Below are 455,560 nucleotides of genomic sequence, written 5' to 3' on the forward strand. Positions count from 1 at the left end.
AGGATACTACCTGGGCATTGAGTCTTTTTGGAACAGCAATTGGAGCAGGAGTACTCTTCTTACCTATTAATGCAGGTTCAGGTGGTTTATTATCATTACTGTTAATTACCATACTTGCATATCCAGTTATGTATTACTCACATAGGGCGCTTGCTAAAATGATATACGCTTCTAATTCTGCTGATGAGGGGATTACGGGTACTATAAGAGAGTATTTCGGAAATAAGGCAAGTATCATTTTTAACATAGTATATTTCGTCTCAATTTATACGATCGTGCTGATGTATTCGGTTGCACTTACAAATACTGCAAGTAGTTTTATCGTGCATCAATTGCACATGCAGGAGCCTCCAAGGGCCATTTTATCGCTTGTATTAGTACTCGGTCTTATCGCTATACTAAATTTTGGTCAAGATATTACTGTAAAGATAATGAGCATGCTAGTATATCCTTTCATTGTTTCTCTACTTTTTATCGCAATATCTTTAATTCCACAGTGGAATACGTCAATTCTAAGTTTTTCAAGTGTTTCTACTGCTTCAACTGGAACGGGATATTTTGGAACAATATGGATGATACTACCAATCATAGTATTCTCGTTTAATCATTCTCCTATGATTTCGTCATTCGTTATGAAACAGAGAGCTACGTATGGAATAGATGCTACTGATGCCAAGTGTGCTCAAATACAAAAAGTTTGTTATATCATGACATTCGCTGTTGTTATGTTCTTTGTTTGGAGCAGTACTTTAAGTTTGACTCCAGATGATCTTAAGGTGGCAAAAGAACAGAACTTGTCAATCCTATCATATCTTGCTAATGAGCTTAATTCACCAGTAATCACTATTGCGGCTCCTATCATTGCATTTGTTGCTATTACAAAGTCTTTCCTTGGCCATTATATAGGGGCGTATGAGGTAATGCGTGACATGATTATCAAGTCCGGTAAAAAACGTGGGAAAGATATAGGAGAAAAAACAGTTAAGACAATGATTCTTACTTTTGTCGTATTAACATGCTGGTATGTTGCTTATACAAATCCAAGTATTCTTGGAATCATTGATGCCCTTAGCGGTCCGTTAGTTGCTGCTATCTTATGTCTATTACCAATGTATGCAATTCGTAAAGTGCCTGTACTAGCTAAATATAGAGGGAAGATGAGCAATGTATTTGTTATTGTTATAGGTATCCTTACTGTCCTAGCGAGTATTAAGTCGTTATTCTAATTTACTATTGTTAGTTCTGATGCAAAAATAGTGGGATATGAAAAAAGAATGAAAAATTCCTAGCGGAACTGAATTAAATATTATTAAACCAGAGCGATTATGGTATTGGACAAACTTTTCCCCTTGGGGAGTTTGTCCTTTTTTGATTATAAGCATAACTTCTATTCCAGCAATCACTTTCTTAGCTGTTTGTAATGAGTTTAATTCAATCATATTATGGTGCCAATTAATGTACATCAAGCTAGTATTTTGAAAGAAACCTTCTTATTTTTCGTTCTGGAGAATATCCGTTTCTTAAGTTAATGGTTTTGAAGTCACCCTTAAATGAAAATTTTCTGTCTCTACATTTAGTTATTTTGAGAAGTCAGCTCATTTTTTGTTTTGAGGCGTTTCTTTTTCTTAAACTGTTGGATATGAGTACCCTCTAGTATAAATTTTACTATTGAAACAAGTGATTTTAACAACGTTAGGAGTGTTCCAGACAGCACAATGTAATTTGTGTTACATAGCAAGAAAAATAATCAAAATTTAAAGCGAGAAAAAGAAGCACCAAAGCAAATAACATCGGTGTTTCTTTTTTGCGCTTTCGGGCACAGAGGTTCCTACAGCACTATTATAAAAGCGATTCTGGATGTAAGGGATTTGTAAGGAATAGGTAAGGAAAGAGAGATTTTCATTGTATATGATAAAAATATAAAGTAGCGCGAAGGGGGAAACAGGTACGACTTATATATGAAAAACAAACCAGTAAAAAGAGTGTTTTAAAGAAAAGAAGTAATTTCTAGAGTTAACATACATGTGGAAAAAGAGGGAGAAGGCATTTTATATTAAAGTTTGTTTATAATAGCTTTTTAACCTGTTAGGGGGATCGTAAAGTAAATTATTAATTACCTTGAAAATTTCTATTTCCTTATAGTACTAGGCATGCTGTATTAAAAATTTTAATTGTGAAGGGAGAATTAATAAATATGAGCACGAAAAAAAGAATAGGGAGTAAGTTATTACTTGTCAGTGCAATTTGTGCGATAACTATTCCTTCGGTTTCATATGCGGAGGAAGTAATTTCACCTAAAAATTTCGAGGATTATTCAAACTTGTTCGAGGGACGGAATAAGGACGTGTTGAAAACAAGTTTATATCCAAATACATATAATACCCCTTCAGCCACCCATTTAAATCGACATTAAAGGAAACCAACACAAATATAAAAAAATAGACAATATTGAAGATGAAAATCCTGTTATATCTACTACTCTTTCATTTATCCGTTCTATGCATGCTGAAGATTATAAATCTGCATTTGGTTTAACTTCTCGATCATTACAGAAAATAATATCCGAAAAATGGCTGAAGAACTATTGGGAGGAACTTCCTACGCAATTACAAAAAGGTTCTTTTATAGAAATTGGAGAGGTTACACAAAAAGAGACAAATTCTGTTCATACAAATGTAGAGATTAAATTAGTTTTTGAACAAATTACTGTACCTTTACTAATAAAACTAGATCCATCTGGAAAAATAGATGATTTTCAACTCAGTATGTCGTTTAGTCCTGTTGCAGATCGGCCATCATATAGTAAGCCTGAATCATTTATTGATAAAGAAGTAGTAGTTGGAAGTGGTGCATTTCCATTACCAGGAACATTATCTATTCCAAAGGGAAAGGGTCCTTTTCCAGCGGTTATTCTTGTTCATGGAGCTGGAGCAGCCGATCAGGATTCAGCAACGTATGCTTTAAAACCATTTCGCGATTTAGCTGAAGGTCTTGCCTCGAAAGGAATTGCTGTCCTTCGCTATAATAAACGAACCTATGAACATGGATTGAAAACAGAACTTAGTCCTTTTTATACAGTTGATAAAGAGACAACAGATGATGCTCTTCTTGTGAATCATTTTCTTCAAAATGAACCTATGATAGATAAGAATCAAATTTATATTCTTGGTCATAGTCAAGGTGGAATGATGATTCCGAGGATAATTGAAAAAAATCAAAATCAAAATATTGCTGGGGCAATTGTGATGGGAGGAGCGGCCCAGGCATTCACAGACAATGTTTTAGATCAACTTGAGTATCGTCTTTCTATTGGAGAAATGAAACCAGAAGAATATAAATTTTACAAATCGCAATTTAAATTATTAAAGGATCCTAATTTCTCTAGTCAGAATCCTCCAAAGGATTTTTCTTTAGGACCACCAGTATATTGGGATTCTATCCGTAAAATTAAAGCAGCAGAAATGTCAAAAGAACAAAAAACACCGCTTCTTATTCTTCAAGGAGAAAGAGACGATCGAGTTCCATCAAAAATTGAAATTCCTTTTTGGAAAGAACAATTAAAAGAGAGAGATAACATTGATTATCGACTATATCCAAAGTTAAATCACTTCTTTACAGAAGGAGATGGAGAATTAAGTAAATCGGATGAATATTATAGTCCTGCTAATATCCCTGAGTATGTTATAAATGATATTGCTACTTGGGTGCAAGGAAGATTGAAATAAAATTAGCAACTATATTTTTAAATAGCTATTTTCAGTCCTTAAGATAGAAATATATATAATTATATTATGATGTAAATAACTATAACGAACGGAGTAAAGTTTCTTATTCAAATACTTTAGATTCTCATACCCGGGGGCATCATCCATGCTAGCGTCTTAATATTTGGAAGTATATACAAATACTCTAAACGAAAAAACGGTATTCTTTCTATTCTAAGATGTAGAAGGATTATCGTTTATTTTTTTTGAAATGTAAAAAAAAATTAACATTAATAACAGAATTATATAAACTAATAATGTAAAAGTTTTTGGCAAAATTAGGGGTGATGTTCATAAAAATGGAGAACATACTTCGTATTTTACGTAAAGAGAAAAAGCTTTCACAAGAGATTTAGCTAAATCCCTTGGTGTAACAGTTGATTAAAGTTTCACTTTATTACTTGTAAAGGGTTATTCAATGTATCGTACTATTGAAAAACCCGAATTTAATTAATTAAATGCGATAAAATCTTTTTAAAAATAATGAAATTTTAGGAAAAATAAGGTACACTAGTCAATGGTTTTAGTTTAAAATCGATTGACGTTAATGTATACGGGGGAAAGATTGATGAACAATAATCCAATAAATGAATCAGTTGAAGAAGTTGAGAGAAAACGAGTAAGATCAAGCAAACGTTTTACAAATTGGAAGCTTATTGCAGCGGGTGTTGGTGTAATTGTACTTCTCATTGGAGGAATGAGTTATTATCAGGCAACTCACTTCAATTCAAATGTTACGATTAATGACACAAAAGTCGGTGGTCTGAACGCTGATCAGGCAATACAGAAATTAAAAACATCTGGACTAGAAAACAAAGTCTATGTTGATCAACAACAAATTTTAGATGAAAAAGATACAAAAACGGAACTTACGGAAAAAGATTTGCCTCAAGTTAAGAAACTATTAAAAAGCCAGTGGACATTTTTCCCTTCTTCAAAGGAAAAAAATTATTCATTGCTACCGGAAAAGGCGGATCAGTATCGTAGTGAAACGATGAAAAAACTTGTAGAAGAAAAGCTCATCTCTATGAATGAAAAATTACAAGCGCCTCAGGATGCTATGGCGAAGCTGGAACAAGGAAAAGTTGTTATTTCGAAGAGCGTTGATGGAAAACAGTATGACGTTACGAGTCTACTGAAAGATTACGACAAGCAGAAATATAAAAGCGAAATTCATCTGAAGTCTACATACATACAGCCTATTAAAGAAGACGATCCGATTATCAAAAAAGAGGAGAAAGCACTACAGAATCTTCTTGGGCAGTCAGTTGAATATAAAGTGCAGAATGAAGTTTATCCTTTAAAAGCGAAAGATTTAATTCAAAATGCCTCTATGTCAAAGGATATGAAAGTGACAATCGATGCGAGCGATATTAAGAATAAGATTGCTGAAATTAATAATGCTAAATCAACATTAAATAAAAATTTCAGCTTTAAAACCCATTCCGGTTCGGTCATATCAGTAAAAGGACAAGGCTACGGCTGGGCACTAGATGTTGAAAAAGAAACAAAACAAGTTCAACAAGCTTTTGAAAAGGGTGAAAAATCGCTATCTGCTTCTAATATCCATGGAAATGGTTGGGAGAAGGAAGGTATCGGTTATGAAACAACATCGAATAATGGCATCGGAGACACGTATGCGGAAGTTTCAATTGCAGATCAACAAATTTGGATTTATAAAGATGGGAAATTAGTCGTCACAACAAATGTAGTAACTGGTAAACATAGCACGAGTGAAGATACATCACCAGGTGTGTGGTACGTTCTATATAAACGAACACCATACACGCTCAAAGGCAGCGCAGTAGGTAAAGCTGATTATGCAGTTAAAGTAGATTACTGGGTGCCATTCACAAATAGCGGCCAAGGATTCCATGATGCAGGCTGGCGAAAAGACTGGGCAAATAATGCTTATTTAACAGGGGGATCAGGTGGGTGTGTAAACCTTCTTCCTAATGTTGCAAAAACTGTATATGATAGTTTGAACACTAATGATCCAGTTATTGTGTACTAGAAAATAGCTACGTATCAAGAAATAAATAAAGCAGGAAATCTTATCTGATGGTACATGAAAAAACACCTCTTGAATTCGCATATTTAGTGTGCAAATTCAATGGAGGTGTTTTTTTTGTTTGAAAACAAGAGTTCATTGCCTATAAGAAACGAAGTAGAAAGAGATTGAGATGATAAATAGATATTCAAATAGTCAATAAAATTGACACTGAATATCATTTTCATTTATTATGAAATCGTCGCATGTAATTGGACATGATTTTTGTGAAAAAGTTTACTTTTTTATTAATATAATAGATTTCTATTAAGGTGTCCCATTTAAGAATTTAAGCGTAGGAAAGGGTAAAATAAAAATGAACTGGAAAAAAGGCGGATTATGGATTATTATTTTTTTCATTGTAAAAGGTACGATTTCTACACTTTTAATAGTTACAGGTGCTAAATATTTTGATTTATCATTTATGCAACTTTTCGTACTAATACTGATCTTATTACTGATTTCTCTCATAAGTCGAAAATTGCTGCATAGACATAAACAAAACAAAAAGCAAAAAGAGCTAAATATATAATGAAGCCCCAGAGACCTTTGGATTTCTGGGGTTTTACTATATATTTAGCTTCTTACTATTTGTGGAAAGTAAAACTCCCAGCTCAAAATTTAGGTGGTACAGAAGTTTGTTGGGAGCTGATTAAAGTTTCACTTTATTTCATAGTGCATGATCTATTTTGATTAATTGTCAGGTTTTTATGTATCCTCTAATGACAAGGTTAAATCCTTTCAAATCGGTCAATCACCGTTTTTTTGAATTCACTAAAAGTGGCTGAACCTATGCAGAATAACGATACCATCTCTAGCAAAATAATTAACTATCCCATGCAAGAAAGTTAGGCTAGTTAATCGCATATGTTTTATTGAAGGGATGTGATTGAATTATGGAACGGCCGAATTGGGGAATTGGAGGATTAGTATTCGTTGGCTGCATGTTTTTTGGCGGAGGAGTGGGATCTATATTAGGTGATACTCATGCTGGATTTATTGGGATGGCTTTAACGAGACTGATCAGAAAGTAATATAACGGGATTCTTCTTCGGGTAAATAAGGAAATATGTATGTAAGTAATTCATGGTATAAGAGCTCTATAAGTTATAGTTAGAAGTTTCTCTTTTCTAAATTTCTCCATACATAGATATGATTCTCAAGTCGGAGGATGGCACCTTAGGGTGTCTTTTTTATGCTCTCAAAAAATGTCTTAACATATATAGCCGAGTTAATTCAAATGATCAAGAATAATTGAGCTAACAGTTTTCGTTAGATTGCCATTATCTTTTTTGTAATAGAATAGATTCATTACCGTTTCAGACCTATGTATTCATTCATAACCTAACAGTAAAAGGGGGGATGATTGAAGGTATGGCGATTAATGAGGAATCAATTTGTCAACAGTTTGCAAGAATTATCGGCGGCCAAGAAGGATTCGCCGGTGGAAAATGCGTGGCAACAATAAATCGAGATGAAATACAAGCAACAATCTTGGGGAAACGTTTTAGAGTAACAACTTCCTTCTCATTCGAATCACGAGATAATAAAACTGGACGGGCATTATGTCTAGGGCGGGTAGCACTCTTACAAAAGGAAGTCACTGAATTTGTTGCTACAATTATTAAACAAGGAATAATTGTTTCGTCTATACACAATGAGTGGTTATGTGATGATCCAAATTTAATTTACGTTAATATCGAAGACGTTGATGATCCACTAACTTTTGCAAGGAAAGTCAGAAGAGCATTATGCAATTAACCAATTTTTTTAGTTAAATGAGTGATTGTGTTGATTAGAATATTTCAGATTGTTGAATGGTATACTTGGAAAATAGATTTAAGTAGATGGTTTTATAAAATCTCATATATAGCTAAAAAGAGTAACTCCATTTTGATCGCTTTTTTTCAAAATGGAGTTTTTGTATTTACTTTTAAATAAGGACTGAAGAGAGATTTTTAATCAATCTGTATTCTAAAGCTAAAACCGAGCATACATTATGCTCGGTTTTCAATTGGTAGTTTAAATGTAAAAGTACTGCCTTCTCCTAATTCACTTTCAACGGTAATTTCTCCTCCGTGTAGTTCTATAATCCATTTTACCATCGACAATCCTAAACCTGTGTTTCCATTGTTTGAAGATGTTCGTGCTGCGTCAACTCGATAGAAGCGGTCCCATATTTTCGCAATATGTTGCTCGCTGATGCCTATGCCATTATCGGAGACTTTACCTATTATGTTGGTTTCATCCCGGAACAGTTGCATATTCACAGTGCCGTTCGCTTTGCTATAAGCAATCGCATTCGTTAGTAAATTCATTAATAAACGCATCATCAATGTTTGATCTGCTTTAATAAACAGGTCTTCCTCTATATGTGTTGTTATATTAATCGAAGCTTCTTGAACCATTAATGAAAGCTCTTCTACAACGATTTCCGTTAATTCACTCATATTGATACATTCAAATTGAAAAGTATTATGCTTTTCTTGGTCAACTCGTGCTAATAATAAGAGTTGCGAGATTAACACGGACATTTTACGCGATTGCCTTAAAATTACTTCTAACGATTCTTCCATTTCTTTCGGATTATTCCTCTGCGATAAAGCGTATTCGCATTGCGAAATAATAACAGATGTTGGTGTTCTTAATTCATGAGATGCGTCAGATGTAAATTGTTTTTCACTTTCGAATGATGTCTCCAATCGCTCAAACATTTTGTCAAAGGTTTGTGCTAAATGATACATTTCGTCTTTCGATGAACCTTGTAAATTAATTCTCTTCGAAAGGTCTTTACCATCACCAATTTCACTGGCTGAATCACTCATTTGTTGCACAGGTCGAAACGCTCTTTGCGTAATAAAATATCCTCCCACTGCCGCAATGAGAATAAGTAATGGAAATGAGATGAGTGTTACCACAATAAGCGTATTCATGGTTGATGATAATTGATTCATGGTCATTATGCCACGAATCCAGACTTGCTCATCGCCGCCTACATTATGGAGAAAATCATATACTATCCATTCCTTATTACCGTCTTTAATGGTTTGTATTTCATCGGATTTAAGCGATACCTTTTTATTAAAGGTTGTTGGATTATGTCCTGCCAGCAGCTCACCTTGTTTACTATAAATGATGATATTTACTCCATCTTCTAAGGCTTCAAATTCATCGTCAATCTTTAACTGTCCATGCTTATATTCGATATCTCCAATGCTTTCTTTTACTGTGCTCTTCAATTGATTTTTCATATTAAAAAGCAAAACTTTATCTGAAGAAGTTAAAATAAAAGCTAACACGAGTGCCATAATAATTACAACTAGCCCCGTATACCATAGGGTCACTCTCATTTTTATTGATAGTCTTTTCATGATTCAACTCGCAATACGTAACCAGTGCCTCGTACAGTATGAATTAACTTAGTTTCAAACTGGCTATCAATTTTTTTACGAAGGTATCGGACGTAAACATCAATAATATTCGAGCCACCTTCATAGTCGTAATTCCACACATGTTGCTCAATTTTATCTCGTGTCAACACAACTTCTTTATTACGAATCATATATTCTAAAATAGCAAATTCTTTACTGGAAAGATTGATAACTTGATCTCCTCTTGTTACTTTATGCATATTGCAATCCACCACTAGGTCAGCGATTTCAAACACATTAGATGTATTTCCTGTTTTTCTTCGCATCAACACTCGAATTCTTGCTAACAGTTCATCAAAAGCAAACGGCTTTACTAAATAATCGTCCGCACCTAAGTCGAGTCCTGTTACGCGATCATCAATTGTATCTTTAGCTGTAAGAAGCAAGACAGGAGTGGTATTATTGTCCGCGCGTAATCTTTGTAATACTTGTAAACCATCTATTCCGGGAATCATAATGTCAAGCACAATCAAATCGTAGGTAGCCATGCTTATATAATCTAATGCATCTTCTCCATTCCCACATCCATCGACACTATAATATTCTGCATTTAATCGTTTTACTAATATATTTTGTAAATCTTGTTCATCTTCGACAATAAGAACTCGCATTAACATTCTCCTTTTCTTCTTATTTATATGTATCACTATAATTTCAAAACATTAAAGAAAGATTAGAAACTATTTAATTATATCATTTTATTTTTTTGCGCATTAATCTTCCTTTAATGTTTGTTCAGTAATATAAAGACATGGATCAGGTGCACATGTAAAGGGAGGAGAACATAATGGGAAAATGGATGATGATTGGAGCAATGTCTTGTTTATTCTTAACAGCTTGTTCGACTCAAGCTGATAACGATACAGAAGTACAACAACTGAAAGTAGAAAACGATAAATCACAAAAAGAAGGTGCTCAACTACAACAAGAACCACACAAAACAGGGCCTGCTATGAATGATACTAAGCAAACACAAGATTTCAAAAACGAAGTCACATCTATTGTAGAAAAGGCAAATAATACGAAACCAGTTGGAGCAAAAGAAGATAACTTAAATACGTACTTAGCAGCAAAAAAAGAAATTGACCAATTAGATGACAAGATAGATCTATCTGATGATCAGCTAGAAGCAGATTTTCACGCTGGAACGATAACTGTTGAACAATATCAAATACAAGAAAGAGAACAAGATATACTTGAAGATCAATTAGAGCAAGCAGAAAATGCACTTGAAGCAAGATTTGGAATAAATGATTAATTATTAAGGAGTGGATGGAAATGTTAAAACATAAAAAGAAAATAATTATAAGTGTAATTGCTATTTTAGTAAGTGGTATTGCTATTGTTGGTGGATATTATGGTATGGGCTACAATTATGCGAAAAAGAATGAAAACTACACAGAGAAACAAGTTCGTGAAATTTCTTTAGCTCATACAAATGGAGAAATTATTAATGTGAAAAAAGAATTCGAATTAGAAGATGACAACTTAGCACAATCTAAATTTGAATATGAAGTGGAAATCAAGACACCTGAGAATCTATTAAATATTTTAAAGGTTAGTGCTAGAACAGGCACAATAGAAATCAATAAGGAAGATTAAAAAAATTGACAAATAAAATATCACGTATTTTAAAAAACTTCTAACAAAATTTGTTAGAAGTTTTTTCACGTTTATACTCTACTATTCTAAAAGGGGACTTGCTACATCGCTATCAAGTTAAGAAATACACTCATCTAAAAAACAAAAATATAGACTGTATTCATCATTTTCTACTCCTCACAAAATGATTGTTTCTTAATCTGGGTGAATTTTTAGGTTGAAGGTTACGGTTCTTCAAACCGTTGCTGCACTTGCGAAAAAAGGGGCCAAAATTCCGGCTCCTTTTTTTCGCTATTTGTGGGCAGTAAAACTCCCACCTCAAAATTCAGCTGGAACAAAGGAGTTAGGTGGGAGCCCTGCTGCCCGTAAACGCCCGATTGGCGAAGGCTAATAATCAGTGGGGATGGACAAAACCCCCCACTGATTAAAGTTTCACTTTATGAAGACCTAGTTAGTTTGGAAGTTTGAAAATGATGAGGTGATACAAGTGCAAACAGGAGTTATTTGTAAACAATGTAATAATGAATACAAACATCTAAAGCAATATGATAAAAGGTTGGTGGTCCTCCATGCCCATCAACCTTTTTATTATGAAGTAACACCTAAACGTATTATATTATTTTTTTTATTAACAGACATAAAAATAATTTATTTTTTATTGATAATTACCAAACACCATTGTAAAATGTTTGTATATATATAAACTAAATCAATTTTCGTTTGGTTTTAAGAAGGGAGGTAGGAAGTGTTAATAATAATAAAATAATGGTTATATCACCTACAAAGAGCCGTAAAAAGAATGGAACCAGTACGGAAAAGATACTTTTGTGAAAAGTTCAAAAAATAATAATTATTTACTCTTGAAGAAAATTTACAACCATATGGAGAATAAGGTTATGCAAAAAAAGTCTTAAAAGGGGGACGGAATTATGGAACAAAGAAAGTTTTCAGTAACACCTCAAGATCGAATGAATTATGTATTAGGTCTTTATTCTGCAGATCAACAAATTAATGCAGTTCTTTATTTTCCTGTAGGTATATCAAAGGAAATACTTGAACAATCAGTAAGGATAACGTTACAATTGCAGCCGGTTTTGAACAGCCGGTTTGTAGAAAATGATATCCCTTACTGGGAGGAACATTCATCTGCCACTAACTCACCTATTTGCCTTTTTGCAGAAGGAAATAATCAAGAACTTGAAATAATGGCAATAGATTTTATTAAGGAACCCGGTGATCGTATTCAGGGGCCTATGGTTCAAACAAAATTATTACGAGGCACTACAACAGATATGTTAGTCGTGAAATTATCTCATCTATGTTCAGATGGCGCAGGGGTCAAGGAATATATTAATTTGCTTGGAGCAATTTATACTCAACTTTCCTTGGGACAATCTAAGAATCAAATTATGAAGGAATTTGGTGAGGGAAATGAGAGTTTTCGAGATCAATCACATGTATTCAAATATGCTGGAATATCGGACATAAAAAGCGCGTATCGTCCTAGCCAAGAACAACAAGCATCGTTATGGTCTTTTCCATCTCAACCCAACAAAAATAAATCCCCTCAAATGTCTGTACGGCGGTTGAGCCATGAGCAATCTCTACGTCTAACCCAATGGACAAAAGCACAACAGGCTACCTTGAATGATGTAATCATGACTGCATACTTCCGAGCTTTATCAAATTTCACTGTGTATGCAGAACCTCGTACCGCAGAAAAAATGATCGGTTTAACAATTGATTTACGTCGATATCTGCCTAATTATACAACTGGTGCTATTTGCAACTTATCCGGCATGGAAATGCCAGTGATTAAAATGGAGGATGATGAATCATTTAATCAGACTCTCGTTCGAATTAAACAATCAATGGATAAAATAAAGTCTCAAAATCCAGGTCTGTCTTCAGCTGCAGGAATGGAGCTACTGGCAGGTATGAAGCTATCTGTGGTGAAGGAAATGTATAATCAGCAATACAAACAGGCTTTACAGATGGGGATGGCGTTGCCGTTACTGACAAATTTTGGGGTGATCGCTGATGAACCTATTCAGTTTGGTGAAGTTCAAGCTGAGGACGGGTATATGACATCACCCATTATGTATGCGCCATTCTTTTCAATGGGTGCAAGCTTTTATAATGGGAGACTTACATTTACGATTGGTTATCATACACCGGATACATCAAAAGAAGAGGTAGACAAATTTTTGGAAAGTGTTGTTAATCAACTATCATAAATAAAAGGGAATATAGAGCGGAAATTTCTAGCGGAATTGTATTTTAGGGGCTCGTCCCCATGTTCATCAAGCTAATATTTTGAAGTATCCCTAAAACGAAAATTTTATATCACTACAACAGTTATTTATGAGAATTCAGGTCATTTTTTTCGTTTTGGGGTATTCGCTTTTCTTAGCTTGATGATTATGGGCGGTACCCCAGTAAAGAAAGAAATAGGGAAAATACCCTATTTCTTTTTATTTCTATAATAAAATATAATTATTAGGTCCAAAGTAATGATAATAATTAGAAGTAATACTTCTATAAGTGCTTCCGTTTTCCCATGCTGCAAAGACTTTATAAAGAAATCCCATTCTGTTTCATAGGGAGGCTCTGCCCAATTTCGTTGCAGTCCTACATAAATTCCATTTAAGAAAAAGACGATACTTAATAGAATCCTTCCAATAAATACGGCAACTATTTTTATATTCCAATGCTTTATCATGATTACATAAAGGATTGGAAATAGTATAAGTACCCAAAAGACAATAATATAGATTGTATTTATCATTCTTTACTCCTAACAAAATGATTGTTTTTTTATAGGTGAGTTTTCGGATTGAAGGTGTGTTTTATTGTTACTGGTTGCGCACTTGCAAAGATAAGGGCCGGAATTCCGGCTCTTTTTCTATCCCGCAAAAGCTCCCTAATTAAAGTCTTACTTTATCTCCCCGTCTCAAAAAACTCAATCCACTCTCCGTCAGGACCAGCGAAGAATATGTAACGTGTTCCATCTGGTAATGTTTCAATTTCTTCTCCTAGTAAAAAGGTTACTTTTTGTTTCTTTAGTCTTTCGATCTCATCCTCTAATGAATCCACTTTAAAGCAAATGTGATGTACTTTTCCTTCTGCCGGAAGAGAAGAGTTATAACCTTCAATGAGTTCGAGTATCGTTTCCTTCGATTCTTCTACACTTAAAAAAGCGAGTTTTAAGTCTGGATTCGGGTGCCCCATACGTTTAATGAGCTGTAAGCCGACTACTTCTTCATAAAATGAGATAGATGTTTCTAAGTTTGCAACCATAAGTCCAACGTGTTCTATTCTTCTAACTGGCATGTAGATTCCTTCCTTCTTTCTGAAAATTATATACAATATATTATTGAAAATTAAGAAAATAAGCAAGATAAAAACCTTACAAATTTTAGCGTGTTATATGGTATAGTGAGAAAGTATGTTTGGGGAGAAGGAAGGAGATTATACTATGAATACAACTACTCAAACTCCTTCATTATCGGAAACAATGAAAGAGTGGCATTATGCATTAGCATATGAAATTAAACATTGGAAAACGATAGGTGGTAGTAAAATTTCTATCATGAACGGTCGTTTTTTATATACAGATTATGAAAGTACAGTATACGTATTTCAGCTTATTTCGGAAGTAAGCTTACCTGAAGGTTCACCAATTCGAATTGAGTTTGATGGTGAGGAAGCGACAGGAGAAGTATTATCTGTACATGGATTAGAAATAGAACTGAAATTAAATGATTATATACAAGGTGAAATACGAGAAGCGGTTTTATACAGTGAACCGTGGCAATTGTTAGAACAACTACAAGAGAGATTGAAAGAGGCACATAAAGATAAGCTAAAACGTAATCGTATAAAGCGTCTTGTTGATGGGACGAGCAGTCCGAAACATATTGAAAAGATGAAAAATACGAAAAATGAATTGGCGTATCGTTCTTTTTACAATCCAACAACGTACGTGTGGGGACCACCGGGAACAGGGAAGTCTTACAATTTATCGCGTATTATTTCTGCTCATTATCAAAAAGGAAAATCGGTACTTGTGTTAGCTCATAGTAATGCGGCAGTTGACGTATTAATGAGCGAAGTAACGAAGCAAATTGAGAAGAAAAAGAAATGGACACCTGGTGAAATCGTTCGTTACGGTTATAGTCAACATGAACATATACGAAATCATGAAACGTTACTTGCATCGAAGTTAGTTGAAACGACGAATGGATCTTGGGGAGAAGAAAGACTCTATTTAGAAGAGACACGACAAGATCTTCGTGAAAAGATTTTATCATATAAAGCGACTTCTGCTGATAAGAAGCGTATACAAGAGATTGAAAGTGATCTTCGAAAGCAAAAAGCGAAAATTAAAGAAGTAGAAAAAGAATACATTGAAAATGCGAAAGTAATCGGTGCGACTTTATCGAAATGTGCAATTGATTCACTTATTTATGAGCGTACATTTGATTTAGTTGTCGTAGATGAAGTAAGTATGGCTTATGTGCCGCAAATCGCATTAGCTGCTTCACTTGGGAAACGTATTGTCGTTTGTGGTGACTTTTTACAGTTACCTCCGATTGCGATGGCGAACCATGAACTCGTTCGAAAATGGCTCGGTGAAGATATGTTTTATCATGCAGGGATTGTTGATTCTGTAAATAAATCAGAAGCACATCCGAACCTTTTTATGCTGCAGGAGCAAAGACGTATGCATACGGATATATCGAAGTTTACGAATTCATTTATTTATAAAAATAGAGTGTACGATCATCCATCTGTTTCAGAGCGTAAAGAACTTGCGAAACTGCAACCGTTCGCAAATGAGGCGAGTGTTTTATTTGATATGAGCTTAATGGGAGCCTTTTCTTTAAAAGACGCTGCTTCCGGTTCTCGTTTTAATATTATGTCTGGTTTAGTAGCGATGCAAATGATGTTAATCGGATTGTTAGACGGTGTTCAATCTATCGGTGTAGTTACGCCTTACAGGGCACAGTCCCGCTTTTTATCAACGTGCATTAGAGAAATGTTGCAGAAAACGAAATATCAAAACATACCAGTTTTAGCGGCGACAGTTCATAAGTTTCAAGGGTCTGAAAGAGATATGATGATCTTTGATACGGTAGATAGTTATCCGCAAGAACGCCCTGGCGTGTTATTCTTTGATCATAAAAACCATCGCCTCGTCAATGTAGCAGTAACGAGAGCGAGAGGGAAGTTCATTCAATTATCAGATTGCCATTATATGCGTAAAAACCTTTCGAGAAAACAAGCGTTATCGCAATTAACAGCTCATATAGAACGTCACGGAGATGTGTATGATCGCACGACATCAAGAAAATTGTGGGAGCGAAAAATCTCGAAACGTTTACGCTGGTTTATGGAAATGAATCTTGAAGAACCGAAAGGGTTATTGAAAGATATTTTAGCTGCAAAACGAAAAATTATCATTTCCCTTCCAAGTACAAGGCAAGTTGATAAACGAGTATGGCAAGCGTTAATGCGTACGAATGCGCAAATAACAGTTTATAGTGATGGACCAGTTCCATTGAAAAATATAAAGTTACAAAGGCAAAATAAAGCATTCCCGTTTATATTAATCGATGATGAAATCTTTTGGGCAGGAGCACCTCTTACATCTCAAATGATGTTTGAAGGTAGTATGGAATTTCCGTACATATGTGCAAGAATGCAAGCACCTGAAACAATTGGTGTATTAAAAGGGTTTTTAGATATTCGGTAAATCCGGATAGGAATTCCTTGACTTTTGCCTGGAATGAACTTAGAATGAAAATAATTTAATATAATTTTATGAAAATTCTTATCACGAGAGGTTGAGGGACTGGCCCTATGACACCTCGGCAGCGGATTCTTTATGAATACTGTGCCAATTCCAGCAAGGTAACTTGAAAGATAAGAAAGAAGCTCATTTTGACTGTATATACAGAAGCCTCTTTCTATCTTTTAGAAAGAGGCTTTTTTACGTGAAAATAAAAGGAGGAAGAAAAATGGGAGCGACAGGAGTAACGTCACAAAGAAAAACAATTGAAGAGAGTATAGAAAGAAATAAGGAAAAGTACATAGAAACAAGTCATAATATTCATGCGAATCCGGAGATTGGTAACCAAGAATTTTACGCATCAAGAACGTTAAGTTTGTTGTTAGGAAGCGCAGGATTTCAGTTGCAGCACAATATAGCTGGTCATGAAACAGGATTTATCGCGCGGAAAAGTTCCGGGAAACAAGGACCAGTTATCGCATTTTTAGCTGAGTATGACGCTTTACCAGGACTCGGTCATGCGTGTGGTCACAATTTAATCGGAACAATTAGCGTTGCAGCAGCGATCGCGTTATCAGAAACGCTTGAGGAAATCGGCGGAGAAGTTGTCGTGTTCGGAACACCAGCAGAAGAGGGCGGGCCAAATGGTAGCGCAAAATCGAGTTATGTGAAAGCTGGCTTATTTAAAAACATTGATGCGGCGCTTATGATTCATCCGAGCGGAAAAACAGCTCCAACGAGTCCATCACTAGCGGTCGATCCACTTGATTTTCATTTTTACGGAAAAACAGCTCATGCAGCGGCTTCACCAGAAGAAGGAATTAACGCATTAGATGCGATTATCCAGCTTTATAACAGTATTAATGCGCTTCGCCAACAACTGCCGTCAGATGTGAAAATTCATGGAGTCATTACAGAAGGCGGAAAAGCACCTAATATTATTCCTGATTACGCTTCGGCACGCTTCTTCATCCGCGCAGCAACGCGAAAAAGATGTGCGGAAGTAACAGAGAAAGTAAGAAATATTGCACAGGGTGCAGCGTTAGCAACAGGCACAAAAGTAAAAATTCATCAATTCCAAAATGAAATCGATGAACTACTCGTAACAAAAACATTTAATGACGTCGTAGCCGAAGAGTTAGAACTACTAGGTGAAGAGGTAAACCGTAAAGAAAGAGTAGGAATCGGCTCAACGGATGCAGGAAATGTAAGCCAAGTCGTACCGACAATTCATCCGTACATTAAAATCGGTCCAGATGACTTAATTGCGCATACGAATGAATTTAGAGAAGCAGCACGTTCAGAATTAGGAGATAAAGCGCTAATTACATCCGCAAAAGCACTAGCAAATACGGCGTATCGATTAATTACAGAAGAAGGTTTGTTAGAAAAGGTGAAGGAGGAGTTTAGGGAGGAGCAGAGGAATCAGGGGTAGGTGGTTAAAATACAGTTGAGTGTTCTCTTTTCGAAGAGAAATCTGATTAATAAGTGAAAATGCAATAAAAAAGAACATTGATTTTTCAATGTTCTTTTTTATTTACTAATCATTTATTTCTTCGTTATTTTGATAACAAATTTCTTCAGCAATTTCTTGGATGCGATCTAGTTTAATACCATCTTTTTGTTCAATAGATAATGGATGGTCTGTTAGTTCGAGTTGAATATAAGGTTTGTAACCGATTTCTCTAGTATGAACCATTGTTTTTAAACTTACTGTATCTGGATAACAAGGAAGTTGGGTAGATAACCAACCAAACATTGGCTCTAATTCGTTTTCTCTTCCTTTCGTTTCCCAGTAATCAAGCGTCTTTTGGAAGTTTGTTTCACTTAAAGATACCCATACATCCCATATAAAAGGTCCCTCTCCATCTAAAACTGGAATTTCAATACAACCTTTCATAAAGAAATATTCATCATCAATTACACATAGATCTTCATCCATTTCAACTCGACTCTCTAGCTCTTCTTCAGGGATATAGTAAAAATAATCGGGAGCCTCATTCCCATAACATATAGGGAGTTCATCGTGAAATACTCCGCAAAATTTACAAACATAGCCTATTTTTTCGTTCATTAATTTTCTCCTAACCATCTATAACAATTGTGTTTGATCATTTGATTTTAAATAGATTATATCATTTGTTTTTTTGATTTCTCTCACAAAGAAGCAACTTTTAATGTTAGCGGAGGTTAATACGTATCCTTTTATCAGAACGACAATTTCTCTTCAAATTCACTCTTTAAAACAATTAAAGGAGATGATAATCCAAATTGCATTAAAGAGTCTAAAAATGCAGCGAGAGAATCCATCGAATCGCTCATGACTTTCATCATATAATTAAATTCCCCGCTAATTCGATATAAATCTGTTACTTCAGGAGCGGCATTACAATATTGGATAAAATCAGAGCATTGACTCGTTTTGAACATAATGAATGCTTGGATGTTTTTATTAATTTTGGAAGGCTCAAATTTCGTTCGGTAAGCAGCTATAACCCCTTGATCTTCAAGCTTGTTAATGCGTTCTTTTACAGCAGGCTGCGTCATGGATATAATACGTCCTATTTCTGAAACAGAAATTCTCGCATTTTCATACAACAAGTTCATAATTTTATGGTCAATTTCATCTAGTTTTACTGTGTTTTGCATTGGATAGCCCCCTTTTTATTTTCTAAAGTAAATCGTAAATTATAACTATAATATCATAAGTGAAGGAACTAAATTACCTATAAATCTATATTTAAAATTATTAGTATTTGCTTAAAAATATAAGTATAGGATTTATTAAACGGAAATTTAGGAAGGGTGGAAAAAATGAAGAATCTTGATGGGAAAGTAGCGTTAGTAACGGGAGCGAGTCGCGGCATCGGCCGTGCCATTGCAATAAGATTGGCGAAAGATGGGGCATTAGTTGCGATTCACTACGGCCGAAATAAAGCAGCTGCAGATGAAACGATTAATAAGATTGAATCTAATGGAGGAAAAGCGTTCTTAATTGAAGCTGAGCTCAATTCAATGGATGGTGTCAAAAAGCTAGTAGAACAATTAAAGAATGAATTAAAAACAAGGGTTGGTACATCAGAGATTGATATTTTAGTAAACAATGCAGGCATAGGTACACAAGGAACGATTGAAAATACGACAGAAAAAGTTTTTGATGAAATTATGGCCGTAAATATTAAGGCACCATTCTTCTTAATTCAGCAAACATTACCATTACTACGAGTAGAAGGGCGCATTATTAACATTTCATCAGCCGAAGTACGACTCGGTTTTACAGGATCAATTGCATACGGTTTAAGTAAAGGTGCATTAAATACGATGACACTTCCTCTAGCTAAACATCTTGGAGAAAGAGGGATAACAGTGAATACAATTATGCCCGGATATACGAAGACAGATATTAATGCGAACTTGTTAGATAATCCAGAAATACGAAGTTTTGCTACGAATTCATCTGTGTTTGGACGAATAGGGCAAGTTGAAGATATTGCAGATGTAGTAGCATTCCTTGCTTCTTCTGATAGCCGCTGGGTAACAGGGCAAATTTTAGATGTTTCTGGAGGATTTTGTTTATAGGGGCACTACTTCATACCCATCAAGCTAATATTTTCATATCCCCCTAAATTAAAATTTTCTTTCTCTACAGATAGCTATTTTGAGAAGCCGCTCATTTTTTCGTTTTGGGGGCATTTCTTTTTCTTAAGTTGATGGGTATGTATGGTGACCCCTATTAGACGATAGTGAATTAACAATTTCGGGGTTCAGTTCAACTTTATTCAAAATAAGATTTTTTTGCAGTAAAATCAATGTTAGTGGAACTTTTTTAATCAAACTTTTTTCTAAATTAACATAAATACTTGCAACATTTAAATTAGTACTATATAGTTCTAGTTATGACAAAGGTAAAATTAATGAATCAAAAACGTGTGATTGAAGTAGCTGCAACATTATTTTTAGAAAAAGGGTTTGCTTATACAAGTATGGATGAATTAGTACGTGTAAGCAAAGTTTCAAAGTCTAATGTGTATTATCACTTTTCTAATAAGGAAGTATTATTAGAAGGGGTCGTTGATTATTGGATTGGAATGTATCAATCTGCAATTGATGACGTACTTTCTCAGAACCAATTTTTAGTTGAAGATCGTATCCAACTGTTTTTAAAGCAATTATCACAAGGAGTTCAGTCGAGAGAGTATAAGGGGAGCTGTCCATTTATTACTCTTTATATTCAAAGTCCTACACAGGCCACGCAAATAAAAGAAAAAATAGGTCTTTTTTTACAGAATTACAAAAGAAAGTTTCTCTATTACTTAAACAAGGGGTAGAGAATGGAGAATTCAGAAATACGATTAATATTGATGAGGTTGCATCACTTTTTATTACAAATCTTGAAGGAGCGTTATTTATTTCAGAAACATTGAAGGATGCAACTGTAATCACGAAAACAGCAGATCATTTATTTAACTTGCTTCGATAAAAGAAGCTTTTTTTTTACATCAAATTAGTACTGAATAGTACTAAAAAGGAGATTTTATATGAGAACAGTATTTTTAATTGGTGGAACAGGCTTTATTGGAAAGCAATTAGTGAAAGAATTAGCTAAAGAGGATGTTAAAATTCTTCTTTTAGTGAGGTCGAAAAGTAAAGCAACACGCATTTTTCAAGAAAGAGGCATCTTAAAAAAGGCAGTTATGCACTTTATTGAAGGTGATTTGACGGAAATAGATTTAGGTCTAAGTGCTGAAGATAAGGAGAGGATATTGAAAACGGATGTGATTATTCACGCAGGAGGCCCCATGGATATTCAAGTGACAAGTAAAGAGGCAGCTTCCGTATTTTTAAATGGCGCCAAACATATTAGTGAATTAGCTAAAAGTATTCATCAATTGAAGGGCTTGCAACAATTTATTCATGTTGTAGGTTATATGAGTCCCTTTGATGATAAAAATAGCAAGATTGCAATTGATGTGTTTAAAGAAGGACACAATTATTTGAAAATGAAAAATCCATATGAGAGAACAAAATTTTTAGCAGATCTTTATATCCGTCACCAGGCATCAGCAGTAGGTTATCCGCTTTCTGTAATTAATCCGCCAACTGTAGTCGGTAGTAGTAAAACAGGGAGTACAGAGCAGATAGCAGGATTAGGTTTGCTTGTGATGAGTATGCGAAGAGGGCTCATGCCAGTGATTCCTGGAGGTAAGGGATATAGGTTACCACTTATTGCAAACGATGAGCTTGCGAAGTTTATTGTGCAGGTTTTCAGATTGGAGCAACCGACTATTCAAACATATACACTTGTTGAAGACAAACAGCACGATCAGAACATTGCTGAATTATTAAGTATTATGTCGGAAAGTATGAATATGAGGGCACCAAAAATCTCTGTCCCAATGCCACTTATGAAAGCAATTATGAATAGTGGAGTAAGTAAAATAACAAAAATCCCTTCGGATGGACTGAATTTTATTACAAAACGAAAATTTTCAAATGTTTCAGCGAAAAAATTTATGGGAGGAGATTGGTTTAAGAAGACGAGTGTAATGAAATTTTTCCCTGCCGTAGTAGCTGATTTGGATTATCGAATGATGCATCAAAATGGCCAGCATAATCATTTATTTAAACGAACATTATGCGATAACACTACCCTTTACCAATTACAAGGAGAGGGTAAACCGTTTATTTTATTACATGGTTTATTGAGTGATGGAGAGGATTTATTTCCTTTAGCACAAGAGCTTCATGAAAAAACTGGTCAACCTGTATGGATCTTGGATCTTCCAGGTTTGGGACGTTCTCCTTTTAAACAAGAGAAAAATCTTCTAGATATCTATTTGAATGTAGTGAAAAAGTTATTGGAGAAAGCTACTAATGGTGCACATCTAATTGGCCATTCATTCGGTGCGTTTATTCTTCTGGAAGCATTGGTACAAGAGTACATAGATAAGAAGTATTCAATCACTTTACTTCAGCCACCTGTTGCTAAAAAAAATGCTAAATCGCTAAATGTTCCCCAATTTATGAACAAATGGGCATTAAAATTGGCAACTACTAATTTGATAGAGCGTTATTTATTAAGTAATGGTTTGTTTGAAAGTATGGAGAGCATCCCTGAACATTATATCGAAAAAATAAGTAACAGTTTTACTTCTCCTAGAATTTTAAATACTACGGTTCAGCTTAACAGTTTACTACTGAAAAACGATCAAGGTGATTTCAATGAAGTAACAAAGTATAATCTTCACATTATTTGGGGGGATTATGACAGAGGCTATTCTGCTCCATCGCATCTTGGTAAGGTTGATTTTGTTCCATATGGCCATCATTTTCCTCTTAGCCATCCGAGTGAAACGGCAACATTAGTAATAAAAAATAGTAATACTAGCAGATGAGTGTGTGGGATAAACAGTGTGTAGTAAGATCGTTGTGTCTTTGAAATAAAATCGTACTGTTAGGGGTCCCACCCCATACCTATCAAGCTATACTTCTGAAATATCCCCAAAACGAAAATTTCATCCTTTCATAGTTGTCCATAGGATCTTAGGTCGATTTTCATTTTTGAGAAGAATACATTTCTCAAGTTGATGGCAATATGGGGGGAATAATGTTACGATGTTTATAAAAAAGTAGTTAGACTAGTGTGTTTTACTCCGATTCATTTCAAAATATAATTGAAAATCCATCTTTAAATTAAAAAAGAAGGTGTTACCTTTATATATTAATAACTTCGAAATATTGTATAATAGGTAATTTTTATGCATTATTGATTAGCATTGCTTATTGTGCTAACGAGTCAGGATAGTGTAGCGACCGACAAACTAAATAGTTGCTTATCCTCAATTATTAGAAGGAAAGTTCTATCATTTCGAGAATTTATTAGACATAGACGAGTGCTATAATTTTCTATATCTACATATAAGAGGTGACTACGCATGAATCAAAGACCGTCAGAAGAAGAATACGCCGGGGACTCCGGCGAATATATCCGTTTGGTGCCGGACGGTAATATCATCGACATTCTGCTCGCCCAGGAAAAGCAAATGATCGAGCTCCTGGCATCGTTGACCGAAAGTCAGTACGCGTATCGGTATGCGGAAGGAAAATGGACGCTGAAAGAAGTCGTGGGCCACATTGCAGACGCGGAACGCGTCATGACCTACCGCCTGCTTCGGTTCGCAAGAGGGGACCAGACGTCTCTGACTGGTTTCGATCAGGAATTGTTCATGCCTCCTTTCGGAAGCTGGACAACCGAGCAATTGGCCGAAGACTACCGGGCCGTACGGCAATCAACGATCACATTGCTGCGCGGGCTATCGGCGGAGGCGTGGACCCGAAAGGGCACAGCCAACAACCTAAGCATTACGGTGCGCGCCCTCGCGTACGGCATCGCAGGACACGAACTTCATCACATGGGGGTCATCCGAAATCAGTACTTGAGTTAATCGTTTGCTGAGGCCTTTGGAATGGAACTAACGGGGGATTTTAACAAAATAAGGAATACAATTAAACACCCTAAGCGGCTTTAGTTCTATATTCCATGGAGCTGAGGCTGTTTAAACATTTTTGGAATCGGTCTAATTTTAAAACTGAATGTACTCGTCTATCGCTTGATTTAGTTCCACAAACGTATCGTATTTATGTAAAAGCAGGCTTATTTAAAGATATTGATGCGGCGCGTTCAGAATTAGGAGATAAAGCGTTACTTGCAGCTGCAAAAGCACTAGTAAATACGGTGTATCGATTAATTGTGGAAGAAGGGCTGTTAGAGAGGCACAGAGAAATCAGGGATAGGTGATTAAAAGGAGTGGCTTTTGCCACTCCTTTTTTATGAGTTTTTTAGGAAAGAACATACTGATTAATTTAGGAATTTCAAAATAAAAATATCTTTTTTCTATTCTATGTATAATGAAAATATGGGATATTTTGTGATTTTAGCAAATATAAAAATGGTATCAATATAAATGGAAGTTTGATCCTACAGTAGAAGGAATGCTTCGAATGCTAGATAAAATTCATAAAGAGTTTTATAAAGTAAAGGATGGGTTATTAGAAGTATTACGTGGAAAAGAATGTCCAATTTTCTTCACATTTAAAGATTTAAATAACATTGGATCAGGTGAAGAATTATATATTAAAATGAATGCCTGTGGCCGAGCTTTAAGCGATTTTGAAAATTTTAAAGCGCAATTTGAACAACTATTAGAAGTACTAGATTATAACGATAAGGCAAAAGAATTTTCTTTTACATTAGATAGAGAATGGACAGATTTCTTATGGCCTTATTTAGATGATTCGAAGACATTAGATAAACCATTTCTGAGATTATTTAATTTCATTTCTTCGAGCAAAATCTCAAGGATAGGTACAGTTGCGCCTAATACGTTTAATAAAGATTATACTAATTTTAAAGAATTGAGAACCATTTACAAAGAGGAAGAAAATGTTACGTTTCTTTTTGACATCTTTACGATATGGAAAGATGCAGAACAGATTGAAAGCGAGTTTTCTTCTATACACGAACAAATTCATTTATTTACAGATGAAAGAAATTACTTTAAAGCATTTAAACGCCAGTTAGGGTAAGTACACCATCGGTTTGGTGTCTCGTGGCAACTGAATCTTCCAAAATAAAATATATGTTTAGAAAAGCGTGGGAAGATTTTCCGCGCTTTAATTATTTGTCATGTAACTCAAATTTTAAAATTGAAAGTCAACTTTTTATCCCGCATTAACGGAAAGCAAACCCCGATTGGTTCAACAAACCATCAGTGTTGAAGAAAGTCGCCACTGACGGAAGCTTCACTTTAGCAGTATGGTCAAGATAGCAACAATTCTTACGAAAACAGCGTATATTTCATATCTAAAATATAGTGACTTTTCCTTTTTTAAATTATATAATTTAAATATTGTTTTATTTTAAATTTAAGATAGGAGAATTTCTTTTATGCAACCCGAACTTACGCAAGACAAAGTGTATTCAGTTTCATGGTGGGGGGGATTTTGGCTGTACTGTTTGCGGTTTTGGGGACGAATATTATCGTAGGAGTATTTATTGGCATTCCGTCTACGATTTATACAGAGTTTATTACTATGCAAGAACCAACTGCCCTTCACGTATCTGTCGGAGATACGGCGTTTAGATTTGGAAGATTAATTGTATTACTGTTATTCATTTACGCATATGATCCCATTAAAAGATTAGTCATACCAGCTTTTAACTTCCATGTGTTAAAAAAATCAATATGTATATATATGTACTTCTTTTCCTTGCAGCAAGTTGGATTATATATTTATATGTTCTTGAACCACTATTTCCTCATGCAGGAGAAGAACAATATGTAGCTTTAAAATCAGAAATGCTAGATCAATATCCCATTCTTTTATTTCTCAGTAGTACAATACTTGCACCCATTGTTGAGGAAATAACCTACCGCGGTATCATCTTACGCTTGTTCCAAGAGCGCTTCCCATTTTGGATTGCCGCAATTGGATCAAGTTTTCTTTTCAGTATCGCTCACTCATATTCAGTTGGTGTGATGATAGATACTTTCATTGGTGGGATGTTCATGGCGATATTATGTAAGAAGACGAATTCCATTATTCCAGCTATTTTACTCCACATACTGAATAATGCACTTGGTTAAGCGGTGACTTCCTTTCATATACACCAATAATTTAAATATAAAAAAGGTAAGTGGATACACAAAAAATTGTACATTTTCACCGGGAGATGCCAATATTATCGTTTTGGGGTATTTGCTTTTCTTAGCTTGATTGTGATGTGGTGCTACCCCTGTTAGTAGTAATTTTAATATTACTATAGATAAATTATTTTTAGAACTTTACTTCCGAGAACGAATTGTATGTTTTTGCTTAACGTTGTTTTTTCAAAAATGCTGGCAGTACCCCTTGTTCATCAACCTAAGGTTTTTAATTATCCCCATAACGAAAGTTTCAACTTTTTACAATTATTTATGAGCATTCAGCTCAATTCTTTCGTTATGGACAACCATCAATTTCTTCAGTTGATGGTGATGGGGCACTACTCTATAATGGTCAAATTAAAATTTAAAACAGTTATAGAGACTCCATCCCTCGGAAATATTTTAACTATTAAGTTGTAAAAAGATATGATGCGAGGAAGTTTTTTGTAAATCAAAAAAAATTGATTGATCAGTTGCATAAAGAACTAAACAGCGTATATACTGTAAATATCAAAAAAAGTTGATGAAGGGAGAGTGAACTAAAATGGCACAAGATTTTAAGCTCTATGAGAAAAAATTTAAAGCATTAGCTGATCAGAAACGGTTAGAGATTATGTATGAGCTTTGTCAGCGAGGCCAGACGTGTGTATGTGATTTAACAGAGATTTTTGAAATGACGCAATCTAAGTTGTCATATCATTTAAAGATTTTATTAGATGCAGGTTTAATTGTAAAAGAAACAAAAGGCACGTGGAGTTATTATGATTTAAATGATGCGGAAGTAAATAATTTATTATCAGAAGAATTGTGCTGTATTTTTAGAAAAACAGGAAAAGGTAGCTGTTGTTAAAATTTTATACTATTAATCAAAAAAATTGATTAATAACATATAAAGAGGAGGAGTAAGCTATGAGATATGTTCACGTTGGTATAAATGTTACGGATTTAGAGGAGTCTATCGAATTCTACGAAAAGGTATTTGGTGTGTCACCAGTTAAGGTGAAAGTAGATTATGCAAAATTTTTATTAGAGATGCCAGGACTTAATTTCACGCTGAACGTACGAGATGAAGTGAAGGGAAATCAGGTAAATCATTTCGGTTTCCAAGTGGATACTGCTGAAGAAATTACATTACATAAAGAAAGATTAGAAAAAGAAGGTTTCTTTGCGCGTGATGAGATGGATACGACTTGTTGCTATGCAATCCAAGATAAGTTTTGGGTAACAGATCCTGATGGGAACGAGTGGGAATTCTTTTATACAAAAGCACAGAGTGATGTTCATAAAATTGAAGAGTCATCTTGTTGCACGACTTCTAACGTAGTAGAAAAAAATTCTTGTTGTTAATAGGAGATGGAAAATAAAATGAAACGTTTATCTTTTCTAGATCGATATTTAACACTATGGATTTTTCTAGCTATGGCTGTTGGGATTGGTTTAGGGTTTGTGTTTCCTAGTGTAGTAGATGGACTAAATACATTACAAGTTGGAACGACGTCCATCCCGCTCGCTGTCGGTTTAATTGTCATGATGTATCCACCGTTGGCGAAAGTTCGTTACGAGGAAATGGGCCGGGTATTTAAAGATGTAAAAGTATTGGTTTTATCTTTAGTGCAAAACTGGATTATTGGTCCTGTACTTATGTTTGTTTTAGCAATTATTTTTCTTCCAGATAAGCCAGAATACATGGTCGGGCTCATTATGATTGGTTTAGCACGTTGTATTGCAATGGTAATTGTTTGGAACGATCTTGCAGATGGGGATAAAGAGTATGCGGCAGGTTTAGTGGCTTTTAACTCGGTATTCCAAATGTTATTCTTCTCCGTTTATGCATACGTGTTTGTAACAGTCATTCCAGAATGGTTAGGAATTGAAGGGGCTATTGTCGATATTACAATGGTAGAAGTAGCGAAATCAGTATTTATCTATTTGGGAATTCCTTTTATAGCAGGTATGTTGACACGCTTTGTACTCGTTAAGTTAAAAGGAAGACAATGGTATGAAAAGGTGTTTATACCTAAGATTAGTCCACTTACATTACTTGCATTATTATTTACAATCGTCGTTATGTTCTCTTTAAAAGGGGAAATGATTGTTAGCGTACCACTAGATGTAGTAAGAATAGCAATTCCGTTATTAATCTATTTTATTGTGATGTTTTTTGTTGCTTTCTTTATGGGAAGAAAAATTGGTGCAAACTATCCGGTGACTACAACGTTAGCATTTACAGCAGGTAGTAATAATTTTGAGTTAGCAATTGCTGTAGCAGTTGGTGTGTTTGGTATTCATTCAGGCGCGGCATTTGCAGCTGTTATCGGACCGTTAGTTGAAGTACCTGTAATGATTGCACTTGTAAACGTTGCTTTTTGGTTTAAGCGTAAATATTTTAATGATCAACCAGTATAATTTAAAAATAAAGGCGGAAAACAACATGAAAAACAAAAAGACAATCTATTTCTTATGCACAGGAAATTCATGCCGAAGCCAAATGGCAGAAGCATGGGGCAAACAATATTTAGGCGATAAGTGGAATGTATATTCTGCAGGAATCGAAGCACACGGAGTAAATCCAAATGCTATTAAAGCGATGAAAGAAGTAAATATCGATATAACGAATCAAACATCGGATATGATTGATTCAAATATTTTAAATAACGCTGATTTAGTCGTTACGCTTTGTAGTCATGCAGATGCTGTGTGTCCATCTACTCCGCCGCACGTAAATCGTGTTCACTGGGGATTTGATGACCCGGCAGGAAAAGAGTGGTCTGAGTTTCAACGTGTTCGTGATGAAATCGGTGAACGTATAAAACGATTTTCTGAAACAGGGGAGTAAATAAAGGAAAGAGCTAATCTTCTATCGTATAGGGGATTGGCTCTTTTTCTATACATAGTCACTACTGCATTGGTTTACAACAACTATCTCAACGAATGCAGAATATTATGTAAGAATGATATAGTTAGAATGGTAGTCTGCCTCTATTAAATTTATATATAGAAAAAAACACTATTGGTAATTAACAATGAATAAAATTTTGGTTTTTAGAGTAATCGAGATAGTAATCATAAAAAATAGCGTGTAATAAAAATTTTTTCACATGAAAGGAAAAAAGGGTGAAACACATAATAAAAGACGTATTAATAAATTATTTTAAAGAAATTCATTCACTAGCAGTGGAAGAAGAGCTACATAAAAATAGCTGGAATACAGATTTACACTATAAAATTATGGTGAATGGAAAGCGATATTCCGCACGGTTTATCAATAGCAAGCGAACAATCAATCCAGCTTTTGGGGCGTTATCAAACGAACAATTGATAGAGCAAGTACGTTTTACGTATTATTTACGCGAGCATGGAATCCTTTTTATGCAAATTAATAAAAATAGGTCAGGGGAGTCATTTACATTAGTCGCTTGGAATGATGAACAATACCGATTTATATTGTCTAATTGGATTGAAGGAGAACATATTACACTTTGTACAGAAGCTATCGCAGAAGCATTTGGAAAGGAAGCAAGAAAGGTTCATGATATTTCTAGTGCATTTCAAAGCGCGATTTTTCAGAAGAAATCTCATTTGGATGGGTATGCCCAGTTTATTAATATGTTAGAAAGCAAGACAAGCGCATGTAAGGAATTGCGGGAGTATATAGATCTTGCTAAATATCATATAGACTGCGCATATACGAGTGAATTAGAGTTTATTGTACAAACAGACTTAAATCCTTTGAATGTTTTATGGGGCTCAAGTCAACAGGTAAAAGGAATTGTAGATTTTGAATCTATTAGTTATGTTGACCGTATTGAAGGGTTAGCCTTTTTAATAAAATGGTATTCCCGAACAGAAGGAATGCAGTCTCATGAAGTATGTTCCAGTGTTGCTAGGGCATTTTTAGAAGGGTATAAGGCTCATAATATTGTAACCTTAAATGATTACAAAAGACTTACTTCATTATTATGGTTATCCGGTAGTTTGAATTGGAATTTTGTGAAGAAAACGTTAAGTGTGTTAGATGAGGAGAGAGGATTAGAGGAACATTTGAAAGTTTATAGAGTAAGGGGAGAAAGGTTGTCTTCATTGTTAATTTGTAGATAACATTTCTTCTCTTTTGGGATTTATAAAACAAAGCATATGAGGTGTTCAAAAAATGGAAATACAAATTGTATTGTTTGACGGTTTTGGAGAGCTTGTCTCCTTTGCACCTTTTGAGGTATTGAAAAGAGCGATAGAAGAAGGGGCTCCGTTTACGGTTGAGTTAGTTTCTAGTGAACAAAAACAAGAAGTTACTACCTCGTTTGGAGTTATGGTGAAACTACATGATTTTTTACGAATGGATAATCGCCCAGATTTGTTAATTGTACCTGGTGGTGGCTGGAATCATAAAGCAGAACATGGGGCAAGAAAGCAAGCAGAGCGTGGTACTTTGACTAAAATGATTAGAGAGATGCACAATGAAGGAACGATTGTTGCTGGAGTTTGTACAGGAGGTATGTTACTAGCTGCATCGGGTATATTGAATGATAAAAAGGCAACAATGCATCGTTTGGCGCAGAATGAAATTCGTACATATGGGGCCGAAATTCTTCCTTACAGAATTGTGGATCAAGGCGATATTATTACTGCAAGAGGAGTTACTTCAGGACTTGATTTAGGACTTTGGATCACGGAAAGGTTCGCAAGTCCCAAAATTGCAGCTGCTGTTGAATATAGAATGGAATACGAGAGGCGAGGTGTTGTGTGGAGTTAATTTGAATTTTTTTTCATTTGAAGACAAGAGTTCATTACTCTGAAGAAATAAAGTGGAAAGTGATTCAAATGAAAAAGAATGGGTATTCAAATCGTACCATTATAGAGACACTTGGAATTAAAAATACTACAATTATGTGCGAATTCAAGAAAAATCAAACGACCTATCCCCTAAAGAATATAGGGAACAGGTGGTTTAGGTATTTTGATATGTGTTCCGATTTTGGGGGTCACTTCAAAAAAAGATAAGTGCTTTTTATTTTTTAGCAACCAGGTAAAACAATCTCCACATTAAAATCAACATATATATAAGAACTATCTCGACGAATGCTTACTAAAGTTGCTGTACCATTTACTTGTGAAAGTCCATTTACACATAATAGAGGTAAAGATCCATCACAGTTATAGCAAAGAACATTGTTTATTTGTACAACATCATTTAAATATGCACTAAATCCTGTTCTTGGACCTGTACATGGAAAAAATTGAGCTGGAAATCCAAAATAGAATGGTAAATTTCCAACTGCAGTAATTTGAGATACAGAATTACATTCTATAACACCACAAGGAGTAGTTACAGATGCTTGAGCATCACATTGAGCAACATTAAGTTTTAAATAAAATGGATCTGTAATTACAGGGAAAGTATCACCAACATGTAATGGCTCTGGAAAAATAATTGATGAAGGATTACTCGTACCGGCCGTTAATCTAATTGTCCCAGAAGTATTTATGACGTTTTGACAAGGAGTAGAACAGTCTAATAATTGTTCTACATCTGATGTACTTTCATTATCTATCTGAATTTTTTCAGAAGTGTTTAAAACTTGATTTAATTCCTCCATTTTTTCACACACCTTTAATTCATTTTTAATCTGCCTTAATAAAAAATGAAATTAAATAAGAATTAGCACATGTATCACTTGTTTTTGGATGTGAGGTATTAGTTCCTAAATAAAATTTTTCTTTTTCTGCAGTGGATTTCTTATAAAATAAAATCAATCATAGAGTGCCTTGCTCCGACTTGAACAATCTTAATTTTACATCACATCGCTATCAAGCTAAGAAAATAGAGCTCCCTCCAGAATGAGGTTTTGCCTTAACTTGCAATAAAAAAGCTCATTTTTTCGTTTAAGGTGGATCTGTTTTCTTAAGTTGATGGGCAGGTGACGGTACCACATTTAAAGAAATTTAGTTTTGTTAGCTTAATAGTAATTCAATTTTAAATTTTTCACTTTACTATTATTAGATTTGTTAGAAGGGGTATCATTTATTTGATATAATTAATGGATGTGAATCAAGAAATAGAAAGAAAGATACTTCTAGTGATTTTATACTTAAAATGTAGGGAGATTGAACAGAGTTATGGGGAATGAAAAAGAAATTAGTTCCGCTAAATTAATATGGAAGATGACGCGCCCACATACATTAACGGCGACGTTTTCTCCTGTAATTTTAGGGACAGTGGCATCACTTTATGTTGCCGAAATTCATTGGCTTTTATTTATTGCGATGATGGTTGCATGTTTAGCATTGCAAATAGCAACGAATTTATTTAATGAGTATTATGATTTCAAACGTGGATTAGATACCGCTGATTCTGTTGGCATCGGTGGTGGAATTGTCCGTCATGGATTGAAACCAAAAAATGTTTTAACAGTTGCGCTTTTATTGTATGTAGTAGCAGCAATTATTGGAGTTTATATTTGTATGAATAGCAGCTGGTGGTTAGTCGTCATTGGTTTAATTGGGATGGCGGTTGGCTATTTATATACAGGTGGTCCATTACCAATTGCGTACACTCCTTTTGGAGAACTAGTTTCTGGATTGTTAATGGGGACATGTTTTGTACTCATTGCTTTCTTTATTCAAACGAATACTATAACGATTGAAAGTGTATTGATTTCCATTCCAATTGGAATTTTAGTTGGTGCAATCAATATGTCGAATAATATCCGAGATATCGAAGAAGATATTAAAGGTGGAAGAAAGACATTAGTAATCCTCCTTGGAAGAGAGAAAGCAGTAGTAACACTAGCTGTAGCCTTTTTCATTGCTTATTCATGGATCGTGGTAATTGTATTGATGGGTTATTTAAGCCCTTGGGCATTAGTTATGTTCCTAGGTTTGAGAAAGCCAATCTCTGCAATTCAAAGTTTCCAAAAAGGAGCAAAGGATCCCGGATATATGCGCATCGCAATGAAATCAACAGCGATGACAAATACGATTTTCGGCTTCTTATTATCAGCAGGATTATTAATCAGCTACTTGTTTTAAATAAAAATATTGTTAAGTAACTTAACCCCAATTTCTCAATTTTAATTTAGAGAGATTGGGGTTTTTATTTTGAGTTTGTTTAATGTTGTAAACTATTTTCATTTGAAATGCAAATACCAATAAATTGCAACTTCATCACTTGTCATATCCAAACTTTTATAAATAAGAAAATCAAATCCACCTATTACAAATCCACATTTTTCATAGAACTTACATGCTGCGACATTATTATTTTGCGTTTCAAGCATGATACCGGGCATGTTGGCTTCTTTTGCCCATTGCTTTGCTTGATCAACTAATCTTTTACCAACCCCGAGTGTACGATGTTTTTTATCCACCGTTATATCTTCTATGTAAGCATAGTGATTCCAATTCTTTTTCAATACTATTAATCCGATGATTTGGTTATGTAACAGTGCTATGTAAATTACTTGATTGGGCTTATTTATATATTCATTGTACGCCAGTTCTTCATTATCATTTTGTAAATAACTTTTTTCATAACTCGGAACGTCTTCTACTGTATATTCTATGCGTCTATTTACTTTTGAAAGAGAAAGAATTAACCGAGCATTCACTATAAAACTGTCATCAATCTCCGGGTGATTGTCTAAATCATTTGTTTCTAACTTTCTAATTAAAAGGCTCATCGTGATACCTCCCAAATCATATTATTTCTTCTGGTTCTTTATGTGATTCAAATTCATTCCAATTACAAAATTATAATGGAATTTCAATAGTAAGGCTATCTCTGCATTTTATCTTTATATCAGTATGCTATTATCTTGATATAACTATGTTACATTTAGTAGTGACAGAAATAGTGAAAGATTTCTAATTGGTTAAAATATAAAATGAACTATTTCTTTATAAAAATAAAATTAATCATGGGGAAGATGAAATATGCAAAGAACAATTTTAATTGTAGAAGATGAAGATATTTTACGTGAAATAATGAAGGATTACCTACTTAACGAAGGATATAACGTCTTAGAGGCGATTGATGGGAAAGAAGCATTATCTATATTTGAAGAACATGAGGTACATTTAATTATTTTAGACATTATGTTACCGGAATTAGATGGTTGGGCGGTCTGCCGGCGAATTCGTAAGAAATCTAATGTACCTATTATTATGCTAACGGCTCGGGTGGATGAAGATGATACCTTACTCGGATTTGAACTGGGAGCAGATGATTATGTTACAAAACCATATAGTCCTCCTATTTTATTGGCAAGAGCAAAACGATTAATTGAAAGCCGATATACTTCTACTGTTAATGTATCTATTGAAGACACATTAACTAGTAGTGGTATTCATGTACATTTCCCTTCTCGTACAGTAAATATAGATGAGAAAGAAATAAATCTGACGCATACAGAATTTGAAATATTAACGTATTTCATGCAAAATCAAGGGATTGTAATTTCAAGAGAACAACTAATCAATAAAATTTGGGGTTATGAATTCGCTGGGGATGATCGTACTGTTAATAGTCATATCCGTAATTTGCGTCATAAATTAGGGCGAAAAGCGACTTGTATTGTAACCGTTGTTAGAACTGGTTATAAATTTGAGGGGCAGGTATGAAAAAAGGAATTGTATTAAAGTTATTTATATTAACAACGGCATTATGCACACTTATTTTAGTGACTATTTTTATTGGACAAACCATATTTTTTAAGCAATATTATTCGAATCGAAAAGTTAATGATATTAAAACGAATATTCAATCCTTTGAAAAGGCATATATAAAAGCTGGAGATGACGCGAAAAGGATTCAAGAGTTGGAACAAAATTTCTACCAAGATAATGCGACATGGATTACAACGTTAAATAGTGTAGGGAATATAAAATATGCAAATGATTTTTCTTTAGAAATTCAGTTAGATCCTAACGGAAATAACACCTTTTCTGAACGTTTAATTCAGATACCGTTGTATAGTTTTGTTAATTTAGAAGATATACAAAGGATAAAAGATAGTTTAGAACAGGGGAATCATATTATTATCGATGGAGTGCAGGAAGGTGATGCAGTAGTCCCTGCGATGTTAACAATAAAAGAGAAGAATATTGGTTTGGAGAACAAGCAGTTGTCAGAGAAGTTATATGGCCCAAAAGTCGCATCTTCAAAAGAAAATTCACAGTTATATTTAGCAGGAAGTATTAAGAACGTGCAGTTACCGGAGGGTACTGTAGGAACTAACTCTATTTATGGAAATCGTGTGTTAATAGATAGAATAAAACAATTTCAGGTTGATTTAATATTAAATCAAAAACCAAATAATATTACTTCTACAGAAATAGTGGATTATGAAGAAAATGATATTAAATATAAACTATTAATCAAACCAACAATAGATGCAGATGGTAAGGTGAATTATATATTTGCTATGACATCATTACAGCCAGTTGATGAAGCTGTGCAAATGATAAAGGATTATTATGTATATTTAATTATATTTGTATTGATTTTAATCGTTTTGATATCGTTCTATTATTCAAATAAAATCGCCAAACCACTATTACAAATAAATGATACTACAAAAAAATCGCTGGTTTAGATTTCTCAGAGACGATACCTATTACTACAAAGGATGAAATAGGTGATTTATCAAAAAATATTAATACACTTTCTAAGGCTTTGCATTCGTATATTAATCAATTGCAGCAAGATATAGAGAAAGAAAAGCAATTAGAAAATACACGTAAAGAATTTATCGCGGGTGTTTCACATGAGTTAAAAACACCTTTAAGTATTATGAAAAGTTGTATTTCAATTTTGGAGGATGGTGTTGCTAGTAATAAAAAGGATTATTACTTTAAAGCAATGTCAAAAGAAGTAGATAAAATGGATATGCTCATTATTGATATGCTGGAGTTAGCAAAGTTCGAGTCTGGTACGTATAAAATGGAAATGGATGTTTTCCATATTGATGAGATGATTGATTATATATGTGAGCAATTAACCTCGGATATAACAGCTAAGCAATTACATGTCCATAAACAACTTTCTAAAATTGAGGTAGTTGCAAATCCACATCGAATAGAGCAGGTGGTGACTAACTTTATTACGAATGCGATTCGTTACACACCAGAACAGGAGAATATTATTATTTCTACAATAGAAGAGAATGAACGTGTAAAAGTATGTGTAGAAAATAAAGGAGCACATATTGAACTAGAACATTTAGAGAAAATATGGGATCGTTTTTATCGAGGAGATACGTCTCGTCAACGCTCCAAAGGTGGAACAGGATTGGGCCTTGCTATTTCAAAAAATATATTAGAGCTGCATGGTGCGGAATATGGTGTTTCGAATACAGAAGATGGAGTGTTATTTTTCTTCTACTTAAATAAAAACGTGTAGAATTTTCGTTCTACACGTTTTTATCATTTTTAAACAAAATCGACATTATCTGCATTTTATCTTTATCCGTCTCTATTAATCTATTTATTGTAGATACCGGTTGAAACTAATGATTCAGTCGAGTAAAGGCTCAGCCTTATAAATAATGAATATGAAAATTAATAGGGAAAGGATCGAAAAATAATGAAAGAATCACAAAGTAAGGAAAAAACAAGTCGATTAACTAAGGTAATAATATCTCTAGGAGTTGTTTTAGCAACGACCTTTTTCACTTTCTTTTTAATTGGAAAATGGCACTCTATCCCAGCGAAGGGAGTAGCTAATGAAAGTATGAAACAAGTTAATACGCAACAACAAGAAAAGAAAAAGGAAACACAACCGACAAAACAGAAAAGACCTGATGGAAAACCGGTAGGAAAAGTTGTGTATTTAACATTTGATGACGGTCCTAGCGAATTGACTGGGAAATTTTTAGATGTACTAAAAGAGCAAAATGTTGCTTCGACATTTTTTATGCAAGGTAGTAATTTACAAAATACAGGTTTTCAGGAAAATGTAAAACGAGCAGTAAAAGAAGGACATTATATTGGTGCACATAGTATGACACATAATAGTGATAAGTTATACAAAAAAGGACAATTTGTACCAGAGATGAAAGAAACGTTAGATCTTATCCATAATATTACGGGTACAACTCCTAAACTAGTCCGTCCACCATATGGATCTGCACCAGGATTAAAGGGTGAGGAAATTCGTAATCAAATTGTAGAAGCAGCAATAAAAGTTTGGGATTGGACAATAGACTCAAATGATTGGAAGTTAAAAGATAATCCAACTCAGATTATCGAAAATGTAAAGAAACAGACAACAGAAGAAGTAGAAGTTGTTTTAATGCATGAAAAGGCGCAAACATTACAAGCTCTTCCTGAAATTATTAAATTTTATAAAGAGCAAGGGTATGAATTTGGGGTATATAATGATGAAGATCATTTTCGTCTAAACTTCCAGAAAGATCAACGTCTATAGTGAACGTGGTTATCTTAACAAGGTGTTTTTTACTACTAAATCAATAACTAAGCCAAAAGTCGATTTCCTATACGATAAAGAAATCGACTTTTTCTTTATGAAATTTTACTTTGTGTATGAAGCCTGTGTTTTATGATGAATATATTGAACTCATTTTAAAACGGCATTTGAGGGCTCGTATTATTTTTTCTAAATTTATTAGTTAAGATTATTCGACAATTATATAAATAATCATTTAAAGTATAAAATATACACATCTTAGGGAGGGCATATATGTGAAGAAGTGGATGGAAATTGTTCTTTACTCTTTACTAGGTATTTTACTTATAGGAAGTATTACGTTTTTGACTTGGTCTCAGTTTACTTATAAACCAACGAAAGAGGCTTTGTCGTTAGTAGATGATAAAAAAGATGAAGGTAATATAGTATTTGGAGAGAAAGATGCTAAAATAGGGGTTATTTTTTATCAAGGAGCTAAAGTAGAAGCTGAGGCTTACAGTTACTTAGGAAAAGCTCTTGCAAAAGAGGGGCATGTTGTAGTAATGCCTAAGTTACCATTAAATTTAGCGATACTTGGAATCAATGCAGTAGACAGTGTAATTGAACAGTATCCTGAAGTTCAAAAATGGTATGTTGCGGGGCATTCAATGGGAGGAGCTATGATTTCTAAGTATGCTTTTCAACATGAAGACAAGGTAGACGGGATCATTTTCTTAGGTTCGTATCCTGCAGATGATTTTTCTACCAAATCGATTCCAATGTTATCAATTTATGGAGAAGTAGATGCTTTAGCAACTGTAGAAAAAATAGAGAACAGTAAAAAGTTAATGTCAAAGAATACAACTATGCACATGATAAAAGGCGGAAACCATGCTCATTTTGGCATGTATGGTGAGCAAAAAGGTGATAATGCGAGCTTAATTACGTCAAAAGCACAACGAGATGAAACAGTGAAAGTAATTGAAGAATGGTTATTAAAACAATGATAGCGAATGTAATAAATTTACCGAAAGGATTCTCCCATCTCAAGCATGTGTAGGAAGATAGCCTAACGGTAGGTGGGAGAGATAATAAAGAGCCAACTCGTACGAATTGGCTCTTTTATTTATTTGCTATCTCCAATTGTCCCCTTATTTTCTCCGGAATGTCCTTTTCAGAAATAATGTCGTAGGAATAGACATACTTACCTTTCACATGAATTTTTAAGTAAGTTTTTCTTATAAAATCATTAGGAGTGTTCGTTCCTACTTTATATTCCTTCTCATTCCTTAATTCATCAACACCTTTTAGCGAGTACATAGCTCTTCCTTTATGATGGTAATCTGGAACGCCATATTCCTCCGCAATAGCGTATACATTTTTTTCTTCAGCAATCGGATTAAATCTGTCTAAATCTCCGCGTAATATGAAAGGTAGTAAGTATATAGGGAGGCCTATTCCTAGTATGCAAATTACAAATTTCTTCATGATCGTTTCTCCTCTTGTTCATTTACATGATTCAGTATAGAAAAAATTCTTATAAATATAGAGGGAAATTCCTTAAGGTTTTCTTAATAAAGTTTAACCGTGTGAAAAAAAGATTAACTTGAGCATTAAGCTTACGGAATGAATAGCCAAATAACCTGTTTTCTTTATTTTTTGATGGTAGGTTATTTGGTTTTATATTGGTATGAGTGAATTAAGAAATAAGTGGGATTTAGGAACTAGAATAAATTTATCTTACAGTAATAAGAGAATTATCTAAATAAATGATAGTGAGAACAATTAAAGAAAGCATCTAGTGGGGTGCTTTTTTCTTTTGGAATAGAGAATCCCATGGGGCAGTTACATGTAATTTAGTGCTGTGCTTCTAGGTCATTGGAAAATCCAACGATAAAAAAAGAGGGGGAAGGCATTTTTTATTGAAGCTTGTTAATGATAGCTTTTTAACTTGAGAGGGGGATCGTAAAATAGATTATTAATCTCTTTGATAATTTTTATTTTCCTTATAGCTGGCATACTGTATTAGAAATTTTTAATTTTGAAAGGAGAATCAATAATTATGGGTAAGAAAAGAAGAATAAGTAATAAGTTATTACTTGTCAGTGCAATTTGTACAATAACAATTCCCTCAGTATCATATGCGGAGGAAGTAATTTCACCTGAAAATTTTACGAGTTCTTCAAGTTTGTATGAGGGACGGAATACGGAAGTATTGAAAACAAGCTTATATCCTGATACATATAATTATCTGTTTAACCACCAATTTATTTCGAAATTAAAGGAAGCAAACACAACTATAAAAAAAGTAGACAATAGTGATGATGAAAATCCTATTATATCTACTACTCTTTCATTTATTCGCCATATGAATAGTGAAGATTATAAATCTGCATTTGATTTAACCTCAAGGTCATTACAGAAAATAATATCCAAAGAATGGTTGAAGAGCTATTGGGAGGGACTGCCAGTTCAATTACAAGCAGGTTCTTTTATAGAAATTGGAGAGGTTACACAAAAAGAGACAAATCCTGTTCATACAAATGTGGAGATTCAATTAGTTTTTGAACAAATGACTGTACCTTTACTAATAAAACTAGATCCATCTGGAAAAATAGACGATTTTCAACTCAGCATGTCGTTTAGTCCTGTTGCAGAGCGTCCATCATATAGTAAGCCTGAATCATTTGTTGATAAAGAAGTAGTAGTTGGAAGTGGTGCATTTCCATTACCAGGAACATTGTCTGTTCCAAAAGGAAAGGGTCCTTTCCCAGCGGTTATTCTTGTTCAAGGATCTGGAGCAACTGATCAGGATGAAACAGCGTTTGCTTTAAAACCATTTCGCGATTTAGCTGAAGGTCTTGCATCGAAGGGAATTGCTGTCCTTCGCTATAATAAACGAACATATGAACATGGGTTGAAAACACAATTCAGTCCCTTTTATACAGTTGATAAAGAGACAACAGATGATGCTCTTCTTGTAACTCAATTTCTTAAAAATGAGCCTCTAATAGATAAGAATCAAATTTATATTCTGGGTCATAGTCAAGGTGGAATGATGCTTCCGAAAATGATTGAAAAAGACCAAAATCAAAATATTGCTGGGGCAATTGTAATGGGAGGGCCAGCTCGTACGATCCAAGACGTTGTTTTAGATCAATTTGAGTACCTTTTTTCTATTGGAGCAATGAACCTAGAGGAATATAAATTCTACAAATCGCAATTTGAATTATTAAATGATCCCAATTTCTCTAGTCAGAATCCCCCAAAAGATTTTTACTTAGGATCAGCAGTATTTTGGGATTCTATCCGGAAAATTAAAGCAGCAGAAATGTCAAAAGAACAAAAGACACCGCTTCTTATTATTCAAGGAGAAAGAGACTATCAAGTTCAATCAAAAATCGAAATTCCTCTTTGGAAAGAACAATTAAAAGAACGAGATAACGTTGATTATCGACTATATCCAAAGTTAAATCATTTCTTTACAGAGGGGGATGGGGAAATAAGTAAGCCGGATGAATATTATAGTCCTGCTAATATACCTGAGTATGTTATAAATGATATTGCTGCTTGGGTGCAAGGAAGATCGCAATTAAATTAGCAACCATATGTTTTAATAAAGGCTTTCTTTCTGTAATCAAAATAGAAACCAGCATCCAGTAGATTTCTTCTTAAAAGAAGTAGAAAAACTTGAAGATGGTGGGCTATGGTTGAAATATGTAACAAAACTTGTTTAACCGTCATTTAACAATGAAGATACATTATGGAATGTATCTATATAATGAAAAAAGCGCTATTCTTTTTGTAGAAATATACAGAAAGGATGGCTTTTTTTCGCTTTATAGATAGTACAAAACCTTAGTTTGATAGTGATGTGGTGATACCCCATGTTAAATAACAGAACGGAATTTTGATTAATATAAATATCATGTTGTAGTTTTTCATTCTTTAAATCAATGTCAATTTTTATAGGTATATTTAAGTTTCGTTTCATATTTAAAGAGTTGTAGCCATCATATAGCTATAACGTTTCAAGTTTTAAATAATAAGTACCGTTGCTGGAGAATCGACTTTTTTAATGAAATGGAAATGAGTAAGGTAAGAGAGTTTAAAAACATAAAATAATAGGAATTGTCTTTGTTATTTTATATTTAATGGATTGGCTTTGGCTTTATTTACTATGGGACATGCGAATTCGCATTAAAGTTCAAGAGAGAAATATATGAACGTACACGGATCGAAAGTACGATTGGTATTGGTCCGAATTTATTATTGAGTAAAGTAGCGATGGATATTGAGGCGAAAAAGAATAAAGATGGAATAGCGTATTGGACATATGACGATATACCCGAGAAGTTATGGAGTATTAGAGCACTCAGTAAATTTTGGGGTATATCGTATAAAACGGAAATGAAATTAAATCGAAAAGGTATACATACGATTGGGGATTTAGCAGAGTACCCATTGAATTATTTAAAACAATCATTTGGTGTAATAGGAGAAGAATTACACTTGCATAGTAACGGGATTGATTTCAGCAGAATAGCAGAGAAATATGTTCCAGCGACAACATCTATAGCGAAAAGCCAAATATTATTTCGTGATTATTCGATAGAAGAGTTCATAGTTATTTTATTAGAGCATATAGAAGAAGTTTGTTATAGGTTGAGAAGGGAAAAGAAATACGCGCAAACGATACATTTTTCAGTCGGGTATAGCAAGGAATATGGCGGGGGAATAAGAAAGGCACATACGTTAAATAGAGCAACAAATTTAACGATGGATATTTATAATGTTTGTACATATTTTTTATACGAGCGGCATACAGGGGAGCCGATTCGATCGATAAGTATTTCATTAACAAATTTAATAAATGAAGGAGAAGAGCAAATTTCACTTTTCGATAACATTATACAAAGGGAAAAAGAAATGCGATTAACGAAGGTTATGGACGAAATTCGAACACGATTTGGTAAGAACAGTATTTTACGTGGCATTTCCTACACAAACGTCGCAACAGCAAGATATAGAAACACATTATTAGGAGGACATAAATCGTGAAGAATGCTAATATGCCAAAAGGAAGAGGTATGGTAAAGTGGCAACCGTTTGCCAGTATGCCAGTATGCCAGAGCAGTTCGTCTGTATTAAAGAAATGATACAGGAGCAAACGAAAGTCCCGCGTCCAATCTTGACGCAAGATGCAAAGGAAATGATTGGAAATAAGCTGCTATGTTCATTTTTAGGTGAAGAAGAGGTTTTACTTACATATTATAAAGATGGCTATCTATATAAAAATTACATAACAGTAGCTGATATAAATCCATTAAATAAGACGATTACTTGTACCGATGCTTTTCATAATCAAAGGATGTTTAAGTTTGTTGATGTAATTGAAGTGAATTAGAGGGGGAGAAATAAAAAATCATCTCTTCCTAACTTAATTATATCATGTAAATCACGTTCGAAATAGACTGTTTATTCTTATTTACTACTGCTACAATCAAGAACACACGCATAGTAAGGAGAGATGTTACATGAGTTCTTTCGTTCTCGATTTTCAGGAAATAGAAAAAACGCAGCTTTCGCTCGTTGGCGGAAAAGGATTGAATTTAGGGGCATTATCAAACATTCAAGGAATACAAGTGCCAGAAGGTTTTTGTGTTACAACGGTAGGGTATGAAAAGGCCATCGAACAAAATGAAGCGTTTCAAGCTTTGTTGAGTCAATTAGCAATGTTAAAAATTGAAGACCGGGCTCAAATTGCTGAAATTAGTAAGAAGATTAGAGAAACCATTATGGCAGTAGAAATTCCTTCTGATGTAGTGGAAGCAGCGGCTTATTATATCTCTCGTTTTGGAAATGAACATGCTTATGCAGTGCGTTCTAGTGCTACGGCTGAAGATTTGCCGTATGCCTCGTTTGCTGGTCAACAAGATACGTATTTAAATATCATCGGAGAAGAAGCGATTTTGCAGCATGTAAGAAAGTGCTGGGCTTCTTTATTTACAGAGCGAGCAGTTATGTACCGCATGCAAAATGGCTTTGAACATAGTCAAGTTTCTATATGTGTTGTCGTTCAAAGGATGGTTTTTCCGGAGGCTTCGGGCATTTTATTTACTGCTGATCCGATTACTTCTAATAGGAAGGTGCTATCAATCGATGCAAGTTTTGGACTCGGTGAGGCTTTAGTCTCTGGCTTAGTATGTGCTGATAATTATAAAGTAAAAGAAGGCAAAATTACCGGAATGATGATAGCGACTAAAAAATTAGCTATTTATGCTTTAAAAGAGGGCGGAACAGAGACGAAACAGATTGATTCGGTTCAGCAAAAGCTTCAAACATTGTCTGAACCACAAATATTACAACTAGCACAGATCGGAAGACAGATTGAAGCTAATTTTGGTTGTCCGCAAGATATTGAATGGTGTTTAGTGGATGATACATTTTATATTGTCCAAAGTCGCCCAATCACGACTTTATATCCAATACCAGAAGTAAATGATGGGGAAAATCATGTGTATGTATCGGTTGGTCACCAGCAAATGATGACCGACCCCTTGAAGCCATTAGGAATGTCTTTATTCCAGTTAACATCTTTTGGACAGAGGTTTCAAGCTGGAGGAAGGTTGTTTGTTGATGTTGCACAAAGATTGGCTTCGCCTACTAGTAGAGAACTTTTATTAAATATGATAGGGAATTCGGAACCGCTTATTAAAGATGCATTAACGACTGTAGTCGAGCGAGATGATTTTATTACATTGTTACCAGATGATGAAAAAGAAAAGAGTGTTGGTAAAAGTGGACCACCTGCAAGTACGCAACCACAAGTCGAAAACAATCCAGCAATCGTTACGGATTTAATAAAGATGAATCAAGCATCAATCGAAGAGTTAAAACGAAACATGCAAACGAAATCAGGGGTGGATGTACTTGATTTTATTTTGGAAGATATGCAGCAATTAAAGAAAATATTATTTCATCCGCAAAGTATGGCTGTCATTATGGCAGGTATGGATGCTTCAACATGGATCAATGAAAAAATGGAGCAATGGCTAGGCGAAAAGAATGCAGCAGACACACTTTCTCAATCAGTACAAAACAATATTACGTCTGAAATGGGGCTAGCATTACTCGATGTTGCTGATGTGATTCGGCCATATCCAGAAGTTATTGCGTATTTACAACATGTAGAAAATGATAACTTTTTAGATGAATTAGTTCAATTTAAAGGCGGAGAAAAAGCTCGAGATGCCATTCTAACTTTTCTAAATAAATACGGAATGAGATGCAGCGGAGAAATCGACATTACGAAAACGCGCTGGAGTGAAAAGCCAACAACCATTATCCCGATGATTTTAAATAATATAAGAGATTTTGAAGATGGTGCTAGTAAACGGAAATTTGAAGAAGGACTGCAGGAAGCTTTGAAAAAAGAAGAAGAGTTAGTAGATCGATTACAGCATTTGCCGGATGGTAAACAAAAAATAGAAGAGACGAAGCGAATGATTCGTAACATCCGGAATTTTATCGGTTATCGTGAATATCCAAAATACGGTATGATTAATCGCTATTTCATATATAAGCAGGCAATATTGAAAGAAGCCGAGCAACTCGTGCAAAATAGCGTTATTCATGAAGTAGAAGATATATACTATCTAACTTTTGAAGAACTTCACGAAGTTGTCCTTACGAATAAACTAGATTACGAGCTTATTCATAAACAAAAAAATGATTACAAATTATATGAAAAACTAACGCCTCCACGTGTAATGACGTCTGATGGAGAAATCATTACTGGGAAGTACAAACGAGAAAATCTCCCGGCTGAAGCAATCGTAGGTCTGCCTGTTTCTTCAGGAGTGATTGAGGGGAGAGCACGCGTTATTTTAAATATGGAAGATGCGAATTTAGAAGATGGAGATATATTAGTTACTGCCTTTACTGATCCTGGATGGACACCAGTGTTTGTGTCTATAAAAGGGTTAGTCACCGAAGTTGGCGGACTGATGACACATGGAGCAGTTATCGCACGTGAATATGGATTACCAGCAGTCGTCGGAGTAGAGAATGCTACGAAATTAATAAAAGACGGACAACGAATCCGGGTACATGGAACAGAAGGGTATATTGAAGTGTTGTAATGAAATAAAAGATCATCCGCTATTATAGTGGATGATCTTTTATTATATAGCGGACTTATTTCTTTAAACCAGCCGCATAAAAAGGTCCATGAACTGCGATTGTTGATAAAATACGAGCAATCTCCTCAGGTGTTTCTTTTTGTCCATTATTTAACCATTGTTGAATGACACCTATATGAGCAGATGCCATATAAGAAGCTAAGTATTGGCTTGGGACAAGTAAATCCTCCTTATTAATGAGAGGCCCATTCGTATCTTCAAATAGTGTTTTCCACATAAAGTCTTTCAGTTTCGTTTGGAAAGATAAATCTCCTTTTGGGCTTAGTACAGCTTTCATAAAATCACTATTTTCATTTAGAAATTCAAGAATAGAAGCGATAAGTATAAATGGCATTGTGGGGGAAGGGCTTGATCCAAGATCAGCAATAACTTCCGGTAATCTCTGTTTAGCAATGCTAGAAAATTCATACATAATTTCTTCTTGGCATTTTGTCATTAAATCAAATTTATCTTGGTAATGTGTATAAAATGTACCACGATTTATGTTTGCCTTCGTAGTAATATCTTTCACTGTAATGGCGTCAAAACCTTTTTCCTCAATTAATTCCACTAATGCATTTCGTATGGCAGTTTTCGTACGAATAACACGTAAATCTAGATTACTATCGCGCAAAGTATGTCCCTCCTTAATTTTAGCCAACACATTTTAAGGATGTGTCTTATAACCGACACATTCACGATTTTTGATTATTGTATAAGGTTCAACTCGAACATATAATTCAAATATAAATAAACAACACGTTGTTGGTTATTATAAATCAAATTAAAGGAGGAGAAAAGAAAATGTTTAAAAACAAACTTTTATTGTTATCTCCAGTTATTGCACTACTTGTTGTTTTTATTTTTTCATTAACATTATTTCCAACCGTTCAACCTAAGCCGAAAAACTTACCAATCGCAATTGTAAATGAGGATCAAGGAGTAGAAATTCCGAATCAACCGAAGATGAATATGGGGCAAACAATTGTTGATAATATGAAAAAGACATCAAAATCAGAGGAAGAACCTGCGGTAAAGTGGGTAGAAGTGCAAAATAAAGAAGCAGTTCAAAAAGGCTTAAATAATCAAGAGTATTATGCAGCATTAGTCATTCCGAAAGACTTTAGCGTAAAACAAGCATCATTACGAACACCACAGCCATCTTCGCCTGAAGTCGAAATATATATAAATCAAGGAATGAATACGGCGGCTTCAACTATGGCAGGGCAAATGTTAAATGGCGTAGTTGATAATATGAACAATAACGTTCGTACACAACTATTGGAAGGATTTAAAGCAAAAGGGACTACATTAACAACGGATCAAGTTTCAAATGTAGTAACACCTATTACAAAGAAAGTAACAAATGTGAATGAAATCGGAAAAAATAGTGCGAACGGTAACTCGCCAATGTCTTTATTCCAGCCGTTATGGATTGCAAGTTTAGCGAGCGCAGCAATTATCTTTATTGCGATAAGTAAAATGCCAGTAGGTACAAGAAAAGAAAACTTTGTATTAAAACTAAAACAAATAGTAACAGGAGCAATTGCTACACTTGTAATTGGATTTGGTCTTACATGGATAGCTGATGGAATGGTAGGATTAAATATCCCGAATTTCACGGATACGGCTCTGTTCTTATCCATTACTTCTTTTTGTTTCTTCTTAATGATTTCTGCGGTGCTTTCATTAGTTGGACTAAAGGGTATAGGTATATTCGCTCTATTACTTTTCTTTGGGGCACCGCTATTAGCATTAGCGCCTGAAATGATGTCACCATTTTATCAAGATTGGGTGTACGAATGGTTGCCAATGCGATTTATGATTGAAGGGCTTAGAGAAATATTCTTCTTTGGAAAAGGATTAGCTTGGAATACTCCTCTTACTGTACTCGTTTGGATTGGTGTAGTAAGCGTGGTTATTATACTTGGAACAGCTTTCAAACGTAGTGTAGTAAAGGAGCAAAAAACTGAAGTGAATGCATAAAAATAAGTAAAGGAAAAACCGTTTCACTAGTAGTGGAGCGGTTTTTATGTTGAAATACAAGTAAGGGTACAAAATATATTGATATAATGAAAGGAAGTTAGTTATTTGTGAAGCTAACTGTCACTTAGCTAGGCTTGATATGAAGGGATCCTACTGTAAAATCTGTTGTACTATATAATTATTATCTCTGATATACTTTAGTTTTGTTAGTTTTTCTACATTTTCTACCATAAAATGTGAAATCGTAGAGGGTGTTGCAAAGTTAACAAAACATAAACATGCAAAAAAAATGCAGAAGAAATATAGTACTCGAAGTTATCTCTAAAAAGTAAGAATCTCATAATAATGTTCTTTTAAGATGATATAAACAAAATAGACTATTTTAAAATTGGACGTATGAAAAAGGAATGAGGGGAAGAGCAAAATGAAGCAGATTTCAATTTTAATAGCGGATGATGAGGTGGAAATTGCTGAATTAATTGGGATACATTTAGAGAAAGAAGGTTATCATGTTGTGAAAGCTACTGATGGAGAAGAAGCTGTTCTTATTATTCAATCGCAACCAATTGATTTAGTTATTTTAGATATTATGATGCCAAAAATGGATGGTTATGAAGTAACGCGACAAATTCGTGTGAAGTATAATATGCCAATCATTTTTCTAAGCGCGAAAACATCTGATTTTGATAAGGTGACAGGTCTTGTACTAGGTGCGGATGATTATATGACAAAGCCTTTTGCCCCAATTGAATTAGTTGCGCGTGTAAATGCACAACTACGTCGATTTCTTACGTTAAATCAACCGAAAGTAGAGGAGAACAAATCCGTTTTAGAAGTAGGTGGAGTGGTTATTAATCTTGAGCAACGAAAGCTAAATGTATACGGAGAACAAATTGAATTAACCCCAAAAGAGTTTGATATTTTATATTTATTAGTGAGCCATCCGAAAAAAGTGTACAGTGTGGAAAATATCCTTCAGCAAGTGTGGGCGGATGATTATTATGATGGGGGAAGTACAGTTGCGGTACATATTCGTACTTTACGAAAAAAAATTGGGGAGGATACAAGAAAGAATAAGTTAATAAAAACGGTATGGGGGTAGGTTATACTTTCAATGGCTAACATGATGAGAAGTTTTCGTTTTAAAATGATTGCTTTGTTTGCGCTAAGCATGGTGTTAGCAGCTGGCGGAACATATATAATCTATAAAGTATTACAGCTTTATTATAGAACGATGGTACATTACGAAGATTACTTAGCCCAATTTAGACCAATCGTAGATATTAAATTCTTTTTAATGTGTTTTATCCCACTATCTGTTGTATTCTTTTTCTTTTTAACAAAACCATACTTAAAATATTTTAATGAAATTTCTAACGGTATTCACCATCTTGCTAACGGTGATTTTACAAAGAAAGTTCATATTACTTCAAATGATGAATTTGGCGAGATTGCGCGTGAAATTAATATAGCGAGTGAAAAATTAAAAGAGGCGGTTGAGAGAGGTGATTTTGCAGAAAGTAGTAAAGATCAGCTCATTGTTAACTTAGCACATGATTTAAGAACGCCTTTAACATCAGTTTTAGGTTATTTAGATTTAATTCTTAAAGATGAGAATTTGTCAAAGGAGCAGATTAAACGTTTTTCTATGATTGCATTTGCGAAATCGCAGCGACTTGAAAGTTTAATTGATGAGTTATTTGAAATTACGCGAATGAATTATGGCGTGCTAAAGTTAGATAAAAAAACAATTAATATAAGTGAGTTGCTTATACAGTTAGATGAGGAATTGTATCCATTATTGGAGAAACATCATTTAGAAGCTAGGTTGAATGTTAATCCTCATTTATATATTTACGGTGACGGGAATTTGTTAGCTCGAGTATTTGAAAATCTTGTAACAAATGCAGTTAGATACGGAGATAATGGACAATTTGTTGATATGAATGGATATATTGATAATGGAGAGGTTATCGTACAAATTATTAATTACGGAGATAGCATTCCAGAAGAAGATTTGCCTTATCTTTTTGACATGCTTTATACAGGTGATAAAGCAAGAACAGGGCAGCAGGGCGGTACGGGCCTTGGGTTATTTATTGCTAAAAATATTGTTGAACAGCATAATGGAACGATTTCAGCAGAAAGTAATATAATTAGAACAATATTTGAAGTAAGATTGCCAAAAGAAGAGAGTTCAAGAATTTAATAAAAATTTAATGTTTACCCCACTTTTTATTTAACTAGTTTTTTCTACCCTATACGTATGTTAGGTCAAGGAGGAACTGGTAATGAAAAAGTGGGGCTTTTTATATTGTACATAGTATGTACGGGGCTTTATATATCAAAAACTATTAAAGAAGAGGACATACAGTTTCTAAAAATAAAACACATGAAAAAGTGAGGATATTATGAAGAAAGCAAAAAAACTAGTCATCGTTGGTGTAATTACAATTGGTTTAGGGGTCGGGTCTTATATGACATTTGCAGGAGAATCTGAACCAGTTAAAACTTATAAAATATATGAAGTGACAGAAAAATAAATAGAGAATGAGCAAAAATTAGGTGGCGAAGTTATCCCAAATGGTATAGAAGCAATTTCATTCGATCCAACAAAAGGTACGAATGAATTAGCTGCTAAAAAAGGTGATGAAGTAAAAAAGGACAGCTTCTTTTTAAATATAATGACCCTATTACTAAACAAGGTGTAACATTGCATCAGAAACAAATGGATTCAGCGAAGCAGAAACTAAAAAAAGATAAAAACGCTGGTCTTCCTGAGGAAGCGTTAAAAGCATCAGAAATCGAAGTGCAACAATTAGAATCGCAACTTGAAATGAAAAAGTTTGAAGTAGAAAAAGCTGATGAAATAATTAAATCAGCAAAAGAGAAAGTGAACACACTTTCTGTAACGAGCCCGGCTGATGGTGTAATTGATGACATTGTCAAAAATAATGATGCTGGTATGAGCGGAATTACGCTTCGTCACGCTGGTCCATTTAAAGTAAAAGGCCAACTGTCTGAATATGAGCTTGCGAGTGTGAAGATTGGGCAAGAAGTAACAGTTTCATCAAAAACTGTATCTAGTAAGACGTGGACAGGAAAAGTTACAGAAATCGGATCCACACCATTAAAAAATATGGATGAAAACAAAACAGTTTCCAGCTATCCATTCACTGTTACATTGAACGATAGTGAAGGATTACAAAACGGTTTCCACGTAAACGTGACAAACAAAACAGGTGAAGCAACAGGTACAATCGTTCCGAAAAGCAGTATGGTAAAAAAAGGTGACAAAGATGTTGTCTTCGTTGTAAAAGATGGAAAAGTGAAAGAACAAGTGGTTACGGTTGAATTTGAAACGAATCATGAAGCAAAAGTTTCTGGAGTGAAAAAAGGTGTACAAATTATCTCTGAACCTATGAAAAATGTAAAAGATGGTATGGAGGTTAACACAAAATGATTCATTTAAAAGGCATCATGAAATCTTTTCAAAACGGTACAGAGTCCGTCCAAATATTACATGGAATCGATATAATACTGAACCAGGGGGAATTCACTTCCATTATGGGACCATCTGGTTCTGGTAAGTCAACCTTAATGAACATTATCGGTTGTTTAGATAAACCAACGGCAGGTACGTATGAGCTAGCTGGTCAAAATATTTCAACCATGTCTGAAACAGAACTTGCACACGTTCGTAATAAAGAAATCGGCTTTGTATTTCAAAATTTCATGTTACTACCAAGGCTTACAGCACTTCAAAATGTAGAATTACCTCTTATTTATGCAGGAGTTGATAAAAAAGAAAGACGTGAGCGTTCGTTAGCTGCTTTAACGAAAGTTGGGTTAGCTGACCGTGCTACCCATCTTCCAAGTGAGCTATCAGGTGCTCAAAAACAGCGTGTTGCTGTAGCGCGTGCGATTGTAAATAATCCGAAATTTATTTTAGCCGATGAACCAACTGGTGCACTTGATACGAAAACGAGTGAACAAATTATGGAGCTCTTTTACGAATTAAATAAACAAGGTTCAACGATTATTATGATTACTCACGATCGTGAAATCGGAGAAGCAGCAGTACGTCAAATTGTAATTCGTGACGGCAATATCGTACAAGATTGGAGAGAATAAATTTGAATACGAATGAAAATATACGCATGGCCATATCTTCTATTTTTGCGCATAAAATGCGATCTATATTAACAATGCTAGGCATTATTATTGGAATCAGTGCAATTATTACAATTATTTCAATGGGAGATGGACAGACTGCAAAGATGCAAAAGGAACTTGCAGAGAATCAGCATATGGATGAACTTAAAATAGAATACTTCAACCCGGATTCTCCGACAGAAAAAGCAAAAATTACACCACATATGGTAAAGCAATTGCAAGTGATACGAGGTGTAAAAGATGTGTATCCCAATGTGCATATGGACGTAAAAGTATATACGGGATCAAAAAATGTTTCCTTTAGTTTAAATGGGGGAACAGGAAACTTTATGCAGGACTCTAAAATGAAAATGGTACATGGGCGAGAGTTAACACCGGATGAACTAAAAAAGCCAATTCCTGTTGTAATTGTAGCTGAAGATTTATTTAAAACACTATTTGATAATTGGAAAGATGATTTGTATATAGATATAAAAGGAAAACCATATAAGGTTGTTGGGGTGTACAAATATGAAGACGGTTTTCAACGTCAATTTAAATTGTATGAAGGATATACATCTATCGACAATGCACCTTTAATTGCAGGGATTGAGGAATACGATACAGTGAAAATTAAGTTAACTTCTCCAAGTGAGCGAGAGGCTGTAGAAAAACAAGCTATATCTGTATTGGATGAATTGAAATCCCCAGAATTTGAGCATTCTTTTACAGTCGAGGATACGAAAGCATATGGTCAAAAAATAGAAGAGTCAACACGAACGATGAAAATAGTATTTGCTAGTATTGCTGGAATTTCCTTAATCGTAGGTGGTATTGGTGTGATGAATATCATGCTTGTATCCGTTACAGAGCGTACACGTGAAATAGGTATTCGAAAAGCGCTCGGTGCAACGAGAGGAAAAATATTAACACAATTTCTCATCGAAGCATGTATTTTAACGTCATTAGGCGGGGCGATTGGTTTTGGATTAGGTATGTTTTTTGCTTGGATCGCTTCGTCAATAGGTGAATGGCCACTAGTTATTTCTGTAAGTCTTGGATTACTCTCAGTTGGAATATCGATGTCAATTGGTATTGTCTTTGGCATACTGCCGGCTAATAAAGCGGCTAAATTGGATCCGATTGAGTGTCTGCGGTATGAATAAGTGAACAGGGTAATTTTTTAGTAAGGTGTTTTCAAAAAAGAGTAAATACTCCTGCGAGTATTCACTCTTTTTTTCAACAAATCATTGATGTAATGTCTTCCATTTCTGGAGGGATGGCTGGTGACCTTATCTAGCATTGCCCTTTGTAATATTTTGCATCAATCATTTCCTGGAGGTTAAGATAAATGAATTTATTTAATATAGTTCAACGTAACATACGGCGTAATTTTAAAGAGTATATACTCTATTTTGTATCGTTAGCTTCAAGTATGCTTATCTATTTTATATTTGCATCACTTCGATATAGTACTCAAATAAAAAAAGAAATGGTTAATAATGTGATGATTAATAGTGTTCTTCAATCTTCAAAAGTGATTCTCATTATTTTTATAGCTATATTTATTATTTATTCTACTAATTTTTTTATAAGGAAACGAAAAAAAGAGGTAGGATTATATTCTTTACTAGGAATAACTAAAAAACAAATTGGTACGATGTTATTTTGTGAGACTATGATAATGGGAGGCGTTGCTTTAGTAGTTGGCATACTGATTGGCAGTATGAGTTTTAAGTTATTTTTAGAACTGCTAATGAGTTTAATGAAATTAAATGTACCTATTCATTTCGAGTTATCTATAAAAGCGATAATAGACACGTTCATCGTCTTTTTATCTATTTTATTATATACAGCATGGAAAAACTCTCGCATTATTTATAAATTTCCATTGATTGAAATGTTTCAAGCTAATCATCAAGGAGAACGGATGCCAAAAGGTTCTGTACCTAGGGCGTATATAGGTCTTATTTTAATGGGATTAGGATATATACTAGCAGGCTTCTTCCGTGAAGTAGTAAATATTGTGCGGAATCCCATTGATCCTATGAACCCTATTATAAATCCTATAATGATTCCAGTTTTTATTTTGTTTTTAGTTGTTTTTGGGACATATTTTCTATTCACTTCTTATACAGTTATTGTTTTAAAGAAAATTAGAAGTAAAAGAGAAATATTTTATAGCGGTATAAATATAATAAACATTTCGCAATTACTATACCGAGTAAAAGGAAACGCTAAGTTACTTGCAATAATTGCTATATTAAGCGCTACAGCTTTAACTGCAATTAGTACAGTAGCAGCAGGGTATTATGTAGGGCAATCTGAAACAAATGGAGATTTTATGCAACTGTATGGAGTTGCGTTATTTATTGGAAGTTTTTTAGGGGTTATATTTGTATTGGCGACAGGTTCAATTATATATTATAAACAATTATCTGAAGCGTATGCTAATCAGAGATATTATGAAACTCTTCGTAAAATAGGTGTTACGAAAAAAGAGGTAAGAAAGTCAATTTCGAAGCAAGTTAGCTTTAGTTTTATTTCACCTCTAATAGTCGGACTTGTTCATAGCTTATTTGCGATACCAATAATAAACAACATGCCTATATATAACATCATTATTCCTATTTTAATTAGTAGTGGTGCATATTGTATAATTTATGTTGGATATTATGTGTTAACTATTTATTCGTATTTTAAAATTGTGTATAAATAAAATGGAATGATACGTGTAATAGATAAAAAACGGTTCACTAATAGTGAACCGTTTTTTTTTGTGAACTCATTATTACTCTATAAGAAAATAAAGCAGTGATAGATAGGTTCTTCAATATTTTAAAGGTAATCGAAGAGTTTGGATTTGCGGTTCTTTTTTGTATACATGCTCCTACTATTTCAAAATGCATAAAATGTTATGTGAAATAACGGAGGGGATACGATGTATAATTCGAATTATGATAATTGGTATAGACAGAATGATAAGCTAATTAGTGATATTGAAAAAGCTATAAACGGAGAGTATAGCGCTATAAGCTGCTATGCAAAATTAGCTAACATGGCTCCAAATCAAGTAGAACAAAAACAAATTCTTGAAATTCGTAATGATGAAATAAGGCATTTTCATCATTTTGTACAAATCTATACGAATTTAACTGGCAGACAGCCGAAACCACAGATTACGGAAAATTGCCCTAATACGTACTTACAGGGATTAGAGTTCGCTATACAAGATGAGCAAAAGACCGTAGATTTTTACTTGGAAATTTCAGATGAAGCAGCAGATGCATCTATGAAAGAGTTATTGCGCAGAATAGCTGCAGATGAACAAAATCATGCGGTGTGGTTTTTATATTATTTTGTGAAGTCGAAGTGAGTGTTCAAAATGAATGGCTGATGTGTTGAACATATTAGAAATTATTTTAAAACGCGGTGCAACAATTGAATAAGATATGTAAATGTAAGCAGAAGGAAACCGTTTCACTAGTAGTGGAGCGGTTTTTTATGATGTGCATAGGTATCGACAAAATATAGTAATTAAATTTGATATATAATGTATGAAACAAAAATAAATAAGCTAGGAGCAGACATATGAAAAGAGGGATTACAGTAGATATTCTAGATGGATATGATAATTTACTTTGGAAAGTGTTAAAGCCAATTGATATTACTGCATTTGATTGGCAAGTCATGGGAAGGGAGGAAGCTTATACAATAATAGGGAATGAATTAGGTCCAGAATTATTTTCAGAAGATAACGAGATCATGGAAGGATCAGAATTAAAAAAGCTAATAAAAGATAACATATATTATCTTTTATTTGTAGACTTAAAAGCATATCCAAAAGGGAAAGTACTAGGAGAAATTGAAACATATGAAGAATTTAAGAAGAGTAAGTGTGAAGTAGTCGTATTAGTAGCGGATGGTGATTACATACAAATTTATGCAAAAAACCAAGAAGAGATTGAAATGATATATGAAAACGCACTGAATCAAGGATTTTATGTAGAATATATTACAGATGAAAATGATGGAAGGACTCGTATGTCAGTATGGTAGCAATTTGAAAGGGGAACGGCAATATGGAGAGAAATATAAGTAAAGAATATACAATTCGAATTGCTACTGAAGATCAAAGTGATAGTATTATCATTTTATTAAAAGAAGTAGCACAATGGCTACAATATAAAGAAGTGGATCAGTGGCAGTATCTTTTAGGAGAGGAAGCTACGGCTGAAATACTAGAATGTATAAGAGAGAAATATACATATGTTGTTATGAAAGAAGATGAAATAGTTGGTACGGTTACAGCTTCTCCTAAACAAAATGAATGGGATGAACATATTTTTGGTAAAGAGGAAGCTTCTGATTCATTATATATTCATAGATTTGCGGTGAAACGGAAGTATAAGGGGAATGGATTTTGCATAGGATAGAAGAGAATGTGCAAAGTGATAAAGAGTATTTGAAGTTAGATTGTGTTGGGCATAACCAAACGTTGAATGGTTTTTATAAGCGATGTGGTTTTGAATATATCGGTAGTACGGATGGATTTAGTAAGTTTCAAAAGAAAAGGAGAAAGTGAATGAATCCAATTAACGTAAGTTTAGTTAAGAAGTTAATACAAGAACAGTTTCCTCAATGGGCATATTTAGAAGTGAAACCTGTAAAGTTTAGCGGTCATGATAATAGAACGTTTCACCTAGGGGACGAGATGAGTGTCAGATTACCAAGTGATGTAGCATATGCACCGCAAGTAGAGAAAGAAAACACTTGGTTACCTATATTAAGTAAGGGACTTTCTTTACAAATTTCTGCACCAATTGCGAAAGGGAATCCGACTGAAGAGTATCCGTGGCCTTGGTCTATTAATAAGTGGATCGAGGGAGAGACAGTCACGAAAGAAAATGTTCGTGACTTAGATGAATTTGCGGCGGACTTAGGCTCATTTTTAATAGAGTTACAATCAATTGATGCGAGTAACGGGCCATTAGCTGGAGCGCATAATTTTTACCGAGGCGGACTTATATCTGTATACGATGAAGAAGCGAGAGTGGCCATTGAAAATAATAAGGATGTTTTTGATGAGACATTGTTAAAGCATCTTTGGGATTTAGCACTTAGGTCAACATGGGATCGCAAACCAGTTTGGGTTCATGGAGATGTAGCGCCAGGGAACTTACTTGTTAAAGAAGAAAAACTTTGTGCCGTAATTGATTTTGGTATTTTAGGAGTAGGAGATCCGGCTTGTGATGCAGCGATGGCATGGACATTTTTTGATAAGAATAGTAGAAACGTATTTAAAGAAGTATTGCGCATAGATGAAGGAACGTGGAATAGAGCGAGAGGATGGGCACTTTGGAAGACGTTAATTACATATGATGCGAATAAGACTAGTAATAAGATAGTGGCAGAAGAATCTTATCGTGTAATTCAAGTAATTGTGGATGATTATAAGAGGTAATAGAAAAAGCTTATTTTGATTGTATATTTCAAAATAGGCTTTTTTTGCATGATTAAATATTCAGAATTAAAAGAAGGAATCCGACGTTATTATACAGAATATTTAGATAATAGGAGGTGTCTAATTTTGAATGAAATTGAATTAAAAAGTAATGTAATTAAGACAGGGCGAGAGAAGGGGATTATACTTCGGTTTATACTTGCTAGTCTAGTTGGTGTGTTTATGTTTTTTGTTCCTGTTACGATAAACGGTGCTTCGTCTATTATGATTGATCATATCGTATCGTGGATAAGAGCTACGGTTCCTTCGGTAGTACCTTATTATGCACTGCTTGTTATGGTAATTGGTGCGATTTATCCATTTTATACGAAGAAGTGGAATGCATCTATCGTAGACATTTGTTTTTCTATTTTAAAAGTAGTAGGTGTTGTTTTTGGCATATTATATTGTTTGAAAGTAGGACCAGCTTGGTTCTTTGCGCCAGATGTTGGACCGTTTTTGTATGAGAAGTTAGTTATATCAGTAAGTTTACTCGTTCCAATCGGCTCGGCTTTTTTAGCGTTATTAGTCGGATACGGATTGCTTGAGTTTATCGGCACGTTTTGTCGTCCGATTATGAGACCGTTATGGAAAACACCTGGGCGCTCAGCAATTGATGCGGTAGCTTCCTTTGTAGGAAGCTATTCGTTAGCCTTATTAATTACTAACCGCGTTTATAAAGAAGGAAAGTATACGACGAAAGAAGCAGCAATTATCGCTACAGGTTTTTCTACAGTATCCGCAACATTTATGATCATCATCGCAAAAACATTAGATATTATGCATTTATGGAATGTTTATTTTTGGACTACACTTGTTGTAACATTCATCGTGACCGCTATCACCGTAAGAATCCCACCTCTTAGTAGAAAACCAGATACATATATTACGAAAGAAGGTTTCCCAGAGCCAGTTTATAAAGAAAAAATGTTAGAGCGAGCTTGGGAAGATGCGTTAGAAGTATCAAAATCTGCGCCGAGTATTATGAAAAATATCGCAGTAAATTTGAAAGACGGTTTTATAATGACGATGGGCATTTTGCCATCGATTATGTCAGTAGGATTAATTGGTATCGTCTTGGCGAAGTTTACGCCAATATTTAATTGGATTAGTTATATTTTCTATCCATTTACATGGTTACTGCAGCTTCCTGAAGCGGAACTAGCTGCTAAAGCAGCATCAGTTGGTATTGCAGAAATGTTTTTACCATCATTGTTAGTTGTAAGTGCACCACTCGTGACAAAGTTTGTGATTGCGGTTGTTTCAGTGTCATCTATATTGTTTTTCTCCGCATCAATCCCTTGTATATTATCAACAGATATTCCGTTAAAAGTATCTGAACTTATTATTTTATATGTGCAAAGAACGATTTTAACGTTGCTTATTATTACGCCGATTGCTTATTTGTTGCTTTAAAAATGTAGCCTTAAGTTTCTGAAGTTATGCCATTTTCCGATTATTCAAATCAGAAAATGGGATAACTTTAATTATGTTCTATAGTAACTCCAGCTGTTTTTTTCATAAATAACGTATGAGCTAAGTAAATAATCATACCAATACTTGTGATTAAAACTCCTGCGAGTAGAAAAACTTTATCCATAGGGCTAAAAGTGAACCTAATGTAGGTGAAATAACCATAGCGCCGTGGACCATTGTATTTGCGGTACTAATTACTTTTTCCATTAATCTTGCAGGGGTTTAGATTTGAAGTAAGTAACTATAGCATACAGAGATAGAAGCGATAAATATACCAATAAAAACCCAAATGATTACCATAAAAATAAATTGCTCGATATAAAGCCGAACCGTTTAAGATATTCATTTTGTTTATTGTATTTCCCTATTTTCCAATGGTTATAGCTCCGACTAAAGGGCCTAACCCAATGATACTTATAAAGATTCCAAACAAACTAGCACGTATACCCATATTTTTTGCCAATAAAACGCCTAAACAATCAAATAAAAAGGTGACAAAAAATACTGTAGCGTTAAATAGTATTAAAAGTGTTAAAGCTTTCTTGGACCAGATAAAAACAAAGTCTTCGCGAAAATCGTTCCACAACCCGCTGACTAAAGCATCACTTTATCGTAAAGCATAGGTTTGTGAAATGTTTTTAATCCATTCTTATTATTAAGTAACGATGTGGTATCAATTTAGTTTTTGAATATTCCTTGACAGGAATATTCCTGTTTGGTTATAATCAATTCAACAGAAAGATAATATTAGTGATGATATTGATGTGTTACAACCGGAGACCATCACTTTATGAGGTGAGTGATATGTCGGGAAAAATTCCGGGCGTGAATATGACGACGTTGAGCGCTTTATCTGAACCGAATCGTATGAACATTGTTGAACTCTTGCGTGACGGTCCCTTAACCGTTGGGGAAATTGCCGATCATCTAGGATTAAGGCAACCACAAACTTCGAAACACCTAAAAGTGTTAAGCGATACAGGGATTGTGGAAGTGCAGGCTGAAGCTAATCGCCGGATTTACAAGCTCCGACCTGAGCCTTTCCAAGCACTTGATTGTTGGGTGCAGTCATTTAAGCGTGTGATGGAAGAGAGATTCGATAATTTAGATGAGTATTTGAAGGAATTGCAAAACAAGGAAAAGTCATAAAATCAGTTCATATTTAAGGAGGAATTAAAATGTCAAATAATACAATGGTATCGAGAGTAGAGAACGATCGGGTATTAGTACTGGAGCGCGTTTTCGATGCGCCGCGCGATTTAGTATTCAGTATGTTTAAAGAACCAGAGCATTTGAAACATTGGTGGGGACCAAGAGGTTGGGAAATTCCAGCATGCACTGTCGACTTCCGTCCGGGAGGCGTTTGGCACTACTGTATGAAGTGTGTCAATCAGAACTTGGAGCAATTTTTTGGTATGGAATCATGGGGAAAAGCAGTCTATAAAGAGATTATTGAGCCAGAGAAAATCGTCTACACTGATTACTTTTCAGATGCTGAAGGCAATGTAAATGATTCTATGCCGTCAACCGAGATGACATTGGAATTCATCGATTTAGGTGGAAAGACAAAGCTAATAAACCGTGCTGAATATGTTTCCGAAGAAGCCCTTAAGACCGTTATGGACATGGGCATGCTACAAGGTATCACCGAAACTTGGGATCGTTTGAATGAGCGATTGGAGTCGCTGAAATAGATTTTTGCACCGCAACTTTATTTTCGGTGATAATTAGGTATAAGTGTATGGAGTTTAATAAAAATTGTTTATAAAGGAGCGTTAAAATAAATGATTAATAATGTTGGTCAAATCATGTTGTATGTGAATAACCAAGATGAAGTGAAGGAGTTTTGGACAGAGAAAGTAGGGTTTAGTGTCATTTCAGAGGAAGATAACGGTCAAGGAATGCGATGGATTGAAATTGCTCCAACTAAAGAAGCTGAAACAAGTATTATTCTCCATAATAAGGAGCTAATTGCTAAAATGCAGCCGGAGTTAAATCTTGGCACACCTTCTTTAATGTTCTTCTCAAAAGAATTCGATCGTTTATATAGTGATTTAGTAAACAAAAATGTTACAGTCGGAGAAATTGTAAATATGCCTTCAGGTAGAATATTTAATTTTGCAGATAGCGAAAATAATTATTTTGCAGTAATGGAAAAGAAGTAAATTTCAATTCAATTTATGAGTGCGATGCTTGAATAAAAGGCATCGCACTTTTTATTTTAAAGATATATTTTATTCCTTGATATAAAAATAATTTTACGTTCTTATATAACAATATAACGGTAATGGAGTGTGATATAGTTACAACAAAGGGGGCTTACAAATGGAAATTATTCACGAAAGAGCAAAGTTACGGTTAATGGATAGCAATGATGTCGAAAAAATGTTTTCAATCGTGGAAGGAAATCGAGATATTTGGGCGTATTTAATCTCTAAAATGGATACTGTTCAAGATATGCAGCAATATGTTCAAAAGGCGATAAAAGCTTATGGGGCAGGGAAGGATTTGCCATTTGTTGTTATTGATCAAAAGACGAATGAGATAGTAGGGAGTACACGCTTATATAACATTTCAGTTGAAGATAAGACAGTGGAATTAGGGCAAACGTGGTATGACCCGAGTGTGCAACGTACGAGTATGAATACAGAATGTAAGTATATGTTATTACAATATGCTTTTGAAAAATTGTATATGCGGAGAGTACAAATAAAGACGGATGCACGAAATGAAAAAGCACAAAGAGCAATTGAAAGACTGGGCGCAGTAAAAGAAGGTGTACTTAGAAACGAAAGAAAATTACCGAGTGGACATGTTAGAGATGCAGTTGTATACAGTGTAATTGCAAATGAATGGCCAGCTGTAAAGGAAAGGTTATTAGAAAAATTAGAGTCATATAAAGAAAAACGATAATTCATATTAAGAAAGGTGTATTGATCGTCAAGATGAAAAATATACCTTTTTTCTTACAAAACAGTTACTTCTTTTGTTTCATCATTCCATTATGATAAAAAATTCGTTACAATGTAGTTGTATGGTAATAAACTTATAAATTACACAAATGTAATGAAAACCGCAAACGAAAAATGAATTGATAATCCTCAATTTTAAATGAAAACCCTTTAATGCATATATATGATAAGAAAAATTCCTTCTTTTAAACAAATTCAAACAAAATGATTTGATATATACGTTTTTATATAGAAGTATGGATGATGTACGGAGGCAGTTATAAATGAAAGAAAATAAGAAAAGTAAGAAAAGAAGAATCTTGCAAGTATTCTTGCTTATGATTTGTTCTATTATTTTATATGTAAGTTATGCAGCTTACGATATTTGGAGTTATCGCTTTAAAACAGATGATGGTGTGAAGACAGATGCTGGTATCGTGCTGGGAGCAGCTTCATGGAACGGAAAACCATCTCCTGTATTTAAAGAAAGAATTAATCATGCAATTTCCTTATATAAGAACGGTAATATTAAAAAGATTATTTTCACAGGTGGTACAAAGTTTGAGGCAGAGCTTGAGGAAGCGCGTACTGCTAGAGTGTATGCACTGAAACATGGTGTGAAAGAAGAGGATATTCTAATTGAAACAAAATCCCTTTTCACAGAGGACAATTTAAAGAATGCAAAGCAAGTTGGAATAGAGAACGGAATACGCACATATACGATTGTGAGTGATCCACTTCATATGAAACGTGCAATGAAAATTGCAAAACATATTAAAATTGAAGCGTATGCATCACCAACTCCAACGTCAGCGTATAAAACGTTAGATACAGAAATCCCTTTCTTTTTTAAAGAATTATGCTCGTATATTGGATATGTAACCTCTTTGCCATTAAAGGCATTGAAAGGGGATTAATATAAGAAAAGAACCTATCTTTTTTATAGGAACTTTTCTTATTGTTCAAAAGCATTGTATTTTTATCGGAATAGTGAAACAATAGAGAAGTAACTTCATATAATCAAAATGACAAAATGAACGGTTTATGAATCGAACATAAAGGAGATTATGTATGGCACTCTCATTTGTTGAAACAGAAGAACAATCTTTAGTTATTGAACAAATAAATAAATTGATTCCGAAGTTCATGGAAAGGGAGCATCAACTAAGTGAATTAGGATCATTTCCGTATGAAAATATTAATAATTTGAAAGATATCGGATATACGAAATTAACGTTGCCAAAAGAATTGGGAGGCAATGCGATTTCTTTATATGACTTCGTTTTATTTCAAGAGAAAATAGCAGAAGGCTGCGGTGCTACCGCATTATCAATTGGATGGCACCTTGGCATTGTAAAGGAATTAGCTGAAAATCGCTCTTGGAATGAGGAAATGTTCACTTGGTTTTGTGAAGAAGTACGTAATGGTACGCTTTTTAATCGAGCAGCGACAGAGCCGAATACAGGTAGTCCTACGCGCGGCGGGAAACCAGAGACATTAGCTGTAAAAAAAGGTGAGAAGTGGATTATAAATGGAAGAAAAACGTTTACGACAATGGCACCAGTACTTGATTATTTTATCATTTCAGCAAGTATTGAAGGCCAGGAAGATATCGGAGAGTTTGTCATTCCAAAGAATACGCAAGGCGTGACAATTGAAGAAACGTGGGATAGCATCGCAATGCGAGGAACTGCGAGCCATGATCTCGTTTTACAAAATGTAGAGATACCAGATCGCTTTTTCACTGATATAAAGGGTTCAAAAGTTAAAGCTAAGGGTATTGGCTGGTTGCTACATATACCAGCATGTTATTTAGGAATTGCACAATCAGCAAGAAATTATGCAGTTCAGTTTGCGGGATCATACAAGCCAAATAGTTTAAATCATTCTATAAGTTTATTACCGAATGTTAGAAGGTTAGTTGGAGAATTAGAACTTGAGCTTATGCAAGCTCGTGTCTTTTTATATCAAATTGCGAAAAAATACGATGAGGCAGAAGATAAATTATCATTGCAAGCTGAACTAGCAGCTGCAAAATATGTTGTAACGAACGCGGCAATATCTATTGTAGATAAAGCAATGCGCATCGTAGGCGCGAAAAGTTTATCAGAAAAAAATCCGCTTCATCGTTATTACTTAAACGTCAGAGCAGGACTACACAATCCGCCGATGGATGATGCAACACTATCTATGCTGGCGGATGCGGCGTTTCGGTCGTAATGAAGAAATATAAAATCTATTCCGTTCTGGAACAGATTTTTCGTTGTCGGTGAATCAGTATTCTATGTTGAATCAATGATATAATTCCATGTATTATGTCATTGTTAAAAGAATAGGGAATTCTCGTTTTACAAATTAAAAAGGCTATCCTTCTGGTAAGAGGATAGCCTTTTTAATTTGTTCTATTGTGGCTGCACTTCAAGATTCATACTACTTTCAGAACCGTCTTGATTATGTGCAAATAACGAATAATCACCTGGTAAAGGATTGGCGATGAGTGAACGTAAAGGAAAGGATTCACTTTCATTTGGCTGTAACGTGTGTTTGACTAAACGATCTTCTTTGAATTTAATTGAATAGGTAAAACTGTTTGTACTAGTATTTTTAATTGTAATATGTAAGTCACCTTGGCCGCTAAAGTCAAAGCCTGTACCAGTATCGCCTCTGAATACAGTTGAGTTGTTAAATGAAGATGAACGAAATGTTTGGATTTCTTCTTTATTGCTTGATGAAAGGGTAATCGTTTCTGTTTCTATACTTGAAGTTGAGGAATCTAGTTTTGTATTTTGTTTTGTTAATAAAGTAATCGCGCAAAGTGATGCAATTACAATAAATGAACTAGAGATAACGAACCGTTTTTTTTTGTAAGAAGTATATATTTCTCTCCTTTTATAAGAATATAAGAATGTATAATTTTAAGAAAAACATAACATATATGATATTTATTATCAATTCAATAAATCTTTCTTTTCATTCTTCTTTTTATAGTTTTATAGTGGAATGCTATGTTTCTTATTTCACCTACTGTATAATAAGAAAAAAGTACGAAAAGAGGTTATCTCATGCTAGAGGTTATTGCAACTTGTTTAGAAGATGTGAAGCGAATTGAAAAGGCTGGTGGAAATCGAATTGAACTCATTTCATCATATACGGAAGGTGGTTTAACACCGAGCTATGCTTTTATAAAAAAAGCAGTAGATGCAGTGCAAATACCAGTTCATGTTATGATTCGTCCGCATGCGAAGTCTTTTACATATACGGAAGAAGAAATTGAAATGATGAAAGAAGATATTGTAGTTGCTCAAAATCTTGGAGCTGCTGGTGTTGTATTAGGTGTGTTAAATGAACAAAATGAAGTTGATGAAGAGAAATTAGTAGATTTATTATCTGTTGTAGATGGAATAAATGTAACGTATCACCGTGCGATAGATGATACAGAAAATCCAGTAGAAGCGATGAAAGTTTTGAAGAAATTCAATAAAGTTACTCACGTGTTAACTTCAGGCGGACAAGGAAATGTAGTAGATAATATTCCGGTGCTTCGAGAGATGCAGAAGGAAAGTGAAGGGAATATACAGCTTGTTGTCGGAAGTGGAGTAACGAAAGAGAATGTAAAGCAATTGCTAGAAGAAACTGGAATTTCTCAAGCTCATGTCGGTACAGCGGTAAGAGAAGGGAAATCATGTTTTTCTGAAATTGATCCTAATTTAGTACAAGAATTAGTTCAAATAATAAAATAAACACTTAAGAAAGAGGAGAAACGATGAAGGAAAATACGAAGAAAGAATTATTCTCATGGGCTAAAACGATAGGATTTACCCTTGTATTAATCGCTATTATTCGCGGTGTTTTATTTACACCTTCATTAGTACAAGGGGAATCGATGATGCCCACTTTAGAAAATAACGAACGAGTTCTCGTGAATAAGATTGGTTATAGTATAAGTGGATTAGACCGTTTTGACGTTATCGTCTTCCACGGAAAAGAAGGGTACGATTTAGTAAAACGAGTAATTGGTTTACCGGGTGATACAGTTGAGTATAAAGATGATGTTTTATATGTAAACGGAAAAGCGATGGAAGAACCGTATTTAAAAGAATTTAAAGAAAAGGCGTCTGGTCGTGTATTAACTCCTGATTTTACGTTAGAACAAATCACAGGGAAAACGAAAGTGCCAGAAGGCCAAGTGTTTGTTTTAGGAGATAATCGTGAAGTTTCTAAAGACGGTCGTATGTTTGGATTTATTTCAGAAGATGAAATTGTCGGAAAAGGACAAGCTGTTTTCTGGCCGTTGAAACAAGTGAGAGCGTTATAAAGCAAAAAGTATGGGAGAAATATAATCTGTACCCTTTGTAAAGGACATTTTGAAAAAAGTTAGGCAACATCAAGAAGATGATTTCTGTATCCAACAGGAGTCATCTTTTTTAAATTCCATTGATATCTATAGTGATTATAGTACGTCATATATTTCTTAATCTCTTGTTTCAACTCAGTAAAAGACTCGCAAGGTTTTATATGTGCTTCATCTTTCAGATGACCAAAAAATGATTCTTGTGGAGCGTTATCCCAACAGTTCCCTCTTCTTGACATAGATTGTCCGAGCTTTAGCTTTTTGACTAATTTTTGGTAGGTAGGGCTTGTGTAGTGGGCTCCTTGATCTGAATGAATATATGCACCTTCAGTCAATCGAATCCTCTTATTCCGTTTTAGTTTATGAAGAGTTGTTATTACGAGGTCTAATGTCATCTGTTCTGAAACATGGTAAGCTAAAATTTCATTGGTTGAGCCGTCTAAAATTGTAGATAAATAAGCTCTTTTATTCTTACCGTAAACTAAATAAGTGATATCTGTAAGAAGCGTTTTTCCTGGGGTGTTTTGTTTAAATTCTCGATTTAATTGATTCGGCACTACTCGATGTTCTTTTGAAGCTTTCAGCATTCTTTTATAAGGATTTGCTTTCCGAATCGGACAGACAATCTCATATTTTTTCATGATTCTACGGATACGCTTTAAATTGTAGACAACTTGAAAATGACCCACCAATGTCATTTTTATTTGACGAGCCCCTTTCTTTCGATTTCTAAATCGAAGTGCTTTTAATATGATTTCTTTCACGATTTCATCTTGATTGTTCTTTTGTTTCCGTTGTTCTTGAGATGAAATGGAAAAATAATTATAGTATCCCGAACGGGATACACCAGCTACTTTACACAAATAACTCACCATATTTCTTAAGTTATATTTTATGATGACAGAACGAATCAGGATATATTTCTGACTAGGTGATAAAGTTATTTCCTTCTCATCCTCCCTTCCATAAGTTTGATCTTTTTTAACAATTCATTTTCTGCCTTTAGTAAGTTCCGTTCGGCTTCTAAACGAGCATACTTCTCTTCTAACGTAAGCTCTCTCTCAAGAGTTCTTCCCGCGTTTTGGCGTGTATCTCGCAAACCAAATACACCATTTTTTCTGTAAGCAGCACGCCATCTACTTCCTGATGACATAATTCGTTTCATTCCAATCATATCTATATCAAAACCACATTCTTCAAAAATATTTCGAGGTAGTTTTCCTTTCTCATTTTCCTCAATAAAAATACGCTTAAATTCATCTGTATAAGTGATACCTTTCTGACTTACAGATTTTATGTAGGGGTTATTTGATAGAATTTGAATGTCTCTTTCTGTAAATAGCTTTTTTGTCATTTTGAACTTTCTCCGATCCCAATTTTCTCTCATTATACAAGAAATACCCTATAGAATAGACTTTTTTTTCAGTGTCTATTCTATAGGGTACATTTTAATATTCTTCCATACTTTTTTTGTTTGTAAAAAAATATTGATAGAATTGAAAGAATATTTTATAATTTTAAATTATATGTTTGTTTCGAAAAACGGAATTGAAGTTCCGAAATTCGGAACGAGAAGGAGATAGGATGAGTATAAATAAAACGGCAGTTAAGACAATGGATATTTTAGAGTTGTTTTATGAGCATGAGGAGCTAAGTTTAACAGAGATGGTTCAGCTTACGAATATGCCGAAAACATCTGTTTATCGTTTAATTGGTTCGTTAGAAGAAATGGACTTTTTACAAAAAACAGAAAAGGGCAAGTATCGTCTCGGAGTCGTTTTTTTACGATTTGGTCAACTTGTTTCACAAAGGTTATCCGTAAGAAATATTGCGATTCCTTATATGAAAGAGCTTAGGGATAGTTTAGGGCAGGCAGTAAATTTAATTATTCAAGATGGTAATGACGCAATTTATGTTGAGAAGATGGAGGGAGTTCAGCCGGTACGCGTTTATACAGCGGTTGGAAGAAGGGCACCACTGTATGCGGGTGCATGTCCGAGAATTTTACTATCTTATTTTTCTGAGGAAGAGAAAAGAAAGTACGTAGAGGAAACGGATTTAAAGCAGTTTGCAGATGGAACGATCGTGAATAAGGAGCATTTGTTAGAAGTATTACATATGGCGAAAAAAGAAGGGTACACAATTAGTTATTCTGAACTAGAAAATCATACAGCGGCTATAGCAGCACCAATTTTTGCAAGTGATGGAACGGTTGTAGCCGGCATTAGTATTTCGGGATTAGCAATTGAGTATAGCGAAAGTAACATTTCATATTTTACTGCGAAAGTGAAAGAAACAGCATACCGCATTTCGAAAGAACTCGGCTTTTTGGCATAGAAAGAGGGAGTGGGATGAAATTTTCTGCGTTAGGGGATCAAGCAATTATTGTTACATTTGGTGAAGAAATTGGGATGGATATATATGAAAAAGTACAACGGTTATTTCAAGCGCTAAGGCGGCATCCATTTGCAGGAATGGTTGAATGCGTTCCGTCGTTTACTTCATTAGCGGTGTACTATAATTTGTATGAAGTATGGAAGCGAAATGAGAGAAGTGAAAGACCATATGATCACGTTTGCCAGTATATAAAGGAGCTGTGTGATTCATATAAAGAAGAAGTGAACCGAGATGTGAAACATATTTCTATACCAGTGTGTTACGGGGGAGAGTATGGACCTGATTTAGAAGAGGTTGCGCATTATCAAGGTTTACAAGTAGAGGATGTTATTCGAATACATAGTGAAACAACATATTTCGTGTATATGTTAGGCTTTACGCCTGGCTTCCCTTATTTAGGGGGATTATCAAAAGAACTAGAAACACCTAGAAAAGAAACACCACGGTTACAAATCGCTCCTGGTTCAGTAGGTATTGGCGGAAATCAAACAGGTATTTATCCGCTAGAAACACCAGGAGGCTGGAATATTATCGGCCGAACACCTATTTCTCTATTTAATCCAAAAGAAGAAACACCAACATATATTCAAAGTGGTATGTATTTACGATTTATACCAATAACAAAGGAAGAGTACGTATCGCTTGAGGGGGCTAAAGAATGGATGTAGAGGTTTTGCATGCAGGAATGTTTACAACAGTCCAAGATTTAGGGCGATTTCATTATCAACAATACGGTGTACCTGTTGGCGGTGCTATGGATAAAAATGCGCTCAGGATGATTAATATGTTAGTAGGCAATGAGGAGAATGAAGCTGGACTCGAAATTACAATAATGGGACCTAAATTGTTAATAAAGAAAACGACATTGCTTGCGATTGGCGGTGCGGATATGGAACCGTTATTAAATGGAGAACGCATTCCATTATGGCGCCCTATATTAGCTGAAGAAGGAAGCATGCTTTGCCTCGGAAAAGCGAAAAGCGGTTGCAGAGCATATGTGACTTTTGCGGGCGGTATAAATATTGATCATACGATGGGAAGTAAAAGTACTTACATACGTGCTGCTCTTGGCGGTATTGAAGGGAGAATGCTGAAAAAAGGAGATTATTTTCAAATTGGTACAGGGGCAGAAGTTGCAAGTCGTTTCATTCAAAATTTACAAGAAGAAAAGCGTATAAAAACGAAGTGGGCAATTTGTAACAATGCTTTACCAAAATATAAGAAGCATCCTATTCTTCGCGTCATAACAGACTTTGAATATGATCAATTTACAGAAGAAAGTATAAAGTCGTTTTTTTCGAAAGAATATAAAGTATCCAATTATGCTGATCGCATGGGATATAGGCTTGACGGAGAGGTTTTAAATAGAGTTGAAGAGATAGAAATTTTATCGAGCCCCGTTACATTTGGAACAATTCAAGTACCGAATGGTGGACAACCTATTATATTAATGGCGGATAGACAAACGACAGGTGGTTATCCGAGAATTGGAAATGTAGTTTCAGTAGATTTACCTCTTCTAGCGCAGCTGAAACCAGGAGATTATGTAACTTTTGAAAAAATAACTATGGAAGAAGCTGCACAATTATATATAAAGCAGGAAACAAGTATGAGTCTATTAAAGAAATTCATCGCTTTACGAAGCTGAGATTAGGAGGAAAACATCGTGACTACAATCGATTTAAACTGTGATTTAGGAGAAAGTTTTGGAGCTTATAAAATGGGGAATGATGATGAAATTCTTCCGTTCGTTTCCTCTATAAACGTTGCTTGTGGTTTTCATGCGGGTGATCCGTCCGTTATGAGGCAAACGGTTGAAAAAGCCCTGCAGAAAAACGTAGCAATAGGGGCACACCCTGGATTTCCTGATTTAATTGGATTTGGAAGAAGGAACATGCATGTTTCAGCAAGTGAAGTATACGATTATGTTTTATATCAAATTGGCGCATTAGACGGATTTGTTAAAGCTGCCGGAGCGAAAATGCAACATGTAAAACCGCACGGTGCCTTATATAATATGGCGGCAACTGATTCGGAAATTGCGGATGCAATCGCAAAGGCAATTTATCATATTAATCCTGGATTATTACTTTACGGATTAGCGAATAGTGAGGCATTTATAAAGGCAACAGAAAAATATAATATAACTCTCGTACAAGAAGCTTTTGCTGATCGCACGTATAAGCAGGATGGAACTTTAACGAGCCGTACAGAAGAAAATGCTCTTATAAAAAATGAAGATGAAGCAATAAAACAAGTACTTCAAATGGTGAAAGAAGGGTATGTAGAATCGGTTAATGGGGGGAAAGTAGCAGTTCAAGCGCAAACGATATGTTTACACGGGGACGGAGAGAAAGCAGTCCAATTTGCGGGAAAAATATACAGAACATTCGAACTTAATGGTATTTCTATATGCGCACCAAATAAAGTGAAACTTTAATTAGCGGGATTAAAAATGAGAGGAAGTGTTAAAATTGGTGAAATTAATTGGGATTTTACTTGTTGCGGTTGGGTTTTTATTTAGGCTAAATACACTGTTAGTAGTTATGGTTGCGGGTATTGTTACTGGTATGGTTTCAGGCTTAAGTTTTTATGATGTGATTAGCATGTTCGGTAAATTTTTCATAGAAAACAGATATATGTCTATGCCAATCATATTAACTTTACCGGTAATCGGAATTTTAGAGCGTTATGGTTTAAAAGAAAGAGCAGAAGCACTTATAACGAAATCAAAAGGCGCAACAACTGGAAGAGTATTAATGTCATATTTTACGATAAGAGAATCATCAGCAGCACTTGGACTAAATATTGGTGGGCATGCGCAAACAGTAAGACCGCTTGTTGCGCCAATGGCAGAAGGGGCTGCGCAAGGTAAATATGGTAAACTCCCTGAAAAATTGAGAGAAAAGATTAAAGCAAATGCAGCAGCTGCGGAAAACACAGCTTGGTTTTTCGGAGAAGATATTTTCATCGCAACTGGAGCCATTTTATTAATGAAAGGGTTCTTCGATTCAGTAGGTATGCATGTCGGTGTATGGGATATGGCGCTTTGGGGCATTCCAACTGCGATATCGGCACTTATTGTGAGCTGGATTAGGTTTAGAAGGTTTGATAAGTATATAGAGAAAACAATGAAGGCAGAAGAAAACCAAGAGAAGGAGGCTATATAAGATGAACATCATAACAATGGATACAATTTATTATGTATTAGGTATCATCGTTGCATTTATCGCTGTTCGTATTGCATTTGATCGTGAACATCCAAACCGATTCGGTTCTAGCTTATTTTGGGCATTGTTTGCAGTTACGTTTATATTCGGAAATGTAATCCCTTCATTTTACGTTGGTTGTATTGTGCTCGCTATGGTCGTGTTAGCTTCATTGAATAAAGTAACAAAATCCGAGGAAAAAGAAGTGCCAGTACAAGAACGTGTGAAACATGCTGAGAAATTAAAAAATAAAATTTTTATGCCTGCAATATTAATACCTATTTTTACAATTATCGGAACGTTAACGTTAGGAAAAATCAAATGGGGGAATGTCGCACTTGTTGATCCTGATAAAGTAACATTAGTTGCATTAGCGTTAGGGGCATTACTCGCATTCGTTGCGGCGATGCGTATTACAAAAGCGAAAATAACAACGCCTGTTCAAGAAGGAAGTAGGTTACTACAGGCTGTCGGGTGGGCAGTTATTTTACCACAAATGTTAGCAGCACTTGGCGGTATTTTCGCGAAGTCTGGCGTTGGTCAAGTTGTTTCAGATTTAGTCGGACAAGTGTTACCGACAGAGTATCCATTCGTTGCTGTTATGGCGTATTGTTTAGGAATGATGCTATTTACAGTCGTAATGGGGAATGCATTCGCAGCGTTTGCAGTAATCACTGGCGGAATCGGCTTACCTCTAATTGTACAAATGCACGGAGGGAATCCAGCTATTATGGCAGCACTCGGTATGTTTGCTGGATATTGCGGAACGCTGCTTACTCCAATGGCAGCAAACTTTAATATCGTACCTGCGATGCTTTTAGAATTGAAAGATAAAAATGCAGTCATTAAAGCACAAGTACCAATTGCTCTTTCAATTTTTATCATAAATATGTTTATAATGTACGGCCTTGTATATCGTTTCTAATTAGGAGAGTGAAACTATGAAAACAGTATTATTAACAGGATTTGATCCGTTCGGGGGAGAAAGTATCAATCCAGCTTGGGAAGTCGCAAAAAGTTTGCATGAAAAAACAATCGGAGAGTACAAGATTATTAGTAAACAAGTTCCAACCGTATTTCATAAATCGATACAAGTATTAAAAGCGTATATAGAAGAACTGACTCCTGAAATGATTATATGTATTGGACAAGCTGGGGGCAGACCAGATATTACGATAGAGCGTATAGCAATTAATATTGATGATGCAAGAATTGCTGATAATGAAGGAACTCAGCCGGTGGATATGCCGGTTGTAGAAGAAGGACCTAATGCGTATTGGTCTACACTTCCGATGAAAGCAATCGTGAAAAAACTTCGCGAAGAAGGTATACCTTCATCAGTTTCACAAACTGCAGGTACATTCGTTTGTAATCATTTATTCTATGGTCTCATGCACGAACTAGAAAAACATGATAAGAAAATAAAAGGCGGATTTGTTCATATTCCGTTCTTACCAGAGCAAGCGAGCAATTATCCAGGTCAACCGAGTATGTCACTTTCTACGATTAGTAAAGGTATAGAATTGGCAATTGAGGTAGCGACGGAAGTGGAAGTAGATATTGTAGCGTGCGGCGGTGCGACGCATTAAGTAAAAAGCATGTTAATTAAAGAGGGCTGATGCAGCCCTCTTTGTGTGTTTGTATTTTGTAATTGAAGATGCAGTATAGAATATAAAGGGAAAGGTTGCAATGGGAGTATTCTAACAAATATGGAATTGTTCCAAATAAAAGGCAACTTTTTAAATAGTTTCTTAATGATGTAGAATTTTCGTCTATATGAATGGATAAAAAGTTAAGTTCTGGTCAACTACCCCCACTGAGATAAAGCATTTCAGTGGGGGCTTGAGTTAGAATGCTAGGTCTTTTCGTCTATCGCTAGACAGTTTGACGCTCTAGAATTCATGCCACCTTATAGTAACACCCCAAGTATGTTTTTGGTTGGTACTGGCAACAAACTATTGTTTTCCCACTTGCACCACCCTTTCGAAAAAGAGCAATTCTTCTTTATAGAAGAAGCCACCACTCAGATGAATCCGGCGTGTGCTACAAGCCCCGACAAGTCGAGTACACATGGATCGTTGACGCACCCACTAAGCTATGCGCGAAGCAACAGCCTTACGTTTTTGCACTTCTAATAGAATCGGCGTTTTCACTTTAAGATTGTCATCCAATTCTATAACTCTTGATTTTCCCAATGTATTCAATGCACCATTAATATCAGCATGAATACATGTTCCTGATTTACTTTGATACATTCCACGAGTGATTCGTTTGCCACTAAAGAGATAATGCGTCCTATCACCCTTAGACCAAACTGGAACCCTATCTTTATCAAGAAAACTAGCTTTTGAAGTATAGCTTTCTTCTTGCTTTAAAAATCGGATGCCTTCTTTTACACATTTATTCTCAATTGCTGCAATCAGTTTATGAAATGGGATTTGAACAAATATTTGATTATTCTTTTTTCCCATATCAGATTTTTGTTTCCAACCAGCGTTATACCCTACGACAAACGTATCTATGCTACATGCTTTCACTTTTTTGAACAACAGGCCTACAGTTTGTGCAATGTAACCATTTATTTGTCTTTCCCGTTTATGCCAAAGTGCGGCCATTTGATTCGTTACAACTCGTTTTGAAAGTCCATTTTCCACATTTTTCATTTGGAGATTACGTATCATTTTGTTGAAGTACTGGTTAATGGATTTTAATTTTTTCCCATCAATTAAAAATGCATCACCTGTATTTGTTACGCAACTTACTAATCTATCTACACCTAAATCGCAACTCAAAGCGTTACTTGTAGTCGTGGATGGTTTCTTCATTTGAGAAACGTGCATTTCATATGTGTAATGCACCTCAAAGAACCGACCTTTTTGCTTCGGTACAATCTCAATGTAGGAGATTTTTGTATTTCTTACATTTTTAGGCATGCGTATTTTAATGGAACCGTATTTTTTTCTGAATGCAACATTCATCGGAATCATCCAATACCCGTTATCATCCACTTTTGGAACTTGATAGATTTCAATAATTCGTTTATCAGTTGAACGAGAATAATTCGGGAACTTAGGCCGACCTGTGAACTTCCCAGGATTTTTCTTCCACTGTTCCATTGCTTTAAAAAAACTCTTCACTTCTGTAAATAAGGCTCTACGAATCGCTTGAACAGAGTTTGATTGAATGCCCGAGTAATTCATATCGGCTTGCATGGCAGTATCCACTTCTTTTACAGTAGCCATTTTATTATGGTTCAAATAACTTTGTTTAATCGTGTACAATCCAACATTTCGCAATGCTTTTGAACTATGTGACATGCGTTGCAGTAAGCGGAATTCTTTAGTTGTGAGACAAGCTCGTCCGAGATTCTGTTTCTGCGTGAATCGTTGTATGTTTTCTCTTTTCTTTTGTTTACGTAACACTTTCACTGCTTTCTTTTTAGCCATTTTTTTCACCACCTTTCTTAGAAAGTTCATTACTTTTGACAAATCAATATTTGGAACGAAACGGAACAAAATGTGAACACGGCCTTCATCGTAATTCCTTTTGATTCAAGTAACCAAATGATTATTATTATCCAATTTCGTTGTCTTACGATATATTCCCTCCTTATCTAAGGGCAGATTATATCGTAAGACAAAAAGAAACAAATATTCGCCCCGGGAAAATTGCTATGAACGAAACAAAAGTGTTTGGTCTATTGACTGACGGCAATTCATCTCCACCTGAATTGTTGGTCTTCACCCGTAACACAAATCAGATGGAGTCTTCTTGCCGAAAGGGATAAACTCAAAGACATACAAAGTAATGATTTTAAAATGGTGTGATAAAAAATATCACACCATTTTTATGTAAAACAAACAGAGTGAATTTTTGCCATTAGTAAAGTATAACTGGGTAAGAGATAATCATCAGAATTGTTAATTGTACTATGATTTTTCAAAACTGATAAATTTAAATATAAGTAAGGTAAGAGAGCTGCATTAGTCTATTAGGTATGTTTTGTTTTCCTAGAAATATCATTGCTCCAGCATACATTATATTGCGTTTGTGTGGAGATTGCTATTTATACAAAAAAGAGTAACCCATTTGGCTACTCTTCACATAGAAACTTGTATTTGTTCATTTCAATAAGAGACCGTTATTGAAGTCCCTTCATGAAATTTTGGATTTTTGATGATAATGTAAACAGCAGGATGCTAACTAAAATGGAGATAGCACCAATAACACCAAAGTAAATTGCTTCTGTTGCAGGATTATACAGTTTAACAACTTGGGCATTTATTGCTTGCGCAGACGCAGTTGATAAGAACCATAAGCTCATGGTTTGCGAAGAGAAAGCAGCTGGAGCCAGCTTCGTCGTTATTGATAACCCTGAAGGAGATAAACAAACTTCTCCAATTACAATTAAAAAGAAGCTAAGGACTAACCACATAGGATTCACTAAAGAGTGAGTACCGTTGATTAAAGCCGGAATAATCATAACTAAGAATGAGAAACCTGCAAATAGCAATCCAATAGCGAATTTTTTTGCCGTTGAAGGCTGCTTCTTGCCTAACTTTATCCAAACCCATGCAAAAATCGGGGCAAGCGTTACGATAAAGATTGGACTTAATGATTGGAACCAAGCGGAATGCAATGTAATTCCATTGAACTGTAATTGAGTTCGTTGATCCGCGTATGTCGCTAAGATAATAGCACCTTGTTCTTGTATAGACCAAAATATTGTAGCTGCAATAAAGAGTGGTATATACGCAAGAAGACGAGATTGCTCTACTTTTGTTGTTTTAGGACTACGATACATATAAATGAAATAATAGGCTGGAATAACAATCCCTAAGATACTAATCAAGAATGTAAAACGATTTATAGTTAACAACCCAGTTGGAATTGTAACCACACCTAGCAATGTTAATACAACTAGACCAACACTGAAATACTTAATAGTCTTTTTTCTTTCCGAATCTGATAATGGATTAGGTACTTGCGTACCGACTAGACCAAGGTTTTTCTGTTTTGTTCCAACAAATACCCCTAACCCAATTGCCATACCAATTGCCGCAACTCCAAAACCAAGGTGGAAATTATATTGCTGACCTAATGTTCCGACAACTAAAGGTGCAAGTAAGGCACCTAAGTTAATACCCATGTAGAATATACTGAACCCTGAGTCACGACGCGCATCTGTTTCACTGTATAAACTTCCTACGATGTTCGATATGTTAGGCTTTAACAACCCTGTTCCTAGAACTAAGAAGACCATAGAGATAAATAACGCGCTTTTACTACCCGGTAAAGCTAAAATAAGATGGCCAATCATAATTAAAACGCCACCAAAGAATACGGTTTTACTTGGACCAAATAAACGATCCGATATCCATCCACCGATAATACTAGACATGAACAGTAAGGAACCGTAAATTGCCATTATCGAGGTTGCGGTAGATTGATCAATTCCTAATCCACCTTTTGCGACCGAATAGTACATATAATACAGTAAAATAGCTCTCATTCCGTAATGAGAAAACCTTTCCCAAAACTCAGTGAAGAATAAAGAGAATAATCCTTTTGGATGCCCAAAAAATCCTGTTTGAGGAATACTTTGAACAAGTTCGTTTTTTTCTTTCATAATGTTAATATTACCCCTTATTAATTTTTGATATTATACAAGTATAACTTAAGAGGTTCCCAGTAGTCCATAACTATCTAAGCCCATCGATGAAGAAAAGCAGCCTTCTGGCTGATTTCTAAATGAATTGAAAAATCGTCATTTGCTCATTAGACACACCTTTCACTGAATCTACCTCTAAATAATCCAGAATTGATTGTAAGAGTGCTTTAGCTACTAAGAATGCTACGTATATTGTTGACTTAATTGAACAGTAGTTATCTTTGAAACTTTAATTACACCTAAAAAAGTTGGGGGTTAATTCATGCAATGAAGTAAGTAAAATGAATTGTACAACACCTACTGTAAACAACTGGTATAATAAGTATAGGAATATACATAGAGGTGATTTTTGTGCAATATGAGGAAGTACGTTCGATATTAGAAAAAGCAAAGAAAATTACAGTGTTAACAGGGGCTGGTGCAAGTACGGAAAGTGGTATCCCAGATTTTCGTTCAGCAAATGGATTATATGCTGATGCGAATGTAGAGATGTATTTGTCGAGAGGCTATTACAATAGAAATCCGAAAGAGTTTTGGAAGCATTATAAAGAAATCTTTCAAATTAATACGTTTCATCAATATAAACCAAATCTTGGGCATCGCTTTTTAGCGGAGCTAGAAGAACAAGGGAAAGACATAACGATTTTAACGCAAAATATTGATGGTTTGCATCAAGTAGGTGGTAGTAAACATGTAATTGATTTACATGGAACACTTCAAACTGCGCATTGTCCGAAGTGTAAAACGGGATATGATTTACAATATATGATTGATCATGAAGTGCCGCGTTGTGAAAAATGTAATTTCATTCTAAATCCGGATGTTGTTTTATACGGAGATACACTGCCTCAATATCAAAATGCGATCAAACGTTTATATGAAACGAATGTACTTCTTGTAATGGGAACATCATTAAAAGTGCAACCTGTCGCTTCATTCCCAGAAATTGCAAAGAGAGAAGTAGGCGCAACAACAATTTTAGTAAATGAAGAGTTAACAGGGCAAGAATACAATTTTGATTTTGTTTTTCAAAATAAGATTGGTGAATTTGCCAAAGGGTTATCTTCGATTAAATAAGTTTTTGTTTTCGTAAAGAAACTGAGGTGAATGATGTCCACCTCAGTTTTTTTGTATGAATTATATTCATGTTATTGCGTATAAGGGGAATGGTAATAAATAGGATGATAAAATCAAAAACTGAAAATTAAATCTTTTATTTCTTTTGTAATTAATATAAAATTCTATATATAGCATATAAATAAATTTAACGTGTTATCCGAAAGAAGTCTCCTTCCTCAAGCGTGTGAAGGACGATAGCAAAGCGGTAGGTGGGAGATGAATTGCGGTTTGGTGTAGCCAAAAAATTGGTTTTCCTATTTATCCCGCATTAACGGGCAGTAAGACTCCCACCTCAAAATTCGGCGAATGCGAGGAATTTAGGTGGGACAACTGCCCATAAAAGCCCGATTGGTGAAGGCTAATAATCAATGGGGATGGAACCCCCACTGATTAAAGTTTCCCTTTATTTCGGCTCTGATATAATCAGTTTTATAAGAGGCGAAATTTGGTATAACAATGAAAGTAAATAATAATCGTGTAGTTTTCAGGTTGTGTGATCACCGTCATGGCTTATGGAAAATGAAGGCGAAAGGTGAGATAAACTGATATGACAAAGCATAATAAGGCGTACAAATTTCGTCTGTATCCAACAGAAGAACAAGCAAATCTGATACGTAAAACGTTCGGATGTGTACGCTTTGTGTATAATAAAATGCTGGCTGAACGGAAAGAAGTATACGAAACGTACAAAGAGAACAAGGAAGAACTAAAGAAACAAAAATTCCCTACTCCTGCGAAATATAAAGCAGAGTATGAATGGTTGAAAGAAGTTGATTCGTTAGCACTGGCCAACGCTCAACTAAACTTGCAAACTGCTTATAAGAATTTTTTTAGTGGTCAAAGTGATTTTCCTACATTCAAAAGTAGAAAGAGTAGAAAATCCTATACAACGAATCGAGTAAACGGAAATATTATATTGTTTCATGGTTATATTAAATTACCGAAACTGAAATTAGTGCGACTGAAGCAACATAGAGAGATACCGCAAAACCATATCATTAAATCATGCACGATTTCGATGACACCAACCGGTAAGTATTATGTGTCTGTTTTGACTGAATATGAAAAGGAAATTGTTCAAAAAGAAGTAGAAAGTGTAGTTGGATTAGACTTCGCAATGGCTGAATTGTATGTGAGTAGCGAAGATGAGAAAGCCAATTATCCTCGCTTTTATCGTCAGATGCTAGGCAGATTAGCAAAGGCACAACGTGTATTAGCAAGACGTGTGAAAGATTCAGAGCGTTGGAATAAACAACGGATCCGTGTAGCGGAGTTGTATGAAAAGGTCGCTAATCAGCGTAAGAATTTCCTTCATCATAAGTCTAAAGAATTGGCTACGAATTTTGACGTTGTAGCAATAGAAGACTTACATATGAAAGGAATGTCGCGTGCCCTTCGCTTTGGTAAAAGTGCCCTTGATAACGGTTGGGGGATGTTCACGACATTTTTAGCATATAAGCTACAAGAACAAGGAAAACAGCTTGTAAAAATAGATAAATGGTTTCCTTCTACAAAGATGTGTAGTAATTGCGGAAACAAAAAAGAAATGTCATTATCTGAACGGACGTATGAGTGTTCATGTGGACTAACAATAAATCGTGACTATAACGCAGCTATCAATATCAAAAAGGAAGCCATACGATTATTAGCGTTGATATAAGTCGTAAGAAATAACCTTTGGAACAAGGGAGTTAGCTCGGCTGTCCTAAGACAAATTCGTTAGCTATCAAAAGTAACGATGAACCGAGAAGCCCCCACTTCAAGTAAGCTCGTAAGAGATACTAAGTGGTGGGTAGTTCACTACATAATGGTTCATGCACAGAAATGTTAATAGAATGAAGCGAGGGAGCAAAATGAGACAGAAAAAGGAGAAACAGAAACAGTCGAAAAAGAAAAAGACTCATATTCCATTTCGGTTAAATGTACTATTTTTTATCGTTTTTCTTTTATTTTCAGCTATTATTATTCAATTAGGTAAAGTACAAATCATCGACGGAGAAACGTATCGAAATGAAGTGAATAAAAAGGAAGATGTAACGGTGAGTACTCCAGTTCCGAGAGGAAAGATGTTTGACCGGGAAGGGAAAGTTATTGTAAATAATAAACCGTTACGAACTGTTACATATACGAAGATGAAAGGAGTGGACTCAAAAGAGGTTTTAATAGTGGCAAGAAATTTAGCAAAGCTAATTGAAATGCCGCAAGAAGATATGGACAAGTTAACAGAGACAGATAAAAAAGACTTTTGGATGCAGTTAAATGAAAAACGTGCAGCAACAAAAGTAACGAAAGAAGATGAGAGTAAATTTAGGAAACAGGAAATAGAAGGGAAAGACTTAGATAAGAAAGTAGAAGAGTTGAGAAGAGAAAGAATTACACAAGAAGAATTAAACGAGCTTTCGAAAGAGGATATAGAAGTACTAGCAATTAAAAGCAAAATGAATGCGGGATATAAAATGACGCCACAAATCGTCAAAAAAGATGTAAGTCAAAATGAATATGCAGTAGTGAGTGAAGGATTATCGAGCTTGCCAGGCGTAGATACGACTGTGGATTGGGAGCGCGAATATCCAAATGACAAAATACTACGTTCTGTACTTGGTAGTGTTTCTACTGAGAATGAGGGATTACCAAGGGAGCAATTAGACTATTATTTAGTGCGAGATTATAACCGAAATGATCGTATTGGTAAGAGTTACATCGAAAAACAATACGAAGATGTGTTACATGGAACGAAAGAACAGTCTAAAAATATTACGGATAAAGCTGGAAATATTATTCGGACTGAAAAAGTGACAAAAGGAAAAAGTGGAAATAATTTAATGTTAACAGTTGATATGGATTTACAGAAAAAGGTGGAGGAAAGTCTTGAAAGGAATTTAAGGGCATTTCATTCTTCTGAACCGATGATGGATCGTGCATTCGTCGTTATGATGAATCCGAAAAATGGTCAAATTCTATCATTAGCAGGAAAGAAAATTGTAAATAAAGATGGCGGGATGCAAATAGAAGACTACGCTTTAGGAACGATGATAAGTTCTTACGAGTTAGGATCAACGGTGAAAGGAGCTACGGTATTAGCGGGATATCAAACAAAAGCGATTAAGCCATATACGCATTTCTTTGATGCACCAATGTACTTTAAAGGAAGTTCGAAGCCGAAGAAATCGTGGAAAGACTTTGGAGATATTGATGATTTAAGAGCATTGCAAGTTTCATCCAATGTCTACATGTTTAATACGGCGTTAAAGATTGCGGGGATTGATTATGTACCAAACAATCCGTTAGATATTAGGCAAGAAACATTCAATAAAATGCGCTATTACTTTAGACAATTTGGTTTAGGTGTACCAACCGGTATTGACCTTCCAAATGAATCGATTGGTCAAATGGGTAGAACCGATAATATACCTGGTTTTTTACTTGACTATGCCATTGGACAATATGATACATATACGCCGCTTCAGCTTGCGCAATATATGTCAACGATTGCAAATGGTGGTTACCGAATGAAACCACAAATTGTACAAGAAATTAGAGAGCAACCGAATAGACCAGAGGAAGTCGGGAAAGTTATGCAATCGATGGAACCAGTCGTGTTAAATCGAGTGGATATGGATCTTTCATATATAAATCATGTGAAAGAAGGGTTTAGAAGAGTTTTCCAAGAGGTAGATGGGACCGGTGCTGGAACTTTTAAAGGTTTACCTTATAAACCAGCTGGGAAAACAGGAACAGCAGAAACAGTGTACGGTGGAGAAAGTGAGATTGGAAGAGATGAAAACAACTATCGAAAAAAATGTTATAATTTAACTCTCGCCGGGTATGCGCCATATGATGCTGATCCGGAAGTTGCTTTTTCTGTTGTTGTGCCATGGGTAAATAATGATAAATCAGGTATTAATTCTGCAATTGGTAAAGAGGTTTTGGATGCATATTTTGACTTAAAAACGCAGAGATCGGGTGCAAGTCCAGTCCCAGTAGCACAATAGCCGAGTAAGGCACAGTAAAAACTTCAAATTGTAGTATATCACTGCGCAAATGAACAGGTGCAGTGATATATTTTTGAGTTGAAAAGTGTTTTGATAAGGTGGGAATGGATATGAAAGAGGAGATTAAGAGAGGTTGGGGAAAGTACATACTATTTATATTTGTCCTAGTAGGAGCGTACCAGTCTTTTACTTTATGTAAGGTGGAAGGAAAATCAATGCAGCCAACTTTACATGAAGAAGACTACGTATTTGTAAATAAAGCCGCTGTACATTTTTCTAGCTTACAGCACGGAGAAATCGTCATTATTAAGGAAGAGGATGAGTCGAAATATTATGTGAAACGTGTAATAGGGCTTCCTGGTGACATAATTAACATAACGAATGGAACTGTATACGTAAATGACAAAAAGCAAGATGAATCTTATATAAATAAAGATTTATATAACAATACACAAGTGTTTTATAATTTTCAAAAGACAAAGATTCCGCCAAATAAGTTATTTGTAATGGGAGACAATCGTGAACAAAGTAAGGATAGTCGAAATGGTTTAGGATATATTGAAGAAGATAATATAATAGGAAAAGTGGAATTTGTGTACTATCCTTTTTCGAAAATGAAAATCATAAAATAAGTGGGGATTCACAAAACCCCACTTATTAAAGTTTCACTTTATCTTCTTTAAAAAACCTTTTGGATTAAATGATATGAAAAACTTATGTTTAGATTCATCGATTATGAAATTGCTATTTTTAGTTAAAAACTCTTCCACAGCTTCCATTGGGCCAGGGCCCCAATCAGGAAGGAGAGGATTTCCGTTAATACTTGTATCTTCTACAATAATGTAACTGCCAGTGGTTACAATAGATTTATAAAGTAAGAGTTCTTTCGATACATGTTCTTTACTATGATCAGAATCTAAAATAACTAAAATCACATCATCAGGTTTGCGCATACTTAATATTGATTGGACGGCCTGTACAGAAACAGATGAAGCTGTTAAATACGTAATTCGATTATGGGATGGCCGATTTGGTTGCGGAGTTATATCGATAGTAAGTACGTGACCTTTTCCAATTAAATCTAACATAGAAGCTAAAAACAGTGCACTACCACCGTAAAAAGTTCCGCATTCAATAATTAAATCAGGCTTTAATTCGTATAATATTTCTTGATACAAAAAGAGATCAGAAGGAAGTTTGCAGATTGGAACCCCGAACCAGTGTGTACCATGTAACCAAACGTTGCTGTCGTAATATTGTTTTAGAAATTCGCTACTAATGTTATCGATTTTGAATTCTCCTTTCTAAAAAGGATTCTTTCATACGTAAAGAGTTTACGTATGAAAGTTGTACTATATATTATGTGGTAAGGGATTATAAGGCGAGTGTTTTCACGTGAAAATAAGCCAAATAACACATGTGGAAAATGAATTGCTTACAAAAGAAGATGTAAATGAAAGGAAATGATCGTATGTATAAGTACACAATTTGCTTCATTAGAAAAGGAGATAATATACTGCTATTAAATAGAAACAAAAAGCCGACAATGGGAATGTGGAATGGTGTCAGAGGGAAAATAGAAGAGTATGAAACGCCATACGAAGGAGTTATTAGAGAAACGTTTGAGGAAACGGGAATAGAGCTTCCAAGTGTAACGTATAAAGGGAATGTTATTTTTAAAGGTAAAGATGAACCTCGGGGTAGCGCGGGAATGTATGTATTCCTAGCTGATTTACCAGATGGAGTACATATTGATACGCCAGTAAGCACTCATGAAGGTATATTAGAATGGAAGTCAATTGATTGGATATTAGATGGTGATAATAGAGGTGTAGTTAGCAATTTGCAAAGATATTTACCGACATTATTAAGTGAGGACAACAATTTAGAGCATATATTCACATATGATAATCGGAATATTATTGATTACAAAACTACACTTTTGATAGAAGATAATACGAAAAAACGATATGAAAAATATCTCGTTTCTCAATAAGAGAAGAAACGTTAAAATACGAAGAGAAAGCCAAATTCTTTATGTGAATTTGGCTTTTTACAAGGAATGCTAATTCTAAGTTTACTCTTCATAATTTGCTTTAATAATAAAGCGATGTTGCTTCACATCAAAATACCCTTTTTGCAAGATGATTTCATGTATGCGATATAATTCCTCATTATAGCTATCTACTGTAAAATCAGGAATTTGCCACGGAATTGCTTGCAAGTAATAGACAACAGCACCGACATCATAAAAACGCTGAAGAGGGAACTCTTCCTTGGCCTCTAAAATAGTAAATCCATTTTGTTCTAATTCACTACATGCCGTTTCGAGTGACCAACTTGAAAATTCGCTATTCAGCGGTGTGCCAAACTGCTCATTCAGTTCCGCACAATCAAGACCACCGACTTGTTGTGTAAGAAATGTTCCATTGATGGAAAGACTTCTTTTCACTTCAGAAGCAGAATAGGATTCATGTTGATTCACAATTAAATCAAACTGACCATCTTGAAATGGTAAAGCAGTATCATCAGTCACTTCTACAACTGTAATTCCTAAGGGCTCTAATTTCTTTCGTGCAATTGGGACATTCGGAGCATAGCCCTCAGTCGCATAAATAGTTGACGGGAACGGTTGTAACATAGATAAAAACTCTCCGCCACCAGTCCCCATATCTAGCATTGATTTTGCACGTTGCATAAGCTGGAAAGCAGTGCTACCGTATGACCATGATAGGGGCTCGCTATTCATACGGCCAGTTTCTGAAATGAAAGAAAAATCCCAGCCACTAAAGTTAGTCTTTGCACTTTCTAATAGTGCTGAAAATAATGGATCACGTTTCATAATATGTCCTCCTATTTCGTTAATGAATGATATAGTAAGAACAGAGAAATGGAGGACCTCTTGTAAAGATGAAGAGGTTTTACGTTTCGTGTTCGAATAGATTCATACAAATTCGCTCCTTGCGAGAATAATCATTTATATATTCGGGATAATCGAGTGAAAATCCTTTGAACTATAAAGGGAAGGTAGATATTTAATGAAGAATTGGATTGAGTTTACAGACAAAGAGTACGACCGAATATGGGATAGGGTATATAGTGATTTTGAGTTTTCACCAAGTATGTCTATATTCCCATCATTTAAGGTGCCAAGTCCTTTTATAACATATGATATTTCTCATTACTTTGGAGAATCGGTAGATTTAAATGTATATGACGATCTGGAAGAAAAAGCATTACTAGTTTTTAAAGAGAATACAGTATCGAATGAATATATAATGGCACTTGATTGGCAACATGAATGTTACTGGGTAAATTCACATTTAAAGTTCGATAGAAATGAATTTGATGAGTGGACAATCCCGATTTTTCCAACTGGAGATTACTATTTCTTTATTCAGAAGGACTTTAAGTGGGGCTATTTAGGGCATCCGTGGGAGGAGAGTATAACGATATTTGGAAAAGAATTAATAGATGCTTTTGATCAACATAAACCAGAAATGTTTCATAAGATTTTAAGACAAGGTTAATGTTTTAAAGAGAAAAAACGTTTATATTTCCAAATGAAGTATAAACGTTTTTATTGTTAGCTGTTTTCATATAGAGTGTTGCTTTCTTTATAAATACTTAAAAAGAAAAATCTTTTGGCAAAGTCCCACTTTTTATTACCGTTCTTAATCCATGTTTTATAATCCAAGGATTAACAGGATGGTTTTTATCGCGTAATTGTTGTAACCATTGAAAAACGAGTTCTTTATCTTCTTTTGTAATATCGTTAATATGATTGGCTACTGATTTTTGAACATACTTAGAAGGGTCATTCATTAATGGCTCAAGAAGCTTTAAATTATTTCTGAAGTCACCTTTCAGAGCTCCTATTTTTTTTGCCCAAGGAAGTCTTGGTCTAGTACCTTCTGAAACTAATCTCCTGATGTGGCTGTTTTCATCACGTAACCATTGCTGCAATATGTCCAAGGTTCCTTCATGGTATTTTTCAAGATAAGGACGAATGGCATATTCAGCAGTATTTCTTTTTGTTATTTCATACATTGCATTGAATGAGGATTCAAAATCGTTAAGTCCATATTTTTCAACGTATTTTGCGATAGGCATATACATATAACCCTTTGTAAATGTGCCGACTTCTGTTGTATTTTCTGGTCCTAATGTTTTCAGTAATATATGTATTGCTTCATTAAAATCTTTTTGTAATGCATTGTGTAATTCATCTGCTATTACTTCTATACGTTGCTTTAACTCTAAATTTTCAACTTTATATGTTACGGAATCTACAAAATTTTTTTTAGAGAAATTAGGAACGTGTTTAGAAATAGAATCAGCCATTTTTTCTGCTAATTCTTCGTTAAATAAAAATTTTAACGGAACATATTTACCCATTTTTTCACCCCATTGGTCGGATAAAAACAATGTTTATTTTTTAATCGACAACCCATACACCAACGTCTCACTTGGAGTCGTAATACTAAAACCAGTTGTTTTATAATCAAGTTTTAACGTACCACCAGTGTAGTCTTTCGTGAATGAGTCCATTTGTATAATAAGCTGTTCATCTTCATATACAACATCATCCGCATTATATGTATCCCAAATTAAATCAACATCAACAAAAATGCTGCAAGAGTTTGTCATTGTTCCTCTAATACGAATGATCTTTTTGTCTTCACGTTCTAGTCTATGTATAGCAGCTTTTGCTTCATCAGTAATACGAATGTTCATGTGATCCCAACCTTTAAGTGTATTTACTTTATTATTGCAAAAAGATAAGAAATAGGGAAGTAAATGGAATTGTAATAAAAAAACGAGCAAACAAATTTGTTTGCTCGTTTTGCTATACTCTATTTCAGTTCACATTTATCAAGTGGAATGACTTTCGTTTTCTTAGTAAATTTATAGCCTAACCATAGTACTAAGAAGAGTGGTAAACCGATGTAAGAAACGAGTACACCGTTCCAGTCGATAGATGCTCCTGTAAATGCTCCGTAGTTTTGACCTAAAATAACGATAACACAAAGTGTAAATGCAAAGATTGGACCGAACGGGAACCATTTTGCTTGATATGGTAAATCTTTTAAATCTTTCCCTTGTGCAATATAAGCTTTACGGAAACGGTAATGACTAATAGCAATCCCGACCCAAGCAATAAATCCTGACATCCCAGAAGCATTTAATAACCAAATGTATACAACACCGTCACCGAATAAAGAAGCGATGAAAGCGACGCTACCAACTACTGATGTTGCGATTAATGCGTTAACAGGTACACCACGGCTATCTAATTTTCCTAAGAACTTAGGTGCTTTTCCTTGGCGAGCTAAATCCCAAAGCATACGAGTTGATGCGTACATTCCAGAGTTACCAGCAGAAAGTACTGCAGTTAAAATAACAGCGTTCATAACAGAAGCAGCGAAGGCAACACCCGCTTTTTCAAATACAAGTGTAAATGGACTTACTGTAACATCACTCGCTGCAAGGCTTTCAGTCGTATAAGGAATTAATAAACCGATAACGAGAATTGCTAAAATGTAGAATAATAAAATACGCCAAAAGATAGAACGAATTGCTTTTGGAATATTGCGTTCTGGATCAGCAGTTTCACCAGCAGCTACTCCTAATAATTCAGTTCCTTGGAATGAGAAACCAGCAGCCATAAATACACCGATAATTGCCATGATGCCGCCATTAAATGGTGCATCTGCAACAGTGAAGTTTTTAAAGCCGACAGATTCGCCGCCCATAATTCCAAAGATCATCATAAAACCGACAATTAAAAAGATAATAATAGTAACTACTTTAATAAGTGCGAACCAATATTCAGATTCACCAAAACCTTTAACAGATAAATAGTTTAAGAGAAAAATAATAGCTAAACAAAGTCCACTCCAAATAAGAGAAGGGGTATCTGGGAACCAAAATTTCATAATTAATGTTACGGCCGCTAGTTCAGCTGCAATCGTAATCGCCCAGTTATACCAATAGTTCCATCCAAGTGCAAAACCAAGTGATGGATCAACAAATTTTGTTGCATAAGTACTAAAAGATCCAGTAACAGGCATGTAAGCCGCGAGTTCTGCTAAGCTTGTCATTAAAAAATAAACCATAATTCCAATTGCGGCATATGCGACTAATGCACCGCCAGGACCAGCTGAATGGATAACACCACCACTGGCAAGAAATAATCCGGTACCGATTGTACCACCGAGAGAAATCATCGTAAGGTGACGAGATTTTAATCCGCGTTTTAATTCACCTTGTCCTTGTGTAGTTTGCGTTTTAGAGGTAGATTGATTTGTTGCGCTATTCATGTTCAACACTCCTTTTCTTGTAGGTTAGGAAGGAGCGGGGGAGAAAAATACAAAAAACCGCCAAAGGAATTAGGCGGAACGTTTCACAAATAACCACCCCATCATACCCTTCCGTTAAGATAGCACACCACGTTTACACGGTAATTTTGTAAACGTGACAGTTCTGTTCCTTTCGGAGACAGCCCCAGCTCATATTTCCAGAGAAGAAATATAAACTTCGGCAACTTTTCCTTTCAAACGGAGTCAGTGACATTCGCTGTGTCTCGTCCATTTTACTTTTAAAAGTCGCAACCTCTACCTCATCGGATTGATGAGGATTTATAAATTGCTATGATTTTTAATATATGGCAATTGTAATGATTTTCTGAATATATTGCAAGGGATTTTGTTAGGAAAAGTCAAAAAATATCGGTTATTGTATAGGAAACGCTTGCAAAACTCCACCCGAACCTACTTTTATGTAACAATAAGCAAAGAAAAAATTGTTATACAAATGTTTCGCAAAAAATATTGAAAAACCCTTTAAAATTAAAAGAAAATTCAGAAAATATAATTCGACATAACTATTAAAAGGGGATTATTCCTTAAATTCGTTTCAAAGAAATAAGTATAAATCCGATAAATAGAATGAATATTCTTTTTATTTCTGATAAAATTGAGGTATTGTTTAATTGAAAAGGGGATATCATTATGAAATTAGAAACGGAAAGATTATATATAGTACCGTGTACAGAAGAATGGATTCAAATTGCGAATAATCAAGGATACAATAGTGGCCCACATATTGTAGGGCATATAGAAAATGTGAAACGAGATGTGGCTTCATTACCGTGGGGACCGTGGTATGTTATTCGGAAAGAGGATGATGTGGTTCTAGGTGATATAGGATTTAAAGGGAAAGCGAATGAGCAACATACGGTAGAAATTGGTTACGGATTTATTGAGAAATATTGGAATAAAGGGTATGCAACAGAAGCAGTTAGTGAATTAATGAAATGGGCTTTTCAAACAGGGGAAGTGGAAACGATTATAGCGGAGACACTCCTTGATAATTATAGCTCTATTCGTGTCTTAGAGAAATTACATATGAAAAGAGTAAATAGTACTGAAACGATGGTCAATTGGAAAATAGAAAAATAAAAAATACCGCTCGAAGTAAATCGGGCGGTATTATTATTAATTATGGTAGCATTTGTTTTTGATCTTTCGGATAGCCGGCTGTCGATACGTTAGAACGATTGGAATGATTACGAACAGCAATAAAAATAGATATAATAACGACAAGACCAACTGCAACGTAAGAAAGTGAAATAATAGTTGGATCTACTTTAAATGTAGTAAGCAGTGTACGTATATTCGTAAAGATAATAAGTCCGCCAACGAGTACGCCAAGTAAATGAGAAGGAACAATGCGTACTAACCATGCGGCGATTGGTGCGGCAACAATACCACCAAGCATGAGGGCAAATACCCAAACCCAGCTTACTTGTTCCCAGCCAAGTGAAATGAAAAAGCCAATCGTTGCAGCGAGTGAAACAGGAAATTCACTCGTATCTACAGATCCAATAACTTTTCTAGCTTCATTTCCTCTTGCAAGAAGAACAGGTGTCGTAATCGGCCCCCAACCACCGCCGCCAGTTGAATCGACGAATCCAGCGAATAAGCCAAGTGGTACAAGTTGTTTAGCAGACATACGCTTATTTGAAGAAACAATTTGTTTTTGAATGATGAATCGTAATAAAATATAAACCCCTAAAGTAAATAAAAATATGGAAATGTACGGTTTAATTACATCACCAGGTAAATTGCTTAAAAAACATGCCCCAATAAATGCGCCAATTGCTCCTGGTAATGTAAGTCTGGAAACTGTATATTTATCAACGTTTCCAAATTTGATATGAGATGCACCAGAAGCGGCGGTTGTAACGACTTCAGCTAAATGAACTGATGCGGAAGCTACAGCTGGTGCGATACCAAACATTAATAATAGTGAGGTAGACGTTACCCCGTACGCCATACCAAGTGCGCCATCGATCAATTGAGCGAAAAATCCAATAATAGCAAAGACAATTAATTTCTGCATAAATAATCCCCCTGTAATAATAAATGAAAAAGACACTTTTCCCGTATGAGAAAAGTGCCTTTGGTTTTTCCAATCAGCAATAATTAAATTTGTTTTATTATAATACACATTAATCGTATAAATCAACTGGGTTTTAAAGTTTTTTGAATTGAACGAAAGAAAAATAAAATATACAATAAAAGGATGGAGAGAAAGGGGAGAAAGACTATGTTAGCATTTGATCATCTCGTTCACGCAGTGCATTGTACACCGGAGGAAGCGGCAAAACAAATGCAGGAGCATGGATTTCATACTGCATTAGGCGGTGAGCATACGACTTGGGGTACTTGGAATAGTTTATGTTATTTTGATTTATCATATATAGAATTTTTAGCAGTTCAGCATGAAGAAAAAGCGAAAGAAGCAGAAAATCCATTAGTACAAGAAACAGTGGTGAAATTAAAAAATGGAGAAGGGATGCTACAAATCGCAATTCGAACAGATGCAATTGAAGAACTAGCAGTTAAATTTAGTAAGCACGGCTTACATACGATAGGACCATTTGAAGGGAAACGGATGAGAAAAGATGGCCGGCTTTTAGAATGGAAAATGTTATTTGTAAAGCAAGAAGAGAATGGACCGAAATTACCATTCTTTATACAGTGGAATGAAACGGATGAAGAAAGAAGAAACGATTTACGTAAAATAGGGACGATCACTGAACATAAAAATAAAGTACAAGAAATTGAAACGATTCATTATACGGTGAAAAATGTTCGAGAAACAGTGCGGAAATGGAAAGAAGTAATGGAGCTAACTGCAAATTCAATCATACAAAATGAAGAATGGAATGCTGAGTGTCAAAGTGTATCGTTTGGTGATGTTCATGTGCAGTTTTGTGAACCAGTTGGAGAAGGGCTAGTACTAGAACGTTTGAAGCATCATGGCGAATATCCATTTGCAGTGGAGTTTAAAGGGGAAAATAAACGAGAGTATGAAGTGTTAGGTAGTTTGTTCGTATATTAATAGAGGTGAGTTTTGTGGAAGAAATGTTAAGAGAGATAGAAAGAAAACTAGAGTGGTCACGTATTGTAAAATGTACAGCTATTACAAAAGGTTTTTCACATGAAGAGAAGTATAAAATTGACCTAGAGAATCGAGAAACTTATTTTGTGAAAGTGTGTGATTCTTCTAATTATGAACGAAAACAAGAAGAATATATGTATATGAAACAATTGGAGTTATTACATATTCCAACGCCGAAGTTAATTCATTTCATAAAACTTGAGGGATTAAATAAATGTGTTCAAGTATTTGAATGGACCCAAGGTGTAAATGGTCAAGAGAGCTTAAGCAAGCTATCGGTGGAAGAACAGTATAATGCAGGAAGAAAAGCAGGGGAAATATTAAAGAGAATTCACTCGATAGAAAGAGAAAGTGCAAGTAATAAATGGGAAATATTTAGGTGGAATAAGTATGAAAGGTACATAGAGGCATTAGCAGATTATGAGGTGAATTTTCTGGATTTGAAGCCAGTATTCACCTTTGTAGAAAATCATAAAGACTTATTGAAAAATCGGCCTATCACATTTTTACACGATGATTACCACCCAGCAAATAGTATGATTCATAATAATGAATTTATCGTTATCGATTTTAGTGGATATGATTTTGGCGATCCAATACACGATTTTTATAACGTAGCGATTTTTACTACAAGAATAAGCAAACCATTTGCGGTTGGACAAGTTCACGGTTATTGCGGAGGCGATCCGTCAATCCACTTTTGGAAACTGTATTCATTATATGCAGCGATGACATTCCCAGCGGATATCGTATGGACAAACCGAACTACACCACATTTAGTAGAGGATATGAAAGAAAGATTGAACCGAATTATAGAAGATCATAATCATTTTTCATCTTATATTCCAAAATGGTATCAATCACAACATGAGGATATAATAAACAATAAATAACGGAGGGATTCATTTGGATAAAATTGCGGTAATTTCAGATATACATGGTAATATTCCGGCATTAGAATCAGTACTGAAAGATATTAAATTAAGAGGAATTGAACGTATTATTTGTCTTGGAGATTTAGTAGGAAAAGGTCCGCATTCTAGCGAAGTAATTGAAATCGTTCGTAAAGAATGTGAAGGAACCGTAATGGGAAACTGGGATGATTTCATTACAAAACCGACTGAATTTGAAGCGTTAAAATGGCATCAAAAACAATTGTCAGAAGAACAAAATGAGTATTTAAGAAGCTTACCATTTTCAATCGAGTTTTATATGAGTGGGAAACTGATTCGTATGTTCCACGCTTCACCGAGAAGTTTGTATGAAAGAATTCAACCACATGCAACAAGAGAAGAGCGTATTAGTATGTTCGAAAATAGTGAGCTCACAGAGAATATAGAAGGGGAAAGAAAACCAGATGTCGTTTGTTACGGTGACGTTCATCAGGCGTATGTGCAAAATTTTAGAGGGAAAACGTTATGTAATGCTGGTAGTGTAGGTAATCCACTTGAAATTACACAAGCTTCCTATTTAATTTTTGAAGGAACATACAATGAAAAAGAAGCAGCAAGCTTTTCCATTCAACTCGTACGTGTACCGTATGATATTGAACTAGCCATCAGACTAGCAGAAGAACTCGATATGCCAGAAATTGAAGAATACAAACAAGAGTTACGGACGGCTTTATATCGAGGGTTTAAGGGGAAATAAGGAAAATATAAATCAATAAAAATATATCTATCATAACTTAAAATATATCAACGATTTTTTTAAATATATCGATTTACCAACAAATAGCGATGAAATTAATTTACTGCAATTATATTATGTAAACAATATACAGGAGGGAATGTCATGCTCCGAAAACAATACATGAAAGAAATTGCTGATCATATTTTAAATTTAAATTTAACTCATCCAACAAGAGTTGGAGTGAGTGGTATTACAGCTTCAGGAAAGACAACATTTGCAAACGAACTGGCAGAGGAAATGAAAAATCGGGGAGTACAAGTAATATGCGCCAGCATTGACGATTTTCATAACCCTAGATTGATTCGTTATGCACAAGGAAAAGAGTCCGCAAGAGGGTATTACGAAGACGCACACGATTATACAGCTTTCAAAGAAAGGCTATTAAAACCTTTAGGACCTAACGGGAATTTACAGTATGAAACGATTTCTCATAACTTAATAACGGACATGCCTGTACATAATACGCCGCTAGTGGCCTCGCCAACTATGGTGCTAATAGTAGATGGAACATTTTTATTGAAAAAAGAAATTGAGTATCTATTTGATTATAAAATTTTCGTAGATACAGATTTTGAGATTGCGAGAAACCGTGGTGCAGAGCGCGAGACTGAGGATTTTGGAAGTTATGAAGAAGCAGAGAAAATGTTTATAAACAGATATCATGCGGCTTGTAAGATGTATATAGATGAGCATAATCCGAAAGAATGTGCGAATGTTATATTTCAGAATAGTAATTTTGATGATCCGGTAGTTGTATTTAAAGGAATTTAAAATCGTTTATATAGCAAAAAGTTCGTGAAAGGGGATGCGTTGGGTGGATAAAAAAGATAATCCGAACGATTGGCCTGTATGGGCGAATGAGTCAGTAGAGATAGTTAATGCAAATCCTGATTGGCAAGATAAAGGCCGATATGAAGAACAGCAACTTTATGAACTGCTTACTCCTCTCGGTATTAGCAAAGTAATACATATAGGAAGTACATCCATACCTGGTTTACCTGCAAAACCTATCATTGATCTAATGGCTGAAACAGACTCATTTGATAGAGTGCTCGATATTTCAGCAAAATTGTCTATATATGATTGGCATTATGTAGGCCCGGAATTAGATGAAAGACCTTGGAGAAGGTTCTTTGTGAAAGTGAAGAATAATAGGCGTGTAGCTCACCTGCATTTAATGGTTAAAGGAACTGAGCGATGGGAGCAACAACTTTTATTTCGTAACCGCTTACGAGAAAATCCACAATTAGTTTATGATTATTCAAATCTGAAACAAGATTTAGCTAAAAGATATAACCAAGATAGAGAAGCATACACAAAAGCTAAAACAGAGTTTATTAAACAAGTTCTAAAATGATTTAATTTTTGATTGTAAATACGTTTGAATACAAATGAAAAAAATACTTTATTTTATAACTTAAACTTACATGAAATGCATGCAAACAAAGTGAGAAGCTTTGGTGTTCCAATGTATTTCCTTTTATTTCTCGGGAGAAATTTATATAATTGAATCAAGTTCATAGAAAGATAGGGACTAAAACTATATTAAAAGTCGACTTAATTTTATGAGGGAAATTACAGGGGATAAGGCGAAAAGAAGTTAAAAAACGTAAAAAGGGGACAGGAAATATAATGACAGAAGTACTAGAACTAAAAGAAGAATTACAACAAATTCAAAATAATAATTATGCTGTGCCAGAAGATGTAGATGCATATCCATATGCACAGTGGATGCTAGATTATATCGGATCACCTGATGCTGAATTACGTGATGATTTGATTTATAGTACGCTTCACAAATGGATTACAAATGATGTATTTAGACAAAAAGAATTACGAGGATTAATGTTACAAGCGATTAGTCCTGATTATTTATTTTATAAAATTGGTGAAAAGGGCACAGATTCTGTATTTAAACGTGCGTTCTCCGTATTAATTCCGCCGCTTATTTTATCTGTTCATGAAAGAGAACCACTGTTATCTGAAGAACAACTGTATAGTGTGGCAGAACAAGTTCTGGAATATGTCTATTTAGAAGAAGATGTAAGAGGTTACGTAGAAGGAAAAGGCTGGGCACATTCTACTGCACATGCGGCAGATGCACTAGATGCTTTAGCACGTACAATACAAAATCGTGAGTTTTCATATGCAATACTAGCTGCTGTTCGTCAGAAGGTTCGATTGAATGACTACGTATACATACACTTTGAGGATGAGAGATTAGTAACGCCAATTATGTCGTTGCGTAACCAAAATATTTTAACTGAAGAAGAGTGGAGCAATTGGCTACATAGTATAGCAATTGTTGAAGATATCCCACATCCTCAACATGATATTTTAGTACAAAATATTAGAGCTTTCTTAAGAAGTTTATATTTCAGAGCTTTAGAGAAAGAGGGCGCTACTGCCTTTACAGATGATATATTGGAGACTTTGGAGAAATTGCGTAGATATTAAAAAAGCAGAATATCTAGTCTATCACTAGATTCCATTATAAATGAGCATGTAAGCAAAGAATAAGATTAAAAAACCGATTATACCTGTAGGTTCCCTACAAAAATAATCGGTTTTTTTTAGTTGAATTGAAATTTTAGACTTAAATATACACGAGCTTATATGTAATAACGAATGTATTAAATATGTAGTTGTGGATTTTCCTCATATAAACTATTAACATACTGTTTTAAATTCTTGATGAATAATAGAATCTCTTGACTAGGTATTCTAGCATGTTGAAGATGAAATATGTTTCCTTTTCCGATTTCTAATTCATTTGAAGTCAAAGTAATAGGGATATTCCTAAAGACATGCCATGGAAAATACAAGTGTACAAAAGTTTCTCTAAAATATATACCTGATTGACAAATTAATACTCCATCGGATCCTTTACTCAAATTACCAAGGACAGATGTATCTAAAAAAGCAATGATTTCTTCTTCTTTTGAAACAATGTATCGTGCCCCAATTTCTTTTAATTTTTTGTGTGAAATATGAGTGTCTACAAATAACCCATTATCAGGTTCTAATAATTCATTGTACGTCTCAAACAAAGAACAGGTTGATTTTATCTCATCAACTTTTATAACTGGATGTATATCATTTTGCTTTGAATTTTGGAATGAATTTGTAAGAGTTATAAGTAATTCTTTAAATAACAGTGGAGGATAATCACTTCCGTTAATATTAAAGCTTTTTTGTGCATCAAAAGATAAAAAGCTATCTTTATCAATTTCAATTTTTTGCACTTTATTTAATTGATCCCATTTTATATTTCCTTTACCTAACAGCCAATTTTTCCAGTATAAACCTGAATTTGTAAAGTAAACACCATATTTTCCTGATCCAAACAAGTTACAACTTAAAAAAGCAAAAATTTGGTCATCTGTTGGTATAGAAAAACGTTTTTTGGCAATTGATAAGAAATCTTTAGGGATTTTAGTAACATAAAATCTAGACTGCTGATACTCTAAACAAATATCAGTTAAACGATTAATATCTATATTCAACATAATCATTCTCCATTTCATATTTCTTTTCGATATAAATAAATTATAATATTATCAGGAAAATATTAACACTTAAATTAAGAGATACTCTATAGGATTCTAAAATGAATTTGTATTAGATTGAAAAAATTATGATTCGGGTTATCTTTTTGAGGGAGTGTATTTTTGTGAACTTGATGGAAGAAGTACATAAAACTAATACCTTCCAAACATACTAATAAAATGTGTTGGAGGTGAAATTTATGGACAAAAAAGACTTTGAAAAAGTTTATAATGATTACTTACATCAAGGAGAAGAGCAAGCTCAATTTGAAGTAGACAATGAAGTCAATTCAGGAGCAGAACAAATTGTTGCCGTTCGTAAAAATGATGATGGGGATTTAATTGCTTTTAAGACAAGTAGCGGGAGAGAGTTAGATTATATTACTGCTCTTAGTGAAGCGAAATCAGGGAAGTTAGCTCATGTGGACGTATTTCATAAGTATGGTAGGGATATTATACGTAGTGAACCGGATGGTATAAAGGAAAATAATTTAGATAATTTACCTTCATTTTAAACAGGTAAACCTCAAGAAGAGAATGTTCATTTGGATATTCTCTTCTTTGTTTTGCGAAGTTTTCCTTGCAAATAGACGGTTCATTTTTTAAGTTCGATTATACTTTTAAAGAGCACTCTAAACTTCTCTTTATCTTCTGCTGTAAATGGTTTCGGTCCCTTTGTACGCTTACCGCTTTTTCGAACCATTGCACTTAAATACCGTGTTTGTAATAATTGTTCAATGTTTTCATTCGTATACTTATAGCCTTTATGGTGTAGAACGATACAGCCTTTTGCTAAAGCTAGCGAAGCAAGACCATAATCTTGCGTTACGATTAAATCTTCTTTTTTTGCTAACTGCATAATCCGGTAATCCGCAGCATCTGCTCCGGAATCAACATAAATTGTTTCTACACCTTTTGGTTGTTCCGCATTAGAATAATGAGAAAAGCTAGTAACGAGGGTAACGGGAATTTCTGCATTCGTAGCCTCATAAATAATCACATCTTTTACAGGACAAGCATCTGCATCAACATAAATCTTCATTTTATCACTCCTAAAACTAGGTTCGAGTTGATGATAATGGTAGATTTTTCTTTTGTCAAACGAGAAAGCTTTATTTAAAGTTATTTTTCACAAACTAAAATAGCCTCACGCAAACGAGAAATTCCCTCCTCAATTTGATCAATATTTACTTTTCCATAAGACAAACGTATATAACCATCTTTCGCGCCGAAAATACTGCCTGGCATAAAGGCAATTTCTTGTTTTAAGCTTTGCATAATAAGTTGTTTTTCGTTTATCGGTTCGTTTAATTTTCCCCATATGTATATACCACCGGTCGGGCTTGAGAAAGAGATTTTATCGTGAAGTTGCTCGTTTAGGGCACGAACGATAATGTCTCTTTTTTCTGCAAGTTGTTTTCGTAACGGTACGATATGCGACTGAAATGGTACAGTTTCGAAAAATTGTTGTATAAGCCACTGCGGGAAGATGCTCATTCCTAATTCCATTTGGTGTCGTGCATCTGATAAACGTTCTACTACTGACTGCGGGGCGACAAGCCAGCCAACTCGTAAACCTGGCGCAATCATTTTTGATAAAGAATGTACATAAATGACTGTTCCGTTTTCATCAATCGATTTTAAAGTAGGGCAAGGTTGTTTATTTTCTAACGTAAGTAAACTGGACGGGTCATCTTCAACGATCGCGATTCGTAAGTCTGCGCAAAGTGATAGCAGTTTCTTTCTACGGTTTGGATGCAGCATCGTTCCCGTAGGGTTTTGGAAATTTGGATTTAAAAAGATCATTTTAATACGATGCTTTCTATACAACTCTTGCACATCATCTGGATTAATACCATGTTCATCGACAGGTAATGGGAAAATACGAATACCTGCTGATTGGAATAGTGGTAATGAGTAACAGTGTGAAGGACTTTCGAAAGCGACTGCATCTCCTGGGTTTAATAAACATTGAACGATAAGGTGGAGTGCTTGTTGGGCACCGGATGTAATCATAATCGATTGTTCGGTCGCTTCAACCTTCAAATATTCTTTCATATATTTTACTACCGCTTGTCTTAGCGGAAGATACCCTTGCGGATGATCGTAACTTAATGACTGTGTTAACGGTTGTTCTCGTAAAATCGTTTGTAGTTGATCGTGAGGATAGAGATTACAACCGAGCTCTCCGTTTGCGAAATCTATAATGTTCTCATTTTGTTGTACTTCTGCCCGAATATGGCGAAGTAACGGTAAGTTTGGTAAAAAAGTACCACCTTCTACGAAACCTCTCCAGTTCGGCGTTAATGTTGGAGAAACGCCCCACATATGTGTACTCACACGTGTACCTTTACCAGTCGTACTTTCTACAATTCCCATAGCACGTAGTTCATTATAAGCGGTCGTTACCGTACTGCGGTTTACGTTTAACTGCGTCGCTAATTTCCGTTCTGAAGGGAGGAAGCTACCTGGAGGAAGTTCTCCGTATGTAATACGTTTTTCAATAAAGTCAACAACTTGCTGATAAATAGGGATTTTACTGTCGTTATCTAGCTTCCATTCCATACAAACGCCTCCGCATCTCTTATATACATCAAGTATAACAAATTGGCTGGGTAAAAAAACAGCCAATTGGACGGTGTTATATCCAGCCAATTTTACTATGCTAAATAGGGAAGGGGAGATTCGGATGAAACGATGGCAAATGGAGTGGCTCCTAGTATCAGTAGCATTAGTATGGGGAGCAAATTATACAATTGGAAAGTATGGCGTGGCATATATGTCATCCATTCAATTTAATAGTTTACGATTTTTAGTAGCATCACCGGTATTATTACTTATTACATTTTTAATGGAACGCTCATTACGTATTGAAAGAAAAGATTGGTTACGATTACTAGCAGTCGGTATCGTTGGAACGACAATGTATCAAACGATGTTTATGCTATCTGTAAAATATACTTCAGCAACGAACGCCTCATTATTAATTGCGATGTCACCTATATTTACAGGGATATTAGCAGTATTGCACAAACAAGAACGTTTTTCGATGAAAGTACAAATTGGTTCAATAGTAGCGTTTATTGGTGCAGCATTCGTTTTATTAACAGGGCATACGGGAGGAGCTACATACGAGTATGCGTGGCTCGGGAATGTAATTGGATTAGTCGCAGCAATTGCGTGGGGATGGTATCCCATTTTAGCGCAACCACTTATCACAAAATACTCCGCAATGAGAGTCACATCATGGTCTACTTTAATTGGAATTGTACCTCTCGTTATATACTGTTTATTCAACGTAAATACATTAACGTGGCCAGTAGATACGCCAAGCTGGGGATCACTAGCATATTCAATCGTCTTTGCGACAATCTTCGGACTTGCAATGTGGTATGTCGGTATTAGTAAAATAGGTTCAACGAAAGTAATGGTTTATATGTATCTAGTACCATTGTTCGCAGTTATCTTTGCAGCTGTAACAATTGGAGAGCAAATCAATATGATGCAACTCGTTGGCGGACTTATTATCTTTATCGGCTTATATGTTGTAAAAAAAGGTGGAATCAAAAAGCCAGCTCTCAATTTGAAAAAAGTAAGCTAACAGTAAAAAGGATCTCTTTCATATAGAAGGAGATCCTTTTTTATTTCGTAATAAAAGCGCTTGTTTAACAGCCCATTTTTGATGATCGTGAAGTAAATGTTCTATAGCAAGCGATGGAGGCATCCATTGTAAAATATGGTCTTCTTCATGAACTTCAACTTCATGTATCTTTTGTACAATGTAAAAGAACCCATCATTTAAATAATATGTATCTTCTTTTTCGGCATAAAAATATCGTGCTGCATTACCGATATAACGATCAATTTCAATCGCCCAACCTAATTCCTCTAGTAATTCACGATGCAAACATGCTTCTTTCGTTTCCGTACCTTCCATACCGCCACCGGGTAAAAAATAACGTTCTCCATTTTGAATGATAGCTATGTTTGAAGTAGTTGGATCAAAAATAACCGCATAACAGCTTGGCCGTAATACATACTGAACAGTAGGTTTTTTATAACCAAATGTGAGTTTCGAAATCATAAAACACGACCTTTCTCTATAAAATACATAAAAGGGATATTAAGGTAAATGCAGAATTATGTAAGTATAATCTTATATGAATGGAGTGATAACAACATGATAAATCGAAAATGTTCAAGGTGTAAAGGAATAACAGGTACAATACATGGTGGTAAAAAAATAAATGAAGAATTTTTGTGTGAAGATTGTCTACAAAAAGGAATTGCGAGCGGGGAAATCGAATTATCACAAGTGGAAGAAGAACAAACTTCGTATCTTTCTATAAAAATATTAAAAATAATGAGTGTTATTTATTTAATAGTATCTATTATAACTGCTTTTTCTGCTGGAGCACTTATACAGGATCCAGGGCTTGGTGGAATATCATTTTCAATAACAGGTGCAGTTGGTGTTATGATAATTGGATCGATATTCCAGTCTGTTCTTATATTTTCAGGTATTTGGGTATTCATTCTGTTAGTCGAAACGGTTATTAAAATATATGAAAAAATGAAGTGAGTGAGAGGGAGAAATACATGCGAGTAAGAAACATTCAAGGGGAAGATTATGTAAAGATTCATTCTGTATTAAATGATTGGTGGGGCGGAAGAGATATGGCTAGTATGTTGCCGAAGTTGTTTTTCGTCCATTTTCAAGAAACGAGTTTTATCATTGAAGAAGATGGAAAAACGTTAGGTTTCTTATGTGGATTTTTTTCGCAAACGCATAAAGATGAAGCGTACGTTCATTTTATCGGTGTAAATCCGAAGTTTAGACGAAAAGGAATCGCATCGACGTTATATTCTTATTTCTTCGATGTCGCTCGTGCAAATAACCGTAAAGTTGTAAAAGCGATAACGTCACCAGTTAATAAAAAGTCGATTGAATTTCATCAAGAAATCGGATTTCAAATTGAAGATGGGGATGATGAAATAGAAGGTGTATCCGTACATACAAATTATGATGGGAACGGCGGGAGTAGAGTTTTATTTTTAAAAAATGTGTAAAGTAGGCTGACGTAAAGTTAGCCTTTTTGTTGTGAGGAGGGATAAATATGGAGAGTTCTCAAAGTAGAAACGAGTATTTACGACGTGTTTATAAAGTGCAAGACTATATAGAATCACATATAAATGATTCACTTTCAATTGAAGATTTAGCTAATGTGGCAGGCTTCTCAAAATTTCATTTTCATAGAATTTTTAAAGGGATGATGGATGAGCCGTTATCTCGGTATGTGAATCGTTTGAAATTAGAGAGGGCAACACACCTTCTTACTTATCGTACAGATATGACGATTACAGACATTGCGTATTACTTCGGGTTCACAGATTCAGCAGTTTTCTCCCGTACATTTAAAAGTTATTACGGAGTAAGTCCGTCTCACTATAGAAATCACAATAGCAAGAAGTGCAAAGACGTTAGCGAAGATTCTCAATACAATGAGTGTAAGAAGGTTCGAGGAGAGGTCGAAATTGTAACAGCGGACAACGTAAACGTCGCATACATAAGGCATGTAGGTACATATAAAGATTTAGCTATAGATTTTCCGAAAATGATAGAAAAACTATTTCATTACGCATCGGAGCAAAACTATCATGTATTTGAGGATACGAAAGTATTAACCATTTACCACGATCATCATGAATTTACTGAGGACTATCATTTAAGAACAAGTCTATGTATAACAATTCCAGATGAGTCCGCAGTAGAAACGAGCGACATTGGAATAATGGTAATACCTTCAGGCAAGTATGCGGTAGGTCATTTTGAAATATTCCAAGATGAATATAAAGGAGCATGGAATTTCTTGTACGGTGAATGGTTGCCAAATAGCGGATATAAACCGAAAGATTCGTATCCTTTCGAAGTATATAGAAATGATCCAAGGCAGCATCCCGAACATAAACATATAGTTGATATATATGTACCTATCGAACCTTTTTAATCATAGATTAAGGGGGAAGAACGATGAAAACTGCTGAACAGTTAGATTGGACTATAAAAGAAAACTATAAAAATATAAATGGTGTATTAGTTGTACAAAAAGGTAATGTTACTTTTGAAAATTATTATAATGGTTACGGTCCAGATGATGCACGTCATGTAGCATCTGTCACAAAGACGATAATCTCCGCGTTAATTGGGATATGTGTAGATAAAGGGTATATAAAGAGCGTTGATCAAAAAGTAATAGAGTTTTTCCCAGAATATAATTGTAATTCATCTGAAATAACAGTACGACACCTTCTTACAATGACAGCTCCATATCTTTATATAGACTGGCAGGAACCGTTAGAAGAACTATGTACACAAATGGACTGGGTGAAGTATACGTTAAATAGGGCAGGAAAAGGTGGAGAAATTGGACCTTTTAAATATTCATCGGCAGGCGCACATGTACTATCAGCAATTATTACGAGTGTAACAGGGAAAAGTGCTCGTGAGTTTGCGAACGAATATCTATTCCAGCCTATCGGCATAAGAGAAATTCCAAACTACAATATGAAAGCATTTGGATTTGATGACTTATTCGGAAAAGATGTAAAGGGATGGGTTCACGATCCAAATGGTATTTCAACTGGCGGATGGGGACTTACGTTAGCAGCTAGAGATATGGCTAAGTTTGGACAGATGTATTTGAATGAAGGTATTCATAATGGAAAGGAAATCCTTTCAAAATCGTGGGTACAAGAATCAATAGCGATGAATTCAAATCAATACGGTTACTTATGGTGGTTACGAGAAGAAGATGGGGTCTTTTCATACTGTGCAATGGGTGATGGTGGGAATATGATTTGCTGCGTGCCAGAGAAGGAACTGGTGGTGGTGATTGCTTCTGAAGTCATACCGAATGCAGGGGATAGATGGGAATTGATTGTGAAATATATTTTTCCTTACGTACAGTCCAACAATTAAATTTAAGATATAAAGGCGGTATGAGATCTCATACCGCCTTTATATATGGCATTTTACATAGAAAAGGAGATAGGAAAATAACTTAATGTCATTAAGTTAACTGAAAAATAAACGAAACGTAAAAAAATTGTTAATATTTCGATTGTTTGATTTTAACCTCCATTTTTCTATGTATAATGAAGCCGCATACTAAAAATATTTTACAAAAAAGAGATGAAGTGTGTAAAGGGAATTTATGAAAAGTTAATGTGTATTTCATGATGATTTTGGGAAACAGAATAATATTTTAAGTTGTTTTGATAAGTGCAGCGTTTATATGGAATTTTTCAAAAAGGATATTTATCTTTTTGACGTTTGGAGGGTATATGAATCTAATATTAAAAGAAATAGCAGCGAACAGAAAAATATTCATTATGTTATTTATTGGATTTACTTTAACAATTCTGCCCATACTTATAGCGATGTCGATCCGAGATGATTACGATGAAGATTTTTATGAGCGAAAACATGGTTATTTTAAATATTACTATTCTGTTCAGCTTACTAGTTTTGGGGAATTGGATTTCAAAGCAATACAAGAGTTAACAGAAACGACTTTTAAGAACTCAAGTGTTATTACAAATAATATGAGAATTGGAATCCCTGGCATAGGGCAAGTAACGATGATTGGACTTATAAATACGAATTGGTCTCCTCCATTAATAAAAGGTTCTCGAATGAAAGAGGGGGAAGAAAATAGTGTAATTGTCGGAAAGAACATTTATAAAGAATCTGAAACAATAAAACTGTTTAGTAAAGAATATAGAGTTAAAGGCGTGAACGGAGCGAATGATGAACATGTTTATAATAACAATGTTTACATCGGTTTAAAGGATATGCCTGATGAGATAAAACGACGTATGAAAAATGAAACTACATTTGAAATGATAGTAAGGTCTAACGAAGATCCTAAACGAGAAATAGATACATTTATTCGATATTTTAAGCAAAATAGAACTGATGCAAATGCGAAAGTAATAAATGAAAAAGAGAATTATGAGAAAGAAAAAAGCTCAAGTAAAGCTATGAGAGCACAACTTACTCTTCCGTTTAGACTGCTTTTTATAGCTGTAATGAACTGTATAATTGCGAGTTATTTTTGGATTTATACGAAGAGGAAGAGTGTTTCCTTAAGAAAAGCGTTGGGAGCAAGCAATTTGAATTTATTTGTATTTATATTTAGCCAATTATTCATATGCGCAATCGCTGCAGCCGTTTGTGCTATATGTATGCAATGGATTTTAAGTACAATGAACAAAAGCATAGTAGATTTAATGGGTTTTACTATTCGTATAGATGTTTTCAAAGTTATGATGAGTGTAATAATTTCCTTGTCTATTTCGTTCATCACCGCTGTAATACCATTTTTCAAAATACTTAAAATTGAACCTGCTAAAGCGTTAAAGGAGTAAATAAGATGAGACTAAAAAGTGCTCTTATGGTCCTGAAAAATAGATTGCTCATTTCCATATTTCTCTTAATACAATTCACGTTTGGATTAGCAGCAATAACTCTTTCCATTAATGGGATGTATAATTTTTACTATCTTGGGAACAGTTCCAACTCGTTGCTAGATTTAGAAAGTACATATTTTATCACTTATGATGGGATGACTACTGATAGGTTGAAGGCAGATCAATTTAATAAAGAACAAGTCGAAGAAATTTATAATAAAATGCAGCAAAATAAAGATGTGATTTCGTATGGTACATACGAACCGATTATAATCGAACTAGAATCAAGTAACCGACCACTCCAAGAAAGTATGTTAGAAGAATTGAAAAATAAAACTTTTCGCGACAAAAGCCCTACTATTCGCATAATTACAATAGATGAAGATTATTATAAATTACTGAATATACCTATAAAAACTGGAACAGGTTTTTCGTATCAAGACTTCCAAAAAAATAGTGAAGAGAAAACGAATGTTTTGGTAGGACCTTACTTTAAGAAATATTTTCAAATAGGGGATACAATCAATAATCAATATACGATTATTGGATTTTTACCGGAAAATAAATTCATTATAGATGGTAACGGAGCGAGTATATACCAGAAATTAGACAAGGCTATGTTATCACCCATGCCAATTGATAGATATGAACATTATGAAATAATGTTTTCAAGATTACATCAAAGTACAATTATGAATTTAAAAAAAGACGCAGATATAAACAAACTACAAGAAACGCTTCAACTGAAGGGAAGCGACGTTACTTTATACTTGAAAAATTTAGGAGAAGAAATAAATGAAGCCGTTACTAGTAGTATGGATACGGAAAATATCGATCTTATAGTAGGAAGTCTATTTATTTTATTTATAATAGGGGGAATTGTCGTAACGACAATTGTTTCCATCATGATGAGAAAGAGGGAATTTGGTATTAAGATGGTCCTTGGAGAAAGTAAGTTTGGGATGTTCATTCAAATTGTTTTAGAAAACATATGTATTGCGATAGTTGGTATGTTTTTATCTATAGTGTACTTTTCATGGAGATATGAGGCTCATCTACAAGTTTCGAAGGACTTTGATACGGCGTCTGTACAAGAGATAAATTTAAATATGCCTATTTTAATACTTGTATTCCTATTCTTACTACTAATTATCATAGTTTCAAATCTCATTGTCTTCTTATTTATTAGAAAGCTTGAACCAAAAACATTAATAGGTGGGATGGAATAATGAGTTTAATTGTGTTAAAAGACATTAAGAAGGTGTATAGTAACAAGAACCATAATACGTTCGCATTAAACGGTATAAACTTAACGATAAATAAGGGCGAAATTATAGCGATAATGGGTCGATCAGGATCGGGGAAAAGTACGCTATTAAATGTTATAGGGTTAATTGATTTGCCAAATGAGGGTGAATATACGTTAAATGAAAAAACATTAACTGAAATTAGAGCAAATAAAGTTCATAAAACAAGAAATGAAATGATTGGATTTGTTTTTCAATATTTTGCGTTGTTAAAAGAACATACTGTACTGGATAATGTAGCACTACCACTCACATATAGAAAGCTAAAGCAACGTGAAAGAGAAAATAAGGCGAAGTTCTACTTAGAAAAAGTAGGTTTAAAAGAACATTTGCATAAAACACCGGACGAGCTTTCAGGTGGACAACAGCAGCGAGTCGCAATTGCTAGAGCGTTAGTAGGTGAACCAGAAATAATTTTGGCTGATGAACCGACAGGGAATTTAGATAGAAAAACAGGAGAAGAAATTATGGATCTACTATTACAACTGAATGAAGAAGGACGAACGATTATTATTGTAACGCATGATATTGAGGTAGCGAATCAGTGTAATAGAATTATTGAGTTAGTTGATGGAGAGATTGTGTAAAGGTAAAGAATGAGCGGTAATAATTATTTATTATTAAAGAAACCATGATGATTAACTTTTCAAAATGGTTTCTTTTTATTTTATAGAACTAAGATTATAGTGAAAATTTGCATCTCACCCGTAACTTTTAAGAGCAAAAAATCGTTTAACAAAAGAAAGGATTTTTAATGATGAATGGGGGAGAACTATGAAGATTCTAATTCTAGGTGGTACACGTTTTTTAGGAAGAGCTTTCGTAGAAGAGGCATTAAAAAGAGGGCATGAAGTTACATTATTTAATCGCGGAACGAATAAAGAAGTTTTTCCTGAAGTAGAGCAGTTAATCGGTGACAGAAATGATGATGTTTCAAGTTTAGAAAATCGAAAATGGGATTTGGTCATAGATACGTGTGGATTTTCTCCTCATCACATTAGGAATGTAGGAGAAGTACTTAAAGATAATATAAAGCATTATACATTCATCTCAAGCCTTTCCGTATATAAAGATTGGATTCCGTATCACATAAAAGAAGACTATATATTACTACCTGAACCACCAAGTGATAAGGTAAAAGCTGTAGAGAATGGTGAAATATCTCCTTATGAGTATTACGGTGCGCTTAAAGTATTATGTGAAAAAGAAGCAGAGAATTATTGGCCGGGGCGTGTTTTACATGTAAGAGCAGGACTTCTTTCAGGGATGTTTGATTATACAGATCGGCTTCCATACTGGATTGGGCGTGTAGAAAAGGGAGGAAAAGTGTTAGTTCCAGGAAGGAAAGACCGTCCAGTGCAGTTCGTTGATATAAATGACGTCGCAAGCTTTGGACTAAACATGGCAGAAAACAATAAAGTAGGTACATTTAATGTAACGGGTCCGAAAGATGAGCTGACGATGGAAGAGCTATTAAATATGAGTAAAAAGGTTACGAATAGCGATGCTGAATTCGTTTGGATCGATGAATCGTTTATGAATGAACATAAAGTGCAGCCTTGGACAGAGATACCTTTATGGCTTCCAGAAACTTTTTCATTGGAAGGTGAAACGAAGCCGTGGAAAGGTGGGTTTTCTATAAGTATTGATAATGCTGTGAAAGAAGGGCTTACTTTTAGGAAATTAGAACATACAGTTACAGATGTATATGAGTGGATGAAGAGTGTGGACGAATGGGAATTAAAAGCAGGTATTTCAATTGAAAGAGAAAAGGAGCTGTTAGATAAGTGGAATGAAACAAAGAGAGTGTAAATAAGGATTCTATGAAAACAGGACTCTGTCTATTGGTTAAACAGAGTCCTAATATTTATCTACCATTCAATTGGTTCTTCCCCATATATTTCCCATAACTTAGGAAACATCTTTTTCAAACCGTCTTCGTCATCTTCATTCCAGTCAAACTCGATATCTATATCGTCGAATTTTTCATTAGATAAGACATGATAAAGTGTAAAGTATGTATCATCTTCATCCCCAGTCTTCTCCATATATACTTCTTGTCCGAAATATAGCGTAAGTTCTTCAATTTCTGGAACATCATACTCACTCAAATTTTCTAATACAGGAATTAACCGTTCTGGATCTTCAATACATGCTTCGTAAACTTCTTTTCCTTGGAACAATAACCACCCGCGGAAGTAATCAAAACTATCATCCGAACAACCGCCCGTAATTATATATGCAGCTGCCCATAAGTGAGACGTATAGGAGGCTTTTAAAATATGGTGCATATGTGTGTCAAAAGCTACAATTTCATGTACTGTACGTTTAGCGAGGTGAGAAGTGAGCCATTCTATTTGTTCTTCTTGGTCTTCGCCTTTCGATTTTGCACGAGCAAGTAGTTCCCAAAAATTTTCTTCTGTTATCGTTTTTTCTTTTATGTAATCTTCCCCTAGAATAGGGTCGGTATATCCTTTTTTTCGTTTGGAAGCGATTAGTTTGTTAGCTTCTTTTATGCATTCTTCTTCTGTTTCAAATTCTTTCGCTTTCACACTACCAGCTGTGCCAATTTTTCCGTAAAACACAACGTAGTCTCTATCTTTCACAACGATTTTCCAAAACTTATTTGATTTCTCAGTTTGCTGGATTAATAACGTTTCCATTCGTACCCCCATAGTGCTTTTCTAGTGTGTATTGTGATTGTAACATATGTATATATACTTGTAATGACAGAAAGTTGTGTTTGTTTTTTTGAAAGTTCAAAAATCATTGAATGAAATAGGAAAATTTAGTAATCTTATTTGTACATACATAATCATTTTGTAATAATTCGATATTTCATATATAAGGGGGCATTACGGATGGATCTTACGTTTAAAGTTGAGGAAACATGTTTTAACTACCGCGTCGGAGCAATTTGTAAACACGATAATAAAATACTTATTCTTCAAGACGAAGGGGAAGATTATTGGTACGTACCAGGTGGACGAGTGAAAATGCTAGAAAATAGTGAAGATGCATTAAAACGAGAGCTTGCAGAAGAAGTGGGTGTTCCTATTAAAGTGAAGAGATTAATATGGTCAGTAGAAAATTTCTTTACACTTTCTGAGCGGAAGTTTCATGAAATTAGCTTTTATTATGAAGTAGAGCTAAATGAATTACCCGCGAATGGGGAGGATCAATACATTCTTGAAGAAGAAGGTAGAAGATATGTGTTTAAGTGGGTGCCAGTGGAAGAGTTAGATGCATATAACTTACAACCGGCATTTATAAAAGATAAGGTAAAGGACTTGTCTGTTCATGTAGAGCATATTCTTTTGCAAAAGTAAAAGCGTCTGGAGGGGAAAACAGTGAAGGGGACTAAAAAAGAGATACATATAGATGATAAAGTCATTCGTTACACACATATCGAAAAAGGTTCTAATACAATTTGCTTTATGTTTTCCGGTTCCGGTTACAATTATGATAAGCCGTTATTTTATTATGCGACGATGGTAATGCTTCAAAATAAAATCGATGTTGTACATATCCATTACTCTTATGATGAACAGTTAATGAAAAAAACAATGGAAGAAATAACGAAAATAATGATGGAGGATATTAACCCTGTCATTATTGAAGTGCTAAAAAATGGGCAATACAATCATTCGATGTTTTTAGGGAAATCACTCGGAACAATTCCGATTGCCAATGATTTAATGAAGAGAGAGGAATACTTACAGTCAAAGATGTTATTACTTACACCTTTACTGACGTTTGATTCGATTTTTGAGTCCATCTTACATAGTCATCACGACGGGCTTTTAGTAATTGGAGACAAAGATCATCAATACAATGTAAATCAAATTAATCAATTACATAAAACGAATTTAAAAATTGATGTTGTGAAGAACGCTAACCACTCTTTAAATGTTGGGGAATTTGAAACGGAGAATTCAATTGAAGCTATAGCGAAAGTAATAGAAAAACTTAAAGAAGTTGTTAGGACAAACTAATTTATCAACACATGCAAAAAGAGGTGCAAATTGCACCTCTCTTTTGTTTAGTAAGCCTTCAACACATGAAGTAAATAATCTTTCCGATTTAGCGGATTAAAGTCAACACGTTTTCGAGTAGGGAAGGGAGCCGTAAGTTTTGTTAAACTACCTGGCTTCGTTGTGAAGATACCTTCTCCTTCAGTAAATGAATGGAGCAGTCGTTTAAAATTTTCTGTTTTTGCAACAGGTAATGATCCTGTTAAATGGTAAGAGTCATTATAGAATATAGGCTCTGCAAAAGTTGCTGGGATGGCAGCTAGTTTATACATTGCGGTACTAATTGTGTGCTCTGGAACGGTTAACTCAAATTCATTTATTGGTTCAAATACACATGTTTTGGCTTGTTTTAAAGCATCCATTAATACGAGCGGTGTTAAGTTTCTAAAGTCACTCGCTGTTGTAACGGGGCTTGCATAACCAGAATGTGTTAATGTGACGATAATATCAGTAACTTCCCATCCGTATAAACCTTGTTTTAACGATTGAAATACAGTATCTTCAATCGCTTTATGAAATGCTAAAGGTAGTGAACCAAGTTCAACGCCTAAGTTATACGTTATGCCAGAGTTAAGTTCACCCCGTTCAACTTTGAAGCCGATTGTTGCGTAAAAAGGATTTTCTTTATCACCCATTACTTCAACGCTATTCCCTAAGCCAATTGGTTTTTCAATACATACAACTCGCGTGTTTGAAAAGGTAACTTGTAGACGGTATTTTTCATAAAGTGTTGTTTCAATAACTTCTTTTTGCACTTCACCGAAAAGGCGAATGTATAGTTCATTATGAACATTGTCTTTCCAAACCTTAATGAGAGGATCTTCTTCGCATAGTTCCATAAGTGCAGTGTATAAATCATGAATTCGCTCTTTAGGCACTGCATCAACTGCAGCTTCCATTTGTGGTTCGGCAAAGGGAATATCCTTTATATAATCCGTCCGCTTACCGATAATATCACCAATTTTAATATTCGTAAGTCCCCATACTTTGCAAAACTCTCCGCTTTGAACAGTAGAAGATTGAACGGTATCTCCATTATGAAACATGCACATTTTTTTAATCTTTTCCTTATGTGGTAGAGACTCTCCACGCTGTATATCAACATATTTTCTAACGTGTAAACAACCAGAAAATAGTCTTACGTAAGCAATCTTTTCGCCAGAAGATTCACGTTCAATTTTAAAAACAACACCGGATAATGTTTCATCTTGTGCCGATTTAGTAGCTGGAATTAAGGCTGAAATATTTTTAAGTAATTCAGTTACTCCTATACCTGTCATTGCTGAACCAAAAAAGATAGGAAACACATTTGCTTGCTGTATTTGCTTTTCGAGTTCTTTTCTTAATAGTGCATCCGGTATTATTTCGTTATTTACATATGACTCAAGCAATGATTCGTTAAATGGTGCTAATCGTTCAATACAATCGTCATAAGATTTATATTCAATAATCCGAGCGTCCTTTGTACCTTCGTTTTCTACAGAGTAGAAGGGGGATGCTTCATTTGAAAGAAGCTCTTTTATTTGTTTCACAACTTTTTCAGTATTTGCGCCACTACGGTCTATTTTATTAACAAATAATATAGTAGGTATGTTTAATTTCTGTAATGTCCGCATTAAAATCTTCGTTTGTGCTTGCACACCTTCAACGGCAGAGATAACTAAAATCGCACCGTCTAAAACGCGGAATGATCGCTCCACTTCAGCGATAAAATCAGCATGTCCAGGTGTATCAATAACATTTACTTTTAAATCATCAATAAAGAAAGAAACGACAGATGCTTTAATCGTAATTCCGCGTTGTCTTTCTAATTCCATTGAGTCAGTTTGCGTATTACCACTATCTACTCGGCCAACTTCTTTAATCACATTCGTTTCATAAAGAATACGCTCAGTCAAACTCGTCTTGCCAGCGTCTACGTGCGCGACAATCCCTATATTTATTGTTGTCATATATAAATATCCTCATTTCATTTTCCATTTTCATTTCCTCATTTCTATTTGTGTATTGCCGCATTACAATCACTCTCCAGTCATTTAAATTATTACTATTATAATGTAATTTACATTTTTTGTAACGCTACAAAGCGCCTTAATTTGGAAAAAATAAAATGAAAACAAAATGCTTGCATTCTAAATCGATATAGATTATATTAATTGACATATCAACTATTGATGCATCAAACGTTTTTGATTTCGATGTAAAGGAGGGATAATTTGACAAGTTCATGCTCAAAAGAAGCAATAATTTTATATAAATTACACTTCCTCAATAAAGAAGTAAGTTCGAAGTTTGAAGGGTGTACGGGTATGAGTCAGTCTAGATTAGAGCTCATACTTCAGTTATATGAAGTAGATGAAATTAGTCAAAAAGCACTTCAGCAAGAAGTGAATATTGATAATGCCGCGATTACGAGGCATTTAAAACAGCTGGAAGCAAACGGAATGATTACAAGACGTAAAAATCCAGATGATAACAGAATCACGTTAGTTTCTCTTACAGAAGAGGGACGAAATAAAATTCAAGTGTATCAAGAGGAAAAAGAGCGTTTCGCTACTTCAGCATTTAAAGGATTAAGTGAAGAAGAACGCGACAATCTTTTAACGATGTTAGACCGCATTCAAGAAAATATAAAAGAACTTTAAAAAAGGGAGAATACAACTATGACTAACTCAGTAAAAACAAATGATTTTAACGAAATTTTAACAGGACGCCGTTCAATCCGTAAGTACGATCCTTCAGTGAAAATTAGCAAAGAAGAAATGACTGAAATTCTTACAGAAGCAACACTTGCACCATCTTCAGTAAACATGCAACCATGGAGATTCCTTGTTATTGAAAGTGACGAAGCAAAAGCAACACTGGCTCCACTTGCAAAATTCAATCAATCTCAAGTAGAAACATCTTCAGCGATGATTGCTGTATTTGGTGACTTAAAAAACTTTGATAACGCAGAAGAAATTTACGGTACAGCAGTAGAGCGCGGACTTATGCCAGCTGAAGTAAAAGAAGATCAAATGAAAAAACTTTCAGGTTACTTCTCAATGGTTACACCAGAAGTAATGAAAGATACTGTACTAATTGACGGTGGTCTTGTAGCGATGCAATTTATGTTAGCAGCACGTGCTCACGGCTATGATACTTGCCCAATTGGTGGATTTGAAAAAGACCAAATCGCAGAAGCTTTCGGATTAGACAAAGAGCGTCACGTACCAGTTATGTTAATTTCAATCGGAAAAGCTGCTGACAGTGGTTATCCATCAGTACGTCTTCCAGTTGAAAAAGTTGCTGAGTGGAAGTAATTTTATAAAAAACAGAAATAAGTGAGATATGAGAGGGGAAACACCATGATTATTATTCACGCAATATTTCAAGTAGATCCAGCAAAACAACAATCATTTTTAGAAGAAATTCAGCCATTACTTCATGGTTCAAGAGAAGAAAGTGGAAATGTATCTTACGATTTATATAAAGATACTGAAAAAGAAAGTGTTTATACGATGGTAGAAGTATGGAAAGATGAAACAGCAGTTGCGAATCATAATACGAGTGAACACTTCACATCTTTCGTTAGTAAAGCATCACAGTTTTTAACTGCTCCGCTTGATATAAAGGTTTATAGCGGTGAACTAGTAAAATAATATGGTTATAGAAGATGACTTTGGCGTATGCTGAGGTCATCTTTTTTATTTACTTATATTTAATTGCATGTTAATGTATACTTAATTTTTTAATATCTCTACCAATGGAAAAAGAATATACAAGCTATATGGAACTCTTTGTAGAGTATTGCTTCTTTAATTGTTCATGAGTGTATCTTTGTTTTATTAATATAGAATGAAAAAAGGATACGTTAGAGCTAAACGATTAATGGGTAGCATGTTAATAAAAAATTACATGAGTTTAGTAAAAACTTATAATTTATTTTTAAGGGTGTGAAAATATAATGAAACCGGTATTGAAAAGCATACTTATTTCCTTTGCTTTTTCTGCAGTAGGGATGTGTTGGTTGCTGTTCATGTTATTTAGAGGAGGCGGAGACTGGTTATTGTCTTGGATAGGTGTATTAATGGTATATTTATCTTTATACACTTTAATAGATTTATATTGTAAAAATACATACGAAAAAACATTAAATATAGTGCTTATAAAATCAACAGTTACTACCTTTAGTTTTGGAGTATTAGGAATCATATTTGGTATAATACACGAGCTATTAACACCATGGAGTCTCAGTTTAATGGTTTGGTATTGGCTGCTAATTCTACTTTTATTTTTAACGACCATAATATTATTAGTTATTTTAGTATTTGTAAATCGTAAAGATCAAAATTTCCCCGGGGTATATAGATTACTTATACTTCTAAGTTTACTTCTTACGTTAGGACCAGTATTGTGGCCACTGTTTTTTACTATTATTGGAAATGGTATGAATGCTAGTGCAGGATGGTAAAACTGAATAAAGATTAGTAGTTTAAAGAAGTGAATGAAATAAAAAGTTGATATAGGATTTTAAGTATGTAAGAGAACGTGTTTTGATAAATTGAAAACACGTTCTTTTGTTATTGTTAATATTAATATGAACTCCTTAAATTTATAAGATAATTCGATTGGGAAAAAGATATGTTACTGGAACAAACATATATGTACCTTTGAAACGAACACAATTAATGAATCATCTTAAAAATAATAAAGACGAGGTGAAATGAAAATAAGGGCAGTTAAGTGGCTGTCCTTATTTTATATGCCCTTTTTATTTTCATGCATAGCTCTTTCTCAGTTTATCGTATCAAAATTTGAACGTAAGTATTTCGTAAGGAATGGATAAGAAAAAAGAGAGTTTTATCATATAGGATTAAAGTATAACTTGAATTAATCCGATATTAATAGAGAAGAGGGAGCCTTATGAAAAAATGTAATTCAATTAAGTTAGCAAGTTTAGCAGTTTTATTAGCGGGTACTACTCTATTCACACCAGGTTTTACTGTGAAAGCAGAGTCAGCTCAAAATATTTCTAGTTCGTCAGAAGCACATGATCAAAAGAACCGAAATGGTTGGAAACAAGTAATGCAGGAAACAGTTCAGCTTGGAACCCCAGGAATATTAGCGAAGACGTCTAACAACGGAAAAACTAGTAGTTATACAGCTGGCGTGGCGGATTTAAGTACAAAGAAATCGATAAAATCGGAATATCGATTTCGGATTGGTAGTGTGACGAAGACTTTTACTGCCACGACTGTTCTTCAATTAGTAGGAGAAAATCGCATACAACTTGACGATCCAATTAAAAAGTGGCTACCGGGCCTCATTCAAGGTAATGGGTATGATGGCAATCAAATTACGATACGTCAACTTTTGAATCATACGAGTGGTATAGCTGAATACTTAAAGTCAAAAGACGCTGATATTATGAATTCGAAAAAAACGTATACAGCAGAAGAAATAGTGAAAATAGGACTTTCTCTACCTCCAGATTTTTCACCAGGTAAGGGATGGTTGTATTCAAACACAGGATATGTAATATTGGGAATGCTTATTGAAAAAATAACTGGAAATAGTTATGCGGAAGAAATTGAAAAGCGAATTATTGAGCCTTTGGATCTGTCAAATACGTTTTTACCAGGGAATTCACCCGTAATTCCAGGTAAGAATCATGCCCGAGGGTATATGAAAATTGATGAAACAAGTGAGTTGAAAGATATGACGTATTATAATCCGAGTTTAGCTAATTCAGCTGGAGATATGATTTCTAATGCGGACGATCTAAATAAATTCTTTTCATTTTTACTTGGTGGTAAGTTACTGAAAGAACGCGAGCTAAAAGAAATGCTTACTACAGTTCCTATAGAAGGAAAAGGTGTTGGTGATGGATATGGCCTTGGAATCTATGAGACTAAACTTCCAAACGGTGTTTCAGTTTGGGGTCACGGAGGGGCAATTCCTGGATTTACAACTTTTGTTGGCGGAGTAATGGGAGGCAAACATACATTAGCTGTCAATATTAACTCTTTAGGTGCGATGGATGTTTTTACACAGTTTAATAAAATGATGCAAATTGAATTTAAGAAATAGATGAAAAGAAAGCGAATGGAATACTGCTTTAGTTGTAAATAAAAGAGATGCTTTTTAATTTCGCAAATAAGGACAGTATTAGCATTCATGGTATGGCAGCAATCAAGTATATGTAGAACATAAATACGGATACAAGTGTAATTCAATCTTATAGTCTAGTATAAAAAAGATGTCAGTTGCATGATATCTTTTTTATTTTGGATCAAAGAGATATATTACGAATTTTGAAAATTGTTATTTTTGTAATTATTACATATAATAAAGGGTATAGGGGATATACAGGGGAGTTATGAATGGATAATACTTTAGTTAGTTAATTATTTTTGTTTTAATAAATAAAAGTAAATTGATGTGGAGTGAAATACATTGGGACAAAATCAGTTTAGATGGAGTAACACACAATTACGAGAACATGTTGAAGTAATAGATGGCACAAGAAGCCCGCACATTTTATTCAAGAATGCAACATATTTAAATTCCTATATGCGCGAGTGGGTGCAAGCAAATATTTGGATCTATGATGACCGCATTATATATGTAGGAGAAAAACTACCAGAGCAACTACATGAATGTGAAGTGATTGATTGTGATGGAAAGTATGTAGTTCCTAGTTACATTGAACCGCATGCACATCCATATCAATTGTATAATCCAGAAACTTTAGCGAATTATGCGATGCAATTTGGGACAACAACTTTTATTAATGATAATTTAACTTTATTTTTCACGTTACAACGTGAAGAAGCATTTCGTTTATTAGATGAATTTGAAAAGATTCCGGCAAGTATGTATTGGTGGTGTCGTTTTGATGGACAGACTGAACTACAAAATGGGGAATCTTTATTTAATAGTGAAGAAATAATGGAGTGGCTGAAGCATGAAGATGTTCTTCAGGGCGGCGAGTTAACAGCATGGCCAAAACTATTAAATGGCGATGATGAGATGTTAAATTGGGTACAGGAAACAAAGCGCTTACAGAAAAAAGTAGAAGGTCATTTTCCCGGTGCGTCTGAATCAACGTTAGCGAAGTTAAAGTTACTAGGTACTGATTGCGATCATGAAGCGATGACAGGACAGGAAGCATTAACACGCCTTATGCAAGGTTACACCGTTACTCTTAGAAACTCTTCTATCCGTCCAGATTTAGAAGTTTTACTGAAAGAATTGCTGGAATTAGGTGTCAAGCAATTTGATAGATTCATGTTCACAACAGATGGTTCACATCCGTCATTTTATGAAAACGGAATGACGAATAGGATGATAGAAATCGCGATAAAGCAAGGAATACCAGTAATTGATGCCTATAATATGGCAAGCTATAACATTGCTCGTTATTATAATATGGAGCATTTACACGGCGCGATCGCGACAGGAAGAATTGCAAATATTAATATTTTGGAAAGTAAAGAAAATCCAACTCCAATAAGTGTAATTGCAAAGGGTAAGTGGATGAAGCGTGACGGAATAAACAAAAATGCATCATTACATATGGACTGGAGTAAATTCAAAGTAACTCCATTATCATTAGACTGGTCTTTAAAGAAAGAAGATATGATTTTTTCTGAAACAACAGGTATAAAATTATTAAATGATGTTATTTCAAAACCATATGTAACTGAAATCGACTTAAACGGTGAGGAACTTTCTCTAGATCATGATGAGTGTTTCCTTATGATGATTGCTCGTGATGGTACTTGGCGAGTGAATACAGTTGTAAAAGGCTTTGCAAATAAATTAGGAGGCCTTGTTAGCTCCTATTCCGGTACAGGTGACATCATCCTCATTGGAAAGAGTAAAGAAGATGTGCTTACAGCTTTTCATAGGGTAAAAGAGCTTGGCGGGGGAATGGTAATAGCTGAAAAGAATGAAGTATTACACGAAATAGCATTACCATTGCTCGGGATTATGTCTAATTTAAAAATGAGTGAATTAATACAGGAAGAAAAACAGATGGTGAAATTGCTACAAGAGCGTGGCTACGCGTATGACGATCCGGCATTTACGATTTTATTCTTTTCTGCGACGCACTTGCCTTTTATACGAGTAACGCCTATAGGATTATATGATGTGAAAAGTAGTAAGGTACTTGCTTCGCCGATGAAACTGATAAATCAATATTAAAAGGAAAGGTCCTATAAAAAGTCTATTTTATAGGACCTTTCTCATTCTTAGCATAAGAATATCCTAAGCCTCAAATAATATAGTATCTAAATCATTTGAGGTGATACTTAAATATGAAAAAACTATTGTATGTTTTAAGTGTATTTATTTTGTGCGTATCTATACAGCATGTGGTACATTCTCAGTCAAATGCACCAAGGTTATCTTCAGATTGTCTGGAAGAAAGTAAAATTCGTGATGAAAAGTATGTGAAAAACATTATGAATGACATTATATCTACATTTGATTTAAAGATTGATGAAAATAGTTTTTTGGAAGTTAGTAAAAGAGACCTAGAGGCTGCGCATTTGATGTATGGCGGAAGGGAAAATGATTCTTATTATAATTCGCTAACTAAAGTTTATGATAGTGGTGGATATAGGGGAGAGCCTAGATTATTTGTGAAGGCGCAAGAAGCATTTTTACTTTATAAAGAAATAGACGATACTAATGTAATGAAACGCCTAAACCTTGAAAAAGGGGAATGGATTGTTACCGAAACGAAAAAGAAGCAAGGGAAAATCGTGGAATACAGACCATTACAATGTGAAAAAGATTATCTGAAAAAGAGAAATGAATATCATAATATAAAATGATGTAATGAAAATCTTGAAGGGAATAGTTTTTGTTAATAAATGATAAAAAGCAAGCAATCATATTAGTTTTGTAAATATGGTTGCTTGTCTTTGTTTTAAACAGAATTTCAAAATTCAATTAACTGAATTTTCTGAATAATATTTATCAATTATTATATAAGTCGCTTAGTATTAGGTTGAGATAAAATATAGTTATTATACAAGAAAGAGGGGGAAGAGTGTGATGACAAATACAAATGAGGAAATTAATAGTTTATTAAAGGTATGGTATGAAAATATTATAAGATGTAACATAAACGAAGCATTACAAATAAAAACAGAAATAAATAAAAGAACTAATGAAAATGAACTAAATTTGGATCAAAGATTTTATTTGGAATTATTTAATTTTAGATATCAAGTGCTTACAGATGGGCTTTCAATTAATAAGCGCTCATTTGATCATATCGATTCAATGAATTTACCTGCATCTAATTCTATTCAATTTTATTATCACTTCTTTAAAGGAATACATAGAACGATATTAAGTGACTATAATGATGCGAAAATACATTTTGAACAAGCTGAAGAATTCATAACGAGTGATTTAAATGAATTAGAGAAAGCTGAGTTTATGTATAGACAAGGGACATACTTGTATCAAACTTACCAACCTCTACTTGCGATCGAGAAAGTAACTGAGGCCAAAGATATATTGTTAAAACATAATGAATATAATGTACTTGTTGCGTTGTGTGAAAACGTTTATGGGTTATCCTGTATAGATTTAAGGCAATATAATTTAGCAGAAGAAAGTTTCGATGCTGCTATTGATATTTTGCGAAGAGAGTCTCAAGAAGAATTATTACTACGTGTTCGAAGCAATATAGGTTGGTTATATGAAAATCAAAATCTATTATCATCTGCAATTCGTCATTTGTCAGAAGTAAACAGTAAAATAGCTAATCATGTACGTGCACTTTTTTCAGAGGCTGAAGCACACTTTAAGTTGGGAGAAACTCTGCGTGCAGAAGAGCTTATTAATCGCGGAATAAATGTCAGTAAGGAAATTGATAATAAAGAATACCTCCATAGATTTTTAATCCTTGAACAAATGAATAAATTATCAAATACAAATGAACTAGAGAAGGTTGTAATTGAAGGTATTCAATATTTTGAACAGAATAATCTATTAGATGCTGTTTATGAATATACTGAAAAACTTGCAATAAGATTTCATGAAGAAAATAATTATCGAAAAGCTAGTGAATATTTTTATAAAAGTACAGTGTCACAAAAAAATCAATGGAAAAAGGGGCATTAAAATGATAAAAAAAGTCAAAATGTTTTTAATGGGCATTGTATTTATTGGAACAGTCGCTTTTGGTGGGTCCCAATTTATTCAATATGCAAATCGAGGAGATACACCTGCACCAGCAAGAGACTTTATTCAATATGCAAATCGAGGAGATACACCTGCACCAGTAATTCCGACATACACAAAATCTTCACATGATAGCCTGAATTTATCATAAAAATTACAAATAAGTTCGCCATAAAAAAACGTCATTTTCATCATTAAAAATGACGTTTTTTTTAATTCTTAAAACCTTTGCATCGTACTCTCAATCCTCTTTGCCAAATCATCTGACACTTCATGGAAATACCCCATAACTGCCTTTCTTATATCATCGGAGATAACTTTCAAATCACTAGCTAAGTTTTCGGCAAGATGTTCTTTTTCTATCGGTTGTAACTTCGCATAAAATTCACCAGGCTGCCCAAAGTCATCTTGCTTAGTTATAGAAGCTCTTTCAAGTTTTCCTTCAACGTATCTTCCGTCACCGCTAGTTGCTTGGTTAGCAGGTATCCAATTTTGCTGTTGGTTGATCGCTATTTTACGAAATTCAGGTCCAATTCTTCTTCTTTGAGAATCACTATAAATGTTAGCACGACCTTGTAGCATTTTATCATCTGATAGTTCTGCACCGTCTAGTAAATTAGAAGGGGAGAAAGCGACTTTTTCTACTTGTTCTTTATAGTTTTCAGGATTTTTATTTAATACCATTTTTCCTACTGGTATAAGAGGATACTCCTTTTCATCCCATACTTTTGTATCATCTAAAGGGTCATAAGAAAGGTGTGTTTCATCTTTAGGATCCATGAGCTGGACATATAAACCATATTCCACTGCTTTACCAGCCTCAATTGCATCGTATAAATCTTTCCCGCTATAATCAGGGTTTTCGGCAGCTAGTTTATTTGCTTCCTCACTAGTAATGAATTGCACACCTTCAAATGGATACCAATGATACTTTACGTACTTTCGATAACCTTGAGCATTTCTCCAAACATATGTATTTACACTATGTCCTGGAATGTGGCGAAGACTTTTTGCCGTACCAGCATCAGAGTATAAACGGACAACAAAGTGAATGGATTCGGGTGCTCTAGCGACAAAACTCCAAAATCTATCAGGGTCTATTAAGTTATTTTTAGGTGAAGGCAACAACGCAGTAATAGTTTCAGGGAAACGCATCGGATCACGAACAGAAAAGACAGGAAGGTGATTACATAAAAGATCAAATACGCCTTCTTTTGTATAAAATTTTGTAGCAAAACCGCGTACATTTCTAGCAGTATCAGGTGTTCCTTTCGTACTAACCGCTAATGAAAATCGCACCATAACAGGAATTTTCTCATTAGAATTTTGTAAAAAGCTTAGTTTTGTATGTTCAGACATCGGATATATCGTTTGAAAATAACCGAATGCACCAAATCCTTTTGCATGAACAGGTCTTTCTAAAATTTTTTCATGGATAAATTCTTGTAACGCCTCGTGCAGTACATTATCTTGCTTTAAAATAGGTCCACGTGAACCAACTGTTTGAGAGTGAAGTATAGCTGGTTCAGTAAGTTCTCGATTGCTATTAAAGTATTCTCCTAATAAAGACTCCTTCTGTTTATCATGTTTTTCATTCATCGACATAGCCCCCAAAATTTTTTCGTTGATTGTTACTAAATATGATTCTTTAGCCTCAATTATGTATTACATACGAAGTTCAAATTTATAACAGACCGCTAGATGAAAAAAACGTGTATGTAGTGGACCTGTTGAAATAGAAGAAATTATGAAAAAATGAATATCGGAAAGAGAAATAACACGTTTTAGAAAACCACAATTAAAATTTCAATCTTAAAAATGAATTTATACATGACTTTATAGAGAATTAACATAAATAAACAGGGAAAATAACTAGGAGGAATTTAAAATGTCGGATTGGTTTCAATTGGATAAAGAATATATGATGCCTACGTATTGTCGTACGAAGGTTGCAATAGAAAGAGGAGAAGGGTGCAAGCTTTATGATGTGGATGGTAAAGAGTATGTAGACTTATTTTCTGGTGTCGGAGTAAACGTATTAGGGTATAATCACCCGAAAATTGTGCAAACGACAATGGAACAAGTTACGAAATCGCTGCATCTACCGTTTCATTTTTTAAACCCAGTCGCGATTGAGTATGCAAAGAACTTAGTTGATTGCTCTTTAAAAAACGGAAAGGTCTTTTTTACAAACTCAGGTACGGAAGCGACAGAAACAACGTTGAAATTAATTGATAAGTATAGAGCTAATACGCATGAGGAACGTGAAGGAATCGTAGTGCTGAAGAATAGTTTCCACGGGCGTACGTTAGGAGCACTTCATTTTACGAGACAAGAAAGTGTATATCAAAATTTCCCTAAAACATCGATTCCTGTATATGAAGTAGAGCGCGAGAATATAGAGCAATTAGAAGAAACAATTGTTAAAGAAAATCCAATTGCGATTATGCTAGAGCCTGTATTAGGTAGCGGGGGGATATACCCTTTATCGGGTGAATATTTACATGGTGTTCAAAACTTATGTAATAAATATAATGTCATTCTTATCGTTGATGAAGTTCAAAGTGGTATGGGGAGAACTGGTAAACTATTTGCTTATCAAAATTTCAATATTACACCGGATATTATTCAAATTGGTAAGGGAGCAGGAGGCGGGATACCGCTTGGCGGAATTATTGTAGGTGAAAAGTTATGTGATGTATTTGCACCAGGAGATCACGGCACAACGTTTGCTCATTCTTCAATGGGAACGGCTTTAGGGTTAACGGTTTTAAATACATTGATTGACGATGGTTTAATGCAAGAAGCGTATGAAACATCACACTATCTAAATGATAAATTGCAAGAAATTCAGAAAGAAAATTCTTATTATATTCAGGAAGTACGTCATGCTGGAATGATGTTTGGAATTAGTTTGAATGATAAGAATGAAAATGTTAAGAAATTACAGGTGGAGCTAATGGAGAAAGGAATGTTAGTTGATGTTACACAAGGGAACATCATCCGTTTACTTCCTCCATATATAATTACTAAAGAAGAAATTGATGCATTTATTTATGAGTTTATCTCCTGTATTCATAGCTTATCAGCTATAGCGAGTGTTTAAAAAACTTTATAAAAAAGCACCTTATTTTTAATTCAAATAGGAAGAAAATAGGGGTGAAAAAAATAAATTTACGTATTAAAATAAAAAGCTGAAAAAGGTACGCGTATAGCGCCTTCTTCAGCTTTTTAAAATAGTAAATTACTTAATCTAGGAAGCATCTCGTTGGACAAATAATTAATTATGTGAAACAATAATAACAGATAAGGAGACGTTGCTTTTCCTTAAGTGCTTCGTATTGAATTTATTCTAGTAAGAGAAGGTGTGCTTAAAGAAGTTAAATTAAATAAGGGGCTGTTTTACTATATGCAACAAAATAATGATTTGAATTTTGAACCTCAAGACGTTAATATTGTCAATCCTAAACAAGCCAGGAAAGCAGTTATTGCTACTGGTATAGGGAATGCAATGGAGTGGTTTGACTTTGGATTATACGCGTATTTAGCGGTAATATTAAGTCAACTATTCTTCTCAGGTGTGGATAATAGTGGTTTGCAACTTGTACTTACATTTGGTACATTTGCAGCGGCCTTTCTCGTTCGACCAATCGGAGGTATTTTCTTTGGTAGAATAGGAGATAAGTATGGCCGAAAGATTGTTTTAAGTACAACTATTATTTTAATGGCACTTTCTACATTATTCATCGCATTACTACCAACCTATGAACAAATTGGTGTATGGGCACCAATACTACTTTTAATTGCTCGAATGATTCAAGGCTTCTCTACAGGCGGCGAATATTCAGGAGCAATGGTTTATATCGCAGAATCTTCTCCAGATAAAAAGCGTGGTATACTCGGTAGTGGTCTTGAAATTGGAACACTCTCAGGTTACATTGCTGCCTCGGTAATTGTTACCATTTTAACGTTATTATTAACAGATGAGCAAATGCTCAGCTGGGGATGGCGTATTCCTTTCTTAATTGCTGCACCAATTGGTTTGGTCGGTTTATATTTACGACGTCATTTAGATGAATCTCCAATCTTTCAAGAGATGGAAAAAGCACAAGAGGAATCTGAAGACAACGAACAATTTTCATTTATGGATATATTAAAATATCACAAAAAAGACTTCTTATTAAGCACAGTAATTGTTGCCTTCTTTAACATTACAAACTATATGATCCTTTCGTATATTCCTTCTTATTTAACACAAGTACTAAAAGTCAAAGAAACAACGGGCTTATTAATTATTTCAATTACGATGGCACTTATGATTCCACTGGCACTTTATTTCGGTAAATTAAGTGATAAAGTAGGTAATAAACGCGTAGTACAAATTGGCTTACTTGGTTTAGCATTATGTTCAATTCCAGCATTTTTATTAATTGGTAACGGACATATTGTAGCCATGTTTGCGGGTATTTTCATTTTAGGTTTCTTCCTTAGTGTATATGAAGGAACATTGCCTTCGTTATTACCAGCACTCTTTTTCACCGATGTACGTTATCGTGCGCTTTCTATCTCCTTTAATATTTCTGTATCTATATTCGGTGGTACAACGCCGCTTGTATGTTCATACTTAGTTCATGCTACTGGTAATCCACTGGCACCAGCATTTTATTTAACTGGTGTAAGTGTAATTGGATTAATTGTGTTTAGTGTACTGTTTGTCACAACATCAGGACGTGCACTAAAAGGTTCTTACCCTACTGTAGAATCGAAAAAAGAAGCACATCAAATTGCTAAAGAGGATCCTGAAGAAACACTTTGGTGGCATGAAGAATCTTTAGAAATTGAAGCAGGAAAAAAAGCATAATTTGTGAAAAGCAACGTGGACTTTTACACAAAAAGACTCCTAGTTTAATAGGAGTCTTTTTGTATACATCATTTTCTCTTCTTCTTCAAACTCTTCTGATACGCATAAAGCTTATGAACCTCTTCCTTAAATTCATGCAGAAGTACAGTGTTTTCACCATTTGAATAACGCACTACATTATACGCGTCTATAATAATATGACTCTGAATATTTACCTCTTCTTCAAGATTTATTCTTTCTAACCAAGCTTCAACAGTTTCTCCTCGTTCACGATTTAAAGGAGGGGATAGTTTACTCTCAAGTTTGAAAATTTCTTTCCGAATTTCGTTATTTGGTGGTTTATTTCGTTTGAACCGTTTTTGGCTAATGCCTTCTTTATCAGTAATGATTGTAGATTCAAAGACAGGCATATTTGGTAAACTTAAATGTTTTCGTTTTTTTACTATTTTCCAAACGACGTAAATAGCGATGGCTGTACAGGCTATTATTGTAATGCTATTAATGAGAGTTGGATCAAAAGGACGCTGCCCCAATTCCTCTTTAATTTGAGGATCTTTTAAATTTCCTTTATTCGACCAAAAGTCGTCTGTATCTTTTAATGCAGCTGCAGAGAACAATGGATTTAAAGCATAACCAAATCCTAAGGCAACTACTTGTATGATATAAGAAAAAAGAAGCCGAATATAAGGAAATACCGGAATAAGTAAAGCGCTAATTATTCCAATCGTAATAATAGAAGTGAAACGTAATAGCTGTTGATTACGATTGGAACCTGTTAACCAAAATGTAATCATAATGTGTAAAGTTAATAGTAACAATTTCCACAATGGCGGAAAGGGGGCATAAAATATAGCTGAAACGACAAACCATACAATACCGCCTAACGATTTTTGTACTGGATATCCCGGTCCAACAGAGTGTACGATAAAGAAAAACAGTGGTAATAATATTGTGCCAAAAAGAGAAAAAGGTAAAAATAAAGAAAAACCGACTATTTGAATAACTAACAGTAGTACAAAACCTGTTGTTTTTTTATTCATAAATTTATGAATAAGAAATATTCCTACATAACCGGTCACTAAAAATATAGCAATACCAACTAGTTCGTCCCTTTCTGTTAATAACGAAAGGAGGAGGAGCAGAATAAAGTCATTAACGTGATAGAGCCAAGTTTTCAAGCTTTTCCACCATCCCTTCATTATTAATGAGGAACGCAGGCTGAGATAGAAGAGGGAGCTCCTTTTTCTGTAAACCAATGTATATCATTGTAGATGAGCGTTCCCTTTTTCTCGTTACATAGTGAAGAAATCCTTGTTTCGGAAGTAGCGTACTATCATCTGAAATACGTGCTAATTCTTCTAACGCTTTGGCGTAATGTGTTTGTCCTTCGTTTAATGGTAAAAGCAAAGGGCCACCTTCTGCTAAAACGCTAATAAATAACTCAAACGGAATTTGATGCTTCGTTGCGTATTGGCAAATGTATGTTGTAAAAGAAATAAGGTCTTCTACATTCTCTTTCCAACCAAACCCACGATCAGCAGCTAAAGAAAGACAAATTGTCCAACTATAATTTTTTACAGGTTCATATTGCTTCGCTTGTAACGCCTGCATTTTAGCAGATGCTTTCCAATGAATAGAGCGGAAAGATTCACGTTCATATCGTTTAACACCGATAATGGATGTTTCATCATTGTAAAAAGAGAAATTCGTTCGATACGAACCTGTTAATAGTTGCTGAAGTTCTTGTAAACCGGCTACCTCTTTAGGAGAAGGGTACACAATAATTTCAGCCTTTAACTTATCGAAAACAGGTAAATGTACAGTTAAAAGATGAAAAGGATCTTTTAAAACACATTCGAACTGTTCAATTTGAAACACACCACGCTTCGTTGCGGTTAATGTTAAATCCCATTTTTGTGCTGAATGAGCAGGTTGTGAAAATGGGAAAGAAAATAACGTTTTCGATATTTGTTCAATCCCTTGATCCTTATGCGGTATAAGAGATGAATTTAAATGAAAATAACAAACGCCGTTAACGAGTGGTATATTTGCACCATTTTTTAAATGAATAAAAAACTGTCCAGATTCATCAGGGAAAAGCCGAGTTGTTTGTTTTTCATTTATAACTTGAAATCTTTTCTCTATGTAAGCGACATATTTATAAATGAAAATCGCAAATAAATAGTAGAAGAAAAAGAGAAACATAATAATTCGTTGCGGCAGAAAAAACGTAAATAGTATAGCGCCTGGCACAGTTAATTGAATAATGTGGATTTGAAAAAATAAAGGTACAGTTACAACGCGCTGTCCATTCATGCTTGTTCAATCTCCACAGGTACGTCAACTTCTTTTAAAATCCTTTGCATGATTTCATTTTTTGTCGTGCGTAAGGCACCTTCCATCGATAAGACGATACGGTGATTCCAAACGGAAGGAATTAAAAATTGTATATCTTCAGGTATACAATATTCTCTGCCGCGTAAAAAGACTAGTGCTTGAACGGCACGTACTAAAGCTAATGTAGCACGTGGGCTTACACCGTTAGCAATGTAATCATGATTTCTTGTAGCGTGAGCAAGTTTAATAATATAGTGTTCTAACGGTTCTGATACGAAAATTTCTTTCACTTGTTTCTGCGCTTCTAAAATGTCCTCTAGAGAAATGACAGATATGACGCTTTCTAACGGTGCATTGTTGCGAAAACGTCGCATCATTTTTAATTCATCTTCAGGAGACGGATAACCAATTGAAATCGTCATTAAAAAGCGATCAAGTTGTGCATCTGGAAGCGGGAAAGTTCCTTGTGATTCAATCGGGTTTTGCGTCGCAATAACAAAGAATGGTTTCGGAAGAGGAGTAGACTGCTTTTCAAGAGTTACTTGTCGTTCTTCCATCGCTTCTAACAAACTAGATTGTGTTCTCGGCATCGCGCGGTTAATTTCATCTGCAAGTAGTATATTTGTCATGACTGGTCCAAGTCTTAACTCGAATTCACTCGTTTTTGGATTGAAGTATTCAATACCTGTTACATCACTCGGAAGTACATCAGGGGTAAATTGAACGCGAGAAAAATTACCACCAATGCTTTTAGAAATTGTTTTTGCTAGTAATGTTTTCCCGGTGCCAGGAACGTCTTCAAGCAGTACATGTCCATCAGCAAGTAATGAAACGAGGAGTAAATCAATTACATTTTCCTTACCGACAAAAACAGATCCTATGTTTTCTTTTAATTTATTTATCATATGTATCATTCCTTTCAAAATAAAAGTGGATATTTCTATATTTTAACAAATTATTCAGAAAATTGGTATGATTTTTTAATCCGAAGAAATAGATATTTAATTTTAATATTACACTTGCATATTTTGGAATATGATTATAAAATATCGTTATACGATGTATCGCTAGTCGATATATCATGAAGCGATGTATCGGAGGTAGTTATAATGAATGCGAAAGCGCAAAAATATATTCCATTAACTGAGGCGACATATTACATATTATTGTCACTAGTGAAGCCAATGCATGGTTATGGAATTATGCAAATGGTAGAAGAGATGACAAATGGGGAAGTCAAGCTCGGTCCTGGTACTTTATACGGAAATACGACGAAGTTATTGAAAGAAAAGTTAATTGTTGAAGTAGCATCTACTGACAGAAAGAAGTGCTACGAGTTAACACCGTTTGGGAGAGAAGTGTTGGAACTAGAGTACAACAGATTACAGCGTTCGGTTAAAAACGGGAATAGTATTTTAGGGGAGTGAATGGAAGATGGAGACAAAGAAGATATTCAAACCTTTCGCGGTATGGAGCGTAGAAAAAGAAGAAGCTTTTTTACGGAATATGCACCAACAAGGCTGGGCATTACAAAAATATAATATAATGTATACGTTTAAGAAAACGGAGCCGAAAGATGTAGTATATAAAGCGGATTTTAGATTGGATTATAAAGATTCAAAAGAAAAACAAAAAGAATATATTGATATATATGAAATGTGTGGATGGAAACATGTAACGAGTTTTGCAAAATGGAATTATTTTTGTAAAGAAGTAGAAGAAGAAAATGAGTTACCTGACATTTACTCAGAAAAAGAGACGAAGGTACAAAAAATGAAGGAATTACTACAATTTTTTGCATTTATTTCAATAACTATATTACCCTCAATGTATAACGCATTTTTAAGTTCAACAGAATCAAGAGTGCCAATTTGGGCGAAAGTTATGCTGGGGTTTGTTGGTTGTATGTATATGTATCTCTTTATAAGGCTCTCTTGGAAAATTAAGAAATTGAAAAGCGAAATATTATAATAAAGAGTGGATTTTTAAAGAAGATGATTTCGTAGATATTATACGGGAATCATCTTCTTTCATTTTTATGTAATTTTATTTTGTTCATTCTTTTTTACACAATAAGAACTATATACTTAAGGTGTAGAGCTATGAGAGAAGTAACAAATTCCCCGCAATAACATAAATGACGATGTAGCTGTTAAGTAACAATAAAGTCATTTGAAACATAATAAAGTAGTTTTAATAACACTAGTTATGATATTAAATAATTGGACCAGATTGTTGAGTACCGTTTTTGATAATAATTTAGATTTATGTTAATAACATCACAGAAGTTATTAAGGTTTTCACTTAAAGAAATTACAAGGTGAATAGCATTTGTTGTTAAACCAATTTACATTTTCTTGCGAATTTAAATGGCAAAAGGGCCATATAAAATTATGAAGGGAGGAGAGTCATAAAATGCAGAGAATGAACAATTATTTTCGTGCTCGTGCGAGTATGGTATACATGATGACTAATAATGAAGTAATGAATCACATTGTTGCTTTTCATATGGATACGAATGGAATGCTCACCTTTGTGGGTTCTTACCGAACTTACGGAAGAGGTACTGGTATAAAGGAAGTTTCTACAGAAACGGCAAACGATGGTATAGATCCTCTAGCATCACAAGGTTCTCTGACTTTGTCCCGTGATGGTCGTTTCCTATTTGCAGTTAACGCAGGCAGTCATAGTATCAGTAGTTTTATCATAGCAGATAACGGGGTGCCAACTTTCGTGGATGTAAAGCCATCAGGAGGTGCTCAGCCCAATAGCATTGGTGTGTATGATAATCTTCTCTATGTCTCCAATGTAGGTAATGCTGCAAACAATTTTGCATCAAATATTACTGGATTTCACATAGATGATAAGGGAAACCTTACACCTATTCCACGATCCACTCATGCTCTCAGTACCTTTAATGCTCAGCCCGCACAAGTTCTCTTCACCCCGGATGGTAGTAAAATTGTTGTCTCCGAGCTTACATCAAACCATCTCAGTGTCTTCCATGTAAATAAAGATGGTACGGTTACAGGACCAATTGTTAATGATTCTTACGGTAAAGGCCCATTGGGTGCTTACTTTCTATCGTCCGGAATTCTCTTAGTTACAGAAGCAGTTTCAAATGCGTTGTCATCTTATTCATTGAGCAATGATGGTACTCTTCATGTAATCAGCGGCTCTGTACAAAACGGATATAAAACTGCCTGTTGGGTTATAACAACGAAGGATGAACGTTTTGCCTACACTACGAACACTTTAAGTGGCACCATCTCCACCTACCAAATCGCCCCCAATGGAGTACTGTCAGTAGTAAGGCATATTACTAGTACACCGCCGGGGACAGCACCGGGTCTTCCGATGGATGTTGGAGTGAGTAAAGATGGACGACATTTTTACACCCTTAATGGAAATCAGGGCACAGTGTCAGTATTTAATATTCAAAGTGATGGTAGTCTAGTAAGGTTGCAGGTTGTTGCTTCATCAAATTTTCCTTACTTTGGGTCGCAAGGCTTAGCTGTTCTTTGATTCTATTGGGCCGCTATATTTGTGTGGAAAAGAAAAATATATGACGGTGTATGAATAGTAGACATGTAGATGAATTAGGAACCTTTGATTAAACAGCAATTGTCCACCTTGCTTACGTAAAACGGAAAAACCCCCTATAGAAAATTGATAGGGGGTAGGGAAATGTTTAAGAGAAAGACTGATTTTGCGCAGGTTTTATAAATTGTTCTGGGTTTTCAACAAGCCCACATACAGCACATTGGACGCGGTAAGTAGGTCCTTGATAAGCCATATGAAAAGCGTTCATCGTTTCATTCGTGTATTCTTCTTCTACATGACCAGTTTGCGGATTTAATTTTACTGGTTTTACTTGTTGCTCGAGAATATTAAAGCGAGTTCGGTTCGTTTTACAACTTGGACAAAGCATTGGTTCCATATGTATACACCTCCATTTGTAGCATTTCTTAAGCGGTATGATTTTATGCAAGTAAAAAAACTTTCTCAACATAAATAGGTATTTATTATATTTAAAATTCAGAAAAAATAAAATATAATAAATGTAAGAACTGGTTATGTCCAAACCAAATCTCCTGTTTTATGCCAATAAGCTGGGGGGCCGAGAAATCGGCCTCATTTTTTTGTGCTCATCTCAATAAGGTACAAGGTTTTTAAAAACATTTGTCGAATTTTTAGAGGTGAAGGTTAAGGGGGAATAATTATGAACTTAAAAATGAAATACATTATTTTATATGTGGAAAAGTTTGAGCAATGTCTTCAGTTTTATAAAGAAATTTTAAGATTGCCAATAAGAGCAGAGCACGGTACATATATTGAATTTGAAACAGGAGCAACAATTTTAGCGATGAATACACGAGAGGATGTTAAGGAGTTAACGGGACTACCTCTTACAGAAGGTGTACTACAATCTTCTCATTTTGAGTTAGGGTTTGTTGTAGAAGATGTAAAGGGAACGATTGAGAAATTAAAAGAACAAGGGGTTAAAGTTCTAGTTGAGCCAATCGTAAAACCGTGGGGACAAACAATTGCTTACATTGCCGATCCAGACGGTAATTATATTGAAATTTGTAGTTCATTAGAATAGAAGGAGAAAAAGAGGATGGGGTTTCCAAAATTAGAAACAGAACGTTTACTATTAAGAGAACTTACACTATTAGATGCAGAAGCGATGTTCCATTATTTTTCAAAAGAATCCGTTATTCGTTATTTCGGAATGGACTCTTTCGAAAATATTGAGCAAGCGAAAACGACTATTCAAACGTTTAGAAAGCGTAATGAAGAGGGAAGTGTATTTCGCTGGGGAATAGAGAAGAAAGGCACGGATCAATTAATTGGTACGTGTGGGTTTCATTTAATTAACAATCATCATAAACGAGCTGAAATTGGTTATGAGCTAGATGATACATATTGGGGACAAGGATACGCAACCGAAGCACTGCAAGCAATGCTAGCTTATGGATTTGAAACGTTGCAATTTATAAGAATTGCAGCTGTCGTATATATAGAAAATGAAGCTTCCCGTAATTTATTAAAAAAAGCCGGATTTCAAGAAGAAGGATTACTTCGAAAATATATGATTCAAAATGATGTTGCTCATGACACGGTCGTTTATTCATTATTAAAAGAAGATTGGCAAAAGTAATGAGCACAAATGAAATAATGAAAGTGATTAAGGAACAAAAGGATGAGCGATTTATACTAGGTATAGACGGACTAAGTCGTTCGGGTAAAACAACGTTGGTTAAAAAATTAGAAGAAAATATGAAACGAAATGGAATCCCGTTTCATATTTTTCATATTGATGATCACATAACCGAGCGTAACAAGCGATATAATACTGGATTTGCAGAATGGTATGAGTACTACAACCTTCAATGGGATATCGATTGCTTGCTGCGAAACCTTTTTCAAAAGTTACAAAGCGATATTAAATTAGAATTACCTTTTTATGATGATGAAACAGACTCGTGTGAAATGAAAGAAATACAGCTTCCTTTAGTAGGTGTAATAATAGTAGAAGGAGTGTTTCTACAGCGAAAAGAATGGAGAGATTTCTTTCATTATATGGTGTATTTGGATTGTTCAAGAGAGACAAGGTTTCTACGTGAAAGTCCAGAAACGCAGAAGAACCTTTCAAAATTTCAAAGTAGGTATTGGAAAGCTGAGGGGTATTATTTGGAAAAGGAATCGCCGAGGAAAAGGGCGGATTTAGTAGTTACAAAATGAAGCTAAGTATAAAGAAGTGCATGAAAAATTTGATAGTAAGATGAAAACCGCATTATCAGAGGAGAAAATGAAAGACCTTACTCCTGTAATTGAAAAAGCTGGTTTATATATTAAATAAAAAACAGATACAGTGGAAGTTTCCACTGTATCTGTTTTTTTGCTTTAACCAAATTATGGTTATTCATACTAATATGAACACATAGCTATATAAAAGGGGTGGGTATTATGAAAACCGAAATAGTTCCCAAAAAGAAGTACAGTATAATAAGATATATATCTTTACTCATCGGAATTATGTGTTTTTTATTCGTTTTTATAACTCCGACGAGAATAGCGAATGCGGGAAATATAGTTGGAGATTATGTAACGATTGCTCTTACAGGTGTAGGTATTATACTTTCAATAATCACAATGACGAAAAAAACAGAGAAGAAGGGGATAGCTATTATTTCATTAATACTGTCCTCATCATTTTTTATATTTTGGATTATCGCGATTATCTTATTGTTTACTGGTCAAATAAATTTTGCGCCGTAATGAGCAATAAAAAGAGTCCTTCATACAAGAAGGACTCTTTTTTATTCGGTATCTTCAGGTTGATATTCTAAAATATCCCCAGGTTGGCATTCTAATGCTTTACAAATAGCATCTAAAGTTGTAATTCTAATTGCTTTTGCTTTTCCATTTTTTAATATAGAAAGGTTAGCCATTGTAATTCCAACCTTCTCCGAAAGCTCTGTTACACTCATTTTTCTTTTAGCTAACATTACATCAATATTAATTATTATTGCCATGTTATTCACCTCAGACCGTTAAATCATTTTCTGATTTTATATCTATCGCATCTTTTAAAAGTCTTTGGAGAACGGCAGCAAAGACTGCGATAACCATTGAAGCAAAGATTAGGAGCATGCCAAGTATAATAATACCTGGTGCGTCATCTCTCTCTGCTACAAGATAGAAGAGTGGCATACCTACCACATATAAAATACTGATTGTTACTGCACAGTTTTTTATCTTTTTTAAAGCTCTAACAGATAATTTCGAGAAAGCGTTACCCTTGTCAATGAAGCTTACAAGTTTAAAAGCTTGATACAGAGCAAAATAAAAAGGTAGCACCGTTGCATATAGATTGATTAAAACAAGATATTTTATAAATGCAATATCCGGGAACAATTCCGCTGCATATTTCCCTATGTTAGGAACTAAAAATATACATAAAGCAAGAACAGGGATTCCAATCAGAATAATAGCTGTCTTTAAAAAGAGTGTTGATCCTTGTTTCATATAAAGCACCTCATTTAAATATTATCTATTTAATCTAACATGAAATTTATCGTTTAACAATAAACTTTTATTTATTTTAATCTTGTTTTTATTGTTAAGTAAATTTAAATTTTAGATGAAAATAAAAAGTACTACTCTTTATAAAAAAGTATGGTGAATATAACAAGGTGATATATATCATTGTTCCTTTGACGAAATATAGTAAAGATAATCGTTCCTTCTTTCTGTAAATGATGTTATGTTAAAAGTAACGATTCAGTCTTTCTTATAATAAGAGTTTTTAGAAAATCAATATTTTTCGTAATTTGAAGAGGTGTTAATGAAATGAAATCGTACACGCAATTTGAACGAAGAAAACACATACTAGATGAGTTAGAAAAGTACAACCGAGTTATGGTGAATGATTTAGCGAAGATATTAAATGTTACAACAGAAACGATACGAAGAGATTTAGATATGTTGCACAAGGAAGGGCAGCTTACGAAAATACATGGTGGTGCAATTAAGAAAAAAGATCAAACACTAGAATTTCATTTTGATAAACGTCGAGCTGAGAATATTGAAGAAAAACGAAAAATTGCAATGGAAGCAAGTAAACTCGTAGAAGATAATGATATTATCGCAATTGAAATTGGGACAACCACAATGCAAATTTTAGATTACATATACGATAAAAAGAATTTAACAATTTTAACAAACTCGATACCAGCTGTCAATAAAATTATTGAGCTGAAAGACCAATATGATTCCTTTGATTGCAGGTTAATAGTCATAGGGGGAATATTGAATACGAATTCCTTAGCATTGTCTGGAGAAATGACGCTAAACTATCTGGATCATTTCACTGTTAATAAATTATTTGCTTCTTGTGATGGTATTTCATTAGAAAAAGAACTGACATGTTCGTATATTGAAGATGCACAAATATATAAGCAGTTAAAGAATAATGCAAAACAAGTTGTAATGATGGCTGATGAGTCAAAGTTTAATTTAACAAAGTTTTATAAAAGCGGGAGTTTTAGTGATATTGATGCGTTATATACGAATGCAAAACTTGATGAATCATGGCAAAATGTGCTAACAAGTAATGGGGTTGAAGTAATAACAGTATAGAAAAACTAAAAGAAGACTATTTCTTAGTAAGTTGAGAAATAGTCTTCTTTTTTTGTTTATATGTTGTTTTATTTTGTTAATTTGTTGTTTTTACAATTAGTTAACAAATTAACAACATTGTGTTAATAATGTACTCGTACAATATGAATTAGGAGGTGGCAAGAATGCAAATAAAACTATCAAAAGCTGTGTTCTTTTTACTACCAGTTGGAATACCTCTAATCTTGTTTTGGATTATTCCGAATTTCATTAGTTTAGGTATTAGTTTTACTGATTGGGATTTTATGACGAATGATTTTAACTTTGTTGGTTTAGAAAACTATTTTAATCTATTTACACAAGATTCTTTTATGCAAGCATTGCTCAATACGTTTTATTTCGGAATTGGAACAGTCATTCCAACAATTGCATTGGGCTTAGGTTTTGCATTATTCTTCCGAAAAAAATTCAAAGGTTCCGCATTGTACCAATTAATGATCTTTTCACCTTGGGTAACGCCAACAATAGCTGTATCCATTGTGTGGTCACTTTTATATGAACCTCAATTTGGAGTTATTAATAAAGTTCTAAACTTTTTCGGAATACCAGGTTTGGACTGGCTTCAAAGTAGTAAAACAGCGATGTTAGCAGTCATAATTATGACAGTTTGGAAATTAGTTGGTTGGACGATGATCTTCTATATCGGCGCATTAGAAAAAGTTCCAGATAGTTTATATGAAGCAGCTAGTATTGATGGAGCAAATTCATGGCAGAAATTTCGATATGTAACACTGCCTATGGTTTCATCAACAACTTTCTTCTTAGTTGTCGTCAATACAATTTCTTCGGTGCAGGCTTACGATCAAATAAAAATTTTAACACAAGGTGGGCCTAGTGGTTCGACGCGTACGTTACTATATTTATTCTTCCAACAAGGGTTTGAACAGTTTGATATGGGATCTGCAACAGCAATCGCATTTATCATACTAATCATTACAATTCTACTATCTGTTATTAACAAAATAACAGGTGATAAGTGGGTGAACTATTAAGGTGAATAATATGAAAAAAGGTCCATTAATCGTAAAGCATCTCTTTCTAGCGTTATCAAGTATACTATTTATTTTTCCATTCATATGGATGGTGCTTGGTTCGTTTAAAACATCTAGTGAAGTATTACAAGGAGGTTTTTGGCCTAAAGAATTTCACTGGGAAAATTATCAGCAAGTATTAGATATACTTCCATTTAGCACATATTTATTTAATAGTTTCTATACTTCTTTCATCATTACTATATATGTACTTGTTTCGTCAGCGCTTTTTGCTTATATGTTGGCATTTTATAAGTTTAAAGGCAAGAATATTACGTTTAGTGTTGTGATGGCAACCTATATGATCCCTGGAGCTGTATCGTATGTTCCTGTATATGTAATGTTAGGGAAGTTTGGTTTGCTTGATTCACATTTTGGATACATGATTTCTATGGCTGTTAGCGTATTCGGTATTTTTTATTTGAAACAAACGTTCCACAAAGTTGGTTTTGAAATAGTAGAAGCAGCCAAAATTGATGGAGCGAGTGATTGGCGAATTCTTTGGAAGATTATTTTTCCAATGACACGATCATCATTTGTAACTCTAGGATTGGTCACATTTATTGGTAACTATAATAATTACATTTGGCCAGCTCTTATTTTGAAAGATAATACACAAAAACTAATTACGAATGGAATTGCTGATTATTTCATTAATAGTTCTTTAGGACGAGATTGGTCACACATTATGGTTGCAAGTACAATCGCAACAGTGCCGCTCTTAATCGTATTTTTGATTCTACAAAAATGGTTCTTATCTGGTGTTACTGATTCAGGAATAAAGGGGTAATTAAATATTAAAGGAGAGTTGTGGGATGAAAAAATTATTCATGCTTCTAACAGTTATAACATTGTTTGTTAGTGCACTTGCGGGTTGTTCAGGTGGAAAAGGGAGTACGGTTAAAGCAAGTAAAGAAGGGGAGAAGGTTGTTGTTCCATTCATTAATGGAGTAGGGGGCTCTCTTGCAGATCGTGTAGATAAGATTGTGGAAGAATACAATAAAAGTCAGGACAAATATGTAGTGAAAACGACAAAAACGGGTAGCTACGATGAGTCATATCAAAAGCTACAAAGTGGATTTGCAGCGAATAACCAAGAAGCAATTGCATTACTAGGTTCTGATGTCATTCAAGAATATGCTAAAAAACAGTTAATCGTACCTATAGATGAATATGTTAAAAATGATACTAATTTCAAAAAGGAAGATTACGGAAAAGGGTTTATGGAGCAAGCAACAATTGACGAGAAGTTGTATGGAATTCCGTTTTACGGTACAACGCAAATTTTTTATTACAATAAAAAAGCATTAGCGGAGAATGGCTTTACAAAAGATGACTTAAAGACGTGGGAAGGTGTAGAAAAGGTAGCAAAAACAGTCGCAAAACGTGGTGAAAATGGAAATGTGACATATGCTGGTTGGATGCCAATGTGGGGAACTTCAAATTTAATTGATGCGGTTCGCAGTGCTGGTGGAAACGTATTAAGCGAAGATGGTAAAAAAGTATTAATTAACGATGACACTTGGGTTTCGGTATGGGAGAAATTCCGTACATGGCTTCATGAAGATAAAATTATGAAAATACATTCAGGTGGAACTGGATGGGAATATTGGGATAAAACTGTAATTGATTTAGTTGAAGGTAGAACACTAGGATTTACAGGCTCATCTGGTGATCAAGGATTTGTTTTTAAATCATTAGGAAAAGGAATGACTGAGGAAGAACGCCTTAACACATTTGAAGCATTACCACAACCATCTTGGGGTAATAATAAGCCAGCGCCAAAACTAGAAACATATTTATTCACATTAACTAGAAATATTGATCCAGAAGTAGCAAAAGGCGCATATGACTTTATGAAGTTTGCGACTACTACTGAGAAAACGGCTGAATGGTCCATGGCTACAGGTTATATCCCTGTTCGTAACAATGTAACAGATTACGGTCCATATGCTGAATTTGTAAAAAAACAACCACAAGCATTAATCCCAGTAGAGCAAGCTAACAATAATGGAGTGGGACCATTTGTAGATCCAACGGGCGGAAAAATCAATGACGCTTTAAATGTAGCGAAAGATAAAGTGGAGATTGAAGGAGTTCCAGCGAAAAAAGCATTAGATGAAGCAGCTAAAGTTGCGCAAGAAGAGTTAGATAAAGTTCTGAAAAAGAAGAAGTAATATTACCAACATGAGGTGCTTTTTAACGAAGGAAGTGCCTCTAAAATTCCTTCGTTAAAACTTAAAAAGGTGTGAGAACTATGATCGAAATAACAAGTACGATAACACTTTCACCATTCGTAAAAAATAAACACTGTTTCCAAATGGATGAAACTGATATTACAAACTTTACATTAACAATTGATCAAGGTGACAGCCGGAAAATTCCGCTTTTATTAATCGTAAGAGATCCTAACGGTTATGTACGTATGCAATACCAAACTCCAATTGTAAATGAAAAACTAGTCGTATCGAAAGATTCAATGTTTTGCTCTGCTGGTTGTATTGGAGGAGAAATACAGTCAGGTAATTGGGAATTAGAAGTCATATATATCCCTCATTGTGCAAAGAAAGTAGTGAAATTTACTGGAGAAAAAGTTGACTACACAGTAAATATAGTAGTGAATGATCAGTTAGAACGAAAGTATAATAGAGAGCATTTTTGTAAGGAAAATGTTTTTATCGATGAAGACCGTTTTAATAAGGTAGTCAATGAAGAGCATCGCTGGTACAAAGGGGATTTTCATGAACATACAGATTTAACAGATGGCGAGATAGATGATGAACTTGGAATGAAAGTATGTGAAAAACAAGAATTAGATTTTTTATATGCGACGGAGCACAATATCGTTATGCCATCTTATGAAAAAGGAAACACATTAATTATACCATCCATGGAACTTACAACTCCTTTCGGTCATTACAACATATTTGGTATAAGAGAATTCGTTGATTTTACAGAGTATGTAAATGAATCATTTAGCGCTGAAAAAATGAATGCACTATTTTCACTCATGAAAGAAAAAGGTTATTTATTGAGTGTGAATCATCCATTTATGAAGCCTTGGGCGAACCAAGTTAATATTAACTTAGAAAATGTTCATACGATGGAAATTATGTGTGATCCAACTTATAAAAAAAGTAAATCATCTACTTTAGAAGCTTTACGTTGTTTCGATCAAATGTGGTCAAATGGTCTTAAAATCTGGGGAATAGGAGGAAGTGATTCTCATTTACATCCGTCTAAAACATTCCCAGGATCAAAAGACCCATCAATTTATGGTGATCCAGGAACATATGTATTATGTAACGGTTTATCTATTAAAAACTTAAAATTAGCAATCAAAAAGGGAAGAATTTATTTCTCTCGATTTAGAAAATTAACGATAGATATTCAAAACGAGGGTGAAACGATATATGTCGGTGATGAGGCTAAAGGAAATATTATTTACAGCATTTCTACTGACAAATCGTCTGAGTGGAGACTAATTATTAATGGGCAAACGATTGAAAAAGAATACGGCAGCGACGTAACCTTTGCATTCTCTTTAAATGAAGGGGCGTACGCTAGAGTTGAGGGATGGGAAGAGGACGAATTAGTAGCGTTTATTAATCCTATTCATAATAAAGTTCAGAATAAAAATATAAAAACATGGAATGAAGTTATAGGGGGAATAAAAGGTGAATAAAGCGATTATTTTTGATAAAGATGGAACATTAATACAGTTAGATTCAGTTTGGTACAAAATTGTGCATCGTGTGTTAGATGATATATTTCAAACGTATCCAAATGAAAAAAGTAAACGAGATAACTACTTAACGATTATTGGTATGAATGATAACGATTTTGAGAGTACGAGTTTACTAGCTTGTCGCACAAATTACTTTATTGCGGCTGCATGGTATGCGTTGTTAGAAAATCAATATGTGGATAAAGAGGATTTTATTCAAAATGTATGTCTTCTATTCAAAAAGTACTCTACAGCAGATGATCTTGTATTTACAGAAGTGGAAGGTGCAAAGGAAACGTTACGATATTTAAAAGACAATGAATATATTATTGGGGTTGTTACGGCAGACGATGTTGATGCAGCTATTCATTCTCTGAAAATGACTGAGTTATATGATTATGTAGATTTTTTAGGTGCAGATGATGGTGTGAATAGAACAAAACCTGAAAGTGACTTTTATCATATGTTTAAAGAAAAATTTTCACTAACTGAAGAAGATGTGCTTATGGTAGGTGATACATTAACAGACGTTACATTCGCGAGAAATAGTAACATTAAAGTAGTGGGCGTTTTATCGGGTGCGAGCAGGAAGGAAGATTTAGAAGGAAAAGCGGATTATATTTTAGAAAGTATGAAGGATATTTCGAAGATTTTATAATTCATGTCATCATAATTTTTAACAATATCTATAAATATAGCTCGAATTCTAGGAGGATATTATGGCTCAACTATCATTCAAAAACATTTACAAAAAATATGATCATGATGTGACAATCGTAAAAGATTTTAACCTAGAAATAAATGATGGAGAATTTATCGTTTTGGTTGGCCCTTCAGGGTGTGGGAAATCTACAACGTTACGTATGATTGCAGGACTTGAAGAAATTTCAGAAGGCGACTTTTATATTGATGGAAAGCGTGTAAATGATGTTACACCGAAAGATAGAGATATCGCAATGGTATTTCAAAATTATGCGCTTTATCCGCATATGAGTGTGTATGAAAACATGGCATTTGGATTAAAACTAAGAAAGTATAGTAAAGAAGAAATTGATAAGCGTGTGCAACATGCAGCAAAAATTCTTGGGCTTGAGCAGTATTTAAGCCGGAAGCCAAAAGCACTTTCAGGTGGGCAGCGCCAGCGTGTTGCCTTAGGCCGAGCGATTGTTCGAAATGCAAAAGTATTTTTAATGGACGAGCCTTTATCAAACTTAGATGCGAAGTTGCGTGTTCAAATGCGTGCTGAGATTACAAAATTACATCAACACCTGCAAACAACAACTGTGTATGTTACACATGATCAAATAGAAGCTATGACGATGGCAACGCGTTTAGTTGTACTAAAAGATGGTATTGTACAACAAGTCGGTACACCGAAGGAAGTGTATGATAATCCAGAGAATGTATTTGTCGGAGGATTCATCGGCTCACCTGGAATGAATTTTTTCAAAGGAGTATTAACAGATAATGCAGTTATGATTGATAAGTGGAAAATTGAAGTGCCAGAAGAGAAGATGAAAGGCTTGCGAAATAATGGATATACGAATAAAGAAATCATAATAGGAATACGTTCAGAAGACTTTTATTATGGAAAAGAAATCGAGGCTTTACCATATAACGCAAAAGTAACAGTACCGATTGATGTAGCAGAATTAATGGGGGCAGAAACATATCTATATTCTAACATTAATGGCCAATCCTTTGTTGCACGTGTGGACACATCTTTAGATGTGCAAAGTCAATCTAATATAGATCTAGGTTTAAACATGGACAAAGTGCATTACTTTGATTCAGAAACTGAGAAACGAATTGTTTTATAGATAATAATTAATATGATTATCCCTTTAGAATTTCTTCAACTACTACAAATAAATAGTAAAAAGCCGATTATCCTTTAGATTACAGGTGAAGTGCACCCCAATTGTTAGACACGGTCTAACAATTGGAGGTGCATTTTTTATGGCTAAATTTTCTTCAAAAGAAAAAATCCAAGCGGTGAAACGATATTTAGATGGTTCAGAGAGTGGAAAAACAATTGCTAAATCTATAGGAGTTACTCCTGTTTTAATTCGTGAGTGGATTAGACGATATGAATCTTCAGGTGAAAGGGCCTTTGACAAGTGCTATACATTATACCCAGCTCAGTATAAACTAGATATACTTTATTATATGAATGAACACGGGACATCTATCAGAGAAACAGCGGCGCTTTTCAATATTCCGTCTTATGAAACACTTCGGAAATGGAAAATAGCCTATGAAACAGGAGGATTGGATGCCCTACAATCAAAGAAAAAGGGGCGTCCAACCATGAAAGATAAAAAAATAAAACCAGTAGTAGAAGGTTCAATAGAAGCACTACAAGCCGAAAATGAGCGTTTACGGATGGAAAATGCATATTTAAAAAAGTTGAATGCCTTAGTTCAAAACAAGGAAAAATCACCAAACAAGACAAAGCGCAAGTAATCTATGAGTTAAGGCATGAATTTCCTGTCAAGGAGTTACTTCAACTCGCAAACATTCCACGTAGTACGTACTATTACTGGATGAAACAGTTCAATCGTCCTGATCCAAATGCAGAAGTAAAAGAACTGATTCAAGCTATTTATAATGAACACGATGGGTGTTATGGGTATCGTCGTATTCGTGATGAACTTATGAATCGTGGACACAAAGTAAATCATAAAAAAGTGTATCGCCTTATGAAAGAATTAGGGTTAAAATGTCTTGTTCGTATGAAAAAATATCGCTCTTACAAAGGGACAGTTGGGAAAATTGCGCCAAATATTTTAAATCGCAACTTCCAAGCTGTAAAACCAAATGAAAAGTGGGTTACAGATATTACGGAGTTTAAGTTATTTGGGGAGAAGTTATACTTATCACCAATGTTGGATTTGTTTAATAGTGAAATTATTACCTATACAATTGGTTCAAGACCGACCTATTCCCTTGTTTCAACGATGTTAGATCAAGCTTTTGAACGTATAACAGATCTGGATAAACTCCTCATTCATTCTGATCAAGGTTGGCACTATCAAATGAAACAATACCGTCATTCTCTTAAGAACTGTGGCATTACTCAAAGTATGTCTCGCAAAGGAAACTGTTATGACAATGCCGTTATTGAAAATTTCTTTGGTATCATGAAATCAGAATTTCTGTATCGAAAAGAATTTGAAAGTATAACACATTTCAAACAAGAATTAGCAAAGTATATAGAATACTATAATCATAAAAGAATTAAGGCAAAATTAAAGGGTATGAGCCCGGTACAATACCGGGCTCATACCCTAGAGGCTGCCTAATGAAACGACCTGTCTAACTTTCGGGGGTCACTTCACAGGAAATCGGCTTTTTTATATAAAAGATCGCTTAGCGTACGAAAATCGCTTTTTGTTGGCAGTGCCCTGTCACAATCAAGCTGAGAAAAACAAATAATCCAAAACGAGAAAATTCTTAAGTTGATGGATGTGTGATGCTACTCCTATGTTAAGGTTCGAGTCATTTGAAACAGCAACCTCTATATTGAGTGGTGTTAAAGCGACGTATATGATAAAAAAGATGTATCGCTTGTAAAAAAATTGCATCACCTTGAATGAGCTAATACGACAAGAATCCGTTTCGGGCCTAATTAGGGAATGCAGTACAGATCAGTATATAGTATACAAGCATTCCCTTTCTATAAATACGGTATGTTTTTAATATAATTAAAAGAAAATTTTTGTGTTCTTTAATATGATGTGACATAATACCAGTTTTTTTCTATTTTTGTGATGTCTTTATATTCATTATTAAAGTCGTATTTGTTTGGTTTAGTATCATCTGGTGTGTAAATAAATCCTGAAAAATTATCTAATATACCACGATAAGTAAAAAAGAAAACAGAAATACCATTTTTATTTTGTTGAATAATTACATCCCCACCGTTTTTGGACGTGGATGCAAACTGTTTAGGTAAATGAATTTGTCTACTATCATAATGAACATTAGGAGTTAACTCTTTATGTTCTATAAGTGCTATAACTTTTTCACGATCTTCTTTATAGATAATAAAATCTAAATTTATATAAATCTCATTAAATGGTATACATATCCAAGTAATTATTATGATTAATTGAATAATTAATGGTTTCCAATTTTTGTATTTGATAAGATGTATGATTGTGAAAATTAATATTAAGAAAAACAATCCATGAACTATTATTGAAAGAAATGGCATAACAAATGGGGTAAGGAATTCAACTAAATACCATTTGAAAAAATGATAAAGTATAAGAGCGAGACCGCTTATTAATGTAATTTTGGTTAAATTCTTATTCAAATTTTGAATCTCCTTTCTATACTAAAAACTATGTGATTTTAGTATGAATATAAAATATATTTTTTCGTAAATTTCCCTTGTTTTCATTTTATTAACTTTGTGTGATTAATATTTTGAATATATCATAGATTTGAAATTAAATAAACGGACGTTGAATTTTTATATTTTATATAGAATAACAGTTAAATAAAAGTGAGGGAAGTTTTCAAAATAGACTAGTTTTTTATTTTAAATGTAATTTGATTTGTTTCATGAAATAGATCCGGTTCCGGTAAAATCAGTTGTAACAAGTGAACATTACGTTCATTGTGTATGTTATTCGTTTTTTATCGTTTTAGAAAACTGGGTATTGTTAGTTTCCTGACAATGGGGAATTAATAATAAAAAAGAATAAATATAAGCTTGCGTAAATGTTATGGAAAATCAAATCCTTGTTTACATTGAGGATGTCGAAAACAGCTTATGGAGGAGCAACAATGATGAATCTTCGTAAAAAGATAATGAGGCTAGCATTAGTGGGAACGATTGTACTAGGTACAGGAAGCATAATGAACGATAACGAGGTAAAAGCTGAGACGAAAAAAGCAGGACAGCTCACTTCTTATTGTGGAAACGGGGCAGTACAGAAGTGAAAAAAACTCTGTGTTTCTTTTTAATTAATATATTTATTGGGAAAAACTTCGGAATTTCAGGCACAAATGCTCCTTCTATCCTATAATAGAAGCTATTCTGGACGTAAGCAATTTGTAAGGAATGAGTAAGAAAAAAGAGATTTTCATAGTATAAAATATTTATTATACCTGCGTATAACACCTACTACTAATAATGTGTTATAATACGAATTAGCAACATAAAGGAAAGGAATTAGAAAAAATGACATTACAAAATACTAAAAATTTAAAAAAACAAGTTGCTCCTTTTGAAAAATCAACGGCAAAAAAAAGTGTTTGGCAAATCATCAATACGGTAGTGCCATTTATTATCTTATGGTACCTTGCTTATAAAAGTTTGTCCGTTTCTTATTGGTTAGCATTAGTTCCAGCTGTGTTAGCCGCTGGATTTATGACACGGGTTTTCATTATTTTTCATGATTGTACCCATCATTCTTTCTTTAAAAGCCGTCGTGTAAATAGAATAGTAGGGACATGTATGGGTGTTTTAACTTTATTCCCGTTTGATCAATGGGGGCATGAGCATTCCGTTCATCACGCTACAAGTGGTAATTTGGATAAGCGAGGTACAGGAGATATTTGGACACTTACAGTGAATGAATATTTGGCAGCGCCATTTAGACTCCGTTTAGCATATCGTTTATATCGCAATCCATTGGTTATGTTTGGGTTAGGTCCGATTTATGTTTTCCTACTTAAAAATAGATTTAACAGAAAAGGTGCTAGAAAGAAGGAACGCATGAATACCTATTTGACGAATGTTTTAATCGTTGCTTTAGTAGGGTTACTTTGCTGGACACTCGGATGGCAATCGTTTCTTTTAGTGCATGGTTCCATATTCTTAATAGCAGGTTCAATAGGTATTTGGCTGTTTTACGTACAGCACACATTCGAGGATTCTTATTTTGAAGAAGATAAAGAGTGGGAATATGTGAAAGCGGCAGTGGAAGGAAGTTCTTTTTATAAACTACCTAAAATCTTGCAATTTTTAACTGGTAATATTGGATTTCATCATGTTCACCATTTAAGTCCAAGAGTACCTAATTATAAACTAGAAGAGGCACACAATAATACGCTTCCTTTAAAGAATGTACCAACGATTACTCTTGCTACAAGCTTGCGGTCAATCCGTTTCCGTCTTTGGGATGAGCAAAACAACAATTTTGTTAGCTTTAAAGACGTTAAAAAATTAGTGAAAAACAATGTTTCTATTCCAGTAAAATCAGAACTATAACTTCATCAAATATGACTGACTCCCCTTAATCATTTTCGATTTAAGGGGAGTTTTTGTTTAACTAGTAGATGCACGATATGGAGAAAACTTAAATGATTTAAATTGTAATGGAGGGGATTAGGAAATAGTAATTAATATTAGAGGACGATAAAAATATTGTGTTAACAATTTGAGGCGATTGATATTACTTTTTTCAATAGATATTATGCTTAGTCTCTGAGTATATTTCATCTGGTGTGTATCATGTCTTACAAGAAACGTATGATTTAAAACTTGATAAAATCTGCAGCAAATACATATGAAAATGATGTTCCCTTAATAATAAAAGGGTATTACGCTATAAAATAAATGATAATAAGAACAGGGTAATTATTTTAGGATAATAAAATACAAAACAGACAAACTCAATTACCCTTGAATTTGTCCGTTCAGTTACTGGTGAAAAAGGAGGAGTATGTAAATGAAATGTGTATATAGTCTAAAACTGTTTAAAGATATGTGAATGTATTTAAAGTGGGTTTCTTTACACTAATTTATTACTTTTTAGTTTGCCTAGATAGTTCAACAGACTTTTGCGTACAACGCTGCATAGCTGAAATGATGGCTGTTCGTAAGCCTTTTTCCTCTAATGTTGCTACAGCTTCTATAGTTGTTCCGCCAGGGGAACAAACCATATCTTTCAATTCACCTGGATGCATTCCTGTTTCTAGTACCATTTTTGCAGAGCCTAACACAGCTTGAGCTGCGAACTTATATGCTTGATTTCTTGGCATACCATCTAATACAGCTGCATCTGCCATCGCTTCTATAATCATATATACATATGCTGGCGAAGAACCACTTACAGATGTTACAACATCCATTAATTTTTCACTTACTATCTCTGTTTGACCAAAACTATTGAAAATGTTTAGTACATCTTCTAAATCTCTTTCTGTCATCATTTCATTAGGACATAACGCAGACATTCCTTCGCCAACAAGAGCAGGTGTATTAGGCATTACTCTTACAACCCTTAACTTTTTATGAAAAGCATCCTCAGTACTTTTGATGCTTTTCCCTGCAGCGATCGTTACGACGATAACATCGTTTTTTATCACTTCTTTTATTTCGTTAATTATTGATGCATATAGGTCTGGTTTAATTGATAAAATTAAAATATCAGCATTTTTAGCTACTTCATTGTTGTCAGTTGTTGTAGTTAGTCCATATTTTTCACTAGCATGTTTTAAATTAGTAGTGTTTAAATCTGAACAAATGATTTTATTTGAAGACACTATATTTTTGTTTATCATCCCGCCAATCATAGCCATTCCCATATTTCCGCATCCGATGAATCCAATTTGTTTGTCCATAATAACTCAATCTGGCTCCTTTTATCATAAATTATATCGGTCTGATATTGTTATTCTAAAATAATAATGATATCTCCATGCAATATAAAGAAACATTTTAAGAGAGTATGTGCCTTTTTGCAATACAAAAGATAAAAATAAATTATATTCGACATTATGTAAGTACACGCATTATATTTAAAGATTTTATGTTATCCCGCTATTTGTGGGCAGTAAAACTCCCACCTCAAAATTCAGGTGGAGCAAAGAAGTTAGGTGGGAATCAACTGCCCGTAAAGGCCCGATTGGTTAGGGCTAATAATCAGTGGGGATGAACAAAACCCCCACTGATTAAAGTTTCACTTTATATACCTTGGTATGGAGAACAATATATGTTATTAATCGCATGAATGACAGGAGAGATTTTTTAAAAGATTTTACGTTTATGAATATGAGTATAGTTATATCAATTTTCACTATCATCCAGTATGTCCATAATCTCATACAAGAAACTTGTCATCATATTCATTTTGCAAAATACCTCTTGACACAAAAACGAACTATATAGCATAATATAAAAAATCAAATTGAAAATCGTTGAAGGGAAATAGTACATATGTCTTCTTGCGAAAGAGAGTGGAATTCACCGGCTGAAAGATTCCTCGTATAGAATGTATCGAACCTATCCCTGAGTCTTAAATGAAAGTTTAGGCGTACGCCTGCGTTATAGGCGCCAAGTGGATATCTATGTATATCAATTAAGGTGGTACCGCGGAACAATGACCGTTTCGTCCTTTTTATTTTATTAAGGGCGAAGTGGTCATTTTTATTTTGCCCTCTAATACTATAGGTACAGCATTGATGAGGATAGACATAGCTGCAAACTGTATAAATAAAAGTGTAATTTATAAAAACTTTGATTTTAGACTTGGGGGATAAAAAAGTGAGAAAGCAAAGAATTGTTGTAAAGATTGGGAGCAGTTCCTTGGCAGCAAGTCATGGAGGCATCTGTAAAGAACAACTTTCAGATCACGTTGCTGCATTGGCACGATTGAAAGAGGAAGGGCATGAAGTTTTGTTGATTACATCTGGGGCAGTCGCTGCAGGTTTTTCTGCTCTAGGGTATCCTAGCAGACCTGTGACAATTAAAGGGAAACAGGCTGCTGCCGCTGTCGGGCAAAGTTTATTAATGCAGGCGTACACGGAGGAATTCCGTAAATATGGTATCGTTACTGCACAACTTTTACTAACGAGAAGTGACTTTTCTAGAAAAGAACAATACAGTAACGCTTACGCTACTTTAGGAGAGCTACTAAATCGTTCCGCTCTTCCTATAATCAATGAAAATGATTCCATTTCTTTAGAAGAGCTAACGTTCGGTGATAATGATATGCTGTCAGCTTTAGTAAGCGGGCTTGTATCGGCGGATATGCTCATGATTTTTACAGATGTGAACGGTTTATATGACCAAAATCCTCAGAAAAATGCGGATGCGAAAAAATATCATTTCCTTCCTGAGGTAACAGAAGAAATTGCTTCTCTTGCTGGAGATGCGGGCTCAAAACTTGGGACTGGCGGTATGAAATCAAAAATCGATGCTGCCAAGACGGCACTATCTCTTGGAGTGAGTGTATTTATCGGAACGGGATGTGGACAGGAGAAGTTTTTAGATGTTATGAAGGGCAAAGGTGATGGAACATATATCGGGAATGCTCCTCAAAAAGTGATTAAGATGAACAAGCAATGGATCGCCTTGCATTCGCTTGTTAGCGGACAAATTGAAGTAGATGCGGGGGCAGCTTCTGCCATCATTCAACATGGAAAGAGTCTCCTTCCTGCTGGTGTTACTAATGTGTCAGGATTTTTCCAAGTGGGTGAAGTTGTGGAGGTAATCACGCAACAAGGGCGCGTAGTAGGAAAAGGACAATGCAGGTATAGTGCAGAGGAACTAAGGGATTTAAAAGGTATGCAGAGCCAAGATATTCAAGCAAGAGGGGAAAGGCATAGTTATGAAGTTATCCATAGGGATCATTGGGTTTCATTTTAAGAATAGCGAGGGCAGAGTCCACTGCTCAAATTCTTTAATTCCATAGGCGGGAAACACTTAGTTGGTGGAGATAAACGGGTCTTTAATTTTTACTTATTAACTTTTTAAAAGGAGGAAATAAAAATGAATGAAGTGTTGGCAAAGGGGAAAAAGGCGAAAGAAATTGCTAGAGAACTTGTACTTAAATCTACAAATCAAAAAAACGAAGCACTTGCTGCGATTGCTGATCAGCTGATAGTAGAAACAGCTTATATTTTAGAGGAAAACAAACGAGATATTGAAGAAGGGAAGGCAAAAGGGTTTTCTGAGTCACTCCTTGATCGTCTTATGCTGAATGAACAGCGTATCATCGATATGACTGAGGGAATTAAGCAGCTAATTGATTTACGTGATCCTGTTGGAGAGCGTGTAAGTGCATGGGAACGACCAAATGGATTATCTATTCAGGAGATGCGCGTACCACTTGGTGTTGTCGGAATGATTTACGAGGCAAGGCCGAATGTGACAGTGGATGCTGCTACAATTTGCTTAAAAACAGGAAATGCAGTAATATTACGTGGTAGTTCTTCTGCTATTCATTCTAACAAAGCCATCGTTAGCGTTATTCACAGGGCGCTCAAACAAACAAGCTTGCCTTCAGAAAGTGTACAGCTCATAGAAGATACAACGCGCGATAGTGCAAAGCAATTGTTTACATTGAACGAGTACTTGGATGTTCTTATCCCAAGAGGCGGCAAACAGTTAATAGATACTGTAGTGAGAGAAGCATCTGTTCCAGTACTTGAAACAGGTGCGGGAAATTGTCATATTTTCATTGATGAAACAGCGGATAAACAAATGGCATTTAATATTATTATAAACGCAAAAACGCAGCGTCCATCTGTATGTAATGCAATTGAAACGATTATACTTCATGAGAATTGGGCGCAGCAATTTGGTAGCGAGCTGTTTTCTTCCTTGAAGGAAAGAGGCGTGGAGCTACGTGGTGATAATAAAGCATTGGCAATTGATTCTTCTATTGCATTAGCTTCAGAAGAAGACTGGGAAACAGAGTTTTTATCTCTCACACTGGCAGTTAAAGTGGTTTCCACTACGGAAGAAGCAATTCATCATATAAATACGTATGGATCTATGCATTCCGAAGCGATTATTACAGAGAACGAGGAAAACGTCAGCAAATTTTTCACATCTGTTGATGCCGCGGCGCTTTATCATAATGCATCAACTCGTTTTACGGATGGATATGAATTCGGATTCGGCGCAGAAATTGGCATCAGTACACAAAAGCTACACGTAAGGGGACCAATGGGGCTACCAGCATTAACTTCCACAAAATATGTGATTCGTGGAAATGGACAGATTCGGGGATAAGAATTATAAAAGAACAAGTAATAAGATGAAGACACCCAATTTAATTCGGGTGTCTTTTGTAATTAAAACGAAATCAATATTCATTTACCATACAAAAAGCCCGACAAGCATAGCACTTAATAAGGAAACAGCCATTCCGCTAACAAGAAGCTTCCAAACATTTTTACCGATTATTGATGATTTTTCCCCGCCAAATAATGAATTGTAAGTTCCATAAATCATACCTACTGTACTAAAGTTTGCAAAAGAAGCTAGAAATGTAGTTGCAACCGCAATGGTATGCGGTTGTAAAGACTTTAGGTTTGATTTTAAATCCATCATTGCAACAAATTCATTCGTTGTTATTTTTATCCCCATTAATTCTGCTACATACATAGCATCACTGCCTGATACACCAAGTAAAAATGCAAAAGGGCTAAAGATAATAGAGAAGATTTTTTGAATTGTTAAACCTGCAACAAAGAAGCTTAAAATACCATTTAAACATGCTGTTAAAGCTACATACCCAATTACCATCGCTAAAATAACAATAACCATATTCATCCCAACTAACATACTGTTTGAAATAGTAGAAAAGAAATCTTTTTTTCATTTTTTGAAGGTGAATAAATAACATCATCTTCTTTAGTAACTTCTACAGGATTTAAAACATTAGCCAAGATTAATGCATTAATACAGTTTAAAGGAATAGCGCTAAAAATATATGTTGCTGGAACCATTGATAGATAAGCACCAAGAATGGACCCGCTGACGCTACTCATACTCATAATTCCAAAAGTCAACAAACGATTTTCTTTTAACACAGATAATTGATCACGAACAACTGCAAGTGCTTCCGTATTTCCTAAAAACATCATTTGAATGGAAAAGAAGCTTTCTAACTTTGGTAAACGAGAAATCTTTGAAATGATTGCACCAACTTTATCAATAATCCAAGTTAAGATTCCAAAATACGAAAGAATATCAAAGAAAGTGATAACAAAAATGATAGGAAGTAATGCGCTAAAGAAGAAATCAACTGTTTGATTTTCCATAGCTGAAGGAAATGCAAATCGAATTCCTTCATTCGCACATGATAGTAGCCAACTGAAAAATGACGCAATTTTATTAATGATAATACTGCCCAATTTCGTGCCTAACATAAACCACGTAATAAAAAGCTCCAATATTATTAGAATAACGATTGGTCTCCATTTTATTTTTCTTTTATTAGGCGAACATAGAAAAACGATTAATATTACAACAAAAATCCCTAACATATTTAATATGAAATGCATGTCAACAACTCCTTGAGGCTTATTATTTGTATATAAAAAAGCCTCTATTCTTCCAAATTTGGATTATGATCAGAAGTTATGAAGAATGTAAATTATGTTTGGGAGTAATCTATTTCAATTTATGTATTAAAAATTAATGTTTTTCCGCTTTATAAAGGATATGTATTAATAATGTAAAGCAACAAAATAAATCTATTGGTAGAACGAAGGACAATAATTATTGGAAGTATGATAAAATTTTCTAAACTAATAACTGTGTCCATGTTTAAATTGTTTAGGTGAAATACCAGTATGTTTTTTAAAGACCTTTGTAAAATGACTTTGGTCATGGAAATTTAATAGTGTGGAGATTTCTGATATAGAATGTTTTGTATAGGTCATTAAGCTTTTTGACTCATCTATCTTAGCACGCTGAATATATTCGCCTAATGAAATTCCAACTTCTTTCTTGAAAAGGGAAGATAGATAACTAGGATTTAATACGACTATTTCTGCTAGATGGGATAGTGTAATATCTTCGTAAAGATGAGTAAATATATAATTTTGGCATATGTTTATAGGCTTTGAATGTTTTTGCATTTTCCCGTTTTTAACTCGTTCTGAGAACTCAAGTAAAGCATTCTCTAAAAATGGGGAAATGGCTTCACTTTTTTTTATCTCTTCGAGTTTTTGAATTAATAAATCACTGAGGGTATATGCAATTTCAGGGAATAGTCCACCATCTATAGCCGACCTTGTCGCGAGTGTAATTGCTGCGATGGCAGAATTTTTCTGGCTTCGCAGGTGACTTGTTTTTGACAACACCCCAAGATCTCCTGATTCAGGTAATTTTCTTAGATTTTTAATTAAATCATCCTTTTTTCCTTCCTTAATACACTCAAATATTTTCCTTTCAACTAGTGGATCGATATGAGTTAATGTACTTTGACGTTGCTCCGATATATGTATAGCGGGCTGTTCAATCTCAAAATCATCCTTTTTTAACAGTATATTTTTTTGCAAAATATCAGCAATGTCTAATTTTTGTTGATACAGCATGTAATAAAGAACCATGCTTATATTTAAAAATTGCAAATTGCTTAAAACAGGGAGAGATTGATAATAGCGAATCATTTCCTCTTTGTCTATTTTTAGTTGAAGATCATTAACGATTCCTTTAATTGAGGTTTCTGATAACCTGGAATAAAGGACTGGCCCAACGAGGATATTCCCGCTAAGTTGATCATTTAAACGTAAGTTAATTGAGAAAAAATTTTCAAGAAAGGAAGTCTCTTCAAGTACTGGAAAAGTATAGGGAGGATCTTCTCTAAATACTTGATTAAGTAACACCTCTTTTGAAGAATACAATGGGTTATGCTGAAAATGGGGAGAGATTTCAAATGCCAAATCCCCTTTGTTATCAATGAAAAAGATAGGTGTTTTATGTATGTCAAAGACTAGCTTACAAATATAATATAAATCTTCAAGTTTGGAGCAATTCATTATTTTAACCTCTATTCTTTAAGCATTAGCCTATATATGTACAAGTTAAAATCCTCTCCTAAGCAAAGGTTTTAAAATAAGAGCGAAAGAGAGTACGGTTTAACCATAAATATAATCAGCTAAAATTTTTACCAGTATTCTAAAAAATATACCATAACATCTAAAGAATAATAACTATAATGACATTAAGAAAGCGTTTACTTAATTATTTTTTAGGAGGGCTATCATGAAAAGGGATATTAAGAAAATCATTTCACAAATGACATTAGAAGAAAAGGCAAGTCTATGTTCTGGATTAGACTTTTGGAATACAAAAGGGATTGAGCGATTAGGAATTCCTTCAATTATGGTAACTGATGGACCACACGGACTTAGAAAACAGGCAGAGGGAGCAGATCACTTAGGGATTTATAACAGTATTCCAGCGACTTGTTTCCCTTCAGCAGTAGGGTTAGCAAGTACATGGAATAAAGAATTAATAAAACAAGTAGGAGTTGCATTAGGAGAAGAATGTCAGGCTGAAAATGTAGGAGTTCTCCTTGGACCAGGTGCAAATATAAAACGTTCGCCGCTATGCGGAAGAAACTTTGAATATTTTTCAGAGGACCCGTATTTATCATCACAAATGGCTGCAAACCATGTTAAAGGCGTACAAAGTCAAGGGGTTGGAACGTCATTAAAACATTTCGCTGCTAATAATCAGGAGCATCGCAGAATGTCAGTAGATGCAATTGTTGATGAAAGAACATTGCGTGAAATCTATCTTGCTAGCTTTGAAGATGTCATTAAGGAAGCACAGCCTTGGACAGTAATGAGCGCATACAACAAGGTAAATGGTGAATACGCTTCGGAAAATAACTATTTATTAAATGATATTTTAAAAGATGAATGGGGATTTGAAGGTTTTGTCGTTTCTGATTGGGGTGCAGTAAATGAGCGTGTTGCAAGTCTAGCGAACGGTTTGGAGTTAGAAATGCCTTCAAGCTTTGGAATTGGTGAGAAGAAAATTGTCGATGCAGTTAACTGTGGTGAGCTATCTGTAGAAAAGCTTGATCAAGCAACAGAGCGTCTTCTTTACATTATTTTTAAAGCGTATGATAACCAATTAGAAAACGCTGTGTATAGTAAGGACGCGCATCATCAGCTTGCAAGAGAAGTTGCAAGTGAAAGTATGGTTATGTTACAAAATGAAGCTTCCATTCTTCCGCTGAAAAAAGAGGGAACGGTAGCAGTAATTGGAGGATTTGCAAAGCAACCACGTTTTCAAGGTGGCGGAAGCTCTCATATTAATCCAACAAATCTTGAAAGTATTCTCGAAGAAATTGAAACGGTATCAGGTGAAAAAACGAACATATTATTTGCCCAAGGCTATGACATTGCAAGTGATGATGTAAATGAAAGCATGGTTAATGAAGCAAAAAAAATAGCAGAGCGAGCAGATACAGCGGTCCTTTTCGTTGGACTTCCAGATCGTTATGAATCTGAAGGCTTTGATCGAAAACATTTACAAATGCCAGAAAATCATGTGCAATTAATTGAGGCTATCGCTGAAGTTCAAAGTAATATCGTTGTAGTTTTAAGTAACGGTGCTCCAATTGAAATGCCATGGATAGGTAAAGTAAAAGGAATACTTGAAGGCTATTTAGGTGGCCAAGCATTAGGCGGGGCGATTGCCGATATATTATTTGGTGATGCGAATCCAAGCGGGAAATTAGCGGAAACATTCCCGAAAGTGTTAAGCGATAATCCTTCTTACTTAAACTTCCCTGGTGAAGGGGACAAAGTGGAATACAAAGAAGGTGTGTTCGTCGGATACCGTTACTACGATGCGAAAAATATTGAACCGTTGTTCCCATTTGGTTTTGGATTAAGCTATACAAATTTTGAGTATAGTAATCTTTCAATAAATAAGAAAGAGATAACGGATACGGACACTGTTTCTATCAGTATGAACGTGAAAAATACTGGTAGTAGAGCAGGGAAAGAAATTGTTCAGCTTTATATAAAAGATGTTGAAAGCAGTATGACTCGTCCTGAAAAAGAGCTAAAAGGATTTGAAAAAGTAGAATTGCAACCGGGAGAAGAAAAAACGGTTAGCTTTACTTTAAATAAAAGATCATTTGCTTATTATAATGTTGAATTAAAGGACTGGCATGTTGAAACAGGTGAATTTGAGATTTTAGTAGGAAAGTCTTCAAAAGAGATCGTTTTACATGATAGCATGTATGTTCAATCAACGACTATAACTCAAAAACCAGTGCATCGTAATACGTTACTTGGGGACATATTTACGGACCCAATCTTAGCACCAATCGCAAAAGGGCTTATGGAAAAAGCATTAAAAGACAGTCCGTTTGGTAGTATGACTGAAGGGGATAGTGATGCCTCTGAAATGATGGACGCTATGCTGAACTATATGCCATTACGAGCATTAGTGAACTTTAGCGCAGGTGCTTTTACAGAAGAAATGTTAAGTGAAATAATTGGGCTATTGAACGATGCGCAGATGAATTAATAAGTGTGAATGAATTTTTTATCCCGTATTAATGGGCGGTAAGACTCCTACCTCAAAACTTGGCGAACGCGAGGAAGTGAGGTGGGAGATAATGGCTCAGAAATGTCCGATTGGTTTTGGTTGATAATCAGTGGGGGATGGACAAAATCCCACTGATTAAAGTTTTATTTTATCTATGTAGGACGTTTCTCCAACATGCAAAAAAGGTAAATGAGAGTTAGAATCTCATTTGCTTTTTTTGTACTTATTTTGCTAAATGTAGAATCATATGCTTATCTATCATCTTTAATCATTGCTTATAAATATGAACGATGAGATGGCCATGAACCTTGGAGTTTACGAAGTTGTATAATTTGTCCTGTATGATAAGCATCGTGCAATAGGATATTCATATATTGTTGCCAAACTGGTAGAGACGGACTTGGTTGATCCAGTTCTGCTTCTTGAAGGGATGTTAATGAAAATTGTAAGGCATCATGTACTTGGAGCGTTCGCTTCACTGTTTGTTGCCACGCTTCATCATCATTAGGTCCACCTTGGACAAACGTGTCATCATTATTTTGTGGAGCAACAAATGTGTCATCTTGATGTAAGCGGGAAAGTAAGCGCTCTTTAAAGATTAGTAAATGGTTTGCATTTTCCCAAATCGTATTACTGGCCTTTCCTTCTGGGTGCCAACATGCTTGTGCAGCAGTAAGATTCTTTAAAGCTTCTGATATCGGTGGGTACCATTCTTCTTCGTAAAAAACTTGCTTGACTCCATTTTGTAATATTTCTTTTTTACCCATTCGTATAGCCTCCTTAACTATGAGATAGACCAACAACAAGTGTTAGAGAAATTAGAAACGTACCTACTTATCATCTAATTGATATTTGGAAGTTTCTAAAAGAACAATACGGCGCCGTTGTAGTAATTACAGAAATAAACTTATGCTTTCTAAATCATTTTTCTAAATGTAATAAATTCTCCTTTCTCTTCAATAAACCTGCCTCATAGTTGAACAAGAAAATTAACTATAGCTTAAATTTAAAAATTTGTAGCAATATAAAGTTTCGGAAAGTTTTAAAATTCTAAAAAGTTAGAAGGTATAATTCGATGAATATAGAATTTAATACGTAGCAAATAAGGAGGGGATAAAATGGAAGTCTTTCACGTGACGAGTAGAAAAAGGGAAACGTACAACGTTCAAATGAGGTATTCGATACTTTTCGAATGTGCACTTGGCATTGCGGCAATTACTCATAAAAGGTTAATCGACACGCTTGAAAAATCTCAAAGCGAATGGGAAGAAATAAGACAATCTTTATCACATGAAATGATAGAGCATTTACAATTTGTCGAGAAGCATAATACGTGGAAAGCATTGCTACAGTTACTGTATGATGGAGATTTTATGGATTTATCTCAGTTTGTTCATAATATCAATTCGTTATCGGAAGTAGATTTTAAATATGTGTGCTTACCGTTTTTAGGAGAAATACATCAAGAAAAAAGACGTTTAGCATCTAGCGGAGAAATTTCAGCGGTACAAGAATTAATGGAGTTAACGCATGAACATCAGTTTTTCTCTACGTATATTGAGTTTATATGTAATGTAGACGTCCAGTTATTAAAGAGGCATTTAATTAATGTTATGACAGGATGGTATGAGGGTGTTATTAAGAAAGAAGAGGAGCAACTGCTCTCTATATTAAAGCGAGATTATGAAGCGAAAAATGCAATGAATAAAAAGATGAAACCGGAAGATTTTGTCGAGTGGGCAACAGGTGGCGTTACATATATGCCAGAGCCAAGTGTGCATCACGTACTTCTTATCCCGCAAATTACGTACAGACCGTGGAACATAGAAGCTGATATTGAAGATACGAAAGTGTTTCATTATCCGGTCGCAAATGAAAGTATACATCCGGAAGATTCGTATGAGCCGAGTTATTTCTTAGTTCATAAACATAAGGCGCTCGGGGACGAGGCAAGGCTTCGTATTGTAAAACTACTATTTGAACAAAAGCGTACGCTGCAAGAAATAACGGAAAGATTACAACTAGGAAAATCGACAGTACATCATCATTTGAAATTGTTACGTTCAGCAAAGTTAGTTGATATTCAAGACGGAAAATATGTATTGAGAAAGAAAGCAGTGCAGTCTTTAGCGAAAGAATTAGATGCATTTTTGAATAGATAATATACAACGAGAATGTACATAAAGGGAGGAATTTAATAGAAAAGTTGGTGAGCTATAGTGAAAAGTGTATTGAAAAACCGTTCATTCTTTTATATGTGGATTGGTAGTGCAATTTCAGAATTAGGCGGGGCTTTCGGGACGTTATGTAATTCAATTCTTGTATATGAGTTAACAGGATCGAAAACAGCATTAAGCAGTATGTGGTTACTATATCTAATTCCTTCTCTCATACTGCAACTTATAAGTGGGCCATTTATTGATAAATGGAGCCGAAAGTGGATTATGATTTTTTCGCAATGGATGCGGGCATCTGTTTTCTTACTGCCTTTGGCGATGCTAGTTACTAGCAGTATAGAAGTTTGGCACATTTACGTTGTCCAAATTATAGTTGGTCTCATTACGCCTCTTTATACCCCTGCGAGCCAAGCGATTACACCAACTGTTGTGAATAAAGAGCAGCTTCAAGACGCGAATGCGTATATTGATGGAATGACTCGTCTTATGATGTTTCTCGCGCCAGTAATAGGTGGTATCGTCATTAAATTTATTGGAATCGAACTTACGCTATCTTTCGTATGTATGTGTTTATTTATAAGCGGAGGATTATTGCTTTTCATAAAAGAAAAGAGGGTACAGCAAGAACTTCGAAAAACGTGGCTAGAAGAGTTTCTTCACGGCTTTACATACTTTTTCACAAAACCAGTTATCGTTTGGCTAGGTATCTTTCTAACATTCGTTCAATTTGGAGTAGGAGTAACGATGGTTACGAATCTTCCTTATATTAAAGACGAACTATCGGCAGGGTATGCTGAATACGGTTATTTTATGGCAGGATTCCCACTTGGCTATGTAGTTGGTTCCATGTTAGTTGGAAAAGTAACATATAAAAGCCGGCGAATACTTATGCTTGGAGGATTGTTTATAGGTGGCCTCACATACATTTCTCTAGGGTTCAATCACAGTATTATAATTGCGGTAATTATTGAAGTAATTGCAGGTATTTGTATTTCATTTTTCAATGTTCATAATACGACGATATGCCAACAAACAGTCCCGAACAATATGATAGGGAAAGTATTTTCAGTACGACTATTTTTCATACGATCCGCTATGCCATTAGGTGTGTTATTAGGGGGAATACTGAGTGAAATGTGGGGAGTGAGAGTACTATACTTTATCATTGGTTCGATTATATGTGTCACTTCTTTAATAGGAATATTGCTTCCGTATTTCAAATTTTTAGATGAGGCGATTGAGGAGAAATCTGCATAATGCTAAAGATTCGAAACTTTATAATTGAAAATAATTATCATAATCAATTATAATAGAAGAATACTAGTATTCGTATTACAAAGAGGGAGTGGAATATATGTTTATCGAAACGAAGACATTTACAGTAAAAGAAGGTACATCTAATATAGTTGTAGAGCGTTTCACAGGAGAAGGAATTATTGAAAAATTTGAAGGATTCATCGACTTAAGTGTTCTCGTTAAAAAAGTAAGACGCGGAGACGAAGAAGTTGTAGTTATGATTCGCTGGGAATCTGAAGAAGCATGGAAAAACTGGGAAACAAGTGAAGAGCATTTAGCTGGACATAGAGCGGGACGCGGTAAACCAAAACCAGATCATATCATTAACGTTGAACATGGGGTTTATTATGTGAAATCATCGAAATCGGCTTATCAACAGTCGTAATATATAATTAAAAAGAGAGGATATTTGTTTTTTAATAAAACAGATATCCTCTCTTTTTGATTTATAGTAAAATATGGATGTTAGATATGTTTATTTTTTTAGTTATAAATGGAGGTAAATAAAGTGAAAAAAATGTTATTGATGGCTGCTTTAGCAACTACATTATTATCAGCGTGTAGTGATAATAATGTGAAAGAAGAAGCATCTAAACATGCAGAAAAACGTGAAAATAGTGCAAAAATAGAAGAGCAGAAAGATTATATAATTATTGATATGAATCATTATGAAATATCTCTAAAAGATTCTAGCTCAAATAAAGAAGGTAGCGTGAAAGTAAGTTTAAGTAATTTAAACCCAACAAAATGGAAGGCACCTATAAGAAACGGTAGCCTAGATATAGGTGATCATATCTCTTTGGAAAAAGAAGGGGATAAATATACACCTACATTAGTAAAAGATCTTGCAGGTGAAATAAAGTATGATGGTACAATTAAATATAAAATTTTAGAAGCAACTAATAAGTCAGTAAAGTGGTTTCCACTAAATAAAGAGAACAATGGAGGGTATGTTCCACCAGAGATGGTAAAAGTGGTGAATGCTTCGAAAATAAAAGCTGGAGATATTGTAACGATTCAAGATAAAACAAAAAGTAGTGAAGACGAAATTGTATATGAACTGACAATTGTTGAATAAGTAGGAAGTGGGCTAAAGGTATAAGAGAAGTAAAATATGTTACAGTCACGAATAACTCTCATAATAATAAAATGCTTGGAGGTTACGAATGTTAGAAGCCCGATTACCTATTCAACATGAACAACATAAAATATTAGTACAAACTATCTTAAGCGAAAGTTTATCTATAGATAAAGTAAACGGATTAATGCTCATCGGATCTGTTGCAAGAGGAGATGCATATCCTGAATCCGATTTAGATTTATATATTCTTTTAGAGGACGGACAAAATAAGAAATTTCATTCCGAAACAAGAAAAGGTATTTTAGTTGAATACAAGTATGCTGATTTTAATCAAATACAAGTAAACTTTAAAAATAATCCGATGGAACTATACTCTTTTTTAGAAGGGAAAATTTTATTTGATAAAAGCGGTGAGTTAAAAAGGTTAAAAGAAATAGCTAAACATAAATTTGAAAACTACCGTGTTTCTAGTGAGAAAGTAAAAGGCATTTTTCATTGGTTAAATAGTTCGTTAATTAAAATCCAGTCTGCATTGAAAGCAAAAGATGAGTTAAAAGCTTCATACATAGTTCACACATCAATGTGGACATTGCTAGAGGGAATCTGGGCTATTAATAACAAGCCGACACCTCCAGCTGGATCTGCTTTAAGGTATACTCAAGCATTATCTATTAAACCGACTAATTTTGATGATTTGCTTAATAAAGTGTTCTTAGGGGATACGACAGAGCGGATTTCTTCAGCAATTTTCTTGATTGAGTGGATTTTAACCAATTTGGAGAATAAACAATAGGGCTACTACGATTCTCAATTTTTATCAGTAAAGTGATATTCCGTGTCGAATTGTTCATATAATTTCATTCATTGTATTCCAAATGTTGCATTTTAAAAAACGTTCTAGACTATAGGGGAAAGTATTAGACTATTAAAAATAGTATAATACTTTCCCCTTGAATATTTAAGTGTTATCAATATGAGTCTATATAACCGCTGTTTAAAAGGAGATGAGTGAATGAGGTTGAATCATTTGAATCTATGTGTTGATGATTTATCAGAAGCTAGACATTTCTTTGAAACATTTTTTGATTTTCAATTTTTGGAACAAAAGGGAAAGGCCCTTATAGTGATGAGTGATGAGAGTGGATTTATACTCGTGTTAAGTGATCCAAAAGCGTTCAAGGGGAAAAAGGACGTTACATATCCTGAAGCTTTTCATATTGGTTTTTTGGTGGAAACTTCAAGTGAAGTTGATCGAGCATATAATCGTTTAGTAACTGGGGGCATTGAAATAGACAAGGAACCTTATACAATGAGAGGTAGTAGTTATGGTTTTTATTTTACAATATTTAATGGATTATTAATTGAAGTTTCTTGCCTTGACTATAGAGATGGTAAGAAAGTTTCAAAACTGAATGGCACTCATCAAGAATAATTCTTTGAAGGTGTATATATAGCCCCTTATCCAGTTTGGAAAGGGGCTTGATCATTTTATTCGCTTTTTTAATGGAACACTAAAGTGAAAAAGAAGCGTCTTTTAGTCAGAAATCCGACTTATGAGACAGTTCCTTTATTTTTGTTTTCATATTTTATTATAACTGAAACAATTCTCATTTTTTGTAATATAATCAATTAATTGGAATATTGCGAAAAATGGGGTGTTAATGTGTTAAAATAAATATAGAAAACCATTTATTAACTATCGGCAGGTTAATAGAAAAAGGGTGTAAATAGTTAATAATGTCACAATTAAAATGCAACTAGATAGTTAGGAGGAATCATTATAATGGATACTACACAACAAAATAGTAATGCATGGGATAAGAAGGTTGAAGAAGGTTCTAGATACACTCAACCTGTAAGTAGTGAGGTTATTGAAAAAAGTAAATCAGGTGAATGGGAAATCACAGTCACCACAGAAAAATCAGTTCCTAGAGATTGGTTTCCAAAGTCATTAGTGGGATTAAAGATACTTTGTTTAGCATCAGGTGGAGGGCAACAAGCACCAGTACTGGCTGCTGCTGGAGCAGATGTAACAGTTACTGATATATCTAAGAAGCAATTGGAACAAGATGAAATGGTAGCGGAACGGGATGGATTAACTTTAAAAACAGTACAAGGAGATATGTCAGACCTTAGTGATTTTGAAGATGAATATTTTGATATTGTCGTAAATCCTGTTTCTAATTTGTTTGTAAAAGATGTTCATCTTGTATGGAATGAGATTTCAAGGGTTTTAAAGAATAAAGGTATTCTTATTTCTGGATTTACAAATCCTTTACTATGGATTTTTGATGACAACCAAGAACAAAAAGGTATTTTGGATGTTAAACATTCAATACCTTCATCAACATTGGATTATTTACCAGAGGATGAAGTTCAAGATTATATTAATTTAAATCAAACAATAGAATACGCACATACTCTAGAAGATCAAATCCAAGGTCAAGTTGAAGCTGGTTTTGTTATAACGGGTTTTTACGAGGATGATTTTGGTGGAACAAGGATATTAGATAAGCATATTAAAACTTTTATTGCTACAAAAGCTATAAAGTTAAAGGTTGATTAAAATTTTTGGCTCGTTAGTCGAAGAAGGAAACTTGAAAACAGTAAAAGTTCAATGTATGTCAAAAAGGATGGCAAGTGCCATCCTTTTCCTTGTGTAGTTTGGTGTCAAAACAAGTTTTACTCCTCTTAACTGAACCCGTTATAATAAATAGTCCATCTTTTCACATTAATTTTTCACATCATTATATAGTTCCAGCGCCTCTTTCACATTCAATCTATTTTTCACAATACCATGTATCGCTTGAATCATCGCAGCTGGATGTTCGGACTGCCATATGTTTCGACCCATGTCTACTCCGATTGCGCCTTCTTGCAGCGCATTGTACGTAATGTTTAATGCGTCTTCGATTGAATCTAGTTTTGGGCCGCCTGCGATTACGACTGGAGCAGGGCATGTGCTTGTGATTTTTTCGAATCCTTCGCAGTAGTAAGTTTTAATAATGTCAGCTCCCATTTCAACACATACGCGGGAGGCGAGTGCCAGAAAGCGAGCTTCTCGTTTTTGTAGTTCTTTCGCAACGGCGGTAATACCGAGTACTGGCAGGCCGTAATCGTGAGCTTCAGAGACTACGTTTGCGAGATTTGAAATAGTTTGTGTTTCATAGTCCGATCCAACAAAGACAGAAACGCCGACGCCAATTGCGTTTTGTTTTACTGCTTCTTTCACAGGTGTAACAATTGTTTCATTCGCTAAATCTTTGCCGACTACAGTTGCTCCGCCTGATACACGCATAACCATCGGTGTGCTGCAGTTTTCAGGAATACAGGAACTTAATACGCCTCGTGTTAAAAAGAGGGAATCAGTATATGGAAGCAAGTTTTTAACTGTTTCTAACGGTTGTTCTAGTCCGTGAATCGGTCCTAAAAAGTAGCCGTGATCTATCGCTAACATAACCGCTCTGCCGTCAGGTAAAATTGTGTTTAATCGATTTTTAAATCCCCAAGTCATTAGGAATCACTCCTTCGTTAATGTTGGATTTTCAGTTTGTACAGTATCTTTATTTGGTAAATGTGGTGACTTTATAAAAACAGCTTTAAAAGGCTTATCGGAATGGTTAATAAGATAATGAGATTCATGAGGGCGAACTTGCAAGACATCACCTTGTTTGATCGGAACTCTCTCGTTATTCACATAGAAATCTATTTCGCCTTCTAACGCATAGAAGACTTCTTCGCACGTTGTATGATAGTGATTTTGAAACTCTTGCCCAGGCTGAATAACGACTAGGCCAAGATCGATATTTGGACCTTGTATTAAATATTTAGGCCCGTTATCACCGAAGCGATAGGTGAAATCATCCTCATTCACTTTAAGCATAGAAATCACTCCTTTATGTAATGTGTTACAGCGCACCTGGGGCAATCCACATATGTGATGTGAGGCCTTTATCAGCTAAAGAAAGTTGGCTAGCATACACTGTTTTCCATGTTTCATAGAATCCTTTATAAAGCTCATGATTTTCAGCGTTTGGCTTAAATGTGTTTTCCCACTGTACAAATTGTTCGGCAGTTTCTTCCATCGATTCAAAAATGCCTACGCCAACTCCAGCGGCAATTGCCGTACCTAAAGCAGCGGCTTCTTTTACAACGGGTACTTTAACAGAGATTCCGAGGACATCTGCTAGTATTTGTGGCCAAAGTTTACCTTTAGCAGCGCCGCCAGCAAAGGTTACTTCAGAAGGGAAATTACCTGTGAGAGCTTCTATTAATTTCAAGTTGCCGAGTGTAACGAAGGCGGCATTCTCTTCAATTGCGCGGAACATTTCTTTCTTACCGCATTTTTCAGCATCTAAGCTCAAATTTAAAAAGGATGGTGCAGCATGTCGCCAAGAAATATAATTCATTACATTTGAAAAAGTGGGGATTATGCCATGTGAGCCTACAGGAACTTCTTTCGCTTGTTCTTCTAGTAATTCATAAGCATCTACACCGAGTTTTTCAGCGAGCCGTTTTTCTTCATGGCAAAAGGCATCTCGAAACCACCTCATAACAAGGCCAGGGAAGAAAGCGATTGTTTCGTATTGCCATAGGTTAGGAACGACATGGCAATTTACGCGAAGTGCCGCATTTGGATCAGTTTCTGGTTTTGTTATATTTACTTCTTGTTGCCAAAAACTGCCCCCGCATATAAATGTTTGTTCAGGTTTTACAACTCCAGTTCCAAGCGATGCCATTTGTGCATCTCCGCCGCCAGCAACGACCGGTGTTCCTTCATGTAATCCTGTTAACTCAGCACTTCGTTTTGTGATATTCCCGATAACTGTACCAGCTTCATTTACTTTTGGAGAAAAGGCTAGAGTAAGACCGCATTGCTCAGCAACCCAGTTATCCCAAGCTCTATTTTGTAAATCGAATATACCGGACGTACATCCGTTTGAAGGATCAATTTGTAGTACGCCGCACAATTTATATAAAATCCAATCGTTTAACATCGTGAAAGAATGAATGTTTTTGTACACGTCTGGTTCATGCTTTTTTATCCAAAGTAAGCGAGGTAAAGCACCTAACGAAAAAGTTTGACCGGATTTTTTATATAAATCCTCTTCAATTTCGGAACGAATTTGTTTTAGTTCACTAACTTCCGCTGACGCGCGACCATCAACATTTGCACAAGCCCATATTTCCTGCCCGTTTTTATCGTATAAAACAAAGCCTTCACGCATACTCGTTGCACTAATACCTTTAATAGAAGAGGAGGACGTATTACTTTTTTGAAGAACCTCTTTCGTACATTGTTGAACGAGCTGCCAGTTTTCAGTTACATCAAAATTCATAGAACCAGGGTAACGACTATCTGATTTATGAATCCATTCTTTTTGACTAACAGCAAGTTGATTACCGTTTAAATCAAAAAGAACTGCTCGAATGCTCCCTGTACCAGCGTCGTAAGCTAATAGAGTAGACATTAAGAGTCACCTTCCTTTCTTAATAAGGAGAGGGCAGTTTCTTCATCGGTAATTAATGTATGAATGAACTTTCCTTTTAAGGCGCCGTAAATTGCAGCTATCTTTTCCGTACCGCCAGCTACACCAACGACATGTTTCATATTTTGAAGAACAGAGAGTGGTGTGCCGATAAGACGGTTATGATGGGGAAGTTCTAATTGTTTTCCGTCAGTATTATAAAATTGCCCTAAAATATCTCCAGCCCCGTGTTGACTACGTATATAAGTCATTTCACGTAGTGTTAATTTTTCTTCTTTCACAATTGTGGCGTCTTGAGATAAGCTGCCAATGCCAACTACTGCTGTATGAGCGAGTGAAGCGACGTGAAGCATATCTTTCACGCTCGGTTCAGATAGAATAATTTGTGTCATTTCGTTTGTAGATGTTAGAAAAGGGGTAGGAATAATATGAAGATCGCCTTGCATGTAGTTTAAATAGCTTTGATTTCTTGGAATATAGTGATTTACGCCTCCTGTAAGAGTAACGATTGAAAGACTCATAGAGCTATCAAAATGAATGTTTTCTAGCATTTTACTTATCGTCTCTCCCCAGCCAATCCCAAGTAAATCACCTTGTTGCAATTGAGTTTCTAAATATTGTGCGGCAGCTTTTCCGAGTGAAAATGCATAATCCTCAGTTGGCGTTGGAATAACGAAAGCATCTTTTAGATGGAATTTTTTCATAAGATCACGTTCGATGCTTAAACAGTGCAAACCAGTACCTTTTACGTGAAATGTGACGACACCTTCCGTCCGTGCTTTATCTAACAACCGAACGACTTTATTTCTTGAAATGTGAAGAAGTGAAGCAATTTCTTGCTGGGTTAATTGATCTTTATAATAGTACCAAGCTACTTTTGTTAACAAATTGTCTTCAAAGTTCAGCTGTGACATGCTCTTCATCCCTTTCAACAATTGACCACTGCTTAAACATATGTGTTCGTTATTTTGTTTATTCCAGTTGAGGCGATAAATAGCCCAATGAAAAAAGTGTTCTAGATATGAAAAAAGAAATATACAATGCTACAAAACAAGTAGAACAAAAAATCATTTTCTCAAAAAATGTTCTGCATAAAGGCAGGTGACAACATGTGGAGAGCGTGCCCTTATTACAAGTTACAAAGATGAGTAAATCATTTGCAGATCAACTCGTATTAAAAGAAGTCAATTTACAATTAGAGCGTGGAGATATATACGCTTTAGTTGGAGGAAATGGTGCTGGGAAATCAACGTTAATGAAAATACTAACGGGCTTGTATTCATACGATTCAGGAAAGATGTTTGTGAAAGGGGAAGTACAACAGTTTTCAAACACAGCAGAAGCACATCAACAGGGCATTTATTTAATTCCTCAAGAGCCGCTCATCTTTCCTCATATGACAATTGAAGAGAACATTTGTATCGGAATGAAAGCGAAAAAGAAAGAGCTTCGAAATAAAATTAAAAAGTTGCTAGAAGACTTAGGGTGGAACATTCAACTTCGTGAGCTAGGGGTATCGTTATCCATCGCCCAGCAACAATTAGTAGAAATATTGAGGGGATTAATAAGAGAAGCTGAGATTCTTATTTTAGATGAGCCAACATCGACATTAACAACTCACGAAATTAAGAGTCTTTTTGTGTTGATGAAAAGTTTAAGAGAAAAAGGAATTGGCATGATTTATATTACGCATCGTTTTCCAGAAATCTTTGAAATTTCGAATAAAGTAGCAATTTTACGTGACGGAATGATTGTAAGTCAAGGGGATGTATCAAGCTATACATATGACATGCTAATGGAGGGGTTATTACCGAAAGGTTATAAACTTGAGGAGAAGAAAGAAATCACGCAAGAAGAAATAGAGCATTCGGAAAAAGTATTAGATGTCACGAATGCGTCTAGTTATGCGTTTCAAAATGTATCATTAACTGTACACACTGGAGAAGTTGTAGGGATTGCAGGTATCGTCGGATCAGGTAGGACTGAATTAGCTGAATCAATATTTGGATTAATGCCTTTGAAATCAGGTTCTGTTTTATTAGAGGGAAAATCCATTACGAAGTATTCGGTACATAAGCGAATAAAGGAAGGTATGGTGTATGTACCGGAGGACAGGGCAGGGAATGGCATTTTTTCAATTGCGTCTGTGAAAGAAAATATAACAGCTGCATTTTTAAACAGTATGAGTAGCTTCTTTTTAAATAACAAAAAAGAAAGCGCTTTATCTGAATTGTATATAAAACAGTTTCGAATTGTTGTCCCTCATATGAATGAGAAAATGACGTCTTTATCAGGTGGGAACCAACAGAAGGTCGTGCTAGCGAAATATCTTGCATGTAATCCGAAAGTGATTATTCTTGATGAACCGACCCGCGGTATTGATGCGAAAGCAAGATTAGAAGTATACGAAACGATACAAAGTTTGAAGAGAAAGGGACTTGCGCTCATATTAATTTCTTCAGATATGGAAGAAATCGCTCAATTAGCGAATCGTGTTTATGTGATGAGAAACGGAGGATTCGTCTCTCATTTGGAGAAGAAGGAAATTTGTATTGATGAAGTTACACGCCTTGCGTACGGAGGAAAGGGAGGTGTAACGGAGTGAACCGTTTATTTAAAATGCATGAGACGTCTATTATTATTTTATTACTTCTTTACATAGCCTTCGTTGGAGTAATGAATCCTAGTTTTGTTCAGTTTAGCTCTTTATCTTTAATTATGAAATCAAGCGTTATTTTAGTTATTTTGGCAATTGGTCAATCTTTCGTATTGTTTACGAAAAACATAGATGTATCAGTAGGATCTATTATGGGATTAAGCGCTGCGGTTTGCGGGATGTTGTTAACAGATGGATACAGTGCCTTTATTTCAATATTTGTGGCAATTATACTTGGTGCTCTTATTGGTATGGTAAATGGAATTGGCGTTACGAAATTTCGAGTGCCAGCTATCATTATGACATTAGGAATGCTCGGTATTATTAGAGGTGCAATGTTACTATTCACGGGCGGAAAGTGGATTGAAGATATTCCGAATGAGTATAAACAAATTTCTTCTATTATGATGTTAGGCATTCCGGTAACGGTATGGACCGTTCTTATCATATTACTACTACTATATTTCTTTTTAATGAAAGTACAAATTGGAAGATATTTTTATGCTGTCGGTGATAATGAAGATGGTGCAAGGCTTATTGGAATACATGTAGATAAAGTGAAAATATACGCGTTTATCATATCAGGCATAAGTGCTGGGCTCGCTGGATGTATATTCGTAATGAATATTGGATTCGTTCCAAATCAAACAGGTACAGGGATAGAATTGCAAGTTATCGCCGCTGCTGTTTTAGGTGGTATACATTTAAAAGGAGGAACAGGTTCTATATTTGGAGCGGCATTAGGTGCATTTTTTTTAGAAGTGATAAGCAGTTCACTCGTCTTTTTAAAAATACCTGCATTTTGGAATAGTGCTATTTCAGGATTTTTACTTTTACTCATCATCATATTAGATAGTGTCTTGAAAAAATGGAAGAAACTCCGGCAACTAGAAGAAAGAAGGGTGAATCTATGAGGGGAATACGTAGTTTGTATAGATGGGAAGGGGTTCTTCTCATATTGCTTCTCGTAGAACTCATTCTCTTTAGTTTCATAAATAGTGATTTCTTAAACATTAGTAACCTCCTTTTTAGTATGAACGATTTCCTCATTATTTCAATCGCGGCTATTCCGATGACATTTGTCATTGTAACTGGCGGAATTGATGTATCAGTAGGATCTATTATGGGGCTTACTTCGATTCTTATCGGAGCACTTTGGATGAATGGCATGCCTATACTGTTGGCCGTTATCATTGCGCTCGTAATAAGTTGCATAGCGGGCGGATTAAATGGACTTATTATAAAAATGACAGATGTAGAACCTCTTGTCGTTACACTTGGAACGATGTTTTTATATGCAGGAATCGCCCTTGTTATTTCAGGTGGTTCGGGTGCAGCGGGCTATGAAGGAATAAGTGGTTTACCAGATTCGTATGTGCAAATGGCAAATGGTAGTTTTATCGGTATACCTAATCTATTATGGCTCCTTGTCATTTTAACGATAGTATTTACGATATTGTTTCACCGTACAACATATGGTCGCTACGCAAAATTAACTGGCGCAAATGAAAGTACGGCGAGATATTCCGGCATTCGAACGAAGAAAGTAGTAATTATTGCTTACGTACTTTCTGGGTTAGGAGGTGGATTAGGAGGAGCTTTCTTAACAGCTTATTTCGGTTCAGCTCGTGCAGATATTGGAAGTGAAACGATTTTGCCAGTAATTACGGCAGTTGTATTAGGCGGCACACTTATTACAGGCGGAAAAGGGAGTATTATTGGGACAGTACTAGCGAGTATTTTTATAGGACTCATGCAGTACGGTTTACAAATGACGGGCTTAACGAATGAACAATCTAATGTAGTAATAGGTATTATCCTTATTGTTTCTGTTATTATGAGACATTTTAAATTACAACGATTCACTACGGGGAAAAGAAGGAATTTGCATAAGGGGGAAATGTCATGAAGAGAAAACTGGGGATTGTTATTATTATGTGTATTTGTTTAATCGGTTTAATTGCTTGTTCTAGCCAAACAGCGGATAAGAAAAAAGCAGATGATGTAAAATTTGCGTTCATTCCGAAATTAACGGGAGTTGGCTTCTTCACATCAGGTGGTGAAGGTGCAAAAGAGATGGGAGATAAGTTAGGTGTACAAGTGAAGTACGATGGACCGTCTGAGGCAAGTGTATCAGGGCAAGTAAAATATATAAACAATTTTATTAACCAAAACTATGATGCAATTATGGTTTCATCTACGTCAGTTGATGGTCTCTCGCAATCATTACAACGTGCAAAGAAAAAAGGGATGACAGTATTAACGTGGGATTCTGATGTGAATCCGAAAGACCGTTCGTTTTATATTAGCCAAGGTACACCAGACCAACTTGCAAATTTATTAATTGAAATGACTTCTAAGCAAATTGGGGATAAAGGAAAAGTAGCATTCTTTTATTCTAGCCCAACAGTAACAGATCAAAACCAATGGGTAACGAAAGCAAAAGAAATTATTAAAAAGAAATATCCGAATTGGGAAATTGTAACAACGCAATACGGTGAAAATAATGCGCAAAAATCTTTATCAGTTGGAGAGAGCATTTTAAAAACATATCCAGATATTAACGCAGTAATATGTCCAGATGCAACAGCACTACCAGCAATGGCACAAGCAGCTGAGAATTTGAAAATGGATAAGAAAGTAGTCGTAACGGGGTTTTCGACACCGAACGTTATGCGTGATTATGTGAAACGAGGAACAGTACAACAATTTGGATTATGGGATGTAAAACAACAAGGTGCACTAGCAACTTATGTTGCAAATGAAATTGTTGTAAAAGGGAAGAAGTTAAAAGTCGGAGATAGCTTTGAAGTAAAAGGAATCGGAAAAGTGAAAGTAGAGCCGAACTCTATTCAAGGGTATGACTATGAGGCAGAAGGAAATGGTATTATCGTATTACCTGAACGAGTTGTATTTACGAAGGATAATATTGATAAGTATAATTTCTAGTAGAAAATAAAAACGTCCGAATATATCGGACGTTTTTATTATGTCGTTTTTTTAATCTATTCATTAATTGTGAACAGCTTCTTTTTCATTTAACCCAAGTGTGCGTCCTGTTGAAGCGTGAAGCTCTTGGAACAGTCTTGGATTTTCCGTTAGTGATACGCCGTAAGAAGGGACCATTTCTTTTATCTTTGGCTCCCATTCTAGTATACGTTCTGGGAAGCATTTTTCTAATACTTCAAGCATAACGTGAACAGCAGTAGAAGCACCTGGAGAAGCACCAAGTAACGCAGCGATTGATCCGTCATTTGCACTAACAACTTCTGTACCAAATTGAAGTGTTCCTTTCCCACCTGCATCAGTATCTTTAATTACTTGCACACGTTGTCCAGCCACGACAGTATCCCAATCTTCACTTTTAGCGTTCGGAATAAACTCACGTAATTCTTCCATACGCTTTTCGTGTGATAACATAACTTGTTGGATTAAGTATTTTGTTAATCCCATTTCTTTTACACCGGCTGCTAACATCGTTAAGACGTTATTCGGTTTTACAGAACCAATTAAATCAAGGTTTGAGCCAGTTTTTAAGAATTTAGGTGAGAAGCCTGCAAATGGTCCAAACAGTAAAGCTTTTTTGTTGTCTATATATCTTGTATCAAGGTGAGGTACAGACATTGGCGGAGCACCAACTTTAGCTTTTCCGTATACTTTTGCATGATGCTGCTCTACAATTTTTTGGTTTTTACATACCATAAATAGTCCACTTACTGGGAATCCTCCAATATGTTTTGACTCAGGAATACCAGTCTTCTGAAGTAGAGGTAGGCTACCGCCACCGCCGCCGATAAAGACGAATTTTGCAGTATGGTGTTCGATTTTACCACTATTCATATCATGTACTTTTACTTCCCACAAACCGTTCTTCGCACGTTTAATATTTTCGACACTATGTTTGTAGTTAAGCTCCACATTTTTAGTTTTTAAGTAATCAAATAACATACGTGTTAGCGCACCAAAGTTAACATCTGTTCCAGAATCAATTTTTGTTGCAGCCATTGGTTCATTAGAGTTACGACCTTCCATAATGAGTGGAAGCCATTTTTTTAATGTGTCAGGAGCATCAGAAAATTCCATTCCTTGGAATAGCGCGTTTTTTGAAAGCGCTTCAAAACGATTTTTTAGAAACTCCACATTTTTTTCTCCTTGCACTAAACTCATATGAGGTAGTGGCATAATAAAATCTTGTGGATTACGAATTAAGTTTCTCTTAACAAGATACGCCCAAAATTGTCTTGAAAGTTGAAATTGCTCATTTACTTTTACAGCTTTACCAATATCTATAGACCCGTCAGATTTTTCGGATGTATAGTTAAGCTCACATAGCGCAGAATGTCCTGTACCAGCATTATTCCATTCGTTAGAACTTTCTTCTCCGGCATTAGCGAGTTTTTCAAATACTTTAATTTCCCATTCAGGTGCCAATTCTTTAAGTAATGATCCTAACGTTGCGCTCATAATTCCTGCGCCAATTAAGATAACGTCTGTTTTTTGCTGCATGTTGCTCATGATAATCTCTCCATCCCCTATATTGGCAAAAAAGAGTAGGTGTTTTTATATCTAAGCCGTAAAAAGAAAACACCGCCTAGGCCCCACCTAGGTATTTACCTTTTTTGTCTCAATTATATAACCATCTCATAGTCTATTATAATAATTAATAGACTAAAATATCTAGTGTTATCTGATAATTTTAAACTATTTAACGTTTTATTTCATAGAATTCTTCTGTCATAAGGGTAAAAAGCATAGTAGTAAAGCGGAATTTGGAGAAGAATTCCAGTTTGATGTTATCCCAAAAAAACTTACTAATATTTTTATTACTCTATTTTATCTTTGGAAATTTGTAAAAATGGAGTAAATTATAAATTAATGGTAAGATTATTCTGAAAATAAAACAGGAGGGATACCAATGCTTACACGAGAACAAATCGCGAACTTATTTCGGAATTTTTCTGAGAATGAATGTAAAGGATCAAGTGATTTATACGAATATTTATCAATAAAAATTTCTGAAGATGAGGAAGTTCTTACGTTAGCTTCCTACGCACAACCTGGTCAACCAATCCCAAACGTATTATTAGGTGCAGTCCATTATTTATTGTTAAAAGGAAAAGAACACAGTTTAAAAAGGTATTATTATAGTTTAGTTGAAGATGCTGATACAAATTTTGAAAATGCCTTTCATCAATTTAAAGATTTTTGCCATGAATATCGAGAAGAAATTATCTCTTTATTACAAACGAAACTCGTTCAAACGAATGAAGTAAGGCGATGTGCCTATTTATATCCAAGTTTCTGTTACATATTTAATAAAGTGAACAAACCGTTAGCGTTAATAGAAATTGGTACAAGTGCGGGATTACAACTGTTTTGGGATCAATATCGTTATTCATATGGAACGGAAGAGGTATTTGGAAACACACAGTCTAATGTTCATTTACAATCAGAAATAAAAGGGGATAAGAAGCCATCCTTTTTAAAACAAAGTCCACCTGTCGTAGAAAGAATCGGACTAGATTTACACGTGAACGATTTAAATGCCGATGAAGATTATTTATGGTTACGCGCGCTTATTTGGCCAGAACATAAAGAAAGACTTGAACTATTCGATCAAGCAGCAGCGCTTGTAAAAGAAAAATCAGTGAGATTAATAGAAGGTGACGGTGTAGCACTTCTTCCATCAATTGCAGATCAAATAAGGGAAGATGCGGTGATTTGTATTTTCCATACACATGTAGCAAACCAAATACCTGAAAATGTAAAACATACGCTAGAAAAACAAATTAAAGAAATTGGTGCAAAACGTGATGTATTCCACCTATATAACAACATGTGGGACCGGGACCTTCATATTGATTATTATATTAACGGAAACGAATATTGTGAAACGATTGGGGAAACAGAAGGGCATGGAAGATGGTTTAGTTGGAAGCTGGCGGATGAGTCGCTTTGTTAATGTAATCCTATAGGATGGGGACCTTTTGTTTTAAAATTTAATTTTTTTGATTAATATGATAATACTTTATGATAAGTTGTATATAAAGATAAAATAAAAAGGATGATAAGCATGCAAAAGAGACCAGAAGCAAATGAATATAACCCATATTATTCAACGTACATAAACTTAATACCAGATGGAGATATCATACATATTCTAGAGCAACAAATAAAGGAAACGAATCTTTTATTGAGGGATATTTCTGATAGTGAGGGACATTTCCGATATGCTCCTAATAAGTGGAGTATAAAAGAAGTAATCGGTCATATTGCGGATACTGAACGTATTATGGCATATCGATTGCTTTCCATAGCAAGAGGCGAGACAGCAGAACTTCCTGGATATAACGATGATATGTATGTTCTTAGAGCAGCTTTTGATAAGCAATCTATGCAAGATCTTCTTGAGAATTTAACAGTTGTTCGCCAATCTACTATGCATTTGCTTAAAAGTTTAGATAAAGAAGCTTGGTCACAAAGGGGAATTGCGAACAATTCTGAAGTCACGGTTCTTGCATTAGCAAACATAATTGCTGGTCATGAGCTTCATCATCGTCAACTTATAAAAGAACGTTATTTGGGTTCTAAGGCATATCCAGCATGTTAAAATATGAAAATAAAAAGAGAATGATTCATAGGAAATTTCTGAATTATTCTCTTTTTATTTTTCTGCGTATCAGTGGAATTATAAGTGTTTTTTTACAAGGTCTATTCCTTCTCGTTGATGCTAATAGGGGCACTATACATGCCCATCAAGCTAAGGGTGGGTATTGGGGTTTGTGTAGCAATGGAACCAAATCACGCAATAAGCATTAGCGAACATTAGAAATAGTAAAAATGCCACTTTTTCCTGTTAAAACGAGGTGATTTTAAATTTCAAATTCTTCTTTTACAACAGTCGCTAGTCCATCAATTGATTTACGTAAATCTGTTGCCCCTGGTGCAAGATATACTTTTTCTATTGTGATTTCTGACAGCTTATTTATTAGTAAATTCATCGGGAGTCCAAGTAGCGATTTCATTCCCAGGTGCAGCAACTACAAGCCAATCCTCAAATTGGACCCCAGCTTGCCAGCATTCATAGTGATCATGAAAACCATTTACAAACATGATTTGTTCGTTCTCAAATGTTATAAATAAATGCGGAGATTCATTAGCAAGTTGTATGTCTGTAACTTTTTGTCTTCTTACTTCAAAAATTCTCTTATATTCTTCCTCCTCAGTATAATCGTCAAATTCATCCTCATTAGAAGGGTACTTTTCTGGTGGAGTATTAAATAAACACCATTTCGATTCGATGTTGACATATAATTGCCCATCATAATCAACTGCAGCTTCAAAATTTGTAAAATGAATCTTTATAGTTGCTGGAGAAATACCAAATTGCAATCCATCAACTTGTGCTCCTATAAAGAGGTGTTTTAATACCTTTTCTGCATAAAGTTTGTCTTCTTTGTTCATTATACGAATCCTCCTTTCTGTAAAATATATATTATATTTTTATTGTAATAAATAAATTTTTATGTAAAATGAACTTTTTGTGAGAAACGGACGAATATAGTGTGAAAGATCATGAGAGGGGAACGTAATTTTGGATGAAGTAGAATTTAAAGAATGGCTATATAAAATGGAGTCCGGAGACCCAGAAGCCTTTCAAGTTACTTATGAATACACCTGTAAAGATATTTATAGAACAGTAGTATTTTTATTAGGGAATCAACACCAAGATTTAGACGATATAGTTAATGAAGTGTACATCAAAATGTGGAAGTCAGTAACGAATTATGATATGAACCGTTCATTTCGTTTTTGGTTACATGGTATCGTTGTAAAACAAGTGCAAGATTGGCGTCGTAAATCGTGGCGGCGATTTCGAATCTTTGAAAAGAAGAAAATGTATGAGCAAGACCGGTCATATATAATGGATGAGGGCATTTTACATAAAGAAACACGTAATGAACTAGTAGAAGTTGTACAAAAATTATCGTATAAAAGCATCGTGAAGTCGTTATTATGCGTTACTTCCATGAATATAGCCTGGACGAAATTGCAATGCTTCTTCAAATCCCTGTTGGCACAGTGAAATCTCGATTACATACAGCGTTAAAACAATAAAGAACAGAAATGGAACATATGCCAGAAATAAGGGAGGGAGAAGTAAATGGATTTTGAAAAATATATAACGAATGAATTGAAAAGAAAAGCGGAATCAATCGAACCAAATACTAATCTAGAAAATAAAGTACAAACCTCTTTTCATAAATACCAACAAATGAAAAACAAAGGGAAAACTTCTATGAAAAAAAAGTTATTACTTGGCTTTATAGCTGCGGCTGTTCTTATTCCAACCGGTACTTTTGCGGGTACAACAATAATCGATAAAATTATAGGTACACCAGAAGAAGCGAGAAAAGATATGGGAATGTCAGAAGACGGCTATACAGGATTGATGGAGAGGGTAGAAGTTGCTAAAAACTTATTTACAAAAGAGGACTTTGAAAAATATGTAGAGTTATTACAAGAAACATATCATTTTTATAAGAAAGTTAGTGTCGTAGAAAATGGAGAAAGAAAACATACAGCTATAGGTCGTTTAAATGCTGATGAAAAAAAAAGAGATAGTGAGGTAATGGAAGAGCTAAACAAATATGAGGGAAAAATAGATCAACATTTTACATATACATTTGAACAAGCCGGAGATATAACTGGTTTTCCAATAAAGCGTCCTAGCTATATTCCAAAAGACCATGTTCTTATTTCAGAAGAGGCAAAGGCAGATGCCACAATAGGAAAACCAAGACCTCTTATTACAATGAGATATGAAGATCGTAATGTGAAAAAAAGCCATCTACATCAAACGCGGAATTAGGATTTACAATTCATCAATTAGAAATACATCAAGAGGATAAAAAAGATTATTTTATTGAAGAACCGTTTGATAAAGCAACTGAAAAAGGACCAAATTTTTATAAAGACATTAAAACATATAAACTAAAAGGATACGATATTACATTTGGTGAGTATAAAGAGTCGAATGGACGGGCTATGAAAATAGTAGTACCTGCAAAAGAAAGAAGAAGTGCATACCAAGTGTATATAAACGATAGTATGCTATCTAAAAAAGAGCTTGAGAAAGTTTTAATTTCAGTTGTTGAATAGATAATGAAATGTCAGAAAAATGAAAGTAAGTAGTTACTTTCATTTTTCTTTTATGATAATATGTTAGTAATTACTTACTTACACATTGGATGGAGGAATAAAGATGGGGAAATTAACAGCACGAGAAAAAGTTATGGAAGCTGCTACTTTATTATTCGGTGAAAAGGGGTATACAGCGACAACAATTCGTGAAGTGGCGGAAAAAGCAGGGGTTAGCGAATTAACGATATTCCGTAACTTTAAAAATAAGGAAAACCTATTTAGAGAGAGTATTATTTTACGTACGACACCAGTGGCTTTGTTAGAGGAAATAGAAGAGCAATTTACTGGTAATTTACATAAGGACCTTACGAAAGTAGCAGAAACATATATTCAAATCAATTTGCCGAAGCTAAATTATATTTGGGCTGCGTTAATTGAATCAAGACAAAATAGTGAAATGAAAACATTACTGCATGAGTTGAATTCACATTTAGTGGATCATTTAGAAACTTATTTAAAGCAACTTGGAGAAAAGGGGCATATTTCCTCATGTAACTACCATTTAATAGCGAATCTGTTTTACGGACAACTGTTTTTATACATTATGAATGTTAGTATAGCGGAAGAAGAAATTCAGATAGAAGAGTATATAGAGACTTGTGTAAATTTATTTATGAATGGGATTTTAAATAAAGAAAACGAATAGGGATGGGGAAAATGCGAAATACATTTGCATTACTAGCGTTAATCGCAGGTTTTTTTATGGCAATTTTAGATTCAAACATTGTAAATATCGCATTACCAGAAATGACAAAGACATTTCATACGTCAATTGATACCATTTCTTGGATTGCTAATAGTTATAATGTTGCCTTTGTATCGTGTTTATTAATTGCAGCACGTCTTGCGGACCAGTTTGGTCGCAAGAAGCTGTATATTATAGGTTTATTAGGGTTTTCTATTAGTTCGTTTATGTGTGGTATTGCCACTTCGTTTCATACACTAGTAGTTTTTAGAGTATTGCAAGGGATTTCGGCCGCAATTATCGTACCAGTTGCTATGCCTCTGGGCCTTGAGTTAGTATCGAAAGAGAAACAAGGTATGATAGGCGGTATTATGGGGGCTTTCGGAGGGTTAGCGGCGGCAATTGGTCCTTCACTTGGTGGTGTTTTAACTAATAAATTGAATTGGAGCTGGGTGTTTTTTATTAATGTCCCAGTTGGCATATTATCTTTAATCTTCGTGATTCTTTGTATTAAAGAATCGTATGATCATACTGCAAGCTCTAAAATAGATTGGGCGGGTATGATTACTTCTGCATCTGCACTATGCTTACTTGTATATGCACTCATACAAGTAAATACAAATCAATTAAGTATGTTAAGCTTAATTCTTCTTTTTATGCTCTCATTAATAAGTTTTATATTATTTTTCAGTATCGAAAAGAAAAGTAATAATCCCATGTTACCTTTAAAGTTGTTTTCATATAAAGAGTTTTCAATTTCAAATCTTTCCTTATTTTTCGTTGGTATGGGATTAATGAACTTTTTATTTATACTTGCTTTTTATTTCGTTCAAGTAGAAGGTATGTCTGAACTACAGTCAGGCTTAATTATTAGTACTTTAGCAATTGTATCTATGGTTGTTACAGGGGTAGTAACACCAATTGCAGCGAAACAAGGTAGTGTATTAATAGGTAGTATAGGGATGATTGCTTTTATCATAGCCTCGTATTTATTTAGTCATATAGATTCAAACTTTACTACATGGGATTATATATGGAGATTAGTGATCGTTGGAATTGGAACAGGATGTACTTTAGCACCGTATACAACAACTGCGGTTTTAAGTGTGCCTACGGAGAAAACAGGTGTTGCTTCAAGCGTATGTAATATCTCTAGAACGGTCGGAAGTATTGTAGGGGTAGCGATACTGGTCATGTTTTTGAATCATCAATTGTTAGTTGAAAAAGAAAAAGTAAATAAAGAAGTACTGACTGTGATTGAAAAAAGTAATTTAACAACTATAGAAAGAGAACAAGTGTTGCAAGCGATGAAAGGAATTGATAAAAATAAATACAGTATATTAAAGTCTGAAGAGGCTAACAAGTTATACGATCAGATGAAGCAGCAACATAAACAAGGAATTTTATATAGTTTTAATAAAACATTTTTAATGGGTGCAGTTATTTTTACTTTAGCGCTCATTTGTAATGTAGTTGGTATGTATGTTAGTAGGAAAACAGGTGCAATCTCGTTAAAAGGATAGTTTTATTACATAATACTATTATGTAAACAAAATTAATGAATATACAACTGTCGTTCAAAATGGCTCGTTATTAATTCCGTCTGTGCGTACTAAATTTAGTGATGATGCAAAAGTTACAGATGAGGGAACAAAACAAGCTCTAATTTCTTTAATTCATAGTATAGTAGACGAAACAAGGGAATAATGATTTATTTTGTATAAAGGCAATACTACTGTAAGTTTAAAAGTAGTATTGCCTTTTCATTTTCTTTTGTTTGAAATTTTGTACTAACGATTAGGCAATCATGTCACCTATTTTAAGGTTTAGACAAAATATATATTAATTTAGGCTCTGGCTTACGTCTTTTTTCGTCTTGGTCAAATAAATAACTAAGCTCAAGATTATTACGAGGAAGAGTACGCTTGTTCCTACCGTACCGAGACCAAGGCCACCGGAATCGTGAGGCTGTGATAAATAATCGCCAAAAGAGGCGCCGAAAGGACGAGTTAAAATATAAGCGATCCAAAAGGCCAACACTGCATTTAATTTGAAGCGGTAGTAAGCGACGGTTACAGCCCCAATTAATGCAGCAAATATGAGCGCTGAAATCCAGTAACCTAAGTTGAGACTCTCTGCTACGAGATCACCAGCTGCAGTACCTAAGGCGAAGGTGAACAGAATAGCCAACCAGTAGAATGCTTCTCGCTTTGTTGTGTAAATAGAGTGAATGGACAGTGTCTTCTCACTCACATGCCAAGCAGCAAAAGTTGCCATTAAGGAAAGGGTGAAAACGATGGTGGTCGTCTCTAGAGCGACCCCGAAGTTGTCCGTAAGATTGTCGGTGACTAGCGTACCGACAACACTAATCAGCAAGACAGTGAGCCAGTAAATCCCTGGAACATACTTCTTCAACCTAAACTGGAAGAACAGTGTGATGAGCAAGAGAGCACTCATAACAAAGGTCGTTTTAGTCAAGCCAAAGTTCAGGTTTGTATTTAAGAAGTCTGCGCCTGTTTCGCCCACTGTAGTTGCCATGATTTTGATAATCCAGAAGAAAATCGTGATTTCTGGAACTTTGTTCAGCATCTGCCAGCCTAGTGATGAAACGGAAGCGACTTCATCAGAAATGGATGGATTTTCTCTATTCTTATCCTGATCCTTCTCATAATAGTTCATGTAGGATTCCTCCTTATTAGTTTTTTATGGCCAGCGCCAATTTATATACAGAGTGTAACTAATAAGAATGAGATTCAGATGAAATTTGGATGAAAAAATCATTAAAATAAGATGAAAAAAAGAAATTTCTAAAGTGTCTTTTTTATTTAACAAATACAGTTAAAAAAGTATATCCTTTTTTTGTTCGCGACATTGAAAATACAGCAAAATTGATACTCTTCATTTGATATCCTAAGTTGGTCGTTTTCTGCAAAATAATAGTTTGACATGAGTCTATACAAGCATGACTCACATGCCAAGAACGTCATAATAACAAGCATTTGACGCTATAATACTTGTGTCTCTATGTTGAAGCATGTGTGATTGGGTATTTGTAATACTACGTCTTTTTGTTTTGCGAACAATAAGTTGGAGACTAATCGGTTAAGTTTCTTTTGTATTTAGGGGGATATTAAGAATATCTTATGTATTTCTCATCAGATTTTAATATTTTTTTAGTAGTGTATACCTTGTATCCTACAAGGAAAGAGGAAGAAGACTATGCATGTACTACATTTTTTAAGTGAATATATAAAGCACCCAAGAACTGTAGGAGCGGTATTGTCAAGTTCTAAGCAACTTGCAAAACAAATGGTAGCCCCTATAAATTTTGAACAAGCAAAATGCATTATTGAGTATGGACCAGGAACTGGAGTGTTTACGGAACAGCTCATTCAACATAAACATAATGAAACAGTATTGTTAATCATTGAGAATAACGTACAGTTTTACCGTATACTTCAAAAGCGATATTCACACATGGAAAATGTGTACATTATTCATGATTCTGCCGAATATACGGAAAAGTATGTTCAGAAATATAAAATTACCCAAGTGGATTATATTATTTCAGGATTGCCATTTACCAGTTTATCCCTTGATACTTCTACAAAGATATTACAGGTAACAAAAGAAGTATTAGGGGAAGAAGGGAAATTTATTACTTTCCAATATACACGCTTTAAACAACAATTTTTCCGTTCTTTTTTTGCAAATATTGAGGTGAAGAAAATAAACTGGAATATTCCACCGGCGTTCGTGTTCACTTGCTTTATGTAAGGTGATGGGAAGGTGCGAAAACAAAGCAATATCATACAAAAGAAATGAATTATTTCCAACATAAAAAATGAACGATTTTTCCTGTGAGAATTACAGAAAGAATCGTTCATTTTTTTGCGAGAAATATAAACTATACCTTTCATTTTGGACTATTAAAAGGGCGGAATACTTTGCGGAAAGTTGAAAACATTTTTCGGGTCATATTTAGCCTTTACTTCCATTAACCGGTCAAAGTTACAGCTGTAGTAAGCATCTGGCCAGTCTTTAATGGAAAGGTCAGGTGTATTAACGTAAACGCCTTTTGTGAACGGGAGCATCGCTAATCGAAAATCTTCGGTCCACCGAATGCTTGCGGCAGCACCTTCTGCTTGATTCCAAGTGGCGAATATTGACATGTTCGAAAGTGCTTTTCGGTAAAAATAAGCTGTAGCTTCGTTCGATATTTCAGCTACGGCTCCGCCTAATCCATGGAAAAATACAGAAGTTGTTGCATGTTGTGGTGTATTGTTTATAAAGTGTTCGATGATCGTGAGTGCTTCTTCTGGCAATAGTGCATACACATATGGACCTACACTTTTAAATGGTAAAGGCTCTATAGGCTGTGTTGCAGCTATTCGTGTTGCCGCTTCTACCCAAGGTATTTCTTCTATAGTTACTGTTAACGGTGAACCGGCTTGTAATAATGGCTGCAGAAGTGCTTGCAATTCTTGGACTGATCCTAGGAATACTCCTTGCATTAATAACGATGGTTCCACTTCTGAAGACATGAAGAGGGTGCTCGTAAGTCGCTTATCAGCGCAAGGAAGAGTATATTCTTGCCAAGACTTTAGTACAGATTTTAAATCTGTTAAGTCCCAGCTTATTTCCGTAAATCCCACTGTGTTAATTTTATGTGTTCGAAATTTGAATGAAGTACATATTCCAAAGTTACCACCACCTGCACCTCGATATGCCCAGTAGAGATCTGAATTATGCTTAGCGTTGGCACGTACAATACAACCGTTCGCGTCAACCATCTCTAGCTCAATTAAATGATCAAGAGTTAATCCCCATGGACGGGAGAGTATACTATGTCCGCCGCCTAATGTTACACCTGCAATACCAGGAGTAGGACAAACGCCGCTTGGCACAACTAACCCTTCAGCTGCGAGCGTTTCAGTTAAAGAAAGGTTTCTCCACCCAGTTCCGATTGTAACAGTCCCGCCGTTATGATCTATTTCTAGTTGCTTCATTTCACTTACATCAATTACAATTCCAGCGTTGTTAACGGATAAACCTTCATAATTATGACGACCAGAGCGCATACGCATAGGTACGTTATACTGTCTCGACCAGCGAACTGCATTTACTACATCCTGTGTATTTTGAGCAAAGACAATAATTAATGGGAATTTGTTGAAGAATGTGTTGAACTCCTCGCGAGCTGAATTATATTCTGGATTTTGGGGAGTTACGATACGTCCTGTAAGTTCAATGTTTTGATTACTCATTTAAGCATTCTCTCCTTGCCACATAATAAAATATCTATATTGCTATTCGTAATGTGGAAAAGCGGATATAAAAATAGAACTGACTATACGTTATAAGTAGATGAATGAGTGAGGGGGATTATTCCTAGAATGAGGTTTTCGGATGAATCAGTGAATCGAAATAATAAATAAAAGGCAACACCACACAAATTATAAATGCAGCATTGCCTAAATAAAATTAAATATATTTAATTAAAATCTCCCCAGGTAATCCATCAATCTCACAAACTATATCTGATGTAAAACCAGCGTTTAATAAAATTTTTCGAGAGGGGATATTATTTGGATCGATAATTGCTTTTAGTACGTTTACATCAGTATGCTTCGCTATTTCAATTAATTCTCTTGCAATACAACTACCATATCTTTTTCCCCAGTGTTCTGGCAATAACATATAACCAAGTTCAGCTTCTTTAAAATCATCCTCATTTACTGTTATATGTCCAAGTCCGATAAATTCATTTGTTGCACTGTTATAAACTTTATAAGATCCATACAGTTTATATTTTTCATTGCGCCTTAATAATTTTTCATAGTCGTTTTGTGCTTCATCTAACGGAATGGTGCGCTCTGTAATTTGTGCCATTACTCTTTCATTTGATACGAGCAGGAAGTAGTGATTAAAATCTGTTGCTTCAAATTTTTTGAAATGTAGCTTATGCATATGCTTCCTCCAAACTAATTTTCATTTGTTCTTCAGAAAAGATAAACGATAGTTAAATCGTGATTTCTATTTGATTGCCTTCTGGATCGCTTATTACACTTTCATAATAGCCATCTCCAGTGAAACGTGGTCCATTTAATAAAGAATAGTCTGCTTCTTTTAACGTTTTTGTCAGTTCATTCACACGTTCCTTACTGCCAACAGAGAAAGCCATATGTGCATAGCCAGTTATATTAAGATTAGGCTCGTTTTCTATACCTTTCTTACGCATAAGTTCAAGCCTTGCTCCAGATTCGAACGTAATAAAATAAGATTCAAATTGTTTTACTTCGTTATGATATAAAGAGTTTGCTTTGCCGTTGAAATACTTCGTATAAAAAGTACGCATTAATTCTAAATCATTTACCCAAATTGCGATATGTTCGATTTTCATAGGTTTCACCAATCCTATCTGTACTAATTAGGCTTCCACTGTATAAAAGTTGCATGTACATTGCAAGAAATTTGATTCGGTGTTAAAGATAATTGTTAATTTTGGGTTGTATACGTACATACAATGTGTAATTAAGTGAATGACTTACATAGGAATTACAGAAAAGGGTGAATGAGACTTATGAGTCAATTAGAGCAAACAATGTACGTTGGTGTCATCATGTCTATTGTACTATCCGTAATGATTTTGGGGTCTTTATATTATAATCCTCGTCTTTGGTTAAATGATTATCCAAAAGATATTCAAAAGGTAGTTTTTCCGAAATCGATTAATGAAAAAAAGCAAACGATTTACTTTAGTATTGCATACAATGTGATTCTCTTCGGTACTCCTTTCGTTTCAACATATATATTACATCAACATGAAAAACTATTGTATATTGAGGCCTATTTACATAGTTTTAGCATTTTAATGATTTTCAATTTAGTAGATTTATTAATAATCGATTGGCTTATATTTTGCTGGATTACTCCGAGATTTGTTGTTATTCCTTGTACGGAAGGGATGAAGGGATATAAAGATTACAAGTTTCATTTAAGAGGGGCTATAGTCGGTACTCAATTTTTAGCAATCGTAAGTTTATTTCTGGCAGGAATTGCGATAACCATTTAGTAAAAAGAAGAAGGATAGGAAACGTTTATATAAGATAAGTAGATTTATAATGTATAGAATTAAAAATGAGAATTTGATACTATTGGAGTAAAGGGTTTTAATAACGGTATATTAAGCGATATCAATGTACCTTTGCAAATGTTTTGATATTCCGTGAAATCACCTAATTTTATGGAAGCATTTGATAAAACCCCAAAAAACGCAATGGAGGCTATTATGAAAAAATTAATTGGCGCAGCAACAGCAACAGTTTTTGGATTGGGGGCTTTTACAACATCTGCTATCGCAGAAACTATCGTAACAGCGGATGTACTCAACGTACGTGAAAAGCCAACAACGGAATCAAAAGTTATCGAAAAAGTAAAAGAAGGACAAAAGTTAAAAGTCATACATACTGAAGAAGGATGGTCAAAAATTGATTTAAATGGTAAAGAATTGTTTGTAAGTTCGGAATTTACAAAAGATGTTTATCATGTAACAGCAAACCTATTAAATGTACGTTCTGAAGCGAGCACAGAATCAAAAATTCTTGGCAGACTGAAAAAAGATGATGTAATTGAATCAACGCATCAAGTAAAAGATGGATGGCTACAATTTGAGTATAAAGGAAAAACAGCTTATGCAAACGTTTCTTTCCTATCAAGTACAGCACCAATTGAAAAGAAAGCTGAAGAGAAAACGAAGCAAGTAGCGAAAGTACAAAAAGCGGTAAATGCGAAGGAAGAAGCAAAAACGCAGAAAGTTGCAAAAGCTAAGGTAGCAACAAAAGCGAAAGAAGAAGTAAAAGCGAAAGAAGAAGTAAAAGCGAAAGAAGAAGTAAAAGCGAAAGAAGAAGTAAAAGCGAAAGAAGAAGTAAAAGCGAAAGAAGAAGTAAAAGCGAAAGAAGAAGTAAAAGCGAAAGAAGAAGTAAAAGCGAAAGAAGAAGTAAAAGCGAAAGAAGAAGTAAAAGCGAAAGAAGAAGTAAAAGCGAAAGAAGAAGTAAAAGCGAAAGAAGAAGTAAAAGCGAAAGAAGAAGTAAAAGCGAAAGAAGAAGTAAAAGCGAAAGAAGAAGTAAAAGCGAAAGAAGAAGTAAAAGCGAAAGAAGAAGTAAAAGCAAAAGAAGAAGTAAAAGCAAAAGAAGAAGTAAAAGCGAAAGAAGAAGTAAAAGAACAAGAACAAGCGAAAGTAAAAGAACAAGAATTAGCGAAAGCGAAAGAAGAAGTAAAAGCGAAAGAAGAAGTAAAAGAACAAGAACAAGAACAAGAACAAGCGAAAGCGAAAGAACAAGAATTAGCGAAAGTAAAAGAACAAGAACAAGCGAAAGAACAAGAACAAGCGAAAGCAAAAGAAGCAACAAAGACACAAGAAGTATCTAAAAATAACTCACAGTCTGCTAAACGTGAATTAACGGTAGTAGCGACAGCATATACTGCTGATCCAAGTGAAAATGGTACATATGGTGGACGCGTTTTAACTGCGATGGGTCATGATTTAACGGTAAATCCTAATATGAGAATTATCGCAGTAGATCCGAAGGTAATCCCATTAGGATCTAAAGTATGGGTAGAAGGTTATGGAGAAGCTATTGCTGGTGATACTGGTAGTGCTATTAAAGGAAATCGTATTGATGTTTTAATGGGTTCAAAAAGTAAAGCTATGAACTGGGGAAGACAAACTGTTAAAGTAAAAGTTTTATAATAATGGTTATCCAAATAGAAGTCAGTTCTCTTTATTGAGACTGGCTTTTATTTTTTGAGTTAATGTGATGCATTGAAAAAACCATTTTGATTTAATATAGGAGTTTTAAAGGGAGTATTATTAAATCTGCACTAAAACATAAATAAAAAATGAAACTTGTATCATGTCTATAAAATACAACTATTAAGAATGAGGTGAGGAAATATAACAGAAATTCATTGAGAAATAGAGAAGAATAGTATGATGGCAACGAAGAGTTAACATATAATGAAATATATAAATCGGATCAAATCATTTACTAAGCACTTTCACTCATAATAGTGTAATTAAGTTCAAAGGATAGGTGTATTTCATGAAAGAAATAAGAGAATATATTGAAACAAAGAAACAAGGATTATTTGAATTACATATAAAAGAAACCGAAGAAAAGTTAGGTGCTATTTTTCCAGCGCAATATAGGGATCTTTTTAAATTAGTTAATAACGCCGAAATAGGAGAATGGATACTATATCCTATTAAAGATAATAGAAATTTAGTGAAAACTTGGGATGATATAGTTAGACAAAACGTTGAGTTGAGCGATGAGCATATGCCTGAAGATTTTATTATAATTGGTGACGATGGTTCAGGAGATAAATTGTGCTTTAAAATAAATAACGGAATAATGGATGATGAAATATATATTTGGTATCACGAAGATGAAGAAATGGAAGAAATAGCCCCAAGTTTAAAAGGATTTATTTTAGAAACTATTCAGGAAGACGATGCTTTTTAGTGTTAATGATTATAATATAATGAATCAGATGTATTTAAAGCGAGGATGGAATATGACAATAGAATTATATGGCGCACATTACAATGAAATAAAAGGGTATAGAGTAATTGAAGGGAAAGATTCATATACTCATTACTTTGGTGGTCAAGATTGCAATTTGCCAGTATGTAAGCTATGCGGTGAGAAGATGCATCAAATTCTCTGTTTTGATTTGAAAGATGAGAGGCTTGCTAAATTTAAAAGTGGTGAATTAAATGTTTTACCATTAGTTTCTTGTCTGAACTGTGCGATGGTGTGGGAACCTCAATATTTTCAGTTAAGTAATGGGGGTAAAACAGTTCAAATAATAAAGCAGGATAATACGGAAGATTGGGTAATGGAAGATGAGTATAAGCTACCGGTTCACCTACCAAAAACGAATGTAAAGTTAACGAATATGAAAAATGAAGATATACCTACTGATGAAGATAGTTACTGGGAAGCTTTTGACTTATTCGGTTCGGAATATGTATGTAGATTATTAGGGGCACCATTATATGAAGATCTTCCAGAAGATTTGGCATGCCCAAGTTGTTCAGAAGCGATGATGTATGTTGCTACAATTACACAAGACCTTGAAAAACGGGAACTTATTTCAGTAGTTGATTTTCAGTTTGGGGAAATGAATATATATTATTATTTATGTAAAGAGTGTTCCGTTATGAAAACTGAAATACAAAGTACATAATAAAAATAAGACTGACTCATTCTGTCAGTCTTATTTTTGTTTTGTAACCTCATTAAGAATCGCATGAAATATGTCTTTTTGTGTGAAATTATCTGTAAAAACAGTTTCTCTATCTACTTCAATTGTATCGTGAGGATTATACCATTTACTCAATAAATCCTCTCCAAACTCAAGTCGTTTTTCTCTAGTATTATGCCGTCTAATCGTTTCTTCGAGAGATAAATCGAAGTAATATGTATACGCGTTTCCTTCAAAATAATATATCAATTCTTTTAACATATCTCCATATCTACGACTGTTTAATATACCTTCTAAAATGACAAATTCACATTTTCCTTTTCCGTACTTCGTAATTTCAAATAGTAAATCATGAGATAAGTTACCCATTGTGTCGTGCACTTTTAGCATATCCCTGCGCACAACGTCTTGTGAGACTAGAAGTGTTCCTTGCCCGAAATGTTCTTGCAGTTCCTTTGCGATTGTTGTTTTGCCACTTGCGGAGTTTCCTCGAAGAATAATTAATGTTGATTTCAAAGTCTCATCTCCAAATTATTTTAGTTTTTTAGGTCTTGTTACAAAAGAACTTCATTATGGGAAACATTCTTTTAGTTTGTTAAGTAATAGTTTATGATACTCAGTATAAGTTGAACAGAATAATTTCTTATTGTGGGATTATGCAAGTAAAGCTGTTTTAAAAAATTACTATCCGTATATAGAAAAGTTATTATAAGAGTAACTAATAAGGAGGTGGCCTATGTTATTCCAAAAGGGACAATTATTAGTTAGATATGTAACAAAAAACGATGCACCTATCATTTCTAAATGGTTAAAAGACCCAGAAGTCCTACAGTATTACGAAGGAAGAGATAATCCGCAATCTGTAGAAAAGGTACTTGAACATTTTATACATCATCCAAACAGTAATGAAAAAAGATGTTTAATAGAATTCGATGAAGTGCCGATCGGTTACATTCAAATGTATCCAGTTGATTCTGAATGGAAAGCGTTATATGGATATGAAGAATCGCAGAATGTATGGGGAATGGACCAATTTATCGGTGAACCGATCTTTTGGGGAAAAGGAATTGGAACACAACTTGTTCAAGCAGCTATTACATACATTATGGAGAAATTGGGTGCGGAAGCAATCGCGATGGATCCGAGAGTAAATAATGAACGTGCGATAAGCTGTTATGAAAAATGCGGATTTAAAAAGGTGAAGATATTAAAGAAACATGAACTGCATGAGGGGAAATTAGAAGATTGTTGGATGGTAGAATATAAACAATTATAATAAATATGCAGGGGCTTATAAAAATAAAGGGAGCTGTGTGAAATGAAAAAGGCATTACTAGTTATTGATGTGCAAGCGGGTATGTATACAGCAGGAATCCCAGTACATAATGGGGAAAAGTTTTTAGAAACGTTGCAAGAGCTCATTGGGGAATGTCGTTCAAATAGTATTCCGGTTATTTATGTCCAACATAATGGACCTAAGGATCATCCATTAGAAAAAGGGACAGATGGTTGGAAAGTACATGCGGCGATTGCACCGCGAGAAGGGGAGCTTGTCGTTGAAAAGACGACTCCAGACTCATTCCATAAGACAAACTTAAACGAAGTGTTACAAGGAAAAGGGATTGAGCATGTTATTATTTCAGGAATGCAAACAGAGTACTGTGTTGATACGACAACGCGAAGAGCGTTTAGTGAAGGGTATAAAGTAACATTAGTAAGTGATGCACATAGCTCATTTGACACAGATGTATTACGCGCTGAAGATATTGTAAAACATCATAATGTTGTATTTGGATCATTTGCAGATGTTATTACGTTAAAAGATTTAAAAGTAAAAGCGTAATTACAGAAGTTGCTGTCTCTTAATGGGGCAGCTTTTTTATTTGAAGATAGGCTATCAAACGTTGTCGATAAATCGATATTTCTTGTCGAATTGTTGATATAATTTCATTCACCGTATTGATATCACAAAAAAACAAAAAGGAGTACCACATTATCAACAAGGGTACTCCTTCACCAAAACGTTATTTCTTCTTATCTTTATCCAACACATTCTGTTCTTCAGCAAACTCGGTACCATATGCAAACCGGCGATTAATTCGAATGTTATCATTGCTGTGCCTTGTGTGGGAATTAGAAAAGCGATGGACGATTACTTCTGATAATGTAAAGACGATGGCAGAAAGGATACTGCCCCATGCAATTTGCATGTAGTTGTCTAATAAAATATTACCAAAAATCCAAACGCTTAAATACGTAAGTAAGAAATCCGTCATAATGGCAGCGGAATTGCCAATTCGATTTAAAATAATTTTATCAACAAACATATAAGAAACGATTGTGACGAAGAGACTAAAAGAAATGATTTGGACGAGCGTTGCTGGGAAAAATAGAGCTAGTCCGATACTAAAAGCGATGATGCATGATATAAATTTGATAAGTATTACAGTAATATCACTCAATATTTACACCTCCCATTTATACATAGTTTTACAATAAATTCAGGAGTTCATACATTGGAACGGTTTAATTTATATAAAACTTTATCATGCTGAAATTTTATCTAAATATTAAAAAAACAATTAAAAAATGTTATAGTGAAATGAGAGTGTATGCCATTTTTAGGTAAGGGGGAATCCGGGATGTGGATAACTTCAGAAGTAGAAATTCCAGATGAGTTAATCGATCACCTTGAACAAGGTAAGTTAGTATTATTCGTTGGAGCAGGAGTTTCTATGAAGGGGAAATCAAACTTACCGAATTTCGATGATTTAGTTGATGAAATTTCGAAAGCTTTATATGTCGAAAGGCGTGAGATGACAGAACCCCACGATTATTATCTCGGTAAAATTGCGAAAACGAAAGATGTGCATCAAGTTGCAAGAGACCTCGTTAATATAGAAAAATCAAAACCAAATCCATTACACTATGCGATTCCAAGGCTGTTTCCGTTAGATACGGATGTTCGAATTGTAACGACAAACTTTGATCAACATTTTACGTCTGTAATTACAGAAATGAATAGAGAGCTGAATATTTATTATGCACCTGCTTTACCGACAGGGAGAGCGTTTAAAGGGTTGGCTTACATACATGGGAATGTAGAACAAGAGAAAGAAGCTTTAATTTTAACGGATGGTGATTTTGGAAGGGCTTACCTAACAGAAGGGTGGGCGAGACGATTTTTAGTTGATCTATTCTCAAATTACACTGTTTTATTCGTTGGGTATAGTCATAATGATCCTGTAATGAAATATTTAGCAACAGGCTTACCACCGAGTACAAGGCGTTATGCTTTCGTCGCACAAGGTGATAATACATATCATTGGGAGCATTTAGGGATAAGACCGATTGTGTATCCGAATAAAGCAAATAATCATCAGGCGCTTGTGAAAGCGGTGAAGCGGTGGGCGGAATTAATGGGGGATAATTATATTACGAAAAGAATGCGTATTCGTGATATTGTAACCGTTCCTCCATCAGTAGAGCAGGAGCAATTATCCTATATAAAACAGTCAATAAAAAAAATTGAAACCGTTCGGTACTTCGTTGAATTTGCTCGTGATTATGAATGGGTGGAATGGCTTGAAGCAGAAGGGAAACTAAGAAATTTATTTCTGCTTACAGCAAATTATGATGAAGTAGATGAATTGCTTGCGGAATGGTTAGTGGAGCAATTTCTATTTAGTCATCAAAAAGAACTATTTCAATTGATTTTTAAAAATCATTCTAAAATATCCCCGTTATGGTGGCGAACAATTTGTACTTACTTAAACGAAACGAAAGAAACGATGGACCCTTTGTTGTTTGCAAGATGGACATTGCTTTTATTAGAAACAGCAGAGAAAGATAGTAGCTCTATTGAAATGATCACATATTTATTGCAAAAATGTTCTTTCCCTGAGCATAAAGAAATTGGCTTGTTGCTATTAACGTTTATTTTAGATGGGAAACTTAAATTGAAGCGTGTAAGAAGATGGGGAAATGATACGCAAGAGTCGATTGAACTCGAGGAATCGAGTCGTATACCGATGCCTATTTTTTCTCATGTGGAGCGAATTTGGAAAGAGAAAATGAGACCACATATCGCTTACTACGCAAATCCGATTATGGTTACGGGGTTAGAAAAGATACAACTATTGTCATTAAGACAAAATGCACTGAAAAGAAGAGATAGAGAAATTTCAGAGCAGGAGTTACAGCAAAATGATTTTACATTTTTAATTCAAATTGTAAAAGAGTGTCTTACATATTTATGTGAAAACAATGAGAAAAAAGCAAATCATTATATTACAGAAATGATAGAAACTGATAGTGTACTTCAAAAGCGAATTGCAATTGAAGCAATGATTAATAATGTATTCGTTACAGCGGATGACAAACTGAAGTGGTTGTTACATGTAGATGTTCTGTTAGATTTCACATGTAAACATGAAGTGTTTCAACTTTTAAAGAATTATTACGCAGATGCTTTAGAGGAAACGAAAGAAGAAGTAATTCAACATGTATTAGAGTATCTTGCAGAAGAGAGGGCGTTTGATGCTTGTCTTGTATTAGACTTACTATTCACGTGTGATTCGAATAGTAAGTGTACGGCGGAAGGATACGAGCTAATGAAACAGAAACACCCCCATTTTTCTTCAGATCTATACAGTGTTCCAAAGAAAGAGGCAAATGAACAACGTATTACATGCAATGTAACAGCTGATGGATTACTACAGCTGAAAGACGATGAAATAATGGAGCAAGTTCGGCAATTTTCAAGAGACGGTGTTTTTGAACAACGCCATTTTTTAGAGATGTTATCAAAAGCGTGTAAATTGAATGTAGAGTGGAGTATTTCGTTTGCTTATCAACTAGTAGGCGTGCACGAAATTAGTAATGAAGTATGGTTTGTGTGTATTAGAGAGTGGCGAAATAACCGGAATTTGGCGAATGAACAAATTCAAAAAATCATTCCGTTATTGCAGAAATTTATTAGAAATACTGCTTTTCATTGGTTAATTAGTAGTTTTCTATATGAAATTAGTAATCGATTAGAAGAGTTAGATGAAAATAGTATACGGATTGTAAAACGCTTTGCCTTTTCTGTACTTCCACAAGTTATGAGAGGGGAATCGGATTTTAAAATTGGAAAACAAGAGTTTTACAATGAATCCATTCAGCACCCTGTTGGGAAGATGACTGCTGTATTACTAAAACTGCTAGCATATGATCATTTATACGATCGCAACGTGTATGAATATTTATTTTTATTTGAGGAACAGGTAAGGGTTACTTCGGAACGTACAAACTTTATGTTTGCTCGTTTAACAGCAGATATTACGTTTTTATACCATATTGAGAAGCAATGGTGTCGGAAAAATGTACTACCTTACTTAGATTTAAAGAAAGAAAGTGAGCTTACGAAATATGCGTGGGCGGGATTATGTTATACGCAAATTAATCTACCTTTGTTTACAGAAATAAGACGATATATTAAGTATGCAGTAGAACATTTAGATGCACTACATCCATATACGAGAGAAGCATTTTTAAAATGGCTTAGCTTTGTATTTATTAAATGCGTATTATATTGGGAGCAAAAAACAGATTGGTTATATCCACTTTTGATGCAAGAAAACGAAGAGAATAAAATTAAATTTATGCAGTATTTATGCTACTACGTAAAAACGTTAAGTGGTAAGGAACAACAAAAATTTTGGACAGCGTGGCTTAGTGTGTTTTTAAGAGAACGTCCGAAAATGGGCGTAATAACAACGAGAGAATATATGATGCTTTTACGTATTGTTTTATGCATGGTTGAGGTTTTAGAAAAAGGATTAAATATTATTTCTAGTAAATTTCAAGGTGTGGAAGGACAATCTAATCAAGAAGAAATGAAACAGTTGTTTATAGAGATACTTGAAAAGAAAGAGCGTATGAAAGCGTATAAAGAATTGTATGCAAATGTGTTTTTCACTTTACTGCAGACGTGTCAAGAAGCCGATTTACTTGAAAGTGAGATCATACAAATAAAAGAACTATTAACCAGGTATGAAGTAGAAAGACATGTATTAAATTTAATAGAAAATGAAATAATTCGCATCGGAATCGTAACGGAGAATTTACAAGAGGAATCATAGGGCGGAAGTGGAATTTTAAAAAAATATATAAAAAGTTATTGACAGTGTTTTGAAAAGCGTTCTATAATACGAATCATACTTATTCAATTTCAAAAACATTTGAATAAACAAAGTGCAATGAAGAGATCACAGTAGTGGTTAGTCTTACTGTAACAGAGAGCTGGTGGTTGGTGTGAACCAGTACAGGGATAATCATGAATTACAGTCTTGGAGCATCTTTTTCGTAGTAAAGATAGTATTGTCTTTATGAAGGAAAAGCGGTCAAATGATCGTTAACAGTGAAGAGAGGTAGACGGAAAGTTAGTCTACAACTAGGGTGGTACCGCGATAAATATCGTCCCTACTGATGTATTCAGTAGGGACTTTTTGTATTTTAGTGGTCCAACTTGAAAATAAAATAGTCATGCATTGAAAGGAAAAGCAGTAGTTGTTGTTTCCCTGTAACAGAGAGCTGGTGGTTGGTGCGAACCAGTACAAAAACAAGAGCGAATTACAGTCCTGGAGCATCTTTTTCGTAGTAAAGATAGTTATTGTCTTTATGAAGGGAAAGACGGTCAGATGATCGTTAACAATGAAGAGAGGTAGGCGAAATAAGTCTACAACTAGGGTGGTACCGCGATAAATATCGTCCCTACTGATGTATTCAGTAGGGCTTTTTTGTACAAAAAAGTGGCTTATTAACTAGTAGTTAGTGTCTTTATGGTAATTATTAGTTTAAAATAAGAAGAGGTATCGATTCCACTTTAAATTTGTATAATTAGCCAGTTCAGAAAATAGAGAATTTTTCATTCTCTTACTATACTTTTAAAACATTAGAGGAGGATTTCCAAATGGCAAATCACGAATTAGATCAATTACGTAAACAGGTAGATGAAATTAACTTACAATTATTACACCTATTAAACAAACGCGGTGAAATCGTTCAAAAGATTGGGGAGCAAAAACAAGTACAAGGTACGAAACGCTTTGATCCAGTACGTGAGCGTGAAGTACTTGATATGCTTGCAGAGCATAACGAAGGACCATTCGAAACGTCAACGATTCAACATATTTTCAAAACGATTTTCAAAGCAAGCTTAGAATTACAAGAAGATGATAACCGTAAAGCGTTACTAGTTTCACGTAAAAAGAAAAAAGAAAATACAATCGTTAATGTGAAAGGCGAATTGATTGGAAACGGAACACAAACGTTCATCATGGGACCTTGTGCGGTAGAAAGTTTAGAGCAAGTTCGCCAAGTAGGGCAAGCTATGAAAGACCAAGGCTTAAAATTAATGCGCGGTGGTGCTTTCAAACCGAGAACATCTCCATACGATTTCCAAGGTTTAGGAGTAGAAGGTTTACAAATTTTACGCCAAGTAGCAGATGAGTTCGACTTAGCGATTATTAGTGAAATTTTAAATCCGAATGACGTAGAAATGGCGCTAGAATACGTTGATGTAATTCAAGTTGGAGCACGTAACATGCAAAACTTCGATTTACTTCGAGCTGTAGGTAAAGTTAACAAGCCAGTATTACTAAAACGTGGGTTAGCAGCAACAATTGATGAGTTCATAAATGCGGCGGAATACATTATTGCGCAAGGTAACGACCAAATTATTTTATGTGAGCGCGGTATTCGCACATACGAGAGAGCGACACGTAACACATTAGATATTTCAGCAGTTCCGATTTTAAAGAAAGAAACACATTTACCAGTTATCGTTGACGTAACACATTCAACTGGACGTAGAGATTTACTATTACCAACAGCGAAAGCAGCACTTGCTATTGGAGCAGATGCAGTAATGGCTGAAGTTCATCCAGACCCAGCAGTTGCGTTATCAGATTCTGCGCAACAAATGGATATTCCAGAATTCCATAGATTCATGGATGAGTTAAAAGGTTTCAAAAATAAATTATCTTAATTCCATATCATAAATGCACTGAAGAGGAAACAGTAGTGCTTATCTCACTGTTAAAGAGAGCTGATGGCCGGTGTGAATCAGTACAAAGGTAAGCATGAATTACAGCCTTGGAGCATCTTTCCCGCCAACTTTTGGAGAGAAAGACGGTCAAACGATCGTTAAAGAAGAAGAGAGGTAGACGAAAGAAGTCTACAACTAGGGTGGTACCGCGATAAACATCGTCCCTACTGAGCGCTCAGTAGGGACTTTTTTGTACAAAAAAATAGTAAAGGGGCAAGAGAAATGAGATACATTACAGCTGGAGAATCACATGGGCCGCAGTTAACAGTTATTTTAGAAGGTGTACCAGCAGGTTTAACATTAACAGCGGAACATATTAATAAAGAATTATTAAGAAGACAAAAAGGGCATGGGCGCGGAAGACGCATGCAAATTGAAACAGATACAGTTGAAATTGCAAGTGGTGTACGTCACGGAATGACACTTGGTTCACCAATTACGTTAATCGTAAAAAATGATGATTTCAAACATTGGACGAAAGTAATGGGTGCTGAACCAATTTCGGAGCAAGAAAGTAAAGAAATGAAACGTACTATAACGAAACCACGTCCAGGACATGCGGATTTAAACGGGGCAATTAAATACGGCCATCGTGATATAAGAAACGTATTAGAGCGCTCTTCTGCAAGAGAAACGACAGTTCGTGTTGCTGCTGGTGCAGTTGCGAAACAAATTTTGAAAGAACTAGGCGTGGAAATCGCAGGACATGTTCTTGAAATTGGTGGGGTACAAGCGAAGCGTATTTCAAACTTACCAATTGAAGAAATTCAAACGATAACTGAAAATTCACCAGTTCGATGTTTAGATAAAGAAGTAGAACAAGAAATGATGAATGCGATTGATGATGCGAAAAGTAGCGGAGATTCTATAGGCGGTATTGTCGAAGTCATTGCAGAAGGAATGCCAATTGGAGTTGGTAGCTACGTTCATTACGACCGCAAATTAGATGCAAAACTTGCCGGTGCTATTATGAGCGTGAATGCGTTTAAAGGTGCTGAGATCGGAATTGGTTTTGAAGCGGCAAGACAGCCGGGAAGTAAAGTGCACGATGAAATTTTATGGGATGAAGAAAAAGGATACACGAGAAATACGAATAATGCCGGCGGTTTAGAAGGCGGTATGACAACAGGTATGCCAATTGTCGTAAGAGGCGTAATGAAGCCAATTCCTACATTATATAAACCGTTAGCAAGCGTAGATATTGATACGAAAGAAGCGTTCCAAGCGAGTATTGAGAGATCTGATAGCTGTGCAGTACCAGCAGCAGGTGTTGTAGCTGAAGCTGTCGTTGCATGGGAACTTGCCGGTGCACTAGTCGAGCAATTCGGAAAAGATCGCATGGAATTACTAAAACAAAATATTTCGCAACATAACAAATACGCAAAAGAATTTTAATGAAAAGGTGGATTTAACATGCGAGTAAAAGATCAACTATCATCATTACAACCGTATAAACCAGGTAAATCACCAGAGCAAATGAAAGAAGTATACGGGAATCATTCATTTGTTAAGTTAGCATCAAATGAAAATCCATTTGGCTGTTCACCGCGTGTTTTAGGAGAATTACAAAAATCGTGGCAGGAACATGCTTTATATCCTGACGGAGGTGCTGAAGTACTCCGTCAAACAATTGCAGAGAAATTACAAGTGCAAATGGAACAAGTGCTTTGTGGTAGTGGACTTGATGAAGTCATTCAAATTATAAGTCGTGCAGTGCTCTGTAAAGGAGATAATATCGTAACTGCTGGCGCGACATTCCCTCAGTACCGTCATCATGCAATTATTGAAGGCTGTGAAGTGAAAGAAATTGCTTTAAAGAACGGTGTATATGATCTAGATGAAATTTCTTCAGCAGTTGATGAACATACAAAAATCGTATGGATTTGTAATCCGAACAACCCGACAGGCACATATGTGAATGAGCGAAAATTGACTCAATTCATTGAAAGCATTAGTGAAAATACGTTAATTGTCATTGATGAAGCGTACTATGAATACGTAACAGCAAAAGATTTCCCTGAGACATTACCGCTTCTAGAAAAACATAACAACATTCTTGTACTTAGAACGTTTTCTAAAGCGTACGGATTAGCTTCTTTCCGCGTTGGTTATGCGATTGGACAGGAAGAGTTAATCGAGAAATTAAATGTCGTACGTTTGCCATTTAACGTATCTTCATTAGCGCAAAAAGCAGCGACGATTGCTTTTAACGATGAAGCGTTTATTGAAGAAATAGTTCGTGTTAATACAGAAGGATTACAACAATACGAGAGTTTTTGTACGGAAAATGAAATTCCATTTTATCCGTCACAAACGAACTTTATCTTCTTGCTGGTAGATGATGCTGGGGAAATTTATGAAGCTTGTGCGCATGCAGGGTTTATTATTCGTCCGTTCCCAAATGGTGTCCGTATTACAATCGGAACTAGGGAACAAAATGAAGGAGTGATTTCAGTGTTAAAACAACACTTTGAAAATAAAAAAGGTAAGTCTCGAGATGAGGAAAATGTGTAAAAAGGTAGTATTAATCGGTACTGGATTAATAGGAGGCTCACTTGCATTAGCGATTAAAAAAGAGCACGATGTAACGATTATCGGTTATGACATATTTAAAGAGCAAGTAGAGCGCGCAAAAGAATTACATGTAGTTGATGAAGTAGCAGTAGATTTACAGCGTGCATGTGAGGAGGCAAATTTAATTGTATTTGCCTCTCCAGTTGAAGAAACGAAAAAGTTGTTACACAAACTTGCATCATTTCATTTACGAGAAGATGTCATTGTTACCGATGTAGGAAGTACGAAAGGGACAATCATGAATGAAGCAGAAGCTTTATTAACAAAGCAAGTTTCATTTATCGGCGGACATCCGATGGCAGGTTCTCACAAAACAGGAGTTGAAAGTGCGAAGGCGCATTTATTTGAAAATGCATTTTACATTTTAACACCGATGAATCATGTATTAGATGAGCGAGTAGAAGAGTTGAAAGAATGGTTAAAAGGAACAGGCTCTCATTTTCTTGTATTAAATACAAAAGAACATGATTATATAACAGGAATAGTTAGTCATTTCCCACATTTAATTGCAGCAGGATTAGTAAAACAAGTTGAGAAACATGCTGGTGATAATCCGCTTATTCATCAACTAGCGGCAGGCGGATTTAAAGATATAACACGCATTGCATCAAGTAGTCCGAAAATGTGGAGTGATATCGTAAAGCAAAATCGAGGGCATTTATTGGAACTATTAGAAGAATGGATTTCAGAAATGGAAGAGCTATATAAGACGGTTTCTAAAGGAGATGCAGGAGAAATACAAAGTTATTTTGCAGATGCGAAAGAATATCGTGACTCTTTACCAGTTCGAAAAAGAGGGGCGATTCCTGCCTATCACGACTTATACGTCGACGTTTTAGATAAAGTAGGGGCATTAGCCCATATCACAAGCATTCTAGCAGAAGAAGAAATTAGTATTACGAACTTGCAAATATTAGAAGCGCGAGAAGGATTGCTCGGAGTTTTACGAATTAGTTTCCAAAGAGAAGAGGATCGAACGCAGGCAAAAATTGCGCTCGGAAAAGAAGAATACCAAACGTATGAAACAATTTAATGAGGAGGGTGACAACGTGAAAGAAAAAACAGTACAAACTGTAAATAACGGATTGAATGGCAAAATTACAATCCCTGGAGATAAATCAATTTCCCATCGCGCTGTCATGTTTGGCGCAATCGCGGAAGGTAAAACAACAATTAAAGGATTTCTTCCTGGTGCGGATTGTTTAAGTACTATTTCTTGTTTTAAAGAAATGGGAGTAGAGATTACACAAAATAGAGACGAAGTTACGGTAATTGGAACAGGATTAGAAGGTTTACAAGAGCCAAAAGCTGTATTAGATGTTGGTAATTCTGGTACAACGATTCGATTAATGTCAGGAATACTTGCAAACACCCCATTCTTTTCTTGCGTGCAAGGTGATGCTTCAATTGCGAAGAGACCGATGCAACGTGTAACAAATCCACTAAAGCAAATGGGTGCAAAAATTGATGGCCGAAAAGAAGGAACGTTTACGCCGCTCACAATACGAGGCGGGAATTTAAAGGCGATTGAATATACTTCACCGGTAGCAAGTGCGCAAGTGAAATCAGCTATTTTACTTGCAGGCCTTCGCGCAGAAGGTGTAACAGCTGTTACAGAACCTCATATTTCCCGCGATCATACAGAAAGAATGCTTGAGGCGTTTGGCGTTACAGTAACTCGCGTGGGGAAAACAGTGAAACTAGCAGGAGGACAGAAGTTAACCGCAACAGATGTTCAAGTGCCAGGTGATGTATCATCAGCGGCATTTTTCTTAGTAGCAGGTGCAATTATTCCAAATAGTAAACTACTATTACAAAATGTGGGAATGAATCCGACTCGTACAGGTATTATTGATGTTCTTGAGAAAATGGGCGCTACGTTTACTGTAGAGCAGATTAACGAAGGAGCATCAGAACCTGCTGCAAATATTACAATTGAAACATCGCCGCTGAAAGGAATCGAAATCGGTGGAGATATCATTCCACGACTGATTGATGAAATCCCAATTATCGCTTTAGCGGCAACACAAGCAGATGGAATTACAGTCATTAAAGATGCACACGAGCTAAAAGTGAAAGAAACGAATCGTATCGATACAGTCGTTGCTGAACTAACGAAACTAGGAGCTCGTATTGAAGCGACCGACGACGGAATGATTATTTACGGTAAATGTAAGCTAAAAGGAAATACAGTACATAGTCACGGTGATCACCGCATTGGAATGATGCTTGCGATTGCCGGCTGTATAGCTGAAGGAGAAACAACGATTGAAGATGCAGAAGCAGTAGGTGTATCGTATCCTACATTTTTTGAAGAACTGCAAACGTTAGCTAAATAAAGTGATGAGAAGCAGATATGCAATGTATCTGCTTTTTTATGTTGGCTTTTTTCTTAAATAATGTTTCTTTATTACGTAAGAATTTTATCCTTATTGATTCTATGAGATTTTTACGCATAATTGTAACTAAGGGAGATGGTTCCAAGTTGAGTAAACAGAATATCAGCACAACAGTTTCAGGGGATTTAATTGTTACCCATCTAATTGGCAAGATTAATACAGCTGATGTTTATGAATGGTTTAATGGCTTCGAGCAGGTTTGTCAGCAATTCATTTCCGAGGGTCGGAAATACAAATTGTTGGTGGATAGAAAAGGATACACGCCAGATCATTTTTCTGTTCAAAAAGCATGGAAAGATAAGTTCTTCAATGAAACCATTTTGAATCACAGTAAGGCAATTGCGTTTCTCCTTGAAGAAGGGGAGATAATGAATTATTTACAACAATCCAATACAAAAGAATCCGTGAAATTTTTCGATGATTATGAACAAGCATTAATTTGGTTGAATGAATATCCAATATAAAACCTTTATTGAACCAGTTTCTCTCAATCAACTGGTTTTTTTATGCCCGTAATGTTGCCGTTGTCATAAGTTTCATCACTTTCAATGGTACCTCTTAGCTTCGCAAACCCAAGAGAACGCAAGGCGTTTAATATTCTTATGCCGCCAATAGAAAGCAGTTGAAAAGAGCCTTTATGTTAGATTGTTTCTAAATCGATATCTTTTGTTGAAACATCCTCGCAATTTCACTTACCGAACTATAATAGTTTGAATTATGATATAATTCAAACGAGGAATGGAGGAGAAATATATGAACGTTATACAATTAAAAGAAGATAAGTTTAGAGAAGCATTACGTTTATCAGAATATGCTTTTCAATATAAAGCAGATGAAGAACGAGTAGAGCAGCAAATTACACGAATGAAGGAAAGCCATCAAATATACGGTATTATGGAAGGAGAAGAGTTAGCTGCAAAGTTGCACTTAATTCCTTTTCATATTTACATAGGAAAAGAAAAGTTTAAAATGGGCGGCGTTGCGGGGGTAGCGACGTATCCGGAATATAGAAGAAGTGGATATGTAAAAGAGTTACTTCAGCATTCACTGCAAACTATGAAAAGAGATGGATATAGTGTATCGATGTTACATCCATTTGCCGTTTCATTTTATCGTAAATACGGCTGGGAACTTTGTGCGAATCGAATCGTATGTCAGATGACAAAGAGCGATTTAATAATTAAAAAACAAGTGAATGGTACAGTGAAACGTTTTAGTAAAGATAATCATCCAGAAGAAGTAGAGAATCTATATGAAACATTTGCAGAACGATTTTCTGGTATGTTAGTTCGCGGACGTAAATGGTGGCTACAAGCGGTGTATCATGATTTAACATTGGCAGTTTACTATGATGAAAATAAAACGGCGGCTGGTTACATGTTATACAAAATAGAGAATTCTAAAATGACAGTAAAAGAATTTGTCCCATTACATAATGAAGCGAGAAATGGTCTTTGGAACTTCATCTGCCAACATGATTCTATGATTAAAGATCTAGAAATGATACTAAGTGAGACAGAACCACTTCTTTACACATTACAAGAACCACGAGTAAAAGCAGAAGTAACTCCATATTTCATGGGAAGAATTGTAGATGTAGAACAGTTTTTCAAACAATATGAATGGAACTGGAACAACGAAGAGCAAGAAGTAATTTTACATATTACAGATTCATTTGCACCGTGGAATAACGTAACGGTTCAACTTAAAAATAACGAAATAACAATCGTTAAAGAAGAAACAGCAAAAGAAAATGGAATTCAAATCGATATTAATGCGTTATCTACTATTATGTTTGGTTACAAGCGACCGCTAGAATTAAATGAAATAGACTTAATAAGCGGTAGCGAAGAGGAGATACGTGCATTTGAGAATGTAGTGCTGGTGCGTAAGCCGTTTATTTATGATTTCTTTTAATTAATGTCATGTTCTATGTATGAGTAACAAAGTACTATAATGATAAACTTTTTATTATAGTACTTTTCTATTTAATAGAGTGAAATCATTGTTTTAGGAGGAAAAGTAAAATGATTAGGCAAGCCGTAGGTGCGGTCGTATTCCAACACAGTGAATTTTTATTGGTACATAAGGTGAAAATTAGCGACATAGATGGAGAATATGCTATGTCAAAGGGGGAATGGGATTTTCCTAAAGGTGGAGTGAAACATACAGATAATGATTTAGAGAGTGCTATTTTGAGAGAGCTGGAAGAAGAAACTGGATCTACAAAGTTTAAAGTTATAAAACAATTTGAAGATAAAATTTGCTTTGGCTTTCCTGAAGAACTCAAAATGAAAATTGGATATGAAGAGCAAGAAACTACTATGTTTTATGTAGAATATATAGGTGACAGAATAGATTTACATCCAAAAGATAATGAAATAAGTCAAGTTCAATTTTTTAAGATACAAGATGTATTGAGGGTTTTAAGTCATGATGATACAAAGAAATTTTTTGATGGGATAACGCAAAAAATGTATTAATATCTTAATTGAGTGTGTTATTTGATAAATGTTTCAATAGCGTATTTACACACTTGACTTTTAATTCATGTAATTTATAATTATAAACGGAATGAATTTTCATTCCTGAAAATTGAGGTGAGAAAAATGGCTAAAAATAAGCAAGAGGATATTTTTGATGCTGCTATAAAACTTTTCGCAGAGCGTGGTTACGATGGTACGACAATTCCGATGATCGCTGAAAAAGCAAATGTCGGCGCTGGTACTATTTATCGCTATTTTGAAAATAAAGAGGCACTCGTTAACTCATTATTTTCAAAAAGCATGCTACAGCTATCTGAAACAATAAAAACTGATTTTCCTGTTGAAGCAAATATTCGAGAACAGTTTAGTCATACGTATAACCGTTTATTTGAATTTGCGAGAAACAATGTGGATGCTTTTCTTTTTACAAATTCGCACTGTGATAGTTATTTTCTTGATGAACAGAGTAAGAAAATATTTGACGATTTTATAGGCTTCTTTATGAATATTATTGAAGATGGAATCGAAAAAGGTTTTCTTCGTCCATTGCCTATAATTGCTTTAATTATTATTGTATATCAACCGCTTGAAAAATTAATAAAAGTAATGGCGACAGGGCAGTTAGAATACTCAAAAGAATTAGTAAAAGAATTGGAAGAAAGCTCTTGGAATGCTATTAGAATCATTTGATTCTATAGCTTTATAAGGACAGGAATGAACATTCATTCCTAAATAAATATAAAAAACGATTACAGGAGATGATATATCTGTACAATTAAAGGAATGAATATTCATTCCGCAAGGAGTGATTTAATAGAATTGAAAAAAATTTAATAGGATAATAGGAATGAACGTTCATTCCGAAAAGATATTTTCAAAAACAGGGAATGAATATTCATTCTCTATGCACCATGAAACTCTAATAACAGGAGATGATTCAAATGAGCAAGCTAAAAAGTTGGAGAAGTTTATCTTTTCTATTATGGATAGTTATTACTATTGCAATGATCGTAACGATGCCTAATATGGATCAGTTAGTGAAGGAAAAAGGGCAAATCACGATTCCTAATACAGAACAAAGCAGTATTGCTGACAAGATGATAAAGGAGATGGATAAAGAAGGGGCTGAAAAGTATGAAATTATAGCTGTCTTTAATAGTGGAAGTAAGAAGGCTTTAACAAATGAGCAAAAAGAGGAAATAACGAAAACGATCAATGCCCTGCAAAATGAAAAAGAGCAATTAGGAATTAAGGAAGTCGTTTCACATTTAGATAATAAAGAACTGGAGAAACAATTAGTTTCTAAAGATAATACGACTATTTTAACGCAAATATCGGTAGATAAAAAACATGGTAAAATACCAAAAAATGTAAATAATCTTCATGAAAAAGTACAAACGAAAGGAGTTACAACGTACTTAACAGGAAGTGATTTAATAGCGGGTGATTTTCTTACATCCTCTCAAGAGGGCGTGAAAAAGACAGAAGTTATTTCGATCATTTTCATTCTTGTCGTATTAATCATTGTATTCCGTTCACCAGTTGTTCCGATTATTTCTCTTCTTACAGTTGGTGTTTCGTATTTAATTTCAATGGGGATTATTGCCCATCTTGTAGATCAATTTAATTTTCCGTTTTCAAACTTTACGCAAGTGTTTGTAGTAGTCGTCCTGTTTGGAGTGGGAACAGACTATAACATTTTATTATATACAAGATTTAAAGAAGAATTAAGTAAACAAGAAAATGCATTTTTGGCTACGAAAGAAACGTTTAAATCGGCAGGTAAAACCGTTTTATATAGCGGGATAGCAGTACTAATTGGCTTTGCATCTCTTGCTTTAGCGAGTTTTAAATTATATCAATCTACTTCAGCGGTAGCAATTGGTGTCGCAGTACTACTACTCGTATTAACTACTTTAAATCCATTTTTCATGGTGCTTTTAGGAAAAGGAATGTTTTATCCAGTTAAAACATTTAAAGGTCATGAGGATAGTCGCTTATGGGGATTCTTTGCAAAAAATTCAGTAGCAAGACCATTTATCGCTTTAATTATCGTATTCGTGATATCGATTCCATTCGTATTAAAATATTCTAACACGCTTAATTACAATGATTTATTTGAAGTGGATAATAAATATGAATCAAAAATGGGGATTAACGTAATAGAAGAGCATTTTCCGCCTGGTTTTTCTTCACCAAGTACGTTAGTCATTCAATCGGATAAAAAGTTAGATGAGGCGACTTCTTTACAAACTTTAGATGAACTTACTGATAAAATCTCGAAAGTTAAAGGAGTCTCAGAAGTATATTCACCGACGCGTCCAACTGGAGATAAGATTAAAGAATTATATATAAATAAACAAGCCGGAGAATTGAATACAGGCTTAGGAGATGCAAATGGTGGCATAAAAGAAATTAATGAAGGGTTAACTGATGCGAAAGATAAAATGGGTAGTAATGACTCAAATAGTCTTGCAAATGTTCAAAAGTTAATTGATGGAACGAACGAGGCGAAAAATGGAGTATCAGCATTAGGGACAGCTTTAAATCAATTATCGAATGGAATAAACAATGGAGCACAAGGGGCGAAGCAAATAGAGGATGGGCTAGCATCATTAAACGGAAATATCAATGCCCTGTCAAATGCAACTTCGCAGCTTCATGCTGGTTATGCTCAGTTAGAAAAAGGTTTAAGTTCGTACGATCAATATTTCAGAAGTATTTCTCAAGCGATTGATGGTGCGAAAAAAGGATATGAACAAATTGAAACGTTAATGAACAATTTCATTCAAACAAAACCAGAATTAGCAAATGATCCTAATGTGCAGCAAACATTAGGAATTGCAAAAGAGGCTCAGAAGCAATTGAGTGGGCTTTCCAACGAATTAAATCAATTAGCGACGCAGCACAAAGCAGCGATGAATTCATTTAAAGAAGCGAATCAATCGTTACTGAAAGTAGATAACGGTTTAAAAGAAATGAACAATGGAGTTACCAAGTTACAAAAAGGGGCTGCTGAGCTGAACAAAGGATTGAGCGAAGGGGCTACAGGTTCAAAACAAATTTCGAACAAATCGGCTGACTTACAATCTGGATTAACGAAAATAAACGATGGGCAAGGACAGCTATTAACTGGACTGAAAGATTTACAAGAAAAGATGGGGCAATTGCAATCAGGTTTATCTAAAAGTACAGAGGGTTTAGGAAAAGTAAGTAACGGTCTAGGTGACGCTCAAAAATATTTAGGAGAGCTAAATGAGTCGAAAAGCTCTGAGAAATTTTATATTCCGAAAGAAGTTTTAGAAGGAGAAGATTTCCAAAAAGCATTGAATACGTACATGTCACATGATAGAAAGACTGCTAAAATGACAATTATTTTAGACGTAAACCCGTATTCAAAAGAAGCGATGCCTATCATTCAAGAAATTAATAAAACGATAGATGGTACATTAAAGGGAACAGAACTAAATGATGCGAAAAAAGCAATTGGCGGGACAACAGCTAGAAACGTTGATTTAAAAGAAGTAACCGGGCAAGATTTCCTACGTACTGCTACGATTATGTTATTAGGGATTTCGCTTGTATTAATCGTGATTACACGCTCATTCTTAAACTCAATCTTTATTATTGGGTCGTTAATTTTAGCGTACTTTGCATCACTTGGTATAAGTGAACAAATTAGTGCACATGTATTAAACGTAGAGTCATTAAGCTGGAATGTTCCATTCTTTAGCTTCATTATGATTGTCGCTTTAGGAGTGGATTATAGCATCTTCGTTATGATGCGATACAATGAGCTAGAAGGGGATTCAGTAACGAAAATTGTAAATGCATCTCGTCACATAGGAGGAGTCGTATTATCAGCGGCACTTATTTTAGGAGGGACATTTGCAGCGTTAATTCCTTCAGGAGTATTGACACTTATACAAGTAGCATCCGTTGTTGGTGTTGCTCTTTTACTATTAGCTTTAATTGTAATGCCGATATTGTTACCTGCTTTAATAGGATTGACGAGTAAATTGAAGAGTTATAAAGAGAAAATAATAAATACGAAATAAGAAAAACCTGTAGGGAATGTTTTCTCTACAGGTTTTTTGTATATAAAATATGAAATGAAAAAATGCTTCAATGTATTACAGAATGAGAAGCGAATAGGGATATTAGAAAGAGGTCGATGATATACAAAAAATAGCTAGGGGAATGGATAAAAACTATTCGATTTCGTTGTAGAAAGCTAATCAACCGTTGCTATTCATCCAGCTTCTACTATATAATAGCTATAGTCTACAATAATTGAGTCGTAATATGCGATTTTTTAAGACAATCGGTGAGAAAACGCTGAAATAAGCGGTATTAGTAGGAGGACACAAATGATTACAGTAAGTAACGTTAGTTTGCGTTTCGCAGATCGCAAATTATTTGAAGATGTTAACATAAAATTCACGCCAGGTAATTGCTACGGTTTAATTGGAGCAAACGGTGCTGGTAAATCAACATTTCTAAAGATTTTATCTGGAGAAATTGACCAATCAACAGGTGACATACATATTACGCCAGGTGAGCGTCTAGCAGTATTAAAACAGAATCACTTCGAATATGAAGAGTTCCCTGCACTAGAAACAGTAATGATGGGTCACACACGTCTTTATAAAGTAATGCAAGAGAAAAATGCAATTTACATGAAAGAAGACTTTAGTGATGAAGATGGCATGCGTGCTGCAGAACTTGAAGGTGAGTTCGCTGAGCTAAACGGTTGGGAAGCTGAGTCAGAAGCTGCAATCCTTCTAAAAGGATTAGGTATTGGTGAAGATATTCATGATAAAAAGATGTCTGAATTAACAGGGGCAGAGAAAGTAAAAGTATTACTTGCTCAAGCTTTATTCGGTCAACCTGACATTCTATTACTAGATGAGCCTACCAACCATTTGGACTTAAAAGCGATTCAATGGTTAGAAAACTTCTTAATGAACTTTGATAATACAGTTATCGTTGTATCCCATGACCGTCACTTCTTAAATAAAGTATGTACGCACATGGCTGATCTTGATTTCGGTAAAATTCAATTATACGTTGGTAACTATGACTTCTGGTATGAGTCAAGCCAATTAGCATTAAAACTAACGCAAGATTCTAACAAGAAAAAAGAAGAGAAAGTAAAAGAGTTACAAAACTTTATTGCGCGCTTTAGCTCAAACGCATCTAAAGCGAAGCAAGCAACTTCTCGTAAAAAATTATTAGATAAAATTACATTAGATGATATTAGACCGTCATCACGTCGTTATCCGTTCGTTGGTTTCACACCAGAGCGTGAAGTAGGAAATGACTTATTAACGGTTGAAGGTATTTCTAAAACAATCGACGGAGAAAAAGTATTAGATAATGTGAACTTCACTTTAAATAAAGGTGATAAAGTTGCATTTATCGGCCGTAACGATATTGCAATGACAACATTATTTAAAATTCTTATGGGTGAAATGGAGCCAGATAGCGGTTCATTCAAATGGGGTGTAACAACATCTCAAGCTCATTTCCCAAGAGATAACTCTGAGTACTTCGAGAACAGTGATTACACTTTAATTGATTGGTTACGTCAGTTCTCTCCACAAGATGAATCAGAAAGTTTCTTACGTGGTTTCTTAGGCCGTATGCTATTCTCTGGTGAAGAAGTAAAGAAAAACGTTTCTGTTTTATCTGGAGGAGAAAAAGTTCGTTGTATGTTATCTAAAATGATGTTAAGCGGTGCAAACGTATTAACATTAGATGATCCAACGAACCATTTAGACCTTGAGTCTATTACAGCATTAAACAACGGTTTAATCACATTTAAAGGAACATTACTATTCACTTCTCATGACCATCAGTTCGTACAAACAATTGCAAACCGTATTATCGAAGTAACGCCAAACGGTGTAGTTGATAAGGTAGCGACGTATGATGAGTTCTTAGAAAATGAAGAACTTCAAAAACAAGTTGATGCAATGTACAAAGGTCAATAATGAATGATTAAAACCCCCGCTTTCTTTTATGAGAGCGGGGGTTTTTTAAGTAAACAAATATTCGTTTTAATATAAAGTGGGGGAGGATTAAAATGAATAATTATTCAAAAATAACATTAGCGATGGTAAGAAATTTTTGAAGCGTGGATAAACCCTGAAATGATTTTTTACATTGGAAGGGACGGATAAAGTAACGGGAAATACTCCTGAAGGATGGCTCTGAGCATGATTGGAATGTAATATTCATGGGACTGAAAGAATTGGTTAAAAGAAGAGGGAATAGCTACAAAGGATGATAAACGGTAGTCGAAAAAGTGTAGTTTGAGCAAATTGCCCAAACTACATTTTTTATTTTATGAAATTGGATAGTTTACATGAATGTACCAAAATTGGAGATAGGTTAGTTTGCAAATGAGGAAATAAAGGATTATAGTTTGTGGAGTCATAATTAGTGGATGAGCCCCTGGGAGAAAACAGGAAATGTTACAAATGTATTTTGTTAAATAGAAACCAAGGTCAAAATGTTTAAAAAGAAATAGTTGAATAAATAAAAGCTACAAATTATAATTACTAATATTCTTCATATAGTTAAACAAATAAAATCTATTTGAAGAAGAAAAATTGAATAGAGAGACAGACTTATATAAAATAAGCCTTGGATGATCAAAAGAGGTGGAGAGATGCAACAATTTTTATTGAAGAGTAAACGAGTATTAAGTAATCATTTTGGATTTTTCGTATTTGCCGTTATTTTACTTTGGTTAAAAACATATGCCGCATATGTGACAGAATTTAATTTAGGGATATCGAACACAATCCAAAAGTTCTTACTGTTTTTCAACCCGTTAAGCTCAGCGGTTCTATTTTTAGGGCTCGCACTATTCGCAAAAGGGAAACGAGCTTACATTTGGTTAATTATTATTAATTTGCTAATGTCTATACTTTTATACGCAAACGTAGTATATTATCGCTTTTTCAGCGACTTTATTACGTTCCCGACATTAACACAATCGAATAACTTTGGAGATTTAGGTGGTAGTATTTTTGCATTGCTACACTTATATGATCCACTATATTTCTTAGATACAATCATTTTAATTGTTTTAGTCGCAACGAAATTTGTAAATCCTAAACCAATCCGTGTTGCGAAGCATAAATTATCTCTAGTATTTGTAGCAGGTATTTTATTATTTAGTGTTAACTTAGGTCTGGCAGAATCTGACCGTCCTGAATTGTTAACAAGAACATTTGACCGCAATTATATCGTGAAATATTTAGGGGCGTACAACTTTACGATTTATGATGGTATTCAAAGTGCGAAAGCATCAACAGAACGAGCATTAGCAGATGGAGATAATATGACAGAAGTTAGAAACTATCTTTCATCAACTTATGCAAGTCCAAACCCTGAGTATTTCGGTAAAGGAAAAGGAATGAACGTAATTTATATTCATTTAGAGTCATTCCAAAACTTTTTACTAAACTACAAGCTAAATGGTCAAGAGGTTACACCATTCTTAAACTCATTTACAAAAGATGCGAATACGTTATACTTTGATAACTTCTTCCATCAAACAGGACAGGGGAAAACATCTGATGCGGAGTTCATGTTAGAGAACTCAATGTTTGGATTACCACAAGGATCTGTTTTTACAAATAAAGCTCATAACACGTATCAATCAGCACCGGCTATTTTAGGACAACAAGGATACACATCAGCAGTGTTCCACGGTAACTACAAAACATTCTGGAACCGTGATGAAATTTATAAATCATTTGGTTTTAATAAATTCTTTGATGCGTCATACTACGATATGAATGAAAAAGATGTAGTAAACTATGGCTTAAAAGATAAACCGTTCTTTAATGAATCAATTCCGTTATTACAAACGTTGAAACAACCGTTCTATACGAAGTTCATTACGTTATCGAACCATTTCCCTTATCCGATTGATAAAGCGGAAGCAACGATTGAACCAGCTAAAACAGGTGATTCATCAGTAGATACGTACTTCCAAACAGCACGCTATTTAGATGAATCTGTAAAAGGATTCATTGATTACTTGAAACAATCTGGTCTATACGATAACTCAATTATCGTTATGTACGGTGATCATTACGGTATTTCAGATAATCATAGTGCAGCAATGTCTCAAATAATGGGTAAAGAAATGAACGCATTTGAAAATGCTCAATTACAACGTGTACCATTAATCATTCGCGTACCAGGAATGGAAGGCGGCGTACAACATCAATACGGCGGAGAAATTGACGTTCTTCCAACGTTATTACACTTACTAGGTACAGATACGAAAAATTATGTCCAATTCGGATCAGATTTATTATCACCAGAGCATAAACAAGTCGTTCCGTTCCGTAACGGTAACTACGTAAGCCCAACAGTTACTGCACTTAACGGCAAATACTATGATACAGCGACTGGGAAACCTGTAGAATTTACAGATGAAATAAAACAAAATGAGCAAATGGTTCAAAAATCACTAAAATACTCCGACCAAGTTGTTAACGGTGACTTATTACGATTCTACACACCAGAAGGATTTACACCGGTAGAACCTTCTAAATATAACTATAACAATCGTGATAAAGATAAAACGAAGGTGAAGACGACTGAAGACGGGGAAACGAAATAAATAATAAAAAATCCTACTCGTATAGAAAACGAGTAGGATTTTTTGTTTTAAGATTTACTTTCGGATTTTTGGAGTGCTACTTTTTTAGGCATAAAACATGCAATAATCAAAGCTACAAAGGATAAGACTAACATAAATACGTAGGCATCACTTGAGCTGAAGATAGAAGCTAATTTCGTTACTTGCATAGCTGATATGCTTCCGTTCTCACTAGATAACTGTGAAGTATGTGAAGTGGATTGAATTGTATACACAGTAATAATGACTGCTGTTCCTATAGCACCTGCTAATTGACGTACGGTATTATTCACTGCGGAACCATGTGAACCCAGTTCTCTTGGTAAAGCGTTTAAACCTGCTGTATTTAAAGGCATCGAAATGAAACTTAGTCCAATGCGTAGAATAATGGTACGAACCATTAAATACATATAAGTGGTGGATTCGGTCAAATCAATTACATCCCACATCGATATAATGATACATATTAAACCTGTAATAAAGAGTGGTTTTGCCCCATATTTATCAAACATTTTACCCGTGATAGGTGATAAGAATGTATTAATTACAGCTCCAGGTAATAGAAGTAAACCTGATTCAAAAGCAGTAAAACCTCGTCCGTTTTGCAAGTAAATCGGTAAAAGAATTAAATCAGCATACATAATCATCGTAATGAGTACGTTAATGACTGATGTAAGAGTGAAAATTTTATACTTAAATACGGATAAATTTAATAGTGGATCGCTAGACTTTATTTGACGTAAACAGAATAGAGTTGTAACAATTATTCCGATGATAATTGTAGTAATAACAACTGGATGATCCCAACCTTTACTTCCTGCACTACTAAATACGAATATAATACAACCAAAGCCAATCGTTGATAAAATGACACTTACGATATCTAATGTTGCTTTTGTTGTCTCAGCAACATTCATTAAATATTTTAGCGCGAGAATAATAACGATTAATACAAATGGAGCGAATCCAATAAATAACCATCTCCATGATACATATTCAATAATAAAGCCAGATAATGTTGGAGCGATGGCTGGCGCAAAAATTATGGCGAAACCGATGGTTCCCATAATACTTCCACGTTTTTCACTAGGGTATAAATATAAAATAACTGTCATCATTAGTGGCATAATAATTCCTGCTCCAACTGCTTGAATCATTCTTCCTGTTAACAAAATGCCAAAATTCATGGCGCATGCACAAAGAACAGTCCCGATAAACAAAGAGAGCATTGAGCTAATAAACAGCTGCCTTGTTGTAAATCGTTTCATTAAAAATGCAGTAATTGGCACTAGAACGCCATTTATGAGCATAAAGCCTGTTGATAGCCATTGCACGGTTGCAGCTGTAACATCAAATACTTCCATTAAATTACTCATCGCTACATTTAATAGCGTCTGATTTAATGTTGATAAAAAACAACCGGAAATGAGCACAATTAATATAATTTTTTTATTTCTTTCTGATATTTCCTTTTGCATTGGTAAACTCCTTCATTGTTGTCTTGATTTATCGACATTGTGTCGATAAAATTAATGGTAACAAAATAAATTTTCTTTGACCATGAACTGTTTTGTTGAAAATGTTCACTACTCGGCACTGAAGGTATGCACTGTCGAGTAAGTAAAGAGAAAATCTATAAAGGAGTTTCAAAATGTCTACACCTAAAAAAGAAGATCCTCGTACAGTTCGTTCAAGAGAAATGTTTAAAAATGCTGTTTTTTCTCTCCTATGTGAGAATCCTAGTATTTCAAGTTTAACGGTTCAGAAAGTCGCAACAAAAGCAGGATTAAACCGAACAACCTTTTACTTACATTATCAAGATATTCAAGATTTACTAGACCAAATCACGAATGAGATTTCAAATGAACTTTCAAATAAAATAGCTGATTTAATACATGCAAAAGATTTATCAGAAAAACAAAAGCTAACACAATTACTTGATTATTTATATATCCATCGAAATTATTTATTTATATTATTTAAAATGAATCAATTTGAGGAGCAACTATTTTTATTTTTAAAAGAGTTAATAGAAACGAGAAGAGAGAATACGAAAAAAGATCTGCCTGATGATTATGTTGCGGTTGATATTAAAACAGCTTCATTGGTAGGTATTATCATGTGGTGGATAAGGAATGGACTTCACTTTAGTTCAGATTATATTGCAAATCAAATTTATTTCATGTATAAAGGGTAATAAATGCAAACAATTTATCCGTATTAAAAAAAGATTAAAATAACCTAGTATAATTTAAAGTATCGGGATTAATAAAAATTTATAAAACAAAAGATCCAGAGATAGAAGGGGGATATGCATGAATTTTCAAAATGAAAAAATATCATTACATTTAGAGGTTGTAAATTACCAATATTCAGATGCAAAAGACGAGTGTGATAGAAATTGGTTAAGAGTAAAAGCGAAACTATCAGAAGAAAATAAAGTTTTTGAAACGATGGATCCTTTTTTACAAACATACGATTTACAGTACATGATAAAATGGTTTGAATCTTTACCAAACCCTACATATAACGAACTAGATTTCATAGAACCAAATTTAGCGTTTGAATTTATGGGGGGAAAAGCAGGGGAGTTTAACATTGTTATTCGCTTATCGCTGGAACTTAACCCCACATGGTGTAAGGAAGAAGAATACGAATTTTCTATCGGTATAACTCAAGAGGATAGGGAGAATATTATTCGTTCTATTGAAGAGCAACAAAGGAAATTTCCAAAACGATAATAAAAAGACTTGATAACCTACTAGAGGGAATCAAGTCTTTTTATTACATACGATTATCATGCCAGAAGTTTAATGGGAAGTGTTCGTTCTCATTATAGGCTTCTAATTCATATCCTCTTTCTTTCAGCCCTTTAATAATACCAGGTACTGCTTTAACTGATTGTGGATGAATATCGTGCATTAGAATAACTTCTGTTGGGTTTGTAGCACCATGTAGAACGTTTTCTACGATTTTAGCAGATGCAGCGTCTACTTGCATTTTGTTGTATTTCCAGTCTAATGAATCAATTGTCCAATCCCAAACTTTTAAACCATTTTCAACAACTTTGTTGCGAAGAGCTTCATTTAACCCTGGCATTGAGCCGTAAGATGGACGAGTTAATACTGGAGATTTTCCTAGAACGCCAGCGATTAAGCCTTGGTCTTCTTTCATTTCATCAACGTAATGACCTTCTGTGTAAAGTTTCTTATAGTTATGAGTCATACTGTGCATCCCAACATAGTGGCCTTCAGCATCTTCACGTTTTACAAGATCAGGGAAAGCTTTTACGTTTGAACCAATTAGGAAGAATGTTGCTTTTGCATTTTCACTCTTTAACATATCTAAAAGCTCAGCTGTGTATTTTCCAGGACCATCGTCAAATGTTAAGTAAGCGACTTTTCTAACTTGCCCGTTATAGTGCTTTGGAGCTTCTTTCGGAGCAAGGGACGTTTGAATTTCACTTACAAGTTGAACAGATTTCGCTTCATCCTCTGTACTTGCTAGAGCGATATGTGTTGATCCGTAAGCAGCTTCGTATGTAAATAATACCCCAGCGCAAATCAACAGAGCCCTTTTCACTAAAGTTGTCATCCGAATTCCATTGTGCATAATTTTCCTACTCTCTATAAAAGTTCTACTCTACTATATTAGCAATTTTAGAGGGGGAAATGCAAAAAAACTTTTTTACAAGCGCAAAAAAGTTTGTTAAAAAGTATGTAAGATTTCACTGTTTTGCAGGTTTGAAAAAATGAAACAAGAATTAAATGAATGGAACTGCATGTAAAATGGTTCATTCACGTTTTGTTTTAGAAAGGGAGGATAAGTATGAAAAAATTAGCTTGTTTACATGCTCATCATTCAAATATTGAATACATTGACCGAGCGTTGCAATTTTTTGAAATAGAAATACTCCATTTTGTAGATCCAATCTTATCACACAGACTAAAAATAGAACGAGAACAAGCACGAAATAATTTAAAAGATATTATAAAGTATATAGCTGAAAGTGATGTAGATACACTTTTAATAACTTGTACAGATTATATCACGTTATTAGATGAGAATTTCAAAATAGACATACCTATATTGAAAATTGATGAGCCATTCTTTGAAATGATTTGTCAGGTTGAAGAGCCACAGACAATACTATTTACAAATAACCGTACGGTTTCAGGAACGATGGAACGTTTAAAACAATACGCTCGGCAGAATAATAAATCCATACATGTAAAAGTAGAAGTGATAGAGGGGATATTTGAATTAATTATGCAAGGTCGTAAAGAAGAGCATGATGCTAAATTAGAAAAGTATTTATATGAAATTATGAAAGATAGAAATGAAATGTTTTTAGTTGCACAATTATCGATGGTAGATGCTGCTACAAGGGTAGAAAATATAATAGGAAGGAACATAATAAATCCGTTGAATGCGCTTGTGGAGTATTGTATACAGAGTGTGAATGAACAACCGTGTGAAAAATAAGGAAGAGGATGTTTGTTGTTTTAAAGAAAATCAATAAAAATTTCACATACCGTATTTAAAAAATAAATATAGGAAAACCAAAAAATAATGTAGAATATATCGTACATACATATGTGAAGGCAACAAAATATATAAAAGAGGTGGACATATGTTACTTGAAGAAGTAATGCAGCAACTAGAAGAATATGGAACAGAACAAAACCGTAAAATCTTTAAAAATCATGGGGCAAAAGAGCCGTTATTTGGAGTTAGTTTTGCAAATTTAAAATTGTTGAAAAAGAAGATAAAAAAGGATCATGATTTAGCAATCTCATTATGGGAAACAAAAAATATGGACGCAATGACTTTAGCAACGATGATTTTAGATCCGAAGAAACTAACGTCAGAACAACTAAATAGATGGGTTCAGGATGTTGAGTACTATTGTTTAATGGACGTTCTTATGACAGCTATATGTACGTCACCAATCGCGATAGAAAGAATGGAAGAATGGACGAAGTCTGATGAAGAATGGATTGGAAGAGCTGGTTGGTCATTATTAGCGAATATAGCGATTAAAAATAAAACGTTACATGATGAATTCTTCACTCCGTATCTAGAAGAAATTAAAGCAAATATACATAATGAAAAAAATAGAAAAAAAGAAGCGATGAATAGTGCTTTAATCGCGATAGGAATTCGTAATGAAGACTTAGAGCGAAAAGCGATTGAAATTGCACGTGAAATTGGGAAAGTACAAGTTGATCACGGGGCAACGTCATGCAAAACACCAGACGCAGAACCGTATATAAAAAAAGCGAGAGAAAGAGCTGAAAAAAAGAAAGTAAAATAAGAAAAGGGGAACGGTTATGAAACCAATTGAAGCGGCACAAAGCATAATTACATCACAATTTTCGAATTGTGATGTTGCTTTACTAGGGGGAAGTGTTGCTAGAGGAGAGGCTACGAAAACATCTGACCTTGATATTGTAATATTCGACCAAAGTTTGTCATCTTGTTATAGAGAATCTTTCTATAGTAATGGTTGGCCTGTTGAAGTATTCGTACATAATTTTGAAACGTATAAAACCTTTTTCAAAAGTGATTGTGAGCGCGGACGACCTTCATTACCTCAATTAGTTTCAGAAGGTATTGTGTTAAAAGGAAAAGATGAAATTGTAGAGATACTTAAAAGAGAAGCGAATGATTTATTAAATAAAGGACCCAAAAAATGGTCAGAAGAAACGATGAAGCAGAAACGCTATTTTATTACGGATACCTTGGATGATTTCATTGGTGCAACAAAGAGAGAAGAAGAATTGTTCATCGCCAATTTATTAGCTGATTTAGTACATGAATATGTTTTAAGGGTAAATGGTCAATGGCTTGGAAATTCAAAATGGTTTATTAGAGTGTTAAGAAGGTATGACGAGCAATATGCAGAACATTTTGTAGCGGCTTTTGATCATTTTTATAAAACAGAGGAGAAAAATGAATTAATTAGTTTTATAGAAAATACGTTAGAGCAGTATGGAGGAAGAGTTTTTGAAGGGTTTTCTATCGGGAAATGAAAAGGGGATAGCAAAATGAATGTACCATTCGTTCAATTAAGAGAATTGACACAAGAAGATGTAGAAGATCGATATCAATGGTCATTAGATACAGAAGTAACAAAACATTTAGTTGTACCAGATCAATATCCACCGTTCACTCGTGGCGATACGAGAAGATGGATTGAAGCATGCATAAGTCGAAAGAATGGTTATGAACAACGAGCTATCGTTACAAAGGAAGGTATACACATTGGATGGGTAGACCTAAAAAACTTTGATAATACAAATAAAAATGCTGAACTAGGGATTGCAATTGGAAATAAAGAATATTGGGGTAAAGGATATGGAATAGCAGCCCTATACAGTATGTTACAAATTGGCTTTTCTGTATTCGAATTAGAAAAAATATGGCTACGAGTAGACGAAGATAATTTACAAGCTAGAAAGAGTTATGAAAAAGCAGGATTTGTTTGTGAAGGAATAATGAGAAATGATCGATTACGTCAAGGTAAGTTCATTCATCGCTATCGTTATAGTATGTTAAAAGAAGAATATCAATCTTTATTTAATAGTCTATAAAAATGTTATGTAAACTAAAAGGGGATGGGGAAAATGATTCGATTACTTACGAAAGAAGATGCGGAAAAATATTGGGACTTACGTTTACAAGCTTTACAAGTAAATCCAGAGGCATTTGTAACAACTTATGAAGAGGCGATTCGCCAGGAAAATCCTATTAAGCGAGTGGAAAGTAATTTAACAGCTACTACTAGTTGTACATTTGGTGCATTTAATGAAGAAAATCATTTAGTTGGAGTTGTCACTTTACTAACAGAAGAGAGAGAGGCGTATAAACATAAAGGTCATATCGTTGCGATGTATGTAGATTCACAAAACAGGCGGAACGGATTGGCACGTGAGTTAATAACAAATGCCATTCAAAGAGCGAGAGATATAAAACTAGAGCAATTGACATTAGGTGTTGTATCTACAAACGAACCAGCAAAAAAATTGTATGAATCAATGGGCTTTAAAACGTATGGAATTGAAAAAAGAGCTATAAAGGTGAATGGTGTGTATAGTGATGATGAAAATATGGTGTTGTTTCTTTAAAGGAAGGATCTCCATTTAGAAAAAGATATGAACCCCAACGTGGCAATTTTGTATGCAACGGTTACTGATACATTTAAACGATTGCAAAGGTTAGTCGAAGGTATTGAAAAGAACGAACTATCCTATAAAGGGTCTGAAAATAACATTGGACAGCTACTTCAGCATTTAGCAGTAGTCGATTTACACTGGGTGTACCGTTTAAAAGGAGAGGGAGTTCCGCCTGCACTTGAAAATAAATATGGACCAATGTTGAATGAAATGGGAGAATTGCCTAGTTTAAGAAAGTACAAATTACAAGAATTAATGCAAGATTATGAAGCTGTGCAACATATGTTTTATGAGGAATGTATGAAACTAACAGAAAATGATTTAACACGAGAAGTTTTTTATGAAAAGGGAGAAAATGCGACTATAAGGTGGGGAATATGGCATATAGCCGATCATAATCGGTACCATCAAGCTCATATTAGTCGATTACGAAAGTTACATAGAAGTAGACCGTATGTATGATTAAATTTTTGAATATTAATTATATTAATTTTGTTATATAGTAGAAAAATAAACTATATAAGGGGTTTTATAATGAAAGCTATTGCAGTAGGGATATTGGCATCGTTTTTCTTTGCCTTTACCTTTGTGTTAAACCGGTCGATGGACTTAGGGGGCGGGAGTTGGATTTGGAGTGCATCACTACGGTATTATTTTATGGTTCCAATGCTACTACTTATTGTCATGTATAGAGGGAATTTAAAACAACTCTTGCAATATATGAAAAACAATCCGAAAGAGTGGTTGTTATGGAGTATTGTAGGGTTTGGTCTCTTTTATGCACCGCTTAGTTTCGCGGGTGCGTTTGGACCGGGGTGGCTTGTCGCTTCGACTTGGCAAATTACAATAGTTGCAGGGATTTTGTTAACACCATTTTTTGCGGTAGACCCATTACATAAAAAACTTCCAATGAAAGAATTAGTAATGTCAGGCATTATTTTATTCGGTGTTGTTCTTATGCAAGTAGAACACGCTTCTTCTTTAGGGATTCGTGAAACCATTTTATGTGTGGTTCCTGTACTCATTGCTGCGTTTGCATATCCACTTGGAAATAGAAAAATGATGCAAGTATGTAAGGGCGAATTAGATGTCTTCCAACGAGTTCTCGGTATGACATTAGCAAGTTTACCATTTTGGTTTTTACTATCTGGTTATGAAGTATCAACAGGCGGACTACCGTCAAGTAGTCAAGTTTTCCAATGTTTTATTGTAGCAGTTAGTTCAGGGTTAATCGCAACGGTATTATTCTTCTTTGCGACAGATCTTGTAAAAGATGATCCTCAAAAATTAGCAACAGTCGAGGCGACACAGTCTGGTGAAGTTTTATTTGCATTAGTAGGAGAGCTGCTCTGGTTATCGGCTCCAATTCCGTCTTCTTTATCGTGGGTTGGAATGAGTCTTGTAATTGTCGGAATGATACTTCATAGTTATGTAGCTGTAGTTGTGAAAAAAGAAGAGAAAATAACGGCATAAAAAGATTAGCTCTTTTTCAATAAAGAGCTAATCTTTTCTCATGAGAAAGGATGGAGAAAGGATGTTACAACGTGTTGAGTATTTAGAAATAGATCCCATTAAAAAAGTATTAAAGCATGCGATCGGTCCGAGTGAAGCAAGCTTATTTAAAGCAGTTTCAATGTATAAAAATGATCAGGCAGTGCTATATAAATATGGGAATAAGGGTTGCATAGGTATAGCGCTAATTCATACAAATAGAGCGAGAATGTGTCACATAGCTGTTGATGAAAAATATCGCAATCAAGGAATTGCACTTCAAATGATTAAAGAAATAATTAGGGAATATGAGTTAACATATATTGAGGCTGAGACAGATACAGAGGCAGTCGGTTTTTACAAGAAATGTAACTTTAAGATTGAAAGTTTGGGTGAAAAATACCCGGGGATAGAAAGGTTTAATTGTTATTTAGAGAATGAATAAAATAAATAGCTCATCATTTGTGATGGGCTATTTCATATTAGTATAAATTAAGATTGCTAGATTGAAAGTTTTTGATTGTGTTCACCTTTTTATATTAATTTTAAATAAATACACCATAATTTAACTGTTTCCGATATGATAAGAACGATAGGTCTATAGTAATCTGTATGATTATGTTAAAAATTAAGAAAAATATGATAATATATGTATGTATTAGTTTAAAGCAAAATGGGGGAACAATCGTGAAAATGAATGACATAGTGGCGAATACACAATTTCCAAATACAATCGAAACAATTACAAATGATTTAAAAGCATTAGGGATAGAAAAGGGAATGACAGTTATTGTACATTCTTCATTAAGTTCAATCGGTTGGATATCAGGCGGTGCAGTTGCCGTAGTAGAAGCGTTAATGAAAGTTGTTACAGAAGAAGGAACGATAATTATGCCGACGCAATCTTCGGATTTATCCGATCCAAAACATTGGTCAAGACCACCTGTACCAGAAGAATGGTGGCAAATTATTCGGGATAACGTCCCAGCATTTGATCCACGTATAACACCAACAAGGGCAATGGGAGAAGTAGTTGAATGTTTTCGTACATATCCGAATGTATTGCGCAGTAATCATCCACTCAGTAGTTTTGCAGCATGGGGGCAACACGCAGAAGAAATTACAGCGAATCATTCACTTTCCATAAGTTTTGGTGAAGAATCGCCATTACGAAAAATATACGATTTAGATGGATACATATTATTACTTGGTGTTGGTTATGACTCTAATACGTCTATACATTTATCTGAGGTACGTACAGGTGCACGCGAGTTAATAAAGGTAGGAGCACCTATTATAGAAGAAGGTGTAAGAGTATGGAAAGAATTCGTTGAAATGGATTACGATTCTGATACGTTTGTAGAAATCGGAGTTGAATATGAGCTTAAAGGAACAGTTACGCGTGGGAAGATAGGGAATGCGACGTGCCGTTTTATGAGGCAGCGTGATGCAGTTGACTTTGGAACAGAGTGGTTTCGTGCGAAAAATCAATAAGGGATGGTTATTATGCAAGGGAAAAAAGTATTAATTACGAGCGGCGGCTGCCTAGAAAAATGGGATCAAGTACGTGGACATACAAATTTAGCAAAAGGTACGATTGGAAGAATTATTGCGGAAGAGTTAATGACAAAGGGCGCACATGTAATATATTTGCATGGCTATTTCGCTGAGAAGCCAATGGATGTAAATAACCAATTAGAATTGCACCCATTTGAGGGGATTATTGATTTACAAGATAAGATGAAAAGTATTATTACACATGAAAAAGTAGATGCAGTTATTATGGCTGCTGCTGGCTCAGATTGGGTTGTCGAAAAGATTTGTGATCAAGATGGAAATATTCTTAATATGAACGGAAAGATTTCAAGTGACATCGCTCCAATTATTCATTTTCAAAAAGCGCCAAAAGTATTAAAACAAGTAAAGAGTTGGGATTCAGAAACGATACTCGTTGGCTTTAAACTTGAAAGTGACGTAAATGAAGCAGAACTTATTGAAAGAGCAAGTAAAAGAATGGAAGATGCAAAAGCAAGTGTAATGGTAGCAAACTCACCGCATTCTTTATATTCTCGCGGTGCTGTGCATCACGTTATTGGACAAGACGGTAATGTGAAGTTATGTAATGGGAAAGATGAAACTGCAAAAGAAATTGTCAATATGTTAGAGCATTTATGTAATCGTATCACTGCGATGTAAATTTAAGCTTTTAGAAAGAGATGCAGTCGCATAGTATGTAATGGAGTTAATATTAAATTAGTGGGGGAACTTAGCCCCCACTAATTATTAAATTGAGTCAATGGAATAAATAGGCCATTAGCTGCTCGTAAATGTGTAATACATGATATATGCATAATGAACATTTTGTGAGGAGTGGATTGTATGGAACATTTATTAAAGCAAGCTATTAAACTTAGAAATGAAAAGAAATATGCGCAGTCTAGAGAGATACTTATAGGATTAACAAACTTTACGAGGGATGCAGAAGTACTATATCAATGCGCTTGGATACATGATGTAATGGGTCTTGAAACGGAGGCGGTTCCGTATTATGAACAGGCAATTGCGAACGGACTTGATGGTGAATCCCTTTGCGGTGCGTATATCGGTCTTGGCAGTACGTATCGTTGTATAGGGGAATATGATAAAGCGATTACTTTATTAGAAGCAGGGATAAAGAAGTTCCCGGAAAATGACGTGATGAAAGTGTTTTTATCATTAGCAAAATATAACGTAAACGAACATGAAGAAGCGATGAAATTACTGTTAGAGACAGTTGTGAAAGTAGATGAGATAAAAGAATTTGAACGTGCTATTTCATTTTATAAAGACCATTTAAATGAGGTTTTTGAATAGAGGAGAGAAGGAATGAATCCATCAATTTCACGAAGGAAAAAAGGCATTTGGATTGGACTCGTATCTTTAATTATGTTATCAAACTATTTATTGTATGCCCTGCCAATAGTGCCAGCTGCCCCGAAAGAAGTAGTCCTCGGTTCATTATTAGATTTTATGTTTGTAATTCCAATCATCACATATTTCTTTATTATACGGAAAAGATACTCGTTAACGTATATGTTTCCTGTAGTTATAGCTGGATATGTATTCGCAAGATTTATAATTCCTAGTGATTATTTACAAGCTTTTTCATTTGTTTCGTATGTAATAGTTGCTGGAGAAATTGTGTTCGTATGTTTTGAACTGTTTCTTATATATAAAATTATAAGAGTACTTCCTAAAATAATAAAACGATATAAAGAATATAGAAGTGAGTATTCTTCATTTTCTTATGCGATTGATGCAGCATTTGATGCTAATATGAAGAGAAGTAAGACAGTAAATATCATTCTAACAGAGTGTAAATTACTCTATTATGCTTTTTTATCGTGGCGTGAAAAAGTATTAGAAAGTGAATCCACATACTCATATCATAAAAAGACCGGTGCAATAGGTGTTTATATCATGATTATTCATGCAACATTAATTGAAAGTATCGGTTTTCATTATTTACTTCATCAATGGAATCCAGTAATAGCTTGGGTTTTACTCATCTTAAACATATATGCGATGTTTTATTTTTTAGCTGAAATACAAGCGATGCGTAAAAATCCAATTATCGTTGCGGAAGAAAAAGTGATTATTCAAATTGGATTAGGAAAGAAAATCGTTATATCATTTACACAAATTGATAACATTGCGTTTTATAAAGGCGAACCTTTAAAGAAAGAAGAAGAAAAAGAGGTTCTTGACGCAACTGTTATGGAATTTATAAAGGAACCTCCAACTTTTGAAATAACGTTAAAAGAGCCAATTAAAGCGCAGTTGTTATATGGATTTTCTAAAACAGTAAGTCGTATTCACTTAAATGTAGACGATGAACGGAATTTTTATGATGTAGTTAAGACAAAGTTAAAACATGAGTAAAGCTCCTAAATATCATCGTGCATTTGGTGTATATGGAGTTTGTATTGAAAAAAATAAAAGACCATATATGAATTGTGGTTAATAAAATAGTAGTAGTTCATTAACTCCTTCCATTATAGAAGGAGTTTTTATGATGCGGAATACGGTATACTTTCATAATCAGGAGCGTAAAGGATATAATTAAAAACGGACTATATGATAAAAGGGGTAACTAAAAAATGAATTGTTTACGTACATCAAGGATTGAAATTATAGAAAGAAAAATACGTTATGATTCTACAACTGTAGATCACGTTTGTTTATTAGTAGAAGCACAACCGAAGAGAATCGTACTATTTCATGAGGTACAGTACCCTTTTACTATGACAGCAAACGAAATAAAATTAACTATTCCTAAAGGTAGTTATACAACCGCATATTATTGGGAAAATCGTCCGTATAACCTATACATATGGAGAGATGATGCTGGGCATTATTTAGGGTCATATTTTAATATCATAAAAAACACACATGTAGGAAATGAGTTAGTAACATTTGAAGATTTAATCATTGATATTATGGTTCTTCCTAATGGTGAGTATTTCATATTAGATGAAGTCGAATTACCTGAGTCATTAGATCAATTTGAAAATGGTTATGTGAAAGAAGCTCTTAACGTATTAACGGATACAATTCATGTCTTCTTACCTCAAATGATTTTAGAAACGGAGACTATATTTAAACAGAAAGAGATTTTTTCTACATGAAAAATAAAAAAACTCGCAGCTTACTAGCTTGCGGGTTTTCATCGTAAACTATTAGAAAATATGATAAAATTAAGAGGTAACTTATGGTACGGTTGGTTGTTCAATTATCACTTCTCCGAGTAGGAGGGGGGTGATAATAAGTGAGTGAAATTGCGTTGTTATTGCAAGGTGGACTGTTTCTCATTGCATTGTTAACGTTTATTGTCGTCTTAATTGACAAGCTCAAAAAATAACAACCCACCTATGCCTATAGAATGTGGGTTGTTGTGTTTGTACGAAACAAATAGGATAAATGAACAATCCAATCTGCTAAGTTACGTGGACTAGTGTGTAGCCGCACACTAGTCTTTTTTATTTATATACAGGTTTTAATTGTTTTATGTGATTGTATTGTTCTTTTCACACTCATTATAACACAGTGTCTTTTCATGAAGAAAGGAGACCGTATGTTCCTATATGGATTAAATAGAACGTGTAGTTTCTTTAAATAGCCCATCCATATACTGTTTTAAACTTTCCACAAAAAATCCTTTTTTGTCTACATTATTTACGCCGACAATTGGTGATGGAAGATTGTATCTTTTTTCTGATAAATGAACAACAACATCAAAAATATCAAATAGGCGAATGAAGCAGAATAGACCGTCTTTATCACTAAGTAAAATAAAGTAATGGTTTTCGCTCGTTGTATTTAATGTATTCCATAAAGAGCTTTTGCTTAAGTCACGAACGATACTCTTTTCCTTTAATTCCATGAAATCGGCATTTAATAGAATAGTAGAAATATCAATCGCATCTGGATCGTCAAAGTAGCCATCAATTGTTTGTACAGCAAAAGTATAAGCCATTTTTAATACACTCATTTTATATTTACGGTTATCTAAAAGCAATTCACGTTGAATAGAACTAGCTACTTTTGTTACGCGCTCTTCTTTCCAAATTTCATTATGTAATGAAATATCGTGCTTTTTACATAGTTTCATAATTAATGCATTGGAATAAAGTATCTCATCACTTACTTCGACTACATCTGTCTCAGCGGCTGCTAGCTCCTCACCATGTTCATTCGTATAGAGAGGGGAGTCGATTTGTTTTTTCATTTGCTCAATCTTATATTGACTTAATTTATGTCTAATTAAAGGACGATCAATATTTGTTGTCATATGTTCATGACATGAATCACAAATTGAGTTTATGAAATAATATCCACATAATATCTCTGGAATGACATATTGTTCACTAAGTTCTTTCGTATCTTTTCTGCAAATGATGCATTGTGTCATATTTATCACCTTTACCTGCAAATTTGTCTGTAATCTCATTGTAGTGTATTTAATGGGATTTTGGAATATTGTAAAGGAAAATATTATGTGAAATCTAAGTTTAATTTGGTACAATGAAGAGAAGTGCTAGTTTAAAGGAGGACGTTTTTTTGAAATCGAAAGTGCACTTTTGGACATTAGAAGTGCTGATGGTTGTAGGAATTATATTTATTTGCACAAAAATATCGTTTCTATTTCAACCAATTGGTATCTTCATATCAACATTATTTTTCCCAATTTTAATCGCGCTATTTTTATACTTCATATTTAACCCTGTGTTAGTCTTTTTGGAGAATAAAAAAGTACCTAGAGGTTTAGCGATCTTACTACTGTACCTTTTTATCATTACATTAACTGGAGTTGCTATTGGAGTAGTCGTTCCAACCATCTCACAACAGTTAATGGATTTAGTGAAAAATATGCCGACTTATATAAAAGAGGGAAAAGTATACATACAAGATCTATCCCATCATAGGTTATTTGAATGGTTATCTACACAAAACTACGTTTCCATTGAAACAATTGAAAAAAATGCGATTGAATACTTAAAGGGTATACCAAACACAATTACGTCGAGTGCAACGGCTTTATTTGGTATTATCACGAACGTGGCGTTAGTTATCTTTACAGTACCGTTCATTTTATTTTATATGTTTAAAGATGGACATGCATTTCCAGGAAAAGCTGTTAGTGTATTACCAGAGTCTTACCGAGAAGAAGGACTTCGTATCATAAAGGAAACGAACGAAACATTATCTGCATATATTCAAGGTCAAGCGCTCGTTTGTATGTTTATTGGTGCCTTTACATTTACTGGTTATTTAATCATCGGTTTACCGTATGCTTTCGTTTTAGGAATTATCGCAGCATTTACAAATATAATTCCGAACTTAGGTCCATTTATCGGAGCAGCACCAGCTGTCATTATAGGTCTGTTCGTATCTCCGATGCAAGCTCTGTACGTAATTATTATAGTAACAATCGTACAACAGTTTGAAAGTAACATCATTTCACCGCGTATTATGAGTTCAAAATTAAATATCCATCCGTTGACAATTATCATCCTTATTTTAGGGGTAGGTAATTTCGCGGGAATTATCGGAATGATTTTAGCAGTACCAGCTTATGCGGTAACAAAAACAGTTGTTTCGAACTTAGTGAGATTGTTTAAGACGAAACGAAGTAAACGGAAATAGAATATGTTGAGAAAGATACACCGCTTAATAAAAAGGGGTGTATCTTTTATTTTTTAGTGTATGAAATACATATTATTATTATTATATATTTTTACACATCAAATCAGGCGGTGAATTTTTGTTAAATAAACTTTATCCCGCTATTTGTGGGCAGTAAAACTCCCACCTCAAAATTCAGGTGAAGAAAAAAAGAAGTTAGGTGGGAGATCAACTGCGCGTAAACGCCCGATTGGTGAGAGCTAATAATCAGTGGGGGATGAACAAAACCCCCACTGATTAAAGTTTCACTTTATAAACTATGTGGAATCTCTCTGAACTATCCAAATCATTTCTTTACACCGCGTTATTAACATCATAATCGACTCCTTTCATTTCTAATATAAGTTCAAACAATTATAGGTGAGTGTAGTACTTGCTTCTACGATCACGAATTTCATCTATAATCTTTTTATACTGTTCCTCTTGTTTTACTTCATTTGCAGATATAGTTTCTTTTTGAATCGTAATGGTTAAAAAGAAAAGGTGAAACCTCATACATGAATTCCTCCTTTCGAATAGGAATTACAGGTGACTACAATAATGACTTTGTCGTTCTTTTACGTTGTACATAGCCTGCTCAATTTGTCGGTCATGAAGCATATCAGACTCAGACAGTTTATTTTTTTGAATGGTAATCGTTAAAAATAATACTCTGAATTTCATTAGGATATTACCCCTTTATAATGTATTTAGTAAAGACGATTGTAATAAGAGGACTGGCGCTCTTTCACATCATCCATAATATTTTTAATTTGTTGTTCACGAGAAATTTCATCTTTTGAAAGTTTGCGTTTTTGAATGGTAATCGTTAAAAAGAAAGCCTTAAATTTCATTAGGATATTGCCCCTTTAAAAAATATTTTTAAAACATTTGTGTATAATACGAACTTTTAATGTCCGTTATTTTATCCATAGTTTGTTTTAATTGTTGTTTACGAAAGATTTCAGCTTCAGATAACGTTTTTTTCTGAAGTGCTGTCGTAAAAAAGAAAATATGAAAAGTCATAGACGAATTCCTCCTTTCGAAAAGGAATTACAGGTGATCGCAATAAAGCACTTGGCGCTCCTTAACATCATTCATAGCTTTTGTAATTTGCTCATTATGAAGAATTTCAGCTTTGGAAAGTGTATTTCTTTGAATCGTAATACTTAAAAACAATACGCTAATAGTCATCGAATGTTGCTCCTTTCTTTAAAAAATAATGTATGAGACTAAAAAATCGCACAAAAAAGCCACAGGAAGATATCGTTTTCCTATGGCTGGGCGTGAAAAAGCCACAGGAAAGTATACGACCTCCTGTGGCGAATTTATGAATTAAAAGAAATAAAGTACGATTTTTAATTCTCCATTAGGGTGGTCGAATTCATATTTAATTGTCCGAAAAACACAGATGCAGTTAACGATAAAGTTAAAGCATGTAATTGTAATTTCATCATTTCCTTCGACCTCCTTTTAGAATATTTTTCTTACGTTAGTAATTATATACAATTAATGGATAATTGTAAACATAAAAATTGAAAATTTTTAATTTTGATTAAAATGCGTATGTTTTAAAGGGTTTTTAAGGGATACATTGTATAGATTGGATAATAAATAGAACTTGGTGGTGTCTAATGAACTATATGAATAGAATAGCAGGTATTATGCTAACAATTTTATTAGTTGTTACTGCTTGTTCTAATGGGGAGCAAATAAAAGAAATATCACATATTGAACCTGGGGCTTTTAAAAAATATACGGGGACATACGTTAGAAATAATTCCGACGTTATTGCGATTGTTACAAACTTACCTGGTGGTGAAACAGTTCAAAGTTTAAATTTAGAAAATGAAAATATTAAAGTGGAATATGGTGCAAAAGAGAATGGAAATCTTACAGAAGAAATGATTGAGACGTATTGGTTTGATGGGAAGGATACGATGAAGAAGAATTTACTCTTTAATGCTATTTATCTTGCAGTTTTAGTACCGAATGCGAAAGGGTATGAGTTTCAGATTGAAAATCAAAGTTTTGCATTAAAAAGAGAAGAACTTTTACCCATACTGTATAAAGAATTTAATGATTTGCCAAAGGATGATCTTATATGGAATAAGGGAATCGTAATGAACTTCTTTTACGGTAATCAAGAAAAAATAGAAAAGCTAGTTAATAATAAAGATTTTCGAAAGCAATTTTTTGATGAACATCCTGTGCGGGAATCTAAGTGATATGGAGGAAGATGAGGTTATTTCACGATTGAAAATCAGAACATTTTTTAAGGGGAGTCATTCATTATCGAATGATTCTTTTTTTGATGAAAATTATGGAAAAAAATATAACGTTGCGCTATGGTTAATTACATAAGTAATGAACCTAGGAACCTAAGGTGGTGAAATCGTGAAACCTACTCTAGAACAAAATAAATTAATATACATACAAATTGCAGAAACTATTGAATCTGATATTTTAAAAGATATATTGCTTGAAGAAGAACAAGTTCCATCGACAAATCAATTTGCGAAGATGTTACAAATTAATCCAGCCACTGCAGCTAAAGGGGTAAATGTATTAGTGGATGAGGGGATTTTATATAAAAAGAGAGGGATTGGGATGTTTGTTGCAAAGGGAGCAAAAGAAGTCGTACTAAAAAAAAGACAAAATACTTTTATGACAGAGTATTTACCTAAAGTGTGGGAAGAAGCAAAAGTACTAGAAATATCAAAAGACGAATTGATGGACATGATACAAAAAATTACGAAGGAGGGGAAAGAGTAATGTTTGCACTTGAAACGAAAGATTTAACGAAAAAATATAAAAAGACACTAGCTGTAAATGAAGTAACAATTGCATTGGAAGAACATAAAATATATGGTTTGCTTGGAAGAAACGGAGCGGGGAAAACAACATTATTAAACCTTCTTGCAGGACAAATTATTTCAAGTAGTGGAAGTGTATCTATATTTGGCGAAAATGTTTTTGAAAATAGTAAAGCGATGCAAAAAATTTGCTTTGTTAAAGTGAAAGAAGAAGCGCATTTAAGTAATAAAATTAAAGAGATTTTTGAGCTATGTAACATGTTTTATAAAAATTGGGATCAGAAATATGCTGAAGAACTGGCAGGGAAGTTTCAGCTTAATATGAAAGAGAAATACCATAAATTATCACACGGTATGCAAACAGTCGTAGGAATTATTCAAGGTCTAGCAAGTAGGGCACCGATTACTATTTTTGATGAGCCGACTACCGGTTTAGATGCAGCACATCGAGAGCTATTTTATAGTTTACTATTAGAAGATTACGGTGAGTATCCCCGAACAATTATATTATCAACACATTTAGTAGAAGAAGTAACCCATGTTATTGAAGATGTAATCATTATAAAAGAAGGAAGACTAGTTGTTCAATCATCAGTGGAAGATTTATTACAAAAAGGTCATATTATATCAGGGCATAAAGATAAGGTCACAAAATTTTTAATGGGAAAAAATGTTGTAAAACGAGAGTTGTATGGAAATAAAGAGATTTCTACCATATGGCAAAAACTGTCTACTAAAGATTATCAGTTGATTGAAACGGAAGGGTTAGAAATGGACAGGGTAACACTACAAAAACTATTTATTTACATAACGGATAAAGAGGGGGAATGACAATGCTTTTAAAACAATTGAAGTTACATATAAAATATCATTATAAGGCCGTTTTTATCTTTTGGATTGTAGCATTACTTATAAAATGGACAATGACTGCAACTGATTTAAAGGAGATAAAGGTAGCATTTTTACATGATATTTTCAATAATTCATCAATTGCAATTTTGATGTTTATTGTAGTAAGTGTGTTTCTTATTCAACTTGATATTTTTCCTACAGTTGTCTCATTTGGTGTTACTAGGTTGCAATTTTTTATTGGTTCAGTATGTTTTATTTTATTGCAATCAGCATTTTTTTCATGTCTTCAAGTTTTATTTTTACAAGGTACATTTTATGAAACAGAACATGCAAATTTAGGAACACATACAATTGAACAATTCTTTGCACAGTTCGTATTTTATAGTACATTAGCTTGTTTATTCCAATTAACAACTATTTTTCAGAAAAGATTTAATTGGTTAGGATTTGCCTTTAGTGTGATATTTTTATTCGGATTGGCGAGTACAATGTATGCTGGGATAGGGATAAAAGAATTGGTGTTTATTGATAGTAAAGTGTTACTAGAAATACCTAATTTCATATCAGTTTCGATAGTACTTATTTTCATATATATCGTAATTAGTGCTTTGTTTATTCGTAAAGTTTCGTTTGAAGATACGATTTAAATACAATTACTTTGAGAGAGAAGGAAGACTGTATGGGAGATACTTCTTCACTAATAACCGTCTTTTTATGCGTGGCACTGCTTATATTTTGGCGCCGTTATCGATCTATGTATAAGCCAATTAAGGGAACAGGAAAACGTATTTTGTGGCCATTACTATTTTTAACACCGGGGATAGTATGGTTTTTTGGACCCGTACATCCAGCACTATTACAAGTAGTTATAGCAGCATTCATTGGGGTTCTTTTCGCAATCCCACTTATATTTCTAACAAGCTATGAGCGAAGAGAAGACGGAAACATTTATACGAAAAAAAGTGCTGCCTTTTTAATTACTTTTATCGGAATTGTTATTTTAAGATATAGTTCAAGACAATATATTGTTGATTTAGATCAACAAACAATCGGTTTATTATTTTACGTCGTTGCAGTATCATATATTATTCCGTGGAGAATTGCTTGTTATATAAAATTCAGGAAAGTTTTGCGAGAAAATAATAACCATGCTATATGAAAACTTCTCATTTGAGAAGTTTTTTATTTTTATATGCAAGCAAAATAATTTGTTGAGGTTCACGCTACCATACAATATGATAAATATAAAAAATTGAGGGGAAGTAGGGGATATAAAAGTGCGTACAATTCTACTGTTTTTACATAACATGCCCATTGATGAAATAGAGAGTATGAGAAAAAAGCATGATCCTTTATTCGGATTAATTCGACCGCATATAACAATTGTATTTCCATTTGAAAGTTCCATTTCGAATGATGAGCTGAAATCACATATTTTGCATTTGGCAAAAGGGATAGGGGAAATTGAAATTGAGTTTGCAAGTCGTATAACAAGTGTGGGAGACTATTTGTTTTTAGGAGTTGAAAAGGGGAAAGAACAAATAGAAAAACTACATGATAAATTGTATACAGGCCCCTTATTACGATTTTTGAAAAGAGACATTCCGTACATACCGCATGTAACAGTCGGAAGAGAAAGTAGCCCTGAGTTAGCAACTGAAATAGCGAAGGAGATTCCTAGTTTTCATGAGAAGTTGAACTGTGTAATCAATAGAATTAGTGTGGAACGAATTGGTGAGAATGGAGAATCAATTATTGAATTTAAAGTACCATTGCAAAAAAGCTGACAAAAGTCAGCTTTTTTTATTTCATACCATGAAGTAAAGTACCAATCGCACCACTATAACCGCCGTCTTGTAAAAAGACAGGTATTTTGTTTTGATATTCTGTATAGCTACTTATAATATTTTGAAGATGTACGTTATTACATAGAGTAGAACCGATGTAAATGATATGGTCAATGTTTTTTGCTTCGGCGAATTGAAGGCTTAATGCTGTGACGACTTCACCGACAAGTCCTTGAACGGTAGCTAGTATATCTGAACTACTATAATTTGAGTCTGTAATGGTCGCTTTTCCGAAATTGCTAGCAGTTAAGTTATTATCAAGAGGGGAGAGAATCCCGCCATAAATATCTCCAACTGTAATATCTAGACTGTTTCTTGAACCAATTTTCGTAAGCGGAATCACTTCTTCAAAATGATCTATATTTGTTAATAGTTTTGAAAGACCCATAATAGTACCACCGCCAACTCCAGTTCCACCAGCGCGAACATATTGCTTGTCGTGAACATAGTGAATGGAAGTACCTGTACCGATATTTGTTAATACAAAGTTGTTTATAGCACGTTTTTCTTCTTTTAGTATGTAGCGTACTCCTACTAAAGTTGCTTCAAACTCGTTTAACTCTACTATTTTATATGAACCTGAAAGTAGTTCTTCTAACTGTGTAGCTTTACCACCTGTAATGCATAATTGTGTAATTGAATTATGATTTTGAAGCCATTCTTTAATTCTTTCTTGTTCATATGAATAAAATTTTTCAAAACATAATTTTTTCTCTAGGTTAAAGTAAGCAATCTTTGTTAATGTTCCCCCAGCATCAATACCAATAACATTCCGCATTTCCCTACCCCTTACTATGTAATCTGTTTAATCAGCTTGATATATTAATAGCTTTTCAATGGTAACGATTGATTGACCGTTTACAGAGGCAATTCCTTTCCCAAGAACAAAACCTCGTCTGTTACGTGTTAATTCATAATGTAAGTCAAGTTTATCACCGGGATACGCATTTTCATGAAATTCCACCCCATCTAAAGAGGAGAGGAAACCAAGTCCTTCAGATTCACCTGTACTTACAAAAGCACTAAGTTGAGCGAGTGCTTCTACAATTAGCATATGAGGCATATAGTTTTGATTTTTATTAATAAACCACTCGTTATTTGTGATCAGTTTGTATCCTGTAGCTGATTGAGATTCTTTAACGTTTGTAATTTTATCAATCATTAAAAATGGATAGCGATGGGGAAGAGTATCTTTAATATTCATATCGTACCTCCAGGAATAATAATACCCCTGCTAAAGTTAAGCAGGGGAGTTATTATTAATTCTTAACTAATTCTTCTATATTTTCAATAGAGAAAATACCGCTGTTTTTAATGTTTTCAACTACTTCTTGTAATACTACTTTATCTTGAACAAGTGCAATACGTACAAAACCTTCGCCATGAGGACCAAATGCATGGCCTGGTGTGACAACAACATTTGCACGATCCATAAGTGCATAAGCGAACTCTAGCGAAGTCCATCCTTTCGGAATTTCAGCCCAAACGAACATACTTCCAGCTGGTTTATCGACATTCCAACCGAATTTGCGGAATCCGTCCACTAAAGTATCTCTACGTTCTTGGTAAATTCCACGGTTTTTTTCGCAAAATGCAGCGCCATGTCGTAATGCAGCGGATGCAGCTTTTTGAATTGGTAAAAACACACCGTAATCTGTATTAGACTTAAATTGCGTAAGCGCGCCGACAATTTCTTCGTTACCAATCATATAACCAATACGGCTACCAGCTAAACTATAACTTTTAGATAAAGAATTAATTTCAACGCCAACTTCTTTTGCACCAGGTACAGATAAGAAGCTAATTGGCTTTTGACCATCAAAATAAAATTCAGCATAAGCAAAATCATGGACAACGATAATATTATGTTTTTTCGCGAATGCGATTACATCTTTAAAGAAATCTTCATGTGCCATTGCTGGAACTGGATTTCCTGGGAAGTTCAAAATCATCATCTTTGCTTTATTGGCGATTTCTTCAGGGATAACCTCTAAGTTAGGTAAGAAATCATTTTCTTTTTTTAATGGCATGTAGTAAGATGTTGCACCGGCCATTTGAATTCCTGTTTCATAAGCTGTATATCCTGGATCAGGAACTAGTATTATATCTCCCGGATTTGCAAAAACCATAGGTAAATGAACGAGTCCGTCTTGTGAACCCATTAATAATAAAACTTCTTTTTCAGCATTTAATATAACGTTATGAGTGTTGTTGTAATATTCAGTTACAGCTTCGTGAAATTCTTGAATACCAGATAATGTATATCCGTAACTTTCTTTTGCACTTGCCGTATGTACCATTTCTTCTCTTACAAAATCAGCAGGAGGCATATCAGGATTCCCGATACTTAAATCAATCATTTTATGACCTGTTGCAATTTTCTCTTTTTTATAGGCCCCTAATTCACTAAATATAGAAGATTGGAATGCTTTCATTCTAGTTGCTAAAGTGTAAGTCATCAAAACCCCTCCTAAAAACAGTGTTTTCTTTCTGTATTTTTAATTATTCTGAAAACACATGTTTACATTTTATCATTTTTTTATGAAAATTAAAACGATTGACAAATTTAGAGGAAGGATAATAAGGGAAAATATAAAAATAACGTAGAAAATATTTTCTACGTTATAAATGAAGATTAATTGTTTATTTTTTTATATGTACATGTTTTTTCAGTTGTAAAAAAGTATACATTTAATTTATTATCGACAACTTTTAAAGATTGATCTGATGTAAACGAGTTACCATAATCAATACGATACACGTTAGAATTTTTAACAAACGATCCTTTAAATAAATCCTCTTTTTTATTTGTTGTTTGCATTTCCACTAAATTGTGAACAACCTGTTCTTTCTTTTCTTCTTTTACAACTGTTTCAAATTTATAATATACAGGGCATTCACCATTTTTATTATCAATGATTTCCCAAGAGCCGTATATATCATTATTGCTACATCCACTAAGTAGAACGACTAATATAGGAAAAATAAGTAGAAACTTTTTCATTGTGTACTCCTTTCTTATTAGTATTTATAAACGTGCGAATACGATAAGAATATTGTAAAAAATAAAGTTTAAATTTTTATAAAGAATTACTAAATTTCACATAAAAATTTGGAGAAGGGTGAGATTTCAAAATAAAAAGGCATGAATCTAGTGTAATGCCAGATTCATGCCTAACGGTCTATCTTATGTTATGTCTTTTGAGGATAAATGAAGCGGAAAGAAGGATGACAATTCCATTTACAACATACATATTTGCAATAATAAAGGCTAGGTTAGCTGCGCCAAATCCACCTTTATTATTGCAAATATGGAAGCGAATGCTGTAGTAGTCAAAAAGATAATGGGAGTTAACAGTAAAAATAAGAAACCTGCAACAATTCTTCTTTTAAAGTTATTTTGGGATAGGGAAATGGCTAAAAAATTAAGGGCGCCAAACATAATGAATGAAAACAGAAGGGTAATTAATAATTGGATACCAACAGACATTTCCACAGCTCCTTTTGAAAAATCTATTGTTTATTGTATTCGAAAACAGTAGGCGATCCACCTTTAAATATTCGTACTATATAAAGGTGGATCCTAGAAATTGAAAAAGAATGGATCAAGTAAAATACTGGATCCATTCTTAAGAAATATTAGTTTTATCCCGTTATTTGCGGGCAGTAAGACGCCCACCTCAAAATTCGGCGAATACGAGGCGGTTTGGTGGGTAAATACCCGTAAAAGCCCGATTGGTAAGGACTAATAATCAGTGGGAGATGAACAAAACCCCCACTGATTAAAGTTTCACTTTATAAATTCGCAGATTGTGACGTTTGTTTTTCAAATTGTTTCTGCTTAGATAAGGAAATAAAAATAATCAACAACGAAATGACTCCGAAGATGAGAACCATATATTGTAACCCAATCGTATCTAAGAAGAAGCCAGTTCCAAGTAAGACAATTTGGAACATAACTCTCTCAAACATATTACGGAATGAGAAGAGGCGACCGTGATAGCTTTTTTCTACTTTCGTTTGGAAAATTGTCGACATAATAGGGAAGAAACAGCCGACACTAAAGCCAAACAAACCAAACGATGTAAGAGCCATCCATTTTATATCGCTAAAGAACAATGAAAGGTGTGCAAAAGCGGTACAAACAGCGAAGAAATATAATAATTTTTCAGGTTTGAAATGGTCAGATAAACGTTTAATAACGAAGGCACCTAACATAAATGCGACACCTTCAATTGTATATATAAATCCTTTAATCGTTGGATCATGTTGCATTTCGCTAATGTTAATAACCATTAAATTGAATCCAGCTATAAATAATAGAGGGATAATACTTAATATAAGTGCTGTAAAAGCAATAGGAATTCCTTTTAAAATACGAAACACTTCCATAAAGCTATTATCTTTAGCCGATTCTTTACTTGATGTAGTTGACTTTTTATCTTCAAATTGTAGGAAGAAAGTTGAGAGGAATAATAAAGCGTATGCTGCCATTGAGAAGGCATACATATACTGTAAACTCATTACAACTAAAAGAATTCCACCTAGTGAAGTACCCGCAATACGAGCGATTGTACCAACATTCATATGTACACCGTTCATCTGTAATAACTCATGCTCACGAACGATTAGAGGAATTACAGATTGTAATGCAGGGAAATAAAATGCAGCTGAAATTTGAAGTGCAACCATAAATGCAATCATGAATGCGATACTTTCATATTGAATGGCGAAAAACATGAAAATAACACTAATAACACGACCGAAGCCAGCGTAAAGAAGAACTTTCTTTTTTTCATACTGATCAATGACACGACCAGCCATTGGACCAACTAGAACGCCAGCTAACAGTCCGATAAATAATATAACGGATTTCATAAAATCAGAAGGGACGTATTTTTGCATAAATTCAAGATTACCAAGAATACCAAGCCATAACCCTAGACCAGCAATAAACTCCCCAATTAACACAATCCAAACATTTTTATTACGCCACATAATGTAAAACCTCTCTGTCTTTTAAAATGAAAAACTCGTATATAAAACCTCCTTATTTTATGTATTATTTTTAACGAACTTTTTTAGAGTCAGAGTCTATATTACGTGTTTCATTAATGGATTTCAATCTTTTTGATTTGTAAAAAAATGATGAATTAAGTGATACAATGGGTAACTAAAAATACAAAAAATTCATAAGTAAATTCAAAGGGAAGGTAAGTGTGGGGAAAATAAAAAAAGTAAGAACGCAGATAATACGTCTTACTTTTCTCAAAAAACCAAAATAGATTAAATTAGCAACACTTATGATCTTGTCCAATAGCTAAGCCGCTAAAAGACAGAGGACCAACAATGTCTGCACTTGCACCACTAGTAAGGTTTTCTACAGTTAATGAATACTCGTGAGTCCCGCAGCTAACATTTTGATCTATAGCTTGAAATGTTTGCGCGTAAAATTGCTCAGAATCTGTAGATTCAATCCCTACTTGAGCGTTGAAGATTTCTGTATTGTCACGGAAAATTCGGAATAAAACTTGTGAAATCTCAGTTATACCTTTAACCCCAACTGTAGCAATTAATTCTACTCGATTATTACGTGAATCTCTTCTTGAAATTTTTAATTTAATACTTGCTAGAATTGCTTTTTCTGGGGAATGGGGAATTACAAAAGTTGTTTCACCTGTTTTATTTAAAGGTTGAGTAGCTTGATAATCAATGATATGAGTCATATTCGTCACCTCCTCATATACTAAAATATGAAGGTAACGATGAATTAGCTTGGACATATACTATAAGATTTTAATAGAATTGAGGAGTAATGTTGAATAAAGGGAGATAATATAAAAGCATCAAGAAAAAATCCCAATTATGAGAGTCATTTTTTGATGCTTTTCATACTTTAGGCGGAATATTCTTCTTTACGTACTTCGAAGAATTCATTCCGGCGTAAGTAATTAAAAATTTTTTCCGAAACCTCTTCTTCATGAGACACTAAGAATCGTTGATCAAAAGCATAGAAAGATTGACCTTTAATTAATTTTACGTAGTATATTTTACACGCCTCCTTTAAATTAGGATTCTTAAATACTTTATATTATGATGACCTATCTGGTTGTTAATAATACTTAAAGTTTCAAAGGGAAGAAGTATAAATTCAAAAAAACATTGAAATAGCTTACAAATCTGTAATGTTTTTGTCACCTTTGCCGATAGTTAAAATTAACCAGTATCTTCTATACTACAAATAGGTTCCATAAAACAAGGGGGTAGAAAGATGGAGGAAGTAATTGGAGAAGTTGTAGCAGGGATTTGTGAATTTGTAGTTGAAGTTACGGTGGATGTTTTAGGAGATTTAGTTTCCGGAAATGATGAAGAGAAAGAAACATTATAAAATTTGTAAAAAGTTTAAAGATAAACAATGTGTAAAAGCTGATTTCTAAAGGGAAGTCAGCTTTTATATTTTTTACATTATATTAATAATATTTAAATATTAACCTGTTACGATATTAATGAAATCAATAAAGGAGCTGACCGATATGAATATGCCGAATTCTAGATGCGATGTACCTGATTCTAGTACGATTGTAGCGAATATAAATGAAAAAGAATATCACTTTATTGTTCGTATACATCCACTTGCAGGAAAGATGATAGCGCTATTTGAAAATGGGAAAGAATATGGCTTGCTTGATAAGGAAATCGCTAGTAGGGATAAATTTATTAGGTCAGAGCTTACTAAGTTGAAGCATTTCAACATAGATATTCTTTATGATAGTCCTGGGTGGATATGGATTGGCATGGACCAATATGGATTGCATGCAAGAGAGGCTACTAATAGCGAAGTAGAAGTTATTTTGAAGTTACAGGGGGATTAGACGTGTAAGAAGATCCTCAAATTTAAGAGATACTTTGTGGGGGTGTGGGATAATTCCCCATAACCTTTTTTGTTTTGTGCTTAAAAATAAAAGAGTTAAATTTTTTTGATAGAAGGTCTCTAATACAAGAGACGAGATTAAACTAAAAGAGGATTTGAAATTATATAAAGAGAACTTATAAATTAAATATAATACTTTATAGAAAGAAGATGATAAAAGTGAGTAAAGAAGAACTTGTGAAACAACAATTTGGTAGTAATGCAGAGAAGTATGTGAAAAGTAAAATTCATGCAAAAGGACTGGATTTACAATATGTAGTTCAGCAAGTTGAAACTCGTCATAATACTCGTCTTCTTGATATTGCTACTGGTGGTGGACATGTTGCTAATTTGTTAGCCCCAATGTTCAAAGAGGTAGTCGCTCTTGATTTAACAGAAAAAATGTTAGAAAAAGCAAAAGGTTTTATAGAAGGGAACGGACATGAAAATGTATCATTTGTAGCAGGACATGCAGAAAGGTTACCATTTGCTGATGATTCCTTTGATACAATTACATGCCGAATTGCAGCACATCACTTTGTTGATCCTTTGCAATTTATTTTTGAAGTAAATCGAACGTTAGAAGATAATGGATTATTTATATTAATTGATAACGTTTCACCAGAAAATAATGAGTTTGATACATTTTATAACTTTATCGAAAAGAAGAGAGATCCAAGCCATGAACGAGCTTTGAAAAAAACAGAATGGATTACTTTATTAGAAAAACATGGTTTGCAAATGCAGTCATGTCATACTTTTGACAAGAAGTTCGATTTTGATTGGTGGTGCGATATGATGGATGTTCCTATGCAAAAACGTGTAAAGTTAACAGAGTGTATGATGAAAACATCAAATGAAATGCAAGAATTTTTCAAAATTCAATTTGGAAACAATAAAATAGAATCGTTTTATACTGAAATGGCACTGTTCGTATGTAAAAAAAGTTCAACATTAAAAAGATAAATTTCTTGCAGTCTTTCTGATGTACGATATACTTAGTACAGAGAAAATGAGAATTGAGGAATAGTAATAATGATTCGTGTACGTATTGAGGGAACTGAGGAAGAGATGCTTGAATTTTTAGAGAAAATGCCTGACATTCCTGGGTTTGAAAAAACACATATGAGAGAACCGAGAAAAGGGAATAATCCGAAATATGATTCAAGCAAAAGTGTACTAGCATATTTATCTTATAAAAAGATTGAAGTCGCCAATAAATAGGCGGCTTTTTTAATTATCTCTGTTTCACCGCCTTGTCTTTTTCGCATAATAATAATAGTAGATTATGCTGGAGAGGGGTGAGGAAAGTTAATAAAAAAATAATCTTTTTCGGAGATTTTGGTATTGATGATGCAGTAACGTTAATTTATGCGAATAAAACATGCAAATTAGATATTATCGGTATCGTTGCAGAGTATGGAAATGTATCAAGAGAAATTGTTACGGAAAATGTTTATTTTTTAGAAAGATACTATGCTACAAAAGTGAAGATTATTGAAGGTGCCAGTAGACCAATGACAGCTGAAGAACCTTTGTTTTTCCCTGAAATTCATGGGGATCACGGTTTAGGTCCAATTATTCCACCGAAAATGAGAATTTGTGACAGAGAAAATTTTTGTGAATTGATTAAATTAATTGAGCCTTGTCCAGAAGATATTATTATAGTGGCGACGGGACGATTAACAACACTTGCAACATTATTTTTATTGTACCCCAATTTAATGAATCGAGTATGTTCTTATTATATAATGGGCGGTGCTTTTCTATTTCCGGGAAACGTTACACCTGTATCAGAAGCTAATTTTTACGGCGATCCAATTGCCGCGAATATCGTTATGAAATATGCGCAGAATGCTACAATATATCCGTTAAATGTAACGCAGCGTGCTCTTATTACCCCTGAAATGGTCGATATTATTGATAAAGAAGGAACAGGGCAGGCGAAACTCATAAAGCCAATGATCGATTTTTATTACGAGAACTTTTACAAAAAAGAATATCCAGGTATTGCTGGGAGTCCGATTCACGATTTACTTCCGTTCATTTCATTTATAAATGATGATATTTTTGAATATAAAAAATCAGCAGTTTGGATTAGTACGACGAATGATGTAACGAGAGGTCAAAGTGTTGCAGATTTTAGAAAAATAGCTGAGCCAACGACGTTTGATAATCGTCCTATACAAAAAATTGCCGTTGAATTTAATTATCAAGCGTTTAAAGACGAATTTATGAGAACAATATTGAAGCCAGATTGTCCTTAAGAGGGTGAGCAGATTTGAATGATTTTCATAAGACGAATAACTTACGAAAAATGTAACATAACTAATGGTAAGCAATTGTTTCTGATTATAATTTTTATTGGTCAATTATAAAGGAGGAAATGATATGATTTGGTCTTTAATCGTTGGTGGTATATTAGGATGGTTTGCAAGTTTAATTACTGGGAAGGATGTACCTGGCGGTGTAATCGGTAATATTATTGCAGGTATTGTCGGTTCTTGGCTTGGTACAGCGTTACTTGGTAAATTCGGACCTGTTATAGGCGGATATGCGATTGTTCCGGCTTTAATAGGCGCGATTGTTTTGATTTTCATCGTAAGCTTTATATTCCGTGCAATGCGGAAATGAATACAGGGTACTGTTTACATTTGTAAGCAGTCCCTTTGTATTATGTTGTCTAATCTGTTATGCTACTGTTATACAATCAGGAGGTGTCAGCATTGAAATCATTTACAGTAAATTTTCATCAAGAGGATAATGCAAAGGCAACAACAGTACATAAATTAAGTGAAGAGGACTTCGAGAAAGCAACAGAAAAAGGTACTCGTCATCTATTTGATTTAGATACAAACGTTGGTTTCTTCGTATTCTTTGATGCTGAAGATACAGAAGGAAACGAGCAATACTTAATGTTACAATATGAAGGAGATCATGAAGAACCAAGTGCTTGCTACGGATTTGATTTGAAATTGTTCTATCAATTTTTAGCACTATACTTAAATGATCTTGAATTCCAAGGTGAGACAAATGAAGAAGAGGAAGAAAATGGTCCAATTCATCATTTAGCGCACTTACTTTACCATATCGTTGAAGATGGTAAATCTATCGAAGTATAAAAATACATAATTGAAGCTGTCCTTTAATAGGACAGCTTTTTTAATTATATAAATAGTTAATCTTAATGGATTTCTGATCATGACAAATGATTTGAATAAGATTCAGAAGGAACAAAACATTAAACCAGCAGAGAATGAGTATTCACTTTCTGCTGGTTTTTTGCATTTAAAGGAGATTTTGTAGCAGTTTAATTCAAGTTACAAAAAGGATATAGCGAGTATGGAGAGAAGGTGTATACAAGGAGATGAATAAGATGATTAACAATACAATTCCAAGCTTTTTGAAGCTTTTGGAAAGCGATGATATAGGATTACATGACTTGGACAAATATTATGATATGTATCCAGAAGCATTTGAAGAGTATTTTAATTATCATTGTCCTAAGACGGAAGAACGTCTTTCTAGTGCAATTAAAAAATATCCTGAAAAACTAAAAGACATCCGTATTATTTCGGAAACTTTACCATCTATTATTCAAGAAATTAGTGAGGAGTATCACATTCAATTTGGTTTTAATATAGATTTGACTTTTCATCTATTTGTAGGTGGGTTTGGCTCCAATGCATTTGTAGAAAGAGATATTATTGGGGATATATTTCTTTCGGCAGAAAAATTATCTCCTGAAAGGGAGCATCTTCGTGTTATCGTTGCTCATGAAATTGGTCATATATATCATAATTTCGTATTGCAAGAGAGTGGAATGGATTGGACTAAAGCACAATGGACTGATGCAGCGGTTAGTTTATATCGTGAGGGAGTCGCGACATATTTATCGCAAAGAATAGCTAAAGGATTAAGTAAATCAGTCTATTATTCATATGATAATGATGGTGACGATTGGTTGTATTGCTATGAAGAACATAAAGATCATATTAAGAAACATTTTTTACAAGATTATGTTAAAGGGTGGACAGATGAAAAAGAGAAAGAATGGTTCCGTTTATCAGGAGGGACTTATTTCGGATGCAACCGACTCGGTTATTTTTTAGGAACATCGTATATGGAGTATATTGTGAATACTTTCGGGGAAAGCGAAGCACTTACTTTTTGGACTAAAAATAATTTAAAGAGTAGTGTTATGGAATGGTTACAAAAGTGAATATATTGAAGAGGGAGGTTGAAAATGATGAAAGTATATATGAAAGTACTTATATTTTTCCTAACTTTAACGTGTGTAGTGGCTTTAACCGCATGTACTAACGCTGAGGAAAAGAAGCAAACTAATTCAACATCAGAAAATAGTACGGAAAAAAAGAGCGATACGTCAGAAAAGAGTAAAAAGAATGAAGAGACTGCTCCCAAAAAAGAGAATGAACCTGTGGAAAAACCAAAAGGTCAAGAATCGGTAAAACCTTCAACGGAGTCTAATACGAAAAATACAGTGCTTAATCAAAAATCAATTAACCATGTAAAAGATTTATTTGAGCAAGCGAAAGAAGGTAAAGTACCTAACGTACCATATGCAGCTCATACAGGAGATATTGAAGAAATAGAGAAGGCATGGGGAAAGGCAGATAAGACTGAGCAAGCAGGAAACGGGATGTATGCAACTTTTACAAGTAAAAATGTAGCATTTGGCTTTAATAAAGGATCACAAGTCTTTGACGTACGCTCTTACCATTCAGAGCTCAAATCGATTACGTTACAAGAAATCGAAAAGGCTTTAGGAAAACCAGCGTCTGTTAAAGAAAATGGTAATGATAAAATTTATGTTTATAAAGTAAATGACCAGTTTGAATTGAAATTCGTAATTCCAAAATCGACTGGTAAAGTACATCATATTTCTGTGTTCTCACCGGAGGATAGTATTAATAAAATGGCAGGTTAAATGAAGAGCTGTTCCTATAGGGACAGCTCTTTTGTTTTGTTTCTTTCTAACGATTGAACAAAAAAAGCTTGAATGATACCACCGATTATTAATAAGAAGGCACAAATATAAAATAGAGTACTACCGTTTAATTTACTTAATAACAATGCACCTACAAAAGGCCCACAAGTTCTTGAAATATCCCAATGTATACCGTATATAGAAAAATATAATCCGCGTCTATGACTTGGAGCGATTTGTGAAACGAATCGTAGTAAGTGATTCAAAGCTATACTTTGCCCAATTACTAAAAAGAGCAATGTGAAGAATAATGACCATATTGTTGTGGAATAACCGTAGCCAATCGCAGCTAACGTATAGCAAGTATAGGAAATAACAATGATTTTAGGCATAGAAAATCGTTCAGACCATTTCACAAGGAAAATTTGGAGCATAACTTCCATGATTGCTTTACAAGTTGAGATAAATACGAGTATGAATAAAAAATTTGGAAATACACTTTCGGCGAATATACGATAATTTGATTCGGTTTGGGCGTAGAAAAAACTAATCGGTAGCGTAGAAACCATAAGTCCAAACACAGCGTAATGCTTTGAAATAAATTGTTTTGGCGAATATACTTCTTTAGTTTTATTAACGCTTTGTCTGAGTGGGACCGTTTCAGGAAGCTGCGTCCAAACGAGAATAGCATATAGCGTAAGGGCTACACCTTGCAAAATAAATAAATACTCAGGGTGACTAGTATAGAAAAAGGCGCCGATTAATGGGCCAATTACAGAGCCGATTGCTCCCGTAGTATGCAGAACAGCAAATATTTCTGCCTGTTGTTCTTCCTTCGTTAAGTCAGCGATTTGTGCTCGCTGTGCCGGAATATATAAAGAGCGTCCAATACCATTTACTACATACAATAAGGCGAAAAAGGCGACCGATTCAGCAAAAACGAATCCGCTTACGGCAAAAGCTTGTAAAAGTAATCCGAGTAACATTATTTTCTTTCGGCCGTATTTATCTGTTACACCCCCAGCGATTAATGTAAACACAATATCAGCGAGAGGCTGTAATCCGAAAAGAAGCATTGTAACGATGACATTACCATTTAACGCTTTATTAACGTGAACAATAAAAATGATAGCTAACATCGCTTCAGTCGTTCGGACTAACAATTCACCGAACAATCGAATGAGAATAGGCTTATTATAACGTTTTAAAAGATACTTCATTTTTATTTCCTCCTTTCTATATTGAAATGATAAGATGGAAGCCAGAAATGAAAAAGGGTAGAATGAAAGAGGAAGATTTTTCATCTTTTAGGGGGCGTTTTATGATTATTTTGGAGCAATATATGCACCTGTGGCTCCAGTATGGAAATGGGAGAGCAGAGGGAGAACAATTAGAAATAACAATACAAAATATATCTGAAACTTTATTTTGTACAGAGCGAAATAGTAAATTAATCATAAAAAAATTAGAAGAATTTAATTGGATTATGTGGTTTCCAGGCCGAGGGAGAGGAAATCGTTCAAAGTTGTTATTTCAAAAACATCCACTTTCTTTAATTTTAGAAAGAGGAAAAGAAATAACGAAACAAGGGGACGTAAAAAGTGGAAGTGCATTTATTGAAAGATATAGCTCGTATTTTCCATCACTTCAAACGCAATTTCAAACGTGGATTGATTCGATATTCGGTTATCAAGTCGAAAGGACATCTAAAGGGAGAAGAGATGTGCTACGTTTGCAAGTCCAAATGAATCTAGATATTGCATTAGATCCTGTATACGCTACGATGCGTTCGGAATGTCATATGGTAAAGCATATATACGACACGTTAGTGTATATAGACGGAAATACAAACAGTGTAGAGCCAAGACTTGCGTTTTATTGGGAATATGATGACCAGAAATATATATGGACCTTCTACTTACGAAAAGGTGTTCAGTTTCATAACAGGAAAGAATTTACTGCTTATGACGTTGTACATACATTTAAACGATTTATGAAAGAGAAAAATAACCCGCATGCTTGGATGTTACAGCACATTGAAAGTTTACATATTCTTGATGACTACATTGTGCAGATTCGTTTATCTACAGATAATAAGTTGTTTTTACATGCTTTAAGTACAGAACAGTGTTCTATTGTAAATGAAGATGGAGATGGAAGGTTAATCGGTACTGGACCGTTTCGATTATGTGAAAAGAATGAGGATGTATTCGTATTAGAAGCAAATGATTTATATTTTCGCGAGCGACCATTTCTCGATCGAATTGAATTATGGAATGTAGAGCACAGTGTAAATACGTGCGATATTTTAGCGAAAGCACACTATAACAATATAGAAAAGCATCATAAAGAACTAACTAGACTTGAGTCGAATGTAACATACATTACATTAAATACCGCAAAAGAAGGACCTATGCAAAACACGATGTTTCGGAAAGCTCTACATAAAATCATTCATAGCAATGCGCTTATCGAGGAATTGCAAGGAGCGCGCGGAGAAATAGCAGAAGAATTGGTTCTAACAAAGGGTGGCACTATACATATAAATGAGGACATATATACGCTTATTAAAGAGAGCTCTTACCGTAATGAAACATTGCGACTATATACATTTACAGAACAAGATCATGTTGAAGATTCATATTGGATACAAAAAGAGTGTGCGAAGTATGGCGTCACTATTGAAGTCGTTTTTCTTGAAACAAAAGAGTTATTGCAAGCAAGTACGATACAAAAGGCTGATATAATACATGATAGTGCGACAATTAGTGAACGGATTGAAGAAAGTTTACTATATATGTTTCTTACAAAAAACAGCTTTATTCATCAACATAGCAATATAAAATTTAACGAAGTATTGCAGCCTTATTTTACAGAAAATCAATTAGAGAAACGGGTGACACTGTTACGCGATATTGAGGACACACTGTTACGTGAAATACATATCATTCCTTTATATCGTAATAAACAGCGAGTAAGTTCACACGAAAAAATACAAAATATAATGATTAATTCACAAGGCTGGATTGATTATTATGATATATGGTTTAAAGCTTGATATATAAAGGTTCTTATGCATTTTAATGAAATGTGTAAGAACCTTTTTTTGTATAAAAGGGAGGTTTGTTTTACGCGTTGTTACGCTACTTATTATAAAAGTCCATTTACAGCGTAACAGTGTTATGTTACATTGTTATCAGGAAGGAGTGTTATACAGTTGAGTACAGATTTAATTTCAAAAAAAGATTTATTAGAACTAACTGGCATTTCATACGGACAGTTATATAGGTGGAAGAGAAAAAATTTAATACCGGAAGATTGGTTTGTACGGAAGTCAACGTTCACAGGTCAGGAAACATTTTTTCCGAAAGAAAAGATATTAGAACGTATTGATAAAATCCAAACGATGAAAGAGGATTTATCACTTGATGAATTAGCAAATATGTTTTCACCGAGCGTGACAGAAATTCATTTAACAAAAGATGATTTGTTACGTAAGGGTATTGCATCAGAACCAGTCTTACAATTTTTTATAGAACAAACGAATAAAACGGCAGAGTTTCAATTTGCAGATATTCTTTACGTGTATATGTTAGAAGAACTTCTTCAATCAGGAGACGTTAGTTTAGAAGAGGGGAAAATGGTCTTACAAGTATTAAGTGAAAATTACGAAGCGATTAAGCATAAAAATTGTGACATAATTATCGTTCGAAAGTTAGGGATTTCTACATGTTTCTTAGTTTCAAATGTGGACGATTTAATTTTTGAAAAGGGAACAAAAATTGTTTTACGGGAAGCAATTACGAAATATACCGAAGCATTAAAAACTAAACTGTTGTAGTGGAGGAGAAATCATGCGTACAGAAAATTTAATTATAAACGGTTACGGTTCATCGAATGGTGGTGAGTTTCACAAAGTACAGCTAAACGGAAAAGGAACTGTTAATGGAAACGTTGAGTGCGACCAATTTGAATGTAATGGTTACGGAATTGTTACTGGTGATTTGAAAAGTAGCGATGCGAGAATTAGCGGATCAGGTAAAGTTGAGGGTACAGTTAGTGCGGAAATGATGCGAATCGATGGGAAAGGGACAATTACACAAGATGTAAAGGCGACCACTTTAAAAATTGCAGGAAAAGGGACGATAGGTGGTAATGTAACTGGTGAAGAATTTAAAATCAATGGTCAAGCGACGATTGATGGTAATTGCGAGGTTGATGTTTTTTCTTCTGAAGGACAATTTACAGTTGGTGGATTATTAAGCGCAGATGAAATTAATATTAATATTCACGGTACATGTAGAGCGAAAGAAATTGGCGGTCAAACAATTAAAGTAAGACATAGATTGAGTACTTTTAGTAAACTTTTTAAAACAGTATTTGGCCTGCAGTTAGAGGCTGAATTGTTAGAAGGTGACAATATCGATATTGATTATGCTCACATTAAAACAGTAAGAGGAAACAATGTTACAGTAGGACCGAACTGTGAGATTGATCTTATTGAATATACAGGTGTACTTAATGTTGATAAAAACGCAAGTGTGAAAGAAATTAAGCAGGTTTAAAGGAAGGGAGCAATCGATATGGAAAATCAACATAGTCTTACTGTAAATGGATCAGGTAGCTCGGCAGGTGGAGATTATAATAAAGTGAAGATTCGCGGCGAAGGAACAATCTCTAATCATATGAGTTGTAATGATTTTAAAACGTATGGTACGAGTGAAGTACGTGGCAATATGAAAGCGAAAAATTATGTCGTGTATGGAGATAGTGAAGTACAAGGAGACGTAGATGCGGAATGTATAAAAGTATATGGCAATACACAAATGCATGGTGATGCTCATATAGAAAAAACAAAAGTAAGAGGTATGATTGAAGTTAAAGGAAAGTTCTCAGGTGATTTCGTAGATGTGAAAGGCGCTTTAAATGTGAAGGGAGATATAGAAGTAGAGGAATTATTACTAACTGGTGGTCTTGAAAGTGATGGTTTGCTTAATGCTGAAAATATTGAAATCTCACTTCGTTATGAAGGAAGTAAAGTGAGAGAAATCGGTGGCAAAAAGATTACAGTGCGTAAAAAAACGAGCTTTATTCCTTTTACAAGTCATACAGGAAGCCTTCAAACATCAATTATTGAGGGGGATGATATTTATTTAGAACATACAATAGCAGACGTAGTAAGAGGAAATCATGTTATAATTGGCCCTGGCTGTGAAATTAGTGTAGTAGAATATCATACTAGTTTTCACCAGAAAGGTAATGCAGTCGTAAAAGAACATAAACAAATATAAGTAGTATGAGGGAGAGCAAGAAATATGGTTGAGAAGAATAATAAAATCGGCTTCGTTGTTGCCGGTTTATTGCTAGGTATCTTAATGGCATCAATGGATAATACCATTGTCGTAACAGCAATGGGAACTATCGTTGGTGACTTAGGGGGTCTTGAAAACTTTGTATGGGTTGTTTCTGCCTATATGGTCGCAGAAATGGCAGGTATGCCGATTTTCGGTAAACTATCAGATATGTATGGTAGAAAGAGATTCTTTATTTTCGGTTTAATCGTCTTTATGATTGGTTCGGCACTTTGTGGAACTGCTGAAAATATTACACAGTTAGGTATTTATCGTGCCATTCAAGGTATTGGCGGCGGGGCACTAGTGCCGATCGCATTTACTATCGTTTTTGATATTTTCCCTCCAGAAAAGCGCGGGAAAATGGGTGGTTTATTCGGAGCAGTATTTGGTTTATCAAGTATTTTCGGGCCATTACTTGGCGCATATATTACGGATTATATTAGCTGGCACTGGGTGTTTTATATTAACTTACCACTTGGAATTTTAGCACTTATTTTTATTACATTATTTTATAAAGAGTCACGAGTTCATAGAGAACAAAAGATTGATTGGTTTGGCGCAATTACTTTAGTTGGTGCAGTAATTTGTTTAATGTTCGCCTTAGAATTAGGCGGACAAAAGTATGATTGGGATTCTAGCTTTATTTTAAGTTTATTTGCTGGGTTCGCTATTTTAGTAATTGCTTTTATTGTTATTGAACGAAAAGTAGAAGAACCAATCATTTCATTTGAGATGTTTAAACAACGTCTATTCGGAATGAGTACAATTATTGCCTTATGTTACGGGGCGGCATTTATGTCAGCAACTGTGTACATTCCGTTATTTATTCAAGGCGTATACGGTGGTACCGCAACAAACTCAGGATTATTGTTATTACCAATGATGTTAGGATCAGTAGTTACAGCGCAGTTAGGTGGATTTTTAACATCGAAACTTAGCTACCGAAACATTATGATTATTTCTGCTGTAATTATGCTAATCGGATTATTCTTATTAAGTACATTAACGCCAGAAACAAGTCGTATATTATTAACAATTTATATGGTTATTATCGGTTTTGGAGTTGGTTTCTCATTCTCTGTACTAAGTATGGCTGCTATTCATAACTTCGGTATGGAGCAACGCGGTTCTGCGACTTCAACGAGTAACTTCATTCGTTCATTAGGTATGACACTTGGTATTACAATCTTCGGAATGATTCAAAGAACTGGTTTCCAGGATCAATTAGAAGAATCGTTTAAAGGTATGAGCGGGGGTATGAATACAAACGCTTTAGGAGATTCAAGAGCTATTCTATCAGAATCGGCAAGATCTCAAATTCCGCCGCAAATATTAGATAAAATTATTGAAGCTCTCTCTAGTTCAATCGTTCAGACATTTATGTGGGCGTTAGTCCCCGCAAGTTTAGCGTTCGTATTCGTTTTCTTTATGGGAAATGAGCGCATGGTATATAAAAAAGAACAAAACAAGGTGGAAAGTGAAACATCAAAAGCATAAAGAAAAAGCTCCTTTCAATTTTGAAAGGAGCTTTTTCTTATGTACGGAGTCGAATTAGCCTTCGATAATTTCGTATTCTTCGTCTGCTAATAATAAAATGTGTGTTTTCTTACCTTTGTTTTGAACTTCGATTACATCATATGTACCTAAGTCTCTTAGCTTGCTTTGAGAAGCGTTAACCATAACTTCCATAGAATCAATTAAGATATCTTCTTCAACGTATGATTCAGGTAATGCCATATCTTCAGTATCTAATACACATGCGTATAGATTTTGTAAGTTTTCAGCAGTTGGGTTTTGTTCCTCAACATCAATAATGTTTTTTACTGCTTCCATATTTTCTTCTTTTACTTGATATACTTTAATTTTAGTCATTGTTTTTATCTCCTTTATTACGTAATCTTAGAGGCTGCACCTCATTATAACGCTTTTTCATTGAAAGATGAAATTGTTATATGTATTTATAGTAAAAATTATGTGTTATTACTTATTATTGGTGTAATTTCCATATTGATGTTAGGCGTAACTAATTATATCCTTACGTTAAAATTATATTGTCCAAGCTTTTCATATATCCCGCTCATATTATGTGTATTAGATAAAAACATATAGGGAAGGGATTGAATGTAAGTGGATTGCGAGCCGAAACGAAATTGTCAATGTTGTCAAACTAGTATATGTGAATTTTTACAAAGTCTAGAATCTTTTACAAAGGTTGAGAGTATCGTAATAGCTGGAAACGAAATCGTTGTATCTTATTTCCTTTCATTTAACAAGATGAAAGGTATCGTGTCATTTGTACAAGAAGACGATGAGGTAATATTTGTAGATTGTTCAAAAATTGATGCGATTCGAATAGGGAAAGTTTGTAGTTGTAAAACGAAAGTTAAATTTATTGAAGAGGATTTTAGTCTCCTTGGAAATGTTTGTCCACAGTGTTTAACGGAGGGAAGTACACTCTTTTTCGACTTTTATAATTCTGAATTGAATTTATCTCTACAAGCAAAAACAATTGATGCGCCTAGATGTATTGAATTTACAGATGAACTTGGGAATGTAGTAAAGCAAATTACAATAGTAGGTGAAGCGATTGTTTCTAAAGATTTTGTTCAAGTGCCTGAACTACTAGATTTCCGATTGCTTTTATCGCATCCAGCTGGGGATCCTTTGAACTACGGATTGCTATTTATTAATTTCCCTGATGTTACTTATATTATTATTTTAGCATCAAGCGGATATCTTTCCATTTCGAACTGTTTAAAAATAGAGAGTGGAACTAGTAATGCCGAAATAGAAGAGCTGAAAAAAATGATAGTGGATGACAATAATACGTACAAGTCAATTATTAAGTTAACTAAAATCTTTAAAAACGGTGGAACAGAATCCTTCATTTCTAAGAAGGAGATATAAAGTATTTATGTTGATGAACCCTCTTTATAATATAGTGTCGGTGGAACATACAATATTGGTAAAGCAATTAAGAAAAGGGCTATTAAAGCAGCCCTTTTCTTAATTATGTAAAATAGCTATTGGTAGTTTTTATTGAGTTTACATAGTTATTCAAAATTGATATTAAGTTTAATCAAGAATTAATTTATTTACTAAATTCTTTTTGAGCTCCCATATAACTTCCGATGATATTTTGATAACTTGGAAGATGCTTAGCAAGTAAAGCTCCGAAACCTTCAACATCATTTCGCCAGTCACGCTGTAATTCTGCTGCAACGCTAAACCAGTTCATTAGTTGCACCCCTCCATGAGCCATACGCATAAGAGCGGCATCAGCAACTTGTTTACTAAAAGTTCCAGATGCATCCGTTACAACAAATACCTCATACCCTGCATTTATAGCTGATAGAGCTGGGAACGCAACACAAACATCAGTAACGACACCTGCGATAATTAACTGTTTTTTACCCGTTGCTTCAATAGCTTTTACAAATTCATCATTGTCCCACGCGTTAATTTGTCCAGGACGCGCTATTTTAGGCGCATTTGGAAATAGTTCGATTAATTGCTGCATGAGTGGACCATTAGGACCGTCTTCGAAGCTAGTTGTTAGAATAACAGGTAAATCAAAAAACTTAGCGGTATTCGCAAGAGCTAAAACATTATTCTTGAATTCATCAACACCATAGTCACGCACTAGACTGGAAATAAGACCTGTTTGATGATCCACTAGAAGAACCGCGGCATCACTTTTTGAAAGACGAGAATACAAATCAGACATTTTATAATCCCCCTTAATAAGCTTATTTACAAATCAATCTTACAGTTATTTATCTTGATTTGGTATACATGCAAAAATTTATCAACAAATAGTTTTCATTAGAATATTGGGATGTGTGTATTTTCATATTGAGGAATTACAAATTTTTCGTTTTGGGAAACAATGTATTAATTGAGTGGATAGCTATGTGGTATGGTCCTAATGCTATCTATTATTTGTGAATAATAATGTTTTTACCTGTAAATAGAAAATGAGATATGAGGACTAAAATGAATCTGAAAATAGCAATTCTTGATTGGTAAATCATTTCAATGAAATTAGATGTTATAATAAAATTGAATTTACGTATAATTTATAATTATTTGATATTTTAGAGTTGAGTTTCATAGACATTTACTTAGATAATAAATAAGTGTGTATAAGAATACTAATAAAAGTTAACTCATGAAAATGTTGAGTCTAGTTGATTTTAAAGAAAGCGGGAATGTAAATGATATATGAGGCAAAAATACATACAAGAAAAAATTAGTTTCTATGTTCGAGGATTTTAATAATGTTGTTCTACTTTCTTATTTACAAGGACATATGGGCAATGCCTGGGTGAACGATCTTGAAAACCCGACAGTAGCGCAAATTACGGTAGGGATTTTCACATTTTACGCTGGGGATCCAAATGCAAAAGAGACAGAAGAGACAGAAGAGTTATTACGTAACATCCCTGAAAGAATTTTAGTAATCGTAAATAGTGATCAATGGAAAAAGCGTTTAGAAACATTCCATGAAAGAAAAATAGATAAGTTTTTACGATATAAATTTAAAAGAAATGCAGAAGTGTTTAATCGCTCAAAATTACAATCTTTTATAACTGCACTTCCAAAAGGATATGAATTAAGAAAAATAGATGAGCATATCGCAAATAATCCAACATTACACAACGTTTCTGAAGATTTTACAAGTCAATTTCGATCAATAGATGATTATGTAAATCGAGGTATAGGTTATAGCATTTTGTATAATGGAGAAGTCGTATGCGGTGCATCATCATATAGTATTTATAATGATGGTATTGAAATTGAAGTTGCTACTGATCTTGATCATAGAAGAAAGGGATTGGCAACTGTAGTTTGTGCGACCTTAATATTGGATTGTTTAGAAAAGGGGAGGTATCCAAACTGGGACGCAGCGAATAGTACTTCTGTCAAATTAGCAGAAAAGCTAGGGTATGTTTTTGATAAGGCATATGATACTTATTTTGTAAATAATAAGTGAATGAATAGGAGCGTGTACGGATTGTACAACGTCATAAGACTAGTAAATTAACGTTTAGTAGTCTTATTTTTTATAATTGCAAACAAAAACTAAACTATCCAAAGATAAAAAGGTATTAAAAGAAATGTTAATAAAGGAATTTAAGGGAAAAGAATGACGACAAGATTGGTTTCCTAAGAAGAGTTGATAAATTTTAGTGAAAAATTTGAGAATAAAACAATGATATTAATGATAAGGATGAAGGGATTCCGCAAAAATTTGGGTATAAAAACCGACTTTTTTTAGTCGGTTTTTATTTTTTCAACAGTAGAGTGATACTAATATTGAGTTTTCTTCTATTACTAGTGAATATAATTAACACATCAGTTCCTACTTCCACGATGAGGGTTCAGAAATTCTCTTTTTATATAGGTAGATAATCATAAAGGCTTAATATATTAAGTTATGTGTGTTTAACTAACAAAAAATTTGCTATTTTTTGTAAATGATGAAAGTAACTATTATACAAACCCACGCATTAATAGAAGAGATACATATACAGTATAGAGAGTTAAAAAACTCCAAAATATTGTATAAAGGAGATTATAAAATATGAGCGAACAATGCCCAATTAATGTACCATGTCAGGTAGATGGACAAACTCAAACGCCATTAAGTGATGCAGCTGCAACACCAATTCTTACTCCAGGAACACCGATTGTAAAAATACCAGTTGTATTAGCAGAAAGAACAATTCAAATTGTTGTAGAATCTGATATTTCATTAGATCCTCCAGCAACTGAGATTAAACGTGTGTTAAAAAATGTATTTTTAACACAATGTAAGTTAGTTCCTGTAGCATTTACTCCAGTACCAGGTACAAATTACCGCCGAGTTACAAGAGCAAAATTATTTGTACAAGGATATATTCGTAAAAATATTGAATATGCAAATGATGAGTGTAATGGAGTGCTATATGATCGTATTGCAAATGTTCCATTTTCTGGTTTTGCAGATTTAACAGCAGCTGATTTTCTATCACAAGCTGTAGTAGCTTCTTCCTCAGATACTACATCTCACTTTATTAATCCTAAAAATGGTGATTTACCACGTTTAGACAAATACTTCTTCGAAAATACAGTTTTTTATAATGAACAACCATATTGTGAATTAGTAAGCGCACAATTTTTCGAATTAGACTTTTCACCTTGTCCAACAGAATTAAACGAGCCATTTGGAACTCTTCGTGAAAAAATTGTACTAGATCTTACTTTAAAAGTTTTACAAGTACAACAAGTACAAGTATAAGACTAAAAAAGCATTGTCTTTAATAAAAAAGACAATGTCTTTTTTATTATTATAAAACATATATAATGATGGAATGGTCGCGTACAAAAAGCATATTTTTATGAATTTCATCAGATGGGGGGATGGTGATGAATAAGCCATGGGTTGGTAAGGAAATATGGAACAAAGTTTACAAATGGAAAATGCTGAATGTTCAAGATGATTCGCGCGAAATAAGAGAAAAAAAGGAAAGTAAAGAAACAGAGTCAAAAAAAGAAGATAAAGCAATGGGAATAGAGAAAGAAAGTAAAGAAACAGAGTCAAAAAAAGAAGATAAAGCAATGGGAATAGAGAAAGAAAGTAAAGAAACAGAGTCAAAAAAAGAAGATAAAGCAATGGGGATAGAGAAAGAAAGTAAAGAAACAGAGTCAAAAAAAGAAGATAAAGTAATTGGAATAGAGAAAGAGAGTGAAAAAACTGGATTAACAAAAGAAAATAAAGCGATTGGATTAGAGGAAGAAGAGGTGAAAATTGAATCAGTAAAAGAATATGAAGAAAGAGAATTAGAGAAAGAAGAAATAGCAATTGAATCAAACAAAGAAAGTGAAGAGACTGAACCAGCAAAAGAAAATAAAGTGATTGGATTAGAGAAAGTAGAAGTAGCAAATGAATCAGAGAAAAAAAGTGAAGAAACTGAATCAAAGAGAGAAAGTATAGGTTTAGGATCAAAAATAGAGACTTCAGTGCATTCAATGGTAGTGAAAACGCCATTTTCTATTATTTCAGAAGTGTCTAGCTTTAAAGTGTTTCCAAAAATAAATGTGAAAAATCAAGATGCATTTGTATTTCGAAATGAAAAAGATGCGGAGGGGCGTGAATTAGATTCTAAGTTATTAACTACAGTGCAACAGTATCATTCGGAGGCTTATTGTAAATTAGTTTCTTTAAATCTTCATGAAAAGAGAGTGCTTGTTGAATTATATAATCAAAAAGTTAAAGGGAATAATGAAGAGAATAAGGTAGAGACATCTTCATGGATTCCTATTCACAGCATAATATTAGAGAGTGAAAATGGGGGAGAAGTAAGTAATTATCTAACAGCCAGACTACCAATAGAAATAGGAAGATATAAAGGTGAAATTAGTTTACGAGAAAAAGTGGTATTTACAGAAAAAGTCATAGGAATAAAAGAGGTGGAACAGGAGATTGTTTTGACAAAAACCGAATTTTTAGTACCAAAAGTAAAAAAGAATGGACAAAATAAATTTACAGTTGAAAAAGGGAGCTTATTGGTAGAAGGATATATATATCAATGTATTGAATACATATCAGAACAAAGTACATTTCATGATAATGTGTATCAGTTAGTACAAAATATTGTATTGGAATTAATCATTCAAGTGATACAAGAACAGGAAGTACAAGTGCGAATTACATAAAAATGATTATATTCCCTTGATTAGCTCATTAATTTTATTCGTAGCGTATCAGTGCGTAATCTTTTGTAAATCATTCAGTGCTATAGAATATCCTCCAAACGGTTTATCCTCAATGAATTCATTTTAATATTTATGAAGGATGATATTATTGCTAGCTAGGATAGTTACTTAATTGTATGAATTTCTTCAGGTTTAAGTTTTAAAAAGGTGCTAACAAGTTTGTCAACGAACTTGCTAACACTTATTAAAAACGGGTATAAAATGTGGTGTATATGTTGTTTGAATAAAGAAGCTAATTCACAGATAATTGCTTGTATAATCTGATGTGTAATACAAAGTGCATTGACTCCTTTTTTACAAAACTCACAACTTAAATAGTAAAACATGTTTATCGTAATTTTCCAAACACCAATTATATTTTTTTAGAATAATTGGGTGGACAACTTCTTTCGTAGTATCGACTTCAGTATAGCCATATTTTTTATAAAAGTTTTCTAGTTCCTCGAAAGGAAGACAATACACATTTAGTATTTGTAATTTTTTTGCAGTTTGTACTAAAAATGAAACGAGTTGCCCAGCTAATTGTAGACCTCTAAATTTAGGGAGAATAAAAATTCCACCCATTTCAATAGTACCTTCATCTATTTGGACTAAACGTCCAACACCTGCATACTCGTTGTTATATGTAATGATCGCAACTGTGTCTCGTGTTAAATCACTTGGTACAAATCCTATCGATTCATAATGATTATTAACCCATTCTAAATCATTATATGTAGCTAGTCGAATATTCATATGTATCCTCCCTCAGAAAAATGTAATATTCTCATTATACACAGTGTAATAACTTGTAAAAAGAGGTTAAAATGAAATCATTTTTATTTGCAGTTCAAGTTTTGAAGAATAGTGCATACAATATAAAGTCTTTTCCTTTCTTCATTTAAGTTTTACGTATATAATTTAAAAGTAATATTTTTATTTTATTTTTTTATATATTTATAACAGAATAGAGGTTTAAAAATGGGCGTTAAAATCATTACGGATAGTGCGGCGGATTTACCGGTAGAATTGCTGCAAGCATATGATATAGATTTAATTCCACTCCGTGTATATGATGAAGCAGAAACAGAGTATTTAGATGGGGTTACATTAAAATCAGTTACATTACTGCAAAAAATGAGAGAAGGCGCAGTTTATAAAACGTCATTGCCTTCACTTGAAACATTTCAAGAAAAATTTGTTTCCTATGCAAAAGAAGGTAACCCTTGTATATATTTAGCCTTTTCATCTGAATTGTCTGGTACATATCAATCGTCAGTTCTCATTAAAAAAGAAGTGAAAGAAACATACACTGATTTAGATTTAGAAATTATCGATACAAAATGTGCCTCACTCGGTCAGGGTATTGTCGTATTAGAGGCTGCAAAAATGGCAAAAGCGGGCGCATCAAAAGAAGAAATATTAAACCGTGTCGCTTTTCTAATGGAGCATATGGAACATATCTTCACTGTAGCTGACTTACAGTACCTTGTTAGAGGTGGACGTTTAAGTAAAGTAGCCGGTTTCATCGGTGGTTTATTAAACATTAAGCCAATTTTAAATGTGGATGAAGGAAAACTTGTACCACTTGAAAAGGTAAGAGGGAAAAAGAAAGTATTAAGCCGAATTGTTGATATTATGGAAGAGCGCGGGAAAGACCTTAAAGGTCAAACAATCGGTATGACTCACGGTGATGATTTAGAAACTGCCGAAGCATTAAAAGCATTAATTACTGAAAGATTCGGCTGTGAAGTATTTATCGTAAATACAATTGGAGCAGCAATCGGAGCGCATACAGGACCAGGTGCGTTAACATTATTTTTCTTAAATGAAGTAGAGTAAAGGATTGATCTTTTGATCAATCCTTTTTTAATTCTAATATAATTGTTTTATGCGGATGAAAAATATGTAATTTTATATTAGTTAGTAACCACGCATTAATGGTTCTGTATGGGAAGGAATCACAAAATACGAATTTCGTATAGGAAGAAATAGAAAATGAAATATCAAATTACATTCATATAAGTTTGAACATTTCAAGATATTAAAATTTTGATAGTTCATATATAATAGTGAAAAGAGTAGATTTTTGTAACTATTTGTAAAAAAAGGAGGTGCAAAATGAATAAAATAATACAAGCCCAATCTCAATGGGATTTGGACAGGCTATATCCTCAAGAACAAAACTTCACGTTTTCTATAGAAACGATAGAAAGATTAAAAATTGAATATAAAGCAACAAAAGACTCAGTAATCCTTTCACAACTTATACAGGCTATCGAAAAAGCAGAGTATTACTTATATTGCCGTGCTGCTGAAGATGAGAAGCATCCTGAAAATACTTTACTAAGTGTAAAAGTAAATCAATTAAAGAAAGAAGTTCAACTATTAATAGAATCTAGTAAGGGACAAAGTGTTAATACAAATCATTCAAGTATTAAACTAATAGAAAATGAATTAAAAGCTCGGGAAGATATGTATACACAATTAAGAAATAAAATAGAAGTAATACACGATAAAGAGACTTTATCATTTGGACAAGCAAATTACGTTGCGATGAATAGTGATGATCATAATGAAAGATTAATAGTATTTGATTCTCTTACAAATGCTTTGAATAAGGAAAAAGATATCTTTGCTACTGTATTGAATCAAATAGGAAGATTACGTCATGCTAAAAGTGATGAAATGGAAGGGACAGAGATTTTAAAACAATCACTACAAGCAAATGGCATCTCTGAAACTGCATTATCCCAAATGTGGAATGCAACGGAACAAAATCTTACGAAGCTAGTAATTGCGTTAAACAGTTATAAAAAAGGAAAGAATTCAATTACATGGTACGAGCTAATGACATGGAAAGAAAGTAATGAGACTGTTATTCCTTTTTCGGTAGCAGTAAAAAACATATATGATGCACTAAAAAATATAGATGAAGAATTGGCACAGTTCGCACAGAATGCAATAGCGAATGGCTGGATCGATGCTGAACCGAGAGATAATAAACCGCCGGGTGGATTTTGTGCTCCTTTTTTCAGTGAAAAAGAATCTCGCATTTCGCTTCGTTATGATGGAACAATTGATAGTGTAAGAGTACTTGCTCATGAACTGGGACACGCTTGGCATTTTTATGTTATGAGTCTTGAACAATCTACTTCATTTTTAGATGATTATTTGCCAATGAGTACAGCTGAATCAGCGTCTATTTTCTTTGAAACGGTAATCATGAATTATTTAATTCAAACAACAGATTATGTAGAGATGAAAAAGTCATTGCTTAGCTGGAAAATAAGAAATAGTTTTAATTATGTTATGGCAATTCGTGCATCGTTTCAGTTTGAGAAGAAGTTTTATGAAGAATGCAAGGAAGGTCCTTTAAGTGCTGATGAAATTGAGAAATTATCTATAGCCGCGCAAGAAAAGGCATACGGGAATGAACTAACAGAATATCAGCCGTTTGTTTGGATGAAATACGTTCAGTTTTATATAGCAGACGTTCCTTTTTACAATTATCCATATACATTTGGGTATTTAGCGAGTTTTAGTTTAATTGAAATAGCAAAGGAAAATAAAAATAAAAATGCATTTCATTTGAGGTATAAAGAGTTTTTACGAGAAACAGGAAAGGCCCCAGTTGAAGAATTGATGAAAAAACATTTTGATATTGATCTAACAGAGTATGAATTTTGGAATAAAGCTTTTATGCAAATTCATAAAGATATTGATGAATATTTGCAAATTAATTAAGGGGACTACATACATGAACAGAATCGGTATTATCGGAGCAATGCAAATCGAAATAGACTTACTATTAGAAAAACTACTTATTAAAGAGGAACATACTATTGCGGGAATACCTTTTTATAAAGGAAACTTCATGGATACAGAAATTATTATTACGCGATGTGGTGTAGGAAAGGTAAATGCTGCCGCATGTACACAAATTTTAATTAATAAATTTGATGTGGATTCTATCATTAATACAGGTGTTGCGGGTGGATTACATCCGGATGTGAAAATTGGCGATCTAGTTATTTCTACAAATGTTACGCATCATGATGTTAATAAAAATCAAATGAAGAATCTATTTCCGTTTCAAGAAGCGTTTCATGCAAGCAAGGAATTAAGAGATTTAGCCCGAAAAGCTGTTAATAGTAGTAGTTTAAATATTACTGTTCATGAAGGAAGAATCGTCAGCGGAGAATGCTTCGTCGAGGATTCAAAATTAAAGGAGCAATTAGTCACTGAATATGTACCTCATTGTACAGAAATGGAAGGGGCAGCAATTGGACATGTTGCTTATATAAATGACATACCGTTTCTCGTTTTGAGATGCATTTCTGACAGTGCAGATGATTCAGCGCAAGTTTCATATGATGATTTTGCGAAAACCGCAGCGAATTATTGCTCAGAAATTATTGTTGAGATGCTTAAAAATATTTCGATTAAAGCTGTATTGTAGTTCATAAGTAAAGAATGGGAGAGAATATCATGTTACAAGCACTAATTTTCGATATGGATGGAACTTTATTTCAAACAGATAAAATTTTAGAGTTATCACTAGATGATACATTTGATCATTTACGGTCACTACAATTATGGAATACGATAACACCAATTGATAAATATCGTGAAATTATGGGTGTACCTTTACCTAAAGTTTGGGAAGCTTTATTACCTAATCATTCTAATGAAGTAAGGGAACAAACAGATGCATATTTTTTAGAAAGACTAATTGCAAATATAAAGAGCGGAAATGGTGCTTTATATCCGAATGTAAAGGAAGTTTTTAGTTTTATAAAAGAAAATAATTGTTCTGTTTACATTGCTAGTAATGGTTTAACGGAATATTTACAGGCAATCGTATCTTATTATGATTTAGACCAATGGGTTACGGAAACATTCAGTATTGAACAAATACACTCGCTAAATAAAGGTGACTTAGTTAAAGGTATTTTGAAGAAGTATGATATAAAAGAGGCAGCGGTAGTTGGGGATCGTTTATCGGATATTAATGCGGCAAAAGATAATGGTTTAATTGCGATTGGATGTAATTTTGATTTTGCACAAGAAGATGAGCTTGCTCATGCTGATTTAGTAATTGATGATTTAATGGAACTGAAGGGGATATTACCAGAATTGAAGAATACGTACATAACAAAATGAATAAGTTCACATTCAAATGAATGCTCAGGATAATATATTCTTGGGCATTTTTATTTTTCAAAAAGATACATTTGGATAGAGAAAGTGGGGGATTAAGCTGGAAGATATACAAATTAAGCAGATTGAAGATTTGTTTAAATATGAGATTAATCACCTTATTCAAGAAAGTACAAAAGAGGGATTTAACTTCTTAATAAAACTAATAAATGAATATGAAAGTAAAAGAAATACATTTAGTAAAACGGGCGAATGTTTATATGGCATTTTTCGAGGTGATACGTTAATTGGAATTGGAGGATTAAATCAAGATCCGTATACGAAAAATAATAAGATTGGTCGATTAAGGAGATTTTATATTGCAAAAGATTACCGGCGGAAAGGATTAGGAAGGTTACTATTAGGGAGAATCTTAAGCGATGCAAAAATCTATTTTACTATTGTTGTCTTACATACAGATACTAAACAGGGGGATCAATTTTATACTTCGAGTGGATTTGTGAAAGGAACAATGTATGTAGGAACGAGCCATTATCTAAACTTAGATAAAAGGATGTAGTGAATTATTATTTGTTCTTCCACGGAACGTTCGTTCTATTTTATGTAGATTTATGGTATGATTTATTTAAATCTATTATTAGAATGGGGAATTAGATGATGGGAGAAAATAAAATTATTAATGATTTCAATGAATATTCAATTTGGATAAATGCATTGAAAGGTATGAGAGAAGAATTGTGGATGACACCAATATCAGAGGGGAAATGGACTGTTGGTGAGATCGTATCTCATATTATGAACTGGGGTGACTATCTTTTACGTGAGACATTATCATCAGTGAGAGATGGACAGGGAATGGAGTTCCCTGACTTTGATACATATAATAAACTAGCCTCTAATTATGCAAAATCAGGTATATCTAAGATAAAACTTCTTGAAGAAGCAAAAGCTAAAAGAGATTTACTTGTTCAAGAGCTTCACCGACTGTCTATTGGAAAGCTAAAGGAACATTTAACTGCCAATGGAGTATCGCATTGTCCTCATACTGGAACGCCGTATTCTCTTATATATATTATTAAGGAATTCGTAGATCACGATAACCATCACAAAAGGCAGATTGTGAATTTTTTAAATGAAAATCATATTAAAAAATCAACTTGTTAACTGATAAAGAAAGATCCCGCGAATGATACTTGTGGGATCTTTCTTTAATTAATTATAATTTAACATTCATTTGTTTCAATAAAACCTTCGGATCACCTTTTACATAATAAAAATGCGGATTATTCTCATCATCGTAAAGCATAATATAAGGTTTTTCATTAAGTGGGAGAAGGATGAGTACTTCATCGATTGTTGTATGTAACCATTGATTTGTAATAGGAACAGGTTTTGATAACGGGATTTTTATCATATGACCATCTTTCGGAACGACATTTAAGTTTTTAAATGGACCAGTAATTGATTTTACATATTGAACTGCTTCTTTTTGAATGGTTGAATCTAAAGATTGTTTTTGGACCACCATTTCTTTTTTACAATCAAATACTTCAATTTGTTTATTTGTATTTGCGAACGCATTTGTTGATAATAAAAAGAAGAGAAGAGTAATGACTCCTATTTTTTTGAACATGAAACAACACCTCACACTTACTATACCCTCAAACGTTGTAAATATTTTTATGTCACAGTGATGTAACAAAGAAGTTGTATGATAAAATTGATATTTGTTTATAAGTAATGGAGGAAATGTAATGAAAGTATTAATCGCGGATGATGAACAAGATATGCTGAAAATTTTAAAAGCGTATTTTGAAAAAGAAGGCTTCGAAGTTTTAGTAGCAAAAGATGGAGAGGAAGCACTTCAAATATTTTATGATGAGAAAATTGACTTAGCTGTTTTAGACTGGATGATGCCGAAAAGTAGTGGTATTACTGTCTGTCAGGAAATAAAAAAGAATTCGAGTGTAAAAGTATTAATGCTTACTGCGAAAAGTGAAAGTGAAGATGAATTAGCAGCTCTTCAAAGCGGGGCAGATGAGTATGTGAAAAAACCATTTCATCCAGGAGTGCTAATTACGCGAGCGAAAAAACTTGTACAGCATGAAGATGTTATTCAAGTTCAAGATTTGAAAATAGATTTCATCAAAAATAAAGTATATAAAAATGAGAAAGAATTAGACATTACAAAGACAGAATTGCAATTAATAAAGTGCTTTTTAAATCATAAAGGCACGATTTTAACGAGGAAAAAGTTGTTAGATATCGTCTGGGGATTTGATTATTTTGGGGAAGAGCGAACGGTTGATACACATGTAAGAAGATTACGTAAAAAAATAGGAGAAAATATTATAAAGACACATCGCGGTTTAGGATACAGTTTGGAGGAAGAGTGTGAATAAACTCGGTAAAAAGTTATTTTTCAGCATCTCTTTAACAGTCATCCTTATTTTTGCCATCTCTTTATTAGTAATTAACTATTTTTTACCAAAATATAATGTGCACAAAACACGCGAAAGCTTAGAAGGTATTACAGCGCAAATCCAGTCAATACCGCGTAAAGAACTGGATGATGCTATAAATCATATTGAAAATGAAGGTAATGTTACGATTGCGTATACATCAATAAATAGTTCAGAAGATGCTATTAATGAAGAATTACGCATGCAACTTACAAAAAAGAGAGTTGCATTGAATAAACTTTGGATTACAAAAGAAGAAATTACGAAAGTGAAGAACCTCGGACAATCGAATAAAATATATGATCAAGAAAAGATAAAATCTAGTTTTTTTGCGAAATACATTGCGAAAGATGATATGTTGATTTTAGTAGGAGTTTCTATCGCACATTCCAATGAAGTAATTAAAACGCTTAACTCATTTTATTTATACATTTTGGGATTCTCACTATTTCTTATTATCGTGCTCGTCTGGATTTTTTCAAAAACAATCACTACACCACTGAATGAATTGAGTGATGTCGCAGAAGATATTTCACGTCTGAAATTTAAACGGACGAAAGTTAAAACGAATGATGAAATAGGTGATTTAGCAAATAGTATAAACATTATGAGTGATAAATTACATGAAGCACATCAAGATTTAACAGATCGAAATGACCACTTAAAACGATTTATGGGCGATGTAACTCATGAATTAAAAACACCAATCGCATTAGTAAAAGCATATTCTATGGGAATAAAAGATGGTTTAGATGATGGCACATATGTTGATACAATCATTAAACAAACAGATCAAATTTCAAATTTAATTGAAGAGTTATTGCGATTTTCTAAACTAGAAAGAGATATTTTACAAAAAGAAGAATTCCCTATTGAACCACTAGTCCAAAGTATAATAGATAAGCATAAAATTGAACTGGATTCGAAAGAAATCAAGTTGCAAGTGAACTATAATGCTGGTGACGCGATTGTTTATGCTGATTTAAATAAAATGAGAATGGTCTTTCAAAATTTAATCTCTAATGCGATAAAATATACAACGAATCAAAATATAAAAATCACATTAGAAGAGAAAAATTGCATTGTGTATTTTCAAATTCAAAATGGTATTGCTGCTGAGGTAATTAAAGGGATAGATAAAATTTGGGAGCCTTTTTACGTATTAGAATCTTCTCGCAGTAAAGAAAAATCAGGTACTGGATTAGGATTAGCGATTGTAAAAAGTATATTAGAAAGACATGGTTTTGAATACGGAGTTTCGGTAGAAGATGGAGAAATACAATTTTATATGTATATAGAAAGGAACTAATTGTTATTAGTTCCTTTTCTTTTTATATAAAAAGATTTGATAGTTCTACAAATTTCTCAACTTTTTATAAAATATAAACTGAATTTTCTGTATTTTTGATGTATAGTAAGAGAAGGAACATATGGGGAGGGAAGGGTATGAAGAAAAAGAAATTAGCAATTACACTTTCAGCTATAGTATCTTTAACAATTACTTCAGGGATTTCTAGTATAACTGCACATGCGGAAAATAAGGAAGGGAGCTTCGTAAAAGAGAATGATGTTAAGTTAAATGGACAAGTTTCAGAAGCTTTAACTCCAAATACGAAAATTCAATTGGAAAATGGGATGACGAAACCAATCTATTCACTTGATGAAGCCATTGTAGAAAATCTATTTGTAGAGACAGAAGTTGATAGTGATCGAGATGGTAAAAAAGATCGTGTATCAGTAAAGGTTATGCGTCCAAAGACGAATCCAGATGTGAAAGTTCCTGTTATTTATGAAATGAGTCCATATCGATCTGGATTAAAAGACGTTCCTGTTTATAATGTTGATGAAGAATTGTATGCGTATGAAGGAAAACCGTATGGGGCAGTTAATCTTGGTTCATACGGCAATTATTATGTTCCGAGAGGATATGCAGTTATTTTAGGTGAAAGTATCGGAACTGGAAAATCAGATGGATGTCCGACAACCGGAGATGAACAAGAAATACTAGGGACGAAGTCTGTCATTGATTGGGTAAATGGGCGTGCAAAAGCATATACAGAGGATGGTAAGGAAGTAAATGCAAATTGGTCTTCGGGAAATGTAGGAATGACAGGAGTTTCTTATAATGGTACGTTACCGAATGCTGTCGCAACGACAGGAGTGGAAGGGTTAAAAACAATTATTCCAATCGCAGCGATTAGTAGCTGGTATGATTATTATCGTGCAAATGGGGCGGTTATTGCGCCAGGTGGATATCAGGGAGAAGATACAGATAATATGGCAGAAGCAGTACTAACAAGAAAGAACCCTGAAGTTTGCGGGCAAATTATTAAAGAACTAACAGCTGGACAAGATCGTAAAACAGGCGATTATAATGATTTTTGGGATAAACGTAACTATGTAAAAGATGTTAAGAATGTGAAGGCTAGTGTGTTTGTTGTTCACGGTTTAAATGATTGGAATGTAAAAACGAAGCAGTTCGCACAGTGGTGGGAAGCTCTTGGCAAAAATAATGTTCCTCGTAAAATGTGGTTACATCAAGGTGGACATGGCGGAACATCAAGTAATAACTGGCAACAAACCCAAAATAAATGGTTCGATTATTGGTTATATGGAATTGAAAATGGAATTATGGATGAACCGATGGTAGATGTACAACGTGAAAATAAATCATGGCAAAAAATAAAAAATTGGCCAGATCCAGCAGCTGTACCATCAAAAGTCCGTATGTATTTAAGTAATAAAGCAGTCAATCTACCATTAAGTATGGGATCAGTAAACAATGTTTTCTCATTAGTAGATGATGCTAAAATAAAGTCAAATCAACTAGTAGAAAACCCTGAGTTAGAAATAGCGAATCGATTAGTATATACAATGCCTGTACTGCAAAAAGATATGCGAATAAGTGGTACGCCTAAAATTTCAATAACAGGAAATATTGATCGATCTGTTTCAAATTTAACAGCTTTACTTGTTGATTATGGCGGAGCGAGGCCTGAAATTGTAACGAGAGGTTGGATGGATCCGCAAAACTTAAATAGTATAGAAAATTCAACAACGATTCAACCTGGTAAAGATTACACATTTACATGGGACATGCAGCCAGATGATTATGTATTTAAAGCAGGGCATCAAATGGGGGTCGTTTTAATCGCAAGTGATTACGATTATACAATTAGACCGAAAGCAGGAACGAAGCTAACGGTGAAATTGAGCGAAGTGACATTGCCGATTGTGAAATAAATAGTTTTTGATAAAGAGCTTACTATAGTAAGCTCTTTGTTTATAATCGGAATTTTCAACTTTTATATGTTCAATCGCGAGGAAATATTATACAATGTAAATATATTACATGGAAAGTGAGTGATAAATTATGACAGTCAGCTCTTTCGAATTCTCATTAAAATTTGAGGTACGGAAAGATTAAGTAAATTAGAATCTTCCGTACATATAAAACGGAGGAGAAAATAAATGTTTAGTTATTATAGTACACTTTGTACGGAATTATATGATTTCACAAAACCTGTCGGTTACTCTTTGAATGGTGATATTGAATATTATCAAGATCGTTTAAAGAGTTGTAGAGGGAGAATTCTCGAAGCAGCAGTAGGATCGGGACGTGTCATTATTCCATTTCTTGAAGCTGGCTTTAAAGTTGATGGGATAGATTATTCGCCTGAAATGCTAGATTCTTGCCGTAAGCGTTGTAAAGAGAGAGGCTTAAACCCTAATTTATACCAAGGAAGCTTACAACAATTTTCATTACCATATAAATATGAGGCGATAATAATTCCTACCGGATCCTTTTGTTTAATTGAAAATCGTGATGATTCTATAAACGCTTTGAAATGTTTTTATGAACAACTTAATCCAGGTGGGCGTTTAATTGTAGACCTTGGACTTCCGTATGATTGGAAGACAGGTGAGATTCATACATCGACTTTTTCCTTACCAAGCGGAGACGGGATTACATTAGAAAATAAATCAATTGAAATAGATTGGCTTAACCAAGTAACTGTATCATATTTAAAATATGAAAAATGGAGTAAAGGAAAGTTAGTACAAACTGAACTACAACGTTTTGCAATGCGGTGGTATGGAATAGAAGAGTTTAAACTCCTTTTAGAAAGTATAGGTTTCACTGACATTACTTGCTCTGCTGACTATGTTTATGAAAAGCAACCGTCAAATGCAGAACAAATTATTACTTTTGAAGCTGTACGAAAGGAATAATATAGGAACTATTCATGAAAATAAGGCAATCGACACAACATCGACTGCCTTATTTTCAATTTTAGGATATGTTTTATTTCATTGTTTATAGAGAAAGATCGGAGGAAAACAAATGAAATTCATCTTAATATTTGGCCCGCAAGCAGTCGGGAAAATGACGGTCGGGCATGAGTTAGAAAAAATAACTGATTTAAAGCTATTTCATAATCATATGACGATTGATTTTGTTAGCTCGTTTTTTGATTACAGTACAAAGCGGAAGCACAACGGTTAGTAAGTTTGTTTCGTAATGAACTGTTTGAAGAAGTGTCTAAAAGTGATTTATACGGAATGATTTTTACATATGTATGGGCATTTGATCTTCAATCGGATTGGGATTACATAAACCATGTAGTAAGTATTTTTGAATCAAAAGGCGCAGCAGTATATTTTGTAGAGCTCGAGGCAGAATTAGATGAAAGATTAGAGCGAAATAAAAGTCCACATAGACTAGAGCATAAACCGAAAAAAGAGACATTGAATGGTCTGAAAAAAATTTAAAAGAAACGATGAAAAAACATAGATTAAATTCATTTCATGATGAAATTGAAAAAGAAGAGTACATAAAAATTAATAATACTCATTTGAGTGCTAAAGAAGTAGCTGTAATGATTAAGGAAAAATTCCGATTGTAAAATACTTAAATGCTGTTACGTTTTCATTGTCCAAGCATTCTCCTACTAACTACATATACTATTTATATTAAGGACGGTCACTAATTTATTGAGAAACCGTCATTTATATATAAATGACAACTTTGGAAGGAGGTAAGAAAAAATTGGAAAATGAACAGCCAGGAAGAATTGAAAATCAAGTGTATTCTAATCGAGTTGTAAGATCAGAATTTGATAAGCATTGGGAAACTTGTATTTCAAAAAGTGGTTATGTGATCTATGTAGCGACAAGTGATCATGCTGAAGTAATAGTACTTCTTTCAGATGGTTCAAGTAAATTGTTAATCTTCGAAAAAGGCGGAAAAGTAGTAGTGGGTGGTGGTGGAACAAGTCATTACAGCAAACCGCATATTGCAAGAAATATTTAATGTGAAAAATGTTAATCGAGAAGATGCTGGTAGCCTTATAACCTTTAATTTATATATAAAAATACAAATCATAAAGTAAGTTTTTTTAGATTCTGGCGTTTTTTGTAACAAAAATAAGATGAAAAAGATCTTTAACGTATAAAGGTCTTTTTTGTTTTATTATAGCAGGGATATACTGTATACATAAAAAAGTGTAGTGAAAAACAATCAGCCTTTCATGTACTATACATGAAAGGCTGATTGTTTTTATGTGTTGAAGGAGTCTTTTAGAAGAATTGTAGTTTTTAGATTGATAGTTAAAACTGTAACAGCTTATGTATAATTAATATCATTTTGTCAAATGAATGTCACATAAAAGTCTTATAGTGTATATAGAAAGTGAAACATATACAAAGCAGGAGATGAAATGATGAAAAAGGCACTACAATATATATTCATATTATTTACGTTAGTTACTTTAAGTTATGTAATTTATATTAACTATGAAAAGCAGAAAGAGATTAAAAATAATAAACAAGTAATTAGTGAAGTTGCAAAGAGGTATGATATTCCAGATTGGATACCATTATCTATTGCTGATCATGAAACAAAATTTGATCGAAAAGCGATAGGGGATAACGGAACATCTTTCGGATTATTCCAATTACATCGTGGTGGATTAGCACCAGCGCAATTATCGGAAGAGAGTTTAGTGGATTCGCGTATAAATACAACGATAGCAATTTCAAGTATGGTCAAATCGTATGAACGTGGTGTGAAAAAAGGACTGCAGGATTGGGAGTTGCTTAAATATGTTGCTAATACATCAGGGTGGCCAGGAAACTTAGGGAGAGAATGGACAGATAATAATACGAAATATAATAAAGGGCTAGAACAATCATATCAATTATATAAAAAAGAGAAGTAGATATAAAAAGGCATTTTCAATTTGGGGAAATGTCTTTTTTATGTTATAGTATAAAAGTGTTTTGGTGTTATGTTATTTCGATATATCTTCAAATTTGTTGTGTAGTATTTTTATATTAAATAATTACTAAAATCATTTTTTTATATAAGGAGTAAGAAGTAGGGATATGAAAAATATAGATTTTATACTAGAAAGTGATGAAACATTAAAACCGTCAGAACGATTAGTACTATTATTATTAGAGAAGCATAGAATGTTATATACGAACGATCTATTAGCTCTTTCAAATTTATCATATAAAACATTAACAGATTCACTAACAGCACTCGTTTTAAAGTCTTATGTTTTAAAGGATACAGGTAAGGGAAGAAGGCAGAATTGTTATAGATTAGTATGATAAGAGTACTGCTATAGATTCTTGCTATATATGTATTTTTCAAATGTAAGGATAAATTCCATTTTTATTTTCAAGTGATAAAAAACTATTAATTTAAGTAAATAGCCGGTTTTGAATATGTAAAGAGTTCATGGCTGCTAAATATATAATTTCATTTCATTTTTATTAATGTTTATTAGTTGTAAGTGAAAATGATATTTTTTTTAACAAATATAAAAATGAAATTCAAAAACAATCTACTCATTAGAGTCGGTTGTTTTTTTATTAGGATAGCGAATTATAAAAATAATATTATTATGTAAACTTAATTATTTAGAAAGGAACATGTGATTATTAATGGGATTTATTAAGGGGTACTTAATATTTGTATACATGGAGGTTCATTATGGAACAAATCATATCAATATCACAAGCAGTCATAAGAGGGGAAAAAGAAAAGGCAGTAGAAATCATTAATACGGATCCAAGTGTTGTTAACTCATTTAGTGAAGATGGATGGACACCGCTTCACTTAGCTGCTTATTTTGGGCAGAAAGAAATTGCAAGTTTCCTTTTAGAACAGGGAGCAGAAATACATATTAGAGCAAAAAACGAAAATGAAAATACACCTCTTCAAGCAGCAATTGCGAATAAGCAAAGCGAGCTTGTAGCTTTCTTAATTGAAAAGGGATCAGATGTGAATGCTGTGCAAAGTGGTGGCTGGACAGGACTTCATGAAGCGGCGTTATTAGGAAATGAAGAAATCATTATATTACTTCTTGAAAATGGTGCTAATAAAATGATTAAGAAAAATGATGGGAAAACCGCATATGATATTGCTTTAGAAAAAGGGTATGAATCCCTATTACATCATTTGCAAGAGGAAGTGAGCTTATGATTAGCCACTGGAATGTAGGGATTTTTCTTTTTAATGAAGTGGAAGTGTTAGATTTTGCGGGTCCATTTGAAGTTTTTTCCGTTACAGCAACAATTGAAGGTCAACTATTTACAGTTCATACTGTTAGTCAAGATGGAGAAATGATTACAGCGAGAAATGGATTAAAGGTACAACCGGACTATAGTATCGAAAACTTGCCTCCAGTTGATATTTTAATTATTCCTGGTGGGTTAGGTGTTAGAGAAAACGAAATGAAAAATAAAATAATAACAAATTGGATCCGCGAGCAAATGAAAGAAGTAAAGTTAATGACTTCTGTTTGTACCGGTGCGCTTTTACTTGCGAAAGCTGGATTACTCGATGGCTTCAAAGCGACAACACATTGGGCAAGTATTGAAAGTTTTAGAAATGATTTTCCGAATGTGGAAGTATTAGAGAATGTAAAGTTTGTAGATGAGGGGCATATTATTACGTCTGGAGGAATTTCAGCTGGAATTAATATGTCATTTCACATTGTGAGAAATTTGTTGGGTACTCGGGTTGCTGAAGAAACAGCGAAGAGGATGGAATATGATATAGATTTAAAATATTAAAAGTAAAACAAGACCAGCAGTTGGATATTTCCAGCTGCTGGTCTTGTTTTATATTGACTGAATATGCGCTAATTCCTCATCTGTAAGAATCGGACGGATAGACGAGTCTGCATTTTCTTTCGCTTGTTTTTCTGTTTTTGCGCCAGGAATTGCGACCGATACCGCTGGATGAGTGAGGACATAACGAAGTGCAAGTTGCCCTAAGGTTTGATTTTCATTTGAGAGTAATCGTAGTTTCTCTACTTTTTGTAAATCTTCTTGAAACCACTTTTCTTTTGGCCATTCTTTGCGTAAATCTCCGTCAAGAAAAGTTGTTTTATTTGTAAATTTTCCAGTTAATATCCCCATTTTTAAAGGGCCGCGTATAACAGCTCCTAAATTGTTCTCCTGTAGGTAGGGCAGTATGTCGTTTTCTGGTTTTCGGTTTAATATGTTGTAATCAAGTTGCACAACATCAATTTCATTGTTTTTATTGAAGTGTTTTATATATTGTATGTCGTGAGTTGAAACACCAACAGCTCTTACTTTTCCGTCCCGTTTTAATATTTCAAATGCTCGTAAAAATGCTTCTGTTTCTTCTTGTTTATCCCACCAAATGTGACAGAAATAAACATCAATATAATCTGTTTCTAGGCGCAGTAAGCTAGTTTCAAATACTGCGATCACTTTTTCTGCAGTATTATAAACAGGCTCTCCACTTGGATCATAGTGATGCCCAATTAAACCGCCTTTCGTTGATAAAACGATATTATTACGGTGCTCTCTTATCGCTTGAGTTACTAACCTTTCACTATGTCCTAATCCGTATACATCAGCAGTATCAATAAAGTTTACGCCACATTCAATTGCTTTCTTCATAGCGGTTATAGATTGTTTGTCGTTAACAGGACCCCATTCATCGCCGCCAATCGCCCACGCTCCAAAGCCAATTTCAGAAACAGTAATTCCAGTTTTACCTAATGTACGGTAGTGCATCATTTTTCCTCCTTGTAAGCATGTTATAACATCGGTATGCAAAACTAGAATTTATATGTGTAAAAATGTTTTCTACAATTGGGGAAAAAGAATAACATAAAATACTATTTTATAGCAGCATAAATAAAAATTCTCATTTTAAATACAGAGATGTCGTCGAACGCTATCTCTAATTGGTTAATTTGTGAGATTTTTTTGTGAAGGAGGTTATTTTATAAGAATAGAATTTAAGTTAGTAAGAGATCGTGCTTATGGTAGTGAGAAAATATGGGTTAGGGGGATTTGAAAATGAGGAAACTCAAAAGAGTCAATGTTCCTAATATACCAGAGCAACTATCACAGCCTAACGACAAGCGAACTATAAATAAGAAGAAGTTAAGGCGTTTTATTTTCATGTTCATTTTTATTGCTGCGACTACTTTGTACGTTCAATATATTTTAACGAAACAACAAGAAGTAATTAATGGCAAAAAAAATACAATAACAAATCAAAAGAAACAATTAGTTTCTTTAAAGAAAGATCAAGGTTCTTTAAAGACTAACATTGAGAATTTAACCGATAATGAAGAAGAGATTTTAAAGTTTGCTAGAAAAGAGTATCAATTTTCTAAGTCAAACGAAACAATATTCGTATTGCCAAAGTGAAGTGGTGGAACAGTTAGCGATAGCTAACTGTTTTTTGATGTATGAGGGAAAAGTTGTTTGTAGTGTGAATGTCATGGTACAAGGAGAAATGACATATTGTAAAAATGAGAAGTTTGAGCCAATTTTAATTGTTTTAAGAGATTTTCATAATTATGGAATATATGTCAAAATAAATATTGTTAAAATTCTGTCAATTGTATATAATACAAGGTAAGCGGATACATTTTTTAATCAACGTTGAGTTAACAGCTTATACGTCTGTTAAGAAAACCGTTATCCTCGTATAAGAAAGGAAGATAGCTGTGTACGCTTCAAATACAATTTACGTCGTAGGGGATGCGAAAGCACCTCAAAATAATCCCATTACCGAAAAGTTCAAAAGTTATTTTGTAGCATTTGTACTTGAGAAGGATACAGGGGAAATTGTAGATGCAGATTGCTCAGCCACAATTGCATTAACATCTCAATTTGTTAAATATTTATTTCTACATAAAAATATTAATGACCCAGCATTAGTAACAGAAATAAAAAATCGGTACTTCGGTTCGTCTCAAAAGGCGCTACTTGTAGCGCTAAAGGATGCACAGAAAAAATATAATCAGATCGCTGCTTTGTCTACCCATTCATAGACAAAATCCAGCCGTAAGAATCTTCTTATGGCTGGATTTTTTTGTTTCGCATTAACGGAAAAGCCACCCGGATATTAAAGTATCACTCTATAAACAATGAAAGGATGAACAAAATGAAAATTACCGATGTGAAGGTAAACCGCCGACATGTAAAGCTTCATACACCGTTTAAAACTGCGCTTCGCACTGTAACGGAAATCGAAAGTATAGATGTGTTTATTCATACAGATGAAGGGATTGTTGGAAAAGGAGCTGCTGCAGCAACACCGGTTATTACAGGTGATTTTGCCAACGGGATTGAGGAAGCAATATTAGGGCCAATTCGCTCCGTATTAGTTGATAAAGATGTGCTGCAATTTCAAACGTTATTGTTACACATTCAAATGAGCTGTATAGGAAATACAAGTGCGAAAGCGGCGGTAGATATGGCTTTATACGATGTATATTGTCGATTTCACAACATACCGTTATATGCATTGTTAGGTGGGAAGAAAGAGATTTATACTGATATTACAGTAAGTGTTGATGAGCCTTTATTAATGGCAAAAGAAGCGAAAAAGCATATTGAAAAGGGATTCCAAACATTAAAAATTAAGGTGGGTAAAGAGGCACATTTAGATTTAGAACGCATAGAGGCAATTCGAAATGTAGTACCAAAGAATACGACGTTACGTTTAGATGCAAATCAAGGATGGAAACCGAAAGAAGCGGTTTCTATTATTAGAGAAATGGAGAATAGAAATTTAAATATAGAATTTGTAGAACAACCAGTTCATGCGAAAGATTGGGAAGGATTAAAGTACGTGAAGGACAATGTACAAACGCCTATTATGGCAGATGAAAGTATGTTTTCGGCAAGAGACGCATTAAAGATTGTCCAAGGAGGATATGCAGACCTACTTAATATTAAATTAATGAAATGCGGTGGCATACGAGAAGCATGGAAAATTGCGGATATTGCGGAAGCAGCAGGTGTGAAATGTATGGTCGGAAGTATGATGGAATCTTCACTTTCAGTTAGCGCTGTTGCCCATTTAGCTGCGGCTCATCCGAATATTCATTACTTTGATCTTGATGCACCGTTATGGTTAGTAGAAGAGCCAGAAGGGATGACTTACACTGGTCCAAAGGTAAACCTGCATTCTATAGTGAATATACAATCTTAGAAGTAGTACCTAGTAAACTATCTTATAAGGGGGATATATATGAAAAAAGTAGGAACTGCATTTTTAACAACTTTATTTATATTTTCATCGTTTACTTCGGTGAATGCTGAAGAGAAGAAGGATAGTAAAGCATTTATAGATGTATCTGCTGCAACGTTATGGACTGCACCAGATTCATTACGACCAATTGATGCACCGAGTGCGACAAATCCAGTTGATTTATGGAAGTGGACGAAATCAATGACGCTAGATGAGAAGCTTTGGTTAACGAGTGCAAATAAATTAGAAACGCAAGCGCTACTCGGTCAAGAAGTAACGGTTGTTGATAAGAAAGGTGACTGGGTGAAAGTGTTAGTCCACGGTCAGCCAACACCGCGAAACGAAGTAGGTTACCCGGGATGGATGCCTGAAAAACAATTAACGTATAATCAGGAATTTGCAGATAAAACAAACGAAGCTTTTGTATTAGTAACGAAACCGACAGCAATTGTATATATTAACCCTTCTGAAAAACATAAATCGCTAGAAGTCAGTTATAATACGCGTTTACCGCTATTAAGTGAAGATACGATCTCATACCGCGTATTGTTGCCAAATGGTCAGAAGGCGTGGCTACGGAAAAATGATGGAACTGTTTACCATTCTCAAAATGATATTCCGACTCCAACCGCTGATGACTTAATAAACACCGGAAAAATGTTTTTAGGATTACCGTATATATGGGCTGGTACAAGTGGTTTTGGATTTGATTGCTCTGGATTTACACATACGATTTATAAATCGCACGGTATTACAATTCCACGCGATTCTGGTCCGCAATCAAAAGCTGGAGTTGCAGTTGATAAAGAAAATTTACAAAAAGGGGATTTAATCTTCTTCGCACATAATCAAGGAAAAGGTAGTGTTCATCACGTTGCTATGTATATTGGTGATGGAAATATGATTCACTCACCAAGAGCTGAAAAATCGGTAGAAATTATACCACTAAATACACCAGGATATATAGAAGAATACGCTGGTGCTCGTCGTTACTTACCTTAAAAAAGATAGGGGGGCTTTATATGAAAAAGGTTGTTCGCTACTCATTAGTTAGTACTCTACTTGTATCTTCATTTTTAGTTGGCTGCGCAAAAGAAAAAACAACGACAAAGCCAAAAGATGAGAAGAAAGTATTACAGTTACTAGAAACGGGTGAAATTCCGTCGTTAAATTCAGGGAAAGTAACAGATGCGGTATCGTTTAACGTTTTGAATAATGTAATGGAAGGATTATTCCGTTTATCGAAAAATGATGAAGTGATTGAGGCTGGAGCACAAAAATATGAAGTGAGTAAGGATGGAAAAACATATACATTCCACTTGCGTGATGCGAAATGGTCTAACGGAGATCCAGTAACAGCACAAGATTACGTATACGCTTGGAATCAGCTTATTAATCCGGATACTGCTTCTCAATATGCATATATCGCGTACGATGTGAAAAATGCGGAGAAGATAAATAAGAAACAATTAGGCTTAGAAGAATTAGGTGTGAAAGCAAAAGATGATAAAACGTTCGTTGTTGAGTTAGAACATCCAGTACCGTATTTTACGAAACTACTCATTTTACCATCTTTCTATCCAATTAATGAAAAATATGCGAAGGAGCAAGGTGATAAATACGGGTTAGAGGCAAATAAAGCGATATATAATGGGCCGTTTACATTATCAGAGTGGAAGCACGAAGCGAGCTTTACAATGAAGAAAAACGATAAATATTGGGATAAAAAAGAAGTGAAATTAGATGAAGTAAACTACCAAATTGTTAAAGAAATTTCAACTGCGGTAAATTTATATGAAACAGATAAGGTAGATAGAGCTGTCATTTCAACAGAATTCGTAGATAAATATAAAAATAATAAAGAGTTGAAACAATATACAGATCCGGTTATGTATTTCTTCCGTTTCAATGAAAATGTGCCGATTCTTAAAAATAAAAATGCACGTCTTGCGCTAAGTACAGTGTTTGATAAAAAGGGCTTGGCGACATCATTTTTAAATGACGGATCAGTTGCGGCGAACTACTACGTACCAAAAGGATTCTTAAAAGGACCAGATAAGAAAGATTTTAGAAGTACGGCAGGTGAGTTTAATAAGACTGATGTAAAACAAGCGAAAGAATATTGGGAAAAGGCGAAGCAAGAGACAGGCACAAATGAAGTGACGTTAGAGCTATTAAACTATGACTTAGAGAACTTTAAAAAAGTAGGAGAATATATTAAAGAACAGCTTGAGAAAAACTTACCAGGGCTAAAAGTAAATGTAAAATTACAACCACATACGCAAAAACTAGCGTTAGAGAAGAAAAAAGAATACGAAATGTCGTTATCACGTTGGTTACCTGATTATCCAGATCCAATGACATACTTAGAAGTTTTCCTTTCGGGAAGTACCGTAAATAATACAGGATATGCAAATCCAGAATACGACGCTTTAATTAAGAAGATTAAAACAGAGTTAGGTAATGATGAAAAAGCTCGTTGGAAAGCACTGCAAGATGCGGAAAAAGTGCTCCTTGATGATGCGGTAATTGCACCAGTATTCCAGCGCGGTCTTTCTTACTTACAAAAACCATATGTGAAAGAATTATATGTACATCAATTCGGTCCAGCTACAAGTTTAAAATGGGCAGATGTACAAAAATAAAGTGATGGAGAAACAGACTTCACGTATGTGATAGTCTGTTTTTTCTTAGTTAAAGCCAATGATAGTTCATGGTATAATTTACTAGTCTATAAACAGTATTAGGAGGGGCACTATGTCTGTATTTGTAAAGGGGAAAGTAATACATGCGAAAAGATTGGTGATGAGAAAACCGAATGTAGAAGATGTGGATCAATTGTATAACATATTGAAGAAAGAAGCGGTTGGTCAATGGCTTGCTAAATCAAGAGGTATGTCAATAAATGAAACTAAAGATTATATGAGTCAACTTATATTGCATTGGGAACAGTATGATTTTGGTGTATGGCTGTTATTCAAAAATGAAACAGGCCAGTTATTAGGACATTGTGGTTTAAGAAAGGTAAATGAAACAGGGGAAACAGAAATTATGTATCTCCTTGATCCAGAGTATTGGAGGAATGGATATGCGTCAGAAGCAGCAGAGGCTTCCATTCAATATGCAACAGAGACGATGAATTTAAAAAGAATAATTGCTAGGGTTAAAGTAGCTAATGAGAATTCGAAAAAACTTTTACGAAAGCTAGGCTTTACATATACTCAAGATGTTGATCATAGTGGGCGGTTATTATCATATTTTGAACTCAATACATCATCTGATGGATTATAGACATTTCACGTGTTTTTTCACTGCTTAAAAATAAAATTATTACTAAAATTCCAGTGTGAAATTTATGTAGAATCTTGTATAATTAACATGTTTCTTTGGAAACACTTTCTTGCTCTATAAGTATTTAACTTAATAGTGCAAAGAAAGGGAATACATACATGTAAATAATAGATAAATAGAATGGAACATGTATAGAGAAAAAGGAGAGAAATGATGACGTGTCAAAAACAAGGGTTACAATTTAATAGTACTAGAAAGAGGAATAGCAGATGAAGATGAAGCATGCTTTCGGACCAATTATTTTAGCCTGCGTACTTTTTTTCATTGTATTGCTTATTCCCTCTAAGAGTTTAGTATCACTAATAAGCGATAAAAAGGTAGAAGATGCAGCAACTTCCTTACAAAAAGAGAAATTACAAAGTGTTTTCTTGCAACAGAAAATGTTAGAGAATTCGCAGTATTTACCGATGTATGGTTCATCAGAGTTTTTACGAATGGATGCATATCATCCATCTAACTATTTTAAAGTAAATCCAGCAGGTTTTACCCCATTTTTAATAGGGACTGGTGGTACGCAAAGCTTGGCTCATATATTAAATATGACGTCTACAATGGATGAATTAGAAGGTAAAAAGGTAGTCTTTGTTCTTTCACCACAATGGTTTACAAAAACCGGTGTATCACAAGGGGATTTTACAAATAATTTCTCCAAACAACAAGCCTATCACTTTATTTTTAATGACGAAATAAAGCCTGAAATGAAGAAAAAAATCGCGAAACGTTTACTAGATTATAAAGTTGTTCGTAAGGATGCGATATTAAGTAGTTCGCTAGAAAGTATTGTATATAACGATACAAAACATAACATAAAAGCTGGACTAGCTAAACCGCTAGCGTATATGTACCGGAACATTTTAGATCATCGAGATTTATTTAACTCTCTATTTAAGATCGAACCGATGAAAGAGGAAACAAATATGGGATTACGTTCGCTTTCTTGGGAAGATGCACGTAAACATGCGGAACAAGAAGGTAAAGTAGGATCCACAACAAATACATTCGGAATTGAAAATCCATATTATTATAAACATAATTTAAAGAAAAAATTAAAAGGTTTAAAAAACTTTAGAGCAAATGAATCGTATGATGATTCACCAGAATATGATGACTTACAAATTGTTTTAGATCTTTTCAAAGAAAAAAATGTAAAACCACTCTTTATTTCTGTGCCTGTAAACGGACCATGGTATGATTACGCTGGTTTCCCAAAAGAGCGTCGTGATGTGTATTACAATAAGGTTCGCGATCAGGTTGAGAAAGCAGGATACCCAGTAGTCGATTTTTCTAGCCATGAATATGATAAGTATTTCTTAAAAGATACGATTCATTTAGGCTGGAAAGGATGGATCTATTTTGATGAAGCAGTGCAGAAGTTTTACTCTGAAAAATAATGCATAAACAATAGAAACAGGAATGGCAATAAAGCCGTTCCTGTTTTTTAGTAGAGAGGATTTTGGTGTGGGCAATTTGGAAAGGCGTGTATATCTTGAATTTGTCTAAAGTCATAATGTTTCATGGCGAACTGGGCTTGGTAAAGGTATTCGTAAACAAATAATTGATTATTTTGAACGCCGCATAAAACGCCGGAAGTTCCTTGCCCATTAATAAGAGAAACACCAACAGGGCGTCCGATTAAGTATGGTACTTTTTGCTGCCAATGCATAGGGAATCAATCCTTTTTGAGTTACTATACGTATTTTATGGTGGAATTGTTGCTTATCCATGTAAATCTTAGACTGGAGGGTTTTAATGAAATGTCTAGAAATCATTAATATGAATGAATTATTAGTGTGGAAGAGGAGTGCGTTATGGAGAAAGGAAGGATTCTGGAAGAAAAGTTAAATCTAATAGAATGGTGCCAAACATTGAATGGAATATCGGAGGATATATGGTTTCAACCATTTAAAAAAGGTTCATGGGCAATTGCGGATGTAATTTCACATTTTATTGTTTGGGATGAGTTTCTAATGAAGTATAGAATTTCATATTTTGTAAGCGGGAAATCTGTACATATCGTTCCAACAGATGTTGAGGAAATGAATAAGGGTGCAATAAAATATGCAAGGTCTGGTATTTCAAAAGAAGAACTAATAGATCAATTTAGCTTTACTCGTAAACAATTAGTAGACCAAATTGAGCGAATTCCTGCTCGGAATTTTAATAATGACTATCAATTTGGCACAAAAAAATTGAGGTTAAATAATTATTTTTCATCACTTATCGAGCATGACTTAAAGCATAAAAAAGAAATAATACAATTTCTAATACATGATCAAGCCGATAATAAAAACCGCTATAATTCTTAATGAATTTATAGCGGTTTTTATTATAATCTTAAGCAAGATTTTTACGTTTTTTTGTCCACTTTTTTATTACGAAATATAAAAGTATAAGTACAACGCCACCGATAGCGAACGATTTCACATACGGTCCAGCAATATCGTTAATATTCTCCCAATTTTCACCTAGTTTCTCACCTAAATAAATGAAAATGATAGACCAAGGGATGATCGCAAGTGCTGTTAATGTAGTGAAACGTAGTAATGGCATTTTTGTAATACCAGCAGGAATTGATATCGCATGACGAACGATAGGAATGAAACGTGCAGTGAAAATTACGCCAGTTCCGTAACGATTAAACCAATCTTCAGCAGCATCCATTTGTTTTTTATGTATGAAAATATACTTACCGTAACGTTCTAATACAGGGCGACCACCATATCGACCAATCCAGTAAACAAAGATTTGGGCAATAACACCACCAATTGTACCGAATATAACTGCGCCTACAAATGAGATACTACCATTGAATACTAAGTATCCCGCATAAGCAAGGACAATCTCACTTGGAATAATTTCAATCATAAGTCCAAGCATTATGCCCCAATAACCTAATCCCTCAAAAAATGTTAACACTGAATGAATAAAACTACTTAACATTGTTGCACCTTCTAATTTATGAATTTTGAATATAAGCCCCTTTACTTAACAATATAAAAGGTTCACTATATGTAGATTATACCTTATTTATATAGGGGATTGCCATTTCAATTCTTTTATGTCTCTCATAAGTATTATAGTAAAGGATATAAGCCATGTTTTCATGAAGAGATAATGAAAAGATTATTAAAAATTTCTCATATATTATTGAGAATAAAGGTGTCTATATAAAACTTTTTTAGTCTCCGAAAAAGTTCATGAAGGGCAATTTCGAATTTCATGTGAGCTTAATAGTACAAAAGATATATTGATATAAAAAAACAGGAGCAAATCTGCTCCTGTTTTTTAAGGTTTCACATCTAAATTTTGTAAAAATAATGTTGCTGTCACATATCGTTTCGCTAGCATTTGTACATAAGCGGTATGTACAGAAAGTGTGGCGATAATAATAGCGTTACGAATTGCTTCGCGTTGTTCGTTATTAATTTGATCGAACTTACTTGCTATTTTATCAGCTTTTTCTTTTACGATATTTTCGATCGTATGAACTGTATCTGTAGCATTTAGTTGTAAGCAATTCCCTTGATTCAGTTCTTCAAATAAAGAAGAATAAGCTACATATAAATGAAGAGGATTAATTAAATCATCACTTCGATCGGCCGGGTCATTTACGATGAGTCGTAATAGTTTGCGAATAGATTCAAAATCAAGCGCTGTTTTTAAATCTTCGACAATGAATAGTAATGCTGCTTGTTCGATTGAGTATTTTTTCCCTTTTTGAGGTGAGCCAATCATTTCTTTTATATCTCGTTTCACCCAGTTTTGCATAGCAGTTACAGAGAAACTCGTGTTTTCAATCTGATTGCCAAGCGCAACTATTTCATTTAAAGAAAAACCGACATCCGTATCGTCAATCTTAATCAATTTTTCAAAAATAGGTGAAAGTGCGGTTGTAATAAAAGCAGTAACGCTTTGTCCGCTTTCAATATCTTTTTTATGTGACTTTGCCCAAGCTTCTTGTAAAATGCTAAGAGGCTTCTTCGTATTCCATCCTCTTAGTGATAGAAGGAGCGTTGCCATTTCGTTTCGTGTGAGATGAAATGTTTCCATCTTTTCACCTCCAAAATTATAAAAAGTTCTTATGAACTTATAATATGTTTTGTTTCATTTAAAGTCAATTCCGTTTTGCTTAATTTTTCCTATGTCATGAAATTGTCGTAAGTAAATAATGCTTGCATATTTCGACAAAAGTTCATATAATAAGTTCATAAGAACCTTTAAAATGGTTTTAAAATAAATCTATCATTCTTAATTTACTAGAAAGGTAGATTTCACATATATCTATATAAAAGGAGAATGGATATAATATGTTGAAAAAACTTGTAGCAGTAATGACAGCATTCATGGTTATCTTTGGGGCTAGTAGCTTTATGTTCGTAAATCACGCGGAAGCGAAAAGTTACAAATCTGGTAAAAAATCATATACACCAAGTTCTGGTCAAAATTCAAAAGTTGATTTAAACAAAAAAGATTCTAATGTAAATTCACAAAAAACGACAACAGATTCAAAAACAAAAGCAACAAACACAGCACCAAAAAGTAATAAAGGTGGCTTTATGAAAGGCTTATTACTAGGTGGTCTTGGTGGTTTACTAATGGGTAGCTTATTTGCAAATATGGGAGCTCTTGGTTCTGTATTAGCGTTTATGGTAAATATGTTAGTAATGGCTGGTATTGTAATGTTAGCAGTTCGTGCATTTAAATACTTCAAGGATCAACGTAAGAAAAAGGCAGATGAAGTAGCATGGAAACAATAAAAATTTCTGAACAAGAGCTTATAAATGCGCTTTGTATATATATCGCTGAAAAAAGACAAGTTGGTCCAGAAGAAGTTTCAGTTGAACTAATGTATGATGATGACTACGGTTTCTCTGCAGAAGTAGAGGTAAATGGTCGCCAGCAAATTTTAATTCAAGCAAACTTAATCGAAGCACTACGCTTGTTGCTTGATCGAGAATACAACGTCAATTCATTTGCAGCAAGATTGCAACTTGAATTAGATGATGAAGAAGGCATCTACGCATTAGCGAAATTTAATAATAATGAACAATAAAACTGTTAGAGCTGTATGCTCTAACAGTTTTTTATTTGGATTAATATTGCTAGTATGTTTCTTCTTTTAGAATAAAATCCAGTATTTCAAGTGTCTTCAATTTAGTATTTGCATCATTTTATCTACCTAATTCAAAGTTGGCTATCCAAATAAAAAATATTTTTGACATAAAACGATTTTTATTTATCTATTCGACGAATTACGACAAATAAATCACAGCTATATTTGATATGATATTTCAGAAATCTTATATTTTATTATTCAAAGCGAGGTAGAAGAATGATGGTTTGAATTTAGCTGAATTTGCTCATAAGGCTTCTGGTAAAAAAGTATTTATATCAAGAATATTAGAAAAGTTCGAAAAAGGAGAACGGAACATGGAAATACAAACTTACAAGTATCCTAGACAAAAGATTAATGGGATTTGGCTAATAATTGCTGGAGTAGCAATGTTTTTACTTTTAATAAAACATAACGGCTATCCAAATGTTTGGCCTTTTATTATTGTTTATACATTAGGAATGATATGGCAATTGAACCCTAAAACTAGGAAGAAATTTGCAGTTGGTTCTGGAACATCGGAACAAAAAAAGTGGGCTAATTTTTCAATGATGCTTTTGGCTATTTTAGTTTTTCTCATTTTTCATTTTGTCGGCGATGATTATAGAAATTGCTGGCTATTAATTCTTTTAGCTGTAGGTATTCATTTCTTAATGTTTATTCCCGTACATGGAAAAATGATGTTTTTGCTGTCCGTTATTTTAATATTCAATTCATTCATAGGATTAATCATTACCAACGTAAATCTAGATGTATTTTTTGTAATAGATGGTTTAGTGAAAATTTTAGTTGGTGTAATTTTTATTAGGTTAAGTCCTATTGGTTTTTAAAATACAGTTGATTAATACATTAGAAAAGAAGGCGTAGTAATGATGTTTTTTATGTTAGCTATTAGTGTAGGATTAATATTTTTTGTTCATTATATAACGAAACAGATGTTTAAATACGAAGTAAATCACCTAAGTTCAAAAAAACGCTTTTTAATAAATCTTTTGCAATTTGTTAGATTTGCACCAGTAATTGCATTACTTGTAATATACATACTGGTTTTAACAACTTTGCACACGAAAACAGGTATTCGACTATCTCATGCATGGTATGCTGCGCAATTTTGGGCCTATTATACGTTTTTGTATTGTATTTATATGATAACTAGGAAAAAACTGCTTCTTTTTTCAATGGTTATATCCTTAATTATGGCCATTTATTACACTCCGTTGTTCCACTTTGAAAACCAATTTATAGGATTGTATGTAATTGTCGCTGATATTTGCGGAATTTTAATGTTTATAAATTTATGGATTTCGATATTGAAAGTTTTAGTCGGAATAAAAAATAGGTAATACCTTTGGTTCCTGTAATTGACGTAACAGAAATACTAGATGTAGTCCGAAAATTATAAAAAAGGCGGTGGAAATGAATCTACCACCTTTTTTATATGCTAGTATTTCACGCTTTCATTTGTTGATTTTCTTCAAATGATTGAAAATCACGCCAAATCTCATTCATCTTTTGTCTACCAACATCAACCATCGGATTAAACTGAATCGCAGCTTGTTGACGCACAGTGTGGACATTTTGAATTGCTTGTTGCAAGTGTTGTTCAACCGAATTGGATGTTTGAATTGCTTGCTTCACGATTGAATATCCAGCGACAGTACCTTGTGCCATTGCGATTTTACCACTTTCAATTCCGGTAATATTTCCAGCTACAAATAAACCTGGAAGAGGGGTTTCCATTTCTTCTGAATGAAGTGGAACATGTCCGCCTAATTCTGGAATGTAATGGAAAGGGCATCCTGCTACAGCGGCAAGCTCAGCAAGAGGATACAAAGCTCCGGCTATACAAACGAAGTCTGCCTCATATATCTTTTCTGATCCATTAATAATATTTCCCTTAGAATCAATGTTAGCAACACGAACACCTTCAACTTGTTCCGCTCCGATAATCTCAAGTGCAGCTTTACGAAGATGAAGCGGCGTCCCGTTTATTTTCATGCCGCTATTTGGATAAAATGTTAATCCAGCTTTTCGAATCCAATCATATTTCATAAAACGGCTACCTATACGTAGGAAGGGAGATGGGGCGAGGTGAGCCGCATTTAAGAGTGAGTTTAAAACTTCTTCTGGTTCACCGGCCTTTTGGCTTAATTCGCTTTTTTCAGGGAGTACAATATGATCCACTGTGATTCCAGCTAATTGCAATTCGTTTAAAATGGCGAATGACAAAATATTAGCACCGATAATGATTCCTTTTTTACCAACTTGAACGCGGTGAACATTTGTCATAACTTGAGCTGCTCCAATTGACATAACTCCTGGAAGTGTCCAGCCAGGAAGGGGAATGGAATACTCAGCAGCCCCAGTAGCAATTAGTACGAACGGTGCTTCTAACGTACCGATATTTGTATGCACGAACCAACAACTCTCATCTTTATCTAAATTATAGACGGAAACACCGCACCGAATATCGACTGAAAGAGATTTTGCTTCTTCGTGAAGACGTTTTGATTCTTCTATTCCGTTCCACCATTCCCCAGTAGGCTCTTGATGCAACTGTCCTAACAATCTCCCGCCCGGCTTCATAAATTCATCAATAACAAGTACGTTAAGTCCAAAACGCGCACAAGAGATGGAAGCTGATAATCCTGCTGGTCCTGCACCAATAATAATTACATCGATCATCGCTTTTTCACCATCGCTCTCACGATATTTGGATGCTGTTTTCCGCTGTCAACAACCATATCGTTTTCAACTACAGTTAAGCAAGCTCGTACATTCGTTTGATTGTTTACAGTCACGCGGCATTCAGAACAATGCCCGATATTACAATAAATACCTCGCGGAGTTCCGCTATCTTCATGCACTCTTAACGTTCTTATTCCGTTTGCAAGTAGAGCGGCCGCTATCGTTTCATGTCCATATGCTTCATATTGTTGACCATTAAATTGAAAATTGATACGCTGACTACTATTTAAACTACCTAAAATAGGGTGATGTGTAATTCTACTCATTGATTGTCACCTACCGCTCCAAAAGTAACTGCACGCACTGGCGGTTGATATTTTAATGGAATTTCATTTTGGGATATGTTAGGATTCGCATTTTCTACCATTCGTTCTATCGTCATTCTACATGTTCTACCGCCGCAAAAACCCATACCAGCACGTGTTCTTAGTTTTAGCTCACGAGCTGAGCAATTATATTCAGCAATTGTCGATTGAAGTTGTCCGTATGTAACTTCTTCACAACGACAAACAATTAAGTTCTCTTTATTCGTCATATGTATTCCTCCTCTAGTTCGGTTTGCACAAATTATTATGCAAAAACTATGCCAATATAGAGGAGGAGAGGGATTATTGTAACCCCAGTCTTTTTAAACGGTTATATAAAGTGGCCCTCGTTACGCCAAGTTGTTTCGCACATTCTAATTTATTACCATCTAAAATGCGTAAAGCTCTTTCAATTATCTTTTTCTCATGCTCATCCATCTCTTCTTGTAAAGAAAGAATCGTGTTATTGTTGCTGAGTAATAGGGAATGAGATGTTTCGTTCTCTAAAGTATCATTTGTATGAAACGGTAAATATTCTTGTTTTATAATGCCGTCTGTCGCAAATACGACGAGTCTTTCAACTACGTTTCGGAGCTCGCGAATATTACCAGGCCAATTGTAATGAAGCAGTTCATGCATAATATTTGAAGGTAAGTCGCGAATAGGCCTGTTATAGTTTATTGAAAAATCGTTTAAGAAGGAATAGGTTAATTCGATAATATCCTCTCGTCTTTCGCGCAGCGGTGGAATAAGCAAGCTAACTACATTTAAGCGATAGTATAAATCTTCTCGGAAAGTTCCTTTTCTCATTTCTTCTTGTAAATCACGATTTGTAGCAGTGATAATGCGGAAATCGATATGTATTTCTTTTTCTCCACCAACTCGGTAATACTTTCGTTCTTGCAGTACACGTAAAAGCTTCACTTGCATATCGAGCGGCATTTCACCTATTTCATCGAGGAACAAAGTACCGCCTTGTGCGAGCTCTATTTTACCTTTCTTACCTTTACTATTTGCACCAGAAAACGCCCCGCGCTCGTAACCAAATAATTCACTTTCAAATAACGCTTCTGGGATTGCGCCGCAGTTAATTGAAATGAAAGGGGCATTTGCTGTCTCACTTGCTTCATGAATTGCTTTCGCAAACACTTCTTTTCCAACTCCGCTTTCTCCGAGTATTAAAACCGTGGATTTCACTGAACAAACCTTTCTAGCTAATTGAATCGTTCTTTGTATAACAGGGCTTTTTCCATTCATCGCAAGGAAAGGATCGGATGTATCTTTATATTTTGCTACTTCTTGTTCTAAACGGTGCATTTCATGCGACATATTAAATAGTTTTTCATTTAATACGACTTGATTTGTAACATCCGTTTCTGAAACGACTGCTCCAATAATTTTATCGTTGCAATAAACTGGGTTTGAATTAATTAATACGAACAAATCTGGACGTGGCTGATGGAACTGAGCAATTATGCTTTTTCCGTCATGTAATGATTGCAGAATTTCTAAATCTTTATAATCAAAAAAACGGGTGATGGGTTGTCCGATAATTTCATTATGGTTCACTGAAAAAATCTTTTCAGCGCCATCTGTCCAAGTACGAACGCATTCTTTATCGTCGATGACTGTAACAGAAGAATCAGTCGTTTGAATGACAGTGTTATAAAAAGCTAGCAGATCATTGTAAGACTTATAAAGAAATGGAATCATTTGTTGAGCAGTTACACAGCATATAGGATCTAGATTTTCGTTCACAATTACAACTGCCGAATTGTTAGAAAAAGCTTCGATTAACGTAGTGAAAGAGTCCTCTTCATAAATAACTGCGCAACTACATTCTTCAGTAGATGAAGGAAGGTAATAAAAATTTTTACCTTCCTGTTTCATGTGCTGAATGGTGCTTGTACGATCAATTGATAAAATTTTTATAAACTCTTTTATTGTTGGAAATGAAAATGTCATAGTGTCCTCCTGGTATGTATAAAAATTTAGACAGTGATAAAGAAATAATACACCTATTTACGATAAATTTAAAATATTTTTACAAATAAAAATTATTTCATATAAATAGTTCTGTATGTAGAGTTGGCACACCAATTGCATAAATAAAAAGTGAGAGATTTAGGAGAAAGGAGGAGTGCTATATATGAGGCACTGTGACGTTTTAATAATAGGCGGTGGAATTATAGGATGTTCTATCGCTTATTACACTTCAAAATACGGAAGAGACGTAACGATCATTGAAAAAGGAGAATTTGTCAGTGGAACGTCTTCACGGTGTGACGGGAATATTTTAGCGATTGATAAAGACCCAGGGTTTGATAGCCAAATGTCGTTAGTAAGTCAAAAATTAGTAACAGAACTAAGTGAAGAGTTGGAGCACTCATTTGAATATAGGGCGCCAGGAAGCATTCTCGTTTGTGAATCAGACGAAGAAATGGAGGCAGCACAGCAATGGGTAAATCGTCAAAAAGAAGCTGGATTACCGTTTCGAATGCTTGATAGGCAAGATATAAAAGAAGAATCACCATTTTTTGCAGATGATTTATTGGGTGGTTTAGAATGTGCAACGGATTCGACTGTAAATCCATATCTTCTTGCTTTTTCACTTCTTGCAGAATCGAAGAAATTTGGTACAAAAGCTTTTAATCATACAGAAGTGAAAGAAATAAAAAGAGATATAGACGGTTCCTTTATTGTAGAAACGACAAATGGAACGTTTACTGCGAAACAAGTTGTGAACGCAGCCGGTGTGTGGGCTCCTAAAATCGGACAGATGTTAGATGTGAATATCCCAATTGAACCGAGAAAGGGACATATTATTGTAGCTTCAAGGCAACAACACGTAGGTTGCCGTAAAGTAATGGAATTTGGTTATTTAATTTCTAAATTTGGCGGAAAACGAAAAGTGGATGCTTTAACTGAAAAATACGGGGTGGCACTTGTATTTGAACCGACAGAAAGCCAAAATTTTTTAATTGGTAGTAGTAGAGAGTTTGTAGGCTTTCATACGAGGATTAACAATGAGGTTATTAAATGTATTGCGAATAGAGCAATTCGTTTTTATCCGAAAATGGCAGATATGATGGTGATTCGTTCATATGCTGGATTACGCCCGTGGACAGAAGATCATTTGCCGATAATTTCACGAGTGGAACATATTCCGAATTATTTTATTGCAGCAGGACATGAAGGTGATGGAATTAGTCTTGCAGCAGTTACCGGGAAAGTGATTGAAGAGTTATTAAATGAAAAAGAAACAATCATTCCTATTGAACCACTTCGTTTGAGTCGTTTTACAGAAAGGGTGTTAAACGGATGAGGTCACAAAGAGTCTTTACGACAATTGATACACATACAGGCGGAAATCCAACGAGGACATTAATTAGCGGACTTCCTAAGTTAATTGGAGAGACGATGGCAGAGAAGATGTTACATATGAAAAAGGAGTATGACTGGATTCGTAAATTGTTAATGAATGAGCCACGTGGTCATGATGTAATGTCAGGAGCACTATTAACAGATCCGTGTCATCCGGAAGCTGATATAGGCGTTATATACATAGAGACAGGTGGATATTTACCGATGTGTGGTCACGATACAATCGGTGTATGTACAGCTTTAGTTGAATCAGGTTTAATTCCCGTAATTGAACCGGTTACTTCTTTAAAGCTAGATACACCAGCTGGCTTAGTTGAAGTAGATATTACTGTTCAAGATGGAAAAGCGAAAGAAGTCTCCTTCTGTAACATACCAGCTTTTTTACTAAAAAATATTTCTGTACACGTCGAAGAAATTGGAACTGTAGAGGCGGATATTGCGTATGGAGGGAATTTTTATGCCATTATCGATGCGAAGTCAGTAGGTTTAGAGTTAGTACCAGAAAACGCATCTACAATCCTTGATAAGGCGATTCATATTAGAAATACAATTAATGAGAAGTTTGAAATCATTCATCCGGAGTATTCGTTTATAAGAGGATTAACACATGTAGAATTTTATACAGATCCTACTCATGAAAGTGCGCATGTGAAAAATACAGTTGTTGTTCCGCCAGGAGGAATTGATCGATCTCCATGTGGCACAGGAACATCAGCGAAGTTAGCTGTATTATACGCTCATAAAAAAATTGATATCGATGAAGAATTTGTTCATGAGAGTATTGTAGGTTCTTTATTTAAAGGGTGTGTTATGAATACAACATATGTAGAAAATATTGAAGCTGTAGTAACGAAAATTACGGGATCAGCTTGGCTTATGGGTATGCATAGATTTTTTTACAATGAAAAGGATCCGCTTAAAGAAGGCTTTTTGCTAATTCCGCCGATGGAACATGAAACGGAGGATGTAAAATGAACATTCAAAAAATGTATACAGCAGTAGACGTACACGTAAATGGCGAGGCATTTCGTGTAATGAAAGACGTACCATGTAAATACTACTACAGTTTGGAGCAATTAAACGAACAATTTTCAGGTGAATTAGCAGAAGAAATGAAGCTTTTATTAAATGAACCACGTGGTTTTATCGGTTTAAATGGATGTATTGTCGTTCCTTCTATTCATAATGAAGTGGATGCAGCTGTATTGTTTTTTAATCATGAAGGATCTATTCCTCTTCATTACGGAGGTATTGTCGCAGTAATAACGATGTTACTAGAAAGCGGGTATTTAAAAAAGAGAGAGTCTAATCAATACAAAATCGAAACGCTATCTGGAATATTTTCAGTGGATGCATATGTAGAGAATGATGAAGTTGTATCTGTTTCGTTTGAAAGCAAACTATGTTATATGATTGAGAAAAATTTAAAGGTTGGTAATATAAGTTACTCTCTCATACAGGCAGATAAAGTATATGCAGTTGTAGAAAAGGATACGTATTCGCCAGAAATCAGTATTGAAAACATCTCTAAATTAAAAAAATGGGGTGAAGCTACACTTCAATCTATACAAAAACAGTCATTAATAAAAAGACTTATTTTAGTAGATTCTATGCAAAAAGAAAAGAACCATATAAAGTCGATTACATTTCATGAAGATAACTTTATAGTACGTTCGCCGGGTTTTGTTTCTACTATTGTGTCTTATGTTCATACATTATTTAAAAATGATTATATAGCGGATAAACCTTTTAGAAATGAAAGTATTTTTAATAGCTTTATAACAGTAGAAAAAGTGAAGAAAGAAGAACTCGGATACATTTTTCGATTTGAAAGTAGAGGGTTTATTACAGGTATGCAAACATTTATATTAGATCCTACTGATCCGTTTCCAACAGGTTTCTTATTAAAATAATATGTTAAAGGGAGAGATAAAGATGCAAAAAATTAAAGGGGCATTTCCAGTATTAATAACACCGATGGATGAATTTCAAGAGATTGATTGGAAAGGCGTAAAACAAAACGTAAACTACTTTATTGAGCAAAAGGTAGCTGGAATTATTATTAATGGAAGTACGGGGGAATTTGTTAGTTTATCAAAAGAAGAACGATTTAACATGGTAGAAACAGTATTAAAAGAAGTTGATGGCCGTATTCCAGTTATTGTTGGAACTGCTGCGGAGACGACGAAAGAAACGATTGAATATACGAAACATGCAGAAGCGCACGGAGCAGATTGTGCATTAATTATAAACTCGTATTATTGTAAACCGAAAGAAGAGGAAATCTATTTTCATTTTAAAGAAATCTCAAACGCTGTAAATATACCAATTATGCTATACAATAATCCATTTACTTCTGGTGTTGATATGAGTACAGAGCTAATGCTCCGTATTGGAAAAGAATGTGAAAATGTTACACATATTAAAGAATCTAGCGGAGATATTCGAAAAGCGAGAGATTTAGTAAGACAAGGCGAAGGTGCTTTCCAAGTCTTCTGCGGATCTGAAGATTTAGTTATGGAATCTTATTTAGTTGGTGCCTCGGGATGGGTTTCAGTAGCAGGAAATATCGTTCCAGAACTCGTTACGAAAATGTATGAGCATTTTCAAAATGGTGAATTAGAAAAAGCGTGGGAAATGAACGATGCTATTTTACCTCTTTGCGAGTTCCTTGAAGGGTCAGGGAAATATGTACAAATCGTTAAACGCTCAATGGAATTACATGGGCAAGTCGGGGGACCTTCACGTTATCCGAGATTAGGATTAACTGAGGAGGAAGATCAAAAACTTCAAACTATTTTACTAGAAATTGCAGCTCATGCAGCTGTTTAAATAAGGAGGAGAGTATATATGTTAACGACAAACATTGAGCTGAAACCAAAAGTGAAAGCGTTTTTAAATGAAGAAATTAAAATGTTTATTAATGGTGAATTTGTTTCTTCAATAAGTGGAAAGACGTTTGAAACATACAATCCAGCAACAGAAGATGTTCTAGCAGTCGTATGTGAAGCGCAAGAAGAAGATATTGATGTCGCAGTAAAAGCGGCAAGATTTGCTTTTGAATCAGGCCCGTGGGCAGAGATGACTACTGCTGAAAGAGCACACCTTATTTATAAATTAGCAGATTTAATTGAAGAGCATAGAGAAGAATTAGCACAGCTGGAAGCTTTAGATAATGGAAAACCATATCAAGTAGCACTTGATGATGATATTTCAGCGACGGTAGAAAATTACCGCTATTACGCGGGATGGGCTACAAAAATTATTGGGCAAACCATTCCAATTTCAAAAGATTATTTAAATTACACACGCCATGAACCGGTTGGCGTTGTAGGTCAAATTATTCCGTGGAATTTTCCGCTCGTTATGTCTTCTTGGAAAATGGGAGCCGCTCTTGCGACAGGTTGTACGATTGTATTAAAACCAGCAGAGCAAACACCTTTATCTTTACTATATACAGCGAAGCTTTTTAAAGAAGCTGGTTTTCCAAACGGTGTTGTAAACTTTGTACCAGGTTTCGGCCCTGAAGCAGGATCGGCAATTGTAAACCATCATGATATTGATAAAGTAGCTTTCACAGGTTCAACAGTTACAGGGAAATATATTATGCGTCAATCTGCAGAAACAATTAAACATGTAACACTAGAACTTGGTGGTAAGTCACCAAACATCATTTTAGAAGATGCTGACTTAGAAGAAGCGATTAACGGTGCGTTCCAAGGTATTATGTATAATCATGGTCAAAATTGTAGTGCAGGCTCTCGCGTGTTTGTCCACCGAAAACATTATGAAACAGTCGTAAATGAACTTGTAAAAATGGCGAATGACGTGAAGCTAGGGGCAGGTATGGAGGCGGAAACTGAAATGGGACCGCTCGTATCTAAAAAACAACAAGAGCGTGTGCTAAATTACATTGAACAAGGAAGAGCTGAAGGTGCTACTGTTGCAGCTGGCGGTGAACGTGCATTTGAAAAAGGTTATTTTGTACAGCCAACAGTATTCACAAATGTTACAGACGATATGACAATTGTTAAGGAAGAAATTTTCGGACCAGTTGTCGTTGTACTCCCGTTCGATTCGACAGAAGAAGTAATTGAAAGAGCAAATCGCTCGTCTTACGGACTTGCTGCGGGCGTATGGACACAAAATATTAAAACAGGGCATCAAGTTGCCAATAAATTAAAAGCAGGAACAGTGTGGATTAATGATTATAACTTAGAAAATGCTGCTGCACCATTTGGTGGATATAAGCAATCTGGTATCGGACGTGAATTAGGTTCATACGCCCTTGATAACTATACAGAAGTGAAAAGTGTTTGGGTAAATATAAAGTAATAGAGAGTCTAACTGTTAATAAATAGAGGGATGAAATAATGAGAGATGCGGACAACTGGAAGGTTTAATAATAGTTGTCCGTTTTCTTATATATAAAATTGCTTTTTCAAAAGAATTATAAGGGGGATTTGGATGGAGCAGTTAGTAGAATGGTTAGTAGGGCAAGTTTGGAGTATTGGCTTAGTTGTTTTCGCATTAGGAGCAGGAGTGTATTTCACAATTGCAACTCGTTTTTTACAAATTCGCTATTTTAAGGAGATGATTAAACTATTATTTGAAGGGAAGAGCTCGGAGACTGGGATATCATCCTTTCAAGCATTTTGTTTGGCGTTATCAGGTAGGGTTGGAATTGGTAATATCGCAGGAGTAGCGACAGCTATCGCTTTCGGCGGACCTGGAGCTGTATTTTGGATGTGGGTGATGGCATTATTAGGAGCAGCTAGTGCATTTGTTGAATCAACATTAGCACAAGTATATAAAAGTAAAGTAGGCAATGAATACCGTGGTGGTACGCCATATTTCATTGAGAAAGGCTTGAAAATGAAATGGTTTGCGGTCAGTGTAGCGGTAGTTGTAACACTATCATATGGCGTTTTATTACCAGGTATTCAATCGAGTAGTATCGCAGTTGGATTTGAAAATTCTAATGGTATTAGCAAATATATAACTGGTATATTGTTAGTCGTATTATTAGCAGCTATCATTTTTGGTGGCGTAAAGAGAATTGCGGGCGTTTCTCAAATGCTAGTTCCATTTATGGCAATTGGTTATGTAATTGTTACATGTATCGTATTAATTGCGAATGTAACGGAAATTCCAAGTATGTTTGCATTAATTTTCTCTAGTGCATTTGGTGTAAATGAAATGTTTGGCGGAATCGTCGGTGCAGCAATTGCATGGGGGGTAAAACGTGCTGTATTTTCAAATGTCGCTGGTGTCGGGGAAGCGACATATAGCTCCGCTGCTGCTGAAGTATCCCATCCTGCAAAACAAGGGTTAGTTCAAGCGTTTTCTGTATATATCGATACAATTGTTGTATGTACAGCGACAGCTCTTATGATTTTAATAACAGGTATGTATAATGTAATACCTGAAGGGAAAAGCGCTATTGTAAAGAATATAGGGAATGTAGATGCAGGTCCAATCTATACACAACAAGCAGTTGAAACTGTTATGACAGGATTTGGTCCAATATTTATTTCAATCGCAATCTTCTTTTTTGCATTTACAACTTTACTCGCGTACTACTATATCGCTGAAACGACGCTTACTTATTTAGATCGTGACCTCAAATATAGCTGGTTAAAACCAGTTTTGAAAATTGGGTTTTTAATTATGGTTTACATCGGTAGCGTAGAATCAGCGTCGCTATTATGGAACCTTGGAGATTTAGGAATCGGTAGTATGGCATGGTTAAACTTAATCGCGATTCTATTATTAAGTAAAACGGCATTAAAAGTGTTAAAAGACTATGAAACGCAGAAAAAAGAAGGGAAAGATCCAGTGTTTGATCCTAAAAATGTGGGAATTGAAGGTTTAACATTTTGGGAAGAAAGAAGTAAAGAGGTTGAAAGGAAAAATTCTAAAGAAAAAGTGTCAGTAGATAATGGGCTGAAACTGTAGATGTACAAATTTAAAAGTAAAATAAACCGAAAATTCATTCTATTTTTTAAAGTAAATATTTGTATATGTCCTTCATTTTATCTCATACTAAAGTAAGTGTGAATAAAATGAATGGAGGATATACGATGGAAAATCAACAATATGGCTCTATAAATGATGTATTACTTGATTATAAAGAAGGTATAGGGAATTTTACGCAACAAATCCCCGAAATTGCAGAAACATATAACGCTTTTACACAAGCATGTTTTCAGGAGGGTACATTAACTAAAAGAGAAAAGCAGCTCATTGCATTAGGGATTAGTTTAGCAACACAAGACGAATATTGTACGATTTATCATACGAAGGGCTGTATTGACCAAGGATGTTCTGATAAAGAAATTTTAGAAGCTTGTGGTGTTTCAGCCGCGTTTGCTGGGGGAGCTGCAATGAGTCAGGCAGTAACCTTAGTACAAGAATGTCTGGTGGAATTGAAACATCAAAGTCATTAAACAAGAAAAAGCCCTCCTTAAAATATTCTTTTAAGGGGGACTTTCTAGTTTAGTCTAATTTTTTTGAAAGAGTTTCAATTGTTTCATATAGTCGATAGCTTTTGTTTTATTACTCTGTTTAGAAACATAGTGTGCCTCGTTTAAATCTCTATAAAAACTATTAAATATTTCTTCAGAAAGTATGCCGTCAGAGATAGCTTTTTTTATTGCACAGTGTGGTTCATTTGTATGCGAACAATTAGAAAATTTACATTTCCGAGATATACCCGCAATATCTTCATATCCAAAATCAAAGTTACCTTTATGTTCTATCAAGTCAAATCCCATTTTACTAATAATTATTCCCTCCGATTTTGAAAGAGTTTTTTAGAATCATACATACAAATTCTATCGTTTTTAAGTTGTGTTTATTTTAATATTCTATATTTTTATAAATCGATGTCTCTATATTAGGGAGAAGTGTGTATATGCTCTTACCAATTAAAGATTCTAATTCTTTCTTAATTGCATAGAATCCCTTCCAATGTAAAGAAGTATGAGAGGTTGTGCCATGACGTAAACCAACTGAAATCAATCTTTTTTCAAGAGTAGTAAAGCCTTCCGCATCAGCAAGTGCGTCACAAAGGCTAATCACCTTATTGTATAAGTCGTAGTCACTGTTTTCATTCAATATTTCAATTAATCGGCTTTCCATATAATCAGGAACAATGCTCCACTCTGCCGCGATATCTAAATGCTCATTTTTGCAAGGAAATGAATGCGTCACACATATAATGGCGTTTCCTGTATACCCTAAATCATTCATATACATATAACCATCATAGGAATGAATAACAGATTTAGTAAAACCTTTATATCTTCCTATATCATGCAGGAGGGCAGCATTATACGCTATGTCAGCATCCAAGTCGTACCCATTATTAATAAGTTCTACAACTATCTTTTCAGTTGCAAGGGCAACATTACGTGAATGTTCGAACCACGGACCTGGGTTTTGTTCATATGCCCAATCCAGCAATTCTCTTGCATATTTCCTATCTAATATATATTTCATATAGTTATCCTTTCTCTAAAAAATCGTATTTTAAATAATTTCATCTTAGTATTTCATTATTCCTGCTTTAAAAATTGTTACAATGAAACAAAAGGGGGATTAGTAATGCAAGATTTAGTAATTGAAGAGATTAAGCAACTAGAAAATGATATTGAAGAGCTTTCTGAACTGTTGAAAACTGTAGTAGATGATGGAGCGTCGATTGGTTTTTTACCTCCACTAGAAGAAAAAGAAGCAGCGAAGTATTGGCAAACTGTATTAGCGCCAGAAGTGATAGTGTATGTTGCTAAAATAAACAATGAAGTGGCGGGTAGTGTTCAATTACATTTAGTTACAAAGCCTAACGGGATCCATAGAGCCGAAATTTGCAAGTTAATGACTCATCCAAACTTTAGACGTAACGGCATTGGACGTTCACTTATGCAAAAAGCAGAGGAACGAGCAAAGCAAGAAAACAGGTCTCTTTTAGTGTTAGATACTAGAGAAGGAGATCCCTCGAATAGATTGTACAAGTCGTTAGACTATCAAGAATCCGGTAAAATACCAGGGTATGCAATTTCTCCGAATGGTGAGTTAGATGCAACAGTAATTTATTATAAAATGATTTAGTTTTTTATTTGAAAAGGGAGATAATTTCAAACGACATATTTGTTATTATGTCTGTGTGTTGATTTACAAAAAGATTAATAATTCAAAATAAAGTTTGATGAAATCCTGTATAATAGTTTTTTCTTTTGACCCTTTAACTTCATCTGGAATGTTTAATTTAAAGGGCTAGTCTGTAGAGAATTTTAACAGTTTTTTAGATTTTGATTTTGAAGTCTTTTGGTGAATATTAAATGTTAATCTAAAAGATGGAGGTTGCTGTCATGTTGAAACTGTTTCAATATAATTGGCAAGTTCGTGATGAGTGGTTTACATTGTGCGAAGACATGCCGGATGAAGAACTATTAAAGAAACGGGTCGGTGGGTTCGGTAGTATCCTACATACTTTATTTCACATTGTAAATGTGGAATATATGTGGATCTTAGGTTTGCGAGGTGAGCCAGTTCCTGAGGAGCCATTGTTTGAAGAGTATGCCAGCTTGCAAAAAGTAAAAAATCTCTCAGCTCAATATCACGAGAAAGTGAAGCCATTTGTGACATTTTGGACAAATGAAATGGATTCTCGGAAACTTTCAGAAACTGATTTCAATGAAGAACCGATTAGCTCTAGAGACGCATCAATTAGGCGCAGAGTCATTGAATGTACACACGGAGAGATAATACGTCATGTCATTGTCCACGAAATCCACCATATCGGCCAGTTATCTATATGGGCACGTGAAATAGGAAAGGAGCCTGTTTCCGCAAATCTGAGAGGAAGAGGGCTATTCGATAATTAGACTGCCTTTGCCAATTTCGTAATTTATTTATAAACGAATGGTTTAATTGAGTATATTTAAAGCGTGTTTAGATCAATCTTTTTCAAAACACACTTTTTCTTTGTATTATTTTATCTAGGTTTATAGAGTTAATGTAATCAAACTTTTTTCGAGGCTACACTGTGATATATAATTGTAAGTAATTATTAACTACTTTAACGCCGTTTGTATTTTCAGACGGTGTTATAAGTATTTAACAATAAAACGACAAAATAAATAATAGATTTGATAACTGGTAATTAAAATGTGAAGAAGAATTGATATTTTTGTAGCTAAACGAATTTGAGAAAGTTTTTAGAGGGTTCTTTTAGTAATGCTCTTCCACTTATAATGGATGTAGAGAAGATGACTAGGCAACTATAGTTATTTTCGTTTCATTTTTGGGAAGGGGATGAAAGAATGAAAAAGACAAGTTTACAAAAGATAAAAAAGGTTATGTTAAGTGGTGGGATATTACTTACTGGATTATTAACATTTGGATTTTCAGAAAAGGCTTCAGCTCATGGGTATGTAGAATCACCAGCGAGCCGATCTTATTTATGTAAGCAAGGGGTAAATGTAAATTGCGGTCCAGTTCAATATGAACCACAAAGTGTAGAAGGAATAGGTGGCTTTCCGCAATTAGGACCTTCTGATGGACAAATTGCAGGTGCTGGTCATTTTCCTGCTTTAGACGTTCAAGCAGTTGATAGGTGGAAGAAAGTTACGTTAAACGGCGGGATGAATACATTCAAGTGGAAACTAACCGCTCCTCATAGTACGAAAGAATGGAAATACTACATTACAAAGAAGGATTGGAATCCAAATATGCCTTTAACAAGGTCTAGTTTAGATTTAGTGCCGTTCTATGTAAAAAATGATGGCGGAGTTAGACCGGGGACAACAGTAACGCATGAAGCAAATGTACCAACTGACCGTAGTGGCTACCATCTTATTTTAGCTGTTTGGGAGATTGCGGACACTGGAAATGCGTTTTATCAAGTTATTGATGTGAACCTTGTGAATAATGGTTTAAATTCCAATTTTGCTTTTAACAATGTAGTGCAAGTTCCTACACTATTTTAAATTAAATATACATTTTGATCATCTAATTCATTTTAGATGATCTTTTTTATGAAAAATATAGAAGAAAGTACAATTATTTATAAAAAAATGTGTCTAAAATATTGTCATATTTGCTTCTTTAAGATATCCTTTTCATGAAGAGGTGGAAAACATGGAAAAAGTACTAGTTTTCGGGCATAAAAACCCAGATACAGATGCAATTTGTTCTGCGATTGCTTATGCAGAATTGAAAAAAGAATTAGGAATGAATGCTGAGCCTGTACGTTTAGGCGAAATCAGCGGTGAAACTCAATTTGCGTTAGACTCTTTTAAAGTAGAAGGACCGCGTTTTGTTGAGACAGTAGCAAACGAAGTGGACAACGTTATTTTAGTTGACCATAACGAGCGTCAACAAAGTGCTAACGATATCGAATCTGTTCGTGTGTTAGAAGTTATTGACCATCACCGTATTGCTAACTTTGAAACAAGCGATCCTATTTACTACCGTTGTGAGCCAGTTGGATGTACAGCTACAATCTTAAATAAAATGTACAAAGAAAATGGCGTTACAATTCGTAAAGAAGTTGCTGGTTTAATGTTATCTGCAATCATTTCAGATTCTTTACTATTCAAATCTCCAACTTGCACAGAACAAGACGTAGCAGCAGCTCGTGAATTAGCGGAAATCGCTGGTGTAGATGCAGATAGCTACGGCTTAGAAATGTTAAAAGCTGGTGCTGATTTAAGCGGAAAAACAATGGAGCAATTAATCTCTCTTGACGCTAAAGAATTCCAAATGGGTAACGCGAAAGTTGAAATCGCACAAGTAAACGCTGTTGATACAAACGACGTTCTTGTACACCAAGCAGAACTTGAAAAAGTTATCACTACAGTAGTAGAAGAAAAAGGTTTGGACCTATTCTTATTCGTTGTAACTGATATCTTAACTAACGATTCTGTTGGTCTTGCGATTGGTAAAGCAACAAACGTTGTTGAGAAAGCTTACAACGTAACATTACAAAACAACACAGCTACTTTAAAAGGTGTTGTATCTCGTAAAAAACAAATCGTTCCTGTATTAACAGAAACATTCCAAGCTTAATATTATTGAGTATGGATAAAAGAAAGGACAAGTAGTCATATTGGCTACTTGTCCTTTTTATTATAAAATTACAGAAGAGCCTATTGGATGGAAATAAAAAAGGATAGCAATAGCTATCCTTCTTATCATTTATTCATAAGATCGTTTCTTATTTATATAAAATGTGATAATAGCAACAATAATGAAAATAGGTATTGCGTACGCTTGCCCAACAAAGAATTTCCAACCTACAGTATTATAGCCCTCAGATGCTGGAATGATAATCGCGATGATACAAACAATAATATAAGCTAATAATGCTGGGAGTATATTTTTCATAGTTGTTCACCTCCTTTTTATAATACATTTATATATTGTACTATTGAATAGAGATTGGGAGATTAAGTGTACTTGATTTTAAGAAATCTTTACAAATTCACTAAAGGATGAGGAGTCTGCATGCTGTATGAAAGTAACTTTAGTACGGTGTGTTTATGTAATAATACATATGCTTAATAGACTGTTCTGGAATAAATTAAACCAAATATAGGAGATAATGTAATTTTATCTTTCGAGATAAGTATATAGTATTCTGTAAAAAAAATGTACTGGAAAATTGATATTTCATAAGAAATATAGAAGCGAGGTAAGAAATAACGATGAAAAGGTTATGCATAATTCCATGCGGAAAGAAGAAAATTTGGGATAATTACCCAGAATATGGAGAGGCAGAGGCAAAAGATGTATATATTAGTCCATTCGGAAAAGCATGTCAGGCGTATGCAACTGAGTTTTTCGAGAATTGGGTTATATTATCAGCAAAGCATGGATTTTTAAGACCAAATGATATTGTAAAGGAAAATTATGATCTTGCATTTGATTCAAATAGTAATGAGATTATTAGCATAGAACAATTAAAACAACAGATGATTGATAAAGATTTACTTCAGTTTGAAGAGATCGTCTTACTTGCGGGGAAGAAGCATAAAAAAATAGTGACGAAGTTATATCCAGAAGAAATCATCACATATCCGTTAGCGGGATGTAGAGGGATTGGGTATATGTTGCAGAGGTTGAATGGGGCAGTGGAAGCGCAGAAGGAAGTATAGGGATAAATTAGTAATATAGATTCAAATTATACCAAATTAATACATTTAAAATAGACTAGTAAACAAGCCTTTTTACGTTTTTAAACATAGAATATGATGAATTCAAATATGTATTAGGGGGAGTCATATTCATGTGTAATAATTGTGGTTGTAGACGCAGAGATTGTAATAGATTTTGGGATGATTTAATGTTTGGAAGATGTAGACGTAGAGATTGTGATGATTGTGGTTGTAGACGTAAACGTGACTGTGATTGTGATGATTGCCGTCGCAATCGTAAACGTGACGACGATGATGATAAATGTCGTAAGTGGTAATTTTCTTTGAAAGAGTACTTTGAAGTAAAGTACTCTTTTTTTGTATGAACCTTTTAAATTCCATTTTGAACAGATTTTTTTTCAATTTCCCATGAATCTTGCTTTTTAATTTTTAGAGCTACATTTGTACCATTAGATTTTGTATAAAAGATATACCCGTGGTTGGACTTAACGTAAGTTGAAGGTTCACCTGTGCAATCTTTAGAACAAGATGTGTTGATAAGTTCAATTAAGGATAGTTCGCTAGGATCGGTTTTGCTAGCATCTATAAGTGTATCAAGGTTCGTTTTACGAAAACCTTGTAAGTTTACATCGAAATTCTTTTCTATTTCTCCAGTAACGCTAGTATTCATTACTTCAACTGAATTTTTCTTTTCTAGAAGAAAACCATTTCCATAAAGGAATTTTGTATATCCAAGCCATGCGATTAAAAATAGTATAAAAAACATACCAGTTGTTTTAAGTTTTCGAAGCCGTTTACTTACGATTGATTCTGAATATTTCATTCAGCCTAATCCTCCAATGTTTTTATTTTAAAGTATGCGTGGGTATATATATTTAGAAGGAGATGAAAGTTAGAGAGTTACTGATTCAAAAAAAGAAAGCATCTGAAGTTAGGTGCTTTCTTTTTGAATACTGTCCGTTATCTGTTAGTTACTTGTTTCATAAGCGGTCTTATTTCTTTAACAGGTGGTTTTTTATCATAGGCATCAACGTAAGAAAAGTAATAATTTAAGTTTCTAAGAAGTCCCTTTCCTATTTTTACGCTTAAGAAGGGGAATACTTGTCCAGTATAATCATCGAGAGATTTACAATAGTATTTTTCATCTAAGTATATGCTGTATTTACATGTTAGTTCTACTAATGAGTTACCTTCATCATCAAATACTTCTTTAGAATCAATAATGTCTATTAATGCGAATTTTTCATTCAGATAAACTTTCTTCTTTTTCTCGTGCTTATTTGTGAGAATAAATACGAGACCAATTGCGTTAATCAAACTATTTCCTCCTATAAAAAACGGATATTAATAAAATATATCGATATACGTTAAATGTAAAGAGGAGTAGTGAAATATCATTGATAGAAAACTAAATAAGCCGATTTGTTTTTTTCAAATCGGCTTATTTTTATTGAAATACTTGCGGAAATTGTTTTACGATTGCGTCTGTTATCATGTCGGCCATTTCTAATGATTCTTTTTCAATTTTATCGTATAGTTTTACACTGGCATCATAATCTTTATTTAGGAAGGCAAGTGCTTCCGCTTTCGTTAACGCTAAATGCTCATAAAACATTTTTCTGAATTCTTCTTTTTCTATATATGGATTGATACTAGTTAGAAACTCAACAATTTCGTCTCCATTAGCGTACCATTTCTTTTCTATAGCGGCCGCTGCGTTTTGATCACCAGCTTTTGCGGCTTTAACAAGATCAGCAGCGATTGTTAAGTGGTCTTTAATTAATGCACTATATTTTTTTACTGCATTTTCTCCGTAGAATGGTTCAAGTGATAGCCCCATGTGTGTTGCATTTTGTAGAAGACGTCCAACGGTAACGTTTACGTCGGGCAAGTTAAAGATGATGCCTATAATGGCCAATCGTGTCCAAGCAACGTGTTGTTCCCATAAAGAACGCATATATCCTTTTAGAAAGTTTTCGTTTTTACTAACTCGGTAATTTCGTACAAATGAATCGAAGTTTCCATTAGTGATATGATAAGGGGAGTAATACGATTGCCAATAAGTATACATAAATAGTTACACTCCTTTGAACATGTATATCTCACAATATGATAAACGTTATTTTTAAGTTACGTGTCCAAGAGTTTTTTTGAGAGTTGGAAAAGGAGAAAGTTGAAGGGGAATAAAAAACACACTTATGATATATATAAATCAAAAGAATTTTAAAATAATAGAGGTCCTGCAAGGGAAATTGCAGGACCTCTAAAGGGTATTGCCGAGATGTCGGACTCGACTACGTAATATTAACATAAAATTCTTTCAAAAAAACCTGGTAAATGTGTCCAAATGAGAAGGGTACTTTTTAATAAAGTTAAAGGGATCTGCTTCCCGCGGCAGACCCCTTTAACTAGATAATGTTGATGAGCAAAAACTCATCTGGAGTACTTTTATAGTAACAAATGAAATTCACTTTGTGTATTGAGAAAAAATGAATTGATTGTATGAATGTAGCGGATTTATATTTTGCTTTTTGGAATTATAATCATTTGTGGAGAGCGGAATAGGGTTCTAAAATGGAGAAAAGACTTTTCAGCCAGGCTACGACATATTGCGATATACAAGTATAAAAAAAGACCTGCTAATTTAAGCAGGTCAACATAAGGGGTTTATCTAACAGATTATTATATATGGTAACAACTGTATTGTAGTAAGTCTATAAGTTAGATGTTGAGAAAATTTGTTTGAATGATATATATTTGGCACATGTATTAACGTTTAAAAAGTTGAGAAAGGAAATTCATAAGCTTGCTATAAGAAAATAAGGGCTGATACTTATAAAATGATTCATATTTCCACGCATCATTATTAGAGAATTGGAGTTGTTTATTTGACGCTTTAGGTTTGTTGGAATTATTGTAACGACGCTTCATAATTTAACCTCCTCAAATTCATATGTATACGATTAGTAGTATTCTAGGAAGGTAAATAAAATGAATATTTATTTTGAAATTCTTTCTTCATGTGTACTAGATTTGTGTTTTTTATGTTGGAAAACGTAGGAAGCAACTAAAACACTGATACTAATTAATATCCAAAATGAAGAGAAACTTAGAATAATGAAAAAGCATGGCGTGAATCAGTTTGATACGTGATTATATATAACTCTTTCATTCAGCACTTTCATGACGCATAAGTGATGATATAATAGTAATAGATGAAAGATATAGAAAAGCAGGTGACTCTTTTTTGTTTACAAAAGCACAAGAACTTTTAGCGTCTTATTTCGGTTATTCGTCATTCCGAAGAGGACAAGATGAAACAATTAAAAATGTATTAGATGGGAAAGATACAGTTTGTATTATGCCTACGGGCGGTGGTAAGTCAATTTGTTATCAAATTCCCGCATTAGTATTCGAAGGAACGACATTAGTTATTTCACCTTTGATTTCACTTATGAAAGACCAAGTAGATACATTAGTACAAAACGGTATTTCAGCTACTTATATTAATAGTTCTATTTCTATTACAGAAGCGAATCAACGAATTCAATTGGCGAAACAAGGGCATTACAAGTTGCTTTACGTGGCGCCTGAGCGTCTTGATTCTATGGAGTTTGTTGATCAACTTATCGATATGAAAATCCCGATGATAGCAATTGATGAGGCGCACTGTATTTCGCAGTGGGGTCATGATTTCCGTCCTAGTTATTTACATATACATCGCATATTAGATTATCTTCCAGAAAAACCGCTCGTTTTAGCATTAACAGCAACAGCAACACCACAAGTACGTGATGATATTTGCACTACGCTTGAAATTAATCAAGAAAATACAATTATGACAACGTTCGAGCGCGAGAACTTATCGTTTTCAGTAATTAAAGGACAGGATCGTAATGCGTATTTAGCGGATTATATTCGTCAAAATCAGAAGGAATCTGGGATTATATATGCAGCTACAAGAAAAGTAGTTGATCAGTTATATGAAGATTTAGGGAAAGCAGGAGTTTCGGTATCGAAATATCATGCTGGTATGAGCGACCACGATCGAAATGAACAGCAAGAACTCTTTTTACGAGATGAAATAAGTGTTATGGTGGCAACATCTGCATTTGGAATGGGTATAGATAAATCGAATATACGTTACGTTATCCATTATCAACTTCCAAAAAATATGGAAAGTTACTATCAAGAAGCAGGACGTGCTGGTCGTGATGGATTAGATAGTGAATGTATTTTGTTATATTCTTCTCAAGATGTGCAAGTACAACGCTTTTTAATCGATCAATCAACTGGAGAATCACGTTTTTCAAATGAGCTTGAAAAACTCCAAAATATGACCGATTACTGTCATACAGAACAATGTTTACAATCATTTATTTTGCAATACTTCGGAGAAGAGCCGAAGGAAGATTGTGGTCGCTGCGGTAATTGTACGGACGACCGTGAAAGTATCGACGTGACGAGAGAATCCCAAATGGTACTATCTTGTATGATTAGGACGAACCAACGATTCGGAAAGCAAATGATTGCACAAGTATTAACTGGATCTAAAAATAAGAAAGTCATTGAATTTAATTTTCATACTTTGCCAACATACGGTCTTTTGTCAAACCGTAGTGTAAAAGAAGTCAGTGAGTTTATTGAGTTTTTAATTTCAGATGAGTTAATTGCAGTTGAACATGGTACGTATCCAACATTAAAAGTAACGGAAAAAGGAAAAGAAGTATTACTTGGTAAAGAGAATGTTTTACGCAAAGAACGAGTAGAAACGAGACAAATTGTTCAAGATCATCCTTTGTTTGAAGTGCTTCGTGAAGTGCGTAAAGAAATTGCACAAGGAGAAGGTGTACCACCGTTCGTTATTTTCTCTGACCAAACGTTAAAAGATATGTGTGCGAAAATGCCACAAAGTGATTCCGAACTCCTAACTGTAAAAGGAATCGGAGAACACAAACTTGTGAAGTACGGGTCTTACTTCTTACAAGCAGTTCAGTACTTTATTGAGGATAACCCAAACTATGCGGAAACAATTAAGACTGAAGTTGTTTCAGAGAGTAAAAAATCAGGAAAAGCGTCAGCGAATTCTCATTTAGAAACGTATGAAATGTATAAACAAGGCATTGATCTAGATGAAATTGCTAAAGAACGTAGCTTATCAAGACAAACAATTGAAAATCATTTAATTCGCTGCTTTGAAGATGGAATGGAAGTAGACTGGAACAGTTTTGTTCCAACAGAGTATGAAGCTCTTATTGAAACTGCCGTACAAAATGCAGAGGGTGGTCTGAAATCGATTAAGGACCAACTTCCAAATGAAGTGAGTTACTTTATGATTCGTGCTTATTTACAAATTAGAAAGTAGAGACATATAAAGGGGATAGGGATTTATGCATCACGTTTTCGTGTATGGCACGTTAAGAAAAGAGCAAACGAATGCTCATTTTATGCAAGGTGCAATATGCATCGCATACGAAGCATGGACGTATGGTAAATTATTTGATACATACGAAGGATATCCTGCGATGATTTGTTCAAATGAGGACAAAGTATACGGAGAAGTTTATGAAGTAAATGATGATGTTTTGCAAAAGTTAGATGAACTTGAAGAATACACAGGTAATGCAGAGAGTGATTTATATGACCGAATCACCGAAACGATTTATTTAGGTGATAGAGAAATACGTGCATTTGTGTATATTGCTCAAGATAAAGAGATGCTAAAGAAAGTTATCATTTCTGGTGATTGGGTGAAGTATCAACAAGGAAAATAAAAGCAGCTATAGAGCAGATAGTGGAATCGACCATTATCTGCTTTTTATATTGGTACTTTCAAAATTCCTATTATTTTGATAAATTGTAAATATAGAGAAATAAGAATGTTTTTTTTTCATGGGTGTCAGAAATTTAGTTTCTCACCTGTAGCAGAAAAATCTAGTGCAGGAGGAGAATAATAATGAACGAATTAAATGTGAAGGAATTTTACCAAAAACAATTCGAACTGTCGAATTACGATATCAATACAGAAAGCTGGTTAGAGCAGGTTGCTAAAGAAGTTCAAGAACAAGTTGGTCATCCATTTCAAACGATGTTAGAACTTGGTGCGGGAAATGGTGGATTTGCACGAGCGATGTCTAAGTTACGTGTGAGAATGACAACTGTTGAACTTGTATCAGAGCTGGTTTCCTTTGCAAAAGAACATTCTAGTAGTGATATTGCCATTCATTGTGGAGATTTTTATCAAATTAACTTTGAAGAAAAATTTGATGTGGTTAGTTATTTAGATGGATTTGGTGTAGGAACAAATGATGAGCAATTGTTTCTACTAAAATGGATTAAAGATTGGATGAAGGAAGATGGATGTGCACTTATTGATATTTATCAACCTTTGTATTGGAAAAAGGTAAGTGGACAAGAAATGCCATTAAGTTCAGCGATGCGAAAATATGAATATGATAGTATAAATGAAAGAATGTTAGATCATTGGTGGGACCCTAATTATCCAAATGATGTAGTAACACAGTCTTTACGATGTTATACGGTAGATGAGATTAGCAATCTATGTGCTGAAGCGGGTTTAAGTATTATGGGATTCTTCCCTGGGGGAGCATATGATTTTGAAAAACGAAAATATAAAGAATTGGCAACATTAAATGAATGTTTGGCATATCGAATTAAAGTAAGGAAGAGTAGGGATTAATCTCTACTCTTTTTTAATTTAGAAAATTCTTACTAAAACTATTGACTTTATGAATGGATTTTTAATACAATTATATTTCGACTGAAAAAATTGGAACGGACAGGAGGGAATCATCAAATGAACAACATTTTTGACGAAGAGTTACAAAAAATGAAAGATACTTTAAGTACGATGGATGATCAATTAGAACAGCTTGAAAAAATCCCGGTTTATTATGGAGAAGATTTTAAAGAGCAAATTCTTGAAAGTATGAGGGAGTCTAATAGACAAAGCTTACGTATTGGTGTACATGAGCCGTATTTTGGAAGATTAGACTTTCAGGAGGATGGCAAGGAAGACGTAATGCCGATTTACATCGGTAAAGTAGGTGTTTCAGATAAAGATACGATGAAACCAATTGTAATTGATTGGCGTGCACCTGTCGCAAGTATGTTTTATTCATTTACCGGTGGTGAAGAATTAGCATTTTATCATTCACCAGACGGATTAGTAGAAGGCGATGTTTATTTAAAACGAAACATTTCGATTCGAAAGAGAGAACTAGAACGTGTTGTTGATACATATGTGAAAGGAAATGAAGATGTCTCACATGCTGATGATTTTCTTCTATATCGATTAGGTGAGAATAAAGATAATAAATTGAAAGATATCGTTTCGACTATACAATCGGAGCAAAATGATATTATTCGTGCGGAAAGAAACTTACCGTTATTAATTCAAGGGGTTGCAGGGAGCGGAAAAACAACGATCGCTTTACATCGCCTTGCTTTTTTAATTTATGAATATCGTGAACAACTTGAAGCGGAGAGAATGATCGTATTCGCTCCAAACAGTTTGTTTTTAGACTATATTTCAAGTGTACTTCCTGAGTTAGGGGTAGGAAATATTAGTCAAACAACGTTTCCAGATTGGGCATTACGTACGTTAGATGGTTCGGTGAAACTGAAGCAGACAGAAGAAAAATTGAAAGAAGCTTTCTCAATTAATCGCGATGAAAAAAAGGTTATGCTAGGTAAATTGAAAGGCACGCTGGAATTTAAGTCGTTTATTGAAGAAAGAATGATTCAATTTGAAAAAGATTTAGTGCCAACAAAAGATTTTGAGGCATGGGATAAAGCTGTTATTCCAGTGGAAGACGTTAAAAAATGGATGCAGGTTGAATATAAACACTATCCATTAAAGAAAAGAAGAGAACGTTTAGTCGGCCGTATGAAGCGCTGGATTGAAATTGAGCTTAAAAAGTTTGGAGAAACAAACGAGAAAAAATTACTAAAAAAAGAAGCGACAAAGAGATTGAACACATATATGAATTTTTGGCCGAAAATGAGCCCGCTTTCACTATATAATTCAATGATAAAGAGTAAAGAAATACTCGAAGTATTACCTGAAGAACTTGTTCAAGAAACAGAAAAGAATTGTCGTAAAAAAGAAGTGTATGTAGAAGACTTACCAGCTTTAATTTACATACAACATCGCATAACAGGAATTGAAATTGGACAAAAGTTCCATCACGTCGTTATTGATGAAGCGCAAGATTTCTCGCCATTCCAAGTATATGTATTAAAAGAAATTACACTAGGTCATTCTTTCACTATATTAGGTGATTTATCTCAAGCAATTTATGATTATCAAGGAATTGAAGACTGGGGTGCTTTTAAGGAAGTATTCCAAGAAACAGGTTATTATGAATTAACGAGAAGTTATCGTTCTACAAAAGAAATTATTGAATTCGCGAATGAAATAATTAAAAATGCAGAGATTCCAGTGGGACTCGCAACTCCAGTTTTCCGTAGCGGTGAAGACGTGAAAGTAATTCCGGCAGAGGACCAATTTACTGAAGTTTTAAAGACATTACAGCATTTGCAAACTGAAGATGTGAAAACAATCGCGGTAATTGGAAGAACAGACGATGAATGCCGTGATATATATGAGAAGTTAACAAATGCAGAGTTGACTGTTAATGTCATTGAAGCAGATCAAAGCAAATATGAAGGTGGTATTTCGGTAGTACCTGTATATTTGGCGAAAGGTTTAGAATTTGATGCCGTACTTCTAATCGACGTTGATGAGGAACATTACAAAAATACAAAACATGATGCGAAATTATTGTATGTCGGATGTACGAGATCGCTTCATGATTTATGGATTTTCCATAGTGGGGAAGCGTCGCCATTAATTAAGGGATTAAAATAAATAAAAAAGAGGATTTTCTAGTAATAAACAGAAAAACCTCTTTTTTTCTATATAAGGATATAGGGGGAATGGATATGATTACAAAAGTAATAACAAAAAGAAATTGGGAAATCGCAAAAACAACTAGAGAAATTAATGAAAAATCACTAATAGAAGAGGGATTTATTCATTGTTCATTATTAGACCAAGCTTTAATAGTTGCGGAAACATATTTCAGTCATGAAGAAGATGTTTTATTACTTACAATTGATCCATCCCTAGTAAAAGCAGAAATAAAATATGAACTTGCTACTAACGGTCAAGAATACCCGCATGTATATGGAGTAATCAATTTTGAGGCAATTGTAGGTGTTGCACCATTTCTTAAAGAAAAGGGAGATTTTTTATTACCAGAGGGACAAAGTTAAGAGTGTTATAGGTATTTAAGTTAGCTAGAAAAGCGCAAATTATATAGTTTGTGCTTTTTATTGTATATATTTTTTGAAAAATTATTGTTTTTGTCACACTAATACTGTACGATACATAGTATAAAACACATACTGTATGACATATAGTAATGGAAATGAGGTGGGTGAATGGATACTTTATTAAATTCATTAATTACTGAGCTAAGGAGAGGGACATTGACATTAGCGGTTTTAAGTCAACTAAGAACGCCGCAATATGGATATTCGCTTGTCCAATTATTGGAGCAATCAGGAATCATGATAGATCAAAGTACTTTATATCCACTACTTCGCCGATTAGAAAAGCAGGAGCTAGTGACGAGTAGTTGGGATAAAACGGAGAGTAGACCTCGTAAGTACTATGTTTTAAGTGAATATGGATTAAATATATTTTTGCAGTTGAAAAAGGAATGGATAAAGGATTCAAAAGAACTTTATAACTTATTAAAGGAGGAGGACGAGAATGAGTTTGATTGATATGTACGTCCAAGAAGTTGCGAAGAGATTACCTGAAAAAAATCGTGAAGATATTACGCTTGAGCTACGGTCGACAATAGAGGATATGTTATCAGACGATTATAATGAAGATGATGTGAAGAGCGTTCTCGAAAAATTGGGGAGCCCGGTTTCATTGGCTAATGGGTATTTGGATAGACCGATGCATTTAATTGGACCACGCTATTTTGATGTATATACGACGCTATTAAAAATGATTATACCAATTGCAGCTGTTATCGCACTCATTGCAATGATTGCAGAAAATTTTATAGGCTATACTGGTGATCAAGCAGTATTAAATGTTATTTTACAATTGATAGGTAAAGGCATTGGGGAAATTGTCGAAGTAGGCCTCCATGTATTTTTCTGGTTGACACTTGTATTTGCTATTTTAGAAAGAACAGATAAAGACAAAGGTACCCAACCGTTGACGACAAGTTTAAAAAAATGGACTCCTGATGATTTGAAAAATATCTCGTATGTTCCAAAGAAAAAGTCAATCTCAAAGTTTGAAGTTTTTGGAGGTTTGATGTGGACAGCAGTTTGGGCTACCCTTTACTTTTATGCGAATCATCTTGTTGGCGTATATAATGGTGCAGCAGATGGACTGAAATTTGTCGCACCAACTTTCAATCAAGATGTTTTACTTCAGTATTGGCCAATCGTTGTAATTATGATCGTTTTCGAAGTAGCTATATCTCTTTATAAGTTAGTACAGGGACAATGGACGACAAGGTTGGCAATTGGGAACGCAATCCTACAGTTAGCTGCAACAATAGTATTCATTGTAATTGTAGTAAATCCTCATTTATTTAACGAAGGATTCATTATGTATGTGGCAAATATGTTTACAATTTCTCCAGAGGAATTTAAAACGTGGTTAATTGGTGGAGGGATAATTATCTTCATATTATCTGCGGTACTAAATGCAATTGATGGTTTTCGAAAATCTAGAATTCGGTTGTAAAAATAAGTTTGTACTATTATTAGGTAGATCAGTTGAAAGAAAGGTACAGAGAAAGATCATTATGAAGGGAAGAAAACAATGATAAGGGAAGCAATGAAAAAAGATGTAACATTTATTTTAGATATTTATAATGATGCAATCCTTAATTCAACAGCTATATATGCGTACAAACCTGTAACCCTTGAAAATAGAATAGATTGGTATGAACAAAAAAAGGCTGATTGCTATCCGATTTTAGTCTACGAGCTAGATAATAAAGTAGTAGGATTTGCGACATTTGGTCCATTTAGAGCATGGCCTGCCTATAAATATTCAATTGAACATTCTATATACGTTGATAAGGAATATAGAAAAAATGGAATTGGGAAGTCTTTAATGAAAGAACTAATAGCTATTGCACAGAAAAGAGAATATATGACCTTAATTGCTGGAATTGACGCAGAAAATGAGAAAAGTATTGCCCTGCATCAAAACTATGGATTTGTTCATGCAGGAACAATAAAAAAAGCCGGTTATAAGTTCAATCGATGGCTAGATTTAGCTTTTTATCAATTGGAGCTTAATGGTCCTAAAAATCCTACTGAAGAATAGCTGTATCTATTACTGTAAAAATAATTTTAAAAAGAAATTGTATATATTACAAAAGATAGTATGAAGAAATCTCATGCTATCTTTTTCTTATTGTATTCATGATTATCATTTAACAAAAAAGGATTCTTATATTCTATATCGAATTTTGAGAAGATGATAAAACGATATAAGAAGAGGGATGAATATGCAGGCTGTCATTAGAAAAATAAAAGAAATACAAATTGGTCAAGTTGGAATACTTGTTTATTCAACAAAGAATGGAAATATAGTTGCTACCCATAACAATGAGCTATACGTTCCTTTAGCATCAGCAGCAAAAGTGGCAATTGGATTTACAGTAGCAAAGATGGTAAAGGATAAACTAATTAGTTGGAGTGATACACTTCATCACATTAAGTATAATCCAAATGAGGATAGTGCGCAGTTATATCCTCACTTACAAGACAGAGCTACATTAACACTTAGTAAAGCGGTTGAAGTAATGATAGCGTGTCACGACAGCTGTATAGCTCAGTCAATTGTTATGCACTGCGGAGGATGGGAAACTGTCAGAGAAAATGTTTTAACGTACTTTTCAAAGATTCATATACAGGAAAACCCTAGAGATGAGCAAAATGTCGGAGAGTTAAATCAAGTTTTTTCACTTTTAGTACATATTTTTCAAGGATATAAATCAGAACCAGAATTATGGGAACCCATTATTAATGGAATGGTAAGGCAACAAGGTGATTATGAAGGGATACCGTATTATCATTTAGCTCATATGACAGGTGGTTTATCCACCGCTATAATAAATATTGGTATAATAGGAATGTTTCATAAATTTCCGTTTCTTTATGTAATTGGGGGAAGAGATTTACCTAATCGATTTGATAATAAACAAGTTGATGAAACCGTTATAGAAGCTTTGAGGTACGTATACAAAGAATATAGTTATGTTAGGAGTGAGTGATTGAAACGAAACTTAAAGACTTCAACAATCATTATTTTAATCCTTACGATTATTGCTCTTGAAGTTGGAATTGCGCTATACGATCGCACTTTGTCATTAGATACTATTTACTTTGCAGCGATTCTCATTTGTATTGTATTGCTTTTTGGTACACGTGTTTCTGAAGTGAAAGAAAGTACATCGAGACAAAGACGAAGAAAAACAGCTCTTATATTTTGGCCATCTATTTTATTATTAATCGCTAGTTTTGCCGTTATAAGTTATGTGAGAACAGGCTATGTCTCTGTACCAGGGATAATTGGTTTTTCATGCTTTGTTACATATGCTGGATTTATATTCATCAGTATATTAAAGAGAAGAAGTAAAAATTAAATGTAGCTTACTAAGTTGAAAGGAGGAAATATATGAAAAGCATAGAGAACGGTACTCGCATTGAAGGTGAATACATTAAAAATAAAGTAATTCAATATAACATGTCTATTTTAACAGATGAAGTAAAGCAACCGATGGAACAAGTAAGCTTCGTAGTGAAAGATGAAGATGGAAAAATCTTTGGCGGGGTAACAGGAACGATGTATTTTTATCATCTTCATATAGATTTTTTATGGGTTGATGAATCTGTTCGTCATGATGGTTATGGTAGTCAATTGTTACATAAAATAGAAGGAATTGCGATGGAAAAAGGATGTAGACTCATTTTACTAGATTCATTTAGTTTCCAAGCACCAGATTTTTATAAAAAGCACGGATACCGAGAATATGGTGTTGTTGAAGATCATCCTAAAGGGCATAGTCAACACTTTTTAGAAAAGAGATTATAATAATATTATGTATACTGGTTGAGGGGAGAAAAAATGTAAACGTATAAATTACAACATGAACAACCAATCTGTGTAGAAAAAATAAAGAAACTTTACGATTCTGTAGGCTGGTGGCCAGAAAGAAAAGAAGTCGATATTCAAAAAATGTTAAAGAATAGTATAGCAATTGGAGTATGGGAAGAAAATGAATTAATTGGATTTGCTAGAGTTGTTACTGACGGTGTTTTTCGGGCGTATATTGAAGATGTTGTCGTACATGAGAGTGTAAGAAACAAGGGAATTGGTGAGAAGATGCTTACAATGTTACTTCAACAGGTATCTCATATTGATATTGTTAGTCTATTTTGCGGAGAGAAACTAATAAAGTTTTATGGTGAACAGCAATTTCAAGTTACGAAGCAAATTGTGATGCATCGTAATCAAATAGTGAAAGAATAAGAGGTGCCAATTAGAATGAATGCAACAAGAGCGTATTGTTTATCGAAAAAAAAAGCGACAGCAGATTCTCCAGATGGCTGGAGTGCAATATGTATGAGGTTAAATAATAAAATATTTGCGATAGTGAATCATGAAGAAGGTGAAAAAGCTGCGATTACATTAAAATGTGATCCAGAACTTTCTTTACGAATAAGAGAAGATTACCCAGAAACAATAATTCCTGGATATCATATGAATAAAAAGCATTGGAATACAGTGTACATACATAAGGATGTGGGGCAAGAACAAATCAATAAGATGATAGATTGGTCATATGATTTAGTATTACAATCGTTTTCAAAGAAAAAGCAGCAAGAGTTATTGGATTAAATACAAAGTGAAGTCGACTATAAATAGCTAGTAAAATGATTATATTTTACTAGCTATTTGCAGTTTTACATTATATATTAGGGGATTTTGAAATGAATACGAAACGAAATAGATTACTATATGCGGTGTTTACTATAGTTGTTATTATTTTAGGTCTTAGTTCAAGAAAGTTTGCTTTTGCGTTACCAGATTTGTTAAATGAGTACTTAGGTGATGCTTTATGGGCATTAATGATTTTTACTGGATTCGGATTTTTGTTTCCTAAAATAGAAATGAAGAAATTAGCTTTTATTAGTTTGATATTTTGCTACGGGATTGAAATTAGTCAATTGTATCATGCTGAATGGATAGATAGCATTCGAGCAACGACTTTAGGTGGACTCGTATTAGGTTACGGATTTTTATGGAGTGATTTAGTGGCTTACACAATTGGTGTTGGAGTAGGAATGCTTGGTGAGTTTATGCTACGGAAGAAATAAGTGACTTTAAAAAGGGGGATTTGTACATGAAGGATATATTAGAAATTGCAAAGTTTTGGTTTCAAGATAAAGGTGTCACAGCTACTGAAATTCAACCAAACGTAACGAAGATTCATTGTAATAATAAGGCGTATATTTTAAAGGGAAAGGGATCGATAAAACAGTTTCTAGTTGAACTAAATGTATTAGAACAGCTTGATGAAAAAGGAGTTAAAGTACAAAAATTAGTAAAAACGAGAAATGATGAAAGGTACGTATTGTATAAAGAGAAGAATTATTGTTTGTACGAATATGTTGCCGGAAGTGTACTAGAAATCAAAGATACAGAAAAGCTAAAAGTGCTAGGAAGCACAATTGGAGAGGAAATGGCTAATTTACATCACGAACTAAATTCAGTGAATAGTGCTAACGAGTTAATAAAAAGAGAGTTATATAAAGTGGTATACGAATGGGCTTTACCGAATTTAGTAAAGAATGAGCATGTTCATCAGGATGTAATTCAAAAAATGGATCAAATACATACAGCTTTCAAGGAAACGGTTCACTCATTACCGAAACAAATTATTCATCGCGATATGCACTTATCAAATGTAATCTTTAGAGAAAGTGATTTTCAAGGGTTTATCGATTTTGAGCTTCTAGAAGAAAACGTTAGAGTATTCGATTTATGCTATTGCTGTACAAGTATTTTAAGTGAGATATTTAGTGATGAAACATTAAGAGGGAAATGGTTACAAATTGTAAGTGAAATTTTTAAAGGATATTATAAGCAAAACATTTTAACGAGAGCAGAACTACAATCAATTTGGTATGTAATGCTTTCAATTCAAATTATATTTATTACTTATTTTGTTCAGTTAAAAGATTTACTAAAGTTAAATGAAGAGATGTTTTTATGGATTTTTGCTAATAAGGAAGATATTGAAGAATCTATAGAAAGAAGCGTACTCATATGAAAAAAATTATATTAATTGGTTCTGGTGGTTCAGGAAAATCTACATTAGCAAGGCAGTTAGGTAATAAGCTAAATATTAAGGTGCATCATCTTGATGCACTATTTTGGAAACCAAATTGGGAGGGTGTACCGAAAGAGGAGCAAAGAACGGTTCAAAATGAATTAGTTAAAGGGGAAAAGTGGATTATTGATGGGAATTATGGCGGGACAATGGACATAAGAATTAACGCAGCTGATACAATTATCTTTCTTGATATTCATAGAACAATTTGTGTTTATCGTGCTTTTAAAAGAATTGTGCAATATCGGAATAAAACAAGACCGGATATGGGGGCTGGATGTGAAGAAAGATCTGACTTGCAATTTTTCAAATGGATATGGGAATATCCTAAAACGAAACGACCTTCAATTTTAAAGAGGCTAAATCAATTGAGTAAGGATAAAGATGTTATTATTTTAAAATCTTCAAATGAAGTAAGACTATTTTTAGAGAAGCACGATACCATAAATAGTTAGATTATAAAAAGAAGTAACATGGGGGGATAGGATTGAATAGATTCATTGGTCCGGTTGACTCTAATATGGTGAAAATTCCAACAGGAAAAGTAGAATTAAGAGATGATCGAATAAAAAAAGAATGGCAAGTTCAAATAAAACCATTTCTTCTTGCAAAGTATGTTGTAACAGCGGAATTATATTACGCAATTACGAATCGTGCACTAAATGGTAATGAAAATGGTAATAAACCTGTTGTAAATATTTCATGGCATGATGCAATTGCTTTTTGTAATTTACTGTCTAAAATAGCAGGGTTTACAGAGTATTATTCTATACAAGATGATGGGAAAAAGGTTAGTTGTAACTTACATTCAAATGGCTATCGATTACCGTCTGAGGCAGAGTGGCAATATGCATGTAAAGCAGGTACGACGGGATATACGTATGGGGAACTTCAGAAAATAGCGTGGTATAATGAAAATTCAAGTGGGCAAATTCATGACGTCGGTAAAAAAGAACCGAATGCATGGGGACTTTATGATATGTTAGGGAACGTTTGGGAATGGTGCTATGATTTGTATGATGAAACAGTGTACGGGTCATACCGCATTTTTCGTGGTGGTAGTTGGGCTGAAGCAGCTAGAGGTTGCGGTGCCACTTGTCGCCGTCGTAGTCATCCTACATTTCATATAGATGATCTCGGTTTTAGGCTTGCTAGGTCAATTTAGCAGGAAAGTATCCATACTCTTTACAACATAGAAATTTTAAAATTTAAGGAGTGTTTTGAATGGCACGTGTTTTATTCATTAACGCTGGATCAGAAGGACATATAAATCCAACATTACATGTTGTAGAAGAACTGATTTCTCGCGGTGAAGAGGTAGTTTATTTTTCAATAGAGGCTTTCAGGGAGCGTATTGAGAAGACAGGTGCTACTGTACGAACGATTGATGATGAAAAATTTATAAAAGCATTTCTTTCCGGTGGTCGAAATTATTTACAGGAAAGAATAAACGGCCTTCTACATACAGCTGATATTGTAATACCTAGTGTTCTAGAACAAATTGAAGGTGAACATTTTGATTATATTATTCATGATTCGATGTTTGGCTGTGGTCGCTTAATTGCCCAAATTCTTAATCTTCCAGCCATAAATTCATGCACATCTTTTGCACAAGATGAAAAATCATTTAAACAAATGTTAGACCATCTTTCTAAAAATATCCCACTGGAAGTTCAGGATAGAATACATAATAATTTTGAAAACTTAACTAATGGAATTACAGAAAAATATGGTGTTGATATAAACTCACCGTATGAAGTTTTCTGTAATCCAGCTTCACTTACTATTGTGTATACAATTAAGGAGTTCCAACCTTTTGGGGATACATTTAATGAAACATTCAAATTTGTGGGACCATCTATCTCTACACAAGTGAAAAATGAAGGTTTTGATTACACTTCAATTAAAGAAAAAAGCCTGATTTACATTTCATTAGGTACTGTTTTTAATGAAGCGCTTGATTTTTATAAACTTTGTATGAAGGCGTTCGAGAATAGTAAGCATACAATTGTTATGTCTATTGGCAACAAAACGGAAATAAGTGATTTAGGTAGTATCCCTAAAAACTTCATTGTGAAAAACTATGTACCACAAACTGAACTTCTCAAATATACGAAACTATTTATTACACACGGCGGTATGAACAGTACGCATGAAGGGATATATAACGGTGTTCCACTCGTTGTAATTCCGCAAAGTGCAGATCAGCCAGTAATCGCAAAGCAAGTGGAGAGTCTCGGGGCAGGAGTTAAATTGCAAATGCAAGGATTAACTGCGGATCAACTAAGTGAAAGTGTAGAAATAGTATTAAATAATCCGTCATGTAAAGAAGCTGCTTTGAATTTGAAGGAGTCTCTCCGAAAATCAGGTGGGTATAAGCAAGCAGTTGATGAAATTTTTAAATTTACAGGCTGTTATTAAAACTATACATGTGAAAGGGTGTCTATATTAAATGATATAGACACTTTTATGTTATATGAAGCGAGGAATTGATGAAATGGAAAGAATGAAAATACTAGATGTAAATTTTGCTGACATGACAGCTACACCATTTTTTCAAGTGGAGGCGAAAAATAGAATTAGATTCGATATAGAATTATTTGAGGGTAATTTGAGAGGATTAAGAGGGATTTTGACTGAACTTTTTAAAAGTCCTGATACAATTGATGTTTCATTTATTTCCGGTTGCATAACATATGGTAAAAGTAAGAGAATAAATGAGAAAATAAAAATTGGAAGGTTCATGAAGATTAAGAATTGGGCAGAAACGAAAGTAGACGTTGATGATCTTGAAAGTACAATCATATTTACTACGATTAAAGGTGTACATGAAGATGAAGTATATAAGTATTGCAAGTATGTCGTTAATGGTGGTCAGCAAGCGTATATTTCTTTTTATAACGATACTTATTTATTGTATATAAGTACAGACGTTATTGATATTATTTCACCAGATACAAGTTTAATAGAAAAGTTAAAACTTCAATACAGTGAAGAATATGATAAGTTTTATGAAACTATATTGACGGATTCGGAAATGTTTACAAGTGATAAGTAATTTCAAAGTATTGATAGAAAGATATATGGAAAATGGAGATGGCACGTTGTTTTAAAATAATGTGATCTCACATTGCCATGCGTTTTAAGTTAACGATGAAGGGTTTCAAGACGATTTGGTGCAATTCATCCATATATATACCTAAAATTTTTCATTATAAGTACTACAATTTCTATTGCTCACTTTTACTTTATAAATTTAGGATGTAGTTTTACGTGTTAGTAGTAATTTCACTGTTTCTGCACAACTTCTGCACACGTTTAGGTGATTTCTATGTCATGATATATTCCGTAAGTGAAATATTTCACAAGAAATGAAATGTTTCTTTACGACGGTGTATGCATATTTACGCATACACGAAATAAGATTGACTCTTGTTATTCTTTTACATCAAAGCCCACATTACACTACGAAGTATAACAAGAAGGGGACAGGAACATGAATAATCGATTTTTAAAACAACTACAAAACTTGAAAATGACCAAAAAAAGTATAGGAGCTGTTGCATTAACAGCTGGAATTATCGGCACGACACTTATTCCTCAAAATGCATACGCGCACGGCTTTGTTGAAAAGCCTGGTAGCCGTTCCGCTTTATGTAGTCCAACTTATGGTGCTCTAAATGTAAACTGTGGAAGTGTTATGTATGAACCACAAAGTTTAGAAGCTCCAAAAGGATTCCCACAAGGTGGCCCAGTTGATGGGCAAATCGCTTCTGCAGGTGGCAAATTTGGCGGTATTTTAGATCAACAAACAGCAAATCGTTGGTTTAAAAATACAATCACTGGTGGGGAAAATACATTTACTTGGAAGTATACAGCACCTCACTTAACAAGCAAATGGCACTACTATATTACAAAAAAAGGATGGAATCCAAATAAAGCACTAACAAGAGCAGACTTTGGGCCAATTGGCACTGTACAACATGATGGTTCTGCAGCTTCAAATAATTTAACTCATAAAATCAATGTACCTACTGACCGTAGTGGATATCATGTGATTTTAGCAGTATGGGATGTAGCTGATACAGTAAATGCATTCTATAATGTAATTGATGTTAACCTCATTAACGATGTGAAACCAGACACAGAAGCTCCAAGTATTCCAAATGGACTTCAGGCGCAAAAAGTAACAGCAAATAGTATAGAACTAACATGGAACACTTCTACGGATAATGTAGGGGTGAAAGGATATCAAGTTTTCCGTAACGGAGAGATGATTGACACTGTACTAGGCACTCATTTTATTAATAAACAATTAAAACCAAGTACAGAATACACTTATACTGTAAAAGCAATTGACGCAGCTGGCAATGTATCGAAAGAAAGTACAGCGCTTACAGTGAAAACAACAGTTGAGGCTCCTGATACAGAAGCACCAACACAACCAAAAGGATTACATAGCATGGGAACAACAGCGTCAAGTGTGGATCTAATGTGGAGTCCATCTGATGATAACGTTGGTGTAGACTATTACGATATTTATAGAGAAATAGAAGGAACAATGAAAAGAATTGCAACATCCAATAGGACTTCTTATATGGATAAAAATTTACTCGCTAATACTACTTATAAATATGCAGTGAAAGCAGTGGATGTAGTTGGAAATGAATCCGTACAAAGTGATACGTTCACAATTACCACAAAAACTGAAAGCGCTTCATATGAAGCGTGGGATGCAAAGAAAGCATATAAAAAGGGAGATAGAGTTTTACACGAGGGAAAAGTGTATGAAGCAGTCCAGAATTATGAAGGACATGGGGATCCAAACTGGATTTTTGCTTTATCCTTATGGAAAACAGTGTAAGCTTTACCTCAAAATGAAATGAAAGATGATGGGCTTTGATGCAAAAAAAGGAAGTTTGAGAGTTAACTTTTCTGCTTATAAAAAAGACGACGTATTCAGCGTCGTCTTTTTGTATTAATCTAGAATATTCATCAAAGAGACTTTCAAACGAATAAGCTACAGAAAGGTTACTATACGAATACATAATGTAGAATCATATAGTAACCTTTCTATTATGATAACACTTTCGTCATAAGAATATGTGGAATTCCATCTTCCATAAATACGTCGGAAGAAGTTTGATAGCCTAATTTTTCATAAAACCCTTCAGCTTGTGTTTGACCGTGTAGTTTCACTTTATTTGCTTCTTTGTTACGAGCAATCTCTTCTAGTGCTTTGATTATTACTTTGCCTAATCCGTATTTGCGATAGTCTTTTAAAATACAAATTCTTTCTAGTTTACCCATTCCGTCAACGAATCGTATACGGCCAGTTCCTACAGGAAGTTCATTATAATAAACTAATATATGTTTGCATGCTTCGTCAATTTGGTCATATGTATCGAATTCATCCTCAAGAGGTACACCTTGTTCTTTTACGAATACTTCTTTTCGAATGTAAAAGGCAGTTTCTAAATCAGTAAGTTCTGTTATGAGTTTGGATTGCAAATTGTTCAGCCCTTTCTAGTGTGATATGAATGTGTTTTCATAGTATATCATACTGTAATGCTATAAAAGAAAAAACTGACTTGCAAAAGTCAGCCTTTAAAATGCTTAATATTCTTTTATACCGTTTTTTGTTCCGATGATCGCTTTGCTCGTCATATTGATAAATAATCCTGTTTCAACTACACCGGTAATCATCTTTAACTCTGTATGTGTATCATTTGGATTCAATATTTTGTTTGGAAAAATACAATCAATAATTAAATTGCCGTTATCAGTTATAAATGGTCCGCCATCTTTCATACGTAAACGTGTTTCGCATCCTAAAGATTGAATTCTCTTTTCAGTTTGCTTCCAAGAGAAGGGGATGATTTCAATAGGAAGTGGAAAGGTACCTAAATGTGAAACGAGTTTGGATTCATCTGCAATAATAATAAGTTCTTTAGAGGAGGCGGCAACAATCTTTTCGCGAAGTAATGCACCACCGCCACCTTTTATTAATTGTAAATCATTATTGATTTCATCTGCTCCATCAATTGTGAGATCAAGTATATCAATTTCATTTAAAGAGATTAGCGGAATAGATAATTGTTTTGCTAATACTTCAGTTTCTTTTGATGTCGGTACAGCTTGAATAGATAACCCTTCTTGTACATGGTGACCTAACTTTTGTATCGTCCAATATACGGTTGAACCCGTACCAAGTCCAATCGTCATACGATCTCTTACAAAGCCAGCAGCATATTCGCCTGCAAGCTGTTTTAAATTCATCATTTTACTCCGCCGGGCGTGGTCCAGCATCTAAACCGGAATTTTCAACTGTAAGTATAGGGCGAACAGTAATATCTTTATGTACACGCATTTGGCACGATAACCGTAAGTGGTCTTCAATTCCTTTTTCCGTAATAGCTTGTTTTTCATCATTTGTCGCCTCACAAAAATCACCTGCAATGACTTCAACTCTACAAGTTGTACATCTTGCTTTGCCACCGCAACGATGAAGAATGTGTACACCGTTATCTTCAAGTGCTAATACTAGTTTTGTCCCTTCTTCAACATCAAAAGTTCCGGTACCTTCAACTGTTAATTTTGGCAAATTGATTCCTCCTCATGTAAAATGCTATATAACATATTTATGACCCGTATTCATGAACATAAACATAAAATTAATTATAAGCCCCGTAACTTTTGTATTTGTTCAATCGTTTATTAAGTAAGCGCTGAAAAGGAGTGGTTATTTTGTGCACAAAAGTAACTCAGGTTTTAAAGGATCATATCGATATGAATCATTCAAATATAAATTTTTTAATTAAACATTATGCAGAGGTAAAAAGATACTGTACGTTTTTGACGAAAAACAAATGGGATGGGGAAGACCTTGCCCAAGAAGCAATTTGCAAAGTTCTTCAAAAGTATAGTGAGAAGGAAATTTGTATAACGCTTCTGTATAAAATTGCTCGAAATCAATGGTTAGATCAAATGAAATCAAAATCCGTTCAAGAAAAGTTAGAACAGCAAAATACATTTGAAGAACCACATGGGAAAATTGCAGATTTGCATGAAATGGTAGGGAAAGTATTGTCTTCGTTAAATGTGCAACAATCCGTAATTTTATTATTGAAGGATGTTTTTCAGTATAGTATCGCGGATATTGCAAAAATATGCTCTGTATCAGAAGGTGCAGTGAAAGCATCTTTATTTAGGAGTAGAAATAAGCTGAAAACTGTAAATGAAGAAGGCATTGAAATAGTGGAGTACATGGATGATGTTGAAATCGTTGTAACTTCTATTCGAGAAGAAAGACCTGAATTATTGACGAAACTTCTCCCAACAATAGATTTCACTAAGTTACCATCAATACAACCAGTGTTATTCTTCAGTATGAAACAATCTTCTTCTTACAGTTGTATGCTTAATGCGGCATAAAACAGATGGAGGGATTTATAATGAGTGTAATTCCTTACGTAATAGAACAAACAAAATTAGGAGAACGCTCCTATGATATATATTCAAGGTTATTAAAAGACCGAATTATTATGATTGGTTCAGAAATTAACGATCAAGTTGCAAGTAGTGTAGTAGCACAATTATTATTTTTAGAAGCGGAAGATACAGAAAAAGATATATTCCTGTATATCAATAGTCCGGGTGGTTCAACGACAGCGGGATTTGCAATATTAGATACGATGAACCTTATTAAACCAGATGTGCAAACACTTTGTATGGGCTTTGCGGCATCATTTGGTGCGCTTTTATTATTAGCTGGTGCAAAGGGGAAAAGATTTGCGCTCCCTAATAGTGAAATCATGATTCATCAACCGCTTGGCGGTGTAAAAGGGCAAGCGACGGAGATTGAAATTACAGCAAAAAGAATTTTAAAGTTAAAACACGATATAAATAAAATTATCGCAGAGCGAACAGGGCAACCAGTTGAAAAAGTAGCACATGATACAGAAAGAGATTATTTTATGACGGCAGAAGAAGCGAAGGAATATGGAATTGTCGATGCAGTTATTGAGAAAAAATAACATAAAACAGGCTAGAGAATATACTAAATTCTCTAGCCTGTTTTTGTCATTCTTTATTCTTTTATCCATTCATCAACTAAAGCTTGATTCTTTTTAATCCATTTTCGCGCGGCTTCTTCCGGATCTTTCGTTTTATTTAGCATGACCATTAAAGTACCTAGTTGTTCATCGTTCATTTTCCATTGATCAAAGTATTTCACAATATCCGGATGATCTTTTTCGAAACCTTTACGAACTGAGTAATAAATGTCATCTTTTTCACCATATACTTTCTTAGGGTCTTTTAAATATTTTAAGTCAAATTCTGAAAAGCCCCAATGAGGATTCCAAAGCGTAACAGCGATTGGTTTCTTTTTCGTATATGCCTTCTTTAGTTCGCTCATCATCGCAGCTTCTGAAGATTGGACAAGTTTTAGTTTTATATCATATTCCTTCATTGCTTTATTCGTTAAATTCATTAGGCTACTACCAGGTTCAATCCCAACAATTTTATTATCTAGCTCATCTTTATGTGCATTTAAATCTTCAATACTGTTAACGTTTTTCACATAAGAAGGGACGACTAAACCAAGCCCAGTACCTTCATACCATTTTGATTTTAAGACAATATCATCTTTATAACGGGCATTTAATGGTTTATCTGTAACAGGAAGCCATACTTCTAGATTCGCATCAACATCACCACGTGCGACGCCAGTCCATATCGCAGCTTTTTCTAAATACATGAGTTCAACTTTATAGCCTTTTTCTTCTAATAAAACTTTCCACATATTTGCGGTTGCGATATTTTCTTTCCAACTTGTTACACCAAGTTTAATTTTTTCCTTTCGAATTTGCATTTGTTGCATTACAAGAAGTGAAAATCATACTAATAAATAGTAACAGACTTATAATCCATATTTTTTTCGCATTCAAAACCTCCTGTGAAGCTTTTGCTTTTTATAAATTAATCTATAAGTGAACCTTCTTATTATGAACGGAAACAAGAATTTTTAAAGAAATCTTATATATGTCATTTTTATGTAATATTTCTCTGTAAAATCGCAACACTATGTAAATAGATGGGTAGAAAAGGAGCAGTGACATGGATAATACAAAGGTACGTGTTGAAAATGTAACAAAAGTCTTTGGGAAACATCCGCAACGAGCGCTTACCTTATTAAAAGAAGGAAAAAGCAAATCGGAAATTTTAAAGGAGACAGGAATGAACGTTGGTGTGAAAAAGGCAACGTTTGAAGTATACACTGGAGAAATTTTCGTTATTATGGGTTTGTCTGGTAGTGGGAAATCAACGCTAGTTCGAATGCTAAATCAATTAATCAAACCGACAGCCGGGCATATATACATAGATGGTGAAGACATCGCAACGATGGGAAAAGAAGAATTGCGAAGAGTAAGAAGGACGAAAATGAGTATGGTTTTTCAGAAGTTTGCTTTATTTCCACATCGTACGGTAATACAAAACGTTGCGTACGGGTTAGAAATTCAAGGAGTTCCAGTAGAGGAACGAGAAAATAAGGCGTTAGAATCGCTACAGTTAGTAGGACTCGATCATCATAAAGATAATTACCCTAGTCAACTTAGTGGTGGTATGCAGCAGCGTGTTGGAATTGCAAGGGCACTAACGAATAATCCAGATGTATTACTAATGGACGAGTCATTTAGTGCATTAGATCCACTAATTCGAAAAGAAATGCAAGATGAATTGTTAGAGTTACAAGATAAAATGGAAAAAACAATTATTTTTATTACACATGATTTAGATGAAGCTCTTCGAATTGGTGATCGTATCGCATTAATGAAAGATGGAGAAATTGTCCAAATTGGAACACCGGAAGAAATTATGATGAGCCCTGCAAATGAATTTGTAGAGAAATTCGTTGCGGATGTGAATTTAGGAAAAGTAATTACGGCAGAATCTATTTTAAAAAGACCAGAAACGTTATTAATCGATCGTGGGCCGCGTGTAGCTCTGCAAATTATGAGAAATGCAGGTGTTTCTACGGTATATGTTGTGAACAAAAAGTATGAGTTTTTAGGTATTTTAACAGCGGATGATGCAAGTAAAGCAATGAAAAAACAATGGCCAATTGCTGATTTATTACTTAACGATATTCCACACGTTTATCTAGATACATTACTGGAAGAAACGTATGCAAAAATGGCGGAGATGAAATATCCATTACCCGTAATTGATGAAAAGAAAAGGTTGAGAGGAATTATTAAACGTGAAAGTGTCATTCAAGCTCTTGCAGGAAACATCGAGGAAGAGGTGAAAGACGATGAATAATATTCCGCGCATTCCATTAGGCGAATGGGTCGATTCATTTGTTGCAAGTTTATATGAGCACTTTGAAGGCTTGTTCCGAGGATTCTCGTATATTATCGGTGGATTTGTTGATTTACTCACTAATTTTTTAACAATAATACCAGCCATAGTGATGATTATCATCTTATGTTTCCTCATTTGGTACACAACGAGGAAATTATCTTTAGTCATTTTTACGCTCATCGGATTATTATTTATTTTAAATATTAACTACTGGGCACAAACGATGCAAACATTAGCGCTCGTACTTACGTCAGTTATTATTTCAATTATTATCGGCATTCCCATTGGCATTTTAGCATCTCAAAATGAACGTTTCTCAAAATTTTTAAAGCCGACATTAGATTTTATGCAAACAATGCCGGCATTCGTCTATCTCATTCCCGCGATAACATTTTTTGGAGTAGGCGTCGTACCAGGCATTATTGCTTCCGTTATTTTTGCTATGCCACCGACAATCAGATTTACAGACTTAGGAATTAGACAAGTTCCAGAAGATTTAATTGAAGCTGCGAATGCATTTGGCTCTACCGCATCACAAAAATTATTTAAAGTACAATTACCGCTCGCAACCGGAACGATCATGGCTGGCGTGAATCAAAGTATTATGCTTTCATTATCAATGGTTGTAACAGCTTCACTTGTAGGAGCGCCAGGACTTGGCGTCGATGTATATCGCTCTGTAACACAAGTAAATATCGGAATGGGATTTGAAGCTGGACTAGCTATCGTCGTGATTGCGATTATATTAGACCGAATTACGCAAGGGTTTTATACAAAAAGAAAATAATTCAAAAAACACACTTTATACTACAAAGTGTGTTTTTTGAATTCGAATTACATCCGAACAATAACAGAACCTCCAGCTGGTGCACAAACTTGGTTTTGCTGTTGTTCCATTGATTTTATTAATTGATTATTTTCTTCGATTAATGAGATTAATTTAGCTAATTGGCTTTCAAGGCTTGCGATGCGCTGCATCATGTATTGCGAATCATAATGCAGTGTATTCCTTACTGGATGGGGGGAGTAAGCATATTGTTGATTTATATTTGGATTCCAATGAGGATACATTTGAATCGTTCCTCCTTCAATAAATTACTGATCTTTCTTATAGTAAATGCCTATGTATATGTAATGGTGACTTAAAAATTCTTTCAAACGAAGAGGATTATGTAGGGGGAATGGAAAAGTAATAAAGTACATTTTCTGGAAATTCCCAAGCGGAATAGCAAATATATTAGGAGACAGCAACGTTCATGTAAATGGATATTATTTTGGGAGAAATTATGAGAGGAGATGCTATTTTGGCTAATAATAAAAAAAGAAATGATGCTATGACAATTGGTGTCGCTATAGGTGTTGTAATCGGTGTAATTCCTGGTGTATTTACTGATAATATAGCAATCGGAATAGCGATTGGGATTGCAGTTGGAATGGGGATTACGCTTTTGAAGAAATAATGAGTTGTAAATTATTTTAATGTGAAAATTCTCATTTCGAGAGATTGAATTTTCGGAATATAAAACCTATTTTTTCTTTTTTTATGATATTATATATGCAAAGGATGGTGATGGATATGCCAATAAACAATCAAGCAGAACAAAACTGCTTCATTTGTGAAAAACATAAAGGGAACATTACAGTTCCAGGTGGAGCTATTTACGAAGATGAACTCATTTACGTTGGACATGTCCATTGGGATGCAGAAGAAACATATCTTGGTTATGTAATGATTGATATAAAGAGACATGTACCTGGTCTCGCTGAATTAACTGAAGATGAGGCAAAGGCATTCGGACTAATAACAAGTAGAGTAAGTAAAGCGCTAAAAGAAAGCGAAGGAGCAGAACATATTTATACTTCCGTTTCAGGTAATGGTGTACCACATATGCATATGCACATTATACCGCGTTATCCAAATACACCAAAAGAGTTTTGGTCACCAACTGAAGTAGCAAATTGGACTGGCGCACCATATGGAGATTCAGAGAAAATTAAAAAACTATGTGAAAGAATACGAAAGTATATGGTAAATGAGTATGCATACAACAAATAATACACAATATTCATGGGTTGGAAGTAGAGAAATGTGTTTAGACGAAGTTTCAGTCAAACAATATGGTGATATTGTACTTGGTAAATACGGCGGAAATATAAGTGCCGGAGCAAAAAAGAATGAAGACGGTGCATTAGTTTGGTCGAATGGCGATTGGGAATTCGCCGCTATTTTAGACGGACATAATAGTGCAGAAAGTGTTGATTTAGTAGTAAGTACGATTCAAGCAGAATATGAAAATATAAAAGTAATTATGAATGAACCGATTGAAACAGTATTTCGATCTGTTAAAAATCATATAATTACGATTTTTCAATCCCGCTCATTTAAAGAAAAATGTAAAAGAGTAAAAGGTGAAACAGCTTGCTTAATATGTGTAAGAAAAGAAAATTACATATGGTGGCTATCTATTGGCGATTGCCTAGTTTATGTATTTCATGATGAATTACATAAATTAGGACAATATACATTAAACCAACGTCAATTTTATGAATGGATTGGTAATGTAAACACGTTTGATTTACCCGTTCCATGCTATTCTTTAGGAATTCGTGAATTACGTACTGGAAAGAATCGAATTGTAATGGTAACAGATGGTGTATTGGAATGTGGAGAACGCCGGTATGAAACGCCATTAAATCTTTATAATGATATGAATGGAAATAATATTGGGTTAAAAGAAAATATTCATAATGTGTTAGAACATGTTCATCATCAATTCGGACGAGATAGTGCGACAATTATTAGTTGGGATGTCGAAAATAAAGGAAATGCTACGTATCCGAGTGATCAGCCGGAGAAAATTAAAGTGAAAAAATAAAAAGGAGAGGGTTTTCTGTCAGTTACAAAAATATCCTTATTAATTTTATGGGTGCTATCTTTATTGGTTTTTGAAAGAATAGCGAGAAGACAGTTAAATATACCGAAACAAAAAGGATGGAATAACCAATATGTGAATGATACACATAAGTGGGGAAATAGAATTATCATTTCCTCTTATATAGTTGTTATTGCTATAAGCACTTTTCTTCCAAATCGTATATTTATGGGCTATGTACCTCTTTTATTTTTTATTACGTTATATGGATTTCAATCATATATGGAGTGGAAATATGATAAGGAATCGCGTGAGTTTTTGATTTCATTATTAGGAGTTGTAGCATTAATAATAACAGGGTTCATACTATATTTCTTCCTTTAATATAGTATAAGTTTAAAGTAAGAGGGAGAGAAGAAATGAAAAGACCTTTCTTACGTGCAGAAACGATCATTTTTAATGAAGATCATTCAAAAATACTCGTTCAATAACCGTTAATATAGTCCACTTTATTTTAAACAATTCAATGAAGTAATAGGAGGAATGATATTGAGAACCTATACATTCTGGATTATAATTTTTGTTTTTTGTATAACGGGCTACTTTTTGGATCGATTTTTAAGAAAAAAATTGAATATGCCAAAGAGCGGGTTTTGGGGATATAATAAATATGTAAATAGCTTACATAAAAAATTGGAAATAGGACTGCTTTTTGTTTATTTAATAATTAGTTTTATTTACATCTTTAAATTCGAAAGCACTAATATTTGGTTTATCATTTTCACTTATTTAGGGGTTACGTGGATCCTAAGGACATGGATGGAATGGAAGTATGATAGAGAATCGAAAGAATATATTTTTTCGATAATTGGATTATTTGCATTTATTTTTATGACTTCGATGCTATTTTACTTCGTTCCACCTGCTGCATAATAAAATGATTATTGATGGTACAAATAATGAGATAACTAATTAATAAGAAACCATTCATCTATACATGAATGGTTTCTTATTATGTGTACGAAGTTCGGTCTTCGCAATTTAATCATTTATTTTAGCCAATATGGATTTAATGAAATTTGTTTTATCCTCTGTATATTTATGCTTATCATTAGGGTTAGCTGTTGAAAGTTGAATCTTTAACTGTTCATACTGCATACGAGAAGTTTTATTGTCTATTAAGTAATCTCTGAATTTTAATTGTTCTATTAAATATGGATTCCCTTGTTCATACATATGAATTTGATGAGTTCTTGGCTCACCTTTATTGAAATAATACCTTTCGGGTAATACATCTTTTCTATATTTATAATTTAATTGTTCTAGGTTCGTAATACATTTTAGACCACTTTTGGAATCTCTTAATTCCATCGCAATATCAATAATAGGTTTTGCGCTTAAATGCGGGATGGAGGTACTTCCAATATGGTGTATCGCTAAAATATATTTTCCAATGTGTTCCTCAATTAATTGTTTTTCTTTTGAAAACTCAAATTCCCACTCTTCGGACCACGGAACTAAAAACACTTTACCATAGGGTAAACCTAGCATTTAATTAGCACCCCCTTACATATTTTTTCAATAAGGTTACTTACATCTTCTTAAAACTCCTCAATACAAGAAACTCCCACAATCTCCAAGGAAGAACCTTCTTCGCAAAGATCATAAATTTTACACCTTTCCCAATTGGGTATCGTAATGTAGTACGCCTTGCTTCAGCAATTTCTACGATTTTATTTGCAACATCCATCGGATTACCAAGTGTATCGTTGCCATTGTTTATGTGCTTTTGTATTTTATCCATATATTCTTTGTAAGGAGAGGTTGTATCAGATTGGTTTTCAGCTAATTGTTTACCAACTTCCCATATGTTCGTGTTATAAGAACCAGGTTCAAGTAAGGCAATGTCTATTCCGAAAGGCTTTACTTCTAAGCGAAGGGATTCACTCCAGCCTTCTAATGCATATTTTGAAGAAACGTAAGGAGATAGACCAGGGAATCCTACTTTCCCGCTAATACTGCTTATATTAATGATTTTTCCGCTTTTCTGCTTTCTCATATATGGTAAGACAAGTTGCGTGATGGATATAGCTCCAAAAAGATTTGTTTCAAATTGTTTACGGTAGTCCTCCACTGGGATTTCTTCGATAAAGCCCCCATTTGCATATCCTGCATTATTTATGAGAATGTCTATTCTGTTTATTTCGTTTAAAAATAATTGGAAGTTATGTATAGAACCTTGATCTGTTACATCTAATTGTTGAACTTTTATATTTTGTTGTAAGTCGAGTTTAGTAGCTTGAGATATTAAGTCTATTTGTTTCTCAAGATTGCGCATTGTAGCAATGACAAAATAGTCTTTTTTTGCAAGTTCAAGTGTCGTTAAAAGTCCGAATCCACTTGATGCTCCTGTAATAATCGCGATTTTTTTATTCATTGTTCGCTCGCTTTCTTTTTCTTTTATCATAACGAGTTATAAAGAGAAAATCTATTTATTGTATAAAGATATTTGATATAATTGAAAATAATTATCAATTAAATTTTGATTTTTACATAAAAGGAGTGTGGGTTTCATGGAGACTAACGGTTTTCATGATATTTTTCATAAATATTTTTATGGTTTACAAGTTGTAGAGGAAAGACATATGAATGTTCCAAAAACAATAGGTATGGGTGAAATACGAAGATGGACTTCATTTTCAGGTATGGAAATTGTGTTATCAAATTATCAATTTCATAATAACCATCGCATCCAGTTTGCATCTGATGCAGCAATGGTGGAGCTTAATTTTTGTTTACAAGGGTTCGGAGGAGTGCAAGTTGGTCATTCTTCGTATGAATTAATGACTGGAAATAGCTATTTATATTTCATGAATGATTTTGATGTAGTATTTGAATATGAAAAAGAAACGCCTCTATATTCATTAGCGATTGGGATTCCTGTACAATTGTTTAATCATTTCATGATGAATAATGCTATTGAAAAAAGTCTTGATTTTCATTCTATATTAGGAAATCAATCTTTTAAAAAGTTTCAAAATCCAATTGACTCTATAACATCTAATCTTATTAAGAGAATGATAGAGCATCCCCAAAAGGATCGTATTAGTCAACTAGAATTAGAAAGTAAAGCGCTCGAATTGCTTTCTATACATTTTGGGAGAGTGTTGCTTAATGATTGTGACGCAAATAAAAGGAGTCAATTATCAAAACAGGATTTGAATAAAATAAAACAGGCTGAAGAAATTTTACTTCAACGAATGGAATCACCCCCATCATTATTAGAATTAGCTAAAATAGTAGAGTTAAATGATTATAAATTAAAAATTGGGTTTAAAGAATTATTTGGGATGTCCACATTTGCATATTTACGAGAAAAGCGTATGGAACATGCGATAGAGTTACTGCGTTCGGGAAATAGTAATGTGACCGAAACGGCATTTGCAGTTGGATACAATAATGTCAGTCATTTTTCAGAGTTATTTCGTAAAAAGTATGGAATGAATCCATCAGAACTTTTACGTATTTATTAACGTAAAACAGGAATGATCCGCTATACCGTAAATTCCTCCGTCATTTGGTAGTTGCTTTTTGTAATGGTCATTATAATTACAAACAACATCCAATTGGAAATAACTTTTTATGGAGGAATTTAAATGAAAGAACGGAATGAAAGTCATTTTTGGATATTTGTATTAACAGGAATGTTTCTTATTATAACAACGACGGGTTTTGCACGTATGGCATATGGAATTATATTGCCGTTTATGCAAGAAGGACTCCATTTATCTACAGCTCAAGCAGGTATGTTAGGAACTATACTCTTTTTAGGGTATTTATTAACAGTCGGAACATCTGGAATACTTACTATCCGTTTTGGAGCAAAATCAGTTTTATTAATAGGGAGTTGGCTCGTCGTTATAAGTTTAATAGGATTATCATTTGTTCCTTCAGTTTGGATAGCTGCTATTTTTATGCTATGTTCTGGAGCTGGAAGTGCTCTTGTATATACACCACTCATGTCAATAACAGTAGGATGGTTTCCAGAAAAAAGAGGAACTGCAATGGGGCTATTATTAAGCGGTGCTGGCATAGGCATGCTATTTAGTGGAATAATTGTTCCTTATATAGTACGTACATTTCCAGAGTATAGTTGGCGTGGTTCATGGCTTTTGTTTGGAGTTATTACATGTATTGTTGTATTCGTTGCCTCAATTGTTTTGAAAAATCCAGAAGTTACTGAAGATGAGGGGGAAAGGAATAATAAGTCGTTTTTATGGAAAACGAAAGAGTTATACATCATTGCATGGATGTATTTTATTGTGGGCGTTGTTTATTTAATTCCAAATTTATATCAAACTAGTTTTATGATTAATAATGGTATTTCGGCATCAATTTCGGGAACTGTTTATGCGATTGCAGGAATGTTTTCAATCGTAGGAGCTCCTGTCTGGGGGTTGATTTCGGATCGGATTGGTATAAAGAAGACGTTATGTATTGCACTTTTATTAGCTGTAATAGGTGATATGATTCCAATTATATTTGGACATATCATTGGCTTTATCATGTCGGCAATTATTTGGGGTTCCAGCCTCGGAGGTATCCTTTTATTAATTCAAGTTGCTGCTTCAAAGCAAGTATCTCCGAAATATGTCTCAATGGCAATTAGTTTTATATCCGTTTTCTATGCAGTTGGTCAAATGATTGGACCAGGACTTGCAGGATGGATTATCGGGGAAAGTGGATATACAACAGCTTATGGATTAGGTGCTTTCGGTTTCTTTATGTGCATATGTTTGGGATTAAGGCTAAAAAGAGGGGATCTGGCAAACTCAGCGTATATAGAGAAGTGAGTATTGTCTTGAAATGAATCTTTTTAATGGGGGGAAGCAAAGTGTTCCATGTTAAAGACGTATTAGCAGATCAGTTATTAGCAAATGCGAATGATCCCAGTTGGTATATTCCATTTTCAGATGCAGTTAAGGATTTATCTGAGAGAGAAGCTTTCTGGAAACCGAATGAAGAGTGTAATAGTATAGCTGAAATTGTACAACATTTACTGTATTGGAATACGACGTGGCAAACTAGGTACAAAGAATCAAATGTTAATGCTGTGCCCGCTATTGGTGATAATAACAAAAGTTTTATGCTTTCAGATAATCAAACATTTGAAGAGTTAAGAGAAAAACTATTAGAGAAACTGTTACAATGGCAAAGTCTCATAAATGAAGATAAGGTTGAAAGTGATGTAATTGGATTTCCTGTATCTGCGAAGTGGTGGGAAGTATTAGCTAATGTAACGACTCATAACGCGTATCACATTGGTCAAATTATTTACATTCGGAAATTACAGAAGAGTTTTGATAATGAATAAGATAATAATTCTCAAATTAGGTGAACAAAAGTGTACAAAACGAGACAGATGTCTCGTTTTGTACACTTTTTTATTATGAAAGAAAAGAGAAAACCTATTAAATCAGGGATTAGAATTTGGCACAGTACTTGCAATATAAAAGATGAACAAGAAAATAGGAGGGCTGGACATGTTAAAAACAACTGAAAGTAAAGGGAATGAAATTACGAAAGAACAAGCTCGTTGGATGTATGAAAAAATGTTAGAGATCCGTAAGTTTGAAGACAAGGTGCATGAATTGTTCGCGCAAGGCGTTCTGCCAGGTTTCGTTCATCTATACGCTGGTGAAGAAGCGGTAGCAGTTGGTGTATGTGCCCACTTAACAGATAGTGACAGTATTACAAGTACGCATAGAGGTCACGGCCATTGTATCGCAAAAGGTTGTGATTTAAATGGCATGATGGCCGAACTTTTTGGGAAAGTGACAGGCTTATGTAAAGGTAAAGGTGGTTCAATGCATATTGCCGATTTAGATAAAGGAATGCTTGGTGCAAATGGGATTGTAGGCGGAGGTTTTCCACTTGCTTGTGGTTCGGCATTAACAGCTAAATATAAAGGAACGAAAGATGTAAGTGTTTGCTTCTTCGGTGACGGAGCAAATAATGAAGGAACATTCCATGAAGGGGTTAATTTAGCAGCGATTTGGAAGTTACCAGTTATTTTTATCGCAGAAAATAACGGTTACGGTGAAGCAACAACATTTGAATATGCGTCAAGTTGTGATTCCATTGCAGATCGAGCGAAAGCTTACAATATTCCAGGTGTTCAAGTAGATGGAAAAGATTTACTTGCAGTGTATAAAGCGGCGGAAGAAGCAGTAGAACGTGCGCGTAATGGCGGTGGTCCAACAATAATTGAATGTATGACATATCGTAATTACGGTCATTTCGAAGGTGAAGCGCAAACATATAAAACTTCAGAAGAAAAAGAAGAACATTTAAATGAAAAAGATGCGATTGTGAATTTCCGTAAGCATTTAATTCATGAAGCTTTATTAACAGAATCTGAACTTGTGGATATGGAAAAGGCAGTAGATGAAGCAGTGCAACAATCAATTGAATTTAGTGAAAATAGTCCATATCCGGAAGATGAAGAATTATTAAAAGATGTATACGTTTCTTACAAATAAGAGGAGGGTGAAAAATAATGACTAGAACAGTAAGTATGTCAACTGCAATTAATGAAGCGATGAAAATATCAATGCGTCGTGATGAAAATGTAATTTTAATCGGAGAAGATGTTGCAGGCGGTGCACAAGTGGATCACTTGCAAGATGATGAAGCATGGGGCGGTGTACTCGGTGTTACGAAAGGACTTGTACAAGAATTTGGTCGAAATCGTATTTTAGATACTCCAATTTCAGAAGCGGGTTATATGGGAGCGGCGATGGCAGCTGCTGCAACAGGTTTACGTCCGATAGCTGAATTAATGTTTAATGATTTTATCGGTAGTTGTCTTGATCAAGTATTAAACCAAGGTGCAAAGTTCCGCTATATGTTCGGTGGAAAAGCGAAAGTGCCAGTTACAGTACGTACGATGCACGGTGCTGGATTTAGCGCAGCGGCACAGCATTCACAAAGTTTATATGCGTTATTTACGAGCATTCCAGGTATAAAAGTTGTCGTTCCTTCCACTCCTTATGACGCAAAAGGCTTATTATTAGCTGCAATTGAAGATGACGATCCAGTAATCTTCTTTGAAGATAAAACACTTTACAATATGAAAGGCGAAGTACCAGAAGGGTACTATACAATTCCTTTAGGAAAAGCAGATATTAAACGTGAAGGTTCTGATGTAACAATCGTTGCAATTGGAAAACAAGTTCATACAGCACTTGCAGCTGCAAAGCAATTATCGAAAAAAGGACTTGAGGTAGAAGTAATCGATCCACGTTCTTTATCACCGCTGGATGAAGATACGATTTTAGCATCTGTTGAAAAAACGAATCGCCTGATTGTTATTGACGAAGCAAATCCAAGATGTAGTATCGCAACAGATATTGCGGCAATTGTAGCGGATAAAGGATTCGATTTGTTAGATGCACCTATTAAACGAATTACAGCACCACATACACCAGTTCCGTTTTCGCCACCACTTGAAAAGTTATATTTACCAACGCCGGAGAAAGTAATTGAAACTGTATCAGAAATGATCGGAGACCAATCTTTATTACATGTGTAATGAAACGATGAGAAGGGAGAGAGAAACATGGCTGTAGAAGTTGTAATGCCGAAGTTAGGTATGGCGATGAAAGAAGGTATTATTACGAGCTGGAATATTAAAGCAGGTGATAATGTAGAAAAAGGTGAACTAATTGCTAGTATTAACTCGGAAAAAATCGAAACTGAAATAGAAGCACCAGCTGATGGAACTGTTCTTGATATAGCTGTAAGTGAAGATGAGGGAGTGCCGCCGGGTACTGTAATTTGCTACATCGGTAAACCGGACGAAAAAGTAGAAGTTCATGAAAACATACATGTTGTAGAAGAAAAAGCATCTAATCCAGAACCTAAAAAGGTACAACATCCAGAACCATATGCGATAGATGTGACGAAGCAAAGAGTTAAAATATCTCCAGTAGCAAAGAAAATTGCAAAAACTGAAAATCTCGATATTAGATCATTAATTGGTACAGGACCTGGCGGAAGAATTACAAAGGTAGATGTATTAAAGGCGCTTGAAGAAAGAGTAGCAATTCCAGAAGTACTTGAACAAGAAGAAAGTAAAGTCATTCCTATTACTGGTATGCGAAAAGCAATTGCGAACCGTATGCATGCAAGCTTACAAAATAGTGCGCAATTAACATTAACGATGAAAGTAGATGTTACAGATTTAGTTGCTTTACATAAAGAAATAGCGGAAGTTGTACAAAAACGATACGATAACAAACTAACTATTACTGATTTCGTTTCTCGTGCTGTTGTATTAGCGCTTAGAGAGCATAAAGAAATGAACAGCGCGTATATAAATGATGCCATTCATCAATTTGAACATGTTCATTTAGGTATGGCGGTCGCGTTAGAAAAAGGATTAGTCGTTCCAGCTATTCGCTTTGCTAATAATCTATCTTTAGTAGAGTTATCTAAAGAGATTAAAAATGTGGCACAAAAGGCACGAGCAGGCAGTTTAAGTAGTGATGATATGCAAGGGACAACATTTACAATTAGTAATTTAGGTAGCTTCGGTATTGAATATTTTACGCCAGTATTAAATACACCTGAAACTGGTATTTTAGGTGTAGGTGCAATTGAACATGTTCCTGTATATAAAGGGAAAAAATTAAGAAAAGGAAGTATGTTACCTTTAAGTTTAACATTCGATCATCGTGTACTAGACGGTGCACCAGCAGCTACATTTTTACGCACAATTAAAGAGTATTTAGAAGAGCCTGTAACAATTCTTTTATAAAGAGAAGGTGAGAAAATGAGTAATTTAGTTGTTATTGGGGGCGGACCTGCTGGTTATGTAGCGGCAATTACCGCGGCTCAAAATGGAAAAGATGTCACTCTTATTGATGAAGCTGATCTTGGCGGGACTTGTTTAAATGTCGGTTGTATGCCTACGAAATCATTGTTAGAAAGTGCGGAAGTGCATGACATTGTGAGAAAAGCGAATAATTATGGAGTTACACTTAACGAGGGAAGTATATCAATTGATTGGAAGCAAATACAGGCGAGGAAATCACAAATCGTAACGCAGCTCGTCCAAGGAATCCAATATTTAATGAAGAAAAATAAAATAAAAGTTATACAAGGTAAAGCGAAATTTGAAACGGATCACCGTGTGCGAGTTACACATGGTGATAAAGAAGAGGTAGTAGATGGAGAACAGTTCATTATAGCGGCAGGATCAGAACCAACTGAATTACCTTTTGCTCCATTTGATGGGAAGTGGATTTTAAATAGTAATCATGCAATGTCCCTAGAAAATATACCAAAATCATTATTAATCGTTGGTGGTGGTGTAATAGGTTGCGAGTTTGCAAGCATTTATAGTCGTCTTGGAACAAAAGTTACGATTGTTGAAATGGCATCGCAATTATTACCTGGTGAAGATGAAGATATCGCACAAATTTTAAGGGAGAAACTAGAAAATGATGGCGTAAAAATATTTACAGGAGCGGCTTTAAAAGGATTAAATAATTATAAGAAGCAGGCTTCATTTGAATATGAAGGAAGTATCCAAGAAGCCAACCCGGAATTCATTCTCGTTTCTGTAGGTCGAAAACCACGTGTACAAGAATTAGCTTTAGAAAAAGCAGGCATTCAATTTTCAAATAAAGGAATTTCTGTGAATGAACATATGCAAACAAATAGATCACATATTTACGCAGCGGGTGATGTGATTGGTGGAATACAGCTTGCTCACGTTGCCTTCCATGAAGGAACGACAGCGGCATTACACGCGAGCGGAGAAGATGTGAAAGTAAACTATCATGCTGTACCTCGCTGTATTTATACAGCTCCAGAAATTGCTAGTGTCGGTTTAACAGAAAAAGGAGCAAGAGAGCAATACGGTGACATCCTCATTGGAGAATTCGCATTTACAGCGAACGGAAAAGCGCTTATTATTGGAGAACAAACGGGGAAAGTAAAAGTTATTGTGGAACCTAAATATCAAGAAATTGTAGGGATTTCTATTATCGGTCCTCGTGCAACCGAACTAATCGGACAAGGAACGGTGATGATTCATACAGAAGTAACCGCTGATATAATGAGAGATTATATTGCAGCACATCCAACTTTATCTGAAGCGATTCATGAGGCATTATTGCAGGCAGTAGGACATGCTGTACATGCTTGAAGGTAAAAAGACCAGTCTAATAGGACTGGTCTTTTTAGTAAATAATATTTAAGTAGCAATATGTATAAAAAGATACTAGAAAAATCACTATACTCTCATGTTTTTTTAATCGATGAGAGTATAGTGATTTTGAAACTTCTTCACTTATTTAATTGAAATGCGCTGTTACTATTTAATTTCAATAGCTGAAGTTATATCGTTCCAATCTGCAGCTAAATTAGCAGTTTGACCATACCAATCAGAGTGTCTAAAGGAGACACCTTTTCCATATCCTTGAGTTGAAGAATGTTCCCATAGCGTTGTTGAATAACTTGCAGAAGGTGAAGCTGTACTTACAGAAGAAATTCTGTCGTTCCAGCTAGAAGGTAGGTTTTTAAAGCCACCGCTCCAATAAATATACTGTCCACCTTTATTTTGATGCTCATAAAAATCGGTACTACCAGCACCACTACCTAAAGGGTTAATTTGATTTTTAAGTGCCTTTTTATCCTTTTCAATAAAAGCATTCAATGTTTCTCTGCTAGTAAAGCCATAAGCTAACCAATCTCCATTTTCATTTTGCTTAGGTAGTACCATAGTAATTTGGATGTCTTTTTTTGATTGATCGCTTAATTTTGTGAATGAATTAACATTCTTTTCATCAACTTTTAAATAATCAAATGATTTAATTGTATTATCTTTTTCTGCAGCACTTACTACTCCTAATCCTCCAGTTAATGCAAAACCTGCTACTAATGTCCCTGCTACTAATTTCTTCAACATATAACCATCCCTTTTTGTTTAGATTTTTGTACAGGAAAATCTTGTACAAGTAAAATGTAATCTAGTTTTATAATTTTGTAAATATTCTGAAGTTTTAGAAATAATAAACAGAATATTAACAGTTTTACATTTTCTTTTTAGAAAAAACAGTTATTAGAATGATATAATAAATAGATTAATTACTTTTTTTGGATATAAATACATTTTGGAGAGATGTCTTTGAAATATTTCACAAAAGATTGGTATAAAGAAATGCAAATTTCAGGATTTGTAAAATTCATAGAGTCGATAGAAGAATGGGAAGAGATGGAGAAAGAGTATAAACAAAGTTTGAAAGAAGAGGTGGAAGAAAGGAAAGAAGAATTATTAAAGTTTCTTCCTGAGTCACTGCATCCGTATATTCATAACAACACAATTAAGTCAGAATACCCATCAGAAAAGTTAAAGAAACTTATGCTTGATTGGACAGAAGATTATGAGAAAAGAATGAATGATTTAGAACAAGCTTATATAGATAATTTTAATGCTATAAAAGAAAAGCTCGCGCAGAATGTCGTTCAACTACATGAATACTCACTACATGACAGTGTAGTCAAATCAGTAGAGAGAAGATCAAAAGATACGCTAATTATAACTTTAGATTGCAGTGGTACTTTCAGTGAATTTGACAAACTGGAAGTAACTTTTACAGGCGTAACGAAATGTTCTATTCCGGAAAATTTTGAAGGTGCTTGGTGGTTATATCATGAAATAGATCTTACTAATGAAGGTTTCGAATTGGGTGTGTTATTTGATTGCCCATTTGAAGAAGTAACGATTTGTGTAAAAGATGTATTGCTTGAGAAAAGTAACTAGTAAACTTTATAACTTTACAAACAAAAAAACAGTCCTATATGACTGTTTTTTATTTAGATGCTAAATTATCAAGTTTCCAATATGTATCTGTTAACGGCGCAGCTTTGCTATCTATGTATAAATACATATTATTTAAATCTTTTGGATAAGTTTTCATATTAAATACAATATCGGTAGTTAAAGAAAACTCAGATGGAACCTTTTTAGCATTTTCATTTTGAATAAATTCACCTTCGTATTTTTCACCCGTTTTTTCATCTTTTATGAAATATTTTATTTCTGAAAGATCTATCGTTTGTCCGTCAGCACGAGCATTATTTATTGTAACGCGAGCTGTGAGACGCCACTCTTTGTCTATTTTTTCAAATTTTGCATTTTCAACTGTTGCTCTATAGTATTCGTTTTTAACTATTTCCCCATAATGCATTGCATTCTTTTCGAGAGCGCTCTTTTCTTGTTTTGGTGCTGTATTTCCACTACATCCTGCCATTATTCCTGTAAATAATAATGCTGTACAAGTTACTTTAATTATAGATTTCATAGTAATCCCTTTCTGTATTAAAAAGTAAAATATAGGAATAATTTTACATCAGTAGGAAGGTAAATGGAAGTATGTTTGTGGAATATGCAAATATACATTTATTTCGTTTTCAAGTTAATGGGATAGAAAGAGGGAGAAAAACTGTATAAAGCTGAATAAATAAGAATTGAAAATATTGTAATACAGAAAAAGCATGCATATAATTAAAATAAAGATTAAATTTCTGAATCTTCAATAATGGTGGTGGGAACATGTTTACTGAAGAGCGTAGAGAGAAAATTTTAGAGTTACTTAAGAGAGATGGAAGAGTAATCGCAAAGGATCTTGCGGAAAGTTTTGATATGTCTATTGATTCTATAAGAAGAGATTTGTCTATTATGGAGAAGGATGGTTTATTAAAAAGAACGCACGGAGGTGCAGTTGAACTTACGCGAGTGAGAAACTTAGCTGCCGAACCATCGAAACGTTATCGTGATAGTTCAATAGATGAAGATGCGATTGCGAAAGTTGCTGTATCCTACATACAAGAAGGAGATTCCGTTTTTATTGGCGGGGCTTCCATTCATTATGCCATGTTAAAGTATTTACCTGAAACATCATTTATAGTTATTACGAATGCTTTAGAAATTGCTAGTAAGTTACGAGAATATAAGAACATTGATACGTACTTAATTGGTGGAAAAGTGAAACCATCAGGAAATATGACAGATACACTGGCCTCTGAATTGATAAGTAGATTCTCTATTGATCTTTATTTCTCTACAGGTGGCGGTATTTCATTGAATGGTATAAGTACTGCGACACCGGAAGTTGCTTATTTTGGAAAAACAGTAAGTAAAATTGCTAGAAGAAATATTTGTTTAGCTCCTCATAATAAACTTGGAATAGACTGCTTTATAAAAGGAGAGTCACTAATAGAAATTGACCTTATCATAACAGATGAAGGGGCTAGTAAAGAAACGATTCAACAATTTGAGAAACAAGGTAAAGAAATTGTAATAGCGTCAATAGACCTCATTTAAAAGGAGTTTGAAATGATTATAAAAGGACAAGAGTTTCATATGAATGGATTAACTTATACAGTTCGTTCTGCAGTTCAAACGGATGCTGAGCAGCTATCAAAAATGAGAGTACAAATCGATGGAGAAACTGAAAATATGGATAGAGAAGAAGGTGAGGGATTTATAGATACGAAAGGTTTCCAGGAAATAATAAAAACAGATAGTGGAAAAACGAGAAATCTCTTTTTAGTTACGGAAGTTCATAACCGTATCGTTGGATTTTCGAGATGTGAAGGATCGGACTTAAGGAGATTGTCTCATAAAGTAGAGTTCGGAGTTTGTATTTTAAAAGAGTATTGGGGATATGGGATTGGCAAAAATCTTTTACAAGAATCAATAAAGTGGGCTAATGCAAATGAAGTGAAAAAGATAGCATTACAAGTGCTAGAGACAAATGAGAAAGCCATTCAGCTTTATAAAAAGTTAGATTTTGAGATAGAAGGTATTCTAAAAAATGATAAAAAACTGTCGGATGGTAAGTATTATAATACGGTAGTAATGGGAAGGTTTACTGATACTTTTCATAAAAGAGGTGAAGAAGTATGTTTTACAGAAGGAAGTACTATGTAGTAAAAAATGAATTCATAGAAATATTTAATGATCATTTCAATGATACTAATTTACCTAATCAAATAAAATATGGTTCTCGTTTAATAGGACGCTGGATGAAAGATAATAATGATGGTACGACTGAAGTATTTGCAATATGGGAATATGATAGTTATGAACAGTATAAAGAAATTGAATCAAAAATTAGAAGCTACAAGATACATGTTAAAAGAATACATGATTGGTATGAAAAACATGGCGGGAAAGAATATGTTTTACAGGAGTACATATTAGAGTTGAAAAATGAAGAGTTAGTATGTACTGTAAAGTGATAGAGGGGTGAGGAATAATGGGAATTAAAACAAAATTATATTTTAGTTTAGCATCCACCATTTTATTTGCAATAGCGGTGATAGTTTTCTTTATAAACGGCAATCCACAAAAGTGGTTTTGGTTATGTATTTTCTTTGCGTCCATTATACAAAATATAGTTCTACTAAAAAAGAATAAAGAAGTTCATTAAGATATTCAAATTATTAACATATTTGTGTCATCTTTCTAGTTGTATTGAAAACGCTTTTATTCAGTTTTATAATAAAAGTATGTTTTATAAATCTCCAAAACAATTAATAGGGGAGATGATACAATGTTAGCTTCACCGTTTTACTTACATACATGGAAAAAGTTTGTGGATGAAGGAGTCCTTGATTCGAACCGTATAAACGAAAGAATTTCAGAGTCATGGCATCGATGTAAACAAGCAAATGTGAATCCTCATATGAATAAAGGTCAGAAAATTTTGTCTTCTGATATTTTTCAGGATCAAAAGAGAAAGAGTGAAATCTTCCTTGATATAGCAATACCTCAAATACAAAATATGAGAAAAACCATTGATGAACTGCAAATGATGGCATTATTAATTGATCCAGATGGTTATGTTCTATCATTAAGTGGGAATCAGCAAACTTTGAAACGAGCGAAACATATTAATTTTATTGAAGGTGTGAAATGGACGGAAGCAGCTGTTGGTACAAATGCGATAGGAACAGCGTTAGAGATTGAAGAGGCTATTATGATAAGTGGTACAGAGCATTATTCTGTCGCATCTCATAGCTGGAGCTGTGCGGCCTCTCCGATTCATAATGATGATGGGAAATTAATTGGTGTTCTAGATTTCTCCTGTCCAATTGAGTTTTCACATCCATATATGCTCGGAATGGTAACTTCGATCGCGCATGCGATTGAACGTGAATGTAGTATTCGAGTACATCAAAATGAACTGCATTTAATCCATCGTTTTTTAGATGTAATTGACAGTGAAGAACAAGTTGTTATTTGTAACCATCGTGATGTTATCGTTTCTGCGAGCAAGAGGGTTCGTGAACGAGTATGTAATTGGTCACGAATGAAACTTGAAGATTTAATGCACAATGGATTGAAACCTAAATTAGAGGTACCGGTATATAGTAATGATAGAATGATCGGGAAATGTATTTACTTAAAGGAAAATAAACAAGAAAATTTATTTTCTACTTACCCGTTTATAAACGGAATTACTTTCCCTGGAGTTATTGGGACAAGCAGCGTATTTCAACATACTTTAGAAGAAATTAAGCTTGTTTCACCAACTGACGCTAGTGTATATGTATGTGGTGAAACAGGTGTAGGGAAAGAATATGTAGCGAGAGCGATTCATGAAAATAGTCCAAGAAAAAATGGTCCTTTTATAGCTGTTAACTGCGGTTCATTACCGAAAGGATTAATGGAAAGTGAATTATTCGGTTATGCTGAAGGTGCGTTTACAGGTGCGCGGCGCCAAGGATATAAAGGGAAATTCGAACAAGCAGACGGAGGAACAATATTTTTAGATGAAATTGGTGAAGTGCCGCCAGAGATGCAAGTGGCATTATTGCGTGTTTTGCAAGAACGAACAGTAACCCCAATTGGTAGTTCAAAAGAGGTACCAGTAAATATTCGTATTATTACTGCGACACATAAAGATTTACTACGATTAGTAGAAGAAGGGAAATTCCGTCAAGATTTATATTATCGTTTACATGTTTATCCGCTATATGTTCCGTCGTTAATAGAAAGAAAAGAGGATATTCCGTACTTCATACAACATTTTTGTGAACGAAAGGATTGGAATGTTGTATTTCCAAAGAGTATTTGTAATCAATTTTCACAGCATACATGGCCCGGAAATATTCGAGAATTATTAAATGTATTAGAACGCATATACATTTTGTCGCAAGGACGGGAAATATGCGAAAAACAAATCTCTTTTTTATTACAAACAATGATGGGGAATCAACATCAACTTGAATTGCAAGCAGAAAATAAAACAGAGCATACATTAAATTTCCGTGAAAAAATACAGCGTGATAGTATGATTGAAGCGCTAGAAAAGACGAATGGAAATGTTTCGTTAGCTGCAAAACTATTAGATGTGCCACGCAGTACATTTTATAAACGTATGCAAAAATTCAGGCTATAAAAGTAGATTTTTGTAATCTACTTTTTCTTTATGGGCTCACGTTCTGTCGGAATGTGCGCTTGCCAGGGAAATAATAGAATAATTAGAAAGAAGATTTCCTGAAGGGGGTTAGCATGTGAAGTATATTGAAATTGGAATCGGGAATAGGTGGTTCATTCGAACGGAAACCGAAAATAAAGATGAAACTGAATTCGAGGAACGAGGAATTATTAAACCTATTTATTTTGAGTCTTTATATGTACGGATTTGGTTTCGGAAAACGTGTTTTATTTTTGATACGAAAGAGGGCTTTAAGAAAGTAAGAAAAAGTAGAGCTGAGTATAAGTTTATTGTTGGAATGGTGAGTAGGTTAAAACAATAGAATCACACAGGGGGTGTTTTTATGATTAGAATTATCACATTCATACTCGCTTTTATTATAATGGGCTATTCTATTTACAGTTGGAATGATGATTCGAAGCAAAGTATGCTCATTTTACAATTACTTTTAGGTTTTATGCTTGCCGGTATGGGGATACAAAACGTTAAGAAGGATGAAAAAGAGAATAAGAATATGGGGCTTTTGCTATTACTTACATCACTTTTTTGTATTATTGTATCGTTAATAAAATATTTTAAATAAACCGTTACTAAGCATATTGAGTAACGGTTTTTTGAGGTTATAATGTGCTATTTATATAACCCCGTCGTATACATTACCGTTAAAGTATGTACAATTTCTTCTAATTCTAGTTCTTTATCATTTTGCACGATTGTCCAAAGAAACGTTTCATTCATAGAGAACCAGCCGCATGCGACAATCTCTTTATTTAACTCAGTTCGTACTAATTCATTTTCCTGGGAATGAGTAATGTCTTGTATAATCCGTGTTACAAAGCGTTCGCGAATCTCATCCCATTTTTGACGTATTTCTTTTGAGGTTCTTATTGCTTCTTCAACAACTTGTAATATAGCTCTTTCTTCTTGTGCTAACTGTAAAAAAGCGCGTACTTGATTCTGAATCATATCTCGTGCTTCGGCCTTTGTTTGAGGTAAAAAAGAGCGATCAGCAATATCATAAAAGCGATTCATAACATCTTCCATCAAAACGACGAGGAGAGCATCTTTGTTTTTAAAATATACATATGCTGTTCCATAACCAGTTTCTGCATGTTTAATAATTTGCGTGATTGTAGTTTTCTGAAATCCGTTTTTTATAAACATAGTATAACCGGAATGTAATAGTTTCTTTTTTGTTTCTAAGGAGCGGTGTTTTCTTGTTGAAAGAGTAGAATTTTTCAAGGAATCACCTCTTTATACTGAAATATCTGAAAATATAATTGTATTGTAAAAGAAGTTCGTATATAAAGTCAACTGACATAATATCATTGACGTTATATCAATTTAAGTGATATATTTCAATTAGTTAGAATAAAAAGAAAATTAAAAGAAGGTGACACCATGTATAAAGAACCATTTCAACCAACTTATGAGTATGCGCTTGAATGTGATAAACATGATGAACTGAAAGATTTTCAATCTGAATTTTATAAAAAAGAAGGAACAATATATTTAGATGGTAACTCTTTAGGGTTGCTTTCAAAAAGAGCAGAGAAATCGTTACTTACCTTGCTAGATTCATGGAAAGAGTTTGGGATTGATGGATGGACTGAAGGTGAGCATCCATGGTTTTTCCTTTCGGAGAAATTGGGTGAATTGACAGCACCTCTTATTGGATCTTTACCGGAAGAAACAATTGTAACCGGTTCCACGACTGCGAATATACATCAAGTTATTGCGACGTTTTATGAACCAAAAGGAATACGAACAAAAATTCTTGCGGATGAATTAACTTTTCCGTCAGATATTTATGCACTTCAGAGTCAAATTCGTTTAAAAGGATTAGATCCAGATGAACATTTAGTACGGGTGAAAAGCCGAGATGGAAGAACACTTTCTGAAGATGATATTATTCATGCGATGACCGATGATATCGCTTTAATATTATTACCTTCTGTACTATATAGAAGCGGACAAATTCTTGATATGAAGCGATTAACAACTGAAGCTCATAAACGTGGTATTCATATTGGATTTGATTTATGTCATTCAATTGGATCTATTCCACATCATTTCAAAGAGTGGGATGTTGATTTCGCTATATGGTGTAATTATAAATATTTAAATGCAGGACCTGGTGGTGTTGGGGGCCTTTATGTAAATAAAAAGCACTTTAATAGAATTCCAGGATTGTCTGGGTGGTTTAGTTCTAGAAAAGATAAGCAGTTTGATATGGAACATTCATTAACTGCGGCTGATCATGCTGGGGCGTACCAAATAGGAACACCCCACGTATTGAGTACGGCACCATTAATTGGTTCTCTTGAAATTTTTAAAGAAGCTGACATTGAAAAGTTACGTGAAAAATCATTACATATTACGAGATATATGCTTGATTTAATTGAACATGAATTAAAAGGATTTGAATTTACAATTGGAAATCCATTAGAGGATGAAAAACGAGGCGGGCATATTTATTTAGAACATGCTGAGGCGGCGCGTATTTGTAAAGCGTTAAAAGCAAATGGGGTTATTCCAGACTTTAGAGCTCCAAATGGAGTTAGACTTGCACCTGTTGCTTTATACAATACGTATGAGGAAGTATGGAACTCTGTACAAATCTTAAAGAAAATTATGAAAAATGAAGAATATAAAAACTTTGAAAATAAGCGAGAGGTTGTGGCGTAAGCATGAAAACATCGCAGTGGATTGATATTTCACAACCACTAAATAATGATATCGCGACATGGCCAGGGGATACACCGTTCTCGTATGAAGTTTCATGGTCAAAAGAAAACAGTGGTTCAGTAAATGTCGGAAAGTTAACGATGAGTATCCATACAGGTACTCATATTGATGCACCTTTTCATTTTGATAATGACGGTAAGAAGGTGTTGGATTTAGATATTCAAGTTTATGTTGGCCCAGCGCGAATCATTGACGTTTCTAATCTTGAAAGCATCGGGAAAAAGGAATTAGAAAACTTTCATTTAGAAGGTGTAGAACGATTGTTATTACGTACATCTTCACATGGTAAAGTAAATGAATTCCCAGATGTAATCCCGCATTTACGCGCAGATATTGCAGCCTTTCTTTCTGAAAAGGGAATTCGTTTAATCGGGGTGGACGTACCATCTGTTGATCCTTTAGATGATAAAGAACTAGCAGCACATCATCAATTATTTAAACATGGAATTCACATTTTAGAAAATGTCGTACTCGATCACGTAGTAGACGGCGATTACGAACTTATTGCATTACCACTTGCATTAACAGATGCGGATGGGAGTCCAGTTCGAGCTGTTATTAGACCAATATAAGTAGAAATGAACACAAAGGGGCGTTTGGCTAATATGAAAGAAAATGAAAAGGTAATTATGGAAAAAGGGATTCATACGGATTTTAAGGAGAATATGACGTACGGAGAGTATTTACAGCTAGGTAGCTTATTATCTAGTCAACAAAGATTATCAGACCATCATGATGAAATGTTATTTATCGTCATCCATCAAGCGAGTGAGCTTTGGATGAAATTAATTTTACATGAACTGAATGCGGCGATTGAATCTATTAAACAAAATAAATTACCACCAGCTTTTAAAATGTTAGCACGCGTATCAAAAATTCAGTCACAAATCATTCAATCTTGGGATATTCTGGCGACATTAACGCCATCAGAATATATTGAGTTTCGTGATTCACTTGGTCAAGCTTCAGGCTTCCAATCGTATCAATATAGAATGATTGAGTATGCACTTGGTTATAAAACACCACATGCATTAAAGATTTATGAAAAGGACCCAGAATTACATGCTCGTCTTCATAAAGCACTTCATGCACCAAGTTTGTATGATGTGGCGATACAAGCGCTTGTTAAAGAAGGATTCCCAATTCATAAAGATGTGTTAAATCGTGATATTACGCAGCCTTACGAAGAGGATGCAACTGTAGAAGCGGCTTGGATAGAAGTATATGCGGACGTGCAGAAATATTGGGATTTATATCAGCTTGCAGAGAAATTAATCGATATTGAAGACTGGCTACAACAATGGCGTTTCCGTCATATGAAAACGGTAGAACGAATTATTGGTCATAAAATGGGAACAGGTGGCTCTTCTGGCGTATCTTATTTAAAGCGAGTGCTTGATCAATGCTTCTTCCCAGAGCTTTGGAACGTTCGAACGAAATTATAAAAATAAACTTGTCAGCTATTAAATGCTGGCAAGTTTATTTTTTGTTTTAATAACAAATATGATTTAATAGAGAGAACGAAATGAATAACAAATATTACATAACCATTTAGATGGAGGAAGATTTCTTGAATTTCGAGCAATTACAAAATAAATTTGAAAAGAAAAAGGTTAATACATTTCTTGTTTATCAAAAGGGGGAATTAACGACTGAGTACTATAAAACGATAGATTGTGCAAATGACTTATTTAAAATTAATTCGATTACAAAAAGTATCGTATCTATATTAATTGGTATCGCAATTGATAAAGGATTTATAAATAATATACATACACCAATCACAACATGGATTCCCAATGTGCCGGAGGAAAAGAGGGAATTAACGCTGTATCATTTATTAACGATGACAACAGGAGAAAATTGGAAAGAGTTCGGAAATGGGGTTGTTTTCCCGAATGATTTTGTGGAATCAGACAATTGGGTGCAATACATTTTAGAAAAGCCGCTTATTGAAGAAATGGGTACGAAAATGAATTATAATTCAGGTTCTTCTCACTTACTTAGTTACATCATTCAACAAGCAACTGGAATGTCGACGGAGCAGTTCGCGAAAAAGTATTTATTTGAGCCGTTAAACATTACGGAGTATGAGTGGCAACAAGACCCGCAAGGTATATATGTTGGCGGATTTGGTATGAAAATGAAATCTATAGATTTATTAAAATTAGGAAAAGTATGTTTGCACAATGGATATTGGAAGGGTAATGAAATCGTATCATCGAAATGGTTAGAAGAATCAAATACAGCTCTATTCGAAACGTATGAACATGTCGGAGCATATGGATATCACTGGTGGGTATTAAATAACGAAAGATTTCACATACCGTATTGTATGTATTTTGCTATGGGATACGGAGGGCAATACATTATTATCATTCCGCAGTTAGAGCTCGTAGCTGTAATTAGTAGTCACATGCCAAAACGTGGCCTCGTACCATTAAAGTTATTTATAGAACATATAAAAGAGAATTCCAATCATAAATAAGTAGAGAAATGAGGTGTTTTATGAGAAATGCAAAAATGATAGCGATTTATAGACTGTTATTAAGTCTTCTAGCGTTTAGTGCACTTATTACTCAATTTGTTACAAGGGCACAAGTGAAACCGTTCAATCCAGTTAACTTTTTTAGTTTCTTCACAATTGAAAGTAATATTTTAGTTGCGGTAATTCTACTATTTAGTAGTTTGGGGACAGCTCTATTTGGACGTTCCGAGCAATTTGGAGTTCTTCGCGGTGCAGCTACAGTATACATACTGACAACAGGACTTATTTATTTTCTGTTATTAAGGGGATTAGAAGAGTCACTTCAAACACCGATACCGTGGGTAAATACTGTGCTTCATTACATCATGCCGTTAGCGATGATTTTAGATTGGATTATAAATCCACCTACGAAGACCATTACATGGAAACAGGCTGCGAGTTGGCTTGTTTTCCCGCTTTTATATGTTGTCTATAGCTTAATACGCGGGCCATTCGTGAATTGGTACCCATATCCGTTTTTAGATCCGAGAATAGGTGGATATGGGAGAGTATTTTTATATAGTATAGGGATATCCGTTGTTATTGGAGCTATTTGCGGATTAGTAAAAATGTTAGGGAATCGATCTTTGCATATAAAAAATAATCCTCCTTATTAAGGAAGAAGTACATAAAGAAACCTCTGTCTGTATGTAAAGACGGAGGTTTTTTTGTTTTACCGACTTGTCTTCTGAAAGGACATCTTTAAAAATTCCTCTGTTTTCGTATCAAACTCTACATCCACAAAAACACCATACTCTTTTCCACCCTCACGTAGCCATAATTTAAACTTTTCAACTGTTATTTGAACAGTTTTTGGTTGTCTACCTATATGAAGGTAATCGATAATCTCAGCTTTCGGATATTGTTCTTTCGTTTTTTCAACGGCTAGTTTACCCCATTTTGCATAGGGTGGCTGTGCGTGAACAATAGATGGGTCGGTATGTATATTTGAACATGTTGTTATTAAAAAAAATATAAATGCTGTACGTACGAAGAATCGCTTCATAATAAGCTCCTTTTATTCTTTTTGTATATTGTTTACATATTTCTTCAAGCATATAAGTTTGGATTTTTTTGTCTTCTTTACATAAAAGCGAGGGTTTTACAAAACATAACCATGAAATCATTTCCGTAATTAAGGAGGGAAATACATGCGTCAAAAAGCTGTTTTTAAGATAGCGATCTTGCTTGTCTTTATCGGGCTATCGTTAATGGTAAGTAGTATACAAACCAAAAATGTAGAAGCCTTTTCTAATCAAGTGATTCAAAGAGGGGCATCTGGAGAAGATGTCATTGAACTGCAAACTCGTTTGAAATATAACGGATTTTATACGGGGAAAGTTGATGGTGTTTTCGGATGGGGTACATATTGGGCGCTTCGAAACTTTCAGCAAAAATTCGGATTGCCAGTTGATGGTTTAGCGGGTGCTAAAACGAAGCAAATGCTTGTAAAGGCAACGAAGTATGATAAGTCAACCGCTAATAAAGATACTACAACTAATAAAGGGAACAGTGGTGGAGGTACACAGGAAAATAAGCCGCCAAAAAGTACAGGGACAAATGTTCCAAACGGTTATTCTCAAAATGACATTCAGTTAATGGCAAACGCTGTATACGGAGAATCCCGTGGTGAGCCGTATTTAGGACAAGTTGCAGTAGCTGCGGTTATTTTAAACCGTGTCACAAGTGCATCATTTCCAAATACTGTTTCAGGAGTAATCTTTGAGCCGAGAGCATTTACAGCAGTAGCAGATGGACAAATATATTTAACGCCAAATGAAAATGCGAAAAAAGCCGTATTAGATGCGATCAATGGATGGGACCCAACTGGGAATGCATTATATTATTTCAACCCAGATACTGCGACAAGTAAATGGATTTGGACTCGTCCACAAATTAAAAAAATTGGTAAGCATATTTTCTGTAAATAGAGCGGAGGTGGAAACATGTTACGAGGTATTATCATCGTATTGTTAACAGTAGGTGTAGTCGGAACAGGGTATTGGGGCTATAAAGAGCATCAAGAGAAAAATGCAGTATTAATTCGAGCGGAAAATAGTTATCAGCGTGCGTTTCATGATTTAGCATATGAAGTTGATTTATTACACGATAAAATTGGAACAACACTGGCGATGAATTCACGTTCCTCATTATCGCCAGCTTTAGTAGATGTATGGCGTTTAACATCAGAGGCTCGTTCTGATGTAGGACAATTACCTTTAACATTAATGCCATTTAATAAAACGGAAGAGTTCCTTGCGAATATCGGTGATTTTAGTTATCGTGCAGCGGTTCGTGATTTAGAAAAAGATCCGTTAAATGATCAAGAATATAAAACGTTACAAGGTTTATATTCAAATGCAGCAAATATACAAGATGAACTGAGAAAAGTGCAGCATCTTGTATTGAAAAATAATCTTCGCTGGATGGATGTAGAAATGGCTCTTGCGTCAAACCAAGATCCAGCAGATAACACAATTATCGATGGATTAAAGACGGTAGAAAAGAATGTAACATCATACTCGTCCACAAACTTTGGACCGACTTTTACAAGTGCACAAAAGAATAAAAAAGGCGGATTTGAAGCAAAAGGAAAGGCGATTTCGAAAGCGGAAGCGGAAAAAATCGCGAAATCATTTTTAAACTTAAAAGGGAATGAAAAAGTAGAAGTTGAGAAAAGTGGAAAAGGTGCAAAAGAATCATTCTACAGTGTGAAAATTCAAGATCCAGCAACGAACAATGAGTATTATATGGATATTACCGGAAAAGGTGGATATCCAATTTGGGTAATGAACAACCGAGAAATTAAAGAGCAAAAAATCAGTTTAAATGATGCAGGAAGTAAAGGATTAACATTTTTAAAGGATCACAAGTTTACAAATATGGAGCTGTTTGATAGTTCTCAATATGATAATATCGGTGTGTTTACGTACGTTGTAAGTGAAAATGGAGTGCGTATTTATCCAGAAGCAATCCAAATGAAAATTGCTTTAGATGATGGGTCGATTGTTGGTTTTTCCGCAAAGGAATATTTAGTATCACATCAAAAACGAACGATTCCGAGTGCGAAGCTAACCGCTGCTGAAGCGAGAAAGAAAATTAACCCCGATGTAAAAGTTATGGAAGAACGTAAAGCTGTAGTAGTAAATGACTTGCATAATGAAGTACTTTGTTATGAATATATTGGTACTTTAGGGAAAGATACGTACCAAATTTTCATTAACGCAAATAGCGGTGCAGAAGAAAAAGTGAAGAAGATGCAAGCTGTTGAGAAAATTTATGATTAAACATCAATGATAAAGTGGTGAAAATAATGAAAATCATTATATATATGTTAATGCTTTGTTTCGTTATTACTGGATGTAGCATTGGAAAAAAAGACAATTCTAATGAAAAGCCAGAACAAAAAAATGTCTCGATGAAAAATGTTACGTATACAAATAAATCAAATAAGCCAAATGAAAAAGCAGCTGATCATCTGGCATCTTTAGCTGCAAGTATACCTGGTGTAAACGATGCGACAGCAGTAGTAGTTGGGAAGTATGCTGTTGTAGGTATTGATGTGAAAGCGAAACTTGATCGAACTCGCGTTGAGTCAATTAAGTATTCTGTTGCAGAGAGTTTGAAGAATGACCCAAACGGTGCAAATGCAGTCGTTGTAGCAGATGTTGATACGTATGAAAGACTAAAACAAATAGGCAAGCAAATTAAAAAAGGTAAAACTGGTGAAGGCATACTTGATGAATTAGCAGCAATTGTTGGCCGAGTAATGCCGCAAGTTCCAAATGATATGATTGAAAATAGAGAAACGAATCCGATTAAAGATAATGATAAACAATTACCAAAAGATGAAGAACAAGAACTACGAAAAGAACAAGAAGATCAGTCAAATAACCATTTGAAAAAATAGTGAAAACCCCGTACTAAATTGTACGGGGTTTTTCTTCAAGATTAAATATTCAGTTTATTTTTAAGGGAATATATGGTTTAATAATGAGGGGAGGGACAGCCGTTATGATGAAAAAAAGCGCACTCATATTAGGTAGTTTATGCATAGGTTTTAGTATGACAGCGTGTGACCAGAAGAAAGAAGTGAAGAAGAAAACAGCTATGTCTTCTACTATAACGGAAAATAAAAAGCAAGAGACTATTAATATAAATCATTTCTCAAATATTAATGAAGGAATGACTTATTTAGAAGTGAAAGATTTAATCGGTTTTGAAGGGGATTTACTCATAGAAGAAGGAGAAGAACATTCTACACGAATTAAGCAAATTTTTGCTTGGAAAGGAAACGATCCAAAATCATTTGCTGAAATTACATTTTTGGATGGAAAAGTGCATTCTAAAACACAGCAAGGTTTAAGTTAATAACTTGAAGGAGTGGGAGAGTTAAGCATGAATATACATACAGGGGAAATACAATTAGTTCCATATAAGGAGCAGTATAAAGAGATAATACAATCATTTACTTTACCAAGTGAACAAGTTCAATTTACGGCGAATCCAGGTGAATTACTGGAGAAAGCGAAAAATGATCGAACGAAAAATGTAGTTGTTATTTTAGACTATAACGGAGTACCTGTCGGTGTATTTATATTACAAACAGGTGACAGAGTACAGGAGTTTACAGAAAATAAGGATGCCATACTTTTAACTTCTTTTTCCGTTAATCACAATAAACAAAATAAGGGATATGCTAAAAAATCATTGGCGTTATTACAAGACTTTGTAAAATATTATTATCCAGTAAAAAATGAAGTGATTCTTGCTGTAAATGAAAAAAACATTCCGGCACAAAAGTTATATGAGAAAGTTGGATTTCAAGATAAAGGGTTTAGAAGAATGGGACCAATTGGACAACAATTCATATTACATTTACCTATAACGAGATAATGAGATAACAAAGCTTACTCTTGAAAAAAATCATGTAGTAAGTTTTTTAATTTGAGATATTTTCCGTACATGATATGTTATATGTATTAAAGTAAGTATTCGAGAAGCATGAAGGTGCAAAACAATTCGATTGTTAAGCATTTAAATACGTGAGGGGTAATCATATGACAATTTATATTGCACTACTACGGGGAATTAATGTAGGTGGACATAAAGTAATCAAAATGGGAGATTTGAAAATAATGTTTGAATCAATAGGGTTAAAAAGAGTGAAAACATATATTCAAAGTGGAAATGTAGTGTTTGAGTCAGAAGAAGAGATAAGTTTTTTAAAGGAACGAATTGAATGTGAAATTAAGAACGTTTTTGATTTCAATGTTCCAGTCATGTTACGAGCAAATGATGAATTTATTAATATTATTAAAAAGTGTCCTTACGAGACCCATTCGTTATTAGAAGGAGAAAGTGTACATGTGGCCTTTTTAGCTAATCCACTTTCTGAAGAAGACAGTAAGCGGTTACTTATGTACAAAAGTGACATAGAAGATTGCCATATCGAAGGAAGAGTAGTGTATTTATTTTTCAAAAAAAGCATTCGTAATTCTAAACTAATGAACCAGTTTCAAAAATTACATACGCCAGCTACAGTAAGGAACTGGCGGACTGTGAATAAGCTGAAAGCAATAGCAGAAGGTATTTAAACATAAAAAAGTGGTTTTCTGCATTTAGAAAACCACTTTTTTTATTTATATTGTTTGGCGACAATGAGTTCAACAATAGGGAAAATAAGAAAGGAAGAACAGAGTGCAATAAAGAGTGGAAGGTTTTTTACACCATCCAAATTGGAACCCATAGAAAATCCTTCCGAGCAGAGTAATATAAGGAACATAACACCTACAAGCACAAAATACGCGATTTTAAAGCTTTTATATGTAATTTGTTGTCCCATCTCATCTTGACTTTCTTTCGATACTCCGTTTGGATCTCCCCATGTAATATGATTAATTAAATTACTAAGTATTAAAGAAGCAGCGAAAATAGTCCCACCCAAAATTGAACCTTCAGTTATGTATTTGTATGTGCCATGTACAAGTATAGCGATTAAAGATAAAGTTATGATTACAAAAATAATTTTTTTAGTATTCAATATATAATTGCACCTCCACTTTTGTAAAAAACTCTTTACATCCATAGTATAAAATTGGAAAAGTTTTATATCAAACATTTTTTACATATGAAGTGAATGTTTATGATATTTTGTTTAAAGGATGAAGAAAAAATTACATTACATTTGAATGTAAAAGAATGGGCTCGCATATATTTGGAAGGGATGTCAGATTAATTTAGGGGGTAGTTATGTCTATTCTTTTAAAAGCTGGTGCAGATGCAGGAAATAATGGTTTGAAGTTAATGGTGAAAGGGCAGGAACCTATTTTTATTCCGAGTATTTATTCCTTATATATAGGTGAGTCTACGGGGTTGTTAGATGAGGGTGAAGTTTCATCGTCAGAATTAGAGAATCACATTGATGTGACCATTAGTTCTCCATCGCTAATGTTAAATAATGTACGATACATCGTTGGAGAAAAAGTGATTCAAGATCAATTAAAAGGTACTGAAGTGGAGAAAAAATCAAATAAATCTACTGATGAGTTAATGGTCATTACAATCCTTTCAGGTTTAGCGATAAGTGCTATGCGTCAAAGCCCTACTTCAAGTCATATTAATATTCGTTATGATTTATCTGTTGCTCTTCCAATGCAACTTATTACACAGGAAATTGCTGCTGAAAATGCGAAACGGTATATGGGTAATCACAAGGTCATATTCCATTATCCAAATGGACGCGATGTTACGATTAATGTTTCTATTGAGTTTTGTAAATGTCTACCTGAAGGCGCTTCTGGGACGTGGGGGATTGTATATGATGAGGAAGGAAATGTTGTGAAACATAAAATAGAATGTGAACAAAATCAAGTTTCAGAAATTGATTTTGTAGATAAAACTTTATTGTCTTTTGATATTGGCGCGGGGACAACGGAAGAAGTTGTTTCATTAGGGGTAAATTTCCGTCCGCAATTAAGTAAAGGATTATCGTACGGTGTAAAAGAAACGTTACTACAAATTATTACGAGATGGAATCGGAAATATCCTACGAAAACAATTGATAGCATTACAGAATTTAACCAAATTTATTTAAATGAAAAGCACCCAAGAAATGCATTGTTAGTTGAGGAATCGCAGCCAGCATTTTTAGGTTTAGCAGCACGTGTCGCAACGGATATTATTAACAAAATTGATGATATGAAAGACGATCCATATGTATTTATTTATGGTGGGGGCGCAGTTATTATTAAAAATAGCTTAAAAATGATTTTGAAACAAAAAGGACGCTTGAAAAATGTGATCTTTGTAGATAACCCGTTATTCACCAATGCTCGTGGGTTATTAGTATATACATGCTCGCCAAAATATAGAGAGCATAAGCAAAAAGAGTTAGGGTTTACAAACTTAACGATAAGTTAGTTGGTGGAAGTATGCGATCTAGGCGATATAAACGTGGTGATCGAGTGAAAATTAACATTAATAAATCAGTATCGCCTGAAATGATTGCTTGGCTTAATAAACAATCTAATCCAACTAATTTCTTTTTCTTTGCGGCCCAGCAATTATTTAAACAAGTAGGAGATATTGATGTATCAAAAACCTTGCCAAGTAGCCATGTTTTTTCTTTATATATAGAACCATCATCTCTATTAAAAGTTGAAATGAATCCATTTAAACACGTACCACTAGAAAATAGTAAATCCACCGAAAATGTAAAAAAAAAATCGTGGGAATCTGTTGACCAGTTAGATTGTCCATTTTTTTAAGCATAGAAAAATATAGGTAGAGCCCATCACTATACATACGAATGCAGTGATGGGTTTTTGATATTGTATCGTAATCTTTATAAAGTGAAACTATAATCAGTGGGGGTTTTGTTCATCCCCCACTGATTATTAGCCTTCACCAATCGGGCGTTTACGGGCAGTTTATCTCCCACCTAATTTCTTTGCTTCAGCTGAATTTTGAGGTGGGAGTTTTACTGCCCACAAATAGCGGGATAAATAGAAGGGGCAAAACAATTTGTGCCCCTTCTAATAGTTGTTCTTATCTTATACAGGATATATGTTCTGAAACTGCTTTAATAATTTTATCCCAGTCATCGGGATGAATCTCGTGCCCTGTACCTTCAAGGGATAATAGCTTTGAGTTCGGAATTTCATCAATAAGTGCGAGTCCATGTTCAAGTGGAAGAGCTGTATCGTCCGTACCATGAATTACTAAAGTAGGTACTAGTAACGACTTTAGTATACCTTCATAAGAATCATCACCTGTAAGGAGGGCGTGATTAAACATACTTAATAGATTGTTAGCACGTTCTATTTCTTGCTTTACTTGTTTTAAAGTTCTTGCTTCATCAAATATACGCTTTGATCCACAGAGTAGACGTGATCCTGTAATTAAATATTTCGCTATAACATCTTTATTTGTCCAATCTAAATTTGCACCATTAGCATGATGTGTCAAAATTCTTTCATCCATTGGAGGCAAATCACGAGTATTGTTATCAGATCCAATAACGCTTGTTGCTAGTAATGTTAAGGTCAAAATTCTTTCTGGGTGTTTTACTGCAGCAATTTGAGCAATCATACCTCCTAATGACATGCCAAAAAGGTGTGCCTTGTCAATATGATACGCATCGAGTACTCCGATTGCATCTTCAGCCATATCTGCTACAGTGTAATTGGAAGTCCCAGGCTCATATGTAACAGAACGCCCAACATCACGGTTATCATAGCGAATGACAAACATTCCTGTGCTAGCCAACCTTTCACAAAATTCTTCATCCCAATAAACCATTGAACACGTAGCTCCCATAATTAATAATATTGCTGGGTTATTAGGATTGCCAAAGCTTTCTGTACATATATCAATACCGTTTACTTTGAAAACTTGTTCACTCATAGCACACTCTCCGTTTCATTTAAAGGTCATTAATAAATAAAGAGAAATATAACTTTGGGTGTTTCTTAGGCGTAAATTAGATTGTATTTAAGTGAAATAAATGTTTTTTGCACTCATGATGCTTAATTAGTAGAAATAAATATCACCTCCAAACATATTTATGGTCATTCAAGGCGGAAAATTTTGAAAAATAATTGTTTGTTATTAAAATAAACAGCAAGGAGGAGAGGAAATGAAAGCAATTGTTATTAATCAATATGGTAGTGTTGAAGAATTACAAGAAAGACAAGTTCCAAAGCCGATTATTAAATGTAATGAAGTATTAATACGCATACACGCAACATCTGTCAATCCTGTTGATTGGAAAATAAGAAAGGGAGAATTACAAGAAAAGCTGCAATTTTCATTTCCAATTACATTAGGTTTAGATGTTGCTGGAATAGTTGAAGAAGTTGGAGAAGATGTGAATCATTTTAAAATAGGAGATAAAGTGTTTACGAAACCTGAAAATACAGGGAAAGGTTCTTATTCTGAATACATTACAGTGAAATCAAATTTAGTAGCGCAAATGCCTAATAATCTTAATTTTGAAGAAGCAGCATCTATACCTCTTGCAGGACTTACAGCTTGGCAAAGTCTTGTTGATTACGCGCAAATAAAAGAAAATGACCGAGTATTAATTCATGCTGGAGCGGGCGGAGTAGGGAGTTTTGCAATTCAAATCGCAAAATCATTTGGGGCCTTTGTCGCAACAACTGCAAGTAGTAAAAATGAAGAGTTTTTAAAGTATTTAGGAGCTGACCTTGTTATTGATTATAAAAAAGATAAATTTGAAGAGCTACTATCAGATTATGATATTGTGTTAGATACAATCGGCGGAGAAGTACAAGAAAAAAGTTTTCAAATTATTAAATCTGGTGGTGTTCTAGTTTCTATCGTTCATGAACCACGTCATGAAGTAAAGGGCATAAAATCAGGGTTTTTATGGTTGAAACCAAGCGGGAAGCAATTAGAAGAATTAACTAGTTTGATCCAGGATGAAAAGATAAAACCGATTATTAGTAAGGTTGTTCCGTTTAGTGAACAAGGAGTTAGAGAAGCTCATATTTTAAGTGAAAGTCAGCATGTTAGAGGGAAAATTGTAATTACGATGGAATGATATTTACATAAATATACGAGTGGTGACTATAAAAAATAAAAATTGTCACCACTCATATAAACTACAATTTTCGCATGACAAAAGTAATCGCATTCGTATTTAATTGAATGTGTTTACCGTTTCGTACAATATCATACGCTAAATTTTTTATTTCAACTTTTACTTCTTTCCATTCGGTATAAACACCTTTTAGTGTACGTATCATTTCTTCCGTAGAAAGGCTAATTTCAATTAAAGCATCTAATTCTTCTCCTGTTTCTAAATCTATTTCTTGAATGTTAGAGTTAACTATTAAACAATTGATACCGCCACTCTTTGTCCCATTTTTCATAGTGTGAAGCACTTTTTTAAAATCGTCTATTGATCTAACATGTTCTAAACTTGATACTGCAACGATGTAGTCATAAGTATTAGGAGCAATATAGTAGTCTTCAATTGCTGCTTGTTCCGTTTTTATGTATTCAAATACACCATATTCTTTGCTATAAACTTGTAACTTCATTAAAGCCGAATCAAGTAGATCAACACAAGTAACAGTGCCGCCACTATTCATAATTTTTTGTGCAATCGGAATACTGTTTCTACCGACACCAGAGCCAAGGTCAAGTATTTGTAGGTCTTTCTGTCCTTCAAAATAGTTCAGCATGCCCATAACTGTTTTAACAGGTTTATACAGCCAAGATCCTGCTTCGAATAATTTATATTGTTCATAGCAAAGATCGTGATATTTTTTCTCTTCTTGTCTTATGTAATCGATTCTGTTCATAGTGATTGACCTCAATTCATTAAAGATACATATAAAGTTCGATAAAAATATAGGTAAACCTTTTATTGGATTGGCATAAAAAAGATGTACTGTGAAAAAACGAAAGCCTTCTCACATTGCTCGAAAATAGCATATAACTATGAGGAGGAAGAAGTATATGATGTTTTATGTGAAAATGTATTGCGAGTATATGAAGGGAGTGAAAAGTATAAGCGATTTAAAGAGAAACCGAAAGTGACATAATGGTGTGATGATGTAGTCACAACATTCAACTTGAAGGAATAATGCATTTTTTAGATAGAGAAAATATGTGTTATTAATTTTCATTCAGAAAAATTTGACAATATATACGTTATAAATTATCATATGTAAAAACTAATATTCAAAATGGCATTGAAGAGAAGAGTAGTTAAGAAAGAATACGTACAGAGAGCTCTGGTAGCTGAGAAAGAGCGGTATACATCTTAATGAAAAAAGACTTGGAGCTGCGCAAGGAACTAATTAATTTAGGGATGGTGCGACGGGTTCTCCCGTTATAGAGATAGGGTATAAGCATATTTTGCCGTACCTGAAAAGGTTAATATGGTGACGTATTAACAAACTGAGGTGGTACCGCGAAGCTAATAACTCTCGTCCTCAAGATGAATAATCTTGGGGGTGGGAGTTTTTTTGTTGTATAAAACTGAAAATGTGAAAATACAATTGAGGTGAGTGGCATATGCATTGGGCGTATGAAGTAGCACATGAATTAATTAGAAAACATCCAAACAAAGAAACTTTTGTTTGTGCAGCTGGAATTAGTCCATCTGGTTCTGTTCATATTGGGAACTTCCGTGAAATAGTAACGACTTATTTCGTTGTAAGGGCTCTACAAGATTTAGGGAAAAAGACTCGTTTTATCTTTTCATGGGATGATTATGACAGGTTTAGAAAAGTTCCTAAAAATATTGATCCATCTTTTGAAAAATATATTGGTATGCCATACTGTGATATTCCTGATCCGTATGGGTGTCATAACTCGTACGCAGAGCATTTTGAAAAAGAGTTTGAGAAATCGCTCCAAACATTTGGGATTGAAGTGGAATTCATATATCAACATGCTGAATATAGAAGCGGAAGGTATAACGAAAACATATTAGAGTCTATGTATCAAAGAAAAGAAATATATGATATTTTAATGGGTTTTAAAACAGGAATACACCGAGAAGAAGATAGAGAAAACTTTTATCCCGTTACGTTATATTGTGAGAGCTGCGGGAAAGATGCAACAACTATTACACATTTTGATGAAGTATTAAAAACAGTTCGGTATGACTGTGAATGTGGAAATCAAAATAAATTATCCGTATTAAATACAAGTCAAATGAAACTGAATTGGAAAATCGATTGGCCGATGAGATGGATGATAGAGGATGTTATTTTCGAACCGGGCGGAAGAGATCATTCATCGGAAACCGGTAGTTATAATGTATCAAAAGAAATTGCAAGGAAAATATTCAATTGTGAAGCCCCTCAATATGTTGCTTATGATTTCATTGGAATTAAAGGGCATCATGAAAAAATGTCCAGTTCTTCAGGGAATAGTATTACACCTAGCGACTTATTAAAAGTGTATGTACCAGAAGTAATTCTTTTTATGTTTGCAAAATATAGGCCCGGCGCAGCTTTTCATATTGGACTTGATGAAGATGTGATTCGCAATTATACAGAGTATGAGAGATTGAAGGATAGTTATGAAAATAAAACACTCAAAAATGAAGATTTATTTGATGCAATTAAACTTTCTAAACTTGATAGCCGATTTAAAGAGTATCCAAAGTTTAATCAAGTAGCAGGGACTTTACCATTATTAAATTTTGATTCATCAGTTTTACAAGATATATTAGGAAAAATAGATAGGAGTTTTGCATTACCTGAAATGATAGCGATAAGTAATCGTGCTGAGTATTGGATAAGAAACTTTCAATCTAAAAAATTAATTGCGGTAAATAAAGAGAAAAATACGGAGTTTTATAACACATTAGATGAACGGCAGAAAAAATGGCTAGTAGAAGTTTGTAAAATAATTCGTTCTAATAACGATCATTCTAAACTAATGGAGCAATTGTATACGATTTGTCATCATGAAAATAAAAAAATAATGAAAGAAAATCAAAAACAATTATTTACCATTTTATATAGGCTCATTATGAATCAATCAAGTGGTCCACGTATACCATTATTAATACATGTGGTAGGCACAAGAAAATTCGTCACATTATTAGATTTCTAAAATACAGTTACAAAACAACGGAAGTACTCAATAGAATAAGTACTTCCGTTGTTTAATTTTTACTATCTTGAATACATTTTTGGACATTCATCGCCACTAGGCTCGTAAAAGCAATGGCTTTTAAATTGTCCTGCAAACGGCTGATTATACCATTCGGGCGGACAAGCTCCAACTGGACGGAAATACCAAAGAGCCCATCTTGCTGGCCAGCGCCATTCACCTTGTAAAACTTTTCTTGCGATTTCTTTTTCTGATTCACGGGCGCGTTGGTAAAAATATCCGAATTGCACTGCTTCGAACCCGCCAGGGCTTTGATATACTGCATCACGCACAGATCGAAGTTGTTTAAAATCTAAACAATCACAAAACACACGATTTACGACAACACAGCCAACAAGTTGTTCACCTTGTCGTCCTTCACCTTCAGCTTCAGCTCGAATTAAACGAGCTAGTAAATCAACGTCACTTTCGTTGTATGGAATAAGGGGCATTGTAATATCACCTTTCTTTACCTGTTATAGTAAAGAGTGTATGTTTCAAAATGAGCTAAGTGCATTTTTCTTGAAAATAACTACTGATTTTAAAAAGGAGCTTATACAGATAAAAGCTAATTATTATATAGAAGATAAAAACGAAAAAGGAGAGGTACTATGCATCGTATACATAAAGAACATATCATTTACGCAATGTCACCAGAAAATAATCCATGTATTGAAGTAGAAATTGGGAGCCGTCTTGTATTTGAAACATATGATTGCTTTGAAAATCAAATTGATTCTGAAGATGTTGTGTTTCAAGAATTAGATTGGAATCGAATAAATCCAGCGACCGGACCTGTACATATTAAAGGTGCAGAACCTGGTGATATATTAGTCGTAACGATTGAAAAGATTAAAATTGCAGAGCAGGGTGTTTTAACTACAGGTGCGAACCTAGGTGTAATGGGTGATGAGCTAAATGAAAATACAGTAAAAATTGTCCCAATACATAATGGACATGTTTCATTTTCAAATAAACTGCAAATTCCAATTAATCCAATGATTGGTGTGATTGGTACTGCACCGAAAGAAGAGAGTATTTCATGTGGTACACCGCATGATCACGGCGGGAATATGGATTGTAAAGAAATCAAAGAAGGTACAACGTTATTATTACCTGTAAATGTTCCTGGTGCTCTTTTAGCATTAGGCGATTTACACGCTGCGATGGGTGATGGTGAAATTGGTGTTAGTGGAGTAGAGGTTGCTGGTGAGGTAACTGTAACTGTTCAGACTATAAAAGGAAAGAAATGGCCATTACCATTGGCTATTCAAAAAGAAAAAATAATGACGATTGCTTCAGAGAAATTGCTAGATGATGCAGCGAATCGTGCTGTACGTAATCTGGTGACATTTTTACATGAAGAATTAGAAATGTCTAAAGCTGATGCAACTCTTTTATTATCAGCAGCAGGTAACTTAAAAATTTGCCAAGTTGTGGATCCACTAAAAACGGCGCGGATGGAACTAGGAAGGGAATATGTGGAGAAGTTAGGATTTTCTCTAAGTGAATTTCATATTAAATAAGAAAAATAGAAAAAGGATACTTTTGCATAAAAGTATCCTTTTTCTATTTTACGGATTTTGTGAAAAGAGGTAGTATTTATTTATATAAGTATATTTGAGATTGTGGATCAAAAAGGAGTTCAGAGATGGTTAAAATTATGATTGTTGAAGATGATATGAAAATTGCGGAGTTATTATCAACATATGTTGCGAAATACGGTTACCAAGGAATTATTGTAACGAATTTTCAAAATGTGTTAGACATATTTTTAGAAGAACAACCGGAGTTAGTGTTATTAGATATTAATTTACCAAGTTTTGATGGTTACTATTGGTGTCGTCAAATTCGCGGGGTTTCCACATGTCCAATTTTATTTATTTCGGCTCGTGAAGGTACGATGGATCAAGTTATGGCGTTAGAAAATGGTGGCGATGATTTTATTCCGAAGCCGTTTCATTATGAAGTTGTAATGGCGAAAATTCGTAGTCATTTAAGACGTGCTTATGGAGACTATGCACCGAAACTAGAAGAACGAATGGTTGAGCAACAAGGTCTTAGTTTATATCCCGAAAGACTTGTATTAAAACTTAGGAACCAAGAGGTTGATATAACGAGAAACGAAGCCATTTTATTAGAGATGTTAATGAAAAACTATCCGCGTGTTGTGAGTAGGGAAGTATTATTAAATAAATTATGGGATAGTGAATCCTATGTTGATGATAATACATTAAGTGTAAATACAACACGTGTGCGTAAAAAGTTAAAAACGTTACAAATTGAAGGAGCAATTGAAACAATTCGTAGTGTTGGATATAGATTACATATTACTTGGGATAATGGTATGGAAAAATGATAAGGCTATTTATACGTGATCATATACCACTTATTTGTTTTACTGCGATCCAACTACTAGCCATATTCTTAGTTTATTGGTTTGATGGGCATAATCATATTTCAACGGCATTATATGCAATGTTTTTAGGTGCTTTTTTTATGGTGAGTTATTTAGTATTTCGTTATTTTACACATCGATCTTTTTATGAACGTTTAGCAAATCCGTTGCAATCTTTGGATGAATCTGTTCAAAAATCTGATTTTGCAGTTTTATCTACTGCTCTCCAAGATTTGCTCGAAGTACAATATCGACATTATCAAAATCAGCTCCAGTTACAAGAGAGGAAAAATAATGATCATTTAACCTTTATGAATCAGTGGATTCATCAAATGAAAACACCTTTATCTGTAATAGAATTAATTACACAAGATGAAGTGGATTCACGTTTTGAAAGTATTAATGAGGAAACAGATAGGTTGAAAAAGGGGTTAGAGATGGCACTGTATGTCGCACGTTTAGAAGCATTTACACAAGATTTTTATGTAGAAAGAGTACAACTACATAAAATAGTGAATGATTCCGTGCATGAACATAAACGCTTTTTTATTCGGAATTTTGTATACCCAGAGCTTGAAATTGATAAGAGTATTACTGTAGAAAGTGATGCGAAGTGGTTACAATTTTTAATTGGACAAATAATATCGAATGCGATTAAATATTCATCAGGTAGTAGAGAAAAGATTAAAGTGAAAGCACGTAAGGAAGGTAATACAGTTGTACTTGAAATTACCGATAGTGGCGTAGGGATACCGAAGCAAGATTTACCAAGAGTATTCAAACCTTTCTTTACAGGAGAAAACGGTAGAGATTTTAAAGAATCAACTGGAATGGGGCTCTATCTTGTATATGAAATTACGAAACAATTAGGACATAGTGTAGGAATCCATTCAGAGGTTGGTAAAGGTACCGTTGTACGAATAATATTTTTTAATGTGTAAAAAGTGATTCAGGCTAAAGAACTTTTAAGATAAGTTTTTTAGCCTTTTTTTGTAATACTGATACAATTTGAGAATGTAAAATTATTTACATAAGAGAAGATAAACTCAACTGAAAAGAAAAAAGAACAACTAGTCATACACATGCTTTTTAGTAATAAAAGTGCTTTTTGGGTAATTGATAATGACTGGAGGATTGAAATGGATATTCGAAAAATGAGATATTTCATAACGGTGGCAGAAGAATTAAACTTTAGTCGTGCAGCAGAACGGCTTAGGATGGCACAACCTCCTTTAAGCCAAGAAATTCGTAAATTAGAAGATGAATTGGGCGTTCAACTTTTTCATCGAACAAAAAGAATGGTTGAACTAACCAGTGCAGGGAAAATATTTTTAGAAGGTGTGCGGCAAACGTTGCTTCAAGTAGATAGAACTATTAAAGAAACACAGCTTGCGGATGAAGGGAAGATAGGACATTTAATCATCGGTTTTGTCGATTCTACAGAAACCGTTATAGACATATTAAAAACATTTCGAGAACGGTTTCCTAAAATTCAGCTCATATTACGCGAGATGACAACAGACCAGCAAATAAAAGCGCTCTATGAAAAACAAATTCATATTGGATTTATTCGTTCCAATCAGAATAATGAAATATTAGTTTCCGAAGTTTGTTCTGAGGAATGTTTAATATTGGTTTTGCATGAAGATCATCCTTTAGTTTCGTTACCTAACATATCAATCAAATCATTAATTGATGAACCATTTATTTTATTTCCCCGTCATTTCGGTACAAACTTTTATGATTTAATTATTAGTTACTTTTGGGAGCATGGAGTCAGCTTAAATATTGTTCAAGAAGCGATTCAAATGCAAACGATTGTGAATTTAGTTGCAGCAGGAATGGGGATTTCTGTCGTTCCATCATCAGTGGAAAGTTATAAAAAATCGGGAGTCATATATAAAGAAATTCAAGAAAATACCCCGAAAATAAATTTATATGCTGGATGGAGACTAGATGAAAAGTCTGTTGTGTTAGAGAACTTTTTAACAGTTGTTAGAGAGGTTTATATGACTTCACAATTTGAATGTAAAAGATAAAAGCCCATCTTTATAGGATGGGCAGTGTGGATTTGGAAAGGAAAGCTTCTTTATAGGGAGGATTCACTGATGTTTTAACCAGTTTTGCTCGGATCGTACTCAATGAAACCTTTTAGTACACCATCAATTTGATCCATAATTTCAGGTTGTAATTTAACACTAGATGCAATTACGTTTTCTCTTATTTGCTCCGGATTTGATGCGCCAATAATTGCAGAGGAAACAGCTGGATTTTGTAGTACCCAAGCAACTGCGAGTTGTGGTAGGGTAAGATTAGTTTCTTGTGCGATGGGATTGAGTTTCTGAATTGCAGTGAGTACATCATCACTCATCCAACGTTGTACGAGTTTGTGGAAAAATGGTTTGCCAGCATCTGAATTAGCACGTGATTGAGTCGGCAAGGGTTTACCAGGTTGATATTTTCCTGAGAGAATACCTTGTGCAAGGGGAGACCAAACAACTTGACCAAGCCCCTCACGTTGACATGTTGGTATTACATCAGTTTCAATAACTCGCCACAACATCGAATATTGAGGTTGGCTAGCGATAAGTGGAATGTTCAATTCTCGTGCAAGTGCTGCACCGCGGGTAATTTGTTCTGATGTCCATTCACTTACGCCTAAGTAAAGGACTTTACCTTGTCTTACAAGATCAGCAAAAGCTAACATCGTTTCCTCAAGAGGAGTTGTTGAGTCAAATCTATGTGCATAATAGACATCAATGTAGTCTGTCTGCAACCGCTGTAACGATGCATTGCAATTTTCTATAATATGTTTTCTCGATAATCCACGATCATTTTTTCCAGGTCCGGTCGGATGGCATACTTTTGTACATAGTTCTATGCTTTCTCGGCGTATACCTTTCAAAGACCGGCCAAGTACTTCTTCGGCTATAGTGTCCGAATAGACATCAGCAGTATCGAACGTAGTAATTCCGACATCTAGTGCGGCTTTTACACAATCATTTGCAGTATCTTCATTTACTTTTCCACCATGGTTAATCCAGTTCCCGTATGCAATCTTACTTACTGTTAATCCACTGTTTCCTAGTTTACTAAATTCCATTGTAGTATCCTCCTTTTAAAATGATATCTTTATTATAAGAACTGAAATGTAATATGTATAATATATAATTAATGATAAATTTATATAAAAATTATATAAGGAGGAGTATATAGAAGTTTATAGATTGGGAAATCTAAAGCAAGAAGAACTTGAAAATGTAGTTTGTGCTTTATTGATATGAAGTGCAAAGAGGGGAAATTTTTTTGCAGTACATATAATAATATTTACGCATACAATACCACTATGGTACAATATGGTTACTAACGACGGAAAGGAATGATGGGTGGACGATGATTAACTAATCTTATTTTTACAAATTGAAATTAAATAAATTTCAATTTGTAAAAAATAGGATTAGTCTGCCCAATTCCATTCAACGGTATTGCTATTTATTATGCGTAATAGCTTATTTGGGTATAAATATGTTAACGACTAATCCTGCCAAATTAATTTGGGAGGATTTTTTTGTTCTCCCTTAATGAAAGGGATCGGTAATATGAAAGAAATTTTAAAATTAAATGATGTTTATGTTGAGATAAAGGAAAATACTTTGTTAGAGAAAATGAATGTTACAGTAAAACAAGGGGATGTTATCGGATTAATTGGTAAAAACGGTGCCGGTAAATCAACGTTACTTCAATTAATAAATGGGAAGATTGAGCCATCAAAAGGGATTGTTGAATGGCAGCAAATGAATATGACAACGGCATATGTTGAACAAGAAATAGAATCTTTTATTAGTAATGATATGATTGCAAAAGAAGCAGAACTTCTTGCGAAATGGGGCGTGCCAACGAACGATTTTCTTACTTTAAGTGGTGGTGAAAAGCTGAAAGTTCGACTAGCAAAAGGATTTGCCGAAAATCCTAATTTATTAATATTAGACGAACCGACAAATCATTTAGATGAGATGAGTACGGAATTTCTCATTAAGCAAATAAAAAATATGAAGGGTACAGTTATCGTTGTATCGCATGATCGATACTTTTTAGATGTTGTCGCAACGAAAATATGGTCAATTGAGGAAAAGAAACTAATTGAGCATAGCGGTAATTATACGAGTTATATGAAAGCACGTGAGCATACAAGAATGACGCAGCAACGTGAATATGAAAAACAACAAAAAAAGATAGAACAAGTAGAAACACATATAAAAGAATTAAGTTCATGGTCACAAAAGGCACACGCACAGTCTACAAAACAAGAAGGAGTTAAAGAGTTTTATCGTGTAAAAGCGAAGCGAATGGATGCGCAAGTGAAGTCAAAACGAAAACGTCTCGAAAAAGAGCTGGAGAAAACGAAAGTAGAACGTGTGAAAGAAGAGTATTCAGTGGAGTTCTCTATTCAAGCGAATAAAAAAGTAGGAAAACGCTTTTTAGAAGTAAAGAAATTAAAAAAAGACTTTCATGGAAAGACATTATTTGAAAACGTTAATTTTACAATCCAGCACGGTGAGAAGGTTGCGATTGTTGGACCAAACGGTAGCGGGAAAACAACATTACTGAAGATGATTATGGGAACGGAAACTGTACAAGGAGAAGTATGGATTTCACCATCTGCAAACATCGGTTATTTAACACAAGAAGTATTTGATTTACCACTGGATAAAACACCAGAAGATTTATTTTTTAAAGAGACATTTGAAGAAAGAGGAAAAGTCCAAAATTTAATGAAACATTTAGGATTCCAAGCTTCTCAATGGAAAGAACCGATTGAGCATATGAGTATGGGGGAACGAGTAAAATGCAAGTTAATGGCTTATATTTTAGATGAAAAAGATGTACTTATTTTAGATGAACCGACGAATCACCTTGACCTCCCTTCACGTGAACAGCTTGAAAATACATTAGCTGAGTATAATGGAACACTCGTTATAGTTTCTCACGATCGATATTTCCTGGAGAAAACAACTAACACGAAACTCGTGTTTTTAAATAATACGATACAAAAGCAGCTAGAGGAACTTATTAAAACAAGAGATGATATTGAAGAGCTACGTTTAACATTAGAAACAGAGAGACAAGAAGTATTAGGTAAATTAAGCTTTTTAACTTCTAACGATAAAGAATATAAAGAACTTGATGAACGATTTATAGAACTTACGAAGCAGATTAAGGCGCTTTAATGTAATTAAGGGGGATTAACATGGGAGAAGAGAGTTCGACTAATTTATTTAGAATAGACTGTGGAGATATATACTTGCAAGAGTTTACTATCAAAGATGCGGAGAGTATTTATAAAATATCGAATCAACCGGAAATAGAACAGTTTTTACCAGACTGGAAATCAACGAAAGAACAAAGGATTGACTGGGTTATTAATGATGAAATACCAGCAAACAAAGCATTTCTTGATGCAGTGACAAAAACGTCTAACATAGATGATCATATATTAAAGCTAGGAATATTTAATAAAGATACAAATGAATTTATTGGATGGTGCTGCACAAGCATTAAAGAAGAACTCCCTTCACCAAATAGAGAAATAATGTATGCTATTTCAAGCGAGTATCAAAGCAATGGTTACGCTACGAAAGCGACTAAAGGGTTAATTGATTATTTGTTTAAAAATACAAATGTAGATGTCCTCAACGCAATTGCTTTAATTAACAACGTACCATCAAATAAAGTTATTGAAAAATGTGGATTTACTTATTTGAGCCAACAGACGATAGAAAACCAACTATATAATCATTATTTATTAAGCAAATCAGAGTGGATAAAAAATATTGCTCTTTAAAAGAATCTATAATGGAATGTAAAAAAGCTTAGAGCTAAAACTCTAAGCTTTTTTACATTCCATTATACCTGTTACCATATCAAAGAGACAATTTGGATGGCTTCTTACCGGATTTTCTCATCAAAAAACAAGGGGATTAAGCTGTACATGCGATAATCATTTTATAAAAAATCATATATGAAAAGGGGTTTGGATAATTTTGTCGAATGCATTTATCTATGAAAACACCACTTTCTTACTCAAATTATCCTAAAAATGAATCATTTTGATCTCAAATAGAAGAACGAACGGCAAAAGTGAAGGTGAGCGAAGTTTTGCATATAAAACTTACGGTTGAGTGTTAGTGGATTAAAAGTTTTAAGTTATGAAATAGATTAAATGAGGGAGGGGAACGCATATCATAATTTGGTTTCGTCACTTGCCACAGATAAGTATGGATTTTTCAGAATGGACTCCGTTTATTAAGAATAATTGGTATCAAAAGCATTATATGAAGTTTGTATATCTACTTCAAATAATCATTTTTCTGATACCAAATTACTTTGGAATAGGTTTCACTCATATTAATATATTGTATCTAATCATAATAGGTATCTTTGTCTTCATCATTCACGAATGTCTACACATTTTGGTCATAAGTAACAAAGGTGATATTAGCTTAACATGTAGTGGAATATTTTTTTGGCTAAATACAAATGCAACCCTATCCAAAGCGAGATTTTGGGTCTTTATGAGCTTACCCATAATTGTATTATCGGTAGCCCCTGCATTTATGTCGTTCTATGTATCAGGAAATATTAAATCAATCATATTATTTGTATGTTGGATAAACGCAATAATTTCCGCCTCAGATATTTACAATTCATTTTTAATTGTAATGAAACCGAAGAACTCAGTATTTTGCAGAGGATATTATCAAGTGAAATAGTATTAAAAGTATTATTTAATTATATTTCAATTTAAGAAATTAGTTAAAAATATAATATTTGAAAGTAAAAAGACCGATAATACAATCGGTCTTTTTTCATTAATATAATAAAGATTAGAAATAAATAGCATTGTATTTCATACTACCCTGCGAATATTATAAGATAGATATAAATTGATTATAGTTTGAAAATAGGTTTGTTATCAGTTTTTTCAGAAATCTTACAAGCGTGTAAGATAAATGAAAGATGAATCAATATGTGCTATAAAACAATTCATTTACACTATATTGTGAGAAGTGCAAATGAAGGGAGAATATAAATGGAAATTCTACATGCAAAAAGTATTAGTAAAGTATATAAAGGGAAAGTACCTTTTAAAGCATTGGTAGATATTGATTTATCAATTCAAGAAGGTGAATTTATAGGGATTATGGGGCCATCAGGGAGCGGGAAAACAACGTTATTAAATATGGTATCTACTATCGACTCTCCAACATCGGGAGAAATATTAATAAATGGTACAAATCCATTCCAGTTGACATCAGATAATTTGGCTTTATTCCGTAGGAAACAATTAGGATTTGTTTTTCAATCATTTAATTTACTTAGCACACTTACAGTAAAGGAAAATATCGTATTGCCGATGACATTAGATGGTGTTTCTGTACAAGAAATGAACGAACGAGTTGAAGAAATTGCAGAGAAATTAAATATTACAGATATATTGAGTAAAAGAACTTTTGAAATTTCAGGGGGCAAGCTCAAAGAACAGCAATTGCTCGTGCAATTGTTCATAAGCCGCAATTATTACTTGCAGATGAACCAACAGGGAATTTAGACTCTAAATCTTCAAATGATGTAATGGAGATGCTAGATACTTTAAATAAAGAAGAAAAAGCTACGATGATGTTAGTTACACATGATCCGTATGCAGCGAGTTTTTGCAGCAGAGTCATATTTATTAAAGATGGTCAACTATATAACGAAATTTATTGTGGTGAAAGTAGGCAAGCATTTTATCAAAAGATTATGGATGTCCTTTCTTTGTTAGGAGGGAAAAGGCATGACTTTTCGTCAGTTCGCATTTAATAATATTTTTCGCAATAAGCGTACATATGCAGCTCATTTTTTAAGTAGTGCATTTTCTATTATGATTTTCTTTACGTATGCTCTTTTATTATTTCATCCTGATTTACAAGGTGAGTTGAAATCGACAAGTGCAACAATAAGTGCATTTGGTACATTGGGATTTTCAGTTTCGCAAGGCTTGATTTTTGTATTTTCATTTTTCTTCATTCTATATTCAGTTAGTTCATTTTTAAAAACGCGCAAGAAAGAATTTGGGATATTAATGATGCAAGGTATGTCAATGAGACAGCTTAAGAAATTATTATTAATTGAAAATATGTTGATTGGACTTGGCTCAATTTGTATAGGAATTCTCATTGGACTCATATTTTCTAAACTAGTTTTATTGATAAGCGCAAGTGTATTAATGATTAGTAATGGTTTGCCTTTTTATATACCAGTGCAGGCCGTATTATTAACAGTTATCACATTTCTTTTATTATTTTTAATTGTTTCGCTCGTTACATTTAAAATGATAAAAGTAACAGAACTTGTGGAACTTATACAAGCAGAGGAAAAGCCAAAGCCAGAACCGAAAGCATCAATTTTATTATCGCTACTTTCTTTAATTAGTATAGGGTATGGATATTTTTCAGTATTTCGCTTTATCCCAAGTACTAATTTTATTACGCTTGGAATAGGGGTGCTCCTAGTAATTATAGGAACGTACTTTTTATATACACAGTGTAGCGTTTATATATTGCACCTTGCGAAAAGGAGAGAATCTTTCTTTTTAAAGAGAACAAATATATTAACATTTTCTGAATTAATTTACCGTATGAAAGATAATGCAACGATGTTTTTTATAGTATCTATTGTTTCAGCAGTTGCATTTACAGCGATTGGTACAACAGCTGCAATTGGAAATAGGGATTTGGTAAGGATGACAAATCCGTATACATTTTTGTATGGAAGTTTTGAAAACGACAAAGTATTAAATAAAAATCTTTCTATTATAAAAAAACACCTTTCTGATGCTAATATTCCGTATCGAATGGCTTCATCTTCATATATATACACGGAAAATGGTGTAGATGTAATGAAGTTAAGTGAATATAACGATCTTGCTAAAGCGCTAGGCTATCAACAAGAAACAATAGAAAAAGAAGATGAAATTTTATTAATTCCTGGAGTCGTATCACAAAAACAAGAATTTAAAAATGGCGAGTATAAAAAGAATATAGAAGTCATTCAAGGAGATTGGACAAAGACATTTCATGTGAAAAAAGCTGTAGAAAATTTAGTTTTACCACATGATTCTAGAACTATTTATATCGCTGTTAAAGATCAGGTATATGATGGAATCCCTCTTACTAGTGACCCAGTTAATAAAGACAGTCAATATCGTACTTACGGATTTGTTGTAGACGATTGGATGAAAACGAAGGGAATTTCAAACGAATTAATTAGTAGATTTGAGAAAGATACTAGAGTAGGTAATTTTCAATTTCGGGCTTTAACTATAGATTTGTTAAGTGCAAAGCAAACGAATGGATTATTACTTATGGCAAGTGTTTTAGTCGGAATCGTCTTTTTCACATTCGCTGCTAGTTTTATTTATTTCCGATTATATACTGATTTGGATCGCGATCAACAGCAATATAAAATGATTTCGAAAATGGGGTTAAGTAAACGAGAATTAAAAAAAATTGTAACGAGACAGTTATTATTAATGTTCTTCTTACCGATTGTTGTTGCAGTGATTCATACTGTAGTCGCTTATACGGCATTACAGCAATTAGTCGATTTTTCTATAATTAATAGCTCTATCGTTATTTTAATTTCATTTATATGTATACAAATATTATATTTCTTTATAACCCGTTGGCGTTACCTGCAAAAGCTTTATAAGGTTATGGAGCAATAGAGTTTATTAGCTTGTAAGACTACATTAAAGTATGTGGAAAAAATGAACTGTATGATGAAAGGAAACGCGATGAAAAGAACTTTAACTATTTTTATGTTAACGATACTACTATTAATAAGTTTTAGTGCATGTTCTAAAAAGGAGAATCCATTTCCTGCAAACGGTTTATTAATCATTGGAAATGAAAATAAAATTTCACCAATTATTAATCGTTATCAAGAAATTACGAAAGAAAAAGAAGTGTTTTCTGTGAAAACAGGTACTTATGGAAACGGACAGGTATTAATTTTAAATGAGTCTACAGCACAAGCATTGATTAAAGCTAAAGTTTTCCGTAAACGAGATAATGGCTCCAATTTTATGCCTGTAAATACGTTACCGAAATTCCCAAAAGAGGGTTCTCTACTGTTTGCACAAGAAGACGAAAAGACTTTGAAAAGTATTAAATTAGAAGGAAAAGAGGTCCCTGTCATATACAATAGTGACGCTTGGATAGGTAACAAGCGTAATTATCCAACGCAATGGTATGTGATTGTATCCAAAAATAATATATATAAGGAAATAAAAGCAAATGAAACAAAAATGCATCTTCTTCAATTAAAAAAATCTTTAGGTGACGAAAAACCTAAAATGTCGACAGATAATACATTGGTTAATGAAAATGTAAAAGTAAGAAAACTAATTAAAGATTTTGAGGGAGAAGTATCAGTTCAGTTTTTAACGATTGAAGAAAAATCTTAAAAAAGAGTTCAAGGTTGATAAAGTTTCTATCAACCTTGAACTCTTTTTAGTTATAGACCATTCAGATAACATAGTTTACATGACTTCATTTAATCGAGTCTCGCTCGTTTCTTCAATCGCATTTGAATGTTGAACCGAACCATTTTGAGATTCCTTTTCTTTACGAAATTTCTGTAACATTTCTAAAATCATCCATAAAGGTACACCTTTGTCTTTTAGCATTTTCCATAAGTCTAATTCGCTAAATTTATGATCCGCTTGTTTCATTTCTTGTTCAGATGTACGAATATCAAATTTGATTAGATCATTAGATTTCTTATCTTCATGCTTAGTAGAAGAGATAGTATTATGCTCAAGATTAGATGGGGTTATTTTAGAAGGTTGAGATAATGTATGAATGTTTAATCCGACTTGCATGCTTTTTTCCTCCTTTTCAAGCAATGAAATTAGTTTTCTTATGATTTTTAAATCCATTTAACATGAGGAAACTATATTTAATTATAAATTCAAATAATCAGATTTACAAGTTGTGTTATAAAAAGTAAATGATTACTAGAATTAATATTTATCAACATTTGTATATGTTTTCTATATATACAACGTATATAAAATACTTTACATTATGTTTAAGTTGCAAACTAAGTTTGTATTTTTTTTCAAAGATAAATGTAAACGTTTTATTGAGGGGGAGAAAGTATGGGGAAATTATTTTTAAAAGTATGTTTTTTCGCATTAGTGACTGTTTGTTCATTCGCAGCGAAAACAACATACGCTGAAGAGAGACAACAAAATAATTATCCTATCATTTTAGTGAATGGATTTGCTGGATGGGGTAGAGAGGAAATGCTAGGGGTAAAATATTGGGGTGGTGTTCATGATATACAAGAAGATTTAAAAAGAAATGGTTATACAGTACATACTGCAGCTGTTGGACCAGTTTCTAGTAACTGGGATCGTGCATGTGAATTATATGCGCAAATTAACGGTGGAATAGTAGACTACGGTGCGGCACATGCTGAGAAACATGGACATAATCGTTTTGGTAGAACTTATAGTGGATTTGCACCGAATTGGAGTGAAACAAATAAAATTCATTTAGTTGGGCATAGCATGGGTGGACAAACGACAAGAACATTAGTGCAGTTATTAAAAGAAGGAAGTTATGAAGAAAAAGATTATGTGAAAAATCATCCGAATACAAAGATATCACCACTATTTGAAGGTGGCAAATCGTATGTTCATAGTGTTACAACTTTAGCAACTCCTCATAACGGTACAACACTCGCGGACGGAAGTCTTCTGTTGCCGTTCGTTAAAGATTTACTCATTACAGCTGCAAGTTTAGGTGGAAACAATAATTTATCATTATATGATTTTAAATTGGATCAATGGGGTATAAAAAAGAATACTGGAGAGTCCTTTTTCCAATATACTGATCGTATTTTAAATAGTTCAATTTGGGAAAATACAAAAGATATAAGTCAATGGGATTTAAGTACTGATGGAGCAAAGGAGTTAAATAATTGGGTAAAGACGCAATCGGATGTATATTACTTATCCTATAGTGGACATGCATCGCAAGCAGCACCAATAACAGGTTTACATTTACCTCATATAACGATGAATAAAGTGTTAATGGGGAATGCATTTTTCTTAGGTTCCTATGCAAGATATGAAGAGAATCGAACATTAATAGATACTTCTTGGTGGCAAAATGACGGTGTAGTAAATACAAATTCTATGATTGCACCTTCATCTAATATTGCTGCAAATGATAATGAGTCTTTACAGGTTGGAAAATGGAATCATATCGAAACGAAAGCAAATTGGGACCATCTTGATATGGTAGGATTAAGCGTTTCAGACACGTTAGGTTTTTCTAATATTCAAGAGTTTTATAGAACAATTGCAGAAAAATTATCACGGTTACCGAAATAGATAATAATAAAGCGCTCTCGATGGAATTCGAGGGCGCTTTATATTATATTGAAAGAGGGATTTGGCAAAAAAAACATGGGGTGATCTTATGAAAATTCAAGTTGTATTATCGGGGTATGGGACAGTTGGTAAAGAATTTATTAAATTATTAAACGAAAAATATTTATATATAAATGAAACATATGGAATTGACTTAGTTGTTAGTGGAGTGATAGGAAGAAATATTGCAATACATAACGGAAAAGGTTTGCAGATTAATGATTTATTGACGTATGGTGATGGTTCTGCTGCAATTGAAAAATATATCGAACATTATCCAGAGGAACGCGGAACGATTAATATAAATGGTACTGTATTGGTTGAATCAACTGCTACAAATCTTAAAAATGGAAATCCAGGGAAACAGTATATGAAACAAGCTATTGAAAATCAAATGGATATAGTAGCTATTTCAAAAGGTGCACTTGTTACAGCTTGGAGTGAACTGAATACAGCAGCACGTATTTCAGGCTCACGCATTCGATATAGCGGTGCAACTGCCGCTGCGTTACCGACATTAGACATTGGACAACTAAGTTTAGCAGGTTGCCATATTGAAAAAATAGAAGGAATATTGAACGGGACAACAAATTATATTCTTACAAAGATGCATGAAGAATATAAGACGTTTGAAGAAGCATTGCAAGAAGCACAAAATAAAGGAATTGCGGAGACTAACCCGTTATTAGATATAAGCGGGATGGATAGCGCTTGTAAATTATTACTTTTGACGAATAGTTTAATGGGAAACGATTATTCACTCAAAGATATAAAAATAAACGGAATAGAGCACGTTACAACGCAACAAATTCAAAATGCAAAGGAACAAAATAAATCAATTAAATTAATTGCATCAGCATATAAAGATGATAATGGAAAAGTAAACCTTAGTGTACAACCTTGTAATTTAGAGAAAGAACATCCGTTAGCAAATATAAATGGCACGGAAAAAGGAATTACGTTCTTTACAGATACAATGGGACAAGTCACTACAATTGGTGGAGCTTCTAATCCACGCGGAGCTGCCGCTGCTGCTTTAAAAGATGTAATCAATTTATATCGAAATGATTTATAGGCTTTATAACCGTACCGCTATTAATAAAAAATACATATGTAGTGGACCTTTTGAGAATGAAATAAATATGTAAAAATAATTGCAGGGGGTAAGAAATTGTTTAAAGATTTTAAAGTTGTAAAAGATCGTCCCGTTTATATTCAATTAAAGGATTATTTAAAAAAGATGATTATGAAAGGGCATTTGTTGGGGGACCAAAAAATTCCATCAACAAGGGAACTGAGTGAATTATTATCAGTGAGCAGAAATACAGTACTCTCTGCATATGCGGATTTAGAACAAGAAGGACTCATTTATGCAGTTAAAGGAAAAGGAAATTTCGTTGCGAAGGTGGATATAAGTAACACCTCGTCTGTTGAAATAGATTGGAAAAATAAACTTAATACAGTTACCACATTAGCGGATGAATTAGACTTAATGAAGCATGGAGTTCGCTGGGAAAAAGGAATGATTGTTTTTAATAGTATAGCCCCGGACGAAAAGCTATTTGATGTTGAAAATTTCAAAAGAGCTTTTCTTACTCGTATGTCCATTGAAGGGGATATCGTATTGAACTACGGATATGCAAAAGGTTATAGACCGTTAATTAATTATTTACTTCATTACATGGAAATGAAAGGTGTAGATATTTCGAACAAAGATATTCTAATTACAAATGGATTTACAGAAGGATTAGATATTGTGTTATCTTCTTTATCGAAGAAATCAGGGCGTGTTATTTGTGAGAACCCAACTCACCATGCTGCATTGAAGCTTTTTCGTTTACATGGACTTGAAGTTCATGGAATTAATATGAATGATGATGGTATTGATACGAATGAAGTAGAAAAAAGTTTGCGTGAAAAGGATTTTGATTTCGCGTATTTAATCCCTTCTTATCATAATCCGACTGGTATTGTTACGAGTTCGGAGAAAAGAACGGAATTGATGAGGTTATTTTCAAAATACAAGATCCCTATTATAGAGGATGGGTTTAATGAAGAATTACGTTATTCGGGTTCACATTTATCGCCATTATTAACTTTTGCAGGGGCTGGTAATAATGTGATTTATATTAGTAGCTTTTCAAAGGTACTTTTCCCTGGTTTACGTGTAGGTTGGATCATTGCAGATAAAGAACTGATACATTATTTAGAAAGTGTTAAAAGAGCCAGAACCATTCACACATCTACGTTAGATCAAGCTGTTCTGTTTCAATATTTACATGAAGGATATTTTGAAAAATATTTAAAAAAAGCAAGATCTGTTTATAAGAAAAAATATGAGTTAGCTGTTGGGGCGTGTAATCAGTACATTCCGTTTAAAAGAATGACTGGAGACGGTGGACTTCATTTGTTTATAGAGTTGGAAGAAAAAATTCAAGCCCGCACACTTTTACAAAAGTGTTATGAGAAAGGAGTTACGTTTTCTCCTGGAGATGTTTTTTACTCTGATGGAGGAGGAGCGAACACATTCCGATTAGGATTTTCACGTTTGAAAGAACAGGAAATTGTTAGCGGGATTCAAATAATTGGTGAAACTTTAAAAAATGAAACTTGGAGTTGAGAAAATGAGAATTGGCGTTATTATGGGAGGAGTATCCTCTGAAAAACAAGTATCAATTATGACTGGGAATGAAATGATTGCACATTTAGATAAGAGTAAATATGAAATCGTTCCAATTACGTTAAATGAAAAAATGGATTTAATTGAAAAAGCGAAAGACATTGATTTTGCATTGCTAGCATTACACGGAAAATACGGAGAAGATGGTACGGTTCAAGGGACGCTTGAGAGTTTAGGTATTCCATATAGCGGCAGTAATATGTTATCTAGCGGTATATGTATGGATAAAAATATTTCAAAAAAGATTTTGCGTTATGAAGGAGTAGAAACACCAGATTGGATTGAACTTACAAAAATGGAGGATCTAAAGCTTGAGGAGTTAGATAAATTAGGATTTCCGTTAGTGGTAAAACCAAACTCTGGCGGCTCAAGTGTTGGAGTTAAGATTGTCTATGATAAAAATGAATTAATCTCTATGCTAGAAACTGTATTCGAATGGGATTCTGAAGTAGTAATTGAGAAGTATATAAAAGGTGACGAGATTACATGTTCAATTTTTGATGGGCAACAGTTACCTATCATTTCGATTCGACATGCTGCTGTGTTCTTTGACTACAATGCAAAATATGATGATACTAGTACAGTTGAAGAAGTTATCGAACTTCCAGCTGAAATAAAGGAACGTGTAAATAAAGCGTCACTGGCTTGTTATAAAGCATTAAAATGTAGTGTTTACGCAAGGGTTGATATGATGGTGAAGGAAGGAATTCCATATGTAATGGAAGTTAATACATTACCAGGGATGACACAATCAAGTTTACTACCAAAAAGTGCGGAAGCAGCGGGAATTAATTATAGCAAACTATTAGATATGATAATTGAAACTTCATTAAAAGTAAGGAAAGAAGAAGGTTTTTAAGGTAGTTATATAATTAATTCTTTTGACAGTTCCACGAATTATGCTATGATAATTACAATACGACAACTAAATATTTATCCACTAGGGGGGCCTTTTATAGGCTGAGATCAGATGAAATTTTGAGACTCTTAGTACCTGATCTGGTTAATGCCAGCGTAGGGAAGTGGGAAAGACGTTGCTATTTAACGAATAAATACTGTCAATTTCACTTTCTTTACGCCTGTAAAGAAAGTTTTTTTATTTTACAGCTTTAATAATTGTGGATAAATACGTATATTTTTTACATTATTTGGAGGGATTTAAATGACTTTTTCACAATCATTACGTAAAGAAGTAGATTCAATTTGGGAAGCAAGTTTTAACCATCCTTTTGTAAAAAAACTAGGCGAAGGAACATTAGATTTAGCTAGTTTTCGATATTATGTGCTTCAAGATTCTTATTATTTGAGTCATTTTGCTAGAGTACAAACGTTAGGTGCTGCAAAGGCTCTTGAATTAGAAACGACAGCTCGTATGGCACACCATGCACAAAATACGTATGAAGCTGAGTTATCATTACATGAGAATTTCGCAAAGAAATTAGGGATTACAAAAGAAGAAAAAGATAATTTTATTCCTGCGCCAACTGCATATGCATATACATCTCATATGTATCGTGCAGCTTATGAAGGGCATTTAGGAGATATTATTGCGGCTATTTTACCTTGTTATTGGTTATATTATGAAATCGGTGAACGATTAAAAGAATGTCAACCAGAAGAGCCAATTTATCAAGAATGGATTTCTGCATATGGATCTGATTGGTTCCGTACATTAGTTGAAGAGCAAATCACACGATTAGATACGATCGCTGAAAAAGTAACAGAGGCAGACCGTAATCGTATGAGACAACATTTTATTTTTAGTAGTCAATATGAATATTCATTTTGGGAAATGGCATATACATTAGAAAAATGGCCGGTGAATGAAGAAGTTAAAGGTGTTATTTAATTAAGAGTATATAAAAGGTATCGCTATATAAAGAGGCGATACCTTTTATTATATTTAGTTTCTGTAATTTTTTTGTAAATCATAGATAAAAAATATAATAATTCATTATAATGATTTTATAATATAAAGTTCCATAAGGAGGTAGTTATATGTTAATAGTTACTTTATATTAATTTGTTTTTAACAACGCTTTATTTATATAACCAAATGTAATTTAGCTATTTCCTTTAATGTGCTTGGTTAAAATTTGATTCGTTAATGCTTAAAAAATTGGTATCTTTTCTAGTATTATTCATGATCAATATAAATTAAGAGAGGAAGTATTAATATTATGGAAAAATTACAGTTATTAGCATTTAAAAATATAGTAGAACCCCTCTATAATGAGAAAGTATCGTATATTTATTTTCCTATTGAATGGCTTGATATTGTAGAGATACATTATAGAACATTTTTATTAACGAGCAAATTAAAACTTGTAAATGAAAGATTGTATGAAATGTTTTCTGATATATTATTCATTCAGCATAATCCATATATATTAAAGGAAGATACGCCCTGGATTGTAGCAAAAGAACCAATGAAACAAGAACAGTTAGACTATATTTTCCAAAGCTGGTATGAGGTTATTCATGATTGGAAACCTAATAAATTAATAGATCCACCACATTTAGAATGGCAGTATGATTTAATTAGTAATTTACCAGCATTACATGATAAAAAAACGTTTTCTAAATGGGTACCAGCTCTAATTACTCATATTTTTTGCGAACAGCCTTTACGTATGGAAAATAAAAATGAGGAAGAAATATATTTTTCACCACTGCGATCACAACATGTTTCTGAAGCGATGTCTGAGCCTATTAAAGATGAAGAAACACATGATTATTTCTCTTATGTATATCGGTTTGAATACGTAACTCGTGGAGGTGAGAATATTCCTCTATTAAAAGTATCTGTAGGGATTAGGAGGTTTTATCAACAATATAATCATAAAGATATCCCTATACTTTTAGGGCGAAAGCGGAGCCAAATACTGATTTCAACTCCTGAATTTGAATCAAATAATAAAAAGCAAAGATTTGTAAAGTTAAAAGTACAACAAGCTGTAAAAGGAATAAAGTGGATTAAACGTTTTAGAAATTTAAAAGATGATTATAGAATAGGGGGAGAAGTTAAATTAGAGAACATTCTCCAATGTCCGAAAGAGTATATTAGAGGAACAAAGATAAGAGTGCTTCTTCCATATAACGAAAATATATATAAAGTTCAAGGAACAAAAATAAAATTTGGTATAAAAGTAAGAGAAAAAGAGGAACTTTTTAATGAATTCCAACGAATATGCCCATATTTCACATTACTTCCAGAATGTGAAAATGTATTAACTAATAATGAGAATGAGTTATTACCTTTATTTGCCCCAAAGGGATTAGAATCAATTACGTTAGAAGTATGGTCAGATGATATAGTAATAGAGATAGAACAAGCGTTATTAGATAGCAAAATAGTTTTAGCTCAAAACGGAGATTCCTCCTATGTATTAAATGCAGACAATCCGGTGTTGTTAAAAATAGTAAGATATAACATTAGGAAATTGTTACAAAATCCATATAGAATGCAATATAGCCATAAAAACAAAAAGAAACTAGTAGACGATGTCGTAAAAGCTGTACATGCTACGGCAGGTGAGCAAAATGAAATGAAATTAGCATTAATTGCAATAAAAAATTGTGATGGTCGCGAAAAAATTAATCCAAAGCAAATTATTCGGGAAGGATTCGCTCAAACGGAACGTATTTCAGCATTTATTAATTTATTTATCGGACAAAGTGTATCTAAAAAAGAAATTATTAATGCCATTCTTAGTTTGTTAGAACAAAAGGGATTCTTAAAGTGTAGTTGGAATAAGATAAAATTACCGGGGATAATTGTAAATTTATCAATTGAGAAAATGTCTAAATATGATTTCTTACCTATTTTTTCAAAAATAAATGGGAGAGAAATATTATATAAATTATATGGTCAAGAAGAATGGGGCACAATTGATCATACTTTATTAAATATAGGTAATAATAAAGTGTTTTTACCACAACCATCAAAAAGGAATGATATAGGAGTCAGTTTTAAACAATTTATGTCAGAAACATTAGTTGAAATTTCACAAGATGCACATAAACAAAATAAAGAAGTTTATTTTATTGTAGATGCCAATATGAGGAAATATTGGATAGAGGAATTGCAAAATAAAAGCGTTAATATTGGGGTTTCACCTGAAATAATCCCAAATTTAAAAGAGGATATAAACATAATTAGAATTAATACTAACTCAGATGTACCGAACTATATTGTTAGAGACCAAGAACATGTTATGAATGAAACGAGATTATTTGTAGATCAAATGGGAATTTACTATAGCACGGCTGCATACGAATTAGATTGTAATGAGATAGTACAGCAGTACATACTCGAAGTTATCCCGCTTGGTGTAAAATCTGAAGAGAGAGAAGAAATCGCCAAAATGATACATTACATGTGCTGTAAATCAACCTTGCTCTCAGAACAAAATATTCATAATACGTATGTAATGCATATGGCTAAATTAATTAAAAACTATACTACCGATATTGATTCAAGGGAGTTTAAAGAATTCAATGACGAATTAGATGAAGATGTAATAATTTTAGAAAAAGAAGATACATTGATATTAATATAAATAATATTGTACAAATCCTGCTAGTAATAATGAGCAGGATTTGTCATTTTTCATGTAAATAAGGCTATCCTTTGTCATGTATCTTTTCTTTTACGTATTTACTTTATTTACATACAGGATTAAGATGTTTTTTAGAAATACAAAAACTACATCATATGGAAAAGCGATTTTTATTAATTGAAAAGAAAATTTGAAAGGAATGGGGAATTGTGAAGAAATTAGATGTATTATTAATGCTACTGAGCGGCCTCTTTCCAATTGCAGGAATGTTAAAGCAAATCCCTCTTGAACAATCTTTATATATTGGAGGACTTTTATTTTTTACTAGTTTCGGTAGTTACTTTGCGAAAAAGATATATTCACGTATATGTAGCTGGATAGCGTATGCACCATTTATAACATTACTGTTAGTCATTTGGAATCAGGATATTTCAATAAGTTCAATAATAGCGAACGCGAAAATCGCCGCTTGCATTGCGTTAATTCCGTGTTTATTCCGGTTTCGTACATACGGACTTACTTTGGGCTTATTCTCATTATGGGCCGCGTTACTATGGGATATAAAAGAAGTGCAGTCGTTAGTCATACTTGAGCGTATGATGAATTTAATGACAAGCCATTATTTATATATTCTCCTTTTAGTTGGAGGACTTATATTAGGTGGATTACTTGCGATGTTATTACACCGTAAAGAGAAAGACACTAATAAAGAAAATACAAATCTATTTAAACAAAAAAGAAACGTAAAAGGCTATCATTTAAGATCCGCTTTCCAAGATTACCGAAATTTAAGATGAAATTATTTAAGTTTGGTGGAAAAGGTTCTAAACGTAAAACGCCAGAAATAATGCATGAGCGTAATAACGAAGAACCAGTTGTAACATATGAAATGGCAGAGCAAATAGATCAATATAAAGAAAGTACTGTTCAAGGACAAACTAGGATGGAACGTCGAAAAAATAGGTATAATGCATAATAAATTTCACTAACCCCTTAATGATTTATCGTAAAATTGATAAATCATTAAGGGTTTTTTTATGTAATTAAATATAGATTGCGTATGAAGGATTCATAGCATATTTTAAAGGTAATGATTTAAATAAAATAATGGGAGGACAAAATGCTTATTGTTACATATATTTCTGTTTGCATATTATTCTTAGTTAGTTTTTTACATGTTTATTGGGCTTTCGGAGGTAAGTGGGCGACAAATAGTGTCATTCCAACTAAAGCTGGAGAAAAGGCGTTTACACCAGGTACAGGAATGACATTGTTCATTGCGTTATTATTAAGTATGGCAGCAATGATTTTATTACAACAAGCAAATATTGTTCATTCCGCACTTCCCAATGTTTTTGTTCAAATGGGATCCTGTGTTTGTATGGTTGTTTTTTTCATAAGAGTAATTGGTGAGTTTTATTATTTTGGTATCTTTAAACGAAAAAAGATACGCAGTTTGCTAGAATGGATACTGTTTTACATGTACCACTTTGTGCATTTTTATCTTTATCCTTCTTATTAGCAATAATAACGTGAACATATAACCAGCATTATTTTAATACTTTATTACAAACTAAACTAGGGATTTATACGGCAACAGAGATGATTAGATAAGCAGTACCCTCTACCATTTGCTTTAAATAACAAGTTATTGGAGCGGTTAGAAAATGAATCTCTTCAAACTATTGAGGGTTGTGTATCATGTCTACATTTCATGTTGGATATAAATTATGAAAAAATAAAATATTATGGATCGAGCACAAGTAGGTCATTTGTTCCATTATCGCAATCTTCAATTTGTCTTGCTGATTGTGTTTGTTTAACAGGAGTTGTATTAGGGTTACTAGGAACAGTGACATTTGGAGGATTAATGTTATCTGTATGTTCTCTTACATAAAGAAAAAAGGACACCCACTTAAGGTGTTTTTTTAGTTACTTAGGAGAGCTTTTGAGATAGGAGGGACATGGATTCAAATCTATAATTACACATTTTTATTGTGTTGTGTAACTCAAAAAGGAAAGTATCAGCAACTGCTTATTTTGTATGACTATAAACATTGGCTATTTGGGAGCTGTAATAGAATACTTAGAAGGGGGCAAAAAATGGTGTGTGAAATATTAATAAAAAAGGACAAGCAGTCGTACCTACTGTCCTTTAAAGGAGAAAAGTCTTTTGGTTAAGAACTACGAATAAACAGAAAATCTGCTTGTAATTAGTTTTATCCCAAATATACATGCCTATACAAAAAGGGATAAGTTCAAAAATACTTATCCCAGGAAGGGAAATCCCAAACACCAAAATGGCTTGTATTGGTATACAGGTTCAAAAGTAGTATATGTCAAACGAAAAATCTCATACAAAAAGCAGACAATCAAAAGTATTGTCTGCCAGAAAGTCGGATGAATTAGCCAACTGTGAAAAATTGCTTTCCCACTTCAAGAAGAGTAAAGGCACAAATTTGAAAGAAATGAATTGGGATTTAGTTATTGCTTCTATGAATGATGCATTTTTTTCATTTTTTTTGTCCCCAAAAAACAACTAATAATTGCGAGTAATGCATTTGAAGAAATGAAATTTACGGTCCAATAAATTCCTGTTCCAGCAATTATAAATCTTTTAATTGCCGAACTTTGTACTACATGAAAAATAAATTGATTGTTATCGTTACCCAATGTTATCACATCCCTTATCTAATATATGACAAGGCATGCTTGCTCTAGTCTTCATGATAATATACGAAAAAGAGTAATTGGCAGAAGCTTATAAAGTAGTTATAAATAAAAGCTAACTATCTGAAGTTAAATTATTAACTTCAGTGAAAAAAATAGCAATCATAATTTATCCTGCGTTATTGATGGGATATTATGTTTTACTTAAGGGCTTATGCAGAAAGTTTGATGAAAAACTCTTTCATTAAAAGTACGATTCCTAGCAGAAACAAGACTTCAATTGAGAACCAAAACATACTTTTGTGAGGTTTTTTAAACTCCATAATAATTGATGAAAATAAAAAAATTGCGATAAGTATGGTGATTAAGAGTCGGATTATATCAACCATTAATAACACTCCTAATATTTAATCAGTAATATTATGTAATCTTTTCCAAAGATATATAATTCTAGAAACATTCTATTGAAATTTTAATGAAAAGAACAGGTGGTGTTTAGTAGCTTTTTTCTCAAAATCATTTCAAACGTGTAGTGGGAAGTGATAAAAGTGATAAATCCACGTTTTAATAAAAGGATGTAAGCGTATTTTTAGCGAATTATAGATAATTAAGAGAGGCGGTGACACTATGAAGTATGTAAAAGTCAGTATGAATGGTGGAAGTGAGCACAAATTCTCAATGACTTTAGAACGATTTGAAGAGTTTATTACTACAGAGAATGGATTATTAGAAAATAAATTAGTTTGTATTGAAAATGTAATGATTAATCCTACTAATATATCTTCTGTAGTTGAAAAAATTGGTGTACCTGCTAAATTTATGGAAGTTTAAAGGTAATTAGATAAAAAACATCCATGGGGATGTTTTTTGTTTATAAATAAAGCAATTGTACAATGAAAGTATGAGAAAATTTTATTAGTAATAATGTAGGCTATTAAGAATGAATGGATATAGAAAGGTCTTTTCTAGCGTGTTAGTTACTCCAATGTGTATGTATCTATTTGGCATCTAGACATTGTGCTTTCTAATGCACAATGTAATAAGTACAAGCATATAGTATGTAATAGGACAAGATCTTCGTGTCCTACTAAATACTCAGAAAAAACCTCTAATCACATTAGGGCATCCAATAGCAGGGTGCTCTAATTTTTTTATGAAAAATGTAGCTTCACAACGGTTTCGTTTCAATTATAGTTTTCTTTAACGTTAATAAATATTAAGATTAATATGATAGCAATAATTAAATTAGACAAATAGAAATTTTGGTGACACAGTAGTTCAAAGATGACATCGAATGTATACAATAAAGCGACAGCAGGTAATATACAAATAAATATAAATCTCCAATTTTTTAAATAATGTTTATAATTAGTAAGCACTTTCGCCATTAATATTACTCCTGTATTTTTTATTTTCTATATAATTATACATTTAAATAAAAAGATTTACAAAGTGTTTAAAAATTATTTAGCAACTAATGTGATTTTGGGAGATAAATAAGGAGGAAAAAAATATTATAGATCTATAGATTGAGAGGAATATAGAGAAAGCTTTTGTTAAAAACTTAGATGGCTGCAGCAATCTGTGTAATAAACGATTTGATTTCAAAAAGACTTTTAAACATCTGGGCTAAAATGATACACTATAATCTACGTTATTTTAGAAATGAATAGAGGGATTTATATGATAGATAAAATTAAAAATGTTGTAGAGGATATGTATGAAGATGAAGCAAAACATTTACTTCAAAGTATTCTAATACAGTTAGATGTATTAGACGGGAATTATAGCGAAGATATGATAAAAAATTTAACGAGTATCCCTAAGCAATTGACGAGTCATACAACTCAGGAAAAGAATTTAGAAGAAAGCACACACATTCATATTGCCTTTGATGATTCAACTGCCGGATGTTTAAAATATATGTTGAAACAAGAAGGATTACACGAGGAGAGTGTTGTTTCATACTCTGAATTCTTTTCAATTGGTCCCATACATCAATTACATACGAATGAAGGTCAATTAGCAAGGGCACAGTGGTTATTAAATAACTTAACTTCTTATGATTGTTATTTTGAAGAAGAGTATTTACCAAGATTTAAGGAGACTTTAGAAGAGCTACATTCAATTCCGAATGAAACACCGATTACCGTTTGGAAGGCGGATAATGCCCATGAGCACGTAGGGCTTTGTTTTGCAATTGCGCAATTAAAAGATAAGAAAAATATTCGTGTTATGAATACTTCTGAAGCGAGTAGAGAAATATTAAAACAAGATTATGATATCCGTGGAACTGGAGAAGTATCTCCTGAAAGTTTAGCTCTTTTCCAAAAAAGTTTTGTGGAATTTCCGTATTTAACTGAAGAGAAGCGAATGAAGTTTGCACATGAGTGGGATAGATTATCGCAAAGCACGGAGTTTTTAAGAGTTTGGAAAGACGATGAAGTGCATTCTGTACAAGAAGAATATTTTGACCAATTCATTATTGAGTGTGCGAAAAAAGTAGGTGCTGATAAAGACTTCCTTAAAGCTCCGAGAGTAATTGGTGAAGCGCTTGGCCTTGTAGAGCAATTAGTTGGGGATACTTTCTTAGAGTATCGCTTGAAAGTATTAATTAAACAAGAGGTATTTGAATTTGAAGGTTTATTAGAGGAAATGCGTTTTTATAGTGTGAAGTTGAAAAAATAATAATATATTCCGTTTATAAAAAAGCTCGTATTTTTGAAAAAAAGATACGAGCTTTATTTTTTTAGTTTAATTTGGGCTATACATAAGCTTCCGATAGGTGTCATATCACATATGAATGTTAAAGGTAATGAATGAAAAGAAGGTGATTTGTTAATATGTATAACGAACAAAATTATCCATATGATCAAACGATGTATTATAATCCACAACAATACGGATATGAACCTGATATCGAAGTTAGAGAGGTTGAACTAGAAGATTATAGACCAGATGATGCGGAAGATGCTCCAACGTCACCACCACCGTCACAAGCTCCGTCTTTACCATCCACATTTGCTTCTCCAGCACAAGCAGGGAATATGAAATCATGGATGTGTAACTGTCTAGGAAGATGGGGCTATTTACGTTTGCATCGTCCTGGACCTTTCGGAAGAGACTTATGGTTTTTTCCGACAGAAGTAAGAAGAAGTGGGGTATCCGGCTACACTTGGCAAGCTGGTCGCCGCCGTAAAGTAAGTTATCGATATCAACAAATTAGTAATTTTATGTGCTTTGCATAATGGGAAGTGAGAGGGTAGAATGATTTTACTCTCTCACTTTTTTATTTTTCAATATTAGAAGTAAGATTTTAATTGAAAATTTACAATTTTTGAGTTCTTATTGAAGTATAATTCAAATATTGGGTTGATTTTTAAAAATAATTGAGAGTGAGGGAATGTAATGTCAATTAAAAATAAGGTTGGCCGAAAAATAGAAGATGGCATTAATTTAGCTTCTGCTCAGTTTAAAGAAGATGCATATGAAATTTATAAAGAGTCACGAAAAATGCAACCTATATTATTTGTAAATGAAGTTGAAATCGGTAAAGAATGGCTCATTACAAGATATGAAGATGCTCTGCCACTTTTAAAAGATAATCGTTTAAAAAAAGATATGGCAAATGTGTTTTCTCAAGATACAAAGAACATGTATCTTTCTGTTGACAATAGTGATCATTTAACAACGCACATGTTAAATTCAGATCCACCTAATCACAGTCGTTTACGATCTTTAGTTCAAAAAGCTTTTACACCAAAGATGATTTCACAATTAGACGGAAGAATTCAGAGAGTAGCGGATGATTTAATAAATGAGATAGAGCGAAAAGGTACATTAAATCTTGTGGATGATTATTCATTCCCATTACCGATTATTGTAATAAGTGAGATGCTTGGAATTCCAAAAGAGGATCAAGCGAAATTTAGAATTTGGTCTCATGCTGTCATTGCATCGCCAGAAACACCTGAAGAAATAAAAGAAACCGAAAAACAACTATCTGAGTTCATTACATATCTTCAATATATAGTTGATGTAAAACGAAAAAATCCAAAAGAAGATTTGGTTAGTGCGCTAATACTTGCAGAAAATGAAGGGCATAAACTTAGTGCTCCAGAGCTATATTCAATGATAATGCTGTTAATCGTAGCAGGACATGAGACAACAGTGAATTTAATTACGAATACGGTATTAGCACTTCTTGAAAATCCGAAGCAATTACAATTATTAAAAGATAATCCGAAATTAATTGATTCAGCTATTGAGGAAGGATTGCGTTATTATTCTCCAGTTGAGGTGACGACTGCAAGATGGGCGGCTGAGCCGTTTCAAATTCACGAACAAACAATCCAAAAAGGAGATATGGTTATTATCGCATTAGCTTCAGCAAACCGTGATGAAACAGTATTTGAAAACCCAGAAGTATTTGATATTACACGAGAAAATAACCGTCATATTGCCTTTGGGCATGGTAGTCATTTCTGCCTAGGAGCACCACTTGCTAGGTTGGAAGCAAAGATTGCTATTACTACTTTGTTTAAACGGATGCCATCGTTACAAATAAAAGGTGAGCGTGAAAAAATTAATTGGCAAGGTAATTATTTAATGCGTTCTTTAGAGGAATTACCATTGTCTTTTTAGAATAGTTATATTGAGACATGCATACACGACAAATGATTAACATAGAGTATGTATGTGTTATTTAAATTCGAAACGGAAGGGTGAAAACATCCCAATGATCAACTAATTCTATTTGTAAGAGATCTTCGTTAAAAAACGAAATATTCTTCTGAATAGGATTAGTATGTGCATGTATAGAAAAGGGATGTGTTTCGCACTGCGAATATATAGTCTTTTCATATGATTTGTGCTGCCTCCTGTTCAGAACACGAAATAGGAGGCTTTTTTATGTCGACGACTGCAGAAACGAAACAAAATCATGGGGTATCACAAGTATTAAAAAATCGATTTGTGCAAGGGATTCTAGCATCAGCATTATTTTTACAAGTTGGTATTTGGGTTCGTAACTTTGCGATATTACTTTATGTTATGGAAATGACGAAAGGTGATGCTTTTGCCATTTCGATGATTTCGGTTGCTGAATTTGCTCCCATTTTTATTTTCTCATTCATTGGTGGAACTTTTGCTGATAGGTGGAAGCCAAAGAAGACAATGATATGGTGTGAGACGTTAAGTTCTATTTCCGTATTCGCTGTATTAATTACTCTTATGTTTGGAACGTGGAAAATCGTGTTTTTTGTGACGCTTATTTCTGCAATCCTTTCGCAGTTTTCTCAACCATCTGGTATGAAGTTGTTTAAACAGCATTTATCAACGGAACAAATTCAATTAGCGATGTCTATATATCAAACAATATTTGCGATTTTTATGGTGTTAGGACCGATTCTTGGAACATTTATTTTTCATAGTTTTGGAATTTATATTTCAATCATCATAACAGGTATCGCTTTTTTACTTGCAGCAGCTGTGTTGTTATTTCTTCCGAAAGATCTTGAGAATGATAATGAGAAGAAAGAAATTACGCTGTTACAGGAAATGCTGGATGGTATTAAATATGTAAAAAAGAAAAAAGCATTAACTTTGCTAGGGTTTTGTTTTATGGCAGCTGGACTAGGTATAGGTTTAATTCAGCCACTAGGCATCTTTATTGTGACTGAGCAGTTAGGGTTATCAAAAGAGAGTTTACAATGGTTACTAACAGTAAATGGTGCGGGAATGATTGTTGGCGGGGCTTTAGCGATGGTATTTGCGAAAAACGTTGCTCCCCAAAAGATGTTAATTGTAGGGATGCTCGGTCAGGCAATTGGAATTGGTATTATAGGCTACTCCACAAATTTATGGGTGACACTTACGGCACAACTTTTTAGTGGTTTAGCTCTTCCATGTATCCAAATTGGTATTAATACGCTCATTATTCAAAATAGCGATACCGATTTTATTGGTCGCGTGAACGGCATTTTAAGTCCACTATTCACCGGTTCAATGGTAGTAACGATGAGTATAGCTGGTTCCTTAAAGGAGATGTTTTCATTAGGTACGATGTATGAGGGAACGGCTCTACTATTTATAATTGGATTATTGTTTATTTTACCTATATACAATTTAAAGCCAGTAATAGCAGTAGAAAGTGAAATGAATGGTAAAGGAAGTGCTGTGCAACATGAATCCTAATCCAAATGTTAAATACCCTATTGAAGGAAATCAAAACGTTCATTTTATAAAAAATACAATAACGAAATCTAATATATTTGTTGGTGACTATTCTTATTATGATGCGAAAGATGGAGAAACATTTGAAAATCGAGTATTATATCATTATGAATTTATTGGAGATAGGCTTACCATTGGAAAGTTTTGTTGTATTGCAAATGGAGTTACCTTTATTATGAACGGAGCGAATCACCGGATGGATGGATTTTCGGCATATCCATTTAATATATTTGGAAATGGGTGGGAGAAGTATACACCTAGTTTGTCTGATTTACCTTACAAAGGTGATACAGTTATAGGAAATGACGTTTGGATTGGTATGGATACAACTATTATGCCCGGAATAAAAATAGGGGATGGTGCAATCATTGCAGCTAAATCTGTTGTTACTAGAGATGTCGCACCATATACAATTGTTGGCGGAAACCCTGCAAATAAAATAAAGGAACGATTCACAAATACAATAATAGAAGAATTATTGCAAATTCAATGGTGGCATTTTGACATTGAAAAAATAACCGAAAATATAGATGTTATTGTACAAGGAGATATTGAACCATTAAGAAAGTTAAAAAGGTAATAAAAAATGCATGACAAAGAGTATCATACCTCCGAATTTTGTTAATGATAATAGAACAAGGAGGTGTGATACTATGGCACAAGACGTTTTATGTGAAGTAAACAACTGTAAATTTTGGGCTAACGGCAATAAATGTAGTGCAGATGCAATTTATGTAGTAAGTCATAAAGGTAAACATGCATCTACAACTGAAGAAACAGATTGCAAAACTTTTGATCCAGAAGTATAAATTTTTGAAGGGTAGCCAAATCGTGGTTGCCCTTTTATTAATTATAGTATTGATAATAAATCTCATTTTCATTCATTGTTTTTAACTTTTCTTTTTATTTTTTCATATTTTCTTCATAAGTGATGTAATCCAGAGCAATTCATGTTCAATACGTGATTTACTAAATTCAATGACTTCTGTAATAAAAGATGAGCTAACATGTAAAGATTGAATAGCAGTAAGTTGTTTATGTAGTACGTCTTGGCGTATTGTTAAAATTTCTTTTCTAGCTTCGTAATCAAGTTTTTCAAATAGCGCGATACGCACAAGGAACTCAGCATTATTTGTCGCAATCTTTTCGGGAAACTCTCTTAACATTTCAGAAAAAATTTCTTCTCCTGTTTCAGTTATGTCGTACATATTTCGGTTTGGCTTTCCGACTTGTTTATGTATTTTTTTCGTTATAGCGCCCATATTTTCGAAGCGCCGAAGAGCGGGATACAGTGTATTATGATTTAATTCGAAATTCTCACCTAACCGATTTTGAACATTTTTCTTTATTTCATATCCATGTTTTGGTCCAGTCGTTAATTCTGCTAGTAATAAAATGTCAACGTACATAAAAATCCCCCTTATATATTTCTCAAGTTCTCCAATGAAAAATCTCCTCTAACATATGTTAAAATAACATATGTTAGATTATACAACTTTGAACTACCGACCTATCACTTTTATTGTAAAAGAAAAGGGAGGAAAGAACTATGGCTTCGCCTGAAAATGTGATTTTAGTTCATGAAATTTCAAAGCTGAAAACAAAAGAAGAATTGTGGAATCCGTATGAGTGGTATGAATTTATGAGGGATAACCATCCGGTTCATTATGATGAGGAGCAGGATGTATGGAATGTTTTTTTATACGATGATGTAAATCGAGTTTTATCGGATTATCGCTTATTTTCCAGTAGAAGGGAACGAAGACAATTCGCAATCCCACCTTTAGAAACTAGAATAAATATAAATTCTACTGATCCACCAGAACATCGCAATGTACGTTCTATTGTTTCTAAAGCATTTACTCCAAGAAGTTTAGAACAATGGAAACCTCGAATACAGGCTATCGCAAATGAACTTGTACAACATATCAGAAAATATAGTGAAGTTAATATCGTTGAAGAGTTTGCTGTAGCTTTACCTGTTACCGTCATATCCGATTTATTAGGAGTACCAACAACGGATCGTAAAAAAATTAAAGAATGGTCTGATATTTTATTTATGCCGTATAGTAAAGAAAAATTTAACGATTTGGATGTAGAAAAAGGAATTGCGTTAAATGAATTTAAAACATACCTTCTTCCAATTGTCCAAGAGAAAAGATATCATTTAACCGACGATATTATTTCAGATTTAATACGAGCTGAATATGAAGGCGAAAGATTAACCGATGAAGAAATAGTTACTTTTTCTTTAGGTTTATTAGCGGCAGGTAATGAAACAACTACAAATTTAATTATTAACAGCTTTTATTGCTTTTTAGTAGATTCACCTGGAATATATGAAGAGTTAAGAAAAGAACCTACGTTAATTTCAAAAGCGATTGAGGAAGTTTTACGCTATCGCTTTCCCATTACATTAGCTAGGAGGATTACTGCGGACACAAATATATTTGGACCTTTTATGAAAAAGGATCAAATGATTGTTGCGTGGGTTAGTGCAGCAAATTCAGATGAGAAAAAGTTCTTACAAGCTTCTAAATTTAATTTACACAGAATAGGAAATGAAAAGCATTTAACCTTTGGTAAAGGTCCTCATTTTTGCTTAGGGGCGCCACTTGCACGTTTAGAAGCTGAGATTGCATTAACTACCTTTATAAATGCCTTTGAAAAAATAGAGTTATCTCCATCGTTCAATTTAGAAAAATGTATATTAGAAAATGAACAAACATTAAAATACTTACCTATTCTTTTGAAAACTAGGTAAAACGTTCAGCAAGGTACAAAATTACTGTACCTTGTTTTTTTATTTCTCAATTGTAAATTTTTAGTGGTCTATTTAGTATGGAAGTGTGTGAAAGAAGAGTGGAGGAGGATGCTTATGTTAACGTGCGATGGGAATAAAACGTTTCAAATATTTATTAAAGCTGTAACTGATTTAATAGATGGTGATTTATTGGAAGAACAAATCGTGTGTGAAATTGAAACATTACTAGAAGAACTTTTAGAAAAGAAAACATGGCTTCCGTTAGATAAACAGAAGGTGAATTCGGCTCAATATGCACGACACTTACTGTATGAAGATCCGTTAAAACGTTTTGAAGTATTAGCTCTCGTATGGAAAGATGGACAATCTACACCATTACATGATCATGATGGCACATGGGGAGTAGAAGGCGTTTTTTCAGGAAGGATAATGGTGCAGAACTTTGTACAAACGAAGCAGCTTGGAAATTCACTTTCTTATTTAACACACATAGGAAATCTTTATTTGGGAGAAGGCGAAACCGATAAAGTAATTCCACCAGCTGATTGTCATATTCTTGAAATAGCTGAAAATGAAAGCGCAATCACTATTCATATATACGGAAAACGTTTAGAAAAGTTTAAAGTATATATCCCAACAGAAGAAAAAAATGTATACATGTGTGAGACAAAATATATTAGTTATAATTCATAGCTTAAAATCCAAAGCTTTTCTTTAAAAAGAAAAGCTTTGGATTTTATTTTTAATTATTTCTTGACCTGAAACGCTTTTCATAAACTATAAATAAGGAGTACTTCACGAGATTCGTATGAAAACGATACCTTATATTTCATAAAAACTCGTGTATTTATAGAAAGTGGTGAAGAAATAATGAAATTAATCGCAATTGATTTAGATGGAACTCTTCTTTCAGGGAATAAAATGATTAGTAAAGAGAATGCAGAAGCAATTCGAAAATGTCAAGAAGCTGGCCATGTTGTAGCAATTTGTACAGGACGTTCTATTGTGGATATTGAACGACTATTGTTAGAAGTGAATTTAGAATGTCCGATTATTGCTGAAAATGGTGCACTTATTTATACAGATAAAAAGATGATGAAGAGATACCCAATTCAAAATACGCAAGCACTAGAGATTATAGAATATCTTGAAGAGAATGATTTGTATTATCAACTTTATACTAATAAAGGTGTGTATGTACCAGATTATGGAGTAGAGAGTGTACGAAATGAAATCGAGTATGTAAAGAATTCAAAAGAAAATTTCAACTTGAAAGAGTTAGAAACGATTGCTGCATTATATCTTGAGCATACAGCATTTCATAGTACAGAAAGTTGTAAACCAATTGTAGAAATGGATATACATGTGCATAAACTTTTACCGTTTTCTTATGACATAGAGAAATTAAAAAAATTAAAAGAAACATTTCTGCATAATACGGATTTAGCTATTACATCTTCCTATTGGCATAATTTAGAGATTAATCATCGAGATGCTCAAAAAGGAAATGGATTATATACTTTAGCAGAACATCTTAATATTCCAGTTGAAAATACTGTAGCAATAGGTGATGGTCTAAATGATGTTTCCATGATGGAGAAAGCAAATATATCAATTGCAATGGGAAATGCAGTTGAAGAAATAAAAGTGATGTGTCAATACGAAACGTTAACAAATGAAGAACATGGTGTCGCACATGCTTTATATAAATATGTAATGTAATAAATAAAAAAAAAGAATCTAAATAGATTCTTTTTTCTTTTTATTAGGGGTAAGGTATTCTATGAGATTCATAGAAGCCTTATTACAACTCATTATATAGAATATATTGGAATAAATGTTTATATTTTTCATGAGAGTTGTGAAATTTTTGTGAATTTTACGGTTATTTTATTTTTATACTGCTACTAGCAGCGCGTAACAATCCCATATTATTTTCTGTTTTTAATTGAAAAATAGAATTTGTTTGAATAATTATTCTACAGCTATATACCTAGGGGCACTTTCTTCGTATAATGAAGAAGTATGAATTTTGGATTTGTATAAATTTTACATATCGAGGTGAAAAAGGAATGAATGCGCGGCTAATGGAACTTATTGATGTGAGTACAATAGAAACCATGGCAGAACAATTTTATAAATTAACCAACATATCACATCAACTTCTTGATGCTGAAAACGAATGTATATTTTCATTTGGAATTAATGAAATGAAAGTATGTAAACTTCCAAAAATTGAAATCCCCCTTTTCTTATACAATCAATATTTAGGATCTTTTGTTGTATGGTCCAAAAGAAGCGAAATCTTAAATTGCCAGAAATATTTTGAAATGCTTTCTAACCTCATTATAGATGGGGTGAAAAAAGTAGTTCAAAGTAAAAATACATCGTTACTTTCTCGAAAAGAGGAAGAACTGCATACAATCTTACAAAACATGCCTGTTATGGTTGATGCGCTTGACTATAATGGAGATTTTGTTTTGTGGAATCGAGAATGCGAGATTGTAACAGGTTATACTGCTGAAGAAATAATTGGGAATCCAAACGCACTTCGATTACTGTATCCTGACCATAATTATCGCTATCAAATACAAAATAAATTTTTGACTCATGGAAAAAATTTTAGAGATTGGGAAATGCGTTTAACATGTAAAAATGGTGAAATTAAAACGATAATGTGGTCCAATATATCAGAGCAGTTTCCTGTAACAGGATTTAGTTACTGGGCTGTTGGTGTAGATATTACACATTTAAAAGCGATAGAAGAGCAATTGAAACAACAAACCTCTGAATTAGAATTAATTTTTAAAGCTTTACCAGATTTATGTTTTTTAACAGAAGATGATGGGACAATTATAGATTATAAAGCAGGGTCCCCTACAAAATTTTACGTACCCGCAGAAGCTTTTATGGGGAAAAAGTTTTACGAAATATTACCGTCTCCAGTAGCACAGCAATTTCAAGAAGCAATTCGCCAATTGAAAGAAGAAGGAAAGAATGTAATTGTAGAATATCCTCTAACAATTAATGGAAGTATCGATTTCTTTGAAGCTAGATGTTTACCGTTATTACAAGATAAAATTATGATCATTGTCCGCGATATCACAGAGCGGAAAAAGGCAGAAGAATTGCTAAATAAATCAGATACACTTGCGGCAATTGGTCAATTAGCAGCCGGTGTAGCTCATGAAGTGAGAAACCCATTAACTGTAATTAAAGGATTTATACAGTTATTCCAAATTAATAAAGAAGATCAAGAAAAATATTTTGACCTTATGCTTTCCGAAATAGAAAGAATAGAAGCAATCCTCCAAGAGTTTTTGTCGATTGCTAAAACTGATGAAATAAATACAGAAAAGAAAAATATTTATCAAATTTTTAAAAATGTCGTATCATTAATTAATACAAAAGCAATCATGACAAATATTCAAGTTGAACTATTTACAGATTCCAAAGAGATAATCATTGAATGCTCAGAAAATCAATTGAAACAAGTATTTATTAATATTTTGCAAAATTCAATTGAAGCAATGCTAGATGGCGGGAAAATTTCAATCCATATAAAAGAAATACATAAAAAAGGTGTCATTATTAGTGTAATAGATGAAGGAATAGGAATACCTGAAGAAAGAATTAAAAGATTAGGTGAACCTTTCTATAGTACGAAAGAAAAAGGTACCGGTATTGGATTGATGTTAAGTTATAAAATAATTGAAGGTCATCAAGGAACAATAAGTATAATGAGTGAGGTTGGCGTCGGGACAACTGTAACTATTTACTTGCCGAAAATTCAGAGTAAACAATCGCTATCAAATTGTGATGATAGATGTATTTCAATACGTTCTAATATTAACTCCTAAAATACTTAATACCCAATAACAAAGCTAAGCTTTTGTTATTGGGTATTTTTATATTTAATTTAGTAAACTTTACCTTTTCTTTATGTTTGTTTTAATTTCTATTAAGTTTTAAACGTTATATTAATATGCGTACAAAGTAATGTATGGAAAGTGTACATTACTTTTAATATAGAAAGCTTAAAATTATTAAAAATGTTGTAAGGAGGAGATTATGACAAGGTGAAAAAGCAAGTGAAAAAAAGTGGTAGAGCAATACCGATGCGGTTAAATATTTTATTTCTATGTGTATTTTTATTATTTTCTGCAATGATTATACAGTTAGGTAAAGTGCAAATTTTCGATGGAGAGACTTATAAAAATGAAGTAGAAAAGAGAGAAAATGCAACTGTGAGCCTATCTGTCCCACGTGGGAAAATATTTGATCGAGAAGGGAATCCAGTTGTTGATAATACATCTTTACGCACGATCACGTACACAAAGATGAAAGGTGTAAAATCAGAAGATATATTAAAAACTGCAAGACAACTTGTAGACATAATTGAAATGCCGCAAGAAGATATAGATAAGTTAAATGAGACAGATAAGAAAGATTTTTGGATGCAATTAAATCCGAAACTGGCTGAAAATCTAGTATCGAAAAAAGAAATAGATACATTTAGAGAAAAGGATATTAGCGGCAAGAAGCTAGATAAAAAAATAGAAGAGTTAAAAAGAAAACGGGTTACAGATAAAAATCTTCAGGAATTAACAGAGAAAGATATAAAAGTGTTAGCTATTAAAAGTAAGATGACTTCTGGTTATCAAATGGCTCCTCAAATTATTAAAAAAGATGTTAGTGAAAAGGAATTTACTATAATTAGTGAAGGTTTAGCGAATCTCCCAGGTGTAGACGTATCGGTGGATTGGGAGAGAGTGTATGTAAATGATGGATTATTCCGATCTGTTCTTGGAAATGTTTCTAATTCCGATGAAGGATTACCAAGTGAACGATTAGATTACTACTTGGTACGTGATTATAGCCGAAATGATAGGGTTGGAAAAAGTTATATCGAGCAGCAATATGAAGATGTACTTCATGGTACAAAAAAAGAAGTAAGAAGCGTTGCAGATAAACAAGGTAATACAATTAGAACGGAGACAGTTTCTGAAGGGAAAAGCGGCAAGAATTTAGCGTTAACAATTGATATGGAATTACAGAAAAAAGTAGAAGAGAGTATAGAAAAAATATTAAAGGCATATAAAGGTTCAGAATCAATGTTAGACCGTGCTTTCGTTGTAATGATGAATCCGAAAAACGGCCAAGTATTATCGATGGCTGGGAAAAGACTTGTAGAAAAAGACGGAAAAACGGAAGTAGAAGATTATGCTTTAGGTACGCTGACAAGTTCATACGAGCTTGGATCAACTGTTAAAGGTGCTACAGTATTAACCGGATTTGAAACAAAAGCTATAACACCGGGAACACATTTTTATGATGCACCTATGAAGTTTAAAGGAACTAAGGAGAAAAAGTCATGGAAAGATTTTGGAGATATAGATGACCTAAGAGCTTTACAAGTTTCCTCTAACGTTTACATGTTTAACACAGCATTAAAAATTGTTGGTATGGATTATGTAAAGAACAGTTCATTAGATATTAAACAAGAATACTTTGATAAGATGAGATATTATTTCAGACAATTTGGTTTAGGTGTTCCAACAGGCATTGATTTACCGAATGAAACAGCGGGGCAAATTGGGAGAAAAGATAATCAGCCAGGTTTCTTATTAGACTTTTCCATTGGTCAGTATGATACGTATACACCACTTCAGCTTGCACAATATATTTCAACTATTGCAAATGGCGGGTATCGTATGAAACCACAAATTCTTCAAGAAATTAGAGAACAAACCGTTCAAAAAGATGAGGTCGGTAAAGTAGTACAATCAATAGAACCCGTTGTTTTAAATAGAATTGATATGAAAGAAGAATATATCAATCAAGTAAAAGAAGGCTTTAGGAAAGTATTCCAAGAAGGGGATGGAACGGGAGTAAGGGCGTTCCAAAAAGCACCGTATAAACCAGCTGGCAAAACAGGAACTGCACAGACTGTATACGGTGGAGAAAGTGATATTGGGAGAAATGAGAAAGGCGATCGTAGAGAATGCTATAATTTAACATTAGCAGGATATGCGCCATATGATGATCCAGAAGTAGCATTTTCTGTTGTAGTACCATGGGTTATAAATGATAAGTCTGGTATTAACTCTGATATTGGAAAAGAAGTTTTAGATGCTTATTTTGATTTAAAAAATAAGCGATTAACTGGCGAAGCACCAAAAATAGATGACTCTAAAGAGAATTAAAATATACGAAACGTCTCTAGCATTTATATGGACTAGAGACGTTTTTACATACGAATAGATTAGAAATGAGGTATATATGAAGCAATTGATTCTAAAAGATTGGAGAAAAATATGTAGCTATATTTTAATTATAATAGGAATTATTATTATTAATAAGTCATTTTTATTTTGTATGGTAGAAGGAATTTCGATGCAACCTACTTTGAATGAAAATAATCGCATACTAGTTAATAAGGCTAGTGTCTATTTTTCTTCTTTTCATCATGGTGATGTTGTAATAATAAAAAAAGAAGACGAGCCTACATACTACGTGAAACGAATTATTGGATTACCAGGGGATAACATACAATTAAGAAACGATGTGGTATATATTAACGGTAAAAAGCGAGATGAGTTGTATATACAGTTAGATATGTCACAAGTATCAAATCGTTTTTCAAACTTTAGAGAAATGAAAGTTCCCTCGCATAAATTATTTGTATTAGGTGATAATCGAAATCATAGTAAAGATAGTAGGAATACACTTGGACTTATCAATGAGTCACATGTAATAGGTAAAGTGAAAATGGTATATTATCCATTTGATCAAATAAAATGGTTAAAATAATTCTATTAGATATGCACGTTTTATAAAATAATTCATATATTGATAGCATAGGACAAGCAGAAAAGCTTATCCTAACCTCACAGAACACTCCTTATCACAGTTAGGCATCTACTTATGTAGATGCCTTTTCCGATGACTGATAATTATTTATCAACCTAAAGTAGTAAGCATATTGGGACTATTAGAGGAAGATTGCTTGTAATAATAACAGTACGATTAATAAGAACATTGAATTGTAAGGAGTGAGAAATACGTGTTGAATATTTTAATAGTTAATTTTCCTGCAGAGGGACATGTAAATCCTACATTAAGTTTAGTAAAGGCCTTTACTGAAAGAGGTGATAACGTACACTATATTACAACGGAAAACTTTAAGGAAAGGCTTGAAGTTTTGGGAGCTATTGTACATACTCATCCGGATTTATTAAAGGAGATTTCTATTGATAATGAAACTTCATATGGATTAAAATCTTTCTTTCATGTACATGTTCAAACTTCTTTATATATATTAGAAATTACGAAAGAATTATGTAAAAGCATTAATTTTGATTTCGTAGTTTATGATATATTTGGTGCTGGAGAGTTAGTAAAGGAATATTTACAGGTTCCAAGCATAGTTTCCTCTCCTATATTTTTAATTCCACCAGTATTATTGGAAACCTTGCCTTTTCATCCAAATGCAGAAATACAATTCCAACCCGATGAACTCTCTGAAAAGTTACTGTATCAAATGGAACATGAATTTGGAGTAAAGCCCAAAAATAATCTTCAATTTATGCATAATAAGGGAGATATTAGTCTCGTGTATACAAGTCGTTATTTTCAACCTAATAGCGATTCGTTCGGAGAAAACAATGTTTTTATTGGACCGAGTATTATAAAGCGCAAAACAAATGCAAAGTTTCCACTTGAATTGCTTTCAAAAAAGAAAGTTATTTATATTTCAATGGGAACACTTCTTGAAGGGCTCGAACCATTTTTTAATACTTGTATTGATGCTTTTTCAAATTTCGAAGGGATTGTAGTAATGGCGATCGGTGATAGAAATGATATTTCAAAAATTAAGCAAGCGCCAGACAACTTTATTATAGCCCCTTACGTACCTCAATCAGAAATATTAAGTGAAGCAGATGTTTTTATTACACATGGTGGAATGAATAGTGTGCACGATGCAATCCATTATAATGTCCCATTTGTGATAATACCGCATGATAAAGATCAACCTATGATAGCGCAAAGATTAACTGAGCTGGAGGCAGCACATAGATTATTGAAAGAGCATGTTAATGTGCAAACTTTAAAAAAGGCGGTAACAGACGTTCTTTCAAATAAAAAGTATAAACATGGCATTCGAAAACTGAATGAAAGTTTTTTAGAGTGTGGTGGTTCCAAAAGAGCCATTGCAGTTATTGATGCTCTTTTAAATAAATAGTTCGGATAATATAAAAGCATAGAGGCTCTACCTGTATGCTTTTATATTATTATCCAGCAAATTGTACAGCAGTATTCGCATGTAAATAAGCAGTATCAAAAACAGGAACAGATAGATCATTTTGGGAAATGAGCAAAGGAATTTCCGTACAGCCAAGTAGAATTCCTTCAGCCCCATTATTAATTAATGAATTGGTAATTTGTATTAGTTTTTCTTTTGATGTTTCTGAAATAATTCCTCTACTTAATTCATTTAATATGACGTGATGGATAAAAGTTCTTTCTTCGTCATTTGGGATAATTGTCTCAATGTTATATTTTGCTAGTCGTGATGTATAAAAATCTTCTTCCATTGTTTGTTTCGTTCCTAGTAATCCGATCCGTTTTATATTCTGTTCTACCATTTCTTTAGCACTTACATCACCGATATGAAGAAGTGGGATTGATATTGCTTGTTCTACTTCCTCAGCAAATAGATGTACAGTATTAGAACACATTAGTAAACATTCAGCTCCAGAGTGTTCTACTTTTTTTGCTACTGCGACTAATTCATTTTTCACTTCTTCATATTGATGATTTTGTAATAATGTAGTTACTTCACCAAAGTCCATACTATATAAAACAAGCTTCGCATTTTGATCATATTGAGAGAGAGTTATTGTATTAATATGTTTATAATATAACGATGTTGATTCCCAACTTAGTCCGCCAATTAAGCCAATTACTTTCATCATGCATTCCTCCCGTAACAATTTTGAATTTATTATTTCATAATTCCGATAAGAATACAATGATTTAAATGAACTATTTATCGAAAAATAAAAATAGTAAGAAAAGTATTGAAATTATTTATTGTTAGTGCCATAATACAGATTACAAATACATACTTATCCAGAGAGGTAGAGGGAACGGCCCTTTGAAGCCTCAGCAACCCCTATGTAATTACATAGGAAGGTGCTAATTCCGCAGAGGACACTATGTGTCTTTTGAAAGATAAGGGGATTCTTGTACGTGAAAGAAAATGACCTCTTATTTAAGAGGTCATTTTTTGTTGTATAGAAAGGAAGTGTCGATGCATAATTCATTTTCAAAATAAATATAGAGTATTAAAAGTTGAATAATACGAGAGGGGAATTGTAATGAATAAATTAACGACAAAGCTAGTAGTAGCTATTGGAATTGGAGCAGCTTTATACGGGGTATTAGGGCTTTGGGGATTTTCTATCGCACCGAATACATTTATTAAACCCGCATTGGCTATTTTAACAGTTTTTGGAGCGTTATTTGGCCCGGTAGCAGGGCTTTTAATAGGACTCATCGGTCATACCGTTACAGATACGATCGCTGGTTGGGGTATTTGGTGGGGATGGGTTATTAGTTCAGGTATTATTGGTTTTGCAATGGGACTCATACAAAAAAGAGTTGGTTTTAGTGTAAAACATGGAACGTATAATAACCGTGATATTTCTTATTTTGCAATTGCAGGGTTAATTGGTATTGTCATAGCTATTATATTTGCTGGAGCATTCGATATTATTGTGATGGGAGAACCGTTTGACAAAATAGTTATACAAGTACTAGGCGCAACAATTGCAGACGTTATCGTATTTTTAGTTCTTGGCTTACCAATCACGATCGGCTTAGCGAAATCAAATAAGAAACATACACATTTAAAAATTGAAAAGTAGGGATGAATACATGCAACCAATTATTTCTTTTGAACAATTTACCTTTCAATATAGGCATACCACGCAGCCTACTTTAAAAGATATTACATTTCAAATATATCCTGGGGAAAAGGTACTTATCGCTGGACGAAGTGGTTCAGGTAAGTCAACATTAGCTCATTGTATAAATGGGCTAATCCCATTTTCTTACGAAGGGATAAGTACCGGTAACATTTTAATAGCTGGAAAGGATCCGAGAAAAGGTAGTGTTTTTGAACAGAGTAAACACGTAGGGACAATATTACAAGATCAAGATTCACAATTTATAGGCCTTACTGTCGAAGAGGATGTAGCATTTGCATTAGAAAACGATTGTGTAAATCAAATAGAAATGAAAAAGATTGTTACGGATTCTTTAAAAAAGGTAAGCATGCAGGACTTTCATACACAAAGTCCGCATGAATTATCAGGAGGTCAAAAACAGACAGTCTCTCTTGCAGGTCTGCTAACGACAAATGCCGATATATTATTATTTGATGAACCGTTAGCTAATTTGGATCCTGCATGTAGTTTGAATACAATAGAACTCATTAAAAATATACATGAGAAATATAATAAAACAATTGTAATTATTGAACATCGAATAGAAGAAATTTTAAACCTTGATTTAGATAAAATTATTTTAATAGATGAGGGAGAAGTTATTGCCGTTGGTTCACCGGATAGTATTTTAAATTCTAATATATTACCAAATATCGGACTAAGAGAACCTATTTATATAGAGGCGCTAAAGAAATTAAATTTTGATAGTAATAATGTTAGGGTATTTCCAATTGAAAATCTTCGTAATGCAGGCGTTCATAGCCTATTAAAGAACTGGATGCATAAGCAAGTTTCATCAAAAAACAAATATATTAAAAAAGCTTTATGCAAGATAGAAAATTTATCATTTACGTACAATAACAAACATACAGCCTTAGAAGATATCAACCTTTCAATAGGAGAGGGAGAAATAGTAGCGTTATTGGGTCATAATGGAGCAGGGAAATCGACATTAGCTCATACTCTTATAGGAATAAATAAAACGAAGAATGGGAGAATAACATTCGATGGAGAAAATATAAATTGTTGGTCTATTCGTAAACGTGGGGAAGTTATTTCTTACGTTATGCAAAACCCAAATCAAATGATTACACAGCCTACTGTTTTAGAAGAGGTTTCATATTCATTAAAATTAAAAAAGGTTTCTAAAGATGAGATTGAGAAAAGAGTCGAAAAATCTTTAAAAATTTGTGGATTATATCCATTTCGTAACTGGCCAATTCAGGCATTAAGCTATGGACAAAAAAAGAGGCTTACTATTGCATCTGTACTTATAACAAACCCAAAACTTATTGTATTAGATGAGCCGACAGCTGGACAAGATTATTACCATTACAAACAGTTTATGTCGTTTATTAGAAAACTGGCTGAAAAGGGCATATCCTTTATTATTATCACACACGATATGAATCTTGCTTTAGAATATGCAGATCGAGCGGTAGTTCTGCATGAAGGGAAAATTATTGCGGACAATACTGTATCTGCTGTTTTAGGGGATAAAGGAACGTTACAAAGAGCTAATCTACGGGAGATTTCATTAATAAAACTAGCTAAATTAAGCGGAATTCCAACTCCAGAAACATTTGTGCAACTTTATATTGAAGCTAATAGGAGGGAGGAATATGCATAATACGTATTTGTATCGTATGGATGGTGCAATTAAATTATCTTTATTTATATTTTGTATGACACTTACTTTTTTATTTTTTGATTTTCGTATATTGCTAATTTTATTTATTGTTGGATGTATCGGCCTCTTAATTGCAAAAATTCAATTGCGTAAAATTATAGTTATTTTCAGCGTTATATTTACATTTAGTTTATTAAATTCCGTTATGATTCTTTTCATTACGCCCACCCATGGATCGGAATTAACGGGATCGTATACCTCTTTTTTTATATAGGTTATGCAACAATTACATATGAAACTTTATTTTATGCAGCTACACTTTCATTGAAATATTTTACGTTATTACCATTTACACTTCTTTTTATTTATACAACTCATCCAAGTGAATTTGTAAGCAGCTTAAATAAATTTGCTGTTCCTTATAAAATTACATATGCAATAAATATTGCACTGCGTTATATACCAAGCATTCAATCTGAATATATAATCATTAGACACGCGCAGGAAGCAAGAGGCGTACCTTTTGAAAAAGGAGAAGCGAGCTTGTGGATTCGTATGAAAAACCGTGTTTTAATTTTTTGGCCACTTATTATTCATTCATTAGAAAGGATTGATACTGTTTCAAATGCAATGGATTTAAGAGGTTTTGGAAAAAAGGATAAACGAACGTGGTACTATGCAACAGACGCACAAAAGGAGGATTACATCACACTTTTTGTTGGTATTATCATTTTGATTATTGCAGTTTACTTAAAGCTGAATGTATTCCAAAGCTTCTGGTACCCATTTTAAAGCACTCTCAATAGAGTGCTTTTACTAATTTTTATAAAGACATGCTCAAAAAAGGGAGATATACATACTGTATAATACGAACCAGTTAAAATGATCAACTACCTATTAGTTTTCAAACCAAAAGGAGGAAAAAATATGAGTTTCGGCGGTTCTTGTGGTTTTGGTGGAGGTTTCGCTTTATTAGTTGTGTTATTTATTTTATTAATTATTGTTGGATGTAGCTGTTGGAGCTAAGGGTACTAATTTCTAATTAGTCTCTTCTAAATGTAAATTAAAAAAACATAGCAGATACTTTTTGTATCGAAATAAAAAAGGAGCCATTATGCTCCTTTTTTATTTATTATGCAACGTGCTCTCATTATTATATTTTGGGAATGTAATAGTTAAAGTAGTTCCTTTATTAACGACACTTCGGATTTTTAAACTGCCTCGCATCGTTTCAATAATTTTAACAGCAACCATCGTGCCTAAACCAGTACCTTTCGTTTTTGTACTAAAATATGGTTCGCCAAATCGATTAATTTGCTCTTGCGACATTCCAACTCCACTATCTTGAATCCTTATTATGACCTTATTATTGCTAACAGTTGCAGAAATAATTAGATTACCGCCACATGGCATTGCTTCTATACTGTTTTTTATTAAATTTAAAAAACATTGATGGAAGTGCTGTGTATTACCAATAATTGTTCCCTCTGAGAACTCTTTTGTAATATTAATATTATTCATGTTACAAAAAGGCAACATCATATTAATAACTCGATTTAACTCGTGCTCCACTGAAATATGATCTAGTTTTTCTGAAGCCGGTTTGGCAAAAGTTAAGTAATCATCAATAATTGCTTGTGCACGATTTAACTCTTCAAGAATATGTTCAATATACTCATCTTTGGATTGTTGAGTTATATTGGGTGTTTTTAAAAGTTGTGTAAATCCTTTTACAACAGTCAATGGATTCCTTACTTCATGTGAAATACTTGCAGCGAGTTGGCTGACAATCTCCATTTTTTCAACTTTTATTAATTTTGATCGCATAAATATTGCATCTTTTAAAACCTCATTAAAATAGACCATAAATAATATTAAAATAGTTGGTAATAGAATGAAATAAATAATGTACAAATTATTCACTTCAAAATCTGATAGAGTTAAAACAATTACTGTTGTAAATATTGCAAGGAAAAAAGTTAAAAACATAGATGAAGTTACTTTTATTTTCCTATTGTATGTATTAAATTTTGAGGATGCGAATGCTGTAATTATTAACATCGTTCCATAAACAATGATTGTTAACAGGCTAAAACCATAAAACATAAAACGTATTATTAATAAAATCATGAGTAATGCAATACCGACTGGAAATCCACCATAAAGTGTACCAATTAAAAAGGGGATTTGTCTTAAATCGTGAATATAATTTTCATCCATATAGATGGGATACCGCATACATAAAATTAGTGGGATACTCGTACAAAGAATGATAAGTAGTTTCTTATATTTCTTCCCGAAGTACCCACTATCATAAATAAAATAAAAAACAAATATACTGCTTAAAATATAAAGAAGATTATTTAAAACATTTTGATTAATGTAAACAAAGTTCATAATACATGCCCCGTTATCCTGAATTTCAATCCCATATGTATTATACATTATAAAAGTACAAGTTTTACATGTACTTTTACAATGTATTTAGTTTTTATAGATTTTCAGTGTTATAGGCTTTTAACCATGCATTATTAAACTCTTCCATTGACGCATAGCGCTCACTACGATTTTCATTTACAGCACGGTATGCTACTTCATATAAGCCTGCACTAGCTTCCCATTTCATAAAGGAACGATCTTGCCCGCCACCTAATAGTGCGAAAGCTATAGCCCCCATATTAAATACATTAGTTTTCCCGTCTATCATAGCATTAAGTTGAAACTCTTCAGGTGACATAAAACGAGATGACCCCCACATTCGTCCCATCTTATTTACATACGGTTTGTTACTGTATAAATCAATATCACAAATTTTTGTTTCATTAGTTTTAAAGTTGTACAAAATACTACCGTCATAAAAATCAATAGCTACATAGTTTTTGTGTTCAACGTAAGTATGGAAATTAAAAATAGAATTTAATGAAACTAGCCTATTTTTAACGGATAATTTCTTATATTTATAAAATGGTGAGTTAGGATCATTATATTTTTCTGGGGGTGGGAAACTCCAGTGCGGGTGAAGACATTCACCGTCAAACCAATCAAAAATTACAACATATCCATGTTGTACAGGGTAGTGATCAATTAAACTTATAAGAGAAACGTGTTTTAATTCATTGTATATAGTAACTGAGCTTTTTAATCTTTGTATAGCTTCATTTGTAGAAGCATTATATGCGAGTGTTTGTGCCCCTGCATATTTTATAAAGTTCTTTTTCCCATTCTTTTCAACACCAAAACTTATATTACCGGAATCTTGTTGGTCAAAAACCGCAAATACTGTACCTAGTTTTGTAAGCCAATCAAAATTATGATGTTTTTTTAGTTGGAATGTTATAGTATCTAACTGAATTTTAACTGGAATATCTTTCATAATTCACCTCAAATTTAATATAATTAAGTTGTCCATTACAGTATTCGACATATTTTGTGAAATCCCTATATTTATAAACTTAAATTTTATAAATATAATAATATACAGTTATAAGGAGGAAAGCAAATGGATGGAAAAATCATAATTAAACCGTACCAACAATATTGGCATACAGAGTTTTTAAATGAAAAAAATAAAATTGTGCCGTTACTCCATGAAGAAATTATTGCTATTGAACATATAGGAAGCACAGCCGTAGAAGGGTTAGGGGCTAAACCTCTTATTGATATGATGATCGGCGTAACAAATTTACAAATTACCGGAAATTGGAGGGAAGCCCTAGAAGAAATTGGCTATGAATATGTTCCTAAAAAAACACCTAATTGGCGTTTTTTTAGAAAAGGTAAATGGAGAGCTGGTACCCACCATTTACATGTTTATATTTATAATAGCGAGGAATGGAGGAACAACCTTTTATTTCGAGACTTTCTAATAAATCATGAGTGGGCACGTGAAGAATATAGAGTATTAAAAGAGATGCTTGCTGCTACATATCCTTTTGATCGTGTTTCATATACAAATGCAAAAGCACCGTTTATTTGCAACATATTAGAATTGGCCAAAAAGGATATAAATAAAATATAAGTAGTTTGCAGATTCTCATTTTATTTTAATCTTTCTCTCATGTTATTCTCTCTTTTACTTGATACACTGCGATTATAGAGCTTTTGAGTCAAAAGGGGATTATATAAAATGGAGAAAATACTTAGAAATAAATATTTCCATATATATGTTAAAATAATAGGCATTACTATTATTATTTGCAGTGTAGAATTGCTATTTATTAATATTCTCTACGGGAATGTACTAAATATAAAATGGTTAAATAAGCAATTAGGTTCTTTTGGTGAATATGGGGCAATTATAGCTGCATCATTATGGTTCTTACGTCATATATGGTTATTTTTAAAGAAGAAACATATACACGGATTTAAAATAATTAAAGAGCTATATCTTTTTATAAAACATTTTCACGTATTAATTGGATACGCTGTAATAGCTGTTGCGACTACTCACGGTGGTTACTTTTTAATAAAAGGAAGTCGTCATATAATACTAATATACAGTGGTATATTTTCTCTTTTAACCTTAATAACATTAGGGGTTGCGGGATTTGTTTTACAGAAATCTAATCAGAAAACAAAATTGAAGATGTATCGAAAAGCACATCAAATCATTGCAGTCATATTCGGAATAGGATTACTTATTCATTTAATCGTATAGGAGGAAGTATCGTTGCAACATATACTAATTATTGAAGATGAGGAAAGCTTAGCAGATTTTTTAGAATTAGAATTAAAGTATGAAGGATATATAGTAGATATACAACTTGATGGAAGAAAGGGATTAGAAGCAGCACTTGAAAATAGTTATGATCTCATATTACTTGATTTAATGTTACCAGGATTAAATGGACTGGAAGTATGTCGTCGACTAAGAGCAACTAAAAGTACACCTATTATTATGTTGACTGCTCGTGATAGTATTATGGACCGTGTGACAGGGTTAGATAGTGGAGCTGATGATTATCTTCCAAAACCGTTTGCGATTGAAGAACTTTTAGCACGTATGAGAGTGATTTTTAGGAGAGAAGAAAATACAGAGCAAAAGCACGCATCATTTCTTTCGTTTAAAGATCTACAGCTTCAGATTGAATCTCGAACTATAACTAAAGAAAATGAAGAAATTGAACTTACAAATAAAGAATTCGAGCTACTGCTTATGTTTATGAAAAATATTAATCGAGTTCTTACCCGTGATATTTTACTGGATCAAGTATGGGGATATGATGCAATGGTTGAGACGAATATAGTCGATGTATATGTTCGTTATTTACGTAATAAGTTACATAGTGTGGATAAGGAGGAGTATATCCAAACAGTCCGCGGTGCTGGATATATAATGAAATGATAAAAAACATTGTGTACCGAATTCGGAATTTACCTATAAAGTGGAAATTAACACTTTGGTCCACTACACTAGTATTCATTTTGTTTATTTTGTATAGCACGTTACAATTCATTGTAATTAATAAGTGGACTATAGATTATGAACAGAAACAAATAAACAGACAATTGACAGAAATAGCGGCATATTTTCAAGATAAAAACGAAACGCTCTCGAGCAAAACATTTGAAAATAGTAAAGAATTTCTAAATAATATGATTGATAAACATCAAATGATTCGTATTATCGGAAATGATGGAAAGCCCATTGTTACTGTTTCTCGAGATTTTAATGAAGCTTGGATAAAACCAAAACAGGTTACCCAAGATGAATCCTTAATAAAAAGACATATAGAAGATCGAATATTAGTTGAGCGCATACCAATTCAAACAAAAAAATTCACGGGAACTATTGAACTTACGAAAAACTTAGAGACATTTGATCATTTATTAAAAATTATCTTAGTGGTAATGGTCTTTGCAGGGATATGTGGATTAGTGTTTAGTTTTTTAGGCGGAATACTTATAACGAAAAAGCTTTTATCAAGTGTCCAAAACATAACGGATACGATGAAGCGTATTAAGAAAAACGGACTAAATGAAAGAGTTCCAGTACGAGAAAATAATGATGAACTCGCAAAATTATCGATTCTTTTTAATGAAATGATGGATGAAGTAGAAACTTCTTTTACACAGCAAAAACAGTTTGTAGAAGACGCATCGCATGAATTAAGAACACCATTAACAATTATTCAAGGGCACTTATCAATGCTGAATCGATGGGGGAAAAATGATTCAGCAGTATTGGATAAATCTCTTCAATCCAGTCTAAAAGAAGTAGATCGATTAAATAAATTAGTTTCAGAACTGCTAGAACTATCAAGAGCTGAAGCAGAACAGATGCATCCAATAGCAGTCGAACGAGTCCATGTTAATAGCGTATTAAAACAAGTTACACAAAACTTTACAGTACTGCAAACGGACTTTAAATTTGATATGAAATTGGATGCAGATGATGCATATGTTTCAATGCCATCATCTTACTTAGAACAAATTATTATTATTGTATTGGATAATGCAGTGAAATATACAAAAGAAACTGATAAGTATATTTGTATTGAATCAAGTATACAGTCGGGGAAAATTAATATTCGCATAATAGATCATGGAGCGGGAATACCTGAATCGGATTTACCATTTGTTCTTAACCGTTTTTATAGAGTCGATAAAGCGAGAAGCCGAAAACAAGGTGGCAATGGGCTAGGTTTATCTATTGCAAAACGGCTTGTAGAAAAATATAGCGGAACTATTCAATTAGAGAGTAAAGAAAATGAAGGAACAATTGTTACAATTACATTTCCTGATACTACACATGAATAGTTAAAGGTAAAAAATTCTTTTTGAAAATACTCTTTAAAAGGAGGAATACATTTTGTATTTCCTCCTTTTTTGATGCTTAGTAATCAAATTATTTTATTTATTTCGATATTTAAAGTACATTGAAAGGATTAAGGGGGAATAATTAATGAAAGCTATTGTACATCAACATAAAAAAGGATTAGAAGGTTTAGAATATAAATTATCACCGGAGATAACTCCTAATGTGGGGGAAGTTAAAGTGAAATTAAAAGCAGCAGGTTTAAATCATCGTGATTTATTTATAATGAATAATAGAAAAGATATGGAATTACCTTTAATTTTAGGATCAGATGGTGCAGGTATTGTTACGGAATTAGGAGAGGATGTTTCAAATGGCGCACTATATACAGAGGTTATAATAAATCCTAGTATTGGATGGAATAATACTCATGAACTACCAGAGTTACCTGAAGTACTAGGTGGACCAGCCGATGGAACGTTTGCCGAATATGTTATTGTGCCGGCTGAAAATGTAGTAAAAAAGCCATCTTATCTTACGTGGGAAGAATCTGGTGTATTATCTTTATCGGCATTAACTGCATATAGAGCGCTTTTTACAAAAGGTAGATTGAAATCTGAAGAACATGTTCTAATTCCGGGAATTGGCGGTGGTGTAGCTACTTATGCTATGTTATTTGCTAAAGCAATTGGAGCAAAGGTGAGTGTTACTTCAAGGATAGAGGACAAAAGAAAGGCTGCTGAAAAATATGGTGCAGACTTTTCTTTTAATAGTTCTGGTAATTGGGAAGAGTGCCTACATGGAGAAAAAGTGGATTTAATTATAGATAGTATAGGTCCGGCGACTTTCTTAAAATATTTTGATATATTAAAACCAAATGGAAGAATCGTTAACTTTGGTGCAAGTTCAGGAGATAAAATCGAATTACCGTTACGAGCATTATTTTATAATCAAATTGATATTATGGGAACATCAATGGGAAGCCGTGAAGAATTTAATGAGATGGTTCATTTTATAGAGAAACATAATATTAAACCAATTATTGATAAAGTATATCCATTAGAAGAAGCAATCCAAGCTTTAAATCGAATGCAGCAAGGAGAACAATTCGGTAATATTGCCCTTCGTATGGAATAAGAATATGATTTCGTAACTAATATATTTAAATGAATATGTTATGTATTATATTCATGCATAGAGTGTTCACCATACTATTTAAAATGGTTTACAACCTTTATACATATTTAGCTCGTGTAAATAGTTACACCATTGTCAAATGAATAGTAACAAAATGAGAATTAGATGAGAAAAGTTTAAGCACATTTTCATATTGATGTTGTATACTGTGTAAATCAAGAACACTTGTATCTTTATTTAAAGTACAATGAGTAATAATAAGGAGAGAGTAATATGAATTACACAGTATTTCAATGGATTAATAACTTTGCTGGATCATCCAAGCTATTAGATACGCTAATGATCGCTATTACAAATAGTGTTCCATATGTAGCTATTCTATTCATGCTTATCCTATGGTTCAATAATGGAAAGAAAGAGAATGCAATTAGAAAACAATATACAGTGTTATATACGACACTTTCAGTTAGTATTGCATTATTAGTAAATGTTCTTATACATGCGGTATATTACCATCCGCGTCCTTTTATAACACATCATGTAAATCAATTAGTACCGCATGCAGCAGATTCATCATTTGTAAGTGATCATTCTGTACTCGTATTTTCGATTGCTTTCGTATTTATTCTAAGAGGAGAAAAACTTAAATATATCGCGTTAATATGGGCAATATTAGTCGGTGTATCACGCATGTACGTAGGCGTTCATTATCCTCTAGATATACTTGGTGCTGCGTTCTTAACATTTATTACAAGTGGATTAGTGATGCAAAGCGCACATATATTTGAACCGTTAGCAAGTTTTATTTTCAAAATGTATGCACTAGTAGCAAAACGGTTGCCATTTTTAGCGAAATACAACCATATAGCTTAATCTTAAGAACCTACAAAAAGTAGGTTCTTTTTTGAATATTCTTAAATTTCACTTACCGTATTTTATATTAAAAAATACAAAATTAATAAAAAATAAATAGCAACAGAACTGGTTTTCTTATTGTTATAGAGGAATTAGTAAAAAAACTTCGAAAAATATAGTATCTACTATATTAAAGAACATATTTAGTAGCGCATCTTCGCATTAATGCATTGTAAAGGAAAGGAGATTAGTATGCATAAACTTCAAACGAATAAAGGCGCTCGATATATGATGATTGCTTTTATTGTTTTGTTTCTTACTATGCTTTTACGTATATTTTATATTCAAGCAGTAGGAGTCGTGCATAATGTTAATGTAAAGGATCTTGCGAAGGAACAACAAAACAAAAATGGAGTTTTAGAGGCAAATCGCGGGACAATTTATGATCAAAACGGTAAAGTATTAGTCCAAGACTCAACGACATATCGCATCGTTGTAAACTTAAAAGGAAAAGATAAATTAAAAGATAAAGAAGATACTGCACAACGTTTAGCAGATGCGCTTGAAGTTGATAAAGAGGAGATCATGAAAAATTTTCATGAAGGACGTACGCAAGTTGAAATTGGTAAAATTGGACGTAACTTATCTAGAGAAGTGAAGGAAGAGATTAATAATTTGAAAATACCAGGTGTATCTTTCACAACAGAAAAAGCCAGAGTATACCCAAATGAAGATTTCGCCTCGTATATACTTGGTTTTGCAAGACCAGACGATAAAGGTAATGCGGTGGGGAAGTTTGGGCTTGAAGAAAGTTTGGATAAATATTTGCGCTCTACAAATGGTAATGTTTCATATGTAGGTTCAAGAAAAGGAATCCCACTTACAAATGATATAGGAAAAGTAGAACCTGCTAAAAATGGAAATAACGTGTATCTTACGCTTGATAAACAAATTAATAGTTTTTTAGAAGACGCGATGAATAAAGCTGAGCAACACTATGATCCTTCTATGTTAGTAGGTATTATTGCGGATCCAAAAACAGGTAAGATTTTAGCAATGTCTAGTAAGCCTAGTTATAATCCTAACAAAGGAGACATTGAATATTTTTTAAACGATCCAATTGCGAATGCATTCGAACCAGGGTCTACAATGAAAGTTTTTACATTAGCTGCTGCAATTAATGAAGGTGTATATAACGGGAAAGAATATTTCCAATCAGGAAAATACGCAGTTGGTTCAGCAGAGATTAAAGATCATAATGGCGGCTATGGATGGGGCTCAATTACATTTGATGAAGGGTTTGAAAGGTCATCGAACGTTGCTTTTTCTATTTTAGAAGACCAGTTACTGAAACCAAATAAATTCAAGCAATATATGAATAAATTTGGTTTCAATCAAAAAACAGGTATAGATTTACCTGGAGAAAGTAAAAATACATTATTGTTAAATACTCAAATTCAACAAGTTACTACTTCTTTCGGCCAAGGCTCAACTGTAACTCCTATTCAAATCGTACAAGCGGCCACAGCAATTGCAAATGACGGAAAAATGATGCAACCTTATATTGTTGATAAGGTTGTAAATCCAACAAATAAACAAGTTATTATGGAAAATCAACCTAAAGAAATAGGGAATCCGATTAAAAAAGAAACTGCAGAAGAGGTAAGGAACTTAATGGAGCGAGTTATTACTTCATCAAAAGGAACGGGAACGATGTATAAAATTGATGGTTATCCGATTGGTGGTAAAACAGGGACAGCGCAAATTCCGAATCCTGAAAATGGACGATATATGGAAGGGAAAGATAATTATATTTTTTCATTCTTAGGAATGGCTCCAATTGATGATCCGCAATTAGTCGTATATTTAGCCATTAAGCAACCTAAATTAAAGGGGAATGAATACGGTGCTCAGCCTCTTGCTGAAATTTTTAAACCAGTTATGAAAAATAGTCTAGAATATTTAAAAGTGAAACCATATACAGAAAAGCAAATGGCAGATGCAACAAAGCAATCTGAAATAAAAGTACAAAATTATGTAAATCAAACAATGGATACTGTAAAAAACATTGCAGAAAAAGAGAAACTTCAGCCGGTATTATTAGGAGAAGGAAAGATAATAAAACAATATCCACAGACTGGCGAGGTAACGAGTGAAGGAGATCGCATATTTCTAGTAGGAAGTAATGTGAAAATGCCTAACCTAAAAGGTTGGTCAATGCGTGATGTTATGTATTTCTCTAAGTTGTTGAAATTAGATTTAAAAACAACAGGTACAGGGTATGTAACGAGTCAAAGCATTGAAAAGGGACAATATATACAAGAAGGTGATACTTTAAAACTAGATTTGGAACCGCCTCTAGAACCATTAGCAGAAGCGAGTACAAATTAATATCGAATTTTGTAAGAGTCTATAGTATAATAGGCTCTTTTTGTTAGAGTTACAAGCAATTTCACGCACCGTATTTTTTAATAAATAAAAAATCAAGTTACAAAATTATAAACGATGCTCACTTTTAAAAAAACTGATTATTCTTTTTAATTATTTACAATATAAAACCTATGTGATAATATGGAAAAAATCAAATGCAGTGAAGAGAAGAGTAAATAAAATGAATTTTTCACAGAGAGCTCCACTTAGCTGAAAAGGAGCAAAAATTCTTTATTGAATCAAGCCTCTGAGCAGCACATCGGAACCTTTTAAAAGTGGATGGTGTGACGGGAGCTCCCGTTATAGAGCTAAGGTATAAGCATGAAAATAGTGCAGTACCTGATAAGGTTAATATGGCGACATATTAACAAACTAGGGTGGCACCGCGATGATAAATCTCGTCCCTAAGACTAAAAGTCTTGGGGGTGGGATTTTTTTATTGTTTTAAAACAATTTAGAAAGCGGGTGCCTAAAGTGAAAAAATTACTTAAAGATTGGAAATATCCTTTATTACTATTGTCCGGAGTTGGTATTGCGAATTTAGGTGCATGGATTTACTTAATAGCACTTAATGTACTTGTCTATAATATGGGCGGCTCAGCTTTAGCGGTTGCTACTTTATATGTGATTAAACCATTAGCTGCTTTATTTACAAACGCTTGGTCGGGAAGTATGATAGATCGTTTAAACAAACGGAAGTTAATGATTCACCTTGATATATACCGCGCAGTATTTATCGCCATTTTACCCTTGCTTCCATCTCTTTGGATTATCTATCTTTTAGTATTCTTTATTAGCATGGCTAGTGCGATTTATGAGCCAACTGCTATGACATATATGACGAAATTAATTCCAGTAGAGCAAAGACAACGTTTCAACTCACTACGTAGTTTAATAGGATCTGGTGCATCATTAATTGGTCCAGCAGTAGCAGGAGTATTATTAATAGCGAGTACTCCAGAGTTTGCTATATATATAAATACTATAGCATTTCTGTTATCAGGGTTAATTACATTACTTTTACCTGATCTTGATAAAAAATACGATTCTAATACAACAACTGATAAGTTATCTCTAACTGTACTAAAAAAGATTGGAACATAGTTTTAAATTTCAGCAAAAAATCTGTGTATATAGTATGTGTTTATTTCCTATTCCAAGGAATGATGGTTTTAGCTACCGCTATAGATTCACTTGAACTATCGTTTGCGAAAGAAGTTTTATTGTTAACAGATAGTGAATATGGCTTTTTAGTTAGTATCGCTGGAGCGGGTTTTATTTTAGGAGCCATAACAAATACAATTTTATCAAAAAAATTAGCACCTTCATTTCTAATTGGGATAGGATCATTATTCATTGCAATCGGATATTTGATTTATGCTTTTTCAAGTGAGTTTTTAATAGCTGCTATCGGATTCTTTGTTTTATCTTTCTCTATGGCATATGCAAATACGGGATTTTACACATTTTATCAAAATAACGTTCCGGTTCATATGATGGGACGAATCGGGAGTATATACGGGCTCGTTATAGCTGTTTTTACAATTTTTATAACGATTCTGTTCGGCGTTGCAACTCAATTCACTTCTATACAACTTGTAGTCATTGTAGGAGTATTGGTAATGCTACTTATTACTATCATATTGTGCGTGTTTACTTTATTACCATCGCGGTCTAAGGTATATTCCGCTGAATCAATAAATTCGAAATAGTTCCCTTGGTTTTTATTTGAAAATTAGGGGGTTGAATAGGAGGTTTCTTTCCCCTATATATGGAAAAATAATTAAGAGGAAAGAACAATACCAATAAATAAGGGTGGTTATTATGATAAAAACAAAAGATCAAATAGAGAAAATTGTAAAAGAAATACATCGGAATATAGATTTTTCTGGGGTAGTCTTAATAAAAAAAGATGATGATATTATTTATGAAAATTCATTTGGATATGCTAACCGAAGTGAATGTATAAACAATACACTACAAACAAGATTTGGAATTGCCTCAGGATGCAAATTATTTACTGCTATCAGTATCTGTCAACTTGTTGAAAGAGGTGTAATTACTTTTCATACAAAGTTAAAAGATTGTCTACATATTAAATTCCCAAACTTTAATGAAGATATTACAGTACATCAACTTTTAACGCATAGTTCGGGTATTCCAGATTATTTTGATGAAAGTATCATGGATAACTTTGAAGACCTTTGGAAACAAACTCCTATGTATCTATTAAAAAGTTTAAAAGACTTTTTACCATTATTCCAAAACAGTAATATGATGTTTACACCAGGAAGTAAGTTTTACTATAATAATGCAGGTTTTATTATACTTGGATTAATTATAGAACAGCAGACAGGACTTGAATTTACGGAATATATAGAAAGAAACATATTTGTTCCAGTTGGTATGAATGATTCAGGCTATTTCTCTTTAGATAATTTACCAAAACATACTGCTCTCGGATATATAAAGGATGTAAATAGTCAAAAATGGAGAACAAATGCATACTCTATACCCATAAAAGGAGGTTCTGATGGTGGTGCTTATATTACTGCACCAGACATGGTGAAATTTTGGGAAGCTCTATTTAACAACGAAATATTAAGCCGCGAATATACGAAGTTACTTTTAACTCCTCATATTTTGGTGAATAATAGCCAGTCTTACGGCTATGGAATATGGATTGAGAAAAGACAAGAAAATATTTTTAAATATCATGTAATGGGATATGATCCAGGCGTGAGTTTTCGCTCGGCCGTATACCCGGAATTAGGAATTACATTAGTTATTCCATCAAATAAAGGGGCAGGACCTGAAAAACTAATGGTGGAAATAGAAGGAGCTTTTTAATTACATGGATATAAAAATTAGAGCATATAAAAAAGAAGACGAAATAGGCTAGGTACGTTGCCGTGTGTTATCTTTTTTAGATACAGCATATTATGACAATGTACTTAGAGGGAAAGAAAAATATGAAAATCCCGCAATTGAACTAGTTGCTATACATGAAGAACAAGTAGTAGGAGACGTACGAGTAAAAAGTACGTCTTTTTACTTTTATAAATAATGCTTAAGGCTGATGGGAAATCACATTCCATATTATACAAATTAAAGTAGCTATCGTATTTCAAACAGAGACGAATATAATTTTCAAAGGTAAACAAGTATATAGGAGGACTCTAAATGGATATTCTATTTGTTATTCTACTTGTTATTCTTATAATTGTATTAATTCAAGGTAAGGAATACAAAGTGAATATTAATCGTATTTGGCTCATTCCGGCTTTGCTGTGCTTTGTAACAATCCAGTCCATTATTCATATGGGACAATTAAATATATTGCAAGGACTTCTCTTCGTTGCAATGCTTGGAATTGGATTGGGTCTTGGAGTTATTAGGGGAAAAGCTTTAACATTTCGATTAGATAGTGAAACAGGTCATGTATTACGAAAAGGAAATTGGTTAAGTACAATTATTCTCCTTGTTATTTTAGGTGCGAAAATCGTGATTAAGCAAAGTATGTTTCCTGGCAGTACTCACCACACATTAATGGTTGTAACGAATGCCTTTTTATGTATCACATTAGGTACCGTAATTAGTAGACGCTATTATATTCGGAAAAAATATAATGAATTAACACAAAAAGCGTAAATACATTCGTCCCTTGTTTAACAACACTGTGAACGGTAATACTAAATAATATTGAACTTTTACAACAAGGGATGATAATATGATATTCATTTACACAGATTTCGGTGGAACGCATTCAACTGCACTCGCTGCAGCTTATCATTTAAATAAATTACCAACAGATCGTAAGTTAACGAAAGAAGAAATATTAAATGTAGATTACTTTAATAAATTGAAAACAGAGGATATGGGAAAGATTATTTTTCATGGACAAGATGAATATGGGAATCCTGTATATACAATTGGGTGCGGGGCATCCAAAGTCGTTGTACCTGCGATGAAGCATTTAGGAGAGATTCTGCAAAAACATTATCACAGCCATGAAAAGATTATTTTTTCTAATACATCACCAACAGTTCCTTTACCAATGACTTTCGGTGGTCTGTTTTCTAGAAGGTTCCACATCGACTTTATCGGCGTACCATTACTCGTATGGGGAGCAAAACTTAGCTGTGATAACATACAAAGGCTTGTTAATTATACGAAAGAAGCTGGCCGATTGACGAATGATTATGTTGTAATTTTAGATAACGAAACATTTAAGTAATGTTAAAAGAAGGCCGGGAAATTTTGTGGTTTTCTTTTTTTGATAAATAGACAAAAAACATTCACATTTATTATTACATCTACTATAGCCAAAATAATAAAGTCCTGTTACTATTACAGGGGATATTCTCTTTTCGTAAGATAAATATATAGAAAAGTCAGAAAAGAGGAACAGAATAAGGGAGGAACAACATGAAGCGTGTTGCTTGGTTTACTGATAGTACAACTGCGAGTTTTACAACAGATGGTGATAACTTTGTTATCCCAATTGAAGTTATTATTGATGGAGTGTCTTATAAGGATTGTGAAGAAGGAGTTCATAAACGTCTTTATGAAGCGTTAAATGATGGAAGAACAGTTACTACTTCGCAACCTAACATAGGGGAAATGGTAGAGTTATTTACTAAATGCAAAGAAGAATATGAAGAAGGCTTTGCAGTTGCTATTAGCGGAAAAGTAAGTGGGACCTATCAAAATATGAAGCTAGCTGCTGATATGGCAGGTTTCCCTTTAACTGTATTAGATAGTGAAACGACAAGTTATCCAATGGATGAACTTTTGAGAAAAGCTAAAACGTTATACAATGATGGTATGACTTTACAAGATATACATAAAACATTAGTAGATGAAAAAAGAAGGCCTTTTTATGTATTTCCAAAAAGCTTAAAAGGTTTATATGCAAGTGGTCGAGTAAAGGGAGTTCAATTTTTACTTGGAAGTTTATTAAGTGTCAACTTAATCTTAGAAGTAAAAGGCGGAGAACTTTTACTTGAAAAGAAAGTGCGTAAAATCCAAAAATGTAGAGAATACATTAAAAATGAGCTTGAAAAAGAATTACCAAAAGTACTTCATATGTTCTATGCTAACGATAAAAATGGAGCTGAAGAATGGATTTCAGATATTAAACAAGCATTCCCTGAAATGGATTTCAAGCTTTATCCATTGCCGATTTCATTTGCTGTTCATGCAGGTGAAGGAACAATAGCAATTAGTTATTAAGAGGAAAACCCGTGAATAATTCGCGGGTTTTTTTATTATATAAAAGCTTCATTACATCATTCCCGTATCACAAATAATAATGTATAGATAAAAGGATTTTTTACTAAAAAAAGAAGTATGTATAAACAAATATTATAATGGTAGTGATATTATGAAAATCGGAAAGTTTGGAGAAAAAAATAATATAAGTATAGATACAATTAGACATTATATGGATCTCGGACTAATTATTCCTGAAAAGAAGGGTAGCCATTATTTTTTTGATGAGTATTGTCAAAAAGATATAGAGCTTATATTAGAGTACAAATGGCTAGGTTTTAGTTTGAATGAAATTAAAGAACTTTTTCTTTATCAAAATTTAGCGAAATCTATGAATTACGAAAAAGATACTCTTTACCAATCTTTATTTAAATCGAAATACGAAATGTTTGAACAAGAAATACAAATTTTAGAGGAGAGAAGGGATAAATTAAAAGAAGTGTTAAATGATTTATCGCTAACAAATGAAACTCCGAATGCTATTATTGGGATAGATTTAAGCGTACTTCATTTACTTACATGTTCTAAGTGTAGCAAAAACCTAATTCTTCAAAATGGAATTATTAATTGCAATCAAATTACAGAGGGAAAGTTAATTTGTAACTGTGGGGAAGAATACATTATTACTTCAGGTATTCTAACAGCTGGCAATTTATTTAAAGCATATGAGCGATCTTCACTTGAAAGTTATATTTCAGATTATATTCATGAAACTGATACTGCATATTTGGAAAATATGCATAGAGAAGGAGAATGGGCGAAAAAGAAACTAATGCAATTAGATTTAAATAACAAAATACTACTTGATATAGGATCGGGTCTTGGGTTCTTTTTGCGAAATATTTATGAAGAACTACCCGAGGATTGCTTATTTATTGCAGTTGATCGAGATTTGAATAAACTACTATTTTTAAAAGATGTATTAGAAAGAAGAAATCCGAAAAGAAACATTCTCTTTATCTGTGCTGATTTTTTAAGTATACCTATTCAGAATCGGTCTGTTGATATTGTAATTGATCACTCTGGTACGAGCAATTATAGTTTTGATCATGAGGATTTTTTACTTCACGAATTAAATCCACTTTTTAAAACGGATTGTTATTTATTAAGTTTATTTATTTTATTTAAAAATTTTAGCATAAACAGCCAAATTAAAACTAGGTTTCGAGAAAATTTTACACTTTCAAAAGTAACGAAAGAAATCCAAAATCTACAGTTTCAATTCATTGATGAAAGAACTTCAAATTATTTGGATCGAGGCGGAAAGTACGAGGATTTCTTTGTTCAAGGAGAAGAAATTTATACATATTCATTTTTCGGAAAAAGATGGGGTTAACCCCATCTTTTTAAATTTTTCTTTTAAAAGTTTTTAATACTAGCATATTGATATTGTGTTGACCCGAGAACTTACACTGTACGTAATACAAAGTTCAGCGGGAGGGAAATGTTATGGGAAGTTTACGATTACATATAGAAAATAAAAAAGAAACCAAGAACTAAGAAATATTTGTTTATATTCAATTGCAAAAACAGTATCAATATCCGGTAGCTCTATATATAGTTTCGCATTAGGATTGTATGTTTTACAAATAACCGGATCAGCGTTAAATTTTGCGATTACGCTCATTTTAGGAACGATTCCAATGATTGTTATGAATCCATTTGCCGGTGTAATTGCAGATAAAGTTGATAAAAAGAAACTGGTCGTTTGCATGGATTTACTAAGTGGAAGTTTATTAATTGTTACTTATATAGTAAGCAGCAATTATGGATTAAACTTATTCATCATTTATGCTACTACCTTTCTTATAACGGTATTTACAACATTTTTTGGAATAGGATTAGAAGCCGCAAAACCAAATATCGTCTCTAAAGAGCGGCTTATGAGTATTAACTCTATAAGTAAAATTATCGATTCTGTATCTTTAATTCTCGGTCCTATGTTAGGTGGCATCGTTTTTGCAGTCTTTGATATTAAAATTTTTATAATTATAAACGGTATTTCATTTATTCTTTCGGGTATATCCATATTATTTATTCATTTTAAACTGTTCGAGTTCAACATAAATGAGGAATGCCCAAAAAGGAGAATTAATTTTATTAAAGATATAAAAGAGGGGTTTTCATACTTAATTGAAAAGGAAAGCTTAAAGAATACGTTTCGAATTTTAATTTCACTTAATTTCTTCTTAGGGTTTGCTGTAACTGTTCCATTGCCATACATTATTAACACAGTTCTCAATCTTAGTTCTAAGCAATTTGGTATCATTCAAGGGACTTTTCCAGTAGGGATGATAATTGGTGCAATTTTAGTAAAAAAGATAACTAATCGTTTTTCTTACTCTTATCTTTTGAAAAAGCTAAGTTCAATGTTGGCAGTTTTTATGATTATTTCAGGAATTCCAGTTCTATTCAAAAGTTTTGAAGTAAATGATTTTGTATACGTTATTACGTATTGTGTTGTTATGTTCTTTTTAGGACTAATAATAGCGTTAATTGATATTCCTTTAATTTATTTCATGCAAAAAGAGATTCCTGATGAATATAGGGGGAGGGTACTCAGTATTGGATTAAGTATAGGTAAAATGATGCAGCCAATAGCATTGGCATTATCAGGTCTATTATTAAATTATATTCCAGCCTATACACTTCCAATTGCAGGAGGAATAGTATTTCTTATTTTGAATAAGGCTTATTCAAATAAGTTGAACTTAGAAATTCATTCAAAAGATTATAGTGTTTTGCGTAGCTAAGTAAATTTGTTAAGTAACAAAAAGATGTTTATTTTGCAATAGAGTCCTTTAAAAAATAATAATGTTGTTTAAAAATCCTTCTTTAACTAAAGTGATAGATGGTCGAAGTAAAGGCAGTAATAAAGAAGTGCCATTCCTAATGTGGACTGGCACTTTGTAAGATACAAAATTTATTATTTGATCTCGGCTGTAGAATTTGATTTATCTATTTTGTATTTACTAATAAATGTGTTAATGCTTGCTTTAATGGTGTAGCCTGACGTTCTAATAAGAAATTTAAATGGGTATGTGTTGATTCTAATCCTCCTTCACGAATCCCTTTTTGAGTCATTACTAACATTGGAAGGTAGGCTTCAGGTACTCCAGCACCTTTTAACATTTCTTCATAAGAAGAGTCATCTACTTCTAATAAAGGAATTTCTTTACCTAATACTTCACTTAATGTATCAACAAATTGCTGTTGTTTTAAATTTTCACCAGAAAGTTCATAAATCTTATTTTTGTGACCATCAGCTACCAAAACATTCGCTGTTGCTTCAGCTAAATCCGGACGATATACCCAACCGATTTTCCCTTCTCCTGCAGAAGTCACCCAAGGGGCACCAGCCATACAGCTTTGAATTGTACCAAGTTCATTTTCTACATACCAGTTGTTACGCAGAATCACATAAGGAATACCTGATTCAATAATTGCTACTTCACGTGCTCTATGCATGCCCGCTAGGAAAAAGTCATTTCCTTCTGCTCTTGTAACACTTGGATAAATAATTTGTTTTACACCTGTTGCTTTGGCAGCTTCTACTGCATTTGTATGCTGACGTATAACTGTATCAAAGTCACCAAATGTTGACATGATGAATAAATGATCAACATCTTTGAATGCTGAAAACAAGGTTTCTTGATTTTCAAAATCCGTTACACGTACTTCTAAGCCTTGTTCCTTATAGCTAAGTGCTTTTTCAGACTTGTCATCACGTACCCCAACAATTATTTCTTCAATTGATAATCTGGTAAGTAAATACTCAACAATTTTAGAACCTAAATTTCCGTTTGCACCTGTTACTAAAACTTTCATACAATCTCCTCCGTTACATACAGCGTTATTTTTGATTTTTGTATACATTACATATACTATTTCTTAAGAAGGATTTATGTAAGTAGGCACAATTTAATAACATAGTCATAAAAATAGTACTTAGAGAAAAAGGAGATTTTATTATGGCACGTTTTAGTTATCAAGATGAATCGGTTTCTGAAGAAACACAGCAAGAAATTTGTCCATTAACAGTTACCCAAAATGCAATTGCAGGAAGATGGAAAATCGTGATTTTGTGGCATTTAAGCAAAAATAAAATTATTAGGTTTAATGAATTATTGAGGATGTTACCTGGCATCTCAAAAGGAATCTTAACTAGACAATTAAGAGAGCTTGAAGAGGACGAGCTAGTACACAGAGAAGTTTATAAAGTTGTTCCACCAAAGGTAGAATATTCTTTAACAGAGCAGGGGGAAAAGTTTATACCTGTATTAGAAGCAATGCAAGCTTGGGGTAAAGATTTACTAAATAAAAAAATAGAGATGTATGAAAAGCGTCAGGACTAATAAATTATTAATACCTTCTTATTACCAATAGGAAGGTATTAAGTTCAAATTAAATACTGAACAATTTATTAATGTAAGTTGTACTGGAAAACTATCGTAATTCGGCTGTCTTTCTAATAACTATTTTATCAATATCATCTTCTTCATCACCAATAAATAATCCGCGCTCTTTTAAATATGTTTCGAAGTATAAATCTGCTTCTGCACGTTCATCATATGGCTTTACAGATAGAACGAAACCTAATTTATTTTGCTCCTCTAAATGAGAAGTGGAGATGTAAGCCGGTACATTGTGGCGTAAAAAGAGCTCTTTAACCGGAATAATCATATCTTTCATTAATTTCGTTAGCATACCCATTTCAAACTCAAAATTAAAGCGATCTATACTAGATAAATCCGCGAATACTACACCAATAAAACCTGTATTAAATACTTCTTGATATTCAATGTCTTCGTCACCATAAAAATTCTTTTCGATCAAATAATTTATAAAATAAGAAACACCATCACTTTGTTCAAAAGGTTTTGTTGAAAGAACGAAGCCAATTTTCTGTTGTTTATGTAAATACACACATGACATGTATGCAGCGATATTATGTTCTTTAAATAATGCACTCGTTGCTCCAGATAGACCATCTAGTACGTGATGAACAATTTGAAGTTTTTTACGAGCGAAATAATAGGATTTCTTTTGTAACTCCAATGTATCAATAAAGACAGAGCCGATAAAGCCTGTATTTGAAATAATAGGTGTTTGCTTTTTTCTTCCTCTGCGCTTTGCTTGAGTCATTGTTAAAATCATCCCTTCATGTACAATTAAAATAAAAAGAACGTTTGTTCGTATATTTATATTTTACTATTAAAACGCTCTAAAGTAAAGGGTTTTTGATGAAAAAACAACAAAAAAGACACCTGTAAAAGGTGTCTTAAACGCTGTAGGGAAGAGGGTTCATCCCAACTATTTATATTATGATACAGAAACAATCTCTTCTGTATCTTCTACATCTAAATGACAGTCCATAGTACGGACATCTTGATCCTCATGACTTCCGAAATAAATAGTAATTTTCATATGTATCGCTCCTTTATTCTAGGAATACCTAAAATAATTACTAGTAATGTTAATATTTATTATATACCACTTTTTTCATTCCGACAACGTTATATCATTTTTAATTCTTTTAGGGCGCATAGAGTGATTTATAGAGATATTTTTATAGAAATAGGTACATTTCTTATATGTTATATTTAATACTGAAGGATTCGAATACGAATTTTTATGAAAGGAGCAAAATTAATGAATTATAAACAGTTACTAATAGACAATTTCACATATAAAACCTCATATATTGCGCGGCAGGTAAATGGAATGGATGTAAAAGAAACGAAGGATTACATTACTATCGACTGCGGATTACCTGCAGATACATTTAATATTATTACACTACTAAATAGTAATGTAACGGAAGGGATTGAGAAATTATATAAGGAGGTAGAATGCTATAATCAAAAGAAATTTTCAATGAGTGTTTGGTTTTGGGATGATAAACAAGAACAGACTATAAAAAGCGAATTAATCAAACTTGGTTTAAAAGAAGCAGAACAGAATATCGCGATGGTAGCAGACTTAAGAAAAATTCATCCAATAATAGACATTCCAGTAGGTTTTACAATACAAAAAGCAACATCGCCAGAACAAATACAACAATTTGGCGAAACGTTAGCGGCTTTATTCGGTACATCAGCAGAAGGTACTCACGTTCAAGCATACTATAATCAAATTTCTTCTTTAGATGTATGGAATAGCGATGACATGAAACTATACTTAGGTCTTTATAAAGGTGAGGTAGTATCTGTTGGCTCTTTAGTATGTACGAAAGATAGTGTCGGTATTTATGATATAGCGACTAAAGAAGAAATGAGAGGAAAAGGTTTTGGCTCTACTATGTTTAATTTCCTGCTGCAAGAAGCAAAACAATTAAAAAATATGTACTGCGTACTACAAGCTTCACCTGATGGAATTAACATTTATGAAAAATCTGGATTTAAAGCTGTAGGACAAATGACTGTTTTTGAAAACCAGCATTTATTTGGATAATTCATCCAAATAAAATCGCTTTAAATATAGGAGTTAACATACCGTTATGAAAAAAATATCTCTAATTACACTCATATGCTTCTTTATGGTAATAAGCATCTTTGTTTTTCAGCAAATAAATGAACATAAATACATTAAAGCTACTAATACATTAAATCATATAAAAAACATTGCACATAGAGGTGCATCTGCATATGCACCAGAACATACAATAGAAGCTTACAAATTAGGACAACAATTAAAGGGAGACTATATAGAAATAGATCTTCAAATGACAAAAGACGGACGTTTAATAGCTATGCACGATGAAACATTGGATCGTACAACGAACGGTACTGGATTAGTAAGAAATCATACATTAACAGAAATAAAACAACTTGATGCAGGCAGCTTTTTCAATGAAAAATACCCCGATTTAGCAAAAGAAGAATTTAAAAATGCTAAAGTTCCAACACTAGAAGAAATTATTGAAACGTTTGGACATAATGCTAACTATTATATCGAAACAAAATCACCAGATGAATATCCTGGAATGGAAGAAAAACTATTAGAAATTATAAATCGCTACCAAATAAATGATAAAGCTATTATTCAATCATTTAGTGAAGAAAGTCTGCGAAAGATTCATAATTTAAATGCCAATATACCGTTAGTACAATTATTATCATATAAAAAAGCAGTTCAATTAACAGAACTAGAAATTGAGAATTATAAAAAATACTGCATTGGCCTAGGAATGAACTTTAAATATATTGACGCAGCCTATGTAAAAAAATAAAGAAATATGGATTAGAAGTGCATCCATTTACAGTAGATAATGAAAAGGATATGAAAAAGTTACTTATATGGGGTGTAGACGGGGTGTTTACTAATTATCCGGATCGTTTACATTCAATAAAGCCTTTAAAAAAACAGAAATAAAAAGAATCCAATAAAACTTGGATTCTTTTTATTTTCTCTTCTATGTCTTTACTACATTAAATATCATTTTTACAAAACAAACTAGAAAGTAAACAAAATGCAATTAATTTTTCCTTTGTTTTTTATATTTTCTTGATACACTGGCTACGAGAGGAATACCGATTATAGTAGGTAAGAACCAAAACCATATTGGTGGAAGTAGATTTAAAATAGGGATATACATACCAATGTTTACTAAAAGTGCGGTAACTGCACCAATATAAGAGCCTAACATACCTCTAATATGGTGTTGCAACCAATTTCTCCATCGTTTTTTTCTTGCGAGATATCCGTAAATCGCAAATGAATAGGAGATAATTGCTACATAAAATAAATATGCGATTTCATCCCACTTTATAATGGCCAATATAATTGCCGTCAGGGTTATGACAACATAAGATGCATGATATATTTCGCCCCATTCCGTATGTTTTCCTTTCTTTTTTTGAGTAACCATCGCTACAATACCAGTAATTAAACATATGGTTCCAAATAATATGTGTATGGTCAAAAGAATATTGAAAATGCTCATAAAAGTTCCTCCTTTTTTATTTTTATAGTATTGCAGTATAGGAGAAAAGTTGAAAAATATAGTTAGTTCGCCTTAATATATTGAAATAAAGGTACTCCTAGAACAAAATGAAATGATTAAATTTTTTCTCAAATTTAGTGAGATGAGTATTACGTTAAATGAAGGAGAGACTTCTATATTTACATCTATCACATACTTACAATCCGGGAACGATAAACAACAAAAAGTTTACGACGTTATGAATAAGCTAAACATAATGGCGGATTTAGCTTTATATAGTCCTGTACTTTGCGGGACAATCTCTATTAGAATTGATACCCTTCACTCTGACTTAGATATTGTAATGGAAGTACATAATTATGATGTTTTTGAACAGGAAATTAGATCTTTGTATGGTTCATATGAAGGTTTTGAAATGAAAAAGAAAAACATTAGAAATATCTTAACAATAAAGGCAACTTTTCAATTTGAAGGTTTTGAATTTGAATTATTTGGTCAACCGCAGCCAGTGCGTAACCAAAATGCATATAAACATATGATAGTGGAGCACATGCTATTAATGCAGCATCCCCATATTAGAAAAAAATCATCCAATTAAAAGAACAAGGCATAAAAACAGAACCGGCTTTTGCACAAGTATTAAAAATTGACGGAGATCCTTATGAAGAACTTATTTTATTAGGACAGGAAATGAGATTTTGGTAAATAGGGTACACATAAAAATCCTCTTTATATAAAAGAGGATTTTTATTATGCCATTAACTTACGAATTAAATTACTTAATATATAAATACCTTGAGTAATTTGTTCAGAGGAAGCATATCCATACGATAAGCGTATGCACTGATCCGATTCTTCTTCATAAATACGTCCTGGGTTTAAAAGAACTCCCTTTGATAGTGCTTCTGAAAACAGTTTTTTCATTGGAATGTTAGGTACAACCGTTAGCCATATAAAAAATCCACCACTTGGAATATCCCATGTAGCAATATCTGCACAATACTTGTCTAAAGCTTGTAACATCATTCGTCTCCGCTCTTTCAGGTGGATCCTTACGTTCGCAACGTGTTCTTCATAAAATCCTTTACTCAACCATTCTGCAGCAACTCTTTGTGATAAAGAACTTGATCCATAGTCAGTTTGCATTTTTATGTCTGACAATCTCTCAATAACAGGCTCTGGCCCGATAATCCAGCCAATTCTAAGTCCTGGGCTAAGTGTTTTAGATAGACTGCCGATATATAAAATATGTCCATGTTTATCCATCGACTTTAAAGGTAGTGGCGGTATTTCATCAATCCATAATTCACGGTAAATATCATCTTCAATGATAGGCAATTGTTCTTTTTCGCATATTTTTAGTATTTCTTTTCTTCGATCCTTGGACATTAATACACCCGTCGGATTTTGAAAACAAGGAATCGAATATAAAATATTTTTCTTTTGACTATAATTAATTCTTCTTAACAAGTCATTAGGGATAATTCCATGTTGATCCATCTGTATTCCAGAAAGGTGAATATTAGCCGATTGAAATACATGAAGAGAATATAAGTAAGAAGGTCGTTCAAGTAAAACAGTTGACTCTCTATGTAAAAGACCGATTGATATTAATTGTAATGCCTGTAATGCACCAGAGACTATTAATATAGAGCTTGGTGATGTATTTATTCCAAATGATTTTACATAATTACTTATTGCTTCACGTAAAGGGAAATATCCTTTTTGTTCTTCATATCCGAAATAATCTAGTTCCTCACATACGTTACGCATAATGAATTGCATAGTTTCTAACGGGAAAAGATGAGGTGCAAGTTCTCCTTTACTAAGATGAATCAATTTTTTATTTGCTTCTGCTTTATTTATTTCTCGTACCATTAACTTGCTTGGTTTATGAATACCAGCCTTTACATATTCACTCCAATCGGGCGGGGGATTGGTGGCTAATAATGACCATGTATTATTCGTTACAATTGTTCCTGACCCGATTTGCCCTTGAATTAAGCCATCTGCCATAAGTTCTTCTAGTGCGGTTATTACAGTACTACGATTTACATGAAATAATTTCGCTAACTGCCGCTGGCTAGGAACCTTACTTCCAATCGGCCATTCTCCGTATTCAATTTTTTCTTTCATATAGTCTATTATCTGCCGATATTTAGGCAGTTTTTTATCAGTAGACATATTAAAAACTCCCTCATTCATTTTAAAAATGCAAAGTGGTTGGTTTTTTCGAGGATTAACTGGTTGAAGACATTGTATCAACTATTAAATATGATGAAAAGAAATAATTGGTAATTAGAAAATGGCTGGTTTATTGGAGAGGGAGAGAAAATATGCATAATAAAAAATGGGATTTTCGTATTGTATGTGCTCACGCTTTTACGATTCTTATATGGGGAACAGCTTTTCCAGGAATTCGGATGGGGCTTGAAGCTTACACCCCTGAACACCTTACTTTGCTACGATTACTAATTGCTTCTTTGATTCTTCTTCTGTTTTCACTTATATACAAATTACGGTTACCTGATTTAAAAGATATTCCAGTAATTTTTATATTTGGTGCTCTAGGATTTACTATTTATCATATTGCACTAAACTACGGTGAACAGAGTGTAAATGCTGGACCTGCTAGTTTAATTGTTTCAGTAACACCTATATTAACGGCAATTCTTGCTTCTATTTTTATGAATGAAAAAATGAAATTAAATGGTTGGATTGGTGGTGTAATTAGTTTAGTAGGAATTGCTTTTTTATCGTTAAGTCAAGGAGATTCCATTCAATTGAATAGTGGGGGATTACTAATATTATTGGCGGCAATTTCAGAAAGTCTATTTTTCGTTTTTCAAAGGCCATACTTAAAAAAGTACGGTTTCTTGCCATTTACAATATATACAATTTGGTCTGGTACTGTATGTATGCTTATTTTTTTGCCAGGGATTTATCAAGAAATCGTAACAGCTCCTATAGAAATTACTTTGAGTGTTATATATTTAGGTGTGTTCCCGACAGTACTGCCGTATATTGCATTAGCATATATTACATCCCATGCCAGTGCTTCTGAGGCAACAAGTTCTCTATATTTAACACCAGTAACTGCATGTATTGTCGCTTGGATATGGTTAGGTGAGGTGCCAACCTTTGTTTCGATAATTGGAGGGGGAATTACTATACTTGGAGTTGTGATTGCTCATTTAACATTTAATAAAGATGATTATAAGCAAATTGAGAGTGAAAAAGTATGGTAAGACATCCCTGCGAGTATTTGCAATTTGAATGCAAAATTTCGGATTAATAACAGGCTTTCAATTCTATAAATATAGTGGGAAAAATCTATATTAAAATCAGTTAGTCCAATATTTGTACGAGATTTAATTAAACTGGTAGATTATTTATCTGCAAAAGAACTAGCATAATGCTAGTTCTTTTTTATCAATACATTACTCACCATTAATATTTGCTTAGAACTGTATAGATTTAAATTATTTCCACATATACATAATTATCTTACCTATGAAAGGAGTGCATTTCTTGGAGAAGGTTTTATTTTTTGGAGACCCAGGTATTGATGATTCGTTTGCAATTATGTATGGCTTACTGCATCCTGAAATTGAAATTGTTGGTATCGTAACTGGATATGGAAATGTTGAACATATACATGCCGCTCATAATGCCGCATATATTTTACAGTTAGCAAACAGACAAGATATTCCTGTAATTAGCGGTGCAACAGGCCCACTTACAAATGAGATTACAACGTATTACCCTGAAATCCATGGACCAGAAGGATTAGGGCCCATCCATGTACCGGAAAGTGTGTTATCTATTCCTATATACAATTTTGGTAGTATTGCTGCGATTCTTGTAAAGTATGGAGAAGATTTAACAATTGTCGATGTAGGAAGATCTACCTCGTTAGCGATTGCTTTTAATTTATGGAACGACTTGATGTTAAATATAAAAGGAATTTATTTTATGGGTGGTGTCTTTTTAGAAGCAGGGAATGTTACTCCATTAGCAGAGGCAAACGTGTACGGAGATCCTATAGCAAGTCAAATTGTATTTCAGCAAGCGAAAAATATAACGTTATTCCCTTTAAATGTAACAAATAAAACGGTTTTAACCCCAAGTGTATTTACTTACATTTTAGTTAATACACAAAATCCATTTAAGTCGATTATGAAACCCATGTACGATTATTATTTATCAGCATACCAAAAACTCAATCCATCTATTGAAGGGCCATTATTACACGATGTACTTGCTATAAGCGGTTTAGTGAATCCTACATTTTTAAATTATACATCCCGAAAAGTGACTGTGGATATATGTGGCGAAACGAAGGGACAAACTTTTGCTGATTTTCGCCCACACTCTAAATCTGAAGGGGCGCGTATAGCGTTACAATTAGATGAGGAAAAATTTATTCAGGATTTTATGAAAATCATGTTATAAGTTGATGTCGAAAAAGGGAATCATTTCACTCCGTTGAATATAAAAGATAAATTCTCTTTTTAAAGGAGCTTAAAATAGTGAACGTTCAATTAAAAATTGTTACGAGAGAAAATTGGGAAGACGTATTAAAGTTACGAGTTAAAGAAAATCAAATCTATCTTGTTCCCGCAGTGGCAGTATCACTTGCTAAAGTATACATAAAACCAGATGGTGAAAATGTCGAATATATTCCATTCGCTATATATGATGGTGACCTTATAGTTGGTTTTATTATGCATGCTTTTGTACGAGAGTCAACAGATATGTATTGGATTAACGGATTTATCATTGATGAAAGAGAGCAAGGAAAAGGATATGGAAAAGCAGCATTACAGGAAATCATTAACTTAATAAAAAATAACTTTAAAGAGTGTGAGGAAATTAGATTAACTGTCCATAAAGATAATATTTCTGCAAAGAAACTATATGAATGTTATGATTTTAAACCATTAGGAAATGTATATGACGGTGAGGAAGTATATCGCTTATTGTTGTTGAAATAAAGATGTACTGTTTTGAATAAAGTTATATCGTGTATTTATAGTGAAAAGGAAAAGAACATCTAGAATTGAAAGATCGATTAAGAAACTGTTTTGAAATAATAAGTTGTTCCGTTAAAGGGTCATATTGCGGAGAATTGGTTGTACTAATTCATATAAATTATCGCAAACTCAATTCACGCAATTATTTAAACATTTTATTATAAAACAGTATTTATATATACTTAAACTATCATTAATAAAAACATCAATGGAGGAACTAATATGAAAGAAAGCAATAAAAAAGAGTTGTCACTAGAGCAACGTGAAGAATTACTACAAACATTGAAAGATCGTTTTGAGAATAATATGAACCGTCATAAAGGTCTAGAATGGGCTAATGTTCAAGAAAGGCTGGATGCTAATACTGAAAAGTTGTGGTCGCTCAACGAAATGGAACGAACTGGTGGCGAACCTGATGTTGTTGATTTTGATAAAGAAAAAGGCGAATATATTTTTTATGATTGTTCAGCAGAAAGTCCTAAAGGTCGTAGAAGTGTTTGTTACGATCTTGAAGCGCTAGAATCAAGAAAGAAACATAAACCAGAAAATAACGCTATTGATATGGCAACTGCCATGGGTATTGAACTATTAACGGAAGAAGAATATCGTACATTACATAATCTTGAAAATTTCGATATGAAGACGTCGAGTTGGGTGCAAACACCTTCTGATATTAGAGAACTTGGCGGTGCCCTTTTTTGCGATTATCGCTTTGGACACGTCTTTGTGTATCACAATGGGGCAGAATCTTACTATGCCGCAAGAGGCTTTCGTGGTTCGTTAAGAGTCTAAAATTTGTACAGGTAGGTAAATTTGAAGTAGAAAATAGATTTGCTTAAGGAATAGTAGTGATTGCATACTTTAGCTACGGCTTCGATTTTGAGGACGCAAAGAATAGGGCTAATCAAACCTTATTGTAAAAGAATGAATCAACTAAAAATATTAAGAGTATGTTTTGATAATTTTCTTCATAAACATACTCTTTTTTAGAATCATTTATCAAAATTATTAGTTTTAATTAACGTATAAACGAGAACTTGTAAAAGGTACTCTTGCAATTATCAATGAAATTCACCCATATGAAACACCTATGATTTATATTATCCCGCTTTTAAATGAAAATTTTCGAGCAAGTATAAAGTGAATGATTAGGAGGAATACAAAATGAAAAGTAAATTCCATCATATTGTACGAGCTATCATGATACAAGATGAAAAACTACTAGTTGCTGAATACATAGGCCATCACTATTTTTTACCCGGTGGTCATGTGGAAATTGGGGAATCAGCAGAGAATGCACTAATAAGAGAGTTACGAGAAGAACTTGGAGTAACTTGCAGTATAAAACAATTTTTAGGCGTCATAGAAAATCAATGGCAAGCCAAAGAAACCCTCCACCACGAAATTAACCACATTTTTGAAATAGATTCAAATGAGTTAAAATCCGATTTCACTCCAATATCTAAAGAGTCCCATTTAGCATTTCACTGGATTGATTTTAATAAAGAAAATATAAATTCCTATACAATAATGCCGACACCTTCAGTAAAAGAATTACTAGAAAGAAAATTAAGTGATGAACTATTAACTTGCTGGATTAGTAACTTTTAATTGTCTCTATTTATATTAATTCCGTCCACTAAAAGAATATAAAGAAAATAGGCTCATAAACAAGGTACATCACCTAGTGTAAAGTCATATTTTGTTGATGTACGCATTTAGTCTATAGCCTTATTTCTACTTTATTTTTAAAAGTAAATAAACTCGAAAATTTGGACGGAATTTACATTTGTAAATGGAGGGTTTCATAATGAATGAGTTTCAACAAGAACTACAAGCGTTAAACCTTAATGCTTATCAACCTGGTAATGTTGTGTATTGGGATCAGCAACAAAATCAATATCCATATTACTACATTCAAGACGATGCACGTCGTTGTGGCGGATGCGGTGGCGGCGGACGTTGTGGCGGTGGCGGTTGTGGTGGTCGCTGTGGTGGTTGTGGCGGCGGACGTTGTGGCGGTTGCGTAGGTTGTGTTGGTTGTTTCAGCTGTTCTAATTGCTGGAACTGGTGGTTTATTTAAGTATTATAGATCTATAATATTTCACATGAAAGAAAAGTGCAGATGCAAAGTTATAATGTATTGAAACTTTTCTTTCATGCTGTTATTTTTATATGTTTTAGGGGGATATTTATTTGTACAAATATGAAAAATTAATTTCATGGGTAGAAAGCATTAAAGAGACCAATCAAAGTTCTGCGGCAGCACTTTGTATTATGAAAGATAATAAGATTGTACTAGAGCATTATAGTGGAACGCATTCAAATACTCCTACTAGTAAAAAAGTAACCATATCTTCACAGTTCAATGTCGCTTCCGCAAGAAAAAGCTATTTAGGATTAATGGTAGCTTATGCAGTTTATGAGGGGGAAATAAAATCACTTGATGACGAGGCAGTAAATTATTTTGAAAAACATGATCCTTCATTACTCGGTAAGACAACGATAAGACATTTAGTAACTCATTCACACGGTTTAAATGAAACCGATGAGGGGACAGTTTTTCGTGAATTTGAACCGGGACAAGCTTGGGCGTACAGAGATATTAATGTAAGAATGGTGACGCAGCTTATTTATCAGCTGTATAATAAGAGTTTTCCTGAATTACTAAAGGAGCGTGTATTCCTACCTGCCAACTTCAATGAAACTGGATGGAGAATAGAACATGATGAAAATTTAGTTAAGGTTATTGTAAATCCAAATGAAGATGCAATAAGTAGTGTTGGTGCAGTAGATGACGGCTCCGAGAAAAATCTTTTTGTCTCCGCGAGAGAATTTGCCTACTGGGGGAACCTGCATTTAAATAAAGGGTTTTTAAATGGTAAACAAATTGTGCCAAAAGAAGTTATAGCACTTGCTACGAGCTTACAAAGTCCAGAGTATACAAATAAAGAACTACCTCAAAACGGGTTGTTTTGGTTCGTTCAAAATGAACCTGCTTTATTTAGCGAACTTGGTGAGCGAGTTCCTAAAGGTTCCTATCAAATATTAGGAATTACAGGACCAACGATATTAGTCATTCCAGAATATAATGTCGTCGTTGCTAAAATGTACAATAAAAGATACAACTATGGTGGGGATAATTATTTATATTATTTACGTGAATTTAGCAATTTAGTCGCTGATACATTTAGTAGCAGTAAAAATAATATGGTTAGGGTATAACTACTCCTATAATAAAAAGGAGTGAACTTTAATGAAAAATGAAGTGAATAAAAATAAAAAGCAAAATATAAAGGATGTAAACACAGAACAAAACGCGATTTATAGCGATCCGAAAGATGCAGCAAATATGCAAACTGTACCGCAGCCGAAAGACTTTGAGGAAATTGAATATTAATTTTCTCTCCGACTTATTTATGAAAGAAAAATACGTCTTAAGTCTCATCACTTTCAGCAAATTATTTGATAACATATATACATAAGCATTCGAAAATGTCTTATCTTAACAAAGCTTTCTTTAAATGCTGTATATAACCTACAAAAAGGCACTTCTTGATGAAGTGTCTTTTTGTGTAAGCTAACTCAATTTCCATTTTCCGTACAGTATCTTGCAATTTATCATGGATATACTAACTGTGAAAATTCATGTCATGATAAAAGAAGGGGACAGTTAGCATGAAACAAACATCTATAAATCCATTGCTAATTGTTCTAGGTACAATCATTGTTCAAATTGGCCTAGGAACAATTTACACATGGAGTTTATTTAATCAACCCCTTGTAAGTAAGTTTGGATGGAACCTCAATTCAGTCGCGATCACGTTCTCAATTACGAGTTTTTCTTTATCATTCTCAACTCTATTTGCAGGAAAGCTACAACAAAAATTTGGACTTCGTAAACTTATCGCTACTGCAGGAATTGTTTTAGGTCTCGGTTTAATACTTAGTTCACAAGTTTCCTCATTACCATTACTTTATTTATTAGCCGGTGTTGTCGTTGGATACGCTGATGGAACAGCGTATATTACATCACTATCTAATTTAATTAAATGGTTTCCAAACCGTAAAGGACTTATTTCTGGTATATCTGTTTCGGCATATGGAATGGGAAGCTTAATCTTTAGATATATAAACGGAAATCTTATCAACAGTCTTGGAGTATCACAAGCATTTTTATATTGGGGTATTATCGTCTTACTATTAGTGTTGATAGGATCATTCTTCTTACGTGAAGCAATTGTAAGTAACACTGCAACTGAAACATTACACAATGATTATACGCCGCGTGAAATGATGAAAACGAAACAAGTATATCTCTTATTTTTCATGTTATTCACATCATGTATGGGCGGACTGTATTTAATCGGTATGGTAAAAGACATCGGGGTGCAGCTCGTTGGTCTTAGTGCAGCGACTGCCGCAAATGCCGTCGCAATGATCGCAATCTTTAATACAATAGGTAGAATTATTCTTGGAACGTTATCAGATAAAATAGGTCGATTAAAAATCGTCTCTGCTACATTTATTATTATTGGATTGTCCGTCTTCACTTTAAGTTTTATTCCACTAAATTACGGAATTTATTTTGCTTGTGTAGCAAGTGTTGCCTTTTGCTTTGGTGGTAACATCACTATCTTCCCAGCAATTGTCGGAGACTTCTTCGGATTAAAAAACCATAGTACAAACTACGGGATTGTTTACCAAGGTTTCGGATTTGGTGCACTTGCAGGATCATTCATTGGAGCACTACTTGGCGGATTTCAACCAACCTTCATTACAATCGGTGTTCTATGTGTTATATCTTTCGTTATCTCTATAGTAATCCGCCCTCCAAATGCAGAAAAGAAGAAGGAAATAAAACAGTTAAATCGAAAAATAGCTTAATGCTAAGAAAGAGTCCTTATGCTAGGGCTCTTTTTCATTACAGCATAATGTATAAACAATGGATGCCATTCAAAAAATCTAATTTTGTCCCTGTACTTACTACATAACTAACATTAAAGAAGATAGGAAATTCCGATTATTAAATTGAATAAATAATGTAAAGGGGCGTGATAGTTAAAATGCAAATAGTAAAGCAATGGGTATAAGAAGATAGTGATTACATAAGAGAAAAAGTAATTGAATATAACCAAAAACAACTTTCAAATGAAGAAAAAACACCTTCAGAAAAGATTAGTTTTATAGTGAAGAATGAAAAAGAAGAAATAGTAGGAGGGATAACGGCAATCACATTTTGGCACCATTTACATATCGACTTTCTATGGATTTCTGAAGAATATAGATACGAAGGATACGGTAACAAAGAAGAATTTACAATTAAAAAAGAATGTAGGCTAATCAACTTAAATACTTTTAGTTTCCAAGCCCCCAATTTTTATAAGAAGCATGGATATAAAGTGATAGGGGTAAGTGAAAATTATCCTAAAGGGCATAATCATTACTATTTAGAAAAAGGTTATAAATGAATCATTAAAGAGTGTATTATGATTAATCTTTTTCAAAATATGCTCTTTTCTTTTGTGTGTCTATGAACACGATATCGTTTCGTATTAGTTATTTACTCAAATTACTTTTTATGAATCCAAACAATTTAATGATAGAATGAAATAAAGACAGAAAATTTTTACCATTCAAGGGGGTTACATATGAAAAAAGTAAATGTTACATACGCACTTCTATATGATGAAACTCATGAAAAGCTATTAATGGTTAAAAACAAAGGGAAAAATGGTTCTTATTACACTTTACCAGGTGGAGCAGCTAAATTCGGGGAAACGTTAGAAGAGGCAGCAATTCGTGAAGTGAAAGAAGAAACAGGGCTAGATATATCCGTAAAAGGGGTTTGTTCCATTAGTGAAGCCTTTTTTGAGGAGAGAGGACATCATGCAATCTTCTTTAATTTTTTAGGAGAAATAATCGGAGGGGAAATCTGTATATCACGGCCAAAAGAGATTGAGGAGATTACCTGGATGGAATTAGATTCAGCAGAACCTTATTTACGTATACCAGAACACTTAAAAAGCCTTTTACAAAAGAAAGAAACAGTTCCTTATATTTTTAATGGAACTATTATTCATCAATCTTCATAAAGATAGTATTTCATTTAAGGCGGGGGAAAAATGGAGTTTATCGTTAATCACAAACAATTTACACAAGCTCTTTCAGAAGTAAGTAAAGCTATCTCAACAAAAACTTTAATTCCTATATTATCCGGAATAAAGATAACAGCAGATCAATCTGGAATTACTTTAATCGCAAGTAATTCGAATATTTTCATTGAAAAATTTATACCTATTTCAATTGAAGACGAACAAATTACAACTATTTTAAAAGCAGGAAGTATTGTTGTACCAGCAAAGTATTTCATTGAAATTATTAAGAAAATGCCAAGTGAGATTTTAATAAAAAGTATGAATGAGCAGTTGATTACAATTCAATCAGATGAAATTACTTTAAACTTAAATGGACTCTCGGCAAATGAATTTCCTAATGTACCATTTTTAGACGCACATACAGAAATACAAGTAGAAACGGAACAGCTGATTGAGGTATTCAAACAAACTGTCTTTGCAACTGCTAAAAATGAATCTAGACCAGTTCTTACTGGCGTACATTTCGTTATTGATCATAACAAATTAATTTGTGCTGCTACTGATTCGCACAGACTGGCTTTACGTGAAATACCCATTTCTTCACATGCGAAATTAAATTGCATTGTACCAAGTTCCACTATTAGTGAACTACTAAAATTAATGAACAGTAATGCAAATTTAGTATACATATATCTTTCAGAGAGTCACATTATTTTTAAATTCGGTACAATTACGTTGTATTCAAGGCTTATTGAAGGAAAATATCCTAATATATCCGGCCTAATTCCAAATGAATCCCAAACGGTTATTAATATAGATAGAAAAAAGATTTTACAAGGTGTAGATCGGTCAAGTTTATTGGCTAGTGAATGGGCAAACAACAACGTTAACTTAGAAATCATCGACGAATTCACAATACAAATCTCTTCTAACGCTTCTCAGATTGGTAAAATATCCGAGACACAACAAATAGATGCTATTCACGGTGAAAAGCAATTAAATATCTCTTTCGATGGACGATATATGGTCGATACTTTAAAAGCAATAAAAGAAGATAGAGTTACTTTAAGTTTTGGCGGTTCTATGAGACCGATATTAATTGAAGCAGGTGAACAATCTGCAGCAGTATATTTAATATCGCCTGTTAGAACTTATTGAGAACAAAGGAAGGAATTAAATTATGTACAAGCACACTTTATGTTTTATAAAAAGAAATGAAGAAATACTTATGCTAAATAGAGAATATGATCCTGTAAAAGGATTATGGAACGGTGTAGGAGGGAAGATAGAAAAAGGAGAAACACCGTTAGAAAATGCAATTCGTGAAATAAAAGAAGAAACAAATATAGATGTTGAACAAAATCAAATTCAATTTAAAGGCATTATTAAATGGGAGGATTCCTCATATTCAGGTGGCATGTATGTCTATTTAGTAGAGCTACTTAATGAATTTACATATCACACTCCAAAAAAAGTCTCAGAAGGAATTCTAGATTGGAAAGAGGTATCTTGGATTCTAAGTGACTATAATTACGGCGTAGGAGAGATGATACCTAAATTTTTAACTGAAGTACTTTATAATGAATTAATATTAGAGCACTCTTGCGTTTTATCAAATCATAAATTAGTAGAGTATGAGAATAAAGAATTAGCTAAGCAGACCAGCCCAATAGATTCAATACATAAAGCAGTGCAAGCATGAACAGAAAATAGCTAATGTAATTAAAGATAAAATTTAACGTGAGGGTGAGTATTATTGATATTACCTCGGTGCCGACAAGTAGAGTTTTAGATAGCGGGAAAGCAAATATAGTAATGTAGTAACCAGGGGAGGTTAGTATGTAATAGCAGGTGGAGCTCATGAGAAAAGATACTCTTACCCAACTAAAAAAAGCACCCAATATCCCATCTGCTATTCAAGATTCAAACGATATAGAAGACCCTACAGGATATTGGACAACAGAAAAGATGAAAAATACAATTCCAGTAGATAAAACAAAGAATTTTAATAGATGAGTCATAAATGAATAAAAAGCGAACCATCAATATTAAATTGGTTCGCTTTTTATTATACTTACACTTCTCGCCACCAAGCAGCCGTAGGATAATCTTTAGATTGTAACGCAATAACTTCACCGATTTGTGGCGTTGCAATATTAACCCCTAAACGATTTGCTTCTTTCGTAACACGTTCAATAGGATCACTCCATTCATGTAATGCTAACGTAAAAGCACCCCAATGAATAGGAACGAGCAATTCTCCTTTAACGTCAATATGAGCTTGTACTGTTTCTTCTGGCAACATATGAATTGCAGACCATCTCGTATCGTACTGCCCGCATTCCATTAAAGTAAGATCGAATGGACCATATTTCTCACCAATTTCTTTAAAGTGAGGAGCATAACCGCTATCACCACTAAAGAAGACTTTAGTTTCTTGACCAAGAATAAGCCATGAACACCATAACGAACAATCTCTATCTGTCATACTTCGTCCAGAGAAATGCCTTGCAGGTGCACAAACTAACTTAATATTATCAAACGTAATTTCATCCCACCAATTATGCTCACTAATTTTACTAGGTGAAATACCCCATTTAATAAGATATTTCGCAACTCCCGTCGGAACATAAAAGTGCTTTGCGCGATCTTTTAACTGCATAATACTCTTGTAATTTAAATGGTCATAGTGATTATGAGAAATGATAATCGCATCAATTCCCTTGAAATCTTCACGTTCTAAAGAAAAAGCACCACTATAGCGTTTACTATTAAAAACAGGGAACGGGGAAGAGGCATCGCCAAACATAGGATCTAACAACAGCTTTTTACCTTCTATTTCCAAAAGAGAAGCAGAGTGACCAAACCATGTAACACTCTCTAAAGACCCATTATCTTTATTCGGTAAAACGATAGGTAAGTCTTTTATAGGACGTAGCTTTGTTTTCATTTTAAAGTAATCAGTCATTAAACCGATAATATCTTTCGGATTAAAACTTACATCAGTCGGAATTTGATTCATATATTTCTTTTTCATTAGTTCTCCTTTTTACGTTTAACAATATACGTATGTTGTTATTCTAGCTGTTATTAGTGTAAACTATATCATTTTACCTTTCATCTTTAATGCAGTATATTTCATAAATTCTTCAAATTTATTATTATATAAAATAGAATTCATTTAGCAGCAGCTAAAACTAATATTATGTATTTGTAAATTGTTTTGTTTAAGTAAATTCTTTCTCATAAACAACAAAGAACGTACGTTTCGTTATATGTTATAGAAGCAGGTAGGTAACTAATTATCCAAAGGAAGGAGAGTCTATAAATGCTTGAGGAAAGAAAAAAGAAGTCAAAATGTAAACTATCAAATAGCAATAACTAAATATAGAATTCTAGATAACCTTAGTATAGGTATCAA

General features: G+C 33.9%; 454 protein-coding genes, 31 pseudogenes, 4 riboswitches and 6 other annotated features (1 of these 495 cut by a window edge). Of the genes and pseudogenes, 368 read left to right on the forward strand and 117 right to left on the reverse strand.

Annotated features, from left to right (window positions below; genetic code table 11):
* On the forward strand, nt 1-1,226 hold the 3' portion of the coding sequence (locus JFU20_RS26835) for an aromatic amino acid transport family protein (protein WP_002165456.1). 94 nt of this gene lie to the left of the window's left edge; 1,226 of the gene's 1,320 nt are visible here — the last part of the coding sequence; the start codon falls outside the window, past its left edge; its stop codon occupies nt 1,224-1,226.
* A 105-nt stretch (nt 1,227-1,331) separates the two neighbouring features.
* Here JFU20_RS26835 and JFU20_RS30285 read toward each other — a convergent pair.
* Nucleotides 1,332-1,442, reverse strand: a pseudogene (locus JFU20_RS30285) (IS6 family transposase); the annotation flags it as partial.
* A 752-nt stretch (nt 1,443-2,194) separates the two neighbouring features.
* Here JFU20_RS30285 and JFU20_RS26840 point away from each other — a divergent pair.
* The 5 genes and pseudogenes from JFU20_RS26840 (at nt 2,195) to JFU20_RS26860 (ending at nt 7,575) form a co-directional block, all read left to right on the forward strand.
* A pseudogene (locus JFU20_RS26840) lies at nt 2,195-3,725 on the forward strand (alpha/beta hydrolase).
* A 607-nt stretch (nt 3,726-4,332) separates the two neighbouring features.
* On the forward strand, nt 4,333-5,778 hold the full coding sequence (locus JFU20_RS26845) for a L,D-transpeptidase family protein (protein WP_002165460.1): 1,446 nt from the start codon (nt 4,333-4,335) through the stop codon (nt 5,776-5,778).
* A 352-nt stretch (nt 5,779-6,130) separates the two neighbouring features.
* Nucleotides 6,131-6,346 carry a hypothetical protein gene (locus tag JFU20_RS26850; RefSeq protein WP_002017170.1) on the forward strand — a complete coding sequence of 72 codons (216 nt, stop codon included), beginning with the start codon at nt 6,131-6,133 and terminating at the stop codon, nt 6,344-6,346.
* Nucleotides 6,347-6,710: 364 nt separating this feature from the next.
* Nucleotides 6,711-6,848, forward strand: coding sequence for a hypothetical protein (locus tag JFU20_RS26855; RefSeq protein ID WP_201039093.1), 138 nt, complete (start codon nt 6,711-6,713; stop codon nt 6,846-6,848).
* A 340-nt stretch (nt 6,849-7,188) separates the two neighbouring features.
* A complete protein-coding gene (locus JFU20_RS26860; protein ID WP_002165462.1) occupies nt 7,189-7,575 on the forward strand; it encodes a DUF1259 domain-containing protein in 387 nt (128 codons plus the stop codon).
* A gap of 236 nt (nt 7,576-7,811) precedes the next feature.
* On the opposite strand, the gene JFU20_RS26865 is transcribed toward JFU20_RS26860, so the two are convergent.
* Both JFU20_RS26865 and JFU20_RS26870 read right to left on the reverse strand, forming a co-directional pair.
* Entirely contained in the window at nt 7,812-9,185 is a 1,374-nt protein-coding gene (locus JFU20_RS26865) for a sensor histidine kinase (RefSeq protein ID WP_201039094.1), read from the reverse strand.
* Nucleotides 9,182-9,856 (reverse strand): response regulator transcription factor, encoded by a 675-nt coding sequence (locus JFU20_RS26870; protein WP_002084633.1) that lies wholly within the window; start codon nt 9,854-9,856, stop codon nt 9,182-9,184. The genes JFU20_RS26865 and JFU20_RS26870 overlap by 4 nt, the downstream gene beginning before the upstream one ends.
* 176 nt (nt 9,857-10,032) lie before the next feature.
* Here JFU20_RS26870 and JFU20_RS26875 point away from each other — a divergent pair, with 176 nt between their 5' ends.
* The 4 genes from JFU20_RS26875 (at nt 10,033) to JFU20_RS26890 (ending at nt 13,084) form a co-directional block, all read left to right on the forward strand.
* Entirely contained in the window at nt 10,033-10,503 is a 471-nt protein-coding gene (locus JFU20_RS26875; RefSeq protein WP_201039095.1) for a hypothetical protein, read from the forward strand.
* A gap of 20 nt (nt 10,504-10,523) precedes the next feature.
* Entirely contained in the window at nt 10,524-10,847 is a 324-nt protein-coding gene (locus JFU20_RS26880) for a PepSY domain-containing protein (protein ID WP_002084636.1), read from the forward strand.
* Between the two features lie 217 nt (nt 10,848-11,064).
* Nucleotides 11,065-11,238, forward strand: coding sequence for an S-layer homology domain-containing protein (locus tag JFU20_RS26885; RefSeq protein ID WP_201039253.1), 174 nt, complete (start codon nt 11,065-11,067; stop codon nt 11,236-11,238).
* A gap of 538 nt (nt 11,239-11,776) precedes the next feature.
* Nucleotides 11,777-13,084: a condensation domain-containing protein gene (locus JFU20_RS26890; protein WP_201039096.1), complete on the forward strand. Its 1,308-nt coding sequence runs from the start codon at nt 11,777-11,779 to the stop codon at nt 13,082-13,084.
* 227 nt (nt 13,085-13,311) lie between these two features.
* Here JFU20_RS26890 and JFU20_RS26895 read toward each other — a convergent pair whose 3' ends face one another.
* Both JFU20_RS26895 and JFU20_RS26900 read right to left on the reverse strand, forming a co-directional pair.
* Nucleotides 13,312-13,635, reverse strand: coding sequence for a hypothetical protein (locus JFU20_RS26895; protein WP_201039097.1), 324 nt, complete (start codon nt 13,633-13,635; stop codon nt 13,312-13,314).
* A 152-nt stretch (nt 13,636-13,787) separates the two neighbouring features.
* Nucleotides 13,788-14,180 (reverse strand): VOC family protein, encoded by a 393-nt coding sequence (locus JFU20_RS26900; RefSeq protein WP_201039098.1) that lies wholly within the window; start codon nt 14,178-14,180, stop codon nt 13,788-13,790.
* 115 nt (nt 14,181-14,295) lie between these two features.
* On the opposite strand from JFU20_RS26900, the gene JFU20_RS26905 reads away from it, so the two are divergent.
* On the forward strand, nt 14,296-16,605 hold the full coding sequence (locus tag JFU20_RS26905; RefSeq protein ID WP_201039099.1) for an AAA domain-containing protein: 2,310 nt from the start codon (nt 14,296-14,298) through the stop codon (nt 16,603-16,605).
* A gap of 75 nt (nt 16,606-16,680) precedes the next feature.
* Nucleotides 16,681-16,782: riboswitch (SAM riboswitch) on the forward strand.
* Between the two features lie 88 nt (nt 16,783-16,870).
* Nucleotides 16,871-18,076, forward strand: coding sequence for a M20 family metallopeptidase (locus JFU20_RS26910; protein ID WP_201039100.1), 1,206 nt, complete (start codon nt 16,871-16,873; stop codon nt 18,074-18,076).
* A gap of 105 nt (nt 18,077-18,181) precedes the next feature.
* Here the strand turns inward: JFU20_RS26910 and JFU20_RS26915 are convergent, their stop codons facing one another.
* Together JFU20_RS26915 and JFU20_RS26920 are read right to left on the reverse strand one after the other, a co-directional pair.
* A complete protein-coding gene (locus tag JFU20_RS26915; protein WP_002128048.1) occupies nt 18,182-18,715 on the reverse strand; it encodes a DUF2199 domain-containing protein in 534 nt (177 codons plus the stop codon).
* A 134-nt stretch (nt 18,716-18,849) separates the two neighbouring features.
* Nucleotides 18,850-19,290, reverse strand: coding sequence for an Lrp/AsnC family transcriptional regulator (locus JFU20_RS26920; RefSeq protein WP_001181721.1), 441 nt, complete (start codon nt 19,288-19,290; stop codon nt 18,850-18,852).
* Nucleotides 19,291-19,455: 165 nt separating this feature from the next.
* On the opposite strand from JFU20_RS26920, the gene JFU20_RS26925 reads away from it, so the two are divergent.
* From JFU20_RS26925 to JFU20_RS26985, 14 genes and pseudogenes are all read left to right on the forward strand, one after another.
* Nucleotides 19,456-20,220: an SDR family oxidoreductase gene (locus tag JFU20_RS26925; RefSeq protein WP_033715820.1), complete on the forward strand. Its 765-nt coding sequence runs from the start codon at nt 19,456-19,458 to the stop codon at nt 20,218-20,220.
* A gap of 335 nt (nt 20,221-20,555) precedes the next feature.
* Nucleotides 20,556-21,121, forward strand: a pseudogene (locus JFU20_RS26930) (TetR/AcrR family transcriptional regulator).
* A 58-nt stretch (nt 21,122-21,179) separates the two neighbouring features.
* Nucleotides 21,180-23,036, forward strand: coding sequence for an alpha/beta fold hydrolase (locus JFU20_RS26935; RefSeq protein ID WP_201039101.1), 1,857 nt, complete (start codon nt 21,180-21,182; stop codon nt 23,034-23,036).
* Nucleotides 23,037-23,576: 540 nt separating this feature from the next.
* Nucleotides 23,577-24,086: a DinB family protein gene (locus JFU20_RS26940; protein WP_201039102.1), complete on the forward strand. Its 510-nt coding sequence runs from the start codon at nt 23,577-23,579 to the stop codon at nt 24,084-24,086.
* A 224-nt stretch (nt 24,087-24,310) separates the two neighbouring features.
* Nucleotides 24,311-24,439: pseudogene (locus JFU20_RS30810) on the forward strand (amidohydrolase); the annotation flags it as partial.
* 203 nt (nt 24,440-24,642) lie between these two features.
* Nucleotides 24,643-25,227 carry a hypothetical protein gene (locus tag JFU20_RS26950; protein ID WP_242488156.1) on the forward strand — a complete coding sequence of 195 codons (585 nt, stop codon included), beginning with the start codon at nt 24,643-24,645 and terminating at the stop codon, nt 25,225-25,227.
* A 417-nt stretch (nt 25,228-25,644) separates the two neighbouring features.
* Nucleotides 25,645-25,986, forward strand: a complete 342-nt coding sequence (locus JFU20_RS30290; RefSeq protein WP_242488157.1) for a hypothetical protein — start codon at nt 25,645-25,647, stop codon at nt 25,984-25,986.
* Between the two features lie 14 nt (nt 25,987-26,000).
* Nucleotides 26,001-26,288: a CPBP family intramembrane glutamic endopeptidase gene (locus JFU20_RS30295; protein ID WP_242488158.1), complete on the forward strand. Its 288-nt coding sequence runs from the start codon at nt 26,001-26,003 to the stop codon at nt 26,286-26,288.
* A 604-nt stretch (nt 26,289-26,892) separates the two neighbouring features.
* A complete protein-coding gene (gene arsR / locus JFU20_RS26960) occupies nt 26,893-27,198 on the forward strand; it encodes an arsenical resistance operon transcriptional regulator ArsR (protein WP_000046006.1) in 306 nt (101 codons plus the stop codon).
* A gap of 59 nt (nt 27,199-27,257) precedes the next feature.
* Complete coding sequence (locus tag JFU20_RS26965; RefSeq protein WP_003190012.1) at nt 27,258-27,695, forward strand: ArsI/CadI family heavy metal resistance metalloenzyme; 438 nt, start codon at nt 27,258-27,260, stop codon at nt 27,693-27,695.
* A gap of 18 nt (nt 27,696-27,713) precedes the next feature.
* Nucleotides 27,714-28,754 (forward strand): ACR3 family arsenite efflux transporter, encoded by a 1,041-nt coding sequence (gene arsB / locus JFU20_RS26970; protein ID WP_002165475.1) that lies wholly within the window; start codon nt 27,714-27,716, stop codon nt 28,752-28,754.
* A gap of 25 nt (nt 28,755-28,779) precedes the next feature.
* Complete coding sequence (gene arsC, locus JFU20_RS26975; RefSeq protein WP_033715822.1) at nt 28,780-29,184, forward strand: arsenate reductase (thioredoxin); 405 nt, start codon at nt 28,780-28,782, stop codon at nt 29,182-29,184.
* A gap of 278 nt (nt 29,185-29,462) precedes the next feature.
* Nucleotides 29,463-30,446, forward strand: a complete 984-nt coding sequence (locus JFU20_RS26980) for a phosphotransferase (RefSeq protein ID WP_201039103.1) — start codon at nt 29,463-29,465, stop codon at nt 30,444-30,446.
* A gap of 52 nt (nt 30,447-30,498) precedes the next feature.
* The gene (locus JFU20_RS26985; RefSeq protein ID WP_201039104.1) at nt 30,499-31,098 is read left to right on the forward strand and encodes a DJ-1/PfpI family protein; all 600 of its coding nucleotides are present in this window, start codon (nt 30,499-30,501) and stop codon (nt 31,096-31,098) included.
* A 262-nt stretch (nt 31,099-31,360) separates the two neighbouring features.
* On the opposite strand, the gene JFU20_RS26990 is transcribed toward JFU20_RS26985, so the two are convergent.
* Complete coding sequence (locus JFU20_RS26990) at nt 31,361-31,942, reverse strand: hypothetical protein (protein ID WP_201039105.1); 582 nt, start codon at nt 31,940-31,942, stop codon at nt 31,361-31,363.
* Between the two features lie 520 nt (nt 31,943-32,462).
* Between JFU20_RS26990 and menA the strand changes: the two genes are divergently transcribed.
* On the forward strand, nt 32,463-33,374 hold the full coding sequence (gene menA / locus JFU20_RS26995; protein ID WP_201039106.1) for a 1,4-dihydroxy-2-naphthoate polyprenyltransferase: 912 nt from the start codon (nt 32,463-32,465) through the stop codon (nt 33,372-33,374).
* A gap of 98 nt (nt 33,375-33,472) precedes the next feature.
* On the opposite strand, the gene satA is transcribed toward menA, so the two are convergent.
* Nucleotides 33,473-34,024, reverse strand: a complete 552-nt coding sequence (gene satA, locus JFU20_RS27000; RefSeq protein WP_201039107.1) for a streptothricin N-acetyltransferase SatA — start codon at nt 34,022-34,024, stop codon at nt 33,473-33,475.
* A 253-nt stretch (nt 34,025-34,277) separates the two neighbouring features.
* On the opposite strand from satA, the gene JFU20_RS27005 reads away from it, so the two are divergent.
* The 4 genes and pseudogenes from JFU20_RS27005 to JFU20_RS27020 all read left to right on the forward strand — a co-directional run bounded on the left by JFU20_RS27005 (nt 34,278) and on the right by JFU20_RS27020 (nt 38,756).
* Entirely contained in the window at nt 34,278-34,964 is a 687-nt protein-coding gene (locus JFU20_RS27005; RefSeq protein ID WP_201039108.1) for a response regulator transcription factor, read from the forward strand.
* A pseudogene (locus JFU20_RS27010) lies at nt 34,961-36,744 on the forward strand (sensor histidine kinase). The gene JFU20_RS27005 and the pseudogene JFU20_RS27010 overlap by 4 nt, the downstream one beginning before the upstream one ends.
* 183 nt (nt 36,745-36,927) lie before the next feature.
* Entirely contained in the window at nt 36,928-37,770 is an 843-nt protein-coding gene (locus JFU20_RS27015) for a polysaccharide deacetylase family protein (protein ID WP_201039109.1), read from the forward strand.
* A gap of 275 nt (nt 37,771-38,045) precedes the next feature.
* Nucleotides 38,046-38,756, forward strand: coding sequence for an alpha/beta hydrolase (locus JFU20_RS27020; RefSeq protein ID WP_201039110.1), 711 nt, complete (start codon nt 38,046-38,048; stop codon nt 38,754-38,756).
* 115 nt (nt 38,757-38,871) lie between these two features.
* Here JFU20_RS27020 and JFU20_RS27025 read toward each other — a convergent pair whose 3' ends face one another.
* Entirely contained in the window at nt 38,872-39,237 is a 366-nt protein-coding gene (locus JFU20_RS27025; protein WP_002013629.1) for a YxeA family protein, read from the reverse strand.
* A 574-nt stretch (nt 39,238-39,811) separates the two neighbouring features.
* On the opposite strand from JFU20_RS27025, the gene JFU20_RS27030 reads away from it, so the two are divergent.
* The 4 genes and pseudogenes from JFU20_RS27030 (at nt 39,812) to ppsA (ending at nt 45,893) form a co-directional block, all read left to right on the forward strand.
* The gene (locus JFU20_RS27030) at nt 39,812-41,350 is read left to right on the forward strand and encodes an alpha/beta hydrolase (protein ID WP_002165492.1); all 1,539 of its coding nucleotides are present in this window, start codon (nt 39,812-39,814) and stop codon (nt 41,348-41,350) included.
* A 590-nt stretch (nt 41,351-41,940) separates the two neighbouring features.
* Nucleotides 41,941-42,810: pseudogene (locus JFU20_RS27035) on the forward strand (DinB/UmuC family translesion DNA polymerase); the annotation flags it as partial.
* A pseudogene (locus tag JFU20_RS27040) lies at nt 42,807-43,156 on the forward strand (YolD-like family protein). The pseudogenes JFU20_RS27035 and JFU20_RS27040, both read left to right, overlap by 4 nt.
* A gap of 130 nt (nt 43,157-43,286) precedes the next feature.
* The gene (ppsA, locus tag JFU20_RS27045) at nt 43,287-45,893 is read left to right on the forward strand and encodes a phosphoenolpyruvate synthase (protein ID WP_201039112.1); all 2,607 of its coding nucleotides are present in this window, start codon (nt 43,287-43,289) and stop codon (nt 45,891-45,893) included.
* Between the two features lie 55 nt (nt 45,894-45,948).
* On the opposite strand, the gene JFU20_RS27050 is transcribed toward ppsA, so the two are convergent.
* Nucleotides 45,949-46,566: a TetR/AcrR family transcriptional regulator gene (locus JFU20_RS27050; protein ID WP_002165497.1), complete on the reverse strand. Its 618-nt coding sequence runs from the start codon at nt 46,564-46,566 to the stop codon at nt 45,949-45,951.
* Between the two features lie 170 nt (nt 46,567-46,736).
* Between JFU20_RS27050 and JFU20_RS27055 the strand changes: the two genes are divergently transcribed.
* The 18 genes and pseudogenes from JFU20_RS27055 (at nt 46,737) to JFU20_RS27150 (ending at nt 64,223) form a co-directional block, all read left to right on the forward strand.
* The gene (locus JFU20_RS27055; protein ID WP_201039113.1) at nt 46,737-47,918 is read left to right on the forward strand and encodes a YhgE/Pip domain-containing protein; all 1,182 of its coding nucleotides are present in this window, start codon (nt 46,737-46,739) and stop codon (nt 47,916-47,918) included.
* A 424-nt stretch (nt 47,919-48,342) separates the two neighbouring features.
* Nucleotides 48,343-49,040, forward strand: a pseudogene (locus JFU20_RS27060) (response regulator transcription factor).
* Nucleotides 49,033-50,127 (forward strand): HAMP domain-containing sensor histidine kinase, encoded by a 1,095-nt coding sequence (locus tag JFU20_RS27065; RefSeq protein WP_002165502.1) that lies wholly within the window; start codon nt 49,033-49,035, stop codon nt 50,125-50,127. Before JFU20_RS27060 ends, JFU20_RS27065 begins: the two are co-directional and overlap by 8 nt.
* A 202-nt stretch (nt 50,128-50,329) precedes the next feature.
* Nucleotides 50,330-51,381: pseudogene (locus tag JFU20_RS27075) on the forward strand (efflux RND transporter periplasmic adaptor subunit).
* Nucleotides 51,378-52,052 (forward strand): ABC transporter ATP-binding protein, encoded by a 675-nt coding sequence (locus tag JFU20_RS27080; RefSeq protein WP_201039114.1) that lies wholly within the window; start codon nt 51,378-51,380, stop codon nt 52,050-52,052. Before JFU20_RS27075 ends, JFU20_RS27080 begins: the two are co-directional and overlap by 4 nt.
* A 2-nt stretch (nt 52,053-52,054) precedes the next feature.
* Complete coding sequence (locus tag JFU20_RS27085; RefSeq protein WP_002165506.1) at nt 52,055-53,239, forward strand: ABC transporter permease; 1,185 nt, start codon at nt 52,055-52,057, stop codon at nt 53,237-53,239.
* 185 nt (nt 53,240-53,424) lie between these two features.
* Entirely contained in the window at nt 53,425-54,792 is a 1,368-nt protein-coding gene (locus tag JFU20_RS27090; RefSeq protein ID WP_078206970.1) for an FtsX-like permease family protein, read from the forward strand.
* Between the two features lie 222 nt (nt 54,793-55,014).
* Nucleotides 55,015-55,449, forward strand: a complete 435-nt coding sequence (locus tag JFU20_RS27095) for a ferritin-like domain-containing protein (RefSeq protein WP_002013647.1) — start codon at nt 55,015-55,017, stop codon at nt 55,447-55,449.
* Between the two features lie 215 nt (nt 55,450-55,664).
* Nucleotides 55,665-56,132 (forward strand): DUF2691 family protein, encoded by a 468-nt coding sequence (locus tag JFU20_RS27100; RefSeq protein ID WP_002013648.1) that lies wholly within the window; start codon nt 55,665-55,667, stop codon nt 56,130-56,132.
* Nucleotides 56,133-56,155: 23 nt separating this feature from the next.
* Nucleotides 56,156-56,658, forward strand: a pseudogene (locus JFU20_RS27105) (GNAT family N-acetyltransferase).
* Nucleotides 56,659-57,537 carry an aminoglycoside phosphotransferase family protein gene (locus JFU20_RS27110; protein ID WP_201039115.1) on the forward strand — a complete coding sequence of 293 codons (879 nt, stop codon included), beginning with the start codon at nt 56,659-56,661 and terminating at the stop codon, nt 57,535-57,537. It abuts the pseudogene before it with no gap.
* 126 nt (nt 57,538-57,663) lie between these two features.
* The gene (locus tag JFU20_RS27115; RefSeq protein WP_002013652.1) at nt 57,664-58,992 is read left to right on the forward strand and encodes a YjiH family protein; all 1,329 of its coding nucleotides are present in this window, start codon (nt 57,664-57,666) and stop codon (nt 58,990-58,992) included.
* A gap of 864 nt (nt 58,993-59,856) precedes the next feature.
* Nucleotides 59,857-60,201, forward strand: coding sequence for an ArsR/SmtB family transcription factor (locus JFU20_RS27125; protein ID WP_002137101.1), 345 nt, complete (start codon nt 59,857-59,859; stop codon nt 60,199-60,201).
* Between the two features lie 29 nt (nt 60,202-60,230).
* Entirely contained in the window at nt 60,231-60,746 is a 516-nt protein-coding gene (locus tag JFU20_RS27130) for an SRPBCC domain-containing protein (RefSeq protein ID WP_002013656.1), read from the forward strand.
* A 90-nt stretch (nt 60,747-60,836) separates the two neighbouring features.
* On the forward strand, nt 60,837-61,217 hold the full coding sequence (locus JFU20_RS27135; protein ID WP_002013657.1) for a VOC family protein: 381 nt from the start codon (nt 60,837-60,839) through the stop codon (nt 61,215-61,217).
* A 160-nt stretch (nt 61,218-61,377) separates the two neighbouring features.
* Entirely contained in the window at nt 61,378-61,965 is a 588-nt protein-coding gene (locus tag JFU20_RS27140) for a GNAT family N-acetyltransferase (protein WP_002165509.1), read from the forward strand.
* 322 nt (nt 61,966-62,287) lie between these two features.
* Complete coding sequence (locus JFU20_RS27145) at nt 62,288-62,920, forward strand: YdcF family protein (protein ID WP_002033016.1); 633 nt, start codon at nt 62,288-62,290, stop codon at nt 62,918-62,920.
* A 154-nt stretch (nt 62,921-63,074) separates the two neighbouring features.
* Nucleotides 63,075-64,223: an acyl-CoA dehydrogenase family protein gene (locus JFU20_RS27150; RefSeq protein ID WP_002013661.1), complete on the forward strand. Its 1,149-nt coding sequence runs from the start codon at nt 63,075-63,077 to the stop codon at nt 64,221-64,223.
* A 182-nt stretch (nt 64,224-64,405) separates the two neighbouring features.
* Here JFU20_RS27150 and JFU20_RS30615 read toward each other — a convergent pair.
* Nucleotides 64,406-64,917: pseudogene (locus JFU20_RS30615) on the reverse strand (hypothetical protein).
* Between the two features lie 148 nt (nt 64,918-65,065).
* On the opposite strand from JFU20_RS30615, the gene JFU20_RS27160 reads away from it, so the two are divergent.
* Together JFU20_RS27160 and lepB (JFU20_RS27165) are read left to right on the forward strand one after the other, a co-directional pair.
* Complete coding sequence (locus JFU20_RS27160) at nt 65,066-65,743, forward strand: copper homeostasis protein CutC (protein ID WP_002013663.1); 678 nt, start codon at nt 65,066-65,068, stop codon at nt 65,741-65,743.
* A 23-nt stretch (nt 65,744-65,766) separates the two neighbouring features.
* A complete protein-coding gene (gene lepB, locus JFU20_RS27165; RefSeq protein WP_002013664.1) occupies nt 65,767-66,318 on the forward strand; it encodes a signal peptidase I in 552 nt (183 codons plus the stop codon).
* Between the two features lie 59 nt (nt 66,319-66,377).
* Here the strand turns inward: lepB (JFU20_RS27165) and JFU20_RS27170 are convergent.
* A protein-coding gene (locus tag JFU20_RS27170; RefSeq protein ID WP_201038429.1) for an IS3 family transposase occupies nt 66,378-67,708 on the reverse strand; the annotation gives its coding sequence in 2 pieces (ribosomal slippage) (nt 66,378-67,324 and nt 67,324-67,708; 1,332 coding nt in all).
* Nucleotides 67,709-67,938: 230 nt separating this feature from the next.
* Here JFU20_RS27170 and JFU20_RS27175 point away from each other — a divergent pair.
* The 7 genes from JFU20_RS27175 to pcp are packed head-to-tail and all read left to right on the forward strand — an operon-like array spanning nt 67,939 to nt 73,549.
* Complete coding sequence (locus JFU20_RS27175; protein ID WP_016101114.1) at nt 67,939-68,691, forward strand: IclR family transcriptional regulator; 753 nt, start codon at nt 67,939-67,941, stop codon at nt 68,689-68,691.
* A 14-nt stretch (nt 68,692-68,705) separates the two neighbouring features.
* Nucleotides 68,706-69,419: a 5-oxoprolinase subunit PxpB gene (pxpB, locus tag JFU20_RS27180; RefSeq protein WP_002013667.1), complete on the forward strand. Its 714-nt coding sequence runs from the start codon at nt 68,706-68,708 to the stop codon at nt 69,417-69,419.
* Nucleotides 69,410-70,399 carry a 5-oxoprolinase subunit C family protein gene (locus JFU20_RS27185; protein ID WP_033715827.1) on the forward strand — a complete coding sequence of 330 codons (990 nt, stop codon included), beginning with the start codon at nt 69,410-69,412 and terminating at the stop codon, nt 70,397-70,399. Before pxpB ends, JFU20_RS27185 begins: the two co-directional genes overlap by 10 nt.
* An 18-nt stretch (nt 70,400-70,417) precedes the next feature.
* On the forward strand, nt 70,418-71,191 hold the full coding sequence (gene pxpA / locus JFU20_RS27190; RefSeq protein ID WP_002013670.1) for a 5-oxoprolinase subunit PxpA: 774 nt from the start codon (nt 70,418-70,420) through the stop codon (nt 71,189-71,191).
* 34 nt (nt 71,192-71,225) lie between these two features.
* Nucleotides 71,226-71,921: a DUF969 domain-containing protein gene (locus tag JFU20_RS27195; protein WP_002127994.1), complete on the forward strand. Its 696-nt coding sequence runs from the start codon at nt 71,226-71,228 to the stop codon at nt 71,919-71,921.
* A gap of 1 nt (nt 71,922) precedes the next feature.
* Nucleotides 71,923-72,885: a DUF979 domain-containing protein gene (locus JFU20_RS27200; RefSeq protein ID WP_002165514.1), complete on the forward strand. Its 963-nt coding sequence runs from the start codon at nt 71,923-71,925 to the stop codon at nt 72,883-72,885.
* 16 nt (nt 72,886-72,901) lie between these two features.
* The gene (gene pcp / locus JFU20_RS27205; RefSeq protein WP_201039116.1) at nt 72,902-73,549 is read left to right on the forward strand and encodes a pyroglutamyl-peptidase I; all 648 of its coding nucleotides are present in this window, start codon (nt 72,902-72,904) and stop codon (nt 73,547-73,549) included.
* Nucleotides 73,550-74,050: 501 nt separating this feature from the next.
* Here the strand turns inward: pcp and JFU20_RS27210 are convergent.
* Complete coding sequence (locus JFU20_RS27210; protein WP_033715828.1) at nt 74,051-75,406, reverse strand: RNA-guided endonuclease TnpB family protein; 1,356 nt, start codon at nt 75,404-75,406, stop codon at nt 74,051-74,053.
* A 695-nt stretch (nt 75,407-76,101) separates the two neighbouring features.
* Entirely contained in the window at nt 76,102-77,589 is a 1,488-nt protein-coding gene (locus JFU20_RS27215) for a peptide MFS transporter (protein WP_002013676.1), read from the reverse strand.
* Between the two features lie 393 nt (nt 77,590-77,982).
* On the opposite strand from JFU20_RS27215, the gene JFU20_RS27220 reads away from it, so the two are divergent.
* The 4 genes from JFU20_RS27220 to lepB (JFU20_RS27235) all read left to right on the forward strand — a co-directional run bounded on the left by JFU20_RS27220 (nt 77,983) and on the right by lepB (JFU20_RS27235) (nt 83,374).
* Nucleotides 77,983-78,708: an NAD-dependent protein deacylase gene (locus tag JFU20_RS27220; RefSeq protein ID WP_002013677.1), complete on the forward strand. Its 726-nt coding sequence runs from the start codon at nt 77,983-77,985 to the stop codon at nt 78,706-78,708.
* Nucleotides 78,709-79,297: 589 nt separating this feature from the next.
* Nucleotides 79,298-80,410 (forward strand): RNA-guided endonuclease TnpB family protein, encoded by a 1,113-nt coding sequence (locus JFU20_RS27225; protein WP_002013678.1) that lies wholly within the window; start codon nt 79,298-79,300, stop codon nt 80,408-80,410.
* A 175-nt stretch (nt 80,411-80,585) separates the two neighbouring features.
* Nucleotides 80,586-82,742: a peptidoglycan D,D-transpeptidase FtsI family protein gene (locus JFU20_RS27230; RefSeq protein WP_201039117.1), complete on the forward strand. Its 2,157-nt coding sequence runs from the start codon at nt 80,586-80,588 to the stop codon at nt 82,740-82,742.
* 110 nt (nt 82,743-82,852) lie between these two features.
* The gene (lepB, locus tag JFU20_RS27235; RefSeq protein ID WP_002165518.1) at nt 82,853-83,374 is read left to right on the forward strand and encodes a signal peptidase I; all 522 of its coding nucleotides are present in this window, start codon (nt 82,853-82,855) and stop codon (nt 83,372-83,374) included.
* Between the two features lie 33 nt (nt 83,375-83,407).
* On the opposite strand, the gene JFU20_RS27240 is transcribed toward lepB (JFU20_RS27235), so the two are convergent.
* Nucleotides 83,408-84,031: a cephalosporin hydroxylase family protein gene (locus JFU20_RS27240; protein ID WP_078178857.1), complete on the reverse strand. Its 624-nt coding sequence runs from the start codon at nt 84,029-84,031 to the stop codon at nt 83,408-83,410.
* A 182-nt stretch (nt 84,032-84,213) separates the two neighbouring features.
* On the opposite strand from JFU20_RS27240, the gene JFU20_RS27245 reads away from it, so the two are divergent.
* Nucleotides 84,214-84,738 carry an NUDIX hydrolase gene (locus JFU20_RS27245; RefSeq protein ID WP_002165519.1) on the forward strand — a complete coding sequence of 175 codons (525 nt, stop codon included), beginning with the start codon at nt 84,214-84,216 and terminating at the stop codon, nt 84,736-84,738.
* Between the two features lie 81 nt (nt 84,739-84,819).
* Here the strand turns inward: JFU20_RS27245 and JFU20_RS27250 are convergent, their stop codons facing one another.
* Entirely contained in the window at nt 84,820-85,584 is a 765-nt protein-coding gene (locus tag JFU20_RS27250; protein WP_002165520.1) for a class I SAM-dependent methyltransferase, read from the reverse strand.
* Nucleotides 85,585-85,780: 196 nt separating this feature from the next.
* On the opposite strand from JFU20_RS27250, the gene JFU20_RS27255 reads away from it, so the two are divergent.
* The gene (locus JFU20_RS27255; protein ID WP_002165521.1) at nt 85,781-86,272 is read left to right on the forward strand and encodes a DUF2716 domain-containing protein; all 492 of its coding nucleotides are present in this window, start codon (nt 85,781-85,783) and stop codon (nt 86,270-86,272) included.
* A gap of 97 nt (nt 86,273-86,369) precedes the next feature.
* Here JFU20_RS27255 and JFU20_RS27260 read toward each other — a convergent pair whose 3' ends face one another.
* The 3 genes from JFU20_RS27260 to JFU20_RS27270 all read right to left on the reverse strand — a co-directional run bounded on the left by JFU20_RS27260 (nt 86,370) and on the right by JFU20_RS27270 (nt 89,065).
* The gene (locus JFU20_RS27260; protein WP_002013599.1) at nt 86,370-87,140 is read right to left on the reverse strand and encodes a DNA alkylation repair protein; all 771 of its coding nucleotides are present in this window, start codon (nt 87,138-87,140) and stop codon (nt 86,370-86,372) included.
* 33 nt (nt 87,141-87,173) lie between these two features.
* On the reverse strand, nt 87,174-87,479 hold the full coding sequence (locus JFU20_RS27265; protein ID WP_002013598.1) for an iron-sulfur cluster biosynthesis family protein: 306 nt from the start codon (nt 87,477-87,479) through the stop codon (nt 87,174-87,176).
* 119 nt (nt 87,480-87,598) lie between these two features.
* Nucleotides 87,599-89,065 (reverse strand): amino acid permease, encoded by a 1,467-nt coding sequence (locus JFU20_RS27270; RefSeq protein ID WP_002013597.1) that lies wholly within the window; start codon nt 89,063-89,065, stop codon nt 87,599-87,601.
* A 112-nt stretch (nt 89,066-89,177) separates the two neighbouring features.
* Nucleotides 89,178-89,370: riboswitch (Lysine riboswitch) on the reverse strand.
* A 385-nt stretch (nt 89,371-89,755) separates the two neighbouring features.
* Between JFU20_RS27270 and JFU20_RS27275 the strand changes: the two genes are divergently transcribed.
* The gene (locus tag JFU20_RS27275; protein ID WP_002165523.1) at nt 89,756-90,205 is read left to right on the forward strand and encodes a GNAT family N-acetyltransferase; all 450 of its coding nucleotides are present in this window, start codon (nt 89,756-89,758) and stop codon (nt 90,203-90,205) included.
* Between the two features lie 40 nt (nt 90,206-90,245).
* On the opposite strand, the gene JFU20_RS27280 is transcribed toward JFU20_RS27275, so the two are convergent.
* Nucleotides 90,246-91,148: a sulfite exporter TauE/SafE family protein gene (locus JFU20_RS27280; RefSeq protein WP_002127976.1), complete on the reverse strand. Its 903-nt coding sequence runs from the start codon at nt 91,146-91,148 to the stop codon at nt 90,246-90,248.
* A gap of 207 nt (nt 91,149-91,355) precedes the next feature.
* Here JFU20_RS27280 and JFU20_RS27285 point away from each other — a divergent pair, with 207 nt between their 5' ends.
* The 6 genes from JFU20_RS27285 (at nt 91,356) to JFU20_RS27310 (ending at nt 96,362) form a co-directional block, all read left to right on the forward strand.
* Nucleotides 91,356-92,153, forward strand: coding sequence for a VOC family protein (locus JFU20_RS27285; RefSeq protein WP_002032964.1), 798 nt, complete (start codon nt 91,356-91,358; stop codon nt 92,151-92,153).
* A gap of 14 nt (nt 92,154-92,167) precedes the next feature.
* Nucleotides 92,168-93,106, forward strand: a complete 939-nt coding sequence (locus tag JFU20_RS27290) for an aminoglycoside phosphotransferase family protein (RefSeq protein ID WP_201039118.1) — start codon at nt 92,168-92,170, stop codon at nt 93,104-93,106.
* Nucleotides 93,107-93,119: 13 nt separating this feature from the next.
* Nucleotides 93,120-93,863 carry a metallophosphoesterase family protein gene (locus JFU20_RS27295; protein ID WP_002013591.1) on the forward strand — a complete coding sequence of 248 codons (744 nt, stop codon included), beginning with the start codon at nt 93,120-93,122 and terminating at the stop codon, nt 93,861-93,863.
* A gap of 144 nt (nt 93,864-94,007) precedes the next feature.
* Nucleotides 94,008-94,676, forward strand: a complete 669-nt coding sequence (locus JFU20_RS27300; RefSeq protein WP_201039119.1) for a P-loop NTPase fold protein — start codon at nt 94,008-94,010, stop codon at nt 94,674-94,676.
* Nucleotides 94,677-94,719: 43 nt separating this feature from the next.
* The gene (locus JFU20_RS27305; RefSeq protein WP_002165527.1) at nt 94,720-95,262 is read left to right on the forward strand and encodes a GrpB family protein; all 543 of its coding nucleotides are present in this window, start codon (nt 94,720-94,722) and stop codon (nt 95,260-95,262) included.
* Nucleotides 95,263-95,537: 275 nt separating this feature from the next.
* Nucleotides 95,538-96,362 (forward strand): DUF2785 domain-containing protein, encoded by an 825-nt coding sequence (locus JFU20_RS27310; RefSeq protein ID WP_002013583.1) that lies wholly within the window; start codon nt 95,538-95,540, stop codon nt 96,360-96,362.
* A gap of 176 nt (nt 96,363-96,538) precedes the next feature.
* Here JFU20_RS27310 and JFU20_RS27315 read toward each other — a convergent pair whose 3' ends face one another.
* Complete coding sequence (locus JFU20_RS27315) at nt 96,539-97,414, reverse strand: hypothetical protein (protein ID WP_002165528.1); 876 nt, start codon at nt 97,412-97,414, stop codon at nt 96,539-96,541.
* 239 nt (nt 97,415-97,653) lie between these two features.
* Here JFU20_RS27315 and JFU20_RS27320 point away from each other — a divergent pair, with 239 nt between their 5' ends.
* Nucleotides 97,654-97,968: a DUF3892 domain-containing protein gene (locus JFU20_RS27320; RefSeq protein ID WP_033715815.1), complete on the forward strand. Its 315-nt coding sequence runs from the start codon at nt 97,654-97,656 to the stop codon at nt 97,966-97,968.
* Nucleotides 97,969-98,048: 80 nt separating this feature from the next.
* Here JFU20_RS27320 and JFU20_RS27325 read toward each other — a convergent pair whose 3' ends face one another.
* Entirely contained in the window at nt 98,049-98,495 is a 447-nt protein-coding gene (locus tag JFU20_RS27325) for a YaiI/YqxD family protein (RefSeq protein WP_078203525.1), read from the reverse strand.
* An 80-nt stretch (nt 98,496-98,575) separates the two neighbouring features.
* Entirely contained in the window at nt 98,576-100,018 is a 1,443-nt protein-coding gene (gene pdxR, locus JFU20_RS27330; protein WP_193654338.1) for a MocR-like pyridoxine biosynthesis transcription factor PdxR, read from the reverse strand.
* 124 nt (nt 100,019-100,142) lie between these two features.
* On the opposite strand from pdxR (JFU20_RS27330), the gene JFU20_RS27335 reads away from it, so the two are divergent.
* Entirely contained in the window at nt 100,143-101,054 is a 912-nt protein-coding gene (locus tag JFU20_RS27335) for a DMT family transporter (RefSeq protein WP_002168110.1), read from the forward strand.
* A gap of 18 nt (nt 101,055-101,072) precedes the next feature.
* On the opposite strand, the gene JFU20_RS27340 is transcribed toward JFU20_RS27335, so the two are convergent.
* Nucleotides 101,073-101,537, reverse strand: a complete 465-nt coding sequence (locus JFU20_RS27340; RefSeq protein WP_201039120.1) for an NUDIX hydrolase — start codon at nt 101,535-101,537, stop codon at nt 101,073-101,075.
* Between the two features lie 96 nt (nt 101,538-101,633).
* On the opposite strand from JFU20_RS27340, the gene JFU20_RS27345 reads away from it, so the two are divergent.
* From JFU20_RS27345 to JFU20_RS27380, 8 genes are all read left to right on the forward strand, one after another.
* Entirely contained in the window at nt 101,634-102,035 is a 402-nt protein-coding gene (locus JFU20_RS27345) for a DUF3980 domain-containing protein (protein WP_088039664.1), read from the forward strand.
* A gap of 17 nt (nt 102,036-102,052) precedes the next feature.
* Complete coding sequence (locus JFU20_RS27350; protein ID WP_002032934.1) at nt 102,053-102,523, forward strand: GNAT family N-acetyltransferase; 471 nt, start codon at nt 102,053-102,055, stop codon at nt 102,521-102,523.
* Nucleotides 102,524-102,570: 47 nt separating this feature from the next.
* Entirely contained in the window at nt 102,571-103,461 is an 891-nt protein-coding gene (locus JFU20_RS27355; RefSeq protein WP_061688479.1) for an AraC family transcriptional regulator, read from the forward strand.
* A 23-nt stretch (nt 103,462-103,484) separates the two neighbouring features.
* Complete coding sequence (locus JFU20_RS27360) at nt 103,485-104,432, forward strand: serine hydrolase domain-containing protein (RefSeq protein WP_201039121.1); 948 nt, start codon at nt 103,485-103,487, stop codon at nt 104,430-104,432.
* A 365-nt stretch (nt 104,433-104,797) separates the two neighbouring features.
* Complete coding sequence (locus tag JFU20_RS27365) at nt 104,798-105,883, forward strand: FtsX-like permease family protein (RefSeq protein ID WP_201039122.1); 1,086 nt, start codon at nt 104,798-104,800, stop codon at nt 105,881-105,883.
* A gap of 5 nt (nt 105,884-105,888) precedes the next feature.
* On the forward strand, nt 105,889-107,154 hold the full coding sequence (locus tag JFU20_RS27370) for an ABC transporter permease (RefSeq protein ID WP_201039123.1): 1,266 nt from the start codon (nt 105,889-105,891) through the stop codon (nt 107,152-107,154).
* Nucleotides 107,154-107,819 (forward strand): ABC transporter ATP-binding protein, encoded by a 666-nt coding sequence (locus JFU20_RS27375; protein WP_201031306.1) that lies wholly within the window; start codon nt 107,154-107,156, stop codon nt 107,817-107,819. The genes JFU20_RS27370 and JFU20_RS27375 overlap by 1 nt, the downstream gene beginning before the upstream one ends.
* Before the next feature lie 187 nt (nt 107,820-108,006).
* Nucleotides 108,007-109,044, forward strand: coding sequence for an SDR family oxidoreductase (locus JFU20_RS27380; protein ID WP_201039124.1), 1,038 nt, complete (start codon nt 108,007-108,009; stop codon nt 109,042-109,044).
* A gap of 59 nt (nt 109,045-109,103) precedes the next feature.
* On the opposite strand, the gene JFU20_RS27385 is transcribed toward JFU20_RS27380, so the two are convergent.
* Nucleotides 109,104-109,895, reverse strand: coding sequence for a DUF4240 domain-containing protein (locus JFU20_RS27385; RefSeq protein WP_002165533.1), 792 nt, complete (start codon nt 109,893-109,895; stop codon nt 109,104-109,106).
* Between the two features lie 198 nt (nt 109,896-110,093).
* Between JFU20_RS27385 and JFU20_RS27390 the strand changes: the two genes are divergently transcribed.
* Nucleotides 110,094-110,561, forward strand: a complete 468-nt coding sequence (locus tag JFU20_RS27390; RefSeq protein WP_201039125.1) for an NUDIX hydrolase — start codon at nt 110,094-110,096, stop codon at nt 110,559-110,561.
* Between the two features lie 21 nt (nt 110,562-110,582).
* Nucleotides 110,583-111,227 carry an alpha/beta family hydrolase gene (locus JFU20_RS27395; RefSeq protein ID WP_201039126.1) on the forward strand — a complete coding sequence of 215 codons (645 nt, stop codon included), beginning with the start codon at nt 110,583-110,585 and terminating at the stop codon, nt 111,225-111,227.
* 47 nt (nt 111,228-111,274) lie between these two features.
* Here the strand turns inward: JFU20_RS27395 and JFU20_RS27400 are convergent, their stop codons facing one another.
* Nucleotides 111,275-113,218: a GTP-binding protein gene (locus JFU20_RS27400; RefSeq protein ID WP_201039127.1), complete on the reverse strand. Its 1,944-nt coding sequence runs from the start codon at nt 113,216-113,218 to the stop codon at nt 111,275-111,277.
* A gap of 264 nt (nt 113,219-113,482) precedes the next feature.
* Here JFU20_RS27400 and JFU20_RS27405 point away from each other — a divergent pair, with 264 nt between their 5' ends.
* The 9 genes from JFU20_RS27405 (at nt 113,483) to JFU20_RS27445 (ending at nt 121,608) form a co-directional block, all read left to right on the forward strand.
* Nucleotides 113,483-113,911 carry a MarR family winged helix-turn-helix transcriptional regulator gene (locus tag JFU20_RS27405; protein ID WP_000204168.1) on the forward strand — a complete coding sequence of 143 codons (429 nt, stop codon included), beginning with the start codon at nt 113,483-113,485 and terminating at the stop codon, nt 113,909-113,911.
* Between the two features lie 18 nt (nt 113,912-113,929).
* Nucleotides 113,930-114,568 (forward strand): nitroreductase family protein, encoded by a 639-nt coding sequence (locus JFU20_RS27410; protein ID WP_002013558.1) that lies wholly within the window; start codon nt 113,930-113,932, stop codon nt 114,566-114,568.
* Between the two features lie 45 nt (nt 114,569-114,613).
* A complete protein-coding gene (locus JFU20_RS27415; RefSeq protein ID WP_002013557.1) occupies nt 114,614-114,907 on the forward strand; it encodes a putative quinol monooxygenase in 294 nt (97 codons plus the stop codon).
* A 305-nt stretch (nt 114,908-115,212) separates the two neighbouring features.
* Nucleotides 115,213-115,719 (forward strand): DUF3902 family protein, encoded by a 507-nt coding sequence (locus JFU20_RS27420; RefSeq protein ID WP_002013556.1) that lies wholly within the window; start codon nt 115,213-115,215, stop codon nt 115,717-115,719.
* Between the two features lie 452 nt (nt 115,720-116,171).
* Nucleotides 116,172-117,338 (forward strand): serine hydrolase domain-containing protein, encoded by a 1,167-nt coding sequence (locus JFU20_RS27425; RefSeq protein ID WP_002013554.1) that lies wholly within the window; start codon nt 116,172-116,174, stop codon nt 117,336-117,338.
* Nucleotides 117,339-117,704: 366 nt separating this feature from the next.
* Complete coding sequence (locus JFU20_RS27430) at nt 117,705-119,459, forward strand: adenine deaminase (protein WP_201039128.1); 1,755 nt, start codon at nt 117,705-117,707, stop codon at nt 119,457-119,459.
* A gap of 113 nt (nt 119,460-119,572) precedes the next feature.
* Nucleotides 119,573-120,094, forward strand: coding sequence for a hypothetical protein (locus JFU20_RS27435; protein ID WP_002165535.1), 522 nt, complete (start codon nt 119,573-119,575; stop codon nt 120,092-120,094).
* 223 nt (nt 120,095-120,317) lie between these two features.
* On the forward strand, nt 120,318-121,397 hold the full coding sequence (locus JFU20_RS27440; RefSeq protein ID WP_201039129.1) for a response regulator aspartate phosphatase: 1,080 nt from the start codon (nt 120,318-120,320) through the stop codon (nt 121,395-121,397).
* Between the two features lies 1 nt (nt 121,398).
* Entirely contained in the window at nt 121,399-121,608 is a 210-nt protein-coding gene (locus JFU20_RS27445) for a hypothetical protein (RefSeq protein ID WP_002084811.1), read from the forward strand.
* Between the two features lie 68 nt (nt 121,609-121,676).
* On the opposite strand, the gene JFU20_RS27450 is transcribed toward JFU20_RS27445, so the two are convergent.
* Nucleotides 121,677-123,056, reverse strand: coding sequence for a catalase (locus tag JFU20_RS27450; protein ID WP_002013545.1), 1,380 nt, complete (start codon nt 123,054-123,056; stop codon nt 121,677-121,679).
* Nucleotides 123,057-123,345: 289 nt separating this feature from the next.
* On the opposite strand from JFU20_RS27450, the gene JFU20_RS27455 reads away from it, so the two are divergent.
* Together JFU20_RS27455 and JFU20_RS27460 are read left to right on the forward strand one after the other, a co-directional pair.
* Complete coding sequence (locus tag JFU20_RS27455) at nt 123,346-124,563, forward strand: aspartate aminotransferase family protein (protein WP_002013544.1); 1,218 nt, start codon at nt 123,346-123,348, stop codon at nt 124,561-124,563.
* Nucleotides 124,564-124,866: 303 nt separating this feature from the next.
* Nucleotides 124,867-126,318, forward strand: coding sequence for an MFS transporter (locus JFU20_RS27460; RefSeq protein WP_002084815.1), 1,452 nt, complete (start codon nt 124,867-124,869; stop codon nt 126,316-126,318).
* A 68-nt stretch (nt 126,319-126,386) separates the two neighbouring features.
* On the opposite strand, the gene JFU20_RS27465 is transcribed toward JFU20_RS27460, so the two are convergent.
* From JFU20_RS27465 to JFU20_RS27475, 3 genes are read right to left on the reverse strand one after another with little or no spacing between them, the layout of a single operon-like run.
* Nucleotides 126,387-127,496 (reverse strand): DUF4018 domain-containing protein, encoded by a 1,110-nt coding sequence (locus tag JFU20_RS27465; RefSeq protein WP_002165537.1) that lies wholly within the window; start codon nt 127,494-127,496, stop codon nt 126,387-126,389.
* Complete coding sequence (locus JFU20_RS27470; protein WP_002165538.1) at nt 127,471-128,634, reverse strand: DUF58 domain-containing protein; 1,164 nt, start codon at nt 128,632-128,634, stop codon at nt 127,471-127,473. Before JFU20_RS27470 ends, JFU20_RS27465 begins: the two co-directional genes overlap by 26 nt.
* Nucleotides 128,631-129,560 carry an AAA family ATPase gene (locus tag JFU20_RS27475; RefSeq protein ID WP_002013539.1) on the reverse strand — a complete coding sequence of 310 codons (930 nt, stop codon included), beginning with the start codon at nt 129,558-129,560 and terminating at the stop codon, nt 128,631-128,633. The genes JFU20_RS27470 and JFU20_RS27475 overlap by 4 nt, the downstream gene beginning before the upstream one ends.
* Nucleotides 129,561-129,764: 204 nt before the next feature.
* On the opposite strand from JFU20_RS27475, the gene JFU20_RS27480 reads away from it, so the two are divergent.
* The 3 genes from JFU20_RS27480 (at nt 129,765) to JFU20_RS27490 (ending at nt 132,180) form a co-directional block, all read left to right on the forward strand.
* Nucleotides 129,765-130,082 (forward strand): PadR family transcriptional regulator, encoded by a 318-nt coding sequence (locus JFU20_RS27480; protein ID WP_000991890.1) that lies wholly within the window; start codon nt 129,765-129,767, stop codon nt 130,080-130,082.
* A 7-nt stretch (nt 130,083-130,089) separates the two neighbouring features.
* Complete coding sequence (locus JFU20_RS27485; protein ID WP_002013538.1) at nt 130,090-130,626, forward strand: DUF2812 domain-containing protein; 537 nt, start codon at nt 130,090-130,092, stop codon at nt 130,624-130,626.
* Nucleotides 130,627-131,070: 444 nt separating this feature from the next.
* The gene (locus JFU20_RS27490) at nt 131,071-132,180 is read left to right on the forward strand and encodes a lactonase family protein (protein ID WP_002013536.1); all 1,110 of its coding nucleotides are present in this window, start codon (nt 131,071-131,073) and stop codon (nt 132,178-132,180) included.
* Nucleotides 132,181-132,346: 166 nt separating this feature from the next.
* On the opposite strand, the gene JFU20_RS27495 is transcribed toward JFU20_RS27490, so the two are convergent.
* Nucleotides 132,347-132,595, reverse strand: a complete 249-nt coding sequence (locus tag JFU20_RS27495) for a hypothetical protein (protein ID WP_002013535.1) — start codon at nt 132,593-132,595, stop codon at nt 132,347-132,349.
* 282 nt (nt 132,596-132,877) lie between these two features.
* Here JFU20_RS27495 and JFU20_RS27500 point away from each other — a divergent pair, with 282 nt between their 5' ends.
* The 5 genes and pseudogenes from JFU20_RS27500 (at nt 132,878) to JFU20_RS27515 (ending at nt 134,940) form a co-directional block, all read left to right on the forward strand.
* Nucleotides 132,878-133,261, forward strand: a complete 384-nt coding sequence (locus JFU20_RS27500) for a VOC family protein (protein ID WP_002013534.1) — start codon at nt 132,878-132,880, stop codon at nt 133,259-133,261.
* 15 nt (nt 133,262-133,276) lie between these two features.
* Nucleotides 133,277-133,819: a GNAT family N-acetyltransferase gene (locus tag JFU20_RS27505; protein WP_002013533.1), complete on the forward strand. Its 543-nt coding sequence runs from the start codon at nt 133,277-133,279 to the stop codon at nt 133,817-133,819.
* Nucleotides 133,819-134,403: a kinase gene (locus JFU20_RS27510; RefSeq protein ID WP_002013531.1), complete on the forward strand. Its 585-nt coding sequence runs from the start codon at nt 133,819-133,821 to the stop codon at nt 134,401-134,403. The genes JFU20_RS27505 and JFU20_RS27510 overlap by 1 nt, the downstream gene beginning before the upstream one ends.
* Nucleotides 134,393-134,518, forward strand: a pseudogene (locus JFU20_RS30880) (DUF3887 domain-containing protein); the annotation flags it as partial. The gene JFU20_RS27510 and the pseudogene JFU20_RS30880, both read left to right, overlap by 11 nt.
* Nucleotides 134,519-134,628: 110 nt before the next feature.
* Nucleotides 134,629-134,940, forward strand: a complete 312-nt coding sequence (locus JFU20_RS27515; protein WP_033715812.1) for a hypothetical protein — start codon at nt 134,629-134,631, stop codon at nt 134,938-134,940.
* A 41-nt stretch (nt 134,941-134,981) separates the two neighbouring features.
* Here JFU20_RS27515 and JFU20_RS27520 read toward each other — a convergent pair whose 3' ends face one another.
* Both JFU20_RS27520 and JFU20_RS27525 read right to left on the reverse strand, forming a co-directional pair.
* A complete protein-coding gene (locus JFU20_RS27520) occupies nt 134,982-135,197 on the reverse strand; it encodes a helix-turn-helix domain-containing protein (protein WP_000974615.1) in 216 nt (71 codons plus the stop codon).
* A gap of 10 nt (nt 135,198-135,207) precedes the next feature.
* A complete protein-coding gene (locus tag JFU20_RS27525) occupies nt 135,208-135,690 on the reverse strand; it encodes a DUF2975 domain-containing protein (protein WP_002013525.1) in 483 nt (160 codons plus the stop codon).
* Nucleotides 135,691-136,014: 324 nt separating this feature from the next.
* Here JFU20_RS27525 and JFU20_RS27530 point away from each other — a divergent pair, with 324 nt between their 5' ends.
* The 8 genes from JFU20_RS27530 to JFU20_RS27565 all read left to right on the forward strand — a co-directional run bounded on the left by JFU20_RS27530 (nt 136,015) and on the right by JFU20_RS27565 (nt 144,905).
* Nucleotides 136,015-136,803 (forward strand): DeoR/GlpR family DNA-binding transcription regulator, encoded by a 789-nt coding sequence (locus JFU20_RS27530; protein ID WP_002013524.1) that lies wholly within the window; start codon nt 136,015-136,017, stop codon nt 136,801-136,803.
* A gap of 164 nt (nt 136,804-136,967) precedes the next feature.
* Nucleotides 136,968-137,834 carry a carbohydrate ABC transporter permease gene (locus JFU20_RS27535; protein WP_002013521.1) on the forward strand — a complete coding sequence of 289 codons (867 nt, stop codon included), beginning with the start codon at nt 136,968-136,970 and terminating at the stop codon, nt 137,832-137,834.
* Between the two features lie 10 nt (nt 137,835-137,844).
* Entirely contained in the window at nt 137,845-138,663 is an 819-nt protein-coding gene (locus tag JFU20_RS27540; RefSeq protein WP_002110514.1) for a carbohydrate ABC transporter permease, read from the forward strand.
* A 25-nt stretch (nt 138,664-138,688) separates the two neighbouring features.
* Complete coding sequence (locus JFU20_RS27545) at nt 138,689-140,050, forward strand: extracellular solute-binding protein (protein ID WP_201039130.1); 1,362 nt, start codon at nt 138,689-138,691, stop codon at nt 140,048-140,050.
* Nucleotides 140,051-140,130: 80 nt separating this feature from the next.
* On the forward strand, nt 140,131-141,558 hold the full coding sequence (locus tag JFU20_RS27550) for a CehA/McbA family metallohydrolase (protein WP_033715811.1): 1,428 nt from the start codon (nt 140,131-140,133) through the stop codon (nt 141,556-141,558).
* On the forward strand, nt 141,551-142,258 hold the full coding sequence (locus JFU20_RS27555) for an HAD family hydrolase (protein ID WP_033715810.1): 708 nt from the start codon (nt 141,551-141,553) through the stop codon (nt 142,256-142,258). The genes JFU20_RS27550 and JFU20_RS27555 overlap by 8 nt, the downstream gene beginning before the upstream one ends.
* 61 nt (nt 142,259-142,319) lie before the next feature.
* Complete coding sequence (locus tag JFU20_RS27560; protein WP_201039131.1) at nt 142,320-143,420, forward strand: ABC transporter ATP-binding protein; 1,101 nt, start codon at nt 142,320-142,322, stop codon at nt 143,418-143,420.
* Between the two features lie 139 nt (nt 143,421-143,559).
* A protein-coding gene (locus JFU20_RS27565; protein ID WP_201039132.1) for an IS3 family transposase occupies nt 143,560-144,905 on the forward strand; the annotation gives its coding sequence in 2 pieces (ribosomal slippage) (nt 143,560-144,001 and nt 144,001-144,905; 1,347 coding nt in all).
* Nucleotides 144,906-145,330: 425 nt separating this feature from the next.
* Here JFU20_RS27565 and JFU20_RS27570 read toward each other — a convergent pair.
* The gene (locus tag JFU20_RS27570) at nt 145,331-145,921 is read right to left on the reverse strand and encodes a hypothetical protein (RefSeq protein WP_002013513.1); all 591 of its coding nucleotides are present in this window, start codon (nt 145,919-145,921) and stop codon (nt 145,331-145,333) included.
* Between the two features lie 476 nt (nt 145,922-146,397).
* Between JFU20_RS27570 and JFU20_RS27575 the strand changes: the two genes are divergently transcribed.
* The gene (locus tag JFU20_RS27575) at nt 146,398-146,553 is read left to right on the forward strand and encodes a hypothetical protein (protein ID WP_002168135.1); all 156 of its coding nucleotides are present in this window, start codon (nt 146,398-146,400) and stop codon (nt 146,551-146,553) included.
* Nucleotides 146,554-146,794: 241 nt separating this feature from the next.
* Nucleotides 146,795-147,826 carry a Delta(5) desaturase DesA gene (gene desA, locus JFU20_RS27580; protein WP_201039133.1) on the forward strand — a complete coding sequence of 344 codons (1,032 nt, stop codon included), beginning with the start codon at nt 146,795-146,797 and terminating at the stop codon, nt 147,824-147,826.
* 536 nt (nt 147,827-148,362) lie between these two features.
* Here the strand turns inward: desA and proC are convergent.
* Nucleotides 148,363-149,181 carry a pyrroline-5-carboxylate reductase gene (gene proC / locus JFU20_RS27585; protein WP_002013510.1) on the reverse strand — a complete coding sequence of 273 codons (819 nt, stop codon included), beginning with the start codon at nt 149,179-149,181 and terminating at the stop codon, nt 148,363-148,365.
* Between the two features lie 567 nt (nt 149,182-149,748).
* Nucleotides 149,749-149,959: a binding site (T-box leader), on the forward strand.
* A gap of 144 nt (nt 149,960-150,103) precedes the next feature.
* On the opposite strand from proC, the gene proB reads away from it, so the two are divergent.
* A complete protein-coding gene (gene proB / locus JFU20_RS27590) occupies nt 150,104-151,207 on the forward strand; it encodes a glutamate 5-kinase (RefSeq protein WP_033715808.1) in 1,104 nt (367 codons plus the stop codon).
* Between the two features lie 123 nt (nt 151,208-151,330).
* Nucleotides 151,331-152,578, forward strand: coding sequence for a glutamate-5-semialdehyde dehydrogenase (locus JFU20_RS27595; protein ID WP_201039134.1), 1,248 nt, complete (start codon nt 151,331-151,333; stop codon nt 152,576-152,578).
* A gap of 84 nt (nt 152,579-152,662) precedes the next feature.
* Here the strand turns inward: JFU20_RS27595 and JFU20_RS27600 are convergent.
* Both JFU20_RS27600 and JFU20_RS27605 read right to left on the reverse strand, forming a co-directional pair.
* Nucleotides 152,663-153,855 (reverse strand): annotated as a pseudogene (locus JFU20_RS27600) (NupC/NupG family nucleoside CNT transporter).
* 246 nt (nt 153,856-154,101) lie between these two features.
* The gene (locus JFU20_RS27605; protein WP_016095693.1) at nt 154,102-155,337 is read right to left on the reverse strand and encodes a helix-turn-helix domain-containing protein; all 1,236 of its coding nucleotides are present in this window, start codon (nt 155,335-155,337) and stop codon (nt 154,102-154,104) included.
* Between the two features lie 226 nt (nt 155,338-155,563).
* Here JFU20_RS27605 and JFU20_RS27610 point away from each other — a divergent pair, with 226 nt between their 5' ends.
* Complete coding sequence (locus tag JFU20_RS27610) at nt 155,564-157,852, forward strand: glycoside hydrolase family 3 C-terminal domain-containing protein (protein WP_201039135.1); 2,289 nt, start codon at nt 155,564-155,566, stop codon at nt 157,850-157,852.
* Nucleotides 157,853-158,148: 296 nt separating this feature from the next.
* On the opposite strand, the gene JFU20_RS27615 is transcribed toward JFU20_RS27610, so the two are convergent.
* A complete protein-coding gene (locus JFU20_RS27615) occupies nt 158,149-158,640 on the reverse strand; it encodes a DinB family protein (RefSeq protein WP_002013494.1) in 492 nt (163 codons plus the stop codon).
* 351 nt (nt 158,641-158,991) lie between these two features.
* Between JFU20_RS27615 and JFU20_RS27620 the strand changes: the two genes are divergently transcribed.
* The 7 genes from JFU20_RS27620 (at nt 158,992) to JFU20_RS27650 (ending at nt 164,993) form a co-directional block, all read left to right on the forward strand.
* Entirely contained in the window at nt 158,992-160,035 is a 1,044-nt protein-coding gene (locus tag JFU20_RS27620) for an ArsR/SmtB family transcription factor (RefSeq protein ID WP_201039136.1), read from the forward strand.
* A gap of 57 nt (nt 160,036-160,092) precedes the next feature.
* The gene (locus JFU20_RS27625; protein ID WP_002013490.1) at nt 160,093-161,307 is read left to right on the forward strand and encodes an MFS transporter; all 1,215 of its coding nucleotides are present in this window, start codon (nt 160,093-160,095) and stop codon (nt 161,305-161,307) included.
* Between the two features lie 97 nt (nt 161,308-161,404).
* Nucleotides 161,405-161,731, forward strand: coding sequence for a heme-degrading monooxygenase HmoA (gene hmoA / locus JFU20_RS27630; protein ID WP_002013488.1), 327 nt, complete (start codon nt 161,405-161,407; stop codon nt 161,729-161,731).
* A 108-nt stretch (nt 161,732-161,839) separates the two neighbouring features.
* The gene (locus tag JFU20_RS27635) at nt 161,840-162,424 is read left to right on the forward strand and encodes a hypothetical protein (RefSeq protein ID WP_002013486.1); all 585 of its coding nucleotides are present in this window, start codon (nt 161,840-161,842) and stop codon (nt 162,422-162,424) included.
* Nucleotides 162,425-162,512: 88 nt separating this feature from the next.
* The gene (locus tag JFU20_RS27640) at nt 162,513-163,220 is read left to right on the forward strand and encodes a nucleotidyltransferase domain-containing protein (protein ID WP_002013484.1); all 708 of its coding nucleotides are present in this window, start codon (nt 162,513-162,515) and stop codon (nt 163,218-163,220) included.
* Nucleotides 163,221-163,439: 219 nt separating this feature from the next.
* Nucleotides 163,440-163,859: a VOC family protein gene (locus JFU20_RS27645; protein WP_201039137.1), complete on the forward strand. Its 420-nt coding sequence runs from the start codon at nt 163,440-163,442 to the stop codon at nt 163,857-163,859.
* Nucleotides 163,860-164,210: 351 nt separating this feature from the next.
* The gene (locus tag JFU20_RS27650) at nt 164,211-164,993 is read left to right on the forward strand and encodes a class I SAM-dependent methyltransferase (protein ID WP_002165565.1); all 783 of its coding nucleotides are present in this window, start codon (nt 164,211-164,213) and stop codon (nt 164,991-164,993) included.
* A 165-nt stretch (nt 164,994-165,158) separates the two neighbouring features.
* Here JFU20_RS27650 and lsrF read toward each other — a convergent pair whose 3' ends face one another.
* The 4 genes from lsrF to JFU20_RS27670 are packed head-to-tail and all read right to left on the reverse strand — an operon-like array spanning nt 165,159 to nt 168,830.
* A complete protein-coding gene (lsrF, locus tag JFU20_RS27655) occupies nt 165,159-165,941 on the reverse strand; it encodes a 3-hydroxy-5-phosphonooxypentane-2,4-dione thiolase (RefSeq protein ID WP_201039138.1) in 783 nt (260 codons plus the stop codon).
* 6 nt (nt 165,942-165,947) lie between these two features.
* Nucleotides 165,948-166,310: a cupin domain-containing protein gene (locus tag JFU20_RS27660; RefSeq protein WP_000921867.1), complete on the reverse strand. Its 363-nt coding sequence runs from the start codon at nt 166,308-166,310 to the stop codon at nt 165,948-165,950.
* Between the two features lie 25 nt (nt 166,311-166,335).
* Nucleotides 166,336-167,898: an autoinducer-2 kinase gene (lsrK, locus tag JFU20_RS27665; protein ID WP_201039139.1), complete on the reverse strand. Its 1,563-nt coding sequence runs from the start codon at nt 167,896-167,898 to the stop codon at nt 166,336-166,338.
* Entirely contained in the window at nt 167,898-168,830 is a 933-nt protein-coding gene (locus JFU20_RS27670; RefSeq protein WP_002165567.1) for a sugar-binding transcriptional regulator, read from the reverse strand. The genes lsrK and JFU20_RS27670 overlap by 1 nt, the downstream gene beginning before the upstream one ends.
* A gap of 197 nt (nt 168,831-169,027) precedes the next feature.
* Between JFU20_RS27670 and JFU20_RS27675 the strand changes: the two genes are divergently transcribed.
* Genes JFU20_RS27675 through lsrB form a run of 4 tightly spaced genes read left to right on the forward strand, consistent with a single transcriptional unit; the run spans nt 169,028 to nt 173,521 of the window.
* Nucleotides 169,028-170,521: a sugar ABC transporter ATP-binding protein gene (locus JFU20_RS27675; protein ID WP_201039140.1), complete on the forward strand. Its 1,494-nt coding sequence runs from the start codon at nt 169,028-169,030 to the stop codon at nt 170,519-170,521.
* Nucleotides 170,518-171,486 carry an ABC transporter permease subunit gene (locus JFU20_RS27680; protein WP_002142273.1) on the forward strand — a complete coding sequence of 323 codons (969 nt, stop codon included), beginning with the start codon at nt 170,518-170,520 and terminating at the stop codon, nt 171,484-171,486. Before JFU20_RS27675 ends, JFU20_RS27680 begins: the two co-directional genes overlap by 4 nt.
* The gene (locus JFU20_RS27685; protein WP_002189993.1) at nt 171,483-172,481 is read left to right on the forward strand and encodes an ABC transporter permease; all 999 of its coding nucleotides are present in this window, start codon (nt 171,483-171,485) and stop codon (nt 172,479-172,481) included. Before JFU20_RS27680 ends, JFU20_RS27685 begins: the two co-directional genes overlap by 4 nt.
* Nucleotides 172,478-173,521, forward strand: coding sequence for an autoinducer 2 ABC transporter substrate-binding protein LsrB (gene lsrB, locus JFU20_RS27690; protein WP_201039141.1), 1,044 nt, complete (start codon nt 172,478-172,480; stop codon nt 173,519-173,521). The genes JFU20_RS27685 and lsrB overlap by 4 nt, the downstream gene beginning before the upstream one ends.
* A gap of 63 nt (nt 173,522-173,584) precedes the next feature.
* Here the strand turns inward: lsrB and JFU20_RS27695 are convergent, their stop codons facing one another.
* Nucleotides 173,585-175,087 carry a malate:quinone oxidoreductase gene (locus tag JFU20_RS27695; protein ID WP_002013468.1) on the reverse strand — a complete coding sequence of 501 codons (1,503 nt, stop codon included), beginning with the start codon at nt 175,085-175,087 and terminating at the stop codon, nt 173,585-173,587.
* A 400-nt stretch (nt 175,088-175,487) separates the two neighbouring features.
* On the opposite strand from JFU20_RS27695, the gene JFU20_RS27700 reads away from it, so the two are divergent.
* Together JFU20_RS27700 and JFU20_RS27705 are read left to right on the forward strand one after the other, a co-directional pair.
* Nucleotides 175,488-176,534, forward strand: coding sequence for a DUF2332 domain-containing protein (locus JFU20_RS27700; RefSeq protein WP_002013467.1), 1,047 nt, complete (start codon nt 175,488-175,490; stop codon nt 176,532-176,534).
* Nucleotides 176,535-176,645: 111 nt separating this feature from the next.
* A complete protein-coding gene (locus tag JFU20_RS27705) occupies nt 176,646-177,182 on the forward strand; it encodes a DinB family protein (RefSeq protein WP_002013466.1) in 537 nt (178 codons plus the stop codon).
* Nucleotides 177,183-177,444: 262 nt separating this feature from the next.
* On the opposite strand, the gene tnpB is transcribed toward JFU20_RS27705, so the two are convergent.
* Nucleotides 177,445-177,573, reverse strand: coding sequence for an IS66 family insertion sequence element accessory protein TnpB (tnpB, locus tag JFU20_RS27710; RefSeq protein ID WP_002165570.1), 129 nt, complete (start codon nt 177,571-177,573; stop codon nt 177,445-177,447).
* Nucleotides 177,554-178,036: a hypothetical protein gene (locus tag JFU20_RS27715; protein WP_002013465.1), complete on the reverse strand. Its 483-nt coding sequence runs from the start codon at nt 178,034-178,036 to the stop codon at nt 177,554-177,556. Before JFU20_RS27715 ends, tnpB begins: the two co-directional genes overlap by 20 nt.
* 130 nt (nt 178,037-178,166) lie before the next feature.
* On the opposite strand from JFU20_RS27715, the pseudogene JFU20_RS27720 reads away from it, so the two are divergent.
* The 5 genes and pseudogenes from JFU20_RS27720 to JFU20_RS27740 all read left to right on the forward strand — a co-directional run.
* Nucleotides 178,167-178,690, forward strand: a pseudogene (locus JFU20_RS27720) (sigma-70 family RNA polymerase sigma factor).
* Between the two features lie 46 nt (nt 178,691-178,736).
* Nucleotides 178,737-179,734 (forward strand): annotated as a pseudogene (locus tag JFU20_RS27725) (hypothetical protein).
* Between the two features lie 103 nt (nt 179,735-179,837).
* Nucleotides 179,838-180,422, forward strand: coding sequence for a TetR/AcrR family transcriptional regulator (locus tag JFU20_RS27730; protein ID WP_201039142.1), 585 nt, complete (start codon nt 179,838-179,840; stop codon nt 180,420-180,422).
* An 11-nt stretch (nt 180,423-180,433) separates the two neighbouring features.
* Nucleotides 180,434-181,984, forward strand: a complete 1,551-nt coding sequence (locus JFU20_RS27735) for an MFS transporter (protein ID WP_002165573.1) — start codon at nt 180,434-180,436, stop codon at nt 181,982-181,984.
* Nucleotides 181,985-182,027: 43 nt separating this feature from the next.
* Nucleotides 182,028-182,168, forward strand: a pseudogene (locus JFU20_RS27740) (flavoprotein); the annotation flags it as partial.
* Between the two features lie 135 nt (nt 182,169-182,303).
* Here the strand turns inward: JFU20_RS27740 and JFU20_RS27745 are convergent.
* Nucleotides 182,304-183,140: a COG4705 family protein gene (locus tag JFU20_RS27745; protein WP_201039143.1), complete on the reverse strand. Its 837-nt coding sequence runs from the start codon at nt 183,138-183,140 to the stop codon at nt 182,304-182,306.
* Nucleotides 183,141-183,680: 540 nt separating this feature from the next.
* Here JFU20_RS27745 and JFU20_RS27750 point away from each other — a divergent pair.
* Entirely contained in the window at nt 183,681-184,238 is a 558-nt protein-coding gene (locus tag JFU20_RS27750) for a class I SAM-dependent methyltransferase (protein WP_002013455.1), read from the forward strand.
* A 152-nt stretch (nt 184,239-184,390) separates the two neighbouring features.
* Here the strand turns inward: JFU20_RS27750 and JFU20_RS27755 are convergent, their stop codons facing one another.
* The 3 genes from JFU20_RS27755 to JFU20_RS27765 form a co-directional block, all read right to left on the reverse strand.
* Nucleotides 184,391-185,728: an FAD-binding oxidoreductase gene (locus JFU20_RS27755; protein ID WP_201039144.1), complete on the reverse strand. Its 1,338-nt coding sequence runs from the start codon at nt 185,726-185,728 to the stop codon at nt 184,391-184,393.
* A 217-nt stretch (nt 185,729-185,945) separates the two neighbouring features.
* Nucleotides 185,946-186,431 (reverse strand): GNAT family N-acetyltransferase, encoded by a 486-nt coding sequence (locus JFU20_RS27760; protein WP_002013450.1) that lies wholly within the window; start codon nt 186,429-186,431, stop codon nt 185,946-185,948.
* Nucleotides 186,432-186,483: 52 nt separating this feature from the next.
* Nucleotides 186,484-186,864, reverse strand: coding sequence for a VOC family protein (locus JFU20_RS27765; RefSeq protein WP_002013449.1), 381 nt, complete (start codon nt 186,862-186,864; stop codon nt 186,484-186,486).
* 180 nt (nt 186,865-187,044) lie between these two features.
* Here JFU20_RS27765 and JFU20_RS27770 point away from each other — a divergent pair, with 180 nt between their 5' ends.
* The 4 genes from JFU20_RS27770 to JFU20_RS27785 all read left to right on the forward strand — a co-directional run bounded on the left by JFU20_RS27770 (nt 187,045) and on the right by JFU20_RS27785 (nt 190,715).
* A complete protein-coding gene (locus tag JFU20_RS27770) occupies nt 187,045-187,536 on the forward strand; it encodes a hypothetical protein (RefSeq protein ID WP_002013448.1) in 492 nt (163 codons plus the stop codon).
* A 216-nt stretch (nt 187,537-187,752) separates the two neighbouring features.
* Complete coding sequence (gene entB / locus JFU20_RS27775) at nt 187,753-189,213, forward strand: cell wall-binding protein EntB (protein WP_201039145.1); 1,461 nt, start codon at nt 187,753-187,755, stop codon at nt 189,211-189,213.
* Nucleotides 189,214-189,565: 352 nt separating this feature from the next.
* Nucleotides 189,566-189,988: an SMI1/KNR4 family protein gene (locus JFU20_RS27780; RefSeq protein ID WP_002013423.1), complete on the forward strand. Its 423-nt coding sequence runs from the start codon at nt 189,566-189,568 to the stop codon at nt 189,986-189,988.
* 52 nt (nt 189,989-190,040) lie between these two features.
* Nucleotides 190,041-190,715 carry a hypothetical protein gene (locus tag JFU20_RS27785; RefSeq protein ID WP_002165576.1) on the forward strand — a complete coding sequence of 225 codons (675 nt, stop codon included), beginning with the start codon at nt 190,041-190,043 and terminating at the stop codon, nt 190,713-190,715.
* 30 nt (nt 190,716-190,745) lie between these two features.
* Here JFU20_RS27785 and JFU20_RS27790 read toward each other — a convergent pair whose 3' ends face one another.
* Entirely contained in the window at nt 190,746-191,249 is a 504-nt protein-coding gene (locus tag JFU20_RS27790; RefSeq protein ID WP_002013426.1) for a kinase, read from the reverse strand.
* A 220-nt stretch (nt 191,250-191,469) separates the two neighbouring features.
* On the opposite strand from JFU20_RS27790, the gene JFU20_RS27795 reads away from it, so the two are divergent.
* Together JFU20_RS27795 and JFU20_RS27800 are read left to right on the forward strand one after the other, a co-directional pair.
* On the forward strand, nt 191,470-192,009 hold the full coding sequence (locus JFU20_RS27795) for a GNAT family N-acetyltransferase (protein WP_201039146.1): 540 nt from the start codon (nt 191,470-191,472) through the stop codon (nt 192,007-192,009).
* Nucleotides 192,010-192,051: 42 nt separating this feature from the next.
* The gene (locus tag JFU20_RS27800; protein WP_201039147.1) at nt 192,052-192,576 is read left to right on the forward strand and encodes a cysteine hydrolase family protein; all 525 of its coding nucleotides are present in this window, start codon (nt 192,052-192,054) and stop codon (nt 192,574-192,576) included.
* Nucleotides 192,577-192,757: 181 nt separating this feature from the next.
* Here the strand turns inward: JFU20_RS27800 and JFU20_RS27805 are convergent, their stop codons facing one another.
* On the reverse strand, nt 192,758-193,195 hold the full coding sequence (locus JFU20_RS27805) for a YndM family protein (RefSeq protein WP_002032800.1): 438 nt from the start codon (nt 193,193-193,195) through the stop codon (nt 192,758-192,760).
* A gap of 150 nt (nt 193,196-193,345) precedes the next feature.
* Here JFU20_RS27805 and JFU20_RS27810 point away from each other — a divergent pair, with 150 nt between their 5' ends.
* The 7 genes from JFU20_RS27810 (at nt 193,346) to JFU20_RS27840 (ending at nt 204,262) form a co-directional block, all read left to right on the forward strand.
* The gene (locus JFU20_RS27810) at nt 193,346-196,858 is read left to right on the forward strand and encodes a DUF4020 domain-containing protein (protein ID WP_201039148.1); all 3,513 of its coding nucleotides are present in this window, start codon (nt 193,346-193,348) and stop codon (nt 196,856-196,858) included.
* A 108-nt stretch (nt 196,859-196,966) separates the two neighbouring features.
* Nucleotides 196,967-197,203 (forward strand) — a binding site (T-box leader).
* Nucleotides 197,204-197,257: 54 nt separating this feature from the next.
* Nucleotides 197,258-197,494, forward strand: a binding site (T-box leader).
* 194 nt (nt 197,495-197,688) lie between these two features.
* Complete coding sequence (locus JFU20_RS27815) at nt 197,689-198,765, forward strand: bifunctional 3-deoxy-7-phosphoheptulonate synthase/chorismate mutase (protein WP_002013433.1); 1,077 nt, start codon at nt 197,689-197,691, stop codon at nt 198,763-198,765.
* A 9-nt stretch (nt 198,766-198,774) separates the two neighbouring features.
* Nucleotides 198,775-198,994 (forward strand) — a binding site (T-box leader).
* A gap of 53 nt (nt 198,995-199,047) precedes the next feature.
* Nucleotides 199,048-200,220, forward strand: a complete 1,173-nt coding sequence (gene aroC / locus JFU20_RS27820) for a chorismate synthase (RefSeq protein WP_002013434.1) — start codon at nt 199,048-199,050, stop codon at nt 200,218-200,220.
* An 18-nt stretch (nt 200,221-200,238) separates the two neighbouring features.
* Nucleotides 200,239-201,339 carry a histidinol-phosphate transaminase gene (hisC, locus tag JFU20_RS27825; protein WP_201039149.1) on the forward strand — a complete coding sequence of 367 codons (1,101 nt, stop codon included), beginning with the start codon at nt 200,239-200,241 and terminating at the stop codon, nt 201,337-201,339.
* Complete coding sequence (tyrA, locus tag JFU20_RS27830) at nt 201,332-202,432, forward strand: prephenate dehydrogenase (RefSeq protein WP_002131144.1); 1,101 nt, start codon at nt 201,332-201,334, stop codon at nt 202,430-202,432. The genes hisC and tyrA overlap by 8 nt, the downstream gene beginning before the upstream one ends.
* A gap of 16 nt (nt 202,433-202,448) precedes the next feature.
* The gene (gene aroA, locus JFU20_RS27835; protein ID WP_002013437.1) at nt 202,449-203,738 is read left to right on the forward strand and encodes a 3-phosphoshikimate 1-carboxyvinyltransferase; all 1,290 of its coding nucleotides are present in this window, start codon (nt 202,449-202,451) and stop codon (nt 203,736-203,738) included.
* 17 nt (nt 203,739-203,755) lie between these two features.
* The gene (locus tag JFU20_RS27840) at nt 203,756-204,262 is read left to right on the forward strand and encodes a SpoIIAA family protein (protein ID WP_002013438.1); all 507 of its coding nucleotides are present in this window, start codon (nt 203,756-203,758) and stop codon (nt 204,260-204,262) included.
* A gap of 44 nt (nt 204,263-204,306) precedes the next feature.
* On the opposite strand, the pseudogene JFU20_RS30820 reads toward JFU20_RS27840, so the two are convergent.
* Nucleotides 204,307-204,424, reverse strand: a pseudogene (locus JFU20_RS30820) (IS1595 family transposase); the annotation flags it as partial.
* Between the two features lie 127 nt (nt 204,425-204,551).
* Here JFU20_RS30820 and JFU20_RS27845 point away from each other — a divergent pair.
* The 6 genes from JFU20_RS27845 to ltaS all read left to right on the forward strand — a co-directional run bounded on the left by JFU20_RS27845 (nt 204,552) and on the right by ltaS (nt 214,934).
* Nucleotides 204,552-205,715 carry a GNAT family N-acetyltransferase gene (locus tag JFU20_RS27845; protein WP_201039150.1) on the forward strand — a complete coding sequence of 388 codons (1,164 nt, stop codon included), beginning with the start codon at nt 204,552-204,554 and terminating at the stop codon, nt 205,713-205,715.
* A 110-nt stretch (nt 205,716-205,825) separates the two neighbouring features.
* Complete coding sequence (locus JFU20_RS27850; RefSeq protein ID WP_002127860.1) at nt 205,826-206,281, forward strand: NUDIX domain-containing protein; 456 nt, start codon at nt 205,826-205,828, stop codon at nt 206,279-206,281.
* A 126-nt stretch (nt 206,282-206,407) separates the two neighbouring features.
* The gene (locus JFU20_RS27855; protein ID WP_002013443.1) at nt 206,408-206,974 is read left to right on the forward strand and encodes a TetR/AcrR family transcriptional regulator; all 567 of its coding nucleotides are present in this window, start codon (nt 206,408-206,410) and stop codon (nt 206,972-206,974) included.
* 251 nt (nt 206,975-207,225) lie between these two features.
* A complete protein-coding gene (locus JFU20_RS27860) occupies nt 207,226-210,342 on the forward strand; it encodes an MMPL family transporter (protein ID WP_002165579.1) in 3,117 nt (1,038 codons plus the stop codon).
* Nucleotides 210,343-210,654: 312 nt separating this feature from the next.
* The gene (locus tag JFU20_RS27865) at nt 210,655-212,280 is read left to right on the forward strand and encodes an ABC-F family ATP-binding cassette domain-containing protein (protein WP_002013447.1); all 1,626 of its coding nucleotides are present in this window, start codon (nt 210,655-210,657) and stop codon (nt 212,278-212,280) included.
* Between the two features lie 680 nt (nt 212,281-212,960).
* The gene (ltaS, locus tag JFU20_RS27870; RefSeq protein WP_002165580.1) at nt 212,961-214,934 is read left to right on the forward strand and encodes a lipoteichoic acid synthase; all 1,974 of its coding nucleotides are present in this window, start codon (nt 212,961-212,963) and stop codon (nt 214,932-214,934) included.
* 47 nt (nt 214,935-214,981) lie between these two features.
* On the opposite strand, the gene JFU20_RS27875 is transcribed toward ltaS, so the two are convergent.
* The gene (locus tag JFU20_RS27875) at nt 214,982-216,430 is read right to left on the reverse strand and encodes a DHA2 family efflux MFS transporter permease subunit (protein WP_201039151.1); all 1,449 of its coding nucleotides are present in this window, start codon (nt 216,428-216,430) and stop codon (nt 214,982-214,984) included.
* Between the two features lie 173 nt (nt 216,431-216,603).
* Between JFU20_RS27875 and JFU20_RS27880 the strand changes: the two genes are divergently transcribed.
* Together JFU20_RS27880 and JFU20_RS27885 are read left to right on the forward strand one after the other, a co-directional pair.
* Nucleotides 216,604-217,149: a TetR/AcrR family transcriptional regulator gene (locus tag JFU20_RS27880; protein ID WP_002013396.1), complete on the forward strand. Its 546-nt coding sequence runs from the start codon at nt 216,604-216,606 to the stop codon at nt 217,147-217,149.
* Between the two features lie 118 nt (nt 217,150-217,267).
* Complete coding sequence (locus JFU20_RS27885; RefSeq protein ID WP_201039152.1) at nt 217,268-217,693, forward strand: WapI family immunity protein; 426 nt, start codon at nt 217,268-217,270, stop codon at nt 217,691-217,693.
* A gap of 43 nt (nt 217,694-217,736) precedes the next feature.
* Here JFU20_RS27885 and JFU20_RS27890 read toward each other — a convergent pair whose 3' ends face one another.
* Nucleotides 217,737-218,564, reverse strand: a complete 828-nt coding sequence (locus JFU20_RS27890; protein WP_002127847.1) for a peptidoglycan-N-acetylglucosamine deacetylase — start codon at nt 218,562-218,564, stop codon at nt 217,737-217,739.
* Nucleotides 218,565-218,780: 216 nt separating this feature from the next.
* Here JFU20_RS27890 and JFU20_RS27895 point away from each other — a divergent pair, with 216 nt between their 5' ends.
* From JFU20_RS27895 to JFU20_RS30300, 14 genes are all read left to right on the forward strand, one after another.
* Nucleotides 218,781-219,437, forward strand: a complete 657-nt coding sequence (locus JFU20_RS27895) for a hypothetical protein (protein WP_002013400.1) — start codon at nt 218,781-218,783, stop codon at nt 219,435-219,437.
* A gap of 148 nt (nt 219,438-219,585) precedes the next feature.
* Nucleotides 219,586-220,269 carry a DNA alkylation repair protein gene (locus JFU20_RS27900; RefSeq protein WP_002013403.1) on the forward strand — a complete coding sequence of 228 codons (684 nt, stop codon included), beginning with the start codon at nt 219,586-219,588 and terminating at the stop codon, nt 220,267-220,269.
* 16 nt (nt 220,270-220,285) lie between these two features.
* A complete protein-coding gene (locus JFU20_RS27905; protein WP_002013404.1) occupies nt 220,286-220,987 on the forward strand; it encodes a nucleotidyltransferase domain-containing protein in 702 nt (233 codons plus the stop codon).
* Between the two features lie 15 nt (nt 220,988-221,002).
* A complete protein-coding gene (locus JFU20_RS27910) occupies nt 221,003-221,548 on the forward strand; it encodes a GNAT family N-acetyltransferase (RefSeq protein ID WP_002013405.1) in 546 nt (181 codons plus the stop codon).
* A gap of 33 nt (nt 221,549-221,581) precedes the next feature.
* Complete coding sequence (locus JFU20_RS27915) at nt 221,582-222,082, forward strand: GNAT family N-acetyltransferase (protein ID WP_002165582.1); 501 nt, start codon at nt 221,582-221,584, stop codon at nt 222,080-222,082.
* 27 nt (nt 222,083-222,109) lie between these two features.
* Nucleotides 222,110-222,592 carry a DinB family protein gene (locus tag JFU20_RS27920; protein WP_201039153.1) on the forward strand — a complete coding sequence of 161 codons (483 nt, stop codon included), beginning with the start codon at nt 222,110-222,112 and terminating at the stop codon, nt 222,590-222,592.
* A 72-nt stretch (nt 222,593-222,664) separates the two neighbouring features.
* Entirely contained in the window at nt 222,665-223,603 is a 939-nt protein-coding gene (locus JFU20_RS27925; protein WP_002013410.1) for a DMT family transporter, read from the forward strand.
* A gap of 61 nt (nt 223,604-223,664) precedes the next feature.
* Entirely contained in the window at nt 223,665-224,066 is a 402-nt protein-coding gene (locus tag JFU20_RS27930; RefSeq protein ID WP_002165583.1) for a GNAT family N-acetyltransferase, read from the forward strand.
* A 248-nt stretch (nt 224,067-224,314) separates the two neighbouring features.
* Nucleotides 224,315-225,115 carry an AAC(3) family N-acetyltransferase gene (locus JFU20_RS27935; protein WP_125930143.1) on the forward strand — a complete coding sequence of 267 codons (801 nt, stop codon included), beginning with the start codon at nt 224,315-224,317 and terminating at the stop codon, nt 225,113-225,115.
* Between the two features lie 12 nt (nt 225,116-225,127).
* On the forward strand, nt 225,128-225,817 hold the full coding sequence (locus JFU20_RS27940) for a phosphopantothenoylcysteine decarboxylase domain-containing protein (protein WP_002165585.1): 690 nt from the start codon (nt 225,128-225,130) through the stop codon (nt 225,815-225,817).
* A gap of 183 nt (nt 225,818-226,000) precedes the next feature.
* The gene (locus tag JFU20_RS27945) at nt 226,001-226,474 is read left to right on the forward strand and encodes a tetratricopeptide repeat protein (RefSeq protein ID WP_002013416.1); all 474 of its coding nucleotides are present in this window, start codon (nt 226,001-226,003) and stop codon (nt 226,472-226,474) included.
* A gap of 12 nt (nt 226,475-226,486) precedes the next feature.
* Nucleotides 226,487-227,542 carry a hypothetical protein gene (locus JFU20_RS27950; RefSeq protein WP_201039154.1) on the forward strand — a complete coding sequence of 352 codons (1,056 nt, stop codon included), beginning with the start codon at nt 226,487-226,489 and terminating at the stop codon, nt 227,540-227,542.
* A gap of 218 nt (nt 227,543-227,760) precedes the next feature.
* On the forward strand, nt 227,761-228,288 hold the full coding sequence (locus JFU20_RS27955; protein ID WP_201039155.1) for a ribonuclease FAU-1 family protein: 528 nt from the start codon (nt 227,761-227,763) through the stop codon (nt 228,286-228,288).
* 140 nt (nt 228,289-228,428) lie between these two features.
* Nucleotides 228,429-228,521 (forward strand): putative holin-like toxin, encoded by a 93-nt coding sequence (locus JFU20_RS30300; RefSeq protein ID WP_001289318.1) that lies wholly within the window; start codon nt 228,429-228,431, stop codon nt 228,519-228,521.
* A 228-nt stretch (nt 228,522-228,749) separates the two neighbouring features.
* Here the strand turns inward: JFU20_RS30300 and JFU20_RS27960 are convergent, their stop codons facing one another.
* Nucleotides 228,750-229,571, reverse strand: a complete 822-nt coding sequence (locus tag JFU20_RS27960; RefSeq protein ID WP_000189680.1) for an HNH endonuclease — start codon at nt 229,569-229,571, stop codon at nt 228,750-228,752.
* 149 nt (nt 229,572-229,720) lie between these two features.
* Between JFU20_RS27960 and JFU20_RS27965 the strand changes: the two genes are divergently transcribed.
* The gene (locus JFU20_RS27965) at nt 229,721-230,806 is read left to right on the forward strand and encodes an AI-2E family transporter (protein WP_201039156.1); all 1,086 of its coding nucleotides are present in this window, start codon (nt 229,721-229,723) and stop codon (nt 230,804-230,806) included.
* Nucleotides 230,807-231,199: 393 nt separating this feature from the next.
* On the opposite strand, the gene JFU20_RS27970 is transcribed toward JFU20_RS27965, so the two are convergent.
* The 5 genes from JFU20_RS27970 to JFU20_RS27990 are packed head-to-tail and all read right to left on the reverse strand — an operon-like array spanning nt 231,200 to nt 232,018.
* Complete coding sequence (locus JFU20_RS27970; RefSeq protein WP_002013395.1) at nt 231,200-231,340, reverse strand: YrzI family small protein; 141 nt, start codon at nt 231,338-231,340, stop codon at nt 231,200-231,202.
* 27 nt (nt 231,341-231,367) lie between these two features.
* Nucleotides 231,368-231,508: a YrzI family small protein gene (locus JFU20_RS27975; protein WP_000672237.1), complete on the reverse strand. Its 141-nt coding sequence runs from the start codon at nt 231,506-231,508 to the stop codon at nt 231,368-231,370.
* Between the two features lie 26 nt (nt 231,509-231,534).
* Nucleotides 231,535-231,678, reverse strand: a complete 144-nt coding sequence (locus JFU20_RS27980) for a YrzI family small protein (protein ID WP_002013394.1) — start codon at nt 231,676-231,678, stop codon at nt 231,535-231,537.
* A gap of 28 nt (nt 231,679-231,706) precedes the next feature.
* Nucleotides 231,707-231,850: a YrzI family small protein gene (locus JFU20_RS27985; RefSeq protein WP_201039157.1), complete on the reverse strand. Its 144-nt coding sequence runs from the start codon at nt 231,848-231,850 to the stop codon at nt 231,707-231,709.
* A gap of 27 nt (nt 231,851-231,877) precedes the next feature.
* Nucleotides 231,878-232,018 carry a YrzI family small protein gene (locus JFU20_RS27990; RefSeq protein ID WP_000156202.1) on the reverse strand — a complete coding sequence of 47 codons (141 nt, stop codon included), beginning with the start codon at nt 232,016-232,018 and terminating at the stop codon, nt 231,878-231,880.
* Between the two features lie 440 nt (nt 232,019-232,458).
* On the opposite strand from JFU20_RS27990, the gene JFU20_RS27995 reads away from it, so the two are divergent.
* From JFU20_RS27995 to JFU20_RS28020, 6 genes are all read left to right on the forward strand, one after another.
* The gene (locus tag JFU20_RS27995) at nt 232,459-233,052 is read left to right on the forward strand and encodes a DUF4825 domain-containing protein (RefSeq protein ID WP_002013393.1); all 594 of its coding nucleotides are present in this window, start codon (nt 232,459-232,461) and stop codon (nt 233,050-233,052) included.
* Nucleotides 233,053-233,221: 169 nt separating this feature from the next.
* Nucleotides 233,222-233,599: a GntR family transcriptional regulator gene (locus JFU20_RS28000; protein ID WP_002165589.1), complete on the forward strand. Its 378-nt coding sequence runs from the start codon at nt 233,222-233,224 to the stop codon at nt 233,597-233,599.
* Nucleotides 233,599-234,471 (forward strand): ABC transporter ATP-binding protein, encoded by an 873-nt coding sequence (locus JFU20_RS28005; protein WP_002165590.1) that lies wholly within the window; start codon nt 233,599-233,601, stop codon nt 234,469-234,471. The genes JFU20_RS28000 and JFU20_RS28005 overlap by 1 nt, the downstream gene beginning before the upstream one ends.
* Nucleotides 234,468-235,139, forward strand: a complete 672-nt coding sequence (locus JFU20_RS28010; protein WP_033710072.1) for a DUF4052 family protein — start codon at nt 234,468-234,470, stop codon at nt 235,137-235,139. The genes JFU20_RS28005 and JFU20_RS28010 overlap by 4 nt, the downstream gene beginning before the upstream one ends.
* Before the next feature lie 32 nt (nt 235,140-235,171).
* Nucleotides 235,172-235,651, forward strand: coding sequence for a CcdC family protein (locus JFU20_RS28015; RefSeq protein ID WP_002165591.1), 480 nt, complete (start codon nt 235,172-235,174; stop codon nt 235,649-235,651).
* A 118-nt stretch (nt 235,652-235,769) separates the two neighbouring features.
* Nucleotides 235,770-236,279, forward strand: a complete 510-nt coding sequence (locus JFU20_RS28020) for a 2'-5' RNA ligase family protein (protein WP_002165592.1) — start codon at nt 235,770-235,772, stop codon at nt 236,277-236,279.
* A 16-nt stretch (nt 236,280-236,295) separates the two neighbouring features.
* On the opposite strand, the gene coaW is transcribed toward JFU20_RS28020, so the two are convergent.
* The 5 genes and pseudogenes from coaW to JFU20_RS28045 all read right to left on the reverse strand — a co-directional run bounded on the left by coaW (nt 236,296) and on the right by JFU20_RS28045 (nt 239,829).
* Complete coding sequence (gene coaW / locus JFU20_RS28025) at nt 236,296-237,117, reverse strand: type II pantothenate kinase (protein WP_002013384.1); 822 nt, start codon at nt 237,115-237,117, stop codon at nt 236,296-236,298.
* A gap of 27 nt (nt 237,118-237,144) precedes the next feature.
* The gene (locus tag JFU20_RS28030) at nt 237,145-237,543 is read right to left on the reverse strand and encodes a 3-hydroxyacyl-ACP dehydratase FabZ family protein (protein WP_001021821.1); all 399 of its coding nucleotides are present in this window, start codon (nt 237,541-237,543) and stop codon (nt 237,145-237,147) included.
* A gap of 55 nt (nt 237,544-237,598) precedes the next feature.
* Complete coding sequence (locus JFU20_RS28035) at nt 237,599-238,798, reverse strand: LL-diaminopimelate aminotransferase (RefSeq protein WP_002165593.1); 1,200 nt, start codon at nt 238,796-238,798, stop codon at nt 237,599-237,601.
* A gap of 176 nt (nt 238,799-238,974) precedes the next feature.
* Nucleotides 238,975-239,343, reverse strand: coding sequence for a hypothetical protein (locus JFU20_RS28040; RefSeq protein ID WP_002013381.1), 369 nt, complete (start codon nt 239,341-239,343; stop codon nt 238,975-238,977).
* Between the two features lie 178 nt (nt 239,344-239,521).
* Nucleotides 239,522-239,829: pseudogene (locus tag JFU20_RS28045) on the reverse strand (hypothetical protein).
* Between the two features lie 100 nt (nt 239,830-239,929).
* On the opposite strand from JFU20_RS28045, the gene JFU20_RS28050 reads away from it, so the two are divergent.
* The gene (locus JFU20_RS28050) at nt 239,930-240,088 is read left to right on the forward strand and encodes a hypothetical protein (protein ID WP_157381565.1); all 159 of its coding nucleotides are present in this window, start codon (nt 239,930-239,932) and stop codon (nt 240,086-240,088) included.
* Nucleotides 240,089-240,134: 46 nt separating this feature from the next.
* Here JFU20_RS28050 and JFU20_RS28055 read toward each other — a convergent pair whose 3' ends face one another.
* The 3 genes from JFU20_RS28055 to JFU20_RS28065 all read right to left on the reverse strand — a co-directional run bounded on the left by JFU20_RS28055 (nt 240,135) and on the right by JFU20_RS28065 (nt 242,388).
* Nucleotides 240,135-241,337 (reverse strand): MFS transporter, encoded by a 1,203-nt coding sequence (locus tag JFU20_RS28055; RefSeq protein WP_002013379.1) that lies wholly within the window; start codon nt 241,335-241,337, stop codon nt 240,135-240,137.
* Nucleotides 241,338-241,630: 293 nt separating this feature from the next.
* A complete protein-coding gene (exsC, locus tag JFU20_RS28060) occupies nt 241,631-242,065 on the reverse strand; it encodes an exosporium protein ExsC (protein WP_002165595.1) in 435 nt (144 codons plus the stop codon).
* A gap of 170 nt (nt 242,066-242,235) precedes the next feature.
* Complete coding sequence (locus JFU20_RS28065; protein ID WP_078179002.1) at nt 242,236-242,388, reverse strand: YqbF domain-containing protein; 153 nt, start codon at nt 242,386-242,388, stop codon at nt 242,236-242,238.
* 484 nt (nt 242,389-242,872) lie between these two features.
* On the opposite strand from JFU20_RS28065, the gene JFU20_RS28070 reads away from it, so the two are divergent.
* From JFU20_RS28070 to JFU20_RS28105, 8 genes are all read left to right on the forward strand, one after another.
* Nucleotides 242,873-243,211: a hypothetical protein gene (locus JFU20_RS28070; RefSeq protein ID WP_002013374.1), complete on the forward strand. Its 339-nt coding sequence runs from the start codon at nt 242,873-242,875 to the stop codon at nt 243,209-243,211.
* A gap of 218 nt (nt 243,212-243,429) precedes the next feature.
* Entirely contained in the window at nt 243,430-244,215 is a 786-nt protein-coding gene (locus JFU20_RS28075) for a class I SAM-dependent methyltransferase (RefSeq protein WP_002192837.1), read from the forward strand.
* A 69-nt stretch (nt 244,216-244,284) separates the two neighbouring features.
* Nucleotides 244,285-244,473 carry a DUF3970 family protein gene (locus JFU20_RS28080; RefSeq protein ID WP_002013371.1) on the forward strand — a complete coding sequence of 63 codons (189 nt, stop codon included), beginning with the start codon at nt 244,285-244,287 and terminating at the stop codon, nt 244,471-244,473.
* 77 nt (nt 244,474-244,550) lie between these two features.
* Entirely contained in the window at nt 244,551-245,516 is a 966-nt protein-coding gene (locus tag JFU20_RS28085; protein WP_002013369.1) for a nucleoside hydrolase, read from the forward strand.
* A 124-nt stretch (nt 245,517-245,640) separates the two neighbouring features.
* Nucleotides 245,641-245,883 carry a GlsB/YeaQ/YmgE family stress response membrane protein gene (locus JFU20_RS28090; protein WP_002013368.1) on the forward strand — a complete coding sequence of 81 codons (243 nt, stop codon included), beginning with the start codon at nt 245,641-245,643 and terminating at the stop codon, nt 245,881-245,883.
* Between the two features lie 92 nt (nt 245,884-245,975).
* The gene (locus JFU20_RS28095; RefSeq protein ID WP_002084959.1) at nt 245,976-246,371 is read left to right on the forward strand and encodes a hypothetical protein; all 396 of its coding nucleotides are present in this window, start codon (nt 245,976-245,978) and stop codon (nt 246,369-246,371) included.
* A 254-nt stretch (nt 246,372-246,625) separates the two neighbouring features.
* Nucleotides 246,626-247,471: a DUF5700 domain-containing putative Zn-dependent protease gene (locus JFU20_RS28100; RefSeq protein ID WP_002165597.1), complete on the forward strand. Its 846-nt coding sequence runs from the start codon at nt 246,626-246,628 to the stop codon at nt 247,469-247,471.
* A gap of 24 nt (nt 247,472-247,495) precedes the next feature.
* Nucleotides 247,496-248,200, forward strand: a complete 705-nt coding sequence (locus JFU20_RS28105; RefSeq protein ID WP_002013363.1) for a YjgB family protein — start codon at nt 247,496-247,498, stop codon at nt 248,198-248,200.
* A gap of 14 nt (nt 248,201-248,214) precedes the next feature.
* Here the strand turns inward: JFU20_RS28105 and JFU20_RS28110 are convergent, their stop codons facing one another.
* Nucleotides 248,215-249,420 (reverse strand): MDR family MFS transporter, encoded by a 1,206-nt coding sequence (locus JFU20_RS28110; protein WP_002013362.1) that lies wholly within the window; start codon nt 249,418-249,420, stop codon nt 248,215-248,217.
* Between the two features lie 62 nt (nt 249,421-249,482).
* On the opposite strand from JFU20_RS28110, the gene JFU20_RS28115 reads away from it, so the two are divergent.
* From JFU20_RS28115 to JFU20_RS28135, 5 genes are all read left to right on the forward strand, one after another.
* Entirely contained in the window at nt 249,483-251,258 is a 1,776-nt protein-coding gene (locus tag JFU20_RS28115) for an SgrR family transcriptional regulator (protein ID WP_201039158.1), read from the forward strand.
* A 159-nt stretch (nt 251,259-251,417) separates the two neighbouring features.
* Entirely contained in the window at nt 251,418-252,041 is a 624-nt protein-coding gene (locus tag JFU20_RS28120) for a YhbD family protein (RefSeq protein WP_002013360.1), read from the forward strand.
* A gap of 13 nt (nt 252,042-252,054) precedes the next feature.
* A complete protein-coding gene (locus JFU20_RS28125; protein ID WP_002013359.1) occupies nt 252,055-252,765 on the forward strand; it encodes a bactofilin family protein in 711 nt (236 codons plus the stop codon).
* Between the two features lie 18 nt (nt 252,766-252,783).
* A complete protein-coding gene (locus JFU20_RS28130) occupies nt 252,784-253,491 on the forward strand; it encodes a hypothetical protein (protein WP_002013358.1) in 708 nt (235 codons plus the stop codon).
* A gap of 24 nt (nt 253,492-253,515) precedes the next feature.
* Nucleotides 253,516-255,051, forward strand: coding sequence for an MDR family MFS transporter (locus tag JFU20_RS28135; RefSeq protein WP_002013357.1), 1,536 nt, complete (start codon nt 253,516-253,518; stop codon nt 255,049-255,051).
* Nucleotides 255,052-255,105: 54 nt separating this feature from the next.
* Here the strand turns inward: JFU20_RS28135 and JFU20_RS28140 are convergent, their stop codons facing one another.
* Entirely contained in the window at nt 255,106-255,426 is a 321-nt protein-coding gene (locus tag JFU20_RS28140) for a hypothetical protein (protein ID WP_002013356.1), read from the reverse strand.
* A gap of 255 nt (nt 255,427-255,681) precedes the next feature.
* Between JFU20_RS28140 and JFU20_RS28145 the strand changes: the two genes are divergently transcribed.
* Nucleotides 255,682-256,461 carry a BC_2878 family exosporium-associated protein gene (locus JFU20_RS28145; protein WP_002165599.1) on the forward strand — a complete coding sequence of 260 codons (780 nt, stop codon included), beginning with the start codon at nt 255,682-255,684 and terminating at the stop codon, nt 256,459-256,461.
* A gap of 184 nt (nt 256,462-256,645) precedes the next feature.
* Here JFU20_RS28145 and ycaC read toward each other — a convergent pair whose 3' ends face one another.
* The gene (ycaC, locus tag JFU20_RS28150; protein WP_002013351.1) at nt 256,646-257,281 is read right to left on the reverse strand and encodes an isochorismate family cysteine hydrolase YcaC; all 636 of its coding nucleotides are present in this window, start codon (nt 257,279-257,281) and stop codon (nt 256,646-256,648) included.
* 490 nt (nt 257,282-257,771) lie between these two features.
* Here ycaC and JFU20_RS28155 point away from each other — a divergent pair.
* The 3 genes and pseudogenes from JFU20_RS28155 (at nt 257,772) to JFU20_RS28165 (ending at nt 261,255) form a co-directional block, all read left to right on the forward strand.
* Nucleotides 257,772-258,550, forward strand: a pseudogene (locus tag JFU20_RS28155) (GNAT family N-acetyltransferase).
* Nucleotides 258,551-259,141: 591 nt separating this feature from the next.
* Nucleotides 259,142-259,837 carry a CsxC family protein gene (locus JFU20_RS28160; RefSeq protein ID WP_002013348.1) on the forward strand — a complete coding sequence of 232 codons (696 nt, stop codon included), beginning with the start codon at nt 259,142-259,144 and terminating at the stop codon, nt 259,835-259,837.
* A gap of 128 nt (nt 259,838-259,965) precedes the next feature.
* Nucleotides 259,966-261,255, forward strand: a complete 1,290-nt coding sequence (locus tag JFU20_RS28165) for a BC_2427 family protein (protein ID WP_201039160.1) — start codon at nt 259,966-259,968, stop codon at nt 261,253-261,255.
* Nucleotides 261,256-261,618: 363 nt separating this feature from the next.
* Here JFU20_RS28165 and JFU20_RS28170 read toward each other — a convergent pair whose 3' ends face one another.
* The gene (locus JFU20_RS28170) at nt 261,619-262,050 is read right to left on the reverse strand and encodes a GNAT family N-acetyltransferase (protein ID WP_002165602.1); all 432 of its coding nucleotides are present in this window, start codon (nt 262,048-262,050) and stop codon (nt 261,619-261,621) included.
* A 225-nt stretch (nt 262,051-262,275) separates the two neighbouring features.
* Here JFU20_RS28170 and JFU20_RS28175 point away from each other — a divergent pair, with 225 nt between their 5' ends.
* From JFU20_RS28175 to JFU20_RS28200, 6 genes are all read left to right on the forward strand, one after another.
* A complete protein-coding gene (locus JFU20_RS28175; RefSeq protein ID WP_002165603.1) occupies nt 262,276-263,136 on the forward strand; it encodes a DegV family protein in 861 nt (286 codons plus the stop codon).
* 279 nt (nt 263,137-263,415) lie between these two features.
* Nucleotides 263,416-265,041 carry a M3 family metallopeptidase gene (locus JFU20_RS28180; protein ID WP_201039161.1) on the forward strand — a complete coding sequence of 542 codons (1,626 nt, stop codon included), beginning with the start codon at nt 263,416-263,418 and terminating at the stop codon, nt 265,039-265,041.
* Between the two features lie 13 nt (nt 265,042-265,054).
* Entirely contained in the window at nt 265,055-265,756 is a 702-nt protein-coding gene (locus JFU20_RS28185; protein WP_201039162.1) for a 5'-methylthioadenosine/adenosylhomocysteine nucleosidase, read from the forward strand.
* Nucleotides 265,757-265,785: 29 nt separating this feature from the next.
* On the forward strand, nt 265,786-266,460 hold the full coding sequence (locus JFU20_RS28190; protein ID WP_201039163.1) for an HAD family hydrolase: 675 nt from the start codon (nt 265,786-265,788) through the stop codon (nt 266,458-266,460).
* Nucleotides 266,461-266,557: 97 nt separating this feature from the next.
* Entirely contained in the window at nt 266,558-267,016 is a 459-nt protein-coding gene (locus JFU20_RS28195; protein WP_201039247.1) for a GNAT family N-acetyltransferase, read from the forward strand.
* A gap of 98 nt (nt 267,017-267,114) precedes the next feature.
* Nucleotides 267,115-267,621, forward strand: a complete 507-nt coding sequence (locus JFU20_RS28200; protein ID WP_201039164.1) for a DinB family protein — start codon at nt 267,115-267,117, stop codon at nt 267,619-267,621.
* A gap of 52 nt (nt 267,622-267,673) precedes the next feature.
* Here the strand turns inward: JFU20_RS28200 and JFU20_RS28205 are convergent, their stop codons facing one another.
* The gene (locus JFU20_RS28205) at nt 267,674-268,090 is read right to left on the reverse strand and encodes a hypothetical protein (protein WP_201039165.1); all 417 of its coding nucleotides are present in this window, start codon (nt 268,088-268,090) and stop codon (nt 267,674-267,676) included.
* A gap of 121 nt (nt 268,091-268,211) precedes the next feature.
* On the opposite strand from JFU20_RS28205, the gene JFU20_RS28210 reads away from it, so the two are divergent.
* The 10 genes and pseudogenes from JFU20_RS28210 (at nt 268,212) to JFU20_RS28260 (ending at nt 277,007) form a co-directional block, all read left to right on the forward strand.
* Nucleotides 268,212-268,859: a response regulator transcription factor gene (locus JFU20_RS28210; RefSeq protein ID WP_201039166.1), complete on the forward strand. Its 648-nt coding sequence runs from the start codon at nt 268,212-268,214 to the stop codon at nt 268,857-268,859.
* A complete protein-coding gene (locus JFU20_RS28215) occupies nt 268,852-270,228 on the forward strand; it encodes a sensor histidine kinase (RefSeq protein ID WP_201039167.1) in 1,377 nt (458 codons plus the stop codon). Before JFU20_RS28210 ends, JFU20_RS28215 begins: the two co-directional genes overlap by 8 nt.
* 137 nt (nt 270,229-270,365) lie before the next feature.
* The gene (locus tag JFU20_RS28220) at nt 270,366-272,162 is read left to right on the forward strand and encodes a Xaa-Pro dipeptidyl-peptidase (RefSeq protein ID WP_201039168.1); all 1,797 of its coding nucleotides are present in this window, start codon (nt 270,366-270,368) and stop codon (nt 272,160-272,162) included.
* Nucleotides 272,163-272,390: 228 nt separating this feature from the next.
* A complete protein-coding gene (locus JFU20_RS28225) occupies nt 272,391-273,152 on the forward strand; it encodes a class I SAM-dependent methyltransferase (protein ID WP_002165612.1) in 762 nt (253 codons plus the stop codon).
* A 112-nt stretch (nt 273,153-273,264) separates the two neighbouring features.
* Nucleotides 273,265-273,826, forward strand: a pseudogene (locus JFU20_RS28235) (AAA family ATPase).
* A 143-nt stretch (nt 273,827-273,969) separates the two neighbouring features.
* Entirely contained in the window at nt 273,970-274,233 is a 264-nt protein-coding gene (locus tag JFU20_RS28240; protein WP_002127785.1) for a hypothetical protein, read from the forward strand.
* A gap of 406 nt (nt 274,234-274,639) precedes the next feature.
* Entirely contained in the window at nt 274,640-275,140 is a 501-nt protein-coding gene (locus tag JFU20_RS28245) for an invasion protein (protein WP_201039169.1), read from the forward strand.
* 166 nt (nt 275,141-275,306) lie between these two features.
* Complete coding sequence (locus JFU20_RS28250) at nt 275,307-275,537, forward strand: hypothetical protein (RefSeq protein ID WP_000789035.1); 231 nt, start codon at nt 275,307-275,309, stop codon at nt 275,535-275,537.
* 385 nt (nt 275,538-275,922) lie between these two features.
* The gene (locus JFU20_RS28255; RefSeq protein WP_002165613.1) at nt 275,923-276,414 is read left to right on the forward strand and encodes an ankyrin repeat domain-containing protein; all 492 of its coding nucleotides are present in this window, start codon (nt 275,923-275,925) and stop codon (nt 276,412-276,414) included.
* Nucleotides 276,411-277,007, forward strand: a complete 597-nt coding sequence (locus JFU20_RS28260; protein ID WP_002165614.1) for a DJ-1/PfpI family protein — start codon at nt 276,411-276,413, stop codon at nt 277,005-277,007. The genes JFU20_RS28255 and JFU20_RS28260 overlap by 4 nt, the downstream gene beginning before the upstream one ends.
* Before the next feature lie 48 nt (nt 277,008-277,055).
* Here the strand turns inward: JFU20_RS28260 and JFU20_RS28265 are convergent, their stop codons facing one another.
* Nucleotides 277,056-277,982, reverse strand: coding sequence for an aldo/keto reductase (locus JFU20_RS28265; RefSeq protein ID WP_002127781.1), 927 nt, complete (start codon nt 277,980-277,982; stop codon nt 277,056-277,058).
* 288 nt (nt 277,983-278,270) lie between these two features.
* Between JFU20_RS28265 and JFU20_RS28270 the strand changes: the two genes are divergently transcribed.
* The 8 genes from JFU20_RS28270 to dltD all read left to right on the forward strand — a co-directional run bounded on the left by JFU20_RS28270 (nt 278,271) and on the right by dltD (nt 285,203).
* Entirely contained in the window at nt 278,271-278,627 is a 357-nt protein-coding gene (locus tag JFU20_RS28270) for an FtsB family cell division protein (RefSeq protein WP_002085024.1), read from the forward strand.
* Nucleotides 278,566-278,841, forward strand: a complete 276-nt coding sequence (locus JFU20_RS28275) for a hypothetical protein (RefSeq protein ID WP_002127780.1) — start codon at nt 278,566-278,568, stop codon at nt 278,839-278,841. The genes JFU20_RS28270 and JFU20_RS28275 overlap by 62 nt, the downstream gene beginning before the upstream one ends.
* Nucleotides 278,842-278,929: 88 nt before the next feature.
* On the forward strand, nt 278,930-279,256 hold the full coding sequence (locus JFU20_RS28280; protein ID WP_002012954.1) for a DUF3870 domain-containing protein: 327 nt from the start codon (nt 278,930-278,932) through the stop codon (nt 279,254-279,256).
* 104 nt (nt 279,257-279,360) lie between these two features.
* Complete coding sequence (locus JFU20_RS28285) at nt 279,361-280,422, forward strand: dipeptide epimerase (RefSeq protein WP_176126856.1); 1,062 nt, start codon at nt 279,361-279,363, stop codon at nt 280,420-280,422.
* Between the two features lie 39 nt (nt 280,423-280,461).
* Complete coding sequence (locus JFU20_RS28290) at nt 280,462-281,463, forward strand: C40 family peptidase (protein ID WP_002165616.1); 1,002 nt, start codon at nt 280,462-280,464, stop codon at nt 281,461-281,463.
* Between the two features lie 20 nt (nt 281,464-281,483).
* Entirely contained in the window at nt 281,484-283,106 is a 1,623-nt protein-coding gene (locus JFU20_RS28295) for a peptide ABC transporter substrate-binding protein (protein WP_201039170.1), read from the forward strand.
* Nucleotides 283,107-283,218: 112 nt separating this feature from the next.
* A complete protein-coding gene (locus JFU20_RS28300) occupies nt 283,219-283,752 on the forward strand; it encodes a GNAT family N-acetyltransferase (protein ID WP_002012959.1) in 534 nt (177 codons plus the stop codon).
* A gap of 269 nt (nt 283,753-284,021) precedes the next feature.
* On the forward strand, nt 284,022-285,203 hold the full coding sequence (gene dltD / locus JFU20_RS28305; RefSeq protein WP_002012960.1) for a D-alanyl-lipoteichoic acid biosynthesis protein DltD: 1,182 nt from the start codon (nt 284,022-284,024) through the stop codon (nt 285,201-285,203).
* Between the two features lie 47 nt (nt 285,204-285,250).
* On the opposite strand, the gene JFU20_RS28310 is transcribed toward dltD, so the two are convergent.
* Complete coding sequence (locus JFU20_RS28310; protein ID WP_002032598.1) at nt 285,251-285,475, reverse strand: hypothetical protein; 225 nt, start codon at nt 285,473-285,475, stop codon at nt 285,251-285,253.
* 145 nt (nt 285,476-285,620) lie between these two features.
* Here JFU20_RS28310 and JFU20_RS28315 point away from each other — a divergent pair, with 145 nt between their 5' ends.
* Complete coding sequence (locus tag JFU20_RS28315) at nt 285,621-286,118, forward strand: DinB family protein (protein WP_002165617.1); 498 nt, start codon at nt 285,621-285,623, stop codon at nt 286,116-286,118.
* 28 nt (nt 286,119-286,146) lie between these two features.
* On the opposite strand, the gene uptA is transcribed toward JFU20_RS28315, so the two are convergent.
* Together uptA and JFU20_RS28325 are read right to left on the reverse strand one after the other, a co-directional pair.
* Nucleotides 286,147-286,752 (reverse strand): undecaprenyl phosphate transporter UptA, encoded by a 606-nt coding sequence (uptA, locus tag JFU20_RS28320; RefSeq protein WP_002032601.1) that lies wholly within the window; start codon nt 286,750-286,752, stop codon nt 286,147-286,149.
* 345 nt (nt 286,753-287,097) lie between these two features.
* A complete protein-coding gene (locus tag JFU20_RS28325) occupies nt 287,098-287,862 on the reverse strand; it encodes a DUF1836 domain-containing protein (protein WP_002165618.1) in 765 nt (254 codons plus the stop codon).
* A gap of 257 nt (nt 287,863-288,119) precedes the next feature.
* On the opposite strand from JFU20_RS28325, the gene JFU20_RS28330 reads away from it, so the two are divergent.
* The 4 genes from JFU20_RS28330 (at nt 288,120) to JFU20_RS28345 (ending at nt 290,268) form a co-directional block, all read left to right on the forward strand.
* Nucleotides 288,120-288,569 carry a hypothetical protein gene (locus JFU20_RS28330; protein ID WP_002012966.1) on the forward strand — a complete coding sequence of 150 codons (450 nt, stop codon included), beginning with the start codon at nt 288,120-288,122 and terminating at the stop codon, nt 288,567-288,569.
* On the forward strand, nt 288,557-288,865 hold the full coding sequence (locus JFU20_RS28335) for a YxcD family protein (protein WP_002165619.1): 309 nt from the start codon (nt 288,557-288,559) through the stop codon (nt 288,863-288,865). Before JFU20_RS28330 ends, JFU20_RS28335 begins: the two co-directional genes overlap by 13 nt.
* Nucleotides 288,866-289,242: 377 nt before the next feature.
* Nucleotides 289,243-289,755 carry a DUF6609 family protein gene (locus JFU20_RS28340; RefSeq protein WP_002165620.1) on the forward strand — a complete coding sequence of 171 codons (513 nt, stop codon included), beginning with the start codon at nt 289,243-289,245 and terminating at the stop codon, nt 289,753-289,755.
* A 39-nt stretch (nt 289,756-289,794) separates the two neighbouring features.
* A complete protein-coding gene (locus tag JFU20_RS28345; protein WP_201039171.1) occupies nt 289,795-290,268 on the forward strand; it encodes a hypothetical protein in 474 nt (157 codons plus the stop codon).
* Between the two features lie 106 nt (nt 290,269-290,374).
* Here the strand turns inward: JFU20_RS28345 and JFU20_RS28350 are convergent, their stop codons facing one another.
* The 4 genes from JFU20_RS28350 to JFU20_RS28365 form a co-directional block, all read right to left on the reverse strand.
* Nucleotides 290,375-291,610 (reverse strand): NAD(P)/FAD-dependent oxidoreductase, encoded by a 1,236-nt coding sequence (locus tag JFU20_RS28350; protein WP_002012971.1) that lies wholly within the window; start codon nt 291,608-291,610, stop codon nt 290,375-290,377.
* On the reverse strand, nt 291,607-291,939 hold the full coding sequence (locus JFU20_RS28355; RefSeq protein ID WP_002165621.1) for a (2Fe-2S)-binding protein: 333 nt from the start codon (nt 291,937-291,939) through the stop codon (nt 291,607-291,609). The genes JFU20_RS28350 and JFU20_RS28355 overlap by 4 nt, the downstream gene beginning before the upstream one ends.
* A complete protein-coding gene (locus tag JFU20_RS28360) occupies nt 291,936-292,208 on the reverse strand; it encodes a (2Fe-2S)-binding protein (protein ID WP_002012972.1) in 273 nt (90 codons plus the stop codon). Before JFU20_RS28360 ends, JFU20_RS28355 begins: the two co-directional genes overlap by 4 nt.
* A gap of 73 nt (nt 292,209-292,281) precedes the next feature.
* Nucleotides 292,282-293,943, reverse strand: coding sequence for a sigma-54 interaction domain-containing protein (locus JFU20_RS28365; RefSeq protein WP_002012974.1), 1,662 nt, complete (start codon nt 293,941-293,943; stop codon nt 292,282-292,284).
* 184 nt (nt 293,944-294,127) lie between these two features.
* On the opposite strand from JFU20_RS28365, the gene JFU20_RS28370 reads away from it, so the two are divergent.
* The 7 genes from JFU20_RS28370 to JFU20_RS28400 all read left to right on the forward strand — a co-directional run bounded on the left by JFU20_RS28370 (nt 294,128) and on the right by JFU20_RS28400 (nt 301,811).
* Nucleotides 294,128-295,303 (forward strand): NAD(P)/FAD-dependent oxidoreductase, encoded by a 1,176-nt coding sequence (locus tag JFU20_RS28370; RefSeq protein ID WP_002012976.1) that lies wholly within the window; start codon nt 294,128-294,130, stop codon nt 295,301-295,303.
* Complete coding sequence (locus JFU20_RS28375) at nt 295,300-296,337, forward strand: proline racemase family protein (protein ID WP_002165622.1); 1,038 nt, start codon at nt 295,300-295,302, stop codon at nt 296,335-296,337. Before JFU20_RS28370 ends, JFU20_RS28375 begins: the two co-directional genes overlap by 4 nt.
* On the forward strand, nt 296,334-297,275 hold the full coding sequence (locus JFU20_RS28380) for a proline racemase family protein (protein ID WP_002161489.1): 942 nt from the start codon (nt 296,334-296,336) through the stop codon (nt 297,273-297,275). The genes JFU20_RS28375 and JFU20_RS28380 overlap by 4 nt, the downstream gene beginning before the upstream one ends.
* A gap of 22 nt (nt 297,276-297,297) precedes the next feature.
* Entirely contained in the window at nt 297,298-298,194 is an 897-nt protein-coding gene (dapA, locus tag JFU20_RS28385) for a 4-hydroxy-tetrahydrodipicolinate synthase (protein ID WP_002165623.1), read from the forward strand.
* Nucleotides 298,195-298,212: 18 nt separating this feature from the next.
* The gene (locus JFU20_RS28390; RefSeq protein ID WP_002012981.1) at nt 298,213-299,697 is read left to right on the forward strand and encodes an aldehyde dehydrogenase family protein; all 1,485 of its coding nucleotides are present in this window, start codon (nt 298,213-298,215) and stop codon (nt 299,695-299,697) included.
* A gap of 132 nt (nt 299,698-299,829) precedes the next feature.
* Complete coding sequence (locus tag JFU20_RS28395) at nt 299,830-301,320, forward strand: alanine/glycine:cation symporter family protein (protein ID WP_201039172.1); 1,491 nt, start codon at nt 299,830-299,832, stop codon at nt 301,318-301,320.
* A 125-nt stretch (nt 301,321-301,445) separates the two neighbouring features.
* Nucleotides 301,446-301,811, forward strand: coding sequence for a carboxymuconolactone decarboxylase family protein (locus JFU20_RS28400; RefSeq protein ID WP_002085063.1), 366 nt, complete (start codon nt 301,446-301,448; stop codon nt 301,809-301,811).
* Between the two features lie 54 nt (nt 301,812-301,865).
* On the opposite strand, the gene JFU20_RS28405 is transcribed toward JFU20_RS28400, so the two are convergent.
* Nucleotides 301,866-302,138 carry a P-loop NTPase family protein gene (locus JFU20_RS28405; protein WP_201039173.1) on the reverse strand — a complete coding sequence of 91 codons (273 nt, stop codon included), beginning with the start codon at nt 302,136-302,138 and terminating at the stop codon, nt 301,866-301,868.
* 85 nt (nt 302,139-302,223) lie between these two features.
* The gene (locus tag JFU20_RS28410) at nt 302,224-302,865 is read right to left on the reverse strand and encodes an HD domain-containing protein (protein ID WP_201039174.1); all 642 of its coding nucleotides are present in this window, start codon (nt 302,863-302,865) and stop codon (nt 302,224-302,226) included.
* A 105-nt stretch (nt 302,866-302,970) separates the two neighbouring features.
* On the opposite strand from JFU20_RS28410, the gene JFU20_RS28415 reads away from it, so the two are divergent.
* From JFU20_RS28415 to ppaC, 4 genes are all read left to right on the forward strand, one after another.
* On the forward strand, nt 302,971-303,474 hold the full coding sequence (locus tag JFU20_RS28415) for a GNAT family N-acetyltransferase (protein WP_002127754.1): 504 nt from the start codon (nt 302,971-302,973) through the stop codon (nt 303,472-303,474).
* Nucleotides 303,475-303,734: 260 nt separating this feature from the next.
* Nucleotides 303,735-304,250, forward strand: coding sequence for a DinB family protein (locus JFU20_RS28420; RefSeq protein WP_002165625.1), 516 nt, complete (start codon nt 303,735-303,737; stop codon nt 304,248-304,250).
* Nucleotides 304,251-304,688: 438 nt separating this feature from the next.
* On the forward strand, nt 304,689-305,354 hold the full coding sequence (locus tag JFU20_RS28425; protein ID WP_085311559.1) for a lytic polysaccharide monooxygenase: 666 nt from the start codon (nt 304,689-304,691) through the stop codon (nt 305,352-305,354).
* A gap of 151 nt (nt 305,355-305,505) precedes the next feature.
* A complete protein-coding gene (gene ppaC / locus JFU20_RS28430; protein ID WP_002032629.1) occupies nt 305,506-306,435 on the forward strand; it encodes a manganese-dependent inorganic pyrophosphatase in 930 nt (309 codons plus the stop codon).
* Nucleotides 306,436-306,564: 129 nt separating this feature from the next.
* On the opposite strand, the gene JFU20_RS28435 is transcribed toward ppaC, so the two are convergent.
* On the reverse strand, nt 306,565-306,753 hold the full coding sequence (locus tag JFU20_RS28435; RefSeq protein ID WP_201039175.1) for a DUF4017 family protein: 189 nt from the start codon (nt 306,751-306,753) through the stop codon (nt 306,565-306,567).
* A 320-nt stretch (nt 306,754-307,073) separates the two neighbouring features.
* Here JFU20_RS28435 and JFU20_RS28440 point away from each other — a divergent pair, with 320 nt between their 5' ends.
* Together JFU20_RS28440 and JFU20_RS30305 are read left to right on the forward strand one after the other, a co-directional pair.
* Complete coding sequence (locus JFU20_RS28440) at nt 307,074-307,523, forward strand: DUF6884 domain-containing protein (RefSeq protein ID WP_002165628.1); 450 nt, start codon at nt 307,074-307,076, stop codon at nt 307,521-307,523.
* A 131-nt stretch (nt 307,524-307,654) separates the two neighbouring features.
* The gene (locus JFU20_RS30305) at nt 307,655-307,840 is read left to right on the forward strand and encodes a hypothetical protein (RefSeq protein ID WP_002085081.1); all 186 of its coding nucleotides are present in this window, start codon (nt 307,655-307,657) and stop codon (nt 307,838-307,840) included.
* 53 nt (nt 307,841-307,893) lie between these two features.
* On the opposite strand, the gene JFU20_RS28445 is transcribed toward JFU20_RS30305, so the two are convergent.
* The 4 genes from JFU20_RS28445 to JFU20_RS28460 all read right to left on the reverse strand — a co-directional run bounded on the left by JFU20_RS28445 (nt 307,894) and on the right by JFU20_RS28460 (nt 310,454).
* Complete coding sequence (locus JFU20_RS28445) at nt 307,894-308,346, reverse strand: hypothetical protein (protein WP_002165629.1); 453 nt, start codon at nt 308,344-308,346, stop codon at nt 307,894-307,896.
* Nucleotides 308,347-308,483: 137 nt separating this feature from the next.
* Nucleotides 308,484-308,840, reverse strand: a complete 357-nt coding sequence (locus tag JFU20_RS28450; protein WP_002165630.1) for a hypothetical protein — start codon at nt 308,838-308,840, stop codon at nt 308,484-308,486.
* Between the two features lie 130 nt (nt 308,841-308,970).
* Nucleotides 308,971-309,594: a hypothetical protein gene (locus tag JFU20_RS28455; protein ID WP_002165631.1), complete on the reverse strand. Its 624-nt coding sequence runs from the start codon at nt 309,592-309,594 to the stop codon at nt 308,971-308,973.
* A gap of 698 nt (nt 309,595-310,292) precedes the next feature.
* Nucleotides 310,293-310,454, reverse strand: coding sequence for a hypothetical protein (locus tag JFU20_RS28460; protein WP_087947138.1), 162 nt, complete (start codon nt 310,452-310,454; stop codon nt 310,293-310,295).
* Between the two features lie 316 nt (nt 310,455-310,770).
* Here JFU20_RS28460 and recQ point away from each other — a divergent pair, with 316 nt between their 5' ends.
* The 20 genes from recQ to JFU20_RS28560 all read left to right on the forward strand — a co-directional run bounded on the left by recQ (nt 310,771) and on the right by JFU20_RS28560 (nt 327,857).
* Nucleotides 310,771-312,888: a DNA helicase RecQ gene (gene recQ, locus JFU20_RS28465; RefSeq protein ID WP_002165632.1), complete on the forward strand. Its 2,118-nt coding sequence runs from the start codon at nt 310,771-310,773 to the stop codon at nt 312,886-312,888.
* Nucleotides 312,889-312,913: 25 nt separating this feature from the next.
* On the forward strand, nt 312,914-313,297 hold the full coding sequence (locus JFU20_RS28470) for a gamma-glutamylcyclotransferase family protein (RefSeq protein WP_002165633.1): 384 nt from the start codon (nt 312,914-312,916) through the stop codon (nt 313,295-313,297).
* 182 nt (nt 313,298-313,479) lie between these two features.
* Entirely contained in the window at nt 313,480-314,223 is a 744-nt protein-coding gene (locus JFU20_RS28475; RefSeq protein WP_201039176.1) for a class I SAM-dependent methyltransferase, read from the forward strand.
* Nucleotides 314,224-314,340: 117 nt separating this feature from the next.
* On the forward strand, nt 314,341-316,416 hold the full coding sequence (locus JFU20_RS28480) for a HelD family protein (protein ID WP_201039177.1): 2,076 nt from the start codon (nt 314,341-314,343) through the stop codon (nt 316,414-316,416).
* A 74-nt stretch (nt 316,417-316,490) separates the two neighbouring features.
* Nucleotides 316,491-316,823, forward strand: coding sequence for a DUF952 domain-containing protein (locus tag JFU20_RS28485; RefSeq protein ID WP_201039178.1), 333 nt, complete (start codon nt 316,491-316,493; stop codon nt 316,821-316,823).
* A gap of 168 nt (nt 316,824-316,991) precedes the next feature.
* Complete coding sequence (locus tag JFU20_RS28490) at nt 316,992-317,339, forward strand: PadR family transcriptional regulator (RefSeq protein WP_002013008.1); 348 nt, start codon at nt 316,992-316,994, stop codon at nt 317,337-317,339.
* Nucleotides 317,326-318,327 (forward strand): HAAS signaling domain-containing protein, encoded by a 1,002-nt coding sequence (locus JFU20_RS28495; RefSeq protein WP_201039179.1) that lies wholly within the window; start codon nt 317,326-317,328, stop codon nt 318,325-318,327. Before JFU20_RS28490 ends, JFU20_RS28495 begins: the two co-directional genes overlap by 14 nt.
* A gap of 78 nt (nt 318,328-318,405) precedes the next feature.
* On the forward strand, nt 318,406-318,918 hold the full coding sequence (locus JFU20_RS28500) for a GNAT family N-acetyltransferase (protein WP_201039180.1): 513 nt from the start codon (nt 318,406-318,408) through the stop codon (nt 318,916-318,918).
* A 184-nt stretch (nt 318,919-319,102) separates the two neighbouring features.
* A complete protein-coding gene (locus JFU20_RS28505) occupies nt 319,103-319,870 on the forward strand; it encodes a serine hydrolase (protein WP_201039181.1) in 768 nt (255 codons plus the stop codon).
* A complete protein-coding gene (locus JFU20_RS28510) occupies nt 319,871-320,242 on the forward strand; it encodes a hypothetical protein (protein ID WP_201039182.1) in 372 nt (123 codons plus the stop codon).
* A gap of 32 nt (nt 320,243-320,274) precedes the next feature.
* On the forward strand, nt 320,275-320,691 hold the full coding sequence (locus JFU20_RS28515; protein ID WP_201039183.1) for a GNAT family N-acetyltransferase: 417 nt from the start codon (nt 320,275-320,277) through the stop codon (nt 320,689-320,691).
* 66 nt (nt 320,692-320,757) lie between these two features.
* The gene (locus JFU20_RS28520; RefSeq protein WP_307838391.1) at nt 320,758-321,129 is read left to right on the forward strand and encodes a GNAT family N-acetyltransferase; all 372 of its coding nucleotides are present in this window, start codon (nt 320,758-320,760) and stop codon (nt 321,127-321,129) included.
* A gap of 15 nt (nt 321,130-321,144) precedes the next feature.
* Nucleotides 321,145-321,498 (forward strand): MmcQ/YjbR family DNA-binding protein, encoded by a 354-nt coding sequence (locus JFU20_RS28525; protein WP_201039184.1) that lies wholly within the window; start codon nt 321,145-321,147, stop codon nt 321,496-321,498.
* Between the two features lie 92 nt (nt 321,499-321,590).
* A complete protein-coding gene (locus JFU20_RS28530) occupies nt 321,591-321,977 on the forward strand; it encodes a ribosomal maturation YjgA family protein (RefSeq protein ID WP_002127740.1) in 387 nt (128 codons plus the stop codon).
* A gap of 26 nt (nt 321,978-322,003) precedes the next feature.
* The gene (locus tag JFU20_RS28535) at nt 322,004-322,933 is read left to right on the forward strand and encodes a phosphotransferase enzyme family protein (RefSeq protein WP_003189829.1); all 930 of its coding nucleotides are present in this window, start codon (nt 322,004-322,006) and stop codon (nt 322,931-322,933) included.
* Entirely contained in the window at nt 322,930-323,448 is a 519-nt protein-coding gene (locus JFU20_RS28540; protein ID WP_201039185.1) for a DNA topology modulation protein, read from the forward strand. The genes JFU20_RS28535 and JFU20_RS28540 overlap by 4 nt, the downstream gene beginning before the upstream one ends.
* Nucleotides 323,449-323,480: 32 nt before the next feature.
* The gene (locus tag JFU20_RS28545) at nt 323,481-324,158 is read left to right on the forward strand and encodes a formylglycine-generating enzyme family protein (RefSeq protein WP_033734055.1); all 678 of its coding nucleotides are present in this window, start codon (nt 323,481-323,483) and stop codon (nt 324,156-324,158) included.
* A gap of 59 nt (nt 324,159-324,217) precedes the next feature.
* Nucleotides 324,218-325,414: a macrolide family glycosyltransferase gene (locus JFU20_RS28550; protein WP_201039186.1), complete on the forward strand. Its 1,197-nt coding sequence runs from the start codon at nt 324,218-324,220 to the stop codon at nt 325,412-325,414.
* Between the two features lie 76 nt (nt 325,415-325,490).
* Nucleotides 325,491-326,051 carry a phosphatase gene (locus JFU20_RS28555; RefSeq protein WP_201039248.1) on the forward strand — a complete coding sequence of 187 codons (561 nt, stop codon included), beginning with the start codon at nt 325,491-325,493 and terminating at the stop codon, nt 326,049-326,051.
* A gap of 438 nt (nt 326,052-326,489) precedes the next feature.
* Nucleotides 326,490-327,857, forward strand: a complete 1,368-nt coding sequence (locus JFU20_RS28560; RefSeq protein WP_201039187.1) for a lytic polysaccharide monooxygenase — start codon at nt 326,490-326,492, stop codon at nt 327,855-327,857.
* Nucleotides 327,858-328,069: 212 nt separating this feature from the next.
* On the opposite strand, the gene JFU20_RS28565 is transcribed toward JFU20_RS28560, so the two are convergent.
* From JFU20_RS28565 to JFU20_RS28575, 3 genes are all read right to left on the reverse strand, one after another.
* Nucleotides 328,070-328,504: a GNAT family N-acetyltransferase gene (locus JFU20_RS28565; RefSeq protein WP_002013030.1), complete on the reverse strand. Its 435-nt coding sequence runs from the start codon at nt 328,502-328,504 to the stop codon at nt 328,070-328,072.
* A gap of 105 nt (nt 328,505-328,609) precedes the next feature.
* On the reverse strand, nt 328,610-329,272 hold the full coding sequence (gene rpiA / locus JFU20_RS28570) for a ribose 5-phosphate isomerase A (RefSeq protein ID WP_002165645.1): 663 nt from the start codon (nt 329,270-329,272) through the stop codon (nt 328,610-328,612).
* Nucleotides 329,273-329,276: 4 nt separating this feature from the next.
* On the reverse strand, nt 329,277-329,597 hold the full coding sequence (locus tag JFU20_RS28575; RefSeq protein WP_002110280.1) for a 2Fe-2S iron-sulfur cluster-binding protein: 321 nt from the start codon (nt 329,595-329,597) through the stop codon (nt 329,277-329,279).
* 143 nt (nt 329,598-329,740) lie between these two features.
* Between JFU20_RS28575 and JFU20_RS28580 the strand changes: the two genes are divergently transcribed.
* On the forward strand, nt 329,741-330,427 hold the full coding sequence (locus JFU20_RS28580) for an RNA polymerase subunit sigma-70 (protein WP_002165646.1): 687 nt from the start codon (nt 329,741-329,743) through the stop codon (nt 330,425-330,427).
* Nucleotides 330,428-330,447: 20 nt separating this feature from the next.
* Nucleotides 330,448-331,029, forward strand: coding sequence for an ATP-dependent Clp endopeptidase proteolytic subunit ClpP (gene clpP / locus JFU20_RS28585; protein ID WP_201039188.1), 582 nt, complete (start codon nt 330,448-330,450; stop codon nt 331,027-331,029).
* Nucleotides 331,030-331,082: 53 nt separating this feature from the next.
* Here the strand turns inward: clpP and JFU20_RS28590 are convergent.
* A pseudogene (locus JFU20_RS28590) lies at nt 331,083-331,896 on the reverse strand (glycine betaine ABC transporter substrate-binding protein).
* A 217-nt stretch (nt 331,897-332,113) separates the two neighbouring features.
* On the opposite strand from JFU20_RS28590, the gene JFU20_RS28595 reads away from it, so the two are divergent.
* Both JFU20_RS28595 and JFU20_RS28600 read left to right on the forward strand, forming a co-directional pair.
* Nucleotides 332,114-333,319, forward strand: coding sequence for a quaternary amine ABC transporter ATP-binding protein (locus tag JFU20_RS28595; RefSeq protein WP_002013036.1), 1,206 nt, complete (start codon nt 332,114-332,116; stop codon nt 333,317-333,319).
* On the forward strand, nt 333,312-334,148 hold the full coding sequence (locus JFU20_RS28600) for an ABC transporter permease (protein ID WP_002127727.1): 837 nt from the start codon (nt 333,312-333,314) through the stop codon (nt 334,146-334,148). Before JFU20_RS28595 ends, JFU20_RS28600 begins: the two co-directional genes overlap by 8 nt.
* A 47-nt stretch (nt 334,149-334,195) precedes the next feature.
* Here the strand turns inward: JFU20_RS28600 and JFU20_RS28605 are convergent, their stop codons facing one another.
* Nucleotides 334,196-334,432, reverse strand: a complete 237-nt coding sequence (locus JFU20_RS28605; protein WP_002085127.1) for a hypothetical protein — start codon at nt 334,430-334,432, stop codon at nt 334,196-334,198.
* Nucleotides 334,433-334,647: 215 nt separating this feature from the next.
* On the opposite strand from JFU20_RS28605, the gene JFU20_RS28610 reads away from it, so the two are divergent.
* The 5 genes from JFU20_RS28610 (at nt 334,648) to JFU20_RS28630 (ending at nt 337,167) form a co-directional block, all read left to right on the forward strand.
* Complete coding sequence (locus JFU20_RS28610) at nt 334,648-334,821, forward strand: glycine zipper domain-containing protein (RefSeq protein ID WP_002127725.1); 174 nt, start codon at nt 334,648-334,650, stop codon at nt 334,819-334,821.
* Between the two features lie 104 nt (nt 334,822-334,925).
* Nucleotides 334,926-335,417: an HIT family protein gene (locus tag JFU20_RS28615; protein WP_082180380.1), complete on the forward strand. Its 492-nt coding sequence runs from the start codon at nt 334,926-334,928 to the stop codon at nt 335,415-335,417.
* A complete protein-coding gene (locus tag JFU20_RS28620; protein ID WP_002165649.1) occupies nt 335,395-336,237 on the forward strand; it encodes a PP2C family serine/threonine-protein phosphatase in 843 nt (280 codons plus the stop codon). Before JFU20_RS28615 ends, JFU20_RS28620 begins: the two co-directional genes overlap by 23 nt.
* A 63-nt stretch (nt 336,238-336,300) precedes the next feature.
* A complete protein-coding gene (locus tag JFU20_RS28625; protein WP_082180372.1) occupies nt 336,301-336,618 on the forward strand; it encodes a DUF4181 domain-containing protein in 318 nt (105 codons plus the stop codon).
* A 165-nt stretch (nt 336,619-336,783) separates the two neighbouring features.
* The gene (locus JFU20_RS28630) at nt 336,784-337,167 is read left to right on the forward strand and encodes a DUF4181 domain-containing protein (protein ID WP_002165651.1); all 384 of its coding nucleotides are present in this window, start codon (nt 336,784-336,786) and stop codon (nt 337,165-337,167) included.
* A 108-nt stretch (nt 337,168-337,275) separates the two neighbouring features.
* Here the strand turns inward: JFU20_RS28630 and JFU20_RS28635 are convergent, their stop codons facing one another.
* Both JFU20_RS28635 and JFU20_RS28640 read right to left on the reverse strand, forming a co-directional pair.
* Nucleotides 337,276-337,785: a GrpB family protein gene (locus JFU20_RS28635; RefSeq protein WP_002165652.1), complete on the reverse strand. Its 510-nt coding sequence runs from the start codon at nt 337,783-337,785 to the stop codon at nt 337,276-337,278.
* A 40-nt stretch (nt 337,786-337,825) separates the two neighbouring features.
* A complete protein-coding gene (locus JFU20_RS28640; RefSeq protein ID WP_002165653.1) occupies nt 337,826-338,671 on the reverse strand; it encodes an oxidoreductase in 846 nt (281 codons plus the stop codon).
* Nucleotides 338,672-338,807: 136 nt separating this feature from the next.
* Here JFU20_RS28640 and JFU20_RS28645 point away from each other — a divergent pair, with 136 nt between their 5' ends.
* From JFU20_RS28645 to lpdA, 7 genes are all read left to right on the forward strand, one after another.
* Nucleotides 338,808-339,767, forward strand: a complete 960-nt coding sequence (locus JFU20_RS28645; RefSeq protein WP_002165654.1) for a helix-turn-helix domain-containing protein — start codon at nt 338,808-338,810, stop codon at nt 339,765-339,767.
* Nucleotides 339,768-339,890: 123 nt separating this feature from the next.
* A complete protein-coding gene (locus JFU20_RS28650) occupies nt 339,891-341,087 on the forward strand; it encodes an MFS transporter (RefSeq protein WP_002165656.1) in 1,197 nt (398 codons plus the stop codon).
* Between the two features lie 41 nt (nt 341,088-341,128).
* Complete coding sequence (locus JFU20_RS28655; protein WP_002085139.1) at nt 341,129-341,608, forward strand: DinB family protein; 480 nt, start codon at nt 341,129-341,131, stop codon at nt 341,606-341,608.
* 169 nt (nt 341,609-341,777) lie between these two features.
* Nucleotides 341,778-342,776, forward strand: coding sequence for an acetoin:2,6-dichlorophenolindophenol oxidoreductase subunit alpha (acoA, locus tag JFU20_RS28660; protein WP_016095568.1), 999 nt, complete (start codon nt 341,778-341,780; stop codon nt 342,774-342,776).
* Between the two features lie 17 nt (nt 342,777-342,793).
* A complete protein-coding gene (gene acoB / locus JFU20_RS28665; RefSeq protein ID WP_000198897.1) occupies nt 342,794-343,828 on the forward strand; it encodes an acetoin:2,6-dichlorophenolindophenol oxidoreductase subunit beta in 1,035 nt (344 codons plus the stop codon).
* A gap of 27 nt (nt 343,829-343,855) precedes the next feature.
* Nucleotides 343,856-345,055, forward strand: coding sequence for a dihydrolipoamide acetyltransferase family protein (locus tag JFU20_RS28670; protein WP_002165658.1), 1,200 nt, complete (start codon nt 343,856-343,858; stop codon nt 345,053-345,055).
* A 15-nt stretch (nt 345,056-345,070) separates the two neighbouring features.
* On the forward strand, nt 345,071-346,450 hold the full coding sequence (gene lpdA, locus JFU20_RS28675; RefSeq protein ID WP_002165659.1) for a dihydrolipoyl dehydrogenase: 1,380 nt from the start codon (nt 345,071-345,073) through the stop codon (nt 346,448-346,450).
* 168 nt (nt 346,451-346,618) lie between these two features.
* On the opposite strand, the gene JFU20_RS28680 is transcribed toward lpdA, so the two are convergent.
* Nucleotides 346,619-347,212: a hypothetical protein gene (locus JFU20_RS28680; protein ID WP_002165660.1), complete on the reverse strand. Its 594-nt coding sequence runs from the start codon at nt 347,210-347,212 to the stop codon at nt 346,619-346,621.
* A 219-nt stretch (nt 347,213-347,431) separates the two neighbouring features.
* Between JFU20_RS28680 and JFU20_RS28685 the strand changes: the two genes are divergently transcribed.
* Nucleotides 347,432-348,067, forward strand: coding sequence for a DUF4085 family protein (locus JFU20_RS28685; protein WP_002165661.1), 636 nt, complete (start codon nt 347,432-347,434; stop codon nt 348,065-348,067).
* 49 nt (nt 348,068-348,116) lie between these two features.
* Here JFU20_RS28685 and JFU20_RS28690 read toward each other — a convergent pair whose 3' ends face one another.
* Nucleotides 348,117-348,608 carry a hypothetical protein gene (locus JFU20_RS28690; RefSeq protein ID WP_201039189.1) on the reverse strand — a complete coding sequence of 164 codons (492 nt, stop codon included), beginning with the start codon at nt 348,606-348,608 and terminating at the stop codon, nt 348,117-348,119.
* Nucleotides 348,609-348,859: 251 nt separating this feature from the next.
* Here JFU20_RS28690 and JFU20_RS28695 point away from each other — a divergent pair, with 251 nt between their 5' ends.
* The 6 genes from JFU20_RS28695 to JFU20_RS28720 all read left to right on the forward strand — a co-directional run bounded on the left by JFU20_RS28695 (nt 348,860) and on the right by JFU20_RS28720 (nt 353,337).
* A complete protein-coding gene (locus JFU20_RS28695; protein WP_201039190.1) occupies nt 348,860-349,630 on the forward strand; it encodes a DeoR/GlpR family DNA-binding transcription regulator in 771 nt (256 codons plus the stop codon).
* Nucleotides 349,631-349,642: 12 nt separating this feature from the next.
* Nucleotides 349,643-350,239 carry a GNAT family N-acetyltransferase gene (locus tag JFU20_RS28700; protein WP_201039191.1) on the forward strand — a complete coding sequence of 199 codons (597 nt, stop codon included), beginning with the start codon at nt 349,643-349,645 and terminating at the stop codon, nt 350,237-350,239.
* Entirely contained in the window at nt 350,212-350,550 is a 339-nt protein-coding gene (locus JFU20_RS28705; protein ID WP_201039192.1) for an NIPSNAP family protein, read from the forward strand. The genes JFU20_RS28700 and JFU20_RS28705 overlap by 28 nt, the downstream gene beginning before the upstream one ends.
* A gap of 314 nt (nt 350,551-350,864) precedes the next feature.
* The gene (locus tag JFU20_RS28710; RefSeq protein ID WP_201039193.1) at nt 350,865-352,715 is read left to right on the forward strand and encodes a sigma-54-dependent Fis family transcriptional regulator; all 1,851 of its coding nucleotides are present in this window, start codon (nt 350,865-350,867) and stop codon (nt 352,713-352,715) included.
* Nucleotides 352,716-352,830: 115 nt separating this feature from the next.
* Nucleotides 352,831-353,076 (forward strand): DUF3977 family protein, encoded by a 246-nt coding sequence (locus JFU20_RS28715; protein WP_201039194.1) that lies wholly within the window; start codon nt 352,831-352,833, stop codon nt 353,074-353,076.
* Nucleotides 353,077-353,097: 21 nt separating this feature from the next.
* Nucleotides 353,098-353,337: a DUF3953 domain-containing protein gene (locus JFU20_RS28720; RefSeq protein ID WP_002085155.1), complete on the forward strand. Its 240-nt coding sequence runs from the start codon at nt 353,098-353,100 to the stop codon at nt 353,335-353,337.
* Nucleotides 353,338-353,384: 47 nt separating this feature from the next.
* Here the strand turns inward: JFU20_RS28720 and JFU20_RS28725 are convergent, their stop codons facing one another.
* Nucleotides 353,385-353,996, reverse strand: a complete 612-nt coding sequence (locus JFU20_RS28725; RefSeq protein WP_033715791.1) for a TetR/AcrR family transcriptional regulator — start codon at nt 353,994-353,996, stop codon at nt 353,385-353,387.
* 159 nt (nt 353,997-354,155) lie between these two features.
* Between JFU20_RS28725 and kynU the strand changes: the two genes are divergently transcribed.
* The 5 genes from kynU (at nt 354,156) to JFU20_RS28750 (ending at nt 358,646) form a co-directional block, all read left to right on the forward strand.
* Nucleotides 354,156-355,442 carry a kynureninase gene (kynU, locus tag JFU20_RS28730; protein WP_002013078.1) on the forward strand — a complete coding sequence of 429 codons (1,287 nt, stop codon included), beginning with the start codon at nt 354,156-354,158 and terminating at the stop codon, nt 355,440-355,442.
* A gap of 2 nt (nt 355,443-355,444) precedes the next feature.
* Nucleotides 355,445-356,074: an arylformamidase gene (gene kynB / locus JFU20_RS28735; RefSeq protein WP_002013079.1), complete on the forward strand. Its 630-nt coding sequence runs from the start codon at nt 355,445-355,447 to the stop codon at nt 356,072-356,074.
* A gap of 33 nt (nt 356,075-356,107) precedes the next feature.
* A complete protein-coding gene (gene kynA, locus JFU20_RS28740) occupies nt 356,108-356,947 on the forward strand; it encodes a tryptophan 2,3-dioxygenase (protein ID WP_002165669.1) in 840 nt (279 codons plus the stop codon).
* Between the two features lie 125 nt (nt 356,948-357,072).
* The gene (locus JFU20_RS28745; protein WP_002165670.1) at nt 357,073-357,990 is read left to right on the forward strand and encodes a serine hydrolase domain-containing protein; all 918 of its coding nucleotides are present in this window, start codon (nt 357,073-357,075) and stop codon (nt 357,988-357,990) included.
* 20 nt (nt 357,991-358,010) lie between these two features.
* Nucleotides 358,011-358,646 (forward strand): Pr6Pr family membrane protein, encoded by a 636-nt coding sequence (locus JFU20_RS28750; protein WP_002165671.1) that lies wholly within the window; start codon nt 358,011-358,013, stop codon nt 358,644-358,646.
* A 56-nt stretch (nt 358,647-358,702) separates the two neighbouring features.
* Here the strand turns inward: JFU20_RS28750 and JFU20_RS28755 are convergent, their stop codons facing one another.
* The gene (locus JFU20_RS28755; RefSeq protein WP_002013085.1) at nt 358,703-359,035 is read right to left on the reverse strand and encodes a DUF3889 domain-containing protein; all 333 of its coding nucleotides are present in this window, start codon (nt 359,033-359,035) and stop codon (nt 358,703-358,705) included.
* 145 nt (nt 359,036-359,180) lie between these two features.
* On the opposite strand from JFU20_RS28755, the gene sleB reads away from it, so the two are divergent.
* The 6 genes from sleB to JFU20_RS28785 all read left to right on the forward strand — a co-directional run bounded on the left by sleB (nt 359,181) and on the right by JFU20_RS28785 (nt 363,626).
* On the forward strand, nt 359,181-359,960 hold the full coding sequence (sleB, locus tag JFU20_RS28760) for a spore cortex-lytic enzyme (RefSeq protein WP_002013086.1): 780 nt from the start codon (nt 359,181-359,183) through the stop codon (nt 359,958-359,960).
* A 15-nt stretch (nt 359,961-359,975) separates the two neighbouring features.
* Nucleotides 359,976-361,316, forward strand: coding sequence for a germination protein YpeB (ypeB, locus tag JFU20_RS28765; RefSeq protein ID WP_002013088.1), 1,341 nt, complete (start codon nt 359,976-359,978; stop codon nt 361,314-361,316).
* A 26-nt stretch (nt 361,317-361,342) separates the two neighbouring features.
* Nucleotides 361,343-361,939: a YhcN/YlaJ family sporulation lipoprotein gene (locus JFU20_RS28770; RefSeq protein WP_002165673.1), complete on the forward strand. Its 597-nt coding sequence runs from the start codon at nt 361,343-361,345 to the stop codon at nt 361,937-361,939.
* Between the two features lie 104 nt (nt 361,940-362,043).
* Entirely contained in the window at nt 362,044-362,400 is a 357-nt protein-coding gene (locus tag JFU20_RS28775) for a hypothetical protein (protein ID WP_002165674.1), read from the forward strand.
* Nucleotides 362,401-362,427: 27 nt separating this feature from the next.
* On the forward strand, nt 362,428-362,925 hold the full coding sequence (locus tag JFU20_RS28780) for a GNAT family N-acetyltransferase (protein ID WP_033709200.1): 498 nt from the start codon (nt 362,428-362,430) through the stop codon (nt 362,923-362,925).
* A 164-nt stretch (nt 362,926-363,089) separates the two neighbouring features.
* Nucleotides 363,090-363,626: a DUF1697 domain-containing protein gene (locus JFU20_RS28785; RefSeq protein WP_201039195.1), complete on the forward strand. Its 537-nt coding sequence runs from the start codon at nt 363,090-363,092 to the stop codon at nt 363,624-363,626.
* Nucleotides 363,627-363,667: 41 nt separating this feature from the next.
* On the opposite strand, the gene JFU20_RS28790 is transcribed toward JFU20_RS28785, so the two are convergent.
* On the reverse strand, nt 363,668-364,072 hold the full coding sequence (locus JFU20_RS28790) for a hypothetical protein (RefSeq protein ID WP_002127690.1): 405 nt from the start codon (nt 364,070-364,072) through the stop codon (nt 363,668-363,670).
* Nucleotides 364,073-364,281: 209 nt separating this feature from the next.
* Between JFU20_RS28790 and JFU20_RS28795 the strand changes: the two genes are divergently transcribed.
* A complete protein-coding gene (locus JFU20_RS28795; protein ID WP_002013097.1) occupies nt 364,282-365,451 on the forward strand; it encodes a ParM/StbA family protein in 1,170 nt (389 codons plus the stop codon).
* A gap of 11 nt (nt 365,452-365,462) precedes the next feature.
* Nucleotides 365,463-365,798: a hypothetical protein gene (locus JFU20_RS28800; RefSeq protein WP_002085171.1), complete on the forward strand. Its 336-nt coding sequence runs from the start codon at nt 365,463-365,465 to the stop codon at nt 365,796-365,798.
* Between the two features lie 280 nt (nt 365,799-366,078).
* On the opposite strand, the gene mleBCA is transcribed toward JFU20_RS28800, so the two are convergent.
* The gene (gene mleBCA / locus JFU20_RS28805) at nt 366,079-366,936 is read right to left on the reverse strand and encodes a BCA family alpha/beta fold macrolide esterase (RefSeq protein ID WP_201039196.1); all 858 of its coding nucleotides are present in this window, start codon (nt 366,934-366,936) and stop codon (nt 366,079-366,081) included.
* Between the two features lie 232 nt (nt 366,937-367,168).
* Between mleBCA and JFU20_RS28810 the strand changes: the two genes are divergently transcribed.
* Nucleotides 367,169-368,095 carry an NADP-dependent oxidoreductase gene (locus JFU20_RS28810; RefSeq protein WP_201039197.1) on the forward strand — a complete coding sequence of 309 codons (927 nt, stop codon included), beginning with the start codon at nt 367,169-367,171 and terminating at the stop codon, nt 368,093-368,095.
* A 61-nt stretch (nt 368,096-368,156) separates the two neighbouring features.
* On the opposite strand, the gene JFU20_RS28815 is transcribed toward JFU20_RS28810, so the two are convergent.
* Nucleotides 368,157-368,861 carry a class I SAM-dependent methyltransferase gene (locus JFU20_RS28815; RefSeq protein ID WP_201039198.1) on the reverse strand — a complete coding sequence of 235 codons (705 nt, stop codon included), beginning with the start codon at nt 368,859-368,861 and terminating at the stop codon, nt 368,157-368,159.
* A 384-nt stretch (nt 368,862-369,245) separates the two neighbouring features.
* Nucleotides 369,246-369,502: a binding site (T-box leader), on the forward strand.
* Nucleotides 369,503-369,579: 77 nt separating this feature from the next.
* Between JFU20_RS28815 and lysS the strand changes: the two genes are divergently transcribed.
* Entirely contained in the window at nt 369,580-371,133 is a 1,554-nt protein-coding gene (lysS, locus tag JFU20_RS28820) for a lysine--tRNA ligase (RefSeq protein ID WP_201039199.1), read from the forward strand.
* 62 nt (nt 371,134-371,195) lie between these two features.
* On the opposite strand, the gene JFU20_RS28825 is transcribed toward lysS, so the two are convergent.
* Nucleotides 371,196-371,624, reverse strand: a complete 429-nt coding sequence (locus JFU20_RS28825) for a cell wall hydrolase (RefSeq protein ID WP_002085180.1) — start codon at nt 371,622-371,624, stop codon at nt 371,196-371,198.
* A 159-nt stretch (nt 371,625-371,783) separates the two neighbouring features.
* Between JFU20_RS28825 and JFU20_RS28830 the strand changes: the two genes are divergently transcribed.
* From JFU20_RS28830 to JFU20_RS28845, 4 genes are all read left to right on the forward strand, one after another.
* The gene (locus tag JFU20_RS28830; protein ID WP_002165676.1) at nt 371,784-372,698 is read left to right on the forward strand and encodes an acetamidase/formamidase family protein; all 915 of its coding nucleotides are present in this window, start codon (nt 371,784-371,786) and stop codon (nt 372,696-372,698) included.
* A 125-nt stretch (nt 372,699-372,823) separates the two neighbouring features.
* Nucleotides 372,824-373,531, forward strand: coding sequence for a response regulator transcription factor (locus tag JFU20_RS28835; RefSeq protein WP_201039200.1), 708 nt, complete (start codon nt 372,824-372,826; stop codon nt 373,529-373,531).
* Nucleotides 373,528-374,511: a sensor histidine kinase gene (locus tag JFU20_RS28840; protein ID WP_002142017.1), complete on the forward strand. Its 984-nt coding sequence runs from the start codon at nt 373,528-373,530 to the stop codon at nt 374,509-374,511. Before JFU20_RS28835 ends, JFU20_RS28840 begins: the two co-directional genes overlap by 4 nt.
* A gap of 198 nt (nt 374,512-374,709) precedes the next feature.
* Entirely contained in the window at nt 374,710-375,609 is a 900-nt protein-coding gene (locus tag JFU20_RS28845; protein ID WP_201039201.1) for a LysR substrate-binding domain-containing protein, read from the forward strand.
* Between the two features lie 74 nt (nt 375,610-375,683).
* Here the strand turns inward: JFU20_RS28845 and JFU20_RS28850 are convergent, their stop codons facing one another.
* Nucleotides 375,684-376,673: an aldo/keto reductase family protein gene (locus JFU20_RS28850; protein ID WP_201039202.1), complete on the reverse strand. Its 990-nt coding sequence runs from the start codon at nt 376,671-376,673 to the stop codon at nt 375,684-375,686.
* A 496-nt stretch (nt 376,674-377,169) separates the two neighbouring features.
* Between JFU20_RS28850 and abc-f the strand changes: the two genes are divergently transcribed.
* From abc-f to JFU20_RS28880, 6 genes and pseudogenes are all read left to right on the forward strand, one after another.
* The gene (gene abc-f / locus JFU20_RS28855) at nt 377,170-378,798 is read left to right on the forward strand and encodes a ribosomal protection-like ABC-F family protein (RefSeq protein ID WP_002136649.1); all 1,629 of its coding nucleotides are present in this window, start codon (nt 377,170-377,172) and stop codon (nt 378,796-378,798) included.
* A 20-nt stretch (nt 378,799-378,818) separates the two neighbouring features.
* Nucleotides 378,819-379,412: a GNAT family N-acetyltransferase gene (locus tag JFU20_RS28860; RefSeq protein ID WP_002165679.1), complete on the forward strand. Its 594-nt coding sequence runs from the start codon at nt 378,819-378,821 to the stop codon at nt 379,410-379,412.
* Nucleotides 379,413-379,845: 433 nt separating this feature from the next.
* Nucleotides 379,846-380,340 (forward strand): DUF3267 domain-containing protein, encoded by a 495-nt coding sequence (locus tag JFU20_RS28865; protein WP_002013123.1) that lies wholly within the window; start codon nt 379,846-379,848, stop codon nt 380,338-380,340.
* A 320-nt stretch (nt 380,341-380,660) separates the two neighbouring features.
* Nucleotides 380,661-381,430 (forward strand): annotated as a pseudogene (locus tag JFU20_RS28870) (ABC transporter ATP-binding protein).
* Entirely contained in the window at nt 381,405-383,336 is a 1,932-nt protein-coding gene (locus JFU20_RS28875; protein ID WP_078185998.1) for an ABC transporter permease, read from the forward strand. The pseudogene JFU20_RS28870 and the gene JFU20_RS28875 overlap by 26 nt, the downstream one beginning before the upstream one ends.
* 69 nt (nt 383,337-383,405) lie before the next feature.
* A complete protein-coding gene (locus tag JFU20_RS28880) occupies nt 383,406-384,077 on the forward strand; it encodes a lipoprotein BA_5634 family protein (RefSeq protein WP_002165681.1) in 672 nt (223 codons plus the stop codon).
* 75 nt (nt 384,078-384,152) lie between these two features.
* Here the strand turns inward: JFU20_RS28880 and JFU20_RS28885 are convergent, their stop codons facing one another.
* On the reverse strand, nt 384,153-384,494 hold the full coding sequence (locus tag JFU20_RS28885) for a DUF3914 domain-containing protein (protein WP_002165682.1): 342 nt from the start codon (nt 384,492-384,494) through the stop codon (nt 384,153-384,155).
* Between the two features lie 279 nt (nt 384,495-384,773).
* On the opposite strand from JFU20_RS28885, the gene JFU20_RS28890 reads away from it, so the two are divergent.
* From JFU20_RS28890 to JFU20_RS28930, 9 genes and pseudogenes are all read left to right on the forward strand, one after another.
* Nucleotides 384,774-386,015, forward strand: coding sequence for an esterase/lipase family protein (locus tag JFU20_RS28890; protein WP_002085203.1), 1,242 nt, complete (start codon nt 384,774-384,776; stop codon nt 386,013-386,015).
* A gap of 88 nt (nt 386,016-386,103) precedes the next feature.
* Nucleotides 386,104-387,129 (forward strand): homoserine dehydrogenase, encoded by a 1,026-nt coding sequence (locus tag JFU20_RS28895; RefSeq protein ID WP_002165683.1) that lies wholly within the window; start codon nt 386,104-386,106, stop codon nt 387,127-387,129.
* A 96-nt stretch (nt 387,130-387,225) separates the two neighbouring features.
* The gene (pdxR, locus tag JFU20_RS28900) at nt 387,226-388,674 is read left to right on the forward strand and encodes a MocR-like pyridoxine biosynthesis transcription factor PdxR (protein ID WP_002032478.1); all 1,449 of its coding nucleotides are present in this window, start codon (nt 387,226-387,228) and stop codon (nt 388,672-388,674) included.
* A 4-nt stretch (nt 388,675-388,678) separates the two neighbouring features.
* On the forward strand, nt 388,679-389,593 hold the full coding sequence (gene ddlB, locus JFU20_RS28905) for a D-alanine--D-alanine ligase (RefSeq protein ID WP_002013134.1): 915 nt from the start codon (nt 388,679-388,681) through the stop codon (nt 389,591-389,593).
* Nucleotides 389,594-389,666: 73 nt separating this feature from the next.
* A riboswitch (TPP riboswitch) is annotated at nt 389,667-389,772 on the forward strand.
* 124 nt (nt 389,773-389,896) lie between these two features.
* Nucleotides 389,897-390,583 (forward strand): thiaminase II, encoded by a 687-nt coding sequence (gene tenA / locus JFU20_RS28910; protein WP_002032475.1) that lies wholly within the window; start codon nt 389,897-389,899, stop codon nt 390,581-390,583.
* Between the two features lie 331 nt (nt 390,584-390,914).
* Entirely contained in the window at nt 390,915-393,296 is a 2,382-nt protein-coding gene (locus tag JFU20_RS28915) for a pPIWI_RE module domain-containing protein (protein WP_088291874.1), read from the forward strand.
* Nucleotides 393,297-393,505: 209 nt separating this feature from the next.
* Nucleotides 393,506-394,272 (forward strand): annotated as a pseudogene (locus JFU20_RS28920) (DUF3959 family protein).
* A gap of 144 nt (nt 394,273-394,416) precedes the next feature.
* A pseudogene (locus JFU20_RS28925) lies at nt 394,417-394,832 on the forward strand (DUF3995 domain-containing protein).
* Nucleotides 394,833-394,902: 70 nt separating this feature from the next.
* A pseudogene (locus tag JFU20_RS28930) lies at nt 394,903-395,193 on the forward strand (homoserine dehydrogenase); the annotation flags it as partial.
* A gap of 596 nt (nt 395,194-395,789) precedes the next feature.
* On the opposite strand, the gene JFU20_RS30310 reads toward JFU20_RS28930, so the two are convergent.
* Nucleotides 395,790-395,969 (reverse strand): hypothetical protein, encoded by a 180-nt coding sequence (locus JFU20_RS30310; protein WP_242488160.1) that lies wholly within the window; start codon nt 395,967-395,969, stop codon nt 395,790-395,792.
* Between the two features lie 624 nt (nt 395,970-396,593).
* Between JFU20_RS30310 and JFU20_RS28935 the strand changes: the two genes are divergently transcribed.
* The gene (locus JFU20_RS28935) at nt 396,594-396,797 is read left to right on the forward strand and encodes a hypothetical protein (RefSeq protein WP_002085220.1); all 204 of its coding nucleotides are present in this window, start codon (nt 396,594-396,596) and stop codon (nt 396,795-396,797) included.
* Nucleotides 396,798-397,150: 353 nt separating this feature from the next.
* Here JFU20_RS28935 and JFU20_RS28940 read toward each other — a convergent pair whose 3' ends face one another.
* Entirely contained in the window at nt 397,151-397,354 is a 204-nt protein-coding gene (locus tag JFU20_RS28940) for a hypothetical protein (RefSeq protein WP_002085221.1), read from the reverse strand.
* A 295-nt stretch (nt 397,355-397,649) separates the two neighbouring features.
* Between JFU20_RS28940 and JFU20_RS28945 the strand changes: the two genes are divergently transcribed.
* The 6 genes from JFU20_RS28945 to JFU20_RS28970 all read left to right on the forward strand — a co-directional run bounded on the left by JFU20_RS28945 (nt 397,650) and on the right by JFU20_RS28970 (nt 403,009).
* Nucleotides 397,650-398,654 carry a DUF1835 domain-containing protein gene (locus JFU20_RS28945; RefSeq protein WP_201039203.1) on the forward strand — a complete coding sequence of 335 codons (1,005 nt, stop codon included), beginning with the start codon at nt 397,650-397,652 and terminating at the stop codon, nt 398,652-398,654.
* Between the two features lie 155 nt (nt 398,655-398,809).
* The gene (locus JFU20_RS28950; RefSeq protein WP_002127656.1) at nt 398,810-399,214 is read left to right on the forward strand and encodes a hypothetical protein; all 405 of its coding nucleotides are present in this window, start codon (nt 398,810-398,812) and stop codon (nt 399,212-399,214) included.
* A 160-nt stretch (nt 399,215-399,374) separates the two neighbouring features.
* Complete coding sequence (locus tag JFU20_RS28955) at nt 399,375-400,610, forward strand: cytochrome P450 family protein (RefSeq protein ID WP_002127655.1); 1,236 nt, start codon at nt 399,375-399,377, stop codon at nt 400,608-400,610.
* Between the two features lie 267 nt (nt 400,611-400,877).
* On the forward strand, nt 400,878-402,161 hold the full coding sequence (locus JFU20_RS28960) for an MFS transporter (RefSeq protein ID WP_002127654.1): 1,284 nt from the start codon (nt 400,878-400,880) through the stop codon (nt 402,159-402,161).
* Nucleotides 402,151-402,780 carry a Vat family streptogramin A O-acetyltransferase gene (locus JFU20_RS28965; RefSeq protein WP_201039204.1) on the forward strand — a complete coding sequence of 210 codons (630 nt, stop codon included), beginning with the start codon at nt 402,151-402,153 and terminating at the stop codon, nt 402,778-402,780. Before JFU20_RS28960 ends, JFU20_RS28965 begins: the two co-directional genes overlap by 11 nt.
* Nucleotides 402,781-402,853: 73 nt before the next feature.
* Nucleotides 402,854-403,009 (forward strand): DUF1540 domain-containing protein, encoded by a 156-nt coding sequence (locus JFU20_RS28970; protein ID WP_000046089.1) that lies wholly within the window; start codon nt 402,854-402,856, stop codon nt 403,007-403,009.
* A 102-nt stretch (nt 403,010-403,111) separates the two neighbouring features.
* Here JFU20_RS28970 and JFU20_RS28975 read toward each other — a convergent pair whose 3' ends face one another.
* Complete coding sequence (locus JFU20_RS28975; protein ID WP_002085227.1) at nt 403,112-403,609, reverse strand: helix-turn-helix transcriptional regulator; 498 nt, start codon at nt 403,607-403,609, stop codon at nt 403,112-403,114.
* Between the two features lie 140 nt (nt 403,610-403,749).
* Between JFU20_RS28975 and JFU20_RS28980 the strand changes: the two genes are divergently transcribed.
* The 7 genes from JFU20_RS28980 to JFU20_RS29010 all read left to right on the forward strand — a co-directional run bounded on the left by JFU20_RS28980 (nt 403,750) and on the right by JFU20_RS29010 (nt 413,209).
* Nucleotides 403,750-404,964 carry a cytochrome P450 gene (locus JFU20_RS28980; RefSeq protein ID WP_002165690.1) on the forward strand — a complete coding sequence of 405 codons (1,215 nt, stop codon included), beginning with the start codon at nt 403,750-403,752 and terminating at the stop codon, nt 404,962-404,964.
* Between the two features lie 114 nt (nt 404,965-405,078).
* Nucleotides 405,079-405,657, forward strand: a complete 579-nt coding sequence (locus JFU20_RS28985) for a cysteine dioxygenase family protein (protein ID WP_002165691.1) — start codon at nt 405,079-405,081, stop codon at nt 405,655-405,657.
* A gap of 177 nt (nt 405,658-405,834) precedes the next feature.
* Nucleotides 405,835-406,686, forward strand: coding sequence for a Cof-type HAD-IIB family hydrolase (locus tag JFU20_RS28990; protein ID WP_002065648.1), 852 nt, complete (start codon nt 405,835-405,837; stop codon nt 406,684-406,686).
* Nucleotides 406,687-407,036: 350 nt separating this feature from the next.
* Nucleotides 407,037-408,824 (forward strand): PAS domain-containing sensor histidine kinase, encoded by a 1,788-nt coding sequence (locus JFU20_RS28995; protein WP_002165692.1) that lies wholly within the window; start codon nt 407,037-407,039, stop codon nt 408,822-408,824.
* 219 nt (nt 408,825-409,043) lie between these two features.
* Nucleotides 409,044-411,170 carry a peptidoglycan D,D-transpeptidase FtsI family protein gene (locus tag JFU20_RS29000; protein WP_002013160.1) on the forward strand — a complete coding sequence of 709 codons (2,127 nt, stop codon included), beginning with the start codon at nt 409,044-409,046 and terminating at the stop codon, nt 411,168-411,170.
* 76 nt (nt 411,171-411,246) lie between these two features.
* Nucleotides 411,247-411,777 (forward strand): signal peptidase I, encoded by a 531-nt coding sequence (lepB, locus tag JFU20_RS29005; RefSeq protein WP_002013161.1) that lies wholly within the window; start codon nt 411,247-411,249, stop codon nt 411,775-411,777.
* Nucleotides 411,778-412,030: 253 nt separating this feature from the next.
* Nucleotides 412,031-413,209: a macrolide family glycosyltransferase gene (locus JFU20_RS29010; RefSeq protein ID WP_002013163.1), complete on the forward strand. Its 1,179-nt coding sequence runs from the start codon at nt 412,031-412,033 to the stop codon at nt 413,207-413,209.
* A gap of 49 nt (nt 413,210-413,258) precedes the next feature.
* On the opposite strand, the gene JFU20_RS29015 is transcribed toward JFU20_RS29010, so the two are convergent.
* Nucleotides 413,259-413,942: an aspartate/glutamate racemase family protein gene (locus JFU20_RS29015; RefSeq protein ID WP_002013165.1), complete on the reverse strand. Its 684-nt coding sequence runs from the start codon at nt 413,940-413,942 to the stop codon at nt 413,259-413,261.
* A gap of 150 nt (nt 413,943-414,092) precedes the next feature.
* Nucleotides 414,093-414,208, forward strand: a riboswitch (SAM riboswitch).
* 139 nt (nt 414,209-414,347) lie between these two features.
* On the opposite strand from JFU20_RS29015, the gene JFU20_RS29020 reads away from it, so the two are divergent.
* From JFU20_RS29020 to JFU20_RS29035, 4 genes and pseudogenes are all read left to right on the forward strand, one after another.
* Nucleotides 414,348-414,896 (forward strand): ECF-type riboflavin transporter substrate-binding protein, encoded by a 549-nt coding sequence (locus tag JFU20_RS29020; RefSeq protein WP_002013166.1) that lies wholly within the window; start codon nt 414,348-414,350, stop codon nt 414,894-414,896.
* Nucleotides 414,897-414,906: 10 nt separating this feature from the next.
* Nucleotides 414,907-416,607 carry an ABC transporter ATP-binding protein gene (locus JFU20_RS29025; RefSeq protein ID WP_002013167.1) on the forward strand — a complete coding sequence of 567 codons (1,701 nt, stop codon included), beginning with the start codon at nt 414,907-414,909 and terminating at the stop codon, nt 416,605-416,607.
* Nucleotides 416,600-417,399 (forward strand): annotated as a pseudogene (locus JFU20_RS29030) (energy-coupling factor transporter transmembrane component T family protein). Before JFU20_RS29025 ends, JFU20_RS29030 begins: the two are co-directional and overlap by 8 nt.
* Before the next feature lie 135 nt (nt 417,400-417,534).
* Nucleotides 417,535-417,633: a YjcZ family sporulation protein gene (locus JFU20_RS29035; protein ID WP_000007808.1), complete on the forward strand. Its 99-nt coding sequence runs from the start codon at nt 417,535-417,537 to the stop codon at nt 417,631-417,633.
* 99 nt (nt 417,634-417,732) lie between these two features.
* On the opposite strand, the gene JFU20_RS29040 is transcribed toward JFU20_RS29035, so the two are convergent.
* The gene (locus JFU20_RS29040; protein ID WP_002165694.1) at nt 417,733-419,052 is read right to left on the reverse strand and encodes a sensor histidine kinase; all 1,320 of its coding nucleotides are present in this window, start codon (nt 419,050-419,052) and stop codon (nt 417,733-417,735) included.
* Nucleotides 419,053-419,098: 46 nt separating this feature from the next.
* Nucleotides 419,099-419,980, reverse strand: a complete 882-nt coding sequence (locus JFU20_RS29045) for a protein kinase family protein (protein ID WP_002013173.1) — start codon at nt 419,978-419,980, stop codon at nt 419,099-419,101.
* 126 nt (nt 419,981-420,106) lie between these two features.
* Between JFU20_RS29045 and JFU20_RS29050 the strand changes: the two genes are divergently transcribed.
* The 15 genes and pseudogenes from JFU20_RS29050 to JFU20_RS29120 all read left to right on the forward strand — a co-directional run bounded on the left by JFU20_RS29050 (nt 420,107) and on the right by JFU20_RS29120 (nt 435,813).
* Nucleotides 420,107-420,625 carry a GrpB family protein gene (locus tag JFU20_RS29050; protein WP_002013175.1) on the forward strand — a complete coding sequence of 173 codons (519 nt, stop codon included), beginning with the start codon at nt 420,107-420,109 and terminating at the stop codon, nt 420,623-420,625.
* Between the two features lie 108 nt (nt 420,626-420,733).
* Entirely contained in the window at nt 420,734-421,264 is a 531-nt protein-coding gene (locus JFU20_RS29055; RefSeq protein WP_002013177.1) for a hypothetical protein, read from the forward strand.
* Between the two features lie 12 nt (nt 421,265-421,276).
* A complete protein-coding gene (locus tag JFU20_RS29060; protein ID WP_002013178.1) occupies nt 421,277-421,951 on the forward strand; it encodes a response regulator transcription factor in 675 nt (224 codons plus the stop codon).
* Nucleotides 421,948-423,366: a HAMP domain-containing histidine kinase gene (locus JFU20_RS29065; RefSeq protein ID WP_002165695.1), complete on the forward strand. Its 1,419-nt coding sequence runs from the start codon at nt 421,948-421,950 to the stop codon at nt 423,364-423,366. The genes JFU20_RS29060 and JFU20_RS29065 overlap by 4 nt, the downstream gene beginning before the upstream one ends.
* A gap of 145 nt (nt 423,367-423,511) precedes the next feature.
* A complete protein-coding gene (locus JFU20_RS29070; protein WP_002013180.1) occupies nt 423,512-424,501 on the forward strand; it encodes a zinc-binding dehydrogenase in 990 nt (329 codons plus the stop codon).
* A 273-nt stretch (nt 424,502-424,774) separates the two neighbouring features.
* Nucleotides 424,775-425,374, forward strand: a complete 600-nt coding sequence (locus JFU20_RS29075) for an undecaprenyl-diphosphatase (protein ID WP_002165696.1) — start codon at nt 424,775-424,777, stop codon at nt 425,372-425,374.
* A gap of 234 nt (nt 425,375-425,608) precedes the next feature.
* Nucleotides 425,609-427,747: a penicillin-binding protein gene (locus JFU20_RS29080; protein ID WP_201039205.1), complete on the forward strand. Its 2,139-nt coding sequence runs from the start codon at nt 425,609-425,611 to the stop codon at nt 427,745-427,747.
* Nucleotides 427,748-427,937: 190 nt separating this feature from the next.
* Nucleotides 427,938-428,195, forward strand: a binding site (T-box leader).
* Between the two features lie 65 nt (nt 428,196-428,260).
* Nucleotides 428,261-429,498: pseudogene (locus JFU20_RS29085) on the forward strand (MFS transporter).
* A 112-nt stretch (nt 429,499-429,610) separates the two neighbouring features.
* On the forward strand, nt 429,611-430,636 hold the full coding sequence (locus JFU20_RS29090) for a serine hydrolase domain-containing protein (protein ID WP_016120294.1): 1,026 nt from the start codon (nt 429,611-429,613) through the stop codon (nt 430,634-430,636).
* 64 nt (nt 430,637-430,700) lie between these two features.
* Nucleotides 430,701-430,826 (forward strand): annotated as a pseudogene (locus JFU20_RS29095) (GNAT family acetyltransferase); the annotation flags it as partial.
* Nucleotides 430,827-430,969: 143 nt separating this feature from the next.
* Nucleotides 430,970-431,437, forward strand: coding sequence for a hypothetical protein (locus JFU20_RS29100; RefSeq protein WP_002013189.1), 468 nt, complete (start codon nt 430,970-430,972; stop codon nt 431,435-431,437).
* A gap of 79 nt (nt 431,438-431,516) precedes the next feature.
* The gene (locus JFU20_RS29105) at nt 431,517-432,023 is read left to right on the forward strand and encodes a DUF3189 family protein (RefSeq protein WP_002013190.1); all 507 of its coding nucleotides are present in this window, start codon (nt 431,517-431,519) and stop codon (nt 432,021-432,023) included.
* A 191-nt stretch (nt 432,024-432,214) separates the two neighbouring features.
* Nucleotides 432,215-433,021 (forward strand): DegV family protein, encoded by an 807-nt coding sequence (locus tag JFU20_RS29110; RefSeq protein ID WP_002013192.1) that lies wholly within the window; start codon nt 432,215-432,217, stop codon nt 433,019-433,021.
* Between the two features lie 151 nt (nt 433,022-433,172).
* Complete coding sequence (locus tag JFU20_RS29115) at nt 433,173-434,396, forward strand: methyltransferase domain-containing protein (protein WP_002013195.1); 1,224 nt, start codon at nt 433,173-433,175, stop codon at nt 434,394-434,396.
* 113 nt (nt 434,397-434,509) lie between these two features.
* Nucleotides 434,510-435,813: pseudogene (locus JFU20_RS29120) on the forward strand (MFS transporter).
* A 205-nt stretch (nt 435,814-436,018) separates the two neighbouring features.
* Here the strand turns inward: JFU20_RS29120 and JFU20_RS29125 are convergent.
* A complete protein-coding gene (locus JFU20_RS29125; protein WP_002165699.1) occupies nt 436,019-436,888 on the reverse strand; it encodes an SDR family oxidoreductase in 870 nt (289 codons plus the stop codon).
* 143 nt (nt 436,889-437,031) lie between these two features.
* On the opposite strand from JFU20_RS29125, the gene JFU20_RS29130 reads away from it, so the two are divergent.
* Entirely contained in the window at nt 437,032-437,415 is a 384-nt protein-coding gene (locus tag JFU20_RS29130) for a winged helix-turn-helix transcriptional regulator (protein ID WP_002013202.1), read from the forward strand.
* Nucleotides 437,416-437,506: 91 nt separating this feature from the next.
* On the opposite strand, the gene JFU20_RS29135 is transcribed toward JFU20_RS29130, so the two are convergent.
* Entirely contained in the window at nt 437,507-438,205 is a 699-nt protein-coding gene (locus tag JFU20_RS29135) for a hypothetical protein (RefSeq protein ID WP_002085281.1), read from the reverse strand.
* A 507-nt stretch (nt 438,206-438,712) separates the two neighbouring features.
* On the opposite strand from JFU20_RS29135, the gene JFU20_RS29140 reads away from it, so the two are divergent.
* Together JFU20_RS29140 and JFU20_RS29145 are read left to right on the forward strand one after the other, a co-directional pair.
* Nucleotides 438,713-439,513: a GNAT family N-acetyltransferase gene (locus JFU20_RS29140; RefSeq protein ID WP_002165700.1), complete on the forward strand. Its 801-nt coding sequence runs from the start codon at nt 438,713-438,715 to the stop codon at nt 439,511-439,513.
* Nucleotides 439,514-439,559: 46 nt separating this feature from the next.
* Nucleotides 439,560-440,434 (forward strand): annotated as a pseudogene (locus JFU20_RS29145) (glycerophosphodiester phosphodiesterase).
* A gap of 103 nt (nt 440,435-440,537) precedes the next feature.
* On the opposite strand, the gene JFU20_RS29150 reads toward JFU20_RS29145, so the two are convergent.
* Entirely contained in the window at nt 440,538-441,005 is a 468-nt protein-coding gene (locus JFU20_RS29150; RefSeq protein WP_002165702.1) for a DUF2306 domain-containing protein, read from the reverse strand.
* Nucleotides 441,006-441,180: 175 nt separating this feature from the next.
* On the opposite strand from JFU20_RS29150, the pseudogene JFU20_RS29155 reads away from it, so the two are divergent.
* A pseudogene (locus tag JFU20_RS29155) lies at nt 441,181-441,710 on the forward strand (DUF4269 domain-containing protein).
* A gap of 45 nt (nt 441,711-441,755) precedes the next feature.
* Here JFU20_RS29155 and pdxR (JFU20_RS29160) read toward each other — a convergent pair.
* The gene (gene pdxR / locus JFU20_RS29160) at nt 441,756-443,189 is read right to left on the reverse strand and encodes a MocR-like pyridoxine biosynthesis transcription factor PdxR (protein ID WP_002165703.1); all 1,434 of its coding nucleotides are present in this window, start codon (nt 443,187-443,189) and stop codon (nt 441,756-441,758) included.
* 152 nt (nt 443,190-443,341) lie between these two features.
* Between pdxR (JFU20_RS29160) and JFU20_RS29165 the strand changes: the two genes are divergently transcribed.
* From JFU20_RS29165 to JFU20_RS29230, 14 genes are all read left to right on the forward strand, one after another.
* On the forward strand, nt 443,342-444,253 hold the full coding sequence (locus tag JFU20_RS29165) for a DMT family transporter (RefSeq protein ID WP_002013214.1): 912 nt from the start codon (nt 443,342-443,344) through the stop codon (nt 444,251-444,253).
* Nucleotides 444,254-444,536: 283 nt separating this feature from the next.
* Nucleotides 444,537-445,460, forward strand: coding sequence for a nucleoside hydrolase (locus tag JFU20_RS29170; RefSeq protein ID WP_002165704.1), 924 nt, complete (start codon nt 444,537-444,539; stop codon nt 445,458-445,460).
* 77 nt (nt 445,461-445,537) lie between these two features.
* Nucleotides 445,538-446,002 carry a GNAT family N-acetyltransferase gene (locus JFU20_RS29175; protein ID WP_002013216.1) on the forward strand — a complete coding sequence of 155 codons (465 nt, stop codon included), beginning with the start codon at nt 445,538-445,540 and terminating at the stop codon, nt 446,000-446,002.
* A gap of 261 nt (nt 446,003-446,263) precedes the next feature.
* Entirely contained in the window at nt 446,264-446,833 is a 570-nt protein-coding gene (locus JFU20_RS29180; protein ID WP_002013217.1) for a DUF4256 domain-containing protein, read from the forward strand.
* A gap of 372 nt (nt 446,834-447,205) precedes the next feature.
* Complete coding sequence (locus tag JFU20_RS29185) at nt 447,206-447,652, forward strand: NUDIX domain-containing protein (protein WP_002013219.1); 447 nt, start codon at nt 447,206-447,208, stop codon at nt 447,650-447,652.
* A gap of 199 nt (nt 447,653-447,851) precedes the next feature.
* Complete coding sequence (locus tag JFU20_RS29190; RefSeq protein WP_002013220.1) at nt 447,852-448,124, forward strand: heterocycloanthracin/sonorensin family bacteriocin; 273 nt, start codon at nt 447,852-447,854, stop codon at nt 448,122-448,124.
* 113 nt (nt 448,125-448,237) lie between these two features.
* Nucleotides 448,238-449,266, forward strand: coding sequence for a serine hydrolase domain-containing protein (locus JFU20_RS29195; protein WP_002013222.1), 1,029 nt, complete (start codon nt 448,238-448,240; stop codon nt 449,264-449,266).
* Nucleotides 449,267-449,297: 31 nt separating this feature from the next.
* Nucleotides 449,298-449,441 carry a hypothetical protein gene (locus JFU20_RS29200; RefSeq protein ID WP_002013225.1) on the forward strand — a complete coding sequence of 48 codons (144 nt, stop codon included), beginning with the start codon at nt 449,298-449,300 and terminating at the stop codon, nt 449,439-449,441.
* Between the two features lie 278 nt (nt 449,442-449,719).
* Nucleotides 449,720-450,928: an L-lactate MFS transporter gene (locus JFU20_RS29205; protein WP_002013226.1), complete on the forward strand. Its 1,209-nt coding sequence runs from the start codon at nt 449,720-449,722 to the stop codon at nt 450,926-450,928.
* A 221-nt stretch (nt 450,929-451,149) separates the two neighbouring features.
* Nucleotides 451,150-451,512, forward strand: a complete 363-nt coding sequence (locus JFU20_RS29210; protein ID WP_307838392.1) for a GNAT family N-acetyltransferase — start codon at nt 451,150-451,152, stop codon at nt 451,510-451,512.
* A gap of 180 nt (nt 451,513-451,692) precedes the next feature.
* A complete protein-coding gene (locus JFU20_RS29215; RefSeq protein ID WP_201039206.1) occupies nt 451,693-452,136 on the forward strand; it encodes an NUDIX hydrolase in 444 nt (147 codons plus the stop codon).
* Between the two features lie 30 nt (nt 452,137-452,166).
* A complete protein-coding gene (gene dnaN / locus JFU20_RS29220; protein WP_002013232.1) occupies nt 452,167-453,297 on the forward strand; it encodes a DNA polymerase III subunit beta in 1,131 nt (376 codons plus the stop codon).
* A 22-nt stretch (nt 453,298-453,319) separates the two neighbouring features.
* Nucleotides 453,320-453,841 (forward strand): NUDIX hydrolase, encoded by a 522-nt coding sequence (locus JFU20_RS29225; protein ID WP_002013233.1) that lies wholly within the window; start codon nt 453,320-453,322, stop codon nt 453,839-453,841.
* A gap of 158 nt (nt 453,842-453,999) precedes the next feature.
* Nucleotides 454,000-454,155 carry a hypothetical protein gene (locus JFU20_RS29230; RefSeq protein WP_002013234.1) on the forward strand — a complete coding sequence of 52 codons (156 nt, stop codon included), beginning with the start codon at nt 454,000-454,002 and terminating at the stop codon, nt 454,153-454,155.
* Between the two features lie 58 nt (nt 454,156-454,213).
* On the opposite strand, the gene JFU20_RS29235 is transcribed toward JFU20_RS29230, so the two are convergent.
* On the reverse strand, nt 454,214-455,176 hold the full coding sequence (locus JFU20_RS29235; RefSeq protein WP_201039207.1) for an MBL fold metallo-hydrolase: 963 nt from the start codon (nt 455,174-455,176) through the stop codon (nt 454,214-454,216).
* Nucleotides 455,177-455,560: the final 384 nt, after the last annotated feature.

Source organism: Bacillus sp. TH30, assembly GCF_016650875.1.
GTDB lineage: Bacteria > Bacillota > Bacilli > Bacillales > Bacillaceae_G > Bacillus_A > Bacillus_A mycoides.

Excerpts from the sequence above, each read along its gene's own strand:
- JFU20_RS26845 (WP_002165460.1), top strand. The coding sequence starts at position 4,333 with ATGAACAATAATCCAATAAATGAATCAGTTGAAGAAGTTGAGAGAAAA.
- JFU20_RS26850 (WP_002017170.1), top strand. The coding sequence starts at position 6,131 with ATGAACTGGAAAAAAGGCGGATTATGGATTATTATTTTTTTCATTGTA.
- JFU20_RS26855 (WP_201039093.1), top strand. The coding sequence starts at position 6,711 with ATGGAACGGCCGAATTGGGGAATTGGAGGATTAGTATTCGTTGGCTGC.
- JFU20_RS26860 (WP_002165462.1), top strand. The coding sequence starts at position 7,189 with ATGGCGATTAATGAGGAATCAATTTGTCAACAGTTTGCAAGAATTATC.
- JFU20_RS26865 (WP_201039094.1), bottom strand. The coding sequence starts at position 9,185 with ATGAAAAGACTATCAATAAAAATGAGAGTGACCCTATGGTATACGGGG.
- JFU20_RS26870 (WP_002084633.1), bottom strand. The coding sequence starts at position 9,856 with ATGCGAGTTCTTATTGTCGAAGATGAACAAGATTTACAAAATATATTA.
- JFU20_RS26875 (WP_201039095.1), top strand. The coding sequence starts at position 10,033 with ATGGGAAAATGGATGATGATTGGAGCAATGTCTTGTTTATTCTTAACA.
- JFU20_RS26880 (WP_002084636.1), top strand. The coding sequence starts at position 10,524 with ATGTTAAAACATAAAAAGAAAATAATTATAAGTGTAATTGCTATTTTA.
- JFU20_RS26890 (WP_201039096.1), top strand. The coding sequence starts at position 11,777 with ATGGAACAAAGAAAGTTTTCAGTAACACCTCAAGATCGAATGAATTAT.
- JFU20_RS26895 (WP_201039097.1), bottom strand. The coding sequence starts at position 13,635 with ATGATAAATACAATCTATATTATTGTCTTTTGGGTACTTATACTATTT.
- JFU20_RS26900 (WP_201039098.1), bottom strand. The coding sequence starts at position 14,180 with ATGCCAGTTAGAAGAATAGAACACGTTGGACTTATGGTTGCAAACTTA.
- JFU20_RS26905 (WP_201039099.1), top strand. The coding sequence starts at position 14,296 with ATGTTTGGGGAGAAGGAAGGAGATTATACTATGAATACAACTACTCAA.
- JFU20_RS26910 (WP_201039100.1), top strand. The coding sequence starts at position 16,871 with ATGGGAGCGACAGGAGTAACGTCACAAAGAAAAACAATTGAAGAGAGT.
- JFU20_RS26915 (WP_002128048.1), bottom strand. The coding sequence starts at position 18,715 with ATGAACGAAAAAATAGGCTATGTTTGTAAATTTTGCGGAGTATTTCAC.
- JFU20_RS26920 (WP_001181721.1), bottom strand. The coding sequence starts at position 19,290 with ATGCAAAACACAGTAAAACTAGATGAAATTGACCATAAAATTATGAAC.
- JFU20_RS26925 (WP_033715820.1), top strand. The coding sequence starts at position 19,456 with ATGAAGAATCTTGATGGGAAAGTAGCGTTAGTAACGGGAGCGAGTCGC.
- JFU20_RS26935 (WP_201039101.1), top strand. The coding sequence starts at position 21,180 with ATGAGAACAGTATTTTTAATTGGTGGAACAGGCTTTATTGGAAAGCAA.
- JFU20_RS26940 (WP_201039102.1), top strand. The coding sequence starts at position 23,577 with ATGAATCAAAGACCGTCAGAAGAAGAATACGCCGGGGACTCCGGCGAA.
- JFU20_RS26950 (WP_242488156.1), top strand. The coding sequence starts at position 24,643 with ATGCTAGATAAAATTCATAAAGAGTTTTATAAAGTAAAGGATGGGTTA.
- JFU20_RS30295 (WP_242488158.1), top strand. The coding sequence starts at position 26,001 with ATGCTAGATCAATATCCCATTCTTTTATTTCTCAGTAGTACAATACTT.
- arsR (WP_000046006.1), top strand. The coding sequence starts at position 26,893 with ATGGCACAAGATTTTAAGCTCTATGAGAAAAAATTTAAAGCATTAGCT.
- JFU20_RS26965 (WP_003190012.1), top strand. The coding sequence starts at position 27,258 with ATGAGATATGTTCACGTTGGTATAAATGTTACGGATTTAGAGGAGTCT.
- arsB (WP_002165475.1), top strand. The coding sequence starts at position 27,714 with ATGAAACGTTTATCTTTTCTAGATCGATATTTAACACTATGGATTTTT.
- arsC (WP_033715822.1), top strand. The coding sequence starts at position 28,780 with ATGAAAAACAAAAAGACAATCTATTTCTTATGCACAGGAAATTCATGC.
- JFU20_RS26985 (WP_201039104.1), top strand. The coding sequence starts at position 30,499 with ATGGAAATACAAATTGTATTGTTTGACGGTTTTGGAGAGCTTGTCTCC.
- JFU20_RS26990 (WP_201039105.1), bottom strand. The coding sequence starts at position 31,942 with ATGGAGGAATTAAATCAAGTTTTAAACACTTCTGAAAAAATTCAGATA.
- menA (WP_201039106.1), top strand. The coding sequence starts at position 32,463 with ATGGGGAATGAAAAAGAAATTAGTTCCGCTAAATTAATATGGAAGATG.
- satA (WP_201039107.1), bottom strand. The coding sequence starts at position 34,024 with ATGAGCCTTTTAATTAGAAAGTTAGAAACAAATGATTTAGACAATCAC.
- JFU20_RS27005 (WP_201039108.1), top strand. The coding sequence starts at position 34,278 with ATGCAAAGAACAATTTTAATTGTAGAAGATGAAGATATTTTACGTGAA.
- JFU20_RS27015 (WP_201039109.1), top strand. The coding sequence starts at position 36,928 with ATGAAAGAATCACAAAGTAAGGAAAAAACAAGTCGATTAACTAAGGTA.
- JFU20_RS27025 (WP_002013629.1), bottom strand. The coding sequence starts at position 39,237 with ATGAAGAAATTTGTAATTTGCATACTAGGAATAGGCCTCCCTATATAC.
- JFU20_RS27030 (WP_002165492.1), top strand. The coding sequence starts at position 39,812 with ATGGGTAAGAAAAGAAGAATAAGTAATAAGTTATTACTTGTCAGTGCA.
- ppsA (WP_201039112.1), top strand. The coding sequence starts at position 43,287 with ATGAGTTCTTTCGTTCTCGATTTTCAGGAAATAGAAAAAACGCAGCTT.
- JFU20_RS27055 (WP_201039113.1), top strand. The coding sequence starts at position 46,737 with ATGTTTAAAAACAAACTTTTATTGTTATCTCCAGTTATTGCACTACTT.
- JFU20_RS27065 (WP_002165502.1), top strand. The coding sequence starts at position 49,033 with ATGGCTAACATGATGAGAAGTTTTCGTTTTAAAATGATTGCTTTGTTT.
- JFU20_RS27080 (WP_201039114.1), top strand. The coding sequence starts at position 51,378 with ATGATTCATTTAAAAGGCATCATGAAATCTTTTCAAAACGGTACAGAG.
- JFU20_RS27090 (WP_078206970.1), top strand. The coding sequence starts at position 53,425 with ATGAATTTATTTAATATAGTTCAACGTAACATACGGCGTAATTTTAAA.
- JFU20_RS27095 (WP_002013647.1), top strand. The coding sequence starts at position 55,015 with ATGTATAATTCGAATTATGATAATTGGTATAGACAGAATGATAAGCTA.
- JFU20_RS27100 (WP_002013648.1), top strand. The coding sequence starts at position 55,665 with ATGAAAAGAGGGATTACAGTAGATATTCTAGATGGATATGATAATTTA.
- JFU20_RS27110 (WP_201039115.1), top strand. The coding sequence starts at position 56,659 with ATGAATCCAATTAACGTAAGTTTAGTTAAGAAGTTAATACAAGAACAG.
- JFU20_RS27125 (WP_002137101.1), top strand. The coding sequence starts at position 59,857 with ATGTCGGGAAAAATTCCGGGCGTGAATATGACGACGTTGAGCGCTTTA.
- JFU20_RS27130 (WP_002013656.1), top strand. The coding sequence starts at position 60,231 with ATGTCAAATAATACAATGGTATCGAGAGTAGAGAACGATCGGGTATTA.
- JFU20_RS27135 (WP_002013657.1), top strand. The coding sequence starts at position 60,837 with ATGATTAATAATGTTGGTCAAATCATGTTGTATGTGAATAACCAAGAT.
- JFU20_RS27140 (WP_002165509.1), top strand. The coding sequence starts at position 61,378 with ATGGAAATTATTCACGAAAGAGCAAAGTTACGGTTAATGGATAGCAAT.
- JFU20_RS27145 (WP_002033016.1), top strand. The coding sequence starts at position 62,288 with ATGAAAGAAAATAAGAAAAGTAAGAAAAGAAGAATCTTGCAAGTATTC.
- JFU20_RS27150 (WP_002013661.1), top strand. The coding sequence starts at position 63,075 with ATGGCACTCTCATTTGTTGAAACAGAAGAACAATCTTTAGTTATTGAA.
- JFU20_RS27160 (WP_002013663.1), top strand. The coding sequence starts at position 65,066 with ATGCTAGAGGTTATTGCAACTTGTTTAGAAGATGTGAAGCGAATTGAA.
- lepB (WP_002013664.1), top strand. The coding sequence starts at position 65,767 with ATGAAGGAAAATACGAAGAAAGAATTATTCTCATGGGCTAAAACGATA.
- JFU20_RS27175 (WP_016101114.1), top strand. The coding sequence starts at position 67,939 with ATGAGTATAAATAAAACGGCAGTTAAGACAATGGATATTTTAGAGTTG.
- pxpB (WP_002013667.1), top strand. The coding sequence starts at position 68,706 with ATGAAATTTTCTGCGTTAGGGGATCAAGCAATTATTGTTACATTTGGT.
- JFU20_RS27185 (WP_033715827.1), top strand. The coding sequence starts at position 69,410 with ATGGATGTAGAGGTTTTGCATGCAGGAATGTTTACAACAGTCCAAGAT.
- JFU20_RS27200 (WP_002165514.1), top strand. The coding sequence starts at position 71,923 with ATGAACATCATAACAATGGATACAATTTATTATGTATTAGGTATCATC.
- pcp (WP_201039116.1), top strand. The coding sequence starts at position 72,902 with ATGAAAACAGTATTATTAACAGGATTTGATCCGTTCGGGGGAGAAAGT.
- JFU20_RS27210 (WP_033715828.1), bottom strand. The coding sequence starts at position 75,406 with ATGGCTAAAAAGAAAGCAGTGAAAGTGTTACGTAAACAAAAGAAAAGA.
- JFU20_RS27215 (WP_002013676.1), bottom strand. The coding sequence starts at position 77,589 with ATGAAAGAAAAAAACGAACTTGTTCAAAGTATTCCTCAAACAGGATTT.
- JFU20_RS27225 (WP_002013678.1), top strand. The coding sequence starts at position 79,298 with ATGACAAAGCATAATAAGGCGTACAAATTTCGTCTGTATCCAACAGAA.
- JFU20_RS27230 (WP_201039117.1), top strand. The coding sequence starts at position 80,586 with ATGAAGCGAGGGAGCAAAATGAGACAGAAAAAGGAGAAACAGAAACAG.
- lepB (WP_002165518.1), top strand. The coding sequence starts at position 82,853 with ATGAAAGAGGAGATTAAGAGAGGTTGGGGAAAGTACATACTATTTATA.
- JFU20_RS27245 (WP_002165519.1), top strand. The coding sequence starts at position 84,214 with ATGTATAAGTACACAATTTGCTTCATTAGAAAAGGAGATAATATACTG.
- JFU20_RS27250 (WP_002165520.1), bottom strand. The coding sequence starts at position 85,584 with ATGAAACGTGATCCATTATTTTCAGCACTATTAGAAAGTGCAAAGACT.
- JFU20_RS27255 (WP_002165521.1), top strand. The coding sequence starts at position 85,781 with ATGAAGAATTGGATTGAGTTTACAGACAAAGAGTACGACCGAATATGG.
- JFU20_RS27260 (WP_002013599.1), bottom strand. The coding sequence starts at position 87,140 with ATGGGTAAATATGTTCCGTTAAAATTTTTATTTAACGAAGAATTAGCA.
- JFU20_RS27265 (WP_002013598.1), bottom strand. The coding sequence starts at position 87,479 with ATGAACATTCGTATTACTGATGAAGCAAAAGCTGCTATACATAGACTA.
- JFU20_RS27270 (WP_002013597.1), bottom strand. The coding sequence starts at position 89,065 with ATGAATAGCGCAACAAATCAATCTACCTCTAAAACGCAAACTACACAA.
- JFU20_RS27275 (WP_002165523.1), top strand. The coding sequence starts at position 89,756 with ATGAAATTAGAAACGGAAAGATTATATATAGTACCGTGTACAGAAGAA.
- JFU20_RS27280 (WP_002127976.1), bottom strand. The coding sequence starts at position 91,148 with ATGCAGAAATTAATTGTCTTTGCTATTATTGGATTTTTCGCTCAATTG.
- JFU20_RS27285 (WP_002032964.1), top strand. The coding sequence starts at position 91,356 with ATGTTAGCATTTGATCATCTCGTTCACGCAGTGCATTGTACACCGGAG.
- JFU20_RS27300 (WP_201039119.1), top strand. The coding sequence starts at position 94,008 with ATGCTCCGAAAACAATACATGAAAGAAATTGCTGATCATATTTTAAAT.
- JFU20_RS27310 (WP_002013583.1), top strand. The coding sequence starts at position 95,538 with ATGACAGAAGTACTAGAACTAAAAGAAGAATTACAACAAATTCAAAAT.
- JFU20_RS27315 (WP_002165528.1), bottom strand. The coding sequence starts at position 97,414 with ATGTTGAATATAGATATTAATCGTTTAACTGATATTTGTTTAGAGTAT.
- JFU20_RS27320 (WP_033715815.1), top strand. The coding sequence starts at position 97,654 with ATGGACAAAAAAGACTTTGAAAAAGTTTATAATGATTACTTACATCAA.
- JFU20_RS27325 (WP_078203525.1), bottom strand. The coding sequence starts at position 98,495 with ATGAAGATTTATGTTGATGCAGATGCTTGTCCTGTAAAAGATGTGATT.
- pdxR (WP_193654338.1), bottom strand. The coding sequence starts at position 100,018 with ATGGAATGGAAGCTAGATAACGACAGTAAAATCCCTATTTATCAGCAA.
- JFU20_RS27335 (WP_002168110.1), top strand. The coding sequence starts at position 100,143 with ATGAAACGATGGCAAATGGAGTGGCTCCTAGTATCAGTAGCATTAGTA.
- JFU20_RS27340 (WP_201039120.1), bottom strand. The coding sequence starts at position 101,537 with ATGATTTCGAAACTCACATTTGGTTATAAAAAACCTACTGTTCAGTAT.
- JFU20_RS27345 (WP_088039664.1), top strand. The coding sequence starts at position 101,634 with ATGATAAATCGAAAATGTTCAAGGTGTAAAGGAATAACAGGTACAATA.
- JFU20_RS27350 (WP_002032934.1), top strand. The coding sequence starts at position 102,053 with ATGCGAGTAAGAAACATTCAAGGGGAAGATTATGTAAAGATTCATTCT.
- JFU20_RS27355 (WP_061688479.1), top strand. The coding sequence starts at position 102,571 with ATGGAGAGTTCTCAAAGTAGAAACGAGTATTTACGACGTGTTTATAAA.
- JFU20_RS27360 (WP_201039121.1), top strand. The coding sequence starts at position 103,485 with ATGAAAACTGCTGAACAGTTAGATTGGACTATAAAAGAAAACTATAAA.
- JFU20_RS27365 (WP_201039122.1), top strand. The coding sequence starts at position 104,798 with ATGAATCTAATATTAAAAGAAATAGCAGCGAACAGAAAAATATTCATT.
- JFU20_RS27370 (WP_201039123.1), top strand. The coding sequence starts at position 105,889 with ATGAGACTAAAAAGTGCTCTTATGGTCCTGAAAAATAGATTGCTCATT.
- JFU20_RS27375 (WP_201031306.1), top strand. The coding sequence starts at position 107,154 with ATGAGTTTAATTGTGTTAAAAGACATTAAGAAGGTGTATAGTAACAAG.
- JFU20_RS27380 (WP_201039124.1), top strand. The coding sequence starts at position 108,007 with ATGAAGATTCTAATTCTAGGTGGTACACGTTTTTTAGGAAGAGCTTTC.
- JFU20_RS27385 (WP_002165533.1), bottom strand. The coding sequence starts at position 109,895 with ATGGAAACGTTATTAATCCAGCAAACTGAGAAATCAAATAAGTTTTGG.
- JFU20_RS27390 (WP_201039125.1), top strand. The coding sequence starts at position 110,094 with ATGGATCTTACGTTTAAAGTTGAGGAAACATGTTTTAACTACCGCGTC.
- JFU20_RS27400 (WP_201039127.1), bottom strand. The coding sequence starts at position 113,218 with ATGACAACAATAAATATAGGGATTGTCGCGCACGTAGACGCTGGCAAG.
- JFU20_RS27410 (WP_002013558.1), top strand. The coding sequence starts at position 113,930 with ATGACTAACTCAGTAAAAACAAATGATTTTAACGAAATTTTAACAGGA.
- JFU20_RS27415 (WP_002013557.1), top strand. The coding sequence starts at position 114,614 with ATGATTATTATTCACGCAATATTTCAAGTAGATCCAGCAAAACAACAA.
- JFU20_RS27420 (WP_002013556.1), top strand. The coding sequence starts at position 115,213 with ATGAAACCGGTATTGAAAAGCATACTTATTTCCTTTGCTTTTTCTGCA.
- JFU20_RS27425 (WP_002013554.1), top strand. The coding sequence starts at position 116,172 with ATGAAAAAATGTAATTCAATTAAGTTAGCAAGTTTAGCAGTTTTATTA.
- JFU20_RS27435 (WP_002165535.1), top strand. The coding sequence starts at position 119,573 with ATGAAAAAACTATTGTATGTTTTAAGTGTATTTATTTTGTGCGTATCT.
- JFU20_RS27440 (WP_201039129.1), top strand. The coding sequence starts at position 120,318 with ATGACAAATACAAATGAGGAAATTAATAGTTTATTAAAGGTATGGTAT.
- JFU20_RS27445 (WP_002084811.1), top strand. The coding sequence starts at position 121,399 with ATGATAAAAAAAGTCAAAATGTTTTTAATGGGCATTGTATTTATTGGA.
- JFU20_RS27450 (WP_002013545.1), bottom strand. The coding sequence starts at position 123,056 with ATGAATGAAAAACATGATAAACAGAAGGAGTCTTTATTAGGAGAATAC.
- JFU20_RS27455 (WP_002013544.1), top strand. The coding sequence starts at position 123,346 with ATGTCGGATTGGTTTCAATTGGATAAAGAATATATGATGCCTACGTAT.
- JFU20_RS27460 (WP_002084815.1), top strand. The coding sequence starts at position 124,867 with ATGCAACAAAATAATGATTTGAATTTTGAACCTCAAGACGTTAATATT.
- JFU20_RS27470 (WP_002165538.1), bottom strand. The coding sequence starts at position 128,634 with ATGAATGGACAGCGCGTTGTAACTGTACCTTTATTTTTTCAAATCCAC.
- JFU20_RS27475 (WP_002013539.1), bottom strand. The coding sequence starts at position 129,560 with ATGATAAATAAATTAAAAGAAAACATAGGATCTGTTTTTGTCGGTAAG.
- JFU20_RS27480 (WP_000991890.1), top strand. The coding sequence starts at position 129,765 with ATGAATGCGAAAGCGCAAAAATATATTCCATTAACTGAGGCGACATAT.
- JFU20_RS27485 (WP_002013538.1), top strand. The coding sequence starts at position 130,090 with ATGGAGACAAAGAAGATATTCAAACCTTTCGCGGTATGGAGCGTAGAA.
- JFU20_RS27490 (WP_002013536.1), top strand. The coding sequence starts at position 131,071 with ATGCAGAGAATGAACAATTATTTTCGTGCTCGTGCGAGTATGGTATAC.
- JFU20_RS27495 (WP_002013535.1), bottom strand. The coding sequence starts at position 132,595 with ATGGAACCAATGCTTTGTCCAAGTTGTAAAACGAACCGAACTCGCTTT.
- JFU20_RS27500 (WP_002013534.1), top strand. The coding sequence starts at position 132,878 with ATGAACTTAAAAATGAAATACATTATTTTATATGTGGAAAAGTTTGAG.
- JFU20_RS27505 (WP_002013533.1), top strand. The coding sequence starts at position 133,277 with ATGGGGTTTCCAAAATTAGAAACAGAACGTTTACTATTAAGAGAACTT.
- JFU20_RS27510 (WP_002013531.1), top strand. The coding sequence starts at position 133,819 with ATGAGCACAAATGAAATAATGAAAGTGATTAAGGAACAAAAGGATGAG.
- JFU20_RS27515 (WP_033715812.1), top strand. The coding sequence starts at position 134,629 with ATGAAAACCGAAATAGTTCCCAAAAAGAAGTACAGTATAATAAGATAT.
- JFU20_RS27520 (WP_000974615.1), bottom strand. The coding sequence starts at position 135,197 with ATGGCAATAATAATTAATATTGATGTAATGTTAGCTAAAAGAAAAATG.
- JFU20_RS27525 (WP_002013525.1), bottom strand. The coding sequence starts at position 135,690 with ATGAAACAAGGATCAACACTCTTTTTAAAGACAGCTATTATTCTGATT.
- JFU20_RS27530 (WP_002013524.1), top strand. The coding sequence starts at position 136,015 with ATGAAATCGTACACGCAATTTGAACGAAGAAAACACATACTAGATGAG.
- JFU20_RS27535 (WP_002013521.1), top strand. The coding sequence starts at position 136,968 with ATGCAAATAAAACTATCAAAAGCTGTGTTCTTTTTACTACCAGTTGGA.
- JFU20_RS27540 (WP_002110514.1), top strand. The coding sequence starts at position 137,845 with ATGAAAAAAGGTCCATTAATCGTAAAGCATCTCTTTCTAGCGTTATCA.
- JFU20_RS27545 (WP_201039130.1), top strand. The coding sequence starts at position 138,689 with ATGAAAAAATTATTCATGCTTCTAACAGTTATAACATTGTTTGTTAGT.
- JFU20_RS27550 (WP_033715811.1), top strand. The coding sequence starts at position 140,131 with ATGATCGAAATAACAAGTACGATAACACTTTCACCATTCGTAAAAAAT.
- JFU20_RS27560 (WP_201039131.1), top strand. The coding sequence starts at position 142,320 with ATGGCTCAACTATCATTCAAAAACATTTACAAAAAATATGATCATGAT.
- JFU20_RS27575 (WP_002168135.1), top strand. The coding sequence starts at position 146,398 with ATGATGAATCTTCGTAAAAAGATAATGAGGCTAGCATTAGTGGGAACG.
- desA (WP_201039133.1), top strand. The coding sequence starts at position 146,795 with ATGACATTACAAAATACTAAAAATTTAAAAAAACAAGTTGCTCCTTTT.
- proC (WP_002013510.1), bottom strand. The coding sequence starts at position 149,181 with ATGGACAAACAAATTGGATTCATCGGATGCGGAAATATGGGAATGGCT.
- JFU20_RS27595 (WP_201039134.1), top strand. The coding sequence starts at position 151,331 with ATGAATGAAGTGTTGGCAAAGGGGAAAAAGGCGAAAGAAATTGCTAGA.
- JFU20_RS27605 (WP_016095693.1), bottom strand. The coding sequence starts at position 155,337 with ATGAATTGCTCCAAACTTGAAGATTTATATTATATTTGTAAGCTAGTC.
- JFU20_RS27610 (WP_201039135.1), top strand. The coding sequence starts at position 155,564 with ATGAAAAGGGATATTAAGAAAATCATTTCACAAATGACATTAGAAGAA.
- JFU20_RS27615 (WP_002013494.1), bottom strand. The coding sequence starts at position 158,640 with ATGGGTAAAAAAGAAATATTACAAAATGGAGTCAAGCAAGTTTTTTAC.
- JFU20_RS27620 (WP_201039136.1), top strand. The coding sequence starts at position 158,992 with ATGGAAGTCTTTCACGTGACGAGTAGAAAAAGGGAAACGTACAACGTT.
- hmoA (WP_002013488.1), top strand. The coding sequence starts at position 161,405 with ATGTTTATCGAAACGAAGACATTTACAGTAAAAGAAGGTACATCTAAT.
- JFU20_RS27635 (WP_002013486.1), top strand. The coding sequence starts at position 161,840 with ATGGAGGTAAATAAAGTGAAAAAAATGTTATTGATGGCTGCTTTAGCA.
- JFU20_RS27640 (WP_002013484.1), top strand. The coding sequence starts at position 162,513 with ATGTTAGAAGCCCGATTACCTATTCAACATGAACAACATAAAATATTA.
- JFU20_RS27645 (WP_201039137.1), top strand. The coding sequence starts at position 163,440 with ATGAGGTTGAATCATTTGAATCTATGTGTTGATGATTTATCAGAAGCT.
- JFU20_RS27650 (WP_002165565.1), top strand. The coding sequence starts at position 164,211 with ATGGATACTACACAACAAAATAGTAATGCATGGGATAAGAAGGTTGAA.
- lsrF (WP_201039138.1), bottom strand. The coding sequence starts at position 165,941 with ATGACTTGGGGATTTAAAAATCGATTAAACACAATTTTACCTGACGGC.
- JFU20_RS27660 (WP_000921867.1), bottom strand. The coding sequence starts at position 166,310 with ATGCTTAAAGTGAATGAGGATGATTTCACCTATCGCTTCGGTGATAAC.
- lsrK (WP_201039139.1), bottom strand. The coding sequence starts at position 167,898 with ATGTCTACTCTATTAGCTTACGACGCTGGTACAGGGAGCATTCGAGCA.
- JFU20_RS27670 (WP_002165567.1), bottom strand. The coding sequence starts at position 168,830 with ATGTCACAGCTGAACTTTGAAGACAATTTGTTAACAAAAGTAGCTTGG.
- JFU20_RS27685 (WP_002189993.1), top strand. The coding sequence starts at position 171,483 with ATGAGGGGAATACGTAGTTTGTATAGATGGGAAGGGGTTCTTCTCATA.
- lsrB (WP_201039141.1), top strand. The coding sequence starts at position 172,478 with ATGAAGAGAAAACTGGGGATTGTTATTATTATGTGTATTTGTTTAATC.
- JFU20_RS27695 (WP_002013468.1), bottom strand. The coding sequence starts at position 175,087 with ATGAGCAACATGCAGCAAAAAACAGACGTTATCTTAATTGGCGCAGGA.
- JFU20_RS27700 (WP_002013467.1), top strand. The coding sequence starts at position 175,488 with ATGCTTACACGAGAACAAATCGCGAACTTATTTCGGAATTTTTCTGAG.
- JFU20_RS27705 (WP_002013466.1), top strand. The coding sequence starts at position 176,646 with ATGCAAAAGAGACCAGAAGCAAATGAATATAACCCATATTATTCAACG.
- tnpB (WP_002165570.1), bottom strand. The coding sequence starts at position 177,573 with ATGAATTTACTAATAAATAAGCTGTCAGAAATCACAATAGAAAAAGTA.
- JFU20_RS27715 (WP_002013465.1), bottom strand. The coding sequence starts at position 178,036 with ATGAACAAAGAAGACAAACTTTATGCAGAAAAGGTATTAAAACACCTC.
- JFU20_RS27730 (WP_201039142.1), top strand. The coding sequence starts at position 179,838 with ATGGGGAAATTAACAGCACGAGAAAAAGTTATGGAAGCTGCTACTTTA.
- JFU20_RS27735 (WP_002165573.1), top strand. The coding sequence starts at position 180,434 with ATGCGAAATACATTTGCATTACTAGCGTTAATCGCAGGTTTTTTTATG.
- JFU20_RS27745 (WP_201039143.1), bottom strand. The coding sequence starts at position 183,140 with ATGAACTATTATGAGAAGGATCAGGATAAGAATAGAGAAAATCCATCC.
- JFU20_RS27750 (WP_002013455.1), top strand. The coding sequence starts at position 183,681 with ATGCATGTACTACATTTTTTAAGTGAATATATAAAGCACCCAAGAACT.
- JFU20_RS27755 (WP_201039144.1), bottom strand. The coding sequence starts at position 185,728 with ATGAGTAATCAAAACATTGAACTTACAGGACGTATCGTAACTCCCCAA.
- JFU20_RS27760 (WP_002013450.1), bottom strand. The coding sequence starts at position 186,431 with ATGCATAAGCTACATTTCAAAAAATTTGAAGCAACAGATTTTAATCAC.
- JFU20_RS27765 (WP_002013449.1), bottom strand. The coding sequence starts at position 186,864 with ATGAAAATCGAACATATCGCAATTTGGGTAAATGATTTAGAATTAATG.
- JFU20_RS27770 (WP_002013448.1), top strand. The coding sequence starts at position 187,045 with ATGAGTCAATTAGAGCAAACAATGTACGTTGGTGTCATCATGTCTATT.
- entB (WP_201039145.1), top strand. The coding sequence starts at position 187,753 with ATGAAAAAATTAATTGGCGCAGCAACAGCAACAGTTTTTGGATTGGGG.
- JFU20_RS27780 (WP_002013423.1), top strand. The coding sequence starts at position 189,566 with ATGAAAGAAATAAGAGAATATATTGAAACAAAGAAACAAGGATTATTT.
- JFU20_RS27785 (WP_002165576.1), top strand. The coding sequence starts at position 190,041 with ATGACAATAGAATTATATGGCGCACATTACAATGAAATAAAAGGGTAT.
- JFU20_RS27795 (WP_201039146.1), top strand. The coding sequence starts at position 191,470 with ATGTTATTCCAAAAGGGACAATTATTAGTTAGATATGTAACAAAAAAC.
- JFU20_RS27800 (WP_201039147.1), top strand. The coding sequence starts at position 192,052 with ATGAAAAAGGCATTACTAGTTATTGATGTGCAAGCGGGTATGTATACA.
- JFU20_RS27810 (WP_201039148.1), top strand. The coding sequence starts at position 193,346 with ATGCCATTTTTAGGTAAGGGGGAATCCGGGATGTGGATAACTTCAGAA.
- JFU20_RS27815 (WP_002013433.1), top strand. The coding sequence starts at position 197,689 with ATGGCAAATCACGAATTAGATCAATTACGTAAACAGGTAGATGAAATT.
- aroC (WP_002013434.1), top strand. The coding sequence starts at position 199,048 with ATGAGATACATTACAGCTGGAGAATCACATGGGCCGCAGTTAACAGTT.
- hisC (WP_201039149.1), top strand. The coding sequence starts at position 200,239 with ATGCGAGTAAAAGATCAACTATCATCATTACAACCGTATAAACCAGGT.
- tyrA (WP_002131144.1), top strand. The coding sequence starts at position 201,332 with ATGTGTAAAAAGGTAGTATTAATCGGTACTGGATTAATAGGAGGCTCA.
- JFU20_RS27840 (WP_002013438.1), top strand. The coding sequence starts at position 203,756 with ATGCAATGTATCTGCTTTTTTATGTTGGCTTTTTTCTTAAATAATGTT.
- JFU20_RS27845 (WP_201039150.1), top strand. The coding sequence starts at position 204,552 with ATGAACGTTATACAATTAAAAGAAGATAAGTTTAGAGAAGCATTACGT.
- JFU20_RS27850 (WP_002127860.1), top strand. The coding sequence starts at position 205,826 with ATGATTAGGCAAGCCGTAGGTGCGGTCGTATTCCAACACAGTGAATTT.
- JFU20_RS27855 (WP_002013443.1), top strand. The coding sequence starts at position 206,408 with ATGGCTAAAAATAAGCAAGAGGATATTTTTGATGCTGCTATAAAACTT.
- JFU20_RS27860 (WP_002165579.1), top strand. The coding sequence starts at position 207,226 with ATGAGCAAGCTAAAAAGTTGGAGAAGTTTATCTTTTCTATTATGGATA.
- JFU20_RS27865 (WP_002013447.1), top strand. The coding sequence starts at position 210,655 with ATGATTACAGTAAGTAACGTTAGTTTGCGTTTCGCAGATCGCAAATTA.
- ltaS (WP_002165580.1), top strand. The coding sequence starts at position 212,961 with ATGCAACAATTTTTATTGAAGAGTAAACGAGTATTAAGTAATCATTTT.
- JFU20_RS27875 (WP_201039151.1), bottom strand. The coding sequence starts at position 216,430 with ATGCAAAAGGAAATATCAGAAAGAAATAAAAAAATTATATTAATTGTG.
- JFU20_RS27880 (WP_002013396.1), top strand. The coding sequence starts at position 216,604 with ATGTCTACACCTAAAAAAGAAGATCCTCGTACAGTTCGTTCAAGAGAA.
- JFU20_RS27885 (WP_201039152.1), top strand. The coding sequence starts at position 217,268 with ATGAATTTTCAAAATGAAAAAATATCATTACATTTAGAGGTTGTAAAT.
- JFU20_RS27890 (WP_002127847.1), bottom strand. The coding sequence starts at position 218,564 with ATGCACAATGGAATTCGGATGACAACTTTAGTGAAAAGGGCTCTGTTG.
- JFU20_RS27895 (WP_002013400.1), top strand. The coding sequence starts at position 218,781 with ATGAAAAAATTAGCTTGTTTACATGCTCATCATTCAAATATTGAATAC.
- JFU20_RS27900 (WP_002013403.1), top strand. The coding sequence starts at position 219,586 with ATGTTACTTGAAGAAGTAATGCAGCAACTAGAAGAATATGGAACAGAA.
- JFU20_RS27905 (WP_002013404.1), top strand. The coding sequence starts at position 220,286 with ATGAAACCAATTGAAGCGGCACAAAGCATAATTACATCACAATTTTCG.
- JFU20_RS27910 (WP_002013405.1), top strand. The coding sequence starts at position 221,003 with ATGAATGTACCATTCGTTCAATTAAGAGAATTGACACAAGAAGATGTA.
- JFU20_RS27915 (WP_002165582.1), top strand. The coding sequence starts at position 221,582 with ATGATTCGATTACTTACGAAAGAAGATGCGGAAAAATATTGGGACTTA.
- JFU20_RS27920 (WP_201039153.1), top strand. The coding sequence starts at position 222,110 with ATGAACCCCAACGTGGCAATTTTGTATGCAACGGTTACTGATACATTT.
- JFU20_RS27925 (WP_002013410.1), top strand. The coding sequence starts at position 222,665 with ATGAAAGCTATTGCAGTAGGGATATTGGCATCGTTTTTCTTTGCCTTT.
- JFU20_RS27930 (WP_002165583.1), top strand. The coding sequence starts at position 223,665 with ATGTTACAACGTGTTGAGTATTTAGAAATAGATCCCATTAAAAAAGTA.
- JFU20_RS27935 (WP_125930143.1), top strand. The coding sequence starts at position 224,315 with ATGAATGACATAGTGGCGAATACACAATTTCCAAATACAATCGAAACA.
- JFU20_RS27940 (WP_002165585.1), top strand. The coding sequence starts at position 225,128 with ATGCAAGGGAAAAAAGTATTAATTACGAGCGGCGGCTGCCTAGAAAAA.
- JFU20_RS27945 (WP_002013416.1), top strand. The coding sequence starts at position 226,001 with ATGGAACATTTATTAAAGCAAGCTATTAAACTTAGAAATGAAAAGAAA.
- JFU20_RS27950 (WP_201039154.1), top strand. The coding sequence starts at position 226,487 with ATGAATCCATCAATTTCACGAAGGAAAAAAGGCATTTGGATTGGACTC.
- JFU20_RS27955 (WP_201039155.1), top strand. The coding sequence starts at position 227,761 with ATGAATTGTTTACGTACATCAAGGATTGAAATTATAGAAAGAAAAATA.
- JFU20_RS27960 (WP_000189680.1), bottom strand. The coding sequence starts at position 229,571 with ATGACACAATGCATCATTTGCAGAAAAGATACGAAAGAACTTAGTGAA.
- JFU20_RS27970 (WP_002013395.1), bottom strand. The coding sequence starts at position 231,340 with ATGAGGTTTCACCTTTTCTTTTTAACCATTACGATTCAAAAAGAAACT.
- JFU20_RS27975 (WP_000672237.1), bottom strand. The coding sequence starts at position 231,508 with ATGAAATTCAGAGTATTATTTTTAACGATTACCATTCAAAAAAATAAA.
- JFU20_RS27980 (WP_002013394.1), bottom strand. The coding sequence starts at position 231,678 with ATGAAATTTAAGGCTTTCTTTTTAACGATTACCATTCAAAAACGCAAA.
- JFU20_RS27985 (WP_201039157.1), bottom strand. The coding sequence starts at position 231,850 with ATGACTTTTCATATTTTCTTTTTTACGACAGCACTTCAGAAAAAAACG.
- JFU20_RS27990 (WP_000156202.1), bottom strand. The coding sequence starts at position 232,018 with ATGACTATTAGCGTATTGTTTTTAAGTATTACGATTCAAAGAAATACA.
- JFU20_RS27995 (WP_002013393.1), top strand. The coding sequence starts at position 232,459 with ATGAACTATATGAATAGAATAGCAGGTATTATGCTAACAATTTTATTA.
- JFU20_RS28005 (WP_002165590.1), top strand. The coding sequence starts at position 233,599 with ATGTTTGCACTTGAAACGAAAGATTTAACGAAAAAATATAAAAAGACA.
- JFU20_RS28010 (WP_033710072.1), top strand. The coding sequence starts at position 234,468 with ATGACAATGCTTTTAAAACAATTGAAGTTACATATAAAATATCATTAT.
- JFU20_RS28015 (WP_002165591.1), top strand. The coding sequence starts at position 235,172 with ATGGGAGATACTTCTTCACTAATAACCGTCTTTTTATGCGTGGCACTG.
- coaW (WP_002013384.1), bottom strand. The coding sequence starts at position 237,117 with ATGCGGAATGTTATTGGTATTGATGCTGGGGGAACATTAACAAAGATT.
- JFU20_RS28030 (WP_001021821.1), bottom strand. The coding sequence starts at position 237,543 with ATGAATATTAAAGATACTCTTCCCCATCGCTATCCATTTTTAATGATT.
- JFU20_RS28035 (WP_002165593.1), bottom strand. The coding sequence starts at position 238,798 with ATGACTTACACTTTAGCAACTAGAATGAAAGCATTCCAATCTTCTATA.
- JFU20_RS28040 (WP_002013381.1), bottom strand. The coding sequence starts at position 239,343 with ATGAAAAAGTTTCTACTTATTTTTCCTATATTAGTCGTTCTACTTAGT.
- JFU20_RS28055 (WP_002013379.1), bottom strand. The coding sequence starts at position 241,337 with ATGTGGCGTAATAAAAATGTTTGGATTGTGTTAATTGGGGAGTTTATT.
- exsC (WP_002165595.1), bottom strand. The coding sequence starts at position 242,065 with ATGACTCATATCATTGATTATCAAGCTACTCAACCTTTAAATAAAACA.
- JFU20_RS28070 (WP_002013374.1), top strand. The coding sequence starts at position 242,873 with ATGAATATGCCGAATTCTAGATGCGATGTACCTGATTCTAGTACGATT.
- JFU20_RS28080 (WP_002013371.1), top strand. The coding sequence starts at position 244,285 with ATGATTCGTGTACGTATTGAGGGAACTGAGGAAGAGATGCTTGAATTT.
- JFU20_RS28090 (WP_002013368.1), top strand. The coding sequence starts at position 245,641 with ATGATTTGGTCTTTAATCGTTGGTGGTATATTAGGATGGTTTGCAAGT.
- JFU20_RS28100 (WP_002165597.1), top strand. The coding sequence starts at position 246,626 with ATGATTAACAATACAATTCCAAGCTTTTTGAAGCTTTTGGAAAGCGAT.
- JFU20_RS28105 (WP_002013363.1), top strand. The coding sequence starts at position 247,496 with ATGATGAAAGTATATATGAAAGTACTTATATTTTTCCTAACTTTAACG.
- JFU20_RS28110 (WP_002013362.1), bottom strand. The coding sequence starts at position 249,420 with ATGAAGTATCTTTTAAAACGTTATAATAAGCCTATTCTCATTCGATTG.
- JFU20_RS28115 (WP_201039158.1), top strand. The coding sequence starts at position 249,483 with ATGAAAGAGGAAGATTTTTCATCTTTTAGGGGGCGTTTTATGATTATT.
- JFU20_RS28125 (WP_002013359.1), top strand. The coding sequence starts at position 252,055 with ATGCGTACAGAAAATTTAATTATAAACGGTTACGGTTCATCGAATGGT.
- JFU20_RS28130 (WP_002013358.1), top strand. The coding sequence starts at position 252,784 with ATGGAAAATCAACATAGTCTTACTGTAAATGGATCAGGTAGCTCGGCA.
- JFU20_RS28135 (WP_002013357.1), top strand. The coding sequence starts at position 253,516 with ATGGTTGAGAAGAATAATAAAATCGGCTTCGTTGTTGCCGGTTTATTG.
- JFU20_RS28140 (WP_002013356.1), bottom strand. The coding sequence starts at position 255,426 with ATGACTAAAATTAAAGTATATCAAGTAAAAGAAGAAAATATGGAAGCA.
- ycaC (WP_002013351.1), bottom strand. The coding sequence starts at position 257,281 with ATGTCTGATTTGTATTCTCGTCTTTCAAAAAGTGATGCCGCGGTTCTT.
- JFU20_RS28160 (WP_002013348.1), top strand. The coding sequence starts at position 259,142 with ATGAGCGAACAATGCCCAATTAATGTACCATGTCAGGTAGATGGACAA.
- JFU20_RS28165 (WP_201039160.1), top strand. The coding sequence starts at position 259,966 with ATGAATAAGCCATGGGTTGGTAAGGAAATATGGAACAAAGTTTACAAA.
- JFU20_RS28170 (WP_002165602.1), bottom strand. The coding sequence starts at position 262,050 with ATGAATATTCGACTAGCTACATATAATGATTTAGAATGGGTTAATAAT.
- JFU20_RS28175 (WP_002165603.1), top strand. The coding sequence starts at position 262,276 with ATGGGCGTTAAAATCATTACGGATAGTGCGGCGGATTTACCGGTAGAA.
- JFU20_RS28180 (WP_201039161.1), top strand. The coding sequence starts at position 263,416 with ATGAATAAAATAATACAAGCCCAATCTCAATGGGATTTGGACAGGCTA.
- JFU20_RS28185 (WP_201039162.1), top strand. The coding sequence starts at position 265,055 with ATGAACAGAATCGGTATTATCGGAGCAATGCAAATCGAAATAGACTTA.
- JFU20_RS28190 (WP_201039163.1), top strand. The coding sequence starts at position 265,786 with ATGTTACAAGCACTAATTTTCGATATGGATGGAACTTTATTTCAAACA.
- JFU20_RS28200 (WP_201039164.1), top strand. The coding sequence starts at position 267,115 with ATGGGAGAAAATAAAATTATTAATGATTTCAATGAATATTCAATTTGG.
- JFU20_RS28205 (WP_201039165.1), bottom strand. The coding sequence starts at position 268,090 with ATGTTCAAAAAAATAGGAGTCATTACTCTTCTCTTCTTTTTATTATCA.
- JFU20_RS28210 (WP_201039166.1), top strand. The coding sequence starts at position 268,212 with ATGAAAGTATTAATCGCGGATGATGAACAAGATATGCTGAAAATTTTA.
- JFU20_RS28220 (WP_201039168.1), top strand. The coding sequence starts at position 270,366 with ATGAAGAAAAAGAAATTAGCAATTACACTTTCAGCTATAGTATCTTTA.
- JFU20_RS28225 (WP_002165612.1), top strand. The coding sequence starts at position 272,391 with ATGTTTAGTTATTATAGTACACTTTGTACGGAATTATATGATTTCACA.
- JFU20_RS28245 (WP_201039169.1), top strand. The coding sequence starts at position 274,640 with ATGATGAAAAAGGCACTACAATATATATTCATATTATTTACGTTAGTT.
- JFU20_RS28250 (WP_000789035.1), top strand. The coding sequence starts at position 275,307 with ATGAAAAATATAGATTTTATACTAGAAAGTGATGAAACATTAAAACCG.
- JFU20_RS28255 (WP_002165613.1), top strand. The coding sequence starts at position 275,923 with ATGGAACAAATCATATCAATATCACAAGCAGTCATAAGAGGGGAAAAA.
- JFU20_RS28260 (WP_002165614.1), top strand. The coding sequence starts at position 276,411 with ATGATTAGCCACTGGAATGTAGGGATTTTTCTTTTTAATGAAGTGGAA.
- JFU20_RS28265 (WP_002127781.1), bottom strand. The coding sequence starts at position 277,982 with ATGCACTACCGTACATTAGGTAAAACTGGAATTACTGTTTCTGAAATT.
- JFU20_RS28270 (WP_002085024.1), top strand. The coding sequence starts at position 278,271 with ATGAGGAAACTCAAAAGAGTCAATGTTCCTAATATACCAGAGCAACTA.
- JFU20_RS28285 (WP_176126856.1), top strand. The coding sequence starts at position 279,361 with ATGAACAAAATGAAAATTACCGATGTGAAGGTAAACCGCCGACATGTA.
- JFU20_RS28290 (WP_002165616.1), top strand. The coding sequence starts at position 280,462 with ATGAAAAAAGTAGGAACTGCATTTTTAACAACTTTATTTATATTTTCA.
- JFU20_RS28295 (WP_201039170.1), top strand. The coding sequence starts at position 281,484 with ATGAAAAAGGTTGTTCGCTACTCATTAGTTAGTACTCTACTTGTATCT.
- JFU20_RS28300 (WP_002012959.1), top strand. The coding sequence starts at position 283,219 with ATGTCTGTATTTGTAAAGGGGAAAGTAATACATGCGAAAAGATTGGTG.
- dltD (WP_002012960.1), top strand. The coding sequence starts at position 284,022 with ATGAAGATGAAGCATGCTTTCGGACCAATTATTTTAGCCTGCGTACTT.
- JFU20_RS28310 (WP_002032598.1), bottom strand. The coding sequence starts at position 285,475 with ATGCATTGGCAGCAAAAAGTACCATACTTAATCGGACGCCCTGTTGGT.
- JFU20_RS28315 (WP_002165617.1), top strand. The coding sequence starts at position 285,621 with ATGGAGAAAGGAAGGATTCTGGAAGAAAAGTTAAATCTAATAGAATGG.
- uptA (WP_002032601.1), bottom strand. The coding sequence starts at position 286,752 with ATGTTAAGTAGTTTTATTCATTCAGTGTTAACATTTTTTGAGGGATTA.
- JFU20_RS28325 (WP_002165618.1), bottom strand. The coding sequence starts at position 287,862 with ATGGAAACATTTCATCTCACACGAAACGAAATGGCAACGCTCCTTCTA.
- JFU20_RS28330 (WP_002012966.1), top strand. The coding sequence starts at position 288,120 with ATGTTGAAAAAACTTGTAGCAGTAATGACAGCATTCATGGTTATCTTT.
- JFU20_RS28335 (WP_002165619.1), top strand. The coding sequence starts at position 288,557 with ATGGAAACAATAAAAATTTCTGAACAAGAGCTTATAAATGCGCTTTGT.
- JFU20_RS28340 (WP_002165620.1), top strand. The coding sequence starts at position 289,243 with ATGGAAATACAAACTTACAAGTATCCTAGACAAAAGATTAATGGGATT.
- JFU20_RS28345 (WP_201039171.1), top strand. The coding sequence starts at position 289,795 with ATGATGTTTTTTATGTTAGCTATTAGTGTAGGATTAATATTTTTTGTT.
- JFU20_RS28350 (WP_002012971.1), bottom strand. The coding sequence starts at position 291,610 with ATGATCGATGTAATTATTATTGGTGCAGGACCAGCAGGATTATCAGCT.
- JFU20_RS28355 (WP_002165621.1), bottom strand. The coding sequence starts at position 291,939 with ATGAGTAGAATTACACATCACCCTATTTTAGGTAGTTTAAATAGTAGT.
- JFU20_RS28360 (WP_002012972.1), bottom strand. The coding sequence starts at position 292,208 with ATGACGAATAAAGAGAACTTAATTGTTTGTCGTTGTGAAGAAGTTACA.
- JFU20_RS28365 (WP_002012974.1), bottom strand. The coding sequence starts at position 293,943 with ATGACATTTTCATTTCCAACAATAAAAGAGTTTATAAAAATTTTATCA.
- JFU20_RS28370 (WP_002012976.1), top strand. The coding sequence starts at position 294,128 with ATGAGGCACTGTGACGTTTTAATAATAGGCGGTGGAATTATAGGATGT.
- JFU20_RS28375 (WP_002165622.1), top strand. The coding sequence starts at position 295,300 with ATGAGGTCACAAAGAGTCTTTACGACAATTGATACACATACAGGCGGA.
- JFU20_RS28380 (WP_002161489.1), top strand. The coding sequence starts at position 296,334 with ATGAACATTCAAAAAATGTATACAGCAGTAGACGTACACGTAAATGGC.
- dapA (WP_002165623.1), top strand. The coding sequence starts at position 297,298 with ATGCAAAAAATTAAAGGGGCATTTCCAGTATTAATAACACCGATGGAT.
- JFU20_RS28390 (WP_002012981.1), top strand. The coding sequence starts at position 298,213 with ATGTTAACGACAAACATTGAGCTGAAACCAAAAGTGAAAGCGTTTTTA.
- JFU20_RS28395 (WP_201039172.1), top strand. The coding sequence starts at position 299,830 with ATGGAGCAGTTAGTAGAATGGTTAGTAGGGCAAGTTTGGAGTATTGGC.
- JFU20_RS28400 (WP_002085063.1), top strand. The coding sequence starts at position 301,446 with ATGGAAAATCAACAATATGGCTCTATAAATGATGTATTACTTGATTAT.
- JFU20_RS28405 (WP_201039173.1), bottom strand. The coding sequence starts at position 302,138 with ATGGGATTTGACTTGATAGAACATAAAGGTAACTTTGATTTTGGATAT.
- JFU20_RS28410 (WP_201039174.1), bottom strand. The coding sequence starts at position 302,865 with ATGAAATATATATTAGATAGGAAATATGCAAGAGAATTGCTGGATTGG.
- JFU20_RS28415 (WP_002127754.1), top strand. The coding sequence starts at position 302,971 with ATGCAAGATTTAGTAATTGAAGAGATTAAGCAACTAGAAAATGATATT.
- JFU20_RS28420 (WP_002165625.1), top strand. The coding sequence starts at position 303,735 with ATGTTGAAACTGTTTCAATATAATTGGCAAGTTCGTGATGAGTGGTTT.
- JFU20_RS28425 (WP_085311559.1), top strand. The coding sequence starts at position 304,689 with ATGAAAAAGACAAGTTTACAAAAGATAAAAAAGGTTATGTTAAGTGGT.
- ppaC (WP_002032629.1), top strand. The coding sequence starts at position 305,506 with ATGGAAAAAGTACTAGTTTTCGGGCATAAAAACCCAGATACAGATGCA.
- JFU20_RS28435 (WP_201039175.1), bottom strand. The coding sequence starts at position 306,753 with ATGAAAAATATACTCCCAGCATTATTAGCTTATATTATTGTTTGTATC.
- JFU20_RS28440 (WP_002165628.1), top strand. The coding sequence starts at position 307,074 with ATGAAAAGGTTATGCATAATTCCATGCGGAAAGAAGAAAATTTGGGAT.
- JFU20_RS30305 (WP_002085081.1), top strand. The coding sequence starts at position 307,655 with ATGTGTAATAATTGTGGTTGTAGACGCAGAGATTGTAATAGATTTTGG.
- JFU20_RS28445 (WP_002165629.1), bottom strand. The coding sequence starts at position 308,346 with ATGAAATATTCAGAATCAATCGTAAGTAAACGGCTTCGAAAACTTAAA.
- JFU20_RS28455 (WP_002165631.1), bottom strand. The coding sequence starts at position 309,594 with ATGTATACTTATTGGCAATCGTATTACTCCCCTTATCATATCACTAAT.
- JFU20_RS28460 (WP_087947138.1), bottom strand. The coding sequence starts at position 310,454 with ATGAAGCGTCGTTACAATAATTCCAACAAACCTAAAGCGTCAAATAAA.
- JFU20_RS28470 (WP_002165633.1), top strand. The coding sequence starts at position 312,914 with ATGCATCACGTTTTCGTGTATGGCACGTTAAGAAAAGAGCAAACGAAT.
- JFU20_RS28475 (WP_201039176.1), top strand. The coding sequence starts at position 313,480 with ATGAACGAATTAAATGTGAAGGAATTTTACCAAAAACAATTCGAACTG.
- JFU20_RS28480 (WP_201039177.1), top strand. The coding sequence starts at position 314,341 with ATGAACAACATTTTTGACGAAGAGTTACAAAAAATGAAAGATACTTTA.
- JFU20_RS28485 (WP_201039178.1), top strand. The coding sequence starts at position 316,491 with ATGATTACAAAAGTAATAACAAAAAGAAATTGGGAAATCGCAAAAACA.
- JFU20_RS28490 (WP_002013008.1), top strand. The coding sequence starts at position 316,992 with ATGGATACTTTATTAAATTCATTAATTACTGAGCTAAGGAGAGGGACA.
- JFU20_RS28495 (WP_201039179.1), top strand. The coding sequence starts at position 317,326 with ATGAGTTTGATTGATATGTACGTCCAAGAAGTTGCGAAGAGATTACCT.
- JFU20_RS28500 (WP_201039180.1), top strand. The coding sequence starts at position 318,406 with ATGATAAGGGAAGCAATGAAAAAAGATGTAACATTTATTTTAGATATT.
- JFU20_RS28505 (WP_201039181.1), top strand. The coding sequence starts at position 319,103 with ATGCAGGCTGTCATTAGAAAAATAAAAGAAATACAAATTGGTCAAGTT.
- JFU20_RS28515 (WP_201039183.1), top strand. The coding sequence starts at position 320,275 with ATGAAAAGCATAGAGAACGGTACTCGCATTGAAGGTGAATACATTAAA.
- JFU20_RS28525 (WP_201039184.1), top strand. The coding sequence starts at position 321,145 with ATGAATGCAACAAGAGCGTATTGTTTATCGAAAAAAAAAGCGACAGCA.
- JFU20_RS28530 (WP_002127740.1), top strand. The coding sequence starts at position 321,591 with ATGAATACGAAACGAAATAGATTACTATATGCGGTGTTTACTATAGTT.
- JFU20_RS28535 (WP_003189829.1), top strand. The coding sequence starts at position 322,004 with ATGAAGGATATATTAGAAATTGCAAAGTTTTGGTTTCAAGATAAAGGT.
- JFU20_RS28540 (WP_201039185.1), top strand. The coding sequence starts at position 322,930 with ATGAAAAAAATTATATTAATTGGTTCTGGTGGTTCAGGAAAATCTACA.
- JFU20_RS28550 (WP_201039186.1), top strand. The coding sequence starts at position 324,218 with ATGGCACGTGTTTTATTCATTAACGCTGGATCAGAAGGACATATAAAT.
- JFU20_RS28555 (WP_201039248.1), top strand. The coding sequence starts at position 325,491 with ATGGAAAGAATGAAAATACTAGATGTAAATTTTGCTGACATGACAGCT.
- JFU20_RS28560 (WP_201039187.1), top strand. The coding sequence starts at position 326,490 with ATGAATAATCGATTTTTAAAACAACTACAAAACTTGAAAATGACCAAA.
- rpiA (WP_002165645.1), bottom strand. The coding sequence starts at position 329,272 with ATGAATTTAAAACAGCTTGCAGGCGAATATGCTGCTGGCTTTGTAAGA.
- clpP (WP_201039188.1), top strand. The coding sequence starts at position 330,448 with ATGAGTGTAATTCCTTACGTAATAGAACAAACAAAATTAGGAGAACGC.
- JFU20_RS28595 (WP_002013036.1), top strand. The coding sequence starts at position 332,114 with ATGGATAATACAAAGGTACGTGTTGAAAATGTAACAAAAGTCTTTGGG.
- JFU20_RS28600 (WP_002127727.1), top strand. The coding sequence starts at position 333,312 with ATGAATAATATTCCGCGCATTCCATTAGGCGAATGGGTCGATTCATTT.
- JFU20_RS28605 (WP_002085127.1), bottom strand. The coding sequence starts at position 334,432 with ATGTATCCTCATTGGAATCCAAATATAAATCAACAATATGCTTACTCC.
- JFU20_RS28610 (WP_002127725.1), top strand. The coding sequence starts at position 334,648 with ATGAGAGGAGATGCTATTTTGGCTAATAATAAAAAAAGAAATGATGCT.
- JFU20_RS28615 (WP_082180380.1), top strand. The coding sequence starts at position 334,926 with ATGGTGATGGATATGCCAATAAACAATCAAGCAGAACAAAACTGCTTC.
- JFU20_RS28620 (WP_002165649.1), top strand. The coding sequence starts at position 335,395 with ATGAGTATGCATACAACAAATAATACACAATATTCATGGGTTGGAAGT.
- JFU20_RS28635 (WP_002165652.1), bottom strand. The coding sequence starts at position 337,785 with ATGCTAGGTTTACCCTATGGTAAAGTGTTTTTAGTTCCGTGGTCCGAA.
- JFU20_RS28640 (WP_002165653.1), bottom strand. The coding sequence starts at position 338,671 with ATGAATAAAAAAATCGCGATTATTACAGGAGCATCAAGTGGATTCGGA.
- JFU20_RS28645 (WP_002165654.1), top strand. The coding sequence starts at position 338,808 with ATGGAGACTAACGGTTTTCATGATATTTTTCATAAATATTTTTATGGT.
- JFU20_RS28650 (WP_002165656.1), top strand. The coding sequence starts at position 339,891 with ATGAAAGAACGGAATGAAAGTCATTTTTGGATATTTGTATTAACAGGA.
- acoA (WP_016095568.1), top strand. The coding sequence starts at position 341,778 with ATGTTAAAAACAACTGAAAGTAAAGGGAATGAAATTACGAAAGAACAA.
- acoB (WP_000198897.1), top strand. The coding sequence starts at position 342,794 with ATGACTAGAACAGTAAGTATGTCAACTGCAATTAATGAAGCGATGAAA.
- JFU20_RS28670 (WP_002165658.1), top strand. The coding sequence starts at position 343,856 with ATGGCTGTAGAAGTTGTAATGCCGAAGTTAGGTATGGCGATGAAAGAA.
- lpdA (WP_002165659.1), top strand. The coding sequence starts at position 345,071 with ATGAGTAATTTAGTTGTTATTGGGGGCGGACCTGCTGGTTATGTAGCG.
- JFU20_RS28680 (WP_002165660.1), bottom strand. The coding sequence starts at position 347,212 with ATGTTGAAGAAATTAGTAGCAGGGACATTAGTAGCAGGTTTTGCATTA.
- JFU20_RS28690 (WP_201039189.1), bottom strand. The coding sequence starts at position 348,608 with ATGAAATCTATAATTAAAGTAACTTGTACAGCATTATTATTTACAGGA.
- JFU20_RS28695 (WP_201039190.1), top strand. The coding sequence starts at position 348,860 with ATGTTTACTGAAGAGCGTAGAGAGAAAATTTTAGAGTTACTTAAGAGA.
- JFU20_RS28700 (WP_201039191.1), top strand. The coding sequence starts at position 349,643 with ATGATTATAAAAGGACAAGAGTTTCATATGAATGGATTAACTTATACA.
- JFU20_RS28705 (WP_201039192.1), top strand. The coding sequence starts at position 350,212 with ATGTTTTACAGAAGGAAGTACTATGTAGTAAAAAATGAATTCATAGAA.
- JFU20_RS28710 (WP_201039193.1), top strand. The coding sequence starts at position 350,865 with ATGTTAGCTTCACCGTTTTACTTACATACATGGAAAAAGTTTGTGGAT.
- JFU20_RS28720 (WP_002085155.1), top strand. The coding sequence starts at position 353,098 with ATGATTAGAATTATCACATTCATACTCGCTTTTATTATAATGGGCTAT.
- kynU (WP_002013078.1), top strand. The coding sequence starts at position 354,156 with ATGTATAAAGAACCATTTCAACCAACTTATGAGTATGCGCTTGAATGT.
- kynB (WP_002013079.1), top strand. The coding sequence starts at position 355,445 with ATGAAAACATCGCAGTGGATTGATATTTCACAACCACTAAATAATGAT.
- kynA (WP_002165669.1), top strand. The coding sequence starts at position 356,108 with ATGAAAGAAAATGAAAAGGTAATTATGGAAAAAGGGATTCATACGGAT.
- JFU20_RS28750 (WP_002165671.1), top strand. The coding sequence starts at position 358,011 with ATGAGAAATGCAAAAATGATAGCGATTTATAGACTGTTATTAAGTCTT.
- JFU20_RS28755 (WP_002013085.1), bottom strand. The coding sequence starts at position 359,035 with ATGAAGCGATTCTTCGTACGTACAGCATTTATATTTTTTTTAATAACA.
- sleB (WP_002013086.1), top strand. The coding sequence starts at position 359,181 with ATGCGTCAAAAAGCTGTTTTTAAGATAGCGATCTTGCTTGTCTTTATC.
- ypeB (WP_002013088.1), top strand. The coding sequence starts at position 359,976 with ATGTTACGAGGTATTATCATCGTATTGTTAACAGTAGGTGTAGTCGGA.
- JFU20_RS28770 (WP_002165673.1), top strand. The coding sequence starts at position 361,343 with ATGAAAATCATTATATATATGTTAATGCTTTGTTTCGTTATTACTGGA.
- JFU20_RS28775 (WP_002165674.1), top strand. The coding sequence starts at position 362,044 with ATGATGAAAAAAAGCGCACTCATATTAGGTAGTTTATGCATAGGTTTT.
- JFU20_RS28780 (WP_033709200.1), top strand. The coding sequence starts at position 362,428 with ATGAATATACATACAGGGGAAATACAATTAGTTCCATATAAGGAGCAG.
- JFU20_RS28785 (WP_201039195.1), top strand. The coding sequence starts at position 363,090 with ATGACAATTTATATTGCACTACTACGGGGAATTAATGTAGGTGGACAT.
- JFU20_RS28795 (WP_002013097.1), top strand. The coding sequence starts at position 364,282 with ATGTCTATTCTTTTAAAAGCTGGTGCAGATGCAGGAAATAATGGTTTG.
- JFU20_RS28800 (WP_002085171.1), top strand. The coding sequence starts at position 365,463 with ATGCGATCTAGGCGATATAAACGTGGTGATCGAGTGAAAATTAACATT.
- mleBCA (WP_201039196.1), bottom strand. The coding sequence starts at position 366,936 with ATGAGTGAACAAGTTTTCAAAGTAAACGGTATTGATATATGTACAGAA.
- JFU20_RS28810 (WP_201039197.1), top strand. The coding sequence starts at position 367,169 with ATGAAAGCAATTGTTATTAATCAATATGGTAGTGTTGAAGAATTACAA.
- JFU20_RS28815 (WP_201039198.1), bottom strand. The coding sequence starts at position 368,861 with ATGAACAGAATCGATTACATAAGACAAGAAGAGAAAAAATATCACGAT.
- lysS (WP_201039199.1), top strand. The coding sequence starts at position 369,580 with ATGCATTGGGCGTATGAAGTAGCACATGAATTAATTAGAAAACATCCA.
- JFU20_RS28825 (WP_002085180.1), bottom strand. The coding sequence starts at position 371,624 with ATGCCCCTTATTCCATACAACGAAAGTGACGTTGATTTACTAGCTCGT.
- JFU20_RS28830 (WP_002165676.1), top strand. The coding sequence starts at position 371,784 with ATGCATCGTATACATAAAGAACATATCATTTACGCAATGTCACCAGAA.
- JFU20_RS28835 (WP_201039200.1), top strand. The coding sequence starts at position 372,824 with ATGGTTAAAATTATGATTGTTGAAGATGATATGAAAATTGCGGAGTTA.
- JFU20_RS28840 (WP_002142017.1), top strand. The coding sequence starts at position 373,528 with ATGATAAGGCTATTTATACGTGATCATATACCACTTATTTGTTTTACT.
- JFU20_RS28845 (WP_201039201.1), top strand. The coding sequence starts at position 374,710 with ATGGATATTCGAAAAATGAGATATTTCATAACGGTGGCAGAAGAATTA.
- JFU20_RS28850 (WP_201039202.1), bottom strand. The coding sequence starts at position 376,673 with ATGGAATTTAGTAAACTAGGAAACAGTGGATTAACAGTAAGTAAGATT.
- abc-f (WP_002136649.1), top strand. The coding sequence starts at position 377,170 with ATGAAAGAAATTTTAAAATTAAATGATGTTTATGTTGAGATAAAGGAA.
- JFU20_RS28860 (WP_002165679.1), top strand. The coding sequence starts at position 378,819 with ATGGGAGAAGAGAGTTCGACTAATTTATTTAGAATAGACTGTGGAGAT.
- JFU20_RS28865 (WP_002013123.1), top strand. The coding sequence starts at position 379,846 with ATGGATTTTTCAGAATGGACTCCGTTTATTAAGAATAATTGGTATCAA.
- JFU20_RS28875 (WP_078185998.1), top strand. The coding sequence starts at position 381,405 with ATGACTTTTCGTCAGTTCGCATTTAATAATATTTTTCGCAATAAGCGT.
- JFU20_RS28880 (WP_002165681.1), top strand. The coding sequence starts at position 383,406 with ATGAAAAGAACTTTAACTATTTTTATGTTAACGATACTACTATTAATA.
- JFU20_RS28885 (WP_002165682.1), bottom strand. The coding sequence starts at position 384,494 with ATGCAAGTCGGATTAAACATTCATACATTATCTCAACCTTCTAAAATA.
- JFU20_RS28890 (WP_002085203.1), top strand. The coding sequence starts at position 384,774 with ATGGGGAAATTATTTTTAAAAGTATGTTTTTTCGCATTAGTGACTGTT.
- JFU20_RS28895 (WP_002165683.1), top strand. The coding sequence starts at position 386,104 with ATGAAAATTCAAGTTGTATTATCGGGGTATGGGACAGTTGGTAAAGAA.
- ddlB (WP_002013134.1), top strand. The coding sequence starts at position 388,679 with ATGAGAATTGGCGTTATTATGGGAGGAGTATCCTCTGAAAAACAAGTA.
- tenA (WP_002032475.1), top strand. The coding sequence starts at position 389,897 with ATGACTTTTTCACAATCATTACGTAAAGAAGTAGATTCAATTTGGGAA.
- JFU20_RS28915 (WP_088291874.1), top strand. The coding sequence starts at position 390,915 with ATGGAAAAATTACAGTTATTAGCATTTAAAAATATAGTAGAACCCCTC.
- JFU20_RS28935 (WP_002085220.1), top strand. The coding sequence starts at position 396,594 with ATGAAGTATGTAAAAGTCAGTATGAATGGTGGAAGTGAGCACAAATTC.
- JFU20_RS28940 (WP_002085221.1), bottom strand. The coding sequence starts at position 397,354 with ATGGCGAAAGTGCTTACTAATTATAAACATTATTTAAAAAATTGGAGA.
- JFU20_RS28945 (WP_201039203.1), top strand. The coding sequence starts at position 397,650 with ATGATAGATAAAATTAAAAATGTTGTAGAGGATATGTATGAAGATGAA.
- JFU20_RS28950 (WP_002127656.1), top strand. The coding sequence starts at position 398,810 with ATGTATAACGAACAAAATTATCCATATGATCAAACGATGTATTATAAT.
- JFU20_RS28955 (WP_002127655.1), top strand. The coding sequence starts at position 399,375 with ATGTCAATTAAAAATAAGGTTGGCCGAAAAATAGAAGATGGCATTAAT.
- JFU20_RS28960 (WP_002127654.1), top strand. The coding sequence starts at position 400,878 with ATGTCGACGACTGCAGAAACGAAACAAAATCATGGGGTATCACAAGTA.
- JFU20_RS28965 (WP_201039204.1), top strand. The coding sequence starts at position 402,151 with ATGAATCCTAATCCAAATGTTAAATACCCTATTGAAGGAAATCAAAAC.
- JFU20_RS28970 (WP_000046089.1), top strand. The coding sequence starts at position 402,854 with ATGGCACAAGACGTTTTATGTGAAGTAAACAACTGTAAATTTTGGGCT.
- JFU20_RS28975 (WP_002085227.1), bottom strand. The coding sequence starts at position 403,609 with ATGTACGTTGACATTTTATTACTAGCAGAATTAACGACTGGACCAAAA.
- JFU20_RS28980 (WP_002165690.1), top strand. The coding sequence starts at position 403,750 with ATGGCTTCGCCTGAAAATGTGATTTTAGTTCATGAAATTTCAAAGCTG.
- JFU20_RS28985 (WP_002165691.1), top strand. The coding sequence starts at position 405,079 with ATGTTAACGTGCGATGGGAATAAAACGTTTCAAATATTTATTAAAGCT.
- JFU20_RS28990 (WP_002065648.1), top strand. The coding sequence starts at position 405,835 with ATGAAATTAATCGCAATTGATTTAGATGGAACTCTTCTTTCAGGGAAT.
- JFU20_RS28995 (WP_002165692.1), top strand. The coding sequence starts at position 407,037 with ATGAATGCGCGGCTAATGGAACTTATTGATGTGAGTACAATAGAAACC.
- lepB (WP_002013161.1), top strand. The coding sequence starts at position 411,247 with ATGAAGCAATTGATTCTAAAAGATTGGAGAAAAATATGTAGCTATATT.
- JFU20_RS29015 (WP_002013165.1), bottom strand. The coding sequence starts at position 413,942 with ATGATGAAAGTAATTGGCTTAATTGGCGGACTAAGTTGGGAATCAACA.
- JFU20_RS29020 (WP_002013166.1), top strand. The coding sequence starts at position 414,348 with ATGAATAAATTAACGACAAAGCTAGTAGTAGCTATTGGAATTGGAGCA.
- JFU20_RS29025 (WP_002013167.1), top strand. The coding sequence starts at position 414,907 with ATGCAACCAATTATTTCTTTTGAACAATTTACCTTTCAATATAGGCAT.
- JFU20_RS29035 (WP_000007808.1), top strand. The coding sequence starts at position 417,535 with ATGAGTTTCGGCGGTTCTTGTGGTTTTGGTGGAGGTTTCGCTTTATTA.
- JFU20_RS29040 (WP_002165694.1), bottom strand. The coding sequence starts at position 419,052 with ATGTATAATACATATGGGATTGAAATTCAGGATAACGGGGCATGTATT.
- JFU20_RS29045 (WP_002013173.1), bottom strand. The coding sequence starts at position 419,980 with ATGAAAGATATTCCAGTTAAAATTCAGTTAGATACTATAACATTCCAA.
- JFU20_RS29050 (WP_002013175.1), top strand. The coding sequence starts at position 420,107 with ATGGATGGAAAAATCATAATTAAACCGTACCAACAATATTGGCATACA.
- JFU20_RS29055 (WP_002013177.1), top strand. The coding sequence starts at position 420,734 with ATGGAGAAAATACTTAGAAATAAATATTTCCATATATATGTTAAAATA.
- JFU20_RS29065 (WP_002165695.1), top strand. The coding sequence starts at position 421,948 with ATGATAAAAAACATTGTGTACCGAATTCGGAATTTACCTATAAAGTGG.
- JFU20_RS29070 (WP_002013180.1), top strand. The coding sequence starts at position 423,512 with ATGAAAGCTATTGTACATCAACATAAAAAAGGATTAGAAGGTTTAGAA.
- JFU20_RS29075 (WP_002165696.1), top strand. The coding sequence starts at position 424,775 with ATGAATTACACAGTATTTCAATGGATTAATAACTTTGCTGGATCATCC.
- JFU20_RS29080 (WP_201039205.1), top strand. The coding sequence starts at position 425,609 with ATGCATAAACTTCAAACGAATAAAGGCGCTCGATATATGATGATTGCT.
- JFU20_RS29090 (WP_016120294.1), top strand. The coding sequence starts at position 429,611 with ATGATAAAAACAAAAGATCAAATAGAGAAAATTGTAAAAGAAATACAT.
- JFU20_RS29100 (WP_002013189.1), top strand. The coding sequence starts at position 430,970 with ATGGATATTCTATTTGTTATTCTACTTGTTATTCTTATAATTGTATTA.
- JFU20_RS29105 (WP_002013190.1), top strand. The coding sequence starts at position 431,517 with ATGATATTCATTTACACAGATTTCGGTGGAACGCATTCAACTGCACTC.
- JFU20_RS29110 (WP_002013192.1), top strand. The coding sequence starts at position 432,215 with ATGAAGCGTGTTGCTTGGTTTACTGATAGTACAACTGCGAGTTTTACA.
- JFU20_RS29115 (WP_002013195.1), top strand. The coding sequence starts at position 433,173 with ATGAAAATCGGAAAGTTTGGAGAAAAAAATAATATAAGTATAGATACA.
- JFU20_RS29125 (WP_002165699.1), bottom strand. The coding sequence starts at position 436,888 with ATGAAAGTTTTAGTAACAGGTGCAAACGGAAATTTAGGTTCTAAAATT.
- JFU20_RS29130 (WP_002013202.1), top strand. The coding sequence starts at position 437,032 with ATGGCACGTTTTAGTTATCAAGATGAATCGGTTTCTGAAGAAACACAG.
- JFU20_RS29135 (WP_002085281.1), bottom strand. The coding sequence starts at position 438,205 with ATGACTCAAGCAAAGCGCAGAGGAAGAAAAAAGCAAACACCTATTATT.
- JFU20_RS29140 (WP_002165700.1), top strand. The coding sequence starts at position 438,713 with ATGAATTATAAACAGTTACTAATAGACAATTTCACATATAAAACCTCA.
- JFU20_RS29150 (WP_002165702.1), bottom strand. The coding sequence starts at position 441,005 with ATGAGCATTTTCAATATTCTTTTGACCATACACATATTATTTGGAACC.
- pdxR (WP_002165703.1), bottom strand. The coding sequence starts at position 443,189 with ATGTCTACTGATAAAAAACTGCCTAAATATCGGCAGATAATAGACTAT.
- JFU20_RS29165 (WP_002013214.1), top strand. The coding sequence starts at position 443,342 with ATGCATAATAAAAAATGGGATTTTCGTATTGTATGTGCTCACGCTTTT.
- JFU20_RS29180 (WP_002013217.1), top strand. The coding sequence starts at position 446,264 with ATGAAAGAAAGCAATAAAAAAGAGTTGTCACTAGAGCAACGTGAAGAA.
- JFU20_RS29185 (WP_002013219.1), top strand. The coding sequence starts at position 447,206 with ATGAAAAGTAAATTCCATCATATTGTACGAGCTATCATGATACAAGAT.
- JFU20_RS29190 (WP_002013220.1), top strand. The coding sequence starts at position 447,852 with ATGAATGAGTTTCAACAAGAACTACAAGCGTTAAACCTTAATGCTTAT.
- JFU20_RS29200 (WP_002013225.1), top strand. The coding sequence starts at position 449,298 with ATGAAAAATGAAGTGAATAAAAATAAAAAGCAAAATATAAAGGATGTA.
- JFU20_RS29205 (WP_002013226.1), top strand. The coding sequence starts at position 449,720 with ATGAAACAAACATCTATAAATCCATTGCTAATTGTTCTAGGTACAATC.
- JFU20_RS29215 (WP_201039206.1), top strand. The coding sequence starts at position 451,693 with ATGAAAAAAGTAAATGTTACATACGCACTTCTATATGATGAAACTCAT.
- dnaN (WP_002013232.1), top strand. The coding sequence starts at position 452,167 with ATGGAGTTTATCGTTAATCACAAACAATTTACACAAGCTCTTTCAGAA.
- JFU20_RS29225 (WP_002013233.1), top strand. The coding sequence starts at position 453,320 with ATGTACAAGCACACTTTATGTTTTATAAAAAGAAATGAAGAAATACTT.
- JFU20_RS29230 (WP_002013234.1), top strand. The coding sequence starts at position 454,000 with ATGAGAAAAGATACTCTTACCCAACTAAAAAAAGCACCCAATATCCCA.
- JFU20_RS29235 (WP_201039207.1), bottom strand. The coding sequence starts at position 455,176 with ATGAAAAAGAAATATATGAATCAAATTCCGACTGATGTAAGTTTTAAT.